Below are 461,373 nucleotides of genomic sequence, written 5' to 3'. Positions count from 1 at the left end.
GGATATCAGGGTGATTCTTGCGCCGCTTTTTCTGTGCCGGAGCAAATAGCCCGTGGATTTGATATCTTCCAGTTCCTTTTCTTCCAGTAATTCATATGCTTTGCAGTTTTCCAGATTCATAATTTGTAATTTCCTTCCCTTTCTGTCCTTCTGTCTTCCATACAGGAGTACCATAATTTTCCAGAATTGTCAACGTGTCCCGGTTATGATTTCAGAGAAACCGTAAGCTGATTATACGGAATCTCAATCTGGTTCCGGTCGAAGATTTCCTTAATCTGTTCGTTCAGCCTCCATTTTACCTTCCAGTAATCTTCTGCCGCCACCCAGATACGACAGCCCAGTTTCACGCTGCTGTCTTCCAGAGCGTCCACAAAAACAGACAGTTCTTCCTCTTCCAGTCTGGCAGTTTCAGACAGCAGCAGTTCTGTGAGAAGTTCTTTCGCTTTCTGAATATCCGCCTCATAGGAAATTCCCACAAATACATCCACCCGCCGCTTATCCTGCTGGGTTACATTGGTCAGGCTGGAGTTGGCCAGCGTTCCGTTGGGAATCACCACGGTTCGGTTATCCGTAGTCACCAGCCTGGTATAAAAAATCATAATTTCCGACACAGTCCCCTCATTCTGATGAGTATCTTCCATAATATAGTCTCCAACTTTAAAGGGTTTAAACAGTAAAATCAGCACACCCCCTGCAAAATTGGACAGGCTTCCCTGTAATGCAAGTCCAAGGGTCAGTCCGGCTGAACCAAGGACTGCCACCACGGAAGTGGTTTCCACGCCAAGCTGATTAATCACTGCCATGGCCAGTACAAAATAGAGGATGATTTTGAAAAAGGAATCCAGAAACTGCTTCACTCCCTCGTCCACACCAGAGCGTTCCAGCGCCCGGTTCAGTACCTTCCGCAGCCATTTTATAATCCTTTTCCCAATCAGATAGATGACAAGAGCTATCAGTACCCGCACCGCAAAATCCACCAGATAAGGAACCATATCCTCCAGGTGGCTTTTCAGTACCCCCGGTTTTGCCACTTTCTGCAATTCCTGCAATTCTGCCAGATTATCTGTCCTGGTTTCCGCCAGAATATTCCCTGGCAATATATTTTTTACTGCTTCCATAAAACCATTTTCCTCTCATTCTATTCTTTCCCCATGTGGTTCCGCAGCGGGAATTTTGATTGACACCCGGCCCCGAATTCACTATAATTATAGTATAATATTTACAATAGAAAGGCAAACAATTTTTAAAAATTGTGTAATTGTTCAATAACAGTTCAGACCAGGACTTTGCACCTGCTGCAAAGTCCGTAAGAAAATGTGAATTTAGCCGGGGAATCCGGCCCTTTGCTGAAAGCAAATTTTAAATGTGCCGGATTCCGTAACAGGGAAGTCATAGACTGAACTGTTACAATTGTTCGTAACAGTTCAAATTTTCCTGCCGATTCCCGGACATGAGGTCTGAACAGTTATTTACCGGAAATGGAGGTGTGTATATGAACAGTTCCCAGCTTATTAACATTGTGGATGTTATCTGTCATTCTTTCCGTCATGTAGATCCACGTCTCATCAATCACGGAGAACGTGTTTCATATATTCTGATGAAAATGCTGGCAGATACCAGTTATTACACGAAACAGGAGAAACAGGATATTTTTATGCTTGGCCTGCTTCATGATATTGGTGCATATCAGGAGGATGAAATTGACTCCATGCTCAGTTTTGATATGAACGACCCCCTGGCACATTCTGTTTTTGGTTATCTGCTGTTTCAGAATTTTTCGCCCCTTCCGGAATATGCCGATGTTATTTTATATCATCATCACTGTAATGCCCAGTATTACCCGGTTCCCATCGGTAATTATCACAGGGACATTGCAAGGCTGATTTATCTGGCGGACCGCATTGATATTTTCTGCGTTTTAAACGATACACAGCAACTGAATTCTTTTCTGGACTCCGGAAGCTACACGGTATTTTCCGACTCCAATATCCGCTGGTTTCGGAGTGCAGATGAAAAATATCATATCCTTGACAACATCCGTACCGGAGCATACCAGCAGGAACTCACCGCATATACCAGGAATCAGATTACGCTGTCCGAAGCCCAGATTCACGATTATCTTATGATGTTTATTTTTTCTGTGGATTTCCGAAATGAATATACAGCGCTCCACACCAGTTATGCAGTACATTTAAGCGAACAGTTTGCCGACACGCTGCACCTGTCGTCAATTTCCGGCAGAACCATTCAGCTTGCGGCCATACTCCACAATATCGGTAAAATTTCCCTGTCCTCTCATGTGGAAAACATAAGCGACTATGACCGTTACCTGAAAGAACTGTACCAGAATTCCACATTGGACGTGACCAGAAAGATTCTCAAAGATACGGTGGATCCTCAGATTATTAAGATTATCGACGAATCGTTTCTGCTTCTGGAATGCTGGTCAGAAGATGAGGCAGTTTCTTTTACACCTGCTCCCGCTGCTGAGATTGTAGCACTCTCCTATCTTATCAGCAATGTTCTGACCCACAATACGGATTTTACATACCATGCAAAACTGTTTACGTTTTTAAAGAGGAGATACCAGAGCTGCCATATGGACGACGCCATCCTGCTGGCACTGGAAAAATATTTCCGGCAGATTATGGAAAAAACTTTTGATTCCTGTTCTTCCGTATTCCACAGCTATCACCATATGATGGATGAGAAGCATTTTCTGAATAATATTCTGCTTCATTATAATTCGAAATATCAGTAAAATTTTTCTGAACAGTTCAGGAGGCTGTTGCAAAATGCAGCTTATATACAATATATGGTTGAAACCTCATAGAGTTTAATTCCCATATCCTGTATATAGCGGCTATTTCGCAGCAGCCCCTGTATTATAACATATTAGGTCTGTCCTGATCCGCATCCGCTTTATAAAACAGTGCCATCGCTTCCGGATCGACTGATTTGAACGCATAATCCAAATCAATATTTTTCTTCAGGAAAGGTTCAAAATAATTCGGTATAATTGTTTCCGGATGTTCTTTTCTGTTTATAAATCCGGCCTTTTTCAGAACATCATAATCAGCTCCCACAACTACAAAATCAATATATTCATACCCGAATTTTTCCATAAGTTCTTTTAAATCAGTTCTTACATAAATCAGATTATCAGTTTTACCAATATAATCAACAATTCTTAAACATTTTGCTGTCCCATTTCCGCACTCACGTGTCACAAAAACGGAACATATGTCGTTATCCTTTATAATACCATAGAAACCATATTTATATATGGGATGATTATAATACCTGTTTATATAATAATTTTTGGATTTATATTTACTTATTTCTGTAAATATTTTATGGTGTTCTTCCAGCTTCTGATATTCTTCTAAAGATATCTGTTTTATTCTCCAGCTTCCATCTGCTTTATCGGGAAAAGGTATTTCCTGACGATTCGCTGACAGTTCCTCCGCACATGCCATATTAGGGCAATAATACTGCTCAATCTTTCCTGTGGAAAAATTCCAGTGCTTATAAATGCTCAGAGCAATTTCGCTGATTCCAAGAATAGAGACAGTCTCTATTTCCAAATGTGATTTCATATAATAATACAGTGAAACCCCAAGGCCTTTTACATGAATATCATCTCTGGATTTCCAGATACAGGGCCATACCTCCAGTGCTTCAATCCCATCGTCAAACTGACTGGCAGGCACAAAACCTAATATGGAATGAATCTCTCCATTTTTTCTGTGTTTCGCTACAACAAAATTATATCTTTTATTCCTGTAATCATAATGCTGCCAGTCAAACAATTCCCGTGATAAAACAAAAATATGATCTTTTCTCCAGTAATGCTCTATAAACTTTATCACATCTTCCGCTTCTTCTTCATGGCAAAGGTGTGTGCCGATGATGGTCATGTGCAGCAAAAAGCCGGAGCCTGCCGCATGGAGCATCATCGGCATGATGTACAGCGTGCATTTCCTGCACTACAGGGACATGGAGGACTACATCATCCGCCGCGGCCTCACACGCTGGACGGAGGAGCATGACCGCAAGGCCGGCCTCTGCCTGAGCGGCGTCAGCAACCGTTTCCGCATCTATTAGGCGCAGGGGCGGCCTCCACCTCTGTGCCTGCCCTCCTGCCTGACGGGCGGGCAGGCACACGCGTAAAAACCGCATAAGTTTTTGGGGTATTAACCCCATAAGTTTTCAAGGGATCTTCCCGGAAAGGAGCAGCATATGGGAAAAAGAGGGCCAATGCCGGGCACAGGCGGGCGGCCGCCCAAAGCCCTGGCAGAAAAGATAGGCGCGGGCAATCCGGGCAAACGCCCGCTCATGGTGATGGGCGCGCCGGAAACCGCCACACTGGAATGTGTGGAGATGCCCGCGCCAAAAGACTATATGATAGAGAAACAGAAGAACGGCGGGAAGTTCTGTGCCGAAGAGATCTACACAGAAACATGGGAGTGGCTCAAAGAGCGCGGCTGTGAAAAACTGGTGAAAACGCAGTTGATCGAACAGTACGCCATGAGCGTTTCGCGCTGGATACAGTGCGAGCAGGCCATCTCGGAATTCGGCTTCCTGGCGAAGCACCCGACCACGCAGCAGGCCATCGCCTCGCCGTTCGTCAGCATGGCGCAGAACTATATGAAGCAGTCCAACCAGATGTGGGCGATGCTCTACCAGATCGTCAAGGAGAACTGCTCCACCGAATACCAGGGCGCAACGCCGCAGGACAGCGTGATGGAGCGGCTGCTCCGGGCAAGGGAGGGACTGCGATGAAACTTCCAGGAAAAATCGCACGTTACCTCCGGGGCAATGTGGACTTTGACAGCTTCTTTGTTTTGGACATCGCCGTGCAGGATAAGGAGAACGCCGTGCTGCTACTCGCCCCAAGGGATATTACAACGGATAAGTTTTTCTGTATGCAGTACCGCGGGCATTCCTATTTTTACGGCAGCATCGAAAACATGATGGAAGCCTGTGTAAAATGCCAGTACCTCCACCCCGCCGCCGCAAAACGGCTTACAAGGAAATACCATAAGTCCGCAGGGAAGTCCTGTGCAAAACACACCGGGTGAATCCGGGCAGATACACACATTGATATTTCACAGACACACATTATTTTCAAGGAGGGATTTTATGACAGCATATGACATCTACACAATCGGCACGTCGGAATACAAAAGGGCGTTCTGGGATAAAGCCATGAGGGGCGACCAGACCCCTCGTGAGATCATGCAGAGCGGGAATTCCCTGCATGACACGCTCGTCCTCCCGGCTGACAGCAATAAGAAGTTCCAGGAGGCTCTGCGCAGGGAGAGCGTCTTCCGCCAGCTCGCCACCTGCATCAGCGCGCCGCAGTCGGAAGGCTCCATCTGGACTTCCGTGTGTGAAGACCTCGCTGAATGGGTACCGGAAAACGGCAAAGTCAGCATAATGGACGCCACAGGTGGCCTTACAAGGCAGCTCTTCCGCTGCAATAAGCTGGCGGTCATCGCAAAGCTCACCAACAACTATGTAAAGGATATTGGCTTTGACGCGGAAAGCTACCTCACCGCACACCTGGCAAAAAGTTTCGGCAGGGCAGAGGAAAACGCATTTATCAATGGGAGCAGCGAAGGAATGCCGACAGGCATCCTGCATGGCACAGACGGCGCGGAGGTTGGCCTTACAGCCACAGAGATCAGCTTTGACGATATGGCAAAGCTGTACCTCTCCGTCAAGCCGGAATACCGCAAAAACGGCGTGTGGATCATGAATGACGAGACTGCCCTCGCGCTCCGCACGTTAAAGGATGCGGGCGGAAGCTACCTGTGGAACCATAACAGCGACACTATCTTTGGAAAACCCGTGCATACCTCAGAATTCATGCCGTCCGCCGCCCCTGGGAGACTGCCCGTTGCATTCGGGGATTTCAGCCATTACTGGATCGTGAACCGCCTCCCGCTGTCCGTGCGGACGCTGACGGAGCGTTTCACCCTCCAGCACCAGACAGGCTACCTTGCCTATGAGTTCCTGGACGGCAGGCTCACCCGCCCGGAGGCCGTCAAGACTTTGCAGATAAAGGCAGAATAGGCATCCGTCAAATCAAAACGATACCACGGAAAATGCCCTGCATCCGCAAATCCAGGGGACAGGGCATCTTCCTAAATCTGTGGTATTTACTTCCCATGCCGGAAAGCCGAATTACCGGTGAGGTTCTTCAGCAGGATTTTTCGGGCGGCTTTGTACTCATCCCCGATAAAGCCGAGCCGGAGCAGGAAGCAGCGGAACGCGTATTTGTCATTGTCGGTTTCCGTCGGCTTGCCCGATACACGCTTCACGCGCCTTACCATCCCGCACAGCTTTTCCACGAATTCCGTATAAGCCGTTGTTTCATTCGGATTAGCCGTGAATGGGAAACACGGGAAGCTGACCGCATCTTCCGTAACCGTAATGCGGATTTCATCAGCCTGGAAAGCCCGCGCCATCAGCCCACCTTTGTTCTCTACCAGCTTTGCAAGGTTCTCCAACGTTCCCAGTGTGAACAATTCTTTTGGCATGCTGACGGTCAGCCTGTCCTCCGTCTGTTCCGCTTCGCCTGTGAAGCCTTTTCCTTTCAAATGCTCCAATAGATTGCTGACCGTTTCCCTATCCACGCTGTCCGGGATGCGGAGCGTCCCGTCCCTTTCCAATGTGCAGTCACCGATTTTATAAGCCAGGCTCGGCGCTTTCTGGTAGCATGGGACTGTGTGCAATGCCGTGGCGATCTCCTCCGCCAGCTTTGGCCGCTGTTTCGGTTTTAGTTCAAATCTGATATCTATCTGCATATGTATGCCCTCCTTCGTTTTGGTAGGTACATGTTCGCTCTGTCCGCACAGAATAGCAAGCAGAAATCCCCAGAATACTGGACAATCATCTGCCTGGATGTTTGTGCAGTTTATGGCACAGGATTACCTTGCTATTATCCCAAACCAGATTTAACATGTCCGTACCAAAAGAAAAGGAGGCAGCTTATGCAGACAAAGAAAATGAAAGTACAGTATTCCACACGCGCACGGCAAAGTAAAAGCCATTACTTCGGCAGCGGGTACATTGAAACACCGAAAATCCAGATGGAGGGGAAATAGCTGGAGGCGCTCGGTTTCCACATCGGGGATGCCATCCAGGTGGCTTACGAAGAAGGTTCCATCCACATCTCACTTGCATCTCCGGCACAATCCGAACCCGACATGGTCTGCGATACAAAAGCAGGATACGCATCCAAATAATTCCCATCCAAAAATAACCGAGGGAAGCAGGCGCTGATACCCTGATCAGCCGCCCGCTTTTCTTGCTCTTTCTGTGTTTAAACCGGATTTCAATAAAAGAAAATATCGCAACATATTGCGAAATCTAATTGACAGAATGTGTATGGCTACCCTATAATAGATACCAAACATCACCCTTTGGAGAAAAACTATGTCCGTATCCTATGATCCATTATGGAAATTATTGATCGATAAAAAAATGAGTGCATCCGACTTGCAGAAAGCGACTGGCATCGCCCCAAACACAATGACCCGGATGCGGAAAGAGCAGGAAGTTTCAATCGCCGTCCTCGGCAGGATATGCGATGTACTGGACTGCGACTATGGCGACATCCTGCACCATATCAAGACAGGAAGGAGCGCGGGACATGATCGATAAAAAGCAGATGACCGAAGAAGAGATAAAGCTGAACTTCATCACCCCGGCCATTGAGCGGACGTGGCCGAAAAACTGCATCCGCATGGAATTCCCTATAACCCAAGGGCGCATCATGATCGACGGGAAGAAGGCAAAGCGCGGGAAAGCATACTTTGCTGACTACCTTCTATTCTATTCAGACACCAGCCTGAATTTCCCGCTTGCCGTTGTAGAAGCCAAGGATAACGGCCATTCCCCATTAGGCGGGCTGCCGCAGGCGATCAAATACGCCATGCATATGGAGGATGTGCCTTTTGCATTTGCGTCCAATGGAGATTCTTTTACCATGCACGACATGCTGACTGGGGAAGAATCCACGGATATCTCGCTGGACTCATTCCCATCCCCTGAAGAATTATGGCAGCGTTACCGGGCAGAGAGCAGTTTTACCGATGAGGAGGAGAAGATGCTCTCCGTCCCCTACCATTATAAAGAAGGCGACCACGAACCGCGCTATTACCAGTGGATCTCCATCAACCGCGTCCTGGCGGCCATTGCCCGTGGCGACAGGCGTATGCTGGTCGTCCTTGCCACAGGCACAGGCAAGACACTGGTCGCATTCCAGATCATCTGGAGGCTGCTGCAGGCAGGCGCGGTAAAGCGCGCCCTTTTCCTCGCTGACCGGGATGTCCTTGTCGGCCAGCCCATGCGTGACGATTTTGCGCCGTTCGGGAAAAAGATGCACCGCCTTGAAAACCGTGAGATGGATACCGTACACCAGGTTTATCTCTCTTTATACCACCAGATGAAGAACGGGGCGGAAAACTATTACACCGCCTATGACCGCAACTTCTTTGACCTGGTCATTGTGGACGAGTGCCACCGCGGGAGTGCCGATGAGGGCAGTTCCTGGCATGAAATCCTAGAGTATTTCAGCTCGGCCATACAAATCGGCATGACGGCCACGCCAAAGGAAACAAAGGATACATCCAATATCGAATATTTCGGGGATCCGGTTTATACATACAGCTTAAAACAGGGCATTGACGACGGCTTCCTTGCCCCATACAAGGTCATCCGCGTCAATCTGGACATAGACGTGAACGGATACCGTCCCGCACCGGGCGCACTGGATATCCACGGAAAGCCCCTTGAGGACAGGATATATGAACAGAAGGATTTTGACCGTACATTGGTCGTGGAGGAACGTACCCTTGCCGTTGCCAGGCGCATCTCCGACTTTTTGAAAGAAACCGGACGCTTTTCTAAAACCATTGTGTTCTGTGAGGACATCGATCACGCTGAACGCATGCGCAATGCCCTGGTAAATGAAAATAAAGACCTGGTCAGGGAACAGCCTCATTACATTGCACAGATCACCGCCGGTTCGGATGAAAAGCCGCTGCTGGAGGATTTTACAGACCCCCATGAGCCGTACCCTGTGGTCGCCGTCACGAGCAGGCTGATGAGCACGGGCGTAAATTCCCAGACCTGCCAGCTCGTGGTCCTCGACCGCACGGTCGGCTCCATGACGGAATTCAAGCAGATCATAGGGCGCGGCACCCGCGTCCGCGAGGACTGCGGCAAACTGTATTTCACTATCATGGACTTCCGCAGGAATTATGTGAAATTTGCAGACCCGGCTTTTGACGGCGACCCTGTACAGATAAAAGACGTTGGTGAAGATGGCAGCTTCACAGACGGCAGTCCGGAGGCAGACATTCCAGATGATGCTATGGGTAACAGCAACGGCTTTTCCGATGATACAGACGGCCATAGCGGAGACCGGCCCGGCGGGCAGAAACCTACTGGCCGTGAAAAATATGTGATCAACGGCATCCCTGTCAGCATCATAAACGAAAAGGTGGAATACCTGGACGCCAACGGGAACCTGATCACCGAATCCATCATCGACTATTCCCGCAGCAACCTGCGCAGGCTGTACCCATATTATGAAGAGTTCAGGAAAATATGGCTCGCGCAGAAAAAGAAGCAGGAACTGCTGGACCAGCTTGTCGCGGACGGCGTGTTCATTGATTTCGTGCGTGAAACGATCCCGGAAAGCCATGTGGATGATTACGACGTCCTCTCTTATATCGGCTATGAAAAACAGCCGCTGACTAAGGAGGAACGCATCGACCGCATACTGGTGTCCGGCTACCTCGATAAATTCAGTAAGGAAAACCAGGGCGTCATACGCCTGCTGCTGGATGCGTACCGTGACCGGAACATTGACGAGCTTACCAATATGCGCATCCTGAACATGCCGGAATTTATACAGATCAACGCGCCGACTGCCATTGTAAAGGGCTTCGGCGGGAAAGAGAAATATATGGAAATGCTCTCGGAAATCGAAAAGCAGATATATGTAGCGTAAACGGAGGGACATATGGCAATCGGAAACCTGATAAAATCATGGGAGAACATCATGCGTGACGACGACGGCGTGAACGGGACCGTCCAGGTGCTGTCGCAGCTCGTGTGGATGCTGTTCCTGAAAGTATATGACTTAAAAGAGGATATGTGGGAGCTGTATGAGGACGGATTCCAAAGCGCCATCCCGGAAAAATGCCGCTGGCGGAACTGGGCAAAGGGAAAATCCCAGAAAGACCAGATGACCGGGGACGATATGGTAAATTTCGTGAACAATACCCTGTTCCCGGAATTAAAGAATCTGTCCATAACCGCGCAAAGTTCCAGGCGTAGGATAATCGTGAAGGAAATGATGGCGGAATCCTACAATTACATGAAGGACGGTGTGTGCATCCGCAAAGCCGTCAACCTGCTGGACGGCATTGACTTCGATGACCGGGAAGAACACCATTCCTTCAATGTGATATATGAAACCCTGCTGAAAAGCCTGCAGAGCGCAGGACGTTCCGGCGAATTCTACACGCCGCGCGCCTTGACGCAGCTAATCACAGAAAAAGTGAATCCACAGCTTGGCAAAGTCACGGCTGATTTTGCGTGCGGCACAGGGGGCTTCCTCATTGACGCTGTAGAACATCTGCGGAAACAGCGGAAGAAAGCCGAGGACAATGCCATTATTGAGAAGACCGTGTTCGGCGTGGAAAAAAAGCAGTTCCCCTATATGCTCTGCACCACCAACATGCTGCTCCATGATGTGGATTACCCACGTGTCTATCATGAGAATTCCCTCATGAAAAATGTGCGGGATTACAAAGACAATGAAAAAGTTGATTTTGTTCTTATGAACCCTCCATACGGTGGCCATGAGCAAGATGCTATACAAGTGAACTTCCCATCACAAATCAGAAATTCCGAAACCGCAAACCTATTTATAATCGAAATATTATATCGTCTTAATCCGAATGGACGTTGTGGCGTAATTTTGCCTGATGGTTTTCTTCAAAATGAAGATGCTCGTTTAATAAAGCTAAAAGAAAAACTCTTTAAAGAATGTAAAGTCCATACTATCATCCGTTTACCAGGAAGTTGTTTTGCACCATATACCAGCATCGCAACAAATTTACTCTTTTTTGATAAGACGGGTAGTACCACTGAAACATGGTTTTATCGCTTTGATCTGCCAAGAGATTGTAATTTTAGCATGAAAAAAAATCCTATAACACGCGAAAAACTTGTTTCTATAGACGAATGGTGGGATAATAGAATAGAAATCCGAGACGAACGCCACGAAGATTCCGTTATAGAATCCTGGAAGTCTCGTTGTGTAACTATTGAAGAAATTAAGTCAAGCAATTACAATCTTGATTTCTGTGGATTCCCAATGGAAGAAAAAATCATTCAAACTCCAGAAGATGCTCTTTCTTTTTATATTAGCAAACGTGAACAATTAGAAAAGAAACTAGACATGGCTACTTTATCATTAAAAAAGTATCTTGAAGGCGATTATTCAATAAAGCTGCAAAATATTAGTGCTATTACAACTGAATTAGGAAGCTTAACGCAAGAATTTCCAGCAACCATGCGCAATGCAATATTGCAATCAGCCATTCAAGGCAATCTATCTGAAAGACTAGAAACAGATACTTTACCGTATCAACTTATAATGAAAGCGAAGAAGTCTTTAGCCGAGACATTAGACGGTCAAAGAGTAAAGAAAAAAGTCATTCAGGAAATTGACGAATCTGATATTCCTTTTGAAATCCCAGAGACATGGGAATGGGTACGTTTAGGAACTATTTGCATTATTGCCAGAGGAGGTTCACCTCGACCTATTACAAATTTTATTACCACTTCGGAAGATGGCATTAATTGGATTAAGATAGGAGACACAGAAAAAAACGGAAAATACATCTATTCTACTGCTGAAAAGATAAGACCTGAAGGTGTCGCTAAAAGCAGGTTTGTTCATGTTGGCGATTTTTTATTGACAAATTCAATGAGTTATGGACGACCATATATTCTCAAAATAGACGGCTGCATCCATGATGGTTGGCTCGTAATTAGCCAACCCTTTCCTGTGTTTGACCAAGATTATCTTTATTGGTTACTTTCTTCTTATTTTGCGTATAACCAATTTTCTGGCAAAGTTTCAGGTGAGGTAGTAAAAAATCTCAATAGTGATAAAGTTGCAAATTCGATTTTTCCATTACCACCAATTGAAGAACAACAGCGAATTGTACAACGGCTAGAAAAACTCATGCCATTGTGCGAAAAAACAGTTTAACATAGCTATAATGCTAAGAAAAGAGCAACGAACTCCTATCTTAGCATTATGATTTTTATTTTCAACTTCATTTATACTTTATTCAATTACCGCAAACGACTCGCAGGTCATAGAAGCGTTTCTTCCACACGAAATTTCTCCTACTATTTCCACATGGAATCCTCTTTCGTGCGCTTTAATAGCCTTATCATATTCGTTTTTGTTCAAATTAACAGTGACAGTTTTTCGTTTATCATTCTCATCCAAATAAACAACCGTAATCTTTCCAATCTTCCGTTTCTGAACGTCCGGAGAAGATTCCAATTTCTTAATTCTGCCAATAATTCTTGTAGACTTATTCGTTTCGTCTTTCAATCTTTCAATTGTTGTTTCAATTGGCTGATAATAATCATGTGTAAGTAATATCCTGCTTTTGACACAATCAGCGTTTTTTACAATTGGAGACCATTCAGCAATGAATTCCACATCTGCTCCATTTGAATCAAGATTAAGCCCCCCTAATGCCTCATAAAAATTTGCACTTATAATTTTATCTTCATCTTGTAATATAAGCTTATCCATCTCTCCATTATCAATCTGATTTTTTATAAAAGAAATATTTTTCATAACGCGGCTCGTCACTTGCCGCGTCAATGAATTTGCACACTGCTCTTCATCTGAAAAAATGCTCAATTGTTTATAATCTTCATTTTCATCGAGTTCTGCAAATGGGCATACAACTGATACGACATAGCTTCCTATTTCTGTCTGTCCAAATCTACAGCTTGATAGAAATTTTAATACACAATCATCCATTCTCCCTTGATGATATTTCTTAGGATGTAAAATATCCAATGCCGTTGCCGCTAATAATCTCTTTGCATTTTCATACATACGAATCGCGTCATCAAAAAAAATGTTTCCTGCCTCAACGTCCTTTTTTTCTAAACGTATTTTTAAAATATCTGTATTCGGATTCAGTAGATACAGCAGAACTTGCTCAACAGATTTATTTTCAGCTTCTGCTACTGTCACAACTGCCTTATACATTGCTTCTTTATAGTCATTAAGTTTTTTTTCTGTAGGAATAATAACCTGGAAAAAATCATCATTTTTTTCATACTGAAAAATTTTTATATATTGTCTCTTGCTTTGATACTGCTCCCAGCCCATATCTTTCAAATATTTCGCAAATGCAAGTGGGCTGATTTTTTCGGTCAAATCCATAAAATTAACAGAATATATCATGGCCACTCCTCCTTTGCAATCATTTCCAATATGTTCCGTAGGCTTTCCACATTAATGACATTTTTCTTATTGATTTTTACACTTACAGTTCCTTCATTGGATGATTCGGTTTCTTTTGAAAATTCTGCCCAATACATGCATCCCTTAATCAACAATTCCTCTTCTGTCCAATTAACCCACAATTCCTCGTTTTCAGGCAATATAAGCAACCCCAATATAATTGGTGTGGTTGATGGAAGACATAAATCATTATAATTTTTTACCTTGAGTTTATATGTAAGCGTATCACCATGGTCAGTATATTGGGATGGTGAAGATGTACATTTCAACTGGATTCGGAGTTCAGTGTTAAATTTTTTATTCCCGCCTAATAAAATCCGCTTTTTCAAAATGCCATCTGTACTATCCGCATCATGCCTCACAATTTCATACGCTATGCCAGCATATGCACATAGAGCAGAAATATAACTTATACTAATGTCTTCTTTTATTTGTGTTATCTGCATAGCGCACCTCCTCATATAATGTTTATTATATCATTTTTTCAGATTTCGTCTACCTAATATCCAAAAAATTTATCGTTCATTTCTTTTCCGCTATATTTAATTTGATAAAATATCGTTAAATAACTTTAAACACCACCTAAACACCAAATGCTTCCGAAGAATGCCCATTTTACCGCATTCTTCGGAACTTTCCCCGTATAGAAGTCTTTCTTCTCAAAAAGGCAACTTCTTTCCTGAACTTCCAAATATTTGTTGCAAAACGGGGATTTTTATGATAAAGTGGGTAAGAAACATAGAAAGCAGAAAAATTTAAAAAAGTACACATTTACAAATTTTTTCTGCTTTTTTATAAGCAAGGTGCCAGGAAGATTACTGCATTTAAACAGGATTTTCAAATTTCCTGGCTTTTCCATAAAATGTTCCAACAGGCATTCCACATGCTTCTGCTGCCTGCCGGAGCGTTATCTTTTTTTCCCGCCAGGCATAATATATGTTCTGAAAATTATCCGGATACGGAAGCGCCGGACGCCCGAATCTGACTCCTCTTGCTTTCGCTGCCGCAATTCCTTCTGCCTGGCGCTGGCAAATATTTATCCGCTCATTTTCTGCTGCAAAAGACAGTACCTGCAGAACAATATCGCTTAAAAATGTTCCCATCAGATCTTTGTATTTCCGGGTGTCTAAAAGCAGCATATCCAGTACCACAATGTCAATTTCTTTCTCCTTTGTAAGCAGCCTCCACTGTTCCAGTATTTCTCTGTAATTACGACCCAGCCGGTCTATACTGCTGACATAAAGCACATCCCCCTGTTTCATACATTCTAACATACGCCTGTAAGAAGAACGACCAAAATCTTTTCCTGACTGTTTGTCCACAAAAATATTTTTCACCGGAACGGGCAATTCCTGTAAAGCAATCCTCTGCCTGTCTTCATTTTGGTCACGACTGCTGACACGAATATATCCATATGCATTCGTCATGTTTTTTTCTCCTGTATAAATAAAAGCTGTTATATCTATGATTTTTCAACCAACTGACATAACAGCTTTCCCTTATTTTATCACTCTGACTCTCAGCACACTCTCAATTTTCTCTAACTGTTCAATGGCCGCCTCCGTAACAGGGGAATCAATATCCAGAAGGGAATATGCGAAATTCCCCCGGCTCTTGTTGGTCATGTCGGAAATATTGATGTTATTGTCTCCCATTACAGCGGTGTATTTTCCGATGATTCCCTTTTGATTTCTGTGAAGAATGGCTACACGTCCGGCTCCGGCACAGACACCCATGTCACATCTGGGGAAGTTCACAGAATTGCGGATATTTCCGTTTTCCAGATAATCCATAACTTCTTCCACCGCCATCACCGCGCAGTTGTCCTCGGATTCTTCTGTAGAAGCGCCCAGATGGGGAATCACAATACAGCCTTCTTTTCCTGCAGTGGTGCTGTTTGGGAAATCAGACACGTATTTTTTCACTTTTCCCTCTTTGATGGCTTCCAGGATATCTTCCTCATCCACCAGAAGATCCCGTGCAAAATTCAGAATTACCACGCCCTCTTTCATCTTTGCAAATGCTTCTTTATTCAGCATTTTTCTGGTGTCATCCAGAAGGGGCACATGGATGGTAATATAATCACATTCCTGATAAATGTCTTCCACGTTATTGATATGTTTTACGTTTCGTGACAGATTCCATGCGGCATTGACCGAAATAAAAGGATCGTATCCATACACTTCCATGCCCATATGGGTGGCTGCATTTGCCACTTTCACACCGATGGCTCCAAGGCCGATAACGCCTAATTTTTTACCGGCAATTTCACAGCCTGCAAATGCTTTTTTAGCCTTTTCCACATCTTTGCTGATGGTCTCGCTATCCTGATTTTCCAATACCCAGTTGATTCCTCCGGTAATATCGCGGGAAGCCAGCAGCATTCCTGCAAATACCAGCTCTTTTACGCCGTTGGCATTGGCTCCCGGCGTGTTAAATACGACAATTCCCTGTTCTGCGCATTTTTCCAGAGGAATGTTATTCACTCCGGCTCCGGCTCTGGCAACTGCGCAGAGCTGTTCTGGCAGCTCCATGTCATGCATGGCCGCACTTCTTACCAGCACTGCCTGGGCTTCGCTGATATCGTCTGTCTTTTTATATTCCTGGCCGAACAAATCCAGGCCCACGTTTGCAATGGGATTTAAGCAATGATACTGAAACATGTTAATTCTCCTCTTCAAATTTTTTCATAAACGCCACTAACTTCTCCACGCCTTCTTTTGGCATCGCATTGTATATGCTGGCACGCATACCGCCTACGGTCCGGTGGCCTTTCAGATTTACAAATCCTGCTGCCTCTGCCTCTTTGACAAATTTTGCATCCAGATCCTTATCTCCTGTTACGAAAGGAACGTTCATCAGAGAACGGTCTTCTTTTCTCACGGTTCCTTTGAACATGGTGCTGGAATCCAGGAAATCGTAAAGGATTTTCGCTTTCTCTTCGTTGCGTGCTTTCATGGCTTCAAGGCCGCCCTGCTTTTTCAGCCATCGGAATACTTTTCCGCAGATATAAATGCCATAGGCAGGAGGTGTATTGTAAAGGGACTCTGCGTCTGCATGGGTCTTATATTTCAGCATGGTCGGAGTACCCGGCAGGGTATCTTCCGTAATCAGGTCTTCACGGATAATCACAATAACCACTCCGGCAGGCCCGATATTTTTCTGAACGCCTCCGTAAATAATTCCGTATTCAGACACATCCACCGGCTCGGACAAGAAGCAGGAAGACACATCTGCTACCAGAGTATGCCCCTTGGTATTGGGCAACGTCTTATATTTTGTACCGTAAATGGTATTGTTTTCACAGATATATACATAGTCTGCGTCCTCCGGAATATCCAAATCGGAGCAGTCCGGAATGTAGGAAAAGGTCTTATCCTCGGAGGAAGCCACTTTTACTGCCTCTCCGTAATTCTGCCCTTCCTGAAATGCCTTTTTTGCCCACTGGCCTGTTACAATGTAAGCGGCTTTCTTATTCTTCATAAGATTCATGGGAATCATGGCAAACTGCTGGGAAGCTCCTCCCTGTAAAAACAGCACCTTATAATTATCGGGAATCTTCATCAGCTCCCGCAAGTCTGCTTCTGCTGTTTTGATAATATTGTCATATACTTTGGAGCGGTGGCTCATCTCCATCACGGACATGCCGCTTCCCTGGTAATCCAGCATTTCCTCTGCTGCCTCGCGCAAAACTTCCTCCGGCAAAACAGCCGGTCCTGCTGAAAAATTATAAACTCTGCTCATTTTTTTCCTCCTTCATATCTTCTTCGCTGAATACCTCACTGATGGCAGCTCCCGGCGCTACCATAGGCCATACTTTATCATCACTGTCAATCATACAGTCAATTACCACCGGCCCGCTGTTTTCCAGAGCCTGGGCAAATGCCTGGCTGAATTCCTCTCTGGTGGAAGCACGAATCCCTCTGGCTCCAAGGGCTTCTGCCAGTTTTACAAAATCCACACTGTCTTTTAATACAGTTGCAGAATAATGCTGTTCATAAAATAAAGTCTGCCACTGGCGAACCATGCCCAGCACATGATTGTTGACCACCACCTGAATCAGGGGCAGGTTCTGGCGTACTGCTGTGGCAATTTCATTCATATTCATACGGAAACATCCGTCTCCGGCAATGTTAATTACCTGCTTTTTGGGATTGGCCATCTGCACTCCGATGGCTGCTCCCAGCCCGTATCCCATGGTACCCAGGCCTCCCGACGTAATCAGTGTACGCGGCTTTTTATATTTATAGAACTGGGCTGCCCACATCTGGTGCTGACCCACTTCCGTCACTATAATGGCGTCTCCCTTTGTCTGACGGTAAATTTCTTCCACAAGGTAAGGGCCACTCAGACCCGTATCATGGTATCTCAGCGGATATTTTTCCTTATATTCCATGATCTTCCCAATCCATTCCTCATGATTCTGCTGCTCCACTCTCTGGTTCAGGCGCAGAAGAATTTCCCTGATATCTCCGATAATATGGGCGTCCGTCACGATATTTTTGTTGATTTCTGCCGGATCCACATCAAACTGCAGGATTCTGGCATGGGGAGCAAATTTCTTCGCGTTCCCCGTTACCCGGTCGCTGAACCGGACCCCAACCGCAATCAGCAAATCGCATTCGCTGACTCCGTAATTGGAAGTTTTGGTTCCATGCATTCCCAGCATTCCGGTATAGAGACTGTGATTTCCGTCGAAAGCCCCTTTTCCCATCAGGGAATCGGCTACCGGAGCCTGTACTTTTTCCACAAACTCCATAAGTTCCTGGCTGGCCTCCGAGATAACGGCTCCGCCTCCCACAAAGAAATAGGGTTTTTCGGATTTCCGAATCATTTCCACTGCCTGTTCCAGCGCTTCTTCCGTAATAGTCTCATAGCAGCGTTTTTCCGGCTCTATGGTGATGGGATGAAACTCCGTCTGATTTGCCGTCACATCCTTGGGGATATCCACCAGTACCGGCCCCGGTCTGCCCTTCTGGGCAATCCGAAAGGCTCTCCGTATGGTTTCCGCCAGTTTTCCCACATCTTTTACAATAAAATTATGCTTGGTAATGGGAGTTGTGATTCCCGCAATATCAATTTCCTGAAAACTGTCTTTTCCCAAAAGGGATACACCCACATTGCAGGTAATGGCCACCATGGGAACAGAATCCATATAGGCGGTGGCAATTCCTGTAACCAGATTGGTAGCTCCCGGCCCGGAAGTGGCCAGACAGACTCCAACCTTTCCGGTGGAACGGGCATACCCGTCTGCCGCATGGCTGGCCCCCTGTTCATGGGAAGTCAGCACGTGTTTTATCTCATCCCTGTGCTTATATAATTCATCATATACATTTAAAATGGCTCCTCCCGGATAGCCAAAGACAGTATCCACACCTTGCTCTTTCAGACATTCAATAACAATTTGCGCTCCTGTCAGCTGCATATTCTTTCCTCCTGTCAGTTACGAATCTTTTCTGCAATCAGGTCTCCCATTTCCACGGTTCCCACCTGAGTTACAGATACCTTTTTCTCTTCTTCCTGAGGCATAATATCTATCGTACGATATCCTTCCCGCAGCACCTGTTTTACTGCAAGCTCCACTGCGTCCGCCTCTTTATCCAGATCCAGCGAATAGCGCAGAAGCATTGCGGCGCTTAAGATGGTTGCAATTGGATTTGCAATTCCTTTTCCGGCAATATCCGGTGCGGAACCGCCGCTGGGCTCATACAGGCCGAATTTTGTATCATTCAGGCTTGCGGAGGACAGCATTCCGATGGAACCCGTCACCATACTTGCCTCGTCCGATAATATATCACCAAACATGTTCTCTGTCAAAATCACATCAAACTGTTTCGGGTCTTTTACCAGCTGCATGGCGCAGTTGTCAACCAGCATATGTTCCAGCGTCACCTCCGGATATCCTTTCGCCACTTCTTCCACGATTTTCCGCCAGAGTCTGGAGGAATCCAGCACATTGGCCTTATCCACACTGGTGACTTTCTTCCTGCGCTTCATGGCAATATCAAATCCGCGCTTTGCAATTCTGCGGATTTCCGTTTCATTATATGTAAGGGTGTCTTCTGCAGTCATCAGGCCATCCCGTTCTTCCGTTACCCGTTTTCCAAAATAGAGGCCCCCGGTCAGCTCCCGCATAATCATCATATCAAATCCGTCCCCGATAATATCTTCTCGCAGAGGACAGGCTTCTTTCAGTTCTTCATACAGATAAGCCGGCCTTAAATTGGCGAAAAGGTTCAGGGATTTGCGCAGCTTCAAAAGTCCTGCCTCCGGCCTTAAATCCGGCGGAAGCTGATACCAGGGAGAAGTGCTGGTATTTCCTCCAATCGAACCCATAAGCACCGCGTCCGCTGCCTTTGCCTGTGCGATGGCTTCCTCTGTCAGGGGCACTCCTGTGGCGTCAATGGACGCGCCTCCCATCAGTATTTCATCATAAGAAAATATGTGTCCGAAGACCTCACCCACCTTATCCAGTATTTTTCTTGCTTCTCTTACGATTTCCGGTCCGATTCCGTCCCCGGAAATCACTCCAATGCGGTAATTCATGCTCACTGTCCCTCCCTGTATTTCTATAATAACTGTCCGTTTCGGCACATGGAAACCCTGACCTTTCAGCCTGTGTGACAGAATTCGGACTTTTAATTGACAAAAAATTATCAATACTACTATAGTATATTTATTCTTGGATTTCAACTGGAAAAGATATTTTTCTTTTTCATAGCTTTTATAATCTGGAGTTATAATTGAATGGCCGTTTCATTATATTTTGATATGGTTCATGATAAACCAAATTCTTTTGCATATTTTACGACTCCACATATATCGGATGCGGTTTCTTTTATTTTATATGCCATAAAGTTTTCATTCGGCACATCAAAAGGCGATTTTTCCAGGTAGACTGCTACGCTATCCTCCTCATTTGAAAGTGTGATATCACCCGCAACATCTTTGACCGCCTGTACTGCATTACTCATCGCAACGCCGATACCACATATTTTTAATAAAAAAGCATTCCCTGACTCCCGCCTGAGAATGCTTTCTGCTTATTTACTTTCTTTTTCCGCTGCGTCTTCCGGCTTCTCCACCATGGCAATAGCCGATTTCTGCATGGGAATACGGCAGTTCTTATTGTTTCCAAACTCCATAATAACAGTATCCTCTGTGATATCAATGACCATTCCGTAAAAACCGCTGGTGGTCAGTACGGTGTCTCCCACTGCCAGTTCAGCCAGCATTGCATTCTTTCTCTTGTTCTCTTTCTGCTGCGGACGTATCATCATGAAATAAAGCGCTACCAGCATAACTAAAATCCAGATGATGGAAAATCCCGCCGCTGCCTCTGTTTGAGCTAAAATAGACATTTCTTTTCCTCCTAATTGTCCATGCCCCGGAACCTGTAAACCTGTTCCCGGATATTTTCTGCTTTGCCTGTGCAGATACAGGCCTTTTCTCTGTGACAAAATTTTACGCATTTATATTATTGTACACAAAATGAGAACCGAAAGCAAGCTATTTCTGCATTGAGTTTCCTCATTTTTTACAGATAGCCAATATTTTCATACTATGACGAATCACACCACTGATTAATCATGGGAAAATTTTCTTTAACACTTCCTCCGCTCCCAGCTTCCTTATTCCCTCTTTATCCGTAAGCAGACCGGAATTCCAGCGCATTTGTCCGGAACCAGTCAGATAGGAAGCAGGTCTCGTACAGTCCGGGAATTTCTTATACCAGTCCGGATAATAAGTACGCATATAATATTCTGCCAGTTCTGCGGCACGGCTGTTCCTTCCGTCCGGAAGACGTGTTCCGCACAGGAGAACTCCCGGCGGACTTGCATGAAGCAGAACCACGCTGCCATCCTCACACATACCCAGTGAAATCCATACATGTCCGCTCATACTCATAATATCTCCTGGTTTCCAGTCTGTCACATTACGGGCAGGCGTATAACTACCAAATCCTTTCATCGCAAAACTTTCTGCCATACCGGAGGCCTTTTCCACATATCCGGCTCTTCCATCGGCAGTTTCCATTACGTTGTAAACCACCCATCCCACATAACCGGAGCAGTCCAGCCCGTCATGAATCTGATATCTTGTATTTCTGTAATTGTATGAACTGTCCTGCAACTCATAAAATGCCCTCCAGCGGGGACTTTCTCCAATACTTACCGCTTCTTCTCCTGCACCTGTATCTGATTCATTCCATCCTCCGCCCCAGACATACATGGTATGGCCCAAAGGTATTTTTGCAGTGAGCAGCAAATTCAGCAGTGTCCGCTTTCCCGGCCGGGCTGTGGTCTGCAGCGGTTCTTTTTTCACCGTTTTGGATACAACTTTACTGGCTTTTCCATAAACTTTTCTGTGATTAATGATTTTATATGCTTTTACTCTGATGTAATACTTCCTGCCTTCCGTAAGTCCTTTCAGGTTGGTTCTGGTAACGCTGTTTTTCCCGATTCTGATTCTTCCCACATGCTTTTTAAATTTCTTATCCGGGGCATATTCCACCATATACCCATCTGCTTCTTTCTGCCTGGTCCAGGATATATTAAGCTGTCCGGGAATTTTATTACTCACAGATTTCAGCAATGACTTTCCCGGCAAAACTTTTACCGTAATTTTCCTGGAAGCAGATTTGTAATCAGAATCCCCGGCCATAACCGTTATCACTGCCTTGCCGCAGCCCTTCACAGTTACTTTGCCCCGGCTGTCCACCTTTACAACTCCGGAATTGCTGCTTTTATACCTGACAGTGCTTCTGGCAGATGCTCCCAGGAAAAAGGCTTTGTCTTTGTATGTCTTTGTGTAAGAAATTTTCGGTACTTTCAGCTCCACATCTCCCTTTTTTACCCTTAGCTGAATTGTCCGGAAGGCTTCTTCATATTCCTCCGTAGCTGATGCATGGATTACAATCTGTGTCATCCCCACTCCTGTCAGTTCCACTTCTCCGGTAAACTCGTTTATTCTGGCAACCTCCGTATTACTGCTGGCGTAGGTTAATGTGCCGTTCCCGTCCGTTTTTGCATCCAGAAAAAAGTTCGGCCTTCCCATTTCTTCTGACAAATCCGAGGCAGTAATGGTCTGAATCTTTTTTGTCAGTATTTCCGGTGCTGCCTGGGCAGATACTGTCCGGGGAAAACACACTTCCAGCAGGAATACGGACAAAATAAACAGAACTGCCAGTTTCGTAACCTTACTTTTGCCCCATTCCATACAGTTTTTCCTCTTTATAAGAATGGAACCGCCCCTGGTCCAGCGCCTCCCGTATTTCCTCCATCATGGTATTATAAAAATACAGATTATGGAGAACGCACAGCCGCATTCCCAGCATTTCCCTGGCTTTCAGAAGATGGCGGATATAAGCCCGGCTGTAATGGCGGCAGGCCGGACACTGGCAGCCTTCCTCTATGGGTCTGGAATCTCTTTCATATTTCCGGTTGAACAGGTTCATTTTTCCCTGATTCGTGTACAGGTGGCCGTGGCGCCCGTTCCGGCTGGGGTATACGCAGTCAAAAAAGTCCACGCCCCGCTCCACTCCTTCCAGAATATTGGCGGGCGTTCCCACCCCCATCAGATAAGTGGGTTTTTCCAGAGGCAGATGAGACACCGTCACATCCAGAATATGGTACATCTCCTGATGGCTCTCTCCCACTGCCAGCCCGCCGATGGCGTATCCGTCCAGATCCAGTTCTGCAATCTGTCTGGCATGTTCGATACGGATATCATCAAAAATTGCCCCCTGATTGATACCGAACAGCATCTGCTGCCGGTTAATCGTGGTTTCCATTTCATTTAACCGGCTCATCTCTTTTTTACAGCGTTTCAGCCAGCGGGTGGTTCTGGCCACGGAATGTTCCACATAGGAACGTTCCGCCACACTGGAAGGACACTCATCAAAAGCCATGGCAATGGTGGAGGCCAGATTGGACTGAATCTGCATACTCTCCTCCGGGCCCATGAAAATTTTCCTTCCATCAATATGGGAGTTGAAATACACGCCTTCTTCTTTGATTTTCCGCAGTCCTGCCAGAGAAAACACCTGAAATCCGCCGGAATCCGTCAGAATGGGTTTGTCCCATACCATAAACTTATGCAGGCCCCCCAGTTCCTTTACCACCTCATCTCCCGGACGTACATGAAGATGGTAGGTATTGGACAACTGCACCTGTGTCTTTATCTGCTGTAAATCCTGGGTGGACACCGCTCCCTTAATAGCCGCAACCGTACCCACATTCATAAATACCGGAGTCTGAATTACCCCATGTACCGTATGAAATTCTCCCCGTTTGGCCCGGCCTTCCTGTTTTAACAGTTTATACATAAATCGTTCCTTTCTTCATACAGTTTCCAGGCAATTGCGAAACGAGCCAATCAGCAAAATTCCATGTACCATTATTTCGTTTCGCAATTGCCTGTACAGTTCCGTGGTTCTGCTTTCCACAGATTTCATAACAAAAATCAGTATACCAGAATTCCATGTCTTTCTCAATAAAATACTTTCTTTTTTCCGAAAGGTTGGATATAATAAACGCAGCGGTTAAGAAGGTTCTTCTTTCAACGGTTAAGAAAATTTCTTTTTCCAATTTATCAATTCAGGAGGTTTTTATGGCAGGCTCAACATTCAGTACTCATTTTAAAATCACCACCTGGGGGGAATCCCACGGGAAAGGCATCGGCGTGGTAGTTGATGGCTGTCCCGCGGGACTTCCCCTGGAGGAAACAGATATACAGAAATTTCTGGACAGAAGAAAACCGGGACAGTCCAGATTTACCACTCAGAGAAAGGAAAGTGACAAAGTCGAAATCCTTTCCGGCGTATTTGAAGGGAAAACCACCGGAACTCCCATCAGCCTTGTGGTATTTAATCAGGACCAGCGTTCCGGGGATTACAGAGATATTGCTTCTTACTACCGACCGGGACATGCAGATTATACCTTTGATATGAAATACGGGTTCCGGGACTACCGCGGCGGCGGACGTTCCTCCGGCCGGGAAACCATCGGCAGAGTGGCCGCGGGAGCAATTGCCTCTAAAATTCTGAACCGGCTTGGTGTTTCATTTCTGACTTATACCAGATCCATCGGCCCGGTCTCCATATCCGCCACTCCGGAAGAACTCCTTTCCCGGAATTATGAACAGGTAAATTCCGCTATTCTCTCCAGTCCGCTCTGTATGCCGGAAGAACATGCCTGTGCAAAAGCACAGGAATTTCTGGAAACATGTATGAAGCAGAAAAATTCTGCCGGAGGTATCATTGAATGTATCATTACAGGCCTTCCGGCAGGCGTCGGAGAACCTGTTTTCGATAAACTGGACGCCTGCCTGGCCAAAGCCATTTTTTCCATCGGCGCGGTAAAAGGCTTTGAAATCGGCGACGGATTCGCTTCCGCCGCTTCTGCAGGTTCTGAGAATAATGACAGTTTTGAAATGAAAAACGGCAGTCCTGCCCTTTCCACCAACCATGCCGGAGGAATTCTGGGCGGTATCAGCAACGGGGCGCCCGTTATTTTCCGGGCTGCCGTCAAACCTACCCCCTCCATCTCCGCCCCTCAGAATACCATCAGCAGAGATGGAAAACCTGTGGAAATTGCCATTCACGGCAGACATGACCCGGTTATTGTTCCCAGAGCTGTGGTAGTGGCGGAAGCAATGGCAGCACTGACGGTTCTGGATTTGATGATGGAACATACCGGCAGCCGAATGGCTTCTCTGGAACAGATTTACCAGGAAAGTCAGAGACTTTCATAGCATGGATGGCCATGCGGCCCGCCAGTCGTCAGCCTGTGCATGATTAGGGTTTACCGGCAAACAGACAGAACGGAAAGTAATACGGGTTACTATAGAACTCAGTCCGGCAAAATACATATCGCAAAGGGGCTGTCGCAAAACAGCCCCTTAAAATTACTGCGGAAGTTTATGAATATGAATACAGTTGGGCTGGTCGATGGCAATGGGCCTGCCCTTCATCAGAAAATATTTCTTCTCATAATCCACATGGAATGTCATAATCTCGTTGGTATCATGATTTAAACTTACAAAATGCTGCCCATCCGGGAAAATCGCAATGGACTTGGGATAATCTCCGCTGATTTTGGAATCGCATACCATGGTCAGCTCGCCATTCTCCTGATTGATGGCGTAAATAACCACAGAATTGGCCCCTGCGTTGGAGCAGAAAAGATACCTTCCATCCTGACTGACTTCCATACCGGAAGCGCCGCAGTTCCTTCTCTCTTCCTCATCCACAGTGGGAATACTCTGGATTCGTTCAAATTCAGGCCCCTGAGGCGTACATGCATAACTGTAAACATCCACCTCATTGCTTTCCTCACACAGTACATAGGCGTAATTTCCATCCGGGGTAAACCGTATCATTCTCGGAGATGACTCCAGATGTTCCCGCAGAATATCCGCAATTTTCATTTTCCCTTTTTCATAGTCAATCTGATAAATCTTCACCTGATCCAGGCCGCCGTCCACTGCACAGAGATAATACTGCTTCGGCGTCAGTTTCACACAGTTCACATGAGGACGGTAATTCCGTTCCGCAATACTTCTCCCCATACCTGTATGGAAAATTCCGTCTGCAATCTCTCCGATACTTCCGTCTGTATTCAGTCTCATCATGGTCACCCGGCCATCGTGATAACCTCCCACAAACAGATAACGGTTTTCCCGGTCCACATCCACATAACACCCACGCATACCGCCAATCCATTTCTCATTTATGGCTTCCAGATCTCCGTCAGGAAGGACTTTAAATGCGGCAACCCCCTCGTCTGCGATGGAATAGAGGAATTTTCCATCTGCGGAAATGGTCAGATGAGAAGGGTTATTAATAGGTATTACCTTCCGTTCCGTCATACTTCCCTCTTCCACATCCACATCGTAAATATGGATTCCTACGCTGGTGCCATGGGTATAAGTCCCCACATATGCTACATATCTGTCTTTATTCATCTGCCTGTTCCTCCTTTTCCTGTCTGCGCAGAATATCAAACTCCGCCAATGGCTGTCCTAAATCAATATATAACACCTGTCTGGGATGGGGTGCTGACTCCATCTCGTTTCCTTCTTCATCCCGAATGGACTTCACCGTTACCGGTATGTTATCTCCATTCGGCTTCATTACCTCAATCTGTTCTCCAACGGAAAATTTATTTCTCTGCTCTGTCCGGTACCATCCGTCCTGATTCCTGCCTTCGATGATACCAAGATAGGTATATTCTTTTGTATAGGTATTGCTGTCATAAATCTGGGTCTGCTCATCCGGCTTTCCAAAGAAAAATCCTGTGGTAAAATGCCGGTAAGTGCAGTTGGAAATCTGTCCCGTATACCAGGACATATGCGCCCGGTAAGTTTCTTCTGAACAAAAATAATCGTCAATGGCCTTCCGGTAGGTTCTTGCCACCGTCGCCACATAAAGAGCTGTTTTCATCCGGCCTTCTATCTTGAAGCTGTCAATTCCTGCTTCCACCAGCTCCGGAATATGTTCAATCATACACAAATCTTTGGAATTAAAAATATAGGTTCCCCGCTCATTTTCATACACCGGCAGATATTCCCCCGGTCTTGTCTCCTCCACCACCGCATATTTCCAGCGGCAGGGATGGGTACAGGCTCCCTGATTGGCGTCCCGCCCGGTAAAATAATTGCTGAGCAGGCATCTTCCGGAATAGGAAATGCACATGGCTCCGTGAATAAAGGTTTCAATCTCCATGTCTTCCGGTATTTTTTTCCGGATTTCCGAAATCTCCTGCAAAGACAGCTCTCTGGCAGAAACCACACGTTTTGCCCCAAGTCCATGCCAGAACCGATACGTCTCATAATTGGTATTATTGGCCTGTGTGGAAATGTGAATTTCCAGTTCCGGACACAGTTCTCCGGCAATGGTAAATACGCCGGGGTCGGAAATAATCAGAGCATCCGGCTTCAAAGATTTAAGTTCTGTAAAGTATGCCCGGATTCCTTCCAGATCATAATTGTGAGCCAGGATATTGGCTGTCACATATACTTTTACGCCATGTTCATGGGCGAATGCAATCCCCTTTTCCATGTCTTCCATGGAAAAGTTCCTGGCTTTCGCCCGCAGGCCGAACATTTCTCCGCCGATATACACCGCATCCGCACCGAACATCACAGCCACCTTTAAGACTTCAAGGCTGCTGGCCGGCACCAGCAGTTCCGGTTTTTTCCTGCTCATTGCTCTCCTCCTTTACGCTGACTGTCACCCCATCGCCAATGGGCAGTATGGAAGTGGTAAGGCCTTCCATATGGGTCAGCTCATAGAGATAATCCCGCATCCGCTTATGTATGGTGCGGTTTCTTCTCGTAACCGCAAAACGCGACTGGATAATATCACCGTCCTGCAGCACATTGTCGGATACCAGCACGCCTCCCGGACTCAGCAGGCGCATCACCTCCGGAAGGAAATGAATATACTGTGCCTTTGCAGCATCCATAAAAATAAAGTCATAACTGCCTGTCAGTTCTTTCAGAATCCGGGCGGCGTCTCCCTCTGACAATTTTATCACATTCTGTTTCCCTGCGCGCAGAAAATTTGCTTTTGCAACAGGAATTCTTTTTTCATAATTTTCTATGGTGGTAATTTCACAGGGCACCGGATTGCATGATTCCATCAGCAGCGCGGAAAATCCCACTGCAGTCCCCACCTCCAGAATACGTCCCGGCCGGTTCATGGCCAGCAGCAGTTTCAGAAGGTTCTGGGTTTCCTTTCGAATGACAGGCACACAGGCGCGGCGGGCTTCCTCTTCTATCTCCGCCAGCAGCCCCTCCGTTCCTCTGTCCAGGGAATTGATGTAAGTAACAAGACGTTCTTCCACTATCATTCTTCTTTTTCCTCTGTCTCCTCTCCTGTCAGTACCTGTATCAGTTCTTCCGGAGTCTGAGAAGTATTCAGCGTATATTTGCCCGGTTTGATTTTATCTCCCTTAGAAGAAAGGCCAAGCTGTATGGCAAACAGTATTCCGCTGTCCACCACTCCCTTTTCTTCCAGCAGGCTTCCAAGCTCTGTGACGGACATTCCATTATAATAACGCACTGAAATATCTCTTCCCGGTTCCCTGTCCACAGCCGGCTCCGTAAAAACCCGGTATCCCATATCATAGGCGGCGTTTCCCGCCTTTAACACCACAAACAGAATCAGTATCAGGAGCAGTATACTCAACATACTGTTTAATATACTCAGTACCACCTTGCTGCTTCTCATGACATTCCCCTTTTCTCCGGCTGAAATTACTCAAACCCAAGATCAAACTCAATTTCTTCCATCAGACGGTAATTGATATGCTGTACCATACGGCATACTGCAAGTTCCGCTGCCAGATATTCGTTTACATAAGGCTCCGCCCGCAGCGGTGCAAATTCCCGTTCCAGACGGTCTGTTTCAGTAAATAAATCCACATCCCTGCGCATATGCAACTCAAAATTCCTTCTCCGGAATTCATGGATTGCTTTTTCTTTTTCCGGATCTGCATGAACCAGTTCCCGTATTCTCTGGTATTCCGCATATTCCGGACTGTTCTTCACCGCATACACCAGTGCTTCCAGATTTTTCTCTATTATCCGATCCATCCTGAACCTCCGACATGAACCATCAGACTTCCATAATAATCGGCATGATCATGGGCCTCCGTTTGGTTTTTTTCCAGACAAATTCTCCCAGTTCATCCTTGATTTCCGTCTTAATCTTACCCCAGTCTGTAATATTCCGCTCCATACAGTATTCCATGGCCCCGTCCAGTACCTTCTTCGCCTCATCCATCAGGCTTTCCGCACCTCTCACATACACAAAGCCCCGGCTGACAATATCCGGTCCCGCCAGTACCTGGCCGCTTCCGGACTCCAGGGTCATCACCACAATGATAATTCCGTCTTCTGCCAGATGTTGCCTGTCTCTGAGCACAATATTTCCCACATCGCCCACGCCGAGGCCATCCACCAGAATAGAGCCCACCGGAACCTGTCCTGTAATCTCCGCGCCCTTTTCATCCAATTCCAGTACATTTCCGGAAGAAAGGATAAAGATGTCCTCTTTTTTGAAACCCAGTTCTTCCGCAATAGTAGCCTGTGCCCGCAGATGCCTGTACTCTCCGTGAACCGGAATTGCATATCTTGGTTTCACCAGAGAATAAATCAGCTTGATTTCCTCCCGGCAGGCGTGTCCGGACACATGAGCGTCCTGGAAAATCACCTCCGCCCCTTTGCGGAACAGTTCATTGATGACGTTGGACACAGCCTTTTCATTTCCCGGTATGGGATTGGAGCTGAATATAATGGTATCTCCCGGCTTAATGGTGACTTTCTTATGAAGGCTTGCTGCCATACGGGACAATGCCGCCATAGACTCTCCCTGACTTCCGGTAGTAATCAGCACCGTCTGTTCATCGGGATAATTCTTCAGCTGCTCAATATCTATCAGTGTATGCTCCGGTATCTGCAGATACCCAAGCTCCGTAGCTGTAGTAATGATATTTACCATACTGCGGCCTTCCACCACAACCTTACGCCCGAATTTATAAGCAGAATTGATAATCTGCTGTACACGGTCCACATTGGAAGCAAACGTGGCAATGATGATTCTGGTATTGGAGTGATCCGCAAAAATATTGTCAAAGGTCTTTCCCACCGTGCGTTCCGAATTGGTAAAGCCCGGCCGTTCCGCATTGGTACTGTCGCACATCAGCGCCAGCACGCCCTTCTTGCCGATTTCGCCAAACCGCTGCAAGTCAATGGCATCGCCGAATACCGGCGTGTAGTCCACCTTAAAGTCTCCCGTATGCACCACAATTCCTGCCGGCGAATAGATGGCCAGGGCCGCAGCGTCCTGAATACTGTGATTGGTCCTGATAAATTCCACCCGGAAACAGCCCAGATTGATATGCTGTCCGTATTTTACCACCTTACGCTTTACTTTGGAAAGCATATTATGCTCCCGCAGCTTATTATCTATAATACCGATGGTCAGCTTTGTTGCATAAATGGGCACGTTAATATCCCGCAGAATATAAGGAATGGCCCCGATATGGTCTTCATGGCCATGGGTAATAAAAAATCCTTTTACTTTCTCGATATTATTCTTCAGATAGGTAACATCCGGAATTACCAGGTCAATACCCAGCATATCATTTTCCGGAAAAGACAGACCGCAGTCCACCACAATAATACTGTCTTCGTATTCAAAGGCAGTAATGTTCATTCCAATCTGCTCCAGTCCGCCTAAAGGAATGATTTTCAATTTTGAATTATGTTCTTTTTTCAACTTGCACCTCCAAATGCTGTGCAGGTTCCCTCGCTTTTCACTGACATTCCTGTCCCTGTTTCAGACATGATTCACAATAGCCGTAAAACTTTACCTCATGGTTGATAACCTGAAAAGAAGCTGACTCTCTGATACGTTCCTCCAGCTCCTCTAACAGGTCGTCCCAAAAAGATATTACTTTTCCACATTCCAGACATATTAAATGATGGTGGCGGTGCGCCTCTTTTCCACCAATCTTTCCAATTTCATAACGCACGCATCCATCTCCAAGCTGCACACTTTCCACCAGGTCCAGCTCTGATAGCAATTGTATTGTCCGATAGACAGTCGCCAGCCCGATTTCCGGGAACTCTGCCTTCACTGTTTCATATATTTCTTCCGCAGTCAGGTGTTTATCCTCACAGGATGACAGTGCTTCCAGTACCAGAATTCTCTGCCTGGTCTTCTTCAATCCATGTTCCTTCAAAATCTTTTCAAAATCTTCCCGGAGCATCGCAACACCTTTCTGTAAAATTCATGTTTTCAGATTCTTCCGTATTACATGGTAAGATCCACATCTTCCAGAATTTCTCCAAAAATCCCGGACATATATTCCAGTTCTTCCTCAGAATCCACCATTTCATACACGATATCTTCATTTTCTTCCTGTGATATTTCCTTTAAAATAAAGGCATCACAGTCTCCATCTTCCTCTTCTGCCACAAGCAGATAATTCACCCCGCTGATTCTGGTCTGCTCTACTACATAAAATTCCCTGGACCCCCCGTCGCCGGGAGCCTGAAATACTACTTTTTCCATTGTTTCTGTCCTTTTATTCCAACTTTGCTGTTTCGTCTTTCCCTATTCTGAATTTCCTGATTTTTCCGCCCGAAATGCCCGTGCATCCAGATACCCCTGTAAAATCAGTACAGCGGCAATCCTGTCCACATGGTTCTTCCGGTGTTCTCTGCGCACGCCGCCCTCCATCAGGCTCCGCTCTGCTTCCACGGTAGTAAGCCTTTCATCCCACAGCACCACCGGCAGATTACAGCGCTTTTTCAGCAGTTCCTGAAATTCCAGCGTACTGCGGCAGCGTTCCCCTTCCGTATTATTCATGTTCTTCGGAAATCCCAGTACGATTTCCTCCACCTGATATTCCTCTGTCAGTTCCTGAATCCTTGCAAGTGTCTGCCGGAGTTTTCCCGGCGATTTCCGCTGAATGGTTTCGATTCCCTGGGCAGTAACCAGTAATGCATCACTTATGGCAACACCCACGGTCCTGGAACCAAAATCAAGCCCCATAATGCGCATCCTGACCTCCTATCCCCAGGAGTTGCTCTGGATATACCGGCGCAGAATCTCTTCCACCAGCTCGTCCCGCTCTACTTTCATAATCAGGCTTCTTGCATTCCGATGGCTGGTAATGTAAGTAGGGTCTCCGGACATAATATATCCCACAATCTGGTTCACCGGATTGTAGCCCTTCTCCCGCAAAGCACTATATACAATTTCCAGCACATCGTCAACCCTTATCTGCTGTTCCTTCTCCACTTTAAAATATTGAGTATTGTTTTTATCCTGCATCTTTTCACGCCCTTGTTGAATGTAATTACCTTTGTCCAAAACAATCGTCTGCTGTATCCACTTTTGTATTTGAACAAATGTAATCCCTTTCTGCTCTTTCGTTCCTGAATGGTTCTTTTATCTATTCTAATACAAATGTTCGGAAAATTCAATCCATATTTTTTTTTATTCCATTTTTCAGAAATTTGAGCTATACTGTAACAGACCTATGCTATCTATAAAGGAGAATTATCATGGCTTTTGACGGAATTGTAATTGCAAATTTAGTAAAAGAATTGAATGAAACAGTCATAAACGGCCGAATCAGCAAAATCGCCCAGCCGGAAAATGACGAGCTTCTGCTCACAATAAAAACCTCCCGAACAGAGACAGATAACGTAAAAGGCGGACAGGTGCGGCTCTTATTATCCGCAAGCCCTTCCCTTCCCCTGATTTACCTGACTGACTCCAACAAAACCAGTCCCCTGACAGCGCCGAATTTCTGTATGCTGCTCCGAAAACACATAGCCAACGGGAAAATAATCCGAATTTACCAGCCCCATATGGAGCGTATCATTAATTTTGAAATTGAACATCTCAACGAACTGGGGGACCTCTGCCGCAAAGTTCTCATTGTGGAACTTATGGGCAAACACAGCAATATTATCTTCTGCGATGAGAATCAGAAAATCATTGACAGCATCAAACACATTTCCGCCCAGGTCAGTTCTGTCCGGGAAGTACTCCCCGGAAGAACTTATTTTATCCCGGAAACGCAGGAAAAGTCCAGCCCTCTGTCAGAAACGCAGGAGTCCTTTTCTGAAAAGGTATATCACAGGCCCCTGCCGGTACAGAAGGCTATCTATACCGCTTATACCGGTATCAGTCCGGTCATTGCCTCCGAACTCTGTTTCCGGGCCTCCCTGGACGGCGACCGACCGGCGGAAGCATTGTCAGAAGAAGAAAAACTTCATCTTTTCCACCACTTTTCCTGGATGATGGAGGACGTCCGGGAAGGAAATTTCCGTCCAAACCTGATTCGCAACGGAAAAGAACCGGTGGATTTCTCCGCAGTGGAACTGACACAGTACGGAGACTTTACCAGAACAGACTGTTCTTCCATTTCTGAAGTGCTGGAAACTTTCTACGCCGCCAGAAATGTATACACCCGAATCCGTCAGAAATCTGCCGATTTGCGCAAAATCGTAAACACTCTGCTGGAGCGGGGCCGAAAAAAATACGATTTACAGCAAAAACAGTTAAAAGATACGGAAAAACGGGACAAATATAAAGTATACGGAGAACTTATCAACACTTACGGATACAATCTGGAAGAAAATGCAAAAAAGCTGAAAGCTCTCAATTACTATACAAATGAAATGATTTCCATTCCTCTGGACGACCAGCTTACTCCTCAGGAAAATGCCCGGAAATACTTCGACCGGTACAATAAATTAAAACGCACTTATGAGGCACTGACAGAACTGCTTCAGGAAACCCAGGAAGAAATCCTTCATCTGGAATCCATTTCCACTTCCCTGGATATTGCCGTTTCTGAGGAGGATCTGACCCAGATTAAAGAGGAACTTGTGCAGTTTGGCTATATCAAAAAGAAACACGCCGGCAAAAAAGAAAAAATCAAAAGCAGGCCTTTTCATTACCTTTCCTCCGACGGCTATCACATGTACGTGGGAAAAAATAATTTCCAGAACGATGAGCTCACTTTTAAATTTGCAGCGGGAAATGACTGGTGGTTCCATGCAAAAGGAATGCCAGGCTCCCATGTGGTGGTAAAAACCAACGGCGACGAACTGCCGGACCGTACTTTTGAGGAAGCCGGACGGCTGGCGGCCTACTACTCCAACGGACGGGGAACGGACAAGGTGGAAATTGACTATATCGAAAAAAAACATGTGAAAAAGCCCAATGGCAGCAAGCCGGGATTCGTCGTGTATTACACCAATTATTCTCTGATTGCCTCCCCGGATATCAGTGATATACAACCGATTACCGACTGATATTTCATGGAATTTTCTGTTAAATTCGGAAAGAACTGCATGTCTAATCCTGATTTCTGTGCATATACTATCCTCGTAACCAACGGGTTACACCATATCATCTTCGGATGATTCACACAGGAAAAAGTAAAGCAGAAATTGTTCAGAAACAAAAGACAACAGGAGGTAACGATATGTCTAATTCATCTAACAAAGCGGTAGTACCGGAAGCAAAAAGCGCACTGGATAAGTTTAAATTCGAAGTTGCAAACGAAATCGGCGTGCCTTTAAAAGATGGCTACAACGGAGATTTAACCTCCAGACAGAACGGTTCTGTCGGCGGTTATATGGTGAAGAAAATGATCGAAGCCCAGGAGAGACAGATGTCTGGCAAATAACAGGAAACTTCCGTTTATACTCAGACAATCAGAAAGCAGGCGTCAGAATATTCTGGCGCCTGTTTTTTGGCCCTGTCAGCTTTGTTCACAGATTCACTGTTTCAGCCTGCCGGTTCAGATACCCCTGTATCTGCTCCCGTATTCTCTCATGGTCCGGCTGAGTAAGCTGCCGGTCTTCTGACAGCAGCAGATTCGCCTCCTCCGAGGCCTGCTTTAACAAATCGGCGTTCTGATAAATATCACCCAGACGAAATTCCAGCAGTCCGCTCTGACGGATTCCGAAAAAATCCCCCGGCCCCCGCAGTTTCAGATCTTCTCCTGCAATAAGGAAGCCATCGTTGGATTTATTCAGGATTTCCAGACGCTTTTTTGCCTTATCGGAGTCGGTGGTGTTAATCATGATACAATAGGACTGGGCCTCTCCCCTGCCCACCCGGCCCCGGAGCTGATGAAGCTGGGCCAGACCAAACCGCTGGGCGTCTTCTATCATCATTACCGTGGCATTGGGCACATTAACCCCCACCTCAATCACCGTGGTGGATACCAGCACCTGGATTTCATTCCGGGCAAACTGCTCCATAATCAGATTCTTTCTGCCGGATTTCATTTTTCCATGCAGAGATTCCACCACAATCTCCGGGGGAAGTTCATCCTGCAGAATTCTGGCGTAATCTGTCACATTTTCCGCCTCCAGGCCCTCGCTTTCTTCCACCAGGGGGCAGATTACATAAGCCTGATGTCCCATGGCAATCTCTTTTTTCAGAAAATCATAAGAGGTTTTTCGGGAAGTTTTTCCCACTACGCAGCTTTTTACCGGAAGCCTCCTGGCCGGTACTTCATCAATCACGGAAATATCCAGATCTCCGTACAGAATAATGGCAAGGGTTCTGGGAATAGGCGTCGCGCTCATCACCAGCACATGAGGCTGTGAACCTTTAAGAAACAATGTTTCCCGTTGCTTTACTCCAAACCGATGTTGTTCGTCTGTGATGACCAGGGCCAGATTGTCGTAAAGTGCCTGCTCCTGTATCAGCGCGTGGGTCCCGATAATCATGGCATTGGCATACAGCTGCATCCTTTCATAAGCGTGCTGCTTCTCCTTTTTCGTCAGAGAGCCCGTCAGAAGAATCACCGGAATCCGCAGTCCGTGCTGTTCACAAAGATCCGTAAAGGTCTGATAATGCTGCATGGCCAGCACTTCTGTGGGAGCCATCAGGGCAGACTGGTAACCTGCCTGAGCCGCATCCAGCATGGCCAGAAAGGCAATGATGGTTTTCCCGGAGCCAACATCCCCCTGCACCAGCCGCTGCATAACCTTCCTGCCCCGTAAATCCTGCCGGATTTCCAGCAGGGTGCGTTTCTGTGCTTCTGTCAGACGGTAGGGAAGCTGTTCCATTACAGCATCCGCCCAGAGCTTCCGGTTTTCCGGCAACAGCTCCGATGCCGGATTCTCCGAATCTGTGTCCGTCTCCGGATATTCCAGCGGAAGAAAGGAAAATTCATTCAGCACTTCCTCCATCTGCTCTTTCTGCAGCCCCGCAGAAAGAATAAACTGGAAAAATTCGTCAAAAATCAGCCGCTTTCTTGCCTGCTCCAGAGCTTCCTCGCTTTCCGGAAAATGAATATTTTCCAGGGCAAAATTATATTCTGCCAGCTGACGCCGCATTCTGATATCTTCCGGCAGATAATCCACCGACAAATCCAGCTCCTCCAGAGCCTTGCGGATGGTCTGGGAAAGTTTGTTTTTGCCAAGTCCCGCCGTCAGGGGATAACAGGGCCAGAGGCATTCCTGCATGGATTCGTATTTCTCCGGCAAAAATACCTGAGGCTGCTCCATATGAAACTGTTTTCCTTTCCTGACAATTTTGCCCAGAAATACAAACCAGCTTCCCGGTTTCAGGGTATTTTTCAGATATGGCATACGGAACCATACCAGGTCGGCTTTCACGTCCTTCTCCTGTAAAACCAGGGAAGTCACCTGCATGCTGCGGGCTGCCCGCACCACAGGGCTTTTCTCAATGCGCGCCGCAACTGCGGCTGTTATCTCAGTTTCTTTTACAAGCTCCGGCAGTTCTGACAGAGGGGTGATGGGCGGCAGTTTTTCATAATCCCTGGGATAATGAAGGAGTATATCACCAACGGTGTATACTCCCAGATTATGAAATAACTGTTCTGTTTTCGCGCCAATCCCTTTCAGCGTGCCGATACCGGATGTTTTCTCCATGGGATTGCTCCTTTGCTGTTATTCTACGGAAATCACATAATAGTAGATAGGCTGTCCGCCGAAGTGCACCTCCACTTCACAGTCCGGATATGTTTCTTCCAGTTCGCTGCCTAACTGCTGAGCGGTTTCTTCCTTAATTTCCTCTCCGTAATAGATACTGATAATGGCAGACTCTTCATCCACAAGCTGAGCCACCAGTTCCCGGATAACCGCATCCATATCTTTCCCCACAGAGAGAATGGAGCTGTCGCCCATGCCCATATAATCTCCCTGTCTGATGGATTTGTCTTCAATCAGCGTATCGCGCACCGCATAGGTCACCTGCCCGGTTTTCACACTGGACAGTTCTTCTGTCATCCGTGCCGCATTTTCTTCCGGGCTGCTGTCCGGCATAAAGTTAATCAGGGCTGTAATCCCCTGAGGTACTGTTTTGGTGGGAATTACAAATATATTTTTTTCTTCAATGAGAGAAGCAGCCTGATTTGCCGCAAGGATTATATTTTTATTGTTCGGCAGGATGAAAATATTATCCGCATTCACATCCTCGATGGCGTTAAGCATATCTTCCGTACTGGGATTCATGGTCTGGCCGCCGGCAATAATATAATCTACCCCCAGCCCCTTGAAAATCTCATTGATTCCCTCACCGATGGATACGGAAATAAAGCCCATATCCTTTTTTGGCGCTTTCTGTGCCTCTGCAAGGGCGTCTTTTTCCGAACGCTTCTTCTCGTCTGCTTTTTTCTGCTCTGCTGCGGCTTTTTCCGCATCCTTAATCAGTTTCTCCTGATGCTCTTCCCGCATATTATCAATCTTCATCTTACTCAAAGAGCCATATTCCAATGCCCGCTGAATAGCAAGTCCGGGATCATTGGTATGTACATGGACCTTTGTAATTTCATCATCTGCAACCACCACAATAGAATCGCCGATAGATTCCAGATATGCCTTGAAATCCATCTCATCCTTTTCTTCCATCGGCCGGTTCAGTACAATGATAAATTCCGTACAATAACCAAATTTAATATCCTGCTCTGTCTGCTGAGAAATTTTTACCACGCCGCTTCCTGTGGAGGAGGCTTCGATTGTATAGTCAATTTCTTTTCCCATCAGGGCGTCGTAAGCGCCTTTTAATACGGTAACCAGCCCCTGTCCGCCGGAATCCACCACTCCCGCCTGTTTCAGAACCGGAAGCATTTCCGGAGTCTGGCTCAGCACATAATCCGCATGTTTGATTACTTCATCCATAAATACTGCAAGATCATCGGTTTCTCCAATCAGCTCCAGCGCTCTGTCTGCGCCTCCTTTGGCCACCGTAAGAATGGTACCTTCCTTGGGCTTCATAACTGCCTTGTAGGCTGTCTCCACTGCTTTCTGCAGAGCGTCGCACAAAATCACCACGTCAATCACTTCATATTTGCTGATTCCTTTGGTAAATCCACGGAACAGCTGAGATAAGATGACGCCGGAATTACCTCTTGCTCCCCGTAAAGAACCGGAAGAAATTGCTTTTGCCAGAGAAGCCATATCCGGTGATTCTCCCAGATTGCTCACTTCCGCCGCCGCTGACATAATCGTCATGGTCATATTGGTTCCCGTATCTCCGTCCGGAACGGGAAACACATTCAGTTCATTAATCCATTCTTTTTTCGCTTCCAGATTTTTGGCTCCGGCCAAAAACATTTTTGCAAGTAACGGTGCATCTACTGTAGTTATCGCCACTTCTCTTTCCTCCTTAATCAATCACTCTGACACCTTCCACGAAGATGTTGATTTTCTCGATTTCCATACCGGTAAACTCTTCTACCCGATACTTCACCGTACTGATCAGATTATCAGAAACAGTAGAAATACTTACTCCATAAGAAACAATCACATGAAAATCCAGGGTAATCCTGTTGTCCTTCAACGTAACATTTATTCCATGATTCAGGTAATCCTTTTTCAGGAGCCTCACCAGACCATCCTTCATATTCACAGCAGCCATGCCTACAATTCCAAAACATTCCACTGCCACAGAACCTGCGTAAATTGCGATTACATCTGTATCAATTAACACTTTTCCGTATTGTGTGTCCACTTGTCCTTTCATAACATAACCTCCAACATAATTGAGTAACCGGAAATACTTTTCCTCGTTAAACCATAAAAAACTGTTCCTCCGTCTTTCCGTCTCAGACTCGAAAAAATACTCTGTATTTTTCCTCGTTAAACCATAAAAAACTGTTCCTCCGTCTTTCCATCTCAGACTCGAAAAAATACTCTGTATTTTTCCTCGTTAAACCATAAAAAACTGTTCCTCCGTCTTTCCATCTCAGACTCGAAAAAATACTCTGTATTTTTCCTCGTTAAACCATAAAAAACTGTTCCACAGTTTTTTATGGTTTATATTATAACCGTTTTTGCCGGAAAATGAAACAATATTTTCTCTTTTTATAAAAAATTCATTTTTCCCTTGCATTCTGTCCATGTTTCTGTTAGAATGACTTTGTTGTGAGTTCATACAGGATATGGCTTAATAAATCGCAGGGAGGTGCAATTATGGCAAAATGTAGTGTTTGTGGAAAAGCTGCACATTTCGGAAAGAATGTCAGCCATTCTCATAGAAGATCCAACAGAATGTGGAAATCCAATATCAAATCCGTAAGATGTAAAGTAAACGGAGCTTCTAAGAAGATGTATGTTTGTACTTCTTGCTTAAGAAGCGGAAAAGTTGAAAGAGCTTAGTTGTTCTTGCCTTTAGAAAGAATCTTGCCTGCAGGATTCTTTTTTTTATTCTACAGGAAAGACTTGTCACGCTAATGCGTGAAAGTGTCTTTCCTGTAGAATAAAAATTACGATGCGCACTCGCATGAATGGAATAATGCCGCTGAAGCGACCATGCTCGGCGCGCCAAAATGCGCAAGCCCACTTTGTTCTTCTATCAGGACAGACCTTGTCGCGCTAATGCGTGAAAGAATCTTTCGTGTAGAATAAAAATCAGATACGCACGCGTGCAGGAGGGTTTTCCTAACAGCAGAAAAGATTATACCCAAGCAGCAGCAATACCAGAATAATCAGTATTCCAAGCACTTCATTTGGCAGAAAAATCATAATTGCCATTCCCACCGCTATCCAGAACAGAATAAAACCAATCAGACGTTTCATGCCATCACCGAAAAGAGCATATATTACTTCTAATATATGCTCTCTGTTCTGAAACAATTCCGGTGAACCTTACACCTTTATTCCTCTGTTTTCTCATCCTTCGGAATATTTAACTGTTCCGCCAGTTCCTGAGCCGCTGCTTCTCTGGCTTCTTCTTCTGCTTTGGATTTCTTCTTTGCAGCGTTCTTTTCGGTAAATTTATTTACCAGTTCCGGTACCATATCCAGAATCTTGGTAATGCTGTCCTGATTCTTAACATTCACCAGTTTGGTAACACCGTTCTGGATTACCAGCACGGCGCTTGGGGTAATTCTCCCGCCCAGTCCTCCGGCCGCATTATTCTTCTTATCATGGCAGAATGCGCCTGCGCCTACTCCAAAGGAAACCTCTATCAGCGGGAGAATAATGGTATCTCCGATGTGCACCGCTTCTCCTACTACCGTCTTTGTGGTAATGAAACTGTCCATTCCCTTAAATAAAGACTGTACGGTTGTGTTAAAATTATTTTCCTGCATGGCATAAACCTCCTGTTATTTTCTTATATTTTTTATTAGTTGTCGTATATTTTTATTTGTAATCAGCCGGAATCCGGAAAGAGGTACATGCAATATCCGGATATGGCCTTTGACGCTGATATTTCCTTTCAGGTAAAAATCTTCCGCCGCAAAGTCCGGCATCACTACGATTCGATATCGGCTCCAGCCTGGAAAAAGGCTTATGGCTCCCAGCACTTTTCCTGTCTGATCCGGTTTTTTCATTGCAAACCTCACGGTTCCATATACCTTTTTCGGGGAATAATGGCGCAGCAGATACCGAACCTCACCCAGCAGCACCCGAAGGGCATTTTGATTAGTTTCTTCCAAAATCATGTTTTTTATGTTTTCAATCTGCTCTTTCACAGTGGCAGTACCGGTTCTGATATCCTGCGCCCGCTGTCCCAGACCCTGAAATCCGTCCTTTCCGCCAGAACGTCCTGATTTTTTTCCGCTGCGGGAACTTTGTTTTCTGCCCCGGTGCTTTCTGCGCTTCTCTTTCTTTCCCTTTTGCTCCCTGTCCTCTTCCTCTGACGGAAGCATGTCCGTATCTGATAAAGGTTCTTCCACCTCCGTCTGAACGGAATTCCGGGTATCCTTCTCTGCTTCTTCCGGAAGAAAAAGCGTTTCTTTTTCTTCAGAAAGGTTTTCTTCTGCCTGTTTTCCGGAGGATTTTTCTGCTTTTTTCTCTTTCCCCTTATCCGGCTTTTCCTTTTTATCCTTTTCCGGCTTTTCCTTATTAAGCGGAATGGGAATTCCCAGAATACGCAGCCGGAAAGAAACATCTTTCTGTCTGTAAAAAATCCGCACATCCACCAGATGAAACAGCCAGTGAATCACCGCTTTGCCTTCCACTTCGTCCTGTGCTTTTATATTGAAACCATACCGGACCGGAACCGACAGGAATACAATAACCAGCAACAGCAGGACAGCCAACAGAATACCCAGCGCTTTCAAAATCAGGAACAGGATTTCCATTTATGCCCCTTCCTGAGCTGCTCTCTGTGTTTTTCCAGAAAGTATTCTCTTACTCTGAAATCTCCGGTCTTCTGGTATACGTCCATCACAATCATTCCTGCCAGTTCCATGGCATTTTCATATCCCTTATCCACTCCCACAATCAGAAGCTCGGATTTGGGATAATACTTCTGCATCAGCTCCCAGGAAGGAATAATATCCAGCAGGTTCCCCGGACTGCTGCTGACCGCAATCACATAAATCCCAATCTGTCCTGCATGGTGGAGGATTTTCCATTTTATTCTTTCCTTTTTCCCTGCGATGCTTTCTCCCGCATAATATTCCTTATACCAAGTCATTAATCTCTCCTAAAAAAGGCGCCCCGTTTCATGAGCACCTTTTCCTGTGTGTAACCGTCTGGCACATCGTCGTAGCGGATGTGCTAGAAATATTTTCTGTTGCCCCAAAGATTACTTTTTTTCAAATCCAGATATTCATTATATGCTTTTTCCAGTATCTGCTTCTCATTGGCAAAACGAAGCAGATGGTAGGCCTCGTGAAATTTGTAGTATCCTGAATCAACAAAATATTCTTCCCGTTGTGGTTTGCTGTAATAACTGTCTGCCATCATAAGGTACCAGTGGACATCCTTTTCCACCGTGTCGTCCGGAACCGTAAACGTATACTGGCTCTTTCCCACATATTTAATAATGGAGGCGTCCACTCCGGTTTCTTCCAGCACCTCTCTGGCCGCCGTCTCCCGGTATTCTTCTCCTGGCTCTACAGTTCCCTTTGGAAGTACCCATCCTTCATATTTGTTCCTGTAATTTTTATACAAAAGCAGAATCTTTCCGCGAAATATTACCACACCACCACAACTCGTTGCTTCAATCATTGCAATACCTCCTGATGTGGTTTATAGAACTTTGCAATTAGTATACCCCTTTTTCCAGTATCTTGCAAGATTTTTCTGCTATTCCATGGGGATAGCTGTTATTACCGGCTGAAATACCGGTCAAACACCTGTTTTGCAATGGGAACTGCTGTGCTGCTTCCGGCGCCGCCTTTTTCCACTATTACCGTAACCGCAATGGTCTCTTTTCCCTCTGCGGAAGCATATCCGGTAAACCAGGCATGGCTCTCGGATTTATTGCTGCTGAACTCGGCAGAACCTGTTTTTCCGGCTGCCTGATAACTCTGGCCGCTTAATTTGGAACCGGTTCCCTCCTGAACCACCAGCGCCATGAATTCCTGCAGCTTTGCCGCTTCTTCCTCCGATATCAGAGCGCCATACCGGGAAGGCTTATATTCCTTTACCGTAATTCCCTTATAATTTTCTGTCCGGTCAATCACATAAGGCCGCATCAGAATACCCTGATTGGCGATGGCAGAAGTAATCATGGCCATATGTATGGGAGTGACCAGAGTTTTGCCCTGTCCAATGGCAGTCTGGGTCACTTCGTCTGTACTGGAATCCTCTTTCAGTACAAAACTGCTCTTATTAAAGGGATAGGATATGGGCAGGTTTTTCTGGAACAGCATACTGTCACAAAGCTGCTGAAATGCCTTTTTATCCAGTCCCAGCCCGATATTGGCATAAGAGGTATTACAGGATTTTGCAAAGGAGGTTTCCAGATTCTCCGTCCCGTGCACCGCATGATTATAACAGTGAATTTCCGTATTTTCCATGGAAATACTTCCGGTACACTCATAGGAATAATCCTGATAATTCTCATGTTCCCGAAGATATTCCAGTGTGGTGAGAATTTTAAAGGTGGAGCCGGGAGGATACAGTCCCTGGGTCACCCGGTTCACCAGCACGGAATTGTCGTCCTCCGTATCGGCAATAATGCTGTCCCATTCCGCTTCTATGGTATTGGGGTCAAAATCCGGTCTGGAAACCATGGCAAGGATTTTCCCTGTGGCAGGCTCCAGCACCACAATGGCTCCGCGATTGCTTCCCAGCGCCTGATATGCCGTCTCCTGCAGACCGTAATCCAGGGTGGTAACGATATTATCCCCTGGATTTTTCTGATTCTGAATGCCGTTAACCACCTGTTCCAGAGCAAATGCATGGGAGCGGAGCAGGCTGAAATTACCAAAGGATTCAATTCCGGATTTTCCATTGCTGTCATACCCTACCGCATGGGCAAACATACTGCCATAGGGATACTGCCTGGTTTCGCTGCCGTCCTCTCCCACCAGGGTCTGTGCCAGTACTTTTCCGTCTGCCGAGAGGATTTCGCCCCGCACCACATGTTCGGAAAAAGTATTCTGCCTGGCATTATAAGGGCTGTTGATGAAATCCTCGCTTCTGAATACCTGAAACCAGACGAAATACCCCATCATCATCATAAACATTCCCACAAACAGATAGGTAATAATGGCAAATTCTCTGTTTTTTTCCCGATTAGTCGAAGTCCTGGATTTTCGTTCCGTGGATGGTTTCTTCATGGGATGAAATTCCTCCTTTCCTGCCGGGCCGTTTCTTCCCCTGTTTTTTCTTTTCTTTCCCGATTTCTTCCGTCTTTGTCTCCTGTCCGGGCTGACGCTCCTTCTTTCCCGGCTTCCGGCCTGGTGTCTCCTGGGAAATCTCTCCTTCCGCCTGGTCTCGTTCCCGCATGAGATACAGTCCCTGGATAATGGCAAAAATCATCAGCGTACTAAGCAGGGAACTGCCTCCATAACTGACCAGCGGAAGAGTCACTCCGGTAGATGGAATAAATTTGATATCCCCGCCTATGGAAAGGAAAATCTGAAACCCGTAAATAGTTCCCAGTCCCAGCGCCACCAGTTTATAGAAGAAATCTTTTATCTGCATGGCAATATTCAAAAACATCAGAAAGCAGCTCACGCAGACCAGAATCAGGCAGATGGCAAAAATTCCTCCCAGTTCTTCCGCAATAGCCGAAAAAATAAAATCCTGTTTTACTTCCGGTATTTTGTAAGGCATTCCCTGGTTCAGTCCCATGCCAAACCATCCCCCTGTTCCGATGGCAAACAGGGAATTGGATATCTGATTCCCTTCTCTCTCAAAGACCGCCAGGGGATCCTGCCAGGCCACCACCCGGACCCTCACATGATTAAAGAGGAAGTAAGCCGCCACAGAAGCCGCCGCACCGCAGACCAGCCCGCCGGCAAAATAATACAGCTTCCTGGTGGCCACATACAGCATGACCATATAGGCAATAAAGAAAATCAGTCCGGCTCCCAAATCTCTGGACAGAACCAGAATCACCACATGCAGCGCCGCCACCACCGTGGCCTTTACCACCTGCGAGAACTCCGTAGACTCATAGAACATGGACGCTACAAAAAAAACAAATATAATTTTAATAAATTCTGAGGGCTGTACCGTAATGCCCGCCACAGAGAACGACAGTTTTGCCCCTTTGGAAACCGCTCCCAGTACGGCCACCACGCCCAGCATGGTAATACCTGCCAAAGCATACATCCAGGTCAGGCTTCGGACAAATTTCCAGCGGCTGATAAAATATGGAATCAGCATGGTAACAGCCATGGAAATCACAGCGATGGTAAACTGCTTGACCGCGTGCTTATAAGACAGCCGGGTCAGAATTACAAATCCAATGCACATCAGCATACACATGTTATTGACCACAAGTCTGGAAACCCGTTTATAAAAAATACCATAGCAAATCTGCACCGCTGCAAAAAATACCACCTGTTCCAGATAGAATTTCAGCAAATCCCGGTTTTCTGTGGACAAAAACAGAACCGCATAGGCATTCAGATGAAACAGATACATGTAAACAACCTGTTTGCGGAACTTCCAGCTCTGCTCCTCCGCATCCACATTCCGCTTTAACGCGGAAAAACACTGCCAGGTGTACAGCGCAAACAATATGATCATGGTATACCTGGATAATTCCGTAATTAAATGCACCATAAACTATTCGACTCCTCGCTTAAAATGACCGTTTGTATAATTTTCCGGACAAAGCTGCCTGCCTGAATTTCCGGAACATGCCTGCCGCAGGAGAACAAAAATATCTTCCGTCTCTTTCCGGTTCTCCATGGTAAAGGAAAGCCGGAGTCCTGCCGGCCGCAGGGAAGATATTTCCCCCATATGATGGAACAGGGACAGCGGACTGATGTTGTAAATCACGTTGTAACAGTCCTGGCAGCGGTTTTTCACCGGAAACAGCTTTCCATACCGGTCTTTCAGATAAGAGAGAGTTTCTTTCCGGCTGCATCCGGCCGTATTCTTATGTACACACTGGCTGCTCACCATCAGAGGCTGATACCCATAGAGAATCATCTCCCCGGTTCTGCAGTCATGCTCCTTTAACTCCTGAACATTCAGTTCTGCCGGAAGGGTAAACTGAGACAGATGAAGTTCGGAAAATTCCTGTAAGGCTTCTCCGGAAAATACATACAGGCTGTAATCTCCCTGCATTCGTTCCGGACTCACGCCTCGCTCTTTCAGAAATTGAATCTCCTCATAATTTCTTACCAGATACCCGTCCGGGCCTGCTGTTTCAATCTCCGGCCAGCATCTTTCAAACTGCCGGGCCGTTTCCATACGGAAAATATAAGGCAGCGCAGGCCAGCATTCTTTTCCTGCTTCATGGGCCTGTCCCGACAAAACGGACAGCTGCTCTGCAAACTGATTCCCGAAACCTGTTACAAAATCCGGATAAATCCGGGATACTTCCGGCTGTTCCAGTGCAGCCTGAAACTGTTCCGGTGTTTCTGTCAGTACGCGGATTTCCGGAATCTGATGCTGCGCCTTCTCCAATAATTCCGGTACAGAAGAAGATGCCTCTGTCTGTTCCGATGTGATTTTCCGGGAAGCCGCAGGTTCTGCCTGTTCCGGTTTCCGGACAGTCCTTCGGTATTTTCTCAGAATTTCTTCCTGAAGTTTTGACAGCCCTTCCCGGCGAATCCGGTTAAAAGCGCCTGCGGAAACAAAAGCCTGTCCTTCCAGCTCCACCTGAAGTTCTTCAAATACAAAAGGTGTATTTCCGGTCCTTTTCATTTTATCCAGCACCGTTTCCTGAGTCAGGGGCTGGTTTTGGGCTGGCTGCACCTGTTCCCCCGTCACTTCTGTCCGTATATCTTTATATTCTAGCACAAGATAAAGGGGATTTCCTGCTGAAACTCTTAAGATTCCCTTTATTTTTTCTTTATGCTCCTGCTGCGCAGGTTCCGGCAGCCGCATCGCATGCTTTTCATGGGAAGGTTTTGAAAATGTTATCATGCTTTTCCCGTTATGTCTGGTATAATATCCGTCCGTAAAGCCGCAGCGGCTGCCGAGATTCCGCAAAATTGTTTTGTCCTCCCCGGACACTTTATATGGTTCTTCCGGATGTTCCTCATAAAGGTCAATGTACTTCCGATACATTGCAGTAACGCCTGCAGCATACTCCGCCTGCTTCATCCGCCCTTCGATTTTAAAGGAATATACTCCGCTCTGAATCAGCCTGGGAATCAGTTCAATGGCACATAAATCTCTGGGACTGAGCAGGTAAGTCCCTTTCTGCTTTCTGGCAGACTCTCTTTTACTTCCTCCGGGACTTCCGTACAAGGACTCTCCCCTGCTGTTACAGAGTTCCCAGGGCAGACGGCAGGGCTGGGCGCATCTGCCCCGGTTCCCGCTTCTCCCGCCAATCATGCTGCTCAGCAGACATTGTCCGGAATAGCTGTAACAGAGAGCTCCATGGACAAAGCTCTCAATCTCTGCTCCGGTAGTTTTATATATATTGGAAATTTCTTCCAGAGACAGTTCCCTGGCAGTGACAATCCGGCTGCATCCTGCTTCCAGCAGCAGTTTCGCCCCGTAAGCTCCCGTAATGTTCATCTGGGTACTGGCATGAATGGGAAGTTCCGGAAAATGCTCCCGTACAAAATGCAGTACGCCCATATCCTGTACAATTACTCCGTCCAGGCCCGATTCATAAAGGGGACAGAGATACTCGTACAGTTTTTCCAGTTCCCTGTGTTTTAACAGGGTGTTTACCGTAAGATACAGGCGTTTTCCCTTAAGGTGAAGGTAGTCCAGTCCTTCCAGCAGTTCTTTTTCCGTAAGATTATCCGCATAGGCTCTGGCTCCAAACCGCTGCCCCGCCGCATATACTGCATCTGCTCCTGCCAGGGCCACTGCCTTTAATATATCAAAAGAACCTGCCGGGGATAAAAGTTCCGTCTTTTTTCCGGTTCTGTTCATCATATTTTTCTCCATAATTTCCTTACGCACCCCTGTGCATAAAAAGTGACTCAAACGACCTTATCTGTCCTGAGCCACCTTTTTTCAGCCGGAATAATTCCCATGTTCTCTCTCTTCCTTCTCCTTTGGTTCATCCGGCAGTTTCTCCTCTCCCTGAGGCTTCTTTCTGTCTTTATGTACGGGTTCCGGCACTTTCTTCTGTCCGCCTGCGTCCTCTCCGCCGGATATTTTTTTCTGTCCGCCTGCGTCTCCTCTGCCGGATACTTTTTTCTGTCCGCCCGCGTCTCCTCCGTTGAATGATTTTTTCTGTCCGCCCGCGTCTCCTCCGTTGGATGATTTTTTCTGTCCCGCCGTATCTCCTTCGCCGGCTCCTTTCTTCTGCCTTTCACTTTCTCCTGCGCCTGCTTTCGGCTCCGGAGGAGCCTGTCCCTTTACTTTGCCAAGAAGGGCATCTTCCAGAGCGGATTCCAGTTTTGCCTTGTTCAAAAGGAGCTTCCGGTTTTCCTTTTCCAGTTCTGCAGTTGCCTTTTCACTGCTCTCTGCCTTAATTCTCAGAGAAATCAATTCATGTTTTAACTCATACAGTTCCTTTTCCTTCTCTCTTACGTCCCGGTCCAGCTTCTCTGCCTGTTCTCTGGCCTTAAAATAATCATCTGCAATATTCAGCTGTACCAGTGTGGATTTGGTTTCCACCGGAAAACGCCGGAACTGTTCCATCTCGTCAAATTCATTTATTTTATTATTAATATAATTTGCCACTTTCTGCAAATAATCTTCGCTCTCGTAACCGCTTAACGTATAAATTTTTCCTCCAATTAAAACATCGGCACTTGTTTTTGCTGACATACATTCATCCTTTCCTCACAACCCAAATATCTTCCCGGTTCTTTTTCATTATACCTGATTTCCAAAGAAAAACAACATTATTTTGCAATTCCAAAGTGCCCGTAGGCAAAATCCGTCACCATTCGTCCTTTGGGCGTACGGTTGATAAAGCCGTTTTTTACCAGATAAGGTTCGTATACATCTTCGATGGTTCCGGAATCTTCCCCCAGAGCCGCTGCCAGGGTATCAAGCCCTACCGGGCCTCCCTGAAATTTTTCTATCATGGTCATTAAAATATTCCGGTCGTTCTGGTCCAGACCAAATTTATCCACTTCCAGTAAATCCAGTGCAAATACTGCCACTTCCCTGGTGATTTTCCCGTCGTATTTCACCTGAGCAAAGTCACGCACCCGTTTCAGCAGGCGGTTAGCCAGTCTTGGTGTGCCTCTGGAGCGCCTTGCCAGCTCAAACGCTCCTTCTTCGTCAATTTCCACTTCCAGCTTCCGGGCAGAATGCAGAACAATCGTCTTTAATTCCTCCGGATTATAAAATTCCAGATGATGTATCACGCCGAAACGGTCTCTCAGAGGTGCGGAAAGGAGACCCGCCCGTGTGGTTGCGCCCACCAGGGTGAAGTGGGGCAGATCCAGGCGGATGGAACGGGCGCCGGCTCCTTTTCCAATCATAATATCAATTACATAATCTTCCATGGCAGGATAAAGCACTTCTTCCACCTGACGGTTCAGGCGATGGATTTCATCCACAAACAGAATGTCCCCTTCCTGCAGCCCGCTTAAAATGGCCGCCATTTCTCCGGGCTTTCCTATGGCCGGTCCGGAGGTGATTTTCATATGTACTCCCATCTCATTTGCAATAATTCCGGCCAGGGTGGTTTTGCCCAGTCCGGGAGGCCCGTAAAAGAGCACATGGTCCAGAGACTCTTTCCGTCCTCTGGCCGCTTCAATATAAATTTTCAGCGTTTTCTTCGCTTTTTCCTGTCCAATATATTCCTCCAGCCGCCGGGGCCGCAGACTGGTCTCTATTTTCAGGTCTTCTTCCTGAATCTGAGTGGAAATCACACGTTTTTCCATGAAAGATATTCCTTTCTTATCTAACTGTCATTATGTTCCGTCGTCCATTCATCAGGCATGGTACCATCGTTACTGTCACCATGCAGCAGAATTTCCCGGCAAACTGCTACAGCAATGCCATCTGCTTTAAAGCTGCCTTCAGCACCTCTTCTACGGTAATATCCGGGGTAAATTCCACGCTGTTTACCGACTTTAAGGCTTCTGAAGAGGAATACCCCAGGGCAGTCAGTGCCTGAACAGCTTCGCTCTTTATTCCGGAAAGGGATTCTGCCTGTTCTGCTGCCACATGGGCGGTTTTCAGCTCCAGGACATCTTCTAACTTTAACCTGTCCTTTAACTCAAGAATCACTCTCTGCGCTGTCTTGCTGCCGATTCCCGGAGCTTTTGCAATAGCTTTTGCATCCTCTCCCAGCACCGCAAAACGCAAATCGTCCGGCGTCATTACCGACAACACCGCCAGTGCGCCTTTGGGGCCTATTCCGCTGACTCCCAGCAGCAGCCGGAAAATGTTCCGGTCATCTCTGGTGAGAAACCCGTACAGCTCCATTACTTCTTCTTTTACATGAAGGTAAGTATAAACTTTAACTGTCTGGCCGGTTCCGGTAAAATGGTCTGTCATACTGGCAGGAATATGAACCTCGTAACCGATATCATTCACTTCCACTACAATCATATCATCCAGAATCTCAACCAGTTCACCTTTCAGATAAGAATACATGATGTTTACTCCTCATTCAGATTGTACGGTCCAAAAAGGATTCCGCCATTTCACCGTAAAAATAAAATCCCTTACATTCCTTTAACTTCACGTTTACGATTTTTCCAACCAGTTCACTGGTTCCAGGGAAATGTACCACAAAATTATTGCTGAGTCTTCCGGTTACCAGGGTTTTATCCTGCTCATTCACCTCTTCTACCAGAACAGGTTCTGTGGCTCCGGTAAGGGCCCCTGCCTTTCGGGCAGCATTTTCCTGCACTTCTTTCAGCAGCCGGTCAAACCTGTCCTTTACCACATTTTCCAGTACCTGCTGTTCCATGGACGCCGCCGGAGTCCCGGTCCGCCTGGAATAAATAAAGGTAAAGGCACTTTCATATCCCACCTTACGCACCACATCCATGGTTTCCCGGAAATCTTCTTCCGTCTCTCCCGGAAATCCCACAATAATGTCTGTGGTAAGGGCAAGCCCCGGCACTGCCCTGCGAAGTTTTTCCACCAGTGCAAGATACTGCTCTTTATCATAATGGCGGTTCATTTCCTTCAAAATCCGGCTGCTTCCGGACTGGAGGGGAAGATGAAGGTGTCTGCAAATCTTTTTCGAGTTCCCCATCACTTCAATCAGTTCATCCGACAGGTCTTTCGGGTGGGAAGTCATGAACCGGATACGTTTAATTTTTTCGATTTTCTCTATTTTTTTTAATAATTCTGCAAAACTTACAGGTTCCTTTAAGTTCTTTCCATAAGAATTCACATTCTGTCCCAGCAGCATTACTTCCACCACTCCGTCTTCTGCAAGCTGCTCGATTTCCCGGAGAATATCTTCCGGTTTTCGGCTCCGTTCCCGGCCGCGGACATAAGGCACAATACAATAGCTGCAGAAATTGTTACATCCGAACATGATATTAATTCCTGATTTAAAAAAGTATTTTCTCTCTGCCGGCAAATCTTCCACAATTTTGTCCGTATCTTTCCAGATATCAACCAGCATTCCCGGCTGCTCAAAGGAAGCAGCCAGCAATTCCGCAAATTTATAAATATTGTGGGTACCAAAAACCAGATTCACAAAGGAATAACTTTTTTTTAATTTTTCAATTACTTCCGGCTCCTGCATCATACAGCCGCAGAGAACAATTTTTTTATGGGGATTGTGTTTGCGGGAACCGTTCAGATAGCCCAGACGTCCCCATACCTTGTTATTGGCATTTTCCCGTACCGTACAGGTGTTATAAAGCACCAGATCCGCTTCCTCACTGTCTGTTCGCTTATACCCCACAGTTTCCAGAATACCTGCCAGTTTTTCGGAATCCCTGGCATTCATCTGACAGCCGAATGTCTGAACGAAAAACGTAAAGGAACGTCCTGCCTGTTCCTCCAGTTCCCGGAGACTGCGGCGGCATTTTGCCATGAAATAGTACTGCCTGTCCGGTTCTTCTGCGGGCGGTGCCATATCTAAACTTATTTTATCCAGGTCTGTGTTGTTATACATATTCTTTCTCCCTGTATCATAAAAGAAAACCCCCGAATGTACCGCAAATACTTCGGGGGTTAAATTCTCACACCTTACAGCTGTTCCTGAAATCCCGGTTTATACAGGTGACGCGGTATTCCGTCTACCATAACCGGTGATACGTCGCCCTGTATCAGCGGCTTTACATAAGTTACAAATTCATCCGTCACATAAGTGCCGTCTTTTGTCACCCAGTTTCTGGGCACCAGTTTCTCATCATTTGCAATCTTATGCACATCTTTTACGGCTGTGGTACTCTGATAGGGATCATCTGAAATACGTTCCAGCACTACCATTTTGCCTGTATCTCCCTCATCCGCTGCTTTTACAGCGGCACCGCCTACCTGGTATGCTTCCAGAATATCCACACGGGAAGCAGAATGGGAAGCGGAACGCTGCAGAGTACTCAGTTCGATGGCGCGGGTCTTGCAGCCAATCTCGCCTGCCACAAAATTTGCCAGGTATGCTGCTGTTCCGGAAAGCTGTTTGTGGCCGAAAGCATCCACAAAATCAACGCTGTTCCCAAGCTCACATACATATTTCCCGTCTGCAACCTTGATTCCTTCGGAAACTGCAACTACAACAGAGGATTTCTTTTCCAGCAGCTTACGGATTTTGGCAATAAACTTCTCCAGATCAAACTGCAGTTCCGGAAGATAAATCAGATCCGGACCGGTACTGTCCTCTCCTTTTGCCAGAGCTGCCGCTCCTGTCAGCCATCCGGCATTCCGTCCCATAATCTCAATAATGGTAACCAGTCCCTTGTTGTATTCCAGACAGAAGCTGTCGCAGATAATCTCTTTTACCGAGGTACCGATATATTTGGCAGCACTTCCGTAACCGGGCGTATGGTCTGTCAGCGCCAGATCGTTGTCAATGGTCTTGGGACATCCGATAAACCGCACGGTCTGTCCGGTGATAATGGCATAGTCAGACAATTTCTTAATGGTATCCATGGAATCATTTCCGCCGATATAAATAAATGCCTCTATGTCAAGTTTATTTAAAATCTCAAAAATTTTCTCATAAACACCCATATCTTCATGGATTTCCGGCAGCTTATAACGGCAGGAACCCAGATATGCAGCCGGTGTGCGCTTCAAAAGTTCCGCATCCAGCTCATTCGTGATATGCTCGGAAAGATCTATATAACGTTCCTGAAGAAGCCCCTGAATTCCGTGCAGCATTCCATATACTTTCTTCGCTCCGCGATCCTTTGCTGTTCTGTATACCCCTGCAAGACTTGAATTAATAGCCGCAGTAGGACCGCCTGACTGTCCCACGATAACATTTTTTTTCATACTAACACCTCCGCGTTTATTTGTGCTTTTCGCAAACTCATAGATTATATTATACCAAATAATCAGAGCCTGTACAAGTTTTATTTGGGGAATTTCAGGAGAAATGCATGAATATTTATATAGAAAAGCGCATGGTCTGATACCCCATACGCCTTTTTACTAATCTAAAACTGTTTGCTTATGACAACTGCATCACTGCTGCTTCTATCTCTCTTAATTCATCAAGAGATAATGCAGGAACACAATCAGCAATTTCTTCTAAGGACATTTTACCCTTTTTAATCAATCTTTCGGCTGTTTCCCTTGCCTCACTATTTCTAATATCCTGCTCATATGCTTCCATAATCTGTTCATCATCAAACAATGTCATCATAATATCCACAACCTCCTGTTCCTTGCTAATCAGATACTCACGTAATACATTCCTGTCTTTGCAGATACGGATGGTCCCGTCACCGCCAGCTCTGTATTGCCATGAATTTTTCTTTGTTCGCTGTACACCTTGCAGAAAATAATATACTGCCCGATAATATCTTTCTCATTTTCCTGGTATAAGACCTTCACTTCCACGTCAAAGGCTATCTTCTCCCCGCCAAAAAAATCTTCCCTGAGGGATATTATGTCTGGGATGTTTTTTCTTTCACCTGTGAATATCATATATAGCTCCGGCTTCGGCGCTATTAATTTTTTACTCCCATACCGATTCTGTTTCGTGCGGCTAAAATACTCGTGGTAAGTCTGTGCCAGATACATCAGCGCACGGATGATAATATTGTATGTGAACGTTGTCTGGCTTTCCACCAATACCACTAAATGTCTGCCTACAGAAAACCCCAAATCATTATAATCTGAGTCAACCAACACATGCTTTATAGTGACATCCGCTACCCCATCTTCCGTTGTATCCTTATCCTCCGGGTGAAGTGCCTGATATAGCTGAAGCAGATACTTTTTATCCTGAAATAAATTTGTAAACACACTGTCACGGATTTTTCGCTTTGGCTTATTCCCCGCCATCTCCTGACCCCATTTCCATGCAAATTCCGGTTCTGTTTATAATATAGCATACAAAAAGCGGATGCTCAAAGATTTTCCCTGAAAATCCAGATACCCCATATATTTCTGCAAACCAGGCACGTACATAGTCTGCCATGCCTGAAATGGAATGATACCGTTTCGCCAAAAATATGGCGAAAATAACCGCCCAGCATTCCAAACCGGACGGTCACCTTCAAAAAATCAGGATACCCCGTAGAAAGGGGATGGAACAACAGTTACCAACTGGTACATCGGGATTTACTTCTTAATCCTGCCGCTCACTTTTACCTTGCTCCATGCGCTGTACAAGGTTTCTTTGCCAGATTTCCTGTAACTGCGCATCCTTACATAACACTTCTTGCCTGTTTCCAGCTTTGTGAACGTGTAAGAGGTCTTTGACAGGCTCCTGGATTTCACATTCTTCTTAAATTTCTTATCTGTGCTTACCTGAACCTGATACCCTGACGCCATCTTATCCTTTGCCCACCTCACGGTTAATTTTTGCCTTTCATTGTGTTAGCTGATTTTACGGATGGCTTCCTGGGGCTTACCCTGACGGTTACTTTCTTAGATGCTTTCCTGCCTTGATGGTTATGGCTGCAACTCCAGTGTTTTTGATTGTTACCCTGCCTGTATTCTTATCCACTGCGGCAATCTTTGGCTTTGAACTTGTAAAAGTCATCTTGCTCTTTGATGTGGCATTGATTTTGAAGGGCTTTGCGCCTTATGCCACTTTGTACAAGCTCTTTATCGCCATAAGTAACTTTCACATCTGGATATTTTTCAATGCCATCATATACAAAAGAATCTGGAGATACTGTAATGGAACACTGACTCAAATGAACCATTTTGACCAACTGCGGATATGGGCTTTCCTGTGGGCGTATCTCCCATTCCAGCCATCTATCTCGCTGATTGGAATTTAACTCTGCAAGCAGCCCATCCATATCTGTAGTTTCCTGCGATTCCTCAACACTATAACTATTAAAGACAACCATCGGAGGAAGTCCTCCATTGGCAGAACAGATTCTACGGTTATTCCAATAGCTGATGAAATATCTCCAGATGATTGTCCTGATAAAGTAATTTTTAAGCCTCTTCCATCAATTTCATACGTTCCATAATATTTCGTTCTTTTATCTTCACTTCTTCCAAATCCACAATCTATCCACTCAACAACATAGTCATCATTAAACTTTATTACCTGCACTGAAAAATCAACGACCCCCATATAATATTTATTTGAAAGTATGTTCTCTGATTCCTCCTCATTTTTCTTAGAACAACCTGCTACACTGCTGAAACAAATTACTATTATACAGGACAATGTAGCAATTCTTATTAATAATTTTTTCAACTTACGTTCTCCTTCCATTTTGTTACCTGCGCCTTGTTACCTACTTGTTACCTACCCGTTACCTATGGAATAAATTTTTCCACATCTCAGGGCATTCCAGGACAAATCCCTGTTTTTTATATTTCTTTCAAAAAAGTACCGCAACCCTCAAGATTGCGGTACTTTCCATCCTTTCGGCATTTTTATTTCCAGGATATATTTAGAACTTCCCGGCCTTAGCTGCTTCCTCAATCAAAACAGCCAGCCTTGATTTTATAGGATTTTAATGGCTATTTGTGTGCTACTTGTGTGTAACGCGCCTAAATTTTTATCTATTTTTGAACATTTACAAACACTTTCTTTTTCTCTGCTCAAGCATAATTTCTACCTGTCTTTTATGCTTTTCATATTCTGCCTGTAATTCTGCCCTGCGTAAAGCGATATACTCCACCGTAGAAGTAAACCCATGCTCATTGAATTTATTCATACTGTTTCTGTATGCCCCAGCTTCCACAATATCAAATTTTTCCAATAATTCACGCTTTGCCTTGCCTGTCCGTAACCGCCGCAGTCCTTTTTCTTTTGTCTGTCTTACTCGCTCTATAGTTATGCCCTGCTCCCTGGCTACTGCTGCCATTGTCCGATTATTTATGAATATCTCTTTTATTATGCTATTCTCTCTATCGCTTGTATAGCGCTCAACAATGCCCCATAATTGGCTTTTAGAATGTTCGGCATACATTTTGTCTATTGTTTCATCTTCAAGGCTAAAATCGGCTTGTATGGTATCGGAAAGTGTCAAACTGTTATCGTCTGCTAAAGGGGTATCTAAACTGGCTACCCCTTGCATCTGTATTTTCAATTCCGGCAGCAGTCCTACAGGTACACGCATTTTATCAGCTATTTCATTGTCTGTCGGCATTCTGCCTAATTCCTGTTCTAACTCCTGTACGGTTTTCTTGTAACATGCTATTTTCTGCCTTGTGTGGCTCGGTATTCGCACCGTAGAGCCGCATTTTTCAAGATACCGCTGTACTGACTGTTTTATCCAGTATTCCGCATAAGTCATAAACCGCACATTTGCAGACGTTTCATAATGCTGTACCGCTTCCCACAATCCAAAATAGGATTCCTGCACTAAGTCCTCCATAGGCTCATAGGCGGCATATGGTTTTATGAATTTCTTAATCAATGGCAGATTGCTTTATACAGTAATTGCATATAATCCGTTACAGAATAACCGTTCCTAATTTCAGAAACAATTTGCTCATTCGTCATTGTAATGCATCTACCCCTTTGCTATAATTTGAGTAGATGCAGGATATAAAGAGAAGTCAGCCCACAAAAGCAACGACTTCTCTTTTATTTTATCACAAAACCGCCTTTTTGCATATTTTAAAAATATTTCAGAATGGCAGCAGGACTAAGCCTTTTTGAAAATGCTCGGTAATTTGACACGCTTACTACCACTATGCGACGTTTCCCTATAAAACCCCCACCGCATGATATTTTGTGTAAAAACAAAAGGCAGCAGTCCATTATGAACCCTGCCTAAACAATCCTTATTCTGCTTTCAATTCTCTTTTATATTTATAGAATGTATTTCTTGCAAGCCCTATCAGCTTCATGCAATCCGCATCTGACAATGCACCATTAAAATCCTTGCTGTGTTTCTGTATCTGCTTCTTTGCTTCAATAGATTTCTTTGTTGTCAGCTTTGCTCCCTGCTTCTGTCCGATCTGCTTACCGTTTAATCTCGCTGTTTCTATACCCTCTTTTGTCTTCTGGTGCAAGTCCTGTACTTCTTTCTCCGACTGCTCAAAAGCAAGTCTTATCTGTTCCTTTGCAAGCGACATAAAGTACTTATTCACGCCCTCTAAGATAAAGTCAACATTTGTTCCGGTCATTGATATATTGCTTTCTAATGCTTTCTTATATGTGCTTGTGTTGATATGCGGCTCTTTCAGAAATACAAGCTCTATGCCCTTATTATATAATTCCTCATACAGACAAAAACCCTCATCCGCATTCCTGCTCATTCGTGATACACTATCAAAGATAATAGTATCTCCTGCTTTGGCTTTCTTATACAACTTATTCCATTCTGGTCTGTCCTGCTTTGTTCCTGTATATACTTCCTGTATTATCACAGCCTTATCATAACTGCCCTTAATATTTCTAATCTGCCTGTCAATACTCTGCTGTTTTGTACTTATCCGGCAATATCCATACACACACATAATCAATGCCCTCTCTTTCAGTATCACTTCTATCGTTCGTCTGTTTTGATACTTCTATTTTACTTCTTATTATTGTTGTTGTCAATAACTTTTGATACTATTTTTATATACATTACTTTTAATACTCAACAGGCATAGAGACAATACCTAATTTCGGCATTGACATATAGTACTATATATGATACTATAGTGTAAGAAAGGAGATAATCACAGTGCCAAACGTAAAAAAGCTAATTGAAAAAATGAAGCAACAGCCAAATGGAATGCGACCAGAAGAAATAGACAAAGTTTTAGCAGCATATGGCTATCTTCCGGCAAGGCAAAAAGGAAGTCATAAGCATTATCTGAATAAAGAAACAGGAGATTTGATAACAATAAAACAAGAAAATCCATTAAAAAAAGCTTATGTCGTAGATGTGCTGAATAGGATAGGGGAATAATCCCCTTATCCCGGCATAGCATAACAAGAGGAAAGGAGCAGGAAAACATGGAAATTAAAGATTATATGAAATTGCCTTATACAAGATTAGTACAGGAAATGAACGATGAAAGTGGACATTATTTTTATGGCAGAATTTTGGAACTTGACGGATGCCAAAGTACCAGTGATACGCTTGAAGAATTATATGAAAGCCTTAATGAAGCAATGGAAGGATATATTGAAACAAAAATAGAAAATAATCTCTCTATACCGATTCCAGAAGCGCCAAACAATTACAGCGGTAAGTTTGTTGTAAGGCTTCCAAAATCTTTGCATCAAAGATTAGCCATTGAAGCAGAAAAAGAGGGGGTAAGCCTTAATCAGTTAGCATTATACAAGTTGGCGCTTTAATATATGATACGCACAAGGCAGGGAATCATCAACGCCCTGCCTTTGCTTATATCCTTTTAAATAATTTCCGTTAATGTAAACCGTTAGGAAAGTAATAAACTGCTGCCCTCTGTGGCTCTACAGGCTTGAAATAATCGTCCGGGTTTTCTCCGACTTCTATCAATTCCTGTCTGCATTGCTCTATCCTCTGTAAAAGTTCTTCCCGGCTCTCCCCGGTTATCGCCATCACATCATCTAAAGAGAAATACTCATGCTCATTAAATGCGGATGCAAGGCTCATTCTCAAACCGCTGTAGATAGCTTCTAATGACAAATCATAGTTCTGTATGCCATCATCTATAATCGGCTCTAATTCTGCTCTGGTAACGCCATATTTGCCATAATTCGCAAGCAGATTATTTATAAGTGTGTCCTTATCTATAATGTGACTACCGTAAGCGCCAAATATTCCTGCGGATTTTCTAATCCGCTAATTCCCTCTATAATTGTAGGCGAAAGATATTTAGACTATTTCACTACAATTATGGAGGATAAGCTATGTCAGCTACTCGCAAAGCCCGTGTTCCGATGGCGGAACAGATCCGGCTTATTAATGAATGCCGCCAAAGCGGCATGACAGATGCTGACTGGTGCCGTGAAAACGGCATTGCAGTAAGCACCTTTTATAACTGGGTAAGCCGTTGTCGAAAAGCGGCTTCGGATCAGATTCCAGCACCAAACTATGGTCATCTTGAGAACCCATCTCCAAAACAGGATGTGGTTCCTGTTGACATTGTTCCGCAGCAGTATACCACATCACAGATACAGCAAATGCACCTTGATAATTCACATACGATTGAAGTGACCATGAAAGATGTTACTGTCCGCATCTGTAATGATGCCGATCCTGTTCTGCTCACCAGGACACTTCGTCTCATCCGGGAGACTTCATGTTAGGCGATATCTCCGGGCTTGAGAAGATTTACATTGTCTGCGGCTATACGGACATGCGCAAATCGATTGATGGTCTCTGCACTATTATTGAAGACCAGCTGAAGATGGATCCTGCCTCCAGCGCACTTTTCCTGTTCTGCGGAAGGAGGCGGGACAGGATTAAAGCCTTATTCCATGAACCGGATGGCTTCGTCCTCATTTATAAAAGGCTGTCTGTTCCAGGAGGTTATCAATGGCCCAGGAAACAGTCGGAAGTCCGGAATCTTTCCTGGCGGGAGTTTGACTGGCTGATGTCGGGGATTGATATTGACCAGCCAAAAGCCCTCAAAACAGAGTGAAACACCTCTGGATTTTGTAAAAAATCCTGCACAGAAAAATGGCGGATTTCCTTATAAATTCAGCGTTTTTCAGCCCTTGTTTTCCTTTAGAAATATCCCGGTTTCTGGTATAATAAAGGGAGTAAATCCAAGGAGAGAACGATGGCTTCCAGTGCAAAAGATATCCAGCTGCGAGAGCTGAAGGACACCATATCACAACTGAAAACAATGGTCTCTGAGCTGACTGAGCTGATCAAATCTCTCCGTCTTGTTATTGATGAAAAATCCAGTCATGAAAAAGCCCTTCAGGAACAGGTGGATTATCTGACCAAAAAGCTTTTCGGCTCCTCCAGCGAAAAAAGATCCAATGACATTCCCGGACAGCAGAATCTTTTCGATGAAGCTGGGGTGGAGCAGGATCTATCCCAGTTGGAAGAAACGGCCGTGATCCGGGAACATACCCGTAAGAAGAAAGCCACCCACGAGGATCTTTATAAAGGACTGAAAGTGGAAAAAGTAGTCATCCCTCTGCCAGAAGAAGATCAGGTCTGTCCGGTCTGCGGTACACAGATGGTTTTGATTGGCGAAGAGTATGTCCGCCGCGAGCTGGAATTTATTCCCGCCACATGCAAAGTGATTGAATACTACAGCCAAAACTATGGCTGTCCATCGTGTAAGGAAGGACTGGGAGATACCGAAAAACCTGTGATCATAAAGTCACAGGTTCCGAAAGCCCTGGTTGGGAAAGGTCCTGCTTCTGCATCCACCGTTGCATGGACCATGTATCAGAAGTATGCCAACAGGCTTCCGCTTTACCGTCAGGAGAAGGACTGGAAACAGTATGGAGCCCAGATCAGCCGTACCACACTTGCCAACTGGATCATCTACTGCTCACAGAATTATTTTCAGCCAATGTATGATTACTTCCGCCGGGAACTGCTAAAGCGCAGCTTTGCAATGGCAGATGCGACCAAGGTCCAGGTGCTGAAAGAAGAAGACCGCCGGGCACAGGCGCAGTCTTTCATGTGGCTGTTCCGCAGTGGTGAAGATGGTCTTCCAACCATTATCCTGTATGGCTATTCACCTACCAGAAGCGGCAGCCATGCAAAGGAGTTCCTGAAAGGGTACCATGGGTATCTGGAAACCGATGGTTATCAGGGCTATAACAGCCTGCCGAATATCAGACGGTGTTCCTGCTGGGCACATATCCGCAAATACTTTATCGATGCCGTTCCCAAGGGGAAACAGTATGATTACAGCCAGCTGTTCAGGGAGTCCAGTACTGTAACCGGTTGTTCGCCATAGAGGATTCTATCAACAAAAAATATCCTGGTGATTATGAAAAAAGGAAGCAGCTGCGTCTCGAGAAGGAAAAACCTGTTCTGGAGGCTTTCTGGTTGTGGCTGGATCAACAGAAACCAGCCCGAAATACCCGTATGGATAAGGCAGTGAATTATGTCCTTAACCGCCGGGATACAGCGGAGACCTATCTGGAAGATGGGCGCTGCAGCTTTACGAATAATCTCAGTGAGAATGCGATTCGCCCATTTGCAGTTGGCCGGAAGAACTGGCTGTTCAGTGATTCTGTTTCCGGAGCAAATGCCAGTGCTGTAGTATATACCATGGTTGAGATAGCAAAAGCACATGATCTGAACATTTACGGATATCTGAAATTTCTTCTGGAGCATCGGCCAGCGAAAGAGATGACAGACGCTCAGCCCGCAAAGCTTGCACCTTGGAGCGAAAAACTCCAATCTATCAAAAATTGCATGTGAATTATAGTAAATTACTCCAACTCGCAAAGGGTTGGGGTGATTTTTATATCTGACCGCATTATTATTTGGCGGTTACCTTGAATATGTCCAGAATATCATTTTAGAACATTTAAAGGATTATTCCTTACTGTCCGGTACAATATTCTAAGCATAAGCAATAACCGTTACATAAAACCGCATTAAAGGGTGTCTGTAAAATGCAGATACCCTTTTTTATCTCAAATATTTGTGTGCTACCCCATGTGTGCTACCTGTGTGTTACTTGTGTGCTACCTGGCAAAATTAAGGGTTTCCGCTGACATCTCACGTCAACAGAAACCCTTTTAAATACACTATTTCTTAGAACTTCCCAGCCTTAGCCGCTTCCTCAATGGAAACTGCAACTGCAACGGTAGCTCCTACCATCGGGTTATTGCCCATTCCGATTAAGCCCATCATCTCAACGTGAGCCGGTACGGAAGAAGAACCTGCGAACTGTGCGTCAGAGTGCATACGTCCCATGGTGTCTGTCATACCGTAGGAAGCCGGTCCTGCTGCCATGTTGTCCGGATGAAGGGTACGTCCGGTACCGCCGCCGGATGCAACAGAGAAGTATTTCTTACCCTGTTCATTGCATTCTTTCTTATATGTACCTGCTACCGGATGCTGGAAACGTGTGGGATTGGTGGAGTTACCGGTAATGGAAACGCCCACATTTTCATGGTGCATAATTGCAACGCCTTCCTGCACATCATCCGCACCGTAGCATTTTACAGTTGCACGGAGACCGTCGGAATACGGTTTTTCATATACAACGTTCAATTTTGCTTCTTTGTAGTCGTATTTTGTCTCTACAAAAGTAAATCCGTTGATACGGGAAATAATCTGCGCTGCGTCTTTTCCAAGACCATTTAAGATAACGCGCAGAGGTTTCTGGCGAACCTTGTTGGCTTTCTCAGCGATACCAATCGCACCTTCTGCTGCCGCAAAGGACTCATGGCCAGCCAGGAAACAGAAACACTCTGTTTCTTCTTCCAGCAACATTTTGCCAAGGTTTCCATGGCCAAGACCTACTTTTCTGTGGTCTGCAACAGAACCGGGAATACAGAATGCCTGAAGGCCTTCTCCGATTGCTGCTGCTGCATCTGCCGCTCTTTTTGCACCTTTTTTGATTGCAATTGCCGCTCCTACGGTATATGCCCAACATGCGTTTTCAAAACAGATGGGCTGAATCTTCTTTACCTGCTCGTAAACGTCAAGCCCAGCATCTTTTGTAATTTTCTCAGCTTCTTCCACGGAGCTGATTCCATAATTATTTAACACAGAATTAATCTGGTCAATTCTTCTTTCATATGATTCAAATAAAGCCATTTGAAATGTCCTCCTATCTTTTTGAACAATGGTACTTAACTCCAGACAAACCGGAAACAGCCTGTCTGTTCCTGACTATTCTGCCCGCGGGTCGATAATCTTAGCTGCATCTGCCACACGGCCATACTGGCCTTTTGCTTTCTCCCATGCGGTATTAGGATCATCACCTTTTTTGATAAAGTCGGTCATTTTACCAAGGCTTACAAACTGATATCCGATTACTTCATTGTCAGCATCCAGAGCAATACCGGTTACATAACCTTCTGCCATTTCAAGATAACGAACACCTTTTTCTTTTGTTGCATACATGGTACCAACCTGGGAACGAAGTCCTTTTCCCAAATCTTCCAGACCAGCGCCTACTGCCAGCCCGTCGTCAGAAAATGCACTCTGGGTACGTCCGTATACAATCTGTAAAAACAGCTCTCTCATGGCTGTGTTAATTGCATCGCATACAAGGTCTGTATTCAATGCTTCCAGAATGGTCTTGCCCTGTAAAATCTCTGCTGCCATAGCTGCGGAGTGGGTCATGCCGGAACATCCGATGGTCTCTACCAGAGCTTCCTCAATCACGCCATTTTTTACATTCAGTGAGAGCTTACATGCACCCTGCTGGGGAGCACACCAGCCGATTCCGTGTGTAAAACCGGAAATATCCTCAATTTTCTTGGAATGCACCCATTTTCCTTCTTCCGGAATTGGAGCTGGTTCATGTTTTGCGCCCTTGGCTACCGGACACATGTTTTCAACTTCCTTCGTGTAAATCATTTTAAGACTCCTTTCAATGTATACATTTATTATATGAAAGCTGCTGCTTCCATAGCTGGATGGCCATGCGCCCCAAAAGCGGGAGAAACATGACGCATACTAACCATGTTAAATCATCTTTATGTATTTCACATTCTTACTCATATTTAATCATATTTTGCGAAAATAGTCCAGCATTTTCCTTACAAATTTTGCACTTACCGGTAACAGTTCAGCCATAGCCTGTAAGACGGGTGAATCATGTTTACATGAATGAACACGTCTTGCAGGCTATGAGCGGAGCGCCCATTTATGATCAAAGTTAGCATTTAACCTGAGGAGGGACCCAACAGAGTTGAGAGGAGCCCTGAAGTTACTCTGCGTTGCCAGTGAAGTTAAGCAGCGAGAAAGCACCAAAGGTGCCTTTGCGAATGGCGCGGGCTGAACTGCTACAAAATGAAACCGCCGCTATGGCCTGCCCCATATACGGCGATTTCTGCTTTATATATTCTTTTCAGATATCAGCATTATTCCAGCACTTCCATTTTTGTAAAGGAAACCGAGGACGCGGCTGCTCCTGCAAAAGTCAGAAGGCCCATCACCACAATCATCACCAGAAATCCTGCTTCCACTGAAATCAGAAGCCCGGCCACAATGGCCGCCACAATTCCAATCCCAATGGCGATTCCCTGGAACAGAATCTTAACCAGAGTACGTCCCGTATTGCCCAGAATATTACCAATCAGGGCGTCCGCCAGCATTCCGTAATAGAGCCGGTTGGCCTGCAGGCAGACATAGAGAAGTATGGTAAGCACAGTCAGTACCGGGCCGATTCCGAACACAACCGCTCCCGGCAGGGTAATCAGTACACCGTCCACGACAGCCCGGATATGCTCAATCTTTGTGGCGTACCACACCTTTTTCAGAGGGGTATCCGGAATCAGATAAGTATAGGGATTCTCCAGTTCCCTGGACCATTTGGTGGCGTATCCGCTGAAAATAAATACGACATAACTGGCCACTCCTGGGATAATAAAGATTTTGGCAGGCCCAAACTGGCTTACTGCATCATTAAAGTATCCTACCGCCCCAATCAGGACTCCAAGACCCAGACACAGCAACGTATTCCATCCGAAAATAAAGGTGGGATTTTTCTTATACTCCAGCATCTGCCGAAAATAAATGGCTTTGGCGCAGGTGCCTTTGTATTCCACGGAAGCCTGCCGGAACTTCCGGTGCTTTTCCAGCCAGGGAACGGAGGCAATGCCCTTCTTCTGCTTCGCACGCCGCTCCTGATACTCGTCTGCAAATTTCATGGCGTCCTCGTAATAATCACCCGTGCACTGCATCCGCCAGGCAGCGGCAAACATCAGCACGGTAGACACCAGAAACAGTACCGTTCCGGTTATATTTACCGCATCCGGCCCCAGAAAAATCAGTCTGGTCACCGCAACATTCCACCCCACCACCGGAATCATCTGAATCATGGGCATGGAAAAAAAGTTCTGCAGCAATCCAAAGGAAGGTTCTCTGGTAATCAGCAGGTAAGACGCCATGCCCACCACAAATCCCATAAAGGTATACATGGCTATCACAAGCACCGAAAAAAATTTCTCCGGCAGTTTTTCATTTCCGTAACAGAAAATAATACAGGAGGCTTCCAGAATACTTTCAAATACCACAAAAAACAGAAAATATAACAGTGCCTGCAGCGGGCTGGCCTCAAACCACAGTGCGCCTGCCACCGCAATGGCCAGACCCACGAGAATATTTACGGAAAAGGATTTTACTCCTGCAAACATCAGCACCATTTTGGGACTGACCGGAGAAGAAAATACAAAATGCACCTCGCTGGGGCGAAACAGCAGCCCCTTCCGTTTTGCATAACTGATCAGATTTCCCGGAATCAGAAAGAAAATAATCATGGACAGAATCGTCACCAGATTCCCGGCAGAATTAAAGTTTCCTTCCTGTATCATCATGTTAAAGCTGTTGTAAATCATAACCACGTAAAGCAGGATAAATACCGTCACAAAATAAGTAACCGGCCGTTTCAGCGCCTTCTTGATTCGATTGATAATGGTTCTTTTATAAAGATAAATCAGACCATTCATTGTGCTTCACCGCCTCCCGTAATCCGGAAGAACAGTTCCTCAATATCCGTATCTCTGGCCTGCTCTCTGGTAAAAGTGCCGACGATTTTCCCTTTTTCCATAATAAACATCACGTCCCACAGTTCTTTCACCATTTCCAGCATGTGGGTACTGATTAAAATGGTGACGCCCTGCTCTTTCAGTTCCAGAAGCACTTCTTTCAGTTCCCTGATGGCTGCAGGGTCCAGACCCACCATGGGCTCATCCAGCAGAATTACCCTTGGCTTAATGGCCAGAGCGCAGCAGATGCTCACTTTCTGCATCATACCTTTGGACAGCTCGTTTCCCAGCTTGTTCTGTTTGTCTTCCAGTTCAAAGCGGACCAGCAGCCGCTCAATTTCTTCATCGGTAATGGAAGAATTGTAAGCTCTGCGCACATATTCAATGTGCTCCCGTACCGTCAGCGCGTCAAACATGGCCGGCAGTTCCGGCACATAGGCAAAAATCCGCCTGGCCTCCAGTGTCCTTGCCGGCATCTGCTCAATTCCGACGCCGCCCTGATAACGCAAAAGCCCGGCAATGCTCTTGATAATCGTAGATTTTCCGGCTCCGTTAGGCCCCAGCAAAATTCCCACTTTTCCGTCGGGAACCGTAAAACTTACATGGTCTACGGCCAGATAATGTCCGTATTTTTTTGTCAGACTCTGAATTTCTAACATAACCCACTCTCCTTTTTGAAATTCCGGACAAAGGTTCTCCCGTAAACCTGAAAATCTCTGTCCGATAAAAATGCCATATGTTCTTTGTATTACTCATTTAATACAATAGTACATATGGCGCTTTTTGTCAACTATACTTAGTTCTGTTTTTCCACAATATCATTTTTCTGCTTGTATATGGATTTGGCAGGTATCACGCCCCTTACCATGGAAAGAGGATAGATATTGCTGTTCCTTCCCACTACCGTACCCGGATTCAGAACGCTGTTGCAGCCCACTTCCACTTCATCTCCCAGCATGGCTCCGAATTTCTTTAAGCCTGTGGCTATTTCCTGCTCTTTGTCTTTCACCACCACCAGAGTTTTATCTGATTTCACATTGGAGGTGATGGAACCTGCTCCCATATGGGATTTATAGCCCAGAATGGAATCTCCCACATAATTGTAATGGGGCACCTGTACTTTATTAAACAGAACTACATTTTTCAGCTCCGTGGAATTACCCACAACAGCTCCTTTTCCCACAATGGCATTTCCCCGGATGAAAGCACAATGGCGGATTTCCGCTTCCTCGTCAATGATAACCGGCCCGTTGATACTGGCTGTGGGAGCAACTTTTGCAGTTCTGGCAATCCAGATGTTCTCGCCCCGCTGCTCATATTTCTCCGCATCCAGAGTTTCTCCCAGTTTACAGATAAATGCGCTGATTTTGGGCAGCGCCTCCCAGGGGTAAGTAAGGCCCTGAAATAATTCTGAAGCCAGGGTTTCCGATAAGTTGTAGAGATTACTGATTTTACATGTTTCCATTTTTCTGTTTTCCTCCTTTTGGGGTTGATGGCTTTTTCGATGATTTTTCAGATGATTTATAAAAAGCCGAAGCATACTGAAAATATTCCCGCAGGGCATACTGGTTATTCAGCCCCAGCACGCCGCTGGTACGGCTTCGGATAAAATGCTCCAGTTTTTCCATATATTCCTGAGGCGTAATACTCCCTTCCGCCACATAGGTCAGGCCCTTTTCCCAGCTTGCTGTCAGTTCAGGATTTAACAAAGAACGAATCGAGGCGTTTACCACGTCGTAGATCATTTCTCCCAGCAGGGTAGGCGTAATAATCTGGCTCTTTTTATTCAGGGCAAGATATTTGTTGTTCACCAGCTTTTTGAGGATTTCCGCTCTGGTGGCGCTGGTGCCGATGCCGCTCCCCTTAATCTGAGCCCGGAGCTCCTCGTCCTCGATTAATTGCCCTGCATTTTCCATGGCCAGAATCATGGAGCCGGAATTATAGCGTTTGGGCGGGGAAGTCTCCCCTTCTTTGATATTCAGAGATTTCACCGGAAGCTCCATGCCTTTTTTCAGAGAAGACAAAAGTTCCATAACGGACAGGTCGCAGGCCATATCCTGGGCATTGTCCTCATCCGCTCCTTTCTCTTCCGGCTGCTTTTCTTCTTTCTTTTTCCGGAAAGAATATTCCATGACTTTCAGATATCCCGGTTCTGCCAGCACTTTAAAAGAAGCAAAAAACTTTTCCGCTCCGGCGGGACTTCCTGTTCTCTTTATGGATGTTACCAGATTAATCTTCTGATACACTGCGGGAGGAAAGAAAATCCCCAGAAATCGCCGCACAATGGTTTCGTACACATGCAGGGCTGTTCCGTTCAGGCTGCGGACAGCCGAAAGTCCCTGTCCCGTTGGAATAATAGCATAATGGTCCGTAATCTGTTTGTCATTGACATACCGGCTTTTTCCAATCTTTTTGTAACTTCCCCGTTCCAGGATTTCCTCCGCAAATCCCTTTACGGAGGGAATATTTGTCAGGCCCTCGATATTTTTCCGTATCTCTCTGGCCACAGCAGAAGACAGCACGCGGGCGTCCGTTCTGGGATAGGTGACCAGCTTTTTCTCGTACAGTTCCTGTACCACCTGCAATGTCTGATCCGGACTGATTTTAAAAAGTCTGGAACAGTCGTTCTGCAACTCCGCCAGGTTGTAAAGAAGGGGCGGATATTTATTCTCCTTTTTCTTTTCCAGGGAAAAAACAGAGGCTTTTATCTCTGTTTCCCCCGAATGATGTTCCGGAATCTGCCCTTCTGCTCCGGACAGAGGACTGTTTTCCGAAAGTTGCCCTTCTGCTCCGGACAGAGGACTGTCTTCCGAAGGCTGTCTTTCTTCCCCGGCCAAAACTCCGGAAGAAGAAATAAAATCTGCGATTAACTGTTCTGCGTCTTTTTTCTCTTTCAGCCCATTCTCTTTGTACAGTTTGGGGGACTGGAAATAACAGGAACCTTCCACTGCCCGCCATTCCCCCTCAATTTCAGTTCCCCGGATATCCAGGATACTGACCACCCGGTAAAAAGGCGTTTTCACAAATTCCCGGATTTCCCGCTCCCTGCGCACTACCATGCCCTGCACACAGGTCATAACCCGGCCCACGCTGACTACCGTATATCTGGTTTTCAGAAATCCTGAAATAGCATTGCCGTATTTCAATGTGAGCAGCCGGGAAAAGTTAATGCCCATGAGATAATCTTCTTTTGCCCGCAGATAGGCGGACTCACAGAGATTGTCATATTCTGACAGCTCTTTTGCCTCCCGGATGCCCCGCAGAATCTCTTCCTCTGTCTGGGAATCAATCCAGACTCTGCGCCGGTCCTTCCCCTGCACTCCGGCCTGTCGTTCCACCAGACGGTAAATATATTCTCCTTCCCGCCCGGAGTCCGTACATACATAAATGGTACTCACATCGGGACGGTTTAAAAGATTCGCTACTATCCTGTACTGCTTCTCCACGGCCGGAATCACCTCGTACTTAAATTCCTCCGGCAAAAATGGGAGGGTGGCAAGGCTCCACTTTTTCAGTTTTTCATCGTAAGCCTCCGGATAACTCATAGTCACCAGATGGCCCACGCACCAGGTAACAACCCCTTCCCCCGATTCCATGTAACCGTCATGGTTTTTAAAATCCTGTTTTAATGCTCTGGCAAATTCCCTTGCCACACTTGGTTTCTCCGCTATGTATAAAGCCTTCGCCATAAATTTCTGTCCTGCTTTCTGTTTCCGTTACATTCTGTTCATATCCACCAGCACAATGCGGCTGTCCTGGTCTACCACCCGCAGCAGCTGTTCATCAAAGGATTTGGCTGTAAAGAGATAGTAATAATTTGCGGTAATTCTGGCCTGCTCCATGCTCTGAAATAACTGCTGGCACATTTCAAATGTCATTGCCGGTTCCGACCAGTTACAGAGGCAGATAATGTTTTCCCGGATACTGTTCTGAGCAATAATGTCAATATGGCCTTTTTTCCCAATCCAGGTTCCCATTTTATGAATGTTCAGAGGCAGCCTTCCTACCAGATCCTGCAGTTCCAGATATTCCATGCACACATTCACAAAATATCGTTTCAGATATCCCTCCAGCCCTCCTGCAATATGCTTCTCATAAAAATCCTCCGGCGCCATTAACTGCAAATCGGACAGGTATGGATATACAAATTTAAACCAGAAATTAATAAACGTATCTTTTATCTGATACAGTCCTTTCTGGGCATTCTGCCATCCTCCGGTTTCAAAGGAATACACTTTCTCCACCACATCAAACTCCATCAGATTTTTCAGATATACGCTGATTTTCGCTCTGGAAAATCCTGTGGCCTGATAGATATCGTTCAGCTTATGCTTTCCGGAAGCCAGAACTTCCAGAATAGTATTGTATACGGAAAGCTCTCTTAACTGGGTTCGGATAATCTCCTCCGCCTTTCCGTAAAGGAAACCTGTTTCTGACAACACATGGGTACAGATATTGGTACGGATATCCTTCGTATCATCCCAGCCTTTCATATATTCCGTCACACCGCCGATTACTCCGAATGCTTCCACACTTTCCCTGACACTGTAATCCGGAAAATTACGCACTAAATCCAGAAATTTCAGTTCCTCAAATTTCACGGTTCCGTCCAGCTTCCTGGCAGCATTGCCCAGAACCTGGGGCAGCTCCTGTTCCACCCAGAATATGGAAGAACTGCACAGCAGAATCATCACCGGCCCAGGATACAGTTTCTTCCCCTTCAGCTTCAGGATACTTTCCAGAAACTGGCTGTCTTTTTTCATAATATGCTGAACTTCATCCATAACCAGCACCAGTTTGCTGCTGTCTCCGCTTTTTACCCGTTTGAAAAAGGTATCGTAGGAATCTTCGGATAATGTCACCTGATAATGTTCCGCAATTTCCCTTCCCATCCGCTGCCGCTGTGACTGAGGGGAAATCTCCGGCGCACAGTAATAAAAGAATTTTTTATTTCTGCAAAATTCCCGCACCAGTTTCCTGCCTCCATGCTCTTTTCTTCCGTACAGTACCAGAAGCTGATTTCCGGTCTCATGGTACATCTGCTCCAGATATTGTAATTCTGTTTTTCTCCCTGCCATAGCCAAACTCCCATTCCTGTTCATCCATAAGGTATACTGTGATTCTTCTGTAATATTTCCTTTGTATCATATCATGATTTAATTTCTTTTACAATGATGTTTCTTTCTTTTTGGAAAAACTTCGTAACAGTTCAGCCTGCAACTGCGCACTTGCTGCGCAGTTAGCAGACAGTAAAGCAGACAAAACTTCAACAGGGCCGCCGTATCGAACCATGCGGCAGCCCTGTATCAGCTTATACTTTCCGAGGCATATCCCAGCCCAGATGATCCGTATGTAAAAGTTCATGAGCTTTATGGGAAAGGGGTTTTTCCAGATACTGGCTGTAAAGGGCGCGGACGGAAGGATTCTCATGGGAGAACCGCAGCGGATTTTTCCTGTCCAGCGTATAGAGCCTGCTTCCCCGCTCTCCCGCCATCTCACGTCCTTCCGTGATGGGCTGCCCGCCTCCTCCGGCGCAGCCGCCGGGACAGGCCATCACTTCTACAAAATCGTATTCTGCCTCCCCGGCAGCTACCCGCTCAATCAGCTTTCTGGTATTACCAAGTCCGTGTACCACAGCCGCCCGGATGGGAATCCCGGCAATTTCTGCTGTCACTTCTTTGATATCATCCAGCCCGCGTACCATTTTAAATGCATCCGGTTTGGGATTTTCTTTTTTCAGTGCATAGTAAGCAGTCCGAAGGGCAGCCTCCATCACGCCTCCTGTGGCTCCGAAGATTACGGCTGCGCCGGAACCGGTTCCCAGAGGAGAATCAAATTCTTCTTCCTCCAGATTTGCCGGACAGATCAGCTCAGAACGAAGCAGCCGGTCAAATTCCCTGGTGGTAAGCACCACATCCACATCCCGGTCCGCACCGGAATCGTTGATATTCGGCAGGGCGCACTCTGCCTTTTTGGCCGTACAGGGCATGATGGATACGCAGAAAATATTACTCGGATCCGTATCCAGTACCTTTTCTGCAAAATAAGTCTTTGCCACCGTCCCAAACATCTGCTGAGGCGATTTTGCCGTAGAAAGCTGTTCCGTCATTTCCGGATACTGTGATTTCAAAAACCGAACCCAGCCGGGACAGCAGGAGGTGTACATGGGCCACTGATATTTCTCTCTGTGGGTCATCCGCTCCAGGAATTCATTTGCTTCCTCCATAATCGTTAAATCAGCGCTGAAATTTGTATCAAAGACATAATCCATGCCAAGGGCGCGGGCTGCCGCCGCCATACGTTTCTCTGTGGCCATTTTTTCCGGCAGGCCAAGACCTTCTCCCCAGGCAGACCGGACCGCCGGAGCAATCTGTACCACGACAATTTTATCCGGGTCATTGACGGCGTCCATTACTTTGCGCACATCATCCCGCTCCCGGAGGGCTCCGGTAGGACAATGGGTAATACACTGTCCGCACAGGGCGCAGTCTGCTTCCGTGATGGTACGCATTCTGGAAACGCCCACTCCCGTACGTTTTCCCGTATTTACAATGTCCCATATTCCAAGAGACTGTACCTTGTCGCAAATCTGCACGCAGCGCATACATTTGATACATTTGCTGTCATCCCGAATCAGGGGGAAACTCAAATCCCATTCTTTTCTCTCGTAAGACTGCTCAAAGGGAACGTCATTGATATTCATATCCGCACAGATTTTCTGCAGGGCGCAGCTTCCGTTCCGCTGACAGGCCGCACAGCGGAAATCATGCTGGGACAGAATAATCTGCAGATTCATTCTGCGGGCATAGTGAGCTTTCAGACTGCTGGTATGAATCACCATGCCTTCTTCCGCAATGGTATTGCAGGCCGCCGCAAGAGTGTCTTTGCCTTCTATTTCCACACAGCAGATACGACAGGCTCCGATTTCATTCAAATCCTTCAGAAAGCAGAGTGTGGGAATCTCGATTCCGGCAGTGGCGGCAGCTTTTAAAATTGTCGTACCCTCAGGCACCTGTATCTTCCTGTGATCAATCGTTACATTTACCATTTGTCCTGTCTGCCTCCTCTCAATACACCGCAGCCATGGCGGTCACACCGCAGGCAGCGACTTGCCTCCTGATATGCTTCTTCGTCGCTCATGGTATATTCAATGCCTTCAAAATTATCTTTGCGGGCCCAGGATTCCTTCTCACCCAGATTTACACGTCCGCATGGAACCTTATCATTTAACAGCGGTTCCGGAATCTCCACATCCACGGAAATCTCATGATTGCAGCCCAGAAATTCATCAATATTGGCCGCTGCCACTTTCCCGGCTGCAATGGCCTTGATTACCGTTGCCGGCCCGGATACACAGTCTCCTCCTGCATACATGCCCACACGGTTCAGGGCGCAGGAAGCATCTGCCAGAATTCTTCCGCTTTTCGTGGCAATCCCGGCCTGTGCAAAGGGCTCTGTAATAATATCCTGCCCCACAGCCATAAGGATTACGTCGCATTCCAGCCGTTCTTCCGCCTTGTCTGCTTTTCCCGGAGAAGGGCGGCCGCCTCTTACCTTACCGATAATCTGAGGCTGCACCCACAAAGCCGCCACATTGCCCTTTTCATCTTTCTCCACCCGAAGGGGCGCTTTTAAAGTAAGGAGCTCAATTCCCTCTGCAATAGCCCCTTCCACCTCCGCCGGCAGAGCTGTCATATCTTCCTTGCGCCTGCGGTATACAATACTGACTGTTTTTGCATTGGAACGGATGGCTGTTCTTGCACAGTCCATGGCTACATTTCCACCGCCCACTACAATTACCCGCTGTCCTGTGAAATCCGGATATCTGTCATCTCCGATTTCACGCAGCATTTCCACGGCTGAAATCACATTTCCGCTGTCCTCTCCTTCCAGATTCAGGCGCTTTTCCGCATGAGCGCCAATTGCAATGTATACCGCATCGTATGTATCGTTGATTTCTTTCAGCTCTTCTGTTCCAATTGCCGCATTCAGTTTCAGTTCCACACCTGTGGAAAGGATGGCGTCGATATCTTCCTTAAGCCTTTCCCCTGGGAACCGGTAATTTGGAATTCCATAGCGAAGCATACCTCCAGGCTGTGCTTTTTCTTCATACACAGTGGTCTGATGTCCCATAAGCTGCAGAAAATATGCTGCTGTAAGCCCGGAAGGGCCGGCGCCGATAATTGCCACCTTCCTTCCGGTGGACTCTGCACAGGCAGGAACCGGAACCTTCTTTGCATTGGCTTTATCCATCACATAATGTTTGATTCCACGGATATTGATGGAATCATCTATCATATTCCTGCGGCACCGCTTCTCACAGGGATGTTCACAAATCAGCGCGCACGCCGTCGGGAAGGGGTTGTCCTTCCGAATCAGACGCACCGCATCCTCGCAGCGGCCGGCCCCGGCCAGTGCAATATACCCTGGAATGTCCACATTTGCCGGACAGAGGGTGACGCATGGAATGGGCTGCTCAAAGGTTCCTGTACACTGATGCTCTCTCACATGGGAAATATAATCCTCTTTAAATCCTTCCAGTCCGGCCAGCACCATGCGGGCGGACTCAAACCCAATGGCGCAATCCGCAGAATTTTTGATATTGGTAGCTGTATGTTCAATTAAGTCAAGTGTTTCCATGGTTGCCGTATTATCCAGAACGCTTTCCAGAAGTTCTTCCAGAATGCCCAGTCCGATTCGGCATGGAACACATTTTCCACAGGTCTGGGCATGACATACCTTCAAAAATGCAAGCTGCATGTCAACGGGACAGACCCCTGGCGGATTTGCGATAATACGCTGTGTAAATTCCTTCATCAGTGTTTCTGTGGTAGAATTTACCTTGTCCGTAGAAATTACTGATAATCTGCTCATATTCCTTCTCCCTGTTTATTTTTTATGCAGACTGATAGAATTCCTCCCTGTTCCATCAATCTTACGTTCATTCTAACCGGAAACCTGTGAGAATGCAAGAATCGTTAATTCTTTCACAGCAATGCCGCTTTTTCTGAAATATAATCTCTCCTTTTATCCTTTCATACATTTTAAAAGGTGTACCGCTCTGAAGTTTTCACTTCATTGCGGCACACCCCTGAATACCATCCATCATTTCTCTGTTCCCGGAATATTTTTAATCTGTGTTAAAACATACATTTCCACTTTCTCGTAGAAATACCGGGCGTTTGCTATTTGCTCTTCGACTTCTTTTTTCGATATTACAAAATAATCATTGTAGTCACTGTCACTTCGAATATCAAAGGCTTCTGATATAATATCTGACATTGTTACATCAAATATTCCTGTCTTAATATACTCTTTCCGAAAATAAGCGCCTACCGCGGAATGTTTTGAAAAATCCACAGAACTCAACGCCAGCACGCTTCTCATACAATGAAAAACAGCATAATAGGAACGGTTTGCCGCACCTTTATAATCCGATATCCCAGCCAGAGTTCCTGCAGATATAATACATTGCTTCGCCGTCTCCAGACGATACATGGCCAGATCTGCTCTTCGTTTATCCATAAATACTCATGCCTTCTCTTTCTATATTCTGATAAAACGGCTGGTACTTCATATTATTTTTATATTCATTATAATTACGTGCAAGCAGTGATACCATAATGTCATTCTGCAAACCAATCCGGCTTGCAACCCTGCTCATTGCTTTACGATTTTCTGTTATTTCCTCCTGATTACAATTTAGCAAAACCATAAAGTCAATGTCTGATTCCATCTCAAAATCTCCGCGGGCATAAGAGCCATACAAAACAATACGTTCAATTTTGTCACCAAATAACTTTACCAGTTCCTGGCTTACCTCAAATGTAATATCCTTTATTTTTTTTTCCATTTTTATTACCTCATATTTTATTCAGACATCCGCGGAGATGGATGGAATCTTTCTCTTCCTTACTACTTCGCTGCAATATACCCCTGGGCTTTCAGCAGCTCCGCACAGAGCACCGCGCCTCCTGCCGCGCCCCGCACGGTATTATGAGACAGTCCGATAAACTTCCAGTCATACACCGTATCTTCCCGCAGACGCCCCACGCTGACGCCCATTCCATGTTCGTAATTCACATCTTCCGTTACCTGGGGACGGTTATCTTCCTCCAGATACTGGATAAAATGCTCCGGCGCACTGGGCAGCTTCAGCTCCTGCGGCGCACCGCGGAAGGTTCTCAGTTTCTCAATCAGCTGTTCTCTGGTGGGTTTCTTACGGAATTTTACAAATACTGCCGCCGTATGTCCGTTCAGCACCGGCACACGGATACACTGGCAGGTAATCACAGGGCTCTCTGCCGGCACAATTACGCCGTCTTTGATTTCTCCCCAGATACGGAGGGGTTCCTTTTCTGACTTTTCTTCCTCGCCGCCGATATAGGGAATGATATTTCCTTCCATCTCCGGCCAGTCCTTAAATGTCTTGCCCGCACCGGAAATAGCCTGATAAGTAGTAGCTACCACCTCATAAGGCTCAAACTCTTTCCAGGCAGTAAGCACAGGTGCATAAGACTGAATGGAGCAGTTTGGTTTCACTGCCACAAAGCCCCGCTCCGTGCCCAGACGCTTTTTCTGAAAATCAATGACTTTCATATGCTCCGGATTGATTTCCGGCACCACCATGGGCACATCCGGCGTCCACCGGTGAGCGCTGTTATTGGAAACCACCGGGGTCTCTGTTTTTGCATAGGCTTCCTCAATGGCCTTAATTTCCTCTTTGGACATATCCACGGCGCTGAACACAAAGTCTACCCTGGAAGCCACTGCTTCCACTTCATTTACATTCATAACCACAATATCTTTCACTGCTTCCGGCATGGGGGTATCCATTTTCCAGCGGTTCCCCACTGCTTCTTCATACCGCTTGCCCGCAGAGCGGGGGCTTGCTGCAATGGTAGTCACCTCAAACCAGGGATGATTCTCCAAAAGGGCGATAAAGCGCTGCCCTACCATTCCGGTGCCGCCAAGTATTCCTGCTTTTAATTTCTGACTCATTTCATATCTCCTCACTTTTCCCTGTTTCGGGATTTTTCTGTCCGCATACCGCGAACAACTGTCTTTTCGAAATATACTAATACATTCAGGGGAAAAAAGCAATTCGTATATTATACAAATTTCACAAAATATCATATCCGTATTTATACAAATCCTCTATTTTGCTCCCGCTCTTATTCCGGATTACCGTTTTTACTTCAAAAGCTCCTGCTCCCAGTCCTTAAGCTCTCTCTTCCAGTCGCTGTCCAGGTATTCCCGCTCCAGCTCCAGAACTTTTTTCATGGCTTCCTGTCCCGGAGCACCCAGTGTCAGCCTTTTTTCCACACAGGTTTTCATGGAAACAGCTTCAAAAATATCTGCTTCAAATACGGAGCTGACCGTTTTTAATTCCTCCAGTGTCATGTCGTCGATGGCTTTATTTTTCTCAATGCAGTACAGTACCAGCCGGCCCACAATGCCATGGGCGTCACGGAAAGGTACTCCATGATTTACCAGATAATCCGCAGCATCCGTGGCGTTGGTAAACCCGTTTCTGGCGCTGGCTTCCATCTGCTCTTTCCGGAATTTCATGGTAGAAAGCATTCCTGTAAAAAGGGCCAGGCAGCCTTTTGCCGTATCCATGGCGTCAAAGGTCAGCTCCTTATCCTCCTGCATATCTTTATTGTAAGCCAGCGGAAGCCCTTTCATGGTGGTGAGCAGGGAAATCAGGGCCCCGTAGACCCGGCCTGTTTTTCCCCGGACAAGTTCTGCGATATCCGGATTTTTCTTCTGAGGCATAATACTGCTTCCGGTGCTGTAGGCGTCGTCAATTTCTATAAACTGATATTCATTGCTGTTCCAGATAATCACTTCTTCTGAAAACCGGCTTAAATGCATCATAATGGTACACAGAGCCGACAGAAATTCAATGAGATAATCCCGATCTGATACACCGTCCATGCTGTTTAAGGCAGGCCCTGAAAATCCCATCAGTTCTGACGTATAATACCGGTCCAGATCATAGGTGGTTCCCGCCAGGGCCCCGGAACCCAGAGGACAGTAATTCATTCTCCGGTAAATGTCTTCCATGCGCTGACGGTCCCGCTTAAACATTTCAAAGTAGGCCCCCAGATGATGGGCCAGCGTTACCGGCTGGGCTTTCTGCAAATGGGTGAATCCCGGCATATAAGTATCCAGATTATGCTCCATAATATCGTAAATCACCTGCAGCAGTTCTCTCAGCAGTTCATCCGTTTCCAGCACTTCCTGTCTGGTGAAAAGGCGCATATCCAGAGCCACCTGGTCATTTCTGCTCCTTCCCGTGTGCAGCTTTTTCCCGGTATCCCCCAGACGCTCAATCAGCGTGGCCTCCACAAAGCTGTGAATATCCTCGTAGTCCTGGGAAATTTCCAGCGTACCCTCTTCCACTTCCCATAAAATTTCTTTGATTGCTTTTACGATTTCCTGCGTCTCCGCTTCCGTCAAAATCCCCTGTTTACCCAGCATTTTTACATGGGCAATGCTTCCTTCCATGTCCTGTCTGTAAAATTTCCGGTCAAAAGATATGGATGCATTGAACCGGTAAACCAGCTGATCTGTTTCTTTTGTGAAGCGTCCGCCCCATAACTGTGCCATAAGTATTTCCTTCTTTCTCTTTTTCTTATTATCTGCTATTAAAGTTTTGTTCTTCCATTGCTTTTGGACTGCTGCTTTCCGCTCCTGGTTCCGGTTCTGCCGCTCCCTGTTTCCGGCTCTGGCGTTCCCTCATGGAGAACACGCAGCCGCAGTAGTCCTGCCGGTACATACCGTACATTCCGGAAAGCTCTGTGGAACGCTTAAATCCGTTTTTCTTCTTAAAATCAGAAACCAGATAAGATACGCCGTATTCTTCTGCCAGCCTTTCCCCGATTTCATTTAATTTTTCCGCATTTTTCAGAGGGCTGATGGACAGTGTTGTGGTAAAATAATCCATGCTCAGCTTTTCGGCATGTTGGGCTGCTTCCCGCAGGCGCAGCTCATAACAGCGAAAACACCTCTCCCCTCCCTCCGGAATCTCCTCCAGCCCTTTGACGGTCTGATAAAACCGTTCTTTCTCATAATCCCCTTCCAGAAATGTAATGGGATGGCAGAGCTTTTCCTCATCTGACATATCCTGCCGGAACCTGCGGATAAACTGTTTCTGTTCTTCCGCCCGTTTGCGGTATTCTTCCTCCGGCCAGATATTGGGATTGTAATAAAATACGGTAATCTGAAAATACCGGGATAAATATTCCAGCACATAACTGCTGCAGGGAGCACAGCAGCTATGAAGAAATAAGGTGGGCACCCGGCCCTGCTTTTCCTGTTCTTCCAGAATCCTGTCCAGTTCTTTCTGATAATTTCGTTTCATCACTTCACTCCATATTCCATACGTCAGTCACTGATTTCGTTTTATCACTTCACTCCATGTTCCATACGTCAGTCACTGATTTCGTGTATTTATGTTCAGCATAACAGTCAGCAGAAATGTTCCGTCCCGGACTTCAATATCCATGGCTCCGTAATATTTTTCCGCTACCCTCCGGATATTCTTAAGCCCCAGGCCATGGCACTGCCCGTCCTCTTTAGCCGACAGAGGAAGGCCCTGTCTCTCATCCCATACCAGGGAACCGGTAAATGTATTTCTGATTTCAATCAGGAATACCCGTTTCCTGCTGCGGGAACGCAGGATAATCTTCCGGTTCTCCTGCGGCTCTCCGGTTACAGCCTCCAGCGCATTTTCCAGCCCGTTATTTAAAATGATACTGATATCAAACACATCCAAACCTGCCTGAGCCGGAAAGAAAAATTCTGTTTCAAACCGGACGTTTTCTTCTTTTGCCCGGCTATATTTTTCATTGATGATTACGTCGGTGACAGGATTTCCCGTTTTATGTACATATTCCATCTGCTCCAGGGCCTGTTCCACAGAACCCATATATGTGCGGGCTTCTTCATAATTCTGCTGTTCCATCAGAGATTCCATGACAGCAATATGATTTTTCACATCATGCTTCATACCGCGGATTCCTCCGTAAAGCTGTTCGATTTCCCGGATATGGGACTGCATTTCCCGCATCTGATGTTCCAGCAGTTCCTGGTACTTTTCTTCTTCCTGCTTCTGCTCCAGTTCCTGAAACAGTTTCCACACCACAAAAATGGACGCAAGGCTCACGATATTAACCATAAGAATTGCAAGCCAGATGGAAACATGCTGCCAGGGGCTGAACCAGGAGGCACTCTGTCCCGGAGCCGATTCCACATGAATCCAGTGAATGATAAAATAGCAGAGAGCCCCCAGAATCCCCGGCATCATCAGAAACAGAATTTCTTTTCCGCCGGGCTTCCGTCTCTGAAAAGGCACATTCCGGGCGGCAAACTTTGTTATGACAGCAAAACTCCCCACCAGCAGCAGTAATCCCAACGTCGCGGACAGAACAATACCGACAATGGAAATCTGCCACACGCCAACATAGCGGTTCTCTGTCACTTTATGGAAAAAAATGATTTCCAAATCGAATATGGACATATTAATCTGATTGATAGCTGACATTACGTGGAATCGTATGGAAAAAAAGGTGGTGCAGAGGAAAACTTTTATCCACACGTCAGCCCGGCTTTCCAACAGCAGGGCAAAAAGCACCGCCAGAGCCCCCATAACGTATGCCAGAAAACTGTCCAGCACAACGGGAATTTCTCCCAGAAAGACCATGGTAATGGAGTAAACTGCCATTACGGACCATCTGCGCCTGCCGCTCTCCTCTGTTCCCAGAAGGAGTTCTGCCAGTTTTCCAAAAAAGAATCCACAAATGAGATGACCCAGATTTATTTCCAGAAAGGTCATGATTTCAAAAATCTCATCCTGCGACAAACCTCTCATATGGTTTCTCCTGTCCGCTTCATGTAGTTCAGATACTGCTGCACAAATTCCCGGTATTTCTGCTTTGCCAGCGGCACCACTGTTCCGTCTTCCAGTGTAATATCTGTGGCGCAGTAACCGGAAATATACCGCAGCTGAACCAGGTAGCTCCGGTGAGGACGCACAAAATCTTCTCCCAGTTCCTGCTCCAGATCCGTCAGCTTTGCATAAAATTCCAGGCTTTCACCGGCGATATGCAGCGTTACCTTCCGGTTTCTGACCTCCGCATACATAATATCGCACACCGGAATCTTCCGGGAAAAGGCCCCCGATTTCACAAGAATTGCCCGTTCCTCCTCTGCCTCCCCGGAAACTGCAAGAGATTTTGCCCGGTTTACCGCCGCCTCCAGCACCTGGTAAAACTTCTCTTTTTTCAGAGGCTTTACCAGATAGTGAAAAGCACCCACGTCAAAGGCCTGGAATACATATTCTTCCCAGGCTGTGAGAAATATCAGAACAGCCTGCTGATTCTTTTTCCGGATATGCCGGGCTGTCTCCATACCGTCCATCCCCTCCATCTGTATATCCAGAAAAATAATATCCGGACTTTCCCGGTCAGACAGGAGCTGTTCACCCTTTTCATATTTCACCACCTGACAGGACGGATACAACTGGCAGATTCGTTCCGCAATGGCGTTTCTTATTACTTTTTCATCGTCACATACTGCAATTTTCAAATGTTTCCTCCGTCTTATTCCAACAGGAACCCGCTCAGTACATAATTGCTCACTGCAATCCCTGCTTCTGTCAGAAAAATCCGCCCTTCTTTCTGTTCCAGCAGTCCCTGTCTCTGAAAATTCTGTAATTCCTCCCCGTAAACACCTTCCGGCTCCAGTCCGAACTGCTGCCGGAACCTGGTTCTGGAAATGCCTTCGGTCATCCGCAGTCCCAGAAACATAAATTCTTCCATCTGCTGCTTCTTGCCCAGTACAATCACTTCCTCCGGCAAATCCTGCTGCTTTTCCGGAGGGCTTCCGGGATTTTCTGCCAGGATGCGGGACAAATCTGTGTACTCGCCGTTGAGATATATTTCCAGATTCACAGGGTTGGAAAACCGCCGTTCCTCCAGCAGGGAAGCGCTTCCCAGTCCAAGCCCAAGATAAGGGATTCTCTGCCAGTACCCTGTATTGTGGCGGCATTCCCGGCCGGGCCTGGCATAATTGGAAATCTCGTACCGGCGATAGCCTTTTTCCTCCAGCAGGCTCCTGGTAAGTTCATACATTTCCCGCTCCGTCTCCTCCTCCGGCAGCATCCGGGGATGTTCTCCCCGTTCCCGGCGCAGCTCGTCTTCTCCGTACCGCTCAAAAAAGGGCGTTCCTTCTTCCACAATCAGGCTGTAGGCTGAGATATGTTCCGGCCGCAATATCAACACCCTTTCCAGCGTATTCTTCCAGTCCTTTACGGTCTGCATGGGAAGTCCCGAAATTAAATCCAGATTTATATTTTCAAATCCCATGTTCCGGGCCAGAGCATAATTTTCCAGAAACTGTTCAAAAGTATGGATGCGGCCCAGAAGCTCCAGTTCCCGGTTGTCCGCAGACTGCAGCCCCATGCTCAGACGGTTGATTCCTGCATTTTTACAGAACAGAAGTTTCTGTCTGTCCAGCGTGCCGGGGTTGCATTCCAGCGTAATCTCCGCATCCGAATCCAGACAGAAACAGTTCCCCACTTCTTCCATCAGCTCCGCAATCTGCACCCCCGCCAGAAGGGAAGGGGTTCCTCCCCCGAAAAACACCGTAGAAACCCGGTATTCTCTGCAAAAACGCCCTTTTTCTCTGAGTTCTGCCAGCAGCATGTCCACATACTGTCTGCGGATGTTTTCATCTGCGGCCATGGAGAGGAAATCGCAGTAACTGCATTTTCGCACACAAAAGGGAATATGCAGATACAGCTCCAGATTCTTTCTGTTTTCTGTTTCGCAAAAGCTGTCTGACCTTCTCATACATCTGCTCCGCGCCTATTTGTCATCCAGTTTCAGTACGCTCATAAAGGCTTTCTGAGGAATTTCCACATTTCCTATCTGGCGCATACGTTTCTTTCCCTCTTTCTGCTTCTCCAGCAGCTTCCGTTTTCTGGAAATATCGCCGCCGTAACATTTGGCAAGCACGTCTTTGCGCATGGCCTTCACTGTTTCTCTGGCAATCACCTTGCTTCCGATGGCCGCCTGGATTGGGATTTCAAACAGATGCCTCGGTATCTCTTCTTTTAATTTTTCACACATTTTCCTGCCCCGCTCATAAGCGGTTCCGCTGTGAACAATGAAGGACAGAGCGTCTACTTCTTCTTTATTAATCAGGATATCCAGTTTCACCAGTTCGGAGCGGACATAGCCTTTCATCTCATAGTCAAAGGAAGCATACCCTCTGGAGCGCGACTTGAGGGCGTCAAAAAAATCATAGATTATCTCGTTTAGGGGCAGCTCATATTTCAGCAGGGCTCTGGTTTCCTCCATATATTCCATACTCACATAAACGCCCCGCCGCTCCTGGCACAAATCCATAATGGCCCCGATATAATCGCTGGTCACCATAATTTCCGCGCTGACTACCGGTTCTTCCATATATTCAATCTCCGCCGGGTCCGGCAGGTTGGAAGGGTTGGTCAGTTCAATCACTTCCCCGTTGGTCTTATGGACTTTATAAATAACTCCCGGCGCCGTAGTCACCAAATCCAGATTGTACTCCCGCTCCAGACGCTCCTGAATAATTTCAAGGTGCAGAAGTCCCAGAAAACCGCAGCGGAACCCAAACCCCAGCGCAATGGAGGTCTCCGGCTCAAACTGCAGGGCCGCGTCGTTTAACTGCAGCTTCTCCAGTGCATCCCGCAAATCCGGGTATTTGGCTCCGTCTGCCGGATACATGCCGCAGTAAACCATGGAATTTACCTTTTTATATCCCGGCAGAGGTTCCTGACAGGGATGGTTCGCGTCCGTAATGGTATCTCCCACCTGGGTGTCTCTGACATTTTTCAGGCTGGCCGTCAGATAACCCACCATTCCGGCGCTGAGTTCCTCACAGGGAATAAACTGCCCGGCGCCGAAATAGCCTACCTCCACCACGTCTGCCATGGCCCCTGTAGCCATCATTTTAATGGTGGTGCCCGGCTTCACCCGGCCTTCCCTGATACGGCAGAACACGATAACCCCTTTATAGGAATCGTACAGGGAATCAAATATCAGCCCCTGCAGGGGATTGTCCCCGCTTCCTCCCGGCGCCGGAATCTTAGCCACAATCTGTTCCAGCACTTCTTCCACATTCTCTCCGGTCTTTGCGGAAATTCTGGGGGCGTCCTGAGCCTCCAGGCCAATCACATCTTCAATTTCCTCAATGACCCGCTCCGGCTGGGCGCTGGGCAGATCTATTTTATTGATGACAGGAAGAATATCCAGGTCATGGTCCAGTGCAAGGTATACGTTTGCCAGCGTCTGGGCCTCGATTCCCTGAGCGGCGTCCACCACCAGAACAGCCCCGTCGCAGGCTGCCAGGCTTCTGGATACCTCATAATTAAAGTCCACATGTCCCGGCGTGTCAATCAGATTGAATATGTATTCTTCTCCGTCTTTCGCCTTATATACAATCCGCACCGTCTGAGCCTTGATGGTAATGCCCCGTTCCCGCTCCAACTCCATATTGTCAAGGACCTGGGCCTGCATTTCCCGGCTGGTGAGAAGCCCGGTTTTCTCGATGATACGGTCAGCCAGCGTGGATTTTCCGTGGTCTATATGTGCAATGATGCAAAAATTCCTGATTTTACTTTGGTCCGTTGCTGCCATGATCTTTTCAAAATCCTCCTGTTATCTCAGTATCGTAACGTTTCAGATTATAGTATATACTCTCGCCTGTATCTTCGCAATATTTTTTTCCTAAAACAGCTTTTTCTTCCGGAAAAACCAGATACACACCAGTACCACCAGTACGCTTAAAACACCCACAAAAGGATAACCGTATTCCCAGCCCAGCTCCGGCATTCCGGTAAAATTCATTCCGTACCAGCCTGCGATCAGAGACAGAGGCATGAACACCGTGGTTACAGTGGTAAATACCTTCATAATCCGGTTCTGCTCGTAGGACAGGGCCGCGTCCAGCGCTTCCCGGATATGCACCAGTTCTTCATACAGAAACTGGGTCTCCTCCGTCAGGCGGCGCAGCTTGTTTTCGTAGACACGAAAATAACAGGCAGATTCCTCACTCAAAATCTGCCCCTGATCTTCCTTCTTTTTCTGCTCCAGTCCGTTAATCCCTTCCACAAGATTCAGAAACTGCACGTAATCGTTTTTCCAGACCGCCAGGGAACGTTTGCATTCAAAAATATTCTGATTGCGGTTCCGGCTGATTTTTCCCTTCACAATTTCCTGTTCCATATCAATCAGGTATTTTTCCATCCGCTCCACCTTCTGCTGGCCACGCTTCAGAACGGTTTCAAAAAGTTCTTCCAGCCCTTCCTCCATGGTGGGATTTTCTGACCGGAGCAGAGTGTCTTTTTCTTCTTTCCGGGTCACCAGAATAAAGTCATGGGCATTCAGCAAAAATGCTGCGCTGACAGCATTCTGTACCCCCTCATGAAACCGGAAGGCCCCGTACAGGGAATCTTCTGTCAGTTTCACACCGCTCCAGTACTCCGGCTCCAGTTTATATATGGACTGCAGCAACAGTTCTTCCTGTGGATTTCTCTCTTTCCGCTCCAGCTTCTCCCGGTTCATCCACCGGATTCTGCCTGTCTCTTTCATGCTTCTTTCCTCCATTGGCAATCAGCAGCTGATACGGTATCGCCATCATTCAGCAGCTGATATGGTATCGCCATCATTTATTCTGACAATACTTTATGTAAAATTTCTGCCAGAGGCTCCATGGCATTCATGGCTTCCTCCAGCGTATTGGTCTGGGCTCCTACTTCCACCAGCAGGCTTTTGGGGCGGTAATGGAGATTATAGCGGTAGCCCTTCAGATAATTTGACCTGGCAAAACCAGGATAATATTCCTCCGCCGCCAGCTTAAGCTGAAAAGAAAAGGCCAGATTATCCGCCAGATACGGATTTGCCAGATAGGAAATATCCCCGTTGGCAGTGGTTCTGCTCAGTCCGTTGAAAAACATAATCTGAGCAGTCTGTTTTCCGTTTACTTCTGACACCAGACGGGTGGTGTCAGCCACCCCGTCCCGGTGCAGGTCTATCACCACCTCAATACCTGGATTTTCTGCAAGAATCTGTTCCAGGGCCGGGCCTGCATAAGAGTAGGCATTGTCCCTGTCTTTTACATCATATTCCCCGGTGTGGTGCATAACGTTATATCCCTTTTCCCGCAAAAGGGCCGCGAGATATTCCCCCACGCCTGGCACACCGGTACTGGTATCTCCCGGCGTGGAGTCCGCATACCCTTCCTGAGAATGGGTATGATAAATCAGAATCTGTACATTTTCAGCTCCGTTTTCCAGCTTCATGCTTTTTCCCAGGAGAGCGTCCGCATTTAGCTGGCTGCTGTCAACGGTGGTGGTACGGTCAATCTGATAAAAATTCTGTACCAGGTAGTCAAAATCATTTAATTTTTCTCTGGAAATCTCCTGCGCTTTTCCCCCGGTTCCGGCAGCAGTTTCCGTCTGCTTCTGTTTCTTATTTTTCTTATTTTTCTTATCTTTCTTATTATCTTTTTCTTCCGCTGCGGATTCCTCTGCCTGCTGTTTTTCCGCTGTTTCCTGTTCTCCCTGACCCTCCAAAGCCTGTTCCGCTTCCCGCTCATTTTCAGCCAGAAGGGCTCCGGCCAGATCACTTTCCACACTGGTATCATATTCCGTCATGGTTTCGCTGAACCGGCAGACCGGATACGTCTGCTCCAGTTTCTCCAGAAACCAGGCCCCCAGTGTGGGCGACTGCTCCTGTTCTTTTTCTGTTATCATAACCATCATGCAGTTTTTCCAGGCCTCCACCGCAATTTCCTCTTTCACCCAGGAAAGTACCTGCTTCAGCGCAGGTACTTTTCCCGTCTCTGACATGGTCTGATAACATACAAATACAAACAGGAGGCTTATGGCCAGCAGAATCCCTCCTGTATAATGTCTGGCTTTCTTTCTTCTCTTTTTCCTGAAAAATTTCCCCATTCTCTGTCTTCCTTATCCGTCATCTGCAAAAGGCAATGATAATCATGTCGAACAGTTAAATATATGCCTGTACGAAAATATTTATGCAAATGCAATGTTTAATCCCTCGGAAAGGGTATAACTCAGACGCCGGACAGATTCGTCAATATCTTTGGGGGTTACGAACATGGTATTTAACTGGGGAGACAGAAGTTCCCGAATCAGCTCGTATTTTTCCATGTCATTCAATGCATTCAGTCCGGTGGTCAGTGTCTCAAGATGGCTGTTCTCCTCCATGGCCTGAATCAGAGTGTGCATGGTATCATTTACAATGGTGGCCGCGTCCACAACCGTAGGCACGCCGATGGCTATCACGGGAATTCCCATGGTTTTTTCCGACAGCCCGTGGCGGTGATTTCCCACGCCGGAGCCTGGATTGATACCGGTATCCGTAATCTGTATGGTGCGGCTCAGCCTTCTGGTGCTTCTGGCCGCCAGTGCGTCAATGGCAATCATCACATCCGGTTTCGTCTCATCCACCACGCCCCGGATAATTTCCTGGCTTTCCATTCCGGTCTGAGCCATTACTCCCGGCACAATTCCGCTGACTGCATTCACCTCCTGTTCTCCGAACGCATATTTTCCAAACTCTTTCAGTACATGGCGGGTTATCAGCATATTGTCCACCACCCTGGGGCCCAGGGCGTCCGGCGTTACTTCCCGGTTCCCCAGACCCGCCACCAGCACCGACATGGTATCTTTCTTCGGCGGCAGGAGTTTCCGGATAATTTTTGCCAGCTCCAGGGAAATTTCCCGGTGATAATCCTCATCCTGACAGTCCATATTGGCTGCTTCCAGAGTAATATAGGTTCCTTTCGGCTTCCCCATGGCTTTCGCCCCGTTCTCCGTTTCAATTACCATAGTGGTAATTTTAATCTCTGACTTCTCGCGGTATTCCTCTTCTACCCGCACTCCTTTGATTTCCACATTGTCCTCTTCAAATTTCTCACGGGTTTCCAATGCCAAATCCGTACGCACCTGAAACTGCTCCATAACAATCCCTCCAAGAATATTTCCAGTTTTCACTTCATCTTACGCAACAATAACTGTTAGTATTTTTTACAAAAAGTGTTGGAATATGTATTGACAGACTGAAAATTTGGGACTAGAATATATGAGTATGTTTACATTAGAACGTCCGTGTCCGGATTTAATGAAACAACTGTAGAATACAGTACAATCCTGTTTCCGCATAACAGTCAACTGGATTGTCATACTTTTATAAAATTGGAGGTGTACGGATTGGCTAACATCAAATCAGCAAAAAAGAGAATTTTAGTAACTGCAACCAGAACAGCCCGCAACAAATCTATCAGATCTGCTGTTAAAACTTCTATTAAAAAGGTAGAAGCTGCCATTGCAGCAAATGATAAGGAGGCTGCACAGACAGCATTAAACGCTGCTATTTCTCAGATTAGCAGAGCTGCTTCCAAAGGTGTATATCATAAGAACAATGCAGCCAGAAAAGTTTCTCAGCTTACCAAAGCTGTAAATAAAATTGCTTAAGTTTGAAAGAACAAAGTGCGCATAATGAAGAAGCCGATACCGTCAGTCGGCTTCTTTTTATTATTTTATTCTTCGTTGTTAAGATTGCTGAAAAATACAGAAAAGAACATCTCGTAAAACTTCCGCTTAACTTCACGGTTCACCGGCACTCAGCCTCACAATCAGCACTTCCACTGCCATCCGGTCATTCATATTCCCGGTTTTCACATCCTCTTCCGCCTGCACACAGTCTGAAACAGCCTTTTTCAGCTGTTTTGGCGTAAAATGCCCTGACTGGGCAAGATGTTTCCGTGCTGCAAATTCAGGAATTCCCAGTCTGGCAGAAATTGCCCTGGAATCATACCCCTGCGACCGGAGTTCTTTCGCAAGGAGCAGATTCTGAAATTGTCTGGCCACCAGAAACAGAATACGCATGGGAGGCTCCTTCAGCGCAAGCAGGTCGTAATACAGCTCCAGGGCCTGTTTCTGCCTTTGCTCTGCAATGTGGTTCACCATATCAAAAATCCGGCCGTCAGTCTGTCCCACACAGACTGCTTTCACATCTTCTTCTGTAATGACATCCCGCCCCAGGGTATAACAGAACAGCTTTTCCAGTTCTTTGTCAATATTCTCCATATCGGTTCCGGCAGTTTCCAGAAAAAGCTGCATCACCGGCTGTGTAATTTTCTTATTTTCCCGCTTCAGACGGGTGAGAATCCACCGAGTCAGCAAATCTTCCTTCTGTCTTGGAAATTCCACCGCGCGCCCGGCGCCTTTCACAGCCTTGTACATCTTACTGCGCTTATCTACCTCATCTTCCACAAATACAAAGCAGGCAGCCGGTGCAATCTGTTTCATATAATCTGCCAGTTTATCACAGGAGGATTTGAAAAAACCGCTGTTCTCCACCAGAATCAGCCTGTGTTCCGCGAAAAACGGAAGTGTTTCCGCCAAATCAATCAATTCTTCAGGATTGATTTGTTTTCCTTCAAAAATACCAGTATTCATAGTATCTCCCTCAGAAGATAAGGCCTGCTTTAATTTCTTTCCGTACTGCTTTTTCAGATAGTCCTCCTCCCCATACAGCAAATACACCGGCCGAAAACTTCCCTTTTTAATATCTTCGTCTATATTCTTCATAAGCGCCCGCTCCTTTTCCACATCAATCTTCTTCCCGTCTATCTTACCATACTATTTTTATTCTTTCAAATTCAGAAAAGATTTCACCTGAATCCCTCGCTCTTTCGGACAAATGGTAATCTGCCCCCTGTCCATGGTGCACATCACCTGACTTCCGACGCTTTTTATCCGCTCCAGCGCCTCCTGCCCCGGATGTCCGTAGGAATTCCCTGTTCCGCAGGAAATAACAGTTACGGTCGGAGAAATTGTCTCCAGAAACTCCAGACTGTTGGATCCATTGGAGCCATGATGTGCTGCTTTATAAAAGTCCGGATGTTTTCCCTTCGTTTTTCCCATCCACATGTTTAATTCCTGTCGCTGCAGTAACTGCTGTTCCTGTTCTGCGCTGATATCTCCGGTAAACAGCCCGGCAAAGCCCCGATATTCCAGAGAAACCACAAGGGAACTGTCGTTTCGCTCCTCCTTTCCTGTTTTATATCCGTCTGCTTCCGGGTGAAAGACTGTAAATTCCGCATGTTCTGTGCCGAACTTCATACCGGGAGCCACCCAAATCACCTGGCATCCCGCTCCCTCTGCCAGTTCCAGCAATTCTTTTGAGGCTTCGTCCCGCACCATGCCCTGTGCAAGCACCAGATATTCTATTCCGTATCCTTCTTCCAGCAGTTCTTTCAGACCGCTGATATGGTCATTATCTGCATGGGATACAATCCATCCCCGTATGGAGCCGATTCCTCTGGATTTCAAAAAGGGAAGAATCCGGCAGGTTCCCACCTGCTTCACATCGCTGCTGCCTCCGTCCAGAAAAAAATGTTCTCCTTCTTCTGTCTGAATCAAAATCCCGTCTCCCTGTCCCACGTCCAGCACGTCAATCTCAAACCGGGGCCCTTTCCGCAAAAACAGTATCATTCCAAGGGCCGCTGCAATTCCTGCTGCCGCAGCCGTTTTTCCTGTTCTGTGCCCCGGAGACTGTACAGGCCCGGAAACGAAATTATCTGTATGTTCCGAATGACATCCGGACTGGTAATTGCTGAAACGGTACAGGTACAGTATCACTGCCAGAACCCCATAATAGACAAACACCAGTATGAGTTCCGGCTTTCCTGCCAGAAATACCGCTCCCGGCAGTTTTAAAGCACTGCGGCAGATTTTCTCATTTCCGGCAAGGAGCCATCCTGCAGGACGCAGAATCACTTTCCCCGCCATGGGAAACAGGCTTCCTGTTACGGCTCCCAAAAGTCCCAGTCCCAGCAGAATACCAAGAAAAGGCAGTACGCATCCGTTCACCAGAATGCTGTAACAGGAAATTTCATAATAAAAGTACAGGGACAGAGGCAGGGTAGCAAGCTGGATACAAAAACTCATGCATATGGTATCTTTCCAATGCTGTATCAGCAGCTTTCCCGTTTTTCTAAAAAAACCGCCGCCGCTTTTCTCTGACTTTTCTTCCGTATATTCCTCTCCTCTGTCCTTTCTCAGAATCCCGGCAACCACCGTCACTCCCAGAACTGCTCCGTAAGAAAAGAGAAATCCTGCATTATCCGGAAGAAACGGATTTTCCCAGAGCTGAAGGGCACCGGCGACTCCAAGGGATGTCAGGGAATCGTAACTGCAGCCCAGAAACCGTGCAGACAGAGACAGACAGAACATGCAGACTGCCCGAAAGGTGGAAATCTCCATACCGGACAGCAGGCCAAAACTGCATACCAGGCCTGCCGACAGCAGAATCCGCAGGAAAAAGGGACAGGAACATTTCTGCAGCAGCCGGTACAGACCCATACCGAACAGCGACACATGCAGGCCGGAAATGGCCAGAATATGCCCAATACCTGCTGCCTGATACAAATCTTTGCTCTCCTGTTCCAGCAGGGATTTATCTCCCAGCGTCATGTCGGCCATCAGTCCGGCATTTTTTTCAGACATGCACTGCTGATATGTATTTCTGAGCCTTCGGCGTATTTTTTCCAGTATCCGGACAAAGGTTCCGCCTTTTCGCAATATCACCGTTTCCTGTTCTGCATACAGGCGAAATTCCGTTTTTCTGCTCTGATAATATTGTTTTTCGTTGAAATTCCCCTCATTGCGGGCTGTTTGAAATGCATCATACGCTCCGGTTACCTTCACAATATCTCCCCGCTGCATATGATGTTCAGAACTGTATACAAGAATCCCGTTGCCGGGATAAACTCTGCCGTCCGCCAGTATTCTGGTATCGGTCAGAACATAAAGACACTGCTCCTGTTTTTCTTCTTTTCTGAGAACTTCTCCCTGTACGGTAAGGGCGCCGCTTTCTTCCGCCGCTGCTTCCAGCCTGTCCCGCCGGCTCTGCTCTGTCCGTAAATGACACATCCCGCAGGAAAATGCCAGCATACAGGCCGCGCTCCGAATCAGTATCACCCGCCAGGGCTTCTCCTGACAGCGGATGATTGCCTGTCCGGTATACAGAAGAAGGGCCAGCAATCCGCCTGCCGGCCACAGGCTTCCATATTTTTCAAAAAGAATTCCCATAAGAAATGAAAAGGACAGGCAGCAGACTACACGATTAGTCACCGGATTCCCCCTCTTCAATTACCACATTTTCCACACCGTCTTCCTGTTTTGTCTCCTGAGAGCGAACACTCTCGTCCAGATAATCCAGATTCCTCTCATACACGGTGCTCAGTTCCATTTTTTCCCGGTATACTCCCTGGCTGTCTCCATTCACGGAAATCTGCACTTTATTGATATTTGCCAGTTCTGCCAGAGAATTGACAATGGAATAGATTACCACCGGTTCTGCAATCTCATAATTCTGACTGAGAAATCCCTCATTCAGGTTCACAAATCCCACGCCGTCCAGCACAGATACATTTACCAGTTTGGTTCCTTCCGGAATGGCAGAGCGCTTTCCGTTTCCCTTGGGCCCTTTTAACAACTGCTCAATCACCAGTTTTTCCAGGGAAATATTGCTGCTGTAATGGACTTCCTGCACTTCCGGAATCAGCGCCGTTCCTTTGGGATTGGAAAAATACAGGGTGATACTGGCAGTCTGAATGGTATTAATCTGTTCTCCCGGATTCTCTATAAAACTCTCTGCCGTCATCAGGCCAATCAGATTCCCGCCTGCATCCGTCAAAGGCGAATCCATCACATAAAAGGATATACAGTCCACGCCTTCCACCTGAATCAGCGTTCTCACAATAGCAGCCCTGCACAGCACTTCCCTGACATTGTCCATCTCCATATAAGCGCTGTTAAAGTACAGATACAACTGGGAGTTATCCAGCTTCCAGGATTCCAGTTTCACCTGTTCCGGAAGGGCTCTGTGATAATCTGAACGTTTTTTATCCTGTACCAGCTTCCGCAGCAGCTCCCGTATCAGTTCTTTATCCTCCTCTGCCTCCGGTTCATATCCCACTGCAACGGTTTTGGTATTATCTTTGTTGACATAATAAATCTTATATTCTGATGCGTCTTCCCCTCCTCCTTCACAGCCTGCAAGACCTGCGAGGAAGAAGAAAAGAAACAGCAGGCAAAGACCTTCCTTCATTTTTCTCATTCCAGACTCCTACACGATATACATCAACGGGATACGGACGGTAAAGATTGTGCCCTCCCCCTCTTTGCTGTGGGCTTTGATGGCGCCGCGGTGCATGAGAACCGCATTTCTTGTAATGGCAAGTCCCAGACCCGTTCCGCCGATTTCTCTGGAGTGGGATTTGTCCGCCCGGAAAAACCGTTCATAAATATGTTCCAGCGCTTCTTCCGGAATACCGATTCCGGAATCCTCCACCCGAACAAAGAAATATTTGTGGTCTGCATTTAAGGATACATGCACCCACCCTTCCGGTTTATTGTATTTAATGGCGTTTTCCACCAGATTGCTGAGGGCCAGGGACAATTTCACCTCATCCACCTCCGCGCTCACGGGACGGAAACTTTCCAGGACCAGTTCAATATTCTGTTTCTCCGCAATGGGCCGCAGGCGTTTCATAATCATTTCCAGCAAATCATTGATATTGACCGCAGAAACATTCAGAGTTCCCGCTGCCTTATCCATTTTCACCAGAGACAGCAGATCATTGATAATCTTATTCTCCCGTTCAATCTCCTCTGCAATATCCCCCATAAATTCTTTGTACAGTTCCACCGGAGCATCCCCCTGGGCCAGCAGGGAATCCGCCAGCACCTTCATGGAGGTAAGGGGTGTTTTCAGCTCATGGGACACATTTGACACAAACTCCTGTCTGGAATCGTCAATTACCCGCATTCTGCCCCACATCTCGTTAAAGGCATTGGAAATAGCCTCTGTTTCCGTGTAATCGGAAATCATCAGATTTTCCTCATCCTCTGTCTGTACTTCTTCCAGATATTTGGTCAGTTTTCCAAAAGGACGCACCAGACGTGCGGACCAGAACAGAGCAAGTCCCAGAATCACCACCAGATTCGCCAGTTCTATAATCATGGCATTGTCTTTCAGGTAATCAAAGTTAAGCATAATACTGTCTGTGGACACGCTCACCAGCATGACGCCCTGACTTTTTTGAGAATCGGCCTTTTTCAGGGGAATTGCCAGTTCTATATACCGGTTTTTAGAATCATATTTGGTGATTTCCTCTCCCTGGAAACTCTTTACCACTTCCTCGGAAATAATGGTTTTCCCTGTGTCCAGCCCATAGGTATCTTTTACAATCTGAAAACCGCTGTTGATAATCAGAACTCTCCCGTCATAGATATTGGACAGCATTTCAAGCTGCGCATTGATGATTTCCACAGAAGTGTCTTTGATGTAATCGTATGTAATCACCTGATTACTCAGCATTTTGGCCTGGCCCAGCACGTCAATGCTGCGGTTGGACACGGCCCGGTTTTCATAGCTGGCAAGGATTCCTGCCCGCAATACCACATTCGGGATGATACCCATCAATGCCATAAGTAAAAACAGCCGGAATTTCAGGCTGTGCAAAAATTTCAGTTTTTTCATCTCTGTTCCTTATGATTTATACAGCAAAAATTTTACTGCGCTAACCCTGATAATAATATCCCACGCCCCATTTTGTGTGCACATACTTCGGTTCACTGGGATTACTCTCTATTTTCTCCCGCAGCCGCCGCACATGTACATCCACGGTACGCACGTCTCCGGGATAATCGCTGCCCCATACCAGATTCAGCAGCTTTTCCCGGCTGTAAACTTTGTTTGGATTCAGCACCAGAAGTTCCAGCAGATCAAATTCTCTGGCTGTTACGTTGATTTCTTTTCCCAGGATAAACAACCGCCTGCTCTCGCCGTCCAGCTTCAGGTCTCCATGCTCTACCAGCCTGGAATCTTCTTTCCCCGCCTGATTTGGGGAAGTCCGTCTCATAATGGCCTTAATCCTGGCTTTTACCTCCAGGATATTAAAGGGCTTTGTTATGTAGTCATCCGCCCCGTATTCCAAGCCCAGAATCTTATCCATATCGTCCCCTTTGGCCGTAAGCATCACAATGGGCACAGAAGAAAATTCCCGTATGTGCTGGCATACCTCGAATCCGTCCATTTTCGGCAGCATGAGATCCAGTAAAATCATATCATAAGTATTCTCCGTAGCCAGCTTCAATGCATCTTCACCGTCATAGGCACAGTCCACTTCCATGCCATCCTGCTCCAGGCTGAAACGGATTCCTTTTACGATTAATTTTTCATCATCCACTACAAGAACTTTCTTTGCCATATTTTCCACCTCAATCAACTTTGATGCTGTCCTTTATTTTAGAAAATACACCATCTTTGATTCCTTCTATTTTCATCAAATCTTCCGTACACTGAAAACTGCCGTTGGCTTCCCGCCAGCTAAGAATACTCCTGGCCTTTGCCGCGCCAATTCCAGGCAACGTCATCAGCTCTGTTTCCGTAGCAGTATTCAGATTAATCCTGCCATCGTCCTCCTGCTTCGGAAGCAGTTCCTGAGCTGCCGCCTCCTCAGCATCGAGTATATAAACCATCTGGCCGTCTTCCAGAATTTCCGCCTGATTCAGGCTTCTCGTATCCGCTTCTTCTGTGGCTCCTCCTGCCAGCTCCAGGGCCTGAAAGATACGGCTGCCCGCTTCCAGTTCATAGACGCCGGGCTTTGCCACCGCACCGCTTACCTGCACATAAATCACCGGATTTTCCTGTGAATCTGCCCCGGACACTTCTTCTTCGAAAGTATCCTCCTTCCGTTCTTCCTCCTGCCCGGTCAGAAGAAGTTCATTTTCCTGCCCGCTCTGGCAGCCGCCGAAACTGACTGTCAGAATCAGCAGAATTATAATATAAATTATTTTCTGTTTCATACTTTTCTCCGTTCTCTCTGTTTATCATGGTTACAGATGTTTTACCTGCAGCGGACAGTCTGCCGCTGTCAGATATACGCAGAGAAAAGTCTTATTCACGAATCCTTTATATTGTAACGAAAATCAGGAATTATTACAAGAGTATTTCAAAAATATTGAAATTTTTTGTTACAGTTCAGGATTCCCATTTAAACAGAATGATTCCTCCGATACAGACAGCCATTCCAATCACTCTGCGCCAGGAAAAGGGCTGTTTATCCACGCCGAACAGTCCGAACAGTTCGATCAGATATGCTACGGCTAACTGGGCCACCACAATCAGCATAACCGCCTGGGCCGGGCCCAGCGTATCCATGCTTTTTATTACCGTATATGTGATAAATGCTCCGATAACGCCGCCCAGAAGCATATATTTAGGCTGTATCTGCAATATCCCCGCAAAACTTGTCCTGTCTGTAAAAAACCAGCCCACCAGGCAGATAATCAGTGCTGAAAACTGCACCCAGCTATTGCTCACCCACATGCTGGTACTTTTCGTCACTCCTGTATTGAATACTCCCTGAACGCTCATCAATGCTCCTGACAACAGGGCAATAAAAATTCCAATCATGGTTTTTCCTCCTGAATCCACTGTTTCTATGTAGGATATACCATAACTGGAATTTTTATACCGGATTACAGGGAAAAGGTTCCGACCTGTCTCTGTCGTTCAGAGCCCTGACCCTGTATTACCTGTTTTTCTTTCTGAAATAATCATCAATTTCTTTCTTTATCTTCTCAGGCGGCAGGGTTTTCAGCAGATAGCCTGCCGGCTTCAGAGGGATTACTTTATGAACGCTTTCTTTGTCCACTTTGCCTGTTAAAAACATAACCGGTATATCTGCAAATTCTTCCTCGGAACGAATCATTTCCAGAACCTGGCTGCCGTCACAGACCGGCATTTCATAATCCAGAATAACCAGATCCGGCCTGCATAATGTAATACCTCTGATTGCTCCCAGTCCGGAATTACTCTCCGTAATCTCATAATCTTTCCCCAGAAGTTCCTGCAATGTCTTGCGCATAAAATCCGAATCATCCACCACCAGTATTTTTTTCTTTTTGCTCACCTGATTCTGATTCTCATGATTTTTATCCAGGTATTTTTTCACTTCCGTCATTGCATTTTCTGCTTTGAGGGCAGTTTCATTTTTCCCGGATACTTTATTCTGCTCCGTAATCAGATGAGGCGCAATGGCACAAAAGGCAAAATATCCTTCCCCTGTGTCAAACAGCAGACTAAACTGAGGTTTCCGGCCCTCAAATCTTTTCTGGAACTGCTCAAAACTCAGGAGATTTTCCTCTTTTACTTCATAATCATCGGCAGATATAAACTGTTCTCCGATGCGTCCCGCAAATTGCTGAGCCGTATATCTGGCAGCATTCACCATCATAACATTCAGTTCCTCGGACTGATCACCAAGCATACGCCCGATGGTATTCACGAGAAGTTTTTCCTCAAATACCAGAATGATTTCCCATTCTTCCTGCTGACTGGCCCCGTAAACTATACGGTAATAAATTCCTTTTCCAAATTTCTCTCCGCCGTAACACTCGCTGACCACCCGTGTCTTCAACTGGAACATATCTTCCAGAAGCTGAAGAATCATCTGCCCCATGACTGCCTGTTTTTCTTCCGGCAACAGATCTCCCCATCTGCTCACAACTTTTCCTGTAATGGCCCGGTCCTCTGTCAGAGTATGTCCGATAAGCCAGCCGGCGCAGACGCCGAGAAAATGATTTATAGCCTCCGGAGAATAATCTGACTGATTCAGTTCTTTCTCCAGAGCCGGAAGGGTCTTTTTCCGAAAATTGTCATGCACCCGTCTGTGTGTGTCAAATCCCGCATAACTGATGGAAGCCATATAAACTTCTTCTTCAGCAAAATGCTTCCTGGCATGTTCCTTAAAGTACTTGATTCCCTCCTGGCAGACCCACTTACTTTTCTCATCGTTCTTTTTGTCAGTGAGGAGTTTACTCAAAATACTGAACAGTTTCCGGTGTTCCCTGTCAATTACTTCTACTCCTATATTAAATCGATCCTGCCATACTAATTGATTCCCCATAAATGTCCTCCTTTTGTACAACAATATCTTATGGTCTTATTCTCAATGGAAACCATACATTTATATTATACAAAATGTTTGTTCCTCTGTCACTACCTTTTTGGAACAATTTTCCTACCTTTTTTCACATATAAGTTCCGTTTCAGCAGGGTTTGTTTCGTCTGTTCATTGTCCTGTCAGATTTTCCCGTACACTTCCTTCCACTCCATATCCACACTCTTTCCAATGCTGTGGTAGTATGCAAGGAACAGGAAGATTCCCGCCAGGCCAAGGAGCTTACGGATACTTCCTCCCTGTTTCGCCCAGGTTACGATTCGGTGGATCATCTCCTCTTTCTCCTGCTCTGTGATTCCGTTCTCCCCTTCAAAGTACAGCAGCAGGTAGCCAAAACCTGCGATCATGGCCAGAGTGGCGCAGATCTGCACATGGGTGCTGTCCCCTGTCTGCGGTTCCCCTCCCAGGGGCTTTCCGGTCTTTCCATGCCCTCCGGGATTCCCCGGATTTTGGTCTGCCGGTACTTCCTTCGGCACCTCCCGGCTTCCGCTGATGTTCAGGGTGACTTCCGCCGCGCTTTCATTCCCCGCATGGTCTTCCGCTTCCACACGGAGGATGTGCTTCCCTTCTCCCTTTATCTTTACCGTGAACTCACAGACTTCCGCAAAATCCCCGGTAAAGTCTTCTTCCGGAAGGCTGACGCTCTTCTTTTTATCCACCTGGTACCGGACGCCGAAAATCCCTGAAGTCACACGGTCTTCTTCACTGTCCCTGACTTCCACCTTCACTTCCAGGGGCTTCCCTCCCGCAGTCTCTTTCGTCCCGTCAAAGCGGATTTCCGGGGCATTGTCCTCCACAATCACCCCTCCCCCTTCTGCCGTTAATGTCTTCTGTGCTGACACGTTGCCTGCATAATCGGTACAGGTCAGGTATACCTTCCCTTTGAATTCTTCCTCAATGGCTATCCGGGCCTCATAGCTCCCGCTTTCCGCCTCTCCACGGATACTCCGGAGAACCGCGGCGGAGCTTCCGTATGCTGCCATGGTATCGGTCATGGTGTGGAGTTCTGTGAAGGCTGCCTGCCCGTCCTGCTCAGTTCCGTCTTCCGCCACCAGCAGGTATTCCGCCCTGGCAAGGCCGCTCCCCTCCTCTGTCACCGGCACGGTAACCACCATGCTTTCCTTCTGAATAAGCCAGTCCAGGAAGTCCCGGCTCCCTTTACTGAAGGAGGCCTTCCCCATCGCAGGAGCCAGCTCATCCGCCCATTTTGCATACAGGGTGGTTTTCAATGTTCCCGTATTTTGTTCCACAGGGCTTCCAAAGTCCCAGATTCCTCCGTCCAGTCCCTTATCGTCCATGTACCAGCCTTTGAAATTATAGCCTCTCCGCAGCGGGTCGCTCACCTGCCCCAGCAGGCCTCCGTAACGGATATGCTGTGTGTCCGGTGCTTTCCCGTAGCCTCCGTTCAGGCTGAAGTCCACTTCATAGATGAGCCTGTCATAGTACAGCTTTAACACCAGGCTTCCGTCTCTTTCCACGGTTCCCTTTGGCTTTCCGGAAGGATGGGACAGGTTCAGGGTAAATCCGGTATAGGTTTTCCGGGACGCTTCCGCTTCCGTTCCCACAGTCCCGGTCAGGAGCTCTGTGTCACTGTCCATCCTGGTGTATTCTTCACCGGTCAGGTTCTGGCAGTAGTATTCCACCCGGTAAGGGGCTGTCTCCGGGGCAGGGGCGTCAGGCCCGGAGGGTTCCGGCTCAGAGGGGCCAGATGGCTCAGATGGTTCCGGGGCTGCGGAATTCCGCCATACTGCGTAGAGCAGGGTATCCTCTTCCAGCTTCCGGGTGCTTCCCGGTTCGTATGAAGTTCCGGTTCCGTCCGCCTCTGTGTTCCATCCCACAAAGGTATGGCCTTCCCGGTGGATGGTTCCGGCTATGGTGAAGTCCGGATACTTCTGTGTGATTTCCTGATGGACACTGGCATAACAGGCCTTTTTCTCCGGAGCCGGCGCCTCCCCTCCCCCGTTGGAATCATAGGACAGGGTAATGTCTTTTTCGTAGATTCCATAGTATTCCGTCAGGGGCTCTGTCAGAGTAACCGTCCGTCCCGGCTGTATATCAGGGTCAGCTGTATACGCCCCTTTGCTTTTATTCCAGCCCAGGGCTGTCCAGCCTGCCATTTCCTTAATTTTCGGAACTGTAATGTCAGCTCCGGACACGGTATCTTCCACGGTATTCACTATGGTTTCCTTCTGGTTCGGGCCCCCGGAATAGAAGTCGGCATTGAACTGCTTCTGGCCCTTTGGAAGGAAAACGGCATACAGGGTGGTGTCTTTGGTAAAAGATTCCCGGCTTCCCGCTGTGTAACGGTTCCCGCTTCCGTCCGCCTTCGTGTTCCATTCCACAAAAGTATGGCCTTCCCGGTGGATGGCCGGGGCTATGGTAAAGTCCGGGTCCTGATACCCGATGGTTTCATGGACATTGGCATACCGCTTCTGTGTATCTTCCGGAGGCGTGCTGTCCCCTCCGTTCGCGTTGTAGGTGAGGGTAACGTCCGTTTCATAGATTCCGTAGTAACTGGTTTTATCCTTTTCCAGCGTAACGGTCTCCTTCGGTTTTACCGCTCCTTCATAGCCGGAAGGGTCTTCCTCCTCCCAGCCCAGGAATGTCCAGTCCGTTATGTTTTCCGGGGACGGAACTGTAACGGTTCCTTCTGTTGCGTCTTCATCCCTTATGTCGCTCTCTGATTTTATCCGGAGAGGATTCCCGGAATAGAAATCAGCGATAAAGGTTCTCTTCCCTTTTTCCTTGTAGACCGCGTACAGGGTGGTATCTTCCTGTATGGAAAATGAACTGCCTGTTTCATGCAGTGTTCCCCCTCCGGATTCCTGTTCACTCCAGCCCTGAAAGATGTAACCGGAAACTTCCGGCCCTTCTGCCAGAATAAAGTCTGCTTCTTTATATGTAATCTCATCTTTATGGACGTTGGCGTAGCAGGTTTCTTTTCCTTCTCCCGGCATGGTAACGTCTGCTGTAACTGCTTTGTCTGCGGAATCATAGGTGAGGGTAACTTCCTTCTGATAGATTCCGTAGAAATCTGTTTTCTCCTGCTCCAGTGTAACGGTGGTATTCGGTTTCACATCCCCGTTGTATAAAGAAGGACTTTCCCTCTCCCAGCCCACCGCTTCCCAGCCTTCCATGGCCTGAAGGGATGGGGCGGTAATATCCGTGCTGGCGGTAGGTTCTTCTTCTGTTTTTGAGACAGTCTCCAACTGGCGCAGGCTGCCGGAATAGAAGTCTGCGGTGAAGGTTTTCTTTGCTTTTTCCTCATAGACCGCGTACAGGGTATCATCCTCCTGTATGGAGTATTTCGTTCCCGCCTCATGCAACTCCCCGCTTCCGTCTCCCTGTTCACTCCAGCCTTTGAAGGTATAACCGGGAACCTCCGGCCCGGATGGGAGGGGAAAAACTGCGTCCTGATATGTAATGGCCTCATGAACGTTGGCATAGCGAAGGGCTTTCTCTGCCCCCGGCATGATTACCTCTGCTGTAACTATATCATCTGCGGAATCATAGGTGAGAGTCACTTCCTTCTGATAGACTCCGTAATACTTTTTCCCATCCTCCGTCAGGGTACATTCCCCGCCCACTGCAATGGTATCCGTGCTTTCATATGCTTCGGCATTTTCATTCCAGCCCAGGGGCGTCCAGTCGGGAAAATCCTGCAGGGCCGGGGCGGTAATGGTTACGCTCTCCACATCTTCTTCCACTTCCTGTTTCTCGTGACGGGGTTCGGAAGGGCCGGGGCCTCCGGAATAGAAGTCGGCGGAGAGGGTTTTCTTCTTGTACACCGGGTACAGATGGAGGTCTTTCGTCATCATCACCGTTTCACCGCCCTCGTAGATTTTGCCTGTCCCATCCTCGTTTTCACACCAGCCAAGGAACTTTTCCTGATTCGGAATGGGGTCTGCCAGGCCATCCACAGACTGTATGGTGGCAGAAGTTCCGGAACTGTACTTCGTATTATCTGTGACTTTTCCGTCCACGTCATGATAAAAAATCATAAATTTTTCTTCCGTATCATCTCTCATCAGGTAAATCAGATTTCTTTCTTCATCCAATTTCTTATACCATTCTTTACCATTAACATCAACAACAGATATTTTATCTCGTTCTTCCTCCGTCAAATGATAATCATCTGTACCCTCTGCGATCACATAACCCTTCTCTGCCTCCAGATAAACGGTCACTGGATAATTCAAAGTACCATTAACCAATACTTTCCGAGGCACTGAATTCTGAGAATCCAGATAAATACCATCCACGCCAGATTTTGTTTCATCCACGGAAAACTTTATATTATCAGATATTTTAAAATAAGTTTCATGTAATTGGCTTTTTTCGGAAGAAATAAAAATAGCACCACTTCCTGCATATTCCTCCCAACTACTTGAATTTCCCTGAAAAGTTCCTCCATCCAGACACGTTGTTGCTCCTTGATGAGAACCATAGGCATATCCACTATGGTAAATCGCCCCTCCTCTTCCAGACGTAGTATTTCCAATGAAATCTCCCCCTTTAATATACACTGTTGCCTCCCTATTATAAAGAAATCCTCCTCCATGAGTATATTTTCTTAATTCATTTAAATCTACAGCCTCATTATAACTGTAGCTTCCACCATTTATTGTCAGAATGCTCTCCAGATTACATTTTACTGCTCCTCCCTCACCTGCAGAGCATTTCTCAATTATACAGTCATTAAATTCGGCTTCTCCATAATTACTCAGATCAATTGCTCCACCTTCATCTGCTTTACAATCCTGGATTTTACAACCATTATCCAATATCAGAGTATTAACTGAGCCGGTATTTCTTCCCGAATAGTAAATTGCTCCTCCAATACGTGCAGAGCATTTCTCAATCACACAACCATTAAGTTTTAACGCTGCATCCTCAGAATAAATAGCCCCTCCGCCATCATACTTCGCCGAACAATTTTTAATCCTGCAATTTTCATTTAATGTCACTATACTGTCCTTGCCACAACAAAATGCCCCTCCACTACGTTCTGCGGAACAGTTTTCAATTATACAGTTTTCAAAATTTGCTACTGTTCCTTTTATATTTCCTCTTGCCCCTTCTAAATAAAGAAAACCTCCATTATTTTTTACTGAACACCCATTAATCACACATCCATTAAAATTTGCTGTAACATTTGCACTTAGCACAATCACTCCATCGCCAGCTGAACTATTACGTATGCAATTTTGAATTTCACAATTATCTTCTATTGTGAGTTTACTGTCTATTTCAACATCTATTATTGGGTAAGCAGAAGGTATTCCTCCACCATCTAACTTAATATTTTGCAGTATCAGGGTAGCAAATCTATATGTTTCAATTTTTGCAGCATTGCTTCCTCTTTTAATTGTTCCCCCACCCTGAATATAAACAGTTCCCCTGATTATCAACTTATTTTTAAATGTTAAAGTTACATTATCCTCAATCACCAGTTTTTCACCAGATAAAACCTTGCCATCCCATTCCGTATCCTCACTAATCACAATCGTATCAGAAGCAGCCCGCGCCCCATACTCTCTTTCTTCCGCTCCACTCACATATTCTTCCGTCAGTTCTTCCCCTGTCCCGGACTCCTCTTTCTTTCCTTCAGAAAACGTTTCCTGCCCTGCTCCATCCCCTTCTGAATTATCCCCGGATTTTACCGTCACCTGAACCTCCGGCAGCCCCACGCCTTCCGCCAGCACATACCCTTCCGGCAATACAGGCGCAAACACGTAAACCCCTTCCGTTTCGCTGTCATACGCAGGGGTTCCTGTCCAGGTAACATGTTCTATTACAACAGTTTTTTCTGAATTTGAGTTTGAGTTTGAATCTATATCTGTCTCCGGTATTGTCTCCGGATTCCCTTCCGGCACTTCCCCTGTACCTGGCTCTGTGTCAGGAGCCGGAGATTCCGGCTGTTCTTCCGGCCCGTTTTCTGCCGGAGTTTCCGGTTCTTCAGCTTCATTTTCTGCCGGAAATTCTGCTTCACTATTCTCATTGCCTGAAGAAGAATCTCGCATTTCTTCCGGAGGAACTGTCTCATCCATATCTTCCGGAACTTCCAGTGTTTCTTCCGGCCGACTTCCACTTTCCGGATCTGTCCCTTTCACATCCGGACTTTCCTCTGGCTGAACCGGAGTTTCCGGATTTACGTTGCTGTCCTGTCCCGCCGGAACACACACTGCTTCCAGGGTCTTCGGCAGGTTCAAATCCTCCAGGGGCGTTCCCGGTTCCACGGTCTGATATTTTACTTCATCCGGCAATTCGGAAAAGGACAGAATTTTCCTCTGAGGTTCTTCCGCCTGCACTTCGGAACCATACCCTTCCATGGGCAGAGACGCCAGCAGCAGACAGGCACAGAGCAGAACTGACAGCAGTTTCTGCAGGATGGGATGCCTTTTCTGAGATAATAATCTTTCCGAAAAATTCTCTTTGGCTGTTTTCATTTCATAACACACTCCTTGTTTTAAACATCACATTCCCTTGTGATGCGGGCACAGTGATTCCGTATTTTACCGTTGGATAAAAATATTAACTTAATTATAGCGAACCGGAATGAAAATTTCCACAATATTATGAGAATTATTTCTGTTTTATTGGCTGTTTTGCTGCATCCTTTTCCTTCAAAAAACCGGAAACCTGTTTCAGGCTTCCGGCTTTCTGTTTTACTTATATTATTCTTGTCCATAACGTACCCGAATGCATAACATCTCGTAGTATTATTTCAGGCAGAACATGGAAATTCGCTGCCTGTTATGTTTACAAATACATTCTGGCTGTTTCTTCTGGCAAATGAAACTTTTCCTGGATTTTATTCAAAATTATACTGTCTGCAATTTGTAAATCCTTTAATGCTGATACCATCGCTTTTATTCCTTCCTGCCTTCCCTCCTGCCTTCCTTCCTGCCTTCCCTTTTCAATACCTTTCTCCTCCACTCCCTTACTTAAATTGCACATAAGCGACACCTCACTTTCCAATGTCTGAGTCATTCTGATATGAAAATCTTTCTCCAATATCCGGCACTTATCCTCTGAATCTGTCTCTGTGGACAAAAGCACATGCAACAATTTTAATAAATCTGTACCTGAATCTTCCTCTTTCCCAAGGCAGATCATAACAACCGCCATCAAATCATAATCCGCTTTGCATTCCTTTACGCTGCCCACCAGGTTCTCTTCCGCAATATAATAACGGGTAATACTGTTCTCTCGGTTTTTGGGCGGATTCATGCAAATCCATATGCTGTATACCTTTTTGATATTCTCATAGTGAGAATTTGTAAATTCTGTTCCGTATTGCGCGGAAACCATCCGGCTGCAATAATAGACTCCCCTCTTTATCAGCGGATACCCCGGATAGAAGTCATTTTGCGCTTCAAGATTCATAATCAGACGAATTAATTCCCCGGATACAGGGGCTGTTGCAAAAAACCGGATATCATAGGTAACGGTTCCTTCTGTCAGAGAAGTATCTTCATTTCCAGCTCCATGTATCATAGAAACATGATTGGATTCATCCGGGGCAACTGCCACTTCTCCTACCTGTGGTGTATCTTCAATATATTTCTCTGCAATCTCATTCACATCACAATCACGATATTCTTCCAGGCAGTTCTTCATAATCCATGCTAAAATAATTTTTTCCGAAAGCAGCCGCTTACAGGCCGCATCATAACCGGCTTTCTCATCAGACACACGGATATTCTTCGCTATGGTAGTGTCCATATTCATGACCTCACCCCTCCTGCTTATATTTTATCATAATCTTTTCTGGCAGACTACCCATATTTTCTTTAAAACCCCATAGGTAGGCCATACGCCTCCCACGGGGTTCAAAATACAATTTTTATTCTCTCCATTTACCTGAGTTTCCATCATCAGACACACTTTTACTTTCCGTATGGCTCAAAGATTTTTCTCAGAATTTCTGTCATCTCATCCACATGCACTTTTTCAATCACAAGGGGCGGCACAAACCGCAGCACATTATTTCCTGCGGTAATCAGAATCAAACCCTGCTCCAGAGCTTTTTTGCTGATTTCTCCTGCCGGCACTTCCGGCCCTAACTCCAGCCCCTGCATCAGGCCCAGGCCACGCCTTGCCTTCACAAATCCGTAATCCTGTTTCAGTTCTTCCAGCTGTTCTTCCAGATAGACGGAAATCTCCTGCACATGGCCGGTAATATTCTGCTCTTTAAAAATATCCAGCACCTTGCTGACTGCCGCGCCCACAAAGGGATTTCCCCCATAGGTGGTACCATGGTCTCCCGGTTTCAGGGAAGACCGGGCCACTTTTTCTGTCATCAGAAAGGCTCCCACCGGAACGCCGCAGCCCAGCGCCTTGGCGCAGGTCATGATGTCCGGCTTTACGCCATACGTCTGCCAGGCAAACATCTGGCCGCTTCTTCCCATACCGCACTGGATTTCATCCAGAATCAGCAGAATATCATGGATTTCACAGAGCTGCTTAACCCCCGTCAGAAACTCCTGCTCAGCAGGATAAATACCGCCTTCTCCCTGTACTGTTTCCATAATAATGGCGCAGGTTTTCTCACTGATAAGAGCTTCCAGGCTGTCCAGATTATTATATTCCGCAAATTTTACAATGCCGGGCAGCGGTTCAAAAGGTTCCCGGTAATGGGCATTTCCCGTTACGGACAATGCCCCAAGGCTTCTTCCGTGAAAAGAATGTTCCATGGCAATAATTTCATGGTCCGTAGTCCCGTCTTTTTCGTAAGCATATTTTTTGGCCGCCTTAATGGCCCCTTCGATTGCCTCAGTTCCGCTGTTGGTAAAAAATACCCGCTCCATGCCGGAAACCTCGCAGAGTTTTTTTGCTGCTTCTATGGTGGGCTGATTATAATACAGATTTGAGGTGTGAAGCAGCCGGTCAATCTGCATTTTCAGAGCGTCATTGTACTCTTTGTTCCCATATCCCAGGGCCTGCACTGCAATTCCTGCCGCAAAATCCAGATACTTTTTTCCTTCCGTATCATAGAGGTAAACGCCTTCTCCCCGTTCCAGTATAATCTGATAGCGGTTATAAGTATGTAAAATTGCATGCTCCGCCTGGTCTATCCATGCATTTGCTTCCATTGTTTTCTCCTTTTCCATATACTCTGGTAATTGCAAAACAAGCCAGTTATCAAAATTTCATGTACAATTACCAACGTTTTATAAATTACTTTTTACTGTAAAACCGTTCTTCACTGTCTCCCAGAATAGCTGTTCCAATTCCCCGGTTGGTAAAAATTTCCAACAGCAGGCAATGAGGAATCCGGCCGTCCAGAATATGCACTCTCGACACTCCGTTTTCAATGGCGTCAATACAGTTATTCAGCTTGGGCAGCATTCCTCCGCCAATATACCCGTCTCCAATCAGCTCCTGGGCCTCGGAAACAGACAGTTCGGAAATCAGAGTGGATTTGTCTTCGGGGTCTTTGTATACTCCTTCAATATCCGTTAAAAATGCCAGTTTTTCCGCATTTACTGCTCTTGCAATAGCGCAGGCCGCGTCGTCCGCATTGATATTGTAGGTGTCAAATGCATCTCCCAGGCCGATGGGGCACACAATGGGAAGGAAGTCCTTTTCCAGCAAATCAAACAGTACTTTGGGATTTACCTCTTTCACGTCTCCCACAAAGCCGATATCCTGCCCCTGGGAATACTTTTTATCCACCTTCAGAAGCCCGCCGTCTTTACCGCTGATGCCAATGGCGTTGACACCCAGCTCCTGCACCATCTGCACCAGTGACTTATTGACCTTTCCCAGCACCATTTCCGCAATTTCCATAGTGGCCGCATCGGTTTTCCGCAGACCGTTTACAAATTCCGGCTCCATACCGGATTTTTCCACCCACTTGCTGATTTCCTTTCCGCCTCCATGGACAATAATAGGTTTAAATCCCACCAGCTTCAATAAGGTCACATCCTGGATTACGCTCTTTTTCAATTCCTCATCTACCATGGCGCTGCCGCCATATTTTACCACAATAATTTTGCGGTTAAACCGCTGGATATATGGCAGAGCTTCAATCAATACTTCTGCCTTCTGCAGGATTTCCTGCATATTTTTATCTTCCATAATCTTTTCCTCTTTTCCTTTTCATGCTAAAAAAATTACCGGACTGTTCCCGTCTGTTCCGCTGCTTTCTCATAACACTTGCGGACGTCCTCTGCCAGGCTTTTCCAGGAATCATACTCCAGTTCCTCCATCAGACTGCCCCAATCCTCTTTCGCCTCCAGAGGCACATGCCGGCGGCCCAGTTCCCGGCCCAGCCAGCGGGCGTAATCGTATACATCTTCCGGAAATTTCTGTTCAAACCCATGGCTGAAATATTCCACACACCATAAAATTCCACCATTAAAAGAATATTTTCTGCCATTTTTCATATGAAATTCAAATATCAGACTACCCTGAAAATCTGCCTTCAATATCAGACCTTCCACATCCTGCCAGGCATATTCTTTCTTGTAGAAGAAACAGCGATATTCCACTCCCTCCAGGGTAAAACGCTGAAACCAGCACATGCTCCCAATGATTCCTGTTATGGTAAGGACAACTGCCAGAATCCCTGCCAGCCACTTCTTTTTCCCGGTAAATCCGGCTTTCAGGCCATCGCCCCTGTCATCCTCAAAATAACCTTTCAGGCCATCCCGGCTGAACAGCCAGAGAAGCGCTGCAAACAGAACCAGCGCCCACAGGATGGGAAGCCCTGTACCGGTAATCAGGTAAATACTGTCCGTACCGTAATACTGCTGATATCCCGTCTCAATCAGCGGCAGTATAACAAAAAAGATAACCAGAATACCTGCTGCCGCCGCCAGTGTACGAAATATCCCTCTTATTACTTTCATATTCCGTCCTTTCTCCTTGCCGGGGATGATACTCTGCACTGGTTTTCACATATTTTTCTGTCAGGAGCGGCAGTCTGCACTGATTTTCACATATTTTCTGTCAGGAGCGGTAATCCGCATTGATTTTCACATAATCGTAAGTCAGATCGCAGCCCCAGGCGCAGGCTTCTGCTTCTCCCATCTTCATATCAACCAGAACGGTTACTTCTTCCTCAGACAGAATTTTTGTAGCTTCTTCCTCACTGTAATCCGCCGCCACGCCATTTTGGTAAATCCGGATTCTGCCGGATTTGCTCTCAAAAAACAGTTCTATGGCTTCCGGATCAAATTTTACCCCGGAGTATCCCAGGGCGCACAGGATTCTGCCCCAGTTGGCGTCATGGCCATAGATAGCTGCTTTGGTCAGAGAAGAACAGATCACAGATTTTGCCAGGGTCTTCGCATGTTCCTTCGTATCTGCATGGATGACTCTGGTTTCAAACAGAGCGGTTGCCCCCTCTCCGTCCCCTGCCATTTTTTTAGCCAGGGTGGTATTGACATAATGCAACGCCTCGGTAAATTTCCGGTAATTTTCATCTTTTTCAGTAATTTCAGGATTTCCTGCCATACCGTTGGCAAGGAGCAGCACTGTATCGTTGGTGGATGTATCTCCGTCCACGGAAACCATGTTATAGGTATCCTGCACATCTTCTTTCAGGGCTTCCTGCAGCAGTTCCCCTGAAATGGCCAAATCCGTGGTCACAAAGCTCAGCATGGTGCACATATTGGGATGAATCATGCCGGAGCCTTTGCACATGCCGCCTATGGTTACGGTTTTCCCCTCCACCTGGAAGGTGACCGCCGCTTCTTTTGATTTCGTATCGGTAGTCATAATGGCACACGCCGCCTGACGGCCCTTTTCCGGAGAATGTTCCAGTTCCGGTGTCATTGCTTTTACTCCGGCTGAGAGTTTATCCATGGGAAGCTGCATACCAATCACTCCGGTGGAAGCTACCAGCACCTGTCCGGAAGGTATCTGCAACGCCTGTTCCAGGGCTTCTGCTGTTTTCCGGCAGCATTCCATGCCTTCCACCCCGGTACATGCATTGGCAATTCCCGCGTTGACTACTACCGCTCTCACAGGTCTGCCTTCTTCCACAACGTTTCTGTCCCATTTTACCGGCGCCGCCTGCACCACATTTGTGGTAAAGGTTCCCGCTGCCACCGCGTCGGTTTCACTGACAATCATGGCCATATCCATTCTGTCCTGATACCTGATTCCGGCCGCTGTGGCTGCCGCCTGAAATCCCTTTGCTGCGGTTACCCCGCCTGTGATTATTTCCATAGTTTTTCCTCCCTGCCCTGAATATTCCGGCAAGCTGCCGTTCAGGATTCTTATTGAAATATGGTAATATTTTCGTCATTCAGTACAAAATCATAATAGTTCAAATCCTCCCGGAAAGTCCAGCCCACACGTTTCCAGAAGGAATTTCCCACTTCATTTTTCTTAAATGCAATCAGACATACCTTATTAATCTGTTCTTCCTGCAATGCTTTCATGGCCTGTACCGCCATGGATGTTCCAATGCCCTGCTTCCGGCAGTCTTCCCGGACGCATACATGATAGAAGCATCCCCTCCTGCCGTCGTGGCCGCAGAGAATCGCTCCCACAATTTCTCCCCCTGTCTCCGCCACCATACTGGTGGAAGGATTACGGCGGATAAACCGCGTCACCCCTTCTTCGGAATCATCCATGCTGCGGATTCCGAATCCCCGGATGGTCTTCCATAATTTATATACCTTTTGGTAATCTTCTTCTGTCATGGGCCGAATAATAATTTCCTGATTATTTCTTTCCATTCTGCATCTTCCTTACGGGAACATGGGTACCAGTTCAAGTCCCTGCTGTTCCGGAAATCCAAACATCAGATTCATATTCTGCACAGCCTGTCCCGCCGCGCCTTTCACCAGATTGTCGATGGCTCCCATCATAACAATCCTTCCGGTTCGCTCATCAATCTGAAAGCCAACATCCACAAAATTGCTTCCTTCCACCCATTTGGTTTCCGGACACATTCCCTGTTCCAGCACCCGGACAAAATATTCATTCTTATAATATCTGTCATAAACTTCTTTTATCTGTTCATATCCAGGCAAAGCCAACTTTCCGTCTTTCTGTCTGACTTTTTTCAGGGAAGCGTATTCCGTTGCCAGAATTCCCCGGTTCATGGGCACCAGATGGGGGGTAAAACTGATGGTAACCTGGCTTCCCGCTCCGTAGCCAAGCTGCTCCTCAATCTCCGGCGTATGGCGGTGGGTGGACACTCCGTATGCTTTGATATTTTCATTTACCTCACAGAACAGGTTGGGCAGCTTCGCACCGCGCCCGGCTCCGGAAGTTCCCGATTTGGCGTCCACAATCAGGGTGTTCGGATCAATCAGTCCTTCCTTTACCAGCGGCCATGCGGTCAGAATGGAGCAGGTGGTATAACAGCCGGGATTGGCCACCAGCCTTGCCTGTTTTACCTTCTCCCGGTTGATTTCACACAGGCCGTACACTGCTTCCTTAAGGAACTGAGGGCTTTTATGCTGTATTTTATACCAGGCTTCGTAGACTGCCACATCTTTCAGACGGTAATCTGCGCTTAAATCCACCACTTTTGTGTTCTCAAGGATTTCTTCTGTCAGGACTCCCGCCAGAAATCCCTGAGGAGTAGCTGTAAAAATCACGTCCACCTGTTTCGCCAGAGCCTCTATATTGTCATCCAGACAGGTATCTTCCACAAGCTGAAACATATTTCCGTATACGCTGGCATATTTCTCATCTATGTAGCTTCTGGAGCCGTACCATTTGATTTCCACCTCTCTGTGGCCAAGGAGAAGCCGCACCAGTTCGGCCCCGGCATATCCTGTGGCTCCGATAATTCCTGCTTTTATCATTGATTTATTCCTCTCTTTCACTGCAAACTTGTATTCTTTATGACGGAAAGTCTGTTTTCGCCGCCAACTTCCGCCCCTGTAATGGAAATGTCAGTTTTCATAATAATATATCTTTTGGAATTCGTAAAGCCTTTTTTTCTTATTTTTGCATAATTATACATTTGTTTTATATTTTATGCAATACTTTTTTTGAATTGTAACTGTCTTTTCTTTATAAAATAACCATATGGCGGGTTTTGAAACATGATTGCATTTTTATAATTTAATAATGCATATTTTTTCACTTGATATTTTGTCCCTGTTAGTATATAATGTCCGGGAAAGCAATTTTATACAATGGAGGACAGGTAATGAAAGAAAAAGTGATTTTAGCTTATTCCGGTGGTCTGGACACCACCGCCATCATTCCATGGTTAAAGGAAAATTATGATTATGAAGTAATCTGCTGCTGCATCGACTGCGGACAGGAAGAAGAACTGGACGGACTGGAAGAACGGGCAAAATTATCCGGCGCTTCCAGATTGTACATTGAAGACATCACAGATGAGTTCGCAGAAGAATACATTATTCCCTGCGTACAGGCAGGTGCAGTTTATGAGAACAAATATCTGCTGGGTACTTCCATGGCGCGCCCAGGTATCGCAAAGCGTCTGGTGGAAATTGCCAGAAAAGAAGGGGCTACCGCTATCTGCCACGGGGCTACCGGAAAAGGAAACGACCAGATTCGTTTCGAACTGGGTATCAAAGCACTGGCTCCCGATTTGAAAATCATTGCCGCATGGAGAAGCGACAAATGGGATATGCAGTCCCGTGAAGAGGAAATCGCATACTGCAAATCTCACGGCATTGACCTGCCTTTCTCCGCTGACAGCAGCTACAGCAGGGACCGGAACCTGTGGCATATCAGCCATGAGGGACTGGAACTGGAAGACCCTGCCTGCGAACCGAATTATGACCATCTTCTGGTTCTTGGGGTATCTCCGGAGCAGGCTCCTGACGAAGGCGAATACGTTACCATGACTTTTGAAGCCGGCGTCCCCAAAACCATCAACGGAACAGAAATGAAAGTGGCTGACATTATCCGTGAACTGAACCGTCTGGGCGGAAAACATGGAATTGGCATTATTGACATTGTGGAAAACCGCGTGGTGGGCATGAAATCCCGCGGCGTTTATGAAACACCCGGCGGAACCATTCTGATGGAAGCACAGCAGCAGTTAGAAGAACTGGTACTGGATCGCGCTACCATGGAAGTGAAAAAAGACATGGGCAACCGGATGGCTCAGATTGTATACGAAGGAAAATGGTTCACCCCGCTGCGGGAAGCAGTACAGGCTTTTGTTACCTCCACCCAGAAATATGTAACAGGTGAAGTGAAGTTCAAACTTTACAAAGGAAATATTATCAAAGCCGGAACCACTTCTCCCTACTCTCTGTACAGTGAGTCTCTGGCCAGCTTTACCACAGGGGATTTGTATGACCATCATGATGCGGAAGGATTTATCACATTATTCGGTCTGCCCCTGAAGGTCCGTGCCATGAAAATGGCGGAACTGGAGAAATAAAAAAATGCGCCTGGGCCGGAGCGCTTTGGAAATTCGTGCTATTCAAAAATCCCCTTTTCCCGGTCACACGGGAAAGAGGGGATTTTCTCAACCTGTATTACTTTCAGTAAAAATGTTTCACGCCCCTGGTTGTATCTTCCGTATACACCATGGTGCAGCTCTTTATTTCCCCTGCCTCATTGTACAGAAAGGCGATGGCAAGGTGGGGTTCTTCCGGTACTACAAAATTATTTGCCTCAAGTTCTTCGTCAGAAATGGTCACATATTTTCCGCTCTGCAGTTCGTATTTCCCGGTTACTTCCGTTCCGTCTTCCAGCGTATCCTTAATCTCATAAGTGCCGTAAAACAAGCCGTTTTCCACATCAAAATCCTGGTCCGTATCTACCGTATCTCCCAGTGCTATCACCTGATGGCCCTTTCCGTTGGGAGCATCCTGGCTCCACTGGCCATTGTAGACTTCCTTATAGAGGCTTCCGTCTTCCGTCCGGCTGCTGGCATAATACCAGATACCATTTCCTTCCCGTTTGCCTTCCTGGTAGTCTCCGTAATACCACTGGTCGCAGTCACAGTCGTCAAAGGTATAGAATCCGATTCCGGTGCCGCTGGCGCCGCCTTCCGGCAGATAAATATAACTCCCGGTCTCTTTTGCCATTTTCACAAGGGCCTGTCCCGCCGCGCTCTCCTGCAGGGCGTCCAGTGCCGCAGCGTCGTCCGCCTCAATGGCTGCTCTGGCAGCTTCCATGGTCTCATTATAGCCTTTCATCTCTTCTGCCTTTTTGTTGAGCTCCTCTGCATCCTTCTGTAATTCTTCATCCTCCGGAGTCTGCTCCAGAGCTTTTTCCATTGCTTCCTGGGCTTTCGTGTACTGATTCCCCTCCAGCCAGGTTTCTGCCTCTGATTTGTACTTTTCCGCAGCCTGTTTCTGCTCTTCTGTAGGACCACCACAGCCTGTCAGACAAAAAACTGTCAGTACTGCCGCCATCATTCCCGCTGCTGTAAATTTTGTGTGTCTCCTCATATTCCGCCTCCGCTTATTTCTGAGTGCTGCATTGTGATGTTCTTCCAGATTTTCAGTTTTAATACTTCAGTTTTGATGTTTCAGTTTTAATATTCCAGCTTTAATGTTTCAGTTTTGCAACAATATCCTCCTTGAGCTCCAGAGCCATATCTTTCAGACGTCTGCTCGCATTGGAGGAGGTCAGGACTCTTGCCAGACACCTGGACGCCATCTCATATTTTTCAAAATGGTAGGACATGTATGCCAGGAGATAGTCCATGGTATTCTCATCCATTCCGCAAATCGGATACATTTCCTCTGAGATTGCCTTGCTGAATCCTTCATATGCCTGCTGATAGAATACTTCCTCTTCTTCCTGGCATTCTTTCTTCGCTTCCTTCTCCTCCGGTATATCCTCGGAAAGGGTATCTGCCTTCCCCCTCAGAATCCATGCCAGTTTCAGGCAGGTATAGGCTTTCTCGCTCTCTTTTCCCTTTTTCACCGCAGTATTCAAAAGAGCCAGCTTATAACGGGCAATTGCCATGTCATAAGTATAAAAATCCTGTTCCGGTTCCTCCATGGGGGTAAAGTTTTCAGAAATCTGTTCCCGAATCATTTTTGCCCGTGCGGGAACAATTCTGTCAAAATCACGGGACAGAGCTGAATATCCGCAGTGAGGACAGGAAATAACGTCATATTTCAGGGTATCTATATACTGAAACCGCGGTCGTAAATCCTGGTCAGGCTGCAGCCTTCTGGCCTTCCCGCTTTTTACAGCCTTTGTCTTGAAATCCTTGTCACACACCTTGCAGTGTATGGTTTTCGGCAGCAGAAAATCCTTCTCCGGCGGAATCTCCTTGTTCACCGTCTCCTTTTTCTGCTCCTCCTTATGGATTTCTTCTTTTTTTGCACTCTCAAGAATTTCTTTGGAATCCTCTGGTTTCAAACCGAATTTTTCCAGCCCTGAAAACAAATTCATAATATTTCTCCTCCTGTATGCCGCTACTTCTGTACCGGCAGCTTATAAGAACTTTTTAATGATACAATTCGGTTAAACACCAGTGCATCCGGCCGGGAATCTTTTGCATCCGTGCAGAAAAATCCCTGTCGTACAAACTGATAGCTGTCATATGGTTTTGTCTCCGCCAGTGCAGGCTCCACATAACACTCTTTCAAAACAGTCAGTGAGTCCGGATTCAGATTCAGGCTTCCGTCTTCCTTATTGTAAACGCCCTTTTCCTCATCCACCAGATTTTCGTATAACCGTATTTCACATGTTTTTGCAAAAGGCACCGGAACCCAGTGAATGGTTCCCTTTACCTTGCGCCCGGCAAAACCGCTCCCCGCTTTCGTCTCCGGGTCATAGGTACAGTGTACCTCTGTTACATTTCCATTTTCATCCTTTACGAAACTTTCGCACTTTACAAAATACGCGTGCATCAGCCGTACTTCATTTCCCGGAAACAGCCGGAAATATTTTTTCGGCGGCTCCTCCATGAAATCCTCCCGCTCAATATACAGCTCCCGGCAAAACGGAATCTGCCGTGTTCCCAGTTCCTCATTTTCCAGATTGTTAGCCGCATCCAGATATTCCACCTGTCCCTCCGGATAATTGTCAATCACCAGTCTGATGGGATGTAACACCGCCATCATACGGGGACGTTTCAGCTTCAAATCCTCCCGGATACAGTATTCCAGCATAGCGTAATCCACGGAACTGTTTGCCTTGGACACTCCGCACAGCTCCACAAATTTCTGAATGGATTCCGGCGTAAATCCCCTCCGGCGCAGTGCGGCAATGGATACCAGTCTCGGATCGTCCCAGCCATCCACAATCTTATCTTCCACCAGCTTCTTGATATAACGTTTCCCTGTTACCACATTGGTCAGATACAGCTTGGCAAATTCAATCTGCCTTGGGGGATTCTCATACTCCAGTTCCCGCACCACCCAGTCATACAGAGGCCTGTGATCCTCAAACTCCAGGGTACAGATGGAATGGGTAATCCCTTCAATGGCGTCTTCAATAGGATGGGCAAAATCATACATGGGATAAATGCACCATTTGTCTCCGGTATTGTGATGGGTCATATGGGCCACCCGGTAGAGAATGGGATCCCGCATATTGATATTTGGGGAAGCCATATCAATTCTTGCCCGAAGAACCAGTGCTCCATCTTCGTATTTCCCATTCTTCATATCCTCAAACAGCTGAAGATTTTCCTCTATGCTTCTGCCTGCGTTGGGGTCTTCCCTGCCTGGCTCTGTCAGCGTTCCCCGGTACTCACGCATCTGCTCCGGAGTCAGATCCGACACATAGGCTTTGCCCTTTTTAATCAGCTTCACAGCTCCTTCATACATCTGTTCAAAATAGTCGGAAGCAAAAAACAGGTTGTCTTCCCAGTCTGCTCCCAGCCACTGGATATCCTCTTTGATAGACTCCACAAATTCTGTTTTTTCTTTGGTGGGGTTCGTATCGTCAAAGCGCATGTGAAATTTGCCGTGGTATTTCTGTGCCAGACCATAATTCAGCAAAATGGATTTGGCATGTCCTATATGGAGATAACCATTCGGTTCTGGTGGAAAACGCGTCCTTACCGTCTCATAATTTCCTTCCTTTAAATCCTCTTCAATTTCCTGTTCAATAAAATTTCTGGAAACGATTTCATTTTCCATCTGTATTCCTCCTGTGTTTCATGTTATGTAACGAACCCGTCAGCTACGTCTGATATGCTGATGGGTAAACAGGTGATCCTGGCAGTATTCGTAGTTCCCGTCGCATTTGGAGCAGAACCGGAATTCCAGATCCGCCCCGTCCCGCTCTGTCCTGCCGCAGATAGCGCATTTGTGCCTGGTAATATTTTCTGCCTGCCGCATCTGTTGCCGGTAGACCTGTTTTCGATGCATTTCTTTTGGCGACACCCGCTTATAATTCCTTGTACTGAAAAAGAAAATCAGGAAATTCAGCAGGGAAGCAAGAATAGCCGTCCGGCCTGCCGCATTGGATGATATAAACATAAATGCCATCCAGACCGCGTCTACAATCCCCATCCATTTTGCCTTAATGGGAATAATAAAATACAGCCGGAATTCCACATTGGGATAAATTACCGCAAAAGCCATAAACAGAGACATGGTAATATATTCCGTACTGAAATAATATCCGATACCTGATACAGCCATTCCTTTTACAAAATAATAAAATCCAAATAATACAAACGAGCCCAGAATGGAGCACAGCATACCGCCGATTAAATACACATTGTAACGAAAGGTCCCTATGGCCTGCTCAATGGAAATCCCGATAAAATAGTAACAGGACAGAAAGAAGATTAAAAACAGAATATGCACCGGAGGCGGAACCAGCAGCCAGGAAACAATGCGCCATATCTGTCCCCGCAGAATCATGGCAGGTTCCAGAATCAGCATTTTCTGAACCTCCGGCATTGTGTATTGAATGATAAATCCCAGTATCCAGGCTCCAATCAACCAGAAAGTCAAATTAGGAATTGCATACTTTCCAAATTTCCGTTCCATTTTATTCAGAAAATCCATAATATCCTCCTCTGCAAATACATGGTATTCAAGTATTCATTATAGATTTTCCTTCCCGGTTTGTCAACGAAAGGGGCCATAGTTTCATAAAAAGTTTATACTTCTTCCATATATTCCGGAACTTCCGTCTGTTCCGGCTCCATTTCCTCCATGGATTGCGGATATTGTGCTGTTTCCCTGTATTCCGCTTCCGGATACATCCCGGCAGGTTCCGTTTCTTCCGGCGCCATGGGCATTCCTCTGTCCTTCATCAGTTCTCCCTGTATTCTGTCTTCCGGAATCCTGGGCTGAATGCTGATGGGAATACAGAGTTCATCTCCAATCTGCAGATTGTATACATTTACAAAGGGATTTGCAAACATTAACTGGCCGACGCTCACATGATACCGTTTTCCCAGCCGGTACAGGGTATCTCCTTTTTCAATTACATGTACCATTCCCCGACAGGGGCCTTCGTTATAAATTGGTCCAATTGGAATGGGAATAATTTTTGCCATATATTTATTTCCTCCATTTTGGTTCAGTCATCTCTTTATCATTATATTCCGCTGAGCAGACAGCGTTCCATCACTTCCTGTAATTCTTCTGCATCGGAATGTCCGTCCGCTGTTCTTCATTTTTATTTCAGACATATATTTGAATATGACGGTCACAAGAACCCGGACAGCAATTCTAAACATTCCATAAAAAATAAAAAAACTGATTGTTTTTTGTAATTTCCTGTCGTATAATAAGCGGTGTTCGATTTCGGAACACCTATATAATAAGAAGAAACAGAAAAATTTACCATTTTTGACTCTGTCGGAGACATGGAGGAAATGATATGGAACAGCATACATTACACAGGCTGGGCATTGATATTGGCTCAACCACCGTCAAAATTACAATACTGGACCCTCAGAATCACATTCTGTTTGCAGATTATCAGAGGCATTTTGCAAATATCCGGGAAACGCTCTCGGATTTGCTGGCAAGGGCTCAGGACGAACTTGGAAATCTTCTGCTGTCCCCTGTAATCACAGGCTCCGGCGGGCTGACTCTGGCCAGACACCTGGAGATTCCCTTTGTACAGGAAGTGATTGCAGTGGCTTCCGCCTTGCAGGATTATGCGCCCCAGACCGATGTGGCTATTGAACTGGGCGGCGAAGACGCCAAAATTATTTATTTTGAGGGAGGCAATGTGGAACAGCGCATGAACGGAATCTGTGCGGGCGGGACCGGATCTTTCATTGACCAGATGGCTTCTCTGCTCCAGACCGACGCTGCGGGACTGAACACCTATGCCAGGGATTACAGGGCCATTTATCCCATTGCCGCCCGCTGCGGCGTATTTGCCAAATCTGATATACAGCCTTTAATCAATGAAGGTGCATCCAAAGAAGATTTATCTGCTTCCATCTTCCAGGCAGTGGTCAATCAGACCATTTCCGGACTGGCATGTGGAAAGCCTATCCGGGGCCATGTGGCCTTTCTGGGCGGACCTCTGCATTTTCTGCCGGAACTGAAAGAAGCCTTTATCCGTACCCTGAAGCTGGATGAGGAACATATTATTGCCCCGTCCCATTCCCATCTGTTTGCAGCCATGGGTTCCGCCCTGAACTGCAAACCGGAAGTTACCATGGAGCTGAAAAGCATTCTGAAAAAACTGTCTTCCGACATCCATATGGAATTTGAGGTGGAGAGGATGGAACCCCTGTTCGCCACCCAGGAAGAATATGACCGGTTCCGCAAACGTCACGACAGGCATCATGTAGCTACCGGAGATTTGTCCACCTGCCAGGGCAACTGTTATCTGGGCATTGACGCAGGCTCCACCACCACAAAAGTGGCTCTGGTAGGAGAAGACGGCTCTCTGCTGTATTCCTTTTACAGCAGCAATAACGGAAACCCTCTGGCTACCGCCACTCTGGCTATTCAGGAAATCTACTCTCTGCTGCCGGAAGGCGCACAGATTGTCCATTCCTGCTCCACCGGATACGGAGAGTCATTGCTCAAATCAGCCTTTATGCTGGACGAAGGGGAAGTGGAGACCGTTGCCCACTATTACGCGGCGGCATTTTTCAATCCGGAGGTGGACTGTATTCTGGACATCGGCGGCCAGGATATGAAATGTATCAAAATCAAAAACCAGACCGTGGACAGCGTGCAGCTCAACGAAGCCTGCTCCTCCGGCTGCGGCTCTTTTATCGAGACCTTTGCAAAATCCCTGAATTATTCTGTGGAAGACTTTGCACAGGCTGCTTTGTTTGCCCGAAATCCCATAGATTTAGGCACCCGCTGTACGGTTTTCATGAATTCCAAAGTAAAGCAGGCCCAGAAAGAAGGGGCGGAGGTCTCCGACATTTCCGCCGGGCTTGCCTACTCCGTCATTAAAAATGCTTTATTCAAGGTTATCAAAGTATCGGACGCCGGAGACCTTGGCAAACATATCGTAGTACAGGGAGGAACCTTCTACAACGACGCAGTGCTCAGAAGTTTTGAGAAAATATCCGGCTGCGAAGCTGTGCGCCCGGATATTGCGGGAATCATGGGCGCTTTCGGCGCCGCCCTGATTGCACGGGAGCGGTATGAAGAAAATCCTTCCACCACCATGCTTTCTCTGGAAGAAATCAATCACCTTGAAGTTGATACCAGATTAACAAGATGTCAGGGCTGTACCAACCACTGCCTTTTAACCATCAACCGCTTCTCCGGAAACCGTCAGTTTATCACCGGAAACCGCTGTGAAAAAGGACTGGGAAAAGAAAAAACCAGGGAGCAGATTCCCAACTTATTTGCATATAAAAACAAACGGATATTCGGCTATGAACCCCTTCCGAAACAGGAGGCAGTCCGCGGTATCGTGGGCATTCCCAGAGTACTGAACCAGTATGAGAATTATCCCTTCTGGGCCGTATTTTTCCGTACTTTAAAATTCCATACCCTGCTGTCCCCCCGGTCCACACGGAAAATCTACGAGATGGGCATTGAATCCATCCCCAGCGAATCAGAATGTTATCCTGCCAAACTGGCTCACGGCCATGTGGCATGGCTCATAAAGAATCAGGCCGATTTTATTTTCTACCCCTGCATTCCCTATGAGCGGGACGAATTTCCGGATTCCAACAACCATTTTAACTGCCCTATTGTCACCTCCTATGCGGAAAATATCAAGAACAATGTGGAGGAAATCACCTCCGGCAAAGTTCGGTTTTTAAATCCCTTTATGTCCTTTGCCTCCAGAGAGGCCCTTTCGGAACAGCTCAAACTGGTGTTTGAACAGGAATTCTCCATTGAGCCGGAAGAAATAGAAGCTGCGGTGGAGGCCGGCTGGCAGGAACTTGCCGCCATGCGGGAAGACATCCGCCGCAAAGGGGAAGAGACCCTGAAATTCATGGAAGAAACCGGGCGCAGAGGCATTGTCCTGGCCGGACGTCCCTATCACACAGACCCGGAAATCAATCACGGCATACCGGAACTGATTAACTCCTATGGTATTGCGGTGCTGACCGAGGACTCGGTATCCCATCTTTCGGAACTGGAGCGTCCTCTCCTTGTGATGGACCAGTGGATGTACCACTCCCGGCTGTACGCTGCTGCAAATTTCGTAAAAACCAGAGAGGACCTGGACTTGATTCAGCTCAACTCTTTCGGCTGCGGACTGGACGCTGTCACCACTGACCAGGTGAACGACATCCTTACAAAATCAGGAAAAATCTACACCTGCCTGAAGATTGACGAAGTAAACAATCTGGGAGCCGCCCGCATTCGGATTCGTTCTCTGATTTCCGCCCTGCGCGTGCGGGAAAAGCAGAAAATATGCCGCAGCATTCAGCCCTGCAGCTACAACCGCGTGGTATTTACAGAAGAAATGCGCAAAAACTATACCATCCTCTGTCCTCAGATGTCTCCCATCCATTTTGAGCTGCTGCAGCCCGCGTTCCGCTCTGCCGGATACCATATGGCGGTTCTTGGAAATGACGGAAAATCTGCCATAGACATGGGACTGAAATATGTAAATAACGACGCCTGCTACCCTTCTCTGATTGTGGTGGGGCAGATTATGGACGCCATTTTATCCGGCAATTATGATTTGACCAGAACTGCTGTGGTTATTACCCAGACCGGAGGGGGCTGCCGTGCGTCCAATTACATCGGATTTATCCGCCGGGCCCTGGAAAAAGCCGGATATCCCGACATTCCGGTTATTTCCCTGAACTTAAGCGGTCTGGAAGCCAATCCTGGTTTTAAGCTCACCCTGCCTTTGCTGCAGAAGGGGCTGTACGCCCTGATTTTCGGTGATATTTTCATGCGCTGCCTGTACCGCACCAGACCTTACGAACAGGTTCCAGGCGCTGCAAATGCCCTTCACGAAAAATGGAAACAGAAATGTATGGATTTCGTATCCTCCCCCAAAATGGTTTCTCACCGGAAATTCAAACGTTACTGCCGGGAAATCATCCGGGAGTTTGACCGTCTTCCTGTCACAGAGGAGCGCAAACCCAGGGTAGGCGTGGTCGGCGAAATCCTGGTAAAATTCCTGCCTGCCGCCAACAACTGTCTGGTGGAACTTCTGGAGTCGGAAGGTGCGGAAGCGGTGGTTCCCGATTTGACGGACTTCCTGCTCTACTGCTTCTATAACCAGAATTTCCGTGTGGAAAAACTGGGACAGAAGAAATCCGCCGCCCGCAACGCCAATCTGGGCATCCGGTTCCTGGAATGGCTGCGGAGCACTGCACGGAAAGAGTTTGAACAGAGCCGCCATTTCGAGCCTCCGGCGCGAATCGAAACTCTGGCAAACTACGCCTCTCCCATTGTTTCCACCGGAAACCAGACCGGAGAAGGATGGTTTCTCACCGGCGAAATGCTGGAGCTGATTCATTCCGGCACCAACAATATTGTGTGTGCCCAGCCTTTTGGCTGCCTGCCCAATCATGTGGTGGGCAAAGGGGTAATCAAAGAAATCCGCCACCGGTACCCTCTTTCCAATATTGTAGCCATTGACTATGACCCAGGAGCTTCCGAAGTCAATCAGCTGAACCGGATTAAACTGATGCTGTCCACCGCTCAGAAGAACCTCAACCGAGGGGAGGCAGTGTAACCTCCCCCCTTTCCTGCAAAGGAGCCTTATATGAACATCCGAAAAGCAAAATCAGAAGACCTGAAAAACATTCTTCCCATTTACGCCCATGCAAGGCAGCAGATGGCACTGATGGGAAATCCCGGCCAGTGGGGAACAGACAAACCCTCTCCGGCCACCCTCCGGGAAGACATCCGAAAGGGCAGCCTGTTCGTGATGGAAGCCGCAGGGGAAATCACAGGAGTATTTGCTTTCTTTACCGGAGAAGAACCCACTTACCGTACCATTGACGGCAAGTGGATGAACGAATTTCCCTATGGAGTCATACACCGGATTGCAGGCAGCGGCAGACAGAAAGGTATTCTGAAACACTGCCTGCAATTCTGCAGTGCTTTTACTCCCAATCTGCGGATTGATACCCATGAACAGAACGCTGTCATGCGCCATCTGCTGGAAAAAAACGGATTCCGGGAATGCGGTATTATTTATGTGGAAGATAAAACGCCCCGCATTGCCTTTCAGCGTTACATACATGACCCCGAAATCCCGGATCATCCGGACTGATTTTTTCCATAATTGTGAAGTCATCCTCCTCTCCGTATCGTTATAATAAACAGAAGCTGAACTGCAAGCTGCATTATGAACGCATACATCTGCAAAGGAGGATTTTTTATGAAACGTAACAGACTGTTAGGCATTATGCTCATCCTTGCCGCCTTTTCCGGCGTCCTGTGCTCCGGTATTATCATTGTAACCGGAATTCGGCAGGGTTCTTCCGCTCACGCCAGTTCCCCGCTGCGTGAAAAATATCCCCAGCCTTATACGCTGGAAAAGACAAAACTGGAAAATTTCTCCAGCGCCTCCATTTGTCTGGACTACGCCGATATATCCATACTGCCGGCAGATGATTTCTACCTGGAATACCGGCTGGACGGTACCTGTCAGGAACCGGATTACGGCGTCCGGGACGGAGTATTTCACTTTCGGGAAGGTTCCGCTCAGCGGCAGTACACCATTTCTTTCAATCTGTTTGGAAATCCTGTGAACCGGGAACCTTTTTATCTGAATCTCTATGTACCGGCAGACCAGTATTTTGAACTGCTGACCATGTCCGTGGAGAGCGGAAATGTGAAACTGGAGCAGATAAGCGCAAAAGAAGCTGACGTAACCCTGGAATATGGAGACCTTACGCTGGAAGAATTCAGCGGAACTACACTGAATATTTCCAGTGAATCCGGAAATACGGAAGCCAAAATCATAATCTGCGACGACCTGACGGTTTCCGCTTCCTACGGAGATTTTACAGGAGGAACCATTTCAGTTTCCGGCAGCAGTATATTTGATCTTGAATCCGGCAATCTGGAAATTTCCAGCCTGACCGCGGGTATTTTTTCGGCAGAAAATGCATATGGAAACTGCGATGTGGAACATATCACTGCAGAGCGTCTGACATGTTCTCTGGAATCCGGCAATCTGACTCTGAAAGATGCTGCTCCGAAACAGGCTGAGGTAAACATGGAATACGGAGACGTTACCCTCAGACTGGCAGACACTGTTTCTGATTACAGCTACGACCTGGAAACAGAATACGGAGACCTGAACATAGACGGAACACAGATAGAGCCGGATGAGGACGGAACTGTTCTCTACCGGAAGCAGAACGGCGGGAAAAAGAAATCCATCCAAATCCACTGTGAAAGTGGAAGTGTGACAATCCGATAAGCCGTATTACGGGATCTTATCCGTTAATTTCCAGGCGCCTTTTCCTGTTTTCACCGCAATTCCGTCTTTTTCGTATTTATTTAATATACGCTGGAGCTGTCTGGCGCTGCAATGCAGCCGAAAGGCAGCTTTTTCCAGTCCTTTCAGTTCCCTGTCTTCACATTTAAACTTCATGTAGGAAACCACCCTTTCCGGCAATGAGGAGGAAGCAGCTTCCAGCGCTCCAATCGCTTCTATTTTCCTGGCCATAACCCCGCCCACAAAGTGCATGAACCGGCTGTTTTCATACAGTTCTTCCCTGTGATTTTTGTTGCAAAAGCAATGCTGGTAAGTTTTTTTGTAACTTCCGCATAAATATTGCTGTTTTTTACCAGAAACAGCTCCATCTCTCCGATGATATAATTTCCGCTCCCGTCTGCCAGTGAATACATGCTCCCGTCATCCCTGATGAAACATATGGACAGCTCTCCGGAAAGCACAATCTGAAACATGGAATTATCCATCCAGGGCGCGGCAATCAGTTCCCCCGGCTCGTATTCCATCAGAAAATATCCAGTGATTTTTGCCGGCGCGCCATTCATTATGCTTGCAAACGGACTTCCACATATCTTCCGCTCTCTCGGACTGATTAAGGAAAGCACCGTGGGCATTGTACTGGGAAATGCTGTCAACATTGTCCTGGACTGGTTCTTTATTGTCATTCTCCACATGGGGACAGCCGGAGCTGCTCTGGCTACATCCATCGGATTTTTATGTTCTTCCATATATTACATCTGCTGTCTGATTCAAAAAGAAAAGACAGGGAATCCGTCGATTGCCCTGTCGCCTCATCAGTTTAAACCTGAAAAACAGATGGTACTGGATGTCGTGAAGATTGGCATTCCCGGAGCGCTGATTACCGTTATGCCGAGTGTTTCCAACATTATTCTCAACAATTATATCAGTCTCTACGGCTCAAATGCTGTGGCTTCCTACGGCATCGCCTATAAAATTGACTTATTCCCGATTATGCTGTCTGTGGGCCTGTCTACAGGCATTGCACCATTAATCGGATTCTGCTATGGAGCAGGCCAGAAAGAACGCCTTGAGAAATCCATGGATACAGGCACTGCCTGCGGCGTTGTTCTGGGAATCCTGTTTACGTCAGTTTTTATGCTGTTTGCCGAACCTCTTGCATCCATATTTTTACATGAAAAAGCCCTGGTACGGCAGACAGCACATTTCCTGCGTCTGTTATGTTTTCATGCTCCGCTGCCGGGCATTATCAATATGACTACTTCGTATTTTCAGGCACTGGGCAAAGCAGCAAATTCTCTGACCATTACCGCGCTCCGGAATGTGGTTCTGTTTATTCCCGGCCTGATTCTGCTGAATTATCTCTGGCAACTGAACGGCGTGATTCTGACCCGGCTTGTGGTAGAGGTTATCCTGACAGTAATATGCCTGATTATGTATGCTGTCTCATCACCGGAAAGAAATTATAAGGAACAGATTATCTAAAGTTACTTAATTCCTTTCCGAATCCTCTCATACACCCTGGGCATGGTCATTCCCTGTACAACGGTGGTAAAGAATACAATGGCATAGGTTCCGCCCATAATAATATTGCAGGTACTGCCATCCACCAGAGTCTGTGCGCTCATGGCAAGAGCTACGGACAGACCGCCCCGAAGGCCGCCCCAGGTCAGCAGTTTAATAAAAGAACCTTTGTCATATCCATCCGGAAGCTGTCCCACAAACAGACAGGACACGCCAAGGCTTCCCACCCGGCCGGCCAGATTTGCTCCCACAGCAATCAGAGACAAAATCAGCACATGGGGCATCTGGAGAATATGGATAAAGGACAGCCCCAGCATTACATACAGAACAGAATTCAGCAGCGTGTCCAGAACAGACCAGAAGTTATCAAACTGTTCCAGTGAAAGAGACTCCCCTTTATGCTCCAGGTAATTGCGCAGGGCAGAAAACAGAACACCGCAGACTACCGAGGCAATGGCGCCGGAAAATCCAAAACGTTCACACAGCAGATAAGACAGAGACACTGCCAGAAGGCTGGCAAAAATCTGTCTGGCCTCATCTTTCGTATGACGGAATATGTAAAAGCACACTGCTGTCACAAGAATACCCACAAGTACGGCTCCCAGCAGTTCTTTTGCCATGACCTGAAAGAATCCGCCGCTTTTTTCTGCTGTAACCATACCGGAAAAAAATACAAACAGGGCAACGCCCATTCCGTCATTCAGCAGAGATTCTCCCTCCATGATAAAACTGATACCGGGAGGAAGATTGAACTTTTTCAGAATACTGGTGGCCGCAATGGGGTCCGTAGGCGCCACAATACTTCCAAACATCAGGCATACCGGAACTGTCATGGACAGCCCCAGCAGCTTTCCGGCACCGTAAAACAGCAGTCCGTAAAATACTGCTCCCAGAAAAGTGGCCCCCACTGCCAGCAGAGAAATAGTTCTGGCATGGGTTTTAAAATCCAGAAGCCGCATATGGCAGGAGCCTGCGAACAGCATAAAGCAGAGTACCCCTTCCATAAGAAATTTTTCCAGATCGAAGTATTTCATTCCTCTTATCAGTTCCATGGCTGACGCTGTTCCCTGAAATCCCATACTCAGAACCACCAGGACGCCGCCAATCGCAATACTGAACATCATCAGTGCAATTTCATCCGGAAATCCGGTCACTTTCTCATTCAGATACCCCAGCGCAACAACCAGGGCAAGTAAAATAACTGTATTCAATAAAAATGTATTCATTTCCTGTTTCCCACTTACCTTCCAATATCCGTATGATTCTGCTCAAATTCCCGGACTCTCCGGGAGAGCTGTTCCAGTTCTTCTTCTGACAGCTCCGGCAGTCGTTCCAGCTTTTCCAGAAAAACAGAGATGGTTTCTTTTTCCCGGACTTTTAAATATTCCATATAGTAACTGACCACAACGCCGGGCACCATGGCAGTCATAAGAATCCCATACATGGCTACCAGTACCGTAATCACCCGTCCAATGCCGGTGGTCACGCAGATATCTCCGAATCCGATGGTGGTGGCCGCCACAAAGCAGTACCACACACCGTCGCCAAAAGTACGGATATCCGGCTCCACCACCATCAGCGCTGCTCCGGCAGCACAGAGAAACAGCAGGAAACTCATAAATATCTGCAATGTACCTGTCCGTTTCAGGATTTTATAACACCGTTTCCATGCTTTCATATTAATTTCCTATTCCGAATGAACAGAACATACCATAACAATCATGCTGATTCCGCTTTCGATAAAGTAAACGCCTACCAGTATTCCAAAGGTAAACGCCAGCAGCATGGGATGTACCAGAGAATAAATACCGGTCAGAACTCCGAGAATCCCCAGAATCAGCACCCATACCCAGCCTTTGCTTTCTTCTGAATTTTTCTGCCGGAATGCCATGAAAATTGCCACAGCCCCCTGCAGAAGGAACCATACTGCCATAAGATAAATCAGCATTCCGTCTGTCATCAGCTTCAGTCCCGGCACAACCATAATCACCACGCCAAGGATAACGCTCAGAATCCCAAACAGAAAAGGCAGTCCGTAATTTTTCTCCATAATGGCCCTTACAATGGCGCCGATTCCATAGACCAGAAGCAGAATTACCAGAAAATATCCTGCCTCCAGAAAGGTCATTACCGGCGTACAGATACAGGAAACCCCGCAGATAGCCATAATTACTCCCAGAATAATTGTAAAAATTTTCATCACTGAATTCCTCCTGATTTTTTATTTTTTCTTTTTTCACAGGTGATTTTTACCTGTATTACAGAATCCTTCTCCTGAGATTCTGCGCGCGCGTGAGGCCTCTCCCGGAGCTTTTTCCACTCCTCACGCTGCGCATTTTATTCTTTTTTCACAGGTGATTTGGCACCTGTGAAAAAACTCCCGGCTGCTGCCGCAAGGAAAATCCACAGAAACAGTCTGACCGGAAAACATAAAAACAACAGCACGGTCACCGCCAGCGGTTTTTTCATAATCGCCCCAAGAAGGGCGGCTGTCACAGTTGCCGCAGCAAACACGCCATGGCCTGCAGCATCACCGGACACCATCATTGCAGCGGCATATCCCAGACATACCCCTGCAAAAATAATCGGGAAAAAATGTCCTCCTTTCAATCCCGTCTGAATGCATATATTAGTAAGCAGTACCTTCAGAAATGCGATGGCCACAAGGGTCAGGGGCAGATATATGGTGTAATCCTCAATCAGCTCACCCATTGCTTCTTCACCTGAAAACATCAGCATCGGCACTGTCATACCCATAAGTCCAAGACACAGTCCTCCCACGGTCTCTCTTACAACGGCAGGGATCTTTCCTGCGGCCCATTTTACCGCTCCGTGGGTAATAAAATAAAATTTTGCCAGAATACAGCCCAGCAGAATATAGATTACCATCATCAGATAATCAAGTACATCCGGCTCCATTTCCGGAAATGACGGCATGGCGGAAAGTCCTGCGCCGAATAATTCTGACAGCAGCATATAAAATCCTGTTCCCGCCGCCACTGCCAGGCCATACAGAAACAGTTTCATGGTTCCCGGCAGCTTCAGAATTTCTTTTTCCCGGTTTTCTTCCTCCACGGCAAAAACACCAAACAGAGGAGAACGGAACAGGACGCTCAATGTCACGGCTGCTCCTACCTGCGAGTATTCCCTGGCATTCTGGCGGGCAAAAGAGAGATTCTCTCCCGCCCAGTAACAGAGTCCCACAATGACTCCGGTAAGTCCTGCCTCCGGGCCGATGCTGCTGCCCAGCAAAAGAGGAAACAGCGCGCTGAGCAGAAGGACGACCATATTGGAATAGTCATAGGTCTTCTCCGCTTTTACTTTCCCCATCACCGTTTCCAAATCCTCCGGATAATCACCGAATTTCCGGCGGAAACAGCCAATCAGCATACCTCCCAGTGTACACACCAGCACGGTATAACAGGGAATGGGAACCTGCTCCGGCAGCCATTCCCACAAAAATGCAGTTCCCACAGACATCATTTTTAAAAATGTCCAGATAACGCCTCCGGCCACCGCTCCTGTAATTCCGCAGAACAGGATAAGATACAGATTGTTCCTGACTGATTTATTCATGCTCTTTCTCCCCTTTTTCCCGTGTTTCATTGACCTGTGGAATCAGGGAGGAAGCCAGCCTGCCTTTTCCCCTCTGTTTCAGATAGACAATTCCTATTACGGAGAATACAACGGCTCCCAGGAAGTTCACCATTAAGTCTTTCATGGTATCCACAATCCCAATATCCAGATAGCCGCCCAGATTCCATTCTTCCCCGTTAATCACCACAGATTCCACAGGCACTTTTATGGGATGATTGCCCCCGGCAGGGTCCAGCTTTACGGAACTGATGGTGGGAAGAATCCAGTCTTTCTGCATATCCGTGTAGAAAAACCAGTCCATGGTAAATTCAAAAAATTCCCATACCACGCCCACTGTCATGGAAAAGCAGAAAGCCACAAAAGCCACAAAGTACGGGGACATTTTCACCGAAAACTTCTCGCTTCTGTTAAATAAATCTATCAGTGCAAATCCGATAGCCGCCATCAGAAATCCGTTGGTGGTATGGAGCATGGTATCCCAAAGGGGAATTTTTATGTAAAAAGCATTGATTTCGCCCAGAATTTCCGCTGAAAATATGAAAATCAGAATTACTGTTTTCAGTCCCGCAGGAATGGTCACTCCCACTGCTTTTTCAATAAACTGGGGCACCATAAACAGAATCAGGGTCAGAATCCCCAGAAACATATTGTGGTAGCTGCCCAGAAAAAACTGACGGACCACCGACAGCAGTACCAGTCCGGTCAGCACCAGTTCCACCGCAGTCCGTTTTGTTGTATGTTCTTTCATATAACCTCCCTTTTGCCCGGTCCCTCATCCTTATGTTACCTGGCCGGGCTCCTCCGATTTTATAAATTTATCGCATCGGCTATGATATGCAATGCACTCTGCACCGTTTCCCCTTCCAGAAGAAGCATCAGACCGCTGCAGAGCAGCTCGTAAATATGCATCAGAAACTGAATGACGCTGACGCATTTTTCCATTTCCACTTCGTTATCCAGTGCGGTCAGCATAGTGTAACGGATTCCAATAACATTCTGTTCCTCTCCGTCCGCCTGCTCCTGCATGAACAGAAACTGTCCCACCGGAATCATCTGATTCATTGCATTCAGCATCTGCAATACATTGTATTCCGTAAAAGATTCCGGATTTTCCGCAAACAGTCCGTCCACTTCCAGATGCCCGTAATACTGGAGCATATCTCCAAATTCCGGAACATGGACGAAATTACAGCTGATATCAATGCTCAGCTCATCGTTGATTTCCAGGGGCAGCAGCAGGGAATCCAGCTCCATTTCCGCTCCTTCTTCCAGCAACATGCTCTCAAACCCCCGGCCGCCCAGATATGCTTTCAGTCTCTGTAACCCCTCTCGCAATTCCGCTTTCTTCATAATGTCCTCCGTTCTGCCTGTTCTTTTGCACAGGCCTTATATTTTGTATACATAATACTCTTTCAGTTCCGCCTTTCCAAGTATTTTTCCGGATTTCTCATATTCCTGCTGCAAAGCTGTCATAATGTGCTCCATTCCGGTGATTTCCTGCCTGGAGGCTGCAAGAAAAGCTGCGTTGACTGCAATATTTTTAATGGCCGCTCCGGAAAGCTCAAAATTTTCCGCAAGATACTCTATATCCAAATCGCTTCCCAGAGGCATTTGCCTGGGAAACACTTTCTGCCAGAGCTGTATGCGGCGTTCTTTCCGGGGAAAAGTGAAACGGATGATAAATTTGATTCGCCGTTTATAGGCGTCGTCAAAGTTCTGCAGCAGGTTAGTGGCAAGAATCGTAATTCCGTCATATTCTTCCATTTTCTGCAATAAATATGCAGTCTGGGCATTGGCACTGATATCCCTTGCATCTGTTACATCCACACGCTTCCCAAACAGCACGTCCGCCTCGTCAAAAAAGAGAATGCTTCTGCTCTTTTTCACTTCGTCAAAGATTTCCCGGAGGTTTTTCTGGGTTTCTCCAATGTATTTGGACAGCACACCGGAAAGATCCACCTTATACAGCTCCAGATTCAATTCTCTGGCAAGGACCTGAGCTGCCATGGTTTTCCCTGTTCCCGGAGGCCCTGCAAACAGCATGGATACTCCACGTCCATAAGCAATCTTATCCTGAAATCCCCATTCCTCATAGACCTTTCCCCGAAAAGATACCTGCCCGCAGGCCTGCCGCAGCAGTTCTTTTGGCCCTTCTTCCAGCACCAGGTCATCCCAGGTATACACCGCCCTGACCCGGCTGGCGCGCTCTCCCAGCCGGTGGGAAATTTTCTGCTGGCAGGCCCGGTACAGACGGGCGGCGGAAACTTCTTCCCCGTAGATTTCCCCTTCCCGGCAGGCCAGCTCTGCCGCTTCTTTTATCACTCCCGGCGTAAAATCAAACTGGGCCGCCAAAGTATCGTATATCTGCTGCCTTTCCAGCCCGCAAGTTTCTTTTTCGTGTCCTGCCTCTTCCAGAAAGGTTTTCCAGAGCAGGCTCCGTTCCTGTATGGAGGGAAATCCCATGGAAAATTCTTCTGTCCGGCAGCCGGCGGGATATTCCCCGCCGAACACATCCTGCCCCGCTTCCTCTTCCACTGCCAGAAATGCATCCTGAAAAAACAATGAGGTTTTCAGCAGGATTTCCTGTGCAAACAGCCGGTTCTTCTTCTCCCCGTCCCACAGGGTTTCCCAGTGGCAGAAGGTCAGAAAAGCATGATCCAGCACTGCCCGCACCAGCGCGTTACAAATAAGATTTCTCATCTGTTCTTCATTTTTACCGGAGAAGATTCTCAGATCAAAAAACAGTACGCCCCGGCCCAGAGCTGCTGCCGCCAGTTTTATCTGCAGCTTTTTTCCGCTTCCTCCGGGACCACGCAGAAGAAACAGCCTGAGCTCCCTTCTTTCCGTCCCTGCGTTCTGACCAGGGTTTCCTTCTGTCAGACGCTTTTTTATGACCTCCATGACCTGATGATTAATATTGGGCGTGGGGGCAGGTCTTCCATCCGGAATGCTCAGACGGTATTCCACCTTTCGGTTCAGCAGGTCTGATTCCTGAAAATATGCATAGGCCACCAGATCTTTCCGGAGCTTCAGCCTCCAGGACAGCTCGCTTTCCTGACCTCTCTGAATTTCTTCAAAGATACAGCTCAACAACTCCCGGCGTACAAAAGTCCGGCCTGTCAGCCTGTTCTGTTCCTGTTCGTCCATGGTATACATTTTCACGCACAAATCCAGGGAAGGATACCTCCAGGACAGGTCGTCCTGCAGATAGCAGTACAGCCGCTCAAATTCCCGGTTTAATTCCGGCGCCATGGCGAGACAGGCCAGATACTGCTCAAATTCCGTGAGCTTCAGTCTGCGGAGCATGTATTCAAAGGGAAGCATCTCGCCATTTTTCATGGTGCGGTAAGCCTTCTCATGGAATTCCCGCCACCGGAGCATAAGAAGTTCCCGTTCCCGGCGATAAGATTCCAAATCCATATAGGCAAAAGGATTTTCCAGAATATTGGAGAGTTCCTCCTTCAACAGCTTCGTCTGGTAAATATGGCGGATTCCTCCGTCCTCCCGCAGCCGCACCGCATACCTGGTATAAAGGCTGATTTCCTGCTTCACCAGCTCCAGCAGTTCTTTGAAATATACTTCCTGTCCTTCCAATACCAATCCACCATCCATTTATTATATTCCTGATATCAGCGTTTTCTTAAAACTTCTCAGATCCGGGGCCTGGAAAAGCTGAGCGTAGTTCACGCCGGAATCTTCAAACTGACTCTGAGCGGCCACATATCTCTTATATACAGCTCTTGGTTCCTCCAGTTCCGCTTCCTCTGTGGCTGTATCTGCCTTTTTCACGGCTCCTCTCAGACCGTATTTATCATCTTTCAGTTCTTCAATGGTTCCCCAGAGCCTTGCCTGAACCGCATCTGCTTCATCGGAATCCTGCTTTTCCTGGTTACGTTTCTCAATTCCCATTTTGGTACCGGTTGCTCCGACTCCTCCCAGGCTTGCTGCAAAGCCCATCCAGGTCTTCGCTGTTTTTGATGAATCGCTGCCCGTATTATTATTCACACTGATAGCTATACTGGAACCAAGTCCGATTGCAGCGGCTATCAACCCTGTAGAAGTGGTGGCCAGAGACCGCTTCGTCCTGTCAATTCTTCTGTGTATTGCCACGTAAGAAGCCAGTCTGTCTTTCTCCTCGCTGCTGACTTCCTCTTTGTTCAGCAATTTATTGGCAGCAACCCTCCGCTCCGCCCGCTCCGTCTTCGTGGCCGTCTGAGGCTTTTGCTTTTTCCCCGCTCCGGCCTGGGGCGCCTGCCCTGCCTCCTGGGCATTTCTGTTCTTTCGTCGTATGCGCAGCCTCAATTTCCGTCTTCTGTGCGGCGCTTCCTCCCCTGCTCCGGCGCCGCCAGGCGCAGGCTGAGGATTTGGATTGGGATTTGCATCGTTCACATGATTTCCGCCATCTTCATGGTGTTGTTCTGCAGGAACCTGCGCTCTATTCTCATCCTGTACGTCTTCATCCCGCCCGTCTTCATTATGCTCGTCTTCATTTCCCTGAATTCCATTTTCTGTCTGCCCGTCTTCATTTTCCCCGGCGTCAGCATGATCCCCGTTTTCCTCTCCCTGAGCCTCCTGGGGCTGTTCATATTTTTCCACAATGGCCTGGATACCCTCTCCACCGTTTCCGCCTTTCCATCTCATATTCTCCAGAACCTTTAACTTTGAAATTCCGGCTCTGGTAACATGCAGTCCCCGTGCGGCCCCCAGAAAACCTCCAATTTGGGAAGCGCTGTTCATAAGCAGGGTAATCCTGTCCCAGAGCGCTCCATTGTCAAAAATTCCATCTTTTTTCCCGGCAAAGCCTGCTATGGTCTTGGCCATGGAACAGCCTTTGGCCAGCACAGTAAAAATATCTGTCAGCATACCGATAACAGTAAACGCCTTGTCTGTCCTCGTTTTCCCTTTCTTATAATTCTTAATTTTTATGACAAACTCCCGAATAGAAGTAACAAGAGCCATAAAATCGGAGATCAGGCCAATTCCTTTCCCAATCACGGAATCTCTGTAAGTACCTTCGCCCACCACAGCATCCAGCGTACCCAGCGCCCCGTTGGCGGCACCGATTATTTTCAGGGAATCTGCCGCCTTGTTATATTTGGAAGATTTGAAAAACCGCTGGAATCTCCCGCTTCTTAAGGGATTGTTTCCTCCCCCTTCCAGCTCCCTTGCCAGAACTACAGCCTTATAGATATTGCTGTCTCGCATATGCAGCAGCCCGCTTACCAGACCATTCTGAGTATTTATGTCCCGTTTCTTATCTTTCTTATTTCCATCTTTTTTGTCTTTCTCCTTTTCCTTATGCCTTTCTTCCATTTGCAGCAATTCCTTCATTGTATGAAAAGAAATTCCTCTTTCGCCATGGTCTTTCCACATACGCCGGGCCCCTCCTGCCCGCATCACAGCATGGGCCATTTCCATATTAATCCGTTCATTCACCGGTTGTGGATTATCCTGCTGGCTCCCTCCTGCTCCCGCTCCTGGCGGATTCGGGCCCGGCGGAGGCTCTACATGATTGTTATTGTTATTATTGTTATTATCTTCGATATGGTCTGCATTATCTCCGATATGCTCGTCATCACCTTCATCATCCACATGGCCATCATGATTCTGCGGATTCGGGCCCGGCGGAGGCTCTACATGATTGTTATTGTTATTATTGTTATTATCTTCGATATGGTCTGCATTATCTCCGATATGCTCGTCATCACCTTCATCATCCACATGGCCATCATGATTCTGCGGATTCGGGCCCGGCGGAGGCTCTACATGATTGTTATTGTTATTATTGTTATTATCTTCGATATGGTCTGCATTATCTCCGGTTTGCTCGTCATCACCTTCATCATCCACATGGCCATCATGATTCTGTCGAACATTATTTTGATCAATCTGGCCTCCTCCGACTCCTGCTCCCGGTCCTGGCGGATTTGGGCCCGGCAGATTCTCTACATGCTGACCATTATTCCCGTCATTTTCGTGGATATTATTCCCTTTACTCTCATTCTGCAAAGGCCGAATGGCTTCTGTTCCGGAGCCCTCTCCGCCTCCTCCTTCTACTATTGGCACTGACGGAACATTCCGCTCCATCTGATTCTCTTTCCGTTCTTCCACTAATTCCCCTGACATTTTATTTCACCTCGCTCCCGGTTTTACTAAAATTTCTCAATTACTGTCTCTACTTCATCCTCCGGCGGCAGCTTATAATATCTGTCGCAGCGATAGAGATATTCTTTTGCGGCTTTGTCTTTCCGGTGCTGTTTGAGCACTTCCACAAACACAAGCCTTGCCTCATAAAATTTCTTTTCCACAAAGAGCCCTACGCCCTGTTCAAACAACGGTCTGGTAAGTTCTTTATAGTAGAATTCCTCCTCGGAATCTCCGTCGTAGACGTCATAAATCCGTTCGTACGTATGATCCGCCGCCAGATAAATATTTCCCAGATATCTGGCATGATAATGTTTCTCAAAATCCGGAATCTGCCGGTAAACCAGATGGGTAATCAGAATATGAGCGCCATATTTATCTCCTTTTAAACGCAGGGCCTTTGCCAGATCCGAATGGGCGGAAATGGCGGTGGCCTCCATCCGCTTTTCATGGCCGATAACGCCGATCATCACCTGTCCGTAGCTGATGGCAATGGTTCTTCCGTTTCCGGGCATCTGCTGCTCTAAAAGCCGCTGGATATCAATGGCGGCGTCCAGCGCTTCCTGGCTGCTGACCGTGAAAAATGCCGACAGCCCCGTGTCTTCAAAATGCTCCACCACCCCGTGATGGGTATTGATAGGTTCCACCAGCATGGACAGCACCCGGTTAATGTCTGTATAGACCTGCTCTGCGGACAAAAGGGCGCTCTGCTTAGGGTAATCAATGGCATGGAGGGACAGAATCGTAAGTTCTCCCTTCATCTGGTCTCCCAGCCTTACATCCTGAATGGATTCCTTTCCCAAAAGCTCCAGGATTTTTGCCGGAATAAATTTATAATAGCCGTCGGACATGCTTCTGATATCTTCCACATAATTTTCAAGCTCCAGAGACATCTGATTGAAGGCGGCAGAGATATCCGCAACCTCATCGTGTCCATGTACTTCCATGGTGACGCCCAGTTCTCCGGCCGCCAGCTTCCCGGCGCACTCCTTCAATGTCTTTAAGGGCCGCAGGAAAATATACAGAATCACCATCAGTACCACCGTCAGTATCAGCAAAAGGGTGGAAGACGCATTTTTCATATTCCACTGATAATACCATATCTGATAATCCATCATATTTCCGTCTGCGGAAACAACAAGGACTCCGTATTTCGTTCCATCGCCCAGAATAATAGGGATAAACTGATTATTCTGTCTTCCGCTCTGGCTTTCCTCCATCTTATTTATCACTTCCCCGGTATCATAAGCCTGATAAACTGACTCGGCTACTTCCGAAGCATAGACCCATTCCACCGGAACGCCGCTGTATTCGGACATGGATTCCCTCACGTACAGCTGCCCTTCCTCATCTGCGTGTAAAACACTGTAAAGATACAGAGAAAGCTCCGAAACGCTTTTTCCGTTATTGACGGCATGGTGGCTCAGCATCAGAGCCCGGTCTCCGGAAGGAAATTTCTCCGGGTTTGTCTCAATATTTTTCACAATATCTTCTTTGAGCACTTTGCCCAGGGCCGACAGGGACACCGTCTGAGTGTTCTCCAGCTGCTCCCGCATGGACTGTCCAATCCACTGCTCCAGAAAATGATCCATAACCAGAAGTCCCAGCAGGAAAATCAGGCACAGCCGCACCAGAACCGTCTGAAGATGGTATTTCACACGGGCCATCCAGTATACTCCCAGAAGGAACGCTGCCAGAAGGATTCCCCCATATACCCATAACATCCGATGAAATACGGAATGATGTGAGAGGGAAATCTTCGCGATATCCTTATGGGTTCCGTCCTGATAAGAACAGATGGCCCGTTCTCCCTGTTCTTCTTCCACACCCGCGCAGAATCCTGAAGCGGTACAGTCCAGGCTTCGCAGCTTGCGGAAGGTGAAATCCGGGTAGTCTTCCCGGATATCTTCTCCGGAAAACAGAACCTGCGAGGTCTGTTCCTCCAAATCTATCTGTATCACGCAGTCGGAACCGTAATCCAGCACGTAAGCGTATTTTCCGTCATTTGCAAGAGCTTTGAACACGCCTTTTTTTCCGCTGATTCCCTGAATGTCCAGATAACGGTCTGTTCCCACCTCTTTGGCAAAAACCTCTCCTCCATAATCTGTCCACAGCAGAATTCCATTTCCGCTTAAGAAAAACTGGGCGTTCAGATACGGATATTCCAGAGGAATTTCATCCAGCTGCCTTCTCTCTCCCTGACGGTTCAGGGCAAACAGCCCGGCCGGCTCCTGGTTTTTCTCCGTATCCGGAATACCGATATAACAGAGTTCTCCATTCTGAATACACTGCACAGATATCCGACTGTATACGCCTGTATCTTCTGTGATGTCATACTCCGTGTCTTCCAGCCTGCCATGGTCAAAATCACATTTATAGACTTTATTGCTGACCCCGTTCCAGAATTTCACATTGGTTTCCTGAATTAACGCATAGGCGCTGCCTTCATCATCAAAAAAAATCTGGCGGATAATCTGGTACTGCTCCTTTTTATGCCGCCGGAAGGCAATCATTTCCCCCTTTTTTCCGTTCGGGTCCGAGCGGATAATTTTCAGATTTTCGCTCTCTCCCCGGTCTACATAATACAGATATCCATCCTGCAGATGAATCTGTTCGATATAATTTAATTTCACATTTTTCCCATAGAGGCTGGCCAGAAGAATCCCGGCCAGCGCGGCAATCACAATGCCCCAGATACCATACAAACTTTTTTTCTTCATTTTTCTTTCCTCAGAATCTGATTGTCTTTAAAGCTGCACGGTGGGGCAGCCCGAATTAGTAAACTGTATGATTCCTCCCCAGGCGCAGGTCAGCTTACACTGATCGTCCACCGCCGGCTTCCCGCCCACCAGCACCTGAGGAACTCCGGGAGCCCAGGGCCCCGCCGGAACCGGCGTACAGGGCATGGGCGTCAACACCCCCATGGCCGCGGCAGTAGCTGCGGCTACCGCGGGATTGGCCATGCTCTGGCACATCCCAAAGGGGGTAATATTTACAAAGGGCACGTTATCTGCTATGGTTGCAAGGGGCATTGCCGACATGGTTTTTGCTGTGGGCAATACATTCAGTATGGATGGGGCCATGCCAAAGCTGCAGGACATGGACGCTCCTCCCGTCACACATAATCCCATAATCCTCACTCCTCCAAAATATGATTTTCCTTCCCGGAAATAATTTCTGCCTTTCCGCATATCTCCTGTTCCGCAAATTTGCAGGAATACTGCAGAACGCCTGTTTCCTGGGGAAGTTTTCCCAGCAAAAGATAAAATTCTCCCCTGTCGTCTGCAATGGCCCCCTGCGCCGGAAAAAGTATCGTATCTTTTTTCTGCCAGGAACCTGTCAGAGGCTGAAAAAGCTGAAAATATTCGTTATCTCCTTCCGAATATCTCATATGGAAATATTCCCCTGTCTGCTCCTGCCGCTTTCGGATATGCCAGAACGGACTTCGTATTCCTCTTTTCAGATAAAAGGAAATCTCTGCCTCTCCCTGTCTGTAATCCTGAAGCAGCCGGCAGCCTCTCTGTTCTTCTTCCAGGTAACACCGTACCAGACTTCCCGGCCTGGCCCTGCCCCGGACTGCAGTATCCCCCTCCTTCACCGGAAAAGCAGGAGAAGGATACAGCAGCACCTCTTCCACTTCTTTGCCGCCGTCAGCTTTCAGAATAAGTTTCCGGCGCTGGTAGACGGGGGACTCCACTTCTATTTCAACTTCCGGGCTGTTCACATTCAGAAACAGAACATAGCCTCCTGCTTTCTTCTCCGTTGTTCCGCCGGACAGGGAATGAACCCGGATTTCCGCCGACACAGGCGTTCCGGTGAACATATCCCGAAACAGAACTGCTTTGGAAAGGCGGATGCTGGTTTCCTGTAATACCATCTTATGACTCCTTTCCGGAATACCGGTAACTGATTTCCCGTACCCGTTTTACAGACTTCACTCTGGTGGACTGCAGTTCCACAGGCCCTGCGGTATAATACAGCGACGTTCGGTAAGCTGCATTGGGTACGGTCCAGAGGCGTACCTTTTCCTCTGTTTCCAGCTCCAGCATCTGTATACGGATATTGGCATTTCCAGGCACATCAGTGGGTGCAAACGTATCCGAATCCAGAGCTGCTTTATCCCGGAAGGCCTGAATAATTTTACCCATAATCTGATGTTCCTGCACCGCCCGGTATTTTAAATCGCTCTGCAGATAAAGGGTAATCATATAATACAGGGTCAGATATGTAGATGGATAACGCTGGGCATTCCTGTCGATATTGGCCATTTCATGGTCCTGAATGGAGGTATCCTCTCTCACGTCATAGAGCCACACCCCTACCGCGAAATCCCCGTGGTCTTCCGGAGAGCAGAGGCCAATCTGATCCGGACTGTTTAACAGTTCCGGAATCAGCGCTTCTTTCAGCAATGTTATTATCCCGTTTCCCGTATCCGCAATTTTGGTATAATCTGACATAATATCTCTCTTTTCTGTCTGAATTATGATTCCGAAATCTCATGTTCCTTCCGGAGTATCTGTATCTGAATCTTCCGGTTCCACCGGAGATTCCGCTGTCTCCACCTCCGGACTCTCCTCGTCTTCATCGTCATACTGGGTGCCTTCCGGATCCGGAACCGTCAGAATACCGTTTTTAAACTGACCGCCTTCCAGAACCTTTCCCGTAGAGACTTCGTACCGAACTCCGTGGCCGTAATAAACCCCGTTGATAAAATCACCTTTGTAAAGAAGGTTTCCATTCTCATCCCACAATTTACCGGATCCATAATACCTTCCTTTCAGAAATCCGCCGTCGTAAATGAGATTTCCGGTGGTAGTATGATACAGTTTTCCGGTTCCGTTGTACTGTCCCCGGTAGAATTCCCCATCATACACCAGCATTTCCGTGGCGGCATCCGTCAGCTTTCCGGCCCCCTGATACAGTCCGTCCGCAAAGGAACCGTCATAGATGAGCAGTTCTTTTTCCGTATCATAGAGTTTGCCCCTACCGTCATACTGATCCCCTTTAAAGGTACCGTCATACACCAGTTTTCCTTCCTCGTTAAAGGCTTTTCCAAGCCCTTCCCGTTTTCCCTGAACCCAAGCGCCGTCATACGTCAGATTCCCGTTTTCATCATAAAATTTTCCGGTTCCGTCATATGCTCCGTTAATCAGTCCTCCGTCATATACGAGATTCCCGTTTTCATAGAGTTTTCCTTTCCCTTCATATTTACCTTTGACAAACTCCCCTTTGTACAGGGTATTTCCATCCACATCATAGGAAGTCCCGGCGCCTTCCTTTTCCCCGTTAATAAAGCTGCCTTCATATATAAGAGCTCCTTTATTGTGGACTTCTTCCGGTTCCGCTGCGTCATCTGCGGCAGATTCGCTTTCGGAAGTTTCGCTCTTGGAAGTTTCGCCTCCATCATCTGAAAGTGTTCCGCCATTTTCCGCGCCTGCGGTGCTTCCGTTTTCAGAGGTTTCGGCTCCGCCGCCTTCGTTCTCCGCTGCATTTCTTCCGTTTCCGGAGGTTCCGGCTCCGTTTTCTGTTGTGCCGGAACTGCTGTTTCCATTTCCGCTTCCGGAATTTTCCGCTCCGCTTCCGGAGCTGCTGTTCCCGCTTTCAGCCCCTCCTGCCTGATTCCCGGTTGCACTTCCATTTGCCGGTTTACTGCCTCTGGCTTCAGAACTCCCGCCTGTCTTACTGTCTGCTCCGCCTCCGGAGCTTTCTCCTGCTCCGTTTCCGGCTTCTTCTCCGGAGTTCTCCCCTTCTCCATTATTTCCGGTCCCGGCAGGTTCGCTGGCATAGAGTTTTCCTTCTCCTTCATAGACATCATTGACAAAATCACCCTCATAGGCAACATTGCCGTTCTCATCATATTCCGTACCGGAACCTTCTTTTTTCCCGTCTACGAAATCTCCGTCATACACAAGGGCCCCGTCTTCATAGAGTTTTCCTTCCCCTTCGTATGCCCCGTCTCCGTTGACCGTTCCGTCATAAAGGACATTCCCTTCCTCATCCTCCAGAACAACAGCCTGCAGTTCCGGCTCTCCGTCCTCGAAGTTTCCCTGGGCAACCACATTTCCCTCTTCATCGTAAAGGGTTCCTTTGCCTTCTTTTTCTCCCCTGGCAAAGGTTCCCACATATTCTTCCTGGCCATTGGGAAAATAAAGGGTTCCGTTCCCCTCGTAAAGACCGTTTTTGAAATCTCCTTTATATTTCAGCTTTCCTGCCTCATCGTAGAGAAATCCCTGGCCGTCATACTGATTCAGCAGAAAAGTGCCTTTATAACAGAGAACATCCGTATTTTCATAGTACAGCTCTCCCTCACCGGAATAAGCCTCCATCTCAAAATTCCCCTCATACAGCAAGGCTCCCGTGTAGGTATAAAGCTGTCCTTTTCCATTGATGCGACCTTCCTCCATCTCTCCTTTGAAAATCAGCGTTCCGTCTTCCTGAGACACCAGCTCTACCTTACCGCTGTAACCCACCATTTCATGGGAATTTATCACCATAGTTTTTGTAAAAAACTGTGAGACCAGAATGGGATGCAACAATTTCACATACAAAACCGGAAGAACGGCTGACAGCAGCAGAATCACATATACCATCCTTTTCAGCACATAGTAATGGCCGAAAGAAAAATAGTCCCCGATTGTCCGCTCTTTTTTCTTTTTTTTCTGATTGATTCCTTTACGGACGTCACTCAGAACTTTTGAAGAAAAGGATTCCGGGCTGACCATCCGCTTCGCTTTGCGGAATGCCACCTGAAACGGCGCTGTTAAAATATGTGACAGCCTCCTGGCTGTACGTCCAATCAGTCCGCCCTGCATATTACATCCCTCCTGCCTGAACTGTTATTTCTTCACGTGCCCGGTTTCCTGAATTTCCAGGGTTCCGATTTTCTGAAAGGAAATTCCTTTTTCTGACAACACCGGATTGGGCAGCGTCAGCAGCAGATACAAAGCCGCCGAGCCAATTAAAAGAGTCGCCAGCACCGCCCGGATTTTCGGAAAGATTTTCTTAAGCCCCTCCCAGGCACGCCACCAGATTCTTCCTGGCTTTAACTCCTGCTGTTCGCTTTTTGTGAGCACCGACTCACAGATATTGTCATAGACCACGTAACTGTCCCAGAGATAAACAAAATGTCCTTCTTCCATATCCCTGGCAAATTTCATCAGCTCTCTGGAACTTTTCTGTTCCAGCTCCCTGGAAAACATCTCCTGCACCAGGCCGCTGACCCGGCTGATACAGTCTTTTTCCTGTACCTGCCAGTAGTAATCCACTTCCGTAAAAAAATAATTAAACCGGACGCTCAGATCCTCTCCCACCACAATATTGTCTTTCCGCAGCACTTCATACAGAAAACACTCCGGCATATTCAGGAGAAAAATCTGTGCAAAAATATTTTTCATCAGCTGCAGACGTTCCATCAGATTATAATTGCCCTGTTCCATGGCCTGCTGCAGCGTTCTTCCATCCGCATGGCTGAACACAATATAATATTTGCCGTCCGCATTAAAGCTGGTCTGAAAATCCTTAAAGGTATAGTTGACATTATTTCTGGTAGTGACCGGCACCAGCTTTCTGGCCAGCTCCATATCACTGACGCAGGCAACCGTATACCTGGTATCCTCTGCTCCGGAAACACCGCAGGCAACGTACAGATCAATGGCCCCGGAACCAGTGGTCTTGATTTTTGAAATCAGCTCATACTGTTCATCCTGAAACTTAAGTACCATATCTGTCTCACTCTTTCTCACGTACCACTACAAAGGTTGACGCCTGCACCTGAGGATAAGCCATGCTGGAAACGGAAATCTGGAAAATACTTGCAGTCTCCGGCGCAGTATACTTTCCGTTTTTGTCAATGGTTCCGCCGTTGCGGTCTCTGACGCTCCACTGAAGCCGCTCGTCCGTAAATCCTTCCAGAACTGCGGTAAATGCAATGCTGTCCCCGGTAAATACATTGGGATTATCCGGCTGTATGTAGATACGTTTTTTCCTGGCTGATTCTGATTTGCGTATTTCATTGCGCAATGCGGTCCAGTGCACCCGCACCAGTTTTGCGCTGCTGTTTCGGATAATTTTCAGGCCGATTTCAAAGGTTCCCATAGAAGGCTCCAGCCTTGCCCCCAGAGAAGCCGCAAATCCATATTTATCCTGAAACAGGGAAGCATCCCCGAATACCATCTGAGACTCGCCGGCAAATCCGTTGTCCACTTCATAGCCAAGGTCGATGGTCACCGGACCGAAGCCCAGCCCGTGTACAATTTCATCGGAATACAGCACTTCCCCCGGCCTCATATGGCTCACATCAAAGACCACGTCGCCATAGACAGTTTTCAGGGGCTTTTTCTCTTCCTGCTCTTTCCGGTTTTCTGTTTCCCGCAGTTCTGCTTCCTTCAGCCTTTTCACATCCTCCGTCAGCCTTCCAATCATGGCTGCGGAAATCTCCGTATGCATGATTTTCTGCTCAAAGGGCAATGGATCAATCCGCTCAATCAGACAGACGTCTCCGGCCCTTACCACATAAATCTTTGCCAGATAAATGCCCTGCTGAAAGGTATTTCCCACGATATAATCCATGGCTGTTTTATAATATTCCTCCTGCATGGAATCATAAATATCCTGGTCGCTGATCCGGACACGATTCACACAGGGACCGGCCTCATCGTACTCCCGGCCTCCCATCTGCAGTTTAAAGCTGCCGCTGACCAGTGCGGCCTCCGCCTGCACGTTGCTGACACAGGCTGCTTTCAGGGGAATTTCCATCTGGTATTTTCCTGTTTTCTCCCAGTCCTCCTCCCGGAAAGAAACATGAACCCGGTTTCCCTCTCCATTTGTGAGAAACGAAAGCTCCAGCTCGTACTCAAAGGACAGTTCCTGCTGCCCCGTATATTCCACCTCAATCCGCAGAACCGTGTCTTTTCCCAGTTCCGGAAATCTGGGCAGTATCTGAGAAATCTTTATATCCTGTCCCTGGTAAACAATCTGGCAGTCCTCATAGAGACGGGCAGGAGAAAAGGCTTCCCGCTCCGGCTCCTCCTGGGTCACAAACAGCCGGTACCCCTCTTTGTATTTGTTGTATTCACTGCTGTCCCGTCCCATGGTTCCGGTCACGTTATGCATAAGTTCTGCGGCTTCTTCCTGATATTCCAGACACAGGTAATAAAAATCTCCTTCCTGGTCTCCCCCATAACCTTCCAGCTCCGTAATTCTGCGCACCGCCGGTTCATCCAACACGATTTCCCGGCCGGCAAAATCCAGTGCCAGTCCCCGTTCTACCGATATGCTTTCATCGTCTACTTCCACCACGCCCAGTCCGCAGACCACACCGGAGCCAAAAAGGAAACGGTTGACCGTCCTGCGCTTATCGTTAAAATATTTCTGCTCTGTTTCAAAATCTTCCACGGACAGCAGCTTCCCATAAAAATACCGATTCCTTTCAAATGGAAAGCTCTTCAAATTCTTCATAGTTCTTTTCCTCCTTTGCCCCGGTCTCTGCCATGCCAACCATTGACGGAATCGCAGCCCCACCGTTTAAATTTGCACGCTCCCAGGCAACCAGCGTACTGTTTATTCCTGCATACACATTCTGTCCCAGATAAATGCCCTGACCCAGGATAATCAGATGTATCCGGATATGGGCAGGTTTGATATCCTCAATCATTTTTTTCAGCGCATGTTGCTCCCGCAGGGAAGGCACCGCCTGTTCCCGTACAAGCACGCTCACCTCATAGGGGCCATGGGCATAAAACTGTTTCAGGCTCCGGTATGCGGTTTCATTCCCCCGGTACTGCTCGATATCGCAGTATTCCAGAAAATACGGACGCTCTCCGGTAAAAATTCCAATGACATATTCCATATATTCTCTGGTGCCCCGAATCAGATTTTTCCTGACAATTCCACTCAGCAGAAGCCGCAGTTTTTCCTCCTGCCACAGATGTCCGTTGGTAACTCCCACCCATCTGGCCATCCAGTGCAGAAATTCCGGTTCTGCAGTCATCGGGTCAAGCTGCCTGGCGGAATCTGTAATTTTTTCATCCAAATCCTGATAAATGGTCTCAAACAGTCCCAGAAATCTTCCCAGAAAATCTTCCCTGCCTTTCGTCTGATAAATCATGGGAAGGTAAGACAGAAAACTGCGGTTTCCGGCATAAATTTTCATATGCCGGATTTGAGGAAGAAACCCTGCCTGGCAGAATAACTGAATTTCCATCCAGAGATATCTGCCTCTGGCCCGATACAGTAAAATGTCCTGTGGATTCTGTACGATATGGGCCAGATAAGGCTCCATGGCCCGATGCTTTTTCTCCGGCGTGATTTCCTGGTTCCGAATCAGCTCTTCCCAGCGGTAAATCTCACCGTCCACCACAGTCTCGGCATCATCGCTGCAGTAAAAATAAAACCGGATGGAATCATCCCCGTACCCAACGCTCTGTATCACCGCCCGATGCCACTGGTTTCCCCTTTCCCCGCTGTCTAACAGGCGTGAAATGAAAACACCGCTTTCCCGGACGCCTTCTTCCAGGGCAAGGCCCCCTTCGGTAATACGAATGCCCTTTCGGTAACCGGACTCGTAATCCCTCTTTTTATTAAATACAAAATATGCAAGCTGCTCCACAATATCGCCCCTTGTCTATGGTATCTTTCTATCTGTTATGACATAAAAATCCGAATATCCAGTTCCTTCAGCCAGGGAAGCCCGTTGGGCGGAAGCTGCACGTCGCCGTTGGCCAGATAGCGATATCCCCGGCCGCCAGCCTCCAGGGTAAGGGTCCTGGCCTGCCGCACACAGGGCAGGATATCAATGATTCCGTAAATAGCGCTGGCAGATACCGGCCGGCCGATTTCCCATACGGTTTCATCCAGCCAGGAACGCACCGCATGTTCAATCATCTCCTCCGCATCGGTGAACTGGGGCCGGATAACAATTTCTGCAAAAACAGAAATACTCACATATTCCGGATTCAGTATCTTTACAGCGGTACCAATCATTTTCCGCTTCCAGAGCATCTGTTCCAGATTCTGCCTGTATTTATCACTCAGACATGTGTCCCGCTCTTTATAACTCAGAGGACGTACCACAATGGAAATCTCATTTTCCGGCAGGGAATCCCGTTTTCCGGCGGGAGGCACCACTTTGCTGTCCAGAATCAGAAGTCCCGGCGTCTGTTTTACCAGTTCTTCATAATCGGAACCGGTGACGCCGCGGTGAATCTGTTTCAGTTCCTGCCGCAGCCTTCCGTAACACTCCTCTATGGTTTCATCATCCCGGCCGCCTCCGGTCATCTCATACTGTTTTACCAGAAACTGAGGGAAATCCCTGCATTCCCGGATTTTTCCCGCTTTGATATTTCCTGATTTCCCGCTGCTTGTTTTCAGCCGCAGCAGCCGGATATCCCCGTCCGGCGCCATCCCGTGCTCACCGTTTCCAAACAGCAGCCTGTGCTCCGAAAGTTCCAGCACATACACCGCGTCCTCCGGTGTGCAGACGTCAAAATCTTCCACCCTGCGCCAGGGATAAAATCTGCCTTCCTGACTGTCTTTTACCATAATTTCAAACTCATCATATACAATATCTGTCATATCCAGGCGGTATTCCTGGCTGGCAGCTCCGTTTCCCCGTCCAATTTCCCGTTTTTCCTGAAATTCATTTTCCCAGGCTGCCAGCCGGCAGGCAAAGACCCGGCCGTTTTCCGCCTGTTCCGGTCTGCGAAAAGACAGAATCATGTCTCCGTCTTCCCCTTCCGCTTTATCCAGCACCGGCGTAACTGTCCATCCCTTATCCTGCTCCAGATACAGTTCTGTCTGTCCCCTTTTTGCCAGATACATACTGGTTTTTACAGAAAGGATTTCCTGTCCTTCTTTCGGGATTACTTCATAATCCTCATAATCGCACCAGGAATACTGCTGCTTTACCTCTGTTTCATTAAAATATATATTCTGTATCAGCGGCGCCACATCATAATCATTTTCCATCAGAGTAACACGTATCTGAAAAGCCCCGTATGTCTCGTCCTCCACCATTTTCTTCGGCAGCCGGAAACAGATTTTCCCCCGCTGCAGAAAGGCATATGTGGTATCGGATTCCACGGGCAGTTCCTCCCAGCCTTCTGACGACTGATATTCCCACTTCAGTCGGGCAAGGGGAATAAAATCTTCCCCGATGGGATTGCGGCTCACCTGATAGTCTGTGCAGATATCAAAGGATACCACTGTTCTGTCCCTGGAAGAAAAGGACCTGTCCATAATAAAGCAGCAGCTGTTTCCCACCTGCGGATACTCTCCGAATGGGTACAGGCGCATCTTTTTTTCCAGATCATTTCCAATATTCACATAGCGGTCCAGCAATTCTCCGCACAGAATGTAAGCGCCAATCAGACGGATGGGATGGGGCCATTCCTTGCGAACCGTCTCAAAAACCATATCTCCCGCGCAGAACCGGGTTCCTTTCAGAAGGGGAATCCGACTGCCGCCGAAACCTGCCGCCAGCTCCAGGCTGACAGAGCCCCGGGCAGGTCTTGCATGATTCCTTTCCATCCCCAGCAGTTTCAGATATTTCTGACGTTTCCAGCCGCAAAGACGGCTGATCTGATACTGCTGTATTTCTTTGAACCACGAGAGAAGCCCAAGCAGCATAATTCCCGGATCTGACTGGTTGTAATTGGTCCAGTCCGGACATTTTCCCGGTATCTGAAAAACCGCGTCCGCTTCAATTTCTCCATACGATTTATCATCCAGATTCAAATTGTAGAACATGGCCTGCACTCCTTCTTCCTCTGTTCTGTCTTTTCAGTCCTCAGGGTTCCGCCACCACTTCATGAAAGCCGCTTTTCGGCAGACGGTAAAAGGGCAGAAACCGTTCTTCGTTGACTTCGTATTCCTCAAACCGCCCGCTGCGGTATTTACGCAGGGAAAGCTGGCTGATATATTTCACCCCCTCCACCCGTTTCAGGGCGTGGGTAATCTGATTTTTGTCCGGGAGCGTGCCGATTTCCCAGCCGTCACCGTAAAAATTCCCGTGAAGGGGGTCTAAAAACCGCTTCAGTTCTTCTCTCACCCGCTTTGTGGCGGCAAAAATCTCCTTTTCCTGCGCCAGCTCCAGAACCACCTTCACATCCAGCCGAATCAGCTCCGGCATCACAATATGAAACCGTCCCAGATTTACAATATTCTCATCCATACGGACGGAAAGGTATTCATAAATCTTCTTTCTGGTCCGTTCAAAACTGTAGCAATGCTCTCCATAACTCCCTGGAAGCACCACAAGGGTTACTGCTCCCGGCTGGTATCTGCCTGTTTCATCACAGCCTGGAAAACATTTCACCATACTGATATCCCTGGCTGCTTCCCGCGCCATATCTTCATAATCCTCCGCTGAAACACATCGCCTGCCGTGACGCAGCAGACCGGCGTTTCTGCCCACTGCTTCCATCACGCCCTCTCCGGGAAGGCCGCAGACAGCATCCAGAGGATTGTTTACACTGTTGATAAACCCTGCTGTCCGGTCCAGACGGGAGATTTCCCCGGCCTTTACATTCCCTTTTTCTCCCCGGCAGTACCCGTATTTCACATATATTTCAATCTCGTCCTGTTCGTTGCGGCCCGATACCTCCATATATTTCGGAAAAGTCAGAATACCGTCGCGCCGGTCTGCCGTATATTCCTTTCTGCTGCCGCTGTCCGGCCCCAGTTCTTCCACCTCTGTCCATAATTCCCGATTCTGCCCCGGACCGTTTTCATAATCTGTTTTTCCCAGAACCCGAACCTCCAGCCGGGAAATATCTCCATAGGAAAGATGAATCTTTTTTTCTTCCATGCGGGGCTCCAGACCAAAAACTTCCTCCACGGTCTCAATCCCAAGAACTATGGTCGCATTCGGATAAATTCCTTCGATTTTCGGACAGTTTTCCGGCGTTTTGGTCAGTTCCCTGCCTGCTTTGCCGCTGAGACGGAGCCAGAACAGATTTTCCCCAAACAGCGAATCCCGGCAGATATCATTGCGTCCGTACCATGAAATCAGCCCTGTATGTGCAAATCCTTCCGTACTGTCAGCAGGATGCATTTCCTGCCATCCCTCCGCCGACAGGTATTCCCATTTCAGTCCGGACAGATGATTCTGCAAGGTATCATGCATAACGAACAGCATTTTCAGCGGGCCTCCGGCAGGGGGATGCCCAAAGCCGAAATAGCATGTTTTCTGTTCCTCCGTCCGCGCCCTGCACACGGGAACTGCAAACCCTTTTTTCTGCATTTCCTCCGTCCCGTATTCCTTCAGCTCCATATTATTCTGCTGAATCATGGTCTTCGGACGGAGAGGCGTTTTCATATAGCTGTAGCTTAAAGAAAAATTTCCGGCCACAGGGGCCACGTAAGCGCCCTTTGTCTTAAAAGCATTATTCATACGGATAATTCTGGCACGGATACAGTAATTCTCCGCCGAATTCACCAGTACCCGGCTGATATCCGGCGGACAGGTAAACTCCATCTGCCGGCGCACACCCTTAAGTCCCTCGCCGGCTGTAAAAATATTTCCGTACTGGCCGGACACCGGGAGACGTTTCCATCCAAACCCATTGTAATATTCCCATATAACTTCCCGAATTGTAATATCATATTCTTCTTCCGGCACAAATTCCTGCTTCCGCATAATCCGTTTCCAGGCTATTTTCACACCTGACACGATTTCCTCTATGGGGATTCTGACAAAATCAAGGTCAAATTCCACCCGGACACGGGCGCCGGGCCTGCCGAATATTTCACCGCTTCCGATATAAAACTCATCATAAACAGACGGATGTTCCCCAAAGGCCAGAAATTCTTCGATTTCCTGGTCCGTTCCGTTTACATGAATAAATTCCGGTTTCTGTCCGAGACATTCTGTGCCCAGAGATACTTCCTGCAGATAAATTCCGGAGAAATAATCCGCATCCAGTATTTCCGCATATATTACATACATGGAAGACAGGGATTCCGCAGGAGCAAACCCCCTGGGCCCGCCGGGAATCTGAAAACAGAGTCTTCCATCCTGGCAGGTATAATCCGTAATCATGCGGTATTCTTCTTCCTCCCCAACACTGTAATAAAAACGGATACGGGACGAATCACAGAGGGCTTCCCAAAAGCTGTCATGCTTCCCTTTTCCCGCAGGTACCAGGGAAAGCCCGGCGTCTGCGTACGCGGAAACTGCAATTTCCTGGCCAAAACAGAAAAACATCAGATGACGCTGCAGATTCTCCTCTCCATTCTGGAACAGAAAAAAAGATGGAACATCATCCCGGCGCCTGTTATACAGCTCATATATCCCGTCTCCTCCTGGGTCTGACAGAAAAATCTGTTCCAGCTCCATGGGGCGTACCAGTACCTCCTCCTGGGTTTCAAACACAAGCTGTTCTCCCTCTGATTCCGCCAGCAGCCTGGTTCCAAAAGGAACTTCTGCCTCACCGTCATATCCTTCCGGAAGGCCGAATACCACAAATCCTTCCGCCGGACTTGCGGGCAGCAGTCCGGCGTTCACTCCGTCAAAGAAAGAGAATAAATCTCCTGCTGCGGACATATTAAATTTTTTAATATTGTCATACATCATATCAGCGAATATGGATACCAGAGCAGTTCCGGCATCCGGCTGCTCCTCATCGTATCTCCATTCCGGAACATACTGCTTTGCACATTTTCTCATATAGCTGATGATGTCCTCTCTGGACATTTTCTCTATCTGCGGAATCTTCATAGCTGTTCCTCTCTCATTTCAAATCTCTTCCGGTTCTTATTCTCCCTCATTGATATAGAAAGGGTATACCAGATTATACTGGCTGTTTGTGGAGCGGATGACATAACTGACATGAATCATCAGAAGCCCTTCATCAATCTGTTCATCACTGACCTCCGCCTTTATGTCCGTAATCCGCGGTTCCCAGCGGATTAATGCGTGTTCCACTTCTGTTTTCATGGAGTACAGGGTGGTATAATCTGCAGATTCAAAGGTATAATCCCGGATTCTGCACCCGAATTCCGGGTGCATGGGCAGTTCTCCCGGCCTGGTTCCGATGATAATACCCACAGACTCCCGGATACTGTCTTCGTTGGAGGACATTTTAATCCGCCCGGTTGCCCCGTCAATTTCAACGGGAAACTTCCAGCCTGTTCCAAGAAATGCTTTTACTCCGTTTCTCTGATCCATGATTACCTCCTCCCGACATAGCCGGGTACCTCCTCTTATACCTTCAGGGCTCCTCCCAACTCCTGAACCTTCAGGACTCCTCCCGGCATAGCCGGGTACCTCCTCAAGGTAAATGTTGGGCCCCTCCTCTTATACCTTCAGGGCTCCTCCCAACTCCGTTGGGCCCCTCCTCTTATACCTTCAGGGCTCCTCCCAACTCCGTTGGGCCCCTCCTCTTATACCTTCAGGGCTCCTCCCAACTCCGTTGGGCCCCTCCTCAAGGTAAATACTAATTTATCTTTACCATGCTGCCTTTGAGCTGGGTCATACCGGAGGCCTGCAGTCCCAGTTCTCCGTCGGCTTTTACCTTTATGCTGGTTCCTTCCACAGAGGTGCTCTGGCCTTTCGTCTTAAGGCTCTGCTGTGCTTCTAACTGAATGGTGCTGCCGGTAACTTTAACTCCGTTGGCATCTGCTTTCAGCGCTTCTTTGGTGCCTACGGTAAGGGTAATTTCCTGTTTTGCCTTTAATGCTATGGCGCCGTTTTTACTGTCCAGCAGAATGCTGTTTTCTTTCCCTTTATCCTGTATCTGAATGGTTTCCTGTTCATCATCCAGCAGGATTTCCAGTCCCTTAGGCGTGTTTACCGTAATTTTCCCTTTATTCTCTGTCTCGGTAAAGGTAATCTTATGGCCGCCCTTTGTCATAACCGTTTTTGTCTCGTTTTTCTCACTGGCCGCCCCTTCCGGCAGCTTGTCCGTTCCGTTCCACAGACATCCCAGCACTACCGGCATATTCATGTTTCCGTGGATAAATCCCACCAGCACTTCCGTGCCGATTTCCGGCAGCCAGTAATTGCCAAATCCGTTTCCCCCATAACCTGTCATAACTCTTACCCAGTCGGATGTTTTTTTATCCTTCTCGCCCATCAGATATTCCACTTTTATCATACCCATATGGTCTTTATCCCAGATATCTTTCACAATAGCATTTAAAAGCCCCGGCGCCGTTATCTCAGGATATGTCTTCTCTTCTTTTTTATCTGACAGCAGTTCATCATAAAAATTCAACGTTTCCAGCCTCCCACTTCAAAAGACGTCCGATAACCGTCCCCGCTAAATATATGCTTTGCTTCCATAATATCATATATACCGTCAATCAGGCTGGCATCTCCGTCCTTGATTTTCACCCGACCGCCCGCCTGAATCTCAGGAATTCCGATACATACTCCGCTGGCCTGCCTGGCCTGCTTTTTGGCCTCGTCCGCTTTGTGGTCCGCAATCTTTTTCGCATCGCTGTTATCCTCCACGCTGGCGTTCATTTCTGTTTTTTCACTCTGTACCAGGGATTTCTGCTTATCGTCCGCCTTTACCTTTACCTCTGCCGTAACTTCTTCTTTTTTATCCACATCCTGCCCCATAATCTTTATCACCACATCCTGAAAGGAAGCTCTCCGCTGAAAGGAAATGATATCTTTCGCCCATTCCAGCTCCACCGTATGAAACAGTTCCGCCTTTATATCCTTAAAATAAACTATCCCCGCCTGCACAAAAAAGTCCCGGTTTGCTTTTTTACACAGTTCCTCTTTGATAAACTCATAATCACTTCCATTCTGGAGAATGCAGTCCGTTTCCAGCTTATCGGTGGCATCCACATCTTTTGACTTATAAGCCGGTTTATATTTTTTAATTACTTCATTAAAAGCGTCGGAATAGCTTTTTACCTGATGGGAAATATTGCTCTTTTTGCTTCCCATCATCATCCTGCGTACGTCAACTGCCGTCACCCGGATGGAGGGACTCTCAGAAAGCTCATAAGTAATTTCATCCACATATCCATAAAACAGAGACGTCAGAGAAGACCCATAGCCCATTTCCACTTCCACCAGTTCCCCCAGAATAAAATCAGAACTGACATCGTCCCGAAATTTGCGGTTCTCCAGATCATACACATTTGTCAGCTTAATCACCGCCGCGCTGGCCACCGTCTGGGAAAGGGTTACCTCCACGGATTCCACCGCATAGTCAGATTCCCCAATCAAATCAAAACCGGAACTTTTAACTTTCATCGCAGGCACCCTGAAATCTTTATATTTCGCTGCCAGACTGGTCATTGTAATGGTTGCCATAATCTGTCTCCTTTCAAAGGGCCGGGAGTTTTACCACCTGTCCCGGCCTGACGTCCAGGGGATTCAGGATTCCGTTTTCTCTGGCTATCATTTTCCACATATCCGGATCCCCGTATTCCATCCCGGCAATATCCCACAATCCGATTCCCTGACGGATGGTACGGTATTTGGTGCGGTCCGGCGATTCAAAAGGAGACGCCCTGCGCCTGTCCCTGGGGGATATCAGAGATTTAAAGGTCAGGCTGACTTTTGCCCGTACCGGCATACCGCTTTCCGTAAACATGGTATAAGTATGGTTGAATCTTGTGACAATCCCTCTGAAATGCAGAGAACCCCATCGGAATGTAACTTCCGGGGGACGGTGCAGGCTTCCGTCAATGGAGGTTGCGTCTGCAATCTGCTTCGTAATGGCGGAAACGTCCGTGGACACAGGCGGAGTGCCAAAGGAAATCAGTGATGTTGGCTGTTTCGGCACATAAGTGTCCAGGAAAAGGTTCAGAGAAAGTTCCGTGGCCTCTCCGGAAATATACTGGAACAGGGGCCCGTCCAGACCGGGCACTTTCTTTTCCGAATAATTTGCGCTGTCTGTAAGCTGATATTCCGAAGGGTTAAACAGCACATCAATTATACTCATTCCGATTTCTTTTTCAATTTCCAGTTTCGCCTTTGTAAGACCCAAAGAAATTCCTCCTTTCCCGCTCCCTGTGTAACAGGCAATTGTGAAACAATAAAATCATCATAATTTCATGCACAATTCTTACAATTATCTTAAAAGATTTTCATCATACAAAAGCACGAAATGCGAAACGCGCTGAACATTCCAGCAAGCCTCTGACTACAAAATCCCCTGTCAGCAAAGGCTTCCAGCGTCTTTTGAGTCTTGCTTCCATAGCGCTAAAATGCATTCCTTTGCTTTTGATGAGGAAATCTTTCTTTTAAATTTTCTGAATTGTGTGTGAAATTCAGAAAATTCCTGAGTTTCGCAATTGCCTGTCCCTGTATAAAATCATTCCATTAAACAAGTCCCCTGCGCAGTTTCTCCACATGAAGTTCTTCGTAAAGGCGCTTTTTCACCTGCTCTGCAAAAACATTCACATCCTCTTTTGCCTGAGCGGCGCTTTCCACTTTCCTGAGTTCCGCTTCCACCTCTTCCAGCTTCTGCTCCAGCTGGGCCTGGGCTGATTTTAATTGTATGGTCTCCTGCTGCATATGCAGTTCTGCTCTGCTCTGTCCCTGGTCCGCTATCATATTTTTGTTTACAGAATATGTAAGTTCCGGCATGGGCTGACTGCCCGTCTTCCGGCCATAACCAGGAAAATTCCTGTTCTGCAGCACCGTTCCATGCTCCGGTACAGGCTCCGGAATCTGTCCCATTCTGACGTTCCTGCCGTATATGGCGGCAGAACTGCCATCCAAAAGCTGCTGCTCTTTTACAAACGGAAAGCTGCCTGTGCTTTCATCTGTAAACCGGACGGTATTTTTCCTTTCATCTGCATACCGGATTCCGCAGGCCTGTGCCAGCTTCCGGAGATACATCCCCATCCTCAGACGCCGCTGTCTTTCATATCCCTGAATATAAAAAACCAGGCCGGGATATGCAGCAGCCCCGGAAAGTTCTCCTGTATTGGATTTTTCCAAATCCGGCAGGTTTTCTTCTATCAGAAGTCCTGTCTGCTTCCCTTTTGCAGAAAGGTGGCGGCCTTCCCTCTGTTCCTCATACACAGCCCACCGAAGTTCTGCAATCCGGGACAGCTCTCTTAACAGAATTCCATACTGTTTCTCATCCAGTGTCCGGATATGGCGGAGAAGACTCTGAATCGGCGCCATTGCAAGCTGGCTGTCTGCATACACCAGATGGAGCCTGTCTTCTGTCTGATGGTTCATCTGTACCAGCAGGCGCTGCAGGCTGTTCCGGTCTTTTGCACCTTCTATCTGACGGCGTATGAGCTGAGTCTGCAAATCTTCCTGGCTCATATCCTGCGAAAGGAGATTCTCCGTCTGCCACTGCCCGGACAAAATATCTCCGTCTTCCCGTTCCTGCTCCTGTTCCGGATGAAACAGCAGAGATTCGCTCCATTCCCACATCTCCCGGTAAGCCACACCTGCCGCGCCGGTTTCTTCTGACTGCAGAAGCTGTAATTCGGCAGACGGAAAAGCGGACGTTTCTGCCTGAACTGTTTCCCGATTCTGTTCCTGCATAACAGAGAACTTTTCTGAAAACTCTGTCTTCTGTTTTTCTGAAAGCTCTGTCTTCTGTTCTTCTGAAAGTTCTGTCTTCTGTTTCGTAAGAACCTTCTGCAGAACATCTGTCTGATGCCGGAGCAATACCGCATCTGCCAGTCTTCGTACAAATCCTTCCCGCTGTTCTTCGTTCAGATTACGAACATAGGTCAGCATCCGTCGGGTTTCTTCTTTGTCCGGTTCTTTTATCTGACTTTCCTTCCGGAGCAAAATATGATTCTCTCCGTATATCGCCCTGTTTTCCATATACTGATTAATCTGTTTTATGATTGAAACCAGTTCCTGATAAGGCTCCTCCTGTGCCGGCCGCTGTTCTTCCTGTGCCGCCCGGTACTCCTCCTGTGCTGGCCGATACTCCAGGCTTACAGAATCCAGAATTATTTTTCCATAAGTACAGATTCGATGGATTTCTTCCTCTGTCTGACTGTCTGAATCCGGATATTCTTTCTGTTGTTTTATGAAATTTTCCTCTACAAAACGGAACATTGCTTCCTGCTCTGCCGATGCGGGAACTGTTTCCTGTCTCCAATCGGAAATACTGTCACCGGAAGCTGTTCCGGAAGACTGCTCCATACCGGCCGCCTGCTGCCAGAGCAGCACCGCTTCCACCAGTCGGCTGACAAATTCCCCTTTCTGTTCTTCTTCCATTCCGTGGAGATGAAGCAGCAGCTTTTCCAGACCTTCTCTCTGTTCTTCTGTCTGATTTACCTGATAAGAACTCCTGCGCTGAACCGGAACAGGTTCCTTCTCATATACATTCCAACCTTCTATTCTGCGGCTTACCTGTTCCATAAGGTATACCAGTTCCTTCTCATATTCCCCTTCTTTGGCCGGAATTATCGGAGCGGGTTCCCTTTCTTCGGAAGATTCCATCTTTTCTTCCGGTATCCCGTAAACAGATGTCTCCAGCAGCAGTCTGCTCCATGTACATATATTCTGAATTTCTTCTTCCGTCAGCCCTTCCTGTCCGGCTTTTTCCTGATACCGGATTCGGAATGTTTCTTCCTGCAGTACTCCCTGATACTGTTCCCGGTATTTTTCAAACATCCGTTCTTCCCGCTGTCTGAGCTGTTCCTTCCACCGTTCTCCGGTGTCCTCCAGCTTCTGAACAAGCTGAGACGGTTCCTCCCAGTCTTTTGTTACATCCGCAAGAACGGTAAAGGGTTCTTCCTCCACCATGGAAGAAATCTGTTCCCGGAAATTCCTGTTCCATTCCCGTACCTGTTCTTCCTCCAAATGCCGCATCTGTTCCGGAAAAAGCATGTCTGCCTGCTCCCGCACCTGCTGCAGAACCTTCGCCTCCGGTATGTCAGACATTGCAGCTTCTGTTCTTTTATGTTCCAGCCGAAGGGCTACTCTGTCCAGATAAGAAATCATTTCCTCACGGCTTTTCTTCCAGACTGTCAGCGGACTGTCTTCCTGCTCCGGCTCCTGTTCCGGCTCCACCACCTGCCGGTAAAACAGCAGAAATTCCTTCTGCTCAAACAGCTTCGCCAGGTCAGACAGCCTGTCGCCCTCTGTCTGTCCCGCCGCAGGCTTCAGAACCTTCCGGAACGCCGCTTCATCCCGTTCCGATTTTTCTGATTTCTCCGGCGTTTCCGGGTTTCCTGTTTTCAGTCTGGCATATTTTTTTCCTGCAAATTTCAGTTTTGCGAATCTGTCCCTGGCAGTTCTTTCCCGCAATTCCCTTTCTTCCGTCAGGGCTCTTTCTTTTCGGTCCGTCTCCGCCAGTCCTGTCTTCCGGATAAGGCTCCTGCAAAGAGCGGTCTCTTCTTTCAGGCGCTCTGTCATCCGCCCGGCCTGTACCCCGCCGCAGGTTTTCAGATAAGCAATTACTGCTTCCCTCCTCTGCCAGATGGAAGTCTCTGCCAGTCTGCGGTATTCCGTCTCAGACAGAGAAGCAAGGAGTTCCCGCTCCGGCGCCCCGGTCATCTGCTTCGAATGCTCCTCCAGAAATTCTCTGACCTGCCGGGAAAAAATGGAAAGCAACCGGTATTCTTCCAGTTTCTGTTCTGTTTCCTGATGTTCCCTCTGCCAGCCTTCATAACGTCTGCTCTCCGTCTGTTCCTGCTCCAGCAGCGTCATATACTGCTCCACACTTCGGAACATGGTAAAATCCCTGCCCTTTAACTGGGTAAGACAATACTTCTCCACCCGCTTAAGGCTGGTCTCCATCCTCCGAATACCAAAAGCCAGAGAAGACGGATATTTTTCCTCTCCCATCTGCAGCATTCTGTTTTTCAGCAAAAGGCTGATTAAGAGCTGTATCTGCCTGGGCTGCCCCTCTTCCTGTCCGGTTTCCCCGCTCAGATAGACGAGCTGAATCTGTTCATACTCCGGGGAAGATGCAGGAACATATTTGTCCCACAGGCTCTGCAGCAAATCCTGTCTGATATGAAGCTGTATGTTCTGTAAAAAAGGCTTTCGTAACTTCAGCATAGGTTTCCTTAAAATCCAATCTTATTGATGGTTTCCGATAATCCGTTATGTGAAATTTCCACTTTTTTAATCAGCAGGCCGCTGCTGGTAGCGTCCAGCGTGTCAATTTCCCATTTGGTAACAATACCCCACTTTGCCTCGTAAGTGGCTGTGGGAATCATGCCTGACTCCGGCATAACCATAATGACAATTCCCTTTTTCAGTTCATACCCGGCTGTCAGGGTGGTACGGGTCAGTTCCCCGCTGGCAATGCCGTATTCCAGAACCAGTTTATCCATGGACTGACGCGGCTTCGGCAGGTAATGCACCCGGTCATTTACCCCGCCCTCTGTCACCGTTTCAAATTCCATGGTGGCAGATATATTAGATACTTTGGAAAATCCCAGAGGCATTCCATTCAATATCACTTTAAATTTAGTACGTTTTGCAAGATTGTCCTGCACTGCCATCTCTTTTCACCTCTGTACCCGTTTTACGTTTTCTTACGGTCAGCGCAGTAAAAGCGCAGACCTGTCTGAACTGTTGCAGATTCGCCTATATCCGGAAAATATCATCTTCCGGCTGTTCATGGCTGACTTTTCTGTTAATCTCCGATATCTCCCGGCACCAGCGGAGCCTTTCCCGGTGGGTAAGGCCCAGAACATCCTCCCGGCTCCAGTGCACATAATAGGCGATAAAGGCCGCCTCCTCATAAATTCGGTCCGCCGGATACACATTTACAGCCCGGCTTCCATAAAATTTACAGGTACAGTAATTTCCTCCCCGCAATGGGGGCAGACGGTACGGTATACAGGCACTTCCGCCTGATTTACCCTTTCATACAAATCCTGCAGATACGCCAGATCCGGCGTATACAGCCCCTCGATTACTTTCGTGTCCACTGCAGGCATGGTTCCCAGGCTGGTAATTACGCGGGAAAGCAGAATAATTACCAGATACCCCGGATTCTGCTGTACTCTTGGATCCCGCAGGGGTATGATTTCATCTGCCGCCGTAGCCAGCCGCATCCGCCCTTCCCGATGGAGATTTCCATCCCTGTCCACATAACCTTTGGGCAGGACAAAAGAAAATTCTGTCTCAAACATGTTTTTACCTTTGCTTTCCTGTCTGCTCCGGACAGTTTCCATGCCCGGAGCACGTATTTATGTAACCTGTCAGTCATAACACCGTATCATAATTTTTACGAAACTCTGGTCATTCCCTCATGGGCAATTTCAAGGGACTCAATGGCAACATCAGAAGTTGTCGCACTGAAATCCGGTGCTGTGTATTTTGCAGGCCATGCGTTGATTACCTGCCAGGAAGCGGTAGCTGTTTCCGTTTCATCCAGAATCGTAATGGTAATCGTCTTGCGCTCCACTTCGCCTTCCACACCTGCAATCATCCACTCATACATTACCATGGAATCCGCAACGCCCTTCTTCAGGGTAATATTCCCGTATTTTTTCAGTCCGGGAAGTTTCATGGGCGTCTGCACCATATCGCCCTCGCGATACTCAATGACGTCAATTGACGCGTCGAACCCGGATGCCTCGGAAAAACCGCCGGCCTCCAGACCGTCTATTTCCACCTTATATCTAAACTTTCCATATGGAGTACTTGCCATCTCCTCACAACGCTCCTTTCCAAATTCATTTCATTTCAGAGAAATGTTTTATCCTTATACGGAATCACCTGTTTTCTGTGAAATCCGGAAGATTACAAATTCCGCAGGTTTTACCGGTGCAATGCCGATGACGCATACCAGCCTTCCGTTGTCAATATCATCCTGGCTCATGGTATTTCTGCCGCAGTTGACGAAAAATGCTTCCGAAGGCGCTGAGCCTGCAAGAGCGCCGCCTCTCCAGAGCCCTGTCAGGAACACATCAATGGTCCGTTTCACCCGTACCCACAATACCTCGTCGTTGGGCTCAAATACCGCCCAGTTGGTATTGGCCTTAATGCTTTCTTCAATAAAGATAAACAGCCGGCGCACGTTAATGTATTTCCAGCTTCCGTCGCTGCTGGCTGTACGCGCACCCCATAAACGGATACCCTGTCCTGGGAAAGAACGAATCAGGTTGACCCCTTTCGGATTCAGAATATCCTGCTCGCCCTTGTTAAACTGGCAGTCCAGTCCCACACATGCCCGTACCGTTTCATTGGCCGGAGCCTTATGTACGCCTCTGGTGTTGTCGCTGCGTGCATATATTCCGATAACGGAACCGGAGGGCGGAATTGCCATATTCTTCTTGTCCAGCGGGTCAAACACTTCCAGCCAGGGATGATACATGGCTGCATAATTGCTGTCCACAATTTCCCTGTGGGCAATGATATCATCCATTTTCTTTGCATTTCTGGGCATATCCAGTACCGCAAAACGGCTGGCAAGGTTCTCGCAGTGAGCCACCAGCATTAACTGTACGTTGGGGTCCACAACGCCGGGCACAGCCATAATGGACACATTGTCATTATCCAGAAATGCCTGAATTCCGGTACGTTTTCCGGCGCCCTTGTCCACGCCGATAAAATCTGCGGCGCTGATATTGGATACGGAACCGTTGCTTCCGCCTTTCAGAGCAACCACGCAGAATGCCTTCTCCGGGTCCTCTCCGGCAATTTCGTCAAAAGGAGCCACCGCTTCGCTTTTGGCGCTTCCCACATACTTTACTTCAATAAGGTCAGACTTTGCCGTCTTCTTCTCCACATAATTGGGAATAGACACATTGAAGGAGAGATTTTCATAGAATTCCACAATGTCGTCATACTTCACTTCCAGATTGAATTCACAGGTGGAAATCACTTTGGACGGCAGCAGGTTCTTATCCACCACATCCTGTTCAAATTCCTTTTCAAATACGACAATATTGTCCTGGCTCTTAACCACACGGTTGTACACCACATTGGTCATGTCTTTGTATACAACCACATCGCCCTCGTGGAAACCTGCGGAATTCTTTACCGAATACTGTTTGCCGTCGGCAGTCTGAAGTTCCTCCAGAATCTGGGTCTTTGCCTTGCTTGCCGGAGTTACCACAATGCTCATGCTGTTTCCCCACAGTCCGGGATTCTTCGCACGTACCCGAAGTACCGTGTCCTGAGCCGGAACTCTGGCCTGTGCAGCCTTTGCGTCGCCGGGGGCCACGCGGGAAATATAACAGCGGGAACCTCCGTTTACAAAAAAGTGTTCCACTGCATAGGATAAAAACCGATATTCCCCAAACTCATTTTCAGAAAGATATCCGCCGAACTTCCTCTTAAAATCTGCAAAATTGGTAACAAGCTGAGGAACGCCTTCTGCCGGCCCTCTCTCCGCAAGGCCGATAAAGCCGGCTGTACTTGTACCAACGCCTTCCATTGGCTTTCCGCCTGAATCAAATTCCTCTACATATACGCCTGGTGATAAATATTCAGCCATAATCTCCCAACACCAGCAGCATTTACCGCTAATGCCGGCTACCTCCTTTCCTTGTAAAAACTCATCGTTCTGTAACTTAACGTTAAGGCGGCAATGTATGCTCCCGCCACCTTAATCTTGTTTGATTATAAAACATGCCACTAAACAAAATTCTGAACAATTCGGGAAAATTTTTCTGACAGTTCCTTTTTTCATCGGAAACTACCCGTTGGGGCAGTTCCAAATTTCATCAAAAACAGATAAAATAAAAGTGGTATTTCCGGTCTGTTGCCGGGCATCCGCAAATCATACCGGAAAAAATGCAATGTATGAAAAACGCCTGCAAAGTCTGTTTTATTTCCTGTATGATATTCTGAAACAGGAAAATTTACAGGCGTTCACAGCGCTTTTTATATTTGTATACAAAAGGATGCGGCAAAATGAGGAACGAAAACAGTAAAATCCAGATACCAAATGTAGACAAAGGATATACGGAACGCACAGCAGACACCCTTCTCTCATCTCTGCAGGAACATATCATCCTGCTCAATGCCGGCGCCGGTTACGGAAAGACACAGATACTGGCCAATTACATACATCATTCTCCGGAGCAAAGCGCCTGGTACAGTATCAGCGATACGGACAATGATCTGATGTCTTTTATTCAGAATTTCACAAAATCTGTTCAGAATGCGCTGGAAGATTCCGGCGAAGATTTCATGGTTTCCGTTCCGCTTCCGGAAGATATTGATATTCTGATGGAACAGCTTGTCATATGGCTGGATACCCGTATCAGCTTCCTGAATGTGGTTTTCGATGATTTTCAGGAAATCAGCAACCCGGATATCTTTAACCTTCTGGATATTCTGATGGAAACCATGGACAGGAAAATCCGTCTTTTTATTGTGGAAAAACGTTCTCTCCCGCTATTTTTTGATAAATATATCAGTTCCGGACGAGCCGTCTGCATCGGAACGGAGGAACTGAAATTCACACAGGAGGAGATTATGCTCCTGCTGGGAGATATGGGCGAAAATACCCGTCAGTGTGCCAGCCTGATTTACGACTGCACGGAAGGATGGCCCGTAGGCATTGCCCGGATTATGCTGCAGATTCAGCGTCAGATAAAAAGCACCACCCTGGATATTTTGAAGGAAATCTGCGAAAATCTGGAAGTCTCCGATTATTTCATGACAAAGGTATATCATATGCTGCCCTATAATATTCAGACTTTTCTGAAGAAGACAGCTGTCCTGGACTATATGACTCCCGCTGTCTGCAACCGGGTGGCAGATATCTATAATTCTGAAGGTATGCTGCGGTACCTGGCAAATGAAAAACTGTTTGTACAGACGCTGGGAGACGGATGCCTGTACCGCTATCATTCTATTTTCCAGCAGTTTCTGCTGTCACAGACAACATTGGAGGAACAGCAGGAAACCCTGCGCACCGCCGCTTATTTTCTCCTGAAAACCAACGAAAAAATCCAGGCTGCGGAATACGCCTGCCGGGGCAGGGCAGACCAGATTGTCCAGGCAGTTCTGGAAGTTTCCGGCGATTCCATGTTAGAAGACAGACTCTATGCCACCCTGGAACGCTGGTTCGGATTTCTGGAAGCCGAGCACTGCATACTGACTTCAAAAACAAGGTTTATTTACGGAAAATATCTGATGGCCCTGGGCCATACTTCTGAGGCATACCGTCAGATGGAGCAGGCCGGAACCATGTTTCAGGAAGAAGGGCGCCTGCGGGATTACAAACGTGTTCTGCTGTTCCAGGCGGCGGCAAAACGAAAAACCGGAGAACTGGAAGAAGCGGACAGGTACATGGCCCAGGCTCAGGAAGACCGTGAAACCTGCTGGAACGAAACCACAGAAGCTGTCTGTACGGAGCAGCTTAAAATAAAATGCTGCCTGCATCAGTTAGAGGACGCCGCCCTGCTTCTTTCCTCCTGGACAGGTCAGGGCGCTCAATTTCGGAAAAACACCTTTCTGTCTGCTGCAAAACAGGTAATTCCTCTGCTGAACCACCGAACAGAATCCCCCTTTTCTTTCCCCGGTATCCGGTTAGAACACATTCCGGAAGGATTCCTTCTGCGGAACTGTATTCTGGCGGAAGAATTAAAACATGCATACCAGGCTGCCGACTATGAAACCGCAGGACAGACCGCCAGAGAAATCCTTACAAATTCCGCCTGTGAAACCATTCAGACGGCCGTTGCCTGGGAAATCCTGGCTGTCTTATCCTGGGATGCCGGCGATTACCGCAAGGCCATGGAGCAGTCCCGCAGCGGCAGCACATTTTTAAATAATAATCACATCCGGAATCTGGACTTTACACCGAAACACCGGCAGATTATAAACGAAATCCACTCCATCCGCAGAAATACTTCCGATACGCGCCATCACATCCCTTCCCGGCAGGAAACGGACGCTGCTCCGGAGCAGAAAATATCCGGAAAAATCAAAATCCGGTGTCTGGACGGTTTCCTGGTATTCCTTCCCGGCTCAGAAGGTCAGCCCCTGAAATGGAGAACAAAAAAAGCCCGGGAGCTGTTCGCCTATCTGTTCCACCTGCAGGGCGGCAGTGTTTCCAGAGAAGTACTGATTGAACTTTTATGGCCGGAAGCCGGCAAAAAAAGCGCCATTGCACTGTTTCACACCACCCTTTACAGCATCCGTCAGGCATTTTCTCAGGAGGGGCTGGAAGAACTGATTTCCTATGAAAAAAAGAAATACTCTCTGAACATGCAGCTTGTGGATTCAGATCTGGAAGCACTGACGTTATTTTTCAAAGATGAGACTGCCTGCCAAAAACATCCAGAGCGGATTATGGAGCTGTATCCCGGAAGTTACATGGGAGGCAGCGGTTACCTCTGGTCCTATGGCATGGCAAAGGAACTGGAACATCAGTACCTCACGGTACTGAAATCCGGAGCCTCCGGCAAAACCCTTGAAAATCATCCGGAAGAGGCTCTTCCTTTCTTCCGCCGTATACTGGAAGCCGATCCTTATAATGAAGAAGCAGTATCGCAGCTTGTCTTCTGTCTGTACAAAAGCGGCAGACAGTCAGAAGCAAAACAGCAGTATGACAGAATGCAGAAACTGTACCGGGATGATCTGGAGCTGGATTTCTCCAGAACTTTCCGTGAAATTATCGGTCAGTCCGCTGCCCCGTAACTGTCCCGGAAAGGTCAGACAGGCCCATGCCCCGCAACCATCCGGAACCCGCAGACAGGCCCACGCCCCGCAACTATCCGGAATCCGCAGAAAACAGGAAAGACTCTATGGACAATTATCATACATATCAGGAATTTTTAAATGATTTAATATACTGGGGAAGAAAGGCCTGGGAACAGCAGCCGGATTTTCATCCGGAAGAAGCATTTCACATCCTCCTTCAGAAGTCTGTGGAAAGCACAGGGCAGGATGTATTTTCTCCCTTTCTCTACCTTGCCCTTTCATCACATCTGTCACAGGAAGAAATGCTGCTGCTGGCGGCGGCGCTGTACAGCGGACTCCGCAAAGGCTGCCTTACTCCCACCATATGGAACCGTTTCCTGGAAAAAGAGGAATCACTTTCTTCCGGTATGGATTTGTACTACCAGTCCGCTCCCGTGCTCTTTCGGCGGGAACCGGACGAAACGGGCGAACCGGGGCTGTTCCTGGAACCCCGGATTTTTCTTTTTTTGCAGGGCGTACTGCCCCGGCCCCGGTATCTGCCCGGTCTGAACTGGTACCGCCGGACAGAAGAACGCCTGCCCTGTCTGGGGACAGATATCCGTCTGTATCCTCAAATCGAAGCCTGCCTTTCTCAGGTTCCGGGAAAAAAACTGGTATACCTGCAGGGCGCGAAGGGCAGCGGACGAAAGCTGAATTACGCTTATCTGGCCGACCGTCTCCATATGAGCCTGGCTGTTATTTCCTATGAGCTGCTGCAGAGCGAAAGCCAGCTCCGGGAAATGCAGATTGAGTGTCTTCTGAACCATGCCATGTTCGCAGTGGAACTGCCGGAAACAGAAGAAGATCTGACGCCTCTTTTGTACTGGCTGGAGGAAGAAGAAACCATTTTCCTTCTGGGCATCCGGCCGGAACTTCCCCGCCAGGAATTTGCCCGGCGGCAATATCTGCCTTTCTCCATCTCCACCCGGAAGGTACTTAAGGACAGAGCGCTTTTTGAAGCTCTCACCTGCTCTTATCAATGGGAGCGGGAAGAAACAAGGCTTGACTTCCTTGGAAGATACAATTTTCTGCCAGGCAGAATGCGGGATATTCTGGAGCTTGCCAGTGCCTACGCCCTGCGGGACGGCACTGCCTTCCTTACCGACGAACATCTCAGACAGGCCGTACCCGGCGTTTCTTCTCATTCACTGGACAAATATGCCTCCCGAATCCAAAGCCTTTACCGGATGGAAGACCTGATTCTGCCGGAACTGCCGAAACAGAAACTGCTCCATATTATCCGGCGGGTACGCAATCAGAAGCTGGTATTCGAAGAATGGGGATTTCTGGAAAAATCTGCCTACGGCAACGGCGTTTCCATGATTTTTGCCGGGCCTCCGGGAACCGGAAAAACCATGGCCGCCCAGGTAATGGCCGCCGAACTGAACATGGAACTGTACCGGGTGGAACTGCCCGCAGTTGTGGATAAATACATCGGAGAAACAGAAAAAAAACTGAACCGGATTTTCGGAGAAGCGGAAAAAAGCATGGCCATCCTCTTTTTCGACGAGGCGGACGTACTCTTTTCCAAACGAACGGAAATCAAAGAATCCAATGACAAATACAGTAATATGGAAATTGCATTCCTGCTGCAGAAAATGGAGGAATACGAAGGAGTGAGCATTCTGGCCACCAATTACCTTCAGAACTTTGACAGTGCATTCCGCCGCAGAATCAGCGATATCATAAATTTTCCCCTGCCCGACGCGGGCCTGCGGCGCAGAATGTGGCAGTCCATGATTCCTTCCAGACTCCCGGTATCCGATGAAATTGATTTTGACTTTCTGGCCGGACAGTTTGAAATCACCGGAAGCATGATTAAAAACGCACTGATTTATGCCAGTTTTCTGGCGGCAGAAACCCGGCCGCCTCTGCTGGACATGCAATTAATTCTGAAAGGGCTCAGTCATGAGCTGGAAAAAAGCGGTAAAAAACTCAGTCGTGAGGAGTATGGAGAATATGGCCACTTATTTTGAAGAAGAACGTAAAAAACCTCGCTGGGAATCGGGACAGGCCCTCCTGCACCGGGAAACCCATACAAAAGAACAGCCCCGGAAAGAAAATCTCTCCGGAAGGCCTGTCCGGGAAAACCTCCGGAAACCTGTCCGGGAAACCTCCGGGAAAACTACCGGCGTGAGAAATTCCTACGGAACCCTGCAATTTCTGAAACGGGAAAAAAAACGGGGCCATGAGCGGGAAGGACTCTCTCTGGAAGCCTTTGAAGCCCCCGGCACTCCCCTGCATTCAGAAAAGGAAAAACATCTGGAACGCAGCTCCATGAAACGAATCCTTCACGGAGATAAACAGATGCTGTTTTCCTCCGAAGTCCCCCTGCGCAGCCAGGCGCTGTTTTATGATCTGGACGGAGCAAAGAAGGGCGGGGATTTTCTGGAATGCATGAAACAGCTTCTGCACCGGCAGAACCACCGGACGCTACAGGATGTTTTCGGATTTCTGGACCAGGAACCGGAACAGAAAGAACTGGATGTGCTGCGGACAAAACAGAAAGAATATTTACAGGCCGGACAAAAGGAATTTCTGCCGGAAGAAACCGGCCATATCAGCCACCGTATCGACGAACTCAACGGCCGGCTTCTCCGGAAAAAAGCCAGAGAACGGCAGCTTCTGGGTGATTTGAAGCTCATGTTAAATCAGCGTACCAGGAAAGACCAGAACACCGGCTCCGCCCCCTCCATGGCAGAATCCCAGGTACCACAAAAAACCGAAAAAAATCGCCATGACGACAGCATTCTGCGAAGACTGCGGCAGCAGGAAAACGGAACTGCAGGGACTGCCGGGGAGACAGAACAGGAACAGACGGAAGAAAACGGAGAAGGAACATCCTGAGGGTTCCTCTCCGTTTTACGTTTCTGTTCCAGGCCTTTCTTTCTACAGCTCAGTTTTCCATTCCCCGCAGTCGTTCCACCAATGCTTCTTTTGCAAAAATGTGCATGGATATCAGAGTAATCAGCAGCGGTACCAGTATCAGCACCCATACATAAGCACAGGTGAAAAACACCGGAAACTGAAATTTCATATAATATGCGCCCCGGTCATACAGCAGATTGCTGAGTCCATAGCCGCACCCCACTCCAAGGGTCATGGTAACTCCAACTGTAATGCCTGCCAGCAGCAGGCTTTCTCCCAGGAGCATTTTCCGTATCTGGCTTTTGCTCATGCCGATGGATTCCAGCATGGCAAGCTCCTGTTTGCGGGTAACAATATTGGTAATCAGCGTGTTCATCATACTTAAAATGCTGAACATCATAATGAACCCGGACAGACCGCTGATCGTTCCGAAAATCCCGTTTAAGGCCTGGGCGTCCGCAGTCCTGCGGTCTGCAAGGGTTTCCAGATCTAATTCTGGATGTTCTCCCACCATGGCCGACAGCTTCTCTCCCACAGCTTCCTCCTGTACGTCTTCCACAGACACCAGCAGACGGGCATTTAAGCTGCCGCAGGGCAAAAAGTCCTGGACTGCCTGTTCCGGCATGAGAAACCACCCTTCCATTTCACTGTGGTCCAGCAAATACCGGTCATCCAGAATACCAAGTACGTCAACCTCTTTTTCCGCCATTTTGCTGCCGTCATAATAGTGAAACACAATGCTGTCTCCCACCTCAAATCTCCAGCCAAAAATTTCTTCCGCAACATCATTTCCTGTCACAAGAACAGAATCACCGCTGAACAGTTTTTCCTCATCCACACACCCGGACTCCAGATACCTGTCCAGCCCTTTCATTTCTTCGCCGGTCAGAGGATAAATCCCATTTCTGTCTCCGTATTCGTTTTTTTCAGGATAATCATAAGCGACCCCCGGTTCCCGGATTTCCCGCACCTTCTTTACCCCGTCCAGAGCCAGAATATCTTCTGTCATTTCATCCCCAAGCAAATCTTCTGCCTGCAGGCCGCTTATACCGTATTCATGCAGTTCTGCAGCCGTCCCGGAGTAAAAAATATGAAATTCCGCATCTGTAAAATATCCCTGCCTTGCATAGTTCTCCCGGTCAAAGGAAGACAGATACGTTGCTGCCGTCATAAAAAGAATGCCTCCCAGAGCCAGAGACATCATGGTAACAGCCGCCTTTCTCCTGTTTTTGGTAAAATTCATAACACCCAGTCCAAAGGGCGTCAGCCTGCGGCATGTTTTTTTATTTCCGGCCTTCTTCATTCCGTCCTGAGGCACATAGCGGAGGGCTTCTATGGGAGAAATCGACGCCGCCATACGGGCCGGCCTGTGCACGGAGCTCATGGTAATTCCGTAAATTATCAAAAATACCAGGAGGATAATCCAGAGGGTGCTGAATATGGAAAACCCGTCCGGAATAATAAAATATCCTGCAATTCCTCCTGCCAGAATCCCAATGGGTGCGGCACGAAGAAACAGAATAATACCTTCGCGGGGCACGAATTTCCGGATTTGTTTCCTGGTCATGCCGATGGTGCGAAGCTGGCCGAACTGATGAATTCTTCCGATAACGGACAGATAAAATACACCGTAAATCACCAGAACGCAGGCCAGCAGAATCACCATGCCCACAAGACCGTAAATCATAACAGACTGTGTGTCCACCGAAAGAGAATCTGCAAAGGCCTTTGAAGGATTCACATACTTTCTCTCAATTCCCGCAGCCCGGCCGATTGCGTAAACGGTTTCTTTGAACTCTCCGGCTGAAGCATATGCTGTATCACGCAGCTTTACGTATGTTTCATACGACATATCTTTTAGCTGGCTGCCCCGCTCGGCATAGCTTTCTGAAAAAAATATGGAAAACTGTTTTGCATTGCCGCCGCCCTTCAAAATCCCTGATACCGTAAAAGTTTTCCTGTTCCCGTCATAAAATGTAAAAGTAACGCTGCTGCCCGCCGCCGGTTCTGCGCCCATCTTTTCCAGCAACGGTCTCTGTACAGCGATTTCTTTTTCATTTTCGGGCATTCTGCCTTCTTCCAGCTCTGCAACCCGGATTTCCTCCGAAAGCCGGCTTACATAATAAGGCCTCAGGTCAAACCCGTCCATCTCAGAAAGAATCCCCGACTTTACCTGTATCTGAAAAGCAATGCGCTCATCTTTTTTCAGGCGCTCCGCCTGCTCCGGCGTAAGTTCATAATAGCCTGCCTGATAGCTGTGGGACAGACGGTTCTTCTCCTGCCGGTTCCGTCCTGCCGCAAACATCAGAATTACAGTCAGAAGGGCGGAAGCCAGAACAATGGTAATCATCACAAAAATATTCCGCATACGTCCTGATTTCAGACTCTGCCTGGACATAAGGGAAATCATGTCTGCCGTTACTTTTCTGCTTCTCATGATTCTTCCCCCTGTACCTGTACTTTCCCGTCCTCCATACGGATTCTCACGTCTGCTTTTGCGGCAATTTCCTGGTTATGGGTAATCATAACAATGGTCTGGTTAAATTTTTCCCCTGTCGTCTTCAGCAAATCAATGACTTTTTCTCCATTGCGGCTGTCCAGATTTCCGGTGGGCTCGTCAGCAAGAATAATCGCCGGTTTTGTAATCAATGCGCGGGCAATGGCCACGCGCTGCTGCTGGCCGCCGGAGAGATGGGCGGGATAACCGGCCTCTTTCCCTTCCAACTCCAGAAACTGAAGGATTTCTCTGAGAAATTCCACATCTTCCGTCTTCCCGTCCAGACGGACAGGCAGCACAATATTCTCATACACCGTAAGCCAGGGAATGAGATTATAATTCTGAAAAATAAACCCGATACGTCTGCGCCGGAACACCGTAAGCTGTTCTTCTGTCAACGTTTCCATGGCCCTGTCTTCCATCTCCACACTGCCGGAATCCGGAATGTCCAGACCGCCCAGCATATTCAGCAATGTGGATTTTCCGCTGCCCGATGTGCCGACGACAGCCACAAACCGGCCCTGCTCCACAGATACGTTTACATCATCCAGAGCCTTTACAAGGCTTTCGTCTCTGCCGTAATATTTTTTCAGATGAGATGCTTTTAAAATAGTCATGGTATTTCCTCCTTACTTTTCCACACTATTATGCATATCATATCTCATCTGAACCGCAATACAAGGGAGGGCGCAGATTCTAACACCCAAAACGCAGATTCTGTTACTCCTTCATAAAAATTATGATAAATTCCACATATTGAGGGAAAGATAATCTTTCATTACAGTATATCTCCCCAGTAATCAGTTATCTCTCTCATAAAAGCCTTCCGCCTGGGCTGGCTGACCGGAATCCGCTCTCCCGTAGTCAGAATCGCTTCCAGCTTTTCCACCCCTCTGATAAAAGACATATTCACCACAAAGCTCTGATGGCACTGCACAAACTGAGGCTGTCCGCAGAGCAGTGCGGATATCTCCTTCATATTCTTATAAATAACCTGTTTCTGTCCCTCAAAATGCAGCAGTACATTGCGCTTTTCCGTCTCGGCATAAGATATATTTTTGTACAGTACCCGGTATCTGCCATTCTCATTTGCAAAGTTCAGATATGGCTCGTCTTTTCCCCGATACCGGGCAAAGTAACGGTCAAGCTCAATCTTCAGCACTCCGTATTTTACTGGCTTCACCAGATAATTCACCGCATTGTATTCATAACCTTTCCATACATACTGTTTCAGCGAAGTAAGAAAAATAAGGCCCACCGAACTGTCCATCCTGCGTATCTCATCCGCAGTCTTCAGGCCGTTGAGCTTTTCCATTTTTATATCCATAAATATCAGGTCATAATCCGGCTGGTACGACTCCAGCAGTTCGCTTCCGTCATGGTAAGCAAAAAAACAGAATTCTCTGTCTGTCTCTGAGCCGTACCGCTCCAGATTCTCTTTCAGTTCTTCAATCAGTGTATCTTCGTCGTCACAAATGGCTATTTTATACATAACTTTTCATATCCTGGTATTTTACAATCCCAGCAGTTGCCTTTTTTTAATTTCAAATTCTTCCTTTGTAATAATACCACGCTCCAGAAAATTATGCAGTTTTTCCAATTGTTCAAGACTGTCATCCTCCCGGCTGTCCGAAGGGAATATTTCAGCATTATTCTTACGGGCATTTACCGCTACAGTAATAAGATTCTGTATTTCCTTCAATATCTCTTTCTTACTGGTGACAGAAACGTCAATGGTCTTTACTTTTGTATGAACAGTAATATGCCCGCCTGTCATTCCATTGCCTGAAGAATTAACCGCTTCTACTTCTTCCAGGCCAAAGCTCTCGTCCATTTCCGTAAAACCGGCTTTAAAGGAAAACAGTATCCTTCTGTCCGTCACTGTGAAAATTCCCGGCAATTTATCTTTTTTTCTAACATTTACACTGTAAATCACTGCATTTGCAGGTGTTATATACAAAACTTTTTCATCTGGCCACAGCATACTCTCTGCTCGCTCAATATTCTTTTTATTTCCAAAGGTTTTAATATTAAATTTTTCCAGACATGCATTAATATCTTCACGCATATAAGTTTCCTCCTGTTCAATCTCCCTGCTTGTCACAGACTGGTTATACCACTATTTTACCCGAATATTGAGCAAAAGACAATCTTTTTCCGAAACCTGTTGACTGCACCCCCAGGGACGGGTTTATGATACAGTTAAGCAACAACATAATTCTTTGCAGAAATTCACCTGCAATTCAAAATTTTAACCGGAGGTGCAGCTTATGTTAATCCATGAAGCATGTCAGAAGTCTTCTCTGACCAGAAAAGCTGTGGAATATTATATGGAACAGGGGCTTATTTCCCCGGCGATTCAGGAAAACGGTTATCGGGATTTTTCAGAGGACGACATCATCCGGCTGAAAAAAATTTCCGTTTTGAGACGTCTGGAAATTCCCGTCCCCGCTATCCATGCCATTCTGTCAGGACAGTCGGAAAAAGAACTGCGGGAAATTTCAGAAAAAAAGAAAGCGGAGCTTTCACTTCTGTCAGAAAAACAGAAACTGATTCAGGAGCTTTCCGAAACGCAGGACTGGGAACTGGCCCACAGACGGTTGCAGCAGCTTGAACATAAACAGTCTGTCCTGGAACGTCTGAAAACGTTCTTCCCCGGCAGTTATGGAAGATTTGTCTCCCTCCACTTTGCACCGTATCTGAACCACACCATTGAAACAGTGGAACAGCAGGAAGCCTTTGACACTGTTCTTACATTCCTGGACAATGCCCGGCTCAACCTTCCGGATGAATTACAGGAATATCTGGATGAGACTTTCTCGCATTTTGATGAAACTTTTGCAGAAAAGATATCTGCCGCTACAGACGCAGCCATCCGGGACCCCGAAACGTATATGGCGGAGCACCGGAAAGAGATTGCGCATTATCTGGCGTTGAAAGAATCGGAGGCATATCAGGCAACGCCCGCTTACCGTCTGGAGCAGGCATTGCGGCAGTTCACTGCTTCCAGCGGATATAACGATGTATTTATTCCTGCCATGTGCCGGTTAAGCGCATCTTACCGGCATTATCATGAGAAACTGCAGCAGGCCAATCATGTAGTAAACCATTCCATTAAAACCTCTTTTTAATTTTCAGAATATTCTGACCCTCCCGGTACTCATAAGAAATCTCGTCCATGGTTTTCTTTACCATGAAAATCCCAAGGCCTCCTGCCTCACGTTCCTCCAGCGACAGGCCCACATCCGGGTCTGCTTTTGCCAGAGGGTCGTAGGGCACTCCCTGGTCAATAAATGTGATAATCACTGCCACAGGCTCCTCTGTCACCTCCACCCGTACCGTGGCCGGTCCCACATCCGGGTTATAGGCATAATGGGCAATATTCCCAAACAGCTCGTCAATGGCAATGTCAATCTGCATCTGTGCTTTCAGCGGACAGCCCAGTTCTTCCAGCCGGCTGTCCACAAACTCCGTCACCTTCCCGATATTTTCTATGGTTGCATCCACATGAAGTTCCTGCATATTCATTCTTTTCCTCTCCCGTCTTCCCACCTTTTAAGATAACTGCCCTTTCAGCCCCCATGCGAGGTATCCGGCTTTTGCTCCATGGATTCTCTGTACTCCAGGCACAGCATGGTAATATCATCAAACTGAGGGGCGTCTTTTACAAACTGTTCCACATCCCTTTTTATTTCCGGCAGCAAATCTCCCGGCGCCTTATCCCTGTGGCTGTTCAGGATATCCGTAAGACGGGTGCTTCCATACATTTCGTTCTTCCCGTCTGTAGCTTCCGGTATCCCGTCGGTATACAGGAAAATACTGTCTCCCGGTTCCAGCTGCAAACTTCCTTCCCGGTACCGGATATCTTCCATTCCCGCAAGGACAAATCCGGGACGCACCCGGTACGGTACAAAATCCTCTCCCTTCCGGCAGAGATAAGGAACTTCGTGCCCTGCATTGACATAACAGAATTCCCCGGTCACCAGATCCAGCACCCCTTCAAAGGCTGTGATAAACATCCCTTCACTGTTGGAACTGCAGAGCAGATTGTTCACTTCCGAAAATACGGTTCCAAGAGAAACCCCCGGCCGGGTATGGTCTTTCAGCAATGTTTTGCCGATTACCATAAACAATGCGGCCGGAACCCCTTTCCCTGATACATCTGCCACCACCACTGCAATATGCCTTTCATCCACCATAAAGAAATCATAAAAATCGCCTCCCACTTCCTTTGCCGGATCCATGGTGGCATAAATATCAAATTCTTTCCGGTCCGGAAATGCAGGGAAAATGCAGGGCAGCATGGAAGACTGAATATGGGTGGCCACCGACAGTTCCGCCCCAATCCGCTCCTTTTCCGACGTTACCTTCGCCAGATTATCAATATACCTGTCCAGTTCTTCCAGCATATAGTTAAAGGAATTTGCCAGATCCTCAATCTCATCTCCGGTAGACAGCCCGATGGCCTGCCCGTGAAAGTTGCCGCTGGACGTAATCTGGTCTGTAAATTTCACCAGCTTTCCCACAGGAGCCAGCAGGTTTCTCTGAACAAGCACAATATAGCACAGAATGGCCGCCAGCATTATCCCGGCAGAAATTCCGAACATGGTACGCAGAATGGAATTCAGGTGATCCCGGACTGCCTGCATATCAAGAATATACTGGATTTGGGCAATGGCATTTCCATTTTCATCCAAAACGGGCCAGGCCGCCGTATAATTGTATCCATACTGATTATCCGTCACCTGAGGTTCCAGGGTGCCGGTATTCTGACTGTACAGTTCCCGGTTCTGATAATATTTCTGCAGTTCTTCCCTGTCTCTGGCCGCATCCTCATACAGAATCTCCGTGCCCCAGGGAATCTGATTTGCCTTATCGTCCCCCATGCTCTCCACACAGGCGTCAATATAAAAAGTCACGCTTTCCTCATGAGGCACCACCAGGGACAAAAAAGTAATTCCGCCGTCCTTTTTCAGCTCATTCATCATGTCATACATTTCCTGATATGCGGCTGTATTGTCACCGCCCTCTCCAAGCACAGCCCTCACATCTTCCGGAGAAAGTATTCGCGCAATGGTTCTGCTGCCATTGACCACCCGGTAAGCATACATTTCTTCAAAATAACTTTTTGATACAAAATAACTGAACATCGAAATGCTGACTGCCAGAATGCTCCCCATAATAATCAGCGAAATCATAAATTTGGGCAAAAGTTTTAATTTTTTCATCCTGACATCCCTCTCTTTACCGGCTGCCTGCTGCCATCACCAGCCCGCATGATACTTCCTCCGATTCCTCCACAAAATCAATCCGGAATTTTTCATAATTTTCCGCAATCTGAGTCCTGATACGGGCATATTCCTGATTTTCAGGAAAAAGCCTGCACAGTTCATCAAAATCCTCCGGGAGATAGGAGAAAGCAATTTCAAACATCTGCTGTTTTTTCTCTTTTTCCCGGCGGGCAGCACTGATACGGTCGCTGTATACCGTGACGTGCTGATAGCCGCAGGACCCCAGCATACCGGGGATATCCCCTCCCAGACATCTGCTGCCGGACAGCATATCTTTCTCACACAACTCCAGAAACAGCCGCATTCTTCCCTCCCTGTCGGGAGACATATGGCTGAACCGATCGTCCGTCTCAATGGAAAGAATCGTCCCTCCGGGTTTTAAAAAAGGTCTGATTCCGGCAAGGAGTTTCCCCGGCTCTCTCAGGTGCATAAGCACAAAAGAAATATTAATTATGTCAAATCCCTCAATCCCGGAAATTTCCATAATATTCCGGAGGGAAGACTCAAAACCGCTGCTTTCCACATCTGCCTGATAAAAGCGGAATTTTCCGCCTCCGTACATATGGCCGGCCCGTTCCACCAGCTCTCTGTGGTATTCCAGTCCAATCACCCCTGCCACACTGTCTCCGCAGAACCGGTCGGCGGTTCTGGTTCCGTCATTACAGCCAATGTCCAGCACCATCATCTGTTCCCTGCCTGCCAGCACTTTATCATATACCGGCTGTTCCTGCTCTTTCAGGAACCTGTGCTGCATGGCCAGCCGCAGAAGTTCCTTTTCCTGTTTATATACATCCCTGATCTGCTCCATGTTCCTCACCTGTTCTAATCCGAAGCAGCCGTTCCGTCTGCTCAGGACTGAAAAATATACGCGGCTTTCTGTGGGCCTGTTCTCCCTTTTCTGAGAGGAACTGTCCTGCCAGCATTCCTCTTTTCACCGGATATACTCCGGGACTTTCCAGCATCCCCAGATTTCTCACATCATCATAGTCCGGGGAAAGTTCCCGCAGCTTCCAGTCAAAACAGGATTCCCACTGTACGCCATTCTGTTTTTCTGTTTCCACAAACAGGCAGTATCTGCAGGGCAGGCTCCTGACGTCCATGCCCAGTGTGAAATCCGAAACCTTCACATTCTGTTCTTCCGCCCATCCCAGCACTGCTGCCTGAACCGTACCGGCGTCCAGTTTCTCCCCGGCAATATCAGACACCTGATTTCTCCTTCCCACCACCTCAAATACGGGCGCCTGTTCCAGGAAAGATACAATTTTAATGAAGTCCCCGGTCCGGTAACGGTACAGCCCGGAAAAAGTGGTGATGACAGGCTCGTATATTTCACCTGCCCGCACACCGCTCAGAGTCACTGCCTGCCCCTCTTTATCTAAAAACTCATAATATCCGCTGCCTGGCAGCAATGCATATTCTGCCCGGTTAAGTTCCGGTGCAATTCCCGCCATACATTCCGAAGAAGCATAAGCAAAATAAGAAACGGGAATATCCCCGATATAATCTTTTAAGGATTCTCCCTGAAACGGATACATACTGCCCCCAATTCCGCTGAGAAAGGAAAGCCTCTTCCACAGCCTTGGAGCAATGGGCGTTTCAAATCCTTCCGAAAAAATCTGTTCCAGTTCCCGGATTCTTTCCGGAGAAGGGCCCTGCGCCAGCAATATCTCCTGCACCTCCCGCTCAGGGCACCAGGAAATTTTCCGGCTTTTCATATCAGCAAGAAGCTGTCTCCAGTTCTCCTCCAGATATCCAAACAGCAGGAGGATATCATACAGGAAAATCGCCTGTATGGACACAAGCTCCGGACAGCTCAGTGCAAGCCAGGCTTTCACATAGGCCACGTGCCTGATTTTATCTGAAAACAGCAGTTCTTTTCCGCCTGCAAAGGAAGAACATTCAAAAATACCGCAGGACTCCAGATATCGGTACCAGGCTGCTGACAGCAGATTTTTCCCATCTTTATCCGGGCGGAACACGCTCATATGAAGATGGGGCCCTTTCCGGCCGCCGGACAGTTCATAGAGCATTTCATAAATATAAGAGCCATACCGCCGCAATGCTTCTTCTGTAAGACAGAACTCTTTCTGCACTCCGGTGGTTCCTGATGTAACCAGTATGCATGACACCGGATATACCGTATAAAATTCCGGTTTCTGTCCCATGGTTTCGTAAGCCGGGTACTCCGTAAGGGGAACATGCTTCCGGTAATCCTCCTCTGAACAGATTTCTGAAAAACCGTGTGTTTTCCCATACCCCGTGTTACGATTCTCCCTCAGAATCTTACGAAGATTCTCTCCATTCCTTTTTTCCGCCTCCTGAAATTCTCCATAAAGCTGTGAAATTGCCGGATTCCGGGGTTCTTTTCCAAAACCCATACCTGATTTACTCAATCGTAAGGATATCTGCAAACCCGGTCACTTCAAAAATTTCCATTATCGTCTCATTCACATGGATTACCTTCATGCTGCCCTGCTTTTTCATGGTTTTCTGAGCGCCCAGAAGGATACGAAGTCCTGCGGATGACAGGTAATCCAGTCCTTCCATATCAAAAATCAGCTCTGTAACACCTTCCAGTCCGGAGTCCAGTTCCTTTTCCAGTTCCGGAGCTGTGGTAGTATCCAGTCTTCCTTCCAGTACAAGAGATAACTGTGTTCCATTTAAATATTTTGTAATTTTCATATCATTCACCTCATGTTTCTTTCACATAACATACCGCCGCCTGGTATTCCCCAAGGCGGTATTCCTCAAACTGATAATTTCTTTCATCCACCTGCTGGAGAAGGGTAACCTTCCCATTTTCTTCCATCCGTATCTCAAAATCATTCAGAGGCAGCGAAAAGCCCAGACCCGTTGCTTTCAGAAAACTCTCTTTCAGGGTCCAGATACGGTAGAATGCTTCCTTCTGCCTCTGTTCTCCCTGCTGCCCTGCCACATACTCATATTCGCCTGGACAAAAGTATTTCTTCGCCAGAGCCAGATCCGCCTGCTGCATCCATTCCACATCACACCCCACTTCCGACTCCGCAAATACTCCCAGAACCAGCTTTTCGGAATGGGACAGATTAAAGTGAATACAGGGATATTCCGGCAGATATGGTTTGCCCTCCGGCCCACAGGCAATCAGAACATCCTTCTCCCTCAGCCCATGCCGGGAAAGTCCCAAATCCAGAAGTATACCTGCTCCCAGGGAAAGGTTTTTATCCTTCCGGAATCGGTAAGCGTCGATTTTTTCCCGGCGCGCGGGAGAAAGCATTTCATAATTTTTCCGGAAACAGATATCGTCCTCCAGTTTCCAGGCGTCCAGCCTGTACAGCCTGTCCCGCCTCATCTGTCCAGCTCCACAATAGTATTGTTCATATTCAGTACCCGCATATACTGGAAGTCTGACATTATCTTTTTCAGCAGACCGATTCCTCCCACTGTGATTTCTTCCAGTTCCTGCTCATGCTCCAGAGGATTAAAGGGGATACCGTCGTCCCGGACTCTCAGTATATATTTGTCATCCTGAACGGTAAAGCTGATATCCATATAGTTCTTTTTCCCATTCCGATAGCCGTACTGCACAATATTGGCCGCAAGCTCCTCCACCGCAAGGCCAAGGATATTGGCGTCTCTGTCATCAATCTGATGTTCTCCGCAAAATGCAAACAGCTTCTCCCGGAACGCTATGACCTCTTTCAAATCATTTTCCAGAGAGCATTCCAGAAATGTTTCATTTCTGACCTCCGGAAGCATATAAACGCCGCCCTCAGATTTTCCCTTTCGCTGGCCCCAAATCCGGTACAGGGAACCCAGCAGTATGGTAACCATCTCGCTTATCACAGCCATCGCGCATACCCCTGTCAGCCCCCACAGAAAGATTCCTCCCAGGGTCAGGGGCACAATCACCAGAAATCCCTGCAATACCGTAATCACAGTGGACAGCCCCGGCTGCAGAATAGTCTGATAATAGGACATCAGGAACTTGTTGTATACATAAAAAGGAAAGCTGCAGGCGAAGATACGCAGAGCTGTCTTACAGAGCTCCAGCATCTCCCCTTCCCCAATACCGAACAGACCCGCTATCACCTGGGGCGCCCCCAGGAAAATCACCAGCAGCGCCCCGATGGCGACGTAGCTGTAGGTAAGCACCCGTTTACAGAGGGTGCGGATTCCATAATAATCCCGCTCTCCATAGAGGATTCCTGCAATATTCTGGATAAGGCCGATAATCCCGCCCACGCAAAGTTCCGCAATCAGCACCGCATTGGCACAGACAGAATATACTGCCATGGAATCATTTCCCAGTACCCTCACAATGGTTGAATTGATAATCACAGATTTCAGGGCGGACATCAGGGTAAAAGCCCCGCTGGGAATTCCCGCCCTCACCGCCAGCTTCACATATGGAAGCAGCTTCTTATCCGGTTTCTGCAAATACAGCATCCGCTGTCCGGAGCGTAAGTAACATACCACCGTCACCATGCCTGCCAGATAACCGATTACCGTGGAAAGGGCGCTGCCCGCCATCCCCATATGAAATTCCTTAAGAAACAGAACATCCAGCACCAGATTGATTGCATTTGCAATGATAAACAGTGCACTGCCCAGCCGGGGATGGTTATCCGCATTCATGAAATAGCAGAAAATAATGGCAAGAGTCAGAATGGGGATTCCGGCAAAATTCACCATAATGTAAGGCTTTACCAGCTCCGCCATGGCCTCGTTTCCGGCAAGGGCCATGGCCAGAGGGCCCGGCAGTATCGGTGTGAACAGTGCAAACACCAGAGAAACTGCAAGGCCGGCTCCCAGAGAGGCAGTAAGCACGCTGCCTGCCTCCCGGACATTCCGCTTCCCAAGCAGTACGGCTGCTTCCGCAGCGCCGCCCATGGCCAGTACCATGGCGGCCATCTGAAGCAGAAGCAATACGGGCATGGAAAGCTCAATGGCAGCCATGGCGTCAGGCCCCAGAATATTTCCTACAATCATGCCATCCACCACATTGCCAAGCTGCATGGCCACGGTCATCAGTATGCCCGGCAGAATATACTGGTGAATTTTTTTGTTGATCAGAAAATCATTTCGCTCCATAGGGCTTACATCCTTCCGTCAAAGAATCCCAGCGTTGCCAGTGCCTCCAGTCCATGGTTCAGGTAGTTTCCGTCCGGCATGGGCCATTTGAATCCAAGACGGTAAAGGGCCTTTGTGGTAAAGCTGTTGTCCCCGTCTATGTATGCGGAGCTGTTATCTTTATCGCTGGAAGAATATGCAATCAGTCCTGCTATCAGCTCATTTTTCTCCTCATTTTCCAGAGCCTGATTCAGGGCATTCCGGAATTCTTCATCTGTTACAGCCGCAATGGGAATCCCCAGCCGGTTCATCTGCTCAATCACATCCGCCATCTGTATCAGGTAGCTGCTGTAAGCATGGAATACCGTGAAATCCCCCTGAGAGGAGGCCAGTTTTACAATGGCTTCCGCAGTGGAGTCAATGGGAGAAAATTCTGCCGGCATATCCAGCATGGAAACCGGGAATTTTCCAAGGGCCACATAACCCCGCAGGGTGCGCATAAATCCGTTTGTCACGGAATTAATCTGGAATTCCCCGTCGCTGACCCGGCTCATCAGGTTGCCCACCCGAATCACCCTGCCTTTCATACCGGAAGCGGCCGCCTCCAGCACTGCCTGTTCCGCCCGGAACTTGGTGTCTATATATTTATTGTTCAGGCTCTGGCCAAAATACAGCTCATGTTCATGGAGCTTCTTCTCCGGCGGGAATTTACCGCCCACATTTTCTCCCGCAATACTTACGGTGGAAATCTGAATCAGCTCACGTCCGGTATTCTGGCACAGCCGAATCAGATTCAGCACGCCCTGGTAATTCACCTGCTCCAGGATATCATCTGCGGAAAAATGCTTCACACATGCGGCGCAGTTAATAATTCTGTCAAAATCATACGCTGCCAGTCCCTCCACCTGCTCTGCATTGGTAATGTCGCCTTCAATCAGGCGTATTCTGTTTCCGAACAGTTCCTCGCAGGGATTGCTGAAATAGTACACCAGCATACTCTTTAACCGTGTTTCGAGAGAAGATGATTTTCCTCTCCGAATCAGGCAGTAAATAATATTGTCCTCATGGTCAATCATATATTTTAATATATGGGCGCCCAGGAAACCATTTGCCCCGGTCAGAAGCACATTTCCAATGGAAGATGGGCGGATTTCATCCACATGCTCCTCCGTATTTCGCTGTAACATCTGTTCCAGCCCGGTGTGCGCTTCCTGATTATCCGGTACATTCCCGTCTCCTGCCTCCTTCTGTTCCATTTCCTGAATATGGCGTTCCAGCAGGAGGGGCGTCTTATAATCAAACAAATCTGCGTAGGACACCTTTATTCCCGCGCTCATACACTTCATGGCCACCTTGGAAGCTGACAGGGAGGTTCCTCCGTTCTCAAAGAAATCATCCTCAATTCCAATCTGTTCCACACCCAGAGCCATCTCAAAAATCTCACACAGCTTACGCTGAAGTTCTGTCCGGGGTTTCACATAATTTTTATTCTCCACAGTATATTCCGGCTCCGGCAAAGCCCGTTTGTCCACCTTGCCGTTGTTGGTCAGCGGCAGTTCCGGAAGCTGCATGAGCACACTGGGCACCATATAAGGCGTCAGATACTTCTGCATAAAACCAGTAAGGTTCTGCTTCTCCACCTGGCTCTCCGCCACGAAATAACCGCACAGGAACTGGCTGGAGTCTTTTTCTTTCACAAGAACCACACTGGATTTCACCGTGGGATACTGGTTCATAACATTCTCAATCTCATCCAGCTCCACCCGCAGGCCTCTGAGCTTCACCTGGTTATCCATGCGCCCCATAAATTCAATTTTTCCATGATGGTTCCATTTTGCCAGATCGCCGCTGCGGTAGGCATTACTGCCTTCAAAGGAAATAAATTTGTCCTTTGTCAGCTCTGGCTTGCCCACATAACCTCTGCCTACGCCGTTTCCAATAATCAGAAGTTCTCCCGGTACCCCTGCCGGCAGCAGGTTACGGTAACGGTCAATCATCACCATCTTAATATTAGCCATGGGCTTTCCAATGGTAATCCTGTCTTCTGTTACCTGATCAAAGGCACAGCCAATGGTGGTTTCCGTAGGCCCGTACCCGTTATATACAATGGCTTCCGTACCCAAAGCTCTGATTTTCTCATAAAGGGCTTCCGGAAATGCTTCCGCCCCCACATTGAAGACCTTTATGCGGGATAATGCTTTTTTCATCTCCGGCATATCAATAATGTTAATCAGAAATGAGGGCGTACAGGTCATCATGTCCACTCCGTAATCCAGAATCAGACTGGAAAGAGCCAGCGGGTTGTGAATTTCCTCTTCGTTTGCCATGCAGACCGTAATTCCGTGATACAGCGGAATACACTCCTCCAGAATGGACACGTCAAAGGTAATGGCCGCAAATGCCAGAGACACGGTGGCATTGTACACATAAGACTGAGCCTCCACATTAAAGGGATTGTTGTCCACGTAATTTACCAGGTTCCGGTGCTCTATCATAACGCCCTTGGGTTTTCCGGTGGAACCGGAGGTATAAATACAGTAACAGAGCTGTTCCGGCCGGACGTCCACCGTTGGGTTCTCCGTATTTTTACCCTCTGCCAGCAGTTCTTCCACTGTCAGCACTCTGGCGGAAAGGCCCTGAACCAGAGGTTTGCGTTCCCTGGACAGTTCTTCCGGCATCAGGATAAATTCTGCCCCGGAATCTTCCATAATGTAACGGATTCTCTCATCGGGATATTCCGGGTCAATGGGCAGGAATGCACCTCCTGCTTTCATAATACCCTGCCTTGCGGCATAGACGTCCACGGTTCTCGGCAGCATAACGCCCACCATCTGTTCCGGTTTCAGTCCCAGTTCCAGCAAATGGTTTGCAATTTTGTTCGCATTTTCATTCAGTTCCCGGAAAGTCAGCTTCCTGCCGCAGGCAATCACCGCTATTTTATCCGGATAGAGAGAAACCTGACGCTCAAAGAGACGGTTGGCTGTGGTCTGTTCCACCGGATAATCCGTTTTATTATAGCCGTCCAGCTCTTTACGTGCTTTCGCACTAACCATGGAAATCTCTTTTAACCGGTTCTTCTTCTGGAATTCCTGAACCACCGTAATCATGCTGTCCGTAAATCCTGCGATAGTGCTCTCCTCATACATATCCTTCCGGTATTCTGTCTGGTACAGGATTTCATCGCCGTCGATGATTACATCCATGGAAATAGGAGCCTTCGCCGTATCCAGAGAGAGTTCTTCCTGTTCCGCTTTTTCTCCGGCTATTTCCCCAAATCGGAAATTATCGCCCTGGAAGGCAAACATCAAATCCGCCCGGATTCCGTAAGTCCTGCTGATTTCTCCAAAGGAATAAATGTCATGGTTCATACTGTTCATCAACTGTTCCCCGGTTGCCCGAAGGAAATCTCCGACCTGCTGTTCTCCGTCCAGCTTACAGTAAACCGGAAGGGTTTTTACCAGCATATTGATGGTGGATGCCAGTCTGGAATCATTTCTGCCGTTGTAAATAGTAGTAAATACTGCTTCTTCTTTGTAAACATACTGCCCCGTCACGAAACCAAAGGCCGCTGTAAACAATGCGTTCATGGTAATCTTCTGAGATTTGCAGAACTTTTGCAGCTCCTTACGATTTATCTGCTCTGTCCTCCGGTACATACCCGGCCTGGGCCTGTCGTTCTTCCTGCAGTCTTTTGCCGGCAGAAAATCCGTATCGCAGCCTTTAAATATGGAGTCATAATATTCTTTTGCCAGAGAATATTCCGGCCCCTCCAGCAGTTTCTGCTCCATCAGAGAGACTTCAAACCCGCTGAACTCCTCCTGCCGGGGCACATTGCCTTCATAAGCACGGTTCACATCCCGCAGGAAAATGCCGCAGGATTCCCCGTCGCTGATAATATGATGAAATTCCAGAAACAGGTATTTTCCATCCGATGTATCGTATAACTGAATGCGGAACAGACGGTCCCCCAGAAGCTGGTAGGGCTTCACCAGTTCTTCCCGGCACAGGGAAGTTCTGATTTCCACTTCAAAAGGCTGGCTGTCATTGCGCTTCTGGCGTATATCGCCGTTTTCATCCATATACAACGTGGTTTTGATATAGGGATGGGCCTCTACCGTCTCTTCCACTGCCCGTTTCAGCCACTGCAAATCCACCTGTTTTCCAAGACGGAACAGGAATGGAATATTGTAAATCGTCGTTCCCGGATTGGCTGCGCATTCCACAAAAATGCCGTTCTGAGTCTGGGTTAAGGGATAATCTTCCTGCTTCTCATAGACTTCCCCCTGGCCTTTCTGACCTGTCAGGAACTTCTCCAGCTTTTCCACCGTATCATGTTCCTTTAAATCTTTATTCCGAATCACTGCCCCGTCAAAGGCTTCTGAAAGCAGCACATTTAATTTTACCGCTCCAATGGATGTGAGTCCTGCCTTATAAATATCCGTGGTCACGCCAAATTCCCTGTGGCCCACCACTTCTGCCACACAGTCAAAAATTTTCTCCTGGATTTCTCCCTCCGGCAGAACAAGTGTTTCCTGCTTCCGCTCCGGCATGGGCAGGGCCCGCTTATTTACCTTCTGATTCTGATTCAGGGGAATTTCATCTATCTGCATGGTGACTGCCGGAACCATATAAGGCGGCTTGCTCTCCTCAATAAAACCGTGCAGCGCGTCCACATCCACCGTCTCATCGCTTACCACATAGGCGGCAATGTATTTTCCTCCGGAAGGCTCGTCAAAAGCTGCCACCGTGGTGTCTTTAATCCCCGGAAATCTGCGGATGATTTCCTCCACCTCAGTCAGCTCAATGCGGAATCCACGGATTTTCACCTGTCCGTCCCGTCTGCCGATAAACTGAACATTTCCGTCCGGCAGAAAACGCACGATATCTCCTGTATGGTAGATCCTGTCATAGCCTTCCCGTCTGCAGAAAGGATTTTCCGTATAGACTTCCTGTGTCTTCTCCGGCCGGTTCAGGTACCCTCTGGACACCTGATAACCTGCGATACACAGTTCCCCCGGTACCCCTGCCGGAAGCCTTCTGCCCTGGCTGTCCAGCACATACAGCTTCATATTATCCAGCGGTTTTCCAATGGGGAATTCCGCCTCATATTCCCGGAAGGGATAAGTCGTGGAAAAAACAGTACATTCCGTAGGCCCGTACACATTGTAATACCTGGTGCTGCCTTCCGGCTCAAAGGGCGTCAGGGCCTCCCCGCCCATGGACAGATACTGAAGTGTCTCATGCTTCATACTGGTGGCAAAAGCCCGTCCTATCTGAGTAGTCATAAAGGAGTGGGTGACCTTATGCTCTCTGAAATACTCATCCAGCCCCTGTAAATCCAGACGGATGGATTCATCAATAATATGTACCTCTCCGCCGGTAATCAGTGCGGGATACATATCCATCATATTGGCGTCAAAGCCATAGCTGGCATAAGCGGCCACATGGCTCTCTTCTGTCAGCTCATAATACCTCCGGTACCAGTGGCAGAATGCCGCGATATTGCCGTGCTCCAGCATACAGCCCTTGGGCACTCCCGTGGAGCCGGAAGTATATAACAGGATAAACAAATCTTCCGGTTTCGGAGGCTCCGGAATCTGCTCCGCTTCCGGCAGAGACGAAATCTCCTTCGTCAGAAATGTCTGCCCCTGCCATTCCGGTACCAGCGGCAGCAGTTCTTCGTCGGCAATCAGAAGTTTTACATCGGCGTCTTTCATCATAAATTCCAGCCGCTCTTTGGGGTAAGTGGGATCCAGAGGCTGGTAGGCCCCTCCTGCCTTGGATACTCCAAGGGAGGCAATGGCCATAAATTCGCACCTTGGAATCAGCACGGCCACCGCCTGCTCTCTGCCAATCCCCACACCTGCCAGATAAGCGGCAAGACGGTCTGTCATATCGTCCACCTGTCTGTAGGTATAGTTCCTGTCCTGATATACCACTGCAATGCGCTCCGGAGTCTTTTCGGCCTGTTCCCGGAACAAATCCACAATGGTTTTGCTCCTGTCATACGCTGCTTCCGTCTGATTCATCCTGTCCAGAAGCTGAATATCCAGTTCCGATACCAGGGAAATCTCCCGGAAGGTTTCACAGGAAAGCATTCCCTTTAACACCTGCTGCAGCATCCTCAGCAGGCCTCTCGCCGTCTCCTCCCGATAGCAGTCCACCCGGTATTCCAGGGAAATCTCGTAACCCTCCCGGTTCTTCATCACCATCACGGAAATATCCGCCTGCACATCTCCGGTGGCAAGGGGCCGGGCCGGATACTGTTCCCCTTCCAGCGTCAGTCCGTTCAGCATTTCTCCCTGATATACAAACAGAATATCTGACGCAACTCCGTAATTTCCGGCCAGCTCCGCAAAAGAAATACAGTCGTGGCTCATCAGTTCGTAGAATTCCTGCTGGAATTCCTGCAGAGCGGTTTCCACCGGACTGGTTTCCTCCCAGGAGCGGTAAACAGGCAGCGTCCGGACGAACATTCCGGTAGACTGCGACAGATTTACACTGTGCCGCCCGTTGTTTACCGTGCAGAAACAGCTCTTATTTTCCCCGCTGTATTTACCCAGAACATAGGAAAATGCGCCCAGAAACAGAGTGTTCTCGGAAATCCCTTTCTGTCTTGCAAACTGCTCCACCTCCATACAGGAAACTTCTTCTCCCAGAGACAGCCTTACCTCTCTGCTTCGAGGGCTGACTGTCTGTACTTTATAATCCTTCCGCAGAGATTCTCCCGGTTCTTCTCCCTCCAGCCTGCTTCTGAAATACGCCTGTGCTGCCTGATACCGGGGCGTTTCTTTCAGGGTTTCCTCATAAACTGCCATATCCGTCATGGATATTTCTTCCGCCTTCGGCTCCTTCCCCTGATACAGCAGGGATATTTCATCCAGAAATACCTTTGTGGAAGTACCGTCAAAGATAATATGGTGCACATCAAACAGAAAATAACAGCGTCCCCTGCTCTCATATAAGGCCATGCGGTACAGAGGTTCCCCTTCCAGAGAGAATGGACGGACGAAAGCCTTCTTCACTTCCTCCATATCTTCCGTTTTCCCTGTCTCAACCTCCGCTTTCAGGAATTCCGGATGCATCACCATGGATGGAACCCCGTTGCTCAATGCAATATTGATTCCAAAGGACGGATGAGCAGCCACCGCCTTTTGTACCGCCTGAATAAACCGGTCTTTGTCAAGGGTTCCCGGCAATTCACAGCACATTGGTATATTGTACATGGTTCCTTCCGGCTCATTGATACACTCCAGATAAACCCCCATCTGAGAATCTGTCAGGGGAAATTCTTTCCGTTTCCCGGTATATTTTGGGATTACATCCTCCTCTGTTTCGGCCAGAAGACCCGCAATCTTTTCCGGCGTCCTTCCCCTTAAAATCAGCTCCGGCGTTACAGCAGATTCTTCCAGAATTTCCGCCAGCTTCAGTACATTGATGGAATCGCCTCCCAGTCTGAAGAAATCATCTTCCCTTCCCACGGTTCCGCAGTGAAGGACTTCCTCAAAACCTTTGCAGATACTCCGCTCTCTGTCATTTTCCGGCTCTTTGTATTCCGCCTTGTATTCGTCCATATCCGGCGGCAGCAACACGGTACGATCCAGCTTGCCGTTGGTATTTTTGGGCAGAGCTTCCAGCCGTTTGAAAAAACGGGGCACCATATAGTCCGGCAGATTTTCTTTCAGGGAAGCGCGAATCCTCCCTTCTATTCCGGCGGAAGGCTCCGTCTGTTCTTCTGCCACATAATAGCCGCAGAGATAATTCTGGCCGTTCTTATCCTGAAAATCTTTCACAACTGCATTTTCCACGCCCGGCACTGCCGCCATCTGAATTTCAACTTCCCCGGTTTCCACCCGCTGCCCGTTGATTTTCACCATCCAGTCTTTCCGGTTCATATAGAGGTAATTCCCGTCCGGCAGTTTTTTTACCATATCCCCCGTATGTACCAGAACTTTTCCGTCTTCCTGTTTCTGAAAGGTCCGTGCAGTCTGTTCCGGCAGATTCAGATATTCTTCCGCAAGAATGCCCCGAATGCACAGTTCTCCTTCTTCTCCTTCCGGAACCTCGTTCCCTTCTCTATCCAGCAGGAAAAATTCCAGCCCTCCCATCGGTTTGCCAATAGGTGTATTGGCCATGGCTTCTTCTATCTTATAGAAGGCCGCGGCCGCGGCAGTTTCACTGGCACCATAACAATTATATATCTCAAATCCGTCTCCCACAAGATTTGATACGCGTTCGCTTCCGGTAAGCACTATCTTCAGCGCCTTCCCTTTGTTCCGGAACAGACGCAGTATCTGGGGGCTGATAAAGCTGCAGACAATATCATGTTCGGCAAAATAATCTTCCATCAGGCGCACGTCTTTGCGCACTTCCTCCCCCAGAATATGGACACAGCCTCCGCCGCTTAACACGCTATAGCATTCCATAATCAGAACTACAAAAGACAGGGGAGCCGTCGACGCCATCACATTCTGTTCATACAGGCCGACTACATGTTTCGTCCGCCAGATTCCCTGTGAAAAGCTGGCCATGGCATGAACGATACCCTTGGGACGTCCTGTGGAACCGGAGGTATAGACAATCATCGCCCGGCTTCTGTCCTGCCTTATCTGATATTCCACCGGCTCAAACTGCCTGATATCCGCAAACCAGTCTGCATCAATCTTTACCGCTGCCTGGCAGTCCTTCTGAATATAGTCAAGACGTTCCCTGGGATATTCCGGCAGCACAGGAACAAAGGCTGCGCCCGCCATCAGAATCCCCAGTTCCGCCGCCACATACTCCATTCTCCGGTCCATACATACCAGAACCGCTGCTCCGCCTGTGATGTTGGAGCGAAGAAGTTTTGCCGCCGCTCTGCGGCCTAAATCATCCAGTTCCCGATACGTTGTGCTCCGGGTTCCATGGTAGTCCACAATGGCTGTTTTTTCCGGATACTCCTGTACCATACGCTGAAAATCATCCAAAAAATTCATATATTTCCTCCTTCCGGGTCAGATTAATGTTACTCTTTTTCGGGAGATACCGGATTCTGTTTCAGATAAGTTTCCACCCTCGTCCTGACATTTTCCCGCAGATTTTCGTAATAAAAGTCATAGTCATGGCCATGCAGGCTCTCCGGCCCGAACAGCTCTGCCGGAGCATAGTCCGCATCCTTTGCCGTACAGATGACCACGCCCCGTTCCGTATCCAGCTGCGCGTCTGCAATTCCCTGGATAATTTCATACTCTCCCGTTTCCTCATTCAGAATGCGGCTTCCCAGATTCTCCTCAAATCCGGCATAAGTATCATCCCGGCTCCAGTTAATTGGATTAATACTTATGGCGCCCGGTTCCACCACCAGATTATCCTGCCCTTTGTTTCCTGTCCCTTCCGTGTTCCAGGATACAATCACACCCGTGTCGTCAGCGCCTTCGGCAAATTTCAGATAAGGGTGTTCCTCCAGAAAGGTTTCGGTAATGGAAAATCCGATGGGATATGCCGCCACCATGCGCTCATAGTATTCCGGATGGGCCTGCATATACTCTCCCAGAACAATTTTCGTCATAATGGAGCCCTGAGAATGTCCCGCAATGATAAAGGGCCTGCCTTCGTTATAATGCTCGAAATAATAATCCAGAGCGGCATATATGTCTGTGCGCTGTTCCTTCCTCTGATATGCTTCCAGTTCTTCATGGCTTAAGCCTGAAACCCGGTAAATATTGCTCTGCCGGTAGAATGGAGCAAACACATTGGTGGATTCCTCAAAAACCGTCCCCTGGTTCCCGTAAACATCCCTGGCTCTGTCCTGCACCTTCTGATTGTCAATATCGCAGATTGGTTTTGCATCTTCTGAATCATCCAGGTAACAGGTGGGATAAATATAAAAGGTATCTACCTCATGGGTGATTTCCGGAATCTTCATCCAGTTTTCTTTTTTTGAATAATCCGAAGGCGTCCCTTCCAAATCTGTAATTTCAAAGGAATCCGCCTTCTCCTGTGATTCCTCTCCCGTTTCTTTTCCTGCATCTGCAGGCTGTTTTTCCTGACTGCTGCAGGCCAGACAGCCGCAGAGCAGAAGGCAGAATGCCAGCACGGCTATCCTGCTCCGGATGCGGGAAATCTCCATACTTTTTCTCATAAATGCGTACCTCCTGATGATGTAATGGCTCAGAATCCCGCAGCAGGGACAATCAGAAGCGCGAGATTCCAGACTCGGAGTGCGTCTGAAAAATATTTTCAAACACACTCCGGCATAGTATAGAATCACTATAACATTTCCAAAATCGGAATTCTATAAGATGGGATATTTCATGACTGTTCAGGGACAAAAAATACCCTGGCAAACTGACATGTGAACTGAAAGAACTTCATGCAGGTAAAACTTCGATATTTAACAGCCTGCACAATGTCCTGAAACATTGAAAATCTATTGTATATCAGACGGATATTCCGCATTTATCCGTCTCATTTCAGACATTAAAATAATAAGAAAAATAATTTTTCTTAAACTCCGCTATCCTGTTCCGTGAAATATAGATAACCATCTCGTTATCCATTACAATCTTTTCCCGCTCTACCTGAGAAATATGCTCCATATTCAGAATATAGGAGCGGCCGCACCTGCCAAACCGGGGGAATTCTTTCAGCAGCTCCCAGAGCTTTCCGGCTGTCATGCGTACTTTGCATTTTCCCCCGGTCAGATACAGAATCTGATAGTTTTTCTGTGATTCACAGTAAATGATCTCCTCCGGCTGTATCCTGCGGATTCCCCCATTGACCTTCACCATAATCTGCTGCTCTCTGTCACGGAAAATCTGCCGGACAGCAGTATCCATGGCGTGAAAAAACTGCCGCTGTTCCAGAGGTTTCACAAGATACTGAACTGCATCCACACCATAAGCCTCCAGCGCATGTTCCGTTGAAGTAGTCAGAAACACAATAGGTAAATTCAGTTCCAGACGCCGCAGTTCCTCAGCCACTTCTATTCCGTTTTTTTCGGACATGAAAATATCCAGAAGCAGCAAATCCGGCACACTGTTTCCTTCCCTGATTCTCTTCAGCAATGCTTCTCCGTCCGTAAACCGTTCGGTTTTGTATTCCACTGCCTGCCCCGTTTCCCCATACTCTGCCAGAAATGCTTCAATCCGGTCCAGTTCCTTTTCTTCATCGTCACATATTCCTATCAGATACAATTTCCCATATCCTCCGTAAATCCAAATGATGCCGCTTATGTATTATAATACCCCTTTTTCCGGATATCGTCCAGGGTGCCTGACAGAATTTCACAGGAAATATTCCGGCTCCCTGCGCACAGATTTCAACGGCCCCAGCTTCTGCTCCATGGCTTCCTGCATGGATGGCGGCAGCACGCGGACATGCTCCGGACAATTGCAAACACAGGCCATACATAAAATACAGTCTTTCAGCTCTGTGACTGTCCTGCCTGCTTCTATCCGCACCGCACCCGTGGGACAGACAGCGCTGCATTTGCCGCACTGGTTACAGGAATCCGAAGAAACCGGCGTGGCGGCAACGGTCATCTCCTTCTTATAAGGATAATTTCCCGGAACTTTTACGGAACCTTCCGGGCATTCCTTCATTTTTTTCAGTACCTTTTCCGCAAATTCCAGAATTTCTTTTCTGTCCTGCTCATCCGGCCTGCCTTCTCCCACTTCCGGCACGATAGAATGCCGGGCCACCAGAGCCGCCGAGCCAATCACCTGAAATCCCCTCTGCTCCATGATCTGATTCAGCTCCAGAAGGGCGTCCTCATAAGCCCGTGTCCCGTAAACAGCCAATGTAACTGCCTGCTTTCCATTTCCCTCCAGCGCTGCCAGTTTCTTTGCAGCTATTGCCGGAATTCTGCCGCCGTATACCGGTACTGCAATCACTGCCAGATTCCCCTCAGGCTGCTTTACTTCCTGTTCTCTGCTGCCCAGATTTACAGCCTCCACCTGCTCTGCAATTCCCGTGCAGAACAGCTCTCCCGCCTGTTTCGTTCCTCCTGTGGGACTGAAATAATAAAACTCTGCGGTATGAAACATATGTATCTCCTCTTTTTCCTTTCGTAGCCTGCTCCGTATCCGTATTATTTTATTATACCGGAGGATTCCAGGATGGACAAGCAATTTTTATTCTACAAAAAAGATACTTTTATGCATTAGCGTGACACAGTATTTACTGTAAGAATAGAGCAGGGGAAGAACCATCTTCCCCCTGCCCGCCGCGCGCGAGCGGATTGCGCAGCAATAGATTTCCTCTCCGCAAGCTGCGCATCCCGCCCGGAGGGCTTTATCTTATAGGAAATCCATATACTTTAGTACTTCACAGTGACACGGTATTTCCTGTCAGATAAAAAAGAACTGCTAACACCCATCGCATTAACAGTTCTTCTCTTTCAGAATTTACAGTTGGAATATAAGGTTCCTCCTCAGTCCCCAATATCCGTATGGCCCTGCTCAAATTCCCACTGCAGGCCATATTTATCAATAAAGTAAAAATATTTTGTATTTCCCAGAATATCCGCCGCCTTCTGTTTCGCCTGCGCATCACGCTCTTTCGCCTGATCAAAAAAGACAAACTCAGAAGGCTCTGTTTTGCTGATCTGATATACCTTATATTCCTGCGTTGTATTGATAAGCGTAACATCAGGCTGCGCCTTTATATATTCAAAGGCTTCTTCGATATTCGTTATTTTCAGCGCCACGTGCCTTGCTCCGCTGATATCATTTGCTGCAAATATAATCGGCTCTTTCCTTCCCTCCGGTTTGTGGTAACACATGAGTTCCAGCGTCAGACGGGTTCCCGGCACATCCATAAAACCGATGGAAACGTCGCCCTCCTCTGCTTCTCTGATAAATCCTCCTGCCTGAAAAAATCCCTTATTCTTCCAGTGGGGAATATACTGATTTGCAACTGCACCCAAAATCCTTTCGTAATATGCAAATGCCTGTTCCACATCATCCACAAAAATACATACATGTGATAATCCTGTAAACTTTGGTTTTTCCATTGTAATCCTCCTCGTCTGTCTGCTCTGGCAAACCTTGTTTTTTATTTCAACAACCCATGATCTCTCGCCAGATTCTCTATGCTTCTGTCATAGGTAGCCTCTGCTTCTTTTGAAAAAAAACATGCAGGAACCCCTTCCTCATGATCCCGGTGATGCGCGACACAGGCACAGCACTTCCCATGATTCGGACAATCAAAGGTACAGGGGCAGGGCCTGCTATTGTCACAGTTGTTCATAATTTTTCCTTTCCTTCCTTTTTCGCAAATGGCATAATTTTATCTTACAGTAAATACTTTCATCTAAATACTTCCGCATGAAAAGGTACTTTCTGTAAGATAACAAAAAAACCACTGAAACAGTGGTTTTTTTCATATTTGGCCGTTTTTCTGGCATATCTGGTAAAAGACTGTAAGAAACATTTTGCAAATACGGGAAATTCATTCAATTCCGTGTCTCCTGCCTGCAGAAGAAATCCATATATGCTCTCCGCACTTCCCGTCTGCTCCTTCTCGGAACAGGGATTTTTCCATCTGACATCTCCAGGGTACCCTCTGAAACCCTCCGTACAAACATGAGATTTGCAATGTAGGAAGCTCCAACCCGAATAAACTCAGGGTATTTGCCCAGTTCCTCATACACCTGCGTTATCTTTCCACGCTGACGCAGCGTCTCCCTGCCGGAAAGATGTACAAGGAAATAGTGGCCCTGAGATTCCAGGAAGATAATCTCACTGATACGTACACGGTACAGGCCATCCACACAGGCAAAAGAAATCATCGCTTCCTCCGGCATTTTCGCCACCGCGCGGTCAAGGGCTTCGGAAAACTGTCTCTGTGTAAATGGCTTCAGCAGATAATGAGTAGCGTTCATTGCAAATGCAGTTACCGCATATTCATCACTCATTGTCAGAAAAATAACACTGGTATCCGGGCTCTTTGCAAGCAGTTCCTTCGCTACGTCTGTACCGGGAATACCGGGCATACAGATATCAAGAAGAACAATATCATAAATTTTTTCTTTTTCCACAGCATTTAAAATATCCAGTGCCGAATGATATTCATCCAGCTCAAAACAGATTTCAGGATGGGCCCTGGCATAAGCGCCGAGAGCCTCTGAAATTTTTTCCAGTTCCCTCTGTATATCATCACAGACTGCCACCCGGAACAACAGCATTTTCATCACCAGCTTTTCATTATTTTATTATATTTTTATGCGCTAAGCAGGGCGCATCCTGTTCCGATACGCCCTGCCACGTTTCTTACTCTTTCGCTATTCCTGTATGTAATGAACATGCAGCAGTTCATGCTCCCGGTTCTTCAGTAAATCGCTGTAGAGTGTTTCCACCACCGGATTTTCTTCGCTTCGTTTAATCTGCATTGCCTTATCGTTCTTATAAAGGCCTTCGGCACGCATACGTTTCTCAGTGGAACGGGCAAAGGGCTGTCCTGCACCGGCCACACATCCGCCCGGACATGCCATCACTTCCACAAAGTCAAAATGTTCTTCTCCGCTCTCTATTTTCTGCAGCAGATTATCCGCATTGCCAAGGCCGCTGACAACGCCGATACGCACCGTGCGTTCGCCCAGAGGCAGTTCGCATACTTTAACGCCTTCCATGCCGCGCAGACCGATAAATTCAATTTCTTTCAATGCCTTCGGGCTTTTGTCTTCCACCACCCGGCGCACTGCCGCTTCCGTAACGCCGCCGGTAGCTCCGAAAATTACGCCGGAGCCGGAATAAATGGAAAAGGGCATATCATAGGCTTCCGGCTCCAGACGGTCAAACCGGATTCCGATTTCCTGCAGCATCACAATCACTTCCTCGGAAGTGAGCACATAATCCACATCGGGAATACCGTTCCGTTTAAATTCTTCTCTGGAAGCCTCGAATTTCTTGGCTGTACATGGCATAACTGCCACGGATACCGTTTCTTTTCCTTCTTTTTTATCCTGTTTCTTATAATATTCCTTCACCACCGCTCCGAACATTTCCATGGGTGATTTGGAGGTGGACACATATTTCATCAGATGAGGGTACTGTGTCTCCACAAACCGAATCCATCCGGGACAGCAGGAAGTAAAGAGGGGATAGTTCCGGTCTTTTTCCTCCAGTGCTTCTATCAGCTCCTGGGACTCTTCCATAATGGTTAAGTCTGCTCCAACGGAAGTATCGAAAATAGCGTCCACGCCCAATTTCCGCAGAGAAGCCACCAGCTTGCCAATGGTATTTTCTCCCGGTTCATAGCCATAGGCTTCTCCGATTGCCACCCGGACTGCCGGAGCAATCTGGACTACCACCCGTTTATCGGGATTGTGAATTGCTTCCCATACGTCGTGGCTGTCCCGTTTGATGGTAATGGCTCCGGTGGGACATACCGCCGCACACTGTCCGCAGTTCACACAGTTGGTATCTGCAATATCCCTGCCGAATGCAGTGGAAATTTCCATTTTGGAACCCCGGTGAGCAAAATCAATTGCTCCCACATGCTGGATTTCACTGCAGACGCGCACGCAGTCGCCGCAGAGAATACATTTGTTGGGATTGCGCACAATTGCTTTGGAGGATGTGTCAATGGACCGGATGGGATTGGTGTTTTCAAACCGCACCCCAGGTATTCCAAACCTGGTTGCCAGCTCCTGCAGCTTGCATTTTCCATTTTTCTCACAGGTGGTGCAGTCCCGGCAATGTGCCGCTAACAGCAGCTCCAGAATACGTTTTCTGTGATAGTAAAGCTGGGGCGTATTGGTACGGATTTCCATTCCGTGTTTCGGCGGTGTGGAACAGGAGGCAATAATGCCGCCCCACTGGTCTTCGACCACACACATCCGGCACGCTCCGTAAATGGATAAATCCGAATAATAACAAAAGGTCGGTAAGATAATCCCTGCTTTCCGAATGACTGCAAGAATGTTTTTTTCATCGGTAAACGCTACGCGCTCCCCATCAATTATCATATATTTTTCCATGTCAGCCACCCTCCTACACTTCTTTTACCGCGTGGAAATTACAGCCGTCCCGGCAGGCTCCACACTTAATACATTTCGTCGTATCAATGGTAAACGGTTTCTTAATTTCACCCGAAATTGCTCCCACGGGACATACTCTTGCACATTTGCTGCAGCCCTTGCAGAGTTCCGGGTCAATCTGGAAGTTTACCAGCGCCTTACACTGTCCGGCAGGGCATTTCTTATCCACCACATGGGCAAGGTATTCTTCCCGGAAATATTTCATGGTGCTTACCACAGGAGAAGCCGCTGTTTTTCCAAGGCCGCAGAGTGCCGTTGCGGAAATGGTTTCCGCCAGTTCTTCCAGCAACGTGATATGCTTCATGGTTCCCCGGCCTTCGCAGATATCGTTTAACAGCTCCAGCATCCGCTTGGTGCCTTCCCGGCAGGGAATACATTTGCCGCAGGATTCATTCTGGGTAAAGTTCATGAAAAACCTTGCCACTTCCACCATACAGCTCTTATCATTCATCACCACAAGCCCGCCGCTTCCAATCATGGCGCCTACTTTTTTCAGGGAATCAAAATCCAGGTGCAAATCCAGATGATCTTCCGTGGGGTTAATGCAGAGACATCCGCCGGAAGGCCCGCCGATCTGAACTGCTTTAAACTCGCCGCCTTTGACGCCGCCGCCGATGTCAAAAATCACTTCCCGCAGAGTGGTTCCCATGGGAACTTCAATCAGGCCTGTGTTCATAACATTTCCTGTGAGGGCAAATGCCTTTGTTCCGTGGCTTTTATCGGGCCCTATGGTTTTGTACCAGGCAGCGCCTTTGTTGATAATGGGCGGAACATTGCAGTATGTCTCCACGTTGTTCAGAACCGTAGGCTTTTCAAATAATCCCTTTTCCACGGTACGGGGCGGTTTTACCCTGGGCATACCCCGGTTTCCTTCAATGGAAGCTGTCAGAGCAGAACCTTCTCCGCAGACAAAGGCCCCTGCGCCCTGGCTGATTTTTAACTCAAAGTCAAAGCCGGAATTCAGGATATTTTTGCCCAGCAACCCTTTTTCTTCTGCCTTACTGATAGCGGTCTGAAGACGTTCTACCGCCAGCGGATATTCCGCACGTACGTAAATATATCCGTAATGGGCGCCCGTAGCAATTCCGGCAATCAGCATACCTTCAATCACACGATGGGGATCTCCCTCCATCATACTACGGTCCATAAAGGCTCCCGGATCTCCCTCGTCACCGTTGCAGACCACATATTTCACTTCTTCTTTCTGAGCAAGAACCTGAGACCATTTCCGTCCCGTGGGGAAGCCACCGCCGCCCCGGCCCCGCAGGGAAGCCTCGGACACTTCGTCCACAAGCTGCTGAGGCGTCATATCAAACAATGCTTTTGCCACTGCGCTGTAACCGCCCACTGCTATGTATTCCTTGATGGATTCTGCATTGATACGCCCGCAGTCTTCCAGAGCCACACGGGTCTGCTGTTTGTAGAAGGGAATATCTTCCTGCTTCTCATAGGATTTTCCTTCCTGGTCATGGTAAACCAGACGGTCAATCACACGGTCGTTTACAATGCTCTCCTCGATAATTTCTTCACAGTCTTCTACTTTTACCCTGATGTACAAAAGGCCTGCCGGCTCAATACGGAGCAGAGGCCCCATCTCGCAGAACCCGTGACAGCCGGATTTTTTCAGGCCCACACTTTCGTCATGGGGTTCTTTCTCCAGCTTCAGGGCACATTTGATTCCCCGCTCCATCATGATTTCCTGCAGCCTTGCATAAATGTTCAGAGAACCGCCGGCCACACATCCGGTTCCGGCACAGATTAAAATCTGCTTTTTCTGGGTTTTTAAAGAAGCTGCATACTCTTTTCTTCTGGCTTCCAGTTCTTCTCTCGTATTAATTCTCATCTGCAGCCTCCTCTCCGGCCACTGCGCCTTCTTTCAGTTCTTTAATCAATTCCCTTGCTTTTTCCGGGGTCATGGCAGGATGTACCACATCATTTACCGTACACACCGGGGCAAGCCCGCAGGCTCCCAGGCAGGATACTGTCTCGACGGTAAACATCATATCATCTGTGGTAGGTTTTGCTTCCGTAACCCCCAGCAGGCTGCGGATTTCATTTAAAATAGCGGTAGACTGGCGCACATGGCAGGCAGTCCCGTCACAGATTTTGATTACATATTTTCCTTTTGGCTCCAGTGAAAAATTCTCGTAAAAAGTAGCCACCCCATACACTTTCGCCTCGCTTAAATGCAATTTTTTTGCAATATAGCAGAGCATTTCTTCCGGCAGATAGCGGTACACCTTCTGAATATCCTGCATTATGGCGATCACCGCTGTCTGGTTGTAATCATGAGATTCCAGAATCTCATCCAGTACCTTTTGATCCTTTGTTTCCAATCCTTCTCCTCCTTGTCAAATCCGGATTTGTCTGTTTCATTAACAGTATAACATTGTTAAATAATTAACTCAATCACTTTGTACAGAATTCTTCCTGTTTTTCCATTGTTTTTTGTCATATTTTTCCGGTTGTACAATTTTAGTGGAACAAAGTGGGCAGGCCCACAGGGGATCCCCTGCCCCATTTATGGGGAATTGGCCTACACATTTTACTGCGCCGAGTGCAGTTGCGTTAGCGACTAATATCTCTTGCACGAGTGCGCATCCCACCCGGAGGGCTTTATCTTACAGGAAAGCCATATACTTTAGCACTTCACAGTGGCACGGTATTTTCTGTAAGAAAATAAAACCGCAAAACCGTGAAAAACTTATTTCCACGCATTTTAGCGGTTTTCCTGTGTGTCAATTCTGGTGTTGCGGGATTCCTTTCATTATTATTTCCGCACAAAGGTTACCAGTTATTCCAAATCCTCAATTCGGCCTGTTTGAATCGCTGCAATATTTTTCTTAATTCTGTTTTCAGACCATTCCCACCAACGGAGTTTCAGTAATTCAGAAATCACATCGTCCGAAAACCGTTTTCGTATCGGCTTTGCAGGAACACCTCCGACAACCGTATAAGGCGGTACATCTTTTGTAACAACTGCCCGTGTACCAATAATCGCTCCATCACCAATCGTGACACCAGATAAAATAACCGCTTCAAAGCCAATCCAGACATCATTGCCGATTACAATATCGCCTTTGTTATCCCATGCACCTGTAATCTCCTTTATATCCAACTCCCATTCCTCAAAAAATATTGGAAATGGATATGTTGAAATTGAAGACATTATATGATTTGCACTGGTAAACAAAAACTTTGCTCCACAGGCAACAGAACAGAACTTACCAATTTGTAACTGATCTAGTACAGCGTTTTTTTGATGCTCATATACTATCAAGGCTGTTTTTAACCAGCATATTTCCAGTTAAATGCTTTGGCTGTTAAATTGTATTGTTTAATAAAATTAAGGATGCTTTGAGCCATTTCCTCTACGGATTTATAGCTGCCTTTTTTCAAAAGCTTCCGATTGATGATACCAAACCAGATTTCTATCTGGTTCACCCAGGAACTGTGCTTCGGCGTATATACAAAACGAATCCTGTGGCTTTCATCCATAAGGAAAGTTTCCCTGCTTTTCATGCTCTCCAGTATGCCTTTCTTTCCCTTAATACCAGGATCAACCGTAATGGAACATTTCTGTGCAACCAACTTTACAGGTCCTTCGGATTTATGGGTATTAAGACCATCACAGATAATGATATAGTTTTTATCTGCATCCTCTGATATAAGCTGCCCCACAGCATTGCAGAAATCTTCCTCATTTCGTGTGCTGTTCAGATACGGTGACTGGATCCTGCCATCTGCAACACGCAGGAATGTGATCAGACTTATAGTGCCATGACGGATGTATTCAAACTCATGCAGCGCCGGGCTGCCCGGGCGTACCGGCTTGTCCGGATATTTGCGCTCCAATGCCTGGATCCCGGTCATTTCATCCGTGGAATATACTTCCGTACCGCATTCAGCAAGTTCCGAAGCCTGAAGATAGATGCCGCAGATTGTTTCAATTTTTTTTAAAGGATTCCGGGTTATCGTGCCTTTCCGGGGAGTTGAGCCAGTAACGGTTTTTCCATGGTGCGATACCCGCAAATTTAAGGAACCTCTGTACACTTGCGACAGAAATGGATCCCACGATACCCTGCCTGACAGCTTCTTTCGCAAGGGATGCAAGATTCCAGCAGCTCAGCTCACAGCCAAAGTCTTTTGGGTTTTTACACGCCAGTTCATTGATGAGCATGATCTGTTCCGGGGTGAATACAGGCTCTTTTCCGGGTCTTTGTTTATCTGAAAGCACAGACTTTATGACATCAGACAGCTTTTTATCACCATCCGGTCCGTCATACTCCTCCGTCTGGGCAATAAGGTCTATGTTGTTATAAAAACGATTCCGCCATATGCTGACAGTCGAATAGGTGGTTCCAAGCGCTTCTGCGATCTGGGTATTGTTTTTCTCCTCCGCGGCCATCAATATAATTTTGGATCGGGTCACAATACATGATGGCAGGGAATAGCTGGTGCTGAAATTTTTTAATATTGTTTCTGCCTTATCAGACAAAGTAAAAGAAGCAGCTTGAAAACCACGCATAATATTCCCTCCAATTTGAACCAATTCCTGTTAAGATATTATTGCATATTTTATAAAAAAATGGAAGAAAAAAGTATATGGTTATCAAAGAAACATTGTACTAGTATAGCGAATATTAAATTGTTGATAGTTTAAATAGTTGCTGCTTCATCGGGATTAATTTCATCCATTTTATATGTCCAATGATAAACGATTGGATCGGCATTGATCTCATCGAAGTAGCGGTATATCCGCTCCGACAGTTCCTCCTTTGAATTGACGCGGATGCCTTTTAACATCTGCTTTGTCATTTTGCTGAAAAAGCTTTCAATCATATTCAGCCATGAAGTGTGTGTCGGGGTAAATACAAACAAAAAACGGCCTTCGGGTAACGTTGCAAGAAACTGTTGGGTTTCCTTTGAAGTATGGGCTGAGTGGTTGTCCAGTATCAGCCGTATTGTGTCACCCTCCGGGTATTTTACATCAAGAATCTTTAGAAACTCGATAAAATCAGAACTTTTGTGTGTCTGGCTGACCAATGGAATTGCCTCCCCTGTCAAAAGGTCAATACCTGCAAGCAGTGACAGCGTCCCAAGCCGCACATACTCATAATCCCGGCGGACATAACCTTTTTCCTCTGTCGGGGTATGGTCGGGATATTTGTTGGCAACAGCCTGGATGCCGGGTTTTTCATCATATGAAACAGTATGTGTCAAATGCCCGTTTTCCGGTATGATGATATTCCCATCAATGCCAAACTGCATCTCGACCTGCTTATAGACCAGGAGGACGTCATGCATCTTATTCTCAAAATCAGGGTCTTTCCGTTCAAGATAATACTTGATCCTGAATGGTTTTATATCCATCTTTTTGAGATATTTTTGGAGCCATGGTTTGGTAACTGTCTTTAAGCGTGGATAGCCGGCTTCTTCAGCATATGCCTGTATATGTCTGTGCAACGCAGCCAGTGTCCATAATTCTGCAGCATAGCCAGGGTCACAGGGTTTTTGGCAGGCTATACTGACAATCCATGCTTTTGCATCGTCAGTAATCTCAACTGGTCTGCCGGAACGCTCGTCATCAAATATGGCAAGGTTAATTCCATTGTTAAGATAACGGTCAATACAGCGCCGGACGGTATTCACACTAATGCCCAGGCCGTCTGCGATAGCCTTGTCTGTCCTGGCTTCGGATTTCCATAGCAATATTCGGGCACGGTCAACAACCTGCGCCTGGATAGTTCTGGCTTTTATCAATGATTTTAGGTAATCACGTTCTTCATCTGATATTGTAATGCTATAAGATAACGCTGGCATAATCAGCCTCCATAAATTATATTTATTAAGTCTATTATACCAGATACCGAAACTATCAACAACTTAATTTATGATATACTAGCACCCTCCTTCCTGTCGTATTTTATAGTATTTCGTCAAATTGTCATATAAACTAAAGTTTCCCCCTAATGATTATTCCGGGGTTCTCTGAGCCACCTGTCCGGACTTTGAGAGCCACCATTCCGGAGAATGGGAGCCACATATTCCGGTAATTCAGAGCCACAATAAAGGCTCTATTACATATATTTCCTTTATACTGTAGATACACACCGTTGGTGTGAATACAGATAAAGGAGGTCGTAATTATGACCAAATATCGTGAAATCCTACGTTTGAAAAGCTTAGGATTCAGTGAGCGGAACATCGCACAGAGTTGTGGTGTGTCCAGAAACACAGTCGCCAAGGTTCTGAAAAAAGCAGCGGAAATAAATCTTTCATGGCCGCTGGATTTTGACATGACCGACAGCACACCAGAGGAGCTGATGTTCCCTAAAGATAAGTCAGCAACGAATAAACGTATGCCTGACTTTGACTACATCCGTAAAGAACTTCTACGGAATGGAGTCAATAAAAAGCTTCTCTGGGTAGAATACTGTGAGGAATGCCGTATGAACGGCGAAGAACCTCTGATGTATTCCCGGTTCTGCTACTACATCCAAAAGGATGAAGAAAAACGCAGGGCTACCATGCATATCCCGGGAAAACCAGGTGAACAGATTGAAGTTGACTGGGCAGGTGATCCCGCCCACATCATTGATCCAGATACTGGAGAAATCACAAATGCATGGATATTTGTAGGTGTATTAACTTACAGTCAATACACTTTTGTAAAAGCATACATGAATGAGAAAACAGGCAGCTGGATCAAAGCTCATGTCCAGATGTTTGATTTCTTTGGTGGTGTTACACCGATGCTCGTCTCAGATAACTGCACAACAGCGGTAAATCATGAAAAGAGTGACTGGTATACCACTGCATTAAACACAACTTATCACGAGATGGCAGAACATTATAATCCTGCCATCATTCCGGCCAGAGTCCGGAAACCCAAGGATAAACCAGATGTAGAAGGATCTGTAGGGAAAATATCCACTTGGATAACTGCAGCCCTTCGTAATGAACAGTTTTTCTCTCTTACCGAATTGAATGATTCTATCCGAGAAAAACCGGATGCCTATAATGCTCGTAAATTCCAGAAAAAGGAATGTAGCAGGCTCAGTTTATTTCTTGGGGAAGAAATGCCATTACTGGCGTCGTTGCCTGCTACACCTTTTGAACTGGCTGAATGGAAACAAGCCACTGTCCAGTTTAACTATCACATCGCAGTAGACAAGATGTACTACTCCGTGCCTTATCAGTATATCAAAAATAAGGTTGATGTGCGTATAACAGATACAACGGTCGAAATATTTTATAATCACAATCGGATTGCCTCCCACCGACGGCTTCATGGAAGAAGCGGTCAGTATTCTACTGTGATAGAACATATGCCACAGGAGCACCAGGAATATCTGGAGTGGAATGGTAACCGGTTCCGCAAATGGGCTGATTCGATTGGAATTAACACAAGTAAGGTTGTCGATGCAATACTTACCTCCGGTAGGGTTGAACAGCAATCCTATAGAAGTTGTATGGGATTGTTGAAACTGGCAGAGAAATATTCGCCAGAAAGGCTGGAACAGGTCTGCACCAGGGCGCTTTCCTATTCTGGTAAACCCAGTTATAAAAGTATCAAAAATCTATTGGCTACAATGAAAGATTCTCCTGCTGCCATATCGGATGAATCAAAGGAATCTCAAGCAGCCCCAAAACCACACGGCATCACAAGAGGAGCCAGATACTATGGAGGTAAACGTTCATGACAAATCAAAGTACGATCGATAAACTTATTGAAATGCGCCTGACCGCTATGGCAGATGCATTCCGCATCCAGATGGATGATGCCACAATGAAGGAAGTACCGTTCGAGGATCGTTTCGGCATGCCTGTTGATGTCGAGTACAGCAACCGTAAAAACAATCGTCTGAAAAGACTGATCCGACAGGCTGAGTTTGAGCAGCCGGATGCCAGCATTGCAGCAACTGATTACCATTCCGGTCGAAAACTGAACAAAGCATTAATCAGCCGCCTGGCAACCTGTGAATACATCACAGAATACCGGAACATCTTCATTACCGGAGCAACCGGAAGCGGTAAAACTTACATGGCCTGTGCTTTTGGCATGGAAGCATGCAAGCACTATTATACCGTACGGTATGTACGCCTTCCTGATTTATTACTGGACTTACAGGCTGCCAGAGACAACGGGACTTTTTCGGTTGTCTTGAAAAAATATACCAAGCCAGTATTGCTGATCATTGATGAGTGGTTGCTTCTTAAACTGACAGAAGCAGAAGCCAGAAACCTTTTTGAACTGATACATAAAAGACGTAAGAAATCTTCAACCATCTTTTGTTCCCAGTTTCGCGAAAGTGAGTGGTATCAGCAAATCTGCGGTGGTGAGAGCACCCTTGCAGATGCTATTATGGATCGTATATCGTATGATTCTTATAAGATTGACATTGAAAGTATTGATCCGGCCAAAGACCTTTCTATGAGAGAGGTATATGGTCTGGATCCGGCAATGGCAAAGTAACTAATTAACAAAGAAACGGGGTGGCTCCGTTAGTCCGGACAGGTGGCTCTCGCCACACCGTAATATTCACCCCTAAGAGGGCAAACCAACCCAAATTATATTGTGGATGGATTCAGAACAGTTTTCAATTGCCGTTGCAGAATCGGAAATCGTTTTGCAGAATTGGAAATCGGGCACAGGCTTCTGTCAGTCCATCGCTTTTCGGCATATCCTGCAGACCGACCGCATAAACAATAGACCGCCGTATATAGAGAATAAGTCCATATCGGCGGTCACTACCTGGTTACTTTGTCCTCAACTTGGCTTCTACCAACTCCTTATGATAAAAATAATTGATATGTTTTATTGAATGTGCAGCACAATATCCCTCAATCTCAACAGCAAGATCATTCCAGAACCTCATGTTCCCTTTTACATATATTTCATCATATAATTCCACTAATTGTGGGCAGGCACTTTTTATATAGCCAAGGATATCCTGCTTATAGCTCCCCCGCAGGTTCAGATTTTCAAACCAGTATTCATCCACATATCTTTGTGTCTTTACTATTATTTCCTTATAATCCGTTATGCCCGGAAAAATAGGGGACATAAACAAAACAGTGTATATGCCATTTTGATGCAATGTTTCCAGTGTTTCCAGCCGTTTCATGATGCTGCTGGCATGATCCATATCATTTTTAAACTGCTCATCCAATGTATTGACTGATACCGAGACTTTCAAATTATTACACTGTTTCAATAAATCAATATCCCTCAAAATCAGATGGGATTTTGTTGAAATATTCAGTTCGCAATTTATGGAAATTAGCTGCTCCAGTATCTTCCGTGTATTACGGTACTTTTCCTCAAATGGATTGTAGCAGTCCGTTACAGATGACAGGAAAACAGACTTCCCCTGCAGTTTCCTTTTGCTTATCGGCTTGTCGCACCGCTTAATGTCAATAAAACTCCCCCATGCCTCACCATGATTCGTAAACCGCTTCATAAAACAGGCATAACAGTACCTGCACCCATGAGGGCAGCCTACATAAGGGTTTATCACATAATCGCTTGCCGGAAGATTTGATTTTGTAACCAGATCTTTTACTACTACTTCTTTTTCTACCATGTTCATAAGATAGTCCCTCCGTGGAACATACAGGCATATACCTTTTTCTGCCTGCAATATATCCGTTCCTCTCCTGAAAAACATTCAAAATCACCCTGCACCTGGCACTGGTACATATAATCGCCTTTCTGATAGAATTCCGGCCCTCGGAACGGCATGGAAACCGACACATGGGAAAGCGCTTCTTTCAAAAATATAATATCAAAATTCTCATCCAGGCTCTCCCCGTAATAATTCATAGCCCACACTGCATGATTCCTTATCCAGACTCGTTCCCCGCCTATGAATTTCTGCCCGCCAAGGTAAGTATCCATATACAGGTAATCACCATCTTCATAACGGAAATCGTGGGAACCAGGCTGTGACGGCATGATTTCATTTTCACCTGTGATATATGTGTTATTTTTTGCCCTGACCAAAAAAATCCTGATATCCTGCATAGGATATTTCTGTTCACAAAAAAGACTGATCGTACAGATATCATTTTCCTTCACAAGCCTGTCTATGGAGACTTTAAAAATCTCACTAAGCTGTATAAGGTTCTGAATATCCGGAAAAGACTGTCCATTCTCCCATTTTGTTATAGACTGTCTTGATATATCCAGCCTGTTAGCAAGTTCTTCCTGTGACAGTTTCATATTTGTTCTTAGCAACTGCAATTTTTCTTTAAATTCCATTCTGACATCCTCCAGGCATTCATTATACTTGAGCGTTTTTCCATAATCAATCCACCTATACGTTCCAATCCGGCAACTGTTGGTTGCTTTCCAAAAAACAATTCTTCACTCTCTCTAAATTGAAAGGGACGGATGCCCTGCAAGACGGCACAAACAGGAACCGCCGTGTAAGCATATTACCTCTGATTCCCCCACTTTCCAAGTTATTATTTTCTGAACCGCTATAAAAATATCTTTAAAATTTGAAATATAAAGAAATGAATTGTGAAATCCTAAGACATGAGAAAAAGGACTGCCGAAACAGCCCTTTCCTTGTATTGTCATTTGCTCATTCATCTTTTATCACTTTTTCATATACAAACACGGAAACTCTGTATATTATCACGGAAACCCTTATACTATCACGAAAACTCCCATCCTGTTTCCGTGATAATACAGGCAGTTTCCGTGTTTGTATATGGGTTTTGCCTGCGAGTATCGACTTTTGCGTGATAGTATCGAGTTTTGCCTGCGAGTATCCGAGTTTCCGTGATAATAACCGAGTTTTGCCTACGAGTATATACTATCAGGCAAAAGAACTACAGAACAAAAGTTCGTACCCTCACAAATATAAAAACGCCCTTAAAAACACACGAAAATAATGTAACTCTGAAAGCTATGTAGTGCCGAAAGTGCTGTATTTACGGGCTTTGTCGGCTTTCTGTGTCTGTATCTGCCTGGGAAGGAGACACCATTAAGTGCCAGAGTTATTGCTCTCAAATCAGGACATATTCCAATCGCTTAACTTGAGTCATTTACATCAAATAGTAATACGCAAAACCCAAATTTACTGTACTATTATCATATCCTTCTTTTTTCATAAATTTCTTTTATAATTCCTGTGACTACCCATCTATATTATTGATGGAAAAATCACTATTCTTTTTACATACAATACGCAATTTATATGGAGCCTTTATTTTATGAGAACTTAATTTATATGACCAAATCATCATGTTAAGTAAATCTTGCTGTGAAATGGAGGCTCCGCTCCCGCCATCAAATGATGTTGTTCCGGCTCCTAATATTGGTACACATACATCTTTTTCAGAATAGTAATTCTCTAATTCCTTCCACAGTAAATCCAAGCACTTGATATATTCATCTCGAGAAAAGAATCGCCCCTTACCCCTTTCATCTAACTTGGCAAATGCCATCAATAAGTCATCGCCATTCGGAACTATCGTTCCTGAGTCATACCGAGTCTTATGCTGATACTTTGATTTACTTCGTGCGGTGTTATTTGAGCTGTTTCAATCAACTGTTGGACATCTAAATTCGGATGTAAGGATAAATACTGTCCACATATAGAATTTGGATTAATATCTGCTGTTGCATTTCCTACTTGTGTTGTAAAACACTCATCAAAACTAATTACTCTCTTGCACTTCCTCCTTTTAAGTATATTCCCATATTCAATTTTGATTGAATAATTCTGACCTTTAATTGTAGTCCATCTTCGAAATTTCAGGAATGCTCCATATAACAACGATGTTCCAATCCATACAAGCAGAAAGCATACAAGTCGTGAAATTATTATGTTAATATCTTGAGCGTCGCAAAAAGCAAACCATTTATATTGTTCAAGGGTCGTGTGCGTTACCCATTCGTATTTTCCAAAAAACGCCTCTGGCACAAAAGTAAATATACCTGTGGCGATACCAAATGCCATCGCTACGCTTTTTAGGATAAAGCCAATCAAAATCCAAGTGCCTCCTTTATGTATGCGTAATCTCCAACTTTCTTTCCATTATCATCAATTTTCCAAAATGGTCTCGCAATGTCTTCGTAACCATTCATATATGAAGGAAGCCAGTTTGATTCCTTACGTGTGGAATTATAAACAATTATGATTGTATTTTTCTTCTTTTTGGCTTGTTCAAATTCATGACGAAGATATGAACATTTATTTATGTTTCCATAATCATCATTCTCGCCAGGTGTTGAAACGCTGGGACCCTTGCATAGTTTAATACCATTAGCATTTTGTTTATACGGCGTGCAGGAGCATTGCCATTGTTCTTTAGAGCTACGCTCACAGCCGCTGCCTGCTGTGCGAGAACCTGTCTGATTACCCACAACAAAAATCACAGCCGATGAAGCATTAATCTGTCTATTAAATTCCGCCTATAAATCACAAATTCGACAATCATCGCCGTTTGCCACAGTTCCAGATGAAACTTTCGACATATCAATGAAATCTACTTTATGGAGACTATCACTTCCCCATTTATTTAGTTCTTCAACAACATTACGATCACCATAAAGCTGGTCATAGTCAGCACTGATATAGACTTGTTTGCTCATAATTTTCTATCCTTCCTATATGTAACATAATCCGTGTTGTTAGCACTCGTTAATATCGAGTGCTAACAATAATATATCACAGATTTCCAAATATTACAAGTATTCATTGCAAAAATTTTACATATAAACCTAATAAGAAAACGCACTCCCCCATCAGTATTCTGTTTTAACGTTAAACTCCATTTCACCCACCCATATCGATATTCCATCCTTGAAGTCACTAATACCATCAAATATTTTTGAAAAAATTTCTTATTTCAACAGCATTTTTCTACAAACAGGCGAAACTCCAAACAAACACGGAAACTCTTATACTATCACGGAAACCCCGACTTTTGCGTGATAGTATAATTTTGCCCCAATCGCCATCCTATCAGCGGCATACTAAACGCCAAAAAATGGGGCCACCACCCACTGTGATGAACCCCACCAAACCATAAATCCCTTGATTTTAATCCATTCTTCAACACTTTTGCCTGTTAGTACCCAAAATCCTATGGCATCAATTCAAGATTGCCGCCTGTGCCGCTGTTAAATATTGTTCAGGGATATCAGCACACACCCTCGCATTATGATTCAATCCCAAGCCATCCTTTTACCGTCTCCACAGCATAGCCAACCGCCTGAGCTATCTTATCCGTATCAAGTCCCATTTCATGCAAGTTTTCTGCCGCTTCTCTGGCCTTTTTCAATTCGCCGTCCTGCTCACCAATTTTCCGCTCTTCCATCCGAATTTCTCGTATTGCCTGACACACATCGACCACCTCTTCACTTTCATCATATTTTATTCCCGAATTTGTAATTGTTTCAATCACATCAGCCGCTCTGCGCTCCAACTCCCGGAAACGCTTTTCATTGGTCACCAGCACCCTGCTTAGATTTTCCTTGTCCTTCGAATATTTGATGAATAGCATAACTTCCCGCAGGCTGGACTGGAATTTCATAATCTCCTCGTCCGTCATCTGCGCCGGTGCGATCAGCCGCACATGGTAATTGTCCATGCAGGCAAGCACATCCGGATCTGACACATCCATCATCTCAAACAGGCTTAACGGCCCATCCCACTCTTCCGAGCCGAAAAATATAGTCACCGTGATGGAAGGTATCAGTCTGTCCTCCACCCAGAAGCCACTTAAGAATTCACCTGCACTTGGTGTTTTCCCGCCTTCTTCAGCAGACGCCTCCCCCTCCTCTTTTTTCCGCTTCATTTCTTTCCGGTGCGACTTTGCCGCCTCTTCTACCTGCCCTGCGTATTCCAGCGCATCATAGAGATTGTTCTTCACAGGCATAGCATAATGGATTTCAGCCTGGTTCTCCGCGCCGTAAAGGACATATTCCATCTTCCCATCCGTCATTGCCGCATACAGCTTCTGCACATCACGGAATTTCTGGACGGGAACCACTGCGTCGTCCGCACCGTATGGCAGCGCTATCTTCGTGGAATCACGCTCCGTGAGCTGCTCCGGCAGGATCACCTGCCGCCCACCGTAAATATAGTAATTAAAAATATCGGCAAACACGCCTGCATCTTTTACATAATCCTTTGTGATTGTATCTGCTCTCAATGGCATCTACCGCCTTTCTCATGAATGGCAGACATCCCATCAGATTCCCGTTTCTGCCATGGTTCCATTATACTAAAGCATCTACTTTTTTTCAAGCGTATCTGAGCTTCTTCGATAACGTTCTGAGGGGTCACACTGGACAAGGGGAGGGGTCAAAACCGTGAACCACAGGGGTCATATTCACAGCCATAGGGGTCAGACCTTTTGCCGCAGGGGTCAAAACAGCCACAGAGGGGTCAGACTTGTGACCACTGTGGCCGTCCGTAACCGCCGCTCCCATGCTGCCCTGGCACAGCCCCAAAATCAAACAAGGGATTCCAGCAACAGCCAATGTGCCGGAACCCCTTGTTTTCAGCGGTTTTCCCGATATTCTGTTCATTCCCTTTGTATCAATTAAGCGGTTTACATTTCTATGTACTCCGCCGTCTGTCTGAGGTATGGCTTGCTCTCCACATAATTCCTTACTAATGATAATTGGTTCTCAATGGTGTCACAGTCAGGGTTCTTGCTGTCCTCCACGGACAGCCTTGCATATACCGCCGTCCGGTACAGCTTCATTTCCGCTTTTGCCTGCGCCGCCGCATCCTGAATACCGTGATATGGTATAAAAAAAGTTGACAGCCCATTCTCAAGGATTTGAGATATAATCAAGAGAATAAGGAGTGAACAAAAATGGCAGAAAACAGGCAATACGACCATGAATACAAAGTACAGGCAGTGAAACTCGCAAAGGAAATCGGACAAGCAAAAGCCGCCAAAGAACTGGGGGTACCAAAGAATACTATGTATGGCTGGGTACGGGCCAACCGCCCTGGCAGCCTCGACCTTGGGGCAGGTTCACAGACCCCGCAAAGCGCCATGACGCTTAATGAGGAACTCTTAAAGCTCCGACAGCAGGTTAAGGAACAGGAAAAAGAAATCCGCCGTTTGAAAAAGGAAAATGACTTTCTTGAGGAAGCCAGCGCTTTTTTCGCCGCGAGCCGTCTGAGGTCAGCAAAAACGAAAGAATGAAGTTTATTGCGTTTAAAACCAAAGACGGCGAATTAAAAGGAAATCTTTCTTTTTACTGCAGAGCCCTTCGTGTCAGCAGGCAGGGATTTTACCGGTACCTTGCAAATAAAGACCGCCCATGGAAGTACCAGGCTCTGGCAGATGCCATGATGGAGATCCTTGAGGAAGACGATTGTAATGACACCTACGGCCGGATCCGCATGTATCAGGCATTAATGTTAAAACAGCCTGAAAATGTGGATATTCCCAGCGAACGTACTGTTTACCGTGTCATGGAGGATATTGGAATCAGCCATCATCCCAGGCGTAAACCAAACGGAATCACGAAAGCAGACCGGGAAGCCCGGAAATCAGAAGATCTGTTAAAACGTGATTTCAAGTCAGAGGAACCGCTGTCCAAGTGCGTAACAGACATAACAGAGATCAAAGCCAGCGATGGAAAGCTGTATGTTTCCGCTGTTTTCGACTGCTTCGATTCCAGCGTGGTTGGCCTGGCAATGGATACAAACATGAAAGCTCCGTTATGTGTGCGGACATTGAAAAACGCGGCGGAAGCGTATCCAGGCATCCGCGGAGCAATTATCCACAGTGACAGGGGAAGCCAGTACACCAGCCGGCTTTATCGGGACGCAATCAATCAATATGGCATCCGACAAAGCATGAACAGCGCGGGTGGAAGATGCCATGATAATGCCCGCTGTGAAAGCATGTGGGCCAGAATGAAATCAGAACTGTTATATGACCGCTATGATACTGAGAAGATGAGCACAGATGAACTGAAAACCCTGATCTGGAGATATTTCATCAGCTATTGGAATAACCGGAGGATCTGTTCTGCTAATGGAGGGCTTCCTCCCATCATCAAACGACAGCGATACTATGATTCTCTGGAAGAAGCAGCATAGAATACAAAACCCTTGAGAAAAATGTGTCAACTAATCTTGACAAAATCATTTTGACTATTACGAGATTGACGCGGCAGACTTACAGGAGGACGCAGACCATGAGGAAACGTAGCGCAGAGGAAAAACAAAAGCAGCTTGAACGGTTTTTAATGAATGTTGCGGAAGCCGCCGACGCTGCATTATGGGAGTATTGGCGGGAAAAGGAAGCGGAACACCGCCGTTTTGCAACGGAGTATGTCACGCGCCGGGGGCTTATCCCGCAACAGTGACAGCATGGCAGACCGCCGGGGGACAGGGGAAGCTACACTTCCCCTACGCTGCCTTGCGGCAGCTACCCCTTTGTGAACTTGCGGGAAGCGAACACCTTGCTACGCAAGCTATTCACTTCCCGCAAGTCTGAAAAAACGTCCGGCAGCACAGCGGGACACAGAAAGGAGCGATTGAAGCAATCACATCTATCCATACCGGCTACATGATACGCGCCCCCACTTTCCGGCGCAGTACACAGCGGCAGGAGCCGCACCCCTTACAACTGAATACCGCCGCGCCGCAGGACTTACGCAGCGCGGGGACAGCCGCAGACGCGGCAGAAAGGATATATTTATGGCATTTTTCAATAGCGCAGTAGACGTTTTGCAGACCCTTGTTGTAGCACTTGGAGCCAGGCTTGGTATCTGGGGCGTAATCAATCTGATGGAGGGCTACGGCAATGACAATCCGGGCGCGAATGCTCATGTACGGTAAAGAAGCAAGCAACCGAAAACAAGAGATAGACCGCCAACATCCACTATTCCAAATTATTGTTAGGTAATTGCGAAACAAGTTCAAAATCTTGATTCCAATAGGGCAAAGGCCCGGTTGAGCCGGACTTACAGGAGGTGGATGTGGATAACAAGAGTTTTAAGACATGAAAACAAAGCAGATAAGGTTATCTGCCCGTGAAATGGTATGCGGTATGTAAGGTTATGCAATCAGAGGTTTTAAACTGCGGATATATTCATGCCTGTGCAGTTTATCAGCCACCATTACTGTAATAAGCTGGGTAATCCCGGCGAGAAGCAGGTCAGCATGAAGCGTTTTTTCATTCTGCGTTTTACGCCCGGCAACACAGAAGCTGTCCTTGAAATGGTTGATTGATTTCTCAACATTTACCCTGATCTTATAGGTGGAATCCCATTCGGCCGTACTACGGAGCGTACCAGGATAGGCGCGCAGGTTTTTCTCGGGATAAATATAAAACATCCTGCCGCAGGGGGATTCCGTACAGGGATTTTCACAGTGGCAGACGCGTTTGCTTTTACCGGTTGATTTATCATATTCCCATTTCATTTTCGGGCATACAAACTTCATGGTTGGCAGTCCGCAGCGGAGATGGGATTTGCTTCCTTCCCGTTTCATTGGAAGGGATGGGTCTTTGGGGCAACAGGGGATGCCGTCCTTATTCAGCGGGCAGTCGGATTTTGGAAGGGAGATTCTGCCGTTGAGGGGAATGTAAGCTTTCTCAAAGGAGGCTTCCTGTAACAGGTATTTGTAGATTTCAATGGAATCAAATGAGGCATCCCCCAGAAAAGTTTTCGGATTGATAAGCGGATGCTTCCGAAAGAAATCCTTTAAAGTGGGAATCAATGCCCTGGAATCGGCAAGACTCTTATCTTCATCCGGGGAATCAGATTTTTTTCCAACAATGATGTCAGGATGAGCCGCAAGAAAGTCCTTGTTATAAAAGGAAATATCCCGGACAATGCCGAGTCCGTTGGTAATAATACCGAATTTATAAGCATAACACCACTTTACAACTATTATAAATAGCGCTCCTTTTGCTGAACAAGGTATTTTAAGGCTCTCATAAGGGCAGATGATTTTATTATACTTTCGCTCTTTTTCACGAAAGTGGCAAAAAATACCTCCTGCCTGATCCGCTCGCTGAGCACAAACCTGAAATCCTGTGCGCTTTCCCTACGGTACTTTGAAAATGCTTCATCCTGATATGGCAGCAGTTTCATCGCACAATAAGCTATGTTGATCAGATTAACCAGCATTTCAATCCCTTTCCGGCTGCGCACCATATAGCTGCATAGTGACCAGAAGGTTTTCTGTTCGTAATAGCTGACTTCTATCTTCCATCTGAATGAGTACAGGAACAAGGGGATGTAATCCATCCATGCACTCCCCGTCTGGTTCAGGGGGGTCTTTTCCTGCCATGCACAAAAAATCTGCAGCTGTGTGGGGAAAACCGTACTGAAGAACAGGCGCCTGGAACCGCCTTCCTTCTCTGTGGCTGTCACATAGGCAAAAACTTCCCTTGTGCCGAAAATATTTGTAAGGACACGGCGCATCCCAATATAATAACCGCCTATTTTTTCATCCGAAAGTGTAAAATCTTTTTCCGCCGAAAGACGTTTCCCATGTTTTGCAGGCCTGCCCCTTTTTCCGGTCGGCTGCGGGGCAAGGTCATAAAGGACAGAGTCATACCTTGCATTTCCGATTAGGCCAAGGTTTGGGTATTCATCCACGACAGAAACCAGATCCCCTTTTGTATACCAGCTGTCGCATAGGATAATGACATTCGCCTTTTCCTGTAATTCAGGCATGGCCTGGCGTACCATGGAAGCAGCCAGCTTTAATTTTGACTCTTCTTTCTGCCACATACGGTAGGAAAGCGGAAACGCCTGGTAAACAATCTTGCCTTTATCCCACATTGGCACACAGAGCATGACACTTACAAAGCAGTGCCCATTCAGGTAGCCGCTGCCGTTGTGCGCGGAATGGTCAAAGAGTTTTGAGACATCCTCAAATTTCTTTCCATATTTGGGAACAATGGTATCATCCATGCATAAAAAAACGGGCTGCGTCTCTAAGGATTTCGGGATTAGTTTCAATGCCATAGATGCTGTTGCATTCATAAACCTGGAATAATCCACTTTGGCATAGGAGCAGGCATAGTAAAAGGCATTCAGGGATTTATCTGTTAGCTTTGACAGGAAATGTCTGTAAAGGAAACGGATGGAATCCGCTGACTCCAGTGTCAGTATGGACAGCAGGAGCAGGACCAATGTCTCGGCTGTAGGAATGGAACAAGCCTCAAAATAAATGTAAAAATAATGATAAAGTCTACCAATTATAGTTTTTTCGTTGTATAATAAGTCTGTCGTACAGGATCACTTTCTTTCGTATTTTTTTGTTTGCAAACTTATTATACATCAGAAAGTCCTGTATGACATTTTTTTTATGGAAAAGTTGTAAAGTGGTGAAGCATAACAGAAATGCCCGTTAATGTACATCTGCTGAATGGCTGGACTGGCGGCAGCATGGGAAGGCATGGAGCCGTAGGCGGCTTTATAAGGGTCAAAGGAATCGGCCATCCCTTTTGCTTTTTTGAAGGCTTTCAGCTGTTTGATGATACGGTTGGCATATTTGGGATTGTTTTCTGTAACCCATGCCTCAATGCCGGAGGTGTCAAAGAGAAGCATGGAAGCTTTCTGTGTATCAATACAATGGCAGATCGGTTCGGTCAAGTCAGCAAGATGATCGAACATGGATTGTAAGTCCGATAAAAAATCCTGTTTGAACCGGGTGAATTTAGAGGCATCCGGGACAACATCAAACCCACAGAAGTCTCGCAGTTCCTGGGAGTATTTCAGGAATATGATCAGCAGGGATGTTGTTGGGATTGAGAAGATAAGCTGTAATAACAGAGCCCTGAGCATTGGATAAAGCAGATGCTTACGGGGCCTGCCAGTGGCAGCATGGAAATGAGAAATAAAGGACACTGGGACAATTTCATCTAAGTTGATGGTATTTTCGAGAAGTGCAAGGAACTGATATTTATCATTATCAAATTTATTTTGGCAATCGGTAAAAATATCTGCCAAAGAGAGCTGTTTGTATGTTATCATGTAGGTACAACTCCTTTACTGGTGGATATGGTTGATTGTTACTCGGCATCTCAATTTTACCACAAACCAGTGAGGAGTTGTTTTATTTTGTGACAAAAAGAATCCCGTATTTATGCGGGTTCTGGCGTTTCGCAAATGCCTAAAATTATTGTAAATATAAGGAGCAGGACAAACACACCGTTTGCTCTGCTTTTTATTATCCCTATTGACAATTAAATCGACCTGTTTTATACTGTATTTACTCTTATATAACAGTATAGAACGGAATGGTGGTGAGAAGTTGGAAATCATAGTAAGCAATAAGGCAAGCCGACCCTTATATGAGCAAATTTCTACACAAATTAAGGCGGCAATTATGAGTGGAGAGTTAAAAACTGGCGAAGCCATTCCTTCTGTACGGTCTTTGGCAAAATCTTTACACATTAGCATTTTAACTGTTCAGAAAGCATACTCCACGTTGCAGGAGGACGGTTTTATCGAAACCACGGCAGGAAAAGGGTGTTATGTATCGGCGCAAAATCAAGATTTTTATCTGGAAGAACAACAAAAGAAAATTGAGGAAAGGTTTTTAGAAGCAATAGAAATAGCCCGTGCAAGTGGAATTTCTTTTGATAAAATGATTGAATTGCTAACAATTTTATATGAGGAGGAAGATTAAATGACTGAAAATATTTTAGAGGTACACAATCTATCAAAAGATTATGGGGATTTTGTTCTTGATAAATTGAGTTTCTCAATTCCCCGTGGTGTGATTATGGGATTGATCGGGGAAAATGGAGCTGGAAAGTCCACGACAATCAACTGCATACTTAACGAAATCACAATGACAGATGGCGAAATCACTATTTTCGGGAAAGATAATATTTCGGAAGAGGTTTTTATCAAAAATAAGATTGGGATAATATTTGACGAAAATCACTTTCCCGATATATTGACACCTATTGAACTTGGGAAGTGCATGGCAGGTATTTATTCAAGCTGGCAAAGCCGCGAGTATCAAAATTACCTTACGCAATTTGAACTTCCCCTCAAAAAGAAAATTAAAGATTTTTCAAGGGGAATGAAAGTTAAATTGGCTTTTGCGGTTGCTCTTTCCCATAAAGCAGAAATGTTAATCTTGGACGAGGCGACCAGCGGACTTGACCCCGTAATTAGAGATGATATTTTGGATATTCTTATTGACTTTGTTCAAGACGAAAATCACTCTATATTGTTTTCTACACATATAACAAGTGATTTAGAGAAAGTCGCTGATTATATCACTTTCATACACAAAGGCAAGCTGATTTTCAGCCACCCTAAAGATGAATTGATTGATAATTATGGAGTTGTGATTTGTGGTGCTGCAATATTTGAAAATATGGATAAATCGGAAATCATAGCTTTTCGTAAACAGGATTTTCAGTATAAAGTTCTTGTTTGCAATCGGCGCAAAGTAGAAAAAAGTTATCCAAAGGCTATTGTGGAGCCTGCAAATATTGATGACATTATGCTGTTCTATGTAAAGGGGGAAACAAAATGAAAGGGCTAATTCAAAAGGATTTTTATGTAATGAGAGAACGCATACGCCCCTTGAACTATATTCTTATCGCTCTTGTTGCATTGGGTGTATTGATTTATTTTCAAGCAGTAGGGGCAATGTATGTAGCACTTTTCCTACCGTTACTTTTAGTGGGTATTCCTAAAACGATTATGGTATATGACACGCAATGCAAATGGGATAAATTAGCGATTGCCTTACCTACTACCCGTAAGATGATTGTTACAAGTAGATATTTGTTTTTCATACTTATTACTGTTGTAATGTCTACTATTTCATTCAGTTTATGTGTTATCGCAGGATTGTTTTTTAAGGAACTTACACTTGTCCTGTGTGTGAAATTTTCGTTGGCAGGATTTACACTTGCTCTGTTTTATGGCTTACTGACCATTCCAACAGGTTATGCTTTGGGAGTTAATGGTGGTTCATTGACAATGATATTTTCTGTTATGCTGGTTTTAGCTGTTGCGTATGTCCTAAAGCAGTTTAATGTTGACTTGGAGAGTTTAGCTTTATGGCTTGCTAATTATGCAATTATTATAGGTATTGTTGTTTTGGCAATCATGGGGGTAATTTCCTATAAACTATCGGTTCACTTCTATACAAAAACACACTCATAATTTTCTGTAAATGTAAATGGTTTATTGGAATCAGCAAGGTTAAAAACATTTTTTAATTTGTAGAAAAAATATATCTATATATCATGCAACGCCCTATGTGGGAGAAAGGGGGAATTATCTATGCCTTGCACAGAAGCATACAAGGAACACATCATGTATACATTCAACGGCTTTTGCAAGACCGTCATACGCTATGCAGCACTCAACGCATGGCGTGACAGGAGCAGACGGCGGCAAAAAGAAATATCCCTTGAATACCTCACAGAAGAAAAATTTTACCCTTTAGGTACAACAGACGAATATTTTGAAGCACCTTATGAAGAATACCCCATAACGATATGCGGTCAAACAGTTATCCTCACCAATGGGGAGCTTGCAGCCGCCCTGTTATCCCTGCCGGAGAGAAACCGGGAAATCATATTCCTTTATTTTTTCGGGGATTATTCACAAATTCATACGCCGCCTGCAAGTGGGCTGTCTTATCAATCTGCGGCTTGCCGTTCGTATCCCCGCATCCCCCGGCAAGCACCATCCCCCTGTCATGGAATCCAATATAATTTACCATCGTAAACTGGTAATAGGAAACCGCCTGCTCAAAGGTCCAGAAGAAATCATCTGCCGAAGTCATAAGCAGCGCACAGTCCTTAACCGGATATTTTTCATACCTGCCCAATGGCGGGTTGGAATCTTCCTCTGCGATACAGTAAAACCTTTCAATGAAGGCCTTTATCCGGGATGATACCGTCCAGAAATACAAAGGTGAGGCAAAAACGATACAGTCTGCATCTTTTATTTGGGGAACAATACCGTTAAATGCGTCTTTCTGCACACATGGTTTCCCATAGCGGCAGGCATTGCAGCCAAGACACCCTTTGACTTCATTTTTTACCAGTGATACCACCTCAACCGAATGCCCGCCTTCCTCTGCCCCTTTTACAAAATAGCTGACAAGCTGTGCCGTATTCCCATTAGCCCTGCCGCCACCCTGCACTATAAGAATTTTCTTCACTGCTGCACCTCCGGATTATTTCGTCCTTATTCCCTGATAAATGCCATATCCGCTGCCGGAACTCCGCTTTCATCAGATACATACCGTTCCACCCTCATATGCAGGCCATACTTTTCCCGAAGTCCCGTAATCTTTGCCATCATGGGAGAAGCATGGTGGACATCTAAGGAATGCTGGTCTTTCCAACTGTCGATTAAAAGCACCGTCTCCTTATCATCCATAGGGAAAAAATATTCATATCTTATATTTCCATCTTCTGCACGGATGTCACTGACAATGCCGCTTGAAACCATTTCTTCCGCAAATTTAACTGCATTGCCATTCACGCCACTGTAATAAATATTGACCGTAATAGCCACCTGAATCATCTCCTCATGTCCTGAATTACAAAATCCCATACTTCCGAAAAATGCAGTCCAGGTCTGCCCGGCTGATTTTCCCTGCCAGATAATATCCCTTAACGGTTGCCTCAACCCCCTCAAAGAAAATATCAAAATTGAACCAGTCGCCCGCATCGTAATATTTCCGTAGTTCCGCAAAGTCACGCCACAGCCTTTCCGGCAAATCTTCCCGAAGCTCTATGGTTTCGTCAATAAACATTTACCTGCACCTTCTTTCCTGTCCAACTTCCGTCTGCCTTTCCTCTGCCATCTGCTGCCCCATGATCTTCCGGCATGCCGGCTCAAAGACTTTCTCATACCGTTCTTCCATAACCGCCAGATAAAATTTCTTTTGTATGTCAGTCAGCACCGGAATCCCGGAAACCATTTTTTCTATCTCCGGCAATGCACGTGCCATTTTCGGTGTAATATTTCTTACCGCTTCATTACAGCCCTCATATTCCATCCTCTCTATCAGATGGTACGGATTCAGCCTGTCTCCGCCCAATTCAAAGATACATCTTCTCGCTGAGAAAGACTCTGCCGCCAGACGCTTTTCATCCGATAAAACCGCCTGCATTTTTTCATCATCCCATTTCGAATTCAGGCAGTTCCCATTATCATAAACGGGTGCCAGTTCCTTTGTACCATCCTCCCTGACGATAACACCCCAGTTACTGTTATTACGGTCCGTATTCCCAATCAGTGCATCCACCACAAACATATTCCAGAAATGTTCCTGCACGCCATCCACGCCTTTTAGGAATGGATGTTCCTGTATTGTCATCAGTATTTCATACAAATCCAGTCCGGTACCGTTTGTTTCATTCCCTTTGGAATCTAAAAACGGCGGGTCGAATGTTACCTTTATCTTGTCAAATTCATACAGCCTGTCGCCATCCTCCAAAAAATCCCCACATGCCACAACCGTCTTTTTATTCCTGAAACCTAACACCGTATCATGCACCGAAAAGCCCAGAAGCCTATATATTTGTGAACCAATATATTCACAGACGGGGCTGTTGGAATAGCTGAGCTGTATATTTTTCATCTGCTGCTCTTTCAAATTTCCCGGAAATTTCAAAATATAGTTCTTTCCCTCATAAACAATACCCATCTTTCTTCCTGCTGTACCGCCATACATTCTCTGGTTCTGCCCATAACGGTTAAAATCAACCATCTGCATTATTACCACCTCATATTTCCAGCAGGAATGGGACAGCACCCATTCCCACATGAACTTTACTTTTTCTACTTCTCATTATAACTATTTTTGCCGGGAAGCACAACAAAGTATTTTATTCATACCGCCTGCGTATCTCTATCATCCGTACCACCGAAGTTTCCGGATAAAAATAGGACAGTATGACTTCTTTCGGCACACGGACCGCCATTGCACGCTTGACTTCCTCTTTCTGCTCCACGCTGAATTTCCAGTGGAACAGACGGTAGGAAATGGAATCCTCTGCTTTACCCCTCCTGTCTGTGGATGGTATTTTTCTGCTATCTGCCACTGCCTCTGTTTGCCCGGTTCCTCCCGGCACAGGCGGTTTCTGCCCTCCTGTCCCGTCTGCTGCCTGCGGCTTTCCGGTTCCACCACCATCCCCGATTACAAATTCCTCCGGCAGCCCGCCACTTCCCTGCTGCCCACTGTTCCCTGCCGTCCGGTTTCCTGACGTTTCCGCCCCTCCTGCCGCAAAGCCTCCGTCTGCCCCATCTTCCGTATCAAAGGCATATTCCAGTTCCAGCCCCGACTCCATATCTTCATTCAGGCGCTCCTGCTGTTCCAGCCCGTCCAAATCCATAAACCGTTTCTCCATGTCTGTCTGCCCCAGCAGGATGAAGTCCTCATAAGGGATTTCGTCAATATAAACCGGCTCCCCTTTCTCTTTCATCCCCTCATAATAGGCAAGGGATTTTTTGTTCAGGATGGTAAAGCCCGGTTCCGCACTCTCCCCCTCCGCTGCCGGCTCATGCTCATAGGGTTTCCCCTCCCCGTCTGCGGTCTGTGCAAATACCGGGTGCTTGAACGGATTATACTTGTTATCCAGTATCGGATCAAACCCACGGATAAAGATAAGGCATTTCTTGTTGTCCATCTGATGTGGTATAAAAAAAGTTGACAGCCCATTCTCAAGGATTTGAGATAACTACCTGCAAGATTATGTTTCACAATAGAAATTTTTCCATTCCCATTGTTCTGACAACTGGGTAGTATTTCGGATAAACTGTTTTTACAGTATGCTGTACCGCATCATAAACGGTATTTTACATATCAGTCCACTGTATAAATGCTGTCTTGTCCGAGCTGTTATACCCGGCATTTCGGTAGAAGTTTAAGGTACCTTCTTCCTTAGAACCAGTAAGCAGCATCATCTTATAACAATTGTTAGCTTTAGCAACCTGCTTTGCATAATCCAGACAAGCCGTAGCATACCCCTTTTTTCGATAACTGCCGTGTGTTACCACATTTTCAACAAATGCATATGGACGTACATTTCTTGTAAGATTTGGAATAATCACACATACGCAGGATGCCACAATCTTATTATCCACTTCACAAACGATAAGATGGTGATTTACATCATTTATAATATTTTCCCATGTCCTATGTATATGCTCTGTATCTTCCGGAATACTTTCCTCATGCAGATACAGATATAACTGCAGTATTTCATGCAAATCATTTATGTTTGCTTCTTTGACTGTCATTTATTCCAAACATCTCCCTGTCAAAATTTTATATCATTTTCGCTCCAATATCTTCTCGATATCTTTATGAATCTTAGACACTGCATATAAATCCGTAATAATTTCACATGGATGATTTTCAGAAGTCCCTGCATTAATTACAGGAATCCCTGCATACCCGGCCATGCTCTTTACAACCTGATTTACATCATAATCTCACTGTCAAAATATTGTTCCTGAAAATGAATCTGCTCCCTGATTTCTTCTTTCGTAAAAGCCATTCCTGCAGGTGCAACAACCCATTTTTCTTCCACATCATCATTTCTATGTACAATTGCAATAATCGTTCCGGTAAACTTTTCCACAGCTTCATCCACACCCAATATATAAGCGTCCTGTTCTTCTCCATCCAGTGCCATAATACCTTCTACATAGCCATAATTTATCGGATAATACATATCCTTATGTTCAGGATGGTAACTTCCCAATGGTCTGTCAACCGTTACAGTTACAGTTCTTCCAATAACAGAATTCATCGAACTATGTACTATATTGAAATTTTTCTCCAAATCTTCTGCACCATTCAAAACAATCGTAACTCTACTTTCTGTTTGGCTTTCTTTTGATTCTCAGCAGTTTAATGAAGTCATGAAACAAAGAAGTATCCACCGGCTCAAACATCATCCATTTTCCATCATGGTAAGTTTGCGCTTTATCATATATTTCCTGAACTTCCTTCCCGTAATTTTCTCTGTCCGTTTCAAATTTTAACCGTTCGTTTTTCCCTAAGATAATCATAAAACCCACACAGTTTTCTTTTGCATATAATGCGCACAGCGTTTTGCCGCCCCGGCGGTATTTATATTCATATTTCCATGCTTTACCGCCTTTATTCCACAGACAATCCATGTCATATTTTTCATCAATTAACGCACATAACTTATTCCATACATCATACAGATCTTTTCCAACTAAAGCTGTCATTTCTGCTTCGTCGGGTATCACATCGCATTTTAATCTTTTCTCCATGATTTCATAAACCAGCTTCACATCATTTTCCAGTTCAAGTATCCCATGCCCCACAGTCTTATAACCTCTATGTTCGTATAAGCACGCTGCGGGAAGCGAGGCGTCCAAAACAGCCGTATCATACATTCTGGAAATTTCCCGTTCCAGACAATTCATAATATACGAACCACAACCCTGCTTCTGATAAGAGGGCAGCACATATACGCCTGTAATATGGTTACCATCAAAACAGCCCGTTCCGGCAATCACATCGTTATACATTAACACTCCCATGTTCCCGGACGCTATTCCCTCCAGGATATGTTCTTTACTATGATGGTTGCAAAAGAAGTCCACTACCTCTCTCGGATAATACCTGGGATACACTGTCTTAATAGCCGTATGCAAAACATTGTAAATTTCATTTGCCATTTCAGAAGTTGCCTTTACATATTTCATCTCTTTCCTCCCATAAGCTGTCTTTCATATGGAAAACCCAATCAGCAAAACGTACTGCCTCTCACGTAACGTAATATTAGCAATCCCGGAAACGCCTGTTTTATCAGTATTTCCGGGATTTTATCTCTTACTCGGACTCTGCTTTATCTCTTCACCGGATGGCGAATCACTGTTTTCAGATTTTCCGGTTTACATCTTCTGGCGTCGCTGAGATAAATTTCATGATGACGCCGGGGCCCTCCAAAATCCGGCAGGCAGCCCTGCGCCTCTGCAAAAGCATCCATCTTCTCAATGGTGGCCGGTTCCTCGTCATATGGGCCGATGTGCATACACTGTACGCATAATCCTTCTTCATAAGTCAGAAATTCCACTTTGGAAAAATCTGTCTTTTTCTTTGCTGCAGCTTCTGCCGCAGCCCAGTCAAATTCTTCTTTTGTCACAAATTCCGGCAGACGAATCATGGATATCCACCGGAAATTCTCTTTGTGGGAATAATCAACGCCTTCTATCCCCTCCTGCCACCAGAGGCCTTCCAGCGGAGGAACCACATAATCAAAGTACCCTTCCATCTGATGTTTTCCCTTTTTGCTCATTTTGATGGTAAAGGCAACTCCGTAAAGCAGGCCGATGGACTGCTTATAAGCGCCGCCCTCCTCATTTGGGTCGCCCTCACCCCGGACTGCTATAAAATTCATGGAAGGCACTGTAATCAGCTCCGGTTTGTTTTTGGGCAGATAAAATTCCTTATATTCTTTTTTATAGTCAAAAGCCATGCTTACTCCTTCCAGCAGCGGCACTGCTCAATGCGCTTTCCGTTATCCCCCTGCTGTTCATCGTATGCAAACTGATTCAGCAGTTCACATGGAAACTTTTCACACTGTCCGCAATGTTCCAGTTTTTGTCCCTCACAGCAGGATTTCACCGGACAGCTTTCGCCCCAGAAGGGCTTTGCAATATGTACGCAGCCTGCGCAGTTCATCTGCTCCCGGTAAGCGCAGGCGCTGCACAGAAGACCGCAGCGGGATTCGATATTTTCTTTCCCATCCTCCGCCAGTCCTACATAGATATGAATTTCCGCATCTTCCATATGGTCGTCCTGGTATTCTTCAAAATCAGACTGAAAGGTTCGGGGCAGATTCATCTGCCAGATTTCCTGCCAGGCTGCCGCCACCGCCTGTACCATATCTCCGTGAATCACAAATTTTGCATACCGCCCCGCCGGAATCCGGCGGACTTCATACGGTTTTCCCTGGGGTTCGCCTTTTGTCTCGCAGGCAACCATAACGGTATAATCTCCTGTCTCGTCTCCGGCATAATCCGTATAAATTCCAAGAGCCTTCTGATTTGCCTTTTCGGGAATTCCCTCATAAATCCCCTCACTATAAAAGCGGTTCCAGAGCCCTCCAATCACAGCTCCCATATCAGGAGAACCATTATTTGTCCTGGCTGAGATACCTGCTACCGTTTTTTCTTCCAGTGTTACAATTTCATAATTCATAAAATAAGACCATCCTTTCTTTTGAATACTCTTATTTTATCAGAGCAACCATGACATCTGTATGTCATGATTCCAGATATTTTTTCCGGATTCCTTCTGCAAATTCCAGCACATCCTGCCGGAACTCCTCCGGCTCCAGAAGCTCCGCTCCGTCTCCAAACGAAATAATCCACTGTACAATACTGGTTTTATCCATAAACCCAAAGGAAAACAAAAGGAATCCGTCCGGCTGCTCCGCAAAACTTTCAGGCCCGTACTCCTCCACAAGCCTCCATTTATAAGAAGGGGAAATTCTCGCCTTTACCTGATAACCGGCAGGAAATATCCGCTCCGGAGATAAATCCGGAAGGGGAACCTGACGTTTTTCAAAGGGAAGCCCCGCTTTCAGTTCCGTCATTCTCCCCAGCTTAAACAGCCGGAAATCCGCTCTGTCCTCACACCAGCCCCACAGATACCAGCCGGCCCACTGGAAAATCAGGTGATAAGGCTCAACGCTCCTTCGTGATTCCCCCTTCGGAGCAAAATAAGAAAAAGAAACTTTCCGCCCCGAAAGAATGGCGTCGTGCAGCAGCTCAATTTTAGGCGGCAGAGTATCTCTGTACCAGGACGAAAGGTCTATCAATATATGATTATCTCCGGTCAGCAGGCTGGAAGCTCCCGCTGACAGCTTCTCCATCAGCTGCGTATAACGGCTGGTGCCGCTCACACTGTCCAGGCTGCGCAGACCTGCCAGAATTGCCTGCATATCCGACCTGCTGAGCAATGTCCGGTCTATTTTATATCCTTCCATAATCGACACGCCGCCATTCTGCCCCGGCTCTGTCACCAGCGGAATACCTGCCATGCAGAGGGCTTCAATATCCCGGTTGATGGTGCGGCGGGACACCTCGAAGGTTTCTGCAAGGAAGGGAGCCGTCACTTTTTCCTGCTGCAGCAGTATGGACAGAATTCCTATCATTCGATCAAGTTTCATACCGTATTCCAAAGTCACCTCTTTCATAAAAAAACTGAATCATATCAACATATGCTTCCAGATTCCCTTCTTCGTCCGGCATAAGAAAACAGGAAAATACCAGCTCTGCGTCATGATAAGCTGTACAGACCCTGTACTGGGCTTTTCTGGCTCTCTGCAGCTCATAGGCATTCAAATTCAAAACTTTGCATGTATATTCTCCTCGTTTCCCTGTTCCTTCTATCTCACCGTTGGGATAAAAGACAAACTCTTTCTCACACTCTTCTTCTAACGGCGACACAAATAATTTTTCCTCATAATTATTTTCTTTTTTCACACCACAGGTTGCACTTTCCCCCTCTGTTTTACATGAAGCTACCAGATTTTCATAATTCATGGATTCCTTTGGATATACAGATTTTGGTTTTATATGCTCGTTCAGAGAATGCTCCAAATTTATTTTTTTGCAGCAGTAAGCGCACAGCCCATGTTGAGATTGTATCAGATTTTTTCTCAGATTCTGCCGCAGCTCGCTTCCCTCTGCTGTATTTTGCAAATCTTCATATGATTCTCCGGGATGCAGCCTTTTATACCCTGTCCAAAACTCCGGCTCCGCCTGCCTGTTTATTTTTCTCATCCAGTATCCTGCTCCTTTTTAAAAATCCTGCCGCTGTAATATATTCCTCGTCCATGGTACCTGAAATATCTGCCAGTCTGTCCAGCAGAATTTCCGCAGACGGATATTTCTTTTGAGTAATAAAACGGTGTATATCACGGATTAATTCCTTTACTGCCGCATTTTTAGAATCCGTATTCATATATTTTTCAAGAATCAGATTACTGTCATACCCATCCATTCTTTTTATATATCTGACCTCACATCCACCTTCCTCTGTTTCCGATAAAACAAAAATATTATAACGCTCGTCAGCTTCTCCTAAAATCTGCGGCGAATGAGTAGTGACAATAAACTGAATATTCGGAAAGGTTTCCCGCAAAACCCTTAACACTTTTCTCTGCCATAAAGGGTGCATATGCAGCTCAATTTCGTCTATCAGCACAATTCCCTGCCCATCCAGAGGATTTTTCAGTCCCGGATTTGCCAGTGCCAGCCTTCTGGCCAGATCTCCAAACATGGCAAGGGTGCATTTTTCTCCATCCGACAGTAAATCCACCCGGATTTCTTTTCCGGATTTATCCACCACCATCCTTACCGGATTTCTTCTGATTCTCAGATTGGAAACATTTCCTATCATTGCTTCAATGGCATAACGGACACATGCCAGCAACGGATCGCTATAGTCCACATTTCCCCTCTCCCTCGCTTCAATAATTTCATTTGCCTCCTGGTCCCGGTACCATTCAAAAAAAGTCCGGAAATCCAGTTCATTTTCAATGGCCCGTTCCAGTGCTGATACTTTGTCAAATATATGCTTTTTTCTGATTCGGTCCGGAATATCAAGTACGGAACGATTTGTTCCATAATTTACAAAAACCGGCATGGAAGCTGATTCATTCTGTAAAAAAGACCGTTCAAAATTTTCTGTAAACGTCCTGTAATATCCGCTGTGATAAGACGGCGCATTTTTCCTCTGATTTTTTGCTGCCTTCCCGTGCATTCTTAATAATGGATATACAAGACCATCTATTTCAATTTCTCCCTGAATATACAGCTCTGACTGCCCTGTGGTAATCATATCGTCAGAAAATGCCATAAACGCCCTGCCCTGTGCCGGATTCAGACGATTAATCCACACTCTGTTTAAATAATTTACCGCTGAAAGAACTGTCGATTTGCCTGTTCCATTTACACCAAAAATAATTGTACTTTTTCCATTCAGTACAAACCTCTGGTCTCTGAATATCTGGAAGTTCAGCATTTTCAACTCCTGCAGCCGCATTAAGAAATCACCTCCGTCACAATTCTGTCACACAATCCGCCTGGTCTTCCATCCTCCCTGGAAGTACCGGAACACCGCCAGCCCAAGGCCCACTGCCCAGCCTGCCGGATTGGCCCACATAATAATCATTCCATGAGTAACGTCCGCCAGTGCATAGGTCAGCCCTACCCGAACGCCGAGATTACACAGGCTGCAGGTCAGAAACCATCCCATATCTGCCGCGCCCCGCAGCACACCGTTGCTGACATTCATAAGGCCCATCATAAAATAAAACAGCGATACGATGCTCAGGTACTGCGCCCCAATGGCAATGGCCTCCCGGCTGGAATCAGAATCCAGAAACAGCCCCACAAATCCATTTCCGGCAAAATGCAGAATCACCGCAATGGTGAGTCCAATTCCCGCCGCCATCATCAGGCAGATCCGGTAACCCTGCCCAATCCGTTCCGGTTTCCTTGCCCCCATGTTCTGAGCCACGTAGGTGGAGGTTGCATTCCCCACAGCCACCATGGGGACAATGGCAATTCCGTCGATTTTTGTGGCAGCCGTATAACCTGCCAGAAATGTGGAGCCGAACCGGTTGACCACCGACTGAACCAGCACCATGCCCACCGACACAATGGACTGCTGCACAATGGTTGGAATGGCCACTTTCACCATATTTTTCAGCAGAGTCAGATCAAAGCGCCTGTAGCTTTCCGTCTCAATCCCTTTCAGTTTCCGCATAAGGAATCCAAAAGACAGCAGAGCGGAAATCCCCTGGGCAATCAACGTGGCCCAGGCCACTCCCGCCACTCCCATATGCAGCTCCGCCACAAAATACAAATCCAGCCCGATATTCAAAAGGGAAGAAAAAATCAGAAACATCAGCGGCTTTTTTGAATCTCCCAGCGCATTGAAAATAGCCGAAAATGCATTGTACAAAAACAGAAATACGAAGCCGAAAAAATAAATCTGCATATATTCCGCCGCATCCTCGAAAATATTTTCCGGCGTTCCCATCAGGTTCATCAGACTTCTGTTAATCACCAGTCCGAGAATACTCAGCAAAATGCTGAATCCCAGAATGGACAATAATGCGGTGGAAATGGCGGTTTTCATTTCTTCCAGCTTCTTTGCCCCGAACAGCTGGGAAATCACCACGGAACAGCCGATTCCCGTTCCCATGGCCACCATAACGAACATCATGGTAATGGCGGTGGAAGCCCCCACTGCCGCCAGCGCTTCCTCGCCCACCACATTTCCCACAATCACAGAATCCATAATATTATAAAACTGCTGGAACAGGTTCCCCGCCACCATGGGCAGTGTAAATCCAATTAAAGCCCTGGTAGGATTCCCCGTTACCATACTGCCCTTTATCTGCTCTGACATAACCGGTACACTCCTGTCTTTTTCACGCTTTCGCCTGACCTTATATTTCCTGTAAAGAAAAACATACGTTTTAACTGCTATTTTACCTTTCCTTTTTCTTCCGGTCAACCCTTTGGCTGTAAATTATTCAGTATCACGCGGCAGATAAAAACATCTCCGGAGACAGAAAAATCCGCATCTCCGCCGTACCGCCTGGCAGAATTCAGGATACTTTCCACACCCACTCCATCGTGCTCTCTGTTTCTGGGCAGACCGTCTTCAAATATAACATCCCTTTTACAGGTATTTTTGCACACAAGAACCAGTTTTTTCCCCTTCTGTTCTGCAAAAATATGAATCCAAGGCCGGTTTTCTGCAGTACCGCAGGCCTCCAGAGCATTCTCCAGGATATTTGCAAACATGGACACCAGATCATAATCTGAAATTCCTTTTACTTCACCCAGCCGGATATCCGCACGCATCCTGATATGATTCTGCTCCGCCCGGTCCGCATAAGCTGAAACCACGTTGTTGACAGCATGGTTTTCACAGTAAGTACTGGCATACGTTTCCGCTTCTCTGTCATCGTATTCCTGCAAATAAGTCAGGATTCCCTGATAATCCCTGTTTCTTGCGTATTCTGCCACCACCAGGTTATGGTGCCTGAAATCATGCCTTGTACGCTTTATGCTCTGTTTCATTTCTTCATAAGATTCAATCTGGGCCATCAGAAACTTTTCATGAAACTGCATCTGTTTTAAATGGTATGCCTGGTCTGACTGAGCAATAAAAAGAAACAGCAGAATATACACTGCCGCCATAAAGCCGCACAGTAAAAACAGAATCACAAGATAAAGCTGATCCCTGTTTTTCATATTGTCATTATAGATAATCAAAAGCGTCATGATAACAAACGCCATAATGGAAATAGCGGCAACCGTCCCGTAACCGCTCCGTACACTCTGATACACGCGCAGCAGGCGTTTCCGGAAAATTCCATAATATAACAACAGAAAACATACGTTCAGCCCGATGCGGAGCAGCCAGATTTCCCAGTTTCCCGCGCCGGAAGTGGTTCTTGTGACAACGGAAACCGTAAGATAAATCAATGTCCAGAGACAGAAATAAGCCGAAACCAGAAACAGGGATTTCACTGGATGGGATGCGGAAAGGCAGAAAATATACATTCCACCAAAAATAAACATGGCAAGGAAATATCCTGCCAGATACCGCAGCATGATACCGGTGTCTCCGTAAGGCATATCTGCCATAAAATACCGCATGGCCAGTACAACACCCTGAAAAAACACCGTTGTACCGGCTGCAATTACCGCTGACTTTTTCCGGCTGTATTTCGGCTCCAGCAGAATACAGCAGAACCAGATTCCATGAAACACATTGTTAATAATATTTGTTATCAGCGCATACATAAAAACCTCCTGTTATCTTCCCTGTATATCAATCACCACATACTCCGACCTGCACCCGGTTTTAAATTTAATGGCCCAGTCGGAAATTCCGGAGGTTACAATAAAATCCGTATTTTCCCGTCGTTCCAGACCATAAGTTTTATCATCAATCCCCGTCCATTCCCCCATATGATTAAATGGGAACAGCTGGCCTCCATGGGTATGTCCGGACAGCACCAGGTTCACTCCTGCTGCCGCCTGATTTTCATAATCATGAGGCTGATGATCCAGAACGATACTGTATTTTTCCAAATCCAGCCCTTCGGTCAGTTCTTTCATGGAAGCCCTTCCTCCTCCCTGACCGTCTCCGGAACGGTCCTGCCTTCCAATCAGATAAAAACGGTCGTCCAGTTCCGCCACATCGTCCTGAAGCACCGTCACATGATTTTTCTCCAGCTCCGCGATCAGATCCTCCCCGCTGTAGCCCCGGTACTCCGGACCGTAATACCCCCTGTCATGGTTCCCGAACACATAATACACCCCATAAGTTGTTTTCAGAGTGCCCAGAGCCTCACATGCGGCAACCATATCCGGTTTTGAAGTATCGTCATCTATATAGTCCCCTGTTATCACCACAATATCCGGTTCTTCAGACTGTATGGCTTTTACCTGCTCCGCAAATTTTTCCCCGTAAAGGATATTTCCCACATGGGAATCTGCAAACTGTACCACCCGCAGTCTTCCCACCTGTTTCTCCGTCGCCAGCGTATACTCTTTGCGCCAGACATGATTCGCCTGGTACCAGCCCCAGGAAAGATACGCCGCCGTGATGACCACTGCCGCGACGCCGGCATAATATCTCAAAAACTCTTTCCTCCGCATCTTTTCCAGCAGACGGCTGATTCCGTCGCACAGCAGCCAGATTACCACCATGTGCAGGATACAGATTTCTCCATTGATGGGCCCCAGAGCCAGACCTGTGCCCCCAAGAATCAGCAGAACAGGAATAAGCCCCGGCACAAACCGAAAAAATTTCCCCTTCCCCGCCCACTTGCTCACCACAGAAAATCCGGAAAATCTGCTCGCAAGATACACAATCCCCAACAGTGTTCCCAGGAGCAAAGCTCCCAAAATCAACATCCACATCCCTTTTTCTCCTTTGCATTCATGAAAATTCTTCCGATTCCTGGTTACAGTATAAACAAAACAGAGCTTTCATGGAAGTATTATTTTGTTTATAAACTTTTAATAATTGTCCAAACCCCTGATTTTTCCGGGTTTTCCTCATTTTGTTAGCACTCATTTAAAAAGAGTGCTAATTTTCTGTTGACTTTTTAAAAATCAGGGATTACAATCTATTTCGGGTTATAATTTTTGCATAGAAAACAATAAAGGAGTGTAATCATTATGAGCAACAGACATGGAAACCTTTCCATTAACAGTGACAACATTTTTCCTATTATAAAAAAATGGCTGTATTCTGACCATGACATTTTCTACCGGGAACTGATTTCCAACGGGTGCGACGCCATTACCAAGTTAAAAAAGCTGGATTTGATGGGGGAATACGACCTGCCTCAGGATTTTGAGCCAAAAATCCGCATTGTGGTAAACCCGGAGGAAAAAACACTGAAATTCATTGATAACGGTCTTGGCATGACTGCCGACGAAGTGGAAGAATACATCAACCAGATTGCTTTTTCCGGCGCTACGGATTTCCTGGAAAAATACAAGGACAAGGCCAGCGAAGAACAGATTATCGGCCATTTCGGACTGGGCTTCTACTCTGCTTTCATGGTGGCGGACGCAGTGCACATTGACTCTCTTTCCTGGCAGAAAGACGCGGTTCCGGTTCACTGGGAATGCGACGGAGGCACAGAATTTGACATGTCCGACGGCTCTAAAGATACCGTTGGAACGGAAATTACCCTGTTCCTGAACGAAGACTGCCTGGAGTTCGCCAATGAATACCGGGCAAGGGAGGTTATTGAGAAATACTGCTCTTTCATGCCCACCCCGATTTACCTGGAAAAAGAAAATGCCGAACCTGAATACGAGACCATCCCTGCCGATGAGGTAACGGAAAAAGATACTGTCATTGAGACTATCGTGGAAGAAGCCAGATTTGAGGAAAAAGAACAGGAAGACGGAACCAAAGAACAGGTGGAGGTATCCCCTCGGACAGAAAAAGCCAAAATTGTAAAACGTCCGGTGGCCTTAAACGATACCCATCCCCTCTGGAGCAAACATCCCAACGAATGTACCGACGAAGAATACAAAACCTTCTACCGGAAAGTATTCCAGGATTACAAAGAGCCTCTGTTCTGGATTCATCTGAACATGGACTATCCCTTTAATTTGAAAGGAATTCTGTATTTCCCGAAAATCAACACGGAATACGATTCCATTGAGGGAACCATCAAACTGTACAACAACCAGGTATTTATCGCCGACAACATCAAAGAAGTCATTCCGGAATTCCTGATGCTGTTAAAAGGCGTTATCGACTGCCCGGATCTGCCTCTGAATGTGTCCAGAAGCGCACTGCAGAACGACGGCTTTGTTCAGAAGATTTCAGATTACATCACCAAAAAGGTAGCGGACAAACTGAGCGGCATGTGCAAAACCGATAAGGAATCCTACGAAAAATACTGGGATGACATCAGCCCATTTATCAAATTCGGCTGCCTGAAAGATGAAAAATTCTGCGATAAAATGAACGATTACATTCTCTTTAAGAACCTGGAAGACAAATACCTGACCCTTCCGGAATGCCTGAAAGTGGAAGATGCGGAAGCTGACGCTTCTTCAGAAGGGGAACAGGCAGATGATTCCTCTGAAACGGAACAGACAGATAATTCCGAAGCAGAAGAAAAAGACACCCGCAGACCTGTTTACTATGTGACAGATGTTCAGCAGCAGGGACAGTACATTAACATGTTCAAAGAACAGGGCATGGATGCGGTAATTCTGGACCATAATATTGATACCTCCTTCATCACTCAGCTGGAGCGCAGAAATGAGAAAATCAGATTTGTCCGCATTGACGCAGATTTAACGGAATCTCTGAAAGAAGAAGTTTCCGAAGAAGAACTGAAAGAGGCGAAAGAGTCCCTGACGGAAACCTTCCGCAAAGCCCTTGGCAATGAAACCCTGAACGTTTCCGTGGAAAAACTGAAAAATGCAGATATTGCCTCTGTCATCACCCTCTCAGAAGAAGGACGGAGAATGCAGGATATGATGAAAATGTACGGTATGGCGGGCATGGATGCTTCCATGTTCGGAGGAGACCAGACACTGGTATTAAATACCGGCAATGAACTGGTACAGTACATCCTGAACAACAAAGACTCCGAACATGTACCTGTGTTCTGCGAACAGCTTTACGATCTGGCTGTGCTGAGCAACCATCCTCTGTCCACAGAAGCCATGAGCAAATTTGTATCAAGAAGCAATCAGATTATGATGCTTCTGGCAAAATAACTTACAGGGCAAACATGCTTTGTTACACGTAAAAATCCCATCCCTCTGTGATGGGGTTTTTACATTTTTCTACAGGAAAGACCTTGTCACACTAATACGTGAAAGTGGAAAGCTGCATCGAATCTGTCTGCTTTGTTCCGGAACCCATTCCTTTCTCAGACAGCAGATTTTTGTACAATCTGCTGTTTGCATACGGTTTTTGTGCATAAATAGCTGTTGCATTTCACAAAAATATCAAATATAATAGAGATAACTGTTTTGAATAGAACGAAAAGGAAAATTTTTACAGGAGGAATGAAAATTGGAGCGAAATTTTCAGGAAATTACCGTAGAACAGCTCTGCAACGTCATCAACCTGCTGCACCCATGCATGGACGATTACCTGTATGTCTATGATTTTATCAATGATTTTTATTATATATCCCCCCATGCCAAACAGCGTTTTTCCATTCCGGATAACACCTTTCGGGATGTGGTGCGCACCCACGGACTGTTTGTCTATCCTCCGGATTTAGAGCCGTTACAGGAGGATTTGAACGAGCTGCTGGCCGGAGAACGCAGTTTTCACAATCTGGAATACCGCTGGCTGGATCTGGATGGACAGCCTGTCTGGATTAACTGCCGGGGCTATGTGGTACGGAATAAGGAACAGGCTCTGTACATGATTGGCTGTATCAATGAAATCGGCGCCAGACAGAAAGCAGACAACGTAAGCGGACTTCTGGGTTCTTCCAGCCTCCAGTCCTGGCTGCACAAGACTCCGACTCCTTTTCCGGAAGGATTTCTGCTGCGCCTTGGCATGGATGATTTTAAGGAAATCAATGAAAAACTGGGCATTGAATACGGAGATATGGTTCTGCGCCGGACCGCAGAATGCATTGCCAGATGTATCACTCCCGCCCAGAAGCTCTACCGGGTGGTGGCAGATGAATTCCTGGTTCTGGATTTTCAGGGAGGAACTTACCAGGAAGCAGGAAAATTATACAAACAGATTCAGCAGAACATTGTGCGTTTTGTGGAAGAAAATCACTATGAAGCAGTGTTTACCATATCCGGAGGCATTCTGGAAACCTCCAATATCACAGATTTCGCCTACACCAACGTAATGAAGCTCTCGGAATTTTCTCTGAACGAAGCCAAACGCCAGGGCAAAAACCGCTGCTATCGGTTCCAGGGAGAAGATTATGAACAGTTTCTGAAACGAAAAAGGCTCACTCAGTTTCTGCGCCAGGCTGTTTACGATGACTGTAAGGGCTTTGAGGCCTATTTCCAGCCCCTGTTCCATGCCAATTCCAATACATTATACGGAGCGGAGGCTCTGATGCGTTTCCACTCTCCGGAAGGCAATATGATTTCTCCGGGAGAATTTATTCCCATTCTGGAGGAAACAGGACTGATTATCCCGGTGGGGCGCTGGATGCTGGAGCAGTCTCTTGCCGCCTGCAAAAAGATTCTGACCTGGATTCCTGATTTCCGCATCAGCATCAACGTATCTTATGTGCAGGTAATAAAAAGCGATATCATCAATGAAATCGTAACCGCCGCGGCAAAACAGGAAGTTTCTCCTTCCAATGTCATTGTAGAACTGACGGAAAGCGGCCTGCTGGAATCCAATCCTCATTTCACCAGGCTTCTGGCAAAATTAAAAGAAAAGGGTATCCGCCTTGCCCTGGACGATTTTGGAACCGGATATTCCAACTTCCATTATCTCCATGACCTGCGGCCGGACATTATCAAAATAGACCGCTCTTTCACTGCCAAAGCCCTGGCCAACGACTATGAATACAATCTGCTGGACTTAATCAGCGGTATGGTACATACTCTGAACCTGAACGTCTGCGTGGAGGGAATCGAAACGGAGGATGAGCGGAATCGGATTCAGAACCTCTCTCCCGACTATATCCAGGGATTTTATTTTGGAAAGCCCTGTCCCTATCAGCAGTTTACCGAGCAGTTTGTGACGGTTTCACACAAAATCCAGCAGCCCTGATTCTCTTATCATACGGGAAATCCCCCAGAATCTCCCGTATGATAAAGGGGGCTGTCACAAAATTTTGCGGCAGCCCCTGTTGGCTTTTACATACTGATATTTATCATTTCACCAGTTGCAGTACTTCTCATATACATCAAAGAAACTGTCTGTCTTTACTTCTTTCTTTACCTCCACCTTTACTTCTTTCCATACGTCTTCATTAAATTCAGAAGAAAGTGTGGCAAGAAATTCACTGTATACGTCGTCAAAGGCTTCTTTTCTCCGCTTTTCCAGAATTACGGATTTGTGGTCGTCTGTTTTTTCCTGATTATAATGGTTGATGCATCTCAGAAAATAGCTGCCCTTGTCTGTCACTATCCGGTCGCTGACCTGATCATTTTCCAGAGAAAAAGCCACTTCCTCCACCTCAGGAGGAACATCTGTTCTTCCAAAAGTAACCTCTGTTTCCGGCGCTTCATTATATACATTGGCTACGGAAAGGAAATCAGAGCCATCCTTCAGCTGCTTTTCCACTGTTCTGGCTTTCTCATCGTCCACCACGAAAATCTGCTGGGCCTCCATGATTCTGGCCTCATCGTCGCTGACTTCATCATCCACGCCCTGCGTCAGATGGGTGTAGAGCTTATTGGCAAGTCCGTATCGGGTATAAAGCACTTCTATATCTCCCTGTTTCACATGCATATACTCCAGTTCCACATCATTCAGAGAATCAAAATATTCTTTTGCAGCCTCTTTTATTTTCTGTTCTTCCTCCTCTGACAGCTTAATTCCTTTTTCTTCTGCCAGAAAATCCATCGCCATAATCTGAGCCAGTCTGGAAATAGTCAGATCTTTTACATATGTTTCCAGATCATTGTCCGGAAATTCATGGTTCCACAAATCAATGCCGTACATGGTGGCATACATGTTCTGATAATTGGTAAGCACAACTCTGGCCTCCGGCAGGGTACAGACCGTGTCCTTCATTTTAAACACTTCGTTGTCACTGAAACCGCCGCCCACCATAACCTGGGTATTCCCCAGTTTACACCCTGACAGGTGCAGCAGAATCAGCATACAGGCTGCCAGAATCCCATATCTTCTGATACGGATAAAATTTCCCTGTGTATCTTTATATCTTTTCATTGGTATTTTCACCTGCTAATTTACATTTTATCCAGAATACTGCGGGCCACGCTCAACCCGTTTGCAGAAGCCTGCTGCAGCCCTCTGGTTACGGAAGCGCCGTCACCGACCGCTCTCAGACCCGGAACATTTGTCTCAAACTCCCGGTTTACCACCACTTTATTGGAATAAAATTTCACTTCCACTCCATAGAGCAGTGTCTCATCGCTGGCAATCCCCGGCGTCACTTTGTCCAGTGCAAAAATCATTTCCTCAACATCTACCATAATACGATGGGGAAATACCAGAGACAAATCCCCCGGTACCGCATCCTTTAAAGTGGGTATCAGATTATTTCTGCACAGACGTTCTTCTGTGGTGCGTCTTCCCCGGCGGAAATCACCGAAGGTCTGCACCAGAATCTTTCCGTCACATAGCATATTGGACAGTTGGGCAATCTGTTTTCCATATTCGATGGGCGTCTTAAAAGGCTTCGTAAAATTTTTGGAAACCAGCAGTGCAAAATTTGTATTACTGGTTTTTAAATCCTGTGATTTATAGGCATGGCCGTTCACCACTGCCAAGCCGTTATCATAGTATTCCGTAGCCACCTCTCCGGAAGGATTGGTACAGAATGTCCTCACTTTATCATCAAAGGTAGGCGTGTGATATACCAGCTTGGCTTCATAAAGGTTCTGGTTCAGGAATTCCATAACCTCGTCCCGGACTTCCACCCGAACGCCAATATCCACCGTACCTACTTTTGTCTCGATATTCTGTTCCCGGCATACATGGCTGAACCAGTCTGCTCCCTCTCTTCCAACGGCGCATACAATCTCTGTTCCGTAAAATGTCTCTCCGGTATCGGTCACCACACCTGCCGCTCTGCCGTTCTCCACAAGAATATGCTCCACCATGGTGCGGAATTTCATCTCAATTCCCTGCTCCAGCAGATGTTCCTGCAGGCGCATATATATCTTATAGCCTTCCTCTGTGCCCAGATGGCGGATGGGACATTCCACCAGTTTCAGATTGGCATTGATGGCTTTGCGGCGTATTTCCCGGATTTCCTTTTCCTTTCCCACTCCGTAAACACTGGCGTCCGCACCGAATTTCAGATAAATCTCATCGGATTCCCGAATCAGTTCCACTGCTTTGTCATACCCCAGGATTTCCGGCAGATTTCCGCCCACATCCGGAGAAAGGGACAGCTTTCCGTCGGAAAAAGCCCCGGCTCCTGCAAATCCTGTGGTAATGGCACAGGGTTTACAGCCCACACAGACTTTCGTTTTGCGTTTGGGGCACTGGCGTTCCTCAATCCTTCTTCCCTTTTCCAGCATCAGTACCCGGATATCCGGCTTCCGATGAATCAGCTCATATGCACAGAAAATACCGGAAGGCCCGGCTCCCACAATAATTACATCATAGTTTTCCATCGTATTCTCCTGTTTTATGCTTCCACCACCAGGTATCTTCCGTCCGGCAGCACAAACACTTCCGATGCTTCTTCCAGATCCTCATCGCTCATCTGGCCGATATCTGCACCTTCTTCCTCAAAATATGTTCTTACTTCCCGGATATTCTCGCATACCACTGCCATGCAGTCCTCTAAGAATTCTTCCGCTTCTTCCAGGTTCTCCGCTACTTTTTCATCAAATAACTGCAGCTGATGTTTTAAAAAATATTCCAGACAGATTTCATCATACTCATTCATATTAATCCCTCCTTTTTTTGATTCTATGATAGTATGATTTTTATAAAATTTCAATGCCTGATTTTGTTAATTTCTGATAAAGTGCCGCCACCGGAAGACCCACCACGTTGTTGTAATCTCCTGCGATTTTTTCAATATAAACCGCGCACTTTCCCTGAATTCCGTAAGCCCCCGCCTTGTCCATGGGCTCTTTTGTGTCCACATAAGCCTGAATCTGTTCTTCTGTCATGGGGTACATGGTAACTTTCGTTTCCTCTGCAAAGGAAATAATTTTTTCCGCTCCGCCGGTTCCCGCAATTACTGTCACTCCGGTAAATACACTGTGGGTATTGCCGGAAAGCATACGAAGCATACGGAATGCGTCTGCCTTATCTTTCGGCTTTCCCAGTATCTGCCCCTCAAAGGCCACCACCGTGTCGGCCCCCAGAACCGCTGTGTGTTCCATATCCCCCGTTTCCTTCCCTTTTCCTTCGGGCTCCTTCTGTTCTGCTCCATGGAAAGAATGACCGGACAGCCTTTTGGCCACTTCTTCCGCTTTCTGTCTGGACAGCTCCAGCACAGCCTGCTCCGGCTCAGTAACGGTGAGTATTTCCTCTCCCCTGGCCGGAATAATTTCAAATTCTGCCCCTGCCTGTTCTAACAGGGCTTTCCGCCGGGGCGAAGCGGAAGCCAGAACCAGTCTGTATTTCATAGCACGTATCAAAACCTTTCAATGGTATGTACTTTCTGTTTTTCCGCTACCTGATTCCAGATATTCTTTACGGAAGAATAGCTTGCCCAGATAGCAAGAAGATATCCTATGCCCAGGTCCTTTGCCACTGCCAGTGCCAGCTCCGACTCCTGCATCAGTTCCGGAATCCAGCTGAATGCAGCCCCTATGGTAGGCGCATACATCCTGCCCCATTCTCTGTAAATGGTAATGGCCAGAGACGTCATTTCTGCTCCGATAATCATCAGAAAAGAAAGAATGACGCAGAGTACAATGCCTGTTTTGGACAGTTCTTTTCCGAGAAATTCATAGCCTTTCATTCCGCAGAACACAATAACATATCCGGCAATTCCGGCAATAAATCCCACCTGTCCCAGTACTACCCACAGCACAGATCCCACCAGCGCTCCGATGATTGCTCCGATTACGCCCAGAGGCAGATTTTCTTTTTTGCCTTCTGTGTGACCGGATAACTGCTGCTCGCATTCCCGGCAGATTACAGACGGAACCTGGTCTACCACTGCCGCACGCACCGGAAGCGCCCTTCTGCAGTAAGAACAGCAGTTATGTATGCCGCATCTCTCACATTCTGACGCAAGCTCGGAAACCACAAGGGTCAGATTTTCCTTATCTGCCTGGGCTTCCGAAGATACATGAACGGAAACCATGTCCACACCGTTAAAACCTGCAAACTGTACAAAGGAATAACGCTGCTGCAAGGTGGACAGATACCTCAGGAAATTTTCTTTTTCACTGCTGCTGTTCACATCTGCGTAAAGCTGTACCCGGAACTGTTCTTCCGACACCATGGGCAGAATCAGCAGTTCCATACCGTTTCTCGTTCCGTGTACCAGGTTCTGTTCTTTTTCAAACACAAATCCATCCGGTACAATTTTTTCAATCTGTACGTTCATTTTTTTCCCTCCTTCAAAACTTCCAGGGCAAAGGCCTTCAGGTCTCCTCTCACCTTCGGCGGGCCCCTCCTCAAGGCAAATTATGCCATAATTGCTTCGCAATTTATTTATGGCGGCCCATGCCCATTCGGGCAGTATAATATCTCTCGATATTATACTATCTTTTTCATCATCCAGCAACTGTCTTCATATGTTCCGTCTTTATATTTCATATTGTCAGGAAAGGTTCCGTATGTCTGAAAGCCCAGTTTTTCATACAGGTGCAATGCTCCCTGATTGGAGGCTGCCACCTCCAGTTCCGCCTGCTCATATCCCATCTGTTTTGCTGTCTGAAGGGCTGTTTCCATCATGGCGGTTCCAATGCCTCTGTTCTGATACTTCCGGTACAGTGCAATGGCCATACTGCAGCGGTGGGCATAGCGGGAATAAGAGCCCAGGGCCGATACGGAACAGTTGCCCGCATGTTCTCCCTGTACAAAGGCCAGGAGTATCAGTTCCCGCTGAGACTGCTGCGCATTCCGGATAAACTGTCTCTCCTGCTCCAGGGTAAGGGTGACTTCTTCCGGTTCACGGATAAGAAAGGGCGTCTCTGCCGATACTGTTTTCAGGTAAGTAATCAGCTCTTCTGCGTCTTCCTCCTCTGCGCTGCGTAACGTTACTGTCTCCTGGCAGATTTTCAGTTTCTGCGGTTCCAAAATCATAATCTGTTCCTCCTTACTTTAAAATGACTGAGCTGTGCGGCACATATCTTCTAAACCCCAGAATGATATCCGGCTTATACGGGAACCGTCTCTTCCAGGCAGAAGGAATACAGCAGTTTTTCCTTTACCTTCTTTCCCACCGCCCGCTCAATGGCTTCCTGGTACAAATCCAGCTGAAGACGGTAACGGTCCGCAAGCTGCTGCCCGTTCTTCACATGGTCTGTCTTATAATCCAGCAGTACAATCCCGTCCTCTTCCTCAAAGAACACGTCAATAATTCCCTGTATCAGTATCATTTCCCCGCTGCTGCTTTCCTTCAGCACTTCACAGGCTTTCTTTCCCATCACAAAGGGCTTTTCCCGGTACAGCTTTTTCTCTTCTGCCGCCTGCTTCATCCGGACGCCCAGCCCGGTGCGAAGGAATTTTTTCAGAGAAGGAACGGAAATCAAATCCAGCAGTTCCCGGCTGATTTTCTGTTCCTCTTCCATTCTCTGCAGCTGTTCTTCCAGGCTCTCCGGATTTTCGGTAAAATCATAGCATTCCAGTACACGATGCATGGCGGTTCCCCGTCTGGCCCCTGTATTTTCTTCCTGCACGCCTTCCATAAAAGCCGGTACACAACGTTCTTTTTCCGGCGACGTTTCCGGCGGTGTTTCTTCCTCCGACTCCGTCTCCTCCTGAAAGTTCCCGGCCCGTTTTTCATCTGTGGCTGCGGGAATTTCCGGTTCTCCTTCTTCCTCTGCCAGAATTCGGTCCAGAATCCGATGCTTCAGCTCTGATACGGATACTTTTGTTTTCATGGTGACTTCTTCTTCAAAGGGATAGGTACAGGTCAGGCGCTGTGCCACCTTTTCCTGCCACTCCGTATCCGCCTCCTCAAGACCGGCCAGAAGTTCAATGCCTGTCAGGCCGTCTTCTGCCGCCTGCTGCACTTCTCCGGCTTCCAGTTCTGCCTGTTTTATAATAGCAACGGGACAGGACTGAGGGCTGCAGGCTCCTGCCAGCAATAAAAACTGCAGGAACGTATTGCTGTTTAACCGGCTCAGAAAGGTGAGAAATCCGTCCTCTGAGGTGACGGGGCTCACAGCGGCGATTTTTTCTTCCGCCTTTTTCAGAACCCCCGTCAAAATCAGCTTTTCCCTGGCTCTGGTCAGAGCCACATACAGCACACGCAGTTCTTCTCCCACATTTTCCATGGTAATCTTTCTGGCCAGGAACTGTCTGGTAAGCCCCGGCGTCCGCAGGCGGCGTTTACAGTCCACCACATCCATGCCGATACCCAGCCGGGGATGGAGCACCACCCGCTCCCGCACATCCTGGCTGTTGAACATTTTTCCGAGGCCCGATACGAAAACCACAGGAAATTCCAGGCCTTTGCTCTTGTGAATGCTCATAATCCGCACCGCATCCTCTGCTTCCTCCCCCTCTGCCATGGGAAAGTCCATCTCGTACTTCTGAAGCTGCTCCATATAACGGATAAAATGAAACAGTCCCCGATAACTGGTGGTTTCATAGGCGATGGCTTTTTCCACCAGCATTTCCAGATTGGCCTGCTTTACCTGGCCGCCGGGAAGGGCGTACACGTAGGCCTGATACCCCGTTTCCTCCAGTACCTGGTACAGCAGCTCATGGATGGGGGTGTAACTGACTTTCCGCCGGAATTTATCCAGCAATTCCAGAAAAGCGGTCAGCTTCTTCTGCTGTGTCCGTGACAGCATACAGCCTTTTCCCGTATGTTCCCGGCCTTCCGGCCCTGTCCCGGCGTCCGCAGGCGTCTGAGTTTCGTCCCTTTCCCCATTTTTTTCCGAAAAATGCATCACCGCCTGGTAAAATTTTTCGCCGGGAAAGGCGGTCCGTATCAATGCCAGGTCCTCTCCGGTCAGCCCCACAATGGGGGAAGCCAGCACAGAGGCCATGGGGATATCCTGTCTGGGATTGTCCAGAATCCGCAGCAGATTCAATGCGGTCTGCACTTCCACTGCCGAAAAATATCCTGTCCCGGAAGCTGCCCGCACCGGAATTCCCATTTCACCCAGCACTTTTCCGAAGGTATCTGCCCAGCCGGTCATGGAACGCAGCAAAATCACCATATCGGAATATCGGACCGGCCGGAAACTCCCCGGCTGTTCTGCGCCTTTCATCTGTGATGTTACCTGCTGCTCTTTCATCAGTCTCTGAATTTCCATGCCAACTGCTCTGGCTTCCAGTTCCTGCACACTTTGCTCTTTCCTGTCTTCCTCCGGCTCCACAACCAGAAATCTGGTGTCAAATATGCCTTCTTCCCCTTCCGGAAAAGAGGCTCCGGGATACAGAGCCGCCTGTTTGCTGTAGGTAATGTTCCCGATATCTTCTTTCATAATACGGTAAAAAATATCGTTTACGGTCTGAATCACCTGGGGCCTGCTGCGGAAATTCATATACAAATCAATTCTCTGATTCGGACTGTCTTCCTGAGTATAGGAATTGTATTTTTCCATAAACAGCTCAGGCCTGGCCATACGGAAACGGTAAATACTCTGTTTTACATCCCCCACCATGAAAATATTGTTGCTGTGTTCCGCTTCCCTGGATACTGCTTTCAGAATTGTTTCCTGCACATAATTGGAATCCTGATATTCGTCAATCATGATTTCTTCATAATTTTTCCGCAGCTCCGCCGCAGTGCGGGAAGGTTCATGGGTGGTTTCATCCACCAGAATTTTCAGTGCAAAATGCTCCAGATCATTAAAATCCAACAGGTTTTTCTCCCGCTTTTTCTCCGCAAATCCATGAAGGAATGCAAGAGTAACTTCAATAAGCATATCCACCGTCGGGCGGTTTTTCCCCAAATCTGCAATCATTTCTTCCGGATTCTGGAAAAAAAACTGCTCGGTGACTTTTTTCACGGAACTTTTCACTTCGTTGCGCAGCTTCTGCACCTGTTCTTTTTTCCGAGGGTCGCCGCTGTATTTTCGGGCAGCCGCCAGCCGCCCGAAAGAAAACCCCCGGATTCTCTCGTAATACTGCTGATATGTGCTGCTGCTTTCGATTCGCTCCATGGCTTCCGTCTCCCTGGACAAAAGCTCCGCATACATCTGAGGCCCGTCCTCCTCCAGGCTGAGTTCCCGGCATATTTTCATCTGCAGAGCCCACTGTCCGGTAATACTGCGCAGGTAAGACAGCAGTTCCTCCGCCAGAGGGAGCCTTTCAAATTCCTCCGGCGTCTTTACCTGAAAAGGCTTTTTGCAATTTTCCAGCCATTCTTCCACCCAGGGATAACTCATGGCAAAATCAAACAGCTTTAAGATTGTTTCTTTCAGAGGTTCGTCGGTTTTGCCTGTGGCGATGGTTTCCGACAAAGTGAGAAATTCCGGTTTTGCTTCCTGATAATACTGCTCCAGCACCCTGTCCAGCACATCGCTTTTCAGCAGCTTCAGCTCCCCTTCTTCTGCCACCCGAAATTCCGGGTCCAGCTCAATCCGGTGAAAATAATTGCGAATCACATACAGACAGAAACTGTGTATGGTGGTAATCTGCGCGTTATGTAACAGCGTCTGCTGCCGCTGCAGACGGACATTTTCCGGCTGCTTTTCCAGGGCCTGCTCAATGGCAGTTCCAATCCGCTCCCGCATTTCCGATGCCGCCGCATTGGTAAAGGTCACAATCAGAAGACGGTCAATATCCGTGGGATGGTTTTCATCCATAATTTTCTGTATAATCCGCTCCACCAGCACAGCCGTCTTGCCGCTTCCCGCCGCTGCAGATACCAGCAGATTCCGGTTCCTCAAATCAATGACCTGTCGTTGCTGCGGACTCCATTCTGGCTTCATTTCCGTCTCTCCTTTCCCTGTTTCAGATTTCCGGATAATTGCCCGTCTTCCATGGTACGCCGCATTTTTTCCAGAATTTCCTCTTCATCCCGTATATGTTCCAGCTTCCGGTAATCACAGCCGGGAGCTGCGCTGTCAAACCCGCAGATTCCGTGATAGGGACAGTAATCACAGCCGGTCTGGTCGCCCAGCTGGTAAGGGCTGGCCCCGATTTCTCCGTCAAAAATCTTCCTTCCGATATCCTGGATTTTATGGTTCACATACCGGGACAGTACCTGAAATTCCTCTTTTCCGGCTTTTTGGGTTTTCCTGCTGACACTGGCGTCCTCTTCCTCCCCAGCAACCCCTTTCAGCTTCAGCTCCTCCAGAATCTGTTCCTGGATTTCCTCGTCAGTCATCCCCCTTTGGCCGTTGATCATGGGGTCGTCCAGATGATAGTAATACATGCCCGCCGGAACTATTTCTTTCTCCGGGTACTTCCGTTTCATCAGTTCCACCGCAGAATTCATGTATACCACAAGCTGCAGCTGCAGTCCATGATACAGAGACAGCAGCTGAAATTCCCGGTTTCCGGACTTGTAGTCCACCACCTTCACGTACACCTGCTGTTCTGTCTTTTTCGTATCAATCCGGTCAATCCTCCCCCGCAGCCGCATTTTTTCTTCCTCGCTCAGAGTAAAATTCACCGCGTCCAGATGTTCCGCAAAAGAAAAGGATATCTCATAGCCTTCCGGGGAAAAATGGCTGGTTTTAATCTGCTCTGCAATGGCCTGGACCGTACGTTTCAGAATCCGCTTCATCCGTTCCACCAGATATGCCGTTCTGGCTTCCTGGAACAGCATACTGTCAAATCCCGTTCCCAGCGTTTCCTCCACAGCACGTTCCATCAGTTCTTCTTCCACTTCTTCCGGTACGTCAAACCAGTGGTATCCGGCCCTCTCCATGTGGTGGGAATACCGCTCCAGCGCCTCATGAAACATGTTTCCCATATCCACAGGGGCAAATTCTCCCAGTCTGCGCTCTTCCAGCTTCAGTCCATACTGGAGAAAATGCCGGAACGCACAGGCACTGAACTGCTCCAGACGTGTCACGCTGTTTTCCAGCACCGTACCGTACAACGCTCTGGTAATTTCCGACCTCATGGGCCTGGCCTGATACTGATAAAACACTGCGTCCAGAAAGGGAAGCAGCTTTTCCCGCCAGGAATCCTGGCTCATATACCATTGATAAAGCCCTTTCCACTCCGGATATACCGTTCCCTGTCTGGCCAGTTTCAGCCCTTCCACAAAGAATTTCAGACTGCTCCCCGGCGTGACAATCTGCTGCAGGCCGAAAGCCTCCTCCATCCGCTCAGGCTTCTGCTCCGGAAACATTTTCAGGATGGTGCTGACCAGATAGGATTTTCTGGTTTCCTTTCCGTCCTGGCTCACCCGAAACCAGGTGATATACAGTTTTTCCGACGGTTTGGTCAGGTTCAGGTACAGATAAAATTTCTGGATGAAGCTCCGCTCCCGGTCTGTGGGAGCCAGCTCCATGCCATGGGCTGCAAAACATTCCCGGTCCGCCTGGGAAATAATTCCGCCATGTTCCGCAGCTTTGGGAATCAGCCCGTCGTTGACCCCTGCGAAAAACAGCACTTTAATATCCGACAGTCTGGTTCTCTCAATATCTCCGAATACAACCCGGTCATATCCCGGCGGAATAATGCCTACCGCAGCAGCCTCCAGCCCTGCCTCCAGTACTTCCCGGTATTCCCGGACGCTCATCCGTTCTTCCCCCAGAAGTTCCACCATCTTATCCAGCAAATCCATGACAATCTTATAAATCTGGGCATACTCTTTTGCCAGAGCAGTCTCTCCCTCTGCCTGAAACCGCTCCTCATATCCCTTTAACTGCTCCTCCACTTCCAGCCGGCAGAGCAGCAGGTACAATTCCCTGGATGCTTCCAGGACAGTGTGGTATTTTCCTTCTTTTTTATGGAAAATCTCCCATAAAGGCTCAAATTCCTCCACCAGCCTGGCACGCAGTACGTTTATGCGTTCCAGTTCTTCCTGATTCTGTACCGGGCCCCGGCGCACCCAGACTTTCCGCCATTTTTTCAGTCCCCGGATATTCTCTGCCAGCAGATAATTTTCCAGTAAATCCACATCCTCCACATTCCAGCCGCAAAGGCCGCACCGCAGATAACCGAGCACTGTTTCATAGGAAAAATCCTGTTCTGTCATGCTCAGAGCCTGTTTTAGAAATTCTGTCATGGGATGAAAGACGATATTTTTCCTGGCGTCCAGAAACAGGGGGATTTCATATGCAGCAAAAATTTCCCTGGCATAATTCCCGTACATTTCCACGTCTCCGCACACAATGGCAATATCTTTGTACCGATACTTATGCTCCCGTACCAGCCTGTGGATTTCCCTGGCAATAAACTGAAGCTCCTGCCTTGGGTTCATCAGTGAATACAGTTTGATTTCCCGGCCCGCGTCACCGGGACAGGCCCCTAGCCGGGGCCGGAACAGATTCTGCTCCAGCCACAGCAGGGCGGGAGATTTGGAAAACCGGCTTTTTCCGGTATGGGATATCCAGCAGGGGTCTTTCACTTCAATCCGGTTCTCCTCTGCAATTTTCAAAAGGGCAGCAACGGTTTTTTTACTCATGTAAAACAACTCCTGAATTCCCTCGCAGCGGAAAGGATCTTCCCGCTCATCCAGCGTCACCGTTACCCGGATTTCCCTGGTAAGCCGCATTAAGGTCTCCAGCAGATGATACTGCACCGGCGTAAACCCGGTAAAACCGTCCAGCACCAGCACAGCGTCTTTCAGAATCCGGGATTTGCCTGCTTCTTTCGCCAGCACTTCCAGAAGTTCTTCCGCTGTAATAAACCGGCCTTCCAGGTAATCCGCAAATCCCTGATACATGGTCCGGATATCCTGAATCTTATAGCGAAACAGTGGGGACTGTTCCTCATCCTGAACAAAGATATCAAGCTGTTCCGGCAGGATTCGATACTGGGTCAGTTCGGAAATCACTGATTTCATCTCACTGATATATCCTGTTTTCTTCATACTGGCTCTGATTAGCTGAAGGTTCTCCTGCTGTTCTTCGGCCACCCGGCGCAGCAGCAGGTTTTTCCCGGTTTCTTCCAGAACATTTACATGCTCCATTCCAAGTTCGTCAAAAATCCGCCAGGCAAGCCTGGGGAAACTTACCACATCCACATTCATAATACTGTGGTTTTCCTGGCGTCTTACCAGCTCCCGCTGGGTCTGCATGGTAAACTGCTCCGGCACCAGAACAAAAAAGGTCCTGTCCTGTTCCCGGCCGGACTGTTCTAAAATTTTCTTATATACATAATCGGATTTTCCGCTGCCGGAACCTCCGAAAATCAACTGCAGGGACATAAATGTACTCCTTTTTCCAATGGACTGGCAACAAAATCCGGGCAAACAGCCGAATCTGACGAAACCGCTCCATTTGCCCGGAATTGTACAAAACAAATATCTGTAATACTATTCTTCCGCCGGAAGGAACCGTTTAAAAAACTTATCCTTTCCACACACATGACGCTCCATATCCTTTTCCTGTATAATATAATCTCCCTCTCTCAGGAAAATAAGGCCTCTCCGGTTCTGGACAAAAGGACACACCACCACACCGTCTTCACGGGTGATTTTAATCAGCTTTTCCGTTGAAATCCATCCTATGGTCACAACAGAAGTCCAGGGCATAAAGCCGTCCTCCATTCCTTTTCCCAGTTCATACTCCACTGCCTCTACTTCCAGAGAAGCTCTTTTATATTTCTTCATATGCGTCACCTGTCCTTTACTCTCTGCTGCGCTTCACTACGCAGATTCACTGTTTTCTTTCTTTTCATCAATCATCTGATGCAGCCTTTTCATGGCCTCGTCAATGCCGCCAACTTCGTTGATAATACCTTCCGCCACCGCCTGGCTGCCCACCAGTATGGTTCCCAGGTCTTTGGTAAGCATACTGGTATTCATCATCATATTTTCCAGCTGTTCCTGCGTGGCAAAACAGTGGCTGGCCACAAACCCCGTAATTCTGTCCTGCATCTGCTGAAAATAGTCATAGGTCTGAGGCGCCCCGATTACAAGCCCGTTCAGACGCACCGGATGAATCACCATAGTTCCCGTGGGAACAATATAGGAATAGTCGGTGGAAACAGCCAGCGGAACCCCGATGGAATGGCTGCCGCCCAATACCAGCGAAACCGTGGGTTTGCTCAGAGAAGCAATCATCTCCGCAATGGCAAGTCCTGATTCCACATCTCCGCCTACGGTATTGATAATAACCAGCACTCCGTCCACCCTGTCGTCATCCTCGATGGAGGCCAGTTTCGGCAGGACGTGTTCGTATTTGGTGGTTTTGGCATTAGGCGAAAGAGTTTCATGGCCCTCAATTTCCCCGATTACAGAAAGCAGATGAATTCTGTGTCTGGATTCTCCCTGCTCCAGGGTAAGCTGCCCCATATCTTTGATTTCTTCATTTTCATTTTTTTCTTTTTCCTGTTGTTTTAAATTCTCTTCCATTCAAATTCCCTTTCCTGTATGCAGATGGCATAATTTTCTCATTCTGCATTAGTATGGGAATCCGGCTGAAAATTTATACAGGAAACTGCCTGCCTTTCGGCGGCAGGGATTCTTCATGAAATTCTAACATTCACCCATCAGGTATTTGTACAGCCCTTCATAACGGAATTTGGAAGCATTCCAGGAATAATCATTTGCCATGGCCCGGTCTATCATCTGATTCCACTGACGTTTCTTATCAAAGAAAATATGTTTGGAATAATTGATAATGTTCAGCATTTCCTCCCCGTTATAGTTGGTAAAGGAGAATCCGTCTCCCACATTATCATACTCGTTGTAAGGCTGTACCGTATCTTTCAGGCCGCCGGTCTCACGTACAATCGGAATCGTTCCGTAGCGGAAAGAAATCATCTGAGTCAGTCCGCAGGGTTCAAATCTGGAAGGCATCAGGAAAGCATCTGCCGCACCGTACAGTTTGTGAGCCAGATCATCCGAATAGCAGATATTGGCCGAAATCTTATCCGGATACTTCCATGCAAAATGACGGAACATATTTTCATACTGGGCATCCCCCGTACCGATTACTACAAGCTGGGTGTAATCGTCAATAATACGCTCAATCACATAGTTAATCAAATCCAGCCCCTTCTGGTCCGTAAGACGGGAAATGAGCCCTATCATATAACGTTTCTTATCCACTGCAAGGCCCAGATCCTGCTGCAGCCGCTCCTTGTTCAGAGCTTTCTTCTTCCGGTGGCTTTCCGCATCATAATTTACATAGAGCTTTTCATCCGTTGCCGGATTGTATACATTGTAATCAATACCATTGACAATGCCCTGCATATCCATATGCCTTGCGGAAAGCAGGCCGTTCAGGCCTTCTCCGTAATAATTGGTCTGTATCTCCTGTGCATAGGTATCGCTTACCGTAGTGATATAATCTGCATATACCAGGCCGCCCTTTAACATATTGGCGTCTTTTTTGAATTCCAGCTTATCAGGCACAAATAAATCAGTGGGGAATCCCGTCAGGCCTTTCATGGTTTTAGTATCCCATATTCCCTGGAATTTCAGGTTGTGAATGGTCATAATGGATTTCATGCCCCAGAAGAACATATCTCCCTGGAATTCGGTTCTCAGATAAACCGGAATGAATCCTGTCTCCCAGTCATGACAGTGAATAATCTGAGGCTGGAAATTAATCAGCGGAAGCATGGAAAGTACCGCTTTGTCAAAGAACACAAATTTCTCCACATCAAAACGGATATCACCGTAAGGCAAAAAGCAGTCAAAATACTCCTGATTATCAATAAAATAATAGGTAATTCCATCCAGCTTGTACTGAAGGACACCCACGTACTTGTTCTGTATATAGCTTCCGCAGCTCATATAAAAGTGCGTCACATACTCAAACTGATTCCGCCACTTTTCCGGTATACAGGTATAATTTGGGATTACCACTCTGATATCCCAGTCGTTTTTGTCAAATTCCTTCGGAAGCGCACCGCAAACGTCGGCCAGTCCTCCTGTTTTGATAAATGGTACGCACTCAGATGCTGCAAACAGAATTTTTCTCATAGCTACTCCTCCAAAATCAGTTATTTTCTGTATTTTTCAAAGATTTCCCGCTTAACAGGATATGGCTTCCAGCGCCTGTGCCAGATCCGCAATGATATCCTGGGCATTCTCAATTCCGACAGACAGACGAATCAAATCCGGCGCAACTCCGGCTTCCACAAGCTGTTCATCCGTCATCTGCCTGTGAGTATGGCTGGCCGGATGGAGCACACAGGTTCTGGCGTCCGCCACATGGGTGACAATGGCAATCATGTTCAGCTTATCCATAAATTCCACGGATACTTTCCTTCCGCCCTTTAAGCCAAAGGAAATCACGCCGCAGGTACCATTCGGCATATATTTCTGAGCCAGATTATAATATTTGTTATCTTTCAGTCCGGCAAAGTTGACCCAGGCCACCTTCTCATGGCTGTTTAAAAATTCTGCCACTTTTGCGGCATTTTCACAGTGTCTGGGCATCCGCAGATGAAGTGTCTCCAGTCCCACATTCAGCAGAAACGCATTCTGAGGAGACTGGATGGAGCCAAGATCCCGCATAATCTGGGCAGTTGCCTTGGTTATATAGGCCCCTTTGCCGAATTTCTCAGTATACACAATTCCATGATAGGTAGGGTCCGGCTGAGTCAGCCCCGGAAATTTATCTTTGTACTGATTCCAGTCAAAATTCCCGCTGTCCACAATACATCCTCCCACACACATGGCATGGCCGTCCATATATTTGGTGGTGGAATGGGTGACAATATCCGCACCCCACTCAAAAGGCCGGCAATTAATGGGAGTTGCAAAGGTATTGTCCACAATCAGGGGAACTCCGTGTTCATGGGCTGCTTTTGCAAATTTCTCAATATCCAGAATCACCAGTGCAGGATTTGCAATGGTCTCTGCAAACAGTAACTTTGTGTTGGGCCGGAATGCCTGTGCCAGTTCTTCCTCCCCGGCATCCGGGTCAATAAAAGTACATTCTATGCCCTGCTTCTTCAGGGTTGCACCGAACAGGTTAAAAGTTCCCCCATATACTGTGGAAGAACATACCATATGGTCCCCTGCTTCGCAGATATTAAATACTGCATAATAATTTGCAGCCTGTCCGGAAGACGTAAGCATGGCTGCCACACCGCCCTCCAGCTCGCAGATTTTCTCTGCAACCGCATCGTTGGTAGGATTCTGCAATCTGGTATAAAAATACCCGCTGTCCTCCAAATCAAACAATCTGCCCATCTGGTCGCTGGTATCGTACTTAAAGGTCGTACTCTGATAAATGGGAAGCACCCTGGGCTCACCCCGCTTCGGATGCCAGCCGGACTGAATGCATTTTGTCTCTGTCTGGTAATTACTCATGTACCGCTTCCTCCTGCATATGTACAGTCATCTTTTGAAAATGCAGATGGCTGCCAGAAATTTCTTTTATACAATTTTAGCACATATGTCAAATATATGCCATACTTTCCTTCTTTTTTCCTGTAAATTTCCTCTCCGCGAGCTGCGCATCCCGCCCGGAGGGCTTTATCTTACAGGAAATACTTTCACACGTTATCGTGGCACAGTATTTCCTATAAGACAAAAAAGAAGCTGCCACACCGCCAGGTGCAACAGCCCCTTTTCTGTTTTAATCCAAATCTATATGACTGATGGATGACGTCCCGCTGCCGTATCCGTCCGTATTGGAAGATCCCATGGCATATTCTGCACGCAAAATGAATTTTGCCACCAGTTCTTTGAGCATCTCTGCCTGGTTGGAAAGTTCCTGGCTGGCTGCCGCACTCTCTTCCGCAGTTGCAGAGTTGGTCTGAACCACGCTGGAAATCTGATCTACGCCCAGTGTTACCTGCTCGATTGCGCTTGCCTGGTCTTCTGCCGCATCTGCAATCTGGTCTACCTTGGTGGAAGCCGTACGGACTTCTTCCACTACTTTTACCAGAGACTGGGCGGTAGAATCTGCAATTTCCGTACCGCGGGCCACAGCCTTAATGGAACTTTCAATCAGCTCTGCGGTATCTTTGGAAGCTGCGGAACTCTTGCTGGCCAGATTACGAACTTCATCTGCCACAACGGCAAAGCCTTTTCCTGCAATTCCGGCACGGGATGCCTCCACAGCAGCATTGAGAGCCAGTATGTTGGTCTGGAAAGCAATATCTTCAATGGTTTTGATAATCTTACCGATTTCGTTGGAAGTACGGGTAATTTCTTCCATGGCATTCATCATATCCTGCATCTGGTTATTGCATACTTCTACTTCGTCGCCGGCAGCACTGGACTGGTCTCTTGCCAGCAAAGCATTATCTGCAGTATCTTTTACCTGATGGGAAATACCTGCAATGGTAGTTGCAAGTTCTTCCACTGCAGCCGCCTGCTCCGTAGCACCCTGAGAAAGGGCCTGCGCACCGATGGATACCTGGTCAGAACCGGAAGCCACCTGATCCGCACTGCGGTTAATCTGTCCCAGTGTAGAACTTAAATCACGGTTTAATTTACGTATGGATAACAGCAGACTCTGGAAATTTCCAACATAACGTTCTTCTGCCTGTGTACGCACATCAAAATTACCGTTTGCCATCTCGCTTAAAAGTCTGGAAGCATCTGAAATGACATCATCCAGAATATTCGTCATATTCTTAAAGGTCTTTGCAAGGCTGCCCAGTTCGTCTCTGGACTTATATGTAACCTCGACATCAAAATGGCCTTCCACAATCTGTTCTGCCGCTTTTTCCACCTCCCGCAGAGGTTTGGTAATTCCCCTTGTCAGATAGAGGGAGAGAATCAGCGTAATCACCAATGCTCCTGCTGCCAGTCCAAGCTGCAGATTAACCAGAGTTTTCTGCATTTCTGTGGTTTCTTCATAATCTTTTTCCGCATTCTCTTCGGCAACCGCACTGATTTCTATCAGCGTATTTACGGCACCGTCCACCAACGGCTGGTATTCGTCAAGAAGCATGGTTCTGGCCGCATCCATATTTACTTCGGAGGTATCAATTACAGACTGCTGTAATTCCACTGCCTCAGCAATCTGATCTGCAAAGGTATCCAGCAGTTCAGAATCGCCGGTAAAATGTTCAAAGAGCCAGTTGGCATTTTCCTGCAACAGCTTCAGTTCCTTCTCCATATCATCCAGATGGGCCTGTGTCTTTTCAGGTTCATCTTCGATGGTAACAAAAGAAAGGTCTTTCACAATAATCTGCAGCCCGCGGCGCATACTCATGACTTTATTTGTAATCTGATATCCTACTTTGTAAAATTCAGAATACTTCTCCGCATTCTCCTGCAATCCTGAAACGGAAGTCACTACTGTTGCGCAGAACATAACAATGATGATCATAAATGTTACTAAAAGTTTTGTGCCGATCTTTAAATTTCGCATCTTTATCCCCCTATACTTCATCTAACAGCCGCCTGCTGCTTTTTCTTCCTGTAAAGCTGCATAAGCGGAGGAACTGTTAATGATTCTATAGTTTTGTTGTTTTATTCCATACACTAGATTATAATAGATTAATTGCAATCTGTCCAGCAGATTTCTTAAAATCGCTCCGTAAGCAGGTCTTCCTGAAAAATCACTCGCAGGCCTGTCTTTTCATCCCTCTTACATAAGCCCAAACAGGCTTATGTAAGCAGGTCTTCGTAAAAAATCACTCGCAGGCGCTGTTCCATCCCTCTTACAGAAGCTGCAATGCGCTTCTGTAAGCAGGTCTTCGTAAAAAATCACTCGCAGGCGCTGTTCCATCCCTCTTACAGAAGCTGCAATGCGCTTCTGTAAGCAGGTCTTCGTAAAAAATCACTCGCAAGCGGTGATTTTTTACTCATCCCAGTTATGATAAACCGCCTGCACATCATCGTCCTCATCCAGAAGATCCAGTGTTTTCTGCAGATTCTTAATGGCTGTTTCATCTGTCAGTTCCACCCAGGTCTGGGGTATCATGGTCACTTCCGCAGAGACCATGGCAATTCCGGCTTCCTCCAGCTTCTGACGTACTTCACTGAAAGCATCCGGGTCGGTAATTACCTCATAACTGTCTTCCTCCTCGGAAAAATCTTCTGCTCCCGCGTCCAGCGCCGTCATCATCAGGTCATCGGCCTCCAGATCACATTCTTCCTTATCAATGATAATCTGTCCTTTTTTATCAAACATGTAGGAGACACATCCAGGTGTTCCCACATTTCCGTATCCTTTGGTAAATGCACTTCTTACATTGGCAGCAGTACGGTTCTTATTATCTGTCAGAGCGTCCACGATAATGGCCGTCCCGTTGGGGCCGTACCCTTCGTAAGATACAAATTCATAATTGACAGACCCGGCGTCTCCGGCTGCCTTTTTAATGCCCCGGTCAATGGTATCATTGGGCATGTTATTGGCCTTGGCTTTTGCAATCACATCCCGGAGTCTGCTGTTGTTGGCCGGATCCGGCCCGCCTTCTTTCACCGCAACTGCAAGTTCTCTTCCGATAATTGTAAAAATCTTTCCTTTTGCCGCATCATTTTTCTCTTTTTTATGCTTGATATTGGCAAATTTAGAATGTCCTGACATATGGTTTCCTCTTTTCTGTTCTTTTTCCTGCTGTTTCCTGTTGTCAGTGTGTGGTCACTGCACATTCCACCTTATATTTTATTATTCTATCACGTTCCCGTCATTCTGACAAGATTCTGCTGACTGGTTTTCTTCCGCTTCCGGACATTTTGTCACTTTCACCGTATGGATAATCTTGTCCCTTACGGAACATACATGAAAATGCCATCCCTGACAGTCCAGTTCAAACTGTTCGTGTTCCCCCGGTATTTTTCCAATCAGGGAAATCAGAAATCCGTTCAGAGTCTCATAATCCGCTTCTTCCAGCGTCAAATCCAGAATAGTGCATACTTCGTCAAAGGGAGCCATGCCATTCATCAGAAAGCTCCCGTCCGGCTGGCTGATAATCATGGTTTCCTCTTCGTCATATTCATCAAAAATATTTCCTACAATTTCTTCCAGAATATCCTCCATGGCCACAATTCCGGCTGTCTGTCCATATTCATCCACCACGATTACCATGTGATTTTTTCTGGACTGCATACCCTTGAACAAATCGTTGATATTTCTTGTCTCCGGAATAAAAACCGCTTCCCGCACCAGCCCTGGGATATCTTCCACTGCCCAGTCCAGGCGCTCTCCCTTCCGGCTTTCTATCATAACATCCTTCATATGTATGATACCAATAATATTATCAATATCCTCCCGGTATACCGGAAATCTGGAATTATTCCCTTCCAGAATAAATTCCAGCACATCCTTAAGCTGCATCCTTCCCTCAATGGCAGCCACATGTTTGCGATGGGTCATAATATCCTTGGCTTCCTTGTCATCAAAGGCAAAAATATTGTGAATCATCTCTGCTTCACTGGCCTGCAGCACTCCCTGCTCATGCCCTTCTTTTACCATGGAAATAATTTCCTCTTCGGTTACGTCATCAAAGCTGGCATCAGGGTCTATGCCTGCAATCCTTACCACCAGATTGGACAGCTTTTCGGCCGGATACATATATATTTTCAGAATATTTGTCATGCCATGGATGACGCCCGCCAGGGCGAACAGCCATCGTTCCGGCCGTCTGGCAGCAATTTTCTGAGGTGCAATAATTCCCGGCACTGCAAAAAGAAAAATCCCGGTCACTGCCGCCAGCCCGAAACAAAGAACCCTGAACGCCGTCCCCGTTCCCTGCTCCAGAAAGCTGTGAATCAGAATATTTCCCAGAAGGCGAATCTGATAAATCCCAAACACACCGCTGACAAATGTTACCATCACCTGTATGGTATGTCTGATTTTATAAGGCGAATCCATCACCTTCAAAAGCCAGGCCGCCTGTTTACTGCCTTCCTCCGCCCGTTTTGACACCCGGCTCTCGGAAACTTCCTCCAGAGCCGTCAGAAATCCGTACAGCCCTCCGTTTACCGCCACCAACAAAAAAAATACTATCAGTCCTATGACCGGACTCCCGCCATCGTCCATTCCCTTCTACTCCTTTTGCATTTGTATTCTCAAACACTTGAAATATACCATTTCAGGGTATATTAGTCAAGATTTATGTATACAATTCCAAACTGATTTCAAGTGCTCTGTCTACTTTTTTCAAAATATCACTGTCCAGCCGGCAGACTCTGTCCTTCAGACGTTGTTTGTCAATAGTGCGGAGCTGTTCCAGCAACACCACAGAATCTTTCATCAGATCATATTTCGTTGCTTCCAGTTCCACATGGGTGGGAAGTTTTGCCTTGTTCATCTTAGATGTAATGGCCGCACAGATTACCGTAGGGCTGTGCCGGTTCCCCACATCATTCTGTATAATCAGAACCGGCCGGATTCCTCCCTGTTCAGATCCTACCACCGGACGCAGATCCGCATAATAAATATCTCCTCTATGAATAATCACTTTTCTCACACTCCAAAACTCTATAGGTTATTTCCACAGCCGGAAGTTCCGGCTGTGATTTCATTTCCTATTGTTCCCAATTTTTTCGTGTGTATACAGTTTATTCCAAAAGTATTCTATTCTCCAAAACAGTCTCTGGTTTCGGTAATCTTCTCTTCCTTCCGGTAAACCCTGGGAATACGCCTGCCCAGATCGCAGGCAAATTCATAGTTGAACCGGCCGGATAAGTCTCCGATTTCTTCCATGGTAATGCAGGCTCCCCCGTCTGAACCCACCAGGGTTACCACGTCTCCCTCCTGTACGCCCGGAATATGGGTTACATCTACCATAAACTGGTCCATACAGATACGTCCGCAGATGGGAGCTTTTCTGCCGCGAATCAGCACATACCCCCGGTTGGACAGGCTTCTGGGATACCCGTCCCCATACCCCACCGGAATGGTGGCAATTTTCCGGCTGCCGACCGTCTCATAGGTTGCCCCGTAACTGATGGTTCTTCCCTTTTCCAGTTCTTTCAGGAACACAATCCTGCTCTTTAAGGAAAGAACCGGCTGCAAATCCAGTCGTTTTTTCTCCACCTCATCGGAGGGCCACATGCCATAGAGGCTGATTCCGGCCCGAACCAGATTCATATTGGCCTGGGGCAAATCAATAATGGCCGCGCTGTTGGCGCAATGGTGAATGGGAACCGATACGCCCCGTTCCGCCAGCATTTCCGTCATTTTCTGAAACTGCTCTATCTGTTCCTGCGCCATGGTCTTGTCTCTGGAATCTGATTTGGCAAAATGTGTAAATACCCCTTCTGCTATCATATGCGGCATATCTGAAATCTGTGCTATCTCCTCTGCCGCTTCCTGTGTAACCTGGAATCCAAGCCGGCTCAGCCCCGTGTCTATTTTTATATGAAAGGTAATATCTTTTCCGGCTTTTTCTGCAAAGGCTGAAAGTTCCAGGGCCTGTTTCAGGGAATAAACCGTAGGGCGGATATCCAAATCCCCAAGGGCCTCGTACTGTTCCGGGAACACTGCTCCCAGTACCAGTATGGGCTTTTTCAGACTATGTCTGCGCAGAATTTCCCCTTCTTCCACCGTGGCAACGGCATACCCCCAGATAACTTCCAGTTCCTCCAGCTCTTTTCCGATGGGGACAGCTCCATGACCGTATCCGTCTGTTTTAATGACTGCCATAATCCTGGTATCCGGCCCGATGAGCTTCTGCATACCTGCCACATTGTGAAGGATTGCGTCCAGGCTGACTTCCGCATAAACTCTGCTGTATGATTTCATGTTTTTACCTTCTTTCATTCTGTCTGAATACCGGAACTCGTTCCGCCTGCCGGCCTGGCATCATATTCCCGGAGCACAGCGGCAGTTCCCTCAATAATATCCTGTGCCATCATAGCCCGGACTCCGGTTTCAGCTACCTGCCGGTCTGCCCCCGCTCCGTGAAGATACACTCCCAGGGCTGCCGCTTTCTGCGCCGTCATTCCCTGGGCTATCAGCCCTGCCAGTATACCGGTAAGCACATCACCGGAACCTGCTGTGGCCATACCGTTATTTCCGCTGGTATTAATCCAGGTCGTTCCGTCGGAAAGAGTCGTTATGGTTCTGGCGTCTTTCAGCACACATATGACATGATATTCTCCTGCAAAATCCCGCGCAGTCTGTAATAACTGTTTCTGAATATCAGAAATGCTCTTTCCCGTGAGCCTCGCCATCTCTCCCGGATGAGGCGTTACTATAACCGGAGCTTTCGCCAGTTTCAGCCATTCCGGATGCTCTGCTGTCAGATTCAGTCCGTCGGCATCCAGAATGACCGGCACTTCCGCATATTTTAAGACCAGTTTCACCAGTTTCCGGGCCGTTTTTCCGGTACCGAGACCTGGCCCTGCCACGATAACGGAAGGCCAGTGCAATACTTCCGGCAGGAGCTCTGCCAGAAATTTTGTGCCTTCATAAGTGGTCAGAATAGCTTCCGGCAGAAGCTGCTGCAAAATAATCCGGTTGGATTCCTCCGTAAACATCCGCACAAGGCCCGCTCCTGTTACATAAGCGGCTTTTGCACTGAAAAAAGCTGCTCCGGCCATATTTTTACATCCTGCCACTGTCAGCACTTTTCCATAACTTCCCTTATTGGAATCGGGCCTGCGCCTGGGAAGCCTGGCCAAATCCTTTTCTTCCATACAGTACAAAGAGGGTTTCTCTTCCAGAAAGCTCTCCTTTCCGATACCGATGTCTTTCACCAGAACTGTCCCTGCACAGCCAGCGCCCGGATACAGCAACAGCCCCGGTTTGGCAAAGGCAAAGGTAACGGTTTTATCTGCCCGGAAAGCAGTTCCCATCACTGTTCCGGTATCTGCATGAACGCCTGAGGGAATATCCACAGCAATTTTCAGTCCCTGTAATCCGTTCATTGCCGTCAGGTATTCTCTGTAAATCCCTTCGGGATTCCTGCTGAGCCCAATGCCGAACAATGCGTCCACAACCACGTCAAACTCCCGTTCCGGCAGTTTATGTTCCACCGCAATTCCATACGCACAAAGAATTTCCATCTGAACTGCGGTCTCCTCTGACGGGTGCCCTTCTTCCGGCATTACTACCGTAACGTCATATCCTTTCTGCAAAAGCATACGTCCAATGGCCAGTCCGTCTCCGCCATTATTGCCGTATCCGCAGACCACCAGAGCCGAAACCTGCTCTTTTCCGGGAAAACAGGATATAATCTCTTCCACTGTTCCCAGTGCCGCCCGCTCCATCAGAACCAGAGACGGAATTCTGAAATGTTCTATGGTATTTTTATCACACTGTTTCATCTGTCTGCCGTCAACCAGAATTTTCATACCTTTCCTCCTGTAAATACAGAACTGCGTGCGCCGGACAGAAAAATTCCTCCTGCCCGTCCTGCAGCCTGTGCGCTGCTGCGACGTCATATATTTCCTCTGCATGGGCCTGTGCATAAAAAGACACCCCTGGCCGGTTCTGTCAGGACTGTCTTTTATTTCTTTGCTTTTTTATATTCGTCTCCATACTTCAAATCAAAGGCCCCGATTACCTGGGCTCCGAATACATCATGAAGATACGTATAGATTTCCCGGTTTTTATCTTCTATGATGTCCTTGCGTATGATTTTTTTCTTCAGTTCCACGCGGGTTCTGCCAATCCAGTCAGCCAGTTCTTCCCGCTCCGTCTCGTTGCTGTTCATAATACCGTAACAGTATTCCATGGTTTCAATCATAAGCTGCTCGTTATCCATTCTCATCAGCTCCTGCAAATCTTCCAGTTCCTGCCGGCAGGCCTCCATACGCTGGTTAATTTCAGTGATCAGCCTTCTGTCCTCCTGCAGCTTTGGGGTTTCCTGCCCCTCTTCCCCGATTTCATCCATATTTGCCACAATATTTTTCATCAGTTTGGTTTTTAATGATTTTAAATCCTTTTTTTCCTGATTCAAATGTCCCTGTCTTGACAGATGGCCGCTGACCTTTTGCTCCAGCCTGGCAATTCTGGCAGGTTTTCCGTCTTCTGAAAACAGATGATGCCATTTCTGGTCCAGTACCAGCGGAGGAAGATTCTTCTCCTGTACAATTCTGTCAAATCCATGGCCTGTGTTTTTTCTTTTCCCCATTTTATCACTTCTTATCTTTTGGTTTTCGCTGATTGGCAATGTTATAAGATAACTGCATCAGGCTGTCAGAGAGATGTACATTTTCCACCACCACATGTTCCGGCAGCTCCAGATCCAGATGCGCGAAATTCCAGATGGCGTTAATTCCGAGACTCACCAGCATATTGGCCACCTGATCGGCTTTTTCCTTGGGCAGGGTAAGGGCTGCGATATCCACCTGATTCCCTCTGAGAAATTCCTCCAGTTCTTCCACCATCCGAACCTTAATCCCCCGGACGGAAATGCCTTTCAAAGCCGGATTCACATCAAACAGGCCGATAATTACAAATCCTCTTTTTTCAAATTTGATATAATTGGCAAGGGCCTGACCCAGGTTCCCGGCTCCCACTACGATGATATTATGCTGGTGGTTGATTCCCAGGATTTTGCCGATTTCATCATAAAGATATTTTACATTATATCCGTATCCCTGCTGGCCAAAACCGCCGAAATTATTCAGATCCTGCCGAATCTGAGACGCAGTGACGCGCATTCTCGTACTAAGTTCATTGGAGGAAATCCGTTCCACCCCATCGTCCAGAAGTTCTCCCAGATACCTGTAATATCTCGGCATTCTGCGGACAACCGCCTGTGATATTTCTTTTTCCATTCATTTTCCTCCTGCTCTGCGCCCGGCTTTCTCTCCTGTTTTATTATAATAAATGGGATAACAGATGTCAATGTGTGAAAATTTTAACGCAACCTGTTACTGAATTCATGTTACTGTTCACAGCACCCCTGTGCTACATCAGAGCTTCCCATTGTTCATATAACTGTTCCAGTCTTTTTTGCTCCTCCTGATATTCCTGGTGGAGTTCCTGGAGTCTGGCTGAATTAGTGGCAATTTCATTATCTGAAAATGCTTCCTCCAGTTCCTGAATCCGCTGCTCCGTCTCTTCAATTTGTTCTTCCGTGCGCTTTCTGTCATTCTCCAGCTTCCGTTGTCTGGCCTGTTCTTCTTTCTTCTGTTTCCAGTCTGCCTTGCTACTGCTTACAGAGGCTGCTTTCTGCTCCGTTTCCTTTCCCGGTGCATATATCTGCGTCAGTTCCCTGCATTTTTCCAGATAATAATCATAATTACCGATATAATTTACCAGGGTTGCTCCCGTTAAATCCAGAATCCTGGTTGCAGTTTTATTAATAAAATATCGGTCATGGGACACAAAAAGTACAGTTCCGGTATATCGGTTTAACGCCTGCTCCAGAATTTCTTTTGAAGTGATATCCAGATGGTTGGTGGGCTCGTCCAGAATCAGAAAATTGGCTTCCGAGAGCATCAGCTTCGCCAGGGATACACGCCCCCGTTCTCCGCCGCTCAGCTCTGAAATCCGTTTAAAGACCTCGTCCCCTGTGAAAAGAAAAGCAGCCAGTACATTCCGGATTTCCGTGTTGGTCAAATCCGGATAAGCATCTGAAATTTCTTCCACCAGTGTTTTCTCCGGATGGAGTACCTGGTGCTCCTGGTCATAATATCCGATATGCACATTGGTTCCCAGCCTGATTGTTCCCTGGTCCGCTTCCACCATATCGTTGATGATTTTTAAGATAGTGGTCTTTCCTGTTCCGTTGTCGCCAATCAACGCCACCCGTTCGCCCCGTTTCAGCTCAAAAAACAATTCTTCAAAAAGCCTCTGTCCCGGATAGGATTTGGCCAGATGTTCCACGGAAAGCACGTCGTTTCCACTGACAATTCTGGGCTCCAGATTCAGGTGGATGTCGGTGTTCTCTTCCACAGGCTTTTCCAGACGTTCGATTTTGCCCAGCATTTTTTCCCGGCTCTCCGCACGCCGGATGGATTTCTCCCGGTTAAAGGATTTCAGCTTCGCAATGACTTCCTCCTGATGTTTAATCTCTCGCTGCTGGTTGTAATACTGCTTTAACTGTGCTTCCCGCACCTGGGCTTTCTTCACGGCATAATCGCTGTAATTGCCGGAAAATACCGATACCTGGCTGCGGTCCAGTTCTATTACCTTATGCACCACCCGGTCCAGAAAATAGCGGTCATGGCTCACAATCACCACAGCTCCTTTATAATTCAGCAGAAAAGTTTCCAGCCAGGTGATGGAGCCGATATCCAGATGGTTGGTTGGCTCGTCCAGAAGAATGACATCCGGCTTTGTCACCAGCAGTTTTCCCAGACATACTCTGGTACGCTGACCTCCGGACAGGGCCTGCATATGTTTCCCGAATTCTTCTTCGGCAAATCCCAGTCCTTTCAGCACTCCGATAATCTCACTCTTATAGGAAGCGCCGCCTTTTTGCTCAAATTCCAGATTCCGGCGGTTATAGCTGTCCATCAGCTTTTCCAGTTCTTTTCCCTGAAGGCGGCTCATGTTCTGCTCCATCTCAATGAGTTCCTGCTGCATGGCAACAAGCTCTGCTCTGGCCGAAAGGACCTCCTCATAAATCGTCCGATTCCCGGCAATGTCCGGATTCTGGGGCAGATAGCCGATGGCTCTGTTTTTAGCAAGTACCACTTCTCCCTGGTCTGCCTCAAGTTCTCCCATAATGATACGAAGCAGGGTCGTCTTTCCTGCTCCGTTTATGCCTACAATTGCCGCCTTCTCATTTTCCTCTATATGAAAGGACGCATGTTGTATGATTTCATCGGTGCCAAAGGCTTTGCTGATATTCTGGCAGGCTAAAATCATCGTTCTCTCTCCTTTACAGCAATCCCTCCAGCGTCTCCCGGATTGCTTTGATAAATCCCTCGCTGTTTAATACTGTGGGATGCTCCAGTGTTGTAATCAGGGCCAGATCTTTCGTCATTTTTCCGGATTCAATGGTAGAAAGGCAGGCCTGTTCCAGCTTGTCCGCAAACGCGGAAAGTTCCGGCAGGCTGTCCAGTTCTCCACGCTTGCGGAGAGCCCCTGTCCATGCAAAAATCGTCGCCACAGAGTTGGTGGAGGTTTCCTCTCCTTTCAGATGTTTGTAGTAATGACGCTGTACCGTTCCATGGGCTGCCTCATATTCATAATATCCTTCCGGGGATACCAGTACGGAAGTCATCATGGCAAGAGAGCCGAAAGCAGAGCTTACCATATCGCTCATGACGTCTCCGTCATAATTCTTGCACGCCCAGATAAAACCGCCTTCGGCCTTCATAATCCGCGCCACCGCATCGTCTATCAGAGTATAAAAATACTCAATGCCTGCTGCCCTGAATTTCTCATCGTATTCTTTGTCATAGATATCCTGGAAAATATCTTTAAAGGTATGGTCATATTTCTTGGAAATAGTGTCTTTTGTGGCAAACCACAAATCCTGCTTCGTATCCAGAGCAAAATTAAAGCAGCTTCTGGCAAAGCTCTCAATAGATTCGTTCAGGTTATGCTGTCCCTGTATAATACCGGCTCCGGTAAATTCATGGATTAATTCTCTGGTCTCTGTTCCGTCTTCCCCGGTATATACAAGCTCGCATTTTCCTGCTCCCGGAATCTTCATTTCGCTGGCCTTGTACACATCTCCGTAGGCGTGACGGGCAATGGTAATGGGCTTTTTCCAGTTTCGGACACAGGGTTCAATGCCCTTCACCGTAATGGGCGCCCGGAATACCGTTCCGTCCAGAATGGCGCGGATGGTTCCGTTGGGACTTTTCCACATCTGTTTTAAATTATACTCTGTCACGCGAGCTGCATTTGGCGTAATCGTGGCGCATTTTACTGCCACACCGTATTTTTTCGTGGCACTGGCAGAATCAAAGGTCACCTGGTCGTCTGTCTCGTTCCTGTGTTCCAGACCAAGGTCATAATATTCTGTTTTTAACTCCACAAAGGGACAAATCAGTTCGTCCTTAATCATTTTCCAGAGAATACGGGTCATTTCGTCTCCGTCCATCTCTACCAGGGGTGTTGTCATTCTAATTTTTTCCATAGCAGTTCCTCCTGTTTTTATCCTGCTGCAGCCTGAAATGCTGCTTCCAATCACAATGAAATCTTTGATAATTGTACACATTTATGGGTTTTTCTGTCAAGGGGTATTTTCTCTACTTATATGATTAAGGGCAATTGTTCGTTACTGTTCACACGACACCGTGCACCACACTGCACAGTGTCCGGTCAAAGAAGTAGTGGCTGCCGGGCATCCGGCCCCTCGCCGAAGGTGACTTTAAATGGCCGGATGTCGTTACCGGAACACCCGCAGGGAGCGCACACTTATGAGCAAAAGCAGTTCAACGCAGCGTGGAAGCATCAAAGGTGCATTTTGCGAATGGCACGGGCTGAACTGTTACGATCAAGGTAGCAAAAGGTCTGCTTTCATTGCAGAGCAAATTTTTGCAGGATTGTGATACAGGCTTTTAAGGCGATGCGGTGCTTCGTTGATAAATATTGTGGCGCAGGATCAGGAAATTGCCTGCAAAGGAAATCCAGACCTTTTGATATTCTGGTGTAATGTCTTCCAAATAATACGACTATATATGCAAGATAAATTTTCAGTCTGCAAGGCAGATTTTCGACGGCGTAGCGGTGTCTGCGTCTGGAAAATCTAACGTAACAGATGAAAATTTAGACAAATACAGCGTCGAGTTAATTTGGAGACGTTACACTGGTCATATGGAGACAGGAAAAGCATGGAAAGATGAACTTAAAGTGGTTTTGTTCAGACAAAAGTATGGGGTTTGGTGGGTTTGTAAGTTAAACACGGATATTGTGCCGGGATACATCTCCTGTTCTTATTCTTTTTGTGAACAACATGGCTGGTATCGAATAGCAAAATCAGAAGGCGCATATTCCAGTAATTCATGCTTGATAAGTGCAAAGCGCTTTTATAATAACATGCCTCCGGAATACCAGAGAATTCAGTTTTTTGGCGTATACACTCTGCGAAAATTTATAAACATATCAGCCGCTTCTCTCATGCACGCATGGACAAAAATCAGAGAAACATGGGACGAAACAAATAATGTATCTTACCTGGAGATTTATCAAAATGCTGATAGTGCTAATATGTGGCTAATTTCAATAGAAGATGCCCTTTCTCCTGAAGGTAACATTCAAAGCTGGAAAACTATACCACCTGTTCTAACTCAGGAGACAATAAATGGCGTGACAGTCCTTGCCTTGTCAGAACTTCCGGCAAATAATCCGGCCTGAATCACCGTTTAATAAGTATGTGTCTCAGTTAATGTAATATTGTCAGCCATAAATTTTAATATAAAAAGTACCTCCGATATAAGCAAAATATACAATTGACATGGTTGCGTAACTGAAAGCGAGACCACTATATCCCTGCCCACTGCTGTCAGATTTTTGTAACAGAATACCAAATATCGGTCCTGCAGAGGTAGTATTATGAAACCCACTTTCCATGCCGGTTATTCTGTTGTGAATACTGTCAAGAGTTGCAAATACGCTGGTTATCCCGGCTCCGCCTGCTGCATTGCAAAAAGATGTTTCTGATGTTCCAATTTTTATTGGAGATTTCCCGATCAAATCCGTGTTTAACTTACTAACCGCCCCCGTCAGTGTCCCGTCTGCCACCCCGGAAATATCGCTGGTTCCGCACAGTTTCCAGAGATACCTCAGATTTTTTGCAAACAGGGAAATTTTCTGCCAGAGGCTGCTCTGTTTCTCTCCGCTTTCCACAGGTGTAATCTCTGTCCAGTCCTCCGGATTCTCCGTATCTCCGCTGGTAAATGTCACCGTGGTATCCCCGGCGTCCCCGGTTTTCTCCAAAACAGTTTCTTTCTGCTGTTCCACTGTTCTTTTCAGGAATTCGTCATTATTGATAAGGGTCTGTGCCACTGCATTAAACAAATCCGCATGGGCCGGGTCTGTGGTTTCAAATCTTCTTATATTTCTGTTATATTCCGGTTCTTCCGGGATCTCAAAATCTGCCATATCCTTCCCTCCTAAAATTCATCATCCATCTGTATGGTCATTGCAAGGTCGCTGTCTTTCCCTTTGGGAAGAAAATTCTTAATGGCGACCAGGTCCCCTTCTTCATCATAAAGGGCTGCTTCACTGATGTATGCCCCGGTAAGTTCTCCCGGTTCCAGCGTACATTCATACCTGCATTTCGTGTCAGACAGGATGGTGTACCGGTCCATTGGCTTTCGGAGCAGCTCATGGTTCAGTTCTGTCTGGTTCCCGTCCGGTACCGGAACCTGATTTTCGCTGTCCGTTCCGCCATCCCCGAAAGCAATCCCTGCGATTTTCGGCAGGGGCGAAATCCCCGCCCTCGCTTTCATCATCTTTGTACGTGCCAGCAGGGTTACCACTGCTTCTGCATGGTTTGCATGATCTGCCATAGCTATAATACCTCCTCTGTAATCTCTGCACTTATTTCCTTTGTTCCGTCCATTCTATATGTACCATCCAGATACCATTCATTTTTTCGGAAAACAGCAGAGGCCTCCACTTTTTCCTGATGTCCTGCCACTGCTGCTCCCTGCCGGATTCCCATATGGAGCCTCCGCAGGATACGGTCCGGACATATGCTGCCATCCACAGTATCTTTTTTCCAGAACGAACAGGCCACGGTTACCTTCATTCCGGACAGGGAATATTTTTCCGGTTCCCGGTTGTCCACTTCTATGATAACTCTGTCATTTATAATATAAACCGTATGGGACTGTTTCAGGCTGTCCAGCACGGATTTCACCGCTTTGGCGTCCAGCGTCCCGTCCCCCGTAAAATCTGCCCGGAAGATATTGGGATGTTCCGGCACAAATCCATATTTTCCGGCATCATGAATGTCTGACACCCGGACCTGAAAGTCCAGCAGATTCGTAAAATATGTTTCCATCCGGCGGGGCGTCATGGGAGCCTTAAAATCCCGCTTCCGGAAAATTAATTTTCGTCGTTCTTCATAAGGCAGGTTCTCCCTGACCGGCAGGCCCCATTTCATCTCATGGTACATAAGCCCCCAGGTTGCTGTTTCCGGGAAAAACTGCCGGGGCAGTTCTTCCAGAATCCTCCTGGCATCGTCATATTCCAGTCCCATTACCTGGAACAGCCATTTTCCAACATAAGAATTGTCATAAAAGCCTTCCGTCACATAAGAAAGCTGCCTTTTTGCGCTTTCACTGTCGGGGAAATCCGCCATATCCGTTTTCTTTACTGTATTCATATTTTCTCCTGACTGAACGTAATGGTACCGGTTTCCGGGTACTCTTCCTCCGGTATCCTGATATTTTCCATGGCTCCGTTTATGAGGAAGGTGTCAAAGTCCTCCACCCCATGGATGGCGCTGAGCAGAGGGCGGACATCGTTATACCGGAGAACCCCTTCCTGCTTCGCATCTGTATAGACCTGCCTGACTGCCTCGGAAAATTCTTTCTGAATCTGCTCCATATCTGTGGTATGGTCATGCAGAATTCCGGTGCACATATAGGAAACCGGTACCGTTGAGGCAGCCACACATTCCAGTTCTGCACAGGCAGTGGGAAGCAGCCTCTTTTCCCTGTCATCCGGTGATACAATATAGTCATACACTTTCTGCACCAGCTTTTCGGAAGCCGGATGGCCTTCCGAATCCACAAGCACCAGCTTTACCGTTCCCGGCCCGTGAGGGGCTGATACCACAATACATGCTCCGGCCCCGGCTTCTTTCGCCCATCGGACATAATCCCCGTCATTCCCAAGGTATGTCCTGCTGTTTTCATATTCTGCTGCAACCCTGTCATAATAATCGTCATTGCTCTCCCGGTCTGTCCCGCCTTTCATTGGTTCCGGGTTGCCTGCTTCCGTAATCCCCTTTACCGGCTTTGCCATAAGGGAAACAGCGTTTGCCTTTACATTGTACATGATCCCCGGTTCCAGGGCGGTAACGCCCGCTTCCGCTTTTCCGTCTTCTCCGATGGTACAGGTTTCCTCCGTACCAAACTCCAGGGAGGGCCCGGATTCCGTTGCCGGCGTACAGAACACCGTACCTTTTGCAATTTCTGTTCCGGCCAGACCGGCTATACATATTGTTCCGGAGGCCTTCCCGGCCTCATGTCTGGCCAGATGGACCTGCTTTCCATGCAAATCCAGCCATTCATCCCATGCATACTGGGGAAAAGCCGCCATCAGCGCCCGTGTCAGGTGGTACTGAAGAAGTTCCGCCTTTTCCAGGGCTGCGGGCATGGTAAAATCCCAGGGGAATCCTCCCGGCATATCGTCAATGTCATCCGGCAGGTTCTCCATCATCCTCTCATGAATTTCTTCCGCCGAACTGTTGTCCATAAAATCCGGCGCTGTAAAATCCGGCTGCATACTGCTTTGCCTCCTTCCTCCGTATTACTGATTTATATTGTAACTGTAATAAATTCCTCTGTATTACTGATTTATACACCACTTTACAACTTTTTGAAAAATAAAATAACGCACAAGGCACTTTCTAATGTATAATAAGTTTGCACACAAAACTATACGAAAGATGGTGACCTTGTACGTCAGACTTATTATACAACGAAAACAATCTAATTGGTAGACTGTACCATTATTTTTATATTTATTTTAAAACTTTTTCCTTACCAACTATTGAAACCTTGTTCCTGCTGGTGTTATCTATCCTTGCTATGGAGTCAGCAGGTTCCATCCGTTCGCTGTACAGACATTTTTTATCAGGGATTACAGAAAAATCCCTGAATGCATTTTACTATGCATGTTCTTATGCAAAAGCTGATTTTTCCAGATTTATGAATGTCACTGCTGGTATGGCTTTAAAGCTCATACCGGAAAAATTGTCCTCTCAGCCTGTCTTCCTGTGTATTGATGATACAATGATTGCAAAATTCGGCAAAAAATTTGAGGATGCTTCAAAGCTTTTTGACCATGCTGCGCATAATGGCTCTAATTACCTGAATGGACACTGTTTTGTGAGCGTAATGCTCTGTGTCCCTGTATGGAATAAGGACAGGATTCACTATCTGTGCGTACCGCTCGGATATCGCATGTGGCAGAAAAAGGAATCCAAACTGGAACTGGCTGCATCTATGGTGCGGCATGTAATGCCTGTCTTGCGTACAAAGAAAAACGTCGTCCTCCTTTGTGACAGCTGGTATGTAAAAAAGAGCCTTGTTTCTATCGTGGACGAATATGAAAACCTTGACCTTATAGGAAATGCAAGGCTTGATTCCGTCATTTATGATTTGCCGCCACAGCGGACGGGAAAAAGAGGACGTCCTGCAACGCATGGCGACAGGCTCTCCATCCAGGATGATTTTACTCTGTCTGATGAAAAAATTGGAGGCTATTACATGGCTGTGCGTCGTGTCCTTACAAACATTTTTGGCAAAAGGACAGTCTTGGCATATGTTACATCAGCGGACAAGGAAAATGGTGGCAGGCGTTTATATTTCAGCACAGTTTTTCCAGAACAGCTGCAAATATTCTGTGCCTGGCAGGAAAAATCCCCACTGAATCAGACAGGAAGCAGCCGTATGCAGTTTATACCTCTGATGCTTTATGCTTTTCGGTGGAACATCGAAGTTAGTTATTACGAACAGAAAACCTTCTGGTCATTATGCAGCTACATGGTGCGGAGCCGCAAAGGAATAGAAATGCTTGTCAATCTAATCAACATAGCGTATTGTGCAATGAAACTTTTGCCGTATCAGGACAAGACGTTTTCCAAATACCAGACAGAAAGCGTCCAGGAATTTCGTTTCGTACTGAGCGAACAAATTCGCCAGCAGGTATTTTATTCCATTTTCGTGAAAAAAGCCGAAACACACATAAAATCAAAAGCTATCATTAAGGTTTTAAAACAACTGATTCAGCATCAGGGATATTATTTATAAAGTTGTAAAGTGGTGTGATTTATATTGTAACTGTAATAAATTCTTCCCAGTCCATTCCCTTCACCCGGAACCGGCAGTGCATTTCATCCCCGTCCCAGGAAAATTCAAAATCCTGGACGGACTCTGTCCTGGGATTTACAAGAAGTGCATCCGTAATGGTCCGCTCCACCATGGATTCCACCGTCATTTCGTCATCATCCTCCATGGCGGCTTCCATTTCCACGCCAGTCTCAGAAGGATAAGCCAGACAGGCATACCGTTCCGTCCGGGCTGTTTTATAACACCAGACCATAAATGCTTCCCGGCCGCTGCACTCCGTCACACGGTTTGCCCCGTCTCTGACAAAATCCCCGGCCTGTACGTCCCATTTCGCACTTCTTTTATACTGCACATCATACTCTGCACTTTCCTCTGTAAATTCCGGCACTTCAAATACCGGAAATAAAGCTCCTGCCATCTGCACACCTCCTCGTATCACAGTTCACAGCCGGAGAAAACAGGCTATGGACTTCCCGAACGGATTCAGGAACGTTTCACGGTGCCAAGGACCACCGCCTCGCTGGCAACCCATGCCACCAGTACCCTGCTCCCCGGACTGACGGAGGAAAGATATCCCAGCAGGGAATATTCTCCTTTGGGTACCGGAACCGGAAATGTATTGGTTACAAGGCTTCCGTCTTCCAGCACCTCTCCGAAATCCACCTGCAGCGGAGTGCTGCATTCTTCCCGCATCCTTGCGGCAATCACACCCGCCAGCCTGCTGATCCCGGAATTTCCTTCAAATGCCATCTTTCCCTCCTTTTCCTGTCCGGAGTTTCCCGGACAGTATCCTCTCGCTCAGTCAAACGTTCCGTCATCCACCCACCCGTACACATTACTGCTGCTGTCCGTATGAATCAGATGCCAGGGGTGCGCCTTTCCGGAACCGTTCTTTTTTGTGATTTTCGCCGGCCCTGCACCTGCCGGATAGCCTCTGGCTCCGGGATAAGAGGAAATATAGTGGGTCCCTCCACGGAAATTCACAACGTCTCCCACATTATGGTCTTTATGTGTTTCCGAAGTTTCTCCTTTCACTTCCTCCCGCTCCGTTTTTTTCAGTTCCATGGACATGCTGCAGGTATCAGCGTCATGCCGGACACTTTTCACATAAAAACTTCCTTTTGTCAGTCCTGCTTCCAGCTCTATCCTGTCCCCTTTCCGGATTACGGGAACATCCGGGCTCTGCAGGGTGATTTCCTTTTTTATGGTCCCGTCTTCGTTTAAGATTTCCTGAGCGGCAGATTTTGCCGCTTCCAGGGTTTCATCGGAACCCCTGACATATATCCTCTGGCGGATTCCATACCTGGTAAGACCATCCAGTGTTGCCTCCACACTGGTTTTTCCCTCATCATCCGCCTGCCCTGTTACGGTCACGCGGGTGATGAGGCTGTCAATACCATGGCTCTCGCTGACGGATTTTATATTATCCGCCTTAAAAATATATACATTTCGGTTGCTGCCCCGCGGAGTGATTTCCGCTTTTCCCTCCGCAGCCCGCAGGATACACTTTTTCCCGCCTTTTTTCACTGCGTCGTCCAGCAGTTCCAGCAGGATGTCTGAGAGGTACCGGTTATTGAATTTCAGTTTTCCGTGGGCCACGTCAGGCCCTTCATACTTCCTTAAAGGCAGTTCCCAGGCGTTCAGGATTCCCGTAACGGCTGACTTTGTACCGGTACCGGAAGGGAAATAAAGGTTTTCCTGGCTCTTCTGCAGACTGTAGAGCTCGTCATAGCAGACACATTTCAGCTCCCTTCCGCTGTTTTGCAGAGATGGATTCCAGGTGTTCACATAACCCCTGGCCACTTCCTGATTCAGGGAGCCGCCATCCGCAGATGATACCAGAATCAGGCAGCCGGGCTTTAAAATCCCCGACAGATACCCTTTTGACGTTTTGTCATTCCGGACCGTAAAAGACAGCCGGACGGAAAGCTCCCTTTCGTTTTCTTCCCACCCAAGATTTTCAATATAATCCCGGATTTTATAGCGCTTTCCTTTTTCATCCTCTGCCACCACATGGTACTGTATATTTGCAAGATTAATCATCCTCTGCCTCCTTATGCCGGAATGGTAAGGGTTGTGCCTGGATAAATCCAGTGCCCGTGGTCGGAATCTGCTCTCCCGTGCTGTCTGGCCGCCTCTTCAATGGTTCCCGCATTTGCATCATAAATCCTGGTCCACTGCGCCCCTGATCCATAATGGGCCTGGGCAATCTTTCAGAGACTGTCGCCGCTTTTCACCACATAGGAAGTATCTGCTGTTTCCTGTACCTGCTCCGCCTCGTTCCTGGGTTTCGTTTTTTTCTTCCTCGTTTTCTTTTTTTCCTTTGTGGTGTATATTTTCAGCGGCTTTTTTTCCACAAAGGATATGGTGTAGCGGATATTCCCGTAAGCCCCGTAGGCCACCGTCTGGAAAGAGGAAATGGTCACATCCATGTTTATAAAAGTTCCCGTGACAATCAGGTTCAGGACGGTCCCTTTTTTCATATAATTTTCCAGTGTTTTCACGCAGTCCGAAGGTTTCTTCCAGGCAGATTTCTTTACAATGGCTTCTTTTTTCTTTGTTTTTCCAAAAAACTCCCCTTCCCATGATATTTCTTTCACATCCGTACCTTTGGGCACCTTCACAGTACCCTGGGAGAGGAGGTCAAAACTCTGGTATTTCGCCGCGCTTTTACATGTTATTTTTTCCGGCAGGGAAGGGAAGGTGAATTTTTTCTTTTTCTTTCCGACGGTCACCAGTCTGATACTGATACCGCCGGCTTTCTTTCTGGCCGGAATTTTATCCGACAACATGGAAACGGAAGAATGGTTCTTCTTTTTCCCCGCATTCTGCTCACTTCCCATTCATATCACTGTCCTTTCAGAGGCATGTTTCCAAATACTTCTGACAGCCTCTCTGCAATTTCTCCGCCGACTTCATCTGCCAGTTCCCGCAGATGCTGCCGGATGTTCTGTAACATATCTCCATCCTGCTGCCCTCCGCTGCCGGAGATGTGAAATTCCGGAGACATGGCAACATCCACCGATACCTGAATCCCTGTCATACTGCTCTGGCCGCCGGGAAGGGGTTCTCCGCTGTCCCATATTTCTTCTGTATCTTCTTCATTTCCATCCGGAACCGGCATGGCATATCCTGTAAATCCGCTGCCTGTATACGAAGCGAAACCAGAAGCCTGCCTGTCCTGTCCATACAGTTCCAGTGCACTGCCTTTGTAACTCGGACTGGCAGGGGCAGCGTATGGTCCATGGCTTCCCGGTGCCAGCCTTTCAGGCTTTGGACCGGCGGTGACAGGATTTCCGCCCCCATGATTTGCCGGCTTTCCGCCGCCTCCTCCGCCGCTGCCGCTTTTGGAACCGCTCCCTTCTTCTGAAAATAGTGATGCAAGGGAAGCTCCAATACCCGTACCGGCAGTCATACTAAAACTCGGCGCAATATTAATCTTTGCCATTACAGCAAATGGTGAGCTTAATGCGTCCCTCACCGTATTCTCTGCAGAACTGCGAATGTGTAGTTTCCCTGCCTCAATTCCTTCCTGAATCCCTTTAACCATTGCAGCCCCATGTAAATTTCCTCGCTTACTGAACACATCCATTCCATCCTCAGAATTCGTCTCTTCTTCCATGGACGGATCGGTTGCAGGCAGGTCCTCCCGCAGAGCCGATATATAGCTTCGAGGAATGGTAACTGCAGTCGATTTCAGCAACTGCTCCAGATCTCCCCGCACTTCTCCTTCCATTTCTTCCAGATTAAACATTTCAGCAATAAAAGAATCATTCCATTCAGAAACATCCGGCTTTACCGCCAGCGCATGTTCCATGGCCTGCGTCAGTTTTTCCGTCATGCTGCCTTCCAGATCCGGCAGTATTCCGTCAAGCTCCTTCGGGAATGCGGATGCAATGGTATCAAGCTGAAATTCTTCCATCCGGGCTGTCAGCGCTTCTATCTGGCTGTTATATCCTTCTTTTATCTGCTGGTAGAGGCTGTCATACTCTTCCGGACAAATTGTTCCTTCCTGCCTCGCCAGGTCAAGATTTCTTAAAGACACCTGTAAAGCCTCATCGTAATTCTGCTGGAACTGAGCCCCATTGGCCTGCAGTTCTGTCTGGAGCTGAGCGAAAGAATCTTCACTCAGGCCAGCCCCTCCATATTTGATTTTCAGACTTTCAAACCCTGCATTTTCTTCCGCCTGAGATACCTTGTCTGTGATACCTGCAATCTGCTCCTGAAGTTCTGTAAGAGCATCTGCTTCACTCATTTCCACTTCCACACCGCCAATTTTTACAGTAATTTTATCTTCTGTGGAAATGACTCCATCGGACAATGATTCTGACAGAACCCTTTGCATTTCCTCCTGCAGTTCATTTACCTGTGTCTCATACCCTGCATACATATCATCCAGCCCTTTTGTGTCAGTCCCTCCGGTCAGAAGCTGCAGGGCCACTGCCGCCTCATAATGGCTGTCTTTTAAGTAATCCCTGACGGAAGTAATATAACTGTCAATGGCTGCCTGATACCCTTCCCTGTCTTCCACAGACAGTTCCAGGCCCAGACTGACGTTCCAGTTCTGTTTTGCAAGTGCGGACTTTACATGTTCCAGAGAAGCAAAAGATTCCCCTGCAGCCTCCGCTGCGGCAGAAAATTCTTCCAGCCCTTCGGCCATACTGCCAAAAGTAAGAGCTTCCGCCAGTTCCTTCACTTCCGTAAGGGACAGTTTCATATCCCCGAAAGCCTCCTTCATAACCTGCGCACAGGATTCCTGAAAGTACTGTGCAAGCTGCTCTGTGGTGACCTCCGTATCTTCCATGGCTTTCTGCAGGGCTTCGCTTTTGAATTTCACATCTTCCATATCAAAGCCTGTGGCTTCAAAGACTTTCCGGGCCTTCTCGGCCTCACGCTCCATTTCTTCCACATGCTCCTGATATTCTTCTTTGACTTTGTTTCCTTTTATCCAGCCGGCAATACCGCCGATGCCTGCTCCAATTAAAGCTCCAGGCACCGCCATAACTCCACCAAACATTGCTCCAATAGAGGCTCCTGCCAGGGCGCCTGTTCCGGCTCCCGCTATCTTCCAGGCACCGGATTCCCCGTATGCCGCCGCTTCTTCTTCATTTTCAGACTTATAGGCCTTATAAAAATCTATTCCTCCGCTGACAACGGAGGCTCCTCCGGCAATAGCGCCGGCTGTGGCGCCGGCGCCAAGAAGCGCAGCGGAACCGCCAGACATTGCTCCTGCCATATCGCCAAAATACATCCCTGCCGTACTGCTGCCTCCCGACAGTCCATACCCTGCATTCGCCAGAAGTCCCATAATCCCTGAACCCCTGACCATTGCATTTCCGGTTGACCCCATAAGGGAACTGGCTATCGACTTCCCGACAGAACTTCCGGCCAACATCTTCCCTGCGCCAATCAACGGCCCGGCCATCTTCATCAGCAGGGCGGCAGAAAAGAGGGAAGACAAATCTGCGGCTTCTCCGCCTGGCAGTAATTTCCCTGCACTGGAAAGCAGGTTCTGAAACGCCTCCCCCAGCTTCGAGGTAATGGCGCTTACATCAAAACCTTCTGAAAATCCCCTGGCAAAGGAAGCACCGATACTTGCCCCTTCATCCAGAGTTCCGGACAAATCAATACCCAAAAGCGCCATAACACCTGTTTTCAGTCCGGTTCCAAGGCCAGCTCCAATATCCCCGGCAATCTCCGCAACTTTTGCTTTTCCGGCGGAACTCCACCAGTCACTGAATGGCTCTATGATAATATCATCCCACAGGATTTTCGCTTTCCCGAAGAAATCCGCATCTTTCCACTCCTCTGACTCTACAATTTCATCCAGCTTACGCCGGGCGGCGTCCACCTGTCTGTCCACAAAATCCATCAGACTCTCCAGCGCTTCCTCCACCATGGGCATGGCGTCTGTCAGCCATTCCGCAACTCCCCGGACATAAGGCGCAATCCTTTCCCCAAAGGACAGTTTCACCTCATCCACCGCACCCTGAAGGAGCGTAATGGAGCCATCCAGGTTATCCATCATGCTTTCTGCCGCCTCGCCGGCCGCGCCATCCGCATGGTTGACCGCAGATGACAGATTCTCATAATCTTCTGCCGTGGCGTCCAGGATTGCCAGAAATTCCTTCTGGGCATCCGCACCGGCTATCGTATTTGCAAGATTTGCTTTCTGCTCCTGGGTATAACCTGCGGTAGCAGTACGAAGTTCCTGTATCATATTCCCAAATCCCCTGGCTGACCCGTCCGCCTTGAAATATGCAATTCCAAGGCCGTTCAGAGCGTCTGCCGCGCCGTCTACATTGGTGGAAAGCCTGGTGAAGATGGCATTCAGGGCAGCGCCGGATCTGGCGCCGCTGCTTTGGGCGCCGGCCATCAGCCCGGCGGCAAGAGCCACATCCTCCATGGAGTAGCCCAGCATACCGGCCATGGCTCCGACAGTCTGAAAGGTTTCCGTCAGCAGTGCTACATTCGTACCGGACTGGGAGGACGCTGCTGCCAGCACATCGGCAAAATGCCCTGCTTCACCGGCTTTCATCCCGAAATCAGACAGAACATCCGCCACAATATCAGAGGTCTGGGCAAGGTCTGCTCCGGAGGCTGCCGCCAGGTTGAAAATTCCTTCCATGGCATCCAGCATATCCCCTGCTTCCCATCCGGACATGGCCATAGCCTGAAGGGCTTCTGCCGATTCTGCCGCAGTAAATTTTGTGGTTGCCCCCAGTTCCCTTGCCTTATCTGTCAGTCTGCCCATGTCAGAAGCAGCAGCGCCGCTTACGACTTCCACCTGGGACATGGCAGCCTCAAATCCGCGGAAGGCATCAATTGTATCCGCCAGCTCAAAACTCACATCAAATACCTCACCGACCTGAAGCACCGGATCTTTCAGAAGATTCACGATTCCCTTCACCGGAGCTGTCACAAAATCCGCAGCTTTCAGCACGAACTCGTATTTTTCCTTCATCCATCCGGACAGGTTTTTCTGAATCTTTTCCGCAAAACGGTCAAATTTTGATACCTTATCCCCGGCTTCCTCAGATGCAGCCCCCGCCTGCCTTGCCGCAGTTCCCACGCCTGCAAAATTACGGATAACTCCTGAAAGTGCCGCTTCGGTTTCATTCAGGGAATCTATGGCAACTTCAATCCGTATTGTTTCAGCCATCTTCTTCACTCCTTTCCGGGGGACGCAAGGCTATCTGCATGGAAGCCAGCAGGAATTTCTGTACGCCCCTGCTTTTTCTGTAGAATTCATCCGGCGTTATGCCGGTTTTCTGGAAGATATGATGGAGCAGGCAGGCTTTGCCCCGGCCTCAATCAGTTTTTTGCCACTTCCTCCAGATTCGTATCCGCATAACCGCTTAAGCTGTCTATAGCTTCCAGCACCCGGTCTTTTTCTCCTGCCTTTAACGAATATTCAATAACGTCAAGCCCGTTCATCACAGGCAGTCCCATGGATTTTAAGGATTCCCATACCTTCCGGTTATCCCAGAGTTTTTCCCTGTCCTCCATAACGGTTGCCTGATAAATCAGAGAAGCCCGGTATCTTACGGCATTCGTTTCTTCCGGCACTTTCATGCCCAGTCTTTTATTGCGGACAAATCTGGTATTTTTCTTCTTGCATCTTTCATATTCATCTTCCGATAAAGGCCGGATATGGAATGCAAAAAACAGTTTTCCGTCCCGGATAATCTCAAGTTTCTGTTTTTCTGTCTGTGCATACCCGGCGGCGTGAATCAGGCCCTGAATAAAATCTTCTTCATTGCCCCTTATCATTTCCAAATCCTCATCCTCTGTAAAATCCACTTCTCTTACTGCTTCCTCTGCAGATTCCATATTCATGACAACGCCGCTTTCTTCCGTGGTTACTCCTGGTATAAATTTGCTCTGTTCCATCTTATTTCCTCCTGTTTAACTGAAAAGTTTTCCTGTTTCTTCTTATACAACCGTAAGCTGCTGCTGAAGGGCAGGCGGACGGTTTACAAACAGGTTCCAGTTCCGCTTGATAACATCCCCCACAGTAAGATTCTGAATATCAATCTGGCCGGAAGGAATACATTCATCATATACCACGGTCTCCGTAGAGCCATTTCTTCCCATCAGAGTCCCTTTGAATCCCCACACCGGCATGATCTGAGTCTCCATTGCCTCCATCAGCTCAATGATAAACTGATCATCTTCTATCACCACCTGGGACATGGTGAGACTTACGGAAAAGGTATTGGACGTCTCATGCTCCTGTGCGTCCCCCATAACCGAATATTTGGCATTGTTATACGTTACGCTGGAAGCAAAGGAATCCACTGTGGCAAGCAGCACTCCGTCTTTGCTGTAAATCAGACCGTCTTTTCCGGTTCTTGCATGTCGGGCATCCCCGGCCGCCTTTACATTTCTCATTTTTATATCCATTCCTTTCGCTTCGCTCAGGCACAAAACGTTATGAAAATGTTTTCCTGAGCTTATTTTTTCTTTATAATTCTTCTTGTAGGGAACTCGGTATACTACAAATCACGGGGAGATGAGTGGGCTGTCCGGCTTGCCGGATGACCGTATTTTTATATGTGTAGTACGCCTTTTCAAGCACAAATAAGTGTGACTTCGAGCACGTAATCTTATCTTTGTATAAACAATCTTCGTTTATGGCTTAGGCGTTCAGTCAATGCCGTCTCTCCCTATAATCTTTAGTGAACCTGTCGGTTCTGAAAGGAGTCCCTATGGCTTTAAAAATCGTGTACAAAATCTGCTGTGGCATTGATGTCCACAAAACTTTTGTAGTCGCCTGCATTGCCTCTACTGACAAGCACGGCGTTACCACTTACGAGAGCCACCGTTTTTCTACCTACACGAAGGGTCTGAAAAATTTGTTACACTGGCTACTCGAACATAACTGCAACGACGTTTGTATGGAATCTACTGGTAAATACTGGATCCCTGTTTATAACATTCTGGAAAAAGAATGCTTTATTGTCCTTGCACATCCTAAATACGTTAAGGCTATCCGTGGAAAGAAAACTGACAAGAAAGATGCCAAATGGATTGCTGACCTGTTCAAGCATGATCTTGTTGCCGGAAGCTTTATGCCACCCGCTGACATCCGCCAGCTCCGTGACCTTATGCGTTACCGTTTCAAACTGACCTGCTTTCAATCAAGCGAAAAGAATCGTTTGCAGAACTGTCTCACGGTTTCCAATATCCAGTTGGGAAACGTTGTTTCGGACACCTTCGGCAAATCTGCTCAGGCGATACTGGATAAACTCTTGAAAAATCCCGCAGATACTTCCTTTGACCTTGAACCTCTCGTTTACAAAAGTTTGAAAAAGAAGCTCCCCGAACTTCGCGATGCCATCGATGGCTGTATCACTCCAGAACAGGCTGGTAAACTTAAGGTAATTAAAGATCATTATGAAAACCTGGAATCCCGCAAAGCAGAGCTTGAAGAACTCATTCTTGCGCTCGCCGCTCCCTATCAGCAGGAACTTACCATTCTTCAAACCGCTCCTGGTATCCGCAGTGATTTCACCGCAATCGGAATCCTTTCCGAAATCGGTACCAATATGGAGGCTTTTCCTTCGGCGAAACACTTATGCTCATGGGCTGGGCTTACCCCAACCAACAATGAAAGTGCAGGGAAGAAAAAATCTGTCCGGGTTTCCAAGGCTGGATGCTATATCAAACCACTTTTAGTACAGTGCGCGAATGCTGTCGTTAAAAGTAATAAGCATCCTGAGATTCGTAACCGTTATCTCCGTCTCAAAAAGCGTCGCGGTCACAAGAAAGCAATCATTGCCATAGCAAGAATGCTTCTGACTGCATTATACCACATGCTTAAGAACGGTGAAAACTATAATGCGGAACTTTACCACAAATCAGATTTACCACCTGTCGACCGTGAAATCACGGTAGAGCAGGCTCTTATCATAGCAAAAAATCAAGGTTATAAGATTAAGTCAGCAACTGCATAACCTTAACATACACGATATTCAATTTTTAAAGCAGCCACCGAAAGATGGCTTGTTTGTGATGCGATTAAGGACATGGATACCCTCTACTTTTCATTTTCAATCTTCTACCTCCTGTTATTCATTCGTGCTGAACTGGAACTGATATGTCAGATAGATACGTTCCATGGAATCTTTGTCAGTTACGCTGATATCAAACCATGCGCTGTCCACGTCCGCAGGATATGTACTGCTTTCCGACGCTTTAAACGCCGTCAGTTTGGATTCCTCCACCATGGCTGTGCCAATGTCGTTCATCCTGCTGACAATGGTGCTTCTCCCGTTGCTGTCATTATCCGTTTTCCCCACCAGTTCTTCCACTGCCGCATTCAGTCGTCGGAGCAGTTCAAAACGTGTTGCCACACGCCGGATTTTCTTCCATCCGTCATCCTGATTGTCCGCCGGTGTAATCAGCGTGTTGACTGCATTATCAATCCAGACTTTCTTCTCTCTGTTATGACTGAACACAATACAGCCTTTTTTACTTTCTGCATGAATCATCTGCGAATTTGTAAGTTTCTCCAGAATTTCTGTAAATCCTTCCACCACAGTATGGGTCAGGGACTGGCCGGAAGGGGTTGCTCCAATCATGCCGGCAATACGTGCTGCTGTCCGGTAACCGTCAATTTCACGCTCCTGCCCATCTTTTCCCAGCTCCATCATATGTGCGTTCAGCACATAGTATATCATAAATTAAGTTGTTGATAGTTTCGGTATCTGGTATAATAGACTTAATAAATATAATTTATGGAGGCTGATTATGCCAGCGTTATCTTATAGCATTACAATATCAGATGAAGAACGTGATTACCTAAAATCATTGATAAAAGCCAGAACTATCCAGGCGCAGGTTGTTGACCGTGCCCGAATATTGCTATGGAAATCCGAAGCCAGGACAGACAAGGCTATCGCAGACGGCCTGGGCATTAGTGTGAATACCGTCCGGCGCTGTATTGACCGTTATCTTAACAATGGAATTAACCTTGCCATATTTGATGACGAGCGTTCCGGCAGACCAGTTGAGATTACTGACGATGCAAAAGCATGGATTGTCAGTATAGCCTGCCAAAAACCCTGTGACCCTGGCTATGCTGCAGAATTATGGACACTGGCTGCGTTGCACAGACATATACAGGCATATGCTGAAGAAGCCGGCTATCCACGCTTAAAGACAGTTACCAAACCATGGCTCCAAAAATATCTCAAAAAGATGGATATAAAACCATTCAGGATCAAGTATTATCTTGAACGGAAAGACCCTGATTTTGAGAATAAGATGCATGACGTCCTCCTGGTCTATAAGCAGGTCGAGATGCAGTTTGGCATTGATGGGAATATCATCATACCGGAAAACGGGCATTTGACACATACTGTTTCATATGATGAAAAACCCGGCATCCAGGCTGTTGCCAACAAATATCCCGACCATACCCCGACAGAGGAAAAAGGTTATGTCCGCCGGGATTATGAGTATGTGCGGCTTGGGACGCTGTCACTGCTTGCAGGTATTGACCTTTTGACAGGGGAGGCAATTCCATTGGTCAGCCAGACACACAAAAGTTCTGATTTTATCGAGTTTCTAAAGATTCTTGATGTAAAATATCCGGAGGGTGACACAATACGGCTGATACTGGACAACCACTCAGCCCATACTTCAAAGGAAACCCAACAGTTTCTTGCAACGTTACCCGAAGGCCGTTTTTTGTTTGTATTTACCCCGACACACACTTCATGGCTGAATATGATTGAAAGCTTTTTCAGCAAAATGACAAAGCAGATGTTAAAAGGCATCCGCGTCAATTCAAAGGAGGAACTGTCGGAGCGGATATACCGCTACTTCGATGAGATCAATGCCGATCCAATCGTTTATCATTGGACATATAAAATGGATGAAATTAATCCCGATGAAGCAGCAACTATTTAAACTATCAACAATTTAATATTCGCTATAATAGTTCATCTTTTCATTGTTAAAAGCCGCCGCATGGTTCTGTCTGGTTTCCAGCGGTACCGTATGATTTTCCGCCACTACTGCCTGCACCGGAAGGCCTTCCTCAAACATCCGGTTTACAAATGCCGCCAGAAGCAGATGGATTTCCTGATCCTCCGTATCCACACAGATGGTATTGAACTCCCAGGCTTCTGTCTGTGCAAATCCATTGGAATAATCCTCCGCTGTCACCTGGGGATTACTGCCTCCTGCAAAGGGTTCCTGAGACACAGCCGCAAGCAACGCTTTCTCCTTCCCTTCTTTCAGTTCCCCGTGAAAATGCTCCATGGCATTCAGGGCAGAAACAAGACGTTCCGCCTCACCTTCTCCGGCTGCAAATTCCAGTTTTTCAAATTCCCGCGTCCCGGAATAAATCAGGCATTCCTTCCTGGTACTGTCTGAGAGTTTTTCCCGGACAGATACGGAAAAATCTTTATCTCCCGGATAATTCACGGAAATAACCACCGCCTCCGTACCTTCGGTGTCATGCAGTGCAACAGTTGCCGGCGTGCCTCCATTTCCAATGCGGCAGGCAAGTACCGTCCTGGCACCGCCCTCCAGAGCTTCCCCTATTGCATCTGTAGTCAGCCCGTTTCCAAATATTTTCTCCCATGGCTCCCCGGCTTTCAGCTCCACCACCGTATTCAGGGGGCCGAAATCTGCCCGGAACAGGACAGCGGTAACGCCTTCCAGTATGCCTTCCCCGGATTCCTCTTTTTTCTGAATATTGAAATATGCGCCGGGCCTTACCTTTGTTTCTCCCAGTATAAAAGTTCCTGCCATTCTCTATTCCACCTCTCTTTTCAAAAATGCTTCCACCATCTTTTTTGCCTCAGAAACCGTACATTCTTTTTTCCCTGCTGCTTCCAGTGCCGCCAGCACGCATTCCTTTCTTGTATGGAACATGTTTTTCGCACTGTCCGCCAGTTCTTCTGCACTGTACACTGATTCAACCGGCAGTTTTTTCTTTTTCAGTTCTGCCTTTTCCGCAGATTCCGCGGAAGATACCTTTTTCTCCGCTGTCTTTTCTGCTGCCATACTGATTCCTCCTTATTCATAATGAAATTTTCCCTGCAGCAGCCGGCGCTGCTCTGGCCGATACCGCAGGAGGCCGTAATGTCCGGTAAATACAAGCTGCCCCTCTTTCAGATCATCCGCCCGGTCATGCACGGAAAGCCCTTTCAGAAACATGGGGGACTGGTCCGGAAGAATAAGTTCCCCGTCCAGAGACATCCGGTTTGCCATGGAAACTGCCAGTTTCATCCTGCTTTCATGAGACGGGCTTATAATGTGAACGGCAATTTTGCTGTCCATCCATACCACCGTATTGGTTTCTTCCGCTTTTTCCAGTGTGTCCGGTCTGCAGTAAATCACCGGCTGCGTTTCCGTAACTTCTGTGATTTCTCCCATACTGTCACAGCCCATAACAAGACATTCCGGATACAGCGATTTCAGATATCTTCCTGCTGCAGCCACCGGATCCGGGTCTGCGCTTTCCTGCCAGGGGTACTCCAGAATTTCAAAGCGGATTTCACGCCTGATTGTCAGGCTGCTCTTTTCCTCCTCTGCGGTAACTCCGTCCGTACGCAGCCAGACAAAACAGCAGGGATTTCCGCCTTCCGGTTTCAGGATAACGTCCCGCAGACGGTCTCTTACCAGCGTTTCCAGGGCCTCCGGCATGACCTCTGCGGTATTCTGGCAGAAGAATGACACCGACAGGATACCGGCGCTGTGCTTCTCCTCGCCTGCCTGGAAATCCAGACTGTAAATCAGCTCCGGATACGGAATATCTGCAAATCTTTTATGGATTAGTTCTTCCAGTGTCACCGGATTTCCCTCCTTCCATTTGAGGAATCCCATCCCCTTCTCCGCTGCCTCCTGCAATACCGTATTCCCGTATTTCCAACAGTTCTTTCGACCACCGGATTTCCCACTGGCCTTCTGCTGCCTCAGACACCGGGATAACAAAATAATTTATCATAGTCCCGATACCCGAATGGTACTGTACTGTGAGCTGTTCTTCCGTTGCCGACGTCACAAAGCCGGATTTTCCTTCCTCCCAGGTACGATGCCTGCCCCAGAGCAAATCTCCTCTGCCAATCAGAGACAGGTCAAAAGCAGCTATTGCTTTTTCTGTTATCAGCATCCCCTGTCCCCCTCCTTTCTGTGTGCTGCCGGTATGATTTACTGTAAAGTAACCGTACCGTGTATGTTTCTTTCATGGCTCAGTCACATAGTAGCACTTCTTTTCCGGACAATCCGGACATTGCGGACAAACTTTCATAAATTTCAGATATTGTAACAGTTCAGAATTTTGTTGCAATTTCAGATTATCGTGCTATAATAATTGTTATGGAAGCATAGCTCAGCCGGGATGAGCGTTCGCCTCACACGCGAGAGGTCATGGGTTCGAGCCCCATTGCTTCCATTTTTTGCACAACAAAACAACCAGGTCCCTCATAAATGAGGGACCTGGTTGTTTTGTTGTGCCGAGTGCTGTCACACAATGACATTTTCCTCCTGCACGAGTGCGCATATTATTTTTTTACAGTTCTATATCAGAAACCATTTCCGCAGCTTTCCCTTTTCTTCCTGCACCTTCTGTACCAGTGTCTGATACAGCTTTTCTACGGAGCGAAATTCTTCTTCTGTGATTCCCTGACGGGAAAATGCCGATTTCTGGAGCAGAAACATGCCCCGCTCCCAGTCCATGCCCGGCAGCTTTTCTTCCAGAAAGGCCGCATATTCCAAATCTCCCGTTTCTGTTTTCTGTTCCAGATTCAGAGCTTTCAGCAGGGGTTTCATGGCTTTTCCCAGGGCAAGGGCGCCCTGCGCACGGTCTTCCTGAAAGAAAGCGGCCCGCCGCTTCTTCTGTCTGCTCTTTTTCCGGCACCACAGCAGGAAAAACAGAATACCTGCTATGGTCAGGAAGGCTGCGGCAATCATTGCGACTTTCTGCCCTTTTCTGTCCGTTATGGATGATTTCTCCGGTTTTTGAGAATTTCCGGTATCTGCAGTATCTTTCTGCCGCTCGGAAACCTTTTCATTCAGGCGTTCTTCCTGCTGCTGATTCCGGACAGGCTGCTCTTCCGGAAGCTCAGGCTCCTCCAAAAGCTGTTCTTCCTGGTTTTCACTGAATTCTTCCTGCTGATTCAGCTCCTGCAGGGCGTCTTTCATATCTCCTTCCGTTTCCACTTCTGCCAGCAGGCCGGTATAGGAGGGCGGCGTCATTTCCATGGGAAGAAATCCCAGTCCTTCCTGAAAAATTTCTGTCCAGGCATGGCCCCGGCGATCCGTCACCACAGCAGTCCAGGTGTTGCTTCCGTCTTTATTCTTTTTGAAATCATCCGGAAATACAATATATCCGCTCACATACCGGGCCGGAATGCCGCACATACGAAGAAGCAGCGTTCCTGCTGTGGCATAATGCACACAGTATCCCTTCTTCTGCTCCAGCAGGAAATATTCTGCAAAATCTTTCCCTTCCGGCACAGGATCCAGCTCCCAGCTGTAATACGTATCCTCCCACATCCGGTTCCGTACCTGCCAGACCATGCCCACAGGCTCTCCGGCATAATTCCCCTGAGAAACCGCTTCCTCGTAAACGTCAAAATCCATATAAAAGGTGTCAAAGGCCTGTTTGCCGATTTCATCGGCCAGCTCCCGCAGACGTTCCAGGCCCTGTTCCGGCAGCCGGGTATATGATTTCCCTACATAAGACTGATAGGACTCCCATATTTCCTCCGAAGGATTTTCCTTCCCGTATGCAGCAGCCCCATCCCTCTGCCAGCTTTGTAAGGTCAGAAAGCTCTCCCACTGAAATTCCTGCTGTTTCCGGGGAGCCAGGGCACCGTCCCCCGCCATATTCTGTTCTTCCGGAATCCTGGAATAATAGGGCGATAAGGTATAGCCTTCCGCAGGCTCTTTCAGTTCCATGGTTACCTTCCGGCATTCGGGCCCGTCTTCTTTCTCTGACCATTTTTCCAACTTCTCATATGGAAAATTCTGAACCGCCTCCTGGCAGTCCCGGACTGACTTTCCCAGGCTCCCGGCCCAGTCGGAAAACTCCTGCCGGGATACTCCTTCCCAGCTTTCCCCGTTGTAGCCCCCTCCGATAAATCCCCGGATATAAACAGGCTGTTCCGGCAGGCTGTCCACCGTTATCTGAAATACTTCCGCCCCGGTCTGTCCGGGCGCCTCATTCCCCAGAACAACTTCCGACTGAATCCTGTTCCTGAAAAAAATCTGCCCGTCTTCCAGCTGCCTGACCCTTTCCAGGATTCTGTTTTCCAGATGTAACTGGCGTTCCAGCCAGGACTCGTGGTACGAATCAAACATCTGCTCTGCCTTATCACTGCCGGAAAAAGCAACGGCAATTCCAAGAATCAGCCCCATGCCTGCAACCATTGACAGCATTCCTTTTTTCCCCGGCTCCATCTGCAATGCCAGAAATCCGGCCAGTACCAGAAACATGCCTCCCCCATAAGGCGATTTGCCCACCGGAAATCCGGCGGCTGCCATCAGCAGCGGCAGACACAGGGCCGACAGGTTTCGGCCCCTTTTCTTCCTGGCACAGGATACCAGCAGTACCTCCGCAAAACCCATACACAGACACAGCAGCAGAAACACCCGTTCCGCTCCCCGGCTGTTTTCTTCCACAGGCCACAGCAGGAAATCTGTTCTCTGGTATTGATTTATCTGCTCAATCATACGATTGGCCAGCTCTTTTCCGCCTTCCGCCAGGACAGCATACTCACGCATTGTCACAGAAGCCATAAAAAGAAAAAACACAAGACTCAGGAAAATCTTCTGCTTTTTTCCCAGATACAGAATTTCCAGGCAGAGAGAAAGCATACCGGCAATCAGCACCAGCAATCCCGGCGGAATCTTCACTGCCAGCAGATTCCGCCCCCACAGAAAGGCTCCCAGCAATACCGGAAACAGACAGATTCCCCTGTAAATCCGAAGAACCGCCGGTATTTTCTTCCCTTTGTTCTCTGCCAAGCTCTCTGTCATTTCTTCCGCCCTTTCTGCATGTTGTCCGGTACCACAGATTTCCCCGGAAATTCCCGCCCATACGTTACACGGTCAGTTCCAGCTCCAGTAACTGTTTCTCCACCTGTTCCGGTATCATTTGGAGCAGAAATCTGTCATTTGCATATAATTCCAGTTCCTGTTTCCAGAGAACTGCCGACGCATAAGGTTCTCCTCGAAACTCCTGTTCATATTCCTGGGGAAACGGACAGCGTCCTGTCCTGTGCCGGAGAATTTCAGTCCAGAACTCCGTTACATCCTCCGGTTCCCGGATGGCCTTACGGTACAGCCGCCTGCTTTCCTTCTCATACCACACCAGATAATGAAAACATTCCTGCTCCAGCAATCCCTGGGAAATGGTGTGCAGAACCTCCCAGTAGGCAGTCCCTGTCTTTCTGTTCATGTTCTCCGTTTCGGCATCCAGAAAAATCACCACATTACAGCCCATGGGCATACTCATTTCCGATACAATCAGTTCTTCATTTTTTGCCGACAGCTTCCAGTGAATCCGGTTCATCCGGTCTCCCTGACGGTATTCCCGCAGTATCAGAACTTCTGCAGGGTCGTCGCCTCCTGTCCTGGGATGATACCAGGAACCGTCCGACAGAAACAGTCTGGTGCGGACTCCCACTTTAATATTGGTTTCATAGCAGGAGGGAAACACCATAAACTGCAACGTTTCCTTCCATCGTTTCTTCAGCCGGAACAGGCCCAGGCAGTCATAGCAGAAACATTTTCCGCACTCCGCCTGCCACAGGCCGAATTCCGGATTCCGGAATACTCCCGTCAGCTCCGCCTTCCCTCTGGCAGAAATACTGCCGGCAAGGCTGATTTTACGGACTTTTCCGTTTCCTTTGTTTTTCAGAGCAATTTTCATACGGATTCCCGGCAGATAAAAGGGACTTTTGTTCTCAAGACAGAAACGGACTCGGTAATCCCCTGTTTCCGGCCAGGGTGAGACCAGAATTCTGCCCTCCAGATGTTTCCTTACGGAGCACAGCATACATAAGAAAAAAGGCGGCAGCAGCATTGCCGCCCCGGCCAGTATCAGAAGTCCTCTGCTCTCATAAAGAACCGCCATATAAATCAGGCCTGCCGCCACAGGCACATACAGACAAAAATTTCTCATAACCCCATCTTACCTCACCGTTCCCGGCGGGGATATTTCTTTCAGTATTTCCCCTAAAATCTGTTCCCCGTCCATATGGGCTGTTCTTGCTTTTGCATTCAGCATAATTCTGTGGACACAGACGCACAGAAACACATCCCCGATATCTTCCGGCACCACGTAATCCCTCTGCCTTAAAAATGCAAGGGATTTCGCCATCTGTAAAATATGAATGGCCCCTCTTGGGCTGATGCCCAAATCTATCATGGAATGGGTTCGTGTCCGGTGTACCAGCTGTCCCACATACCGGTAAATTTCCTCCTGGACAAACACCTCGTCTGCCTTTTTCTGCATGTTAAGCAGCACTTCCCTGGAAATCACCGGCTGCACCTCTTCCCTGAGCTGTCTGCCTTTCAGAATACTGATTTCATCCTCCATATCGGGATAGCCCAGCCGCAGGCAAATCATAAACCGGTCAAGCTGGGCTTCCGGCAGCATCCAGGTTCCGGCGCTTCCAAAGGGATTCTGGGTAGCGATTACAATAAAGGGGCTGGGAACTTCCCGGCTGACGCCGTCCACCGTCACTTTCCGTTCCTCCATCACTTCCAGAAGGGCAGACTGGGTCTTTGGAGACGTCCGGTTAATTTCATCCGCCAGGAGCAGGTTGCACATAACGCTTCCGGGCTGATAGGCAAACTGCCCCGTCTCTTTCTGATAAATGGAAAATCCCACCAGATCAGAAGGCAGCACATCCGGGGTGAACTGTACCCGGTTCTGCCGCAATGACATGGATTTGGACAGAGCCATGGCAAGGGTGGTCTTTCCCACTCCCGGAATATCATTCAGCAGAATATGGCCGCCTGCCAGAACAGCCGCTACGGTCTTTACAATACAGTCGTCTTTTCCGACAACCGCTTTCTTTACTTCATGAATCACTTCAAATGCGGGAATCTGCTCTTTATATGTCTCTGTTTCTGTTATTCTGCCCATTTTTACGCCCTTTCTTCCTGCCGGAACTCATGCCGGACGGTCAGCGGCTTTTCATCCGCTTGATCACCTTCAGTCTGGTAAATTCTTCCCGCTCTTTTTCCTCCAGAGCGCTCTGAATGCTTTTGGTCAGCATTTCATATCTGGGAATGGTAATATTCTGCAAAGCGTTGGCCCGTTTCTGAGTCTTCTTGATATTATAGGCAAGACGATAGGCAGAAGTCTCAATCTGGGCCAGACGTATGGTCAGTTCCTTCACCTTCTGGAACTGCTCACATGCTTCGTCCAGGGACATCTTGGTGCCGTAAAAGGGATAGGTGGGCTTCATCTCCTGTTTCTCATATTCCACCTTGGGAATCTCGGTTCCCATAACGCTCCGGCGCTTAATGGAAATGGAATTTTCCACCGGTACGTTCCTGCTTAAGACTTCCACTTCATGTATGCCCATCTGTATATTGGCTTTCTGCAGAGCCTGATAGGCACTGGTAAAGGTCACGTCAATTTCCCGCTGAATATCCGTGGCCTGTTCTATCAGATCCATCAGTTCACGAATCAGAATATTCCGTTTCTTATCCATCAGCTCATAGCCCTGCCGGGACAGGGCCAGAGAATTTTTGGCAAGTATCAAATTACCTTTGGTTGGAAATGTATTCGGGTCCATTCAGGTCACCTCACCAGTGTTTTTCTAATATTTTCGTGTCAATCCGGTCTAATTCTTCTTTGGGCAGGATATGCAGCAGACGCCAGCCGATATCCAGCGTTTCTTCTATGGTACGGTTCTCGCTGTCCCCCTGAGCCACAAATTCCTGCTCAAATTTCACGCCGAACTGAAGATATTTCTTATCTGTCTCCGAAAGCTCATCCTCGCCGATTACACTTGCCAGATCCCTTGCCTCCCCCACACGGGCATAGGAAGAAAAGAGCTGGTTTGCCACATCCTGATGGTCTTCTCTGGTATATTCCGCACCGATTCCGTCCTTCATCAGACGTGACAGAGAAGGCAGTACGTTGATGGGAGGATAAACATTTTTCTGATGAAGGGAACGCTCCAGCACGATCTGTCCCTCAGTAATATATCCGGTCAGATCCGGAATAGGATGGGTGATATCGTCATTTGGCATGGTGAGAATGGGAATCTGGGTTACGCTTCCCTTCCGGCCCTGCACAATTCCGGCCCTCTCATAAAGGGTGGCCAGTTCACTGTAAAGATATCCGGGATAGCCCTTCCGGCTGGGAATCTCCCCTTTGGAAGCGGACACCTCACGCATGGCTTCCGCATAGGAGGTCATATCCGTCAGAATTACCAGAATATGCATACCTTTCTCAAAAGCCAGATATTCTGCCGCTGTCAGCGCCACTTTGGGCGTAATCAGACGTTCCGCCACCGGGTCGTTGGACAGATTCAGGAACATGGTCACATGGGAGCTTACGCCGCTGTCTTCAAATTTCCGGCGGAAGAATTCCGCCACATCGTATTTTACACCCATGGCTGCAAATACAATGCCGAATTCCTCGTCAGAGCCTTCTCCCAGGGAGGCCTGCTCCACAATCTGTGCTGCAAGCTGGTCATGGGGCAGTCCGTTTCCTGAGAAAATAGGGAGTTTCTGTCCCCGGATTAACGTAGTCAGACAGTCAATAGCAGAAACTCCGGTCTGAATATAATTTCTGGGATATTCTCTGACACAGGGATTTAATGGCAGTCCGTTTACATCCAGCGTTACTTCCGGATTGATTTTTCCAAGACCGTCAATGGGCTCCCCCAGCCCGTTAAAGGTACGTCCCAGAATATCCAGAGACAGACCGATTTCCATGGGATGTCCGCTTAATCTGGTGTGAGTGTTTTTCAGAGACATTTCATCTGTATTGTCAAATACCTGGATAACCGCCTTGTCTTCGTTCACCGCAATAATTCTTCCCTTTTTCCGGAGGCCGCCTTCCACCACGAATTCCACCATCTCTTCGTAAAAAGCATCCCGCACCCCTTCCAGTGCAATCAGGGGGCCATTGATTTCACTTAATCCTAAATATTCAATTGACATATCCACCCTCCTATGCATTGGTTTCCAGCAGGCGACGGTAGAACATGTCAATCATCTGCCGGTATTCTTCGAATTTATACAAATCCTTATTTGCCACATCGTATTTGATGGCAATGATTTTTTCAAAAATCCTGTCCTCCCGCAGCAGCGCCATGGGCATTCCCATTTCAATAAGTTCCCTGCATTTTTCATAGAGATACAGAATAACTTTCATCATCTGGAGCTGTTTTTCCAGAGGGACAAAGGTATCTTCCGCATGGAATGCATTCTGCTGCAGGAATCCAAGGCGTATCACCCTGGCAATCTCCAGAATCAGCTTCTGGTCGTCAGGCAGCACATCGCTTCCGATTAATTTTACAATTTCATTCAGGCGGCTTTCCGTGGTGAGAATATTCAGCAGTTCATTCCGGCAGGGAATGTAATCCGCACCCACATTGGTCACATACCAGTCCTCCAGGTCATTCAGATACTCTGTATAGCTGGTGAGCCAGTTGATGGCAGGATAATGCCTCGCATAAGCCAGAGACTTATCCAGCGCCAGGAAACAGCGTACAAACCGCTTGGTATTCTGGGTGACAGGTTCGGAAAAATCCCCGCCCTGGGGAGAAACCGCACCGATAATCGTTACGCTTCCGTCGGTTCCGTTCAGATTCTCCACATACCCGGCCCGCTCATAAAATGCAGACAGACGGCTTGCCAGATAAGCCGGGAACCCTTCTTCTGCCGGCATTTCTTCCAGTCGCCCGGAAAGTTCCCTCAGAGCCTCCGCCCACCGGGAGGTGGAGTCTGCCATAATAGCCACATGATAACCCATATCCCGGTAATATTCCGCCAGCGTCAGTCCCGTATAGATACTTGCCTCACGGGCCGCCACCGGCATATTGGAGGTATTGGCAATCAATGTGGTCCTGTCCATCAGAAGATTTCCGGTTTTGGGGTCCACCAGATGAGAAAACTCCTCCAGCACGTTGGTCATCTCATTTCCGCGCTCTCCGCAGCCAATGTAGATAATAATATCTGCGTCCGACCACTTGGCAAGCTGATGCTGGGTCATGGTCTTACCTGTTCCGAATCCTCCCGGAATGGCTGCGGTTCCGCCCTTGGCAATGGGGAACAATGTATCCAGAATACGCTGTCCCGTCACCAGAAGACGGTCTGCCGGATAGCGCTTCCGAATGGGTCTTGGAATACGGATGGGCCACTGCTGGGTCATAGTAAGCTCCTTCTCCTCTCCATCCTGCGTGCGGATAACCGCCAGTGTCTCCTCTATGGTATAAAATCCGTCTTCCGCAGTCCTTACCACGGTTCCCTCCGCATCCGGCGGCACCATTACTTTATGTACAATAGCAGGTGTTTCCGGCACTTCCGCAATTACGGTCCCACCAATTACCATATCCCCCGGCTTTACGGTGATTTTCGCTTCCCATTTTTTCTCCCGGTCCAGCAGGTCCACATTGACGCCTCTGGGAATATAGGATCCGGACTGCTGCCCGATTAACTGGAGGGGACGTTCTATTCCGTCAAAAATATTGGTGATAATTCCCGGTGCAAGGGTCACGCACAGCGCCCTTCCCGCCCCTTCCACCAGTTCTCCGGGCCGCAGTCCCGTGGTTTCCTCAAACACCTGGACAGTGGTCTGTTCTTTTGTCAGACCGATTACTTCCCCTACCAGACGGTGTTCGCCCACATAGACCATCTCTGACATTTTAAATCCCAGGTTGCCCTTTATAGTAATAATCGGCCCGTTGATTCCATATATTTTACCTGTTATATTCATAGATAAGTCTCCTCCTGCTCTAATTTCGTCACAAAGGATTCATCAATCAGAATATTTCTGGAACGGATAACTGCCCGGATTCCTCCGACGAAATCCATGGTGCTGACGGTCAGTTCCGCCCCCGTCTGTTTTTCCAGTTCTTCCTTTTTATCTGCATCGGAGGGATTGATATAGATAATGACCTCTTCTGTACCCGCAACTTCTTTTGCCATTCTGATTTTTGCAGTCAGATAACCCCGGTATTTTTCCGTCTGCTGATACTCTGCCAGCAGCTCCCGCACCTGGTCCATCAGTTTTTTCTTCCATTCCTGTTTGCAGTTGTCCAGAAGCCTTTTCTGGCGTATGGATTCCTCCGATACCCTTTTTCTTACCTGCCTGCGGATTTTGATTTCTTCTATCTGGAACTTGTGTTCCATCTCCGCCTGCCTGCTGTTCCGGTACTCCTCCAGATCTTTCTCACAGGATTCCCGGTATTCCTGAATCAGTGCCTCGCTTTCACTGTTCGCCACATTGATGGTAAACTTCTGAAACACTTCCAGCTTTTCCTTTATCTGCATTCCTTTCCCTCCCGCCTACAGTTTCAGCCCAATGGCTTCACTGACATAATCTGTAATGAAATTCTCATTCCGGCCGGTCCCATGGCGGTCCGGAATTTCAATCAGAAGGGGCAGCCGCCGGTTCAGCTTCACATCGTCAATCAAATCCGGAAATTCCCTGCCGAACTTCTCCGTCAGCAGCACAATTCCGATTTCCTTATCCTGAAACACCGCATCCAGCGCGTCTTTCAGTTCCTGACGCTCATGGACCACAACGCCTTCCACACCGGCCAGCCGCATACCCGTCCAGGTATCCTTATTATCACTGATTAAATACATTTTCATGGCCCGTCTCCTGCATTTATCCAAGTATGGAAAAGGAAATCAGCAGACCATAAAGGGCAATGGATTCTGCCAGCGCCACGAAAATCAGGGCTTTACCCATAATACCGGAGTCTTCGCTCAAAGCGCCCAGAGCCGCGCTTGCCGCACTTGCCACCGCAATACCTGCGCCAATACAGGAAAGGCCTGTGGACAGCGCTGCTGCCAGATAACGCCAGCCCTCCACACTTGCCACTGCTTCCGCCACCTCTCCGGCAGCCTGTACATCTCCTTTAAACAGGAGCACATCCGCTACCAGAACCGTACCGAAGAAAAAGAAAATATTGCTGGCCAGGGCTGCTTTAAAGCCTCCCTCTTTCCGTTTGCTGAGTAAAAATCCGCCTACGGGAATAATCATGCTGCAAAGTAAAATCACCACTAATATAATTTTTGTTATCATTTTCATATCCTCCTACTGTTCTCTTTTCTTAAATGAAACAAATGGTTTTCCATTTCCTGTATAAAAACGGCTGAACATTTCGTAATATTCCAGACGAAGCACCTGAATTCCCACAACCAGTCCTTCCAGACAGGCCACCAGAATATTCCCCAGTACAATAATCACCCAGTTGGGATTTCCTTTTTCCAGACCTGCAAGGGTCATCACTACCCCCATCATGCCTGCATGGCTCAGTGCAAAAGCGCCCACACGCACAAAGGAAATGGTGTTGGTGGCATAACTCAGCACCACGTCAAATCCTTCCACCAGCGCTTCCACAAAGAACATCACCTTGCTGCCCTCCGGGAAAATCCGGCTCTTTTTCTCCACCAGATGGCTCAGGGGCTCTTTCATCAGAATGGCAATCAGGGGAATTCCCACTGCAATTCCAATCAGAATCGTGGCCGGAAGTCCGTTTCCTGTGGCAAAGAGCAATACACAGATTACCACAAATCCATAGCAGATCAGCCCGGCCAGACCGCTCTGATTAAACAGCAGCCTTCCGTATTCTTTCGCCCGGACTGCATTAATCATATTCAGCACCATGGCAACCAGGATTAATCCGGCGCCGAATCCGATGGCCAGCATCAACGTGGTCATAATATTATCCATGGGCTTCATCCACAGCGCCGGTATGGTCTCCTCAAATCCAAAGAAACTTCCGTACAGAAATCCGAAGATGACAGACCAGACTCCTGCCACGGCCACAATGCCTGCAAGACGCATATTTTTGAACTTATAAAGAAGTATTCCTGCCACAACCAGACATGCCCCCTGTCCCACATCTCCAAACATAACCCCGAACATAAAGGTGTAGGTCAGCGCAATAAACATGGTAGGGTCCATCTCGTTATAGGCGGGAAGCCCGTACATTTCCACAAACATCTCAAAAGGTTTCAGAATTCCGGGATTTTTCAGCCTGGTGGGAGGTCTGCTGCTGAGATCATCTCCCGGTTCTTCTTCCACACAGTTGATTCTCTCGTCCATGGCGATTTCCCGCTGGAGCTTCTCCGCATCTCCTTTGGACATCCATCCATACAGAATATAGCGTTCGTCTCCTTCGCTCTGGGACCTGGTACATGCCGCAAATTTGCGTATCTCAAAATTCCTGCAATAGCAGTCCAGACATTCGCAGGCTGCCAGCAGTTCCTGCTCCCTGGCTTTCACCAGTTCCACGGCCTGCATCTGAAGACTTTCCAGCTCCTGCTCCCGTTCTGCCAGAAGTTTTCCTGCCTGTTCAAACGCATGTTTTGGCGTATCTTCCAGGTCTTCCGGCACCTGAATATCCTCAAACTGGAAAGAAGCATACACCGCTTCAATTTCCTCCAGATGGGTATGAGGTACAAAATACACGCCCCACACATATTCGCTGTCATTGTTGCACTCATAAAACAGCGTATAGGGATTGTGGAACACATACTGCTCCAGCTTGTGGTAATTCTCCACCTTAATCCTTCCGAACCGGAAATCAATAAAATGAAAATCCCGCAGCTTGCAGAGTTCAAAATCCAGGCCGATAAAGGGCGCTGTCTGAGCCATCCATTCTCTGAGCTGGCGGATTTTGCCGCTCAGTTCCTCTTTCTTCCGGACGATTTCTTCCAGATGCCCGTAGACCGTAAGAACGATTTCCTCCGCCTGTTCCGGCGTCACCTCCAGATCCGTTTTCCTGGAAGTCTCCAGATACTGTTTCAGTTCTTCCCCCTTACGGGCGGTCTCTTTGTAGAGATTTGTTTCCACAAAGGGACGTACATTTTTCAGGTTATTCAGACTTGTCATTGCATTTTCAAAGTGAATATCGTATTTATCCAGATACAGCTTCACCACCCGGTCAATATCATTCCTTGGCCCGGTAATATGCAACAACTTCATTTTCTCAATCAAAGCGTCTCCTCCGTTCCTTAAATTTTATGTTATCGCACGCAACCTGATGGTTAAGTGCCCGTACCAGGCAAAATCAACTGACGGATATCCCGTGCCGGAACCTGATAGCGTATGCCCTCCAGCGCAGTGGTCAGATGCTCAATCTCCTGTTCCTTCTCATAAAAATAGCAGAATACCGGCGCCATGGAAGCGGGATATTTCCGGCAGATTCTCTGATACATTTTCTCCATCACCTGATGAAAGGAAACCTCATCCTGCATCTTCACCAGAGCATCTCTGCCTTTGAAATACACCGTATCTGCCAGTATCCGGCAGAATTCTTCTGTCTGTTCTGCTTCCAGCAGTTTCCGCCACTCTTTTTTCTTCAGCTTATACTGCACCGGAATCAGCATTTTCTCCAGTTCTTCCGGTTTCTGATGGAAAAACTCTTTGCCCCGGTACATCCACATGATATTCAGCCAGTCAATCTGCGTTCCAAACACTTCCCGCAGCACTTTCCGCATCTGGCTGCCGGAAAATTTGTCAATCTGTTTCCAGACATCCACAAAATAGGATATTTCCACATCCGGAACGGAATCTTTGTACTGGAGCTGGACCTGATACAGCTCCAGCGCTTTTCGCTGCTGACCGTTTCCAAACAGGTACAGCTTCCGGTAATCTTCCAGAATCGAATTATGTATCAGTTCTTCTACCTGTCCCCGGTGCCTGATTTCTTCCCGTCCGCCGTAAATCTTCCCGTAAGATTCCTGTTCTCTCAGAAAACCTATGGTCTCTTCCACCGTCAGGAATTCCGTAATCCGTTCAAAATCTTCTCGTTTTAACAGCCGGCTTCGCATTGCCCGCGTCTTGGTAATCAGCCCGCTGTACTGCAGCAATTCTCCCGCCATGGCTACACCTCTGTTATCCTCTCTACGATTTCCTGCGCAAACCGGCTCAGATTCTTCTCATAATTCTCATTCAGCCTGGTGATTTCTTCCTGATTCCGGGCCGCAAGCTGCTCCGCCTCCTGTGCAGCCTGTTCCTCCAGCCGGGATCTGAGAATTGTCAGCCGGCCTTCCAGTTCTTTTTCCATCTCCATAGCAGAATCTTCCTTTTTTTTTCGATTCTCTTCCTGCAGTTCCTGCCTGCGCGCAGCGGCCTTCTCCATCATTTTTCCTGCCTGTTCTTCGATTTCATAGAGGCCCATAATAATCTCATTCACTTAGTCCATCCTCCCTCCGGAAATACAGTCTCAGGGCAAACTGCTGGTCCCTGCTGCCTCTGACCATGTCAGTGGCCAGGGCTTTTGCGATTTCTTCTATGACTTCTCTGACTGCCTGTCTCGTCTTCCCATCCGGAATCCGGTACATTTCTCCTTTTCCGGAAAACTGGCAGAACATGCGCAGCACATAATCCGACTTTTCTGTCTCTATCAGCATAATAGCGCGATATGCGGTCAGTAACTGCTGGCACAGATATCCGCCCAGAAACATGCCATAAGCTATCTGAGGCATAAGTTCTCCGGGTATCGGCCGTTCTGTTTTGTTCTGTATCTGAAATACGCAGCCTTCTCTGGGAAGGTGGAACATTTTCTGCAGATGTTCCGTATAAAACTGATATCCATGCTCCTCATACATATAATAGCGCATGAATTCCTGCAGCAGTTCCTCGCAGGCTGCCGCCGCATAACCGCTTGCCGCCGCATCCATCCCTTTCATTTCCGAATTGAGATTCCCTTTGATAACGCCCACTGCCACATTATAAATTCCTGTATGTTTCCATTTCTTTTCTTCCAGCTTCATGGAAAGCTCCCGAACAATTCCGTTCAGCCGCTCCAGTTCCGCTTCCATTTTCTTCCGCTGATTTTCCTCTTTCTCCAGCGCCTCATGATATTTCAATGCTTCCCGAATGGGGTTCACAATATCTTCTGCCAGAAAAAAAGGCTTTAATATCAGCTTGAACAGCCTGGCATGATTAAAAATCTCCAGTGTCCGGGTTATATCCTTTATCTGGGTCATGGCAATCCTGACCGTTAAAGGTGAGAGCATCTCCACCATGTCAAACACTTCTTTTCCTGACATGACAGGCATATCCAGTTCGCTGATTAATACAGCCACCGGATAACTGCGTACATATTCCATGGCCTGTTCCGGCATCTGGAAAAATTTACACTCAAACTGTCCCTGAACACACTCCAGCATCCGTTTGTAGCCTTCCATGCTTTTGCTGTCGTAATCCAAAATCACCACTGTCTTCATAACTTTTCTCCCTTCAGGGGAATTCAGACTGCTTCCCTTCCTTTCTTTTCTTATCATTTTGCCTTACCTAAGATTATAACACGCTCTTCTCTATTTTACAAAATTTTTTTCAAAACAATGCGAAACACATACAAGCTGCCCACATATGATACATTGTAATCAAAATATTGGAGGATTTGAACATGAGTGATTTAGCTGCAACAAACTGTGGATGTGGATGCGAAGGAAATAACAATGGAGGCTGCTCCTCTATTATCTGGTTAATTATCCTGCTTTGCTGCTGCGGCGGCGGATGCGGCAACGGATTCTTCGGCGGCAACGACGGATGTGGATGCGGCGGCAACAGCTGCCTGTGGATTATCCTTCTGCTTTTCTGCTGCGGTGGTAACGGCAACGGATTCGGCGGCGGATTCTGCTGCTGAAAATAAAGTGGAACGTCCACTTTAAATTGCGCGAGCGCGCATATTATTTTTCTTCTGTCAGGAAGAAAAAAGAATCCTGCTTTGCAGGATTCTCCGCCTGCGGCGGACTGTGAAACAATCGTCTTCCTCTCCGCACGCTGCGCATAAAAACAGGGAACTGCCTTCACGAATTTTCGGGAAAGCAGTTCCCTGTTCATTATTTATCAATGACGTCTGCACACATAACCTGCGTCCGCCTGTCTGCGTCTGATTTCAATTTCTTATTCCGACAGTACGAACTGGCCCACAAGCTCATCCAGTATATTGGCCTGTGCCGACAGTTCTTCACTGGTGGCAGAGGCTTCTTCGGCAGTTGCCGCATTGCTCTGCACTACTTCAGAAATCTGATTTACACCGATTTCCGCCTGACGCATGGCTTCTGTCTGATCCTCCACCATAACCTTAAGGTTTCTGGAGAAATCCGCAATTTCCTTGATTCCTTCCACCACAGATTCAATGGCATTTGACGCACGTTCCGCCGCACGGTTTCCTTCCGTAACTTCCTGAATGGAGCCTTCTATCAGCTCTCTGGTATCCACTGCCGCCTGAGCACTCTGGTCAGCCAGCTCCCGAATCTGATCTGCCACAACAGCAAATCCCCGTCCGGATTCTCCCGCTCTTGCCGCTTCTATGGAAGCATTCAGCGACAGCAGGTTTGTCTGAGCCGCAATAGATTCAATTTCTGAGATGATATTTCCAATTCTTGTGGAGGCCTCATTAATCCGCTCCATAGCTGCCATCATATATTTCATTTCTTCCCGGCTGTTATCCGCCTCATTGGCATACTGCTGAGCTTTCAGATAAGATTCATCCGCACGTTCCGCACTTTTCTCCATGGTAACCGTAATGTCAGAAATTGTGGCATGAAGTTCCTGTACAGCCTGCGCCTGCTCCGTAGCGCCTTCTGCAAGACACTGGGAGGCCGTTGCCAGATCACCGGAGCCAACAGAAACATGTTCGGATGCTTCTCCGATTGATACCAGCGTCTCCGTCATCTGATCCCGCAGCCCGCGCATGGATTCATATAATTTTCCAAAATCTCCGGTATATTTATCGGAAGCATTGGAGTGGACTGCGTAATTTCCTCCCGCCATCTCACCCAGCACTTCTCCAATATCATGAATAATGGTATTCAGGTTATTAGCCATCTCTGTTGCATCTTTTTCCATATGCTCCACTTCATCCCCGGTTTCCACCATGGGGAACGGAGATGACAAATCTCCTGCCGCAAATGTTTTGAGACGTTCTCCCAGTTTTCCAAGAGGACCGGAAATCCTTGTTGCAATATTTTTACCAATCTTTGTGGAAAACATAATTGCCGCCGCTACAACAGCCACAATCACCAGGGCCAGCACCCATCCTGTTACTTTCAGGAATGAGGACAGCTGATTTCCTTCATTTACCTTTACTGTTAAAAGGCTTTCCAGTTTCGTATAAATGCTGTTATATACACCGGCCAGTTCACCGAGAGCCATATCCTGTGCCTGTCTGCAAAGTTCGCGGTCCGTGGTAGCTCCGATATCCATAATTTTCTGATCCAGCTCCCAGTATGTATCCAGTTCTGACTTAATCTCATCATAAGTCTTTCTTCCGTCTTCCGACACAATGGTCTTCTCCACATCTGCAAAGGATTTTTCAAATGCGGCTTTACTTTCCTCGTGCTGCTTTACCACAGCGTCAATCGCATCCGGGTCGTCATAACCGATGGCTGCCCGCAGCGAGGAACGTACATCTGCAAAGGCGAACATGGTTTTCCCGATATCCCCCTGAGCAAATCCATAATTATGTAAGGCATAAGAATACCTGTTAGACACCACCAACAATGCAAGCAGCCCCAGAGCTGCAACTGCTACCGTAATGGCTGACACCTTAAAAAAAGAGCTGGTGAGCCGTTTTTCTATACTCTCCTGTTGTTCATTCATCACTCAATCCATCCTTTCTCCCTGTGCTTCCGCAATTTTCCTGAATATCAGCAGGTCTTTACTTACATCCCGTCGTTTCAGAATTGCTTTATCCTTCCATATTATAACACACCTTCCAAAACATTCAATAGAAAACAGCCCGTCTTCATGGTAAATTTACCATCATTTTACCCTCCCGGAACAATTTCTGATATACTTTCTGCATAAAAATCCAAATCTGGTACTTTGGAATTACCGTCAAAATTTGGCCCGGCAACCTGCTGCTTTCCTGCCTGAATCCCGGACATATCCGGAATATCGCCTGCCATGGGCAGCAGATAGCCTGCCATACTGCCGGGGCTGCCTCCGGCTCTTTCAACGCCTGAATTCTTTTATTTTCTGTCCCTTCTCAGCCAGGGAGATTCCGCCTTTTTCCCCTTCCTGCTTTCCTGCCCCTTTTCCTGATGTTCCTTTCTCCGGATACATTCTTCATCAATTTCATATACACTGTTGCCATCTATTACTAATCTTCCCATCATTTTACTCCTTACCAGATTAATTCGTTCTTATTATTATATACCCCCTGAACTGCTAATGTTCAGGGGGGTTCCTCTTTTTTCCCCTGAACTGCCAATGTTCAGGGGGGTTCCTCTTTTTTCCCCTGAACTGCTAATGTTCAGGGGCATTTTTCAAATCTGTCATATCCCGCACCGGTCCCTCATAAATTAAAATAAAAAAGGTGAACACAATGGAAGCAATTGATACTCTGATTCAGGATAGGCACCTTGAAATGATAAAAGCCGCCATTCCCTATCTGGATAATTCCCGGCAGAAAAACATGGCAATGCTGGTGAAATTCATGGAATTGCAGCGCACCATGGCACTGTTCCAGAATCCCGGAAATGATTTGAAAATGTGTTCGGAAGAAGAACGGGAAGATCCGGTGCAGATGCTCTCTGCCATACGGGAATACTGCACAGACAGGGAAAAAGAAGTAATCGACAATATCATAGGCTTTGTCCAGATGTTTTCCACCTATGGAACTCTGTTCTCCGCCACCTGAATCCCTCACAGAAAGGAAGTATATGAACCCACAGGATTTACTAAACAACCCGGAACTTCAGAAAAATATTTCTCCTGACAAACTGCAGTTTCTGCTGGAACTTGCCAGAAACAATTCTTCCGGCACTTCCAACCCTCAGGAAATGGCCGAATCTCTGAAAAATGCCTCGGAAAGCGTAAAAAATCAGGGCATGAACTTCTCCTCCACCGAACGGGACCTGATTATCGAGGTACTGAAACAGGGAATGCCTCCCCAGGAGCAGAAAAAAGTAGATTTGCTGATGCAGATGATGAAAAATATGCGGAAATAAAACCGGAAATATACATACCCCGCAGCAGATACCGGAAATTCCAGTTCCGGTATCTGCTGCGGGGTGTTATGTTTCCTGTAAAATTTATTTCATAACAATATTGATAATCCGTCCGGGCACATAAATTTCTTTTACCACATTCCCTGTCAGTTTTTCGCTCACTGCCTCTTTTCCTGCTGCAATGGCAGTATCTTTGTCCACATCCGCCGGAAGGGTTACGGTTGCCCTGGTTTTCCCATTAATCTGAACCGCCAGTTCCACGGTATTTTCCACTGTTTTGGCTTCCTCGTATTCCGGCCAGGTACACTGGTACACCCTTCCTTCGTATCCGCAGGCTTCCCATATTTCCTCTGTAATATGGGGTGCTACCGGATTCAGAAGAATCAGAAATGTCCGGAATTCTCCCCGGCTGATACTGCCTGCCTTTGAAAAATCATTCAGCATGGACATCATGGCCGCAATGGCTGTGTTATATTTCAGGTTTTCATAATCAGAACTTACTTTTTTAATCAGCTGGTGCATTCTGGTCTCAAATTCAGGGCGGTATCCCTCTCCATCCACAAGGATGTCCTGCAGCTTCCAGACACGCTCCAGGAATCTGCGGCAGCCCTTTACGCCGTTTTCTGACCAGGAAGCACTCAAATCAAAGGCTCCGATAAACATTTCATAGGTGCGCAGAGTATCCGCACCGTATTCCATGACAATATCGTCAGGATTTACCACATTCCCGCGGGACTTGGACATTTTTTCCCCGTTTTCTCCCAGAATCATGCCATGGGAGGTACGTTTCCGGTAGGGTTCCGATGTGGGCACAACCCCCTGGTCATAGAGGAATTTATGCCAGAATCTGGAATACAGAAGGTGCAGGGTGGTATGCTCCATTCCGCCGTTGTACCAGTCCACCGGAAGCCAGTACTTCAGAGCCTTCTCGCTGGCCAGGGCTTCCCTGTTCTTCGGGTCCGTATAGCGCAGGAAATACCAGGAAGATCCTGCCCACTGAGGCATGGTATCCGTCTCCCGTTTTGCCGGCCCGCCGCAGCAGGGACATGTGGTATTCACCCAGTCCGTCATGGCTGCCAGCGGGGATTCACCGGTATCTGTGGGCATATAGCTGTCCACTTCCGGCAATTGCAGCGGGAGTTCACTTTCCGGCAGCGCCACATAACCGCATTTCTCACAGTTCACAATGGGAATAGGTTCGCCCCAGTAACGCTGGCGGGAAAATACCCAGTCTCTCAATTTGAAATTAGTCTTTCCCTTTCCGATTTTCTTCTCTTCCAGAAATGCAATAATTTTCTTTTTTGCTTCCGCCACTTCCAGTCCGTCCAGGAATCCGGAATTCACCAGCTTTCCGGTGGCAACGTCCGTATAGGCCTCTTTCTGTACGTCCTCGCCTCCTGCCACCACTTCAATGATGGGAAGACTGAATTTTTTCGCAAATTCCCAGTCGCGGGTATCATGGGCCGGAACTGCCATAATCGCACCTGTTCCGTAACTCATCAGTACATAGTCTGATACCCAGATTGGAATTTCCGCGTCGTTTACCGGATCAACGGCCCGCAGACCGTCTATTTCCACACCTGTTTTCTCTTTTGCCAGCTCGGAACGCTCAAAATCAGACTTTCTGGCTGCCTGTTCCTGATAGGCAGCAACTTCATTCCAGTTTTTAATTTCATCTTTATATTTTTCCAGTATGGGATGTTCCGGAGACACAACCATGTAGGTGGCTCCAAACAGCGTATCCGGTCTGGTAGTATACACGGTGAGCCTGTCTTCTTTTCCTGCAATCCTGAAATCCACTTCTGCTCCCTGGCTCTTTCCAATCCAGTTTCTCTGAGAAACTTTCACCCGTTCGATATAATCCACATCATTCAGGCCTTCCAGCAGCTTTTCCGCATATTCGGTGATTTTCAGCATCCACTGGCTTTTCACCCTGCGGACCACCGGAGCGCCGCAGCGCTCGCAGACGCCGTTCACCACTTCCTCATTGGCCAGTCCCACCTTACAGGAAGTACACCAGTTAATGGGCATTTCTGTCTTATAAGCCAGGCCCTCTTTAAATAATTTCAGGAAAATCCACTGGGTCCAGTGATAATATTCCGGGTCTGTGGTATTTACTTCCCGCTCCCAGTCAAAGGAATAGCCCAGAGCATGAAGCTGTGCCTTAAACCGCTCCACGTTATTTTCAGTTACAATTTTCGGATGTATTTTATTCTTGATTGCATAGTTTTCCGTGGGGAGTCCGAATGCATCCCAGCCCATGGGATAGAGCACGTTATAGCCCTGCATTCTGCGTTTTCTGGCCACAATATCAAGGGCTGTATAAGGACGGGGATGTCCTACATGAAGCCCCTGGCCCGACGGGTATGGGAATTCTACCAGTGCGTAATACTTGGGTTTGGAATAATCTTCGGTGGCCGCAAAAGCCCGCTCGTCATCCCATATTTTCTGCCATTTTTCTTCCAAAGCTCTGTGATTGTATGGTACTGCCATTTTATATCCTCCTGAATCCGGTGTTTCCACCAAAATATTTTCCGGCCATGCGGCCTGCCTGACGTCAGGCCGTGCATGGTATAAGTTCATAGGAAAATTTTATCACACTAAAGTCATTTGTCAAGAATTTCTGTTCCATCAGGAAAATCACTTTTCCTTTCCTTCCGTCATATTATAATCATAACATTGCAATAAAAACAGTTTCAGGAGAATATTAATGACAGATTATCATACAGACAACAGCTACGAAAACCCTGGCAGGCTTTATCTGGAAACCGCTCTCACACAGATGCCTGCCGCCTACGCGGAACTTACGGGAAATCCCGGAACAGGGGAAATCAACGGCATGGTCCGCTTCTATCCCATCGGCGCCGGCGTCCTGGTAAATGCGGAAATTTACGGACTCCCGGTCAGCACAGTGCCCTGCGGCTCTGATATTTTCGGCTTTCACATCCATGAAGGCCATTCCTGTACCGGAGACAGCAGCGACCCCTACGCCAACGCAGGGGCTCATTACAATCCTGCCCTCTGTCCTCATCCGGCCCACGAAGGGGATTTACCGCCTCTGTTTGGAAATAACGGTTCTGCCTGGATGATGTATTACACCGACCGCTTCAGGGTTCCGGACATTATCGACAAAACGGTTATCATCCACAGCAGTCCGGATGATTTTTCCACCCAGCCCGCCGGCCATTCAGGCACAAAAATTGCCTGCGGCACCATTCAGGCGATATAACCGGTTTAAAAAGTCTTTCCTGTGAGATAAAAATTCCACGGCATATAGTGTACATTACAGACAATACCGCCGCCATATGCTGTGGAATCTTTGTTTTCTTAGAACAAAGTGGGCAAACCCACTTCAACTCCCCTGCCCCTCAATCTTGAGGGGATTGCACATTTTGTTGCGCCGAGTGCGGATTTGTCCTAAGGGGTACCAGGCTTGCCTGGGGGATACCTTAGGACAGTCACGTAGTGACATCTTCTATTCGCACGAGTGCGCATAATGGTTTTATTTTATAGGAAGACGCTTTCACACTTTAGCGTGACAAGGTCTTTCCTGCAAGATAAAATAGATTTCTATAAATCTGCCAGACGGAACTGGTCAATCATATCGTTCAGTTCTATGGCCTGCGCCGACAATTCCTGACTGGTAGCAGAACTTTCTTCCGCTGCGGCGGAATTGGACTGTACCACCTGTGAAATCTGCTCAATGGCCAGATTAATCTGCTGCATGGAACCGTTCTGCTCATTGGAGTTCTCTGCCACTTCCTCCACAGCACTGACAATCTCTGACATTCCGTCAATCACACTCTGCAGAGCCTTCGCCATATCTCCTGCAATCTGATTGCCACTGCTCACCTCACTCAGGGCGGCTTCTATCAGTTGTCTGGTATTTACCACAGCTTCCGAACTCTGATTTGCAAGATGTCCGATTTCCCCGGCAACCACTGCAAATCCCCGTCCCACTTCTCCTGCTCTTGCAGCTTCAATAGAGGCATTCAGAGAAAGCAGGTTGGTCTGATCCGCAATCTCTTCAATCGTCTGAATAATATTGGAAATTTCCATGGAAGCGTCGTTGATTTTCTTCATGGCGCCTGTCATCTCCGCAATGCGCTTGCTGCTGGTCCGGGCCTGCTTTCCGATATCATCTGCTTTCCGGCTGGTGGAAACAGCATTCTTCGTATTGCGGTCCACCTGCTCAGTCACATCATTTACCGTAGCCAGCAATTCTTCCACAGAAGCCGCCTGGTCCGTGGCCCCTTCTGCAAGAGCCTGCCCGCTTTCTGCAAGCTGAGAAGAACCAAGTCCCACCTGTTCTGCCGATTCCCGGATATGTCCCAGGGCATCTGACAGAGAATGGTTGATTCTGCGCACTGCCAGCAGAATTTCTTCAAAATCTCCCACATAATATTCCCGTGCCTGAGAACGGACATCAAAATTATTCTCAGCCATTTCTCCCAGAAGATATTTGATATCTCCGATAATTTTCCCCATGCCGTCCACAATGGTGCGGGTGGCATCTGCCAGCATGAGTGTCTCATCCTCTGAGGTAATCTGAGGAATCTCCGTATGCAGGTCTCCTCCGGCCAGAGTCTCCAGACGTTCCGCACACTGTTTGATGGGGGTTCCGATACTGTCCGCCAGCTTTCTGACCATTACCACTGCAATGGCAATAGATACCAAAACGATTCCAATTGTCAGGATAATTCCCACAATCGTCTCAATATTAAAATCAGAAAGAGGCGCTGTGATGGCAATACTCCATCCGTTGCTGTTCCCCACCGGAGCATATGCCATGACTTTTTTCACGCCTCCATAACGGTAAGTTCCAACCCCCGTTTTTCCGGCAGTCATTTTTTCTTCCAGCTTCGCCAGCCGTTTCAGACTGGAATCTGTTTTGGCAGCTTCGATGGAGTTGTCTTTCTGCTCCACCAGTTTCATATCCTCATGGGCAATCACGGTTCCTTCACTGTCTATCATATATGCGGAACCGTTTTTGCTCACGTTTGTAGCTACCATGATATCATTCAGAAAATTCTCATCCGGAACAAGGTATACGACGCCTGTTACCTCCGTTCCCATAATTCCGTCTTTCCACATGGGCGCCGCAATGATAATACTGATTTTCCCGGTTATCTTGCTCACCAGGGGTTCTGAAACACAGGAAACCCCTGTCATGGCTTTCTGAAAATAATCCCGGTCACTAAAATCTTCTCCGGAGAAAATACTGATTCCATTTCTGTCCAGGATATTCCCTCTGGTCAGCTCATTGGCCCGTACACGTTCGTCTATAATTTCCTGCTTTTCCTCCACAGAAACATCTTCTCTGGAAAGCCGCGTCATAAGCCCCAGATCCGCCGCCAGATTCCGGTAGGACGTCATTTCCCATTCCACTCGCTCCGACGCCACCTTCGCTGTGGCTGTCATATTACGCTCCAGTGTGGAATTGGTACTGTGATTGTTCAGCACACTGGTGGCAATTCCCAGAACCATCAGGGAAACAATTACCAGTGTCAGCACCGATATGGTAATTCTCCCCTTAATGGTCTCATGGTACAGCCTCTTCAACTCATGGATACTTAAATTTCCTTTTTTCCTGTCCGTATGTGCTTTTGTCTTCTTCATACGGTCCCACCTTCTTTTCCTGAAATCAGATTTACATTATCGTTCCGTCGTCTTATTCCTCGCCGTTTTCCAGTTTATTCGCTCTTGCGGCAACTTCCTTTTCCTGAATATCGGAAGGAGCCTGCTCATAACGGGCAAACTCGTAGGAAAACAGGCCGCTTCCGCCTGTCATGGAGCGGAGATCTGTCATATATCCGTAAATCTCCATGTAAGGTACGTCGGCAGCGATTTCTGTCTTGCCTGTCTCCGCAGGATTCATGCCCAGCACACGTCCCCGGCGTTTGTTCAGATCTCCCATAACGTCTCCGGTATATTTGTCCGGCACAACCACTTTCATGCTGGCAATGGGCTCTAACAGAACAGGAGAAGCCTCCATCATGCCTTTCTTAAATGCCTGGATGGTTGCCATCTTAAATGCCATTTCAGAAGAATCCACCGGATGATAGGAGCCATCGTAAAGCACCGCTTTCACACCCACTACGGGATAAGCTGCCATGGGCCCTTTCAGTACGGATTCCTGCAGCCCCTTTTCCACTGCCGGGAAATAATTCTTGGGCACAGCCCCGCCCACTACCTGCTGCTCAAAGGTATATGCGGTTTCCAGATCCCCGCTGGGTTCAAAGGTCATCTTAACATGTCCGTACTGTCCGTGTCCGCCGGACTGTTTCTTATATTTGTATTCCACATCTGATTTCTTACGGATGGTCTCCCGGAAAGCAATCTTCGGCCGGCTCAGTTCAATCTCCACTTTATAACGCTCTGCCAGCTTGCTGACTACCACTTCCAGATGCTGGTCGCCGATACCGTAAATCAGCGTCTGACCATTGGCGCTGTCATTTTCCGTGCGCAGTGTCAGATCCTCCTGCATGAGTTTCTGCAGAGCCTGGGAAACCTTGTCTTCATCTCCCTTGTTCTTTGCCTTATAACGCATATATGTATACGGTACGGAAATCTGAGTCTTGCCGTATACCACCGGTACTGCTTTGGTGGACAGGGTATCCCTGGTAACAACTTTGTTCAATTTTGCCAGCGCTCCGATATCCCCGGCATGAAGCTCTTTTACTTCCTCCGGTTTGTTGCCCCGCATGATATAGATTTTACCAATCTTGTCATCCATATTTTTCTCAGAATTAAACAGCACATCGTCTGTTTTCAGTACGCCGGAATTCACTTTAATCAGAGAATATTTTCCAATAAACGGGTCTGCAATGGTCTTGAAAATATAGGCGCTCTTCGGTTTCGCAATGTCATAATCCCCGTCAAATACCTCGTTGGTCTTCATATTCACACCTTTGCAGGGGCGCTTTTCCGGACTTGGAAGATATTTGAGAATGTCGTCCAGCAGTGTATATACACCCTGTACCAGCGTACTGGAGCCCATGGAAACGGGAACAATGCTTCCGTCTGCCACATTGGTACGCAGTGCGGAGCGAATCTCAAATTCAGAAAATTCCTCACCGGCAAAATAGCGGTCCATAAATTCCTCGCTGGTCTCTGCCACTGCTTCCATCAGAGCTTCCCGGCAGATATCCAGATTAGCCTGTGAATAATCCGGTATCTCTGTTTCCACAACTTTGCCATTCTCATCCCAGCGGTTTCCCGTCTGAGCCACTACATTGACATAACCCACAAATTTCTCATTTTCACGAATGGGAAGATGGAACGGTGCAATCCTCTTTCCATACATTTCCTGTAAATCTGCCACTACCTGGCGGAAACTTGCATTGTCATCATCCATTTCTGTCACGAATACCATTCTCGGAATCTTGTATTTCTCACAGATATCCCATGATTTCTGTGTTCCCACTTCAATTCCGTTCTTACCGGATACCACAATAACTGCGGCGTCTGCCACGCTGACCGCTTCTTCCACTTCTCCCACAAATCCAAAATAGCCGGGCGTGTCCAGTATGTTAATCTTGGTGTCTTCCCAGGGAATCGGAACTACAGAGGTATTAACAGAAAAAAGACGTCTGGTTTCTTCTTTATCATAATCGCTGATGGTATTCCCGTCACTGATCTTCCCCATACGCTTTGTCAGACCGGACAGATAAGCCATCGCTTCCACCAGAGTCGTCTTCCCGCTGCCGCCATGTCCCAGAAGGACCACGTTCCTTATCTTGTCAGTTGTATAAACGTTCATATGAATTCCTCCAATACAAGTATATTTTGTGATGTATATATTCTACTAAAATTTTTGTGATTTTACAACCCTTTTTATTCATTTTTTACAAATACCCTGGAATCAGCCGCTTTTATGCTTTGACGTGCCGAAGTATTGACTTTTCCGTCTGTTTCCACTATGATAAATGCAGTAATGATACATGGATACTGACAGTTTCGTAATTATCTGCTGCATATACCATAGAGAAAGGAACAGTTACATATGAAACCTGAAAAAATCGGTTTTATCGGTCTCGGCCTGATTGGAGGCTCCATCGCCAAAACCATTCACCGGATTCATCCGGATATTACTCTGATTGCATACGACGTGAACCGGGAGTCCCTGTCGCTTGCCCTGGAAGAAGGGGTAATTGCCGCCGCCTGTGAAACCCTGACGGATGATTTTGCAGACTGCCGCTATATTTTTCTCTGCGCTCCGGTACGGAAAAACGCAGATTTCCTCCTCCGTTTATCTTCTTTCGCCGGAAAGAACTGTATCATCACAGATGTGGGAAGCGTAAAATCCTCCATTCACCAGGAAATTGCCGGTACGCCTTTGTCTCCTTTTTTCATCGGCGGTCATCCCATGGCCGGTTCGGAAAAGAGCGGATATGGGCACGCAACTCCCTATCTTCTGGAAAATGTATATTATATTCTGACTCCTTCTCCGGAAGCTGACCCGGAAACGTCAGAAGAATTTCAGCAGTTTATCCGGTCTCTGGGAGCTATCCCGATTCTGCTGGACTATCAGGAACACGATTTTATTACGGCCGCTGTCAGCCATCTGCCCCATATTCTGGCATCCAGCCTGGTAAATCTGATAAAAAATCTGGATAATCATGAAGAAATCATGAAGCGCGTGGCTGCCGGAGGATTTAAAGACATCACCAGAATTGCATCTTCTTCCCCGGTTATGTGGCAGCAAATCTGCCTGACCAACCGGGAACAGATTTTAAAGCTGCTGGACGCATTTCTGGCTTCTCTGGAACAGGTGCGGAGGGAAATTGCTTCCTCGCAGGAACACAGCCTGTTTGATTTTTTCCAGTCCGCCAAAGACTACCGGGATTCCCTTCCCCTTACAGGCTCCGGCACCCTTCCCAGGATTTACGAAATCTACTGCGATATGGTAGACGAAGCCGGGGGAATCGCAGCCCTGGCCACTATTCTGGCCACCAATCAGATCAGTATCAAAAATATTGGCATTATACACAACCGGGAATTTCAGGAAGGTGTGCTTCACATAGAATTTTACGAAGAAAAAGCCCTGCGGCAGGCCCTGGTCTTATTGCGAAAATATCATTATACAGTACATGAGAGGTGATTGACATGGAATTCACAAAAAAACATGCTTACCGGGGAGAACTTTCTGTTCCCGGCGATAAATCCATTTCCCACAGGGGAATTATGTTCGGCGCCATTTCCGGCGGCCTGACGGAAGTAACTAATTTTCTGCAGGGTGCGGACTGTCTTTCCACTATTTCCTGTTTCCGTCAGCTTGGTATTTCCATTGAAAATGACGGCTCCAGAGTTCTGGTACACGGCCGGGGGCTCCATGGCCTGACTCCGCCGGAACAGATTATGGATGTGGGCAACAGCGGCACCACCCTGCGGCTGATTTCCGGTATTCTGGCAGGCCAGTCTTTCCAGAGCACCTTAAACGGCGATGCTTCTATCCGCAAACGCCCCATGAATCGCATTTTTATCCCTCTCGCGGAAATGGGGGCCCGTTTTCAGTGCTGGGACGCCGGGTCATTCCCTGATTTCCGTACAAAAACCAGCTCAGGCTGCGCGCCTTTTACCATTCAGGGCGGCAGTCTGAAACATATCCATTATCAGTCTCCGGTAGCCTCTGCACAGGTAAAATCTGCAATTCTCCTGGCCGGCCTTTACGGAGACGGTATCACAAAAGTAACGGAACCCGTACTGTCCAGAAACCATACGGAACTGCTGCTGGCCGGTTTCGGCGCCGATATTCTGTCCACGGACACCACCGCTGCCATCTGGCCGGAGCCAAAGCTGGAAGGGCAGGCTATCCATGTGCCGGGAGACATTTCTTCCGCCGCTTATTTTATCGCTCTTGGCCTCATCTGTAACCAGGGAGAAATCCTGATTCGGAATGTGGGCGTCAATCCCACCAGAAGCGGTATCCTTCAGGTCGTGTATGCTATGGGAGGAAAACTGAGCCTTCTGAATGAACGCGCCGTTTCCGGAGAACCTGTGGCTGACATTCTGGTAACTTCCAGCAGCCTTCACGGTACAACGGTGGAAGGAAGTATTATTCCCACTTTAATTGATGAACTTCCCATTATCGCAGTGATGGCCGCATTTGCAGAGGGCACCACCGTGATTCGGGACGCCCAGGAACTGAAAGTAAAGGAATCTGACCGGATTGCCACCGTAACGGAGAATCTGAAGGCCATGGGGGCCGATATCACGCCCACAGAGGACGGAATGATTATTCATGGAGGCAATACCCTTCACGGCGCCCGGATTAAAACGTACGGCGACCACCGGATTGCCATGTCCTTTGCCATTGCAGGACTGAATGCGGAGGGAACCACCACCTTTGACGACGAAAACTGTGTAACCGTTTCCTATCCATCCTTTTATCAGGATCTGGAAAAACTGCTGGATTAGACTTATCTTCTGCCTTTCAGGCAGAAGATTTTCTTTCTTTCAGATACCACAGAATTCCAGGGACTGCTACCAGCAGTTCCGTAATGGGAAAGGTAAGCCACAGCCCGGTCATCTGCCACAGGGCAGACAGCAAAAAAATCAGGGGGATAATTACAACAAATCCCCGGAGAATGGAAATCGCGCCTGCCGGCCCCGGACAGTCCCTGGAAGTGAAATACATGGCCAGCACAATATTGATTCCTGCGAATAAACCGCCGGTAAAATAGTATTTCATTCCCGAAACCGCAATCTCCTGCAGCATTACATTCCCTTCTCTGTTAAAGGCTCCTGCAATGCTGTCTGCCTGAACAAATACCAGCCCGTAAATCAGAACTGACAATAAAATCACCGTAATTACCGCATATCGGAATACAGCCTGAACCTCCTCTTTTCTCCCTGAGCCATAATATCTGCTCAGCAAAGGCTGAATCCCCTGAGCAATCCCTGTATACAGCGCAATCACCACCAGAGACAGGTTGGCAATTACCCCATAGGCCGCCACTCCGATATTTCCCTGAAGCCCAAGCAGCATACTGTTGAAAATAATCATCACAATTCCGGAAGACAGCTCTGTCACCAGAGACGGAACCCCTCCTGCCAGAATAAATCTGCTCTCAGAAAGAGACGCCTTTCCCTTTCTGAAATGGAATCCATGATTTTTCTGTAAAAAATGCGGAGACATCAGAGCCATACTGACAAGGGGTGATGTTCCGGTTGCAAAAACAGCGCCGAACATTCCCATATCCAGAGGAAAAATCAGAATATAATCCATCAGAATATTGGAAAAACTTCCTCCCACCATAGCCCTCATGGACAATCCTGGCACTCCGTCATTCCGCACAAAACAGATCAGGATTTCATTGAGCAGAAATGCCGGGGAAAACAGCATCAGAACTCTCAGGTATGTTTTGCACATTTCATAAACTATTCCTTCCGCACCCAGCAGGCGGGCAATTACCTGTGAACCAGACAGGCCCATTCCCATAAATACTGCCGACAGCAGAACCCCCATCTTCAGGGTGCAGGTAAAAACCCGGTCTCCTTCTTTCTCTCTGCCCTGGCTTTTCAGAATAGTATATCTGGTAGCTCCGCCCATACCCAGCATCAGGCCGCTTCCATGAATAAAACTGTAAACGGGAATCGCCAGATTCAGAGCTGCCAGTCCGTCCGCTCCCATCCGCCACAAAAAAAGTATCCGCCAGGATATAACAGGATAAAGCCGTCATCCCCAGCATATTCAGAACAGAATATTTTATAAATTCTTTCAGACATGGGTTAAACCAGATAGGGATAAAAAATAGATATGTATCGGCAGGAGCATAGATTTTCTCCTGCCACGCCTGTATTTAGGCGGTTTGACGTTTGGTACGCTGCGTATATTCCCGTTCCATTTCCCGCATTTCCGCATCCGTGGGGATGTCCACAATCCCGACATAGGAATAGTAGATGTCGATTTGCTGTGTCCGTTTCCCGTCTTTTTTCTCACGCTCATGGACTACGATTTTATCCACAAATGCGTTTAGGACTTCGGGCGTTAGTTCGTCAATGCGGGTGTATTTCCTGGTGACGGCTATCAGCCTGGCGACATTGGTCGCTTCCGTGTCGGCTTCGCTGACCTCGGCTGTCAAGTCTTCGATTTCCTGCTTCAGCTGTTCCTGCTCGGCTTCATATCCGTCCGACAGCTTGTAAAAGCGTTCGTCATTCAGCTTTCCGTTGACATTATCCTCGTAGATTTTGCGGAACAGGCGGTCAAGCTCCTTTATCCGCTTTTCGTCCTTTTCTATCTGTTTCTGCTTTGCGGACAACTCGTATCTGCGTTCTGCAAGGGTGGCGTCAATCTGCCGTCGGATAAACACACGCTCAAACTGCTGTAAATAGGAGAGGAACTGCTGAAGCTGTTTCAGAACCAACTGTTTTAATGCGTCCTCTCGGATATAGTGCTGCGTACATTCCTTTGCCCTGCTCGTCCGTTTATACATAGAACAGCGGAAATGCGTATATCCGTTTGCTGTGGCTAGGCTGAGTTTCGCCCCGCAGTCGGCACAATTGATATGGTATAAAAAAAGTTGACAGCCCATTCTCAAGGATTTGAGATATAATCAAGAGAATAAGGAGTGAACAAAAATGGCAGAAAACAGGCAATACGACCATGAATACAAAGTACAGGCAGTGAAACTCGCAAAGGAAATCGGACAAGCAAAAGCCGCCAAAGAACTGGGGGTACCAAACCTGCTAACAAAAGTCAAGACTTTTTAGCAGGTTTTTAAATATATTTTTCGTATGAATTTTTCCTACGACAATTAGACCGGTGGAAAATCCGGTCTGCCGTATCCGCTGTTTTAGTTCTTTTTACTTCTGGTATACTTCCATCACACGTGCATAATAAATCCTAAGGAATTTATTTAATCCCGCTATTTTTGCTGCACGTTTTGACTTTCCTTCTTTTTCTTTCTTCAAAATAAATCTATACACTGCTGCGTCTGCTGGCTCTTTATGGGTTTTCAGACATCTCATCACTTCATATCCAATCTTTCGCAGGCTGGAAGAACCTCTCTTGGATATTTTCCTCTCTGTCCCCATAAACTGCCCTGACTGATAGGGCGGCGCGTCGATTCCTGCGTGGGCTATCAGGGCTTTTCCGCTATGGAATCTTCTCACATCCCCAATCTCTGCAATCAATTTAGGCGCAAGGACATTTCCAACACCTCCCATTGCCCTGACAACCGGATATTCCGGCAGACTCTTGGCTAATGCCTGCATCTGTGTTAGAATGGTCATCAGAGTGTTATCGACTTCTCGTAACACCCGTACTGCCTCCTGTACCAGCATTTTGGTCGATGGGGTATCGGAGGGTACTGTGGGGATGCCTTCTTTTGCCAGTGCATAGATCTTGACGGCTTTATCCTGGCTCTGATGGTATCCCTTCTCTTTTGCCCATTTCAGATAGCTCTCTATAAACTGTTCCTCCGGTTTCTTCGTGATATTGTCATAATGCCAGTATTCTTCCGCAAAATCCCCCAGCTTATCTTTCCCATTTGTTTCATTCCAGCCTTTCAGCAGCGTTTTGATCCCAGGCATCGTATAGTCCAGAAGATGAGTCAGTTCCAACACGCTCTCCACACGCATCCGCATATAGTGACGGTACTGCCTTCCCAAAAGCTTCAGCTCCGCATAGACGCTTTCTTCTGCCTCATAGTCCTTCAGCCTGTACCAATGGTCAATCCCATAGTTAGAGATTGTAATGGCATCCTGCTTATCCGTTTTCACACGTCTTAACCCCTGACAGCGGTATTCCTTCATCTCAAATGGATTAATCACTGCCACAAACAGCCCTTTTTCTTTCAGATAGCTTAATACAGGCAGATGGTAGATCCCAGTAGCTTCCATGACCACACGGATGTCATCATTCAGACGCAGCAGCATGGAAGTCAGTTCGGACAGTTCTTTCTCCACATGACAGACTTCAAAAGGCCTGCTCACAACCTCACCATAAGGCTTTAAGATACATACGGTACTTTTTTCTTTTGACACATCAATTCCTACACTTATCATCTGTAACCTCCAAAATAAATCTGTAATTGTCCCATCCACACTTATTACCACTCATTTTAGTTCGTTACACGAAAGCACCTTACGGGTTTCAACCTGCTTAAACGACTGCTTATAATAAGGGATGGTTGACGGTTTTTATGACGGATGTGGTTAATCCAAAAATCGCTTCGCCAGACCAATTACTCCCTTATCATAAAAAAATAAGTGCAGAAGGTAAAGCACTATTGATATGCCTTATCTCTTACACTTATATGGTACTAAAATCCCTCCAAACTTCAAAAAGCGAAGTCGGAGGGTGGTCAGGGTATGACGAAATAGCCCACCCGAACATCGTTTTTTTTATTTGGTGGGCTTGTCTTACATATGATTATAAAAAGAACAAAATATGTAAAAAATATCATTACATAAACAGATAATATATCTATAAATTTTGGCAAGCACTAAAATAAATGAATTTCATTAATAAACCAATACCCCGCTGTGAACAGCGGGGTATTAACTCTCGTGATAATCGCCAAATATCCACGCAGACACATTTGCTTGAGTCGTTTCTTTCTATTTAGCTTTTATAATAATGGTTTTTACTGGCTTGGAATTATAAGTGAGAGTAAAGTTAAAATCCTTGCCGATAGAGAGCAGTACAGAACCATTTTTTTTCTTTTTCCCTATATCTTGTATATCTAAATTTTTGCCGATAATTTGGAACGCAAAGTCTTTTGGCACTTTTTTAAAATATACATAATCTCTATTTGGAGATTTGATAATGTACCATTTATTCTTAGAGCATCTTTTTTTAATAGCTTTCTTAATTCCGACAGGGACATCTTTAAGCTGGCAACGCTCAATGTCAGTATACTCTTTTTTCTTGTGAGGTTTCGTATTCTCAGTGGGATGTTTTGGAACAAAACCAAGCATATCTTTCAATATTTTATTCGCTTTCTTTTTTGGTATCCGTATCAGCCTGCTAATATTTCCAGCTTTATTTCTCAACAGACGTATATCAATTGTGCCATCAATATCCACGAAGCTGTATTCAAAAGAACGGTCAGCCCTTTCATCAAAAAAAATACGGATACGCTTATTTTTATAAAAGAACGCATCATCTTTCTTTATAATACCTAATTGGGCATATTCAGAAACATGCTTACTAGATGGCGTACCCTTTGCAGATGCAGCTATTGGCATAGAAACCATGAATATAAAAATAAATATTGTAACTATTGAAAAAATTGTTTTTCTTTTCATTTGAAATTATCCTCCTTTATCCGCTCTTTATGGCATACCAGTTTCAATACCATGCTTCCATCATAAAGCTATTTCTGTATATGCAACTTGCGAATGGTTGTATAAAATTTTCAGTGAAATATTCCGTTCAATTTCAAGCAATACATAATTTTCAGTTGAAGTACCCATATCATATATTTGTAAAGTCCCGCTATGGCTGTCAGCATAAATCTCTGGTTGGAAAGCATAATTGGCAGTCAAACCATTAAAATAAACATATTGATATTCCTTGTCATTAATCACATACCATTTTTCATCATCACAAGAATTTATGGCATCTATAACCTTATTCGGAAGTTCTTCTTTTGCTAATCTGGTTATCACACCCGTATGCTGTTCTTCCGTCTGCCCATCCAACTCGCTATCTTCAAAATCACTAAGGATTTCATCTGCTTCTTCTTTTGTGAGATACTCAATTTTTTTAATAGAATTATTTTTTGACCGTATTAACCGTATATCAACGGTTCCTTCCTTATCAAAACTGAAAGTTTCAAAAGATTTGTTTTCCCTTAAATCCATGAATATGCGGATGCGCACGCCTTGGTAATAATAAGCTCCATTGATAACTGTAATTCCATGATGTAAATACTCACCATCTTCGATTTCAGTTTTTTCCAAATAATTTTTTTTGTCTTCCGTAATGTGGGCTTTAGACATTGTACCAGCATCAGTACCTGCCACTTTAAAATCATTTTGTGCAAATACTGTAATCGCGCCTGCTAATAAAACCACTGTGCAGCCTATGCTTATACAAGTTGCTTTTTTAAACTTCATGATTGCCACAATCCTTTCTTGTATGGCGTTCTTTCCAAATCCATTTGAGATAAACGACCAATGATACTGCTTTTCCGCCAAATCTACAAGCGTTGTAACATATTCCTTTTTTGCTGTTTCCCCCAAAAGAGCGACCACTTTTTCATCACATGATAATTCAATATCACGGTTGAGAAGCCGATACATTATCCAAACGAAAGGATTGAACCAGTGTACGCTCACCACTATAAGGATAATAATTTTCCAAAGATTATCCAACCGTTTTATGTGTATCACTTCATGCGTAAGGACATATTTTATTTTCGTGTTGTCCGAAAGCTTAAAAATTTTCGGAAATATAATTTTAGGTGACAAAACCCCATACGTCAAAGGTGTTGAGATTCTGTCCGATACCAATAACTTTACACGTTTAGGAATCGTTGTCACTGACCTAAAATAATCATCGCTTTTTTTTGAAATAGGTAATGCTGTCCGTATCTTTTGATATTCTTTCCAATATAAAACCCCGAAAACCACAAGCATGATTGCCATACCTGCTGCCCAAACAATCGTCATCCATGCGACGTTGTTTAAAGATAATGCTACTGTTGTATCAGTAATTGGTTCTTTTAATGATTCTGTTATAAGCGGACTGTTAGCAGTATTATAGTGACTGATGCCGCTATCTGCTAATTTTGTCATAGGTGAAGCAAGTCCATAATGTATCGGTAAGTCAAAGGGTATCAGCAATCTTAGTATTGCAATATTCCACAACAACACAAAAAATTTTTTCGGCAGCCTGTTTAAAGCAACAAAGCGCAAAATAACAATCAAGATAATCAATATACTGCTTGAGATGCTCATTTTAAGCAACATACTTTTCACCTCATTTCATCTGGTTTATCAAATTCTTTAATTGCTGCAATTCATCATGTGTCAAGGTTTTTTCAGACAACAAAGCGGCAAAAAATTCTTTCTTAGAACCGTCAAATACCCTTTCAATCAATTCCGCTGTTTCATATGCCTGTACGTCTTCTTTGGAAATCATTGCCTTGCAGATAAATTTAGGTTCAATTCTTTCGATTGCGCCTTTCTCTATACATTTTTTTATCACCGTGTAAGTTGTATTCCTATTCCAGCCAATTTCCTCTTTCAGTATTTTTGAAATCTGTCCTGCTGTAATGTTTCCCTCTTTCCATAATACTTCCATCACTTTTAATTCTGAATCAAATAACTTCATCCTCATTCTGCACCTCCTAAAATGACTATTGTAATAGTTCTTTTTGAGTATACTATCACAATAGTCATGTGGTGTCAACTATTCAAATAGTCATTTTGTTATATTATGAGCAACTATGATATTTCAAAAAATCAAAAACCTATTCTGGTGTTTTTTATCTAACCTTTTTTAAAGTAATTGCCTTATGTAAGGCAAAGGAACAGACAGAGGATTAAGTCCCTCTGGTTTCCTTTTGCCCTGCCCTGCTAATAGTTTGGCACTCCGTAGCCGTATATTGAGCCGCTCCCGACTGGATAGCTCTGCTGTTTGCAGGCATCGCCAGAGTTGCCCTCCACGGTGTAGACCGTCCCATTCTCGCATTTTTCCACGATTCCCACATGGTCGATTGAGCCGTCGCTCCCCCAATCAAAGAAAATAAGGTCGCCTGCCTGCGGCTCATAGTTCTTGCCTTGCCATTGCCCTTTGCCCTTAAACCAGTTCACGCCGTCTGAGCAGAGGGAGAATTTCGGTATGATGCCGCTTTCCAGATAGCCGCACTGATCGGCACACCACGATGCGAAGCAGTCAGAGAAGATGTCCTATACCAGTTGGTATTAAAACAGCTTCAGCATTTCCTGTCCTATTTACAGCAGTTTGAAAGGGTATTTATCCGACAGCAGATTGACACTACCCTTGCGGAACGCCGATACGAGTTATACGCAAAGCAGAAACAGATTGAAAAAGACGAAAAGCGCATGGAAGAACTTGACCGCCTGTTCCGCAAAATCTATGAAGATAATGTCAACGGAAAGCTGAATGACGAACGCTTTTACAAGCTGTCAGATGGTTATGAAGCTGAGCAGGAACAGCTAAAACACAAAATCGAAACCTTGAAATCCGAAGTCAGCGAAGCCGACACAGAAGCAACCAATGTTTCCAAGCTAATTGCCGTCACCAAAAAATATACTCGTATTGACGAGCTAACGCCCGAAATCTTAAATACCTTTGTGGATAAAATCGTAGTCCATGAATGCGAGAAAAAAGACGGGAAACGGACACAGGATATTGACATCTACTATTCCTATGTCGGGATTGTTGATATTCCAACGGATGAAGAAATGCGGGAAATAGAACGTGAATACGGAAAACGTACCAAACGTCAAACCGCCTAAATATAGGCGTGGCAGGAGAAAGTCTATGCTCCTGCCCATACATATCTATTTTTATCCTTATCTGGTATCAATCAACTGTCATATATCCATTTGGGATTGCCCTGTATTTTGCCATAGTCCTTTACCTCCTGAAACATATTATAAATCATTACGCAACGTAACAAGCAAGACTTTTTCGGAAAATTTTTAGGCGGCAATTTTCTGCCGCCTTTCTGTACTTATGCAAAAACAATTTCCTCGTTCACAATCTGTCTCGCACATGCCCTTATGTTATTTAAGTGTTGTACCCATTCTAAGGCATTTTCTTCCTTTAGGCGTTCCGTTATGCCCTGCGCTTGTTTCATGCCCTCTATGAGCCTTTCAAAGCGTTCCTGTGCCTGCCTATCGATGTCGGCAAGGTATGTATTCAGCTTGCCGTTTGTGAGAAGATTGGTGTATGTAACCTTGCGATACTGCTTCAGATAGTCCAGATGCCGCTGTCCCCATGTGCCTATCGGCTGTTCTTCTTCGGCGAGTACAGTCAAGCATGGTATTAAGTAATCTCCTTGCCGCTCATATTTGCCGCCCAGTTTCTCAAATAATATATTTGCCATTTTCTATTTTCTCCAGATAAGATATTCACTCCACGTTGTTATGTCTACTGTCTTAAACAAAATTTTGAGTTTTCTCCTTATCTGGTTTCATTCATATGTTATGTTTCATGGTTTTTCCTCCTGAAAAAAGTACCAGCACTTTCTGTCTTCCATGGCCTGACGACAGAAAAGCTGGCACTTAACTCTTACCCGGCGGCAAAAATCAGCCTGTTCTTATATTACGTTTTATCTGAAATTATCATACATATTGTTTCTCAAATCACCAGGACCAGCTGATATAACCATCCGGTGTGCTCGTATATGTCCTGCCCTTTACCTTTTTATTTGCTGTTACTTTACAATAAACCTTTCCTTTCGAAGCAGAAGAAGCATATTTCAACACATACTTTGTCTTTGACGTAGTTGCCACTTTCTTCCATTTTGATTTTGGACTTTCATAAACTGGCCTTTTTTTATTTTACCGGCAGATATCAGCACTTCTTTTTTCGAGGTGGCTTTGCCATTTTTATCATGCACTGATTTTAAATCTTTCGCAGCCACGCTTTTCTTCTGAACCCGTTTCCGTCTTAACTGACGTCACTTTTCCTGGAAGTACAGACATGGTGACAATTTTTGACATATTATGAAAAAGAATCAACATCCTCTTCTTCCCGCTCCACCGGCTTCCAGGCTTTCCCGAAATTCACATCGCGAAACAGGGCTGCCAGGCCGGTAATCTGTTTCAGCCGCAGAATTTCATCTTTGCTCATGCCCATATGCTTTGCAATCCATTCGTCCGACCTGCCGATTTCGTGAAGTTCTCTGATGATATTACTCATCAAATCCACATCATGGCTGCCTCTGGCCCGGTTATGCCTTATGGTGCTGGCCATCCGGTTGGAAATGGACTTGTCAATGACAGTTACCGGAAGCATACCGTTTTCCCTCTCATAAATATCCTTATGCTCTTTCATAATCCGATAACGGTGAAATCCGTCCACAATCACATAAACGTCTTCTTTTTTGGAGTAATAACATACAATGGGCATGGTGTAACCGTCCTCTTTGATACTGTCGTAAAGAAGCCGCATTTCCGGCGGCGCAACCGCATTGGGGTTATAAGAATTGGGTACGATTTTTTCTATGGGCACCGGTACTACCCGGTATGCCGGACTTTTGTATGCACTGTTCATTCTGAAAATCCTCCGTATCTTTTGTCCATATTTTTACTTTTCCGCAAATTCACCGTATTTTCTTCGTATGGCTTCAATCTGTGCCTTTTCCCTGCTGGTCAGTCCAAATCCCATAAATCTGCAGATATGGTCGTTTCTCAGGATACAGTAGCACATGCGCTTCCAGCTTGGAATGTCTTTGGTGGTTTTAATGTCATCTGTGTCGTCGGGTATTTTCCCGGTAAATACAATTCTGGAACTTTTATTCACCGTATAATTGGAAATCCCGTTTCTGCGAATCTGATAACCGTGATCCAGCAGTTCCTGAATGGTTTCTTCCGACAGGCCGCCGCCGGTCTCATGCCAGAACCGCATGGAAGTCCGGAATTTTTTCACATAATTATTGCGGATTCTCACCGGAAGGGTGTCCAGCAGAAATTTCGTGTAGGATTCCCAGGTATGCCCCTCCGGAAGGGTAATATTCCGGTAGCCCAGAGCTTTGGTTCTGGCATACACCGCGCCGAAATTGGCGCCCCGCACCCGGCCTACCAGTCTGGCCCAGATTTCCGGATCAATGACCCGGTACAGATTCAGACTGTCTCTGGCATAATCGTTAAAGGGAGAAGCCACCCGCATCTGGCTGGGCTTTAAGCCGGCCATATAATACAGGTCATACAGTTTGTTATAATCATATCCGAATTTGAAATTAGCCGCCCACACGTCATTGTTGGTCCAGTCATAAAGAGGCGACGCACACCAGACGTCCTTAAACTGTTTGGAAATCCAGCATTCTCCTTTGTATCCGTATTTCCGGTTCAGAAAACCGCTGTACCGCTGCAGGGATTCTTCCGCCCGTATGCCCAGCAGGCAGACGGTTTTCTTCCTGCCATGCTGCTCCTTATAAAATCTTCCGAACTGTTTTGCCAGATTTTCCTGTGGCATCCGGTAACGGTAATGGGTAAAGGGACGCTCCATATTGATTACATAGGGATACTGAGGCATGGGCCGCACCCAGATATCCTTTTTGGTGTCATCCCAGGGATACCAGTACATTTCATAGCTGCTGAGAGCTGTCCTTGTTGCCATGGGAAGGCAGACCCAGTAAAGGTCCAGTTCATCCTCCAGCCGATGGAACGTCCGTTCCACATACTCTGTGGTTACCGTATACTGGGCCTCAAAATCCTGATGAAACAGCCCTACGGTCCGGGCCGGATAATACTGGCGTTTAAAATCCAAAAACAGATTCAAAAGCACCCCGCTGTCTTTTCCTCCGCTGAAGGAAACATAAATATTGTCAAATTCCTGAAACAGAAAATGAAATCTCTGCTGCAGTGCCTCGTACACATCTTCTTTCTGGTATTCCCGAATCATCATCCGTTTTATCCTCTGTATTCTTTATGTAATTTGCATTTTTTTCCATTTTTCTTCCATATCATACTTCAAGTGGATTTTTTTTGCAACCTTTTTCCCTTTCTCCGTTGACAGACACCGGAACAGGGCATACAATGAATACATGCAGCAAACAACCATCAGACACAACCAAAGGAGGTATTTTTACATGGCAAACATTTTAATCAGCCCGAACAAATATGTGCAGGGCGCAGGGGAAATGAAAAAACTGGGGGAATACGCTGAAAAATACGGCAAAAAAGCTCTGATTCTGATTACAGCATCAGGCTTTAAGAGAATTGGGGATATTGTGGAAGGCAGCTTCGCAGGAAAGGAAGTCAGTACTGTCTTCGACTATTTTAACGGGGAATGCAGCAAAACAGAAATCAATCGATTAATTAAAGTTGCGGAAGACAATCAGTGCGAAATGATTATCGGTATCGGCGGCGGTAAGATTCTGGATACTGCCAAGGCTGTGGCATACCATAAATCTCTTCCGGTTCTGATCTGCCCCACCATTGCCTCCACCGACGCTCCCTGCAGTGCGTTGTCTGTCATTTATACGGACGAAGGGGTGTTTGAAGAATACCTGTTCCTCCCGGCCAATCCAAATCTGGTCCTGATGGATACGGAAATCGTTACAAAATCTCCGGTTCGTCTGACGGTATCCGGTATGGGAGACGCGCTGGCTACTTATTTCGAAGCAAGAGCCTGCAAAAACAGCGGAGCAGCTACCTGTGCAGGCGGCCTGGCAACTTCTGCTGCAATGACTCTGGCAGAACTGTGTTTTAACACACTGATGGAGGAAGGCATGAAAGCAAAACTGGCCCTGGAAGCAGGCGCATGTACTCCCGCAGTGGAAAAAGTCATCGAAGCAAACACTCTCTTAAGCGGTATTGGTTTTGAGAGCGGCGGTCTGGCAGGAGCGCACGCCATTCACAACGGACTGACCGTACTGGAAGAATGCCATCACATGTATCATGGTGAAAAAGTAGCGTTCGGAACCATCACCCAGCTTGTACTGGAAAACATTCCTGCCGATGAGCTGGAAGATATCATTACCTGGTGTATCGACCTGGGACTTCCGGTTACCCTGAAGGAATTAGGCGTGGAAGAAGTGACAGACGAAAAGATTATGGCAGTAGCCGCTGCCGCATGTGCGGAAACTGACACCTTACATAACATGCCTTTTGAAGTTACTCCGGAAACCGTTTGCGCTGCTATCAAAGCTGCTGACGCATATGGACATTACTACCTTGGAAAATAATTTTTTATTTTGCGAAATTTTTGCAAGGATTTCGGTTGCTGCGTCGTATTATAAGTAAAAGACTGGAATTGGGAGGAATTGGGAATGAATTTTTTTAAGAACTGCAAAAAAGCCCTGGCCGCTGTAATGGCAACTGTTGTTCTGGCAGGCAGTTTTTCTGCACCTGTAATGGCTCACGGGCATCATGGCGGCGGGCACCACAATTACAATGACAGCGGAACGAATTCCGGATTTAACTGCCCTTACCATCATACGCATCATGACAGTGAGGAAAGCTGCCAGAATTACTGCCCCTACCATCATGAAATCCACAGCAACCTTAAGAACTGCAATCATTACTGCTCTTACCACAAGACAGTACACAATAATCTCAAGAACTGTAACCATTACTGCTCTTATCACAAAACGGTTCATAAGAACCTCAGGAGCTGCAATCATTACTGTTCTTACCACAAAACGGTTCATAAGAACCTGAAAAGCTGCAGTCATTACTGCCCTTATCACAAAACCACTCACAAGAACATTAAGAGCTGTAAGAAATACTGCAAGTATCATAAGACCATTCATTCCAATGGAAAGGTTCATTCTGTTGCATAATCACGGAATGACCAGGATATTTTTCAAAGTCCCCGGCTGCTGAAACATTTTTCTGTGTTTTCAGCAGCCGGGGACTTTTGCTGTAAAATCTGGAACAGATTTCTCTTTATTTACCTTCCTGATTGTCAAAGGGAATCGATATCGGTGCTTCCGGTGAACATATGATTTGTCTCCCGTTGCTGTATCTGTCCGATTTTGTTACTTTTACATAATGAAACCGAAGTCAGGATATAGGGGCTGTGTGTCGTAATCAATACAGAACTGTGATTGATATTTGCAAAATAAGCGATAAATTCAACCAGCTTATGCTGCAGAGAGGGATATAAATGGGCCTCCGGCTCTTCAACAATTACAAATGCTTCTTCTTTTTTTAACATCAGAATGTACAGTTGATTCAACAGCTATAACACTTCCTGCTGTCCTGACGAGGCAAAATTGATTGGTATCTTTTCATCCGAAGATTCACCGCCCGGTACAACGATATATTCTTTTCCCTCCGAATACTGATAATCCCCCTTCAAATCAGAAATTATCATTTCCGATGTTTTTTCAACATCAAATTTTCGTTCTCCATCCGGATAGCGCTTATGAACATTTCGAATTCCATCTGAAAATAATCCATGAATATTATCAATGATCTGCATAAACTGTCTGGTTATTAAATCCAGATTTTCATTTTCAATCAGGAAACGGTTATTAACCAGCAATGCAATCATACTGCGCCCGGCCGGTATATAATAGGTTTCTTTATAGTCATCAAATATCTGATTCACACTGTTCCTGAAATTATCGTAATTCCGCAGCCGCTCTCTGCTGGCATAGGCAAGGCTGATAACAGTAGTCTCCTGCTTTTGCTGATACAATTCCAGTGCCTCTTTCTCTAATTTCTCTATCTCATAATTCAGTTTTGGAGAATAAATAACATTAAAAAATTTTTTATCTCCTTTTTTCAATTTTACCTCAATCCAGATAGTATCTGTATATTCATACTTTAAATGCAGACGTTTATCCAAATCCCAGCTATACCCAAACAGTGACATCAGAACTGACTTCAGTTCTTTTTTTTAAACCTTATGGAATCCGCCGCTGACATCTTTTCCATTGTAAAGGGATGTATCATACAACTGGCAAAGATAATCTGCCAGCGTGGTTTTTATAATCCTGAAAAAATATACCGCCTTTGCCACAGTGCTTTTCCCTGTTGCCTGTTCCCCGATAAGCAGATTAAAATCCTTCACTTCCAGTTCCTTCACAGGCCCCATATATTCTATCTGAATCTTATGCAATTATCTCACTCCCTGACATTTTTATTTGCTTCATTCCCACACATGATACTTTACTCTATCACACTGTTCATACACCTGTCAAACAGGCAAAATTTATACTTCCTTCCCCCAGGGCCTTTTTCTTCCCGTCCATCCCTTCGCTTTCCAGTATTCCCCATCTGCCTCGTTAAAACCCTTTTTCTGTGCCAGCCGCATAATATTAAAAAAGATTCTGGTTTTTATGGAAGGTTTCACATGTCCGTAATTTTTTCTGATTTTCCTTGCCAGTATGGTGGTTTTTGCGTCAATGCGCCGTTTAATTCCCGGTCTGACATTTTTCCAGGACACCTCCATCACCGCCACGCCATACCGCCAGGTTCTGGCAACTCCCCAGAAAAACATACTGTCAGCCATGTCCTTATTGGTACTTCTCATCCCGGCGCCAGCTGCTGTGGAAATACAGACTGCCTGCTTGCGGAACATCTTTTCTTCCGGACGATGTACCATCCAGCGATACCCGTAATGGTCCAGCAGATTTTTCATGGCTCCGGTAGCATGATAGACATAAACGGGACTTGCCAGAATAATCACATCTGCCTGGTCCAGGGCTTCCGTTATGGGTTTTAACATTTCGTAATGGGGACACAGAGTTTCTGATTTTTCAAAACAACCGGTACATCCCACGCAAAAAGATGAAAAATCTTTCGGCAGGAAAAATTCCGTAACATTTCCTTCCAGTTTCCCGGCCAGCATTCTGGCAATATGGTAAGTGGAGCCTTTATGGCTCTGGCCGTGTATAATTGTAATCTGCATATTTTTCCTCCTGTACGAGTTCCCTCGCTTCTGAGAATGACATTTTCAACCTCTTTTTTATGACAATACTCGAATTTGCTGCACCTGATACAATGTCAACATTTCTCCGGAATATCAATGTCCGTATTTCAGGCGCCTCCCAGTCTTTTAACTGCCCGCCCGGACGGTTTCCTGGCTGTAATCGAATCATACAGCATGGAAAAACCATAGTCCAAAAACTGTGTTTTCGTTAAACCCATTGACTTTTTCAGATAGTCTTCTTTATTTGCGGCAAGCTGAATAATTCCGGCAAGCATACCCCAAAAGTTAAATATAACAGGCATAATTTCCAAATCACAGCGCAAATCTCCTTTTTCCATACCGCATACTAAAAATTCCTTTATTTTTTCATTTATTTCTTCTCCGATTTGATAAGTATCCTTTTCTTCCGGCAGGCAGGCCTCATCATCGAAATCAATGTTGATTTTATCCAGCACCATTCTGAAATAAAATGGAAATTCTTCCTGATACTGTACCAGACCATGACAGATACCATCATATCTCGCTTTTGTGGTTTGCTGCTGTACCAATGCAGAAGATATACAGTCATAAAGTTTTTTCATGCTGTTCAATACTAAAATACCAACTATCTCCTCTTTGTTTTTAAAATACACATATATTGTTGCTTTGCTGTATCCGGCGGCTTTCGCTATATCATCCATGGAAGTTGCGGTAATCCCTCTTTCCATAAACAAAACGGATGCCGCAGAGGCTATGTGCTCCCTGTGCACACTTCTCGGCTCTTTCTTTCTTCGTCCCATATGTTCTCCCCATATAATTAAACTTATGGTTTAATTATATGGGCAATATTTCTTTCTGTCAATGAATTTATCAGAAAATTCTTACTAACGCTGTTTTTCTGCGGTTTCTGATATTAAATTATTTTACAGTTTCCCGGCTCTGTGGTATAATAAATATTGAGATTTGCATTGGGGAGGAGACCTGAAGGCCAGAGGGGAGACCTGAATACGAAATAAATCATTTAAAATATTTGAGGAAGCATTGCAATGAAAATAAATAATGTAGAATACGATTTAAATGAACTTTTACAACATCATGATGCCCGCAGCGCAGAAGCCGCACGCCAATTACGTGCAGCAACAGGTGTGACTTTAAAAGAAGCCAGGAAAATATTAACGGACTACGAAAAAGGTATCATGCCAAATTCCAGACAAACAGAACCTCTCGCACATAAACCCTGCTTATTACTGGCATCACTCATGTTTACGTTACTTATAATAATTATTATAATAGTTGTTGTGTTATAGGGATTCTATCTGATAAGCTCCTGCACGGAACCTGATGACACCGCCACTGAACTTATATTGAGACAAACAAAAATCTTCTATTCGGAGACTCCTTACATTAGCAGGCAAAGATATGTGCATCAGGGAAATTCAGGTATACGGTCTGGTATTTTATATTCATATTCAATGTAAATTGCCTCATCCGAAATACCCCACTGCCCCATCTGGAAAACATGATCCGGCGTTGTATAGCTCCCCGGCAAGTTACCATTTGTCTGAATCTGCATCCGCGTCAGCTCATTTTTCGACTTATCCGTATATTTCACAATTGCAGTCTTTATCGTTGCATCATTATCCGGTTCATATTCTACCTCTGCTAATCCTACCCACTGGTCCGGGTATCTTTCCTGAATTTCTTCCCATGTTAATCTTTCAGACATACAAAAACCTCCCTGTATTTTTTACATTCAAATATTCCTGTAACGCTTTTTATTATCACAAGTATATCACACCGCCCAATGTCCCCACAACATAAAAAAGCCCATCACTTTTTCCTGCAGGAACTATACAAACATCCATATTGCCCAAACAGAGATATACCGTGCATCTATAAAGCCCGGAAAACAAAAAAAGACTGTCGATGAAGCTGTCCATGACCGTCTTTTTCTGTTTTTATTCAATTCTCACCCATTCTAAATTTCCAAATCCCCACTCAAAACACAATTCTCAGGCACTCTCCCCCATGTTCGCCAGCTTCGCCGCCTGGTCGGCTGCAATACATGCATCCACAATTTCCTGAATATCGCCGTTCATGACCTTATCCAGTTTATACAATGTCAGATTGATTCGGTGATCTGTCACACGTCCCTGGGGAAAGTTATAAGTTCTGATTTTTTCAGAACGGTCTCCTGTTCCAATCTGGCTTCTTCTGGCTTCCGCCTCAGCGTCATGCTGTTTCTGGCACTCCATATCGTAAAGTTTTGCGCGGAGCAGCGCAAAAGCCTTATCCTTATTCTGGAGCTGAGATTTTTCCGTCTGGCTGTATATTACGATTCCGGTGGGAAAATGGGTCAGGCGAACTGCCGAATCCGTGGTATTGACACACTGTCCGCCATTTCCCGACGCACGCATAACATCAATCCTTATATCCTTTTCATCAATGACCACATCCACTTCTTCTGCTTCCGGCATAACCGCCACAGTAATGGTGGATGTGTGAATACGCCCGCCAGATTCCGTTTCCGGAACTCTCTGTACCCGGTGTACACCGGATTCATATTTCATTACGGAATAGGCTCCCTGTCCGGTAATCATAAAAGTTACATTTTTCATGCCGCCAATACCGATTTCCTCACATTCCACTGTCTCTACCTTCCAGCGTCTGCCTTCCGCATAATGTACATACATGCGGTAAATTTCCGCTGCAAAAAGCGCAGCTTCATCCCCGCCTGCTCCTGCGCGGATTTCCACAATTACATTTTTATCATCGTTGGGGTCTTTGGGCAGAAGCAGGATTTTCAGTTTCTTTTCCAGTTCTTCTATTTTCTTTTTGGAATCATTCAGTTCTTCTCTGGCCAGTTCCCGCAATTCCTCGTCGCTTTCATCCTCTAACATGGCAAGAGAATCTTCCACGTTCTGTTTTGCCTGCTTATATTCTTTATATGTTTCCACAATGGGAGTTAAATCACTCTGTTCTTTCATCAGTTTACGAAAACGACCGGTATCATTGGCCACATCCGGCTCACTCAGCTGATTCATAATTTCTTCAAAGCGAAGAAGAATATCTTCTAATTTATCAAACATTTTACTCTTCCTTTCTATTTTACTGCCGGCAGGTTACCGCAGACCACCCGGTCATTTCCTGTAAGGTCCTGGATTACCTTTACATTCCGAAATCCATTTTCCTCCATCAGAAGGGCCACCCGTCCTCCCTGGTCATACCCCACTTCAAAGTACAGATACCCGTTGGATTTTAAAAATCCCTTTCCTTCCCGTACAATTTTCCGGTAAAAGGCAAGACCGTCTTCTTCACCGTCCAATGCCTCCGCAGGCTCAAAATCCCGGACTTCCGGCATCAGTTCCGCAATCACTCCCGTTGGAATATAAGGAGGATTGGAAATAATCATATCAAAGGTTCCTGTAATTTTCCGGAACAAATCACTGCGCACCAGCTCCACCTCCACCTGATGATTTCTGGCATTTTCCTTTGCAACCAGAAGGGCCTGTTTGGAAATGTCACTGGCAGTTCCTCTGATTTTCTTTCCCGCATGTTTCAGAAGGCTGATGATAATACACCCGGAACCGGTGCACAAATCCAGCACTTCCATGCCTGACTCCAGAATTTTCAGGGCTTCCTCTACCAGAGTCTCCGTATCCTGCCGGGGTATCAGCACATGGGAATTCACCTTAAATTCCAGTCCCATAAATTCCTGCACCCCGGTAATATACTGCAAGGGTACATGCTCTCCCCGCTTTTTCAGTAAAAGCTCATATTCCTGGAAATCTTCGTCCGGCATTTCCTCCGGTGCACGGAGATAATATTCGCTCTTATCCATCTTACAGACGTATTCCATCAGATACCAGGCATCCAGCTTATAATCCGAAACCTCTGCCTTTTTCAGCAGTTCTCTGCCATAACGCAGTGCTTCTCTCAGTGTCATGACGCTTCTCCTTTTATGGATTCCAGATATTCTTTCCAGTCAAATACCGCCTCCACGGATGCAATTCCCACCTCTATCATTTCGTCGTCCGGCTCCTTCGTGGTCAGCTTCTGCATCCACAGTCCCGGTTTACTCAGAGCATTAATCAGAGGATTCTCGCTTCTTCCTGCAAGTCGGATAATTTCATAGGAAATTCCTGCAATCAGAGGCACTATGGCAAGTCTCAGCACCAGACGGAGCACTCTGGAATCCACCCGGATAAACATGGTGGCAAAAATTGTAATAATCACAACAAAAAACAGAAAGCTGGTTCCGCAGCGTTTATGCTCCCTGGAACTTTTCCTGACATTTTCCACAGTCAGCTCCATACCATGTTCGATACAGTTAATACATTTATGTTCCGCACCGTGATACATGAACACGCGTTTTATGTCCTCCATCCTGGAAATCAGCAGAATGTAGCCCAGGAAAATCATAAGCCGCATGACGCCCTCAATCAGTATCACCAGAGTTTCGGAAGAAATAAATTTATGGAACAGCAGGGAAAGATAAAAGGGAAGCACCATAAAAATTGCCAGAGCCAGCACAATGGACAGGCCGATGGTCATTCCCATCTCAAGCCGCTCCTTTTTGCTGTCCTTTTCCTTTTCTTCTGCTCCCTTTTCTTCCGTCTCCTCTTCAAAAAAAGAAGCAGAAAACGTAAGACAGGACATGCCAAGTATCATGGATTCCAGAAAGTTGATAATCCCTCTTACAAAAACCAGATTCCGAATTACAGCATTTTTGCAGATTCCACCGTATTCTCTTTTTTCAACAATAATGTCATGATCCGGCTTGCGGACTGCCACTGCGTAATATTCTTTGTTTTTCATCATTACGCCTTCCATAACAGCCTGCCCGCCAATTCCGGAATAAGCCAATATATTCACCCCTTTCCCTGTGCGGGCCTGTGTATAAAAACAGAAGAAGGATGTCCCATAGAAAGACATCCTCCCTTTACCGCCTGTACATAACTGCTCACGGTTCCCGTCAGTGATTTTACTGATTATTTATGCCATATTTCTTATTGAACTTATCAATACGTCCACGAGCCTGAGCCGCTTTCTGCTGTCCGGTATAGAATGGATGGCATTTGGAACAAATTTCCACATGAATATCCTTTTTGGTGGAACCTGTAACAAATGTATTCCCGCAGTTACATGTCACCGTTGCCTGATAATACTCTGGATGGATTCCTTCTCTCATGATTTTCACCTCTTCACACTGTATTTTAAATCTGATTCATGGATTCTTCACATTTAATACTGCTTACACAACAGCTTTGTTATTGTATCATAATTTTTCCATATATGCAAGTTCTTTTGAGAAATTTACAAAAGTTTTGTTTTCTTTATCATCTGGCAGAATTCCCGGTTATTACTGGTACGTACAAAGAGATTCAGGATACTTTCCACCGCTTCATCCGCCTTCATGCCGTTGATTGCCCGGCGCATAATTTCCACCGCTTCCTGTTCTTCCCGGTTCAGCAGCAGATCCTCTCTCCGGGTACCGGATTTGGTAATATCCACCGCCGGGAAAATCCTCCGCTCTGAAAGTTTCCGGTCCAGAATCAGTTCCATATTACCGGTTCCTTTAAATTCCTCGTAAATCACATCATCCATCCGGCTTCCCGTATCCACCAGGGCTGTTGCCAGAATCGTAATGCTTCCGCCTTCCCGCATGTTGCGGGCTGCTCCGAAGAAACGCTTGGGCATATGTAAAGCCGCCGGGTCAATACCGCCGGACAGAGTTCTTCCACTGGGCGGAACAATCAGATTGTATGCCCTGGCCAGACGGGTAATGCTGTCCAGCAGAATCATCACGTCTTTTTTATGCTCCACCAGGCGCCTTGCCCGCTCAATTACCATTTCCGATACCCGTTTGTGGTGTTCCGGAAGTTCATCGAAGGTGGAATAGATGACCTCCACATTTTTCCCCTCAATAGCCTCCTTGATATCTGTCACTTCCTCCGGACGTTCATCAATCAGCAGAATAATCAGATGCATATTCGGATTGTTTCGGGTCACAGCCTTTGCCACCTGTTTTAACAGGGTGGTCTTTCCGGCCTTGGGAGGTGACACAATCATGCCTCGCTGGCCCTTGCCAATGGGAGAAACCACATCCATAATCCGCATGGCCACAGCGCTTCTGTCTGTTTCCAGCCGGATTCTCTCATTGGGAAAAATGGGCGTTAAATCTTCAAAATTCGGACGCTTCAGGATTTCCGAAGGATGGTTTCCATTGATGCTTTTAATATATAAAAGGGCGCTGAACTTCTCCTGCTGAGTCTTTACTCTGGTATTGCCATGGATGATATCTCCCGTTTTCAGCCCGAATTTACGAATCTGAGACGGGGAAACGTATACGTCATGGTCTCCTGGCAGATAATTCTCACAGCGGATAAATCCATATCCATCCGGCATAACCTCCAGGATTCCATGGGCGCTGACCCCGCTGTCCAGCTCCGGATTGTCTATTTCAATTCCGTCAACAGTAATAATTCTGGAAGGTCTGCGCTCCGGGGGCTGCATTCTCCGTTCTTCGGACGGCTGTCTCCGTTCTTCCGGCACCTGCATTCTCCGTTCTTCGGATGGCTGAACCTTTTTGTCCTCTTTTCGCTTTTCTTTTCTGTCCCCGGATGCCTTTGCCTGCTTCTCTCTTCCGTCCTCTGTTGCCTGTATCTGTTTTTCTCTTCCGTCCTCTGCTATCTGCGTCTGTTTTTCTTTCCCGTCCTCTGCTGTCTGCGTCTGTTTTTCTTTCCCGTCCTCTGCTATCTGTATCTGTTTTTCTTTCCCGTCCTCTGCTGTCTGCGTCTGTTTTTCTTTCCCGTCCTCTGTTGCCTGTATCTGTTTTTCTTCCGTATCATTCTCCTGATTTTCACTGGCAGCCTTCTCATCCTCTCTGAGCATTAGCTCCACCAATTCTTTCTTCTTCAATCCGGAAAGATGTCTCAGACCTCTTGCTTTCGCCACCTCCCGCAATACCGTTACTGATAAACTCTCATACTTTTCTCTCATTTCTTTCTCCTTTTGACTGCCATTATTTGGGAATCTCTGTCAGACCAGACAATGATTTTACTCCGCAGCAGAACTTGCAAAGCAAATTTCAATAAGCTACATTATACACTATCTTTTTCCAAATAGGAAGTCCTTTTTTCTTGATTTGTATTTTTTTTCATGCTATGCTAAAAGGACTGAACAAAATGGGAATTTAAAGAAAGAAAAGGAGCGGTTCATTATGACAACCAGTGAAAAAGCAGTTTTTTTACATAAAGAATGGAACGGCAAAATCGAAACCATTTCCAAATCTCCGGTAAAAAACAGAGAAGATCTGGCTATTGCCTATACCCCAGGGGTGGCGGAGCCATGCAAACTGATTGCAAAACATCCGGAAGATGCTTATATCTACACTATGAAAGCCAATACCGTAGCTGTTATTTCAGACGGAAGCGCTGTCCTCGGACTTGGAAATATCGGCCCTTATGCCGCCATGCCGGTTATGGAGGGAAAATGCGTCCTGTTTAAGGAATTCGGCGGTATCAATGCGGTTCCCATCTGCCTGGATACCCAGGATACGGAAGAAATCATCAAAACCGTCACTCACCTGGCTCCCGGTTTTGGCGGCATTAATCTGGAAGATATCTCTGCTCCCCGCTGTTTTGAAATAGAGGAACGTCTGAAAGAGACATTGTCCATCCCTGTATTTCATGACGATCAGCACGGGACAGCTATTGTAGTTCTTGCAGGCATTATCAACGCCCTGAAAGTGACAGGAAAGAAAAAAGAACATTGCCGGGTGGTGGTAAACGGCGCAGGCTCCGCAGGAATCGCCATTTCCAGACTGCTGCTGACGTATGGATTCAAACATCTGACCATGTGCGACCGCCACGGAATCATCCACACAGATTATCCGGATTTAAACTGGATGCAGCAGAAGATGACAGAACTCACCAATCTGGAAGGAAAAACCGGCACACTGGCAGACGCCCTGACGGGAGCGGACATTTTTGTCGGGGTTTCTGCTCCCGGTATCGTTACACAGGAAATGGTTGCTTCCATGAACCATGACGCTATTATATTTGCCATGGCCAACCCGGTACCGGAAATCATGCCTGATCTGGCCAAAGCTGCCGGAGCAAAAGTCGTGGGCACTGGCCGCAGCGATTTTCCCAATCAGGTGAACAATGTGGTGGCGTTTCCGGGCATTTTCAAGGGAGCGCTGGAAGGCCGGGCTTCTCAGATTACCGAAGAAATGAAACTGGCCGCTGCCATTGCCATTGCAGACCTTGTGCCAGAAGACCAGCTCAGTGAAGATTTCATTATGCCGGAAGCCTTTGACCCGCGGGTTGCTCAGGCAGTCAGCCAGGCAGTGAAATCTCATATTTCCAGGTAACACCATGTTCTGGGATGAAAAACGTTACTACTCCCTGGACTGCTATCTCAAACGTACGTTTGGCGAAAAAGTCTATCGTCTGGCTTTAAACGGCGGAATGACCTGTCCCAACCGGGACGGCAGGGTGGGCGAAAGGGGCTGCATTTTCTGCAGTACTGCAGGAAGCGGGGATTTTGCCCAGAAAGGCTGCCTTCCTGTTAAAAAGCAATTAGCTGCTGCCAAAAAACAGATTCAGGAAAAACGGAACTGCCGGAAATTCATCGCCTATTTTCAGGCCTACACCAATACTTACGCCCCGGCGGAATATCTGCGGCAGATTTTTACGGAAGCCATCTCCGACCCGGACGTGGTCATCCTGTCCGTTGCCACCCGGCCGGACTGCCTGTCAGAAGAAATCCTGGACCTGCTGGATGAATTAAACCGGCAGAAGCCGGTTTGGATTGAACTGGGACTGCAGACCATCCATCCACAGACCAGCCGCTTTATCCGCAGCGGATTTACTCTGGAGTGTTTTCACCAGGCAGTACAGCAGCTTACCAGACGCCGGATTCCTGTTATCGTCCATGTGATTCTGGGCCTTCCCGGCGAAACCGGAGCGCAGATGCTGGAGACGGTTTCCCATGTGGGGCACCTGCCTGTTTTCGGTATCAAGCTGCAGCTTTTGCATGTGCTGTCCGATACTGACCTCGGCGTTTTATACCGGAAGCATCCCTTTCCGCTTTTTTCTCAGGAAGAATACTGTGAAATGATTGCCAACTGCCTGGAAATTCTGCCGGAAACCATGACCATACACCGGCTCACCGGAGACGGACCCAAACATCTGCTGATTGCTCCTGAATGGAGCAGCGCCAAACGCAGCGTTCTGAATCAGATTCAGAAAACTTTAAAATGCCGGGATACCTGGCAGGGAAAATATTACGTTCCAAATTCATAAGGAGTGATAAAAATGGCAGACGCCCTGACTCAATACAAACTGATTGTGTTATACATGCTGGACCATGTGGATTTCCCGCTGACCAACACACAGATTTCCAACTTCGTCCTGGAAAATGAATATACCACTTATTTTACCATCCAGCAGGCCATCAGCGAACTGACCAGCGCAGAACTGGTACAGCCGGAATCCACCCACAACAACACCTGTTATCACATTACTCCTGCCGGAAGGGAGACCCTTTCCTATTTTCCGGACAAAATATCCGACGCCATCAAGACGGACGTACTCTCTTATTTTGCAGAAAATAAAATCCGGCTGAAACAGGAAATTTCTGTCCTGGCAGATTACGATAAAACCACGTTTCAGGAATATGCGGTCCGCTGCCGTATCAGAGAAAAGGAACGTTCTCTGATTGATCTGACCATCACAGTCCGAACAAGAGAACAGGCGGAAGCAGTCTGCGCCAACTGGAAAAAGCAGAATGAAGAAGTGTATGGTTATCTGATGGATTTACTTATGAAATAGAAGTGCAAAGGGGATTCACATTTTGGCGCGCGAGCGGATTGCGCAGCAATAGATTTCCTCTCCGCGAGCTGCGCATCCCGCCCGGAGGGCTTTATCTATAGGGAATCCATATGATTTATCACTTCACAGTGACACGGTATTTCCTATAAGATAAAATAAAAACCCCCGCGGAACTCCGCGGGGATTCTGCTTTTCTGAGAATTATTGTTCCTCATTATCCAGAAATCGCATTCTGTGATCTTCAGCACCTTCCTGGAAAGCTGCAAATCCTGTTCTCTCCAGATTATTCAGTTCACGGTAACATTTCTGACAAAGGTGCCCGAACGTGATTGGCGTTCCGCAATGGGCGCAATGGAGGGAATCGAGCTTTTCTTCTTCTTCCTTATACTCAATCCTTCCTTCCGTAATCCACTTCTTAACCAGTCTCCGCGGAATATTAAAATATTCCGCCACCTGATATTCCGTTACATCCCCGGCACGGATATACTCCTTCACCTCAGAAAACAACTGATTCTCTTTACAGGCGGGACACAGTTCGTCTTCATAATCCAGTGGAAGGGCGCCACGGCATATTGAACAAAATTTTACATTTTCAAATAATAATGCTCGTTCCATAAAAACCACTTCCTTCACTTGTATTTTTGTAATTTTGGCCTGCCAGTCCGCCAGAGGCAGCCATATCTGTCCGATTATGCTGCAATAATTCCACAGCAGTATCCTCTTTTATTATATCATTTTCAATATCATTCTTCTACTGTTTTCTGATATTTTTCCGTATACTGTAACCAAAGGTTCCAAGCGCATGGTTCAGGTCAAAATACGTTCCATGAGAATATGCCACAGGTTCCGCCTGTTCCAGATGAAAAGCCCCTTTTTCATCTATATAAATTTCTGACACATGAACTGCCACAACTTCTGCCAGAAACATATGATGGGAACCAAGGGGCATACATTCTGTTATTCTGCACTCAATGTTCACCGGACTTTCCCCTATCAGAGGCGGGACAACTTCTGCCGCCTTCTGCCTTGTCAGACGCAGTTCCTGAAATTTGTCCACTTCCCTGCCGGATTTCACACCGCAGTAGTCTGCGGCAAATGCCAGTTCTCTGGTGGTCAGATTTATTACAAACTCGCCGGTTTCCTGCAGCATATGGTAGGAATACCGCTCCGGACGAACAGAAATATATGCAATAGGAGGATTGGTACATATCGTTCCTGTCCAGGCTACGGTAATAATGTTGTCCCTTCCCTGTCTGTCTGACACGGTCACCATTACCGCCGGAACCGGATAAATCATATTACCTGGCTTCCACTGCTGCTTTTTCTGAACAGTGTTATGTAATGCCGGGCTTCCGGCCTTTGGCTGATTTTTTGCCGCCCTTTTTCCCATGGTTTTCCGTTGTTTTTTCTTCACAGATTTCCCGCTGTTCATGATTTTATTTCTCCTGCAGAGTGAGCATAAGAGCCGGAATCAGCTGCTTCTTTCTGGACACCACGCCTTTCAGCCACAGGCTGTCTCCCCGGTCGGCTGCATGGCCATGGAAGGCTTTCCAGGCAGTTTCCTTTGCAGAATCACCTACAAAAATAAGTTCTGAACTTTCTTCCAGAATATTGGTAAGCATTACATAAATCATATCCAGTTTCCGCTCATGGCGTACCTGCTGAATATAAGGCAGCAGCTTTTTCTTCACTTCCTGCAGTTCTTCATCACTCATGGCGCTTAACTGACCCACGCCAAATTCCATTTCTTCAGTGGAAAAGGTTTTAAAATCCTGATTTAAAATCTCATCGGCTGTTTTCGCCTTAAAGTTGCTTCCCGCCTGGAACATACCTTTTGCATGTTCTTCAATTCCGATTCCCGCAATATCTGCCAGGGCTTCCGCAGCCATTCTGTCCATCTGCGTACAGGTGGGGGAACGGAACATCAGCGTATCGGAAATAATCGCGGAACATAAAAGCCCTGCAATCTGTTTCGGAATCACCACGCCATGCTCCTGATACATCTGGTAAATAATCGTGGAGGTACAGCCCAGCGGCTGATTACGGAAAAATACAGGGGAAATGGTTTCCAGGCTTCCCAGTCTGTGATGGTCGATGATTTCCAGTATTTCCGCCTCGTCTACCCCTTCTACCGCCTGGGTTTTCTCATTATGGTCCACCAGAATAATCTGCTTCCGCTTCATATTCAGCAAATTCCTGCGGGAAATCATCCCCATATATTTTCCTTCTTCATCCAGAACCGGAAAATCCCTGTGCCGCTCTCTGGACATGATTTCTCTTACATCATCCACATATTCTTCCATTTCAAAGGTTACCAGGTTCTCCCGGCGCATAAAATATTTCACCGGCATACTCTGGTTAATCAGTCTGGCCACCGTATAGGTGTCGTACGGCGTGGTAATAATCACACAGCCCCTGTCCTCTGCCAGCTTCTGTATGGTTTTGGACACTTTGGCATCGGAACAGACAATAAGACAGCTTGCATTCATTTCAATGGCGCAGAGCTGAACCTCATACCGGTTCCCCAGGATTACCATATCATCATCCTCGATATATTCTTCCATCAGCTCAGGACTTTCTGTGGCTGCCACTACTTTTCCCCTGATAAAATATCCATGGGCATTTCCCACAAACACTTCTCCTTCCAGGGTTTCCGCAATATTTTTATACTGAGTCCTGGCTTTGGCCAGTATCCGGTTATCATACACATCCATGTAGGATGTGGCAATATCTCCTGTGATAATCAGTCCTTCCAGCAGCCCGCTCTGACTTATAATGGGAAGCGTCACCACATTCTGGGCTTTCATGGTCTCCCAGGCCGTTTTCAGAGAAATGTGGCTGCTGATTCCTGACGCTTTGCGGATTTCAATATCTTTTACCTGGGCTCCCACATCCGACACATACTCCGGCACAGGGACCTGAAAGTAATCCAGCACATATTTGCTTTCTTCATTGATTCGTCCGGCACGTCTGGCCTCATATCTGGCATTTCCAATTTTATTTTTCAAATCCGCATAGGCAATGGCCGCGCAGACAGAATCGGTATCCGGGTTTTTATGCCCGATGACCCATATACTTTTTTCCTGTTCCATTCAGTTCCCTCACTGCTGTTTTCTAAAAAACTCCAAGCAAATGTGCCGCAATCCCGGCAACTCCTGCAAGATTTACTGCTGTCAGAACCAGTATTGCCTTAAAATATCCCTTTACAGCGTTCATGCTGCTCCGACCAAGCTCGACAGTCTCTGTTTTCTTCTCCAGTTCTTCAATCAATGTCTGAACATTACGGTAACATTTCACATTCTCGCTGTGAACCTTTTCACTGAGTTCAGCCTTCACATCATCCAGTTTATCCGCAACTCCGCTTTGCGTAAGCTCTGTGATTTTTGCAATCTCTCCGTTTACCTCTTCCAGCTTCGCAGAAAGTTCTTTCCGGGCAAATTCTGTCAGGCCGGAAAAATCTGCCTTCGTATCATCCAGCCTGCCTGTCAGGTCTGCTTTTGTTTCCTCCAGTCTGCCTGTGAACTCCGCCTTTGTTTCCTCCAGTCTGCCTGTCAGGTCTGCCATCAGTGTTTTCAGAGTTCCTGTCTGTTCATCAAACTTCCGTTCCACCTGATCTGGAATATGCTGCAGCCGCTTATCCACTGCCTCGGACATATTCCCCACTCTCAAATCCACCACCTGGGACATGTCATGCATTTTCTGTCCCACCAGTTCCGAAATGTTCTGCATTTTTTTGTCCACTGTACCGGACATATCCTGCATATTCTGTTTTACGGTTTCGGTAATCTCGCTCAGCCGACAGTCTGTGGTTTCGGATGCATTCTGCATATTTGTTCCCACCGCAGCGGTAATTTCCTCCAGTTTCCGGTCTACCGTTCCGGCAATTTCTTCCAGCTTCCGGTCTGCTGTCCCTGACAGGTTCTCCAGCTTCCGGTCTACTGTTCCGGTAACTTCTTCCAGCTTCCGGTCTACTGTTCCGGTAACTTCTTCCAGCCTCCGGTCTGCTGTCCTGGTGACTTCCTCCAGCTTCTGCTCCATATGCTCAGAATTCTGTCTCATGTTCTGTTCCATGGCTGCAATTCCCTGCCGGGAAGTATTATCCAGTTCTTCCATCTGACCGGAAATTTTTTCATCCAGTATATTAATCTCCGAATGGATGGTTTCATCCATTACTTTAATCTGTCTGTCAATTCTGGCAATCAGAGTGTCAATCTGCCTGTGCACTGCCTGCACCAGCAAATCTGCTTCCTGCTGCTGTTCCTCCAGTACCTGCTGAAGCTGCTTCGCCTGTTCTTCCCGTTCTTCCAGTACCCCCTGAAGTTCATCCACTTTATTCTCCTTGGTCACCAGAATGGTCTGGAGCTGTTTTGCTTTCTCCTTAAATTCATCAATCTGTTTTAATAAAAAATCATCCTGCTGCATTCTGCTCAGTATTTTCTCCCGTTCCGGATCCTGCTCTCTGATTTTTGTCTGCTTCTGTAACTTATCCATAATGTTTCCCATTCTTTCCTCCTGTACTAAGATTCCGTATGCCGAAAGGACTGCACCGACGGCTCAGGCGAAGAATCCTGTACCGCAGGATTCTTTTTTACATTGTAGCATTTCATATACTCTTTTGCAAGGAATTGATTTATACAGGTGTGTTTTGCAAACGACGAGGGCTGAACGGTTACCTTCCGTCCGCTACGGTATGTAATTCTGTATCTGGTCCTTATATTTGTCATACAGTCCCTGCAGTTCCTGCCTGTCTTCTTCACTTATCTGGCCTTCTGCCAGATTTCTGAGTCCCTCCGCATCTCCGCTGGCCGCCATATCCGCCGCCTGTCTGATATTTTCCGGAGAAATATACTTTTCTGCAATTTCCGTTACTTTTTGTATATCTTCCTCATCCATCTGTTCTTCTATCTGAGCGGCGATATCGGAAACATCTGCTTCCTGTCCGCCAATCTGAACCGTCTGCCCAATCTGCGCTTCCAGCATTTTTCTGCCGATTTCCACAGCAGCTTTCGTTTTTATGTTTTGTATAATAACGTGGCGGCCTGCAAACAATACTCCCGCAGTCACAACCAGGACTGTCGTGACTGCCAGCAATGTCATATGTTTTTTCCGCTTTTTCTGCTTTCCCATTCTAATACCTCCTGAAAGTCAAAAAACCCGCAGCAGTCTGGAGGACGTCAATCCTGACATACTTCAGGCTGCCGGGGTTTCCAGCATGTTCTGAATTTTATTTTGCTGCGCGATAGCCGGCAAACAAAGCACCTGCTGCTGCCAGAACCACCAAAATCAAAATGAAACCTTTTTTCTTTCGCATAAACAGCACCTCCTGAATTAATGTTAGAACAAATCTGTGCATGTTTATCATAACATAATTTCAGAAGGTGTGTTTTATAACTTTCTTAATATTTTATAAACTTTTACATTTCCTGTTTCTCAAAACAGTTCTTTCCGCATCCGCTGCACCCGCCGCAGCCTCCGCCGCATTTTCCCGCTTTTCTGTCTCTGTATATGCTGGCTGCCGCACCTGCGGCAATTATTAATACGATTCCACCGACAATAAATGTTCCCACTTTTTCTCCTCCTGTTCTTTCTGAGAATGGTTTTCATTCAGTAGTTAGTATATGCTAACTATCAGGAAATGTCAAGAGGAAATACTCGTATCTCAGGATAAACTTATAAACTGTTATGCACCGCAGCACCATTTCTGATGCTGCAAAAAATATAAAGAGATGATCTATTTCACGGGAGATTTCCCTTTTGACTCTAATGCCGCTCTAATGCTCTCCACATCCAGCATAGACAGCATCTTTTCTATCTCGTTTTCATAATCCAGGGACAGCTCATACCGGATCCGCTTCATGCTTAGCTTATAGCTTTCTTTTACCAGACCCAAAATCGCCAGCGCTATCTTTTTCATGATCTGCAGGTTCTTTGCGCTTGTCTTCCCCATGCTTGTATTCTTATCGTCCCCAAATGTAAAATCCAGGTGCCAGTGAAGCTTTGCCTCCACTCCCCAGTGCCCTCTTGCCGCCCGTTCAAATTCTTCTGCATCTTCCCCTATGCTGCATATATAATATCGATATTCTTCTTCCTTCGTTCCAGCTGCCTTTTCCACCCTCTTATGGACCATTCCGAAACTCTTGAGCTTTTTCCACTTTCCCAGTTCACTGTACCAGCCTGTATCCTCCGTGATATAGTATTCCCTGACCGCGGTTCCTCCATGTTCCGGCCCCACTGTCTTTTTATAACAGCCTTCTTTCCCTTTCAATTCTTCCAGTACGTCCTTCCCAAAATAATCCCTGACTTCTTCATAAAACAGCCCTTGGTTTCCCTTCAGCGCCAGCACATAGTCCCCTTTCCCTGACACGATCGCAGAAACGGTATCCTTCTGGCAGTTCATGGCATCTGCCGTTACGATCGTATCCCGCAGGTCCATCAGTCCCAGCAGCTCCTGCGCCGCCGGTATCTCATTTGTCTTTTCTTCTATAAATTTCTGTGACAGGCATATTCCACAGTCATTTGAATACACATTCAGAGTCTGCAATGCCTTTACTTCCCCCTGCACCCCGGACTTCCTTTTAGATCCCCTGCTTTCTTTTCCATCTACAGATACGATGGCTTTCTCATGGATACCGTCGTTTTTTCCAGACAGTAGCACAATCCCCTCTATTGTATGGAGCAACAGCTCTACCGCAGTCTGGTAAAAGTGTTCCGTATTAACATTTCCCATCACGATACGGTAAGTATCATCTGTTGGAATACCAAATGGAAGTTCCAGATATTTACGCAGCCATTTCTCTTTCCTTTTTGCGAAGCTTTCTATCTCTCCCCATTCATCCGCATTTCCAAGGACTGCAAAAAAGACGATCATGATAATGTCGCCCAGAAGATGTCTGGTATAGGAAGGATGCCTGTAATCCGGCACAGCATCCGCACATTTTTTGATATTCTGTATTAGGGAATCATTCAACTGTATTGTATCAGGTGAAACTCCGTTTTCTTCAAAAGTACTGTGTAGCGCCTCCAGACGGGTTGATTTCTTAGCCATACCTGTTTTGTTCCTTTCTGATATAAGCATTCTAAAATAAATATAGCAGACAAACCATCAAAAAAGAATAGGCTTCCCTATTCTTTTTTGATGGTTTGTAATACTTTTGTAATTTTAAAAGTTTATCCTGCTCGTATCTGTTCGGAATAAGTAACAGTTTTTAAATTATCATTCCGGCTATATTCCTAACCAAACAGCGTCATCTGTGTAATATCTGTGACAATAAATTTTTGCCTGAGAACAACATGGCAACCGTATACATAGTTACACCCGATAAGCTGTCTCCAGCGCAATTTCAATCATTTTTCCAAATCCTGTCTGCCTCTGTTCAGCAGTAAGCTGCTCCGGCCTGTAAATATGGTCGGAAATAGTCAGAATACACAGCGCGCGTTTACCTGCTCTGGCCGCGTTCAGATAAAGGGCTCCGCTCTCCATCTCCACAGCAAGCACACCCATTTTCCGGAAACAGTCTTTGCTGTTCGGACGGTCCGTATAAAATGCGTCCTCCGACAGAATATTTCCTACCCTTACCGGAGTTCCCAGATCCTTCGCGCTCTCCACTGCTGTACTCAGCAGAGTATAGTCTGCCAGAGGGGCCAGATGACCGGGGCAGTCAAACTGATCCGGATAATCTGATACAATGGAAGCGCCCATTCCGATTACCACATCCAGCACATTCACATCATCCAGAATAGCACCTGCAGAGCCCACCCGGATGATATTATCCACATCATAAAAATGGTACAGTTCATAGGAATAAATTCCTATGGAAGGCATTCCCATGCCGGAGCCCATCACAGACAGCTCTTTCCCTTTATAAAGTCCGGTATATCCCAGCATTCCCCGTACCTGATTCACACATCTTACCTGTTCCAGATACGTCTCGGCAATATACCTGGCACGCAGGGGATCCCCCGGCATTAACACAGTTTTTGCAAAATCTCCGGCTTTTGCCTCAATATGAGGTGTTGGTATGTTTGACATGATTTTTCCTCCCTTCCCTGTAAATCACAGTTCCATTGTAACACGGTTTCCTGCCACTGTCACTTCCTTATTTACAGGCCCGGTATCAGGCTCACAGCAAAGGCTGTTATGCTGGCACAGACCGCCACGGCAAACAGCCCCTTTCCCCGCCAGGCTGCCGCAAAAGCCGCCGCTACCCCGGCTATGGCTGTCACCGGAGAGCCGGTGGCATAGAGCACAGCCGGAAAAGTCATTGCACCCAGCACCGTATAAGGGATATATGCCAGAAAAGAACGCACATACCGGTTTTCAATCTTTTTATGAAATGCCACAAAGGGAAGTACCCGGATGAGATAAGTCACCCCAAACATCACCAGCAGATATATCCGGAAATTTCCTGATTCCATTATGTGTCCTCCTGTCCGTCCTTTTCTTTTTCTTCTTCCATGGGAAAACACAGGGCTCCAACTGCCGAAGCGGCCACTGCGCAGATAATAATGGCAAAGCCCTGGGAAATTCCCTGGAACAGGGGAATATAGTAAATGCAGCAGCTCAAAACTACTGCCAGTATCACCATTTTCAGAATTTTAGCTTCTTTTTTCATGGCAGGCACGATAATGGCAATAAACATCCCGTATATGGCCAGGCCAAGAGCGTCGCTGATCTGTTTTGGAAGAATGTTCCCGCAGACTGCCCCGGCCAGTGTCCCGGACGTCCAGCCCAGATAAGGCAGTACCGCAAGACCGGCAAAATAGCGGCTGTTTACCTCCCCTTCCCGGCTCATGGCCACTGCAAAAATCTCGTCCGTATTCGCAAAACCCAGAACCAGTTTTTTAGCGGCGCCGAACCGGCTGTCCACTTTCTGAGACAGAGAAATACTCATCAGCGCATACCTGAGATTAATGACAAACTGAGACACAGCCATTTCCAGATAAGAGCCTGCGGCAGCCATCACCGTAATGCCCGCAAACTGCCCGGCAGAAGTCATATTCATCATGGAAACCAGCAAAGCCTCCCACCATCCAAGACCGGAGGCAACTGCTGCCAGCCCAAAGGTAAAGGAAACGGAAAAATACCCGATTCCAATAGGACTTCCATCTTTTATTCCCTGTAAAAACTGTTTCATTTTCTCATCCTCTTATCTGTTATTCCGAACAGTTCCCATCATGGAAATCAACAGAGCTTTCCAAATTAACCCTTGCCAAACCGGTATGTTCAGGCTATGATAAGAACGGAACATAAACCATATGTACGGTTCATTTGCGCCGGCAGGCGCAGGAATGGAGGAAATCATGAAAAAAGTACAGCGTATCCTGGCAGTTCTCGGCGTTATCCTGCTCCTGGGCCTTTACCTTGCCACCCTGATTTTCGCCCTGCTGGGAAAAAATTTCTTCCCCATGTTCATGGCGGCTCTCTTTTCCAGCTTTGTGCTTCCGGTACTTCTCTGGGTCTATGGATTTGTCTACCGTCTGATTAAGAAAAATACTTCCGAAGATACCGTAACCCATGAGGCTCAGTCTTCCGAAAACAACGGAGACACCCCTTCCCTGTAGACAATATGCAGCTCATGGAGCGTCCCTGCCATGGCGGATAACCGGCTGTATCTGGTATGCCTGACCGGATAAACATAATATATGCAGACGCGGACAGATGCAAAGGGTTACGCTTCCACTCCCAGGCTGCGCAGTTCTTCTTCCGCCTGAGACTTTGTATGAAAGTGGATGGTTGCCATGCCGAGCTGATTTGCGGCAATGATATTGCCCCTGTTATCATCCAGAAATACACATTCCGTCGCATCCAGATGATATTTTCTCAGCAGCGCCTCATAAATCTCCGGCTCCGGCTTGGTGGCCTGCACTTCATAGGAGAAAATGGCTCCGTCCACCTCCTCCACAAAGGAAAGTTCTTCTATACTCTGAGAATAGAGCCTTCTGGGATAATTGGAAAGAAGATATACCTTATATCCCTGAGCCTGCAGACTCCGAATCCAGTCATGAGCATAATCATACCGTCTGATACAGTTGCCAAGATTGTCCCAGAACCGCATAATTTCCGCTTCACAGTCCGGCGCTTTCTCCAGAAATCCCTGAAGAATTTCTTCATCTGACATTCTGCTCCGGTCAAATTCATTCCACAGCTCCGACAAAACGGTGGCACTGGCCACTTTCTCATAAACTTCCGGCGGAAAATCCAGGGTATCCATAAATCCCTGCCAGTCAAAATCCACCAGTACCTTTCCCACATCAAACACAATATTTTTTATCATACTTTTTCCCTTATTTTCCATTTCGGTAAATAATATCCTCCCTGCCCGGTCCATTGGAAATCATGGTTATGGGGAAACCGATTTTTTCCTCCACAAATTCAATATACTTCCGGCAGTTTTCCGGCAGTTCCTCATATCTGCGGATACCGCGGATATCGCATTTCCATCCCGGAAGGGTTTCCAGCACCGGTTTCGCTTTCTCCAGTTTCACGGTAGCCGGAAACTCCGTGGTAATTTCCCCGTCTATATCATATGCGGTACACACCGGAATTTCATCCAGATATCCCAGTACGTCCAGCACTGTAAAAGCCACATCGGTAGTGCCCTGAATACGACAGCCGTATTTGCTGGCCACCACATCGAACCATCCCATACGTCTGGGCCTTCCTGTGGTTGCTCCGTACTCTCCCCCGTCGCCGCCCCGGCGGCGCAGTTCATCTGCTTCCTCGCCGAAAATTTCGCTGACAAAGGCTCCTGCCCCCACTGCGGAGGAATAGGCTTTGCATACGGTAATAATCTTTTTAATCTCATAGGGGGGAAGCCCGGCCCCGATAGCCCCGTAAGCCGCCAGTGTGGAAGATGAGGTAACCATAGGATAGATTCCGTGATCCGGGTCTTTTAACGAGCCCAGCTGGCCTTCCAGCAGAATATTTTTGCCGTTTTTTACCGCCTCCCACAGGTACGCGGAGGTATCGCACACATAAGGCTCCACCATAGTCCTGTATTCTTTCAGCTCTTTCAGCAAATCTTCCGGATTCAGCAGAGGCTTATGATACAGGTGTTCCAGCAGCACATTTTTCGTCTCGCAGATACGCTCTGCTTTTTCTTTCAATGCCTCTTCTTCAAACAGTTCACTGACCTGGAACCCGATTTTTGCATATTTATCAGAATAAAAGGGCGCAATTCCTGATTTGGTGGAACCGAAGGATTTTCCTCCCAGCCGTTCCTCCTCATACTGGTCAAACAGAATATGGTAGGACATTACCATCTGAGCCCGGTCGGACACCAGAATCTTCGGCCGGGGTACTCCTCTGTCCACAATGGAGCGGATTTCTTCAAAGAGTACCGGAATATTCAATGCCACTCCATTTCCGATAATACTTGTGGTGTGGCCATAAAATACGCCGCTTGGCAGGGTGTGCAGTGCAAATTTCCCATAATCATTGACAATGGTATGGCCTGCATTTGCCCCTCCCTGAAACCGCACAATAATGTCAGCTTCTTTTGCCAGCATATCGGTAATTTTTCCTTTTCCCTCGTCTCCCCAGTTTGCACCAACAATTGCATTTACCATGTAAAGTTCCTCCTTATTTCCCTTCTTCCAGAGGGAATCCTTTGCTTTCTGTTCGTTACTTCCTGGATTATGCCGGAAACATTTCCCGGACACCAGTTTAGTATACCCCAATTCTCTGTATAAGTAAAATCAATGTTTATTATATTTAACATAAATTCCTGTTATGACAGTCTTCTCATGACAGCCTTCTCACGACAGTTTTCTTTTGACAGTCTTCTCATAACAGTTTTCTCATAACAGTTTTCTTTTGACGGTCTTTCCGGAAAGGAATCGCTTTTCTTCTACCGTTTTTTCTTTTCTCCATGCCTTTCGTCTATCATTTCCAGCAGTTTTCCGGCGGCAGCCGGCACCGGTATCCGCTCGTCCGTCACCACACAGAATTCCCGGAAAGGAATCTTTTCTTCAAATTCAAGCAGAAACAGTTCCCCTGTGCGCAGAAATTCTTCTGCAAAATCTTTCATCACACTGGCAATTCCCATCCCTTTTCTGGCAAACTGGATGAGCATATTGCTGGTGGCCAGTTCAAATTCCGGAGAAAGCACCACACCGTTTTTTTCCAGAAATCCATCCACATAATTCCGTGTGGAGGTATTTTTTTCCAGGCAGAGCACCGGCAGGCGTCCCAGCTCCTGATAAGAGAGCACCTGATTTTGCAGGAAACTGAATTTTTTTCCGGCTACAAACACGTCTTCAATCTGACGCACCTTTTTCACATTCCAGTCCCTGCGGTTGTTCAGGGGCGTACTCACCACGCCGAAATCAATTTTCCCGTCCTGGAGATGTTTCAGAGTCTCCGGCGTAGGCGCATTGGTTACCGCCACCTTAATACCGGGGAACTGTTCGTGAAACTGTTCCAGCACTTCCAGCAGATAAAACTGCAATGTCATATCGCTGGCTCCGATTCGGATTTCCCCTGTTTCCAGATTCAGCATTTCCCGAAACTTCCGCTCTCCCTGCCGGATGTACTCGTATCCCCGCTGCACAAAGGAATAGAGCATTTCTCCTTCCGGTGTGAATCGGACGCCTCTGGGATTTCGGACAAACAGCGGACTGCCCAGGGATTCCTCCAGATGCCGGACCGCCTGACTTACCGCAGGCTGGGAGACGGACAGTTCTTCCGCCGCCAGAGTAATGCTTCCGGCTCTGCCCACATAATAAAAAATTTTATAATACTCCAGATTGATATCTACCATACATGCCGCCCCTGTTCCTGCCTTCAGGTACTGAATATTCTCTACTGTTCCTGTTACCATCATATTTTTTTATTATACAGCAGGCATGAGCAAAAATCGACACCTTTCTTTCGATTATTCTGTTATGGTATTTTTCTATTGTATTTTGCACCCGCATTCTGTATAATGATAGAATTCACTGAATCAAAGGAGTTTTTTATGTCTTACTCAGAACTTTTTATTTTTCTTCTGGAAATCATCGGCACCATTGCCTTTGCTTCCTCCGGCGCCATGCTGGGCATCCGGAAAAATATGGATATTTTCGGCATCAATGTGCTTGGAATCACCACGGCAGTGGGCGGAGGCTGTGTCCGTGATGTGCTTCTGGGCATTCATCCACCCAAAATGTTCCGGAATTTTGCCTATGTGGGAACCGCCATTCTGACTTCCTGCCTGTTGTTTCTTCTGTTCTATCTGAAAAAGGAACTGCTGGAAAGCACGTTTCTGGAGCGGTACGAACGCCTGATGAGCACGCTGGACGCTGTGGGACTTGGGATTTTCACAGTGATGGGTATCCGTACCGCCATGGAACTGGAAAGCAGCCACAGCCATAACCTGTTTCTTCTGGTTTTTGTGGGTGTGGCAACGGGTATCGGCGGCGGCATGATGCGGGATATTATGGCAGGCGATACGCCTTTTGTCTTTGTCAAACATGTATATGCCTGCGCTGCACTGGCCGGAGCCTTTCTGTATATTTTCCTGTACAGGCTGATTCCGGATATTGCCGCCATGCTCGTCAGTTCTGCCGCTGTGGTGGTGATTCGGCTGCTGGCAGCCCGTTACCGCTGGAACCTGCCCCGCATTCGATAAGGAGGAATCAATATGACAAAAGATATGACAACGGGAAATCCCTGGAAAATCATTATTTTCTTTTCCATCCCTGTGCTGCTGGGCAATTTATTCCAGCAGTTTTACAATATGGCAGACGCTGTGATTGTAGGCCAGTTTCTGGGAGAGGATGCTCTTGCGGCCGTTGGCTCCACCGGCTCCATTATGTTTCTGGTACTGGGCTTTGCCATGGGCATTGCGCAGGGGTTCGGCGTTCTGATTTCCCATGCTTTCGGCGCCAGAGACGAAAGCCGTCTGAAACATTACGTGGCTGTTTCTCTGATTCTTGGCCTGGCGGTATCTTTACTCATCACCGCCCTGACCATTACGGAATCCAGGAACCTGCTGCTGTTTATGAAAACACCGGAAAATATTCTGGATATGGCAAATGATTATATCACCATCATTTACGGCGGAATTGCCGCCACCATGGCATTTAATATTTCCGCTTCCATATTAAGAGGGGTAGGGGACAGCAAAACACCTCTGTATTTTCTGATTTTTGCTTCTTTTTTGAATATTCTTCTGGATTTATTTTATATTGTAGTGCTTCATTCCGGACCGGAAGGAGCTGCCTGGGCAACCATCATCGCACAGGGAATTTCTGCTCTGCTGTGCTTTTTCTATATGTTTGCCCGCATAGATTTGCTGAAACTGCAGCGAAAGGATTTTTATTTTGACTGGAAAAGCATCCGGGATCTGTTGTCCGTGGGCATTCCCATGTCCGTCAATTACTCGGTAACCGCAGTGGGCGTTATGATTCTGCAGGGCGCTGTAAATGTATTCGGCTCCAGTGTGGTGGCTTCCTATACAGCCGCTTCCAAAGTAGAAAATCTGGCTACCCAGACCATGCCTGCGCTGGGAACCACCATGGCCACCTATTGCGGACAGAATCTGGGCGCCAGAAAATACGAGCGTATTTTCGACGGAATGCGAAAAGGATTCCTGCTGGTACTGGTGATATCCCTGTTGGGTACTGTCATTACCGCAGGATTCGGAAAGTATATTGTATGTCTTTTCCTGAAAAATCCTTCTGATACGGTACTGGAATATGCTGTCGCTTACCTGAACACGGTGTCCTTCTTCTTCATACCGCTGGCCATGATTTTTCTGTACCGCAGTTCTTTGCAGGGACTGGACCAGACTTTTATTCCTGTAATGAGCGGCGTACTGGAGCTGGTATGCCGGGTATTTGTGATTGCGCTGTTTCTGGAGCCTTTCGGTTACCAGGCGGTATGCTATACCAATCCTGCTGCATGGGCCGCAACAGGTATACTTCTGCTGTTCACCTATCTGTTCTGGAAACAGAAAGCCCGCAGGCTGCTGTAAGTATTTCCTGTAAGATAAAAAAGAATGCGCTTGCGCATTCTTCGCGCGCGAGCAGATTGCGCAGCAATAGATTTTCTCTCCGCGAGCTGCGTATCTTAACAAAAAGCTGCTGTACCCATGGCGTTTTATCACCGGTACAGCAGCTTTGCATTTATTATCCGTATTTCGTTTCTACACTTTCTTAAACCGCTCTACCTCATCGCGCAGTTCTTCAGAAATTGTCTGATTGTTCTCTGCCTCCTGCTTGATATGTGCCATTGATTCCACCAGACTGCCGGCGCTTTCCGCCGCATTGGTAACGCCTCTGGCACTTTCATCTACAGTAACGGAAATATTATTGATTCCCGTATTAATCCGCTCCATAATCTCTTCCGTCTCTGCAGTTCTGTCTGCAAATTCTGTTACCAGATCATTCACGCTTTCCGCATCCTTCTGGTAATAGTTGGCAAGCTCTACAAATTTATCGTAATCCTTCAGTACGCTCTCATCAATAAATTTCAGCATACTCTCCGCATTTCCCGCCAGTTTTTCCACCGCACCGGTAACCATTCGGCTGATATCCTGAATATTATTGGCCGTATCTCTGCTGTTATCTGCAAGGACACGTATTTCGTCCGCCACAACTGCAAATCCCTTTCCCGCGTCTCCGGCGCGGGCTGCTTCTATGGAAGCATTTAATGCCAGCAGGTTCGTCTGGCTGGTAATATCCAGTATCTCTCCCGTCAGTTCGTTAATGCGCTCCACGCTGCGGCTCTCGGTAACTGCTTCTTCCAGCGTATTTCGGATATCCACCAGCATTTTATTGACAGCCATTTTATTTTCTACCGTACGTTTTCTCACATCCTGATCCCTGTTCTTAATCTGCTCCACCAGCTCAGAACCGTTTTCAGCCCCCTCGGCCATGGATTTTACTTTCGCATAAACTCCGCCGCTTCCTTCGGCAATCTGCTCCAGAGTGGCGGAAACTTCTTCCATGCTGGCTGCCAGTTCTTCCATGGAAGCCGATACATTCGTTACATCTTCATTGGAGGAGTACACCCGATTGTTGATATTATTAACCGAGTCAAACATCTGTTCCAAACGGTCTTTTAACTTCTACATAACCATCTGAAGCTGCTCTATAAAGCCATTAACTCCCTGAACAAGCTGTCCCACTTCGTCTTCCGTCTGGATATCAATACGCTCCGTCAAATCTCCTTCGTTCTTCTGAATCTTCTCCACAATCTGGCTCAGATGGCCGCTGGCATTCTTCGCCGGATTTGCCACGGTGCGTATTACAATCAGCATAGTGACAGCCGAAAACACCAGAAAAATCACAATGGCTATCACATCAAAGACAAACGTACCGGATATTTTTATATCTATTTTATCGGAAACATACTGGATTCTGTTCTCCAGATCTTCCGTATAGGCAATTTTGCTCTCTTCAAGGGACGCAATCAACTTTGCCCGCTCTTCCACCACAGGCGCCAGACTTTCCATATCACCCGCCAGTACCGCATTGGCAATCTGCATTCCCAGATTCAGAAATTCCTCCATCTGTTCCTGTATGGACTTCATTTTGTCTTCCAGAAACTCCGGACCTGCCGCCTGAATATCCTCCGGCTCCTTATACAGCCACAGTTCCTATACGCTTTTTCATGTGTTCCTCCTCCTTTGTAAAATCCGGCTGTCAGTCGGAAGAAAGTTTTCTGGCACATGCAAGCGCCAGAGCTCCCGGCCCAATATGACATGCCACGCTCAAAGACAGAGGGTCTGCCATCTGAATATCCCCGTCGGGAAATGCTTCCTGCACCTGAGCTTTAAATTCCAGAGCTGTCTCCCGGTCTTTGGTATAGGCAATAAAAAGATTCATGTTTTCTCCTGTTTCGTCTCCGAAACGTTTGACAAAATCATTTTTCACAGCTTCAATCATAATATTCTTTGCCTGCTTCAGAGTTCTGGCCCTGGCAAAGGCGTCCAGCTTTTCCCCCTGAATCTGGAGCACCGGCTTTAATTTCAGCAGTGTGCCCAGGGCTGCCGCTGCCGGCGTAATTCTTCCGCCCTTTTTCAGATAATACAGAGTGTCTACCATAATATAAATACTGGAATCGTATTTCGTCTTTTCCAGATAATTTTTGATTTCTTCTGCTTTTAATCCCCGCTTTACCAGTTCCGCCGCATCCAGTACAGACTGTTTCTGGGTAACGGAAATACGCTGATTATTTACCACCTGAACACGTCCGTCATAGTCCTGAGACAACATAATGGCTGTCTCACAGGAGCCACTCAGCCCGCTGGACATGGGAATATGAACGATTTCCTCATACTCTTTCAGCAAACTGTCCCACAAATCCGTCACAGAACCCACCGCCGGCATGGAAGTGGAAATTTCCGCATCGCTTTCCAGTTTTTCATAAAATTGTTCCTGGGTTAAATCAATATCTTCAAAATATGTCTCTCCATTGATAAAAAATGGCATGGGCAGCACATTTACTCCGTATTCTTTCGCCTGTTCCTGGGTAATTCCGCTGTTACTGTCTGTTACAACTGCAATTTTTCCCACCTGAGTTGTCCTCCTTTGATTTTTCTACCCATCATTGTATCACAATCTTTCTTTCGGTACAATGGTACATATTTCTTTCAGCCCATTTTCTGAATCACGTCCATGACGCTGTTATAAGCAGCCCGCACTTCTTCCATGTCTGCTTCAAGCCCATCGTAATTCTGGCTGCGCAGCTTCTCCACCACCACAATATCCGCTTCCATCAGTTTTTTCATGCCCAGATTTCCCGCTACTCCTTTCAGCGTGTGGGCACAGTGAAAGGCTTCCTCATAATTCTGCTCTCCCAGCGCTTTTTCCAGCCCTGGGAAATTCTTATCCGCCTTAAATTTAATCAGCAGCCTCTCCAGCAGCATTTCGTTGTTCATCAGCCGCTCCAGTGCCTCTTTCATATTTACGCCTGCTGCACTTAATCCTTCTTTTATCTCCTGATTCATAATTTTTCCTCCCTTTCCTCTGAATTTATTGCTTCAATTTCTCTTCTGGACATGCGGAAACATTCCATAATTTTCGGTGAAAAAATCCCGCATTCACCGCCCAGAACCATATAATATGCTTCTTCTTTGGGATATGCCCGCTTGTAAATACGTTCGCTGATCAGCGCATGGTAGGCGTCCACCACAGATACAATCTGGGCGGAAATTGGTATCTCATCTCCTTTCAGCCCTTCCGGATACCCTTTTCCATCGTAACGCTCATGATGATAACGACAGATTTCCATACTTTTCCTGTGGTCGTCAGGAGTCTGAATACCTTTCATCATTTTCATAATTTCACAGCCTTTGGCCGTATGGGATTTCATATATTCTTTTTCTTCTCTGGTAAGTTTCGCCGGTTTGAACAGCACATGATCTGAAATCAGAAGTTTGCCGATATCCCTGAGAGCTGCCAGCTCTGCAATGGCTTCCACATCTGCGTCTGTCAGCTTATATTCCGGATAATGGGCCTGCACTTTTCTTCCGATAATCCTGCTGATTTCCCTTACGGTCTGTGTATTTTCATCAAATTCCGGATAATGATGTTCCAGAATATTACATACAATGTCGATCATCTGCTGGCTGGATTTTTTCAGCTTATCTGCCTGCAGCTTCATTACCGCATACTGTTTCCGCAGAATCTGGTTCTGTTCCTGCACTTTTTCTTCCATATGGTTTTTATGCTGATACAGAGATATATTATTGTCTACCCGTTTCCGGATTACATCCGAATCAAAAGGCTTGCGTATCATGTCGGCGGCTCCCAGCCCGATACACTGTTTTTCTGTATCTATGGACTGTTCTGCGGTAACCACCAGTACCGGAATATGATTCATCCAGCCTTTTTGTTTCATTTCCTCCAGTACCCTGCTTCCATCTTCTTCGGACAGGTGCCAGTCCAGCAGCACTGCCGCTGTCTCTCCGGAACTTTTCTCCAGAATCTGCAAAGTGGTTTTTACATCTGAGGCTTCCAGAATCTGGTAATCTCTGCGAAAAATTTCTGCCAGAATCATGCGGTTGCTTTCCACATCATCCACAACCAATATTTTATGACGATTCATACTGTTTCCTCCTTAATTCCGAAATACACCTATTTCTTTGCCGGACAGGCGCACCGTGACATTTCTCACGGAGCTGGCTGCTGTCCACTGCAGTCCGTTCATCTGCACTGCAGTCCCGGCGTTCAGGATACCGTATACCATCATTTTTGCTTCATTTGCTTTCTTCCGCTTTTCTTCCAGTTCTTTTGTACGTTCTACCTGCTGCTCCATCTGCTTGCGCTTGATATAAGTCGCCTGTTCCACTTTCAGGTACAGTTCCATTTCATTCCGCACTTCCAGCGGATACTGCTTCTGGAGCTTCCTGTATGCTTCCTCAAAGATTTCCAGCTCAGACTGGAGCTTTTTCAGTTTTATCTCTGCTTCTTCTTCTTTTTCAATCATGGCCTTGCTGACGCCCAGGGAGATATTGGTAAGAAGTCCGGCACGGTTTCCGATGTGATGGGCTTTAATCCCATTAACTGCCGCCGCATTTCCGCCGATAATTGCCCCTTTGCTGCCGGAAATTTCAATTTCTTTTCCTGCTATCAGGTTACTGTTCATTACATAATTGGCGTAAATCCCTCCATTGGCAGTCAGCGTCGCTCCTTCAAAAAATTTCCCATGAATATCCTCGGCAGATTCTATTACCGCCATTCCGCCTCCGGATACACCGTTTTTTATCACAATCCGCTTCCCGCTCTGTAAACGGGCAGCTTCCACATTTCCTTCAATAATCAGTTCATCTTTTGACTGAATCACCACGCCGCTTCCCACATTTCCTTTTACCCAGATACTGCCGTTAAACCGCAGATTTCCGGTGGATATCGTCACTTCTGTTACCACCAGCAGGGGCTGAATGGTGATTTCATTGTTTTTCAGCTCGATTTTTCCGGATTCCCGTGCAATATAGGTCTTTTTGTCCTGGGAAAGAAGGAATCCTCTTCCTTTCAGAATTTGCTTTTCCTGCCCGTTCTGAGCAGGGAGTTCCGTTCCGTCTACGGTTCTTCCCCCAATCCCCGGCTGGGCTTCATGGTACACTGCGATTACCTGACCGGCTTTTACCTGTTCAAAATATACCGTGTTCTGGTAGTCAATGGAGCCATCCTGTCGGACTGCCGGAATCTGCGGAATTCCTGTCCGAAAGAAATATTCATAATATCCGTCCCGGCCCCGCTCCGGCCGCACTCCTTCTGCCGCCAGAAATCTTCTGGTACTTTGCTCTGCTTCTTTCAGATTCTTTTCTATTTCATCCTGTTTTATTCCGAATACAACGTTTTCTCTGGCCAGAAGCCGCATGATTTCATTCTTACTTTTGGAAGTGCCTTTCTCCAGGGTAACATACACTTCCATTCTATCCCGGCTTACAGTCACCACACATTCCGATGCCTGCCGGGCCTGTTCTTCCAGCAGCTCTATCTGAAAATCTGTCTGTTCCACCTGACGAGCCTGTTCCTGCATTTTCATGCGTATCTGCCGCATTTCTCTGGCTGAATACATCAGGCTCTTATAGGCAGATACGTCCAGACCCTTCTCAAGACCCAGACGGATTTCTCTCATCTGCTGCCAGCGGTACAGTTCTTTTGCATACAGGGACACATCCACACGCCGTTCCAGGCCCAGGCGGATTTCCCGCATCTGCTGCCAGCCAAAATAGATTCTGGCATAAACGGACACATCCAGACCTTCTTCTACTCCCAGACGGATTTCCCGCAAGGATTCTCCAAGAAATTCTTTGATCAGATACCGGCTGATATCTGCCTTATGCTCCAGACCCAGACGGATTTCTTCTAACTGATCCGGCTCGTATCCCGCCTCAATGTAAGAAAAAATATCCACGTGGCCCATTTTTGCCTTGCGTATCTGGCGCAGATATCCGGCTTCCAGTTCCTGATGTCCGGACAAATCCACTCCTTCTTTCAGGCCCTTGCGTATCTGGCGCATACGGTCATAGGAAATTTCAGGTCTGGCATAGACAGACACATCCAGCCCCCGTTCCAGTCCCTTTTTAATTTCTTCCATCTGAAACCAGTCATAATTTACAGAAGTATACCAGGACACATCCAGCCCTTTTTCCAGTCCCTGGCGGATTTCCTCCACCTGCCCCTTATCAAACCCCATCGCTTCATATTTTCTGACAAGCCTACTGTTCACTTCTTCCCTTTCTCCTCTACTTATTTTCCTGTTTCTTAATTTTATGGTAAAATTACCGGACTGTCAAGAACAAAGCACCTGCGGCAATGAGACATATGTTCTGACGCCATACATATACTGGCCCATAACGAATCGGCAAAGTATATTGTTTGATAATTCACAGTAACAAGATGCTTCCTGTAAGATAATAAAAAGGAACTGCGGAAATAAATACTTCCACAGTTCCTTTTTATTTTTTATAACATCTTCAGGAATTACATCATTCCCATTCCGCCTGCACCGCCTGCCGGCATTGCAGGTACGTCTTCTTTGATATTTGCCACTACGGACTCTGTGGTCAGCAGTGTGGACGCTACGGAGGTAGCGTTCTGCAGTGCGCTTCTGGTTACCTTAACCGGATCCAGAATTCCTGCTTCTACCATATTGACATATTCTTCTTTTGTTGCGTCGAATCCAACGCCCGGCTCAGATTCTTTTACTTTATTGATAATAACTGCTCCTTCCAGACCTGCGTTTGCTGCAATATAGAACAATGGGGATTCCAGTGCTTTTAAGATTACCTTTGCACCTGTCTTCTCATCTCCGTCCATGCCCTCTGCCAGTTTTGCCACTTCTTTTGCCGCATGGATATATGCGGAACCGCCGCCTGCAATAATTCCTTCTTCTACTGCTGCTCTGGTGGAGTTCAGTGCGTCTTCCATACGGAGTTTGCTTTCTTTCATCTCTGTCTCAGTTGCTGCTCCTACCCGGATAACAGCTACGCCGCCTGCCAGTTTTGCAAGTCTTTCCTGTAATTTTTCTTTATCAAATTCAGAGGTGGTCTCATCAATCTGCGTACGAATCTGTGCAACTCTTGCGGAAATAGCGTCTTTGTTGCCCTCTCCGTCTACGATAATGGTATTCTCTTTCTGTACTTTTACAGATTTTGCACGTCCCAGCTGATCCATGGTGGTCTCTTTTAACTCAAGGCCTACTTCCTCGGAAATCACCTGTCCGCCTGTAAGGATTGCGATATCCTCCAGCATTGCTTTTCTTCTGTCGCCATATCCCGGTGCTTTTACAGCTACTACGTTGAACGTACCACGGAGTTTGTTTACAATCAATGTGGTAAGTGCTTCGCCCTCGATATCTTCAGCGATAATCAGCAGTCTTGCTCCGGACTGTACCACCTGCTCCAGCAGAGGCAGGATTTCCTGAATATTGCTGATTTTCTTATCGGTAATCAGGATATAGGGATCATCCAGTACCGCTTCCATCTTATCCATGTCGGTTGCCATATATGCGGAAATATAACCGCGGTCAAACTGCATACCTTCTACCAGATCCAGCTCTGTCTGCATGGTTTTGGATTCCTCAATGGTAATTACACCGTCGTTGGAAACTTTCTCCATAGCGTCTGCTACCAGATTTCCGACTTCTTCATCACCTGCAGAGATAGCTGCTACCTTTGCAATCTGATCCTTGCCGTTTACTTTCTGGCTCATGGCTGCAATAGATTCAATGGCTTTCTCAGTAGCCTTTTTCATACCCCGGCGCAGAACGATTGGATTAGCGCCTGCTTCCAGGTTCTTCATACCTTCTTTAATCATTGCCTGTGCCAGAACGGTAGCTGTGGTAGTTCCGTCTCCGGCAACATCATTGGTTTTTGTTGCCACTTCTTTTACAAGCTGTGCACCCATATTCTCAAATGCGTCTTCCAGCTCAATTTCTTTTGCAATGGTCACACCGTCGTTGGTAATCAGGGGAGCGCCGAAAGATTTATCCAGAACCACGTTCCTTCCTTTGGGTCCAAGGGTTACTCTTACGGTATCTGCCAGTTTATCCACACCGGCCTCTAATGCTGCTCTGGCTTCTGTGCCATATTTTAATTCTTTTGCCATGATAAATCGTCTCCTTTATTTGTGTTCTTTACATATTTTAATTAAGGAAGTTCCATTTTTATACTTCCGGTTCCCAAAAGCACCGGTTGCTTTAGTTCTCTACAATTGCAAGAATATCATTCTGTTTCACAATAATGAATTCTTCCCCGTCAATTTTTACTTCATTTCCTGCATATTTGGAGTAAATAACCTTATCGCCTTCTTTTACCTGCATGGTTACTTCTTTACCGTCTACCATTCCGCCAGGTCCTACTGCCACAACTTCTGCTTCCTGAGGTTTCTCCTGTGCACTTCCTGCCAGAATAATACCGGACTTGGTGGTTTCCTCTGCTTCGCACTGTTTTAATACAACTCTGTCGCCTAATGGTACTAATTTCATTACAATTCCTCCTTATTGAGTTCCTGTTCTGTACTTATTACATTTATTAGCACTCATTTATGTCGAGTGCTAACTGTTTCTGTACATAATTTAGCACTCCCTATTTTCTTTGTCAATATCCATTTTCAGATTTTATAAAAAGTTTAGATTTAAAGTTACAGTTCACACCTTAGCCCGCATGGGAAAATGCATGTTTACATGCGATTTTCCCCATACGGGCTAAGGAAGGGAACACCATATTATGAGCAAAGTTAGCTGCATGGCAGCGAGAAAGCGCCGAAGGCGCCTTTGCGAATGGTGTGTTGTGAACTGTAAATGCTGCCAGGCTGCTCAAATTTATTTGATAAAGGCTGCGTTTTCATCTCAGTCCAGGGGATGTTCTTCTATATACTGCTCCATAATAGCAGCGGCCATCCGGACTAATTTCCCGCAGGGACGTTTTTTATAGTATTCTTCTGTTCGTTCCGCCGGTGTCGGCTCATCCTTTTTCCGGTTCAGCCCCAGCAGTTCCCGGCAGACAATGGAGCCATTTTCCTGCTCAAAGGCCGCCGCAAGCTGCTGGATTCTCTCATAGTGCTCTTTTTTACCCTGCATGTCTCCCGGCGTATCATATCCATACAGGATTCCCGCTGTCAGAAACATACCGCTGACGGAGCCGCAGACCTCCCGCAGCCTGCCCATTCCCCCGCCGAAAGAGGAACTGAGCCTGGCCGCTGTTTTCTCATCCATACCATGCAAATCTGAAAAGGCCAGAAAAACCGCCTGGCTGCAATTATATCCTTTTTTGAAATTGTCTTCTGCTATCTGTCCGTATCGGCTCTCTTCAAAATACATTTTTCTTCTCCTGATTCATAATCACTTTATCAGCTGAAATAAATCAGCTCATCTTCCGGCTTCTCCGCCGGCTGTATCTCCAATGCGTACAGGACAGGGCCTTTTCCCCGGTATTCCAGTGCAAATTCATTCTTCATTTCCGCGGTAATGGTAATCCAGGATTTATGAGAAATCTCTGCGGCTTTGTCATATTTGCATTTGAAGCCCACAAAGGTAATATCATCCGCACAGCAGGTCATGGCAAACCTTCCCGGAATAAACACGCCTTTTTTCAGCTTCTCCGGACGGTACACCAGAGCCAGGAACCGCACCTTTTTTCCCTCATATTTTTTTGGATCATCCAGAGCATCCATATACCAGATGCCATAATCCATGTCTGTAATCTCAATCACATCCTGATTCAGGTCATAGGGCAATTCTTCCATATCATTCTCGTCTATGGTTCCGTCCTCCCGCTCATAGGCAATCTGAGCTTTCCGGTTCAGCACCTTGATGGCCCGGCGAAATTTCCCTTTGGGAGTGTCATCGGTACAACGGTTGATAATAACCACATCTGCCGCAAAAAGCTGTTCCATAATCATGGCCCGCATATTGGCCAGATACATTTCAAAGGTGGAAGCGTCCACCGTAGCCAGAGACTGTACCAGCACCCAGTTTTTGGGCAGCTTCATCTCCAGAAATGTGGACATCTGCCAGGTTCCGTTGTATTCGATAAATACCTGATCCGGGCGGTATGCTTTGCCAAGCTCCTCCAGTTTTTCTCCGGTAAATCCTTCCTCTTCTTCTATTATTGCCAGTTCGGTGTTTACGTTCCGTAATTCCTCTTCTTCAAATTCCACTTCTCCCTCTTCACAGAGAATCAGCAGCGTTTTTCCATTTTCGCTGAAATTTCCGTCAATCAGCGTCTCCCGTATCAGAGAGCTTTTCCCGCTGTCCATAAAGCCGGAAAACAAATATACCGGAATTTCCATCTTTTCACACCCTTCCTATATTCCAAACAGCTCTGCCAGTTTTTCTTCTTTCATGTCCGTTCCAATTACACAGAGCCTTCCGGTGTAATCCGGTTCCCCGGTGCGCAGCTCATACTCTCCGTCTACCATATCAAAATAAATCCAGGTACCGTCTTCTGCCGGAACCATGCCCTTTGCCCTTAAAATGGTACCATAATCTTCCGTATCACAAAATGCTTTCATGGCATGTTCAATGGTATCTCTGGTAAATACGTGAGGCGTCTCTCTGCCCCAGCTTGTGAAAATTTCATCTGCATGATGGTGATGATCATGGTCGTGACAGCCGCAGGTACAGTCCGGCCCATGGTCGTGCTCATGATGGTCGTGTTCATGCTCATGATGATGGTCATGCTCATGCTCATGCTCGTGATGATGATCATGGTCGTGATGATCGTGCTCATGATGGTGCTCATGCTCGTGATGCTCATGCTCATGATGGTGCTCATGCTCATGATGACGGTCGTGCTCATGATGGTGTTTCTGTTCTTCCACCAGTTCTTCTTCCAGTGATTTCTGCTGTTCGATTACTTTATAAATCTGTTTTCCGTCAATCTCATCCCAGGGCGTGGTAATCACAGCGGCATCCGGATTTTTCTCCCGGATGGTTTTTACCACCAGTTCCGTCTGCTCCGGTTTCACATTCTGTGTACGGCTTAACACAATTACCGTGGCGTATTCAATCTGGTTATTGAAAAATTCACCGAAGGCTTTCATCTGCCTGATGGCTTTGGCTGTATTAACCACGGTAATCCGTCCGTTCAGCTTCACTTCGTTCTCCGCTTCCACTTCCCGTACAGATTTCATTACATCAGAAAGTTTTCCCACGCCGGAGGGCTCAATGAGAATCCGGTCCGGATGAAACCGCTCCATCACTTCCCGCAGGTTTTTCCCGAAATCCCCCACCAGGGAACAGCAGATACAGCCGGAATTCAGCTCGCTGATTTCAATACCGGAATCTTTCAGAAATCCTCCGTCAATGCCGATTTCTCCAAATTCATTTTCAATCAATACGATTTTTTCACCCTGAAATACATCCTCCAGCATTTTTTTGATAAAGGTTGTCTTTCCTGCGCCTAAAAATCCTGAAATAATATCAATCTTCGTCATTCTTTTCCCTCCATCTTAATTACAATAGCGAATCACAACAGGTTACCATTCCTTTTTCCACCAGAAATACCGGCCGGTAAGACAGCTTCGCTTTCCGAAGCCCCTCTGCTCCTGTGTCCTCCTCCCGGTTCACATATCGGTAATCCTGGGCCTCATGAGCCACAAACTGCTGATTTATCATGGGATACGCCCCCTGAATCTCCGCAAAGGCTTTTTCAATATGCACCACAAAGGTATCGGGATTCAAGGGTTCCCCGATGGTAAATGCAACAATTTCCCCTTCCGGCTCTGTCCGCAGCAGGCCGCCCTTTAACTGCAGCTCCTCCAGAAGGCGCAGGGCATTCAGAGTTACACACATCTCCGCCCGCTTTTCTTCATCCTGGTCGCATTCCGCTTCTTCACGCCATTTCAAAGCCATCTGGAAACATTCTTCCACATTTTCCCCGGTCACAGGTTCGTACACCCAGTCAGGATAATTTTCCTTAAATTTATTGATATGGTTCCGTTTTCCATGGAGCTTTTTGCCTGCAAGGGTGGTAAGTTTCTCCGTTTCGTACACATAATCGGCGGAATCCCTGTCGTATGCAATCTGAAATTTTCCCGGATACCACTGTTCCAGCAGTTCAAATTCCTGCTCCTGTACCAGGTGCATGTGAAATTCCTTCTGCTGCTGCCGGAACCATTCCATCATCACATCCATTGCTTTCCGAATCTGTTCCGGCTCCCCTGCCGGAAAGGTAATGCTGGGTTCCCCGTTATCCAGAGTTCCCCGAAATACCAGCGTATCTTCCACCACCGCAAAATCCGTGGGATATTTCCGGCTCCAGAGGTAAATATTCGGGAAAATCAGTTCGCAGCTCCGATATGTTTTCCGGTTCAGATAGTTCTCAATTAATTCCCGGTCTTCCAGTCCGATTTTCTTAAATTCGATTTCCATAAATCTCCTGTCCGGCGGCTTCCGGCCGCCTTCTTCTCTTATCTTCTATCCGGCAAACTGCATACTGTAGAGCTTTGCATAAATGCCGTCTTTTTCCAGTAATTCTCTGTGGCTTCCTTCTTCTTCGATTCCGCTGTCTGTCAGCACCAGTATTTTCTCTGCATTCCGTATGGTAGACAGGCGGTGGGCAATCACAAAGGTGGTACGGTTTTTCGCCAGTTTTTCCAGAGATTCCTGCACCACTTTTTCACTTTCGTTATCCAGCGCTGAGGTTGCCTCGTCAAATATCAGTATGGGCGGATTTTTCAAAAATACCCTTGCAATAGACAATCTCTGCTTCTGGCCGCCGGAAAGTTTCACGCCCCGCTGGCCGATATCCGTATCATACCCGTCCGGCAGGGCCATAATAAATTCATGGGCATTGGCGCTTTTGGCCGCTTCCATTACTTCCTCTCTGGTAGCTCCCGGCCTTCCGTAACGAATATTGTCCATGACCGTACCCACAAACAGGTACACATCCTGCTGCACAATGCCAATCTGACTGCGCAGGCTCTTTAAAGTCACATCCCGGATGTCCTGTCCGTCAATTTTCACGGCGCCGCCCGTCACATCATAGAACCGGGGAATCAGGCTGCACAGGGTACTTTTTCCTGCACCGGAGGAACCCACCAGAGCCATGTAAGCCCCTGCTTCTACCTCCAGGTTAATGTGGTTCAGCACCGTTTCCGTATTTTCTTCATAATGAAAAGATACGTTGTCAAAGGAAATATCTCCTTTGACATGTTTCAGCTCCACAGCCCCCGGCCGGTCCGCAATATCCGGCGCAATAGCCATCATTTCCATAAAACGCTCGTATCCGGTATAGCCGTTCTGGAACTGCTCCGTGAAGTTAATCAGCTTTTTCACCGGCTCCGTAAAGGTATTAATATACAGAAGAAAGGTAATCAAATCTGTCACACTGACCTGACCGTTGGTAATCAGCACTGCGCCGGATACCAGCACCACAATGGTTATCAGTGTGGTCAGGGCGCCGAGACCGGAATGATATCCGGCCATGTAGCGGTAACTGTTCTTTTTGGCCGCCAGAAATCCCTGATTTCCTTCTTCAAACTTGTCCAGTTCCACTTCCTCATTGGCAAAGGATTTCACCACCCGGATGCCGGACAGGTTATCCTCAATCTGGCTGTTGATTTCTGCAATTTTTACCCGGTTCCGCTTAAAAGCCCGTTTCATCCTGGTATTAAAATACATGGCGTACACCAGCATGACCGGTATAAAGGCAAAAGCTATCATGGTGAGTTTCACATCAATATTCAGTAAAATTACAAAGGAACCCACAATCTTGATGACAGAAATCACCAGATCCTCCGGCCCGTGATGCAACAGCTCGCTGATGTCAAACAAATCACTGGTGATTCTGGACATAAGCTGTCCCACTTTCTGATTGTTGAAAAAAGAGAATGACAGCTTCTGGTAGTGACCGAAAATCTCCGCCCGCATGTCATACTCAATCTTTGCTCCCATCACATGGCCGTAATTGGCAATAAAATAATTGCAGAAACATTCCACCGCAACAAGCACCAGCATCAGAACTGCCAGTCCCGCAATCTTATGCAGCGCCGCCCCCGCTTCCATGGTAATCACATGATTTGTAATATAACGTACAATCAAAGGAATTACTAATGTCACCCCTGCACCCAGAATTGCAAAAAACATATCTGCAAGAAATAAGGGCAGGTAGGGCCTGTAATAGGATGCCAGCTTTTTCAGTTTTCGTTCCATTAAAATCCCCTTTCTTATAAAATTTTTATTGGGCTTATTCCCCACCGGCATTATGCCATATGCAATTTTGCGCCCACAGGGCATATTATAACACAACTGGTATTTTTTTCAAATCTTTTGAGGGAAGTCTTTCTCTGCATTATTTTTATCCAGTTCAGGAGCATTCATTACACGATATTGTTGCATTTTAAAATTGAGCTCTCGTTTTTTCTGTCACTTTTTTCTGTCGCTTTTTTTCTGTCGCTTTTTTCCGTCACTTTTTTTCTCCTGCAATTGAAATTTTACTGCCCTCTTTCAATTCCTGATAGCTTTCATAATCAAACTGCCGCCGGAACTCTGCCCCCAGCCATTGAAATGCTTTTACAAACAGCTTCACCCTTCCTTTTCTTTCTATATTTATATAGGTAGGTATGATCACATTTCCGCCTGGTTTGCATACCCGTTCCAGTTCCCGTATGGCCAGACGGGGGTCTTCCAGCAGATGAATCACATTTCCGGCCACAACTTTGTCAGCAGCATTGTCTCTGCATTTTAAATTTGTCATATCTGCCCGCCTGATTTTTACATTGGAATATTTTCTGCATTTCCGTTTTGCCTGTCTGAGCATTCCCAGGGAATAATCGGTGGCAATCACTTTACGGCACAACGGCGCTATCTGCCCTGTAATTTCTCCGGTTCCGCAGGCGCATTCCAGCGCGGTGTCCTCCGGCTCTATCCATTCAGCCACATCTTTTCCCAGCTGTGCATAAACTTTTCCGTTATATAACGTCTCAAACAGGTCATACATACCTGATACCTTGTCCCAAAACATATGTTTTACCTCCTGGTTCCTGTCAAAAGAAAAATAATTGTCTGTCCTCCGGCTGTGATACACCGCTCCATATTTTTTTATTATATTCTTTTACCGGCAGAATCTCAAGGTAATTTCCATAATAAAATTGACGCACGGAAGCTGATATTTTATAATATAGAAAATATGTAACTATTCAAAACCCAATGAAAACCTGACGCCAGACTGTTCAAATAAATTTGAACAGGGTCTGATGGCTTTATTCCTGAAAGGAGCAGACTTATGACCCCAGCAGAAACTTATTACGAAAACCTTGCCAAAACCACCATGAAAAATCTGGAAAAGCGCCATTTTGAATGCCATTACTGCAAAACTGCCGAAGAAGCTGTAACACTTGCTTCTGAACTGGTGCCCTCCGACAGTACCGTTTCTTTCGGAGGCTCCATGACTCTGGCAGAATCCGGTATGGCTGACGCGTTAAGACAGCGCGATGATATTACGCTGCTTGACCGCAGCAAAGCCGGCACCCCGGAAGAAGTAAAGGAAATTTACCACAAATCCCTGAATGCCGACTATTATTTTATGAGCAGCAACGCCATCACGGCCGAGGGGGAACTGGTGAACATCGACGGCACCGGAAACCGGGTGGGCGCCCTGATTTACGGGCCGGAACATGTGATTATCCTGGCAGGTATGAACAAAGTAAGTCCCACACTGGAAGAAGCAGTTTCCCGTATAAAAAATGTGGCTTCTCCCCTCAATGCCAACCGCCTGAACCGGAATACCCCCTGTGCCGCTACCGGATTATGCGCCGACTGTTTGAGTCCGGACTGTATCTGTTCTCATACGGTCATCACCAGAAAAAGTGCGCCGGAAAAGCGGATTAAAATCATTTTAATCGGGGAACCTCTCGGATATTAAAACATCCGATTCGCCGTCTCGCACAGGCTTATGTCTACAGGGAGCAATGCCGGCCTTTTGGAATATATGAAGGTGACACTATCATTGATGATACAGTAACAATTTCCATCTATCATTCGGCAGGTAATTGCCCGGCAGGCAATTGCGAAACTATCCAGTTATCAAAATTTCATGTACAATTGCTACAGTTTCTCTTAAATATTTTCCGCATACAAAAGGCCGAAATGCCAGACGCATCGGACATTCCGGTAAGCCTCCGACTACAGATAACCATGTTCAGCAAAGGCTTCCATGGTTATCTGAGTCTTACCTCCATGGTGCTGAAATGCATTTCTCACCTTTTGCACGAAAAAATATTTATATTCAAAAAGTGTTTGCATGGGTGACGACGCAGACGATTACACACTTACGTACACCATTGACTCATCTACAAGATTCAGCGATATTTTTCAGGGTTTAAGAAAAAAAGGGTATTTTCCCAATGTTTCTGGTAATGGTTTGGACACTATTTTATGGTGAAAATGATTTAATATCATGGAAAACAAAAGAAGATAAACTGTATAGCCGTTTTGTCACCGGAGAATCAACTGTCTTTGACCGGATACGTCGGACGCCTGCTAACATATACTTTAAGTATTATTCTCCTCCTGAAAAAAGGGCTCAGCAGATATTCAGGATGTTTGACGGTTCTAAATTTCATATACGGCACGAGGGATTTATGCCTGAGTATGAAACGTACGGTATTCCCCAGGCGGTTGAGGAGCGTTGGCGCAAAGCTCTTTTCATATGATAGTTATCCTTTTGCTGAACGGATTGAAGTACGTCTTATCGGGCCAATTCGTTCTTATTGGCTTTTTGTTTATCGGGAAAACAGGAATGAATGTTATCCTGATTTCACAAACGCCATCCCTGTATTCTTCTTGCAGCACACAGTTCCCAATCTGTATCTCATCTTCATCTTTTACAGGATAAAAGATATTTTTCTCCGTATCGCAAATCACAAGTTCTTCTATTTCGACTGATACATTTTTGTGTCAAAAGGATTGGGAATTTTCGGAGCTGTTCCTGCAACAGGATTTTCATCGGTTATCAGTATCGTTCTAATGCTCCCCAATTGGGTCAAAAGAAAAATACGTTCCGTCTGGTAAAAACAAAGATAAAGAAAGATATCATAAACCAGGGGATATCCTCTGGTTTTCCGCCTTTGATTGCCCGGCTTTCCGTATCAGCCCACCCGCTGTATATAAATCCCCGGCAATCATAAGCCCATAGCGGTTCCGGTAACGAACATGTACTCTCTCAACCTTTTCATTCAATTCACAAATATAATGGCTCATAATCTAATCTCCTTTTTTATTCTGATTTTTCAGGCGAAAATGTTACTGTAACATTTCCATCACCCAAAGCTGCCAGTAAATCCTCTTTCGTGGCATCCTGGATTTTTCCCAGACGGGTAAAATTCCAGGAATTTGTGTCTTAATAAATCGTAATACTCGTACCGGGGTAAAGAATCACATCTCCTGGTTCCGTTGTAATCCGCTCATCGTTCCTCGGCAGCGTATTCCCTGTTTCACCAACCTTCTCAAAACTGCCGTAGTCATGCATGTCAACGGTATCTGCACCTCCCCAGGCAGTAATCTAATCCATATGACCATCCCGAAAATGAACAGCAGACCGACACATTTCGTGTCAGCCCATCCGGCATCTTTGGTATCAAAGGTGCAGTCCTCAAAAACCGCATTTTTGATATACTGGAAGGAATACTTGCCCCTGAAAGTGACTCCCCGGAATGTGAGATTTTCAGAACGCATCATAAAGTATTCGCTGACCGCAGTGCTGTCTTCCATACGGATGCCCCGCACCGACCAGCCAAACTCCGGCGAAATAATATCACAGTCCCGGATAACCACATCACTGCATTCCCGGAGAGCCTTAATCCCATGCATCTTCGTATCCGTAATCTCAATATAGTCGGAATACCAAAGGGATGCACGACAAAGTTCCGTCATTTCAGAACCGGAAATTTTAAGCCCATGGTCATGCCAGAACGGATAGCGGAGATTAAAAAAACAGTTTTCGGCCGCAATATCGGAACATTCCTTAAAGGCGCTTTCCCCGTCTGCCGGGCCATCAAAAGAACAGCTTTTCACCAATACGCCTTCGCTCCCATAGAGAGCCCTTTCCATGTCAAAAGTCTGATTTTCAATGATTCTCATTACCAATTTCCTCCTTGTTTTTCTTTTATTTAAATTATAGCAGTCAATTTATTCCATAATAAATACTTATATCTTATCATTTTCAATAGTTGAAAACTATTGAAATTCGTGTTATAATACAGAAAACCAAAAAGGAGAACAGCACATGGAATTACGTGTACTTCAATATTTTCTTGCAGTGGCAAGGGAACAAAGCATTGTCCGCGCAGCAGAATCCCTCCATCTTTCCCAGCCAACCCTTTCCACTCAGATCAAGGCAATGGAGGAAGAACTGGGCAGGCAGCTTTTAATCCGCGGCACCAAAGGTTCCAGAAAAGTCACATTGACAGAAGAAGGCATGATCCTTAGAAAGCGTGCGGAAGAAATTTTAAACCTCGTCCATAAAACAGAACGTGAAATTTCGCTTTCGGACGAAGTTGTCGTTGGGGATGTCTATATTGGAACCGGCGAAACGGACGCTGTCCGTCTGATAGCAAAAGCCGCGAGGGAACTATACCAGACATATCCGGGAATCCACTACCACATCGCAAGCGGCAATGCAGTTTTTGTAATGGAGCAGCTTGAAAAAGGGCTGATTGATTTCGGCCTTGTGTTTGGTGCCGTAGATCAGGCAAAATATAATCATATTAAGATACCGCTTACAGAAGTCTGGGGCGTGCTGATGAGGAAAGATTCTCCTCTTGCTGCAAAATCGGATATTTCTCCGGAAGATTTATGGGACAAACCGCTGATCCTGTCAAGGCAGGAAGATTCATCCGGTGCATTGGCGTCCTGGATGCAGCGTGAAATATCAGAATTGGAGGTTGTCGCGACTTATAACCTGCTTTTTAATGCTTCCCTGATGGTAGATGAGGGCCTGGGCTACGCGATTGGATTCGATAAAATCATTAATACTTCCGGAAACAGCAATCTCTGTTTCCGCCCTCTCAACCCACGAAGGGAAGTTGGAATGTGCATTATATGGAAAAAATACCAGGTGTTTTCTAAAGCGTCTGAAAAATTCATGGCACAACTGAATGAAACGCAGAAAGAAATTATTTAAACATTCAGCTTCAGATTCATCTCTTCTTCTGCCTGCTGCTTAAATTCTTCCAGCTGATCCTGATCCGGCACCGGAAGTTCTTCAATGGACTGAACTCCGAAACTTCTTAAGAATTCCTCCGTAGTCCCGAACAGCAGAGGCCTTCCCGGCGCGTCCAGCCTGCCCAGTTCACAGACCAGATTATATTCCATCAGTTTATTGACCGCATGAGCACAGCTCACTCCCCGTATCTTTTCAATTTCCAGCCTGGTAATGGGCTGTTTGTAGGCAATAATAGACAGTGTCTCCAAAAGCACATCGGTCAGCACATGGCGTTTGGGCTGCCGGGCAATTTTTATCAGATATTCGTACATTTCTTTTTTGGTACACATCTGAACGGCATTTTCAATTTCCATAATCTCAATTCCGCGGTTTTCCGCTTCATACCGTTTCATCATACCATGTAAAATATCCCGGATTTCCTCCGGACTGACCTCCAGAACTTCCGCCAGTCTGGACAGCTCCACAGATTCCCCCATGGCGAATAAAATCCCTTCAATAATTGCTTCCTGTTTCTCCAAATTCATACTGACCTGACTCCTTATGCCGGCACCTGGCTTTCCCCGCTGTTTGCATAAATAATAATATCATCAAAAATATGTTCCTGAGAAATATGTATTTTTCCTGTTTTCATCAGTTCCAGAACCGACAGGAAAGTGACAATAATTTCCATTTTGCTGCTCTGGGCTTCCAGCAGTCCCCGAAAGCTGAACCGCCTGTGATGTAATGCATACTGCTCCAGATACACCATACGTTCGTCCAGGGATACCTCTTCCCGCTCGATTTTTCCAAACCGGGAACGGATTGGATCAACTTTATCTTCCTGCCTGCGCATAACAGATTTAAAAATCCCGTTGAGCTTTTTCAAAGTCACATCTGACAGCAGTTCCTGCAAATTCACCGGCTCCTCGTACTTTCTCACTTCCTCCGGGATTGTGGGCATTTTAAACAGCACTTTTTCCGCGTCAATCTGCCTGTCCTTTAACTCATAGGACATACACTTGTACATTTTATATTCCAGCAGCTTCTGGACCAGCTCCGCTCTTGGGTCTTCCTCTTCTTCCTCAGTTTCCTCCCTGGGCAGCAGCATTCTGGATTTGATATCAAGAAGGGTGGCGGCCATCACCAGAAATTCACTGACAATATTTAAATCCTGCCGCTGCATTTCACTGATATATTCCATATACTGGCTGGTAATTTCCACGATGGGAATATCATAAATATTTACTTTGTTTTTTTCCAGCAGATGTAAAAGCAAATCCAGAGGACCTTCAAACACCTGCAGCTTTACCGTCAAATCCATACTATCCCTTCCTCAAAACAGCACTATCACATATTCTACCTGTATCTGCCGCTTTTTTCAAGGGAAATTTTGTCATCTGCTCCCGTTTTCCGGCAAAAATCTTACCGCCAGCAGTTCCGCCCGGTTAAAAATCCGTATATGAAAGGTATGGGTGCCCAGCCCCCGGCTGACAATCACGCTCCTGTCTCCCACCTGAAACCGTCCCGCGTCATATCCTGGAAACCAGGTAAGCTGAGGAGAAATAATACTTCCAATCCCCGGAATCCGTACCAGTCCCCCATGATTATGGCCGCAAAAGGTCACGTCTGCCCCCCAGCGGATATAATCCTCTGCATACGCCGGATTATGGGCAAGAAGAATCCGGAACAAATCCTCCCGCCGGTCCGGCAGGCGTTCCTGCATGTAGTTTTCTTCCAGCGGGACAATCCGCCCTTTTTCGTAATAATCCAGCTCCAGTTCCAGGGCAGACAACTGTACCCTGTTCCCGCCCATGGAAATTTCCCGGCTCTCCGTCTCCATCACCGTAATCCCTGCTTCCTTCACCTTTGACATATAATCCTGAAACAGCGGATGATTGATTCTTTCCGGGTCACGCAGGCGGCTTTCATGATTTCCATAACTGTAATATACCGGGGCAATGGCTGCAAGCTGTTTCAGCGTCTCCAGTGCAGTCCCATATGTCCCGCTGTATTTCGACACCAGCATATCTCCGGGGATAAAAATTATATCCGGATTTAATTTTCTTATTTTTCCCAGAAGTCTCTTATTCTCTTTTCCATAAATAAATCCATGCAGGTCTGCGATTACAATTCCCAGCGCCTGCTCTTTTATTTTGGATGAAGAAATCTCATATTCCGTCACCCGGAACCTGGTCAGTTCCCATTTCTGCCACAGAATACAGCACAAAACAACTGTAACCATTAAAAATAAAATCTTCATTTATTTTCACCTTCCCTGGAATATCATACATGCCTTCCGCTTAAACTATTATATAACATTTGGAGGTTCTGATATGCATTGTATATTGTCTTTTTTCCTGTCTGCGTGTTTGCTGATGTCCTCCCTGCTTCCCACTTCAGAAGTAACTCCGGAACAGCCGCCTGCAGAGGAAATCACCGTTTCCGCTCCTTCCGTGGTGCTGATGGAAGCCTCTACCGGCCAGGTTATTTACGAAAAAGAGGCTCACACCTCCCTCCATCCGGCCAGTATTACGAAAATCATGACCATGATTCTGATTTTCGACGCTCTGGAGGAAGGAAAAATCTCACTGGAAGATACCGTAACTGTATCGGAATACGCTGCCAGCATGGGTGGCTCACAGGTTTTTCTGGAACCTGGAGAGACCCAGACTGTGGAAACCATGCTGAAATGTATCTCGGTGGCCAGCGCCAATGACGCCTGTGTGGCCATGGCGGAGCACATCTGGGGCAGCGAACAGGAATTTGTCTCCAGAATGAACCAGCGCGCCAGAGATCTGGGCATGAAAAATACCACGTTTGTAAACTGCTGCGGCCTGGACGTAGACGGGCACATGACCACCGCCTGGGATGTGGCCCTGATGTCGCGGGAACTGATTACCCGTTACCCGCAGATACATAATTACTGTACCATATGGATGGAAAATATCACCCACGTTACCCGGAGAGGCTCGTCGGAGTTCGGCCTTACCAATACCAACAAACTGATTCGCCAGTATCCCTATGCCACCGGATTGAAAACAGGTTCCACCTCCCAGGCAAAATACTGCGTTTCCGCTACCGCTGAAAAAGACGGTATGAAGCTGATTGCGGTAATTATGGCAGCTCCGGACCACAAAGTCCGTTTTCAGGACGCCACCACCCTGTTAAATTACGGGTTTGGAAAATGTCAGGTGTATAAAGATGAAAATAAGGATAAACTGCCCAATCTGGATGTCCACGGCGGCGTCACCGACCAGGTCCCTCTGGCCTATGAATCCGGATTTTCCTGGCTGGACGTGACAGGTTCGGATTTATCCGCCATAACCAAAGAACTGGTTCTCCCGGACGCCGCGGAGGCGCCTGTCAAAAAAGGCCAGACTGCAGGAAAAGTTGTCTACAAACTGAATCAGAAAGAAATCGGCTCTGTCAATATACTCTTTCAAAAAGGGGTAAAAAAGGCACTGTTCCGGGACTATTTTCTGAAAACACTGGAACAGCTCCTGTTCTGTTAGCATTTTTCCGGCAGCAGTATCACCCCTGACGGCCATTTCCCGGCAGCAAAGTAAGTCCTGACAGCCATTTCCCGGCAGCAGAGTAAGTCCTGACAGCCATTTCCCGGCAGCAGAGTAAGTCCCCCACTGCTTTACAGCAGTGGGGCAAACAGACGCATGACGCCCTGCAGAGTCCGAATGGCCGCCGGACGCTTCCTGCAGAACTCCAGATTGATTTCTTCCGATTCTTTCATGGTATTCCATACATCTTCTTTTACCTGCATGACAGCATCTGACCGATACATCCAGACTCCGCACTCAAAATGCAGATACAGGCTGCGGTAATCCAGATTTACGCTTCCCACAACTGCCACTTCGTCGTCGCACACAAAGCATTTTGCGTGGAGGAAGCCCGGATTATACTGATAAATTCTCACTCCGCATTCCAGAAGGGGCTCATAATAAGACTGGCTGATCCAGTATACAATCTGCTTATCGGGAATTCCCGGCATCAGAATCCGCACATCCACTCCGCTCTTTGCCGCATTCTGCAAAGCCTTTAATATTTCGTCATCGGGAATCAGATAGGGGGTAAAGATATAAACATATTTTCTGGCGCGATTAATGATGTTCATATAAATATTTTCCCCTACATTCTCATGGTCCAGAGGACTGTCCGTGTAGGGCTGCACATATCCGTCTGTATTCCAGGGCCTGGTCTGATAGCGGGAAGGGCGAAACAGCTCCGGATCCTGCTCCCGGCTCTTTGTAATATAATCCCACATTTCCAGAAACATCACCGTAAAACTCCAGACGCCCTCGCCCTCCAGGCGAAGGCCCGTATCCTTCCAGTACCCGAACCTTTTTACTTTATTCACGTATTCATCCGCCAGATTAATACCCCCCGTAAATCCCACTTTACCGTCCGCCACCAGAATTTTCCGATGGTCCCGGTTATTCATAACCACAGACATGATGGGATACAGCGGATTGAATCGGACACACTTTATCCCCCATTCCTGCATTTGCTGATAGTACTTTTCCGGAAGGGTGGTCACGCACCCGAAATCATCATAAATGAAACGTACATCCACGCCCTGAGCCGCTTTCCCCTTTAAAATGTCCAGAATTTTTCCGAACATATAACCTTCTTCCACTATAAAATATTCCATAAAAATAAAATGCCGGGCTTCCTCCAGAGCCTTCAGCATATCCGGAAACATTTCCTCTCCGGAGGAATAATACTTCGTTTCCGTATTTTTATAAACGGGATATCCCGCCCATTCACTGACATATTTCGACTGACAGTAAACAGACATATCCTGTTCCTTCAGTTCTTCCAGCAAATCCTGGTGTTCCGGCAGGCTCTGCTCTATTTCAAAGTTGACAGCTTCCATGCGCTTTCTGGTGGGTCTGGTCAGCTCTGACCGCCCAAAAATAAAATAAACCAGAAGCCCCACAACGGGAACTGCCAGAATTACCACTGTCCAGGCAATTTTATAGGACAGATTGCTTCTTTTATTTACAATGACCAGCACCACAAATACGGCGCTGATATCCAGAATTGTATTCAAAAAAGTATAACGCATCTGGAACCCATACAGAAATGACAGCAGCCAGCACAGCTGAAGCAGAATTGCAATCGCTACTATGGTTGCCCTCCCCAGTAAAAATTTCTTAACTTTCTTCATCCAACCACCTCTCGCCATGGCCTGTTACGAAAAGTCTGCAAAAATGCCCTTTCTGCCATGATACACTGGTGATATTTTAACACAATAATTTCCCAATGTCTACCATTCCCCACCCCTGCTTCGACAGGGGCAGCCCCAAATCCACCGTCCGCTGGTACAGGCGCAGCTTTACATCTGCCGGAGAAAAATGAGCATATTTGCTGAGCAGCAGCGCAATACTTCCGCTTACCATGGGAGCCGCCATGGAGGTGCCGCTTTTCCTGGTATATGTCCGGGGATAGACTCCGCAGCTTGTAACATTTGTGCCTGGAAGCACCAGTTCCGGCTTCACCACACAATGGTCTGTGGGGCCCTGCCCCGAATAGTCCGGCTTCAAAGGTGATTTTCCAATCTGCTCCCTGGTATCGTCAAAGCAGCCCGCCGTAATAATTTTCCGACAGATACCGGGTACGGTAATGCTGTTTTCCCCCGGTCCGTTATTTCCCGCCGCAGCGACTACCACAAGGTCGTTATCCCAGGCATATTCCACCGCCTGCAGAAGACGAATCCGTTCCCTGCTCTCCGCATGAAGCACCATGCCGATGGAAATATTTACAATCCGGATGCGGTAATTCCTTCTGTTCTCCACCAGCCAGTCAATAGCCCGTACCACATGCTCCGTATTTCCATTTCCTCTGTAGTCCAGTATTTTCAGAATAATAAAATGGCATCGGGGCGCAAGGCCTGTATATTTTCCATTGGAAAGGCTGCCGTCGCCGCCGATAATTCCGGCTATGTGGGTACCATGGCCATTATCATCGTAAAGAGAATTTCTTCCTCTGACGTAGTCCCGAAAACAGACGATTCTATGTTCAAAATCCGGGTGGGGGTAAATTCCGGTGTCCAGCACTGCCACGCCGATTTCTTCCCCGTAATAGCCTTTTTCCCAGGCCTGCCCGGCATTGATAATCTTTCTTACTCTGTCCATATGCTTCTCTTTTTCTATTAATATATGCGTCTTTGGATATTTTGCCTTTGGCGGACCTTTTATGCAGATTTCATATGGCTTTTTATTCCCGGAATCCGCTGCCCCTGAAAGCAGACAGCCTTCATTATAGATGATATCCCTGCCGCTGAATTAATTGCTTTAATACACTCATTACTGTACCCGATTTTATGTTGGTTTCAATATTTTTCACATAAACGACATAAAATTCTTCATTCTGATATGGCAGTATTTTCATCGCACAATATCTTAGTAAAAAATTCCAATTCATCTGAAATAGCTCGACCATAATTGTAATAATTATCATCATAATTCAGATATGCCGCTTCACTCATTTCTTTTATTTCTCCATCTTCAAATGAAGCTAAGGCATTTTCAAAATCATTCCACAAGTCATCCTCAAAAATATATTTTGTTAATTGTTCGTAAAATTCCCTATTATTATTCCAAATATAATCTCTAAAAAGACTCTCGTTTATTATTTATCCCTCTTCCTTATGTCCTATCTACATGGCACTGACTCTATATAATTATTACACCAATAAAGAAAGCTATCTGCATTCCCCTAACTTCTCCAATATCTCCATAACATCCGGCTGCGTTGGTGTGAATTTGATACCACGCTTCAACATGCCCATGACTTTTCTCGCTTTCTGCTCAATTTCTCTGACAGTATGCTCACTTGTCAACATCAGATGATTTCCGGCGATTGTGTATTCACGTTCTATGTATTCTTCCGTTATCGGGAACATATCCTGTATCAGAAATGCACTCTCACGGCTATCATCCAGTTTGACGATATGGAGAATATCACAGGGTTTCCCAGCTATTTCCTTTGAGATACGGATCCGGCATATCTTCAAAAAATTTATCCTGGATAATGTAAAAACCTGTTTTCTTCATTTGCCTGTCCTTATTATAAAAAAATTTCGTTTTACGAAATTCTGCGTCGCCCTGGCGGCATATTTCCTTTGCATTTGCGTGTGCATCTTTGTTTTTGTCTTATAGGACGAAAAAGTCCCTCGCCTTACGGCGAAGGACTATACTTTCAACCCAACCATTTATATACCGCATATCGGTCAGCGGTAAACTTTCAACCCGACCATTTATATACCACATATCGGTCAGCGGTAAACTTTCTTTGTACCACTTTTTCTGACAATACTCCTGAACCAGCCAATACATCAGCCAGGAGCTTCTTATTTCTGGCTTCTTCAAACTATGGTCAGGAGCAGCTCCCTTTCAATTTCTCACACATTTTCCACAGATAATTCTGTAAAACATCTGATATGCGTCTTCCGCCGATTTACCTTTCAGTCCTGTCTTCCGGAATGATACTTGTATTTCCAAAATCTCCATGATAAAATAAAAACATTCGAACAGAAAATACCGGAATATACAGAAAGGTGAGATGACCATGAATACTACCGTTACTCTTGGAAAAACCGGCATTACCGTAAACAAAAACGGCTTCGGCGCTCTTCCCATTCAGCGCATTTCCATGGAAGAATCCGGAAGGCTGCTGAGAAAAGCATACGATGCGGGCATTCGTTTTTTTGACACCGCACGGTTCTATACGGACAGTGAAGCCAAAATCGGCGAAGCCCTTTCATCCGTCCGAAACCAGATTTATATTGCCACCAAAACCGGGGCGCAGAACGCAGAGGAATTCCGGAAGGACCTGCACACCAGCCTGGAACTGCTGAAAACAGATTATATTGATATTTATCAGTTCCACAATCCTGCCTTCTGCCCGAAACCAGGGGACGGTTCCGGCCTGTATGAAGCCATGGAAGAAGCCAGAAATCAGGGGAAAATCCGGCACATCGGTATCAGCAACCATCGCCTGAAGGTTGCCCATGAGGCCATTGACAGCGGCCTGTACGAAACTCTGCAGTTTCCCTTCTCCTATCTTTCCACTGAGAAGGAAAAAGAAATCGTAAGCCGCTGCCGGAAAGAAAATATGGGATTTATTTCCATGAAAGCTCTGTCCGGAGGACTGATTACCAACTCTGCCGCCGCTTACGCTTTTCAGGCTGAATATGACAACGTGCTGCCCATCTGGGGGATTCAACGGGAATCTGAACTGGATGAATTTATCCGCTATATGGAACAGCCCCCTGTTCTGACGCCGGAACTCTCCGAACTGATAGCCCGCGACAGGGAACAGCTCGCCGGAAACTTCTGCCGGGGCTGCGGCTACTGTGTTCCCACCTGCCCTGCCGGAATTGAAATCAACAACTGTGCCAGAATGTCCCTGCTTCTGCGACGTTCTCCCGCCGAACTGCAGCTTACTCCGGAAGTTCAGGAAAAAATGAAGAAAATCGAAGACTGCATCAACTGTAACCAGTGCAGCGCCCACTGTCCCTACGGTCTGGATACTCCCGCACTGCTGGCAGAGAATTACCGGGATTATAAAGAAGTGCTGGCTGGAAAGCCATTGTGACAGACAAATGCAGCAGGAAAGAAAGGCAGGCAATCAACAGGCCCCATATCACAGCCCATACTCCAGCTGACAGTCACAGGGCTCCGCCTGATACAGCTTCTGATTGTACTCCTCCGCTTCCACACAGCCCATGGCATGATAAAATGCCTGGGTTTCCTCCGATGAATGGGCCGATATGTACAGTTTCGCCGCACCCAGCCTTTTTCCTGCCAGAGCAGCATACTGAAACAGTTTTTTCCCATACCCCTTTCCTCTGGATTCGCAGGAAACATGGATACAGGAAAGCTGTACATACTGCTTCCCGGAGCCAAAGCGCTCGTGCTCCACGGAAGCAAATCCCTTCAGCTTTCCGTCTTCCAGACATCCGATGACAAATCCTCCTGTGTCGGCGGTATTTTTCAGGCATTTTACCAGAAATTCATATTCTGATTCTCCCCACTGTTCCACAAAGGGAACTTCTTTCAGTTTCCAGCCGTCCGTTTCTTTGCGCCAGCAGCGTTTCACTTCCTGGTAACGGTCGAAATGCCGAAACAGTTCCCGGTCAATCTGAGGTTCTGATATCAGTTCAAATGTCACTTTCATTCTCTTTCTTCCTTTATCATGCAAGGCAGATACAGACCAGCGCTTCCCGTTTCAACGTCTGCGTTCAGGGCCTGGTCTGCCCGTTTCCATATATAATATATTTTGTACTGGTCAGCTCTTTTAATCCCATGGGGCCTCTGGCATGGAGCTTCTGGGTACTGATACCGATTTCGCCCCCGAAACCGAATTCAAATCCGTCCGTGAACCGCGTGGAAGCGTTGACATACACAGCCGCCGCGTCGATTTCCTCCAGAAATTTTCTGGAATTATCATAATCTCTGGTTATAATTGCTTCGGAATGCCCCGTATTGTACTGATTGATATGGGAAATGGCCTCATCTATGGAAGATACGGTTTTTATGGACAAAATGTAATCCAGATATTCCATGCCCCAGTCTTCCTCTTTTGCGGGCAGAATACTGCTGCAGGATTTCCGGCTCTCCTCATCTCCTCGCAGTTCCACCTGCTTTTCTTCCAGCCGCTGTGCCAGCCTGGGAAGCAGGGCGTCCTTTACTTTCTCATGTACCACCAGGGATTCACAGGCATTGCACACGCCGATTCTCTGGGTTTTTGCATTAAAAATAATATCCACAGCCATGGCAATATCCGCAGATTCATCCACATAAATATGACAGTTGCCGGTTCCGGTCTCAATCACAGGCACCGTTGCCTGCTCCACCACAGTCCGAATCAGTCCTGCCCCTCCCCGCGGAATCAGTACATCCACATACCGGTTCAGCTTCATAAATTCAGCCGCTGTTTCATGGCTGGTATCTGTAATAAGCTGGATGGACTCTGAGGGAAGGTCACATTTTACCAGTGCCTCCTGCAATGTCATGGTAATGGCATTGTTGGAATGCAGCGCGTCCTTCCCGCCCCGGAGAATTACCACATTCCCCGCTTTAAAACACAGCCCGAAAGCATCTGCTGTCACATTTGGCCGGGATTCATAAATAATACCGATTACCCCCAGAGGCACACGCTTCTGGCCAATCAGCAAACCGTTGGGACGCTGCTTCATGGACAGAACTTCCCCGATTGGGTCTTCCAGTCCTGCAATCTGCCGCAACCCTTCCGCCATCTGGGCAATTCTCGCCTCCGTCAGCAGCAGACGGTCCACCAGCCCCGGAGCCATACCGTTTTCCTTCGCCCGCTCCACATCCGCATGGTTGGCTTCCAGGAGCATTTTCATATTTGCCATAAGGTAATCTGCCGCTGTGGTCAGAACTTTATTTTTCCGGCCGGCCGGCAGATTCCGCAGGACGGTCTCCGCCTTTTTTGCATTTTGTCCAATCTGTTCCAGTGTAAGATTCATCTTGTTCCTCCGTTTCTTTTCTGCTATTCTTGGAAAAAGAATACGCCATGGGAATTTCCCGGTTCCTTTCTATACAGTATAACAATTTCCGGTTCTTTTGTCATTCCCTGAGAAAAAATTTCTCCGGTTATGAAACTTTCCATGGTTCCAGCCCGTCTAATCTGTAACACAGGCAATTGCGAAACTCAGTAATTATACTGATTTCATGTACAATTCAAAAAGTTTGAGTACAAATATTTTCTCATACAAAAGGTGAGAAATGCATTTCAGCACCATGGAGGCGAGACTCAAAGAAATATGGAAGCCTCTGCTGAACATGATTCTTTGTATTCAGAGGCTCACCGGAATGTTCGGTGCGTCCGGCATTTCGGCCTTTTGTATGATGAAAATATTTAAAAAAATTGTGGAAATTGTACATGAATTTTTGACAATTGAAGCGTTTCGCAATTGCCTGTAATCTGTAACAACCGGAAAGGAGAACACAACATGAACACACCAAAGATGCAGCAGCAGATAGAACAGGAACTGCTGGCTTCTTATGAATCCCTGTACCGTCTGGCCTTCACCTATGTGAAAAATGAATCCGACGCCATGGACGTCGTGCAGGAAAGCGCTTACAAAGCCATACGGAACGCCGCTTCCATCCGGAACGAATCTTACATCCGTACCTGGCTCTGGCGTATTGTCATCAACACCTCCCTGGAAGTCCTCCGGGGGAAACAGCGGGAAACATTCCTGGAAGTTCCGCAGGAACAGGGAAAAGAGGACATCTATCCCGACTTTGATACCATCGACGCTCTGGATGTGCTGAATGAAAAGGAACGTGCAGTCATCGTTCTGCGCTATTTTGAGGAACGGAAGCTCCAGGAAATTGCCGATGTACTGGATGAGAATCTGAACACTGTCAAAAGCATCTTATACCGCAGCCTGAAAAAAATGAAAATCAAACTCACGGAAGGAGAACTCTGCCATGAATCATAATTTAGACCAGATAAAACAGGATTATCAGAATATTAAAGTCCCGGAAACATTAAAAAAACAGATGGAAGCTGCCATTGCACAGGCAAAAAAAGATACCGCAGAACATCTGCCGGAGCAGGCGGATACCCGCCGGAAGAAATCTTCCATATTCCGTTTCCCCCTTGCAAAATGTGCCGCAGGTGTGGCGGCGGCAGCCCTGATACTTGTAATACTGGCCAACTCCGGCCCTTCCATCGCCCACGCCATGGAACAGATTCCTATTCTGGGCTCCATCGTCAGGATTGTCACATTCCGGGAATATGAACATCAGGAAAACCGGATGGAAGCCAATATCAAAGTCCCGGAAGTCCAGGTAGAAACCAACGACGGAGAAATCCTGGAAGATGCCACCCGGAAACTGAATGACAACATAAAGGCTTATACGGATGAAATCATCGCCGCTTATGAAGCAGACCTGAAAGCTGCCGGAGGAGAAGGCACAGAAGCGGTAAATCTGGACTACGAAGTGGCAACGGACAATGACAAACTGTTCTCTCTGCGGTTCCATCAGACCATTACCATGGCGGGCGCCGCTCAGATGGAGAAAATCTATCACATTGACAAACAGACCGGAGACATGATTACACTGAAAGATTTGTTCCAGGAGGGAGCCGATTACAAAACTCCCATCTCTGAAAATATCAGACAGCAGATGAGAGAACAGATGGCTCAGGATGAAATGAAATCCTACTGGGTAGACAGCGACATTCCGGAATGGAATTTTACGGAAATATCCGACAACCCCAGTTTTTATATCAATGAATCCGGAAAACTGGTAATTGTCTTCGACGAATATCAGGTGGCCCCCGGTTACATGGGCGTGGTTACTTTTGAAATCCCCACAGATGTGGTGAAAGATATTGCAAAAGAAGGATATTTCATGTAACATGCAGCGTCAGAGACTCACGACAGAAACGTCCATGCAGCACATTCCGGAGACTTACGACAGGAAAGTCCATACAGCACACTCCGTAATCACTTCATCCATGGGAATATCATGCGCTTCTGCTGCCAGTTCTTCCACAAACTGAAACTGGTATGCAATACCGATTTTCATACATTCCCGGCTCCTGGCAAAATACCGGTCGTAATACCCGCCTCCATATCCCATACGGTTTCCTCTCCGGTCAAATCCGAGGCCCGGCACAAGCACTGTCATTCCCGGCTCCGCCGCAGGAATTTGGCTCACAGGCTCCATCACATGAAAGCTGCCCTCCTGGAAATCTTCCAGTGAGGCAGCTTCATAAAATTCCATCTCTTTTCCTTCCACTCTGGGAAATGCAATTCTTTTCCCCAGTGTCAGAGCTTCTTCTGCCAGCGGCAGCAGGTTCACTTCATTGCCAAGGGGATAATAGAAACAGACGGTCCGGGCCCCGGAGAACCATGGCCGGGCTCTCAGTTTCCGGCAGATTTCTGCCGACAGCTTACTGGCCTGCTCAGAAGACAGGTTTTCCCGCTGCTGCCGGAGCCTCTGTCTAATTTGCTTCTTTGTTTCCATATTTCTCACCCAGATTTTCCGTGGTTCCATCCGGATTTACCACGTCAATACTGTCCAGCTGGGAACGCAGGTTACGCCTGATATTTGCAATATATTCTTTCCGCAGTAAATCCTGCTCTTTTTTCTCCGCCTCTGTCAGACCTTCTGCTTTGGACTTTCTGGCCAGTACATTAATTCTGTCTATCTTACTCTGCTCCATGGTATTCTCCTTCCCTATTCCAGACTTTTTTCAATAAAATCCGCAATATAAAAATCCTCGTCCCGATGTTCCCGGAACAATGTTCCCACAAATTTCCCTTCAAAAATCCGATGAAGAACACCCACATCCGCTCCGTTGGCAATAATCATGTCCGCTCCGGAACAGGTGGCAATCTTCGCCGCAGTCAGCTTGGTTTCCATGCCTCCCGTGCCCACATCGCTCCCTGTGGTTCCTTTTGCCATGGAGATAATTTCCTCATCCAGACAATCTACCACAGGAATCAGCTCTGCAGCAGGATTTTTATGAGGATCGTCGGTAAACAGACCGTCAATATCAGACAGCAGTACCAGTAAATCCGCTCCCACCAGAGAGGCCACCAGGGCAGACAGGGTGTCGTTATCGCCAAACTGCATTTCATAGGTGGAAATGGTATCATTTTCATTGACAACGGGAATTATGCCAAGACGGAACAGCTCTTCAAAGGTGTTCTGAGCATTTTTCCGGGAAACGTTGTCCTGCATGGTGCCCTTCGTCATAAGTATCTGCCCGGCGGTCTGATGATATTCAGAAAATAATTTCTGATAAGTCATCATCAGCCTGGCCTGGCCTACGGCTGCACAGGCCTGTTTGGTGGAAATATTATCCGGCCGCTCCGTAAGTCCCATAACCGTGCGCCCTACCGCAATGGCGCCGGAACTTACCAGACACACATCCATTCCGCAGTTGCGGATATCGCAGAGTTCCCGCACCAGACGCTCTATCTTTCCCAGATTCAGCCTTCCCGTAGCCTCGTGGTGCAGAGCTGCCGAACCGATTTTTACAACCACTCTTTTTTTCTTACCGAAATACTCTTTTGCTTCCATCTCTGTTTCCATTTCTGTTTTTATCTCCATTTCCATCTCTGTTTCCATATCCATTTCCGTATCTGTTTCCGTATCCCTTCAGCCTGTGTTTTTATTCCTGTCCCACTTTCTCCATGGTTTTCGCACTGGGATAAATCTCATCCATCCGTTCATCCGGAAATTCCCTGTCCAGCCAGACAGCCAGCTCATGGGCAGGCGGAATCCCCTGTGCCCGTTCTCCATAGCGGGCCAGCGCCAGTGCGGATATCCCTATATCCCATACCATAAATACCAGGAATATCCAGGTCAGTATTTTTCCCGCTTTTTTCGGGATTTTTTCAATCCACCGCGATATCAGAGGATACAGTCGTTTCATCCACACCCATGCGGCAATTCCCCAGAAAAAGCAGTACAGAAGATTAATCCTGCCTCCCAGATTAAATGGTATGTCGCTGTAATCCCAGAACACTGTTCCGAAGGCCAGTTCGGTAAACACGCTGCAGATATATTCATAAGCCCCGCCCAGCAGAGTTCCCGCCAGAAAAATATGGCTGTCCTCCTGATTCCGGTAACGGTAAAGCACAATGGTAGCCCCGGCAACGCCAATTCCCCAGACCAGGCTGAATGTACCGTACACCAGGCTGCTCCTGCTCATCCACCAGCCCATGGTAAACCGGCAGAACACCATTTCCACCAGAGCCCCCAGGAAAGCCCCCAGGAAGAAAATCCACATAACCTTATAAAAACTGCAGCCATAAGCAAATACCGTTTTCTGCCGTATTAATTCCTGTTTTTCTTCCTCGGTTTCCGCCTTTTTCTGTTCCAGTCCGGGAAAGGCCCGGTTCATACGCCTGTCCACCAGCCTTACAATTACAGCCTGCAGGGATTTGGCGGCCTGATTCAGCCCTTCCGCAATCTCAGACATGGCCTGATTCTGGTTTTTTATTTTAAGCAGTGCGCCGACGGTCATAATCACATCCACCGCCAGTATCAGGCAGAGACCCGATAATACAACAATTCCCGGCAGATAAGGTATGTTCTCCAGCACTCCCACCAGAATGGGATTGAGAAATTTTATCACAAAAATCCCCAGACCTCCCCAGATTGCAGCCGCCGCCAGACAAATATAACCGCCGGCCTGGAACCTGCGCCCGGAATAATCCCAGAGCCTGAGATGGAACGCTTTTTCCAGCAGTAACCCTGTCAGCAGCTCCGTGACCGTTCCCACAATCATGCAGCCCAGAAACAGATAGAACCACTCTTCTCTCAGGGAATCCATAAATACCAGCATAAACACCATGGAAAATCCGTACACCGGACAAATCATTCCATTCAGAAATCCACGGTTAATGAATTTTTTGCGGCCCGCAGCAGCATACACCACTTCCAGGCACCAGCCCAGAAAGCTGTAGAGAAAGAACAGGCACACCAGTTCAAATCCTGTATATATCATACATTTCCTCTTTCCGTACTATAAGTTCACATTTATGTATCCATATCAGTAATTGCAAAATCCGGTTATTTTACCCATCCACAATATTCTGCAGCCAGATTCCCTTTTTCACCAGTACGTAACCCAGAATACATTTCAGCGTCTCAATCATCTGGCAGCTCAGATACACATACACAATGGGCAACCCGGTAAAATTCGCCAGCACGAAAGCAAGGGGAATATCCACTGCCCACACATACACGCTGTCAAACAGCACGGTAATCCAGGTTTTTCCGCCGGAACGCAGGGTAAAATAGCAGCCGTGCATAAAAGCATACAGGGGCATACATCCCGCAGCAATCAGGATAAATCCCGTGGCAAGGCTCTGCACCTCTCCGGAAGTATTGTAAATCAGCGGGAAGAAGGGTGAAATCAATGCCAGCAGGCTTCCGCACACCAGGCAGGTGGAAACGGTAAAAAACAGCAGTTTCCGGTCCGTATCCCTGGCTTCTTCCATTTTTCCGGCTCCCAGAAGCTGCCCCACAATAATTGCAATGGCTCCTCCGATGGACAGGAACACCACATTAAACAGGTTGGAAACAGTGCTGGAAATATTCAGTCCCGCCACCACAGACAATCCCCGGACAGAATAGCACTGCAGCAAAAAAGCCTGCCCGGTGGACCAGGCAATCTCATTGAGCATAATAGGAATTCCCTTCCGGATAATATTTACGGTCAGCTCCCTGGGTATCCGCAGGCTGCGGTAAGCCCCTTCGATAAAGGGATGTTCCTTCCGATGACGGTATGTCCAGCACATCAGTATGGCGCATTCCACCACTCTGGCCATATTCGTTGCAAGAGCCGCGCCCACGGCTCCCAGAGCAGGCAATCCGAGTTTTCCGAAAATCAGCAGATAATTTCCCATAAGATTTACCAGAACCGCGGCAATTCCGGCCTTCATGGGCAGTACGGTTTCCCCTGTCTCACGCAACGTACTGGCATAAGTCTGGGAAACGGCATAAGGCACAATACCAAAAATAATCACCGTCAGATATTCTTTTCCATATTCCAGTGTTCTGGCAATATCTCCGGTCTGAGCGCCCTCGTGGAGATACAGCATAATCAGTTCTTCTCCGGCTGTGAGAAACAGCCCGACAGCCAGAATCGTCATCAGAATGCAGATGATAAATTTAAACCGGAAGGTATTGCGCACCCCCTCCTGGCTTCCCTGCCCGTAATACTGGGCAGTAAAAATCCCGGCGCTGGAAACGCCGCCAAAAATACAGATATTGAATACCGTCATAAACTGGTTCACAATGGCGACGCCGCTCATCTGCTCCGTGCCTACCTGTCCCACCATAATATTGTCCAGAAGGCTTACAAAGTTGGTAATCCCGTTCTGGATAATAACAGGCACCACAATCAGCAGGACCATCCGGTAAAATGCCTTATCGCCTATGTACCTTTTCCAAAAATTCCCTTTCATCTCCGTTCCCTTCCGTCACGTTCTCTGTGTTGCAGCATTCGTTTTTTCATGATTTTTCTATTCTAGCACATCAGACGTCCGGTTACAACATGATTTATCCGGAATCACAGCTCCTGCAGGAACTTCACGTATTTCTCCCACAGGTTTCCTGTCCTGCTCAGAAAGATACGCTCTTTGGCCAGCGTCACATTATCGGTAATGATATTGTCCACATGAAGTTCAATCATACGGTCTATGTTTTCTTCTGTGTTTACGGTCCAGGCATACAGTTCCTTTCCCGCATTATGCACATCGAAAACCATCTTTTCCGTAACGCTTGTGGCCTCTATGCTGAAATGATCCGCCGCCCCAAGCTGATTGATATCTCCGTATGCAAAACTCATCACGTACACGGTCCGGATGTTTTCACGATATGCTTTCACACGCTCCAGAACTTCATACACCTGAGAAGTAATCACGCATGAATCTGCAAAATCCGCTGCTTCTATCAAATCCACCACGTTCTTTTCAAAGTCTGTTTCATGGCCTGTGGGCTTCAATTCAATATTTAATTTTATATCATGCTCTTTTGCAAAAGAAATCACTTCTGCCAGCAACGGAATTTTCTCGCCGGCAAACCTGCTGTCAAAAAAACTTCCGTTATCCAGCTTCTCTATTTCCTCATACGCCAGTTCCCAGGTATTCCCGGCAACGCCTGTGGTCCGCTTGAAACTGGTGTCATGAAGGACAATAATCTGTCCGTCTCCGCTCTGCTGCACGTCCAGTTCAATCCAGTCTGTTCCCAGTCTGGCCGCCCCCTCGAAAGCCGCCATGGTATTTTCCGGATAAAAAGAAGAAGCTCCCCGATGGGCTGTCACCTCCATAATTCCCTCATGTTCTGTCCGCAGCTCAATTTTATGATTGGAAATACCGTAAAGATAAAAACTGAAGCCAGCCACCGACAGCAGAAACAGAAAATACAGAAGAGCCAGCACGGTCTGGCACCCCAGCAGCGTCAGCAAATCTCTTCCCCTGTGATTTTTACTCAGATGCCGGCTTCTCTTTCTGGCCTCTTTAAAGTTACATCCCTCCAGAGTAAAATAATGAAAGGCATACAGCCATTTCAGCAGTAACAGCTCCAGCCCCGCCAGTACAATCAGAAAGAGCAGCAGCAACAGGCCGGCAACTGTGACAGGGTTCAGCAGAAAAGAGCCGATATTCTCCAGAGTCAGGTAATTGTAACCGGTTGCCTTCATAATCCCATGAAAACACCCCAAAAACAGGGGTGTAAACACGGTAAACGACAGGATTTTATACAAAATTTCAAATCCCGCCAGGGTTTTCCAGTTCACTTTCAGCAAATTCATAACTTTTCTGAGTTTTTTCATTAGTAATCCTCCCATAATATCCATACCGCTCTCTGTACTTCCGGAACATGAAAAGGGACAATGCAAAAGCCATCAGCTCCGCCGCCGGCGTGGCCAGCCAGATTCCGTTTACACCCAGCAGGGCCGGAAGCACCAGCATGGTAATCAGCATGAATACAAAGGAACGGGAAAATGCCAGTACTGCCGAAACCATTCCGTTGGACAAGGCGGTAAACATTCCGCTGGCAAAAATATTAAATCCGATAAAGAGCAATGCCAGCGTGCAGATTCGGTTTCCTGTCACCGCCAGTTCATACACCGGATTATCCGGCCGGGCAAATACCGATACCAGAGGCCTGGTCACTGCCAGAGACAGCGCCACCGTGGCCAGGGACAAGACGCCGATTACCTTCAGGCTGACTTTCATCAGTTTACGGAGCTTTTCCCTGTTTTTCTCTCCGTAATAAAAACTGAGCATGGGAGCCACCCCATAGGAATAGCCGGTATAAAGGGAACTTGCAAACATCAGTACATACATAATAATCGTAATGGCTGCAACACCATCTTCACCCACATATTTTAGCATAGTCCAGTTGAATATTAAAGTAATGATTCCGGTTACCATGGCGGTAGCCATCTCCGAACAGCCATTGGCGGCAGCAGATTTCAGCACCTGAAACCGGAACACAGGCTTCTCAAAGTGCAGCAGATTCTTTTTCCGGCTGAATACCGCAAGTCCTGCCACTGCAGTAACAGAATATCCCAGCCCCGTAGCAATGGCCGCTCCGCGGATTCCCATGGGGAACACTGCAAGAAAGCAGAAATCCAGCGCCATGTTCAGCAGGCCCCCGCTTACGGAACACACCAGCGACAAAGTGGCTTTCCCACATGCAATCATGTAAAGGGTAAAGTTATTCATCAGCAGAATGGGTACGGTAAACATCAGATAATGTTTCAGATAATCCGTACAGTACCCGGCAACTTCTGCCGACAGGTTCATACCGGCAAATATATGGCTCATAGCCAGAGAACCCGCTGCCCACATAAAAAGGCCCGCAGCCACATTCACCAGAATCAGGGCCGTGAAATCCTCTCTCGCTTCTTTCTCTTTCTGTTCCCCCATCTTCCTCATAATTACCGCACTGCCTCCCGTGGCCAGCATGGTGGAAATGGCAGTCACAAACTGAATAACCGGAGCGGTGAGATTGATGGCTGACAAGGCTCCGGTACCAAGCAGGTTGGATACAAACAGACCGTCTACCATAGTGTAAAAAGACATAAACATGGTCATAACAATGGTAGGAACAGCAAATTTCAGAATATTTTTCAGTGTTACCGGTTTCTGATACGCATTTTGATTTTCCATAGATTCTTCTCCTGTTCTCTTGTATTTATTTCTTATATGTTGTATCATAAACCATACAGTGACTGTACGGTCAAGGAGAAGTTGTATGAAAAATCAAAATCATAAAATGCTTACCATCGGGCAGTTTGCCGCCATGCATGGAATTAATAAGAAAACCCTGATGTGGTATGACGAAATCGGCCTGTTTCCCCCTGCCATGGTCAGCCCGCAGAATGGATACCGCTATTACAGCTACCGCCAGAGTTCCATTCTGGAGACCATTCTGCTGCTGCGGGAACTGGATGTATCTGTAAGTGAAATTCAGGATTTTATGAAAAACCGTTCCGCCCGCAGCCTGAAACACCTGCTGGATGAGAAAATCACGGAACTGGACCGGCATATCGCCCATTTGCAGGGACTTCGGAACACACTGGCCAGCCATCATCAGAACATGACAACGCTGCTGCAGATGAATTTATCTGAAATCACATTTGTGGAAAAAGAAGCATGTCCCCTGGTTACCGCAGACATCAGCAGACAGGTCTCTTTTGAAGAAGAAGTGGAACTGATTACCAGGGAGACCCGGAAATACCGGCTCCGCCGCCTCCATGACGCTTCCTACGGAACCATGATTCCCGTGGAACATCTGTATCAGGGAAGATTTGACGAATATTCCAGCCTGTTTGTGGAACTTCCTTTCCCTGTTCCGGAAGAAGGTCTCCACCTGCGGCCCGGCGGAACATATCTCCGGGCTTTTTTTCGGGGAAACTGGGATTATCTGCCGGAAAAATACAGGGAAATTCTGGATTTTGCCCGTAAAGAAGGAGTAACCCTCCTGGGCCACTCCTATGAAACAGGTATCAATGAAACGGTCATTGACCGTATGGAAGATTATATTGTGCAGATTGAGATTCCCATTTTCACTCCATCCCGATTGCAGATAGCAAAATAGTAAGCGGGAAGGTAGCCTTTTTCTCAGTCCTCTCCGGCAGTCTTCTCCAGCACCAGTTTTATTTCTTCATTTTCCAGGTCTTCCGTATCGTAAAAGAAAAAATCTTCTTTCTTCATCCGTACCATCAGAATCTCATCTCGGTATGTCCCGTCTTTTAATTTAAATGCCCTGGGACTGACGCCCGTCTTCTGAAAACCATATTTTTCATAGAGACGTATGGCTCTTTCGTTATCTGAAAATACGCCCAGCTCCAGCTGTTCAAATCCATTTTCCCAGGCCTGCTCCAGCGCCAGTTCCAGCATCCGGCTGCCCAGGCCAAGTCCTGTGTATTCCTGCAAAACAGAAATGCCGAAATAACATCTGTGCCGGGATTTGACATGATTTCTTATTTTGGTAACCCCCGCATCTCCTATGATTTCTCCATCCAGAAATGCTGTCACCAGGAAATCCCTTTCGTCCTTTTCCAGAGATTCCAGACGTTCCCTCATACGCTCCGTACTTTCACCGCATTCTTCCGGATATCGCGCCATAAAGTGCGTTTCCCCGGAGGTAATGTACCTGTGCCGGCAAAGAGCTTTTGCATGTTCCGGCAACGCGCTTTTTAACAGCACGCTCCGCCCGTTTTTCAACTGCACGTTTCTTTCTTTGATTACCATAGGCATATCATTCCTTTTTTCAGATACCCGGTAACTGAAATATGTTCATTCAGAAATTTCATAGAACAAAGCGGACAGGTCCGCTTCAACTCCCTGAATCCCTCAATCATGAGGGACCTGGCTGCTTTGCTGCGCAATTTGCGGTGCGTCAGAGCATACGCAGTATGCTGAACGTATCGCGTTTAAGCACAATTGCGAAGCAATATTTTCCTCTTGTGCGAGTGCGCATTATTGTTTTTGTCTTACAGGAAAGGCACTTTCACACGTTAGTGTGACAAGGTCTTTCCTGTAAGACAAAAACTCCCATGGATTCAGGTTGCCTCGTACCCTGAATACCATGGGAGTTTCCATCGTCTATCCTGCCCTGCTGATAATCTTCTTCGGACATTTCTCCGCGCAGGTTCCGCAGCCGGTACATTTCTCATAATCAATATGAGCAATGTTATCCGTTACGGTAACTGCCCCTTCCGGACAGTTCTTCTCACAGAGTTTACATCCGATACATCCTACGGAGCAGGCTGCCATCACATCCTTGCCCTTGTCTCTGGAACTGCACTGTACCTTATTCTTTGCATCACAGGGTACCAGCTCAATCAGGTTCTTCGGACAGGCCGCCACGCATTTGCCGCAGGCTTTGCAGGCGTCTTTATCCACCACTGCAATTCCGTTGATAATATGTACCGCGTCAAAGGGACATGCTTTCACACAGCTTCCATACCCCAGGCATCCGTAACTGCAGGATTTCGGTCCGCCTCCGGGAATAAACGCCATGGCTGCGCAGTCTTCCACGCCGGTATATTCGTAATCCTGTTCTGCCTTCTCGCAGTCTCCGGCACATTTCACAAAAGCCACCATTTTCACGCCGCCTTCTGCGGAAACACCCATAATATCACCAATCTGAGCTGCCACCGGGTCGCCCCCCACGGGACACTGATTCACCGGAGCCTCGCCCTTTACAATGGCCGCCGCAAGACCGGAACATCCTGCATAACCGCAGCCGCCGCAGTTATTTCCCGGCAGAACGCCCAAAATTGCTTCTTCTCTCTCATCTACTTCCACTTTGAATTTTTCCCCGAAGATTCCAAGGAAAAAGCCAAGGAAAATACCAGTTCCGCCCACTACCAGGGCGGCAATGATAATTGCTGTTATATTCATTTCTTTCCCTCCTAAATCATTCCTGAGAATCCCATAAAGGCGATTGACATTAAGCTGGCTGTAATCAGCACAATGGCCGTTCCCTGAAACCGTCTGGGAATATCATTATATTCAATCTTCTCACGGATACCTGCCATAATCACAATGGCAATAAAGAATCCAACGGAGGTTGCAAGACCGTTTACCACGCCCTGCAGTAAATCATAACCTTTGCTTACATTGTTCAGGGCAACACCCAGTACCGCACAGTTGGTAGTAATCAGAGGAAGGAACACGCCCAGAGATTCATACAGAGGAGGCATATTTTTCTTCAGGAACATTTCCACAAACTGCACCAGTGACGCAATGACCAGAATAAATACAATGGTCTGCAGATATTCCACATGACAGGGCGTCAAAATAAATTTATAAATCAGTCCCGTTACAAAAGAGGCCAGCGTAATAACAAAGATAACCGCGCCGCCCATTCCGGCTGCCGTCTCCGTCTTCCTGGAAACACCCAGGAACGGACAGATTCCAAGGAACTGGCTTAACACTACATTATTTACAATGGCTGAGCCGATTGCTATAATCAATAATTCTTTCATCTGTTATTTCGCCTCCTGTTCTGCTGATTTCTTTGCCGCATCCGGCAATTTTCCGGTACACATGGCTGACTGGGAACAGCTTGCGCAGTCTCCGGTCATACAGCCGGACGGAGCTGCCAGCGGTTTGCCTTTCTTTTCCATTTTGTCACGGACCACATTCATGCCGGCAACCAGGAACGCCAGCACCAGAAATGCGCCGGGAGCCATAATAAATACGGTAATTCCAAGGCTTGCACCCAGAATCTGGCGGATTAATCCGATACAGGTCAGGCCGATGGTAAATCCAAGGCCCATGCCAAGTCCGTCAAAAATGGAAGGCGCAATGGGATTTTTGGAAGCGTAGCTTTCCGCTCTTCCCAGGATGATACAGTTTACCACAATCAGAGGAATATACACGCCCAGAGATGCGGAAAGGGCCGGCGTATAGGCCTGCATGATAAACTGTACGATGGTAACCAGAGAAGCTACCACCACAATATAGGCCGGCATACGCACTCCGTTGGGAATTACTTTACGGAACATGGAAATCAGCAGGTTGGACATAACAAGCACCACTGTGGTGGAAAGGCCCATACCGATTCCGTTGACTGCGGAAGATGTTACCGCCAATGTGGGACACATGCCCAGCATCAGCACAAAGGTAGGATTTTCCTTAATAATACCGTTATACAAACGTTCTACATATTTATTCATACTTAGTTACCTCCCTGCAAAGCACTTCTGAAATACAACAGACATGCGTTCACGCCGTTGGTGACTGCTCTGGAAGAAATGGTTGCGCCGGTTACCGCCTGAATCTCACTGTCAGAGGCCGGAGCTGTCTTTACCACCGTATAAGTCTCTTCTGTCTTTCCCTCAAACTGGGAATAAAAAGGTTCTTCCTGTACAAGTACTCCAAGGCCCGGCGTCTCACTGATGGATGTAATAGAATATCCGTTCAGAGTTCCGTCGCTCTGAATACCCACGGAAAAAGAAATATCCGCCTGGCTTCCTTCATGGGAAGTTACATTGATTACATATCCCAGCACATTTCCGGAACCGTCCAGAGCTTTGTTCACTGCTGTAATCTCATCTTTGGAAAATTCACTTTCTCCCAGCAGTTTTGCAGCTTCGGCCATATCAAAGGTTTCATCTTCTTCAAAGGTCTCCGCGTCTGCGAACACTACTTTATAGGCTTCATCCAGCGCTGCTTTCTCGGCTGCCGCAATGGGCTCTTTCGTTATATCATAGACCACGCCCAGCAAAAATCCCAGTACCAGGGTAAAGGCGGTTAAAATCAACGCGTCATGTACAATCTTCTTATTCATGCTGTTTTACCTCCTTTTTCTGACCAAATGCCCTTGGAATGGTAAATTTCTCAATAATCGGCACCAGAAGGTTGCCCAGAATAATGGCAAAGGAAACGCCCTCCGCATTGGCTCCGAACAGACGGAACAATCCTGTCAGAATTCCAAGGACAATTCCGTATACCACCCTTCCCATGGGGGTAATGGGGGAAGTTACATAATCCGTAGCCATGAAAAATGCACCCAGCATCAGACCGCCGCCGCAGAGATGGGCTGTCAGATAAGTCATATCAAATCCATGGCCGCCGAACAGCAATACAAAAACGCCGAACGAAAGAATATAACTTGCCGGGATTGTCAGATCAATTACACCCATCAGAATCAGGAAAATTGCTCCCAGCAAAACAGCAATTACACTTGTCTCACCGATAGTCCCCGCTGTGGTTCCCAGCAGCATTTTCATGGTATCCACGGTTTCCCCGTTCTTTAACAGAGCCAGCGGGGTAGCTCCGGTTACGCCGTCATAAGTAAAGCTGGTCATGGTTCCCGCAAAGGATACCAGCAGGAAACATCTGGCTCCCAGAGCCGGATTCATAAAGTTCTGACCCAGACCGCCGAACAGCATTTTTACTATAACAATGGCAAATACGCTGCCCAGAACCGCCTGCCAGACAGGTAAGGTGTGAGGCAGGTTCAATGCCAGCAGAAGGCCTGTTACCACAGCGCTGAAATCGTTGATGGTACTCTTTTTATGTATCAGCTTCTCAAAAATCCATTCTGAAGCCACGCAGGTTGCAACACATACTAAAATCAGTATCAGAGCTCTGAGCCCAAAATTCCAGATGCCAAACAGGCTGGCCGGCAGCAGTGCAATCGCCACATAAAGCATAATTTTTGCGGATGTATCTTTGGCACGGATGTGGGATGAGGATGATACGTTATACAAATCACTCACAATAAGACACCTCTTTCTATTTTTTTCTTCTCTCTGCAAGAATCTGTTTTTTCATGGTACGAATGGACTGGGCCAGAGGTATTTTGGCCGGGCAGATGTAACTGCAGCTTCCGCATTCAATACATTCCATCCCGTTCCATTTCTCAAAACCTGCCATATCCCCGTGGCCTGCCATTTTCGCCAGCCTGGTGGGAATAATCTGTTCCGGGCAGGCAGATACGCAGCGGCCGCAGTTGATACATGCGGTAGTTTCGCTGGCTGCCACATCGTCTTTTGCAAGACAGAGCAGGGAGGAAGACGTCTTGGTAGTGGGAATGTCCAGTCCGAACATGGAGAATCCCATCATGGGGCCGCCGGAAATAATCTTCTCAGGCTGCACCTTAAATCCTCCTGCCGCTTCCAGCACTTCCCCGTAGCTCATGCCCAGGCAGATATCAAAGTTGCCCGGTTCTGCCACAGCATCTCCCGTTACCGTAAAAATACGGTTCATCACAGGTTTGCCCAGTTTTACCGCCTTATAAATGGAAATCAGCGTCTCCACATTGTCCACAATACATCCGGCGTCTGCGGGAAGCATGGTGGAATTGATTTCCCGATGGGTGGTAGCGTAAATAAGCTGGCGCTCGCCGCCCTGAGGGTATTTTGTCTTCAGCGGACAGACTTCCATCCGCGGTTCATCCTTCGTAAGCTCCTGCATTTTCGCAATGCAGTCCGGTTTGTTGTCCTCAATGCCGAACAGGCCCTTCGCATGGTCGAACAGCTGCAGCACAATGCGCATTCCCGCAATCAGTTCTTCAGGATTCTCCAGCATACGCCGGTAGTCCGCAGTCAGATAAGGCTCGCACTCTGCGCAGTTGGCAATAATATATTCGATTTTATCCGGCTCTTTGGGAGATAATTTTACATGGGTGGGGAATCCGGCTCCGCCCATTCCCACAACGCCTGCTTCTTTCACCTTTCCAATGATTTCCTCTTTGGAAAGAGCGGTGATATCCTCCACCGGAGAATATTCCACTTCCTTCATTTCTCCGTCATTTTCAATAATGATGGAATTCACCATATCTCCTGTTGCTCCTCTGCGCGGCTGGATTGCCTTCACCGTGCCGGATACGGAAGAATACACCGGTGCGGATACAAAACCGCCGGCTTCCGCAATCTTCTGTCCCCGCAGCACCGTATCGCCCACAGCTACCACCGGACTGGCCGGCGCTCCGATATGCTGAGATACCGGAAATACCAGTTCACCCTTGGGCAGTAACTCACGTATTGGCTTATCCTTGGAAAATTCTTTTCCATCGTGCGGATGAACGCCGCCCTTAAATGTCATGAAACCCATTTTTCGTGCCCCACTTTCTTTAAAATATTTTAAGTACAGCCGCCCGGATTTCTGAAATACGGGCCGCTGTCCGTAACAGTTCCGTTGCCTTCCCTGTTACGCTGTCCATCTTAAATGATATATTTTATGCCTGGAAATGCGGCATAAGTCAGTAACTTTGATTATAGCACATTTTATATTTCATAACACATCTTTTTTCGATAAATTTGTACTTTTTTCAGCACAAAACCGGATACATAAAATGGCAGTCCTGATATAACCTGGAAAACTGCCGGATTATGTAAGTTCCGAACTCCTTTTATTTCTGTTCCCGGCGTTATTTCATTTTAGCGGAATGTTTCCTGTCACCAGTGCAAAATCTCTTTTTATTCTCCGTCATTTCCTTGCCAAATCCCGGAAATCCCGGTATAATCTGAAGTAACAGCTACGGAATATGACAAATCTGATATAACAGGAAAGAAGGAGTGTTTTTATGAAAAGAACAGTAAAAATCATCAGCCTTCTGCTGACGTTTGTACTTGTGCTGGATTTATTCTTTCCCGCATCTTTCAGCCCTGACGGGCTCACAGACGTACAGGCAGCGCTGGAACCGCCAACAGGAGAGACTTCCGGTGAATGCGGAACCGACATCAGATGGAAACTGGAAGTAGACGAAAATGGAACTTTATACCCGGATGGGGACACATCCGCTTCCCCAACCTGCTACACACTGATTCTGGAAGGAACCGGAGAGATGAACGAGAGCCTGTTCGACCGTACCACAAGCCCCTGGTACGGCTACCGGGAAGTGATTACCTCCGTTTCCATCAGCGAGGGTATCACCGGTATCTGCCGCTATGGACTGGCAAACCTCTGCAGCCTGACATCCATTGAACTGCCGGACAGCATTACCTCCATTGGTACTCTGGCTTTCGATGAGGATATTTCCCTGCAGACTGTCACCTGCGGCGCAGGACTGGAAACCATTGGGCAAAATGCTTTTTACGGTCTGAAATCCCTTACAGCTGTCTCCCTGCCGGAAGGGCTGACTACGATCGGAGAGGGCGCTTTTGCCGGTTGCCAGAACCTGGCATCCGTTACCCTGCCGGACAGCCTGACTGCCATAAACACAGACGCTTTCAGCATGACAAAGCTGAACAGTATTACCATCCCTCAGAATGTATCCTCCATTGGAGCCGGGGCTTTTTCCGCCACATACCTGAACAATATTCAGGTGGATGCCGGCAATACTCATTTCCAGGTACAGGATAAGATCCTTTATGAAAAAAGAGAAGACGGTACCCTCTGGCGGGCGCTTGCCTATGCCACATTAAATCCGGTTTCTTCCGTCACCCTTGCAGAGGGAACCGAACTGATTGACGCCTATACATTTTTTACAGCAAATAAAATTACTTCCCTGACACTGCCGGATACCCTTACGGAAATCGGACAGATGGCATTTGCCCATTGTTATAATCTGGAAAGCCTGCTGTTCCCGGATAGCCTTAAAAGCATCAACAAAGGTGGTTTTCTGGGCTGTGAAAAAATTCAGGAAGTGGTCATTCCCGACAGCGTGGAAACATTGGGTGAAGAAGTATTCTCCAGCTGCCTTGCCCTGACCACTGTTCACATTGGCAAAGGAGTCCGGGAACTGGACGCCCCTTTCAAATCCAGTAAGAAGGTAGAAACCGTCACGGTATCTTCCGAAAATCCCCATCTGGAAGCGCTGGATAACGTAATTTACAGCAAAGACCATACTGTTTTCTATTACTATGCCCCTATGAAACCAGATACAGAGTACCATCTCCCGGACCAGGTAACCACACCGAAACCATATGCTGTAAACTATGCGGATTCACTGGAAAAGCTGTATTTGCCCGGAACACTGGAAACCCTGACAGAATGCTGCTTTTCTTTTAATAAGAATCTGAAATCCATATATTTTGCAGGAAATGCTCCCTCAGACCGGTTAAGTGCGGTCAGTATAACCAAAAATTCTGAAAACCTGATTCTCTATAAAACAGCGGATTCCACTAAATGGGACTGGAATCCCGGATTCTGGAAAGGATTTACCTTCGCCATATGGGACCCGGAGAACGATACTCTGGAAGGAGGCAGCTACGGCAGCGTAACCTGGACTTACAGCGCCAGTGACGGAAGCCTTGTTTTTACCGGTACAGGCCCTGTTCCGGACTTTACGGAAGCAGCCCCGCCTCTGTGGGATACTTATATGGATTCCATCCAGACCATTGAGGCAGATAACATTACTGCCATTGGAAATTACAGCTTTATCGGAGCCGGCAGCCTGCTTCGTCTGGAAGCGGGCACCAGCCTGAACCGAATTGGAGACTATGCCTTTGCAGACTGTACCGCCATGAAATTCCCGGATATATCTGCCGCCGACACCATCGGCACAGGGGCTTTCCGGAATAATTCTTCTATTGCAGGAAGTCTGACACTGGAAAAAGTTTCTTCCCTGGGGACAGGGGCCTTCCAGGGATGCAGCTCCATTCCCTTTGTGACTCTGGGCGCCTGCCTGACCCGGCTGGAAGAAGATGTATTTGCAGACTGCAGCGGCCTGACCACCATTCTGATTCCGGAACAGGTATCCGCAATCCGAAACCGGGCCCTGAAAGGCTGTACCAGCCTGCGTTCTGTCAATATCCCGGCCGGCGTCACCGCCATCGGAACTCAGGCCTTTGCCGGAAATACCGCACTGGAAAAAGCCTATTTCTACGGGGAAGTTCCTGCTGACTGGGCTGCAGACAGTTTTACCGGCTGCCACAGCGCTCTCAGGCTCTGCTATCGAAACGTTCAGACCGGCTGGAACAGTCTGAACGGAAGCTGGAACAGCATTCCCCTGCTGGGTCAGGACAGATTCTACACGGAAAGGCAGGATCACTACTCTTTCCTCAATACCGCCTCCTCCTTCGGATATCCGGCCGATTACCGGTTTCCGAAACAGCGGTTTGTGGAGACACTGAGCAGTATTTCTCTGGGCACCTACTACTATATCACAGACAGCGGATGGGGCGGTTCCTGCTACGGTATGGCCGGAAGCACACTGGAATTTTACGAAAATCCGGAAGAATTCCCGGTGTCCGACTTCGGTTCTTCCACCGGTACCCTCTATGGGGTCAGAGCTCCCGGAGATAAAAACACCCCTCTGACAAAATTAATTGAGACCTGCCAGATTTCTCAGTTCCATCCTGTGATTGCGGGATACAGAGGCAGCATTGGGAAAAACATGAACAATTACCGGGAACTGGTGCAGAAAATTGAAGAATTTGAGCGGGCTGGCGGACTTCGGGTTGATTCGGAAGCGGAACCCATCGTCATGCTGCTCTATTCCATGTACGGCGGCCACGCGGTAATTCCTGTTTCCGTGGAGCAGACCGATACCGGAGATTTTCAGGTACAGGTATACGACCCCAATAACACCTCCGGGTTCAGCACCCTGACCATCGGCAAAGACCTCAGGAGTATTTCCTACTGCGGCTACAAATCTGCCTCCTACGTGCCCTACAGCGCCCTTGACGCCTCTCTGGACGGTGTGACAGCCTACAGCGAAGAAGACAAATCCCTGTATCTGTCCATCGACAAAGAGCATGGAATGGTAACGGATACCGCAGGCAGAGATATCAGTGAAATCGAAGGAGCCTATGAGCAGAAGCCTCTGTCTGACGGGGAAGACGACACTTTCTCCGGCATTCGCAGCTTTGTTCTGCCGGAGGGGAATTACCGGCTTGCCGCAGACGTACCGGAAGGACAGACAGAAACTGCCAGTCCCGATTCCGTTACCTTCTATACAGGTACGTCAGACTTTTTTGCAGAAATCAGTTCTACCGATGAAAATGCAGCCCTTGAGATAACCGAAACCGGAACACCCGGCGAGAATCTTGTCATGGAGCTCAAATCAGATTCCCAGACCGGGGAAACTGCTGCTTTCACACTGGTTAATGCTCTGGGTATGGAGCGGACGTTGGAACTGGACAGCAGCAACGCCATCATCACCCTGGAAGAAAATAACGGACTTTCCATACAGGCGCAGGGACAGGATTCCATCGTTCTGGACGGTCAGGAAATCACCCTGCAGAACGGCGAATTAAACAGTTCTTTCATTGCCGCCTCCGATGAAAATCCGCTGAAAACCTCAGAGCTGAACACAGAGATTACCTGTGATAAGAACAACAGACTGAACGGAACGCTGGACGCAGAAGTAATTTCCAATACTTCCGGCAACAGAGCAGTGACAATTACAGCAGAATTTTTTGAGGATGAAAACGATACCCAGGCAGCCGCAGACATCTCCTGGCAGAAAACCCTGAATCCGGGACGCAATGTGGTCTCCCTGACACTGGAAGAACTGGAAACTGCTTTCCGGAGCACCTCCGGAATCGTCGCCTTATCCTGCAGATTTACCGTCACGGACGAGATGGACAATTCCTTTGTCCTGACAGAAAGCGGAATCACTGTTTCCCTGACCGGGCAGCAGAACCCTCCGGATTCGGGAAGTGACAAACCAGGAACTTCAGACCCCGGAACTTCAAAACCAGGAACCTCCAATCCCGGAACCTCCGGCGGTTCCTCCGGTTCTGAACACCGGAAGCCCATTATAACCGATACGGATACGGACGACCCGGAAGACGGACAGATTCCGGCTCCCATCCGGCGAAATCGGACAGTAACCGATATCAAAGTGAATGTGAAGAACCTGACTCTGGGCGCAGGGGAGACCTTCAGCCTGAAAGCCTCTGTCCTTCCGGAAAATGCTTCTGACAAAACCCTCCGCTATACTGCCTCCAATAAAAATGTCACCGTCAGCGCAGGAGGCAAAATCAGCGCCAGAAAGACAGGTTCCTCCAAAATCACCATAACCGCTTCCAACGGAACGCAGACCACGGTAAAGATTTCCGTTAAGAAGAAGCCGAATAAACTGAAACTGAATGCAACCACAAAAACCATCAAAACCGGATGGAAATTCCAGATAAAGGCAAAATTCCCCAAAGGTACTGCCAGCCACAAACTCACCTACTCTTCCAGTAAGAAATCGGTGGCGACGGTTTCCTCCACCGGTAAAATAACCGCCCGGAAGAAAGGCACTGCCATTATCACGGTAAAGACTTTCAACGGGAAAAAAGCCAAAATGAAAGTAATTGTAAAATAGTACACGAACTCAAAGGGGCTGTCGGGAAATGGCAAATTTCATTTTCCGACAGCCCCGGATTATGAATGGAGATACCTATGAAAACCTGGAGCACAGAACTTCCGCTGACCGGAGACAATCCCTGTGCGGAGAAATATATCACTCCCTCTTCTGCTTTTTTCGATTTGGAAACTACGGGCTTTTCTTCCGCCCGCAACCAGATTTACATGATTGGATATGCTTATAAAAAAGCCCGGAAGATATGCGTCACCCAGCTGTTTGCGGAAAACCCTTCGGAAGAACCGCTGGTGATTTCAGCTTTTCTGGAATTTCTGTCCGGGTATGACACGCTGATTTCCTTTAACGGAACAGGATTTGACCTGCCCTTTCTGAAAGGCAGATGTGCCCGTTATCATTTTACGGAAGCTCTCGATACCTTTTATCATATTGATATTTACAAACAGATTTCCGGCTATAAGGACATTCTGAAGCTATCTGCTCTGAAGCAGAAAACTCTGGAAGATTTCCTGGGCATTCCGCGGGATGACACCTGTTCCGGCGGGGATTTAATTCCCGTCTGGCTGGAATATGCAAAACAGCCTTCCGAAGAAGGCTGTAAATTATTGAAACTTCATAATTATGAAGATATGGCGGGAATGGTACAATTGCTTCCTCTGCTGTCCTACCCCCATTTCTTTGAAGGCGGCTTCCATGTTTCTTCCTGGCAGCAGCAGGACTGGAACACCTGGGAAGGCGCCGCAGGAAAAGAACTGATTCTGGCTCTGGAGCCGGAACTTCCCATACCCCGGCCATTTTCCTGCAGGGCGGGAGAGATTTATGTCAGCGGCGCCCATCGTCAGGTAAAACTGCGAGCGCCTTTTTACATGGGAGAACTGAAGTATTTTTATCCCAATTTCAAAGATTATTATTATCTCCCTGCAGAGGATATGGCTGTTCATAAAAGCGTTGCTTCCTTTGTGGACAGGGCTTACCGCAGACAGGCCACTGCCGCCACCTGCTACAGTAAAAAATCCGGCCGGTTCCTGCCCCAGTATCAGGAGCTGTTTTCACCTTCCCTGAAACAGGAACATCAGGATAAGGTCTCCTGGTTCGAACTTACGGAAGATTTCACAGATTCTATGGAAAATCTGAAACAGTATGCCCTGCACCTGCTAAAGCAGATGTAACAGAGTTTCGGCGTACCAGAATGTTTTCTCAGGAATCGAATCAGGGCGTCAGAAGCACCTTCGGCCCTTTTGACACCCTGATTCCTGTTATAAAGCAAAGTCATTGCAAATATTTCATCATTTCTTTTCAGCCTCTACACTTTCTGGAAAAAGAAAGACTGTTTCCGCTGATAATTCAGTTCTTTGTAATTCATAATCTGTTCCGTACTTCCAATAAAGAGAATTCCGTCCTTCGTCAGTGCGGAATTGAACTTCCGGTAGATTTCTTCCTTCGCATCTTCCGTGAAGTAAATCAGCACGTTTCTACACACAATCAGATGGCATCCGGTGGGATAGGCGTCTTTCAGCAGATTATGCTCCTTAAATTCCACCTGCCGCTTGATTTCATCGGCAATCTTCCAGGAACTTCCCACCTGAGTAAAATACTTCTTCTTAAATTCCGGCGGTACGGCCGCAATGCTTTTCTCATTGTAAAGGCCCATTCTGGCCTTATCCAGTACCTGCTTGTCAATATCGGTAGCCAGTATCTTAATCTGATTCAACGGCATATGTTTTGACAGAGCCATCACCAGGGAATAGGGTTCATCCCCTGTGGAGCAGGCCGCGCTCCAGATTTTCAGACTCTTTCCAAATCTCTGGATTAATGTGGGGAAAACCTCCTTGTCCAGAATACCCCACTGCTCCGGATTCCGGTAGAATTCCGACACATTGATGGTCAGGAAATTTACAAACTGCTCAAACTTTTCTTTATCCTTCTTAATCAGTGCCACATAATCTTTGTAGCTGGTAATGCTGTTCTTGGATATCAGTGTATCAATCCTTCGCTTCATCTGCTTTTCTTTGTAAGAATTCAGATCTATTTTGGTCAGTGCAAATATATCTTTTTTGAAATCCTCATATCCATTCATGCCGGTTCCCCTATTCTTCTACAGATTCTTCTGCGTCCTCCTGCACATCTTCTGACGGAGCAAGCAGTGCTTTGATACTCAGGCTGATTTTCCTGTCTTCTTCATTGAAGTCCACAATCTTAGCCTCAATTTCCTGGCCGATATTCAGTACGTCTGAAGGTTTCTCCACATGTTCTCTGGAAATCTGGGAAACATGCAGCAAAGCGTCCACGCCGGGAGCAAGTTCCACAAACGCTCCAAAGTCTGTCATTCTGGCAACAACACCTGTTACGATATTGCCTGCCGCATATCTGGAAGATGCGTCTTTCCAGGGATTCTCGTCTTCAAATTTCATACTCAGAGCAATCTTGTTCTCGTTGATATCTTTGATAAATACTTTTACCACATCGCCGACTTTAAATACCTTTCTGGGATTCTCCACTCTTCCCCAGGACATCTCGGAAATATGAAGAAGCCCGTCGGCGCCGCCCAGATCAATAAACGCACCGAAATCTGTTACATTTTTAACGGTTCCTTCCAGAACGTCTCCCACGCTAATCCGCTCAAAGAGCGCTTTCTGCAGTTCTGCCTTTTTCGCCAGAAGAAGCTGCTTCCTGTCTCCGATAATTCTTCTTCTGCGCGGATTGAATTCCGTAATCACAAATTCAATCTCCTGGTCTTTGTATTTGCCCAGATCCTTCTCGTATGTATCGGATACCAGGCTGGCAGGAATAAAAATTCTTGCCTCGTCGATAACCACGCCAAGACCGCCTTCCAGTACCTGCGCCACTTTTGCGGTAAGCACTTCCTGGGTATTGAATGCTTCTTCCAGACGTTTGCTGCCTTTCTCAGCCGCAAGGCGTTTGTAGGTCAGCATTACCTGTCCTTCGCCATCGTTCACTTTCAGGACTTTCGCTTCCATGGTATCTCCCACGGATACAACAGTAGTCAGGTCAACATTGGGTTCGTTTGTATACTCATTACGGGTAATAATTCCATCGGATTTGTAACCAATATTTAAGATGATCTCGTCTGGTTTCACATCAATAACGGTACCTTCGACTACCTCTCCATTCCTTATTGTTTTAAATGATTCTTCCAGCATTTGTTCAAAACTCATTTCTGACATTTTTTTGAACCTCCTCAATAATTTTGTTTGGGGTAGAAGCCCCTGCGGTAATACCTACGCTATTAATGGACCGTAATTCAGAGAAATCCAAATCTTTCAGTGTCTGTATATAGCAAGTATTTTCACATTCTTTTTTACATATTTCAAATAGCTTTTGCGTATTGGAACTGGTCTTTCCTCCAATTACAATCATGGCGTCCACCTGCCCGGCAATCTTCCTGGCTTCTGCCTGCCGCTCCTGTGTCGCATTGCAAATCGTATTTAAAACAATTATATCATAACCTTTTTTCCCGATAATTTCAACTAGTTCTTTAAATTTCTTGTTGTTAAATGTCGTCTGAGAGACGATACACACCCTTTTTTTTCCTTTCAGGGTAAAATTTTCCGCTTCTTCCTCTGTGGAAATCACCGTTGTCTCTTCCATGTTGTGACTCCAGCCCTGGATTCCTTCCACTTCCGGATGGCTGCTGTTGCCGATAATTACCACATGGCAGCCTTCCCGGCTGTACTGCTCCACAATCCGGTGTATTTTCAGCACAAAGGGACAGGTGGCGTCCACACAGGGAATATGTTCTGATTCCAGCAGCTCATAGACCTTTCTGCCTACTCCGTGAGAACGGATAATCACCGTTCCGTCTTTGCAGTTTCTCAGATTTTCCAGTCCTTCCACCACCCGGACCCCTTTCTGCTCCAGGTCATGTACCACTTCTTCATTGTGTATAATGGGACCGTAGGTATAAATTCTGCCTCCGTTCTGCTCTGTCTGCTCATAAACCGTATCCACCGCCCGTTTCACGCCAAAACAGAACCCGGCAGTTTCTGCCAGTATCACCTTCATATTCCGGATTCCTTTCTTCAAAATAATCCTGAGCCATATCTTTACCGATACATTACTGCTGCATGGATGTTCTGACCAGGGCCAGGATTTCTGCCGCCACTTCTTCAATGGTCATATCAGAACTGTCAATCAGCACCGCATCCTCTGCCTGCCTTAAAGGAGAAATCTCCCGGTTCATATCCTGTTCATCCCGCTTTCGGATATCCTCGCAGATTTCATCCAATTCACAGTCCATGCCTTTCTCCTGCAACTCCAGAAATCTCCGTTTCCCTCTTGTTTCCACACTGGCGGTCAGATAAACCTTCACCTGAGCCTCCGGCAACACGCAGGTGCCGATATCCCGCCCGTCCATAATCAAATCTGTGGTACGGGCCATGTCCCGCTGAAGCTGGGTGAGCTTTTCCCGGACTTTGCTGTAAACACTGGTCCGGGACGCCATATTTCCCACTTCCTCCGTGCGAATCAGCCCGTTTACATTCTCTCCGTTGAGAAACACCTGCTGCTCTCCCTGCCGACTGGAAAGGGTAACGGTAATCCGGTCACAGGCTTCGCTGATGGCCCCCTCGTCTTCCGGTGATATTCCCTCCCGCAGGAAGAACAACGCCATTGCACGGTACATGGCTCCTGTGTCCACATATATATAAGATAAGGCTTCTGCCACTTTTCTGGCAATGGTACTTTTGCCTGCCCCGGCAGGCCCGTCAACTGCTATGTTAAATGCCATATTTTCTCCATTCTTTTCTTCCGGCAGTATGCTTTGCCGGATTATTTTATCTCACACTGTCCCCCGCCAGATACCCGGTGGACCAGGCAATCTGCAGATTAAATCCTCCGGTCAGGGCGTCCACATCCAGCACTTCACCTGCAAAATACAGCCCCTGCACCAGTCTGGACTCCATGGTGGAGGGATTGATTTCCTTTACGGAAACGCCGCCTCTGGTGATAATTGCTTCGTTGAAGTCCCGCAGCCCTGTGAGGGTCATGGGCAGTGACTTGATTAATGCTGCAAAATTCCGGCGTTCCTCTCTGGTGATTTCATTGATTTTTTTGTCCGGATGAATTCCGCTTAAGGATACCATCACAGGAAGCAGCTTTCCGGGGAACAGCTTCTGCACTCCGTTTTTGAACTGACGGTTCCTGTTTTCTTCAAAATCCCGCAGAATCCGCCTGTCAAGCTGTTCCGGCGTCATGGCCGGCTTCAAATCAATTTCCATGGACATGGGAAACTGTTCCATACGGCCGCTGACCAGACTGCTGGCACTGAGGATGAGGGGGCCGCTGACCCCATAATGGGTAAACAGCATTTCCCCGAATTCTTCGTAAAGTACCTTCTTTCCTGTCCGGATGCGCACCCGGACATTCCGAAGGGACAGGCCCTGCAGCTCTTTTACCCAGGGCTCTCCGGTCTCAAAAGGTACCAGCGCCGGTCTCAGTTCCGTTACCTGATGGCCGCATTCCCTGGCAAAACGGTAACCGTCTCCGGTGGAACCGGTGGAAGGATAGGAACAGCCTCCGGTGGCCACAATCACAGCATCGGCTTTCAGAATTGTTCCGTCTGACAGGCGAACGCCCGTAATACGGTTTTCCGACTCCATCAGCAGCTCCTGCACTCTGGTATGGAGACGCAGTTTCACGCCCCTTTCTTCCATCACCTTCTGCAGGGTCCGTATCACATCTGAAGCATGGTCTGACGCCGGAAATACCCGTTCTCCCCGCTCTGTTTTGGTGGCAAGGCCGTGAGATTCAAAAAAATCAGTTACCTGCGTATTGCTGAAACTGTAAAATGCACTGTACAGGAATTTCCCGTTATGCAGGACCGATTTGAACAAATCCTCCGTATCGCAGGCATTGGTCAGATTGCAGCGGCCCTTGCCGGTAATATAGATTTTTTTACCCAGTTTCTCATTCTGCTCCAGCAGCAGAACATGGTGTCCCCGGTCTGCGGACTGAATGGCCGCCATCATTCCCGCCGCCCCGCCGCCGATTACAATTATTTTACTCATACATTTATCTTTCTATCCTTACATATCGGACATATAATTAATCTCGTCATTGCCATTAATCTGATATTCTTCCCATACCTGCTCCAGTAATTCCAGCCTCTTTACCACTTCGTCCTGCTTTTTCATGCAGACAGCCAGAAGAAGGGCGTTGATGACGCTCATGGGCGCTGTCAGGGAGTCCAGAATGGAGGACATATCGCTTTTGGCAATCAGATTGCAGGAGGAATACAGGTTCATGGGAGAATGTACGCTGTCTGTCAGGGTAATGACCCTTGCGCTGCGGTTATTGGCCAGTTCCATGGCTTTCAGAGTCCGTATGGAATATCTTGGAAAACTGATTCCAATCATCACGTCTTCCCTGCCAATATGCACCATCTGTTCCAGCAGTTCACTGGAGCTGCTGGTGTGGAGCAGACGTACATCGTCAAACATCATATTCAGATAAAAAGCCAGAAATTCCGCCAGAGGCGCACAGCTCCGAATCCCCAGCACATAAATATGCCGGGCGCTTAACAGGATATCCACAGCCAGGTCAAAAGCATGTTCGTCAATGTGCTCCAGAGTATTTTTAACCCTTTCCATATCGGATTTCAGTACCGTTTCCAGAATTTCAGACTGGCTGATCCGCCCGTACACGTCCTCCATCCGGTGAACCGCATGTAATTTATCCTGCACCAGTTCTCCCATGGCCCGCTGAAATTCCGGATATCCTCTGTAACCTAAATGAGAAGCAAAACGGACAACTGTAGATTCACTGACGCCCACCACCTGTCCCAGTCTGGCTGCAGTCAGGAATGCCGCTTTGTCATAATTATCTGTAATGTAAGCAGCCAGAAGTTTCTGCCCTTTGCTCAAACTTCCGTACCGTTCATTGATCCGGTTCAATAATTCGTTACCGCCGCTCATTCTGTTTTCCTCGATTTCTGTTTTTAAAAATCCCTCCTGCGGTATTTACACCACAGGAGGAATTTATATTTTCTTATAAGATAAAAACAATTATGCGTTTCCGGCCTGTTTTCCTACACCGGGTAAGCGCCGTTTTTGGTGTCTGCCACTGCGGCGTCCACTCCGGTCTGCTGCGCTTCCCTGTATTTGAAAAATTCTGTGGCAACCTGCGGGAACAGTGCATAGGACAGCACATCTTCATCCTGCTGCTTCCACTGCTTCATTTCTTCTTCAATCTTGTGCAGTTCAGGTTCCAGCAAATCCGCATACCGGCAGGTAATGGCATTCTTCTTGTCCTCGCCCAGTACCTTGTCGATTACTTCCGGATTGAATGGTTTTACGGTCTGACCATATTTTCCAAGCAATACGTCTTTGGTCTCTTTGGTAGCCACTTTGTAGCGTTCGCCCATCAGTACGTTGAATACAGCCTGTGTTCCCACAATCTGGGAAGAAGGTGTAACCAGAGGAGGCTCGCCCAAATCTTTGCGCACCCGCGGAATTTCTTCCAGCACTTCCATGTACTTGTCTTCTGCATTCTGCTCTTTCAGCTGGGATACCATGTTGCTGAGCATTCCGCCCGGTACCTGATACAGCAGCGTCTGAATATCCACACCCAGTACCTTGGGGTTCATCAGGCCGCTCTTTAACGCTTCTTCTCTCATGGGACGGAAATAATCTGCAATTTCCTTTAACAGCATCTGGTCAAAGCCCGGATCCATCGGGGTTCCCTTAAATGCTTCCGCCATAACCTCTGTTGCCGGCTGGCTGGTGCCCAGTGCAAAGGGAGACATTGCGGTATCAATAATGTCGCAGCCTGCTTCCACTGCCTTCATGTAGGTCATGGAAGCAACGCCGGAGGTATAATGGGTATGCAGTTCAACCGGAAGGCTGGTAGCTGATTTCAGGGATTTCACCAGTTCTTCTGCCTTATAAGGAGTCAGAAGCCCTGCCATATCCTTGATACAGATGGAATTTGCTCCCATCTCCTCAATCTTTCTGGCCATGTCTGTCCAGTATTCCAGCGTGTAGGCGTCTCCCAGCGTATAGGAAAGGGCAACCTGTGCATGTCCTTTCTCTTTGTTGGTGGCGGTTACTGCTGTCTGCAGGTTTCTCAAATCGTTCAGACAGTCAAAAATACGGATAATATCAATTCCGTTGGCGATAGATTTCTGTACAAAATACTCCACCACATCGTCTGCATAGGGACGGTAACCCAGAATATTCTGTCCGCGGAACAGCATCTGCAGTTTGGTTTTCTTAAATCCTGCTTTTAATTTGCGCAGACGGTCCCAGGGATCTTCCTTCAGGAAACGCAGGGACGCATCGAAGGTAGCTCCGCCCCAGCACTCTACTGCGTGATAGCCTACCTGGTCCATTTTGTCAATAATCGGCAGCATCTGTTCTGTTGTCATACGGGTGGCAATCAGAGACTGATGTGCATCACGTAATACGGTTTCTGTAATCTTAACCGGTTTTTTATTTTCAGCCATGACTTATTCCTCTCATTCTGCCGCCTGGCGGCTTCTAAACTTTATGACGGACTGTTCGAAACACAGCCGCATAAACTCCATATGCGGTACGCCTCACAGGATATTCTGTACATCACTGCAGGCCCGGCCTGTATTCCGGACAGCCACGGTTATTAAAGGTTATTCCTAAATTCCAAAAATTGCCATAAATACGCCGGCTGCCACTGCAGTACCGATAACTCCGGCAACATTCGGTCCCATTGCATGCATCAGCAGGAAGTTGGTGGGATCTTCTTCCGCACCTACCTTCTGGGATACACGGGCTGCCATAGGCACTGCGGATACACCGGCAGAACCAATCAGCGGATTAATCTTTCCTCCGGTAACTTTACACAGTATTTTGCCAAACAGCACTCCTGCTGCAGTACCGAACATAAAGGCAATCAGTCCCAGAGCCACAATCTTTAAAGTTGTGATATTCAGGAATGCCTCCGCACTGGTGGTTGCTCCTACAGAAGTTCCCAGCAGAATAACCACGATATACATCATTGCATTGGATGCAGTCTCAGATAACTGGCGTACCACACCGGATTCACGGAACAGGTTTCCTAACATCAGCATACCAACCAGGGGCGCTGTGGTGGGCAGGATAATACATACCACTGCCGTAACAATGATGGGGAACAGGATTTTCTCCAGCTTGGAAACAGGGCGCAGATTCTGCATTTTGATGGCGCGCTCCTGCTTCGTGGTAAAGAGTTTCATAATAGGCGGCTGAATAATAGGCACTAACGCCATATAGGAATAAGCCGCTACGGCAATGGGCCCCATCAGTCCCGTCTGCCCCAGTTTTCCTGCAAGGAAAATGGAAGTAGGACCGTCCGCACCGCCGATAATGGATACGGCTGCCGCTGCCTTATCGTTAAATCCTAACAGAATTGCCATAAAGTACGCACCGAAAATACCGAACTGTGCGGCTGCTCCCAGCAGAAAACTGATGGGATTGGCAATCAGCGGGCCAAAGTCTGTCATGGCTCCCACACCCATGAAAATCAGGGAAGGAAGAATCGACCACTCATCCAGTGAATAGAAATAATAAAGTAAACCACCTACGCCATTGCTGGTCTCTTCCGGCGAAGCAATAATGTCCGGATAAATATTTACCAGCAACATACCAAACGCAATCGGAACCAGCAGCAAAGGCTCAAATCCTTTCTTAATCGCAAGGAAAAGAAACACAAACGCCACCAGAATCATGACATAGTTTCCCCAGGTCAGGTTGAAGAATGCTGTCTGGTGCAGGAGGTTTGATAAAGTTTCTCCTACGTAACTCATATTTTACCTCCAATAATTAATTATTCAAAGTTGCCAGCAGCGCACCTGCTTCTACTGCCTGTCCAACGGTTACGTCAATGCTTGCCACCGTTCCGTCTTCCGGTGCAACGACAGGCGTTTCCATCTTCATAACTTCCAGTACCAGAATGGTATCGCCGCGTTTTACTGCTGCGCCCGGCTTGCTGTCGATACTGAATACTTTTCCTGCTGCGCCTGCTTCAATCTTTACATTTCCTGCTCCGCCTGCTGCCGGGGCCGGTGCTGCTGCGGGAGCTGCCGGTGCTGCTGCGGGAGTCGCTGCTCTTCCGGGTGCCGCCGGTGCTGCTGCGCCTGCGCCGTTTTCTTCTACAGTAACATCATAAACGTTTCCATTAACAGTAATTGTATAACTTTTCATTTTCGTTTCCTCCTGAATTTACAATTAAAATCTTCTTTTGATGGAACGTACTACAAAATCGTCTGTAGAAGTTCCGGTAGATGCTGCAATCGCCGCCGCGATTACTGCTGCCAGTTCCAAATCGTCCTGTGCGCCCATGGCTTCTTCCACTGAAGGAGGAACCGGAGCCACAGGTTCTTTTGCAGGCGCTGCTTTCGTCTCTTTCCCTTTCTCAAAATAAGAGAGGAATTTAAAACAGCTGATAATCAGAGAAATCAGAATCAGTACCGCAAACACCACGCCCATACCCATCAGGGTATTCAGGGCCGCATTAGTCATTTTCTCTCCGAGGGTCTGTACCTGGTCCACGGTAATATCTTCCAGCTCCATATTGTGGGCCTTATAAACATAAGTCAGAATAACCGGACGGTTCTCATAAATAATTTCCTGTTCGCAGGTCAGGGTCTTACCGGACTTTGTAATCTTAAACTCGCCCAGTTCCACATATGCTCCCACATCCTCCTGCGCTTCCTCCCAACGGGTAATCAGGTTCACCATTGTCTCATCATTGGATGCAAGACAGGCCGCTTTCTCGGATTCTGACATGGACTGTAGAATATCCACGGTATTCTCGCATGAACCTTTCAACTGATCATAGGTGAAACCATTGTAATCAACCTTGGTGGGGTCTTCTCCACATGCTGTTAAGCCGAGCATGATCAGGCACATACTCAGAATCAGCAATATTTTCTTTTTCATAAACTTCACCTTTCTACTTTGCTGCATGTTTTCTAACCGGTTCACCTGTTCCCTTTGTATAAAGCATTTCAAATGCTGCCACCGCATATTTTCTGGTGTCATCCGGTGCGATAATCAGGTCAACCTGTCCCCGGCCTGCCGCTGTCTCCACGGAAGACTGAAGCTTCTCATAGGCTTTTGCTTTCTCTGCAATGACGTCTGCGGACGCTCCGTCATACATAATCTTCGCAGCCTGTCCTGCGTCCATCATGCCGACTTTGCTTCCTTCCCATGCGTACACAAGATCTGCGCCGATGGATTTGCTGTTCATCATCACATAAGCGCTGCCGTAAGCAGTTCCCACAATAATATTTACCTTCGGAACGGTTGCTCCTGCAAATGCCGCTGTCATCCCTGCCATTGCTTTGGCCAGATTCCGCTCGGAGCATTCCGTTGCCGCAAAACCTTCCACATTGGTCAGGGAAAGCACCGGAATATCAAAAGCATCGCAGAAACTGATAAACTCTGCCGCTTTGTTGCAGCCTCTTGCTGTCAGCACTTTGTCAAAACTTTCTGTTTTCTCGCCATTTTCGTCATAAACTGCAGAGGCATTGGCCACCGCACCTATGGTTCTGCCGTTTAACCGGATAAAGCCGGTCACCATATTGCGTGCATAATTCTTCCTGGTCTCCACAAAGAGATTGTCGTCTGCAATATGGGTCAGGGCCAGTCTGGTATCTTCCCGGCAGCCGGAAAGATTCTCGCATACCCGGTTCAGATCATCTGCGCATTCCTCTTCTCTTCCGCCTTCCCCATTGTTGCCTGGCAGAATGCATACCAGCTCACGGATTGCGGCCAGAATCTCTTCTGTGGTTCCCACACCGTCGATACATCCGTTATTGCTCTCCTGATATGCCGCGTCTGCCGTATCGCATCTGGAAACATGGTTTCCCTTAATTGCATTGGGAGAATTCACAAACATTCTTCCTTTTTCTTTTTCCACAAAAGCGAAGTCGCTCAGTGCAGGTACAACGGAAAGTCCGCCGCCGCAGTTGCCAAATACCGCACAAATCTGAGGTACCACCCCGCTTGCCGCTGCCTGAGCCCCGTAAATTTCACCAAATCCGTTCAGCGCATCCACGGATTCCTGCAGACGCATACCGCCGCAGTCAATCAGGCCAATCACAGGCGCCCCCATTTTTACTGCCATTTTATAAACAGCAGTAATCTTCTTACTGTGCATTTCACCGATGGTTCCGTTCAGCACGGAAGCATCCTGGCTGTACACGTACACCAGATTGCCATCAATCAGACCATATCCGGTGATGACTCCATCGGATGGAGTTTCAGACTGATTTAAGTCAAAGTCTGTGTTTCTTGCAGTTACCAGAGCTCCGATTTCCATAAAACTTTGCTCGTCAAGAAGACCGGAAATTCTCTGTCTTGCTGAGTTGGTAGAATTACTCATTACTTAAACCTCCATAATGTATTTTATAATTTTACAAAATTTTCTTCCGATTGTAATTGTATCTCTTTTGACGGAATTTTTCAATAGATATTTCAGGAAATTTGTTAAATATTTCACTAATCTGGCAATCCAGGTTATCGTTTTTGTCATCCTGCCTGTTCTGTCTCAAAATACAGTTCTTTTTCCATAAAAAATAATTTCAGAAGATACTCTTTGTACCAGGAAGGCTGCAGCTTTTTTGCAGCTTTTGCAGCATAAATGGGAACCTCCCCAATCTGACGCTCTCCCAGGTAATATGTAACCCTGCCAAGCTGCTGCCCTTCTCTGACCGGAGCTTTCACCTGCTCAGGAATCTCATAGATGGTCCGCACTTCTTCGTCTGTCCGCTTCAGCACCCGTATCTTTTCTTCTTTTACAAGAAGGGGAATGGTTACTTCCTGATAAAGCCTTCCGTTCTCCGGCTCCGCCTCCTCCACTGTCACGTTCGGAAATTCCCTGTCATATTCATATACATCTTCACAATGGTAATGTTCCAGCCCGTAATTCATCAGCTCTTTCGTATCGGCCCATTTCCAGGTCTTATGATTGGGCCAGCCGCAGGCCAGGAGGGCCACAATAAAAGTACGGTCTTCTCTCTGCAGCGCGCCCACATAGCAGTAGCCTGCATTTCCGGTAAATCCGGTTTTCCCGGACAATGCTCCTTCCATCATCTGCAGAAACGCGTTGTGGTTATTGCAGTTATAATGCCTGGTACCCGCCAGATTCGAAAACTGATAAGAAGGCGTACGGGTAATTTCCAGAAATTCTCTGTTCTGAATACAGTAGCTCATAATTCTGGCCAGATCTTCCGCTGTGGTTCCGTGCACTCCCGTCCCGTCGCTGGCGTCCAGGCCGTTGGGCGTAATGAAATAAGTATCTTTGCAGCCCAGTTCATCTGCTTTCTGATTCATTTTTGCGGCAAATCCTTCTACGGAGCCTCCAATATGCTCCGCAATGGCAACTGCCGAATCGTTATGAGATTCCAGCATCAGGGAATACAGCAAATCTTTCAGCCGAAAACTGTCATCTTTGCTCATACCAAGACGCACCTGGGGCATGGAAGCCGCATAGCTGCTGACTTTTACCTCACTCTCCAAATCGCCCTCCTCCAGCGCCAGAATACAGGTCATAATTTTGGTGGTGCTGGCATTGGGCATATGCTCGTATCCATTTTTTTCATAAAGTATCCGTCCGCTTTCCCCATCCATCAGCACTGCCGATTTTGCATAAAGGCTGAATTCGGGCTGCTGGGATACGGCTGCTTCCTGGGGCTGTTCCTGCACGTTCTGTTCTTCTGCAAACACAAGGGGTACCGGACCCGTTTTGCCCCTTTCCATGATTTGCGTCAGGAAGCAGAAATAAATCAGTGCCATTCCCAGATATTTCCGTATTTTTTTCCTTTTTTTCATAGCTGTTCATTCCTGTGGGTGTATTTTCCCTTCATTATATGAAAAAACAGCCGGACATAGACTCTTTTATTTCAGAGTCCTGTTCGGCTGTTTTCCCGGAACTTCTGTCCGCTCATGTTTTTTATCTGAATTTCTCCGCCTGCTCCCGGATTAATTCCGCATCCGCAAAATAATTGATTTTCATGGCGGAGCGCACCTTATCCAGTGTCCCGGCTGCTGCTTTCTCCGCTTCTTCACTTCCCTTTTTCAGCACCTCATAGATATAGGGAATGTCTTTCTGCAGTTCTTTTCTGCGGCTGCGGATGGGCTCCAGCACTTCCTGCAATACATTGTTCAGGAATTTCTTCACTTTCACATCCCCAAGGCCGCCCCGCCGGTAATGGGCTTTCAGTTCATCCAGATTTGCATAATCCGGCAGATACCGCTCAAAATGTCCGTCCTGGCAGAAAGCATCCAGATATGTGAATACGGTATTGCCTTCCAGAGAACCCGGATCTTCCACCCGCAGATGGTTGGGGTCTGTGAACATGCTCATGACCTTTTTCTTAATCTCCTCCGGTTCCTCTGAGAGGTAAATGCAATTGCCCAGAGATTTGCTCATTTTGGCTTTTCCATCGGTACCGGGAAGCCGCATACACGCCTGGTTCTCCGGCAGCAGCACTTTTGGCTCCACCAGAGTTTCCCCGTATACAGTATTGAATTTGTGTACGATTTCCCTGGTCTGCTCAATCATGGGAAGCTGGTCTTCTCCTACAGGAACCGTAGTCGCCTGAAATGCGGTAATATCTGCCGCCTGGCTGATGGGATAAGTGAAAAACCCAACGGGAATGCTGGCTTCAAAATTGCGCATCTGAATCTCAGCCTTTACCGTGGGATTCCGCTGTAATCTTGATACGGTAACCAGATTCATATAGTAAAAGGATAACTCGCATAACTGGGGTATCTGAGACTGGATAAACAGTGTGGATTTCTCCGGCTCCAGTCCGCAGGCCATGTAATCCAGGGCCACTTCCACCACATTCTGGCGTACCTTCTCCGGATGTTCCGCATTGTCCGTCAGTGCCTGGGCGTCTGCAATCATAATAAACACCTTATCGTATTCCCCGGAATTCTGCAATTCCACTCTGCGCCGCAGAGAGCCCACATAATGGCCTACGTGGAGTTTTCCGGTGGGTCTGTCGCCTGTTAAAATAATTTTGCTCATAATATTATTCCTCGCCTGTCCGTATTCAAAATAAATCATACTATTTACTTTACTCCCTATTCTAATCATACTTTTTCCTTCTGTCAACAAACATTTCCGGCAGAACCATATCCATGGTAGACTGAATCAGGGCAATATGCTATCATAGTTGCGGAGGTGATTTTACATGCGCTATCATCATCTGCGCTTTGACATCTGGCTGTGCCTGCTTCTGGCTCTGTTTGTCAGTATTCTGCCTGCTAATCTTACGGAACGTTTTCTCTCCCGGAACTATGAAAATTATGTGGAAGAACATACTGTGCCGGAAGGAGAAATCGGCGGCATGGCGGGAAGTGATATTTTCCGTGCACAGTCCATTGAGGATCTGGAAACCCACGATACCTTTACGGTGGTGTCTCCGGGCATCGAATACCGCAACCGGGGCGCCGGGTATTACGGCAATTATTATCTCTATGCCCTGACCCTTCCCTCCGGCGAACGGGTGGCCGCTGCCATCAATATGGAAAATGTTCGGACAGAAGGAGACTATTATTCCGGCGAAGCCACCCTTCCCGTGGGAAGAATCATACGGGAAGACCTGGCTTCCAGTGAAAATTTCATCAGCCAGATTGAGCACAGCGAACCTTTGAGCCGCAGGGATTTTTACATCGACATGATGGGCAGCGGCGGAACTGTCAGCCAGGATGATTACACAGGGCCTGTCGTAATGCTGGCACGAATCCTGACCGTTCTTATCTTTTTCCCCCTGTTCCATGCCCTGGGCTCCAAATTTGGAATATTCCCGGCATTTTTCACCAGAGGGAAAAAACAGACTTCTGAATGGGAGTAATACATTGCGGAATTCAATAATTGTATTAATTTCATGTACAATCCAGAAGATTTTAATATAAATATTTTTTCATACAAAAGGTAAGAAATGCATTTCAGCACCATGGAGGTAAGACTCAGATAACCATGGAATCCTTTGCTGAACATGGTTATCTGCAGTCGGAGGCTTACCGGAATGTCCGGTGCGTCCGGCATTTCGGCCTTTTGTATGAGGAAAATATTTAAGAGAAACTATGGCAGTTGTACATGAAATTTTGGTAATTGAACAGTTTCGCAATTATCTGAATATTATCAAAAAGGAGACATGAGTTATGAACAACGAACCTGTAAAGAAAATCAACGTACCTTATCTTCTGTCCTACATACTGGTACCTGTCCTGATAACAGCCCTCTGTTTCTGGCTGGGCTATACCTTTTTCCACGACGGAGGCACCGGAGCGGTCATCCTGTTCATGGTACCGCCTGTTCTGTCCCTGTTATGGTGGATTTTCGGCGGAAAGCTGATTTTCAAAGGAAAAAGAAAGAAACTGTTAAAGGAACTTGAGCAGAATGGTTTCTGCCCCAATCATACCTTTGACAGCGATATCTGCACGGTAATCGTGGATATTGAACACGGAAAGCTGGCCCTGATTTTTTTCTGGAATCCATTTCGGAACTATGTCCTTCCCGCCAGACGGATTGATAAAATCCGGACAGATGACGGAAAATCCGGCGCCGGTTTTATGACGGGCAGCAGCCGGGTCAGCTTCCTGTTCACGGTAGACAATATCCGAATCCGGGTCAACACCTTTACCTCCAACAAACGCTGGCGCATGGACAGCGAGTACATTCTTACCGGAATTTCAAAAGCCGATATGATGGCAAATGTGCTGAAAGAAGCGAAAGAGAGGTCTGTCTGATATGGGTATTTTCCGGAAAATGCGTTCTGTCTTTCACGATGACTGGTGCAATCTCTGCCAGAGCGAAATGGACGTGCTGCACAGGCAGCTTTATGCTCTGCCGGATATGACCGTAGACCATTACACCTCTCATGATAATCCTGACTACTACCGGAATCATCTGATTCCGGTGGAGAAAAAGGCTCAGATACCCGCCGGAGTTTATGCCTGCGGCCTTCACGTCTACCGCTGCCCTGTCTGCGGGCACCGCCGGACAAAGCTCACCACGTTTCTCCCGGTACGTGACCAGGAAAAAATGGAAGAAATCCTGTTTTTTGACCATGGAGAACTGGATGATTTTATTTACCGGCAGACCGGAGGCTCTCCTGATTTTCACAGGAAAGCCGGGGACTGCCGGTGCGACTGCGCTGATTCCAGAATCTGCGGTCCCTACAGCCAGGAGTAGCATACACTTTGTTAGCGTAACACCATATTTTCCATGAGATAAACGAATCAGAGAGCAGACCTGTTATGGCTGCTCTCCGGTTTACTGCTGCAGAAATATATGCAATTTTACATATCTTCCAGGGATTCTTTTATTTTACCCATAAACCCCTTCTTCTTTCCGTGCTTTTCCGTTGAAGCGGCGCCATCCTGTTTTTTCAGAGACTGGCCGCTGGCCTCGTCAAATTTGCGCAAAGCCTCTTTTGCCTCTTCATTTAAGCCTGTGGGCACCTGTACCACCAGAGTTACATAGTGGTCGCCCCGGACAGAAGCGTTCCGCAGGGAAGGAATACCCTTTCCCTTCAGGCGGATTCTGGTATCCGTCTGGGTTCCCGGTTTCACATCATAAAGAATATCTCCGTCTATGGTGCTGATGCGCACTTCGCCGCCCAGCGCCGCCTGTGCAAAGGAAATGGGTGCTGTGGAATAAATATTCATATCCTGACGCTGGAAAATAGGATGGCGGCTTACATTTACCTCTACCAGCAAATCGCCTCTCGGCCCTCCGTTGGTGCCTGGTTCTCCTTTTTCCCGAATCCGGACACTCTGGCCGTTATCAATTCCTGCCGGAATGGAAACTTTGATTTTCCTGCGCTTTGCAATATATCCGGTTCCCCGGCAGTCCGGACATTTTTCTTTGATAATTTTGCCGGTTCCGTGGCAATCCGGACAGGTCTGCACATTCTGAACCATGCCAAGGAAAGACTGCTGGGTATAGACTACTTTTCCTTTTCCGCCGCACTTGCTGCAGGTCTCCGGTTTTGTACCCGGCTTTGCCCCCGTGGTATGGCAGGTGGTACATTCGTCTTTTAAGGTAATCTCAATTTCCTTTTCGCAGCCAAAGGCCGCCTCCTCAAAAGTAATCCGTACTGCCGCCCGTAAATTGGCGCCTTTCATGGGGCCGTTGCTGGCGGAACGCCGTCTGGAACCTCCGCCGAACAAATCGCCGAAAATATCGCCGAAAATATCTCCCATATCCATGCCGGAGAAATCAAAACCGCCTCCGCCGCCCATGCCGCCCTCAAAAGCTGCGTGTCCGAACTGATCATACTGACGTTTTTTATCCGGATCACTTAAGACTGCATAAGCCTCGGAAGCCTCTTTAAACTTTTTCTCTGCCTCAGCATCACCCGGATTCATATCCGGGTGATACTTTTTGGCAAGCTGACGGTACGCTTTCTTAATAGAGGCATCGTCTGCACTTTTGTCTACTCCAAGGACTTCATAGTAATCTCTTTTCTGCTCTGCCATGATTATACTTCCTTATAATCTGCGTCTACCACATCATCATCTGCACTGCTGTAAGATGCATTTCCCATATCAGGAGCCGGGCCTGCACCTGCTGCTCCCTGCGCTGCCTGTGCATTTTCATACATTTTTGCAAATACTTTCTGTGCACTTTCCATAAGTTTTTCTTTGGCTGCTTTCATCTCGCCCACCTGGTCGTCTGTCATATCCTCAGCGTTCGGATGTGCTTCCACCATTGCTTTCAGTGCGTTCAGATCTGCTTCCACTGCCGCCTTATCGGCTCCGTCAATGTTATCTCCAACTTCTTTCAATGCATTTTCTGTCTGGAATACGAAAGAATCTGCATCATTTCTGGTGTCAATGGCTTCTTTCCGCTTCTTATCCTGAGCCTCAAATTCTGCTGCTTCTTTTACTGCTTTTTCAATATCTGCGTCAGACATATTGGAACCTGCAGTAATGGTGATATGCTGCTCTTTTCCGGTTCCCAGATCTTTGGCGGATACGTTTACGATACCGTTGGCGTCAATATCAAAAGTAACTTCAATCTGAGGCACACCGCGTCTTGCAGGCGGAATTCCGTCCAGACGGAACTGTCCCAGAGATTTGTTATCTCTTACAAACTGACGTTCGCCCTGTACCACGTTAATATCAACTGCAGTCTGATTATCTGCCGCAGTGGAGAAAATCTGGCTCTTTTTGGTAGGAATGGTAGTATTGCGCTCAATCAGTCTGGTTGCAACGCCGCCCATGGTCTCAATTGACAGAGACAGGGGAGTTACGTCCAGAAGAAGGATTTCGCCTGCGCCTGCATCGCCGGCCAGTTTACCGCCCTGGATGGAAGCGCCCAGTGCCACGCATTCGTCAGGATTCAGGGATTTGCTGGGCTCTTTGCCTGTGAGCTGTTTTACTTTATCCTGAACTGCCGGGATACGTGTGGAACCGCCTACCAGTAATACCTGACCCAGCTCAGAAGCTGTAAGTCCCGCATCTTTCAATGCATTCTGTACCGGAACCGCTGTCCGTTCTACCAGGTCGTGGGTCAGTTCATCAAATTTTGCTCTGGTCAGATTCATATCGAAGTGTTTCGGGCCTTCTGCAGTTGCAGTAATAAACGGCAGGTTGATATTGGTGGTAGTTGCGGAAGAAAGCTCTTTCTTTGCTTTTTCTGCTGCTTCCTTCAGTCTCTGCAGCGCCATCTTATCTCCGGAAAGGTCAACACCGTCTGTTTTCTTAAATTCTGCCAGCATATAGTCTGTGATTTTCTGGTCAAAATCATCGCCGCCCAGACGGTTATCTCCGGAAGTAGACAATACTTCAATCACGCCTTCTCCGATTTCAATAATGGAAACGTCAAAGGTACCGCCGCCCAGATCATAAACCATAATTTTCTGCTCTTTTTCATTGTCAAGACCATAGGCAAGGGCTGCGGCGGTAGGCTCGTTGATAATACGTTTTACATCCATACCTGCGATTTTTCCTGCATCCTTGGTGGCCTGGCGCTGTGCATCATTGAAATATGCCGGAACGGTAATTACTGCGTCCGTTACTTTTTCACCCAGATAGTTCTCAGCGTCTGCCTTTAATTTCTGAAGAATCATGGCAGAAATTTCCTGAGGTGAATAATTCTTGTCATCAATGGCCCGCTTATGGTCGGTACCCATTTCTCTCTTGATAGAAGAAATGGTTTTCTCCGCGTTGGTAACTGCCTGACGTTTTGCCGGCTCTCCAACCAGCCTTTCGCCTGTCTTGGTAAACGCCACAACGGACGGTGTTGTCCTTGCCCCTTCTGTATTGGCGATAACCACCGGTTTACCACCTTCCATAACTGCCACACAGCTGTTTGTTGTTCCTAAATCAATACCAATAATTTTGCTCATAACAGAGACCTCCTCATAAAATATGCTTATTGAACTGTTAATGTTCAATATGATATGACTATCTGCATTACATTGTCTTACTGCATTACTGCACCACAGCTACCATGCTGTGCCTTACCACGCTTTCCCGGTACATATACCCTTTCTGCAGCTCCTGAGCCACAAATCCGGATTCATATTCCTCGCTTTCCACCTGCATAACCGCATTGTGGAATTCCGGATTAAACTCAGCGCCCACCGCTTCAATGGGCTTTACTTCCAGGCTTTCCAGTTCTGTCATTAACTGCTTATATATTTTATCCATTCCCTGTACAAAGGGGTCATCCTTTGATTCTTCGGGAACAGCGGATAATCCTCGTTCAAAATTGTCCACCACCGGAAGGATTTTCTCAATCACACTTTTTGCCCCTACTTCAAACATCTGGGTCTTTTCCTTCTCGGTCCGTTTACGGAAATTGTCAAATTCTGCCATCTGCCGCTGTACCCGGTCAGTCAGTTCGGCAATTTTTTCTTCCTGTTTGCTTTTCTTTTCTTTTTTTCGGAAAAATCCTTTTTTCTCTTCTTCCTGCCCCTCTTCGGAAAGCTGTTCTTCCCCTTCTTCCTCCTCTTCTTCGGAGGATACTTCGGAAGATTCTTCCGTTTCCTCTGCTTCAGCCGGAACGTCTGTTTCACATTCTTCCGGATTTGCGGAAGCATCTTTTTCTTCTTCCGTTTCCATATGTTCTGTCTCCTGGCTTTCCATTGCTTCCATCTCTTTCTGTTCTGCCATATCTGTTCACCTTTCCATGTTTTAGAATTTTTCAATATGGTATGTGTATCTATGTTTTCCTGTTTTTTCGGAACACGGTGTCAAGCTGATTTTTTAATGTTTTCAAATTGTCCATAACGTTTTCATAGTCCATACGCTTTGGGCCGATAATTCCGATGGAACCTGTCATTCCCTCTCCTAACTGGTAGGTGGCGGTTACCACACTGCAGTCCTTCATGTTCTGAATGGGGGATTCGGCGCCGATATATACCTGAATTCCCGTTTCCTCCTGAGAGGACAGGCTCTCGTTTACCAGGCTGATTAACTGTCTCTTCTCTTCAAAAGCATCCAGCAGCTCTCTGGCCTTCCCGGAATCACTTAATTCGGGATATTTTAAAATATTCGTGGTTCCGCTGGTATAGATTTCCAGTTCTTCGTCTTCCTGGATGGCACCTGCCAGCGCATCCAGCACATCACTGACAATATTGCTGTGAATACCTGCCTGCTCTTTTAATTTTGCAATGGTGCCAAGGTTGATTTCCTCTGCCGACAATCCGTTTAAACTGGTGTTCAACAGGATGTTCAGCTTCAGTAATGTCTCATTATCTAAGGCTTCCCCTGTGGAAATCATCTTATTCTTCACCAGATTGCCTTCCATTACTATCACAGCCAGAAGCTGTTCTTCATCTACCTGAGACAGCTGCAGGAACTTTACTTTATTCTTATGATAAGAAGGAGAAGTAATCATGGCGGTGTAATTGGTATTTGCCGCAAGCATTTTGGCCATCTGCTGCAGCACCTGCTCCATCCGCTCCGTATGCTCAATCATGAACTCCTTCATCTCAGTAACTTCCTGGTCTTTTTCCTTCATCAGATTATCTACATAGAAGCGATAACCCTGGTCAGAAGGAATCCTTCCTGCGGAAGTATGGGGCTGTAAAATGTACCCCAGTTCTTCCAGATCCGACATTTCATTGCGGATGGTGGCGGAGCTCAGATTCAAATCCGAATATTTGGAAATGGTTCTGGAACCCACCGGTTCCCCGGTATCCAGATAATTCCGGATGATTGCATTTAAAATTTTTCTTTTCCTTTCATCCAGTTCCTGCATTTCTCTCCTCCTGCCTCTTCTTGTTAGCACTCGGCTTGTGGGAGTGCTAACATCCATGTACTTAAAATAGCACTATCGTTTTTTATTGTCAATAGTATTTTTTCGATTTTATAATTTGTTTATAATTATATCAGTTATTCATTTACCAGCAGTGACCTGGGCACAATCTTTTTAATGCGCAGAGACATCAGGCGGGCAATCCCAAAGGCAAACCCGGCCAGCCCCAGCCCCGACGACACAACAAAAACCACAGATAATTTTCTGTTTTGTAAATAATTTTTTTTTCATCGGGAAACTCCTTCCATAAAATGTTTTACACGTTTTATTTTATTTTCCCGGTTCTTAAATGTCTTTAGAAAATCCTTAACGGTTTCTTAAATCATACCGCTCAGGGAAACATCAACTCTTACTTTCATCCCTTTTTTCCGTTTTCCACTGCCAGCTCCCCTTTCATGGCTTCCATAAAATAACTGGAAATAAACAGGCCCAGTCCCGCTCCTTCCACCGCTTTTGCATTGGTTCCCCGGCGAAATTTCTCTTTGATAAAAAGAATTTCTTCCTCCGGCAGCCCTCCGCCGCTGTCTTCTATCTCAATTACCAGCCGGCTGCCCCGTTTCTCTGCCCGTACCTGAATGGCTGTGTCCGCATATTTATAGGAATTGGCAAAAATATTATCAAAGACCTGCTGCAGTCTGAGCCGGTCCGCCCATATCAGACAGGGCGGTATGGCCGGGATTTTGGCCCGGTGAAGATAATCCACATTTTCCAGAAGACTTATAAGCTCCCTGCTTTCCATATCCCCCGGCGCTACGGTAAACTCCTGCAGTTCTTCCAGTGTTGCAGTAAACAGATTGGTGACCAGACTGTTAATCTGGTCGGCTTTTTGAATGATCTGCCTGTAATTTTCCTGTATCTTCTCACTTTCCGCAAGGGCTAATCCTACCTCGGACGCAGCTTTTATACTGGCCACCGGGGTTTTGATATCATGGGACAGACTGGCCACCAACTCCTTTTTCTCCGCATTTGCCTGTGCTTCAGCAAGTTTTGCTTTTTTCAGTTCCGCCTCCCTCAAATCTGTACCCTTTGCCCCAGTAGGTGACAATATACTCCGGCTGATTGGGATTTACCTCGATGGCCTCGCGTATTCTGCGGATATGGACATTCAGTGTCCCGTCCCCGGTAAATTTATCCGCCCATACATGTTCAAACAGTTCCTGTTTGGACACTACTTTATCACGGTTCTGAACCAGATAGGCCAACAGCCGGAATTCCATCATGGTTAATTTCACTTTCCTGCCATCCACCGTCAGGGTCTGACCCGGAACATCAATGTTCAGCCTGTCGTCCTGATAATTTTCTTCTTTCCCTTTTCCATAACGTCTCAGGACCGCCTGAACTCTGGCCAGCAGAACCCTCAGGGAACAGGGCTTCTGGATATAGTCGTCGCCGCCGATATTTAACGTGGCAATTTTATCGTCATCGCTGGTCCTGGCAGAAATAAAAAGAATTGGTATATCTGTCTGTTCCCGCAGTTCCCTGCACAGTGCAAATCCACTTCCGTCTCCCAGATTGATATCCAAAAGCAGAAGCTCTGCGGTATTTTCCTCAAAAAAAACAGCGGCTTTCTTCCTCACTGTATACGGCCGCTGTTTTTACTCCAAATAAATTAAAGTATTCTGCTGTACTGTCTGCAAGTAATTTTTCATCGTCTATGATTAAACACTGGTATGTCATGGGGATTCCTTTCCTGTGCTCATGATTCCGAATGGGTACGGAACCTGTTCGTACTGACATGTGGTTTCCTGCTTTTATTATATCGGCAATTGCTGCCTGTGACAATAAAAATCTGACCATTACTGTTCACACCCTACGGGTGTGAACAGTAATGTTTTATGCCGCACTTTCCTCCCTCAGAAAGCACCCTTTCCCCTCCCCGGTCATACTATATCAATAAGTAACAATAAGGAGAACTTTATGGAAAAATTAATGGAAATCAGCCATGTGGGTTATTCCTATCATACCATGCAGGGGGAAACGCCTGCTTTATCCAATATAAATTTTACGGTTCATAAAGGTGATTTTCTGGCCATTGTGGGGCCCAGCGGGTGCGGCAAATCCACCCTCCTCTCCCTTCTGTCAGGACTTCTGGAACCGGAACACGGTTCCATCTTATTTTATGGGCAGAAGCTGAACCAGAAAAGCTGCAATGCCATCGGTTACATGCTGCAGCACGATCACCTGTTTGAATGGCGCACCATTGAAAAAAACGTTCTGCTGGGACTGGAAATCCAGAATAAACTGACGCCGGAAACAAAAGAAACGGCACTGGATATGCTGAAAACCTACGGTCTGTACAAATTCAAAGATGCCAGGCCTTCTCAGCTCTCCGGCGGAATGCGCCAGCGGGCGGCACTGATTCGCACCCTGGTACTGAAGCCGGAAATCCTGCTGCTGGATGAACCTTTTTCCGCACTGGATTATCAGACACGTCTTACGGTAGGAGATGATATCGGAGCGATTATCAAAAAAGAAGGGAAAACTGCAATTTTAGTGACTCATGATTTGTCAGAAGCCGTCAGCCTGGGCAGCCAGGTGCTGGTATTGAGCAAACGTCCTGCCACCATTCAGACTGTGGTAGATATTGATTTTCCGGGCAACATCAGCGCACTGGAGCGGAGAAACTCTCCGGAATTTAAAGATTATTTTAATAAAATATGGAAGGAGCTGAATGAAAATGAGTGAAATATCCCTTGCCCAGCAGAATTTTCTGCTCGCTCAGAAAAAGCATAAACGTACCGTCACAGTCAGCAGACTGTGTATTTTTATTTTATTTCTGGCTGTCTGGGAAGGGGCTGCCAGACTGGATTTGATTGATTCCTTCATTTTCAGCAGTCCTTCCAAAATTCTGCTCTGCGCTTACGGAATGATACTGGACCAGACCCTGTTCGCCCATATCGGTATTACGTTGTTTGAAACCATGGTCAGTTTTCTGCTTGTAATTCTGATATCCCTGGCAGTAACCATTATATTATGGTTAAATAAAGGACTTTCCGAAACACTGGAGCCTTATCTGGTCATTTTAAACAGTCTGCCGAAATCTGCCCTGGCGCCTCTGCTCATTGTATGGCTGGGTGCAACCTACAACACCATTATCATTACCGGCGTGTCCGTAGCCATCTTCGGCTCCATTTTAAGCCTCTACACCAGCTTCCAGTCTGTGGATCCGGAAAAAATAAAGCTGATTTACACCATGGGCGGCAGAAAATACCATACGCTCACCAAAGTAATTCTGCCTGCCGGTATCCCCACCCTGTTCTCGCTTATGAAGGTCAATATCGGCCTTTGTCTGGTGGGAGTCATTATCGGCGAATTCATTGCTTCCCGGCAGGGGCTGGGCTATCTGATTATTTACGGCAGCCAGGTATTTAAGCTGGACTGGGTAATTATGTCCATTGTGATTCTGTGTATTCTGGCCTGGGGTCTTTACAGCCTGATTACCCTTCTGGAAAAGCGTTATCTGAAACATTTCTTATAAAAGCCTTTCGCCTCTGTAAGCAGAATGGCCATAATCCTTCCGAACAATCGGATAAGTATCCGGGGCAGCCTTCACTTCAGGGCTGTTTCGGATTCTGCCCGAAATTCCTGCCAGACAATCTCCGCTTCTTCTTCCGTGCAGAGGGAAATCCAGTAATCGCCTGTCTGTCTCTGCACAAAATATCCATTCTGATTACCAAAACAGTCTTTTTTCACCACATCAAATTCTATCTGTTCCACAGGAAAAGACATTCCCGCTCCGGTCATTTTAATGTAGCTTTCTTTTAAAGTCCAGATTTGAAAAAAGCGGCTATATGCTGCTTCATCCATCTCTTCCTGGTCTTTTCCCAGAATATAGCGCTGCTCTTTCAGGCTGCAGCAGCGGCGGACAACAGGTATCCGTACCTTTTTCACTTTTTCCCCGTCCACGCCCACTTCACACCGGGCAACTGCGCATACTACAAGGCCTTCCGTGTTGCTTACATTAAAACAAATCCCCTTCTCCGGCTTCCAGAAAGGCTTCCCATGTATTCCTTTTTCCACCTTTCTTCTGTCAAATTCCATACCAAAACAGTTTTTAAAACCATAATTTAATATTTCATCCGCCAGTATTCTCTGATGCTTCAGATATTCTCCCGGTTTTTCTCCATGCCGGGGACAGAAGGCATAATAAACTGTAACCTCATTACCATTCACGCCGGTCACTGGCATCCGCTTAATTTCCCCCTTCTTTGAGATTTTCGCGAATCTTTATGGAAAATTCTTCATAAATGCCCACGGGTATTTCATCTTCAAAAGAATATTCTTCTGTGGTCTCTTTTTCAAAATTATAAACCACCGCACGCTGTTTCTCCGAATCCACAATCCAGTATTCCCTGACTCCCGCACTCTGGTACTTAAACAGCTTGATATAATAATCCATACGCCTGCTGCCGGGAGAAACAATTTCAATTACCCAGTCCGGCGCGCCGTGGCACCCTTTTTCATCCAGTTTGGAGCTGTCACAGATCACAGACAAATCAGGCTCCACATAAGTAAACTCATCCTTATTCAGAAACACCGCAAAAGGCGCCGGATATACCTCGCAGTCTCCATGTTTATTCCTGATGTAACTTTTTATTTCATAGGTGAATTTTGTTACCAGACTCTGATGGGTTCTTCCCGGAGGCGCCATATCATAAATCTGTCCGTCAATCAGTTCTGCCCTCTGCCCTTCCGGCAGGCTGTAAATATCTTCTGTTGTAAAGAATTCTTTTTTTCTCAATGCTTCCATATCATTCCCTCGCTTTCCTGTAAGAGACAAAAAGGAGCTGTAATAATTACAGCTCCCATTCAGCCAAAGAAGGGACTCGAACCCTCGACCTGCGCATTACGAATGCGACGCGCTACCAACTGCGCCACTTTGGCATATGACACGGAACCGTTCTGTTCCGTCTGCGATTGGTAATTCTCAATTATTATACCCGCTTTGACACCGTTTTGCAATCCCTTTTTTCTACAAAATTAAAATTTTTTCTATTGACATTTTCTGGTTTCCATTTATAATGTATTTTGTGTTTAATAATATTAAACACAAAATACATTATCAGTTTGACTTTACAATTACTATACTTCATGTTTATATTCAGAAAGGATGATTTCCATGGACATTGGACACCGTATGAAAGAACTGCGCATTCAGTACGGACTGACCCAGCAGGAGCTGGCAGACCGGAGCGAACTTTCCAAAGGGTTTATTTCCCAGCTGGAGCGCAACCTCACTTCTCCTTCCGTGGGGACCCTGCTTGACATCATCCAGTGCCTTGGCACCACCCCGGCAGAATTTTTTTCTGACCCGGAACCGGAACAGATTGTATTTAAACAGGAGGATTATTTTATAAAGGAAAATGAGGACCTGCACCACACCATCAAATGGCTCATTCCCAACGCCCAGAAAAATGCCATGGAACCGGTACTTATGAAGCTGGCTCCCCAGGGCTCCTCCGAAATCCAGCTTCCTCATGAAGCGGAAGAATTCGGGTATGTATTAAAAGGCTCCATCCGGCTCTGTTACGGAGGCCGGACCTATACGGTCAGACAGGGAGAATCCTTTTATTTCAAAGCAGGAAAAAAGCACTATATCGAAAATTACAGCGGCAGGGAAGCAACCATCCTCTGGGTTTCCACTCCCCCCAGCTTTTAGGAGGACAACAAACGATGAGCAAACGACTGATTGATTTACAGCATATCACCAAATCCTTTGACGGACAGACCGTTCTGGACGATTTGAACCTGTACATCCGTGAAAATGAATTTCTTACCTTATTAGGACCCTCCGGCTGCGGAAAAACCACCACTCTCCGGATTATCGGCGGTTTCGAGGCGCCGGATGCAGGCACGGTGATTTTCGACGGAACAGACATCACCGGACTGGCCCCCAACGAACGTCAGTTAAATACGGTATTCCAGAAATATGCTTTGTTTCCCCATATGTCCATTGCGGAAAATATTGCCTTCGGCCTGAAAATCCGGAAAAAGAGCAAATCCTACATTGATGACAAAATCAAATATGCCTTAAAGCTGGTGAACCTGGACGGATTCGAACGAAGGAGCGTGGATTCCTTAAGCGGCGGCCAGCAGCAGCGGATTGCCATTGCACGTGCCATTGTAAACGAGCCGAAAGTACTGCTTCTGGACGAACCCCTGGGGGCGCTGGATTTGAAGCTCAGGCAGGATATGCAGTACGAGCTGATACGTCTGAAAAATGAGCTGGGCATTACCTTTGTCTACGTTACCCACGACCAGGAGGAAGCCCTTACCATGTCGGACACCATTGTGGTTATGAACCAGGGCTATATTCAGCAGATTGGAACACCGGAAGACATTTACAATGAACCCACCAACGCTTTTGTAGCCGATTTTATCGGAGAAAGCAATATTATTGACGGTCTGATGCTGGAAGACCGTCTGGTAAAGATTCTGGATGTGAATTTCCCCTGTGTGGACGAAGGATTCGGCTGCAATACCCCGGTGGACGTGGTCATCCGGCCGGAGGATGTGGAACTGGTTGCCCCGGAACAGGGTATGCTGGAGGGAGACGTTATCTCCCTGATTTTCAAAGGCGTTCACTGGGAAATTGAAGTACTGGCCAACGGCTGCGAATGGCTGGTGCAGACCACTCAGATGCATCCGGTGGGCTCCCATGTGGGCATCCGGGTAGACCCCTTTAACATTCAGATTATGAACAAACCGGAATCCAGTGACGAAAAGGCGGTGGAATCAGATGCGTGACCTGAAAAGACAGCTCCTGACGGGGCCATATCTCTTATGGATGGCAGGATTTATTCTGCTGCCGGTGGTAATGATTCTTTATTATGCCTTTACCACCACCAGCGGCCATTTTACCCTGCTGAATATCACATCCATAACTGCCTCCATCCATATGAAGGCATTGCTGCTTTCCCTGAAGCTGGCGCTGCTTTGCACCGGAATCTGCCTGATTCTGGCTTACCCGCTGGCCATGATTTTAACTAAAATGAAAGTCAGACGTCAGGGATTTATCGTGTTTATTTTTATCCTGCCCATGTGGATGAATTTCATGCTGCGGATTCTGGCCTGGCGGATGCTTCTGTCCAACAACGGTGTCATCAACACTTTGCTGAACACCCTGCATCTTCCGGCTCTGGATGTTTTAAATACGCCTTTTGCCGTGGTTTTCTGCATGGTATATGATTTTCTTCCTTTTATGATACTTCCCATCTATAACGCCATGGCGCGGATTCAGCCGGACATTATTGAAGCTGCCAGAGATCTGGGAGCGGGAAGCATTACCATATTTTTTAAAATCATTGTACCCCTTACCATATCCGGAGTCATCAGCGGCATTACCATGGTATTTGTCCCGGCCCTGACTTCTTTCGCCATTTCCGACCTGCTGGGCGGAGGCAAGGTACTGCTCATCGGAAATGTGATTGAGCAGGCCTTTATGCAGGAATACAACTGGAATCTGGGCTCCGGCCTTTCTCTGGTACTGATGGTATTTGTCATTGCAAGTATGGCTCTGATGAGCTCAAAAGGGGACGAAGGAGGTGCCGGCGTATGGTAAAAAAATCTGCGGAACGAATTTATCTGACCATTATTTTTCTGTTTTTGTACCTTCCCATTGCGGTGCTGATTATTCTGTCCTTCAATGATTCCAAAACAAAAGTTCAGTGGGGCGGATTTACCCTGAAATGGTACAAAAACCTCTTTTCCGACAGCACCATTATGGCGGCGTTCGGAACCACCATTTTTATTTCTCTGGCTTCCGCCCTGTTTGCCACTCTTCTGGGTACCCTGGCAGCCCTGGGCATCGACGCCATGAAAAAGCGGAATCAGACCATTATGATTGGCGCCACCAATATCCCTCTGCTCAATGCGGATATTGTTACAGGCATTTCCATGATGCTTCTGTTTGTCCGATTTACCAGACTGGGCATGAACACGGTGCTGATTGCACATATTACCTTTAACATTCCCTATGTTATCCTGAATGTGCTGCCCCGGCTGAAACAGAGCAGCCGCACCACCTACGAAGCCGCACTGGATCTGGGAGCCACCCCCTTTTATGCCTTTGTTAAAATCATCTGGCCCCAGATACGCCCCGGCGTGCTTTCCGGCTTTCTCATGGCAATGACCATGTCGCTGGATGATTTTTCTGTCACCTATTTCACCAAAGGCGCGGGCATCAACACATTGTCCACCATGATTTACACGGAAATGCGCAAAGGCATCCGGCCGGAAATGTACGCCCTGTCTACCATTTTATTTTTACTGGCGCTGGTATTGCTGCTGTTTATGAACTTCGGCCCTTCCGCCCGCAAAATGAACAAAGGAGAACTGTCCCCATGAAACATGCATCACATTCCCCCTGCCTGCAAATGAAACGCGTTCTGAGAAAACTTCCTCTGCTGGCGGTATTCGCCCTCTGGGTCCTTCTGGCCGGCTGCGGCAAAGACTCGGAAAACACTCTGACGGTGCTGAATTACGGAAAATATCTGGAACCGGAAGCCATAGAGATGTTTGAGGAAGAGACAGGCATCAAAGTAGAATACGAAGAATACATTACCCCGGAAAATATGTACACAAAATACCGGGCCGGTGCTATTGATTACGATTTAATCTGCACCTCAGATTACATGATAGAAAAACTGATTCAGGAGGGCGAAGTCCAGGAACTGAATTTTGACAATATTCCCCTGAAAGAAAATCTGGATTCCACCTATTTTGATTTTTCAAAATCCTTTGACCCGGAAAACAAATATACCATCCCCTATTTTTTCGGAACAGTGGGAATTCTCTACAACAAAGATATGGTGGATGAATCCGAAGTAAATTCCTGGAATATTCTGTGGGACGAAAAATACAGCGGCCAGATTATCATGGCAGACTCTGTCAGGGACTCTTTTATGGTGCCCTTAAAGCTGCTGGGGGAATCTCTGAATACCACGAACGAACAGGCCCTGAAGCAGGCCCAGGATATGCTGATTCGGCAGAAACCCCTGGTCTATTCCTATCTGGTGGATGAAGCCCAGGACGAAATGATTGGAAATAACGCCGCCATGGCTGTGGTCTATTCCGGAGAGGCCGGATATGCGCTGGAATTTAACGACAAACTCGCTTTTTCCGTACCGGAGGAAGGCTCCAATATGTGGATTGATTCCTGGTTTATCCCAAAATCTGCAAAACAGAAAGAAAATGCGGAAAAATTCCTGAATTTTCTGTGCCGGGAAGATATCTCCATGATGAATTTTGACTATGTATATTATGCCACTCCCAATGTCAGAACCAGAGAAGCTCTGGATGAGGAACTGCAGGAAAACACTACCATCTTCCCGCCAAAAGAAACTCTGGATAACTGCGAAGTATTAAAACCTCTGGACGATGAATCCACCATGAAACTGAATCTGCTCTGGAAGGAAGTAAAGGCAGCAGATTAAAAAAGAGGCTGTGTTTCACAGCCCCTTTTTATTTGAATAATTCTGTGTTCAGAATTTCAGTATCTTACTGCTTTGTTGCATTCATAAAGTATTTCATACCATAGATGGTTGCATAGATACCGTCCACATTTGATTTCTGCATGTAGATATCATTGTAGTAATACAGCGGAACAACTGCCCATGTATTCATCAGCATATCTTCTGCCGTATGCATCAGTTCCACACGTTTTGCAAAATCTGCAGTATTGCGGATTTCTGTAATCAGTGCGTCGTACTCTGCCCATTCAGGCGCGGAATCACTCTTTTTACCCTTTCCTAACTGCATATCATTGTTACCGGAATCGGAAGTGAAAATCTCCAGCATATTGACCGGGTCATTGTAGTCAGCCAGCCATCCCTCACGGGCGATGGTGAAGTTTCCGTTCTTCCGGTCTTCCAGGAATACGTTCCAGTCTTCTGTCTTGATTTCAAGACCGATTCCCAGAAGTGCAAAATCCTGCTGCACTGCTGCTGCAATCGCTTCATGGCCGGTACCCTCATTGGTCAGATATGTCATGTTGATTGCCGGATCAATTTTGTATGAACCGTCACCGTTGTCTGTGAAACTGTATCCTGCTTCTTCCATCAGCTTCTTTGCATCTTCTACCATGGCTGCGCCTGTGGTCTCTGCGTCATAATAGCTGGTATCTTCCTGCTTGAATACGCCGCCGTTACCGTCTGCCATACCCACCGGAACAAAGGAATCCGCCAGAATCTGTCCGGACTGCCCGATATTCTCAACAATGAACTGACGGTCAATCAGAATATTCATTGCCTGACGCATTTTTGCTGCTTCTTCTACGGTTTTTCCGTCAAAAACCGGATCGTTTACATTGAAACCAATATAGTAGGTTCCCAGGTTATCCAGGATACCGAATTCCGGATTTACGCCGTTCAGAGAAGAAATTTCATCATTTGGCACGGTATCAATATAATCCACATCGCCGCTGTTGTATGCCGCGTAAATAGCGGTATCATCCGCGTTTAACATAAAATGAAGTTCTTCCATGGTTACGCTGTCAACATTATGATAATTGGGATTCTTTTTGTAGACCATGCTTTCGTCATGATTCCATGATTCCAGTGTATAAGCGCCGTTGCATACAAATCCTGCTTCCTCCGCCCATTTTCCAGGAATGTCTCCGTCCGGATTTGCTGCTTCCACGGAAGCCTGATGTACCGGGAAGAATGTGGGGAACGCCATTAAGTCGTTGAAATAAGGGCATGGATTAGTCAGCGTAATCACCAGGGTATAATCATCCGGAGCCTCAACATTCAGAGTGCCGTCATCTTTCCGCGCGATAATGTCAAACAGATATCCATAATCTGCCGCTGTTTCTTCCGCACACGCACGGTTCCAGCTATACACAAAATCCTTTGCAGTCAGGTCATCTCCGTTGCTCCATTTGGATTCTTTCAGCTTAACGGTATAAACAGTATAAACCTTTTTCTCTTCTTCGTCTGCTGCTTCTCCTTCTGTTGATTCTGCAGCCTCTCCTTCTGCCGCTTCATTTCCGTCCGTTGCTGCTGCGTCCGCTGTTTCTCCTTCTGTTACTTCTTCTCCGTCTTCTGTCACCTGTTTCACTTCAGGCATATCGGTTGCCAGATCCGGAATCAGATTGCCATCTTTGTCATACGTATACAATCCTGCAAACGTATTTACAGCAAGACATCCGCCATCCACAGAACTGTTCAGCGCCGGATCCAGATAATCCGGTTCAGATGCCAGATTGATGTTCAGCACGTTTGGGTCTGTGTTTGTCTGAGAAGTTTCAGATGAATCATCTGCAGCATCTGCATTCTCATCTGTTCCTTCTGTCTTTGTATCATTGGCCGCACCATTTTTATCTCCGCCGCAGGCGGTAAGACTCAATGCCATACACGCAACCAGTAATACAGATACCAGTTTCTTTTTCATATTAATTCCTCCTGTTAAAAAATTAAATCTATCCCTTATTGAACTGCAAATGTTCAATAAAGTATGCTTTCACCAAAGAAAATCTCTGGAAAACACCTTATTTATTCCAACATGCAACCATATGGCCGTTCCCCCGGTCCGTAAGCTGCGGCATCTCTTCTGCACACTGTTCCGTGGCATACCGGCATCTGGTTCGGAATGGACAGCCCGTGGGCATTTTCAGCGGACTCGGCACATCTCCCTCCAGAATAATGCGCCTGCTGTTTCTCGCTGTTTCCGGATCCGGAATGGGAACCGCCGACAGCAGGCTTAACGTATAGGGATGGATGGGATTCCCGTTCAGTTCATCCGCATCCGCCAGCTCCATCATTTTTCCAAGATACATCACCGCAATACGGTCGGAAATATGATGTACAATCAAAAGGTCATGGGCGATAAACAGATAGGCTACGCCCAGTTTTTCCTGTAATTCTTCAAACATGTTGACAACCTGTGCCTGAATGGACACATCCAGCGCGGAAACCGGCTCGTCGCACACAATAAATTTGGGATTTACCGCCAGTGCACGGGCGATTCCGATACGCTGTCTCTGTCCGCCGGAAAATTCATGAGCATACCGCATGGCATGTTCGGCGTTCAGTCCCACCAAATCCATTAACTGCAGGATTTTCTCCCGGCGTTCCTCTCTGCCGCTGTACAGTTTATGTACATCCAGCGGCTCTCCGATAATATCCTCCACGGTCATCCGGGGGTTCAGGGAAGAATAAGGATCCTGAAATACCATCTGCATCTGCTTCCGGTAAGGCAGCATATCCACATCCACTTTTTTGCCCATCACCGGTTTCCCGTCTGTTCCCAGTTTTAACTTTCCCTTTTCGTCATACTGTTCTCCGCTGTCGAAAAGGACGTTTCCGTCAAATTCAATTCTCCCTGCCGTGGGCTGATACAGACGCAGCAGCGTCCTTCCCACCGTGGTTTTTCCGCAGCCTGACTCTCCCACCAGTCCCAGTGTCTCTCCGGGCTTCACTGCAAAGGAAATATCATCCACCGCTTTCAGGGGAATGGTCTTAAATCCCTGACGCACGGGAAAGTACTGTTTTAAGTGATCCACCTTTAACAGGTATTTTTCCTTCTCACTCATGACTGTTCTCCTTCCTGTGCTTCATACAATTCTTTTATATTCATCCAGCAGCTTGCCAGATGGGTTTCACTGACGCGCAGCTCCTCCGGCTTCTCTTTCAGGCAGATTTTCATGGCTGCGTCGCATCTGGGACAGAACGCACAGCCCTCCGGCATCTGCAGCAGATTGATAGGGGTTCCGCCAATGGGAACCAGCTTTTCATTCATATTGTCTGTCTTCGGAATGGAGCGCAGCAGGCCTTTCGTATATTCATGGGCCGGACGATAGAAAATATCATCCGCTGTGCCTCTTTCGCAGACACGTCCGCCATACATAACCAGAATTTCATCACACATGCTGGCAATTACGCCCAGATCATGAGTCACCATGATAATGGCCATGCCCAGCTTCTGCTGCAGTTCCTGCATCAACTCCAGAATCTGAGCCTGAATGGTCACATCCAGCGCAGTGGTAGGTTCATCCGCAATCAGAATATCCGGCTCGCATACAAGAGCCATGGCAATCATCACACGCTGGCGCATACCGCCGGAAAGCTCATGGGGATACTGTTTCAGCCGGCTCTCCGGCTCATTTACGCCCACCAGCGTCAGCATTTCAATGGCCCGCTCCCTGGCCTGCTTCTTATCTTTATCTGTATGAAGAAGAATCGCCTCCGTAAGCTGGCTTCCCACCGTAAACACCGGATTCAGGCTGGTCATGGGGTCCTGGAAAATAATAGAACATTTCGCTCCCCGGAACTTCTGCATCTGCCTGCTGTTCCATCCGATAATATCCTCTCCCTGATACCTCACTTCCCCGCCGGTGATTCTACCGGTTTCCGCAAGAATCTGCATAACGGAATAGGCGGTTACCGACTTACCGGAACCGGATTCTCCCACAATTCCCAGGGTTTTTCCGGGCTCCAGGGTAAAGGAAATTCCATTTACCGCCTGCACCTCTCCATTTTCCGTAAAAAAACTGGTATGGAGATCTTTTACTTCCAAAATATATTTATTATCTTCACTCATTCTGCTTATCTCCTTACTTCAGTTTCGAATCAAATGTATCCCGCAGGCCGTCCCCCAGCAAATTAAGCGCCAGCACAATCAGGCAGATTGCAATGGCCGGAATCACCAGGCGCAGAGGATAGGACTGCATACCTGCTCTGGCGTCGTTGGCCAGACTTCCCAGAGAAGTCAGAGGGTCCGAAACACCCAGCCCAAGGAAACTCAGATAACTCTCTGTAAAAATTGCGCTCGGCACCTGCAGGGTTGTGGTAATAATAATGACCGACAGACAGTTGGGCAGAATATGCTTTCTGAGAATCCTGCCGTTTTTTGTACCGATACAGCGGGCCGCCAGCACATACTCATTGTTCTTAATCGTAAGAATCTGTCCGCGAATCAGCCTTGCCATGCTTACCCAGTACAGCAGGCCGAACACAATAAAAATCGAAATCATATTGGTTCCCAGCGCCTGCAGCACAGTGCCTTCCAGCACAGATTTCAAGGTCTCATTCAGCACCACGGACAACAGAATAATAATCAGCATATCCGGCAGAGAATAGATGACGTCCACAATACGCATCATAATCAAATCCAGCGTTCCTCCGAAATAGCCGGCAATAGAGCCGTACAAAAGACCGATAATCAATACCATAATGGAAGCCACAACTCCCACGGACAGGCTTACCCTTGTTCCGTAAATCACACGGATAAAGTAATCCCTGCTCAGGCTGTCCGTACCGAAAATACGAGGAAACAGCTTTTCTCCGGTTTCCTCCATGTACTTTGTCTCCAGTTTGGAATATTCAAAAGGCCCCATATTCGCCGCCGTTTTGTCACGCACTCCGTTTACCGATATAATCTGTGAATATTTGTAAGGCACAATCATGGGCGCGATAATGATAAGAGCAAGAATCAGCGCCAGTACCACAATACTGCCCATAGCCAGAGGACTTTTCCTGAGACGTCTCATACCGTCTTTGAAAAAGGTGGTGGACTCTCCCATAACATCCTGCTGTTTCTTCTCCTCCTCCGTTGCCTGTTCAAAATCTTTATCTTTAAATTTGCTCAAATCCACCTGTGCGGAAAAGAGCTGCCTCTTTTTCAGTTCCTGATTCTCCACCATGGTTTCCATCCTTTCTGTCCTTCTCTATTCAAACGTGATTCTCGGATCTATCATCTTATATGCGATATCCGTCAGCAGATTTGCAATTACCATCAATATGGCAAGAAACAGCGTTACAGCCATAATCATGGTATAATCACGGTTTACGATACTGGTTACAAAAGTAGAACCCAGTCCTCCGATGGTAAAAATATTCTCCACCACCATGGAACCGATCAGAATATAGGCAACCATGGGACTCACGTAGGTCACTACCGGAACCAGAGCATTGCGGAGGGCATGTTTGAAAATCACCTTCCAGCCCGGAACGCCCTTTGCCTTTGCTGTACGGACATAATCCTGATTCAGAGCATCCAGCATACTTGTTTTGGTCAGACGTGTAATATATGCCATGGGATATACGCTAAGGGCGATAATCGGCAGAACATAATTGGGATTGCCGGAAGACCACACCGGAAACCATCCCAGCTTCAGACAGAATACCAGCAGAAGCAGCGTAGCCAGCACAAAAGAGGGCATTGCTGTTCCCAGAGTTGTAAAAAAGATAATCAGACGATCCGGAAACCGGTTCCGGGTAAGGGCTGCAATGCTGCCCAGCACCAGTCCGATTACAATGGCAACTGCCGCTGCCATTCCCCCCAGCTTTGCCGACACCTGGAAACGCCCTGTAATTTCCTTCCAGATATCACGTCCGTTATGTAAAGAAATTCCCCAGTCTCCATGCAGCAGGTTATTCAGATAGATTACATACTGCTCTCCCAGTGGTTTATCCAGATTATACCGTTTCTCCAGAACTTTCTGGGCCTCCGCGCTGGTAGCCTTCTCCTTGTTAAAGGGCCCGCCCGGAATCGCATTCATTACAAAAAATGTAATGGCGCTGACAATGAAAATCGTAACAATTGCCAGTACGAGTCGTTTTCCAATATACTTTGCCAGTCAATTGTCATTTGTCAACAAAAAATTTAGAATTTCCCCAAATTTACTCTTGCATTTTTCCGGTTTTCGTGGTACAGTTAAGCCCACACGGAATCTGTGTGGACCATAATCTTCCAGGCTGCCAGCACAGCACAGGAGGTATTATGACATACGAACAGTTTAAGCAGCAGCTCGTCGCCAGTCTGGAAGAGCTGTTTCCCGCGGGCACTTCTGTTTCCATCCGCCCTTTTTCCCATAACAATCATATTCTGCTGGACGGACTCACCATTCTGGAGCCGGGCAGTAATGTTTCCCCTGCTATTTATCTGAACCATTATTATGAAAGCTATCAGAACGGAACTTCCTTTTCCGTCCTTAAGGCCCGTATACTGCACTATTACCATGAACACTGCAATGTCAGAACCGTGGACACTTCCTTTTTCACCTGTTTTGAGAATATTCGTTCCCGCATTGCCTGTAAACTGATAAATTACGAAAAAAACAGGGAACTTCTGAAAGAAATTCCCCATTTTCCCTGGATGGACCTCGCCGTTGTATTTTATTGTCTGATACAGGAAGGGCCTGGAAAACATGCGTCCATTCCCATTTTCAACGAGCATCTGGCATACTGGAATATTTCCGGAGATACGCTGTTCTCTCTGGCCCGGCAGAATACGCCTCTTCTGCTCCCGTTCCGCTGGGATTCCCTGGCAGACCTTATCTTTCCCTCCCTTGACGTACTCCCGGAAGAAGAACAGCAGTCTGCCAGAGAAACTCTGTCTTCCGAAATTGTTCCCATGTATGTGCTCACCAACCGTCTGCGGCTGAACGGCGCCTGCTGTATCCTCTATCAGGATACGCTGAAACAGGTATCCGGCCAGTTGAACGACAGCCTCTATATACTTCCCAGCAGTGTCCATGAAGTAATTGCCATTCCTGCTTCCCGCGCAGGCAATCCCGGAGAACTGCCCCGGATTGTGAGGGAAATCAACCTGGCTGAAGTCTCCCCGGAAGAAATTCTTTCCGACTGCGTTTACTTCTATGACAGAAATTCCTGCCAGCTCTCCATATGCTGATTTCTGTCTGCATTTTCCGCATAATATAACGACGGGAGCGCCCGCCGGTTTCGGCTGTGGGCAGCTCCCGCAGAAAATGTCACACCAGTTCCAGATACAGCTTCTCATATTTTCCGGCAGATTTTTTCCAGGAATTATCCTCATTCATGCACCGCTTCATCATAGCTTTCCAGTCTTTGGGATGGTTGCAGAACACATCACAGGCATACCGTACAATCATCAGCATTTCCGAAGCATTATAATTGGCAAAGCTGAACCCGTTTCCCGTATGCCAGATTTCATTGTAAGGCTCTACCGTATCCTTTAATCCCCCTGTCTCCCGGACAATGGGAATGGTACCGTAGCGCATACTGATTAACTGGCTCAGGCCGCATGGCTCAAACTGAGAAGGCATGAGGAACGCATCTGCGCCGCCGTAAATCAGATGGGCCTTTTCTTCGCTGTAGCCTATGGTGGCAGACACCCGGTCCGGATACTTCCAGTCGAAATGACGGAAGAAATTCTGAAACTGTTCTTCCCCCGTACCCAGCACCGCCACCTGTACATTCAGGGTATTCATCATTTCCTCCAGCACTGCCCGTACCAGATCAAATCCTTTCTGCTGAGTCAGCCGGGACACCATGCCGATTACCATGGCGGAACTGTCTTTCCGAAGGCCCAGAGCGGCCTGCAACGCTTCTTTATTCTGCTTCTTCCTGGCAATCGTCTTCACGTCGAAGTTTGCCTTCAGCCTGGAATCCGTCCTGGGGTCATACTCCTCATTGTCAATCCCGTTTACAATACCGGAGAGCTTGCCGGAAATCTCCCTCATTACACCGTCCAGCCCTTCACCGCCCTGCTGTCCCTGAATCTCTCTGGCATATGTCTCACTGACCGCATTGACCCGGTTTGCGTGAAGGATTCCCGCTTTCAGAAAATTCGTTTCCCCATAGGCCTCCATGGCTCCGTAACGGTAATGGGAAGGCAGATCCCGGCAGTTTTCAATATCGTCTATCCGCCACCGGCCCTGAAATTTCTGATTATGAATGGTAAGGACTGTGCGGATATTCTGATAGAAGGCGTTTTCCCGGTAAAATGCATCCAGAAATACCGGAATCAGCGCTGTCTGCCAGTCATGGCAGTGTATGATATCCGGGCAGAAACCCAGTTCCGGCAGGCTGGCCAGCACTGCCCGGCAGAAAAATGCGAATTTATTCACATCTTCAAAAATCTGGTTATAAGGACCGTTTCCTGCAAAATAATGCTCATTATCTATAAAATAATAGTGAACACCTTCCACGCTGGCTTCATAAATTCCTATGTATTCCTGTTCTCTCGGCATATCTGCATGGAACTCGGTCACGTATTTCATATTCTGCCGATGTTCTTCTGAAATACACAGATATTTCGGCAGAATAATCCTTACGTCAAAGGTTTCCTTATCCAGATATTTCGGCAAAGCCCCCACCACATCTGCCAGACCTCCGGTCTTGACAAAAGGATTCCCCTCGGATGCTGCAAAGAGTATCTTCTTCATGTAAAAACCTCCTACTTATTCTCTTAACTTATATTCTAACCGAATTTTGTCCGCAATTAAAGCTATAAATTCAGAATTTGTAGGTTTTCCTTTCCCATTGTGAATGGTATAGCCGAATAATTCGTCAATGGTATCCATTTTTCCTCTGCTCCATGCAACCTCAATGGCATGGCGGATGGCCCGTTCCACCCGGCTTGGCGTGGTCTGATACTTCTTTGCAATTCCAGGATACAGGATTTTGGTAATGGAATTCAGCATTTCCATATCCCGCACCGACATGATAATGGCCTCCCGCAGATACTGATATCCTTTGATATGGGCAGGTACGCCGATTTCATGGATAATGTTTGTCACATCGCTTTCCAGATTCCGTTCCTCCAGATCCTGCTTCTTCTCATAGGCATTGACCTTTCGTACCTCTGTTCCCCTGCGCAGTTCCGAATTCCGCACATGCTTGATACGGTTCAGCACTACTTCGTTGTCAAAAGGCTTCATAATATAGTAATCCGCTCCCAGAGAAAATGCGTCCTCTGTGATTTTTTCCTGTCCGATTGCGGTTATTATAATAAACGCCGGATGTTTTTTGATATTTTTATCGCTTCTGATTTTGTCCATCACAGTCAGTCCGTCCAGTTTAGGCATAACAATGTCAAGCAATACCACGTCCGGTTCCTTCTTTTTTATCATTTCGTATGCTTCTTCTCCATCTTTCGCTGTTCCTACTACCTGAAGTTCTTCGTCGCTTTTTACGATGTCTCCCAATTCCCTCAGCATTCTCTCATTGTCATCTGCAATTGCCACATTTAATTTTTCCACGCTAAATCCTCCTGTTGGTTTTCATAATAATCCCTCATAAAAGGCAACTATTTGTATTATATCCTCAAATAAATATTCCTTCAATAAAAAGATTTCTCTGATTTTCGACAAAGAAATCCTGGTATTATCATTTTAACACGAACCTTGTCAAATTAGTGCTTTTTTACCATAACATTATTATCATACCGATTATAGCGCTATATATTTTGTCGAATTGTGTCGTATCATTTTTGGAAAATGACTTTTCCGCACGGCAAAACAGCACAGGACCCTTTCCGATTATCCTGTGCCGTTGCTGATATGCTCTTTCTGATTCCGTATTTCACCGGCCCCATATTCTCCACCGTCAGAAAACTACGGCGTTCTCATGGTCACTGGCCTGCAATTCATCAAATTTTATTTCCTCTCCTCCGCAATAATATCCGAAATACTGTTCTTTTAAGGTTTTGTATGCTCCGCGCGGCAGGTGAATCTTCTTACCGCTATTCAGACAGATTTCCTGGGCATTCAGATTATCAATATACTCCAGATTCATAACATAGGCAACCCCCACCCTTACAAATTCCTGATATCCGGCAAGCATATCATAAATTTCCGTCAGCGTCATACGCAGCAGATGCTGACTGTCATCTGCAAGATGCAGACACTGATTTTTCCGCTGGGCCTCGCAGTACACAATATCATGCAAAGCCACACGCTGCATTCTCCCCTCAATCCGCAGAACCAGATATTTCTTCCGATCCTCTTCCACCTCTCTGAAAACCCCGTCCAGAATCGGAAACAGCATCTCCTCTGTGACAGGTTTCACCAGATACTGAGCCGCGTTCACGCCGAATGCCTCAAGGGCATGTTCTCTGGAAGTGGTAAGAAACACAATTCTGCTTCCATTTCCCATGTCACGCAGTTCTCTGGCTGCTTCAATCCCCGGCTTCTCCGGCATATATATATCCATCAGCAGCAGATCCGGAATATAATTCCCTTCTCTGACTTTACAGAGCAGTTCATATGCACTTTTAAAGCGTTCCGCCCTGAAATCCATTCCCGGATGCTTTTTCTTATAGTCATACAGCATTTGCTCCGTCTTATTTAATTCTTCTGTTTCGTCATCACAAAGGGCTATCAGATACACAGACAGTACTCCTCCCATGTTTTATTTTCCTGTTTTCACTATTTTTTACTGTTTACATTATTTTTATTATTTACATTTTTTATAAATAAGATTATATTACATTATATTACAAAAAAAGATATTTATGGTATAATTTGCACTTTTTATGGTACAATTTGTCGGAAATCAGCCTTGCAGTCCACAGACTCCCTGCGGACTGTGACAAATCAGCTACAGCATCCCCAGCAGAGACTCCCAGGTCTTTTTCTCCCCGGTAATCTCCCCATCCGGATATTTATACCCCAGAACTTTCTTCTGGTAGGTATTTACCGCTTCCTCCATTCCCTTCCCAAACTGAGGACGTTTTCCGTTATCCTCCTCGATAGCTCCGTAATAATAATCCAGAGCCTTCATCCTCCGTTCCAGAGGAGTTACCACCGGATGATATTTATTGTCATTTCTGGAAACTGTGGGAGTATTGCCAATGGTTTCATCCCCGGCGATACCATCCGGAGCAGAACCGGTGATTTTCTGTACATCCAGAATAAACTGTTTCTGCGTATAGACATAGTCCTGTTCTTTCCGGCCGCCGGTATAGATTACGTTCCCCTGTCCGTCATAGACATACTGTCCGGGCCCGCAGTCTTTCATGGCAAATTCCCTGTTGTGATAAGCCCCCGTCTGATTCTGGCAGATACCGTCTTTCCAGCCGGAACCCACCCGGTACCATTCTTCCATGGGCCTGGATTCTCCCTGAAACGGTCCTGCCCCGGTGTCCGGCTCCTCCTGCCCAATCTGTTTCTGAAAATCTCTCCACAACTCTGGACTGTCCATCATTTTCCTGGGACAGTATTTCCCTCTGGCATCAAAATGCCGAATCACTCTCTCTGCCGGAATGTCAGCAGTCTTCATCAGCTCCTTCACCAGTTCAATGGCATTTGCACGGGCTTTCTCATAATCTCCGTCGCTGTTTACACAGATTTCAATATTGATGGTATTCCTGTTGTCCGCGTCTTTCACCCCATGGACGGTATTGTATTCCACTCCTATGGAAAAGGTGCCGTCCTTATGCTCTGCAGCCTGACAGACTCCGTCTGAGCCTGCGTAATAGTGGACGGACGTACTTAAATGCCCGGCCGACTGGGCGAAAGCATGGCGGCGGGCATCCGCCCCTCTGGCGTAATTATCTGTTTCATGAATTACAATATATTTTGGATGATTTTCATTTTCATAGGTGTTTTGTGCGGAAATATAATCTCTGTTTATGGTCATGTCCGTTTTCCTCCTCTATTCATTCCTCCTCTGCTAATTTATATTCCTGCCTGCGTTCCGTCAGACCCTGCAGATGGAATTTTTCGACTGAAAAGCACGCAAAAGAAATGTCAGATAAAGATTTAAAATTTTACAGCAAAACGGTCTTTCCTGCAGAACAATGAACCCGGCAGGTCAGCTTACCGCCGACCCGCCGGGTCCAAAGTGAATATGTTGTATGTATTATGTACAGACAATCCGCCTCTCGGCAAATTATCACCTCTGACACGTTACATCTTTACCATTACGGACACTCCGTCCGGAATCACCGCAATGTGGGCATCTTTTCCTTTTGCTTCCAGAGCTTTTGCCAGAGCCTCATTCACATCGGAAGCTGTCTCAAAGCCCATTTCCTCTGCCATGGCCCGGTATTGTTCGCACATCACATAAATAACCCTGTGATGGATTAAAATCCGGCTCTGAATCTGATATTCCCACTGATCCGGTTTTGTCTCATCCTGGGGAACCTTCCGGATTTCTTTCATAAGGCTTTCGGGACTTTCACAGTTTTTCAGCGCCTGATAAAATCCCTCCCCGCCGTGACCGTCTCCGCAGTTGGATACCATAATAATAATACCGTCTTCTTCAGAAGCCGCTTCTGCGGCTGTCATTCCTTTTACAGACTGATACATGTTCTGGTCCAGCGGATAACCGCCGTTTGTGGAAATGGCAATATCTGCGGCTTTCTCAGGGGTTACCTGGCAATACTGACGGAGGAACCGGCAGCCGGCTGCATGTGCCTCGACTGCATCACCGGCCACCGCATGTACAACTCTTTTGTCTGCGTCAATGATGACGTTGACAATGTACTTCTGGTCCGCCATTTTACTGGCGGCAACCATATCCCTGTGAATGGGATTGTTTTCCAGTACGCCTGTGCGGCTGTACGGAGAATCTATAAATGCGGAACAGTGGTTTCCGAGAACTGTTACCGCACTGGATACACCGGGCAGAACGCTTTTGCGTCCGCCGGAAAATCCTGCAAAAAAGTGGGTTTCAATAAATCCCTCGCTTACCAGCAAATCAGCTTCTGCGGCTATCCTGTTAATCAGCAGAGGAGCCCCGGAAGGCAGTGTGCCCAGATTTACCATATCATCCATATTCTGGCTGTCGTGGATGACAATGTTCTCCTGCTCCACAATTTCCTGACCGAATTTGCCCACCAGTTCTTCTCTGGTGGTAGCCCGGTGGAACCCTGTTGCAATCAGCAACGTAACGTCCGCACCGGGATTCCCTTCCCGGATTTCCTTCAGCATAAAGGGTATAATATGTTTGCTTGGTACCGGTCTGGTATGGTCTGAGCAGATGATAACTACCTTCTGTTTATCCCTGGAAAGCTCGGAGAGCTTCGGGGAGCCGATGGGATGCTCCATGGCTTCCAGAACGATTTCATCCTCTGTCTTATCTGCCGCCGGCATGGATGCAATGGAAGATTCCAGAACCTCATAATCTAAATTATCATCCAGATGAAGCATCATGCCCTCTCTGGAAAACGGAAGTTTCATATCCATAAAGTTCACCTCTATTTCACACCCATCCAACCGGAAATTACCATCATCTGTACTTCGGATGTACCTTCGTAAATCTCTGTAATTTTGGCGTCACGCATCATACGCTCAATGGGGTAATCTTTTGTATATCCATATCCTCCGTAAAGCTGCAGGCAGCGGCGAGTTACGTCGGAAGCATTTCTGGAAGCCACCAGTTTTGCCATAGCCGCTTTATGAGAGAATGGCTCATGGTCATCTTTGGCACATGCCGCCTGATATACCAGGAGTTTTGCAGCCTCTGTGTTGGCCTGCATCTGTGCCAGCTCAAACTGGGTATTCTGGAACTGGGAAATACGTCGGCCAAACTGGGTACGCTCCTGTACATATTTTACGGTCTCCTCAATGGCTCCTTCTGCAATGCCAAGGGCCTGAGCCGCAATACCCACACGTCCGCCGTCCAGTGTCATCATGGCGTACTTAAAGCCTTTGCCCAATTCTCCCACAAGGTTTTCTTTTGGAACGATACAGTCTTCAAAAATCAGCTCACAGGTGGAAGATGCACGAATTCCCATCTTGTCTTCCAGTTTCCCGATGGAAAATCCCGGAAATCCCTTTTCTACGATAAATGCGGAAATCCCTTTGGTACCCTGTGATTTATCTGTCATGGCAAGCACGAAAAATACGTCTGCCACCCCTGCATTTGTTATGAAAATTTTGGAGCCATTCAGCACCCAGTGGTCGCCTTTGTCCACAGCAACCGTTTTCTGTCCGGAGGCGTCTGTTCCTGCGTTTGCCTCTGTCAGTGCAAATGCGCCAATCCATTCGCCGGAGCATAATTTCGGCAGATATTTCTGCTTCTGTTCCTCGGTTCCGAACTGGTAAATGGGCGTACAGCAGAGGGATGTATGGGCCGATACAATAACTCCTGTGGTACCGCAGTATTTGCTCAGTTCTTCCACGGTCTGGATGTATGCCAGCGTATCCATGCCGGCTCCGCCATATTCTTCCGGAAAGGGAATGCCCAGAAGTCCCATTTCTGCCATTTTCTTCACATTTTCCATGGGAAATTCTTCTGTCTTATCTATTTCTGCCGCCAGAGGCTTTACTTCGTTTACTGCAAACTCATGTACCATGTCCAGAATATCCTGGTGTAATTCATCTCTTTTAAAATCCATAACATTTCCTCCTCATTTTTCTTATCCTGTGTATCAAAATATCTCAGACACACCTTTTATATGTTCCTCAATTTATGCTTTCCGCGCTTTAAATGCCGCTGTCAGCGCCGGCACAACTTCATTCAGATTTCCAACGATTCCATAATCTGCCACGTCAAAAATCGGTGCGTCTTCGTCTTTATTTACGGCAATCACCGTATCGGAACCGGAAATGCCTGCCAGATGCTGGATTGCTCCGGAAATACCGATTGCAAAATAGAGCTTCGGAGCCACCGTCTTACCGGACTGCCCTACCTGATGGGCATGGGGCATCCAGCCTGCGTCTACCACTGCTCTGCTGCAGCCAAGGGTTGCGCCCAGTTCTGCCGCCAGATCCTCCAGCAGTCCGAAGTTTTCTGCAGAGCCAACGCCCCGGCCGCCGGATACGATAATCTCAGCTTCTTCCAGATTCACAGCTTCTGCAATTTCACTGACACGTTCTACCAGAGTGGTACGGATTTCTTCCGGAGCCACATGAATATCTTCTTTTATAATCTCTCCGGTGCGTCCTTCCTCATATGCGCCTTTTTTGAATACGCCGGGCCTTACCGTTCCCATCTGGGGGCGATGTTCCGGACACATAATTGTTGCCATCAGGTTACCGCCGAAGGTGGGACGGGTCCAGGCAATATTTCCCGTTTCCTCGTCAATGTCAATACCGGTACAGTCTGCAGTCAGACCTGTCTGCAGGCGGCAGGACACTCTTGGGCCCATATCCCGGCCATTGTTGGTTGCGCCGATCATCAATGTTTCCGGTTTATATTTTTCCACTAACGTAACCATTGCTTTCGTAAAAGCGTCTGTGGTGTAGTATTCATATTCCGGTCCGTCTACGATAATGGCGGAATCTGCTCCGTAGCAGATGGCGTCTTTTGCCACACCTTCAATATCTTTGCCGATAACGACTGCCACCAGCGGACATCCTTTCTGGTCTGCCAGCGGTTTTGCCACATTCAAAAGTTCATAGCCCACATTTTTTGCCTTTCCGCATTCTGTTTCGATGAACACCCATATATTTTTATAATCATTCAGATTGCTCATATCCGGCCCCTCCTTATAAAAGTTTTGCTTCTTCCAGCAACTTCACTACTTCATTTGCCGCATCTGCTGCTTCCATGCCTGCCAGCTTCACGCCTGATTTTTCTCTTACCGGCGTATAGGTCTTCTTCACCCTCGTGGGAGAGCCGTTTAATCCGCACAGCTCCAGTTTGATGGATGGGATATCTTCTTCGGTCAGTACCGGAATTTCTTTTTTCTTGGCAGCCATTTTGCTCTTAATGGTAGGATAACGGGGCTCGTAGGGCAGTTTTACAACCGTTACCACTGCCGGAAGTCTGGTGGAAATCATGTCATAACCTGCGTCATATTCCCGCTTTACCTGAATTTCTCCGTCCTTTTCCACAATATCCAGCGCATATGTAATCTGAGGCAAATCCAGATGTTCTGCAATCTCAGGCCCTACCTGAGCGGTATCTCCGTCTGTTGCCTGTTTTCCGCAGAGGATTAAATCGAATTTCAGCCCTTCTTTTTCTTCTACTGCCTTAATAGCCTCAGAAAGGATATAACTGGTGGCAAGGGTATCGGAACCGCCGAAATTCCTGCTGGAAATCAGATATCCGTTGTCCGCTCCTACTGCAAGGCAGGATTTGATGGCTTCTTTGGCCTGTTCCGGCCCCATGGAAATCACAATCAGTTTTCCGCCCAGCTGTTCTTTCAGTCTCACGCCAACTTCCTGGGCGTAGGTATCAAAGGGATTCACAATGCTGGGAACGCCTTTGCGGACCAGGGTGTGAGTTTCAGGATCTACCTTGATTTCATTCGTATCAGGTACCTGTTTCATGCAAACACAAATATTCATAATGCTTCCTCCTCATTTTAAACATCTGAATTATAATCTGTAACAAACTTTGCCCGGATTCAGAATCATTTTCGGGTCGAATACACGTTTGATGCCTTCCATAATTCCCATGTTGGTCTCTCCAACGGAATCTACCAGATATTTTACCTTACCGGAGCCAATCCCGTGCTCACCGGAAACAAGTCCGCCGCAGTCTGTTGCTTCCTTATATATAATGTCAAAGAATTTATCTACCCGGCTCTTGAATTCCTCTTCCTCCAAATCATTGGAGCACTGATAAATATGAAGGTTTCCGTCTCCTGCATGACCAAAAGACTTAATGGTCAGTCCGCAGTCTTTCCCTGTTTTATTGACAAATTCCAGGTAATCGGCAATTTTGTTTACCGGAACCACCACGTCGCACTCATCCAGCAGCTTTGTTTCTTCCATAATTGCTTCCAGGAAAGAAGAACGTGCAGCCCATGCGTCTTTCATCTTGGATGGAGTATCTGCCACCAGCACGTCGATGGCTCCCTCTTCCAGTACCAGCTCTGCGGCCTGCTCTACCAGCGCGTCCACTTCTTCCTCTGAATTTCCATCCAGTGTCACCAGCAGGTATGCGCCGATTTCCGTTCCGTCCAGCTCCTGGGGAAATACGGATTTTCCAATATAACGCTCGGAAGCCAGCACAATTTCACGCTCCATAAACTCAATGGCCTGCGGGTCCATATGGGCCATCTTAAATTTCGGAACCGTTGCAAGGGCAGAATGCAGGTCTTCAAATGGGATAATCAGGGAAGCCGCCGCCTTCGGCGCAGGTATAATCTTTAAGGTCAGTTCCGTAATAATGCCAAGGGTTCCTTCGGAGCCAATCATCAGATTCAGCAGAGAGTATCCGGAAGATGTTTTGGATACGGTTGCTCCCAGACGGGTAATTTCACCTGTGGGAAGTACAACGGTCATAGCCCGCACATAATCACGGGTTGCTCCGTATTTCACCGCACGCATACCTCCCGCATTGGTTGCCACATTTCCGCCCACACATGCAAATTTCTCTCCGGGGTCCGGGGGATACAGCATTCCCTGGCTCTGGCAGTCTTCCGCAAGGTCGTTTAACAGTACCCCTGCTTCGATTTCCACCACAAAATTCTCCATGTCATAAGATTTAATCTTATTCATTTTGGAAATGTCCATGAGCACGCCTCCATACAGAGGCACCGCTCCTCCTGCAAGTCCGGTACCTGCTCCTCTGGGCGTTACAGGGATGTTGTTCTCATAACAGATTTTCATAATTCCTGCTACTTCTTCCGTGGAACGGGGCTGAACTGCCACATCCGGCATATGAGTTCCGTAAATCGGCATCTCATCTTTCGCATAATCCGGATTGATGTCTTCTCCCTGGAAAACATAATCCGTGACTGCTTTCAGCTGCTCCACAATTTCAGGTGTCAGTTTGTTGTACATGTTGCTACCTCCTTGAACATTTATTTTTCCTGCTGTATTCAGAAACCTGTTTGCTTTCTTTTCCATCAAAGTTCCATTAAAATCCCATCAGGGACCCGGCATAACAGATGATGCCTGCCAGAACTACAAACAATATAAAATATTTAAAAACTTTACTTAAAATCTTACTTTCCGAGCCTGGCTGCCCGATGGCTCCCGCACCGATGGCAATTCCCTGGGGACATATCATCTTGCCGATTCCGGCTCCCATCACATTCGCCGCCGCCATCCAGGTGGGATTCAAATCAAGGGCTGCGGCTGTCTCGCTCTGGAGCCCGCCGAACAGCACGCAGGTGGAAGTTCCGGAACCTGTTACAAATGCGCCCAGCGCTCCAATCAGCGGTGCTATCAGCGGATAGAAAGAACCGGTAACAGCTACTAAAAATTTCGCTATATCAGAAATCATTCCGCTGTAACTCATAATTTTCGCAGTGGCCATTACAGCACAGATGGTAAGTATGGTCTTCCAGTATTTTTTCAGCGTTTCCAGAAAAACATCCGCTATATCTTTCGCACCGGCTCCCTGTATGGCCCCTCCGATGATGGCTGCCAGGAATATCATAACCCCAGGTGTGTTAATCCAGCTGAAGCTGAGGGCATTCCCGCCTTCCCCGGCATACACCACAAGGGTGCTCTTAATTCCGGCAATGGCATTATGTACAGGCGGACATAAGGTGGAAGTTACCATCAGAAACAGGAAAATCAGAAGAAAGGAACTCCAGGCTTTCAGCCCTTCCGCCACTCCCATGGAAGTTTTCTCCCCTGCTGTTTCGGAAATCTGAATGGCGTATGCTTCCTCCGGCTCCCGGTTAAAAATTCTGGCTGCTCCGATGATACATCCCATGGAGCAGATGGAGCCGATAATATCAGGAAGTTCCGGCCCGATAAAATGTGCGGTTAAAAACCATGGTACGGTAAAGGATAAGGCCGCAACCAGCGTAGTGGGAATCATACCCTTTAACGCCTTTATCCCTTTTCCGCAAATGCAGACCATCAAAAACGGAGATATAAAAGTCAGAATAAACTGTATATTTACAATGCTGCCTGCCAGTGAAAGCAAATCCGTGCCCGTTACCGTTGCCAGCGTCACCGTGGGAACTCCTACGGAGCCGAATGCGGTAGGGGTGGAATTTACCACCAGGCAGCTCAGAACTGCGCTCATGGGATCAAGGCCGATGGCTGTCAGCATGGACGCGGGAATTGCAACTGCTGTTCCGAATCCGGCCATTCCTTCCATGAAATTGCCAAACCCCCATCCGATAATCAAAGCCAGAACACGCCTGTCTCTGGAAACACCCGCCAGCATTCTCTTGACAGACTCCATAGCCCCGGTCTTCAACGTCAGATTATAAGTAAACAAAGCTGCCACAATCACCAGACAGATAGGCCATAACGCATTCAGAACGCCTTCCAGAGCTGCTGTTGAAATACACAGGATACTTAACCCCCAATATCCCGCCGCCAGAGCTGCCGTAATAAAAAGTGCAATGACACAGGCCTTATGCCCGGCCATTTTCAGGCCGCTGAGTGCCGCAATCAGCCAGATAATCGGCAGCATCGCAAGTACAAATTCCAATAACAGCATAGTATTCCTCCTCCCTTTAAATTGGATAATCCAATATTGTTATTTTTCTCTTTTTTATGTAGAATACAGTTAAATATTCCGATATTCTTACATTTTTCCTTTTATTGGGTAATCCAATTATTAAGTATATTATAGCACCTGATTCTGAAACATCAAGTACTTTTTATATTTCCGGCAATTTATTCAAATTTATCGGATTTCTTTTGTATATATTCACGATAATTGGATTACCCACTTATAGGATTTTCAGGTCAAAAGTATCATTTTTTTATTATTTGGGAATAATACAGGAAGAATGTCACATGTGAAATAAAGATAAAAAGAGCAATCAGAGAACAATGTGGCAAACCCACTTCAACTCCCCTGCCCCTCAATCTTGAGGGGATTGCACACTTTGACGCGCCGAGCCTGGTCGCTTCAGCGACATTATTCCATTCATGCGAGTGCGCAGGCGGACTGCTCAGCAATAGATTTCCTCTCCGCGAGCCGCGCATAATTGTTTTCTCTTATAGGAAATCCATTAACTTTAACGCTTCATAGTAACATGGTATTTCCTATAAGAGAAAAGCGGGCTGATGTTATATCAGCCCGTAATGTTTGCAGCCCTGGTAAATTCCGTCTTCCCGGAGGGCTGCGGTCACATATTCCGCCGCGTCTTTTGCCTGCTGCATTCCATCTCCCATGGCGATGGAATGGGCGGTATATTCCAGCATATCCAAATCGTTGGTGCTGTCTCCGAAGGAGTAGGTATTTTCATGGGCGACATCCAGAATCTCGCAGATTTCCCGGATTCCCGTGGCTTTATTGTACCCTTTCGGCACAATTTCCATAAAATCTCCGCCCCGGTGGATAATGGTATAATCTTTTCCGATTTCCTGTTCCAGCTCTTTCTGGCGTTCCCGCTCCTTTAAATAATTCACGCAGAATTTGCTCACTTCCAGGCTGGCTTCATTTCCGGTCACCCGCACCATCTTTTCTCCCAGCGTCCCCCGCAGCCCTTTTGGAAAGGGGGAATCCTCCGGGAACCGCTCCGTATCCAGATAAATCAGATGGCGCCCTTCCAGAACGTAAGCTGCTTCCATCTGCCGCAGAAATTCATTGATATGCTGAATCTTTTCCAGCGGGATTCTGTAATAGAATTTTTCTTCTCCCTGAAACTCCCCATAAGTACCGCAGCCTGCCAGTATTCCGTCAAATCCCAGAGGCATCAGGGGCTCGTCAGGAATGAAAATCCTGGTTCTGCCGCTGCTGATAAACAGATAATGGCCCTGCTCTTTCATAAGCCGAAATGCCTCTCTTGTGCTGTCCGGTATGCGCTGTTTCTCATCCCAGATGGTTCCGTCGATATCAAAAAACACTGCTTTTCTCATATTCCTGTCCTCTCTGCTGTTTCCATTCTCTGTCTATATACTACTTATTGAACTGCGGATGATTCTTCATATGGAGTCTGCATATACGCTCTGTTAATCCTTCATAAGTAGACTGTTCTGCTTCCAGCACCTGTTCCACACCCTTTGATTTCAAAAAGGCCGTAGTTTTGGGGCCGATACTGTACACACCGCAGGAGCCCCAGTCTTTCCCCACAGCATTCATAAACCGTTCCGCGGAAGAAGCACAGGTAAATGCCACTCCGTCGCAGGCTGCCACAGACTGCAGCAGCCCCGGTTCCGGCGTTACGGAGCGGTTCTCATACACCACCACTTCCTCAAACCGGCAGCAGTCCGCCAGAGCTTCTTTCAGATGGCTGTCCGCATTGCCGCCTTTCAGATACCAGACGCATTCCGTTCCGCTCAGACGGCTTCGCAGGGTATCTGCAAGGGCGTCACTGTGAAATGCTTCCGGTACCAGATCCGGATAAATTCCGTAAGAACCCAGCAGTTCCGCTGTTTTTTTGCCGATAGCCGCCACCTTACAGCCTGCCAGCCTTCTCATATCCAGCCCCTGTTCCCGGAAATTCCCGAAAAATGCTTCCACACCGTTTTTACTGGTAAACAGCAGCCAGTCTCCCTCTTTCAGTTCTTCCGATATCGGAATCTGTTTCACCCGCTCAATCACTCCCACCTGCACTTCATCCACAACAGCTCCCTGGCTTTGCAGCAGTTCTTTCAGCCGGGTGGGTTTTTCTCCGATTTTCGGAATCAGATACCGCTTTCCGAACAGTGGACGGTTTTCCATGAAATTCAGTTCTTCCCGCAGGGAAACCACTTCTCCCACCACAATCAACGCAGGAGAAATCAGGCCTTCCTGATCCACTTTCTCCGCAATATGCTCCAAATCGGAAACACATGTTTTCTGCTCCGGCGTGGTGGCCTGGGAAATCACAGCAATCTCTGCGGTGCCTGCCATTCCGGCCTCCCTTAACCTGTCGGCAATTTCTCCCACTTTGCTCAGTCCCATCAGGAACACACAGGTTTCCTTACTGTCTGCCATGGCCTGGAAATTGATGTCCGCCAGCTCGTCGTTCCGGTCATGAGCAGTCACCACATGGAACCCCAGCGCTTTTCCGCGATGGGTAATGGGAATTCCGGCGTAAGCCGGCCCTGCAATACAGGAACTGATTCCCGGCACCACCTGAAAATTCACTCCATGTTCTCTCAGATACATGCCTTCCTCTCCGCCCCGGCCAAACACATACACATCTCCGCCTTTCAGCCGGACGGTTTTCCCGTATTCCATGCTTTTCTGTACCAGCAGACGGTTAATTTCTCCCTGTTTCATGGTGTGGTTGCTGCTGGCTTTTCCCACATAAATCTTTTCGCAGCCGGGCTTTGCTTCCTCCAGAAGTTCCGGAGCAGCCAGCCGGTCATAGACAATACAGTCGGCTTCCCGGATTTCTTTCAGTCCCTTTACCGTAATCAGGCCCGGATCTCCGGGGCCGGCTCCCACCAGAACAACCGTTCCTGCAAGCTGGCTGCGGATTTCCCTGGCTGCTTCACGTGCCAGCTCCTCCGGTTCCCTGCCGGATACTGACGCGTAAGCCTGACGGCTCCCTGTCTCATTTCCGAACATGGCTCTGAGACAAAAGGTTTCTTCTCCGTCCTTCTCCAGAACAGCTCCCACCGGAAGATGGCAGCTCGCGCCCATTTCCTGCAGAAAACTGCGCTCTCCTGCCGCTGCGGCGGCAGTATCGTCATCACTGAGGGCGTCCAGCATATCCCGCAGCCTTTCCTCCCCCTCCCGGATTTCCAGTGCAAGGATTCCCTGCGCGGGAGCCGGAATCATTTCCTCCAAATCCAGATACTGTGTAATTTTATCCTGCATATGCATCCGGTGAAGTCCGGCGGCTGCCAGAACAATACCGTCCAGCTTTTCCTCCTCCATTTTCCGGAGCCGGGTATCCACATTCCCGCGGATTCCCACGATATTCAAATCCGGCCGCAGGCGTTTTAGCTGAAACTCCCTTCGTTTGCTGCCTGTTCCAATCACTGCTCCCTGGGGCAGCTCCGCCAGAGAGTTTTTTTCACGCAGAATCAGCACATCTCTGGGGTCTTCCCGTTTCCAGGCTCTGGTAAATACCAGACCGGGCGCGGGGCGGGCCGGCATATCTTTCATACTGTGCACGCCGAGCTGAATTTCACCGGAGAGGAGTTTTTCTTCAATTTCCCTTACAAATACCCCCCTGTCTCCAATCTCGTGAAGAGGTTTATCCAGAACCAGATCTCCCCTGGTCTTAATAATCTGAATTTCAAATTCCTCCTGGGGGTAAAACTCTCTCAGTCTTTCACATACATATTCCGCCTGGGTAAGGGCCAGTCTGGAACCTCTTGTACCAATCATATATTTCATATTTTTTCTCCCATTCTGTTATATCTGAAAAAGCTGTCCCACCAGCTTCTTATATGCTTCCTGTTCCTCTTCGGAATCCAGCTTTTTCAATTCCCGTATAGGTTCCCGCAAAAGACGTTGCAAAGAGGCGTTCAGTACCTTTTTCAGAAGTTTCTGTTCCCTTGGGGTAAGTTCCATTTTCCGGTTCAGGTAATCGTAGCCGTCTGTCACAATCTCGCTGCACCGCTGCTGCAGGGATTCTATGGTGGAATCCATACGGCTCTGGAAAAACCACTCCACCGTCTCCTGCAGCTTACTATCCACCAGTTTCCCGCTCTCCTTCAGCAACTGCTCCCTCTCTTTCTGATTCCGGGACGCAATTTCCTGCAGCGTATCCAGATTGATTAAGGTCACCTGGGGTTCTTTTGCAAAGGCGGTGTCGATATCTC

At 47.0% G+C, this 461,373-nt stretch carries 419 protein-coding genes, 2 tRNA genes and 11 pseudogenes (2 of these 432 only partly in view); 81 read left to right on the top strand and 351 right to left on the bottom strand.

The features are described 5' to 3' along the window. On the bottom strand, positions 1-120 hold the start of the coding sequence (locus VSQ32_04675) for an insulinase family protein (protein MEH2942170.1). The gene continues 2,796 nt to the left of window position 1, outside the view; 120 of the gene's 2,916 nt are visible here — the first part of the coding sequence; its start codon is at positions 118-120; its stop codon lies beyond the left edge, outside the window. 83 nt (positions 121-203) lie between these two features. After that, complete coding sequence (locus tag VSQ32_04670) at positions 204-1,118, bottom strand: mechanosensitive ion channel domain-containing protein (protein ID MEH2942169.1); 915 nt, start codon at positions 1,116-1,118, stop codon at positions 204-206. A gap of 374 nt (positions 1,119-1,492) precedes the next feature. Here VSQ32_04670 and VSQ32_04665 point away from each other — a divergent pair, with 374 nt between their 5' ends. Next, entirely contained in the window at positions 1,493-2,761 is a 1,269-nt protein-coding gene (locus VSQ32_04665; GenBank protein ID MEH2942168.1) for an HD domain-containing protein, read from the top strand. Between the two features lie 124 nt (positions 2,762-2,885). Here the strand turns inward: VSQ32_04665 and VSQ32_04660 are convergent, their stop codons facing one another. Next, on the bottom strand, positions 2,886-3,965 hold the full coding sequence (locus VSQ32_04660) for a hypothetical protein (GenBank protein MEH2942167.1): 1,080 nt from the start codon (positions 3,963-3,965) through the stop codon (positions 2,886-2,888). Between VSQ32_04660 and VSQ32_04655 the strand changes: the two genes are divergently transcribed. The 4 genes from VSQ32_04655 to VSQ32_04640 all read left to right on the top strand — a co-directional run bounded on the left by VSQ32_04655 (position 3,964) and on the right by VSQ32_04640 (position 6,081). After that, entirely contained in the window at positions 3,964-4,107 is a 144-nt protein-coding gene (locus VSQ32_04655; GenBank protein MEH2942166.1) for a hypothetical protein, read from the top strand. The two genes, VSQ32_04660 and VSQ32_04655, sit on opposite strands and share 2 nt — an antisense overlap. A 135-nt stretch (positions 4,108-4,242) precedes the next feature. After that, a complete protein-coding gene (locus VSQ32_04650; protein MEH2942165.1) occupies positions 4,243-4,785 on the top strand; it encodes a P27 family phage terminase small subunit in 543 nt (180 codons plus the stop codon). After that, a complete protein-coding gene (locus VSQ32_04645) occupies positions 4,782-5,084 on the top strand; it encodes a hypothetical protein (protein ID MEH2942164.1) in 303 nt (100 codons plus the stop codon). Before VSQ32_04650 ends, VSQ32_04645 begins: the two co-directional genes overlap by 4 nt. A gap of 61 nt (positions 5,085-5,145) precedes the next feature. Further along, positions 5,146-6,081 (top strand): phage major capsid protein, encoded by a 936-nt coding sequence (locus VSQ32_04640; GenBank protein ID MEH2942163.1) that lies wholly within the window; start codon positions 5,146-5,148, stop codon positions 6,079-6,081. A gap of 86 nt (positions 6,082-6,167) precedes the next feature. On the opposite strand, the gene VSQ32_04635 is transcribed toward VSQ32_04640, so the two are convergent. Next, positions 6,168-6,815 (bottom strand): hypothetical protein, encoded by a 648-nt coding sequence (locus tag VSQ32_04635; protein MEH2942162.1) that lies wholly within the window; start codon positions 6,813-6,815, stop codon positions 6,168-6,170. 631 nt (positions 6,816-7,446) lie between these two features. Here VSQ32_04635 and VSQ32_04630 point away from each other — a divergent pair. From VSQ32_04630 to VSQ32_04620, 3 genes are read left to right on the top strand one after another with little or no spacing between them, the layout of a single operon-like run. Further along, positions 7,447-7,674: a helix-turn-helix transcriptional regulator gene (locus tag VSQ32_04630; protein MEH2942161.1), complete on the top strand. Its 228-nt coding sequence runs from the start codon at positions 7,447-7,449 to the stop codon at positions 7,672-7,674. Next, on the top strand, positions 7,664-10,030 hold the full coding sequence (locus VSQ32_04625) for a DEAD/DEAH box helicase family protein (protein ID MEH2942160.1): 2,367 nt from the start codon (positions 7,664-7,666) through the stop codon (positions 10,028-10,030). Before VSQ32_04630 ends, VSQ32_04625 begins: the two co-directional genes overlap by 11 nt. Positions 10,031-10,042: 12 nt before the next feature. Further along, a complete protein-coding gene (locus tag VSQ32_04620; GenBank protein MEH2942159.1) occupies positions 10,043-12,307 on the top strand; it encodes an N-6 DNA methylase in 2,265 nt (754 codons plus the stop codon). Positions 12,308-12,385: 78 nt separating this feature from the next. On the opposite strand, the gene VSQ32_04615 is transcribed toward VSQ32_04620, so the two are convergent. From VSQ32_04615 to VSQ32_04555, 13 genes and pseudogenes are all read right to left on the bottom strand, one after another. Further along, the gene (locus VSQ32_04615; protein MEH2942158.1) at positions 12,386-13,534 is read right to left on the bottom strand and encodes a hypothetical protein; all 1,149 of its coding nucleotides are present in this window, start codon (positions 13,532-13,534) and stop codon (positions 12,386-12,388) included. After that, complete coding sequence (locus VSQ32_04610; protein MEH2942157.1) at positions 13,531-14,040, bottom strand: DUF4365 domain-containing protein; 510 nt, start codon at positions 14,038-14,040, stop codon at positions 13,531-13,533. The genes VSQ32_04615 and VSQ32_04610 overlap by 4 nt, the downstream gene beginning before the upstream one ends. Before the next feature lie 378 nt (positions 14,041-14,418). Further along, positions 14,419-15,021, bottom strand: a complete 603-nt coding sequence (locus VSQ32_04605) for a recombinase family protein (protein MEH2942156.1) — start codon at positions 15,019-15,021, stop codon at positions 14,419-14,421. A gap of 72 nt (positions 15,022-15,093) precedes the next feature. Beyond that, a complete protein-coding gene (locus tag VSQ32_04600; GenBank protein ID MEH2942155.1) occupies positions 15,094-16,257 on the bottom strand; it encodes a phosphoglycerate dehydrogenase in 1,164 nt (387 codons plus the stop codon). A 1-nt stretch (position 16,258) separates the two neighbouring features. Then, positions 16,259-17,338 (bottom strand): 3-phosphoserine/phosphohydroxythreonine transaminase, encoded by a 1,080-nt coding sequence (serC, locus tag VSQ32_04595; GenBank protein ID MEH2942154.1) that lies wholly within the window; start codon positions 17,336-17,338, stop codon positions 16,259-16,261. Next, positions 17,322-19,019 carry a biosynthetic-type acetolactate synthase large subunit gene (gene ilvB, locus VSQ32_04590; protein ID MEH2942153.1) on the bottom strand — a complete coding sequence of 566 codons (1,698 nt, stop codon included), beginning with the start codon at positions 19,017-19,019 and terminating at the stop codon, positions 17,322-17,324. Before ilvB ends, serC begins: the two co-directional genes overlap by 17 nt. Before the next feature lie 14 nt (positions 19,020-19,033). Beyond that, positions 19,034-20,140 (bottom strand): 3-isopropylmalate dehydrogenase, encoded by a 1,107-nt coding sequence (gene leuB, locus VSQ32_04585; protein ID MEH2942152.1) that lies wholly within the window; start codon positions 20,138-20,140, stop codon positions 19,034-19,036. Positions 20,141-20,370: 230 nt separating this feature from the next. Further along, positions 20,371-20,481, bottom strand: a pseudogene (locus VSQ32_04580) (GNAT family N-acetyltransferase). 15 nt (positions 20,482-20,496) lie between these two features. Then, a pseudogene (locus tag VSQ32_04575) lies at positions 20,497-20,589 on the bottom strand (HAD hydrolase family protein). A gap of 48 nt (positions 20,590-20,637) precedes the next feature. Next, complete coding sequence (yajC, locus tag VSQ32_04570; GenBank protein ID MEH2942151.1) at positions 20,638-20,955, bottom strand: preprotein translocase subunit YajC; 318 nt, start codon at positions 20,953-20,955, stop codon at positions 20,638-20,640. A 226-nt stretch (positions 20,956-21,181) separates the two neighbouring features. Beyond that, positions 21,182-22,813, bottom strand: a complete 1,632-nt coding sequence (locus VSQ32_04565) for an Ig-like domain-containing protein (GenBank protein MEH2942150.1) — start codon at positions 22,811-22,813, stop codon at positions 21,182-21,184. Beyond that, on the bottom strand, positions 22,794-23,921 hold the full coding sequence (gene tgt / locus VSQ32_04560; protein MEH2942149.1) for a tRNA guanosine(34) transglycosylase Tgt: 1,128 nt from the start codon (positions 23,919-23,921) through the stop codon (positions 22,794-22,796). Before tgt ends, VSQ32_04565 begins: the two co-directional genes overlap by 20 nt. Beyond that, positions 23,914-24,183, bottom strand: coding sequence for a hypothetical protein (locus VSQ32_04555; protein ID MEH2942148.1), 270 nt, complete (start codon positions 24,181-24,183; stop codon positions 23,914-23,916). Before VSQ32_04555 ends, tgt begins: the two co-directional genes overlap by 8 nt. A 22-nt stretch (positions 24,184-24,205) precedes the next feature. Here VSQ32_04555 and aroC point away from each other — a divergent pair, with 22 nt between their 5' ends. Then, the gene (gene aroC, locus VSQ32_04550) at positions 24,206-25,348 is read left to right on the top strand and encodes a chorismate synthase (GenBank protein ID MEH2942147.1); all 1,143 of its coding nucleotides are present in this window, start codon (positions 24,206-24,208) and stop codon (positions 25,346-25,348) included. Positions 25,349-25,501: 153 nt separating this feature from the next. On the opposite strand, the gene VSQ32_04545 is transcribed toward aroC, so the two are convergent. From VSQ32_04545 to VSQ32_04500, 10 genes are read right to left on the bottom strand one after another with little or no spacing between them, the layout of a single operon-like run. Next, entirely contained in the window at positions 25,502-26,560 is a 1,059-nt protein-coding gene (locus VSQ32_04545; protein MEH2942146.1) for a lactonase family protein, read from the bottom strand. Continuing rightward, a complete protein-coding gene (locus VSQ32_04540) occupies positions 26,553-27,803 on the bottom strand; it encodes a U32 family peptidase (protein ID MEH2942145.1) in 1,251 nt (416 codons plus the stop codon). The genes VSQ32_04545 and VSQ32_04540 overlap by 8 nt, the downstream gene beginning before the upstream one ends. Then, positions 27,757-28,449 (bottom strand): O-methyltransferase, encoded by a 693-nt coding sequence (locus VSQ32_04535; protein ID MEH2942144.1) that lies wholly within the window; start codon positions 28,447-28,449, stop codon positions 27,757-27,759. The genes VSQ32_04540 and VSQ32_04535 overlap by 47 nt, the downstream gene beginning before the upstream one ends. After that, positions 28,446-28,829 (bottom strand): aminodeoxychorismate lyase, encoded by a 384-nt coding sequence (locus VSQ32_04530; GenBank protein ID MEH2942143.1) that lies wholly within the window; start codon positions 28,827-28,829, stop codon positions 28,446-28,448. The genes VSQ32_04535 and VSQ32_04530 overlap by 4 nt, the downstream gene beginning before the upstream one ends. 26 nt (positions 28,830-28,855) lie before the next feature. Next, positions 28,856-29,194, bottom strand: a complete 339-nt coding sequence (locus VSQ32_04525) for a YlbF family regulator (protein MEH2942142.1) — start codon at positions 29,192-29,194, stop codon at positions 28,856-28,858. A 22-nt stretch (positions 29,195-29,216) separates the two neighbouring features. After that, positions 29,217-30,881, bottom strand: a complete 1,665-nt coding sequence (locus tag VSQ32_04520; GenBank protein ID MEH2942141.1) for a ribonuclease J — start codon at positions 30,879-30,881, stop codon at positions 29,217-29,219. A gap of 37 nt (positions 30,882-30,918) precedes the next feature. Continuing rightward, positions 30,919-31,374, bottom strand: coding sequence for a Fur family transcriptional regulator (locus tag VSQ32_04515; protein MEH2942140.1), 456 nt, complete (start codon positions 31,372-31,374; stop codon positions 30,919-30,921). Positions 31,375-31,418: 44 nt separating this feature from the next. Beyond that, a complete protein-coding gene (locus VSQ32_04510) occupies positions 31,419-31,679 on the bottom strand; it encodes a DUF1292 domain-containing protein (protein ID MEH2942139.1) in 261 nt (86 codons plus the stop codon). A 42-nt stretch (positions 31,680-31,721) separates the two neighbouring features. After that, the gene (gene ruvX, locus VSQ32_04505) at positions 31,722-32,171 is read right to left on the bottom strand and encodes a Holliday junction resolvase RuvX (protein ID MEH2942138.1); all 450 of its coding nucleotides are present in this window, start codon (positions 32,169-32,171) and stop codon (positions 31,722-31,724) included. Positions 32,172-32,180: 9 nt separating this feature from the next. Then, the gene (locus VSQ32_04500; GenBank protein ID MEH2942137.1) at positions 32,181-32,444 is read right to left on the bottom strand and encodes an IreB family regulatory phosphoprotein; all 264 of its coding nucleotides are present in this window, start codon (positions 32,442-32,444) and stop codon (positions 32,181-32,183) included. Between the two features lie 233 nt (positions 32,445-32,677). Between VSQ32_04500 and VSQ32_04495 the strand changes: the two genes are divergently transcribed. Both VSQ32_04495 and VSQ32_04490 read left to right on the top strand, forming a co-directional pair. Next, positions 32,678-34,441, top strand: a complete 1,764-nt coding sequence (locus VSQ32_04495; GenBank protein MEH2942136.1) for an NFACT RNA binding domain-containing protein — start codon at positions 32,678-32,680, stop codon at positions 34,439-34,441. Between the two features lie 173 nt (positions 34,442-34,614). Then, entirely contained in the window at positions 34,615-34,818 is a 204-nt protein-coding gene (locus VSQ32_04490; protein MEH2942135.1) for an alpha/beta-type small acid-soluble spore protein, read from the top strand. Between the two features lie 85 nt (positions 34,819-34,903). On the opposite strand, the gene recG is transcribed toward VSQ32_04490, so the two are convergent. The 3 genes from recG to VSQ32_04475 are packed head-to-tail and all read right to left on the bottom strand — an operon-like array spanning position 34,904 to position 39,134. Continuing rightward, complete coding sequence (gene recG / locus VSQ32_04485) at positions 34,904-37,042, bottom strand: ATP-dependent DNA helicase RecG (protein MEH2942134.1); 2,139 nt, start codon at positions 37,040-37,042, stop codon at positions 34,904-34,906. Between the two features lie 18 nt (positions 37,043-37,060). After that, on the bottom strand, positions 37,061-38,764 hold the full coding sequence (locus VSQ32_04480) for a DAK2 domain-containing protein (GenBank protein ID MEH2942133.1): 1,704 nt from the start codon (positions 38,762-38,764) through the stop codon (positions 37,061-37,063). 13 nt (positions 38,765-38,777) lie between these two features. Beyond that, a complete protein-coding gene (locus VSQ32_04475; GenBank protein ID MEH2942132.1) occupies positions 38,778-39,134 on the bottom strand; it encodes an Asp23/Gls24 family envelope stress response protein in 357 nt (118 codons plus the stop codon). 449 nt (positions 39,135-39,583) lie between these two features. Here VSQ32_04475 and rpmB point away from each other — a divergent pair, with 449 nt between their 5' ends. Next, positions 39,584-39,769: a 50S ribosomal protein L28 gene (rpmB, locus tag VSQ32_04470; GenBank protein MEH2942131.1), complete on the top strand. Its 186-nt coding sequence runs from the start codon at positions 39,584-39,586 to the stop codon at positions 39,767-39,769. A 282-nt stretch (positions 39,770-40,051) separates the two neighbouring features. Here the strand turns inward: rpmB and VSQ32_04465 are convergent, their stop codons facing one another. From VSQ32_04465 to VSQ32_04365, 21 genes are all read right to left on the bottom strand, one after another. Next, complete coding sequence (locus tag VSQ32_04465) at positions 40,052-40,246, bottom strand: hypothetical protein (protein ID MEH2942130.1); 195 nt, start codon at positions 40,244-40,246, stop codon at positions 40,052-40,054. 20 nt (positions 40,247-40,266) lie between these two features. Then, positions 40,267-40,704, bottom strand: coding sequence for a GerW family sporulation protein (locus tag VSQ32_04460; GenBank protein ID MEH2942129.1), 438 nt, complete (start codon positions 40,702-40,704; stop codon positions 40,267-40,269). Positions 40,705-40,719: 15 nt separating this feature from the next. Continuing rightward, on the bottom strand, positions 40,720-41,700 hold the full coding sequence (locus tag VSQ32_04455) for a hypothetical protein (protein ID MEH2942128.1): 981 nt from the start codon (positions 41,698-41,700) through the stop codon (positions 40,720-40,722). After that, positions 41,682-42,038: a hypothetical protein gene (locus VSQ32_04450; GenBank protein ID MEH2942127.1), complete on the bottom strand. Its 357-nt coding sequence runs from the start codon at positions 42,036-42,038 to the stop codon at positions 41,682-41,684. The genes VSQ32_04455 and VSQ32_04450 overlap by 19 nt, the downstream gene beginning before the upstream one ends. Positions 42,039-42,121: 83 nt before the next feature. Continuing rightward, entirely contained in the window at positions 42,122-42,574 is a 453-nt protein-coding gene (locus tag VSQ32_04445) for an NUDIX hydrolase (GenBank protein ID MEH2942126.1), read from the bottom strand. Between the two features lie 101 nt (positions 42,575-42,675). Continuing rightward, positions 42,676-44,133: a penicillin-binding transpeptidase domain-containing protein gene (locus VSQ32_04440; GenBank protein ID MEH2942125.1), complete on the bottom strand. Its 1,458-nt coding sequence runs from the start codon at positions 44,131-44,133 to the stop codon at positions 42,676-42,678. Further along, positions 44,090-45,589 carry an FtsW/RodA/SpoVE family cell cycle protein gene (locus VSQ32_04435; protein ID MEH2942124.1) on the bottom strand — a complete coding sequence of 500 codons (1,500 nt, stop codon included), beginning with the start codon at positions 45,587-45,589 and terminating at the stop codon, positions 44,090-44,092. Before VSQ32_04435 ends, VSQ32_04440 begins: the two co-directional genes overlap by 44 nt. Before the next feature lie 3 nt (positions 45,590-45,592). Then, positions 45,593-47,872 carry a U32 family peptidase gene (locus tag VSQ32_04430; GenBank protein ID MEH2942123.1) on the bottom strand — a complete coding sequence of 760 codons (2,280 nt, stop codon included), beginning with the start codon at positions 47,870-47,872 and terminating at the stop codon, positions 45,593-45,595. 81 nt (positions 47,873-47,953) lie between these two features. Continuing rightward, positions 47,954-48,715: a cell division protein ZapA gene (gene zapA, locus VSQ32_04425; protein ID MEH2942122.1), complete on the bottom strand. Its 762-nt coding sequence runs from the start codon at positions 48,713-48,715 to the stop codon at positions 47,954-47,956. Between the two features lie 77 nt (positions 48,716-48,792). After that, on the bottom strand, positions 48,793-49,785 hold the full coding sequence (gene ruvB, locus VSQ32_04420; protein ID MEH2942121.1) for a Holliday junction branch migration DNA helicase RuvB: 993 nt from the start codon (positions 49,783-49,785) through the stop codon (positions 48,793-48,795). A gap of 106 nt (positions 49,786-49,891) precedes the next feature. Continuing rightward, positions 49,892-50,503, bottom strand: coding sequence for a Holliday junction branch migration protein RuvA (gene ruvA, locus VSQ32_04415; GenBank protein ID MEH2942120.1), 612 nt, complete (start codon positions 50,501-50,503; stop codon positions 49,892-49,894). Between the two features lie 16 nt (positions 50,504-50,519). Then, a complete protein-coding gene (gene miaB / locus VSQ32_04410; GenBank protein ID MEH2942119.1) occupies positions 50,520-51,989 on the bottom strand; it encodes a tRNA (N6-isopentenyl adenosine(37)-C2)-methylthiotransferase MiaB in 1,470 nt (489 codons plus the stop codon). A 74-nt stretch (positions 51,990-52,063) separates the two neighbouring features. Then, the gene (locus VSQ32_04405; protein MEH2942118.1) at positions 52,064-53,311 is read right to left on the bottom strand and encodes a 6-phosphofructokinase; all 1,248 of its coding nucleotides are present in this window, start codon (positions 53,309-53,311) and stop codon (positions 52,064-52,066) included. Between the two features lie 178 nt (positions 53,312-53,489). Then, on the bottom strand, positions 53,490-53,684 hold the full coding sequence (locus VSQ32_04400; GenBank protein MEH2942117.1) for a hypothetical protein: 195 nt from the start codon (positions 53,682-53,684) through the stop codon (positions 53,490-53,492). Between the two features lie 29 nt (positions 53,685-53,713). Continuing rightward, complete coding sequence (locus tag VSQ32_04395; protein ID MEH2942116.1) at positions 53,714-54,328, bottom strand: hypothetical protein; 615 nt, start codon at positions 54,326-54,328, stop codon at positions 53,714-53,716. Positions 54,329-54,607: 279 nt separating this feature from the next. Continuing rightward, positions 54,608-54,841, bottom strand: coding sequence for a hypothetical protein (locus VSQ32_04390; GenBank protein ID MEH2942115.1), 234 nt, complete (start codon positions 54,839-54,841; stop codon positions 54,608-54,610). 67 nt (positions 54,842-54,908) lie between these two features. Next, the gene (locus VSQ32_04385) at positions 54,909-55,031 is read right to left on the bottom strand and encodes a hypothetical protein (protein MEH2942114.1); all 123 of its coding nucleotides are present in this window, start codon (positions 55,029-55,031) and stop codon (positions 54,909-54,911) included. Beyond that, positions 54,988-55,296: a hypothetical protein gene (locus tag VSQ32_04380; protein ID MEH2942113.1), complete on the bottom strand. Its 309-nt coding sequence runs from the start codon at positions 55,294-55,296 to the stop codon at positions 54,988-54,990. Before VSQ32_04380 ends, VSQ32_04385 begins: the two co-directional genes overlap by 44 nt. After that, a complete protein-coding gene (locus VSQ32_04375) occupies positions 55,272-55,706 on the bottom strand; it encodes a hypothetical protein (protein MEH2942112.1) in 435 nt (144 codons plus the stop codon). Before VSQ32_04375 ends, VSQ32_04380 begins: the two co-directional genes overlap by 25 nt. Before the next feature lie 325 nt (positions 55,707-56,031). Continuing rightward, the gene (locus VSQ32_04370; GenBank protein MEH2942111.1) at positions 56,032-56,877 is read right to left on the bottom strand and encodes a sigma-70 family RNA polymerase sigma factor; all 846 of its coding nucleotides are present in this window, start codon (positions 56,875-56,877) and stop codon (positions 56,032-56,034) included. 370 nt (positions 56,878-57,247) lie between these two features. Next, a complete protein-coding gene (locus VSQ32_04365; GenBank protein ID MEH2942110.1) occupies positions 57,248-57,925 on the bottom strand; it encodes a recombinase family protein in 678 nt (225 codons plus the stop codon). 212 nt (positions 57,926-58,137) lie between these two features. Between VSQ32_04365 and VSQ32_04360 the strand changes: the two genes are divergently transcribed. Then, a complete protein-coding gene (locus VSQ32_04360) occupies positions 58,138-58,365 on the top strand; it encodes a type II toxin-antitoxin system HicA family toxin (GenBank protein ID MEH2942109.1) in 228 nt (75 codons plus the stop codon). 47 nt (positions 58,366-58,412) lie between these two features. Then, on the top strand, positions 58,413-58,757 hold the full coding sequence (locus tag VSQ32_04355; GenBank protein MEH2942108.1) for a toxin-antitoxin system HicB family antitoxin: 345 nt from the start codon (positions 58,413-58,415) through the stop codon (positions 58,755-58,757). A 70-nt stretch (positions 58,758-58,827) separates the two neighbouring features. On the opposite strand, the gene VSQ32_04350 is transcribed toward VSQ32_04355, so the two are convergent. After that, positions 58,828-59,037 (bottom strand): hypothetical protein, encoded by a 210-nt coding sequence (locus tag VSQ32_04350; GenBank protein ID MEH2942107.1) that lies wholly within the window; start codon positions 59,035-59,037, stop codon positions 58,828-58,830. 257 nt (positions 59,038-59,294) lie between these two features. Between VSQ32_04350 and VSQ32_04345 the strand changes: the two genes are divergently transcribed. The 3 genes and pseudogenes from VSQ32_04345 (at position 59,295) to VSQ32_04335 (ending at position 61,782) form a co-directional block, all read left to right on the top strand. Then, a complete protein-coding gene (locus tag VSQ32_04345; protein MEH2942106.1) occupies positions 59,295-59,693 on the top strand; it encodes a transposase in 399 nt (132 codons plus the stop codon). Further along, entirely contained in the window at positions 59,687-60,028 is a 342-nt protein-coding gene (gene tnpB / locus VSQ32_04340; GenBank protein ID MEH2942105.1) for an IS66 family insertion sequence element accessory protein TnpB, read from the top strand. The genes VSQ32_04345 and tnpB overlap by 7 nt, the downstream gene beginning before the upstream one ends. A gap of 141 nt (positions 60,029-60,169) precedes the next feature. Continuing rightward, a pseudogene (locus VSQ32_04335) lies at positions 60,170-61,782 on the top strand (IS66 family transposase). 339 nt (positions 61,783-62,121) lie between these two features. Here VSQ32_04335 and VSQ32_04330 read toward each other — a convergent pair. From VSQ32_04330 to gpr, 21 genes are all read right to left on the bottom strand, one after another. Next, on the bottom strand, positions 62,122-63,132 hold the full coding sequence (locus tag VSQ32_04330) for a GGGtGRT protein (protein ID MEH2942104.1): 1,011 nt from the start codon (positions 63,130-63,132) through the stop codon (positions 62,122-62,124). A gap of 75 nt (positions 63,133-63,207) precedes the next feature. Next, positions 63,208-63,900 carry an iron-sulfur cluster assembly scaffold protein gene (locus VSQ32_04325; GenBank protein MEH2942103.1) on the bottom strand — a complete coding sequence of 231 codons (693 nt, stop codon included), beginning with the start codon at positions 63,898-63,900 and terminating at the stop codon, positions 63,208-63,210. A gap of 506 nt (positions 63,901-64,406) precedes the next feature. After that, the gene (locus VSQ32_04320; GenBank protein MEH2942102.1) at positions 64,407-65,993 is read right to left on the bottom strand and encodes a putative ABC exporter domain-containing protein; all 1,587 of its coding nucleotides are present in this window, start codon (positions 65,991-65,993) and stop codon (positions 64,407-64,409) included. After that, positions 65,990-66,691, bottom strand: coding sequence for an ABC transporter ATP-binding protein (locus VSQ32_04315; GenBank protein MEH2942101.1), 702 nt, complete (start codon positions 66,689-66,691; stop codon positions 65,990-65,992). Before VSQ32_04315 ends, VSQ32_04320 begins: the two co-directional genes overlap by 4 nt. 137 nt (positions 66,692-66,828) lie before the next feature. Then, positions 66,829-67,497 carry a UDP-N-acetylglucosamine pyrophosphorylase gene (locus VSQ32_04310; protein ID MEH2942100.1) on the bottom strand — a complete coding sequence of 223 codons (669 nt, stop codon included), beginning with the start codon at positions 67,495-67,497 and terminating at the stop codon, positions 66,829-66,831. Further along, on the bottom strand, positions 67,484-69,721 hold the full coding sequence (locus VSQ32_04305; GenBank protein MEH2942099.1) for a DNA topoisomerase: 2,238 nt from the start codon (positions 69,719-69,721) through the stop codon (positions 67,484-67,486). The genes VSQ32_04310 and VSQ32_04305 overlap by 14 nt, the downstream gene beginning before the upstream one ends. 27 nt (positions 69,722-69,748) lie before the next feature. Then, a complete protein-coding gene (locus VSQ32_04300; GenBank protein MEH2942098.1) occupies positions 69,749-71,110 on the bottom strand; it encodes a DUF234 domain-containing protein in 1,362 nt (453 codons plus the stop codon). Positions 71,111-71,343: 233 nt separating this feature from the next. Beyond that, positions 71,344-73,080, bottom strand: coding sequence for a [FeFe] hydrogenase, group A (locus VSQ32_04295; GenBank protein MEH2942097.1), 1,737 nt, complete (start codon positions 73,078-73,080; stop codon positions 71,344-71,346). Next, on the bottom strand, positions 73,074-74,906 hold the full coding sequence (locus VSQ32_04290) for an NAD(P)-binding protein (protein MEH2942096.1): 1,833 nt from the start codon (positions 74,904-74,906) through the stop codon (positions 73,074-73,076). The genes VSQ32_04295 and VSQ32_04290 overlap by 7 nt, the downstream gene beginning before the upstream one ends. Before the next feature lie 231 nt (positions 74,907-75,137). After that, a complete protein-coding gene (locus VSQ32_04285; GenBank protein MEH2942095.1) occupies positions 75,138-75,557 on the bottom strand; it encodes a HEPN domain-containing protein in 420 nt (139 codons plus the stop codon). Next, positions 75,550-75,885 (bottom strand): nucleotidyltransferase domain-containing protein, encoded by a 336-nt coding sequence (locus VSQ32_04280; protein MEH2942094.1) that lies wholly within the window; start codon positions 75,883-75,885, stop codon positions 75,550-75,552. The genes VSQ32_04285 and VSQ32_04280 overlap by 8 nt, the downstream gene beginning before the upstream one ends. 62 nt (positions 75,886-75,947) lie before the next feature. After that, complete coding sequence (gene asd, locus VSQ32_04275) at positions 75,948-77,033, bottom strand: aspartate-semialdehyde dehydrogenase (protein MEH2942093.1); 1,086 nt, start codon at positions 77,031-77,033, stop codon at positions 75,948-75,950. A 192-nt stretch (positions 77,034-77,225) separates the two neighbouring features. Further along, entirely contained in the window at positions 77,226-78,647 is a 1,422-nt protein-coding gene (argH, locus tag VSQ32_04270; protein ID MEH2942092.1) for an argininosuccinate lyase, read from the bottom strand. Between the two features lie 28 nt (positions 78,648-78,675). Beyond that, positions 78,676-79,401 (bottom strand): epoxyqueuosine reductase QueH, encoded by a 726-nt coding sequence (locus VSQ32_04265; GenBank protein MEH2942091.1) that lies wholly within the window; start codon positions 79,399-79,401, stop codon positions 78,676-78,678. Positions 79,402-79,473: 72 nt separating this feature from the next. After that, positions 79,474-80,910, bottom strand: a complete 1,437-nt coding sequence (locus tag VSQ32_04260) for a GHKL domain-containing protein (protein ID MEH2942090.1) — start codon at positions 80,908-80,910, stop codon at positions 79,474-79,476. Continuing rightward, on the bottom strand, positions 80,907-81,626 hold the full coding sequence (locus VSQ32_04255) for a LytTR family DNA-binding domain-containing protein (protein ID MEH2942089.1): 720 nt from the start codon (positions 81,624-81,626) through the stop codon (positions 80,907-80,909). The genes VSQ32_04260 and VSQ32_04255 overlap by 4 nt, the downstream gene beginning before the upstream one ends. 14 nt (positions 81,627-81,640) lie before the next feature. Continuing rightward, positions 81,641-82,891 carry a radical SAM family heme chaperone HemW gene (gene hemW, locus VSQ32_04250; protein MEH2942088.1) on the bottom strand — a complete coding sequence of 417 codons (1,251 nt, stop codon included), beginning with the start codon at positions 82,889-82,891 and terminating at the stop codon, positions 81,641-81,643. Between the two features lie 15 nt (positions 82,892-82,906). Continuing rightward, positions 82,907-84,721 carry a translation elongation factor 4 gene (gene lepA / locus VSQ32_04245; protein MEH2942087.1) on the bottom strand — a complete coding sequence of 605 codons (1,815 nt, stop codon included), beginning with the start codon at positions 84,719-84,721 and terminating at the stop codon, positions 82,907-82,909. Positions 84,722-84,811: 90 nt separating this feature from the next. Then, positions 84,812-85,675 carry a CorA family divalent cation transporter gene (locus tag VSQ32_04240; protein ID MEH2942086.1) on the bottom strand — a complete coding sequence of 288 codons (864 nt, stop codon included), beginning with the start codon at positions 85,673-85,675 and terminating at the stop codon, positions 84,812-84,814. Positions 85,676-85,752: 77 nt separating this feature from the next. After that, positions 85,753-87,039: a stage II sporulation protein P gene (gene spoIIP, locus VSQ32_04235; GenBank protein MEH2942085.1), complete on the bottom strand. Its 1,287-nt coding sequence runs from the start codon at positions 87,037-87,039 to the stop codon at positions 85,753-85,755. Positions 87,040-87,120: 81 nt separating this feature from the next. Beyond that, entirely contained in the window at positions 87,121-88,071 is a 951-nt protein-coding gene (gpr, locus tag VSQ32_04230) for a GPR endopeptidase (protein MEH2942084.1), read from the bottom strand. A gap of 249 nt (positions 88,072-88,320) precedes the next feature. On the opposite strand from gpr, the gene rpsT reads away from it, so the two are divergent. After that, on the top strand, positions 88,321-88,584 hold the full coding sequence (rpsT, locus tag VSQ32_04225) for a 30S ribosomal protein S20 (GenBank protein ID MEH2942083.1): 264 nt from the start codon (positions 88,321-88,323) through the stop codon (positions 88,582-88,584). Positions 88,585-88,716: 132 nt separating this feature from the next. Here the strand turns inward: rpsT and holA are convergent, their stop codons facing one another. The 16 genes from holA to argC all read right to left on the bottom strand — a co-directional run bounded on the left by holA (position 88,717) and on the right by argC (position 111,928). Next, positions 88,717-89,703, bottom strand: a complete 987-nt coding sequence (gene holA, locus VSQ32_04220; protein MEH2942082.1) for a DNA polymerase III subunit delta — start codon at positions 89,701-89,703, stop codon at positions 88,717-88,719. 57 nt (positions 89,704-89,760) lie between these two features. Further along, positions 89,761-92,250, bottom strand: a complete 2,490-nt coding sequence (locus tag VSQ32_04215) for a DNA internalization-related competence protein ComEC/Rec2 (GenBank protein ID MEH2942081.1) — start codon at positions 92,248-92,250, stop codon at positions 89,761-89,763. Further along, positions 92,243-93,238 (bottom strand): GerMN domain-containing protein, encoded by a 996-nt coding sequence (locus VSQ32_04210; protein MEH2942080.1) that lies wholly within the window; start codon positions 93,236-93,238, stop codon positions 92,243-92,245. Before VSQ32_04210 ends, VSQ32_04215 begins: the two co-directional genes overlap by 8 nt. Positions 93,239-93,247: 9 nt before the next feature. Beyond that, positions 93,248-94,663 (bottom strand): HAMP domain-containing sensor histidine kinase, encoded by a 1,416-nt coding sequence (locus tag VSQ32_04205; protein MEH2942079.1) that lies wholly within the window; start codon positions 94,661-94,663, stop codon positions 93,248-93,250. A 40-nt stretch (positions 94,664-94,703) separates the two neighbouring features. Beyond that, positions 94,704-95,393, bottom strand: a complete 690-nt coding sequence (locus tag VSQ32_04200; GenBank protein MEH2942078.1) for a response regulator transcription factor — start codon at positions 95,391-95,393, stop codon at positions 94,704-94,706. 10 nt (positions 95,394-95,403) lie between these two features. Beyond that, a complete protein-coding gene (locus VSQ32_04195) occupies positions 95,404-95,991 on the bottom strand; it encodes a helix-hairpin-helix domain-containing protein (protein ID MEH2942077.1) in 588 nt (195 codons plus the stop codon). A 175-nt stretch (positions 95,992-96,166) separates the two neighbouring features. Continuing rightward, positions 96,167-96,601 (bottom strand): DMT family transporter, encoded by a 435-nt coding sequence (locus VSQ32_04190; protein ID MEH2942076.1) that lies wholly within the window; start codon positions 96,599-96,601, stop codon positions 96,167-96,169. Positions 96,602-96,719: 118 nt separating this feature from the next. Then, positions 96,720-98,096 carry a hemerythrin domain-containing protein gene (locus VSQ32_04185; GenBank protein MEH2942075.1) on the bottom strand — a complete coding sequence of 459 codons (1,377 nt, stop codon included), beginning with the start codon at positions 98,094-98,096 and terminating at the stop codon, positions 96,720-96,722. Between the two features lie 176 nt (positions 98,097-98,272). Beyond that, a complete protein-coding gene (locus VSQ32_04180; GenBank protein MEH2942074.1) occupies positions 98,273-104,599 on the bottom strand; it encodes an InlB B-repeat-containing protein in 6,327 nt (2,108 codons plus the stop codon). A 313-nt stretch (positions 104,600-104,912) separates the two neighbouring features. Then, on the bottom strand, positions 104,913-105,884 hold the full coding sequence (locus VSQ32_04175; GenBank protein ID MEH2942073.1) for a hypothetical protein: 972 nt from the start codon (positions 105,882-105,884) through the stop codon (positions 104,913-104,915). Between the two features lie 158 nt (positions 105,885-106,042). Beyond that, positions 106,043-107,248 (bottom strand): aspartate aminotransferase family protein, encoded by a 1,206-nt coding sequence (locus VSQ32_04170; protein MEH2942072.1) that lies wholly within the window; start codon positions 107,246-107,248, stop codon positions 106,043-106,045. Positions 107,249-107,333: 85 nt separating this feature from the next. After that, positions 107,334-108,236, bottom strand: coding sequence for an acetylglutamate kinase (gene argB, locus VSQ32_04165; protein MEH2942071.1), 903 nt, complete (start codon positions 108,234-108,236; stop codon positions 107,334-107,336). Between the two features lie 35 nt (positions 108,237-108,271). Then, positions 108,272-109,009, bottom strand: coding sequence for a hypothetical protein (locus VSQ32_04160; GenBank protein MEH2942070.1), 738 nt, complete (start codon positions 109,007-109,009; stop codon positions 108,272-108,274). Between the two features lie 100 nt (positions 109,010-109,109). Beyond that, on the bottom strand, positions 109,110-110,333 hold the full coding sequence (gene argJ / locus VSQ32_04155; GenBank protein ID MEH2942069.1) for a bifunctional glutamate N-acetyltransferase/amino-acid acetyltransferase ArgJ: 1,224 nt from the start codon (positions 110,331-110,333) through the stop codon (positions 109,110-109,112). A gap of 50 nt (positions 110,334-110,383) precedes the next feature. Continuing rightward, positions 110,384-110,848: a GNAT family N-acetyltransferase gene (locus VSQ32_04150; protein MEH2942068.1), complete on the bottom strand. Its 465-nt coding sequence runs from the start codon at positions 110,846-110,848 to the stop codon at positions 110,384-110,386. Between the two features lie 12 nt (positions 110,849-110,860). Further along, the gene (argC, locus tag VSQ32_04145) at positions 110,861-111,928 is read right to left on the bottom strand and encodes an N-acetyl-gamma-glutamyl-phosphate reductase (GenBank protein MEH2942067.1); all 1,068 of its coding nucleotides are present in this window, start codon (positions 111,926-111,928) and stop codon (positions 110,861-110,863) included. 350 nt (positions 111,929-112,278) lie between these two features. On the opposite strand from argC, the gene VSQ32_04140 reads away from it, so the two are divergent. Beyond that, entirely contained in the window at positions 112,279-113,493 is a 1,215-nt protein-coding gene (locus VSQ32_04140; GenBank protein ID MEH2942066.1) for an argininosuccinate synthase, read from the top strand. Positions 113,494-113,596: 103 nt separating this feature from the next. Here VSQ32_04140 and VSQ32_04135 read toward each other — a convergent pair whose 3' ends face one another. The 5 genes from VSQ32_04135 to VSQ32_04115 all read right to left on the bottom strand — a co-directional run bounded on the left by VSQ32_04135 (position 113,597) and on the right by VSQ32_04115 (position 118,542). Next, positions 113,597-114,511, bottom strand: a complete 915-nt coding sequence (locus VSQ32_04135; protein MEH2942065.1) for a hypothetical protein — start codon at positions 114,509-114,511, stop codon at positions 113,597-113,599. Positions 114,512-114,611: 100 nt separating this feature from the next. Beyond that, positions 114,612-115,469: a DUF2225 domain-containing protein gene (locus VSQ32_04130; GenBank protein ID MEH2942064.1), complete on the bottom strand. Its 858-nt coding sequence runs from the start codon at positions 115,467-115,469 to the stop codon at positions 114,612-114,614. 23 nt (positions 115,470-115,492) lie between these two features. Continuing rightward, entirely contained in the window at positions 115,493-117,166 is a 1,674-nt protein-coding gene (locus tag VSQ32_04125) for a glutamine--tRNA ligase/YqeY domain fusion protein (GenBank protein MEH2942063.1), read from the bottom strand. 39 nt (positions 117,167-117,205) lie between these two features. Next, complete coding sequence (locus VSQ32_04120; protein ID MEH2942062.1) at positions 117,206-118,045, bottom strand: hypothetical protein; 840 nt, start codon at positions 118,043-118,045, stop codon at positions 117,206-117,208. A gap of 95 nt (positions 118,046-118,140) precedes the next feature. After that, positions 118,141-118,542, bottom strand: coding sequence for a LysM domain-containing protein (locus VSQ32_04115; GenBank protein MEH2942061.1), 402 nt, complete (start codon positions 118,540-118,542; stop codon positions 118,141-118,143). Positions 118,543-118,868: 326 nt separating this feature from the next. Between VSQ32_04115 and VSQ32_04110 the strand changes: the two genes are divergently transcribed. The 3 genes from VSQ32_04110 (at position 118,869) to VSQ32_04100 (ending at position 124,826) form a co-directional block, all read left to right on the top strand. After that, entirely contained in the window at positions 118,869-123,125 is a 4,257-nt protein-coding gene (locus VSQ32_04110) for an acyl-CoA dehydratase activase-related protein (GenBank protein ID MEH2942060.1), read from the top strand. A gap of 30 nt (positions 123,126-123,155) precedes the next feature. Next, the gene (locus tag VSQ32_04105; protein ID MEH2942059.1) at positions 123,156-123,668 is read left to right on the top strand and encodes an N-acetyltransferase; all 513 of its coding nucleotides are present in this window, start codon (positions 123,156-123,158) and stop codon (positions 123,666-123,668) included. A gap of 108 nt (positions 123,669-123,776) precedes the next feature. After that, positions 123,777-124,826, top strand: a complete 1,050-nt coding sequence (locus VSQ32_04100; protein ID MEH2942058.1) for a DUF4097 family beta strand repeat-containing protein — start codon at positions 123,777-123,779, stop codon at positions 124,824-124,826. A gap of 6 nt (positions 124,827-124,832) precedes the next feature. Here the strand turns inward: VSQ32_04100 and VSQ32_04095 are convergent, their stop codons facing one another. Further along, on the bottom strand, positions 124,833-125,075 hold the full coding sequence (locus VSQ32_04095) for a hypothetical protein (protein ID MEH2942057.1): 243 nt from the start codon (positions 125,073-125,075) through the stop codon (positions 124,833-124,835). Further along, on the bottom strand, positions 125,060-125,368 hold the full coding sequence (locus VSQ32_04090; protein ID MEH2942056.1) for a hypothetical protein: 309 nt from the start codon (positions 125,366-125,368) through the stop codon (positions 125,060-125,062). The genes VSQ32_04095 and VSQ32_04090 overlap by 16 nt, the downstream gene beginning before the upstream one ends. On the opposite strand from VSQ32_04090, the gene VSQ32_04085 reads away from it, so the two are divergent. Beyond that, positions 125,316-126,326, top strand: coding sequence for an MATE family efflux transporter (locus tag VSQ32_04085; GenBank protein ID MEH2942055.1), 1,011 nt, complete (start codon positions 125,316-125,318; stop codon positions 126,324-126,326). The genes VSQ32_04090 and VSQ32_04085 overlap by 53 nt on opposite strands. 2 nt (positions 126,327-126,328) lie before the next feature. Here the strand turns inward: VSQ32_04085 and VSQ32_04080 are convergent, their stop codons facing one another. The 28 genes from VSQ32_04080 to VSQ32_03945 form a co-directional block, all read right to left on the bottom strand. Next, positions 126,329-127,591, bottom strand: a complete 1,263-nt coding sequence (locus VSQ32_04080; GenBank protein ID MEH2942054.1) for a sodium:proton antiporter — start codon at positions 127,589-127,591, stop codon at positions 126,329-126,331. 14 nt (positions 127,592-127,605) lie between these two features. After that, on the bottom strand, positions 127,606-128,043 hold the full coding sequence (locus VSQ32_04075; GenBank protein ID MEH2942053.1) for a potassium channel family protein: 438 nt from the start codon (positions 128,041-128,043) through the stop codon (positions 127,606-127,608). Between the two features lie 9 nt (positions 128,044-128,052). Next, complete coding sequence (locus tag VSQ32_04070) at positions 128,053-128,565, bottom strand: DUF308 domain-containing protein (GenBank protein MEH2942052.1); 513 nt, start codon at positions 128,563-128,565, stop codon at positions 128,053-128,055. Between the two features lie 137 nt (positions 128,566-128,702). Then, positions 128,703-129,941 carry a chloride channel protein gene (locus tag VSQ32_04065; GenBank protein MEH2942051.1) on the bottom strand — a complete coding sequence of 413 codons (1,239 nt, stop codon included), beginning with the start codon at positions 129,939-129,941 and terminating at the stop codon, positions 128,703-128,705. Continuing rightward, positions 129,934-130,710: a hypothetical protein gene (locus VSQ32_04060; GenBank protein ID MEH2942050.1), complete on the bottom strand. Its 777-nt coding sequence runs from the start codon at positions 130,708-130,710 to the stop codon at positions 129,934-129,936. The genes VSQ32_04065 and VSQ32_04060 overlap by 8 nt, the downstream gene beginning before the upstream one ends. A gap of 59 nt (positions 130,711-130,769) precedes the next feature. Further along, entirely contained in the window at positions 130,770-131,312 is a 543-nt protein-coding gene (locus VSQ32_04055) for a hypothetical protein (GenBank protein MEH2942049.1), read from the bottom strand. 36 nt (positions 131,313-131,348) lie between these two features. Beyond that, positions 131,349-133,574: an ATP-binding protein gene (locus VSQ32_04050; protein ID MEH2942048.1), complete on the bottom strand. Its 2,226-nt coding sequence runs from the start codon at positions 133,572-133,574 to the stop codon at positions 131,349-131,351. 3 nt (positions 133,575-133,577) lie between these two features. Next, complete coding sequence (locus VSQ32_04045) at positions 133,578-136,088, bottom strand: hypothetical protein (protein ID MEH2942047.1); 2,511 nt, start codon at positions 136,086-136,088, stop codon at positions 133,578-133,580. 26 nt (positions 136,089-136,114) lie between these two features. Continuing rightward, positions 136,115-138,826, bottom strand: a complete 2,712-nt coding sequence (locus tag VSQ32_04040) for a HAMP domain-containing protein (GenBank protein ID MEH2942046.1) — start codon at positions 138,824-138,826, stop codon at positions 136,115-136,117. Between the two features lie 27 nt (positions 138,827-138,853). Next, the gene (locus tag VSQ32_04035) at positions 138,854-139,237 is read right to left on the bottom strand and encodes a DUF4280 domain-containing protein (GenBank protein MEH2942045.1); all 384 of its coding nucleotides are present in this window, start codon (positions 139,235-139,237) and stop codon (positions 138,854-138,856) included. Between the two features lie 5 nt (positions 139,238-139,242). Further along, positions 139,243-139,983, bottom strand: a complete 741-nt coding sequence (locus VSQ32_04030; protein MEH2942044.1) for a hypothetical protein — start codon at positions 139,981-139,983, stop codon at positions 139,243-139,245. 1 nt (position 139,984) lies between these two features. Continuing rightward, complete coding sequence (locus tag VSQ32_04025) at positions 139,985-140,563, bottom strand: DUF4255 domain-containing protein (protein MEH2942043.1); 579 nt, start codon at positions 140,561-140,563, stop codon at positions 139,985-139,987. Positions 140,564-140,602: 39 nt separating this feature from the next. Then, on the bottom strand, positions 140,603-142,918 hold the full coding sequence (locus VSQ32_04020; protein MEH2942042.1) for a hypothetical protein: 2,316 nt from the start codon (positions 142,916-142,918) through the stop codon (positions 140,603-140,605). Between the two features lie 24 nt (positions 142,919-142,942). After that, a complete protein-coding gene (locus tag VSQ32_04015) occupies positions 142,943-143,827 on the bottom strand; it encodes a hypothetical protein (GenBank protein ID MEH2942041.1) in 885 nt (294 codons plus the stop codon). 7 nt (positions 143,828-143,834) lie between these two features. Beyond that, positions 143,835-145,562, bottom strand: a complete 1,728-nt coding sequence (locus VSQ32_04010; GenBank protein MEH2942040.1) for a hypothetical protein — start codon at positions 145,560-145,562, stop codon at positions 143,835-143,837. Then, positions 145,534-146,712, bottom strand: coding sequence for a phage tail protein (locus VSQ32_04005; GenBank protein ID MEH2942039.1), 1,179 nt, complete (start codon positions 146,710-146,712; stop codon positions 145,534-145,536). Before VSQ32_04005 ends, VSQ32_04010 begins: the two co-directional genes overlap by 29 nt. 35 nt (positions 146,713-146,747) lie before the next feature. Beyond that, positions 146,748-148,850 carry a baseplate J/gp47 family protein gene (locus VSQ32_04000; protein ID MEH2942038.1) on the bottom strand — a complete coding sequence of 701 codons (2,103 nt, stop codon included), beginning with the start codon at positions 148,848-148,850 and terminating at the stop codon, positions 146,748-146,750. A gap of 40 nt (positions 148,851-148,890) precedes the next feature. Beyond that, the gene (locus VSQ32_03995; protein MEH2942037.1) at positions 148,891-151,821 is read right to left on the bottom strand and encodes a hypothetical protein; all 2,931 of its coding nucleotides are present in this window, start codon (positions 151,819-151,821) and stop codon (positions 148,891-148,893) included. 36 nt (positions 151,822-151,857) lie between these two features. Further along, positions 151,858-152,271 carry a GPW/gp25 family protein gene (locus VSQ32_03990; protein ID MEH2942036.1) on the bottom strand — a complete coding sequence of 138 codons (414 nt, stop codon included), beginning with the start codon at positions 152,269-152,271 and terminating at the stop codon, positions 151,858-151,860. Positions 152,272-152,539: 268 nt separating this feature from the next. Next, complete coding sequence (locus tag VSQ32_03985) at positions 152,540-153,319, bottom strand: phage baseplate assembly protein V (protein ID MEH2942035.1); 780 nt, start codon at positions 153,317-153,319, stop codon at positions 152,540-152,542. Continuing rightward, complete coding sequence (locus VSQ32_03980) at positions 153,316-154,377, bottom strand: hypothetical protein (GenBank protein MEH2942034.1); 1,062 nt, start codon at positions 154,375-154,377, stop codon at positions 153,316-153,318. The genes VSQ32_03985 and VSQ32_03980 overlap by 4 nt, the downstream gene beginning before the upstream one ends. A 13-nt stretch (positions 154,378-154,390) precedes the next feature. Then, positions 154,391-155,056, bottom strand: coding sequence for a hypothetical protein (locus tag VSQ32_03975; GenBank protein MEH2942033.1), 666 nt, complete (start codon positions 155,054-155,056; stop codon positions 154,391-154,393). Between the two features lie 335 nt (positions 155,057-155,391). Next, entirely contained in the window at positions 155,392-159,057 is a 3,666-nt protein-coding gene (locus VSQ32_03970) for a hypothetical protein (protein MEH2942032.1), read from the bottom strand. 8 nt (positions 159,058-159,065) lie between these two features. Next, positions 159,066-159,506, bottom strand: a complete 441-nt coding sequence (locus tag VSQ32_03965) for a phage tail protein (GenBank protein ID MEH2942031.1) — start codon at positions 159,504-159,506, stop codon at positions 159,066-159,068. An 85-nt stretch (positions 159,507-159,591) separates the two neighbouring features. Continuing rightward, the gene (locus VSQ32_03960) at positions 159,592-159,771 is read right to left on the bottom strand and encodes a DUF6760 family protein (GenBank protein ID MEH2942030.1); all 180 of its coding nucleotides are present in this window, start codon (positions 159,769-159,771) and stop codon (positions 159,592-159,594) included. A gap of 2 nt (positions 159,772-159,773) precedes the next feature. Further along, a complete protein-coding gene (locus VSQ32_03955) occupies positions 159,774-160,142 on the bottom strand; it encodes a phage tail assembly protein (GenBank protein MEH2942029.1) in 369 nt (122 codons plus the stop codon). 95 nt (positions 160,143-160,237) lie between these two features. Beyond that, positions 160,238-160,663, bottom strand: coding sequence for a phage tail protein (locus tag VSQ32_03950; GenBank protein MEH2942028.1), 426 nt, complete (start codon positions 160,661-160,663; stop codon positions 160,238-160,240). 54 nt (positions 160,664-160,717) lie between these two features. Next, positions 160,718-162,454, bottom strand: a complete 1,737-nt coding sequence (locus VSQ32_03945) for a phage tail sheath family protein (GenBank protein ID MEH2942027.1) — start codon at positions 162,452-162,454, stop codon at positions 160,718-160,720. 419 nt (positions 162,455-162,873) lie between these two features. Between VSQ32_03945 and VSQ32_03940 the strand changes: the two genes are divergently transcribed. The 3 genes from VSQ32_03940 to VSQ32_03930 all read left to right on the top strand — a co-directional run bounded on the left by VSQ32_03940 (position 162,874) and on the right by VSQ32_03930 (position 168,501). Beyond that, positions 162,874-165,612 carry a BTAD domain-containing putative transcriptional regulator gene (locus VSQ32_03940; GenBank protein ID MEH2942026.1) on the top strand — a complete coding sequence of 913 codons (2,739 nt, stop codon included), beginning with the start codon at positions 162,874-162,876 and terminating at the stop codon, positions 165,610-165,612. Between the two features lie 107 nt (positions 165,613-165,719). After that, positions 165,720-167,630 carry an AAA family ATPase gene (locus VSQ32_03935; GenBank protein ID MEH2942025.1) on the top strand — a complete coding sequence of 637 codons (1,911 nt, stop codon included), beginning with the start codon at positions 165,720-165,722 and terminating at the stop codon, positions 167,628-167,630. Next, positions 167,614-168,501 carry a hypothetical protein gene (locus VSQ32_03930; GenBank protein ID MEH2942024.1) on the top strand — a complete coding sequence of 296 codons (888 nt, stop codon included), beginning with the start codon at positions 167,614-167,616 and terminating at the stop codon, positions 168,499-168,501. Before VSQ32_03935 ends, VSQ32_03930 begins: the two co-directional genes overlap by 17 nt. A 49-nt stretch (positions 168,502-168,550) precedes the next feature. On the opposite strand, the gene VSQ32_03925 is transcribed toward VSQ32_03930, so the two are convergent. The 4 genes from VSQ32_03925 to VSQ32_03910 all read right to left on the bottom strand — a co-directional run bounded on the left by VSQ32_03925 (position 168,551) and on the right by VSQ32_03910 (position 173,087). Next, positions 168,551-170,959, bottom strand: a complete 2,409-nt coding sequence (locus VSQ32_03925) for an FtsX-like permease family protein (protein MEH2942023.1) — start codon at positions 170,957-170,959, stop codon at positions 168,551-168,553. Beyond that, positions 170,956-171,636, bottom strand: coding sequence for an ABC transporter ATP-binding protein (locus tag VSQ32_03920; protein MEH2942022.1), 681 nt, complete (start codon positions 171,634-171,636; stop codon positions 170,956-170,958). The genes VSQ32_03925 and VSQ32_03920 overlap by 4 nt, the downstream gene beginning before the upstream one ends. 161 nt (positions 171,637-171,797) lie before the next feature. After that, a complete protein-coding gene (locus VSQ32_03915) occupies positions 171,798-172,511 on the bottom strand; it encodes a LytTR family DNA-binding domain-containing protein (protein MEH2942021.1) in 714 nt (237 codons plus the stop codon). A gap of 21 nt (positions 172,512-172,532) precedes the next feature. Then, positions 172,533-173,087, bottom strand: coding sequence for an SHOCT domain-containing protein (locus tag VSQ32_03910; protein MEH2942020.1), 555 nt, complete (start codon positions 173,085-173,087; stop codon positions 172,533-172,535). 202 nt (positions 173,088-173,289) lie between these two features. Between VSQ32_03910 and VSQ32_03905 the strand changes: the two genes are divergently transcribed. After that, on the top strand, positions 173,290-174,150 hold the full coding sequence (locus VSQ32_03905) for a MerR family transcriptional regulator (protein MEH2942019.1): 861 nt from the start codon (positions 173,290-173,292) through the stop codon (positions 174,148-174,150). Here VSQ32_03905 and VSQ32_03900 read toward each other — a convergent pair. The 21 genes from VSQ32_03900 to VSQ32_03800 all read right to left on the bottom strand — a co-directional run bounded on the left by VSQ32_03900 (position 174,134) and on the right by VSQ32_03800 (position 203,206). After that, positions 174,134-174,541: an ATP-binding protein gene (locus VSQ32_03900; protein ID MEH2942018.1), complete on the bottom strand. Its 408-nt coding sequence runs from the start codon at positions 174,539-174,541 to the stop codon at positions 174,134-174,136. The genes VSQ32_03905 and VSQ32_03900 overlap by 17 nt on opposite strands. 50 nt (positions 174,542-174,591) lie before the next feature. Further along, on the bottom strand, positions 174,592-176,247 hold the full coding sequence (locus VSQ32_03895; protein MEH2942017.1) for a SpoIIE family protein phosphatase: 1,656 nt from the start codon (positions 176,245-176,247) through the stop codon (positions 174,592-174,594). Positions 176,248-176,263: 16 nt separating this feature from the next. Beyond that, complete coding sequence (locus VSQ32_03890) at positions 176,264-177,118, bottom strand: class I SAM-dependent methyltransferase (GenBank protein ID MEH2942016.1); 855 nt, start codon at positions 177,116-177,118, stop codon at positions 176,264-176,266. After that, on the bottom strand, positions 177,093-178,688 hold the full coding sequence (locus VSQ32_03885; GenBank protein MEH2942015.1) for a GH3 auxin-responsive promoter family protein: 1,596 nt from the start codon (positions 178,686-178,688) through the stop codon (positions 177,093-177,095). Before VSQ32_03885 ends, VSQ32_03890 begins: the two co-directional genes overlap by 26 nt. A gap of 7 nt (positions 178,689-178,695) precedes the next feature. After that, positions 178,696-178,992, bottom strand: coding sequence for an STAS domain-containing protein (locus tag VSQ32_03880; protein ID MEH2942014.1), 297 nt, complete (start codon positions 178,990-178,992; stop codon positions 178,696-178,698). Between the two features lie 10 nt (positions 178,993-179,002). Further along, positions 179,003-179,641, bottom strand: coding sequence for a 4'-phosphopantetheinyl transferase superfamily protein (locus VSQ32_03875; GenBank protein ID MEH2942013.1), 639 nt, complete (start codon positions 179,639-179,641; stop codon positions 179,003-179,005). Next, complete coding sequence (locus tag VSQ32_03870; GenBank protein MEH2942012.1) at positions 179,638-181,383, bottom strand: MATE family efflux transporter; 1,746 nt, start codon at positions 181,381-181,383, stop codon at positions 179,638-179,640. Before VSQ32_03870 ends, VSQ32_03875 begins: the two co-directional genes overlap by 4 nt. 5 nt (positions 181,384-181,388) lie before the next feature. Then, complete coding sequence (locus VSQ32_03865) at positions 181,389-190,337, bottom strand: amino acid adenylation domain-containing protein (GenBank protein ID MEH2942011.1); 8,949 nt, start codon at positions 190,335-190,337, stop codon at positions 181,389-181,391. Between the two features lie 29 nt (positions 190,338-190,366). Then, the gene (locus VSQ32_03860; protein MEH2942010.1) at positions 190,367-191,482 is read right to left on the bottom strand and encodes a DUF3089 domain-containing protein; all 1,116 of its coding nucleotides are present in this window, start codon (positions 191,480-191,482) and stop codon (positions 190,367-190,369) included. Between the two features lie 331 nt (positions 191,483-191,813). Next, the gene (locus VSQ32_03855) at positions 191,814-192,536 is read right to left on the bottom strand and encodes a LytTR family DNA-binding domain-containing protein (GenBank protein ID MEH2942009.1); all 723 of its coding nucleotides are present in this window, start codon (positions 192,534-192,536) and stop codon (positions 191,814-191,816) included. Between the two features lie 90 nt (positions 192,537-192,626). After that, entirely contained in the window at positions 192,627-193,388 is a 762-nt protein-coding gene (locus VSQ32_03850) for an EFR1 family ferrodoxin (GenBank protein MEH2942008.1), read from the bottom strand. A gap of 386 nt (positions 193,389-193,774) precedes the next feature. Next, positions 193,775-194,356: a VOC family protein gene (locus tag VSQ32_03845; GenBank protein MEH2942007.1), complete on the bottom strand. Its 582-nt coding sequence runs from the start codon at positions 194,354-194,356 to the stop codon at positions 193,775-193,777. Positions 194,357-194,397: 41 nt separating this feature from the next. Continuing rightward, positions 194,398-194,592: a hypothetical protein gene (locus VSQ32_03840; protein ID MEH2942006.1), complete on the bottom strand. Its 195-nt coding sequence runs from the start codon at positions 194,590-194,592 to the stop codon at positions 194,398-194,400. Positions 194,593-194,797: 205 nt separating this feature from the next. Then, on the bottom strand, positions 194,798-195,535 hold the full coding sequence (locus tag VSQ32_03835) for a LytTR family DNA-binding domain-containing protein (GenBank protein ID MEH2942005.1): 738 nt from the start codon (positions 195,533-195,535) through the stop codon (positions 194,798-194,800). Positions 195,536-195,625: 90 nt separating this feature from the next. Then, the gene (locus VSQ32_03830; protein MEH2942004.1) at positions 195,626-197,323 is read right to left on the bottom strand and encodes a [FeFe] hydrogenase, group A; all 1,698 of its coding nucleotides are present in this window, start codon (positions 197,321-197,323) and stop codon (positions 195,626-195,628) included. Between the two features lie 13 nt (positions 197,324-197,336). Further along, positions 197,337-199,226 carry an NADH-quinone oxidoreductase subunit NuoF gene (locus tag VSQ32_03825; protein ID MEH2942003.1) on the bottom strand — a complete coding sequence of 630 codons (1,890 nt, stop codon included), beginning with the start codon at positions 199,224-199,226 and terminating at the stop codon, positions 197,337-197,339. Then, positions 199,216-199,719: an NAD(P)H-dependent oxidoreductase subunit E gene (locus VSQ32_03820; GenBank protein MEH2942002.1), complete on the bottom strand. Its 504-nt coding sequence runs from the start codon at positions 199,717-199,719 to the stop codon at positions 199,216-199,218. Before VSQ32_03820 ends, VSQ32_03825 begins: the two co-directional genes overlap by 11 nt. A gap of 458 nt (positions 199,720-200,177) precedes the next feature. Further along, the gene (locus VSQ32_03815; protein MEH2942001.1) at positions 200,178-200,663 is read right to left on the bottom strand and encodes a CatB-related O-acetyltransferase; all 486 of its coding nucleotides are present in this window, start codon (positions 200,661-200,663) and stop codon (positions 200,178-200,180) included. Between the two features lie 8 nt (positions 200,664-200,671). Further along, positions 200,672-201,256 carry a transposase gene (locus tag VSQ32_03810; GenBank protein ID MEH2942000.1) on the bottom strand — a complete coding sequence of 195 codons (585 nt, stop codon included), beginning with the start codon at positions 201,254-201,256 and terminating at the stop codon, positions 200,672-200,674. Positions 201,257-201,329: 73 nt separating this feature from the next. Next, positions 201,330-201,911: a helix-turn-helix domain-containing protein gene (locus VSQ32_03805; GenBank protein MEH2941999.1), complete on the bottom strand. Its 582-nt coding sequence runs from the start codon at positions 201,909-201,911 to the stop codon at positions 201,330-201,332. 131 nt (positions 201,912-202,042) lie between these two features. Further along, the gene (locus VSQ32_03800; GenBank protein ID MEH2941998.1) at positions 202,043-203,206 is read right to left on the bottom strand and encodes an IS630 family transposase; all 1,164 of its coding nucleotides are present in this window, start codon (positions 203,204-203,206) and stop codon (positions 202,043-202,045) included. Between the two features lie 326 nt (positions 203,207-203,532). On the opposite strand from VSQ32_03800, the gene istA reads away from it, so the two are divergent. After that, the gene (gene istA / locus VSQ32_03795) at positions 203,533-205,089 is read left to right on the top strand and encodes an IS21 family transposase (protein ID MEH2941997.1); all 1,557 of its coding nucleotides are present in this window, start codon (positions 203,533-203,535) and stop codon (positions 205,087-205,089) included. Continuing rightward, positions 205,086-205,862, top strand: a complete 777-nt coding sequence (istB, locus tag VSQ32_03790) for an IS21-like element helper ATPase IstB (protein ID MEH2941996.1) — start codon at positions 205,086-205,088, stop codon at positions 205,860-205,862. Before istA ends, istB begins: the two co-directional genes overlap by 4 nt. Before the next feature lie 283 nt (positions 205,863-206,145). On the opposite strand, the gene VSQ32_03785 is transcribed toward istB, so the two are convergent. The 8 genes from VSQ32_03785 to VSQ32_03750 form a co-directional block, all read right to left on the bottom strand. After that, positions 206,146-206,979 (bottom strand): radical SAM protein, encoded by an 834-nt coding sequence (locus tag VSQ32_03785; protein MEH2941995.1) that lies wholly within the window; start codon positions 206,977-206,979, stop codon positions 206,146-206,148. Beyond that, positions 206,976-207,650: a DUF5680 domain-containing protein gene (locus tag VSQ32_03780; protein ID MEH2941994.1), complete on the bottom strand. Its 675-nt coding sequence runs from the start codon at positions 207,648-207,650 to the stop codon at positions 206,976-206,978. Before VSQ32_03780 ends, VSQ32_03785 begins: the two co-directional genes overlap by 4 nt. 884 nt (positions 207,651-208,534) lie before the next feature. Then, on the bottom strand, positions 208,535-208,873 hold the full coding sequence (locus VSQ32_03775) for a macro domain-containing protein (GenBank protein MEH2941993.1): 339 nt from the start codon (positions 208,871-208,873) through the stop codon (positions 208,535-208,537). Continuing rightward, positions 208,870-209,391 (bottom strand): macro domain-containing protein, encoded by a 522-nt coding sequence (locus tag VSQ32_03770; protein MEH2941992.1) that lies wholly within the window; start codon positions 209,389-209,391, stop codon positions 208,870-208,872. Before VSQ32_03770 ends, VSQ32_03775 begins: the two co-directional genes overlap by 4 nt. After that, positions 209,388-209,768: a hypothetical protein gene (locus VSQ32_03765; GenBank protein MEH2941991.1), complete on the bottom strand. Its 381-nt coding sequence runs from the start codon at positions 209,766-209,768 to the stop codon at positions 209,388-209,390. The genes VSQ32_03770 and VSQ32_03765 overlap by 4 nt, the downstream gene beginning before the upstream one ends. A 48-nt stretch (positions 209,769-209,816) precedes the next feature. Next, complete coding sequence (locus VSQ32_03760) at positions 209,817-209,996, bottom strand: hypothetical protein (protein MEH2941990.1); 180 nt, start codon at positions 209,994-209,996, stop codon at positions 209,817-209,819. A gap of 569 nt (positions 209,997-210,565) precedes the next feature. Further along, a complete protein-coding gene (locus tag VSQ32_03755) occupies positions 210,566-211,567 on the bottom strand; it encodes a transposase (GenBank protein ID MEH2941989.1) in 1,002 nt (333 codons plus the stop codon). A gap of 396 nt (positions 211,568-211,963) precedes the next feature. Further along, positions 211,964-212,119, bottom strand: coding sequence for a hypothetical protein (locus VSQ32_03750; protein ID MEH2941988.1), 156 nt, complete (start codon positions 212,117-212,119; stop codon positions 211,964-211,966). A gap of 114 nt (positions 212,120-212,233) precedes the next feature. Between VSQ32_03750 and VSQ32_03745 the strand changes: the two genes are divergently transcribed. The 4 genes and pseudogenes from VSQ32_03745 (at position 212,234) to VSQ32_03730 (ending at position 214,209) form a co-directional block, all read left to right on the top strand. Then, positions 212,234-212,572 (top strand): transposase, encoded by a 339-nt coding sequence (locus VSQ32_03745; protein MEH2941987.1) that lies wholly within the window; start codon positions 212,234-212,236, stop codon positions 212,570-212,572. Beyond that, entirely contained in the window at positions 212,569-213,477 is a 909-nt protein-coding gene (locus VSQ32_03740) for an IS3 family transposase (GenBank protein MEH2941986.1), read from the top strand. Before VSQ32_03745 ends, VSQ32_03740 begins: the two co-directional genes overlap by 4 nt. 98 nt (positions 213,478-213,575) lie before the next feature. Further along, positions 213,576-213,746 carry a hypothetical protein gene (locus VSQ32_03735; protein ID MEH2941985.1) on the top strand — a complete coding sequence of 57 codons (171 nt, stop codon included), beginning with the start codon at positions 213,576-213,578 and terminating at the stop codon, positions 213,744-213,746. Between the two features lie 334 nt (positions 213,747-214,080). Further along, positions 214,081-214,209: pseudogene (locus VSQ32_03730) on the top strand (Maff2 family protein). Between the two features lie 293 nt (positions 214,210-214,502). On the opposite strand, the pseudogene VSQ32_03725 reads toward VSQ32_03730, so the two are convergent. From VSQ32_03725 to VSQ32_03715, 3 genes and pseudogenes are all read right to left on the bottom strand, one after another. Then, a pseudogene (locus VSQ32_03725) lies at positions 214,503-215,265 on the bottom strand (ISNCY family transposase). Positions 215,266-215,276: 11 nt separating this feature from the next. Continuing rightward, positions 215,277-216,500 (bottom strand): transposase, encoded by a 1,224-nt coding sequence (locus tag VSQ32_03720; GenBank protein MEH2941984.1) that lies wholly within the window; start codon positions 216,498-216,500, stop codon positions 215,277-215,279. A 157-nt stretch (positions 216,501-216,657) separates the two neighbouring features. Further along, positions 216,658-217,373 (bottom strand): annotated as a pseudogene (locus VSQ32_03715) (transposase). Between the two features lie 280 nt (positions 217,374-217,653). Here VSQ32_03715 and VSQ32_03710 point away from each other — a divergent pair. From VSQ32_03710 to VSQ32_03695, 4 genes and pseudogenes are all read left to right on the top strand, one after another. After that, positions 217,654-218,031: a GntR family transcriptional regulator gene (locus tag VSQ32_03710; GenBank protein MEH2941983.1), complete on the top strand. Its 378-nt coding sequence runs from the start codon at positions 217,654-217,656 to the stop codon at positions 218,029-218,031. Then, positions 218,032-218,895 (top strand): ABC transporter ATP-binding protein, encoded by an 864-nt coding sequence (locus VSQ32_03705; GenBank protein ID MEH2941982.1) that lies wholly within the window; start codon positions 218,032-218,034, stop codon positions 218,893-218,895. Continuing rightward, complete coding sequence (locus VSQ32_03700) at positions 218,892-219,533, top strand: ABC-2 transporter permease (GenBank protein MEH2941981.1); 642 nt, start codon at positions 218,892-218,894, stop codon at positions 219,531-219,533. Before VSQ32_03705 ends, VSQ32_03700 begins: the two co-directional genes overlap by 4 nt. A gap of 120 nt (positions 219,534-219,653) precedes the next feature. After that, positions 219,654-219,983, top strand: a pseudogene (locus tag VSQ32_03695) (sigma-70 family RNA polymerase sigma factor). Here the strand turns inward: VSQ32_03695 and VSQ32_03690 are convergent. The 18 genes and pseudogenes from VSQ32_03690 to VSQ32_03605 all read right to left on the bottom strand — a co-directional run bounded on the left by VSQ32_03690 (position 219,949) and on the right by VSQ32_03605 (position 233,339). After that, entirely contained in the window at positions 219,949-220,542 is a 594-nt protein-coding gene (locus tag VSQ32_03690; protein MEH2941980.1) for a flavodoxin family protein, read from the bottom strand. The pseudogene VSQ32_03695 and the gene VSQ32_03690 overlap by 35 nt on opposite strands. A 26-nt stretch (positions 220,543-220,568) precedes the next feature. After that, positions 220,569-220,901 carry an antibiotic biosynthesis monooxygenase gene (locus tag VSQ32_03685; protein ID MEH2941979.1) on the bottom strand — a complete coding sequence of 111 codons (333 nt, stop codon included), beginning with the start codon at positions 220,899-220,901 and terminating at the stop codon, positions 220,569-220,571. Positions 220,902-220,926: 25 nt separating this feature from the next. Continuing rightward, complete coding sequence (locus tag VSQ32_03680; GenBank protein ID MEH2941978.1) at positions 220,927-221,142, bottom strand: hypothetical protein; 216 nt, start codon at positions 221,140-221,142, stop codon at positions 220,927-220,929. Beyond that, positions 221,143-222,108 (bottom strand): CtkA family protein, encoded by a 966-nt coding sequence (locus tag VSQ32_03675; GenBank protein ID MEH2941977.1) that lies wholly within the window; start codon positions 222,106-222,108, stop codon positions 221,143-221,145. A gap of 112 nt (positions 222,109-222,220) precedes the next feature. Then, positions 222,221-223,021, bottom strand: a complete 801-nt coding sequence (locus tag VSQ32_03670) for a hypothetical protein (GenBank protein MEH2941976.1) — start codon at positions 223,019-223,021, stop codon at positions 222,221-222,223. 169 nt (positions 223,022-223,190) lie between these two features. Then, complete coding sequence (locus VSQ32_03665; GenBank protein MEH2941975.1) at positions 223,191-223,634, bottom strand: GNAT family N-acetyltransferase; 444 nt, start codon at positions 223,632-223,634, stop codon at positions 223,191-223,193. A gap of 182 nt (positions 223,635-223,816) precedes the next feature. Then, the gene (locus tag VSQ32_03660) at positions 223,817-224,032 is read right to left on the bottom strand and encodes an inorganic pyrophosphatase (protein ID MEH2941974.1); all 216 of its coding nucleotides are present in this window, start codon (positions 224,030-224,032) and stop codon (positions 223,817-223,819) included. 181 nt (positions 224,033-224,213) lie between these two features. Continuing rightward, on the bottom strand, positions 224,214-224,642 hold the full coding sequence (locus VSQ32_03655; GenBank protein ID MEH2941973.1) for a DUF3788 domain-containing protein: 429 nt from the start codon (positions 224,640-224,642) through the stop codon (positions 224,214-224,216). Between the two features lie 60 nt (positions 224,643-224,702). Continuing rightward, a pseudogene (locus VSQ32_03650) lies at positions 224,703-225,053 on the bottom strand (GNAT family N-acetyltransferase). Positions 225,054-225,223: 170 nt separating this feature from the next. Next, positions 225,224-225,853, bottom strand: coding sequence for a GyrI-like domain-containing protein (locus tag VSQ32_03645; GenBank protein ID MEH2941972.1), 630 nt, complete (start codon positions 225,851-225,853; stop codon positions 225,224-225,226). A gap of 2 nt (positions 225,854-225,855) precedes the next feature. Continuing rightward, the gene (locus VSQ32_03640) at positions 225,856-226,134 is read right to left on the bottom strand and encodes a DUF3795 domain-containing protein (protein MEH2941971.1); all 279 of its coding nucleotides are present in this window, start codon (positions 226,132-226,134) and stop codon (positions 225,856-225,858) included. Then, positions 226,126-226,578, bottom strand: a pseudogene (locus VSQ32_03635) (GyrI-like domain-containing protein). Before VSQ32_03635 ends, VSQ32_03640 begins: the two are co-directional and overlap by 9 nt. A 64-nt stretch (positions 226,579-226,642) precedes the next feature. Continuing rightward, positions 226,643-227,551: a YafY family protein gene (locus VSQ32_03630; GenBank protein ID MEH2941970.1), complete on the bottom strand. Its 909-nt coding sequence runs from the start codon at positions 227,549-227,551 to the stop codon at positions 226,643-226,645. Beyond that, entirely contained in the window at positions 227,541-228,167 is a 627-nt protein-coding gene (locus tag VSQ32_03625) for a retron system putative HNH endonuclease (GenBank protein ID MEH2941969.1), read from the bottom strand. Before VSQ32_03625 ends, VSQ32_03630 begins: the two co-directional genes overlap by 11 nt. Next, positions 228,118-229,431 carry an AAA family ATPase gene (locus tag VSQ32_03620; protein ID MEH2941968.1) on the bottom strand — a complete coding sequence of 438 codons (1,314 nt, stop codon included), beginning with the start codon at positions 229,429-229,431 and terminating at the stop codon, positions 228,118-228,120. The genes VSQ32_03625 and VSQ32_03620 overlap by 50 nt, the downstream gene beginning before the upstream one ends. 27 nt (positions 229,432-229,458) lie before the next feature. Beyond that, complete coding sequence (locus VSQ32_03615; GenBank protein MEH2941967.1) at positions 229,459-230,805, bottom strand: MATE family efflux transporter; 1,347 nt, start codon at positions 230,803-230,805, stop codon at positions 229,459-229,461. Between the two features lie 104 nt (positions 230,806-230,909). Next, positions 230,910-232,214, bottom strand: a complete 1,305-nt coding sequence (locus tag VSQ32_03610; protein ID MEH2941966.1) for an ATP-binding protein — start codon at positions 232,212-232,214, stop codon at positions 230,910-230,912. A gap of 12 nt (positions 232,215-232,226) precedes the next feature. After that, positions 232,227-233,339 (bottom strand): metallophosphoesterase, encoded by a 1,113-nt coding sequence (locus VSQ32_03605; protein MEH2941965.1) that lies wholly within the window; start codon positions 233,337-233,339, stop codon positions 232,227-232,229. A gap of 261 nt (positions 233,340-233,600) precedes the next feature. Between VSQ32_03605 and htpG the strand changes: the two genes are divergently transcribed. Together htpG and VSQ32_03595 are read left to right on the top strand one after the other, a co-directional pair. Beyond that, entirely contained in the window at positions 233,601-235,676 is a 2,076-nt protein-coding gene (htpG, locus tag VSQ32_03600) for a molecular chaperone HtpG (protein MEH2941964.1), read from the top strand. A 301-nt stretch (positions 235,677-235,977) separates the two neighbouring features. Further along, on the top strand, positions 235,978-237,666 hold the full coding sequence (locus VSQ32_03595) for a GGDEF and EAL domain-containing protein (GenBank protein ID MEH2941963.1): 1,689 nt from the start codon (positions 235,978-235,980) through the stop codon (positions 237,664-237,666). Between the two features lie 108 nt (positions 237,667-237,774). On the opposite strand, the gene VSQ32_03590 is transcribed toward VSQ32_03595, so the two are convergent. The 22 genes from VSQ32_03590 to VSQ32_03485 all read right to left on the bottom strand — a co-directional run bounded on the left by VSQ32_03590 (position 237,775) and on the right by VSQ32_03485 (position 266,670). Beyond that, a complete protein-coding gene (locus VSQ32_03590; GenBank protein ID MEH2941962.1) occupies positions 237,775-238,794 on the bottom strand; it encodes a peptidyl-prolyl cis-trans isomerase in 1,020 nt (339 codons plus the stop codon). A 20-nt stretch (positions 238,795-238,814) separates the two neighbouring features. Then, positions 238,815-240,209, bottom strand: coding sequence for an NAD(P)-binding protein (locus VSQ32_03585; protein ID MEH2941961.1), 1,395 nt, complete (start codon positions 240,207-240,209; stop codon positions 238,815-238,817). Between the two features lie 14 nt (positions 240,210-240,223). Then, complete coding sequence (locus VSQ32_03580) at positions 240,224-240,487, bottom strand: glyoxalase (GenBank protein MEH2941960.1); 264 nt, start codon at positions 240,485-240,487, stop codon at positions 240,224-240,226. 40 nt (positions 240,488-240,527) lie between these two features. After that, the gene (locus VSQ32_03575) at positions 240,528-241,178 is read right to left on the bottom strand and encodes a Maf family protein (protein ID MEH2941959.1); all 651 of its coding nucleotides are present in this window, start codon (positions 241,176-241,178) and stop codon (positions 240,528-240,530) included. 8 nt (positions 241,179-241,186) lie between these two features. Then, complete coding sequence (locus VSQ32_03570; protein ID MEH2941958.1) at positions 241,187-242,110, bottom strand: FUSC family protein; 924 nt, start codon at positions 242,108-242,110, stop codon at positions 241,187-241,189. A gap of 152 nt (positions 242,111-242,262) precedes the next feature. After that, complete coding sequence (locus VSQ32_03565; protein ID MEH2941957.1) at positions 242,263-242,811, bottom strand: N-acetyltransferase; 549 nt, start codon at positions 242,809-242,811, stop codon at positions 242,263-242,265. Between the two features lie 74 nt (positions 242,812-242,885). Beyond that, positions 242,886-246,620 carry a helicase-exonuclease AddAB subunit AddA gene (gene addA, locus VSQ32_03560; GenBank protein MEH2941956.1) on the bottom strand — a complete coding sequence of 1,245 codons (3,735 nt, stop codon included), beginning with the start codon at positions 246,618-246,620 and terminating at the stop codon, positions 242,886-242,888. Continuing rightward, positions 246,617-250,018 (bottom strand): PD-(D/E)XK nuclease family protein, encoded by a 3,402-nt coding sequence (locus VSQ32_03555; GenBank protein MEH2941955.1) that lies wholly within the window; start codon positions 250,016-250,018, stop codon positions 246,617-246,619. Before VSQ32_03555 ends, addA begins: the two co-directional genes overlap by 4 nt. A 108-nt stretch (positions 250,019-250,126) precedes the next feature. Further along, positions 250,127-250,423: a hypothetical protein gene (locus VSQ32_03550; GenBank protein MEH2941954.1), complete on the bottom strand. Its 297-nt coding sequence runs from the start codon at positions 250,421-250,423 to the stop codon at positions 250,127-250,129. Positions 250,424-250,459: 36 nt separating this feature from the next. Further along, complete coding sequence (locus VSQ32_03545) at positions 250,460-251,167, bottom strand: ATP-dependent Clp protease proteolytic subunit (GenBank protein MEH2941953.1); 708 nt, start codon at positions 251,165-251,167, stop codon at positions 250,460-250,462. A gap of 123 nt (positions 251,168-251,290) precedes the next feature. Further along, positions 251,291-252,745 (bottom strand): glycogen synthase GlgA, encoded by a 1,455-nt coding sequence (glgA, locus tag VSQ32_03540; GenBank protein MEH2941952.1) that lies wholly within the window; start codon positions 252,743-252,745, stop codon positions 251,291-251,293. 51 nt (positions 252,746-252,796) lie between these two features. After that, on the bottom strand, positions 252,797-254,083 hold the full coding sequence (locus tag VSQ32_03535) for an aminotransferase class I/II-fold pyridoxal phosphate-dependent enzyme (protein MEH2941951.1): 1,287 nt from the start codon (positions 254,081-254,083) through the stop codon (positions 252,797-252,799). Between the two features lie 268 nt (positions 254,084-254,351). Next, positions 254,352-256,100, bottom strand: coding sequence for a methyl-accepting chemotaxis protein (locus VSQ32_03530; protein MEH2941950.1), 1,749 nt, complete (start codon positions 256,098-256,100; stop codon positions 254,352-254,354). A 432-nt stretch (positions 256,101-256,532) separates the two neighbouring features. Further along, positions 256,533-257,261: a YebC/PmpR family DNA-binding transcriptional regulator gene (locus VSQ32_03525; protein MEH2941949.1), complete on the bottom strand. Its 729-nt coding sequence runs from the start codon at positions 257,259-257,261 to the stop codon at positions 256,533-256,535. Positions 257,262-257,342: 81 nt separating this feature from the next. Then, complete coding sequence (locus VSQ32_03520; protein MEH2941948.1) at positions 257,343-258,716, bottom strand: hemolysin family protein; 1,374 nt, start codon at positions 258,714-258,716, stop codon at positions 257,343-257,345. A gap of 73 nt (positions 258,717-258,789) precedes the next feature. Beyond that, positions 258,790-259,137: a type II toxin-antitoxin system PemK/MazF family toxin gene (locus VSQ32_03515; GenBank protein ID MEH2941947.1), complete on the bottom strand. Its 348-nt coding sequence runs from the start codon at positions 259,135-259,137 to the stop codon at positions 258,790-258,792. A gap of 116 nt (positions 259,138-259,253) precedes the next feature. Continuing rightward, positions 259,254-260,423, bottom strand: a complete 1,170-nt coding sequence (gene alr / locus VSQ32_03510) for an alanine racemase (GenBank protein MEH2941946.1) — start codon at positions 260,421-260,423, stop codon at positions 259,254-259,256. Between the two features lie 14 nt (positions 260,424-260,437). Next, positions 260,438-261,976: an NAD(P)H-hydrate dehydratase gene (locus VSQ32_03505; protein ID MEH2941945.1), complete on the bottom strand. Its 1,539-nt coding sequence runs from the start codon at positions 261,974-261,976 to the stop codon at positions 260,438-260,440. Positions 261,977-262,131: 155 nt separating this feature from the next. Next, positions 262,132-262,758, bottom strand: coding sequence for a hypothetical protein (locus VSQ32_03500; protein ID MEH2941944.1), 627 nt, complete (start codon positions 262,756-262,758; stop codon positions 262,132-262,134). Positions 262,759-262,762: 4 nt separating this feature from the next. Then, positions 262,763-263,407 (bottom strand): redox-sensing transcriptional repressor Rex, encoded by a 645-nt coding sequence (locus tag VSQ32_03495; GenBank protein MEH2941943.1) that lies wholly within the window; start codon positions 263,405-263,407, stop codon positions 262,763-262,765. Between the two features lie 133 nt (positions 263,408-263,540). Then, positions 263,541-265,448, bottom strand: a complete 1,908-nt coding sequence (gene abc-f, locus VSQ32_03490) for an ABC-F type ribosomal protection protein (protein ID MEH2941942.1) — start codon at positions 265,446-265,448, stop codon at positions 263,541-263,543. Positions 265,449-265,461: 13 nt separating this feature from the next. Beyond that, positions 265,462-266,670 (bottom strand): NADP-dependent isocitrate dehydrogenase, encoded by a 1,209-nt coding sequence (locus VSQ32_03485; GenBank protein ID MEH2941941.1) that lies wholly within the window; start codon positions 266,668-266,670, stop codon positions 265,462-265,464. 680 nt (positions 266,671-267,350) lie between these two features. Between VSQ32_03485 and VSQ32_03480 the strand changes: the two genes are divergently transcribed. Continuing rightward, entirely contained in the window at positions 267,351-267,890 is a 540-nt protein-coding gene (locus VSQ32_03480) for a hypothetical protein (GenBank protein MEH2941940.1), read from the top strand. Between the two features lie 42 nt (positions 267,891-267,932). Here the strand turns inward: VSQ32_03480 and VSQ32_03475 are convergent, their stop codons facing one another. From VSQ32_03475 to VSQ32_03460, 4 genes are read right to left on the bottom strand one after another with little or no spacing between them, the layout of a single operon-like run. Beyond that, on the bottom strand, positions 267,933-268,637 hold the full coding sequence (locus VSQ32_03475) for a hypothetical protein (GenBank protein ID MEH2941939.1): 705 nt from the start codon (positions 268,635-268,637) through the stop codon (positions 267,933-267,935). 11 nt (positions 268,638-268,648) lie between these two features. After that, positions 268,649-269,047: a phage tail protein gene (locus VSQ32_03470; GenBank protein ID MEH2941938.1), complete on the bottom strand. Its 399-nt coding sequence runs from the start codon at positions 269,045-269,047 to the stop codon at positions 268,649-268,651. 2 nt (positions 269,048-269,049) lie between these two features. Then, positions 269,050-269,868 (bottom strand): putative phage tail protein, encoded by an 819-nt coding sequence (locus VSQ32_03465; protein ID MEH2941937.1) that lies wholly within the window; start codon positions 269,866-269,868, stop codon positions 269,050-269,052. Next, positions 269,865-270,995, bottom strand: coding sequence for a baseplate J/gp47 family protein (locus tag VSQ32_03460; GenBank protein ID MEH2941936.1), 1,131 nt, complete (start codon positions 270,993-270,995; stop codon positions 269,865-269,867). Before VSQ32_03460 ends, VSQ32_03465 begins: the two co-directional genes overlap by 4 nt. 305 nt (positions 270,996-271,300) lie before the next feature. On the opposite strand from VSQ32_03460, the gene VSQ32_03455 reads away from it, so the two are divergent. Then, entirely contained in the window at positions 271,301-272,524 is a 1,224-nt protein-coding gene (locus VSQ32_03455; GenBank protein ID MEH2941935.1) for a transposase, read from the top strand. 19 nt (positions 272,525-272,543) lie between these two features. Here the strand turns inward: VSQ32_03455 and VSQ32_03450 are convergent, their stop codons facing one another. The 7 genes from VSQ32_03450 to VSQ32_03420 form a co-directional block, all read right to left on the bottom strand. Beyond that, complete coding sequence (locus VSQ32_03450; protein ID MEH2941934.1) at positions 272,544-272,981, bottom strand: DUF2634 domain-containing protein; 438 nt, start codon at positions 272,979-272,981, stop codon at positions 272,544-272,546. A gap of 65 nt (positions 272,982-273,046) precedes the next feature. Then, positions 273,047-273,313: a hypothetical protein gene (locus VSQ32_03445; GenBank protein MEH2941933.1), complete on the bottom strand. Its 267-nt coding sequence runs from the start codon at positions 273,311-273,313 to the stop codon at positions 273,047-273,049. A gap of 48 nt (positions 273,314-273,361) precedes the next feature. Next, positions 273,362-274,606, bottom strand: coding sequence for a hypothetical protein (locus VSQ32_03440; GenBank protein MEH2941932.1), 1,245 nt, complete (start codon positions 274,604-274,606; stop codon positions 273,362-273,364). Between the two features lie 170 nt (positions 274,607-274,776). Continuing rightward, positions 274,777-275,406: a hypothetical protein gene (locus tag VSQ32_03435; GenBank protein ID MEH2941931.1), complete on the bottom strand. Its 630-nt coding sequence runs from the start codon at positions 275,404-275,406 to the stop codon at positions 274,777-274,779. A gap of 5 nt (positions 275,407-275,411) precedes the next feature. Beyond that, on the bottom strand, positions 275,412-279,725 hold the full coding sequence (locus tag VSQ32_03430) for a phage tail tape measure protein (protein ID MEH2941930.1): 4,314 nt from the start codon (positions 279,723-279,725) through the stop codon (positions 275,412-275,414). Positions 279,726-279,877: 152 nt separating this feature from the next. Further along, entirely contained in the window at positions 279,878-280,456 is a 579-nt protein-coding gene (locus VSQ32_03425; GenBank protein ID MEH2941929.1) for a hypothetical protein, read from the bottom strand. A gap of 42 nt (positions 280,457-280,498) precedes the next feature. After that, on the bottom strand, positions 280,499-280,957 hold the full coding sequence (locus VSQ32_03420; protein MEH2941928.1) for a hypothetical protein: 459 nt from the start codon (positions 280,955-280,957) through the stop codon (positions 280,499-280,501). A 317-nt stretch (positions 280,958-281,274) separates the two neighbouring features. On the opposite strand from VSQ32_03420, the gene VSQ32_03415 reads away from it, so the two are divergent. Beyond that, the gene (locus VSQ32_03415) at positions 281,275-282,522 is read left to right on the top strand and encodes an IS110 family transposase (protein MEH2941927.1); all 1,248 of its coding nucleotides are present in this window, start codon (positions 281,275-281,277) and stop codon (positions 282,520-282,522) included. Between the two features lie 114 nt (positions 282,523-282,636). Here the strand turns inward: VSQ32_03415 and VSQ32_03410 are convergent, their stop codons facing one another. Then, entirely contained in the window at positions 282,637-283,248 is a 612-nt protein-coding gene (locus tag VSQ32_03410) for a phage tail sheath C-terminal domain-containing protein (protein MEH2941926.1), read from the bottom strand. A 70-nt stretch (positions 283,249-283,318) separates the two neighbouring features. Between VSQ32_03410 and VSQ32_03405 the strand changes: the two genes are divergently transcribed. Then, positions 283,319-284,482, top strand: a complete 1,164-nt coding sequence (locus VSQ32_03405) for an IS630 family transposase (GenBank protein MEH2941925.1) — start codon at positions 283,319-283,321, stop codon at positions 284,480-284,482. 12 nt (positions 284,483-284,494) lie between these two features. Here the strand turns inward: VSQ32_03405 and VSQ32_03400 are convergent, their stop codons facing one another. The 4 genes from VSQ32_03400 to VSQ32_03385 are packed head-to-tail and all read right to left on the bottom strand — an operon-like array spanning position 284,495 to position 286,694. After that, complete coding sequence (locus VSQ32_03400; GenBank protein MEH2941924.1) at positions 284,495-285,331, bottom strand: hypothetical protein; 837 nt, start codon at positions 285,329-285,331, stop codon at positions 284,495-284,497. A gap of 3 nt (positions 285,332-285,334) precedes the next feature. After that, complete coding sequence (locus tag VSQ32_03395) at positions 285,335-285,586, bottom strand: hypothetical protein (protein ID MEH2941923.1); 252 nt, start codon at positions 285,584-285,586, stop codon at positions 285,335-285,337. Positions 285,587-285,598: 12 nt separating this feature from the next. After that, positions 285,599-286,408: a hypothetical protein gene (locus VSQ32_03390; GenBank protein ID MEH2941922.1), complete on the bottom strand. Its 810-nt coding sequence runs from the start codon at positions 286,406-286,408 to the stop codon at positions 285,599-285,601. Further along, entirely contained in the window at positions 286,350-286,694 is a 345-nt protein-coding gene (locus VSQ32_03385) for a DUF5026 domain-containing protein (protein MEH2941921.1), read from the bottom strand. Before VSQ32_03385 ends, VSQ32_03390 begins: the two co-directional genes overlap by 59 nt. Positions 286,695-286,902: 208 nt before the next feature. On the opposite strand from VSQ32_03385, the gene VSQ32_03380 reads away from it, so the two are divergent. Beyond that, positions 286,903-286,976, top strand: a tRNA-Val gene (locus VSQ32_03380). Between the two features lie 125 nt (positions 286,977-287,101). Here VSQ32_03380 and VSQ32_03375 read toward each other — a convergent pair. The 13 genes from VSQ32_03375 to VSQ32_03315 form a co-directional block, all read right to left on the bottom strand. Further along, positions 287,102-289,564, bottom strand: coding sequence for a transglutaminase domain-containing protein (locus tag VSQ32_03375; GenBank protein ID MEH2941920.1), 2,463 nt, complete (start codon positions 289,562-289,564; stop codon positions 287,102-287,104). 64 nt (positions 289,565-289,628) lie between these two features. Further along, the gene (locus VSQ32_03370; protein MEH2941919.1) at positions 289,629-290,711 is read right to left on the bottom strand and encodes a DUF58 domain-containing protein; all 1,083 of its coding nucleotides are present in this window, start codon (positions 290,709-290,711) and stop codon (positions 289,629-289,631) included. Between the two features lie 9 nt (positions 290,712-290,720). Then, the gene (locus VSQ32_03365; GenBank protein MEH2941918.1) at positions 290,721-291,680 is read right to left on the bottom strand and encodes a MoxR family ATPase; all 960 of its coding nucleotides are present in this window, start codon (positions 291,678-291,680) and stop codon (positions 290,721-290,723) included. A gap of 40 nt (positions 291,681-291,720) precedes the next feature. Next, entirely contained in the window at positions 291,721-292,338 is a 618-nt protein-coding gene (locus VSQ32_03360) for a V-type ATP synthase subunit D (GenBank protein ID MEH2941917.1), read from the bottom strand. A 10-nt stretch (positions 292,339-292,348) separates the two neighbouring features. Further along, complete coding sequence (locus tag VSQ32_03355; protein ID MEH2941916.1) at positions 292,349-293,716, bottom strand: V-type ATP synthase subunit B; 1,368 nt, start codon at positions 293,714-293,716, stop codon at positions 292,349-292,351. A gap of 10 nt (positions 293,717-293,726) precedes the next feature. Further along, complete coding sequence (locus VSQ32_03350; GenBank protein MEH2941915.1) at positions 293,727-295,493, bottom strand: V-type ATP synthase subunit A; 1,767 nt, start codon at positions 295,491-295,493, stop codon at positions 293,727-293,729. Continuing rightward, positions 295,490-296,050 (bottom strand): hypothetical protein, encoded by a 561-nt coding sequence (locus tag VSQ32_03345; protein MEH2941914.1) that lies wholly within the window; start codon positions 296,048-296,050, stop codon positions 295,490-295,492. The genes VSQ32_03350 and VSQ32_03345 overlap by 4 nt, the downstream gene beginning before the upstream one ends. A gap of 15 nt (positions 296,051-296,065) precedes the next feature. Next, the gene (locus VSQ32_03340; GenBank protein ID MEH2941913.1) at positions 296,066-296,374 is read right to left on the bottom strand and encodes a V-type ATP synthase subunit F; all 309 of its coding nucleotides are present in this window, start codon (positions 296,372-296,374) and stop codon (positions 296,066-296,068) included. A gap of 16 nt (positions 296,375-296,390) precedes the next feature. After that, positions 296,391-296,810 (bottom strand): ATP synthase subunit C, encoded by a 420-nt coding sequence (locus VSQ32_03335; protein MEH2941912.1) that lies wholly within the window; start codon positions 296,808-296,810, stop codon positions 296,391-296,393. Between the two features lie 12 nt (positions 296,811-296,822). Continuing rightward, positions 296,823-298,730 (bottom strand): V-type ATPase 116kDa subunit family protein, encoded by a 1,908-nt coding sequence (locus VSQ32_03330; GenBank protein MEH2941911.1) that lies wholly within the window; start codon positions 298,728-298,730, stop codon positions 296,823-296,825. 50 nt (positions 298,731-298,780) lie between these two features. Then, positions 298,781-299,617, bottom strand: coding sequence for a V-type ATPase subunit (locus tag VSQ32_03325; protein ID MEH2941910.1), 837 nt, complete (start codon positions 299,615-299,617; stop codon positions 298,781-298,783). Between the two features lie 2 nt (positions 299,618-299,619). Next, the gene (locus VSQ32_03320; GenBank protein MEH2941909.1) at positions 299,620-299,931 is read right to left on the bottom strand and encodes a hypothetical protein; all 312 of its coding nucleotides are present in this window, start codon (positions 299,929-299,931) and stop codon (positions 299,620-299,622) included. Continuing rightward, the gene (locus tag VSQ32_03315; protein MEH2941908.1) at positions 299,924-300,967 is read right to left on the bottom strand and encodes a response regulator; all 1,044 of its coding nucleotides are present in this window, start codon (positions 300,965-300,967) and stop codon (positions 299,924-299,926) included. Before VSQ32_03315 ends, VSQ32_03320 begins: the two co-directional genes overlap by 8 nt. 182 nt (positions 300,968-301,149) lie before the next feature. On the opposite strand from VSQ32_03315, the gene VSQ32_03310 reads away from it, so the two are divergent. Further along, positions 301,150-301,389 (top strand): chorion class high-cysteine HCB protein 13, encoded by a 240-nt coding sequence (locus tag VSQ32_03310; GenBank protein ID MEH2941907.1) that lies wholly within the window; start codon positions 301,150-301,152, stop codon positions 301,387-301,389. A gap of 260 nt (positions 301,390-301,649) precedes the next feature. On the opposite strand, the gene VSQ32_03305 is transcribed toward VSQ32_03310, so the two are convergent. From VSQ32_03305 to VSQ32_03295, 3 genes are all read right to left on the bottom strand, one after another. Beyond that, complete coding sequence (locus tag VSQ32_03305; GenBank protein ID MEH2941906.1) at positions 301,650-303,350, bottom strand: methyl-accepting chemotaxis protein; 1,701 nt, start codon at positions 303,348-303,350, stop codon at positions 301,650-301,652. Between the two features lie 167 nt (positions 303,351-303,517). Then, on the bottom strand, positions 303,518-303,679 hold the full coding sequence (locus VSQ32_03300) for a hypothetical protein (GenBank protein ID MEH2941905.1): 162 nt from the start codon (positions 303,677-303,679) through the stop codon (positions 303,518-303,520). 42 nt (positions 303,680-303,721) lie between these two features. Next, entirely contained in the window at positions 303,722-303,865 is a 144-nt protein-coding gene (locus VSQ32_03295) for a hypothetical protein (GenBank protein ID MEH2941904.1), read from the bottom strand. Positions 303,866-304,077: 212 nt separating this feature from the next. On the opposite strand from VSQ32_03295, the gene VSQ32_03290 reads away from it, so the two are divergent. Beyond that, positions 304,078-304,392, top strand: coding sequence for a hypothetical protein (locus VSQ32_03290; protein ID MEH2941903.1), 315 nt, complete (start codon positions 304,078-304,080; stop codon positions 304,390-304,392). Positions 304,393-304,414: 22 nt separating this feature from the next. Further along, a complete protein-coding gene (locus tag VSQ32_03285; GenBank protein ID MEH2941902.1) occupies positions 304,415-304,702 on the top strand; it encodes a hypothetical protein in 288 nt (95 codons plus the stop codon). Positions 304,703-304,786: 84 nt separating this feature from the next. Here the strand turns inward: VSQ32_03285 and leuS are convergent, their stop codons facing one another. Then, positions 304,787-307,195, bottom strand: coding sequence for a leucine--tRNA ligase (leuS, locus tag VSQ32_03280; protein ID MEH2941901.1), 2,409 nt, complete (start codon positions 307,193-307,195; stop codon positions 304,787-304,789). Between the two features lie 217 nt (positions 307,196-307,412). Between leuS and VSQ32_03275 the strand changes: the two genes are divergently transcribed. Further along, positions 307,413-307,931 (top strand): superoxide dismutase family protein, encoded by a 519-nt coding sequence (locus tag VSQ32_03275; GenBank protein MEH2941900.1) that lies wholly within the window; start codon positions 307,413-307,415, stop codon positions 307,929-307,931. Between the two features lie 341 nt (positions 307,932-308,272). On the opposite strand, the gene VSQ32_03270 is transcribed toward VSQ32_03275, so the two are convergent. Together VSQ32_03270 and VSQ32_03265 are read right to left on the bottom strand one after the other, a co-directional pair. Continuing rightward, positions 308,273-310,321, bottom strand: coding sequence for a methyl-accepting chemotaxis protein (locus tag VSQ32_03270; GenBank protein ID MEH2941899.1), 2,049 nt, complete (start codon positions 310,319-310,321; stop codon positions 308,273-308,275). A 52-nt stretch (positions 310,322-310,373) separates the two neighbouring features. Next, positions 310,374-312,464 (bottom strand): elongation factor G, encoded by a 2,091-nt coding sequence (locus tag VSQ32_03265; protein MEH2941898.1) that lies wholly within the window; start codon positions 312,462-312,464, stop codon positions 310,374-310,376. Between the two features lie 243 nt (positions 312,465-312,707). Between VSQ32_03265 and VSQ32_03260 the strand changes: the two genes are divergently transcribed. Both VSQ32_03260 and aroA read left to right on the top strand, forming a co-directional pair. Beyond that, on the top strand, positions 312,708-313,805 hold the full coding sequence (locus VSQ32_03260; GenBank protein MEH2941897.1) for a prephenate dehydrogenase: 1,098 nt from the start codon (positions 312,708-312,710) through the stop codon (positions 313,803-313,805). Positions 313,806-313,810: 5 nt separating this feature from the next. After that, positions 313,811-315,121: a 3-phosphoshikimate 1-carboxyvinyltransferase gene (aroA, locus tag VSQ32_03255; protein ID MEH2941896.1), complete on the top strand. Its 1,311-nt coding sequence runs from the start codon at positions 313,811-313,813 to the stop codon at positions 315,119-315,121. Between the two features lie 16 nt (positions 315,122-315,137). On the opposite strand, the gene VSQ32_03250 is transcribed toward aroA, so the two are convergent. Together VSQ32_03250 and VSQ32_03245 are read right to left on the bottom strand one after the other, a co-directional pair. Then, positions 315,138-316,337 carry an MATE family efflux transporter gene (locus VSQ32_03250; protein ID MEH2941895.1) on the bottom strand — a complete coding sequence of 400 codons (1,200 nt, stop codon included), beginning with the start codon at positions 316,335-316,337 and terminating at the stop codon, positions 315,138-315,140. A 169-nt stretch (positions 316,338-316,506) separates the two neighbouring features. Further along, a complete protein-coding gene (locus VSQ32_03245; GenBank protein ID MEH2941894.1) occupies positions 316,507-317,238 on the bottom strand; it encodes a DUF4368 domain-containing protein in 732 nt (243 codons plus the stop codon). Between the two features lie 46 nt (positions 317,239-317,284). Here VSQ32_03245 and VSQ32_03240 point away from each other — a divergent pair, with 46 nt between their 5' ends. Beyond that, a complete protein-coding gene (locus tag VSQ32_03240; GenBank protein MEH2941893.1) occupies positions 317,285-317,416 on the top strand; it encodes a hypothetical protein in 132 nt (43 codons plus the stop codon). A 93-nt stretch (positions 317,417-317,509) separates the two neighbouring features. Here the strand turns inward: VSQ32_03240 and VSQ32_03235 are convergent, their stop codons facing one another. The 5 genes and pseudogenes from VSQ32_03235 to VSQ32_03215 form a co-directional block, all read right to left on the bottom strand. Beyond that, positions 317,510-318,712 carry an IS110 family transposase gene (locus VSQ32_03235; GenBank protein MEH2941892.1) on the bottom strand — a complete coding sequence of 401 codons (1,203 nt, stop codon included), beginning with the start codon at positions 318,710-318,712 and terminating at the stop codon, positions 317,510-317,512. Positions 318,713-319,267: 555 nt separating this feature from the next. Beyond that, positions 319,268-319,957 carry a hypothetical protein gene (locus VSQ32_03230; GenBank protein ID MEH2941891.1) on the bottom strand — a complete coding sequence of 230 codons (690 nt, stop codon included), beginning with the start codon at positions 319,955-319,957 and terminating at the stop codon, positions 319,268-319,270. Between the two features lie 60 nt (positions 319,958-320,017). Then, positions 320,018-321,625 carry a M56 family metallopeptidase gene (locus tag VSQ32_03225; GenBank protein ID MEH2941890.1) on the bottom strand — a complete coding sequence of 536 codons (1,608 nt, stop codon included), beginning with the start codon at positions 321,623-321,625 and terminating at the stop codon, positions 320,018-320,020. Between the two features lie 10 nt (positions 321,626-321,635). Further along, positions 321,636-321,995, bottom strand: a complete 360-nt coding sequence (locus VSQ32_03220; GenBank protein ID MEH2941889.1) for a BlaI/MecI/CopY family transcriptional regulator — start codon at positions 321,993-321,995, stop codon at positions 321,636-321,638. Positions 321,996-322,234: 239 nt separating this feature from the next. After that, a pseudogene (locus VSQ32_03215) lies at positions 322,235-322,552 on the bottom strand (CHAP domain-containing protein). 24 nt (positions 322,553-322,576) lie between these two features. Here VSQ32_03215 and VSQ32_03210 point away from each other — a divergent pair. After that, complete coding sequence (locus VSQ32_03210) at positions 322,577-323,140, top strand: DUF4368 domain-containing protein (protein MEH2941888.1); 564 nt, start codon at positions 322,577-322,579, stop codon at positions 323,138-323,140. Positions 323,141-323,358: 218 nt separating this feature from the next. Here VSQ32_03210 and VSQ32_03205 read toward each other — a convergent pair whose 3' ends face one another. The 4 genes from VSQ32_03205 to VSQ32_03190 form a co-directional block, all read right to left on the bottom strand. Further along, positions 323,359-323,733, bottom strand: coding sequence for a TnpV protein (locus tag VSQ32_03205; GenBank protein MEH2941887.1), 375 nt, complete (start codon positions 323,731-323,733; stop codon positions 323,359-323,361). 375 nt (positions 323,734-324,108) lie between these two features. Continuing rightward, on the bottom strand, positions 324,109-324,273 hold the full coding sequence (locus VSQ32_03200; protein ID MEH2941886.1) for a hypothetical protein: 165 nt from the start codon (positions 324,271-324,273) through the stop codon (positions 324,109-324,111). An 80-nt stretch (positions 324,274-324,353) separates the two neighbouring features. Continuing rightward, on the bottom strand, positions 324,354-324,905 hold the full coding sequence (locus tag VSQ32_03195) for a ParB/RepB/Spo0J family partition protein (protein MEH2941885.1): 552 nt from the start codon (positions 324,903-324,905) through the stop codon (positions 324,354-324,356). Between the two features lie 33 nt (positions 324,906-324,938). Further along, positions 324,939-326,255, bottom strand: a complete 1,317-nt coding sequence (locus tag VSQ32_03190; GenBank protein ID MEH2941884.1) for a DUF3440 domain-containing protein — start codon at positions 326,253-326,255, stop codon at positions 324,939-324,941. A 187-nt stretch (positions 326,256-326,442) separates the two neighbouring features. On the opposite strand from VSQ32_03190, the gene VSQ32_03185 reads away from it, so the two are divergent. Both VSQ32_03185 and VSQ32_03180 read left to right on the top strand, forming a co-directional pair. Beyond that, positions 326,443-327,540, top strand: coding sequence for a glycerol dehydrogenase (locus VSQ32_03185; protein ID MEH2941883.1), 1,098 nt, complete (start codon positions 326,443-326,445; stop codon positions 327,538-327,540). Between the two features lie 84 nt (positions 327,541-327,624). Beyond that, entirely contained in the window at positions 327,625-328,137 is a 513-nt protein-coding gene (locus VSQ32_03180) for a hypothetical protein (protein MEH2941882.1), read from the top strand. Positions 328,138-328,262: 125 nt separating this feature from the next. Here VSQ32_03180 and VSQ32_03175 read toward each other — a convergent pair whose 3' ends face one another. The 5 genes from VSQ32_03175 to VSQ32_03155 all read right to left on the bottom strand — a co-directional run bounded on the left by VSQ32_03175 (position 328,263) and on the right by VSQ32_03155 (position 331,015). Continuing rightward, the gene (locus VSQ32_03175; protein MEH2941881.1) at positions 328,263-328,535 is read right to left on the bottom strand and encodes an AAA family ATPase; all 273 of its coding nucleotides are present in this window, start codon (positions 328,533-328,535) and stop codon (positions 328,263-328,265) included. A gap of 3 nt (positions 328,536-328,538) precedes the next feature. Beyond that, positions 328,539-329,177, bottom strand: coding sequence for a hypothetical protein (locus VSQ32_03170; protein ID MEH2941880.1), 639 nt, complete (start codon positions 329,175-329,177; stop codon positions 328,539-328,541). Between the two features lie 24 nt (positions 329,178-329,201). Continuing rightward, positions 329,202-329,423, bottom strand: a complete 222-nt coding sequence (locus tag VSQ32_03165; protein MEH2941879.1) for a hypothetical protein — start codon at positions 329,421-329,423, stop codon at positions 329,202-329,204. Positions 329,424-329,516: 93 nt separating this feature from the next. Then, entirely contained in the window at positions 329,517-330,215 is a 699-nt protein-coding gene (locus VSQ32_03160) for an NAD(P)H-dependent oxidoreductase (GenBank protein ID MEH2941878.1), read from the bottom strand. 128 nt (positions 330,216-330,343) lie between these two features. After that, positions 330,344-331,015, bottom strand: a complete 672-nt coding sequence (locus tag VSQ32_03155) for a TetR/AcrR family transcriptional regulator (GenBank protein ID MEH2941877.1) — start codon at positions 331,013-331,015, stop codon at positions 330,344-330,346. Between the two features lie 246 nt (positions 331,016-331,261). Here VSQ32_03155 and VSQ32_03150 point away from each other — a divergent pair, with 246 nt between their 5' ends. After that, the gene (locus VSQ32_03150; protein ID MEH2941876.1) at positions 331,262-331,522 is read left to right on the top strand and encodes a hypothetical protein; all 261 of its coding nucleotides are present in this window, start codon (positions 331,262-331,264) and stop codon (positions 331,520-331,522) included. A gap of 119 nt (positions 331,523-331,641) precedes the next feature. Here the strand turns inward: VSQ32_03150 and VSQ32_03145 are convergent, their stop codons facing one another. The 6 genes from VSQ32_03145 to rho form a co-directional block, all read right to left on the bottom strand. Continuing rightward, a complete protein-coding gene (locus tag VSQ32_03145) occupies positions 331,642-331,941 on the bottom strand; it encodes a hypothetical protein (protein ID MEH2941875.1) in 300 nt (99 codons plus the stop codon). 286 nt (positions 331,942-332,227) lie between these two features. Beyond that, the gene (gene prfA / locus VSQ32_03140; protein MEH2941874.1) at positions 332,228-333,304 is read right to left on the bottom strand and encodes a peptide chain release factor 1; all 1,077 of its coding nucleotides are present in this window, start codon (positions 333,302-333,304) and stop codon (positions 332,228-332,230) included. A gap of 14 nt (positions 333,305-333,318) precedes the next feature. Then, positions 333,319-334,161 (bottom strand): peptide chain release factor N(5)-glutamine methyltransferase, encoded by an 843-nt coding sequence (prmC, locus tag VSQ32_03135; GenBank protein ID MEH2941873.1) that lies wholly within the window; start codon positions 334,159-334,161, stop codon positions 333,319-333,321. Next, the gene (locus tag VSQ32_03130) at positions 334,158-335,081 is read right to left on the bottom strand and encodes a DUF1385 domain-containing protein (GenBank protein MEH2941872.1); all 924 of its coding nucleotides are present in this window, start codon (positions 335,079-335,081) and stop codon (positions 334,158-334,160) included. The genes prmC and VSQ32_03130 overlap by 4 nt, the downstream gene beginning before the upstream one ends. Positions 335,082-335,199: 118 nt before the next feature. Beyond that, complete coding sequence (gene rpmE / locus VSQ32_03125; GenBank protein MEH2941871.1) at positions 335,200-335,406, bottom strand: 50S ribosomal protein L31; 207 nt, start codon at positions 335,404-335,406, stop codon at positions 335,200-335,202. Positions 335,407-335,531: 125 nt separating this feature from the next. Next, a complete protein-coding gene (gene rho, locus VSQ32_03120) occupies positions 335,532-337,217 on the bottom strand; it encodes a transcription termination factor Rho (GenBank protein ID MEH2941870.1) in 1,686 nt (561 codons plus the stop codon). Positions 337,218-337,437: 220 nt separating this feature from the next. On the opposite strand from rho, the gene VSQ32_03115 reads away from it, so the two are divergent. Genes VSQ32_03115 through VSQ32_03105 form a run of 3 tightly spaced genes read left to right on the top strand, consistent with a single transcriptional unit; the run spans position 337,438 to position 340,054 of the window. After that, positions 337,438-338,592 (top strand): NADP-dependent malic enzyme, encoded by a 1,155-nt coding sequence (locus tag VSQ32_03115; GenBank protein ID MEH2941869.1) that lies wholly within the window; start codon positions 337,438-337,440, stop codon positions 338,590-338,592. 4 nt (positions 338,593-338,596) lie between these two features. Continuing rightward, complete coding sequence (locus VSQ32_03110; GenBank protein ID MEH2941868.1) at positions 338,597-339,526, top strand: TIGR01212 family radical SAM protein; 930 nt, start codon at positions 338,597-338,599, stop codon at positions 339,524-339,526. Between the two features lie 12 nt (positions 339,527-339,538). Continuing rightward, positions 339,539-340,054 (top strand): DUF4364 family protein, encoded by a 516-nt coding sequence (locus VSQ32_03105; protein ID MEH2941867.1) that lies wholly within the window; start codon positions 339,539-339,541, stop codon positions 340,052-340,054. Positions 340,055-340,255: 201 nt separating this feature from the next. Here VSQ32_03105 and VSQ32_03100 read toward each other — a convergent pair whose 3' ends face one another. The 10 genes from VSQ32_03100 to VSQ32_03055 all read right to left on the bottom strand — a co-directional run bounded on the left by VSQ32_03100 (position 340,256) and on the right by VSQ32_03055 (position 349,188). Further along, the gene (locus tag VSQ32_03100) at positions 340,256-340,669 is read right to left on the bottom strand and encodes a hypothetical protein (GenBank protein ID MEH2941866.1); all 414 of its coding nucleotides are present in this window, start codon (positions 340,667-340,669) and stop codon (positions 340,256-340,258) included. A 136-nt stretch (positions 340,670-340,805) separates the two neighbouring features. Then, positions 340,806-341,351 carry a flavin reductase family protein gene (locus VSQ32_03095; protein MEH2941865.1) on the bottom strand — a complete coding sequence of 182 codons (546 nt, stop codon included), beginning with the start codon at positions 341,349-341,351 and terminating at the stop codon, positions 340,806-340,808. A 139-nt stretch (positions 341,352-341,490) separates the two neighbouring features. After that, complete coding sequence (locus VSQ32_03090; GenBank protein ID MEH2941864.1) at positions 341,491-343,146, bottom strand: putative manganese-dependent inorganic diphosphatase; 1,656 nt, start codon at positions 343,144-343,146, stop codon at positions 341,491-341,493. A gap of 22 nt (positions 343,147-343,168) precedes the next feature. Continuing rightward, the gene (locus VSQ32_03085; GenBank protein MEH2941863.1) at positions 343,169-344,557 is read right to left on the bottom strand and encodes a hypothetical protein; all 1,389 of its coding nucleotides are present in this window, start codon (positions 344,555-344,557) and stop codon (positions 343,169-343,171) included. 180 nt (positions 344,558-344,737) lie between these two features. Beyond that, positions 344,738-345,181, bottom strand: coding sequence for a hypothetical protein (locus VSQ32_03080; protein MEH2941862.1), 444 nt, complete (start codon positions 345,179-345,181; stop codon positions 344,738-344,740). A gap of 287 nt (positions 345,182-345,468) precedes the next feature. After that, entirely contained in the window at positions 345,469-345,621 is a 153-nt protein-coding gene (locus tag VSQ32_03075) for a FeoB-associated Cys-rich membrane protein (GenBank protein ID MEH2941861.1), read from the bottom strand. Positions 345,622-345,785: 164 nt separating this feature from the next. Then, complete coding sequence (locus VSQ32_03070; protein MEH2941860.1) at positions 345,786-347,099, bottom strand: ISAs1 family transposase; 1,314 nt, start codon at positions 347,097-347,099, stop codon at positions 345,786-345,788. A 264-nt stretch (positions 347,100-347,363) separates the two neighbouring features. After that, entirely contained in the window at positions 347,364-348,083 is a 720-nt protein-coding gene (gene deoD / locus VSQ32_03065; GenBank protein MEH2941859.1) for a purine-nucleoside phosphorylase, read from the bottom strand. Positions 348,084-348,154: 71 nt separating this feature from the next. Beyond that, positions 348,155-348,469, bottom strand: a complete 315-nt coding sequence (locus tag VSQ32_03060) for an AzlD domain-containing protein (GenBank protein ID MEH2941858.1) — start codon at positions 348,467-348,469, stop codon at positions 348,155-348,157. After that, positions 348,469-349,188: an AzlC family ABC transporter permease gene (locus tag VSQ32_03055; GenBank protein MEH2941857.1), complete on the bottom strand. Its 720-nt coding sequence runs from the start codon at positions 349,186-349,188 to the stop codon at positions 348,469-348,471. Before VSQ32_03055 ends, VSQ32_03060 begins: the two co-directional genes overlap by 1 nt. A gap of 166 nt (positions 349,189-349,354) precedes the next feature. Here VSQ32_03055 and VSQ32_03050 point away from each other — a divergent pair, with 166 nt between their 5' ends. Beyond that, positions 349,355-349,615: a hypothetical protein gene (locus tag VSQ32_03050; protein ID MEH2941856.1), complete on the top strand. Its 261-nt coding sequence runs from the start codon at positions 349,355-349,357 to the stop codon at positions 349,613-349,615. A gap of 107 nt (positions 349,616-349,722) precedes the next feature. Here the strand turns inward: VSQ32_03050 and VSQ32_03045 are convergent, their stop codons facing one another. The 3 genes from VSQ32_03045 to VSQ32_03035 all read right to left on the bottom strand — a co-directional run bounded on the left by VSQ32_03045 (position 349,723) and on the right by VSQ32_03035 (position 352,815). Continuing rightward, complete coding sequence (locus tag VSQ32_03045; protein ID MEH2941855.1) at positions 349,723-350,328, bottom strand: HAD family phosphatase; 606 nt, start codon at positions 350,326-350,328, stop codon at positions 349,723-349,725. A 10-nt stretch (positions 350,329-350,338) separates the two neighbouring features. Continuing rightward, a complete protein-coding gene (locus VSQ32_03040; protein MEH2941854.1) occupies positions 350,339-351,622 on the bottom strand; it encodes an adenylosuccinate synthase in 1,284 nt (427 codons plus the stop codon). Between the two features lie 281 nt (positions 351,623-351,903). Then, positions 351,904-352,815, bottom strand: coding sequence for a LysR family transcriptional regulator (locus VSQ32_03035; GenBank protein MEH2941853.1), 912 nt, complete (start codon positions 352,813-352,815; stop codon positions 351,904-351,906). 198 nt (positions 352,816-353,013) lie between these two features. Between VSQ32_03035 and VSQ32_03030 the strand changes: the two genes are divergently transcribed. Both VSQ32_03030 and VSQ32_03025 read left to right on the top strand, forming a co-directional pair. Further along, positions 353,014-353,664, top strand: coding sequence for a trimeric intracellular cation channel family protein (locus VSQ32_03030; GenBank protein ID MEH2941852.1), 651 nt, complete (start codon positions 353,014-353,016; stop codon positions 353,662-353,664). A gap of 12 nt (positions 353,665-353,676) precedes the next feature. Beyond that, positions 353,677-355,011: an MATE family efflux transporter gene (locus tag VSQ32_03025; GenBank protein ID MEH2941851.1), complete on the top strand. Its 1,335-nt coding sequence runs from the start codon at positions 353,677-353,679 to the stop codon at positions 355,009-355,011. A gap of 171 nt (positions 355,012-355,182) precedes the next feature. On the opposite strand, the gene VSQ32_03020 is transcribed toward VSQ32_03025, so the two are convergent. From VSQ32_03020 to VSQ32_02955, 14 genes are all read right to left on the bottom strand, one after another. Next, a complete protein-coding gene (locus VSQ32_03020; protein MEH2941850.1) occupies positions 355,183-356,082 on the bottom strand; it encodes a methyl-accepting chemotaxis protein in 900 nt (299 codons plus the stop codon). Positions 356,083-356,106: 24 nt separating this feature from the next. Next, complete coding sequence (locus VSQ32_03015) at positions 356,107-356,571, bottom strand: HAMP domain-containing protein (GenBank protein ID MEH2941849.1); 465 nt, start codon at positions 356,569-356,571, stop codon at positions 356,107-356,109. Between the two features lie 112 nt (positions 356,572-356,683). Further along, positions 356,684-357,556: a DegV family protein gene (locus tag VSQ32_03010; protein MEH2941848.1), complete on the bottom strand. Its 873-nt coding sequence runs from the start codon at positions 357,554-357,556 to the stop codon at positions 356,684-356,686. 77 nt (positions 357,557-357,633) lie between these two features. Next, complete coding sequence (locus VSQ32_03005; protein ID MEH2941847.1) at positions 357,634-357,990, bottom strand: Hpt domain-containing protein; 357 nt, start codon at positions 357,988-357,990, stop codon at positions 357,634-357,636. Beyond that, on the bottom strand, positions 357,987-359,090 hold the full coding sequence (locus VSQ32_03000; protein MEH2941846.1) for an HD domain-containing phosphohydrolase: 1,104 nt from the start codon (positions 359,088-359,090) through the stop codon (positions 357,987-357,989). The genes VSQ32_03005 and VSQ32_03000 overlap by 4 nt, the downstream gene beginning before the upstream one ends. 12 nt (positions 359,091-359,102) lie before the next feature. Then, entirely contained in the window at positions 359,103-361,220 is a 2,118-nt protein-coding gene (locus tag VSQ32_02995; protein ID MEH2941845.1) for a FapA family protein, read from the bottom strand. 254 nt (positions 361,221-361,474) lie between these two features. Beyond that, positions 361,475-363,100 (bottom strand): chaperonin GroEL, encoded by a 1,626-nt coding sequence (groL, locus tag VSQ32_02990; protein ID MEH2941844.1) that lies wholly within the window; start codon positions 363,098-363,100, stop codon positions 361,475-361,477. Between the two features lie 91 nt (positions 363,101-363,191). Further along, on the bottom strand, positions 363,192-363,479 hold the full coding sequence (groES, locus tag VSQ32_02985; GenBank protein MEH2941843.1) for a co-chaperone GroES: 288 nt from the start codon (positions 363,477-363,479) through the stop codon (positions 363,192-363,194). A 363-nt stretch (positions 363,480-363,842) separates the two neighbouring features. Then, positions 363,843-364,313 (bottom strand): C-GCAxxG-C-C family protein, encoded by a 471-nt coding sequence (locus tag VSQ32_02980; GenBank protein MEH2941842.1) that lies wholly within the window; start codon positions 364,311-364,313, stop codon positions 363,843-363,845. A 29-nt stretch (positions 364,314-364,342) separates the two neighbouring features. Beyond that, positions 364,343-365,284, bottom strand: coding sequence for a GTP-binding protein (locus VSQ32_02975; GenBank protein MEH2941841.1), 942 nt, complete (start codon positions 365,282-365,284; stop codon positions 364,343-364,345). A 15-nt stretch (positions 365,285-365,299) separates the two neighbouring features. Next, the gene (locus VSQ32_02970) at positions 365,300-366,430 is read right to left on the bottom strand and encodes a CobW family GTP-binding protein (protein MEH2941840.1); all 1,131 of its coding nucleotides are present in this window, start codon (positions 366,428-366,430) and stop codon (positions 365,300-365,302) included. Between the two features lie 19 nt (positions 366,431-366,449). Further along, positions 366,450-367,367 carry a phosphatidylglycerol lysyltransferase domain-containing protein gene (locus VSQ32_02965; protein ID MEH2941839.1) on the bottom strand — a complete coding sequence of 306 codons (918 nt, stop codon included), beginning with the start codon at positions 367,365-367,367 and terminating at the stop codon, positions 366,450-366,452. 45 nt (positions 367,368-367,412) lie between these two features. Further along, a complete protein-coding gene (locus tag VSQ32_02960) occupies positions 367,413-369,149 on the bottom strand; it encodes an ABC transporter ATP-binding protein (GenBank protein ID MEH2941838.1) in 1,737 nt (578 codons plus the stop codon). Between the two features lie 253 nt (positions 369,150-369,402). Then, complete coding sequence (locus tag VSQ32_02955) at positions 369,403-370,023, bottom strand: class I SAM-dependent methyltransferase (GenBank protein ID MEH2941837.1); 621 nt, start codon at positions 370,021-370,023, stop codon at positions 369,403-369,405. 198 nt (positions 370,024-370,221) lie between these two features. On the opposite strand from VSQ32_02955, the gene VSQ32_02950 reads away from it, so the two are divergent. Further along, positions 370,222-370,860 carry a lactate utilization protein gene (locus tag VSQ32_02950; protein MEH2941836.1) on the top strand — a complete coding sequence of 213 codons (639 nt, stop codon included), beginning with the start codon at positions 370,222-370,224 and terminating at the stop codon, positions 370,858-370,860. 1,169 nt (positions 370,861-372,029) lie between these two features. On the opposite strand, the gene VSQ32_02945 is transcribed toward VSQ32_02950, so the two are convergent. The 3 genes and pseudogenes from VSQ32_02945 to VSQ32_02935 form a co-directional block, all read right to left on the bottom strand. After that, on the bottom strand, positions 372,030-372,197 hold the full coding sequence (locus tag VSQ32_02945; GenBank protein ID MEH2941835.1) for a hypothetical protein: 168 nt from the start codon (positions 372,195-372,197) through the stop codon (positions 372,030-372,032). Between the two features lie 139 nt (positions 372,198-372,336). Beyond that, a complete protein-coding gene (locus VSQ32_02940) occupies positions 372,337-372,465 on the bottom strand; it encodes a cyclophilin-like fold protein (protein MEH2941834.1) in 129 nt (42 codons plus the stop codon). A gap of 89 nt (positions 372,466-372,554) precedes the next feature. Next, a pseudogene (locus tag VSQ32_02935) lies at positions 372,555-373,076 on the bottom strand (DUF3737 family protein). Positions 373,077-373,221: 145 nt separating this feature from the next. Here VSQ32_02935 and VSQ32_02930 point away from each other — a divergent pair. Next, the gene (locus tag VSQ32_02930) at positions 373,222-374,118 is read left to right on the top strand and encodes a LysR family transcriptional regulator (GenBank protein MEH2941833.1); all 897 of its coding nucleotides are present in this window, start codon (positions 373,222-373,224) and stop codon (positions 374,116-374,118) included. Here the strand turns inward: VSQ32_02930 and scpB are convergent. The 3 genes from scpB to VSQ32_02915 form a co-directional block, all read right to left on the bottom strand. After that, positions 374,115-374,684 (bottom strand): SMC-Scp complex subunit ScpB, encoded by a 570-nt coding sequence (gene scpB / locus VSQ32_02925; protein MEH2941832.1) that lies wholly within the window; start codon positions 374,682-374,684, stop codon positions 374,115-374,117. The genes VSQ32_02930 and scpB overlap by 4 nt on opposite strands. Positions 374,685-374,698: 14 nt before the next feature. Continuing rightward, positions 374,699-375,460, bottom strand: a complete 762-nt coding sequence (locus VSQ32_02920) for a segregation/condensation protein A (GenBank protein ID MEH2941831.1) — start codon at positions 375,458-375,460, stop codon at positions 374,699-374,701. Between the two features lie 72 nt (positions 375,461-375,532). Beyond that, the gene (locus VSQ32_02915) at positions 375,533-376,399 is read right to left on the bottom strand and encodes a metallophosphoesterase (GenBank protein ID MEH2941830.1); all 867 of its coding nucleotides are present in this window, start codon (positions 376,397-376,399) and stop codon (positions 375,533-375,535) included. A gap of 115 nt (positions 376,400-376,514) precedes the next feature. On the opposite strand from VSQ32_02915, the gene VSQ32_02910 reads away from it, so the two are divergent. Continuing rightward, the gene (locus tag VSQ32_02910) at positions 376,515-377,651 is read left to right on the top strand and encodes a D-alanyl-D-alanine carboxypeptidase family protein (protein ID MEH2941829.1); all 1,137 of its coding nucleotides are present in this window, start codon (positions 376,515-376,517) and stop codon (positions 377,649-377,651) included. 131 nt (positions 377,652-377,782) lie between these two features. Here VSQ32_02910 and cls read toward each other — a convergent pair whose 3' ends face one another. From cls to VSQ32_02890, 4 genes are all read right to left on the bottom strand, one after another. Then, the gene (cls, locus tag VSQ32_02905; protein MEH2941828.1) at positions 377,783-379,321 is read right to left on the bottom strand and encodes a cardiolipin synthase; all 1,539 of its coding nucleotides are present in this window, start codon (positions 379,319-379,321) and stop codon (positions 377,783-377,785) included. A 76-nt stretch (positions 379,322-379,397) separates the two neighbouring features. Then, entirely contained in the window at positions 379,398-380,288 is an 891-nt protein-coding gene (locus tag VSQ32_02900; protein MEH2941827.1) for a S8 family peptidase, read from the bottom strand. Between the two features lie 230 nt (positions 380,289-380,518). Then, the gene (locus tag VSQ32_02895) at positions 380,519-380,698 is read right to left on the bottom strand and encodes a hypothetical protein (protein MEH2941826.1); all 180 of its coding nucleotides are present in this window, start codon (positions 380,696-380,698) and stop codon (positions 380,519-380,521) included. A 159-nt stretch (positions 380,699-380,857) separates the two neighbouring features. Further along, positions 380,858-381,169, bottom strand: a complete 312-nt coding sequence (locus VSQ32_02890; protein ID MEH2941825.1) for a hypothetical protein — start codon at positions 381,167-381,169, stop codon at positions 380,858-380,860. A gap of 554 nt (positions 381,170-381,723) precedes the next feature. On the opposite strand from VSQ32_02890, the gene VSQ32_02885 reads away from it, so the two are divergent. Next, a complete protein-coding gene (locus VSQ32_02885) occupies positions 381,724-382,752 on the top strand; it encodes an aldo/keto reductase (protein ID MEH2941824.1) in 1,029 nt (342 codons plus the stop codon). A gap of 48 nt (positions 382,753-382,800) precedes the next feature. On the opposite strand, the gene VSQ32_02880 is transcribed toward VSQ32_02885, so the two are convergent. Continuing rightward, positions 382,801-383,334 (bottom strand): GNAT family N-acetyltransferase, encoded by a 534-nt coding sequence (locus tag VSQ32_02880; protein MEH2941823.1) that lies wholly within the window; start codon positions 383,332-383,334, stop codon positions 382,801-382,803. A 64-nt stretch (positions 383,335-383,398) separates the two neighbouring features. Next, the gene (locus tag VSQ32_02875) at positions 383,399-384,649 is read right to left on the bottom strand and encodes a glutamate-5-semialdehyde dehydrogenase (protein ID MEH2941822.1); all 1,251 of its coding nucleotides are present in this window, start codon (positions 384,647-384,649) and stop codon (positions 383,399-383,401) included. A 486-nt stretch (positions 384,650-385,135) separates the two neighbouring features. Between VSQ32_02875 and VSQ32_02870 the strand changes: the two genes are divergently transcribed. Together VSQ32_02870 and VSQ32_02865 are read left to right on the top strand one after the other, a co-directional pair. Then, positions 385,136-385,630, top strand: coding sequence for a sigma-70 family RNA polymerase sigma factor (locus VSQ32_02870; protein MEH2941821.1), 495 nt, complete (start codon positions 385,136-385,138; stop codon positions 385,628-385,630). Beyond that, the gene (locus VSQ32_02865; GenBank protein MEH2941820.1) at positions 385,620-386,555 is read left to right on the top strand and encodes an RsiV family protein; all 936 of its coding nucleotides are present in this window, start codon (positions 385,620-385,622) and stop codon (positions 386,553-386,555) included. The genes VSQ32_02870 and VSQ32_02865 overlap by 11 nt, the downstream gene beginning before the upstream one ends. 54 nt (positions 386,556-386,609) lie before the next feature. On the opposite strand, the gene VSQ32_02860 is transcribed toward VSQ32_02865, so the two are convergent. The 7 genes from VSQ32_02860 to VSQ32_02830 form a co-directional block, all read right to left on the bottom strand. Beyond that, a complete protein-coding gene (locus VSQ32_02860) occupies positions 386,610-387,167 on the bottom strand; it encodes a 5-formyltetrahydrofolate cyclo-ligase (GenBank protein MEH2941819.1) in 558 nt (185 codons plus the stop codon). After that, positions 387,145-387,366, bottom strand: coding sequence for a DUF896 domain-containing protein (locus VSQ32_02855; GenBank protein ID MEH2941818.1), 222 nt, complete (start codon positions 387,364-387,366; stop codon positions 387,145-387,147). The genes VSQ32_02860 and VSQ32_02855 overlap by 23 nt, the downstream gene beginning before the upstream one ends. Positions 387,367-387,380: 14 nt before the next feature. Beyond that, entirely contained in the window at positions 387,381-388,229 is an 849-nt protein-coding gene (proB, locus tag VSQ32_02850) for a glutamate 5-kinase (GenBank protein MEH2941817.1), read from the bottom strand. Between the two features lie 91 nt (positions 388,230-388,320). Then, a complete protein-coding gene (locus VSQ32_02845; protein MEH2941816.1) occupies positions 388,321-389,661 on the bottom strand; it encodes a putative ABC transporter permease in 1,341 nt (446 codons plus the stop codon). A gap of 70 nt (positions 389,662-389,731) precedes the next feature. Then, positions 389,732-391,126 (bottom strand): MATE family efflux transporter, encoded by a 1,395-nt coding sequence (locus VSQ32_02840; protein ID MEH2941815.1) that lies wholly within the window; start codon positions 391,124-391,126, stop codon positions 389,732-389,734. 104 nt (positions 391,127-391,230) lie between these two features. Further along, positions 391,231-392,493, bottom strand: coding sequence for a glycerophosphodiester phosphodiesterase family protein (locus VSQ32_02835; GenBank protein MEH2941814.1), 1,263 nt, complete (start codon positions 392,491-392,493; stop codon positions 391,231-391,233). Next, positions 392,429-393,838 carry an MATE family efflux transporter gene (locus VSQ32_02830; GenBank protein MEH2941813.1) on the bottom strand — a complete coding sequence of 470 codons (1,410 nt, stop codon included), beginning with the start codon at positions 393,836-393,838 and terminating at the stop codon, positions 392,429-392,431. The genes VSQ32_02835 and VSQ32_02830 overlap by 65 nt, the downstream gene beginning before the upstream one ends. 85 nt (positions 393,839-393,923) lie before the next feature. Here VSQ32_02830 and VSQ32_02825 point away from each other — a divergent pair, with 85 nt between their 5' ends. Continuing rightward, positions 393,924-394,769 (top strand): MerR family transcriptional regulator, encoded by an 846-nt coding sequence (locus VSQ32_02825; GenBank protein MEH2941812.1) that lies wholly within the window; start codon positions 393,924-393,926, stop codon positions 394,767-394,769. A 23-nt stretch (positions 394,770-394,792) separates the two neighbouring features. Here the strand turns inward: VSQ32_02825 and VSQ32_02820 are convergent, their stop codons facing one another. From VSQ32_02820 to rsxC, 7 genes are all read right to left on the bottom strand, one after another. Continuing rightward, a complete protein-coding gene (locus VSQ32_02820) occupies positions 394,793-395,425 on the bottom strand; it encodes a GNAT family N-acetyltransferase (GenBank protein MEH2941811.1) in 633 nt (210 codons plus the stop codon). Positions 395,426-395,779: 354 nt separating this feature from the next. Next, a complete protein-coding gene (locus tag VSQ32_02815; GenBank protein MEH2941810.1) occupies positions 395,780-396,580 on the bottom strand; it encodes an RnfABCDGE type electron transport complex subunit B in 801 nt (266 codons plus the stop codon). Between the two features lie 11 nt (positions 396,581-396,591). Beyond that, the gene (rsxA, locus tag VSQ32_02810) at positions 396,592-397,167 is read right to left on the bottom strand and encodes an electron transport complex subunit RsxA (protein MEH2941809.1); all 576 of its coding nucleotides are present in this window, start codon (positions 397,165-397,167) and stop codon (positions 396,592-396,594) included. A gap of 3 nt (positions 397,168-397,170) precedes the next feature. Further along, positions 397,171-397,860, bottom strand: coding sequence for an electron transport complex subunit E (locus VSQ32_02805; GenBank protein MEH2941808.1), 690 nt, complete (start codon positions 397,858-397,860; stop codon positions 397,171-397,173). Between the two features lie 2 nt (positions 397,861-397,862). Beyond that, positions 397,863-398,474 carry an RnfABCDGE type electron transport complex subunit G gene (locus VSQ32_02800; protein MEH2941807.1) on the bottom strand — a complete coding sequence of 204 codons (612 nt, stop codon included), beginning with the start codon at positions 398,472-398,474 and terminating at the stop codon, positions 397,863-397,865. Then, on the bottom strand, positions 398,467-399,408 hold the full coding sequence (locus VSQ32_02795) for an RnfABCDGE type electron transport complex subunit D (GenBank protein ID MEH2941806.1): 942 nt from the start codon (positions 399,406-399,408) through the stop codon (positions 398,467-398,469). The genes VSQ32_02800 and VSQ32_02795 overlap by 8 nt, the downstream gene beginning before the upstream one ends. A gap of 16 nt (positions 399,409-399,424) precedes the next feature. Beyond that, positions 399,425-400,744: an electron transport complex subunit RsxC gene (gene rsxC, locus VSQ32_02790; protein MEH2941805.1), complete on the bottom strand. Its 1,320-nt coding sequence runs from the start codon at positions 400,742-400,744 to the stop codon at positions 399,425-399,427. Positions 400,745-401,216: 472 nt separating this feature from the next. Between rsxC and VSQ32_02785 the strand changes: the two genes are divergently transcribed. Together VSQ32_02785 and VSQ32_02780 are read left to right on the top strand one after the other, a co-directional pair. Continuing rightward, entirely contained in the window at positions 401,217-405,890 is a 4,674-nt protein-coding gene (locus tag VSQ32_02785) for a leucine-rich repeat protein (protein ID MEH2941804.1), read from the top strand. 77 nt (positions 405,891-405,967) lie between these two features. Continuing rightward, positions 405,968-407,056, top strand: a complete 1,089-nt coding sequence (locus tag VSQ32_02780) for a ribonuclease H-like domain-containing protein (protein ID MEH2941803.1) — start codon at positions 405,968-405,970, stop codon at positions 407,054-407,056. A gap of 134 nt (positions 407,057-407,190) precedes the next feature. Here VSQ32_02780 and VSQ32_02775 read toward each other — a convergent pair whose 3' ends face one another. The 13 genes from VSQ32_02775 to trpS all read right to left on the bottom strand — a co-directional run bounded on the left by VSQ32_02775 (position 407,191) and on the right by trpS (position 420,896). Next, complete coding sequence (locus VSQ32_02775; protein ID MEH2941802.1) at positions 407,191-407,964, bottom strand: protein-glutamate O-methyltransferase CheR; 774 nt, start codon at positions 407,962-407,964, stop codon at positions 407,191-407,193. Positions 407,965-407,974: 10 nt separating this feature from the next. Continuing rightward, positions 407,975-409,072 (bottom strand): 30S ribosomal protein S1, encoded by a 1,098-nt coding sequence (gene rpsA / locus VSQ32_02770; GenBank protein ID MEH2941801.1) that lies wholly within the window; start codon positions 409,070-409,072, stop codon positions 407,975-407,977. Then, positions 409,053-409,910, bottom strand: coding sequence for a 4-hydroxy-3-methylbut-2-enyl diphosphate reductase (gene ispH, locus VSQ32_02765; GenBank protein MEH2941800.1), 858 nt, complete (start codon positions 409,908-409,910; stop codon positions 409,053-409,055). Before ispH ends, rpsA begins: the two co-directional genes overlap by 20 nt. A 52-nt stretch (positions 409,911-409,962) precedes the next feature. Further along, complete coding sequence (cmk, locus tag VSQ32_02760; protein MEH2941799.1) at positions 409,963-410,634, bottom strand: (d)CMP kinase; 672 nt, start codon at positions 410,632-410,634, stop codon at positions 409,963-409,965. Between the two features lie 46 nt (positions 410,635-410,680). Then, positions 410,681-411,913: an NAD(P)/FAD-dependent oxidoreductase gene (locus tag VSQ32_02755; protein ID MEH2941798.1), complete on the bottom strand. Its 1,233-nt coding sequence runs from the start codon at positions 411,911-411,913 to the stop codon at positions 410,681-410,683. 18 nt (positions 411,914-411,931) lie between these two features. Then, positions 411,932-412,819 (bottom strand): MurR/RpiR family transcriptional regulator, encoded by an 888-nt coding sequence (locus tag VSQ32_02750; protein ID MEH2941797.1) that lies wholly within the window; start codon positions 412,817-412,819, stop codon positions 411,932-411,934. A 113-nt stretch (positions 412,820-412,932) separates the two neighbouring features. Then, positions 412,933-414,348 carry an oxaloacetate decarboxylase subunit alpha gene (locus VSQ32_02745; protein MEH2941796.1) on the bottom strand — a complete coding sequence of 472 codons (1,416 nt, stop codon included), beginning with the start codon at positions 414,346-414,348 and terminating at the stop codon, positions 412,933-412,935. A gap of 165 nt (positions 414,349-414,513) precedes the next feature. Then, positions 414,514-415,662: a sodium ion-translocating decarboxylase subunit beta gene (locus VSQ32_02740; GenBank protein MEH2941795.1), complete on the bottom strand. Its 1,149-nt coding sequence runs from the start codon at positions 415,660-415,662 to the stop codon at positions 414,514-414,516. A 16-nt stretch (positions 415,663-415,678) separates the two neighbouring features. Continuing rightward, a complete protein-coding gene (locus tag VSQ32_02735; protein MEH2941794.1) occupies positions 415,679-416,059 on the bottom strand; it encodes an acetyl-CoA carboxylase biotin carboxyl carrier protein subunit in 381 nt (126 codons plus the stop codon). Between the two features lie 24 nt (positions 416,060-416,083). After that, complete coding sequence (locus tag VSQ32_02730; protein MEH2941793.1) at positions 416,084-416,797, bottom strand: OadG family protein; 714 nt, start codon at positions 416,795-416,797, stop codon at positions 416,084-416,086. A gap of 13 nt (positions 416,798-416,810) precedes the next feature. Next, a complete protein-coding gene (locus VSQ32_02725; GenBank protein MEH2941792.1) occupies positions 416,811-418,244 on the bottom strand; it encodes a carboxyl transferase domain-containing protein in 1,434 nt (477 codons plus the stop codon). Positions 418,245-418,390: 146 nt separating this feature from the next. Continuing rightward, a complete protein-coding gene (locus tag VSQ32_02720) occupies positions 418,391-419,692 on the bottom strand; it encodes a D-alanyl-D-alanine carboxypeptidase family protein (protein MEH2941791.1) in 1,302 nt (433 codons plus the stop codon). A 121-nt stretch (positions 419,693-419,813) separates the two neighbouring features. Next, on the bottom strand, positions 419,814-420,896 hold the full coding sequence (gene trpS, locus VSQ32_02715) for a tryptophan--tRNA ligase (protein MEH2941790.1): 1,083 nt from the start codon (positions 420,894-420,896) through the stop codon (positions 419,814-419,816). Positions 420,897-421,062: 166 nt separating this feature from the next. Here trpS and VSQ32_02710 point away from each other — a divergent pair, with 166 nt between their 5' ends. The 3 genes from VSQ32_02710 to VSQ32_02700 all read left to right on the top strand — a co-directional run bounded on the left by VSQ32_02710 (position 421,063) and on the right by VSQ32_02700 (position 423,068). Further along, positions 421,063-421,725, top strand: a complete 663-nt coding sequence (locus VSQ32_02710; protein MEH2941789.1) for a hypothetical protein — start codon at positions 421,063-421,065, stop codon at positions 421,723-421,725. A gap of 310 nt (positions 421,726-422,035) precedes the next feature. Beyond that, entirely contained in the window at positions 422,036-422,623 is a 588-nt protein-coding gene (locus tag VSQ32_02705; protein ID MEH2941788.1) for a hypothetical protein, read from the top strand. 1 nt (position 422,624) lies between these two features. Further along, a complete protein-coding gene (locus VSQ32_02700; GenBank protein ID MEH2941787.1) occupies positions 422,625-423,068 on the top strand; it encodes a hypothetical protein in 444 nt (147 codons plus the stop codon). A 107-nt stretch (positions 423,069-423,175) separates the two neighbouring features. Here VSQ32_02700 and dnaJ read toward each other — a convergent pair whose 3' ends face one another. The 7 genes from dnaJ to VSQ32_02665 all read right to left on the bottom strand — a co-directional run bounded on the left by dnaJ (position 423,176) and on the right by VSQ32_02665 (position 429,884). Next, a complete protein-coding gene (gene dnaJ / locus VSQ32_02695; GenBank protein MEH2941786.1) occupies positions 423,176-424,357 on the bottom strand; it encodes a molecular chaperone DnaJ in 1,182 nt (393 codons plus the stop codon). 2 nt (positions 424,358-424,359) lie between these two features. Continuing rightward, positions 424,360-426,231, bottom strand: a complete 1,872-nt coding sequence (dnaK, locus tag VSQ32_02690; protein MEH2941785.1) for a molecular chaperone DnaK — start codon at positions 426,229-426,231, stop codon at positions 424,360-424,362. Positions 426,232-426,316: 85 nt separating this feature from the next. Beyond that, the gene (grpE, locus tag VSQ32_02685; protein MEH2941784.1) at positions 426,317-427,000 is read right to left on the bottom strand and encodes a nucleotide exchange factor GrpE; all 684 of its coding nucleotides are present in this window, start codon (positions 426,998-427,000) and stop codon (positions 426,317-426,319) included. A gap of 49 nt (positions 427,001-427,049) precedes the next feature. After that, the gene (gene hrcA / locus VSQ32_02680) at positions 427,050-428,090 is read right to left on the bottom strand and encodes a heat-inducible transcriptional repressor HrcA (GenBank protein MEH2941783.1); all 1,041 of its coding nucleotides are present in this window, start codon (positions 428,088-428,090) and stop codon (positions 427,050-427,052) included. Positions 428,091-428,502: 412 nt separating this feature from the next. Next, the gene (locus VSQ32_02675) at positions 428,503-429,162 is read right to left on the bottom strand and encodes a HAMP domain-containing sensor histidine kinase (protein ID MEH2941782.1); all 660 of its coding nucleotides are present in this window, start codon (positions 429,160-429,162) and stop codon (positions 428,503-428,505) included. Further along, the gene (locus VSQ32_02670; protein ID MEH2941781.1) at positions 429,125-429,724 is read right to left on the bottom strand and encodes a response regulator transcription factor; all 600 of its coding nucleotides are present in this window, start codon (positions 429,722-429,724) and stop codon (positions 429,125-429,127) included. The genes VSQ32_02675 and VSQ32_02670 overlap by 38 nt, the downstream gene beginning before the upstream one ends. Further along, entirely contained in the window at positions 429,696-429,884 is a 189-nt protein-coding gene (locus tag VSQ32_02665; GenBank protein ID MEH2941780.1) for a hypothetical protein, read from the bottom strand. The genes VSQ32_02670 and VSQ32_02665 overlap by 29 nt, the downstream gene beginning before the upstream one ends. A gap of 180 nt (positions 429,885-430,064) precedes the next feature. Here VSQ32_02665 and VSQ32_02660 point away from each other — a divergent pair, with 180 nt between their 5' ends. Both VSQ32_02660 and VSQ32_02655 read left to right on the top strand, forming a co-directional pair. Continuing rightward, positions 430,065-430,832: an ABC transporter ATP-binding protein gene (locus VSQ32_02660; GenBank protein ID MEH2941779.1), complete on the top strand. Its 768-nt coding sequence runs from the start codon at positions 430,065-430,067 to the stop codon at positions 430,830-430,832. Next, the gene (locus tag VSQ32_02655; protein MEH2941778.1) at positions 430,825-431,625 is read left to right on the top strand and encodes an ABC transporter permease; all 801 of its coding nucleotides are present in this window, start codon (positions 430,825-430,827) and stop codon (positions 431,623-431,625) included. The genes VSQ32_02660 and VSQ32_02655 overlap by 8 nt, the downstream gene beginning before the upstream one ends. A 71-nt stretch (positions 431,626-431,696) precedes the next feature. Here the strand turns inward: VSQ32_02655 and VSQ32_02650 are convergent, their stop codons facing one another. The 3 genes from VSQ32_02650 to VSQ32_02640 all read right to left on the bottom strand — a co-directional run bounded on the left by VSQ32_02650 (position 431,697) and on the right by VSQ32_02640 (position 433,031). After that, positions 431,697-432,335 carry a 4'-phosphopantetheinyl transferase superfamily protein gene (locus VSQ32_02650; protein MEH2941777.1) on the bottom strand — a complete coding sequence of 213 codons (639 nt, stop codon included), beginning with the start codon at positions 432,333-432,335 and terminating at the stop codon, positions 431,697-431,699. A 4-nt stretch (positions 432,336-432,339) separates the two neighbouring features. After that, entirely contained in the window at positions 432,340-432,897 is a 558-nt protein-coding gene (locus VSQ32_02645; protein ID MEH2941776.1) for a Uma2 family endonuclease, read from the bottom strand. Positions 432,898-432,958: 61 nt separating this feature from the next. After that, positions 432,959-433,031, bottom strand: a tRNA-Thr gene (locus tag VSQ32_02640). Between the two features lie 235 nt (positions 433,032-433,266). On the opposite strand from VSQ32_02640, the gene VSQ32_02635 reads away from it, so the two are divergent. The 5 genes from VSQ32_02635 to VSQ32_02615 are packed head-to-tail and all read left to right on the top strand — an operon-like array spanning position 433,267 to position 437,581. Continuing rightward, entirely contained in the window at positions 433,267-433,806 is a 540-nt protein-coding gene (locus VSQ32_02635; protein MEH2941775.1) for an XRE family transcriptional regulator, read from the top strand. A gap of 14 nt (positions 433,807-433,820) precedes the next feature. After that, positions 433,821-434,894, top strand: coding sequence for an ABC transporter ATP-binding protein (locus VSQ32_02630; GenBank protein ID MEH2941774.1), 1,074 nt, complete (start codon positions 433,821-433,823; stop codon positions 434,892-434,894). Next, entirely contained in the window at positions 434,887-435,708 is an 822-nt protein-coding gene (locus tag VSQ32_02625; GenBank protein ID MEH2941773.1) for an ABC transporter permease, read from the top strand. Before VSQ32_02630 ends, VSQ32_02625 begins: the two co-directional genes overlap by 8 nt. Beyond that, positions 435,702-436,493: an ABC transporter permease gene (locus VSQ32_02620; GenBank protein MEH2941772.1), complete on the top strand. Its 792-nt coding sequence runs from the start codon at positions 435,702-435,704 to the stop codon at positions 436,491-436,493. Before VSQ32_02625 ends, VSQ32_02620 begins: the two co-directional genes overlap by 7 nt. Then, a complete protein-coding gene (locus VSQ32_02615; GenBank protein ID MEH2941771.1) occupies positions 436,490-437,581 on the top strand; it encodes an ABC transporter substrate-binding protein in 1,092 nt (363 codons plus the stop codon). Before VSQ32_02620 ends, VSQ32_02615 begins: the two co-directional genes overlap by 4 nt. A 64-nt stretch (positions 437,582-437,645) precedes the next feature. Here VSQ32_02615 and VSQ32_02610 read toward each other — a convergent pair whose 3' ends face one another. From VSQ32_02610 to VSQ32_02590, 5 genes are all read right to left on the bottom strand, one after another. After that, complete coding sequence (locus VSQ32_02610; GenBank protein ID MEH2941770.1) at positions 437,646-439,538, bottom strand: peptide ABC transporter substrate-binding protein; 1,893 nt, start codon at positions 439,536-439,538, stop codon at positions 437,646-437,648. 97 nt (positions 439,539-439,635) lie between these two features. Continuing rightward, complete coding sequence (locus VSQ32_02605) at positions 439,636-440,679, bottom strand: oligopeptide/dipeptide ABC transporter ATP-binding protein (protein MEH2941769.1); 1,044 nt, start codon at positions 440,677-440,679, stop codon at positions 439,636-439,638. After that, a complete protein-coding gene (locus VSQ32_02600) occupies positions 440,676-441,686 on the bottom strand; it encodes an ABC transporter ATP-binding protein (GenBank protein ID MEH2941768.1) in 1,011 nt (336 codons plus the stop codon). The genes VSQ32_02605 and VSQ32_02600 overlap by 4 nt, the downstream gene beginning before the upstream one ends. 13 nt (positions 441,687-441,699) lie before the next feature. Then, positions 441,700-442,797, bottom strand: a complete 1,098-nt coding sequence (locus VSQ32_02595; GenBank protein ID MEH2941767.1) for an ABC transporter permease — start codon at positions 442,795-442,797, stop codon at positions 441,700-441,702. A 15-nt stretch (positions 442,798-442,812) separates the two neighbouring features. Next, entirely contained in the window at positions 442,813-443,724 is a 912-nt protein-coding gene (locus VSQ32_02590) for an ABC transporter permease (GenBank protein ID MEH2941766.1), read from the bottom strand. 143 nt (positions 443,725-443,867) lie between these two features. Here VSQ32_02590 and VSQ32_02585 point away from each other — a divergent pair, with 143 nt between their 5' ends. Next, the gene (locus VSQ32_02585; GenBank protein ID MEH2941765.1) at positions 443,868-444,779 is read left to right on the top strand and encodes a DUF5688 family protein; all 912 of its coding nucleotides are present in this window, start codon (positions 443,868-443,870) and stop codon (positions 444,777-444,779) included. 79 nt (positions 444,780-444,858) lie between these two features. Here the strand turns inward: VSQ32_02585 and glgA (VSQ32_02580) are convergent, their stop codons facing one another. The 13 genes from glgA (VSQ32_02580) to hemA form a co-directional block, all read right to left on the bottom strand. Next, on the bottom strand, positions 444,859-446,295 hold the full coding sequence (gene glgA, locus VSQ32_02580; protein MEH2941764.1) for a glycogen synthase GlgA: 1,437 nt from the start codon (positions 446,293-446,295) through the stop codon (positions 444,859-444,861). A 15-nt stretch (positions 446,296-446,310) separates the two neighbouring features. Further along, positions 446,311-447,111, bottom strand: coding sequence for a sporulation transcription factor Spo0A (gene spo0A / locus VSQ32_02575; GenBank protein MEH2941763.1), 801 nt, complete (start codon positions 447,109-447,111; stop codon positions 446,311-446,313). 346 nt (positions 447,112-447,457) lie between these two features. Further along, positions 447,458-448,258 (bottom strand): LytTR family DNA-binding domain-containing protein, encoded by an 801-nt coding sequence (locus tag VSQ32_02570; protein ID MEH2941762.1) that lies wholly within the window; start codon positions 448,256-448,258, stop codon positions 447,458-447,460. Between the two features lie 192 nt (positions 448,259-448,450). Beyond that, positions 448,451-449,491, bottom strand: a complete 1,041-nt coding sequence (locus VSQ32_02565) for an N-acetylmuramoyl-L-alanine amidase (GenBank protein MEH2941761.1) — start codon at positions 449,489-449,491, stop codon at positions 448,451-448,453. A gap of 269 nt (positions 449,492-449,760) precedes the next feature. Next, entirely contained in the window at positions 449,761-451,041 is a 1,281-nt protein-coding gene (gene larA / locus VSQ32_02560) for a nickel-dependent lactate racemase (protein MEH2941760.1), read from the bottom strand. 11 nt (positions 451,042-451,052) lie between these two features. After that, on the bottom strand, positions 451,053-452,195 hold the full coding sequence (locus tag VSQ32_02555) for an acyl-CoA dehydrogenase (GenBank protein MEH2941759.1): 1,143 nt from the start codon (positions 452,193-452,195) through the stop codon (positions 451,053-451,055). Positions 452,196-452,267: 72 nt separating this feature from the next. Further along, positions 452,268-453,275, bottom strand: coding sequence for an electron transfer flavoprotein subunit alpha/FixB family protein (locus VSQ32_02550; GenBank protein MEH2941758.1), 1,008 nt, complete (start codon positions 453,273-453,275; stop codon positions 452,268-452,270). A 13-nt stretch (positions 453,276-453,288) separates the two neighbouring features. Next, positions 453,289-454,092 (bottom strand): electron transfer flavoprotein subunit beta/FixA family protein, encoded by an 804-nt coding sequence (locus tag VSQ32_02545; GenBank protein ID MEH2941757.1) that lies wholly within the window; start codon positions 454,090-454,092, stop codon positions 453,289-453,291. 30 nt (positions 454,093-454,122) lie between these two features. Then, positions 454,123-455,535 (bottom strand): FAD-binding oxidoreductase, encoded by a 1,413-nt coding sequence (locus VSQ32_02540; protein ID MEH2941756.1) that lies wholly within the window; start codon positions 455,533-455,535, stop codon positions 454,123-454,125. Positions 455,536-455,611: 76 nt separating this feature from the next. Beyond that, positions 455,612-457,159 carry an L-lactate permease gene (locus VSQ32_02535; GenBank protein MEH2941755.1) on the bottom strand — a complete coding sequence of 516 codons (1,548 nt, stop codon included), beginning with the start codon at positions 457,157-457,159 and terminating at the stop codon, positions 455,612-455,614. 578 nt (positions 457,160-457,737) lie between these two features. After that, positions 457,738-458,529, bottom strand: a complete 792-nt coding sequence (locus VSQ32_02530) for a Cof-type HAD-IIB family hydrolase (GenBank protein MEH2941754.1) — start codon at positions 458,527-458,529, stop codon at positions 457,738-457,740. Between the two features lie 40 nt (positions 458,530-458,569). Next, positions 458,570-460,945 carry a hydroxymethylbilane synthase gene (gene hemC, locus VSQ32_02525; protein ID MEH2941753.1) on the bottom strand — a complete coding sequence of 792 codons (2,376 nt, stop codon included), beginning with the start codon at positions 460,943-460,945 and terminating at the stop codon, positions 458,570-458,572. An 18-nt stretch (positions 460,946-460,963) separates the two neighbouring features. Beyond that, positions 460,964-461,373, bottom strand: the 3' portion of a protein-coding gene (hemA, locus tag VSQ32_02520; protein MEH2941752.1) for a glutamyl-tRNA reductase. The gene runs 817 nt beyond the window's last position; the window shows 410 of its 1,227 coding nt (coding positions 818-1,227); its start codon lies off the right edge, out of view; it ends in the stop codon at positions 460,964-460,966.

Source organism: Lachnospiraceae bacterium JLR.KK002 (genome assembly GCA_036941025.1).
Lineage (GTDB): Bacteria > Bacillota > Clostridia > Lachnospirales > Lachnospiraceae > Petralouisia.
The sequence above is the reverse complement of the archived record's forward strand: the minus strand, read 5'-3'. Positions and strand labels throughout refer to the sequence as shown.

Bases quoted from the DNA above. Each gene is read 5' to 3' on its own strand.
- VSQ32_04110 (MEH2942060.1), top strand. From the start codon at position 118,869: ATGGAACAGCATACATTACACAGGCTGGGCATTGATATTGGCTCAACC.
- miaB (MEH2942119.1), bottom strand. From the start codon at position 51,989: ATGTATAACAACACAGACCTGGATAAAATAAGTTTAGATATGGCACCG.
- VSQ32_03555 (MEH2941955.1), bottom strand. From the start codon at position 250,018: ATGTCCCTGCAGTTGATTTTCGGAGGTTCCGGCAGCGGAAAATCCGAT.
- VSQ32_02705 (MEH2941788.1), top strand. From the start codon at position 422,036: ATGAACAACGAACCTGTAAAGAAAATCAACGTACCTTATCTTCTGTCC.
- VSQ32_03700 (MEH2941981.1), top strand. From the start codon at position 218,892: ATGAAAGGGCTAATTCAAAAGGATTTTTATGTAATGAGAGAACGCATA.
- VSQ32_02755 (MEH2941798.1), bottom strand. From the start codon at position 411,913: ATGAGTAAAATAATTGTAATCGGCGGCGGGGCGGCGGGAATGATGGCG.
- VSQ32_03810 (MEH2942000.1), bottom strand. From the start codon at position 201,256: ATGACCGGGATCCAGGCATTGGAGCGCAAATATCCGGACAAGCCGGTA.
- VSQ32_02630 (MEH2941774.1), top strand. From the start codon at position 433,821: ATGAGCAAACGACTGATTGATTTACAGCATATCACCAAATCCTTTGAC.
- VSQ32_02750 (MEH2941797.1), bottom strand. From the start codon at position 412,819: ATGAGCGGCGGTAACGAATTATTGAACCGGATCAATGAACGGTACGGA.
- VSQ32_04120 (MEH2942062.1), bottom strand. From the start codon at position 118,045: ATGGATTTTCTGAATAAAATGGAACGGAAATTTGGAAAGTATGCAATT.
- VSQ32_02900 (MEH2941827.1), bottom strand. From the start codon at position 380,288: ATGGACAGAGTAAGAAAGATTATCAATGCCGGGCAGGCCTGGGAAAAA.
- VSQ32_04665 (MEH2942168.1), top strand. From the start codon at position 1,493: ATGAACAGTTCCCAGCTTATTAACATTGTGGATGTTATCTGTCATTCT.
- proB (MEH2941817.1), bottom strand. From the start codon at position 388,229: ATGGAAGCAAAAGAGTATTTCGGTAAGAAAAAAAGAGTGGTTGTAAAA.
- VSQ32_04430 (MEH2942123.1), bottom strand. From the start codon at position 47,872: ATGATGAACAGAACCGGAAAAAAGACGGAACTTTTATCCCCGGCAGGT.
- VSQ32_04525 (MEH2942142.1), bottom strand. From the start codon at position 29,194: ATGGATCGGATAATAGAGAAAAATCTGGAAGCACTGGTGTATGCGGTG.
- VSQ32_02865 (MEH2941820.1), top strand. From the start codon at position 385,620: ATGAATCATAATTTAGACCAGATAAAACAGGATTATCAGAATATTAAA.
- VSQ32_04070 (MEH2942052.1), bottom strand. From the start codon at position 128,565: ATGAAAATTTTTACAATTATTCTGGGAGTAATTATGGCTATCTGCGGG.
- VSQ32_04180 (MEH2942074.1), bottom strand. From the start codon at position 104,599: ATGAAAACAGCCAAAGAGAATTTTTCGGAAAGATTATTATCTCAGAAA.
- VSQ32_04660 (MEH2942167.1), bottom strand. From the start codon at position 3,965: ATGCCGATGATGCTCCATGCGGCAGGCTCCGGCTTTTTGCTGCACATG.
- VSQ32_03110 (MEH2941868.1), top strand. From the start codon at position 338,597: ATGTTCTGGGATGAAAAACGTTACTACTCCCTGGACTGCTATCTCAAA.
- rsxA (MEH2941809.1), bottom strand. From the start codon at position 397,167: ATGAAAGAATTATTGATTATAGCAATCGGCTCAGCCATTGTAAATAAT.
- VSQ32_04330 (MEH2942104.1), bottom strand. From the start codon at position 63,132: ATGGCTTTATTTGAATCATATGAAAGAAGAATTGACCAGATTAATTCT.
- VSQ32_02880 (MEH2941823.1), bottom strand. From the start codon at position 383,334: ATGAAAGTGACATTTGAACTGATATCAGAACCTCAGATTGACCGGGAA.
- VSQ32_03340 (MEH2941913.1), bottom strand. From the start codon at position 296,374: ATGAAAATGTATTTAATCAGTGATAATAAGGATACCTGGACGGGTATG.
- VSQ32_03655 (MEH2941973.1), bottom strand. From the start codon at position 224,642: ATGGAGAAAAGATTAAAATGCGATGTGATACCCGACGAAGCAGAAATG.
- VSQ32_03275 (MEH2941900.1), top strand. From the start codon at position 307,413: ATGACAGATTATCATACAGACAACAGCTACGAAAACCCTGGCAGGCTT.
- VSQ32_03505 (MEH2941945.1), bottom strand. From the start codon at position 261,976: ATGAAAATTCTGGTTGACGGCAGACAGATGAAACAGTGTGATAAAAAT.
- larA (MEH2941760.1), bottom strand. From the start codon at position 451,041: ATGGATATGAAACTTCCGTTTTCCAGAGAGGGCATGATGCTTCATCTG.
- VSQ32_02665 (MEH2941780.1), bottom strand. From the start codon at position 429,884: ATGTCAGTACGAACAGGTTCCGTACCCATTCGGAATCATGAGCACAGG.
- VSQ32_04625 (MEH2942160.1), top strand. From the start codon at position 7,664: ATGATCGATAAAAAGCAGATGACCGAAGAAGAGATAAAGCTGAACTTC.
- VSQ32_03415 (MEH2941927.1), top strand. From the start codon at position 281,275: ATGGCTTTAAAAATCGTGTACAAAATCTGCTGTGGCATTGATGTCCAC.
- lepA (MEH2942087.1), bottom strand. From the start codon at position 84,721: ATGGCAGCAACGGACCAAAGTAAAATCAGGAATTTTTGCATCATTGCA.
- VSQ32_03610 (MEH2941966.1), bottom strand. From the start codon at position 232,214: ATGTATGCGCTGATAACAAATATTATTAACAATGTGTTTCATGGAATC.
- VSQ32_04075 (MEH2942053.1), bottom strand. From the start codon at position 128,043: ATGAAAGCATGGAAACGGTGTTATAAAATCCTGAAACGGACAGGTACA.
- VSQ32_04395 (MEH2942116.1), bottom strand. From the start codon at position 54,328: ATGGCGGGGAATAAGCCAAAGCGAAAAATCCGTGACAGTGTGTTTACA.
- trpS (MEH2941790.1), bottom strand. From the start codon at position 420,896: ATGAGCAAAATTATTTTAACAGGCGACAGACCCACCGGAAAACTCCAC.
- VSQ32_03800 (MEH2941998.1), bottom strand. From the start codon at position 203,206: ATGCCAGCGTTATCTTATAGCATTACAATATCAGATGAAGAACGTGAT.
- VSQ32_04455 (MEH2942128.1), bottom strand. From the start codon at position 41,700: ATGGAAATCCTGTTCCTGATTTTGAAAGCGCTGGGTATTCTGTTGGCT.
- VSQ32_04450 (MEH2942127.1), bottom strand. From the start codon at position 42,038: ATGACTTGGTATAAGGAATATTATGCGGGAGAAAGCATCGCAGGGAAA.
- VSQ32_03955 (MEH2942029.1), bottom strand. From the start codon at position 160,142: ATGTTTGAGACAGAATTTTCTTTTGTCCTGCCCAAAGGTTATGTGGAC.
- VSQ32_03965 (MEH2942031.1), bottom strand. From the start codon at position 159,506: ATGGCAGTGCAGGACAATCTTGCAAAACGTACTAAATTTAAAGTGATA.
- VSQ32_02605 (MEH2941769.1), bottom strand. From the start codon at position 440,679: ATGAGTGAGAAGGAAAAATACCTGTTAAAGGTGGATCACTTAAAACAG.
- VSQ32_03665 (MEH2941975.1), bottom strand. From the start codon at position 223,634: ATGACAGTCAAAGAAGCAAACATAAATGATTTGCATGAAATACTGCAG.
- VSQ32_03360 (MEH2941917.1), bottom strand. From the start codon at position 292,338: ATGGACCCGAATACATTTCCAACCAAAGGTAATTTGATACTTGCCAAA.
- VSQ32_02540 (MEH2941756.1), bottom strand. From the start codon at position 455,535: ATGTACAACAAACTGACACCTGAAATTGTGGAGCAGCTGAAAGCAGTC.
- VSQ32_04105 (MEH2942059.1), top strand. From the start codon at position 123,156: ATGAACATCCGAAAAGCAAAATCAGAAGACCTGAAAAACATTCTTCCC.
- VSQ32_03310 (MEH2941907.1), top strand. From the start codon at position 301,150: ATGAGTGATTTAGCTGCAACAAACTGTGGATGTGGATGCGAAGGAAAT.
- VSQ32_03645 (MEH2941972.1), bottom strand. From the start codon at position 225,853: ATGGCTTTTGACTATAAAAAAGAATATAAGGAATTTTATCTGCCCAAA.
- VSQ32_02735 (MEH2941794.1), bottom strand. From the start codon at position 416,059: ATGAAAAGTTATACAATTACTGTTAATGGAAACGTTTATGATGTTACT.
- VSQ32_02820 (MEH2941811.1), bottom strand. From the start codon at position 395,425: ATGGTAATCAAAGAAAGAAACGTGCAGTTGAAAAACGGGCGGAGCGTG.
- VSQ32_03160 (MEH2941878.1), bottom strand. From the start codon at position 330,215: ATGCAGATTACAATTATACACGGCCAGAGCCATAAAGGCTCCACTTAC.
- VSQ32_04630 (MEH2942161.1), top strand. From the start codon at position 7,447: ATGTCCGTATCCTATGATCCATTATGGAAATTATTGATCGATAAAAAA.
- VSQ32_04125 (MEH2942063.1), bottom strand. From the start codon at position 117,166: ATGGAAAATGAAATCGTTTCCAGAAATTTTATTGAACAGGAAATTGAA.
- VSQ32_03080 (MEH2941862.1), bottom strand. From the start codon at position 345,181: ATGGGAAAGCAGAAAAAGCGGAAAAAACATATGACATTGCTGGCAGTC.
- VSQ32_04405 (MEH2942118.1), bottom strand. From the start codon at position 53,311: ATGAAAAAAAATGTTATCGTGGGACAGTCAGGCGGTCCTACTGCGGCT.
- VSQ32_03930 (MEH2942024.1), top strand. From the start codon at position 167,614: ATGGCCACTTATTTTGAAGAAGAACGTAAAAAACCTCGCTGGGAATCG.
- VSQ32_02620 (MEH2941772.1), top strand. From the start codon at position 435,702: ATGGTAAAAAAATCTGCGGAACGAATTTATCTGACCATTATTTTTCTG.
- argH (MEH2942092.1), bottom strand. From the start codon at position 78,647: ATGGCACAGTTATGGGGCGGACGCTTCACAAAAGAAACAGATCAGCTG.
- VSQ32_02785 (MEH2941804.1), top strand. From the start codon at position 401,217: ATGAAAAGAACAGTAAAAATCATCAGCCTTCTGCTGACGTTTGTACTT.
- VSQ32_03375 (MEH2941920.1), bottom strand. From the start codon at position 289,564: ATGACAGAGAGCTTGGCAGAGAACAAAGGGAAGAAAATACCGGCGGTT.
- VSQ32_03095 (MEH2941865.1), bottom strand. From the start codon at position 341,351: ATGATTTATCCGGTTCCGGCGGTAATGGTGACCGTGTCAGACAGACAG.
- gpr (MEH2942084.1), bottom strand. From the start codon at position 88,071: ATGGAGCAGTTTCAGGTGCGTACGGATTTGGCATTGGAAACCCGTGAG.
- VSQ32_03170 (MEH2941880.1), bottom strand. From the start codon at position 329,177: ATGTCACTGTTTGGGTATAGCTGGGATTTGGATAAACGTCTGCATTTA.
- VSQ32_04315 (MEH2942101.1), bottom strand. From the start codon at position 66,691: ATGTTAGAAATTCAGAGTCTGACAAAAAAATACGGACATTATCTGGCC.
- aroA (MEH2941896.1), top strand. From the start codon at position 313,811: ATGGAATTCACAAAAAAACATGCTTACCGGGGAGAACTTTCTGTTCCC.
- VSQ32_02945 (MEH2941835.1), bottom strand. From the start codon at position 372,197: ATGAGCCATTATATTTGTGAATTGAATGAAAAGGTTGAGAGAGTACAT.
- VSQ32_04540 (MEH2942145.1), bottom strand. From the start codon at position 27,803: ATGAGCAGGAAAAAACCGGAACTGCTGGTGCCGGCCAGCAGCCTTGAA.
- VSQ32_02980 (MEH2941842.1), bottom strand. From the start codon at position 364,313: ATGTATTTTGAAGAGAGCCGATACGGACAGATAGCAGAAGACAATTTC.
- VSQ32_04185 (MEH2942075.1), bottom strand. From the start codon at position 98,096: ATGGGGAATCAATTAGTATGGCAGGATCGATTTAATATAGGAGTAGAA.
- VSQ32_03940 (MEH2942026.1), top strand. From the start codon at position 162,874: ATGAGGAACGAAAACAGTAAAATCCAGATACCAAATGTAGACAAAGGA.
- VSQ32_04350 (MEH2942107.1), bottom strand. From the start codon at position 59,037: ATGAGCCTTGCATCCGCATTTAATGAGCATGAGTATTTCTCTTTAGAT.
- VSQ32_02970 (MEH2941840.1), bottom strand. From the start codon at position 366,430: ATGACGAAGATTGATATTATTTCAGGATTTTTAGGCGCAGGAAAGACA.
- VSQ32_03050 (MEH2941856.1), top strand. From the start codon at position 349,355: ATGAAAAAAGTACAGCGTATCCTGGCAGTTCTCGGCGTTATCCTGCTC.
- groES (MEH2941843.1), bottom strand. From the start codon at position 363,479: ATGAAATTAGTACCATTAGGCGACAGAGTTGTATTAAAACAGTGCGAA.
- VSQ32_02645 (MEH2941776.1), bottom strand. From the start codon at position 432,897: ATGGAAGCATTGAGAAAAAAAGAATTCTTTACAACAGAAGATATTTAC.
- yajC (MEH2942151.1), bottom strand. From the start codon at position 20,955: ATGTCTATTTTAGCTCAAACAGAGGCAGCGGCGGGATTTTCCATCATC.
- VSQ32_03660 (MEH2941974.1), bottom strand. From the start codon at position 224,032: ATGGCACTGGATGGAGAAGAACAGGACGCTTATATATTGGGTGTGGAT.
- hemC (MEH2941753.1), bottom strand. From the start codon at position 460,945: ATGAAATATATGATTGGTACAAGAGGTTCCAGACTGGCCCTTACCCAG.
- VSQ32_04615 (MEH2942158.1), bottom strand. From the start codon at position 13,534: ATGATATATTCTGTTAATTTTATGGATTTGACCGAAAAAATCAGCCCA.
- VSQ32_03025 (MEH2941851.1), top strand. From the start codon at position 353,677: ATGACAAAAGATATGACAACGGGAAATCCCTGGAAAATCATTATTTTC.
- VSQ32_04325 (MEH2942103.1), bottom strand. From the start codon at position 63,900: ATGATTTACACGAAGGAAGTTGAAAACATGTGTCCGGTAGCCAAGGGC.
- VSQ32_03425 (MEH2941929.1), bottom strand. From the start codon at position 280,456: ATGGAACAGAGCAAATTTATACCAGGAGTAACCACGGAAGAAAGCGGC.
- VSQ32_03900 (MEH2942018.1), bottom strand. From the start codon at position 174,541: ATGCAGGAACTTCATGTGGATGCAACCATAGAAAATATCGGGAAGGTG.
- htpG (MEH2941964.1), top strand. From the start codon at position 233,601: ATGAGCAACAGACATGGAAACCTTTCCATTAACAGTGACAACATTTTT.
- VSQ32_02545 (MEH2941757.1), bottom strand. From the start codon at position 454,092: ATGAATATTTGTGTTTGCATGAAACAGGTACCTGATACGAATGAAATC.
- asd (MEH2942093.1), bottom strand. From the start codon at position 77,033: ATGAGTCAGAAATTAAAAGCAGGAATACTTGGCGGCACCGGAATGGTA.
- ruvX (MEH2942138.1), bottom strand. From the start codon at position 32,171: ATGCGCATTATGGGGCTTGATTTTGGTTCCAGGACCGTGGGTGTTGCC.
- VSQ32_03885 (MEH2942015.1), bottom strand. From the start codon at position 178,688: ATGGGTTTTGGAAAAGAACCCCGGAATCCGGCAATTTCACAGCTTTAT.
- VSQ32_03680 (MEH2941978.1), bottom strand. From the start codon at position 221,142: ATGTTTATTGACGAAACCATAGAGCTTCGGGAAGATTTGCCGGAAAGG.
- abc-f (MEH2941942.1), bottom strand. From the start codon at position 265,448: ATGATTTTAGCCTGCCAGAATATCAGCAAAGCCTTTGGCACCGATGAA.
- VSQ32_03840 (MEH2942006.1), bottom strand. From the start codon at position 194,592: ATGAACAACTGTGACAATAGCAGGCCCTGCCCCTGTACCTTTGATTGT.
- VSQ32_02960 (MEH2941838.1), bottom strand. From the start codon at position 369,149: ATGGAACGAAAACTGAAAAAGCTGGCATCCTATTACAGGCCCTACCTG.
- VSQ32_04000 (MEH2942038.1), bottom strand. From the start codon at position 148,850: ATGTTCTACAATTTGAATCTGGATGATAAATCGTATGGAGAAATTGAA.
- leuS (MEH2941901.1), bottom strand. From the start codon at position 307,195: ATGGCAGTACCATACAATCACAGAGCTTTGGAAGAAAAATGGCAGAAA.
- VSQ32_03480 (MEH2941940.1), top strand. From the start codon at position 267,351: ATGGAGACAGGAAAAGCATGGAAAGATGAACTTAAAGTGGTTTTGTTC.
- VSQ32_03990 (MEH2942036.1), bottom strand. From the start codon at position 152,271: ATGGATCAGAGAAACGGAGTAAAAGCATTTCTTGGAACAGGCTGGAAG.
- VSQ32_04620 (MEH2942159.1), top strand. From the start codon at position 10,043: ATGGCAATCGGAAACCTGATAAAATCATGGGAGAACATCATGCGTGAC.
- VSQ32_03355 (MEH2941916.1), bottom strand. From the start codon at position 293,716: ATGTCAATTGAATATTTAGGATTAAGTGAAATCAATGGCCCCCTGATT.
- VSQ32_04285 (MEH2942095.1), bottom strand. From the start codon at position 75,557: ATGGATAAACGAAGAGCAGATCTGGCCATGTATCGTCTGGAGACGGCG.
- VSQ32_03530 (MEH2941950.1), bottom strand. From the start codon at position 256,100: ATGCGAAATTTAAAGATCGGCACAAAACTTTTAGTAACATTTATGATC.
- VSQ32_03235 (MEH2941892.1), bottom strand. From the start codon at position 318,712: ATGATAAGTGTAGGAATTGATGTGTCAAAAGAAAAAAGTACCGTATGT.
- VSQ32_04040 (MEH2942046.1), bottom strand. From the start codon at position 138,826: ATGAAGAAAAAAAGTTTGTATGGTATCTGGGGCATTGTGATTGCCGCG.
- VSQ32_02720 (MEH2941791.1), bottom strand. From the start codon at position 419,692: ATGAAAAAAAGGAAAAAAATACGGAAATATCTGGGAATGGCACTGATT.
- VSQ32_04240 (MEH2942086.1), bottom strand. From the start codon at position 85,675: ATGAAAGAGACAGGCAGAATCCGGTGGATGAACCGGGAGAAGCTGGAG.
- VSQ32_04295 (MEH2942097.1), bottom strand. From the start codon at position 73,080: ATGGTAAATGTAACGATTGATCACAGGAAGATACAGGTGCCTGAGGGT.
- VSQ32_03760 (MEH2941990.1), bottom strand. From the start codon at position 209,996: ATGAGCAAACAAGTCTATATCAGTGCTGACTATGACCAGCTTTATGGT.
- VSQ32_03520 (MEH2941948.1), bottom strand. From the start codon at position 258,716: ATGGACGATGGCGGGAGTCCGGTCATAGGACTGATAGTATTTTTTTTG.
- istA (MEH2941997.1), top strand. From the start codon at position 203,533: ATGACCAAATATCGTGAAATCCTACGTTTGAAAAGCTTAGGATTCAGT.
- VSQ32_04195 (MEH2942077.1), bottom strand. From the start codon at position 95,991: ATGAAACAGAAAATAATTTATATTATAATTCTGCTGATTCTGACAGTC.
- VSQ32_02940 (MEH2941834.1), bottom strand. From the start codon at position 372,465: ATGCATGACTACGGCAGTTTTGAGAAGGTTGGTGAAACAGGGAATACG.
- VSQ32_04150 (MEH2942068.1), bottom strand. From the start codon at position 110,848: ATGGAAAGAAATAATCAGGAAATTATTATTCGGCCCATGACAGAAGAA.
- VSQ32_03780 (MEH2941994.1), bottom strand. From the start codon at position 207,650: ATGGAATTTAAAGAAAAATTGCAGTTGCTAAGAACAAATATGAAACTG.
- VSQ32_02875 (MEH2941822.1), bottom strand. From the start codon at position 384,649: ATGAATCTTACACTGGAACAGATTGGACAAAATGCAAAAAAGGCGGAG.
- VSQ32_03260 (MEH2941897.1), top strand. From the start codon at position 312,708: ATGAAACCTGAAAAAATCGGTTTTATCGGTCTCGGCCTGATTGGAGGC.
- VSQ32_03295 (MEH2941904.1), bottom strand. From the start codon at position 303,865: ATGGGAAGATTAGTAATAGATGGCAACAGTGTATATGAAATTGATGAA.
- VSQ32_03590 (MEH2941962.1), bottom strand. From the start codon at position 238,794: ATGAAAAGATATAAAGATACACAGGGAAATTTTATCCGTATCAGAAGA.
- VSQ32_03100 (MEH2941866.1), bottom strand. From the start codon at position 340,669: ATGGAACGAGCATTATTATTTGAAAATGTAAAATTTTGTTCAATATGC.
- VSQ32_03910 (MEH2942020.1), bottom strand. From the start codon at position 173,087: ATGCGTGAAGATATTAATGCATGTCTGGAAAAATTTAATATTAAAACC.
- VSQ32_03630 (MEH2941970.1), bottom strand. From the start codon at position 227,551: ATGAAACTTGATCGAATGATAGGAATTCTGTCCATACTGCTGCAGCAG.
- VSQ32_03830 (MEH2942004.1), bottom strand. From the start codon at position 197,323: ATGGAAAAATATATGATAATTGATGGGGAGCGCGTAGCGTTTACCGAT.
- VSQ32_02825 (MEH2941812.1), top strand. From the start codon at position 393,924: ATGAAAAATCAAAATCATAAAATGCTTACCATCGGGCAGTTTGCCGCC.
- VSQ32_03545 (MEH2941953.1), bottom strand. From the start codon at position 251,167: ATGGAAGAGAATTTAAAACAACAGGAAAAAGAAAAAAATGAAAATGAA.
- VSQ32_02815 (MEH2941810.1), bottom strand. From the start codon at position 396,580: ATGAATATAACAGCAATTATCATTGCCGCCCTGGTAGTGGGCGGAACT.
- VSQ32_03895 (MEH2942017.1), bottom strand. From the start codon at position 176,247: ATGAAAAAATTAAAACTTTTGCCCAAATTTATGATTTCGCTGATTATT.
- VSQ32_03980 (MEH2942034.1), bottom strand. From the start codon at position 154,377: ATGGCAACCATTACAATGACCAGTCTGGCAGCGAAATATAAAGATTTC.
- VSQ32_03465 (MEH2941937.1), bottom strand. From the start codon at position 269,868: ATGAATACAGTAAAGAAAACGGATATGGCGGATTTCCCCGACAGTGAA.
- VSQ32_03430 (MEH2941930.1), bottom strand. From the start codon at position 279,725: ATGGCTGAAACAATACGGATTGAAGTTGCCATAGATTCCCTGAATGAA.
- VSQ32_03805 (MEH2941999.1), bottom strand. From the start codon at position 201,911: ATGCGTGGTTTTCAAGCTGCTTCTTTTACTTTGTCTGATAAGGCAGAA.
- VSQ32_03185 (MEH2941883.1), top strand. From the start codon at position 326,443: ATGGCAAACATTTTAATCAGCCCGAACAAATATGTGCAGGGCGCAGGG.
- VSQ32_04670 (MEH2942169.1), bottom strand. From the start codon at position 1,118: ATGGAAGCAGTAAAAAATATATTGCCAGGGAATATTCTGGCGGAAACC.
- VSQ32_02550 (MEH2941758.1), bottom strand. From the start codon at position 453,275: ATGAGCAATCTGAATGATTATAAAAATATATGGGTGTTCATCGAAACA.
- VSQ32_02835 (MEH2941814.1), bottom strand. From the start codon at position 392,493: ATGAAAAAACTCAGAAAAGTTATGAATTTGCTGAAAGTGAACTGGAAA.
- aroC (MEH2942147.1), top strand. From the start codon at position 24,206: ATGGCAGGCTCAACATTCAGTACTCATTTTAAAATCACCACCTGGGGG.
- VSQ32_03090 (MEH2941864.1), bottom strand. From the start codon at position 343,146: ATGGAACAGGAAAAAAGTATATGGGTCATCGGGCATAAAAACCCGGAT.
- VSQ32_04500 (MEH2942137.1), bottom strand. From the start codon at position 32,444: ATGCAGGATAAAAACAATACTCAATATTTTAAAGTGGAGAAGGAACAG.
- VSQ32_02745 (MEH2941796.1), bottom strand. From the start codon at position 414,348: ATGGCTGAAAATAAAAAACCGGTTAAGATTACAGAAACCGTATTACGT.
- VSQ32_03945 (MEH2942027.1), bottom strand. From the start codon at position 162,454: ATGGCTGAATATTTATCACCAGGCGTATATGTAGAGGAATTTGATTCA.
- VSQ32_04115 (MEH2942061.1), bottom strand. From the start codon at position 118,542: ATGGCAAAAATTATTCCCATTCCAATTGGACCAATTTATAACGAAGGC.
- hrcA (MEH2941783.1), bottom strand. From the start codon at position 428,090: ATGCAGGAACTGGATGAAAGGAAAAGAAAAATTTTAAATGCAATCATC.
- VSQ32_02650 (MEH2941777.1), bottom strand. From the start codon at position 432,335: ATGCCAGTGACCGGCGTGAATGGTAATGAGGTTACAGTTTATTATGCC.
- VSQ32_03625 (MEH2941969.1), bottom strand. From the start codon at position 228,167: ATGAGAAAAATAAACAGGCAGGCGGAGCCGGAGTTTTGGACAGGGTAT.
- VSQ32_03265 (MEH2941898.1), bottom strand. From the start codon at position 312,464: ATGAACGTTTATACAACTGACAAGATAAGGAACGTGGTCCTTCTGGGA.
- VSQ32_03400 (MEH2941924.1), bottom strand. From the start codon at position 285,331: ATGGCAGGAACTTTTATACTGGGAGAAACAAAGGTAAGGCCCGGCGCA.
- rpsA (MEH2941801.1), bottom strand. From the start codon at position 409,072: ATGTCAGAAATGAGTTTTGAACAAATGCTGGAAGAATCATTTAAAACA.
- VSQ32_03995 (MEH2942037.1), bottom strand. From the start codon at position 151,821: ATGAAGATTCCGCAGATAGAGAAAATGTCCAGAGAGGACATCATCAGC.
- VSQ32_02965 (MEH2941839.1), bottom strand. From the start codon at position 367,367: ATGGAAATCGAATTTAAGAAAATCGGACTGGAAGACCGGGAATTAATT.
- VSQ32_04190 (MEH2942076.1), bottom strand. From the start codon at position 96,601: ATGATTGGAATTTTTATTGCCCTGTTGTCAGGAGCATTGATGAGCGTT.
- VSQ32_04200 (MEH2942078.1), bottom strand. From the start codon at position 95,393: ATGGCAAAGAAAGTTCTTGTAGTGGATGATGAAAAATTAATCGTAAAA.
- spoIIP (MEH2942085.1), bottom strand. From the start codon at position 87,039: ATGGGGAAATTTTTCAGGAAAAAGAGAAGAAAGAAAGCCAGACATTAT.
- VSQ32_02860 (MEH2941819.1), bottom strand. From the start codon at position 387,167: ATGGAAACAAAGAAGCAAATTAGACAGAGGCTCCGGCAGCAGCGGGAA.
- VSQ32_04320 (MEH2942102.1), bottom strand. From the start codon at position 65,993: ATGAATGGTCTGATTTATCTTTATAAAAGAACCATTATCAATCGAATC.
- rpmE (MEH2941871.1), bottom strand. From the start codon at position 335,406: ATGAGAGAAGGAATCCATCCAGAGTATTATCAGGCAACGGTGACATGT.
- VSQ32_03150 (MEH2941876.1), top strand. From the start codon at position 331,262: ATGAAAATAAATAATGTAGAATACGATTTAAATGAACTTTTACAACAT.
- VSQ32_03055 (MEH2941857.1), bottom strand. From the start codon at position 349,188: ATGAAACAGTTTTTACAGGGAATAAAAGATGGAAGTCCTATTGGAATC.
- VSQ32_03880 (MEH2942014.1), bottom strand. From the start codon at position 178,992: ATGAAAATTACAAAATATTTAAATGGAACACAGTTATCTCTTGTACTG.
- zapA (MEH2942122.1), bottom strand. From the start codon at position 48,715: ATGTCAGCAAAAACAAGTGCCGATGTTTTAATTGGAGGAAAAATTTAT.
- VSQ32_03270 (MEH2941899.1), bottom strand. From the start codon at position 310,321: ATGAAGAAGACAAAAGCACATACGGACAGGAAAAAAGGAAATTTAAGT.
- VSQ32_03745 (MEH2941987.1), top strand. From the start codon at position 212,234: ATGGCAGAAAACAGGCAATACGACCATGAATACAAAGTACAGGCAGTG.
- VSQ32_03285 (MEH2941902.1), top strand. From the start codon at position 304,415: ATGAACCCACAGGATTTACTAAACAACCCGGAACTTCAGAAAAATATT.
- VSQ32_03335 (MEH2941912.1), bottom strand. From the start codon at position 296,810: ATGATAACAAAAATTATATTAGTGGTGATTTTACTTTGCAGCATGATT.
- VSQ32_03705 (MEH2941982.1), top strand. From the start codon at position 218,032: ATGACTGAAAATATTTTAGAGGTACACAATCTATCAAAAGATTATGGG.
- VSQ32_03205 (MEH2941887.1), bottom strand. From the start codon at position 323,733: ATGGCAAATATATTATTTGAGAAACTGGGCGGCAAATATGAGCGGCAA.
- VSQ32_03000 (MEH2941846.1), bottom strand. From the start codon at position 359,090: ATGAATCGTCATAAAATATTGGTTGTGGATGATGTGGAAAGCAACCGC.
- VSQ32_03005 (MEH2941847.1), bottom strand. From the start codon at position 357,990: ATGAATCAGGAGATAAAAGAAGGATTAAGTGCAGCAGGCGTAAATATG.
- VSQ32_02780 (MEH2941803.1), top strand. From the start codon at position 405,968: ATGAAAACCTGGAGCACAGAACTTCCGCTGACCGGAGACAATCCCTGT.
- VSQ32_03890 (MEH2942016.1), bottom strand. From the start codon at position 177,118: ATGGAGCAGATCAGGGATGTATATAAACAGGAAAAGGAACTTCTGCGG.
- VSQ32_04290 (MEH2942096.1), bottom strand. From the start codon at position 74,906: ATGAGCAGATTATCAGTAATTTCTACGGACAAGGTAAATTCTACCACA.
- ilvB (MEH2942153.1), bottom strand. From the start codon at position 19,019: ATGCAGCTGACAGGAGCGCAAATTGTTATTGAATGTCTGAAAGAGCAA.
- dnaJ (MEH2941786.1), bottom strand. From the start codon at position 424,357: ATGGCAGAGCAGAAAAGAGATTACTATGAAGTCCTTGGAGTAGACAAA.
- VSQ32_03735 (MEH2941985.1), top strand. From the start codon at position 213,576: ATGAGGAAACGTAGCGCAGAGGAAAAACAAAAGCAGCTTGAACGGTTT.
- VSQ32_04300 (MEH2942098.1), bottom strand. From the start codon at position 71,110: ATGGCAGGGAGAAAAACAGAATTACAATATCTGGAGCAGATGTACCAT.
- VSQ32_04355 (MEH2942108.1), top strand. From the start codon at position 58,413: ATGGAAATTAAAGATTATATGAAATTGCCTTATACAAGATTAGTACAG.
- VSQ32_04015 (MEH2942041.1), bottom strand. From the start codon at position 143,827: ATGGTACTTAAGTTTCAGGATGAACAGTATGAGCTGATTTCAAAAATC.
- ispH (MEH2941800.1), bottom strand. From the start codon at position 409,910: ATGAAGGTGATACTGGCAGAAACTGCCGGGTTCTGTTTTGGCGTGAAA.
- leuB (MEH2942152.1), bottom strand. From the start codon at position 20,140: ATGAATTACCGCATTGGAGTGATTTCCGGGGACGGAATCGGACCGGAA.
- VSQ32_03460 (MEH2941936.1), bottom strand. From the start codon at position 270,995: ATGCAGCCGGATTTTACAGCGCCGGATTTTATGGACAACAGTTCGGCG.
- VSQ32_03040 (MEH2941854.1), bottom strand. From the start codon at position 351,622: ATGGTAAATGCAATTGTTGGTGCAAACTGGGGAGACGAGGGAAAAGGA.
- VSQ32_02830 (MEH2941813.1), bottom strand. From the start codon at position 393,838: ATGGAAAATCAAAATGCGTATCAGAAACCGGTAACACTGAAAAATATT.
- VSQ32_04205 (MEH2942079.1), bottom strand. From the start codon at position 94,663: ATGAAAAAACTGAAATTTTTGCACAGCCTGAAATTCCGGCTGTTTTTA.
- VSQ32_03385 (MEH2941921.1), bottom strand. From the start codon at position 286,694: ATGCTGATAACAGAAAAAGCAATAGCTGCTTTTGACCTGTCTCTGATT.
- VSQ32_03470 (MEH2941938.1), bottom strand. From the start codon at position 269,047: ATGGCAGATCATGCAAACCATGCAGAAGCAGTGGTAACCCTGCTGGCA.
- VSQ32_04065 (MEH2942051.1), bottom strand. From the start codon at position 129,941: ATGAATAAATCAGTCAGGAACAATCTGTATCTTATCCTGTTCTGCGGA.
- VSQ32_04565 (MEH2942150.1), bottom strand. From the start codon at position 22,813: ATGGAATGGGGCAAAAGTAAGGTTACGAAACTGGCAGTTCTGTTTATT.
- VSQ32_03180 (MEH2941882.1), top strand. From the start codon at position 327,625: ATGAATTTTTTTAAGAACTGCAAAAAAGCCCTGGCCGCTGTAATGGCA.
- VSQ32_03750 (MEH2941988.1), bottom strand. From the start codon at position 212,119: ATGAAGCTGTACCGGACGGCGGTATATGCAAGGCTGTCCGTGGAGGAC.
- VSQ32_02725 (MEH2941792.1), bottom strand. From the start codon at position 418,244: ATGAGTAATTCTACCAACTCAGCAAGACAGAGAATTTCCGGTCTTCTT.
- VSQ32_04175 (MEH2942073.1), bottom strand. From the start codon at position 105,884: ATGAATATGGACACTACCATAGCGAAGAATATCCGTGTGTCTGATGAG.
- VSQ32_03365 (MEH2941918.1), bottom strand. From the start codon at position 291,680: ATGGGCAGAATAACAGAAACAGAGACATATAAAGAGCAGATTCCCGCA.
- alr (MEH2941946.1), bottom strand. From the start codon at position 260,423: ATGAAATCATACAGCAGAGTTTATGCGGAAGTCAGCCTGGACGCAATC.
- VSQ32_04530 (MEH2942143.1), bottom strand. From the start codon at position 28,829: ATGAGAAGCAGCAAGGTGGTACTGAGTATATTAAACAGTATGTTGAGT.
- glgA (MEH2941952.1), bottom strand. From the start codon at position 252,745: ATGAGAAAAATTCTGTTTGCAGCATCTGAGTGCGTACCATTTATCAAA.
- VSQ32_02625 (MEH2941773.1), top strand. From the start codon at position 434,887: ATGCGTGACCTGAAAAGACAGCTCCTGACGGGGCCATATCTCTTATGG.
- VSQ32_04475 (MEH2942132.1), bottom strand. From the start codon at position 39,134: ATGAAAGGACAAGTGGACACACAATACGGAAAAGTGTTAATTGATACA.
- istB (MEH2941996.1), top strand. From the start codon at position 205,086: ATGACAAATCAAAGTACGATCGATAAACTTATTGAAATGCGCCTGACC.
- VSQ32_04545 (MEH2942146.1), bottom strand. From the start codon at position 26,560: ATGAATAAAGACAGATATGTAGCATATGTGGGGACTTATACCCATGGC.
- VSQ32_03970 (MEH2942032.1), bottom strand. From the start codon at position 159,057: ATGCTGAAGTTACGAAAGCCTTTTTTACAGAACATACAGCTTCATATC.
- VSQ32_03445 (MEH2941933.1), bottom strand. From the start codon at position 273,313: ATGGCATTTGAAGGAAATTCCGGGATCAGCAGGCTGGCGGGTGTGATT.
- VSQ32_03575 (MEH2941959.1), bottom strand. From the start codon at position 241,178: ATGAAATACAGACTGGTTCTGGCTTCCGCTTCGCCCCGGCGGAAAGCC.
- VSQ32_04645 (MEH2942164.1), top strand. From the start codon at position 4,782: ATGAAACTTCCAGGAAAAATCGCACGTTACCTCCGGGGCAATGTGGAC.
- VSQ32_03220 (MEH2941889.1), bottom strand. From the start codon at position 321,995: ATGAGGATGAAGTTATTTGATTCAGAATTAAAAGTGATGGAAGTATTA.
- VSQ32_03300 (MEH2941905.1), bottom strand. From the start codon at position 303,679: ATGGCAGGCTATCTGCTGCCCATGGCAGGCGATATTCCGGATATGTCC.
- VSQ32_03305 (MEH2941906.1), bottom strand. From the start codon at position 303,350: ATGAATGAACAACAGGAGAGTATAGAAAAACGGCTCACCAGCTCTTTT.
- deoD (MEH2941859.1), bottom strand. From the start codon at position 348,083: ATGTCAAACATACCAACACCTCATATTGAGGCAAAAGCCGGAGATTTT.
- VSQ32_04515 (MEH2942140.1), bottom strand. From the start codon at position 31,374: ATGCTCCGGGAAGATTTTGAAAAGATTTTGAAGGAACATGGATTGAAG.
- VSQ32_04280 (MEH2942094.1), bottom strand. From the start codon at position 75,885: ATGGAAAAAAAAATAAAGGATATTACATTTGAGGTAAGCCAGGAACTG.
- VSQ32_04460 (MEH2942129.1), bottom strand. From the start codon at position 40,704: ATGCAGGAAAATAATTTTAACACAACCGTACAGTCTTTATTTAAGGGA.
- serC (MEH2942154.1), bottom strand. From the start codon at position 17,338: ATGAGCAGAGTTTATAATTTTTCAGCAGGACCGGCTGTTTTGCCGGAG.
- VSQ32_03105 (MEH2941867.1), top strand. From the start codon at position 339,539: ATGGCAGACGCCCTGACTCAATACAAACTGATTGTGTTATACATGCTG.
- VSQ32_04385 (MEH2942114.1), bottom strand. From the start codon at position 55,031: ATGACTTTTACAAGTTCAAAGCCAAAGATTGCCGCAGTGGATAAGAAT.
- VSQ32_03395 (MEH2941923.1), bottom strand. From the start codon at position 285,586: ATGGCAGCAGAAAAGACAGCGGAGAAAAAGGTATCTTCCGCGGAATCT.
- VSQ32_04010 (MEH2942040.1), bottom strand. From the start codon at position 145,562: ATGAAGAATTTGAAGAGCTTTCCATTTGAAAGGAATCGGTATTTTTAT.
- VSQ32_03350 (MEH2941915.1), bottom strand. From the start codon at position 295,493: ATGAATATAACAGGTAAAATATATGGAATCAACGGGCCGATTATTACT.
- VSQ32_04310 (MEH2942100.1), bottom strand. From the start codon at position 67,497: ATGGAAACATGTAAAATCAGTAATCTCTACAACTTATCGGAAACCCTG.
- VSQ32_02660 (MEH2941779.1), top strand. From the start codon at position 430,065: ATGGAAAAATTAATGGAAATCAGCCATGTGGGTTATTCCTATCATACC.
- VSQ32_04435 (MEH2942124.1), bottom strand. From the start codon at position 45,589: ATGGTGCATTTAATTACGGAATTATCCAGGTATACCATGATCATATTG.
- VSQ32_02740 (MEH2941795.1), bottom strand. From the start codon at position 415,662: ATGAGTTACGTAGGAGAAACTTTATCAAACCTCCTGCACCAGACAGCA.
- VSQ32_02870 (MEH2941821.1), top strand. From the start codon at position 385,136: ATGAACACACCAAAGATGCAGCAGCAGATAGAACAGGAACTGCTGGCT.
- VSQ32_02845 (MEH2941816.1), bottom strand. From the start codon at position 389,661: ATGATATATACAGGATTTGAACTGGTGTGCCTGTTCTTTCTCTACAGC.
- VSQ32_03905 (MEH2942019.1), top strand. From the start codon at position 173,290: ATGTTAATCCATGAAGCATGTCAGAAGTCTTCTCTGACCAGAAAAGCT.
- VSQ32_03155 (MEH2941877.1), bottom strand. From the start codon at position 331,015: ATGGGACGAAGAAAGAAAGAGCCGAGAAGTGTGCACAGGGAGCACATA.
- VSQ32_02535 (MEH2941755.1), bottom strand. From the start codon at position 457,159: ATGCTGTTATTGGAATTTGTACTTGCGATGCTGCCGATTATCTGGCTG.
- VSQ32_03450 (MEH2941934.1), bottom strand. From the start codon at position 272,981: ATGGCAGGAGCTTTATTTCCGGTATTTGAAGTGCCGGAATTTACAGAG.
- VSQ32_04090 (MEH2942056.1), bottom strand. From the start codon at position 125,368: ATGGAATACGAGCCGGGGGAACTGATTGCCGCGCCCTGGATGGATAAT.
- VSQ32_03950 (MEH2942028.1), bottom strand. From the start codon at position 160,663: ATGGCAAGTACTCCATATGGAAAGTTTAGATATAAGGTGGAAATAGAC.
- VSQ32_03325 (MEH2941910.1), bottom strand. From the start codon at position 299,617: ATGGCGGGAGAATTGCTGCAGTACAGCGGGCTGATTACCAAGACGCGG.
- VSQ32_04365 (MEH2942110.1), bottom strand. From the start codon at position 57,925: ATGTGTGTGTATGGATATTGCCGGATAAGTACAAAACAGCAGAGTATT.
- rho (MEH2941870.1), bottom strand. From the start codon at position 337,217: ATGAGAGAAAAGTATGAGAGTTTATCAGTAACGGTATTGCGGGAGGTG.
- VSQ32_04080 (MEH2942054.1), bottom strand. From the start codon at position 127,591: ATGAATACATTTTTATTGAATACAGTTATTTTACTTGCCCTGGTTGTT.
- VSQ32_03020 (MEH2941850.1), bottom strand. From the start codon at position 356,082: ATGTTTGACTCGGTTAATAATATCAACAATCGGGTGTACTCCTCCAAT.
- recG (MEH2942134.1), bottom strand. From the start codon at position 37,042: ATGGAGAAAACATCCGGTATCGGCACGCTGAAAGGGATTGGCGCGAAA.
- VSQ32_03455 (MEH2941935.1), top strand. From the start codon at position 271,301: ATGGAGTCAGCAGGTTCCATCCGTTCGCTGTACAGACATTTTTTATCA.
- VSQ32_03485 (MEH2941941.1), bottom strand. From the start codon at position 266,670: ATGGAAAAAATTAGAATGACAACACCCCTGGTAGAGATGGACGGAGAC.
- VSQ32_03865 (MEH2942011.1), bottom strand. From the start codon at position 190,337: ATGAATTTTTTGGATGATTTTCAGCGTATGGTACAGGAGTATCCGGAA.
- VSQ32_02910 (MEH2941829.1), top strand. From the start codon at position 376,515: ATGTCCTCCCTGCTTCCCACTTCAGAAGTAACTCCGGAACAGCCGCCT.
- VSQ32_02730 (MEH2941793.1), bottom strand. From the start codon at position 416,797: ATGAAAAAGAAAATATTGCTGATTCTGAGTATGTGCCTGATCATGCTC.
- VSQ32_03670 (MEH2941976.1), bottom strand. From the start codon at position 223,021: ATGGACAACAAGAAATGCCTTATCTTTATCCGTGGGTTTGATCCGATA.
- VSQ32_03615 (MEH2941967.1), bottom strand. From the start codon at position 230,805: ATGTCAGAGCAGATAAAGGGCAGTATGGTAACGGGGAATCCTACCAGG.
- VSQ32_04640 (MEH2942163.1), top strand. From the start codon at position 5,146: ATGACAGCATATGACATCTACACAATCGGCACGTCGGAATACAAAAGG.
- VSQ32_02615 (MEH2941771.1), top strand. From the start codon at position 436,490: ATGAAACATGCATCACATTCCCCCTGCCTGCAAATGAAACGCGTTCTG.
- VSQ32_02915 (MEH2941830.1), bottom strand. From the start codon at position 376,399: ATGAAGATTTTATTTTTAATGGTTACAGTTGTTTTGTGCTGTATTCTG.
- VSQ32_03345 (MEH2941914.1), bottom strand. From the start codon at position 296,050: ATGCAGATAAAGGAAAAGCTGGAAGTGTTTCAGAAGTTTACCATCAAT.
- VSQ32_02655 (MEH2941778.1), top strand. From the start codon at position 430,825: ATGAGTGAAATATCCCTTGCCCAGCAGAATTTTCTGCTCGCTCAGAAA.
- VSQ32_03390 (MEH2941922.1), bottom strand. From the start codon at position 286,408: ATGGGATTCCTCAAATGGAAGGAGGGAAATCCGGTGACACTGGAAGAA.
- VSQ32_04135 (MEH2942065.1), bottom strand. From the start codon at position 114,511: ATGAGGAGACACACAAAATTTACAGCAGCGGGAATGATGGCGGCAGTA.
- VSQ32_02855 (MEH2941818.1), bottom strand. From the start codon at position 387,366: ATGGAGCAGAGTAAGATAGACAGAATTAATGTACTGGCCAGAAAGTCC.
- VSQ32_02610 (MEH2941770.1), bottom strand. From the start codon at position 439,538: ATGAAAAAGAAACTGGTATCTGTATTACTGGTTGCGTGTATGGCATTG.
- VSQ32_03915 (MEH2942021.1), bottom strand. From the start codon at position 172,511: ATGTATAAAATAGCCATTTGTGACGACGAAGATACACTGATTGAAGAA.
- VSQ32_03525 (MEH2941949.1), bottom strand. From the start codon at position 257,261: ATGTCAGGACATTCTAAATTTGCCAATATCAAGCATAAAAAAGAGAAA.
- VSQ32_03290 (MEH2941903.1), top strand. From the start codon at position 304,078: ATGGAAGCAATTGATACTCTGATTCAGGATAGGCACCTTGAAATGATA.
- VSQ32_04445 (MEH2942126.1), bottom strand. From the start codon at position 42,574: ATGATTGAAGCAACGAGTTGTGGTGGTGTGGTAATATTTCGCGGAAAG.
- VSQ32_04400 (MEH2942117.1), bottom strand. From the start codon at position 53,684: ATGATGACATTGTTTGATGATGAACAGATTATGGAAGCATATGAGCAG.
- VSQ32_04495 (MEH2942136.1), top strand. From the start codon at position 32,678: ATGGCTTTTGACGGAATTGTAATTGCAAATTTAGTAAAAGAATTGAAT.
- VSQ32_03370 (MEH2941919.1), bottom strand. From the start codon at position 290,711: ATGAGAAATTTTTGTCTGTATGTGCCTGTGGCGGCAGGCCTGATTTAT.
- rsxC (MEH2941805.1), bottom strand. From the start codon at position 400,744: ATGGGTTTCATGACATTTAAGGGCGGCGTTCATCCGCACGATGGAAAA.
- VSQ32_02805 (MEH2941808.1), bottom strand. From the start codon at position 397,860: ATGAATAAATATGTAGAACGTTTGTATAACGGTATTATTAAGGAAAAT.
- VSQ32_02775 (MEH2941802.1), bottom strand. From the start codon at position 407,964: ATGAATGGATATGAGGATTTCAAAAAAGATATATTTGCACTGACCAAA.
- prmC (MEH2941873.1), bottom strand. From the start codon at position 334,161: ATGACACTGAGAGAAGCACTGCGTTATGGCAGAGAACTGCTGAAAAAG.
- VSQ32_03145 (MEH2941875.1), bottom strand. From the start codon at position 331,941: ATGTCTGAAAGATTAACATGGGAAGAAATTCAGGAAAGATACCCGGAC.
- VSQ32_03225 (MEH2941890.1), bottom strand. From the start codon at position 321,625: ATGTTGCTTAAAATGAGCATCTCAAGCAGTATATTGATTATCTTGATT.
- VSQ32_02950 (MEH2941836.1), top strand. From the start codon at position 370,222: ATGACCCCAGCAGAAACTTATTACGAAAACCTTGCCAAAACCACCATG.
- VSQ32_02595 (MEH2941767.1), bottom strand. From the start codon at position 442,797: ATGGAAACCATGGTGGAGAATCAGGAACTGAAAAAGAGGCAGCTCTTT.
- VSQ32_04045 (MEH2942047.1), bottom strand. From the start codon at position 136,088: ATGTCAGGGGAATTAGTGGAAGAACGGAAAGAGAATCAGATGGAGCGG.
- VSQ32_02930 (MEH2941833.1), top strand. From the start codon at position 373,222: ATGGAATTACGTGTACTTCAATATTTTCTTGCAGTGGCAAGGGAACAA.
- VSQ32_03475 (MEH2941939.1), bottom strand. From the start codon at position 268,637: ATGGCAGATTTTGAGATCCCGGAAGAACCGGAATATAACAGAAATATA.
- addA (MEH2941956.1), bottom strand. From the start codon at position 246,620: ATGAAGCCAGAATGGAGTCCGCAGCAACGACAGGTCATTGATTTGAGG.
- VSQ32_04085 (MEH2942055.1), top strand. From the start codon at position 125,316: ATGGAATTATCCATCCAGGGCGCGGCAATCAGTTCCCCCGGCTCGTAT.
- VSQ32_03845 (MEH2942007.1), bottom strand. From the start codon at position 194,356: ATGGAAAAACCAAAGTTTACAGGATTATCACATGTATGTATTTTTGTG.
- VSQ32_03860 (MEH2942010.1), bottom strand. From the start codon at position 191,482: ATGAGAAAAAGTATGGAGATTTCCCGCATCCGGAGCAGGATAGCCGTG.
- VSQ32_02530 (MEH2941754.1), bottom strand. From the start codon at position 458,529: ATGAGAAAAGCAGTGTTTTTTGATATCGACGGAACCATCTGGGATGAG.
- VSQ32_03420 (MEH2941928.1), bottom strand. From the start codon at position 280,957: ATGAGAAATGTAAAGGCGGCCGGGGATGCCCGACATGCAAGAACCGGA.
- VSQ32_03500 (MEH2941944.1), bottom strand. From the start codon at position 262,758: ATGGGGAAAAGAAAAAACACAGGCCATGGATTTGACAGAATTGTACAG.
- VSQ32_03195 (MEH2941885.1), bottom strand. From the start codon at position 324,905: ATGAACAGTGCATACAAAAGTCCGGCATACCGGGTAGTACCGGTGCCC.
- VSQ32_03605 (MEH2941965.1), bottom strand. From the start codon at position 233,339: ATGTGGATGTTGATTTTGGGAGCTTTGCTCCTGGGAACACTGTTGGGG.
- VSQ32_04655 (MEH2942166.1), top strand. From the start codon at position 3,964: ATGATGTACAGCGTGCATTTCCTGCACTACAGGGACATGGAGGACTAC.
- VSQ32_03740 (MEH2941986.1), top strand. From the start codon at position 212,569: ATGAAGTTTATTGCGTTTAAAACCAAAGACGGCGAATTAAAAGGAAAT.
- VSQ32_03570 (MEH2941958.1), bottom strand. From the start codon at position 242,110: ATGAACGTACAGATTGAAAAAATTGTACCGGATGGATTTGTGTTTGAA.
- VSQ32_03230 (MEH2941891.1), bottom strand. From the start codon at position 319,957: ATGAAAAGAAAAACAATTTTTTCAATAGTTACAATATTTATTTTTATA.
- VSQ32_03190 (MEH2941884.1), bottom strand. From the start codon at position 326,255: ATGATTCGGGAATACCAGAAAGAAGATGTGTACGAGGCACTGCAGCAG.
- VSQ32_04210 (MEH2942080.1), bottom strand. From the start codon at position 93,238: ATGAGAAAAATGAAGGAAGGTCTTTGCCTGCTGTTTCTTTTCTTCTTC.
- VSQ32_04265 (MEH2942091.1), bottom strand. From the start codon at position 79,401: ATGAAACGAAATTATCAGAAAGAACTGGACAGGATTCTGGAAGAACAG.
- VSQ32_04160 (MEH2942070.1), bottom strand. From the start codon at position 109,009: ATGAAAGTAATAAGAGGGATATTTCGTACACTGGCGGCGGCAGCAGGT.
- VSQ32_03315 (MEH2941908.1), bottom strand. From the start codon at position 300,967: ATGAAGACAGTGGTGATTTTGGATTACGACAGCAAAAGCATGGAAGGC.
- VSQ32_04170 (MEH2942072.1), bottom strand. From the start codon at position 107,248: ATGGAAGCAAATGCATGGATAGACCAGGCGGAGCATGCAATTTTACAT.
- VSQ32_03935 (MEH2942025.1), top strand. From the start codon at position 165,720: ATGGACAATTATCATACATATCAGGAATTTTTAAATGATTTAATATAC.
- VSQ32_02840 (MEH2941815.1), bottom strand. From the start codon at position 391,126: ATGAAAGGGAATTTTTGGAAAAGGTACATAGGCGATAAGGCATTTTAC.
- VSQ32_04055 (MEH2942049.1), bottom strand. From the start codon at position 131,312: ATGAAGAAAGCGGAATTGCGAGAGGGGTTACAGAGACTGAAAGCATAT.
- VSQ32_04440 (MEH2942125.1), bottom strand. From the start codon at position 44,133: ATGAAGAAACCATCCACGGAACGAAAATCCAGGACTTCGACTAATCGG.
- VSQ32_04635 (MEH2942162.1), bottom strand. From the start codon at position 6,815: ATGCAGATAGATATCAGATTTGAACTAAAACCGAAACAGCGGCCAAAG.
- dnaK (MEH2941785.1), bottom strand. From the start codon at position 426,231: ATGAGCAAAATTATTGGTATTGATTTAGGAACAACAAACAGCTGTGTG.
- VSQ32_02555 (MEH2941759.1), bottom strand. From the start codon at position 452,195: ATGGATTTTAAAAGAGATGAATTACACCAGGATATTCTGGACATGGTA.
- VSQ32_03835 (MEH2942005.1), bottom strand. From the start codon at position 195,535: ATGAAAATGCTGTTGTTCCGGGTGGCAGTCTGTGATGATATACAGAGG.
- VSQ32_04490 (MEH2942135.1), top strand. From the start codon at position 34,615: ATGTCTAATTCATCTAACAAAGCGGTAGTACCGGAAGCAAAAAGCGCA.
- VSQ32_02570 (MEH2941762.1), bottom strand. From the start codon at position 448,258: ATGGGAGGAGTACTGTCTGTGTATCTGATAGCCCTTTGTGATGACGAA.
- VSQ32_04025 (MEH2942043.1), bottom strand. From the start codon at position 140,563: ATGTCAGATTATACCAAAATTGCGGATACGGGAAACGGGATAATAACA.
- VSQ32_04095 (MEH2942057.1), bottom strand. From the start codon at position 125,075: ATGGCCAGGAAAATAGAAGCGATTGGAGCGCTGGAAGCTGCTTCCTCC.
- VSQ32_04020 (MEH2942042.1), bottom strand. From the start codon at position 142,918: ATGCAGGGCGGACTGATTGGACGTACAGCCAGGAGGCTGTCACATATT.
- VSQ32_04605 (MEH2942156.1), bottom strand. From the start codon at position 15,021: ATGACGAATGCATATGGATATATTCGTGTCAGCAGTCGTGACCAAAAT.
- VSQ32_04535 (MEH2942144.1), bottom strand. From the start codon at position 28,449: ATGATAGTGGAAGAACGTCTTGTTACTTACATCAATTCCCTGGACAGA.
- VSQ32_02700 (MEH2941787.1), top strand. From the start codon at position 422,625: ATGGGTATTTTCCGGAAAATGCGTTCTGTCTTTCACGATGACTGGTGC.
- VSQ32_02800 (MEH2941807.1), bottom strand. From the start codon at position 398,474: ATGAATAAGAAGATTGTACATGACGCGTTGATTTTAACCGCCTTTACC.
- VSQ32_04305 (MEH2942099.1), bottom strand. From the start codon at position 69,721: ATGGCGAAGGCTTTATACATAGCGGAGAAACCAAGTGTGGCAAGGGAA.
- VSQ32_03250 (MEH2941895.1), bottom strand. From the start codon at position 316,337: ATGGGAGCGGACGGACTGGCAGCTCTGAATCTGGCGATTCCCGTTTAC.
- VSQ32_03115 (MEH2941869.1), top strand. From the start codon at position 337,438: ATGACAACCAGTGAAAAAGCAGTTTTTTTACATAAAGAATGGAACGGC.
- prfA (MEH2941874.1), bottom strand. From the start codon at position 333,304: ATGTTTGATAAATTAGAAGATATTCTTCTTCGCTTTGAAGAAATTATG.
- VSQ32_03405 (MEH2941925.1), top strand. From the start codon at position 283,319: ATGCCAGCGTTATCTTATAGCATTACAATATCAGATGAAGAACGTGAT.
- VSQ32_02585 (MEH2941765.1), top strand. From the start codon at position 443,868: ATGACATACGAACAGTTTAAGCAGCAGCTCGTCGCCAGTCTGGAAGAG.
- VSQ32_02975 (MEH2941841.1), bottom strand. From the start codon at position 365,284: ATGGAAATTCCGGTATATTTGTTTTCCGGCTTTATGGACAGCGGGAAA.
- VSQ32_04050 (MEH2942048.1), bottom strand. From the start codon at position 133,574: ATGGATGGTGGATTGGTATTGGAAGGACAGGAAGTATATTTCAAAGAA.
- VSQ32_03030 (MEH2941852.1), top strand. From the start codon at position 353,014: ATGTCTTACTCAGAACTTTTTATTTTTCTTCTGGAAATCATCGGCACC.
- rpmB (MEH2942131.1), top strand. From the start codon at position 39,584: ATGGCAAAATGTAGTGTTTGTGGAAAAGCTGCACATTTCGGAAAGAAT.
- VSQ32_02885 (MEH2941824.1), top strand. From the start codon at position 381,724: ATGAATACTACCGTTACTCTTGGAAAAACCGGCATTACCGTAAACAAA.
- scpB (MEH2941832.1), bottom strand. From the start codon at position 374,684: ATGAATTTGGAGAAACAGGAAGCAATTATTGAAGGGATTTTATTCGCC.
- argC (MEH2942067.1), bottom strand. From the start codon at position 111,928: ATGATAAAAGCAGGAATTATCGGAGCCACAGGATATGCCGGGGCCGAA.
- ruvA (MEH2942120.1), bottom strand. From the start codon at position 50,503: ATGTATTCTTATCTGAAAGGTGAACTGGTTGAGATTCTGGATGATATG.
- VSQ32_03755 (MEH2941989.1), bottom strand. From the start codon at position 211,567: ATGCCATTGAGAGCAGATACAATCACAAAGGATTATGTAAAAGATGCA.
- groL (MEH2941844.1), bottom strand. From the start codon at position 363,100: ATGGCAAAAGAATTAAAATATGGCACAGAAGCCAGAGCAGCATTAGAG.
- VSQ32_04650 (MEH2942165.1), top strand. From the start codon at position 4,243: ATGGGAAAAAGAGGGCCAATGCCGGGCACAGGCGGGCGGCCGCCCAAA.
- VSQ32_04600 (MEH2942155.1), bottom strand. From the start codon at position 16,257: ATGTTTCAGTATCATTGCTTAAATCCCATTGCAAACGTGGGCCTGGAT.
- VSQ32_04380 (MEH2942113.1), bottom strand. From the start codon at position 55,296: ATGGATGGGCTGCTTGCAGAGTTAAATTCCAATCAGCGAGATAGATGG.
- VSQ32_03535 (MEH2941951.1), bottom strand. From the start codon at position 254,083: ATGAGTAATTACCAGACAGAGACAAAATGCATTCAGTCCGGCTGGCAT.
- grpE (MEH2941784.1), bottom strand. From the start codon at position 427,000: ATGGCAGAACAGAAAGAGATGGAAGCAATGGAAAGCCAGGAGACAGAA.
- VSQ32_03850 (MEH2942008.1), bottom strand. From the start codon at position 193,388: ATGTTTCATACCGCAGAGTTTTATTATTTCAGTCCCACAGGAGGAACG.
- VSQ32_03240 (MEH2941893.1), top strand. From the start codon at position 317,285: ATGGCAGAAAACAGGCAATACGACCATGAATACAAAGTACAGGCAGTG.
- VSQ32_03580 (MEH2941960.1), bottom strand. From the start codon at position 240,487: ATGAATGAGTATGATGAAATCTGTCTGGAATATTTTTTAAAACATCAG.
- VSQ32_03925 (MEH2942023.1), bottom strand. From the start codon at position 170,959: ATGAGAAGCAGAAAAGTAACGGCAGACATGATTTCCCTTATGTCCAGG.
- VSQ32_02920 (MEH2941831.1), bottom strand. From the start codon at position 375,460: ATGGATTTGACGGTAAAGCTGCAGGTGTTTGAAGGTCCTCTGGATTTG.
- VSQ32_04035 (MEH2942045.1), bottom strand. From the start codon at position 139,237: ATGGGATTATGTGTGACGGGAGGAGCGTCCATGTCCTGCAGCTTTGGC.
- VSQ32_04510 (MEH2942139.1), bottom strand. From the start codon at position 31,679: ATGGAAAAAGTAGTATTTCAGGCTCCCGGCGACGGGGGGTCCAGGGAA.
- VSQ32_02710 (MEH2941789.1), top strand. From the start codon at position 421,063: ATGCGCTATCATCATCTGCGCTTTGACATCTGGCTGTGCCTGCTTCTG.
- VSQ32_04100 (MEH2942058.1), top strand. From the start codon at position 123,777: ATGAAACGTAACAGACTGTTAGGCATTATGCTCATCCTTGCCGCCTTT.
- argB (MEH2942071.1), bottom strand. From the start codon at position 108,236: ATGGAAGATAAAAATATGCAGGAAATCCTGCAGAAGGCAGAAGTATTG.
- VSQ32_03920 (MEH2942022.1), bottom strand. From the start codon at position 171,636: ATGACTATTTTAAAAGCATCTCATCTGAAAAAATATTACGGCAGAGAC.
- VSQ32_02600 (MEH2941768.1), bottom strand. From the start codon at position 441,686: ATGAGTGAAGATAATAAATATATTTTGGAAGTAAAAGATCTCCATACC.
- cls (MEH2941828.1), bottom strand. From the start codon at position 379,321: ATGAAGAAAGTTAAGAAATTTTTACTGGGGAGGGCAACCATAGTAGCG.
- tgt (MEH2942149.1), bottom strand. From the start codon at position 23,921: ATGTATAAACTGTTAAAACAGGAAGGCCGGGCCAAACGGGGAGAATTT.
- glgA (MEH2941764.1), bottom strand. From the start codon at position 446,295: ATGAAGAAGATACTCTTTGCAGCATCCGAGGGGAATCCTTTTGTCAAG.
- tnpB (MEH2942105.1), top strand. From the start codon at position 59,687: ATGTTAGGCGATATCTCCGGGCTTGAGAAGATTTACATTGTCTGCGGC.
- VSQ32_03585 (MEH2941961.1), bottom strand. From the start codon at position 240,209: ATGGAAAACTATGATGTAATTATTGTGGGAGCCGGGCCTTCCGGTATT.
- VSQ32_03035 (MEH2941853.1), bottom strand. From the start codon at position 352,815: ATGGTAGATATCAATCTGGAGTATTATAAAATTTTTTATTATGTGGGC.
- cmk (MEH2941799.1), bottom strand. From the start codon at position 410,634: ATGGCATTTAACATAGCAGTTGACGGGCCTGCCGGGGCAGGCAAAAGT.
- VSQ32_03045 (MEH2941855.1), bottom strand. From the start codon at position 350,328: ATGATAAAAAATATTGTGTTTGATGTGGGAAAGGTACTGGTGGATTTT.
- VSQ32_03875 (MEH2942013.1), bottom strand. From the start codon at position 179,641: ATGAGGCGGGACAGGCTGTACAGGCTGGACGCCTGGAAACTGGAGGAC.
- VSQ32_03785 (MEH2941995.1), bottom strand. From the start codon at position 206,979: ATGAACATGGTAGAAAAAGAAGTAGTAGTAAAAGATCTGGTTACAAAA.
- VSQ32_03825 (MEH2942003.1), bottom strand. From the start codon at position 199,226: ATGAGAATTAATACGAGAGAAGAACTGGAAGCCAGAAGAAAAGAGTAT.
- VSQ32_03550 (MEH2941954.1), bottom strand. From the start codon at position 250,423: ATGAAGAAATATAAAAGAGCTTCTCTGGAAGTAGAGGCAGTGGAGTAT.
- VSQ32_04060 (MEH2942050.1), bottom strand. From the start codon at position 130,710: ATGAAAGAACATACAACAAAACGGACTGCGGTGGAACTGGTGCTGACC.
- VSQ32_03495 (MEH2941943.1), bottom strand. From the start codon at position 263,407: ATGGAAAAAGAAATATCACAGGCGGTTGTCCGCAGAATGCCGAGATAT.
- holA (MEH2942082.1), bottom strand. From the start codon at position 89,703: ATGAAGAATATAGACGAAGATATTAAAAAGGGAAGTTTTCGGCCGGTG.
- VSQ32_03070 (MEH2941860.1), bottom strand. From the start codon at position 347,099: ATGGCTAAGAAATCAACCCGTCTGGAGGCGCTACACAGTACTTTTGAA.
- VSQ32_04130 (MEH2942064.1), bottom strand. From the start codon at position 115,469: ATGAATTTGTTTTCAGGGCTGGAAAAATTCGGTTTGAAACCAGAGGAT.
- VSQ32_03060 (MEH2941858.1), bottom strand. From the start codon at position 348,469: ATGGAATCAGGAAATTTCCGGATATATCTGCTGGTGATGTTTGGGGTG.
- argJ (MEH2942069.1), bottom strand. From the start codon at position 110,333: ATGGAAATAATCACAGGCGGGGTAACCGCAGCAAAGGGATTTCAGGCG.
- VSQ32_03440 (MEH2941932.1), bottom strand. From the start codon at position 274,606: ATGATTAATCTTGCAAATATACAGTACCATGTGGTGGCAGAGGATGAA.
- VSQ32_04610 (MEH2942157.1), bottom strand. From the start codon at position 14,040: ATGCAGATAACACAAATAAAAGAAGACATTAGTATAAGTTATATTTCT.
- VSQ32_03410 (MEH2941926.1), bottom strand. From the start codon at position 283,248: ATGATATACTATGTGCTGAACGCACATATGATGGAGCTGGGAAAAGAT.
- VSQ32_02635 (MEH2941775.1), top strand. From the start codon at position 433,267: ATGGACATTGGACACCGTATGAAAGAACTGCGCATTCAGTACGGACTG.
- VSQ32_03675 (MEH2941977.1), bottom strand. From the start codon at position 222,108: ATGCAGATGGTTGATTTTAACCGTTATGGGCAGAACCAGAGAATGTAT.
- VSQ32_03565 (MEH2941957.1), bottom strand. From the start codon at position 242,811: ATGATTTTGGAACCGCAGAAACTGAAAATCTGCCAGGAGACAGTAACG.
- VSQ32_03435 (MEH2941931.1), bottom strand. From the start codon at position 275,406: ATGGGAAGTGAGCAGAATGCGGGGAAAAAGAAGAACCATTCTTCCGTT.
- VSQ32_03245 (MEH2941894.1), bottom strand. From the start codon at position 317,238: ATGGGCTGTCAACTTTTTTTATACCATATCAATTGTGCCGACTGCGGG.
- VSQ32_03015 (MEH2941849.1), bottom strand. From the start codon at position 356,571: ATGAAGTCCATACAGGAACAGATGGAGGAATTTCTGAATCTGGGAATG.
- VSQ32_04140 (MEH2942066.1), top strand. From the start codon at position 112,279: ATGAAAGAAAAAGTGATTTTAGCTTATTCCGGTGGTCTGGACACCACC.
- VSQ32_02565 (MEH2941761.1), bottom strand. From the start codon at position 449,491: ATGACCATAAACAGAGATTATATTTCCGCACAAAACACCTATGAAAAT.
- ruvB (MEH2942121.1), bottom strand. From the start codon at position 49,785: ATGGAAAAACGTGTGATTTCCACTCAGATTCAGGAAGAAGACCTGAAA.
- VSQ32_04030 (MEH2942044.1), bottom strand. From the start codon at position 139,983: ATGGTATTACAGGAAACCAGCATCCGCCTTTCCAAAGCAGTTCTGTTT.
- VSQ32_03870 (MEH2942012.1), bottom strand. From the start codon at position 181,383: ATGGAGCGAAATGATTTTCTGATCAACAAAAAAATTCACCAGTATATT.
- VSQ32_03085 (MEH2941863.1), bottom strand. From the start codon at position 344,557: ATGGGAAACATTATGGATAAGTTACAGAAGCAGACAAAAATCAGAGAG.
- hemW (MEH2942088.1), bottom strand. From the start codon at position 82,891: ATGAGAAGGTCAGACAGCTTTTGCGAAACAGAAAACAGAAAGAATCTG.
- VSQ32_04260 (MEH2942090.1), bottom strand. From the start codon at position 80,910: ATGAGAGGTTTGTCGCAGGATGAGATTTTTGAAATCATGACCTTTCTG.
- VSQ32_04345 (MEH2942106.1), top strand. From the start codon at position 59,295: ATGTCAGCTACTCGCAAAGCCCGTGTTCCGATGGCGGAACAGATCCGG.
- VSQ32_03620 (MEH2941968.1), bottom strand. From the start codon at position 229,431: ATGCGGCTGCAGGAGTTGAAAATGCTGAACTTCCAGATATTCAGAGAC.